This window comes from Roseivirga spongicola (assembly GCF_034376045.1).
Lineage (GTDB): Bacteria > Bacteroidota > Bacteroidia > Cytophagales > Cyclobacteriaceae > Roseivirga > Roseivirga spongicola.
This window is the reverse complement of record NZ_CP139724.1, coordinates 3,658,432-4,119,804: the sequence shown is the minus strand read 5'-3', so window position 1 is coordinate 4,119,804 and position 461,373 is coordinate 3,658,432. Positions and strand designations below refer to the sequence as shown.

Here is a 461,373-nt window from a genome sequence, read left to right as displayed (position 1 = left end):
CTAATGAATGTAGCGAGATCTGTCGGTGCTGAATGGAAGGGAGTTCCCTTAAAAGAAGACTGGTCTCACGACTTAGACGCTATGGAGGCAGCGATCAGTAGTGACACAAAATTGGTTTATATCTGTAATCCAAATAACCCAACCGGTACAATTACAGGATATAAAGAGCTTTATGATTTCTGCTCGAGGGTTTCTGAAAAAGTGCCTGTGTTTATAGATGAAGCATATCTTGATTTTGTTGAAGGGGAAAATGGTAAAAGTATGGTGTCACTTCTTAATGAAGGTAAGAATGTCATTGTCGCTAGAACTTTTTCAAAAATTCATGGAATGGCAGGTCTGAGAGTTGGCTATGTTGCTGCTTTGCCGGAGACACTAAAGTCTATTCAAAAGATTACAAGAGGCGGTATGGGAATCACCAATACCTCAATTTATGCTGCCATAGCTAGTATGGATGATACAGCTTTTCAAGCCAAGTCTAAAAATCTGAATAAACAGGCAAGAGAGTACACTGCATCGACCCTGAAAACCATGGGTTTCAGTCCCGTCCCATCGTACACGAGCTTCATGATTTTTCCTCAAGAGACAATGGAAGGGAAAGCATTCTTAACTAAAATGTCTGAGCAAGGTATTGGTGTTAGATCGTTTGAGATCTACGATAAAACCTGGTGTAGAGTTAGTATGGGAACAATGGAGGAGATGCAAATGTTTACTTCGGCCTTGGGTAAAGTAATGGAGTAATTAATAGCCTAGCAGATAAATGGATCCAGCTTTACAAAAGACTTTCACTTTTTTATCATTCATTCTCTTAGGCTTTTTACTGAAGAGTAAGTTTAATAGCAAAGAGCAGGTAAATGGTATCAAGTCATTCATATTAACAATAGCCTTACCATCAACAATTTTTGTGGCTTTAATGGGGGTTGAAATGAGTGCAAGCATGCTTGTCTTCCCCATACTGGCTCTAGCCTTTAACTTTGTTATATACTTCATTACACCACCGCTACTTAAAGTGGTAGGTGTGGATAATGATTCAGCGAAAGGAAGAACCTTAAGGTTGTTGTTGCCTTCTTTGGCACCTGGTCTATCTTGTTTTCCATTCATACTTGAATACCTGGGAGAGAAGAGTCTTGCGGATGCTGCCTTGGCCGATGTTGGCAATAAGTTCTTTGTACTTATTTTTCTCTATGTAATGGCGATGAATATGTTTTATAGCATTCATCTTTTGGCTAAAACAAGTTCCAAAGGGAAGATCAAGGAGCTGCTTATGTCTTTAGTAAGGGAGCCTATCAATCTCGTAATTATAATAGCTATGGCTCTGTTGTCATTAGGGTTTAACTTTGATAGTCTACCAGTATTCATCGGAGATACTTTCAGTAGGTTAAGTCTCATTATGACTCCACTTGTCCTGTTCTTTATAGGTTTAGCAGTTAAGCTTAAAAAGGAAAGTCTTTGGGCTATTTTGAATATTCTTTTGCTCAGAGCGGGAGTTACTCTATTGATAAGTACAGGTTTGGTTCTATTGCTAGAAGTTCAGGATACCAGTACCATCCTCCTCATGATGGTTTTTCCGTTAAGCTCTTGCAGCTTTTGGCCTTTTGCTCATTTGTCTGTGTTCAGCAAGCGCGAGAAAAATTCATCAAAGACTTTTGATACTGAATATGCCATTTTGGTTTTGGCGTTATCATTGCCCATTTCAACGTTAATGATATTAGGTATACTATCTAGTGGTGAATTTTTTGCCAGACCAGAGGTCTCGGCCACCTCTGGGTGTATTTTACTGGGTACAGTAGCACTGGTTCAATTAGTTAGAAAACTAAGTTCATCCAGGTTTAATTGGCAGGTTGAAGAAAACAAGAAGCTAATTGAACAGGCAGAATGATTTAAAGAAATAATTCCTCAATAAAGTCATGTTGATTTATTGTGTTTTATGTAGTGTCAACCTGAAAGGCCCCTGGAGAGGGGGCTTTTCGCTTTGCTTTGATGTAGAGATAAGCTTATTGTCGAAAATTACATGTTCTAAGCTGGTCGATTTGTATACGGGTATTAGATGTAATGTTGATACCAATCAAGCCATCTGATCTGATCGGTTGGTATACTGTGCCAATTAAAATAGTTAGATTAGTTGATGTGTCAATTGTGTTATTTCTAGTAGTACTAATATAGCCATCATTTAGGCTTAAGTACTTGGAGGATACTGTTCTTTAGCAAATTCAGTCCATCTGACCCTATAATTACAAATTCACTTCCTGAAAAGACATTTCTTATCCATTTCGGATTTTTAAGGACGCGCTTTGGATACCGGTCCAGTTGGTAAGAGTGAATCCAAAATCAAGTGAGTTAGTGTCACATAAATAAAACTCGATACCAATAATGAGGAATAGAATCAAATATTTTTGAATTAGAAAGCCAATTGATTCCATGTCATAGTTATATGTAAGGTTGGTTTTCTTCCCTTACTATTAATAAAAAGTCCTTGAAGAACCACCGAAACTTTCGCTATCCGTCTTATACTGGATACTAAAAGAACACCGAAACGCTTTTACTTTATCTTCTTGATATTCATTCGTCTTATACGTTTCTTTTTTACTTAAACAACTTAGAATAATTGAATGACAAAAAAAAAAACTTTATGATGGAATCAACTAAAAAACCAAATTATTCAAAAATACCAGTGGGCAAGCCGTCAATGCTTACTTGGTTCTTTTCTTCCCAATAACTTCTAATTCCATCTTCACCCTTTTGCTTTGCCCACTCTTTAAGTATTGGTCTTTCTTCCTTGAAGTCCATTAATGGAACTGCGAAACCACATGAGGTTTGAACAGAATCTAACTCTACTTCAAAAATATTTCTGGCGCCACTGTCTTTTGGGAACAGAGCGTAAAGATCATCCCATTCTGCATCTTGTCGATGTATGGTTTTGGCGGTTCCGAAAAGCCTTAATATCAATGGTTTTCCTTCAAAAGCACAGAACATTATGGTCATTCGGTTTACCTCTTTCAAATGTGCAGCCGTCTCATTTCCACTGCCAGTCAGGTTTAACCATACTACTTTGCTAGGTGAGATAACCCTGAGCGAATCTAAGCCCTTTGGCGAAATATTAACCCTGCCTGATGCAGCAGCCGTGCCGGTAAAGAACACTTTTTGATTTTGAATGAATTCGATTTGTTGAGGTGTTAGAGATTCATAGAATTTTGCCATGCTCTTATAATCGTTAAGCGGATAAGAAATGTTCTTCATTTCTAAATTAATTACTTTTTGAACAATCATCTTTCCTTAGTTTTGTGCCCGCTCAAAATTTTACCTATGATGTATTCTCAACTTATAGCTCAAGAACTTTCGGTTGCAAATAAGCAAGTAGACGCAACAATTAAACTATTGGAAGAAGGTGGAACAGTCCCATTCATTGCCCGATATAGAAAAGAGTTAACAGGTAGTTTAGATGAAGTACAAATTGCTGCTGTCAGAGATAGGCTGCAACAACTTAAAGAGCTAGATAAAAGAAGAGATGCAATACTTAAGTCTATAGAAGAGCAAGACAAACTAACAGATGAACTTGAGTCCAAAATAAAATCGGCAGAAACCATGTCGGTTTTAGAAGATATTTATTTGCCCTATAAGCCTAAGAGAAAGACTAAGGCTTCAATGGCTCGAGAAAAAGGTTTAGAGCCATTGGCTACATGCATATTAGAGCAGTCTAGTTTAGATGTAGAAGCTGAAGCCTCTAAATATATTAATGAGGAAAAAGGTGTGGCTAATGCCGATGAGGCCTTAAAAGGTGCTCGGGATATTATTGCTGAAACGGTAAATGAGAATGCTGAGGCTCGTGAAAAGATGAGAAAGTATTTTCAGCAACATGCTACAATTAAGTCTAAGGTTTACACTGGTAAAGAAGAAGAAGGTCAGAAATATAAGGACTATTTTGAGTGGGAAGAAGCCTTGAAAGATGCGCCATCGCATAGAGTTTTGGCTATGCGCAGGGGAGAGTCGGAGCTTTTCCTTATGCTCGATGTTTTGCCTCCAGAAGAAGAAGCCATCAGCATATTGGAGCGGCAGTTTATAACTGCCAATAACGCAGCCGCTGAACAAGTGAAGTTGGCAATAAAAGATGCTTACAAAAGATTGTTGAGCACTTCTATGGAAACGGAGATGCGAATGCTTTCTAAAAAGAAAGCAGATGAAGAAGCAATAGATGTATTCGCAAAGAACCTGCATAAGCTCCTCATGGCGGCACCACTGGGAAGTAAAAGAGTCTTGGCAATTGACCCTGGTTTTAGAACTGGCTGTAAAGTAGTGTGTCTAGATGCTCAAGGTAAGCTGCTACAGTTTGAGGCTATCTTCCCTAACGAACCTCAGAAGAAAGTAGCAGAGTCAGGAGCAGTTATCAAACATTTGGTTGATAAACATAATATTGAAGCAATTGCTATAGGTAACGGAACGGCCAGTAGAGAAACGGAAGATTTCGTTCGAAATTTAGGTTTACCTTCTTCGGTAACAATTGTGATGGTCAATGAAAGCGGAGCTTCTATTTACTCTGCTTCTGAAATTGCCAGAAATGAATTCCCAGATCAAGACGTAACAGTTCGTGGGGCCGTATCCATTGGCAGAAGATTGATGGATCCACTTGCTGAACTTGTTAAAATAGACCCCAAATCGATTGGCGTAGGCCAGTATCAGCACGATGTAGATCAGTCTGCGTTAAAGCACTCTTTAGATGATGTGGTGATGAGTTGTGTAAATGCCGTTGGAGTAGAGGTCAACACTGCTTCAGAGCAATTACTCACCTATGTAGCTGGTCTAGGGCCTCAATTGGCTAAGAATATAGTGGAGTACAGAAATCAAAATGGTCCTTTTACCAATAGGGCAGCTATTAAGAATGTTCAACGCCTAGGAGAAAAGGCATTTGAGCAAGCAGCTGGTTTCTTGCGAATTAAGGGAGCAGCAAATCCGTTAGACGATAGTGCTGTTCACCCTGAAGCGTACAACCTAGTAAAGAAAATGGCTAAAGACCTTAATTGTGAGGTTAAAGACCTTATCAGAGATGCATCACTAAGAGCAAAGATAGACCTTAAGCAATATGTGACCGATACTATTGGCTTACCCACTCTCAAAGATATTCTGGCTGAACTAGCTAAACCAGGCCGTGACCCAAGAGACAAATTTGAAGCATTTAGCTTCGCTGAGGGGGTAAATCATATTGAAGACCTGAGAATAGGCATGAAAATTCCGGGCATTGTTACTAATGTGACGAATTTTGGTGCATTTGTAGATGTTGGAGTGCATCAAGATGGATTGGTACATATTAGCCAATTGGCAGATCATTATATCAGTAACCCAGCAGATGTGGTAGCAGTGCAGCAAAAGGTAATGGTTACCGTTACTGAGGTAGACGTAGCCAGAAAGCGCATCTCTTTATCTATGAAAGGTGAAGCTAAGCCACAGGCTAAAAAAAGCGCTAAACCTAAAAGGCAACGAGAGCCTGAGACTGATATGGCGGCTAAGTTAGCAGCCTTAAAGGGTAAGTTTGGAAGGTAAGATAGCTTCTTACTTTTCAACTATTCTGATGCTATACTTTATTAACTAATAAGTAGTAAATTGAAGGTTAGGTTGAACTAACTTCAATGACAGGAAACAGTTGCTGTAAGAATTGTGGAGCACCTCTAAAAGGATCTTATTGTCACTTATGTGGCGAAAAGAGGCTTACTATCCAAGACCGGTCTGTCAGCTACTGGTTCAAGGATACTCTTTCTCAGGTCACTCAATTAGATGGTAAAGTAATAAGAACTATCATATCCATGATGGCTCATCCTGCACGGTTGTCTAACAATTATCAGGAAGGTATTAGAAAGCCATACTTGAAGATGGCCAACCTGTTTTTAATTGCTAACCTGCTATATTTCTTAATACCTGGCTTACAGACTTTCAAAACACCTCTTCGCATTCAAGCTAATGAGCAGGTGTATAGTGTTTTGGTAGAAAGAATCGTAGATCGTTACATGTCGGTTACGGGCGAAAGCTTTGAGACATTAGAGGTAGTCTATGATCAGAAAACTACTGAGGTAAGCAAGCTCTTACTTATCTTGCTAGTCCTGTTGTTGGGGCTTTCAATTTATGGGGTGTTCTTTCGGCAAATGTATCTCTCCGATGCATTTAATGTGGCACTGCAATTTTGGTCGGCTTACATTATCATGTTCATCCTACCATCTTCGCTGCTCATACTCATTCATTCTAGGTTTTTCTCCTTTGGGGCAATTAGCCAGGTTGTTTTCTCAGAATGGTTTCTGTCAGGTGGAACACTACTTTTTTCAGCTGTATACTTATGGAAAACGCTTAGTACGTTCAGTCGAAAGTGGTGGCATCATCTGTTAAGGATGAGCTTCATCATCCTTTCATTTTTTGTGATTTTTACCTTTTACAGGTTAATTCTCTTTTTGGTGACAATGCTGGTTATCTAGACTTCTAGTTGCGTTTAGATGCATTTCTCTCGGTATTCGAGATTGGCATTTTGTATACAATCTTGTTCTCAAATGTTGAACAATGGAGTATATGCCCTCCGTTCAAGTCGAATGTCCACTCTTTAGAGTGACCGTCTTTTCCAGTATGGTTAGATGATCCTAAAAGTATATTGGCATGTAATTCCATAGAAACCTCATCTTTAAAGTTTACTACTATTTCATAAAGAGGCATTCTGGGTTGCTCTGCATCAAAATAATAAATGATGGAGGTAATATGCTCAGAATGCACAGGCTCCAGATACGTATTTGGTGATCCGTTTTCAGCCTCTTGGCCCATGGCATTAGGCCTAGTCGACATGAACTGTATAAGCTCTTCATTGAAGGCTACTTCTTGTATCTCCTTAGGTAGTAAGTCTTCAAGGGTTTTTCCGCGCTCAATGGAGTTCCAATATAAGACGCTGAAAACAACTAGCTGACTGGCCAAAATTATGTGTGTGAATTGTCTGACAGTCTGATTGTTCATAATTCACAGGTTGAGTACGATGAAAGTAGATATTTTTCTCCTTTCATTCAATGAAAACGTAAATTATGTAATCGTTAAATATTGACTGTTAGATAGTTATAGGTATTTTGCCTATCGGTTGACTCTGTGTTTAGTAGAGTAATGCGTTCATTCAGTTAAGAATATTCATGTTCTGACCAGATTTTTTTCTAATTGAGAGTGTTTTTCTCAATTCAGTATTTTTTAGTTCAATCTGTTTGTTTTTAATCGACTGTTATTCAGTGAGTTGTGTGTTTTTGGTTTTCATGGAACGGTTCTTTCTCATTATCAGATGAAATTATTATTAACCAAAAATTTATCATCATGTTACGTTGGACATTAACCTTCTTAATTATAGCAGTAATCGCAGCCATTTTAGGATTCGGAGGAATTGCGGCAGGTGCGGCATCAATTGCAAAAATTGTCTTCTTCGTATTCCTAGTACTTCTAGTCATTTCATTGATCAGAGGAGCGGCCAGCAGGAGTTAGATAAAATATTACCATACAGTCATAAATAAGCAACGTGCACCTTGAAACCAAGGTGCACGTTGCTTTTACAGAACTCTTAGGAGAGAGGTCTGACTTATAAAAAGTAGAATCATATAGCTTATTACCGCTGCGTCAAACAGGTTTAATAATTGCCTTAGAATCTCTAGTTCAGGTTAGAGTAAGGGCAAAGGTTTGGACTGTATAAGAGAATAGAGGATGCAAGGCTATGTGGCTTCAGATTTAACGGATCAGTCGTATGTATTGTCTTTTTATTGACTGATTTGGTCGATTGAACCTGTTTAGCCTCCTGTTCTCACCGTTTTTGATAGTTTCTTATGGTTGGTTAGAAGAGTTGAGCCAATAGAGATTGCAGCTATATGGAAGACATCAATTATGGAATTCTAGCAGGTGATCTTAGCCATGAGGCTTATTCTTCCACCATTTCGGCCAACTTATTGATTGTATTTAGGTTTCGGGCTGTCATTTCTGCCTTTGCGAAGGCTTTTGGGATTTTGTCAACCATTTTAGATCGGCCAATGCCGTCTGGAGCATGTAGGTAGAGTACATTATCAATCAACTGGTAATGCTCGTTTTCGGCCTTTACATCATCTAGTGTTTTATAGTCGACAGATGAAGGTGAACTATGAAAAAAGAAGAAATGTACCGTTTTACCTCCATCTCCCGGGTAGGGGTTGTTTTCAACTACCGACTTTAGGTTCTTAACTGTTAAAGAGAAAGTAGAAGGTTTAAATCCAAACTTTTGCTCTATCAGAGTACTTATTTTGTGACTTGGGTTAGTTGGGTAGCTACAAACAATATTTCCGCTTTGAATGTACGTAGACACTTTTTCAAAACCATTGTTTTCTAAGAGTTGTCTCAGTTCTTTCATGGGTACTATGTGGTGCCCACCAACATTAATGCCTCTAAGAAGTACAATCCAGATTTTCATAAGGGTAAAAGTTAACGATTAAAGTTAAAAGACTACCAACCGCTACTTAAGCCAGCTTCATTAGCTTTGATGTAACTGGCCTCATCAAATTCATAGAGTAAAGGAGCTTTGTGTGCAACACCAGTTCTTCTTTCATTGGTACATACCAAAATACCAAAGCTCATCACCTTTCTTCTGAAGTTTCGCCTGTCTAATTTCTTACCCAAAATGGTTTCGTACAACGACTGTAATTCTGGTATAGTGAATCGTTTTGGAAGTAAGTTTAGACCAATAGGTTGGTTGTTGAGTTCTTTTTTAAGTGTTTCATGAGCTACGGTAAGAATATGCTCATGATCTAACATAAGGGGAGGAAGGTCATTGACTGAGCACCACTCGCATGCCTCAGATATTGGCCCGGGAATAGGCTCTTTTACCTGAGAATATTCAACCAATGCATAAAAACCAATGGAAATAAATCGCTGGTTAAACCAAGGAAACCATTCTTCTGGAATAACTTTTTTCTCTACCAACATTTTATTGTGATCAGTGTCATTGCGCTCAATTGATCCGAAGGTGTGAAACTGCTTCAGAAAAATATTGTCTAAGCCTGTCCGAAGCTCTAGAGCATTGTGAGCTTCCGTTTCTATATCTACATGCTTATGTACAAAACCTCCAGGCAAGGCCCATAAATCTATATTCTTGAGCTTTAGCAACAATACCTTGAGTTCGTTTTCATGAAACCCGAAAACCACACAATCAATTGCTACAGAAGGAGTAAGGAGGTCAGTGTTTAGGTTAGCCATTCAGAAAATTAGGAACTGATTCCAAAGTTAATCAAATGTATTATATCTTAGTGTCTTATTGACACTAAGAAAATTATATGAAACGCGCTTATATTATTCTGGTGATTTGTGCCGTAATGGCCAATGCTGTCTCGTTAATGGGGCAAACACCACAGAAACATCAGGTAGAAGTAAACAAAGATGTAGTGTTTGCTTCTCCTGAGGATTTTGACCTTACTATGGATATCTATACTCCTCAAACAAGTAGAAATAGTTATCCTGTTCTAATTATAATTCATGGAGGCGGATGGCTTATTAACGATAATTCAATCATGAATCAGATGTCGGAATATGTCTCTGGCAATGCCGAATATGTGGTGGCTAACATTAACTATAGACTTCTTGGTGATCAGAACAATACGGTTACCATTAATGAAATTGTAGAAGATGTATTTGGAGCGGTGCTATGGGTTAAAGACCACATTGAGCAATATGGAGGTGATCCAAATCGCGTAGCCGTTACCGGTGATAGTGCAGGAGGTCATTTGACTGAAATGGTTGTTCTGGCGGGGCATAATCTTAAATCGTCTGGATTTGCCCAAGAACCTTATGGATTCAACCCGAGCTATTTACCGGCAGGTAAAACGGCAGAACAAGTAGCTGAAGATGAAGACCTAAAGGTACAGGCTGCCATACCAAGCTATGGAGCCTTTGATATGCTAGCTGCTGCTCAAGGTGGCTTTGAAAAGGAATCGAACTTTTTTTGGCAAATGGGGGGAGCTAAGGCAAGAGGGCTCTTTGGGAATAAGTTTAACGTAGAAGATAATGCCGCAATGTACAGGGCCGTAAGCCCCATTTACCTTATTCCTTCTGCTGAAGAAAGACAATTACCACCTCAGTTTTTTCATGTTGGTAGTGAAGATTCAACCACGCCTCCTGTAGCTGTAAAAGCATATTTTGACAAGCTGAAGGCACAAGGTCAGCCAGGTCAATTCTGGTTATATCAGGGCAGAAATCATGCTTATTTAGATTCTGGGTCTAACGAGTTTTTAGGAAATAGCTTTGAGAAAGATGCTATCGAACCGTTAAATAGAATGATTACGTTTCTGAATGAGGTCTTTTACTAAGCTTTAATTTCAATCGTGAGTTTTAGCAGAGCTTTCTACCATAGAATTGATCTGCTGTAACTCCTTTGGAGTAAGGTCTCGCCATTGTCCTACTTTCAAGTCTAAGTGTATGTTCATAATGCGAACACGCTTGAGTTTATAAACCTCGTAGCCTAAATACTCGCACATACGTCTAATTTGACGGTTAAGTCCTTGAGTAAGAATAATCTTGAACTTGAACTTACTGATTCTTTCAACCTTACATTTTCGTGTAACCTGATCTAAAATAGGTACTCCATTACTCATCCTTCTAATGAATTCATCAGTGATGGGCTTATTCACATCTACTATGTACTCCTTTTCATGATGGTTGCGGGCTCGAAGTATTTTATTTACAATGTCACCATCACTGGTAAGCAGAATGAGGCCTTCACTGGGTTTGTCTAATCGGCCTATTGGAAAAATTCGCTTTTGATGGTTGATGTAATCAATGATATTGTCTTTTTCAACCCGAGTATCTGTAGTACATACTATGCCAACAGGTTTGTTAAAAGCGATGTAAACATGCTCTTCTTCTGGGTTAGAAATTAGTTTTCCATCAACCCTAACTTCATCACCTTCACTTATTTTAGTGCCTAATTCTGGTACTTTTCCGTTAATGGTAATTCTACCTTGTTCCAGAAGCTTGTCGGCAGCACGCCTAGAGCAATAGCCCACCTCACTGAGGTATTTGTTTATTCTTACAGTCTTCGATTCTGACATTACTGCAAAGTTATTGATCTCTTCGGAATCAGTGCTGTTGAAACGGTTACTTGTGTGGGCTTGCCTTCCATTAAGAACAAATGCCACTTTGGTTGGTTTATATGTCTGTAGATTTTTTAACCATAAACTGAACCATGAATAGCCTTATTAAAACCATTTTAATTATTGTTGGAGTTGCCCTTTTAGGATATGGAGGGTATTTGTTAGTGACTCCAGAAGCATCTATAGACATTGGAATTGCTGAAGCATCGGCACAGGATAATGACAATGCATATATCACTATTGGTCTTGGCTTAGTAGCCTTGTTAATCGGACTTTTAGCTAAGAAGAAGTAGATTCCATAATTCTGCTTACCTTCCTGCATGAGTACTTATCAAGTAGCAGTAGTGCAGGCAGCATCAGTATTATTCGATCTAGAAACCACACTTCAGAAGGTTGAGTCGTTGGTGAATGACTCAGCCCAAAGAGGTGCTAAGTTAGTACTCTTTCCAGAAGCTTTTTTATCGGTTTACCCTAGGGGTTTGAACTTTGGAACAGTAGTAGGGAGTAGAACCGAACAAGGTAGGTTACTATGGCAGAAATATTGGGATTCTTCAGTTGCTGAAGGAGACCAAGCATGCAATAGACTGGCTGAGTTAGCTAAAAAGGCACAAGTATTCTTAGTCATTGGCGTCAATGAAAAAGATACCATCTCTGGTACGCTTTATTGCAGCCTCTTTTATTTTTCTCCTCATGGTGAATTTATTGGGAAACATCGTAAAACTAAACCTACCGGTCAGGAGAGAGTGATTTGGGGTGAAGACGATGGTTCTACACTCAGCACTTTTAAAACCGTCTATGGAAGTATTGGAGGCCTAATTTGTTGGGAGAATTACATGCCCATGGCCCGTATGGCCATGTATCAGAAAGGGGTTCAGCTATATTTAGCTCCCACTGCCGATGCCAGAGAAAACTGGCAAGCCACCATGAAACATATTGCGCTAGAAGGTAGATGTTTTGTTCTAGCCAGCAATCAGTTTGTACAGAAGTCAATGTATCCTGCAGAACTTCAGGCAGCGCTTTCGGATCAGCCTGAAGTAATGAGTCGAGGAGGCTCGGTGATTATAGATCCTTTAGGTGAAGTTCTTGCCGGACCACTATGGGATGAGGAGGGAATAATAACCGCTGAAATCAATTTAGACCGTGTTACACAAGCTAAGCTAGACTTCGACCCAATTGGTCATTATCATCGCCCTGATTTGTTTAACTTAACGGTCAATAATATGCCCGCTATCAAACATGTAGACGAGCGATAAGGATGTGTTTTGGTGAATTTAATTTGCCTTAGAAGGCTAATTCCTTGCTGAAAATAATGTGCAAATAGCGGTTCAACCGATAACTACTAATTATGAAATTCAAACAGCTCTTATCTGGCTTGCTGATGATGCTTATGCTCTCACAAGCTACTGCTCAATCTGATTACTTTTTTCCCGAGGGTTCTCGCTTTGATCCGAAGATTCCTACACCCGAAGAGTATTTAGGCTATCCTGTTGGAACGCTACATACTCGGCACGATGCCATAGTAGGGTACATGAAAGAACTGGCTAGTAAATCTGAAAGAGCCAAGTTTGAGATAATTGGTGAAACTTACGAACACCGTAAGCTAGTGGTGCTTACTGTGTCTGCTCCCAAGAATATCGAAAACCTTGAGTCGATTAGAAAAGATCACCTACAATTGGTAGACCCAGATAAGCACATTGGGGATTATGCAGATCATAAGTCTGTTGTGTTGTTGGGGTATAATGTTCACGGTAATGAGCCTTCAAGTTCTGAAGCGGCATTGTTAGCGGCTTACTATTATGTAGCAGGCTTACATAATGAGGTAACCACCGCGTTGGATGAAGCTGTGATAATGATTGACCCAAACTTTAATCCAGACGGAAGGGATAGACATTCTACTTGGGCAAACGCGTACAAAGCTAACCCTCTAGTTTCAGACCCTACAGATGCAGAGCATAACGAAATGTGGCCTGGTGGTAGAACAAACCATTATTGGTATGATTTGAATCGCGACTGGCTACCATTAGCTCATGTAGAAAGTCAGGCCAGAATTGATTTTTATCACAAGTGGTATCCTAATGTGGTGACAGATTTTCATGAGATGGGAACAAACTCTACTTATTTCTTTGAGCCTACAAAACCTTTTGGCTCGGAGAATCCTGTAGTACCGAGAGATAATTACGATGGGTTGAATAATCTTTTTGCTGGCTATTTCCATGAAGCTCTAGACGAAATTGGTTCGCTCTATTTCACCAAGGAAAGTTATGACAATAGTTATCCTGGCTATGGTTCTACCTATCCTGATATTCATGGTGCATTAGGTTTAGTGTTCGAACAAGCTAGCTCTAGAGGTCATTTGCAAGATTCAAGAATGGGTAAAGTAGCTTTTGCCTTTACCATTAAGAATCATTTAACCTCAAGTATGGCCACGGTAAGGGCAGCTGTAGCAGAGAAGAATACCTTGTTGGCTCACATGGAAAATTACTTTGAGTCAGCTAAAAGTGAAGGCGCTCAAGCTGGTGGAGGCTGGGTTTTTGGAGACCCTTCAGATAATGGTAGAAATGAGGCGTTTCTAGACCTTTTGCTTCGCCATAAAATCAAGACTTTGGCCTTAAATGAAGATATCTCTTTGGGTGATAAGAACTTTAAAGCTGGTAGTGCATTCTATGTTCCTAACGCTCAGAAGCAATACAGAATGGTGAGAACAATGTTTGAGAAAGTGACCACCTTCTATGATAGTATTTTCTATGATGCCTCTGCTTGGACAGCTGCACTGAGCTACAATATGCCTTATGAAAGATATGCTGGTAAGAATCAATTGAATGGAGTAGAGCTCCAACGTGACGATTTAAAAGGTAGCTACGAAAGCGTAGGTAAGTCAGAATATGCTTATTTAATTGAATGGGATGAATATTTTGCCCCTAAAGCGCTTAACTACTTGCTAGAAAAAGGGCTTTATGTTAATTCAGCATTCAAACCTTTCAGCATAGAAACTCCTAAAGGAGTTCAAGAATTTGGATATGGTACACTAATGATTCCGGTTCGAAGACAAGAGGTTAGTTCAGAATTGGTGAGGGCTTATGTAGATGAGGCAACAGAGTTAGCAGGTATAATGGCTTACCCTGTCACTACAGGCTATAGTACTTCAGGAATAGATTTAGGGAGTGGAAACTTCCAGACAATAAGAAAGCCTAAAGTGCTAATGCTTATTGGTCCGGGAACAAGCAGTTATGAGGCTGGCGAAGTGTGGCACTTGCTAGATTCTAAGGTGGGTATGCCAATCACCAAAGTCTGGACTGATAATGTTGGGCGAATTAACTGGAGCGATTACAATACCCTGATTCTACCTTCTGGTTATTATTCATCTTTAGGAGAAAATACCATAGATAGAATTAAACAATGGGTGAGAGACGGAGGCACTATGATTACGCTCAGAAATGCTACTAGCTGGGCTATTTCTTCCAAGTTTGTGAATGGAAAGTTTGCAGATAGACCTCAGCGAGAAACGCCTGAAAGAATGGACTACGTAACGTCTAGAGACTTCTATGGGTCAAATGCTATTGGTGGTTCAATGTACATGACCGATGTAGATATTACTCATCCACTTGCTTTCGGATATACCAGTAGAGAATTGCCGGTTTACAGAAACCACTCCATTTTCATGGCTCCTAGTAGCAGTCCTTTCAATACGGTAGTAAAGTATGCGGATAATCCTCTCTTAAGTGGCTATGTCAACAAAGAGAACCTAGCGGCACTAGGAGGAACAGCCTCTTTAATTACTAGTGGAATGGGCAGAGGGAATGTGATTCTATTCGCGGATAACCCAAACTTCAGAGGTATGTGGTACGGAACCAATAAGCTATTCCTAAATGCGATTTTCTTAGGGAATATGGCTAGGTAAGACTAGGCCTTTTATAAAATGAAGAGGCTGCTTTAAAGTTTAGACCGTGCACGGAATAAGCTTTGAAGCAGCCTCTTTCTTGTTTTATTATATAGATACTTGCAGTTGAAGAACAGTCATTCCTCTTCTATCTGTAGAAACTAAGTCGTTGGTATTGTTAAAGTTGAAGACAGGCCTACTTTGGTAGTTTAAAGAGACCTTGGTAGCATGCCCCTTTATTAACCAGTTCATGCCAAATTCATACATGGTCATGGTATCATTAAGTAAATCCAAACTAGCGATTTGTGAGGCAACATAGGGCTGGAGGGTTCCCATTTCTCCGAGTAAATTATTCTTCAATAGATAGCCCAACTGAAAGTAACTAAGTGTACCGGTGCCATTGATAGGGAAAGAATTACCTGAGCCATTAAATGAGCTTCCGCCACCATTGGCAGGGTTCATAACCCCTAAGTTTCTTACATAATTTTTCCCATAATCGTTCGAACTGATTGCTGCATATGCTGTAATGGCAGTGTTTTTAGAGGCGTCAAGCACACGGTCGTAAAATACATCTACGCCAAAAAGCGCTAAGTTTTCTCTTACAATATCAGCCCCGTTGTTCTCTGTGTGCCACATGGCATCCTTCTGAAAAATGAAGCCTGCACCAATGTTGAAGACGTTTTTAGACCCTAGGTATGAGCCTGTATTATAAGGTGTAAGGTTAGACTCTGAATCTAAAAACTCATACTTGAAGTATCCTTGTGTTTGGAGGTTCGCTGGTTCGTTAGAGAACAGTGAATTAGGGCCAATAATTGCACTTTGGACTGACGAGGCTAAAATGCTCATGGGTTTAGATAGGGCAATTCTATAATCTAGCTTCCCTAATTTGCCTTTAGCATAGATACTATACTTTCTTACAAACTGATCGCTTACATCGTTAGTTGCTTGTTGATAAAGAGGAGCATCCATAGTGAGTAAGCTACCAATAGAAGGAGATGAGTACCTAAGAAAACCCACCCAGCCAGTGAGCCCGGTACCAACTGAAAGTTTGCCTTTGGCCAATTCTATTTCTCCAATGGCATCGTGAAAGAACAGACCTTGCTTTCTTTCGCCAATGTAGCTAAGGTTATTTGTGCCGAACTGTGTGTAGACAAATACTCTATCAGATATTTTTCCAAAAAGTTGAATTCTGGTTCTTCTTAGGCCAATATCAAAAGTGTTGTCTTCTAAATAACCATCTACCAAAGTGCCCGGGTTATTTTGAGTCCATCGAACCCAAGTCTGGTTAAGAAAAGTGGCTTTGATGTACTGACTGCCGTCATCGTTGAGGTTATATCTCAAGTCCTTTTTTTGACCATATAGTGAGCCAAGTGTTAAAAGAGATACGGTGAGGAGGGATAAGAATCTAGTCATAAAAAATAGTTCACTTCAATTTACTTGCCCAATAATAGGAGTTTCTAAAGCGAAAATGACCTTGTTCTCTATCAAAAGTACATAGGTTGTAAGAATGGTATAAAAAGAAACCCCAGCAATTGCTGGGGTCTCAGTAAACATAATTTTTTTTTATTACTTAGGCTTCGGTGCCAATTTGAGCATCGAGTTTGTTAGTTAAAACGCCTTTTGGAACAGCTCCAACTACATTGTCTACTACTTCACCATCTTTGAAGAAAAGCAAAGCAGGAATAGATCTGATACCATATTTGATGGCAATGTCTTGGTTGTTGTCTACATCAATTTTACCAACAACGGCAGTATCACCGTACTCATCTGCAATTTCTTCTACCACTGGACCAACCATTCTACAAGGCCCACACCACGCTGCCCAAAAATCCACTAAAACTGGCTTGTCAGACTTCAACACCACTTCCTCGAAGTTTGAATCGTTTATTTCTAATGCTTTTCCCATTATATATAGTTTGTTATTTTCTTTTGCTAAGCTACACCGAATAGACATCAAAAGTAATCAAAAAGTTCCGAACGGAAACTTACTCAATTACACACGCCTTAAGCAGTAATTAATCTGGCACCATCTGTACAGCTATTCAAGGTTTTGATTAACTCACGAGTTGGATCGATTTTCACTTTTCTAGAGATAAGTTCAACCTTGATGTTCTCTTCCCTATCAAAAAGCTCAATCTTCAACATGGTTTCCCCTTCGTAGGTTTCGGTAAGTTGCATAATGGTATCGATTAAATCTTGATCGACCATTCTTGCATTTAGTCTTATATGAACTCCTTTCCCCATTTTCTCTCGAAGCTCACTAAGTAGTGAGATGGTCTGAGTCTGGAGCTCCCAGTCTTCAGGGTTCGGGTTAATAGCTGGGTTGTCTCGAATTTCCTTCTTTTTTCTCCAGTTTAACTCAACCTTTCCTCGAATGAATAAGAACTCACCTGGGCGTAAGTAGGCGGCATTATTGATGAATTTTTCACCCATCAAGAAGAGCTCTGTGGCCCCGTTGTAATCTTCAATGTTCAGTATACCGAACGGTTTACCAGTTTTGGTTTGCCCATTCCGAACGGAGTTGACAATTCCACCAATGGAAATATCTTGATTGGGGAATTTATTGATGTCTGAAATTGGTTTGCAGAAAGATTCTAATTCTATCTCGAACTGGTCGAGAGGGTGGCCAGAAACGTAGAAGCCAATGACCTCTTTTTCTAACCTAAGTTTTTCCATCTGACTAAAGGTTTCTACCTCAGGAACTTTAGGTAGGGGAGTGGCTACATTACTATCTCCGCCAAACAATGAAACCTGAGCAGCATCTTTCTCTGCCTGCATGGCGTTGGCATATCGGATAACCTTTTCAATTAGGGTTTGCTCATTGTCTTCAGCCCATAAGTATTGTCTTCTATGGTATTCGAAGCAATCGAAGCCTCCTGCTTGTGCTAGGGCTTCAAAGTTTTTCTTATTTACTACTCTTAGGTTTACGCGTTCGGCAAAATCAAAAATATTCTTATAAGGTCCATTTTCTTTCCTTTCTGCCACTATCGATTCAATAGCTGCTTCGCCCACACCTTTAATGGCCCCCATTCCAAAACGTATTTCTCCGTTTTGGTTTACAGTAAATTTATAGTTCGATTCATTCACATCTGGACCGAGTACAGGAACCCCCATTCGCTTGCACTCTTCCATAAAGAAGGTTACCTGCTTAATGTCGTTCATGTTGTTGCTGAGTACAGAAGCCATGTATTCAGCAGGGTAGTGCGCCTTAAGGTATGCCGTTTGGAAGGCTACATAGGCATAGCAAGTTGAGTGCGACTTATTGAAGGCGTAAGAAGCAAAAGCCTCCCAGTCGCGCCAGATTTTTTCAAGCTTCTTTTCATCGTGCCCTTTGGCCTTAGCTTGCTCTACAAACTTAGGCTTCATTTTATCTAGTACAGCCCTCTGCTTTTTACCCATGGCCTTACGCAAAACGTCTGCCTCACCTTTGGTAAAGTCGGCCAGCTTTTGCGAAAGAAGCATCACCTGCTCTTGATATACCGTAATTCCGTATGTTTCAGCCAGATATTCTTCCATATCGGCCAAGTCATAAGTGATTGGTTCATCACCATGTTTTCTTCGAATAAAGGAAGGAATGTATTCAAGAGGCCCCGGGCGATAGAGGGCGTTCATGGCAATAAGGTCTGCAAACTCGGTAGGCTTTAGCTCTTTCATGTACTTCTGCATACCAGCAGATTCGTACTGGAAAATCCCTACCGTTTCTCCTCGTTGAAAGAGCTCATAAGTCTTTTGGTCATCCAGTGGAAAATCATCAGGAACTAGGTCTACATCATGTTTCTCTTTTACGTTTTTAACCGCATCCTTAATAAGGGTAAGGGTTTTCAGACCCAAGAAGTCCATTTTCAGTAGACCTGCACTTTCTACCACCGAGTTGTCGAACTGAGTACACCACATGTCAGAATCTTTGGCAGTGGCTACAGGAGCAAACTTGGTGATGTCGTCTGGCGTAATTATTACTCCACAAGCATGTATACCGGTGTTTCTAACAGAGCCTTCAATTACTCGGGCTTGGTTAACCGTTCTTGCTTCGAGGTTGTTGCCTTCGGCTATCTTTCTAAGTTCTTGTGCTAGTGGTACCTGTTCAGACCTTAGGTTGTCGCGGAGGTCTTTTTCAGACCACCCGAAGAGTTTTCGCAGTTTGGTGTCAGGAACCAGTTTTGCAACTCTGTCGGCTTCCGAAAGAGGGAGTTCAAGTACTCTGGCTGTATCTCTGATAGAAGACTTGGCCGCCATTGTACCGTATGTAATAATCTGAGCAACCTGATTTTTGCCGTATTTGTCAATTACATAATCAATTACTCTTTGTCTTCCTTCATCATCAAAATCGATATCAATATCGGGAAGTGATACCCTGTCAGGGTTTAGGAAACGCTCAAAAAGGAGATCGTACTTAATTGGGTCTACATTAGTAATTCCAATACAATAGGCAACGGCCGAACCAGCAGCCGAGCCACGGCCAGGGCCAACGGATACATCTAGCTCTTTAGCTTTGTTGGTAAAATCTTGAACAATGAGGAAGTAGCCAGGGTAACCTGTTCTTTCAATTGTAGCAAGCTCAAAGTCTAGCCTTTCTCTTATATCATCAGTTATTTCTCCGTATCGAGCTTCTGCACCTACATAAGTTAGATGTCGTAGATAGGCGTTTTCTCCTCTCTTGCCTCCGTCAATATCGTCTTCGGGGTGTTGAAACTCTTCTGGAATCTCGTATTTAGGAAGAAGTACATCTCTCGCTAATTGATAAGATTCTACCTTCTCAACAATTTCATTGGTATTGGTAATGGCATCTGGAATATCGGAGAAGAGCTTCTTCATCTCGTCTTCCGACTTAATGTAAAACTCGTCATTAGGGAAGCCATACCTAAACTCTCTACCGCGCTTACCTATGTATTTTTTCGGCTTATTGACCGATTCGGCATCTTTTACACAAAGCAGTACATCGTGAGCAGAAGACTGGTCTTTGGTGGTGTAGTAAGTATTGTTGGCTGCTATATATTTTACATCATACTTTTTACAAAGTTGAAGTAGAATGGAGTTGACATGGTCTTCTTCAGGGATGCCGTGTCGGTTTATTTCTGCATAAAAGTCGTCTCCGAACTGTTCTTTCCACCAAGCAAAGGCTTCTTCTGCCTGCGTTTCTCCAACGTTTAGAATCTTATAAGGAACTTCGCCCCAAAGGCCACCAGTAAGTATAATTAGGTCTTCTTTATACTTAATTAAATCGTCCTTGTCAATTCTTGGTACGTAGTAGAAGCCTTCAGTAAAGGCTATAGATGAAAGCTTTACAAGGTTATGATACCCGTTTCTGTTTTTAGCCAGAATGACCGTTTGAAAACCATTGTCTTGAACTTTTTTATTAGATCGGTCGGCACAAACATTGAATTCGCAACCTACAATAGGCTTGATGTCTGCAGCTAAAGCGGCACTTACAAAGTGAAAGGCTCCCATCATATTGCCATGGTCAGTAAGAGCCACGGCAGGCATACCCATTTCTTTTACAGCCCCAACTAAACTATTGATATCCGATACGGCTTGGAGGATGGAAAACTGTGAATGAACGTGTAAGTGTGAAAATGGTACTTCTTTAAGCTCTGTGAGCCCTTCTTTATCTACTTTATTGTGGTCTATTTTGGGGCCAGCAGTGTCTGTTTTAGCAAAATTTGCTTCGTCTAACTCAGGGGCTTCATAAATAACCTCGTGAAGTTTTATTCCTTTTGCTGGAGGAACAACGCTTTCCTTGATTAGGCCGAAGAAACATCGTGCTGTAGCGTCTACATCATAGGCGGCATCGTGAGCCTCAGCGAAGGCCTTGCCGAAGAGTTTAGTATGAAGTTCGGTTAGGGTAGGCCACTTGAACTGTCCGCCTCTACCTCCCGGAATTGCACAATAATTGGTAGAAACTAATTTGGTGTCCAACTCTTCTAAATGCTCCAACGGATTGGTTAATCCAGCTCTTAAGAATTCAGATCCTACAATGTTATAATCGAACTCTATATTATGGCCAATACCGAATTCGGCACCTTTCATGTCTTCTTCAAACATGGCCAGCACTTCTTTCAGGTCTTTCCCCTCATCTAAAGCCCGTTCTGTAGTAATTCCATGAATTTGAACCGAGTTATAAGGAATGGTGAAGCCCTCAGGTTTAACTATGAGGTTTCTGGCAACGAGCAAGTTACCCCTCATGTCATGTAATTGCCATGCTATTTGCACTAGCCTTGGCCAGTTCTCAAAATCCGTTAACGGAGCATTGTAATTTTGGGGTAAACCGGTGGTTTCGGTATCAAATATCAGATACATAGAGACTTAGTTCGATCGGTTGCTGGAAAACTAAAATTGGACATCTAAATTACTAAATCTCACCCGAGTGGAAAGGTTCCTTGGCTAAAAAAATGATACAGAATTACTCAAGTTTTTAGGAGGGCTGTTTATTATTCTTGAGTAACGAAAATAGAAGCTTTTGAAGGCTATAAGAAGATGATAATCCCAAGAGATATAGATATGATCAGGACTATGATTTGCTTAATTAGCTCCCTTTTCTTTTCAGTAGAAAGTTGTGCCTTGAGCTTTCTAAGGTATTGAGGGGTAGCTTCTTTAAATCTATACTTTCTGATTTCGGAAGAAGCTCTAGGTCTGAATAAATTGGCCTCTTTTATGTTGAAAGCGTCCCTTCGCGTAGTTAACGCTCTGTTGGCTTTCATCCTTTTTATAGAATCCATTACGTGACCTGCACTAGACATATCAACATATACGGATCAGCGATGTGCCTTGTAAAGAGATATGGGTAACCGGACTTAGACTTAGATTGAAAGGTGTCTAATGGGTTTCAAAAACCATTTCTGGCTCTTCAACTTCAACTACGCCATTGTCATTAATGTGAGTGAGTTGAACAGTTTTGAGCTCATTAATCAGAAGAGGATCATATTTGGCAGCTACACGAACATAGTTTTCGGTGAAACCGTGCATCATACCATCTTGAACGTCATCTTCGAAAAGCACGGTTCTAGTAGTTCCAAGTTGGCTTTCGTAGAACTGACGCTTCTTCTTTTCTGACAGAATGCGAAGCATTTTAGATCTTCTATTTCTCTCCTTCATAGGAACCGTTCCTTCCATGTCTGGAGCGGCAGTATTGGCTCTTTCAGAATAGGTGAAAACATGGAGGTAAGATATATTCAGCTCATTCAAGAAGTTGTAGGTGTCTAAGAAGTCTTCTTCTGTTTCGCCAGGGAAGCCCACAATCACATCTACTCCAATACAGGAGTCTGGAATAATGTTTTTGATTTTAGAAACTCTGTCTTCGTAAAGCTCACGAAGATATCTTCTGCGCATCTTCCTGAGTATTTTGTTGCTTCCAGATTGAAGCGGAATATGAAAGTGAGGTACAAACCTGTTGGAGGTTAATGTGTACTCAATGATTTCATTGGTTAATAGATTGGGCTCTATAGATGAGATTCTTATTCTATCAATCCCATTCACTTGATCTATCGCCTTGACAAGGTCTACGAATTTTTCAACGCGTTTACCCTCTTGAATACCAAAATCGCCAATATTGACACCAGTTAGAACTACTTCTTTGGTATCGGTAGCCGCAATTTGTTCTGCAGATTTAATAATGTTGGCTATGCTATCACTTCTGCTTTTTCCTCTTGCTAAAGGAATAGTACAGAACGCGCAATGGTAATTACAGCCGTCTTGAACTTTAAGAAAGGTTCTGGTTCTATCGTTAATGGAGTAGGCATTGTTAAATGCACGAGCCTCTTTAATTTCTGAAGCAAGCACTTGAGCTTCGTCAGACTTTTGAAACGTAGGGAGAAGGTCTAATAGCCTGAACTTTTCTGCTGCTCCTAATACAGCATCAACTCCTTCTATTTCTGAAATTTCTTTGGGCTTGAGCTGAGCGTAACATCCTATTATAGCTACAAACCCTTCCGGATTGATCTTTTGAGCCTCTTTTACAATCTTTTTACACTTCTTGTCGGCATTTTCAGTAACCGAACAAGTATTAATGATGAAAACATCTGGAGTGTCTGAAAACTCCACCTTCTGAAAGCCTCTGTCTTCAAACTGTCTGGAGATAGTTGAAGTCTCAGAGAAATTCAGTTTACATCCTAGTGTATAAAAGGCAACTTTCTTCATGCTTTCCTTAACGGGGTGCAAAGGTAAGAATTATGAGTGCAATTTAGTTCATTTCCTGTAGAATTCGATTTCTCCCAATTTTGTTTAAATTTTCGTTTTAGGTTGTTTTCGAGACCTAATTTTTAATTTGAAAACGTTTTCATTCCGAAAACGGATAATTTTCTGAGTGTTGTTCGTCATGGATTACGTAATTATGTTAATTTCGAGACGAATTTTAAAACACAAAAATCAATAGATATGTCGAATCAGCGCCAACGTGCCCTAAACATCGTTCAGCAAAGAACAACTGATCGTGTTTTTGCTCCTTCGGACAAGATTTCTGACTTCTTCGCGGATGAAGTATTCACCATGGAGAAAATGAAAGCTACTCTTGCTCCCGATACTTTCAAAAAAGTAGAATCTGCCATAAAGAAAGGTAAGAAGATAGATGTAGAAACTGCCAACGAAATAGCATCGGCTGTTAAAACTTGGGCTATTTCTAAAGGTACTACGCACTACACGCACTGGTTTCAGCCACTTACTGGAGCTACAGCAGAAAAACACGACTCTTTCTTTGATGCCCACAAAAAAGTGGAGGTTCTTAAAGGGAGTGAGCTGATTCAACAAGAACCAGATGCCTCTTCTTTTCCTAACGGAGGTATTCGCTCAACTTTCGAGGCTAGAGGATATACCGCGTGGGATCCAAGTTCTCCAATCTTCATTTGGGGTAGAACGCTATGTATTCCTACCATCTTCGTTTCTTACACAGGGGAGGCGTTAGATTACAAAGCTCCATTGTTGAAAGCGGTAGAGGCTGTTGATAAGGCCGCAACCAAGGTTTGCCAATTGTTCGATAGGAATGTGAACAGAGTAAGTGCTTCTTTGGGTTGTGAGCAAGAATATTTTGTTGTAGACAGAGCATTGTACAACGCAAGACCTGACTTGGTGATGGCGGGGAGAACCGTATTCGGGCGTCATCCTGCAAGAGGTCAGCAGTTAGACGATCACTACTTTGGAGCTATTCCGAGTAGGGTTTACAACTTTATGAAAGACTTTGAGATTGAGTGTTTAAAATTAGGTATCCCTGTTTCTACACGCCACAATGAGGTGGCTCCAGCTCAGTTTGAGGTGGCTCCAATCTTTGAAGATATCAACGTGGCTACAGATCACAACTCTTTAATGATGGATGTGATGAATAGAGTTGCTGAAAGACATGATTTGGCTATTCTGTTCCATGAAAAGCCATTTGCTGGCCTAAATGGAAGTGGTAAGCACAACAACTGGTCACTTATTGCTTCTAACGGGGTTAATGTTTTCCAACCAAGTTCAAGTGCACGTGAAAACCTTCAGTTCCTTACTTTCTTGGTAAATACTGTAATGGCCATCCATAAAAATGCTGGTCTTCTAAGGGCTAGTATTGCGTCTGCTGGTAACGACCATAGACTTGGTGCTAATGAGGCTCCTCCGGCAATTATGTCTGTTTTCCTTGGTTCTGATCTTACTGCAGTTCTAGATGAGTTGGAGAATAACGGTAACATTAAGGTAGACAAGGGTGATAACATGTATATGAAGCTGGGTATCGATAAGATTCCTCAGATTATACTGGATAACACTGATAGAAATAGAACTTCCCCGTTTGCGTTTACAGGTAATAAGTTTGAGTTCAGGGCTGTAGGTTCTAACCAAAACGTTGCAGAACCAATGACAGTGTTGAACTTGATTATGGCTAAGCAGCTCAAGGAGTTCTACAAAGTTGTTTCTGACAGAATTAACAAAGGCGAAGACAAGAAAATTGCCATTGTTAATGTGCTTAGAGAATATATTAAGGCTTCTAAAGGAGTAAGGTTCGAAGGTGATGGTTACTCTCAAGAGTGGGCCGATGAAGCCGAACAAAGAGGCTTGCCTAATGTGAAAGATACTCCAAGAGCACTTGATGCTTACATTACTGATGATGCAAAAAGTACTTTTGAGGAGTTTGGCGTTATGTCTGCCATTGAGCTTGAAGCAAGAAATGAAATTCAGCTCGAGAATTACATTTTGAAGATTCAGATTGAGGCCAGATTGATCTCTGAAATTGCAATGGCTCAAGTTGTTCCTGCCGCGGTGCAGTATCAGAATAAGTTGATGCAAAACGCAAGAGGTTTAGCAGAATTTGGTTTAGATAATAGCCACATTAAATCGATCCTTGAAAAGGTAAATGCCCAAATTGTTACCATCCAAAACAATGTTCAGGCTATGAACGATGTGAGAGGAGAGATTAACAACCTTGAGCACTCTAGGGATAAAGCAATTGGTTATTGCGATAAAATTAAGGGGACATACTTTGATGTGATTAGAGATGCAGTTGATAGGCTAGAAGGAATTCTAGATGATGAATCTTGGCCATTATTGAAGTATAGAGAAATGTTGTTCTTAAGATAATTGTCTGACAGAAGCGATATTTAAAACCACTTCCGTTTGGGAGTGGTTTTTTATTTTTATCAGGTTGAATAACTATGAAAGCGAAAAGGAAAGTTAAAGTCGGGTGTCTAGTAATCTTTATTGGCTTTATTGTGGTTTCGCAAATTGTAAGTAGCTGCATTAGCTTCTCTAAAACGGAAAGGGAGGTGGAAGCTTATTTTGCCAACAAGCCCGTAAAACCTGAAAGTACTTACTACGATGTTGACGGCTATCAGATGCACTATAAAGTGTTGAATAGAGCTGATAGTGGTTCTTTCATATTCATTCATGGAACACCCGGTGCTTGGGATGCATTCATAGATTATTTTGCTGATAGCACTCTTTATAACGGTGCTCAGATTTACGCCCCAGATAGGCCAGGTTTTGGTAAATCGAGTTATGGAATACCTATTCGCTCATTGGAAGAGCAGGGGAGATTACTAAAACCTATGCTTGAAGTGGCGGCAGCTCCACGCATAGTGATTGGACACTCTTTGGGAGGGCCAATTGCAGTGCGAATGGCTATGGACTATCCAGAATTAGTAGATGGCTTGGTTTTGTTAGCTCCTGCTTTAGACCCAAAGTTGGAGCCTGAAGAAGATTGGTTTAGAGTGCCAATGCGTTGGCCAGTTGTAGGTGCTATTGTCCCTAAAATCTTTAGAATATCTAACGAAGAATTGATTTTTCTGGAAGAGGAGTTAGAGTTGATGCTGCCTTTATGGAAAAATGTAAAAGCTGATGTCATTACCATTCAAGGAACTGAAGACAACTTGGTTGCTCCTGGTAACGGTCCATTTGCAGATAGTGCTTCGGTAAATGCACCTCATGAACTAATTATGCTAGAGGGGCAGAATCATTTTTTGCCCTGGAATGAATCTGTGCTAATCAAAAACAAACTCTTGGAATTGTTGCAGAGATTGAAATCGGTAAATTAATTCAGCGACTCTATCTTTCTTAAAATTTCATCAGCTTCTGCAGCCTTTAAATCGCTGGCTTTTCTGTCGGTGTGTGATAACTTATAAGACTCAGCAATGAGCTTTTCGTATTTGCTTTGAAGCTTTTCTTTTTCAGACTTTCTCTTAAATAATCCCATAATGACTAAGGAACAGAAGGTAAGACTTATTGTTTAGTCATTTCTGCTACTACGGGTAAGTTCTCCATTCTCATATAGCTCAACCTCTATTACTTGACCATATCTACTGAAGATTTGCCATGCGCCTTCTTTTACACCATCTTTTAAAGTTCCAGAGGTTACTTTTCTACCTTTTTCATCATAGAAAGTCCAATTTCCATTAGGCATTCCATTCACGTAATCGCCTTGAGAGAATACTTCACCATCGGCATAATAGTTAATTACTAGGCCGTTACCATTTTTTAATGAACCAGAAGAGTGAGTGTCACCATTGTTATCCGTAAAATCAGTAAGAGAAAGAAGTTTTCCATTGTTCCATTTTTCTTCCTTCATACCGTCTCCATCTCTATGAAAATATCCCCATAAGCCATCTTTTTCTCCCTTTACAAAGCTTCCTATAGACTCCAGTTTTCCATTGTTGTAGTAGTAAAACCACTGGCCCGCTTCTTTATCTTCTAGGTACGACCCTTCGGCAATTAGGGTGCCTTGCGTGTCGAACGATTTCCAGTTGCCTATTCTCTTGTCTTTGGCATATCTTCCGAGTTCTGAAATCATTCCGTTTTCATGAAAAATCTTCCAAGGGCCAGTTTTCAAGCCAAGCTCAAAAAGGCCTTCCATGGTTAAAACTCCATTACTATAATACTGTTGATAAAGGCTATCGGCTAAACCGAACTTGTAATGAGTAATAGACTCCAGTTGTCTATTGGGGTGCCAGCTTTTGGCTGTGCCAACTGGTTCATTGTTTTTGTAGGTGATTTCGGAAGCTTTTCTTCCGTTTGGATGATAGGTTACCCAAGTGCCTGTTTTTTTACCTTCAATGTAATATTCTACCGCAGCCTTCATATTCGGTCCATAGCTGTATTCCCAGGTTCCATCCCTTTCCCCTTTTACGAACTGACCTTCTTCGATGACAAAACCATCGAAGTCAAACTTTCTCCATGAGCCATCTAGCAAGCCATTCTTGTAGGAGGTTTCTACCGTTTTATCCCCGTATTCATCATAAGAAACATAGCCACCATGCAGCTGACCATTATGATAGTCTGAGATGAATTCAATGGCCCCATTTTTATAAAAACCTTGCCAAGTACCAGTTTTGACTCCATTTTTGAATGTGCCTTTCTCAAGCATAGAAGAATCTTCTCGAAATGATTCCCAATCTCCATTTAGCTGATCACTAGCAAAATTGGCTTTTACGGCTATTACTCTGCTGGGGTAGAATAAATAATAGGTACCATTTAGGCTGTCGTTTTTATAGCTGACTCTGGCTCTTTCTACCATGTCTACAAAAACGTTCCAATATCCTGTTTTTACTCCTTCATAATAGTTTCCTCTATGAATGTAGGAGCTGTCTTCGTTGTATGCTACCCATAATCCGTTGCGTTTGCCGTCTTTGAAAGCGCCTTCATAGGCAAGTTCAGTGTCGGTAGAAGGAAAAATAAGATTGAAGTTATCTTGAGCTTGTAATAGGAGTGATGGAACTAAGAAAGAAAGGAATATGAAAGTGCTTCTTATTTGCCGCATAAATTGTGGTGGTTGAGAACGGCCTAATTTTAACAAATATTGAGCCAATTCAATTTGCAAACCAATCATTAAAATATTCAAGTGTCAAACGATGAATGTCATTGATTTGGTTCATGTTAAACCTTCTAAAGAGTCTTATTGATTCGCTTTTTTCGAAATAGGCAGAAATTTCATTCATATAATCTATGTGCATGGGAATGCTCTGGAGTGAGGAAGTGTCTGTTTCCCAGATGTTTTCAGACTTTAAAAGTTGGGTTTGAGAGTCTAAAAACCGTTCAGGATTATTTTTATATAGGTCTTTAAATTTCTTGGTGAGAATCAGATTTATGGAAAAGAAGTTGCCGTACCAAACTACTACTCTAAAGGTAAAGATGTTCTTTTTCTCAAAGATAGAGGGGAAGTCAAAAACCTGATAGGGAAAGTTGTTGTGGTTGTATCCTTTAATGATTTTACCAGGTGTTTTAGATATGCCAACTGGTAAATTCCATTCCTCACAGCTCTGCCAGCAATTTAAAATGTTTTGCTGTAGGGCGTAAAGAATGGAATTGAGTTGGTTATCTACTTCTTGCTTTAGTAAAAAGTAATCTTTGGACTGCAAGAAGTTAATATGTTCTTCAGAGAGCATTACTACCAGCGAATCAGTGCCGAAGCCCAAGTGAATCCACTACCGAAAGCGGCTAAACAAATCAAGTCACCTTCTTTGATTTTGCCTTGCTCCCAAGCTTCACTCATGGCAATAGGAATTGAAGCTGCAGTAGTATTGCCAAACTTCATTATGTTGTTGAAAACCTTATTGTCTGGCAGATTAAACTGCTTTTGCACAAAATTGCTAATTCTCAGGTTCGCTTGGTGTGGTACTAATAAGTCAATGTCTTCTGGGGTGTGGCCGTTCTGCGATAATGCCTCATTAATGACTTCACTAAACCGTACCACTGCATGTTTGAAAACAGCATTTCCGTTCATAGTTAGGTTGAAACTTTTACCATCCAGCAATTCTTTAGAAAGTCTGACTTTTCTGCTAGAGCCCGGGTCTTTAACATATAATTCTTCTGCATAATCTCCATCGGCATGAAGGTGAGTAGAAAGAACGCCTTTATCTTCATCTGTGGCTTGAAGAATAGCTGCGCCAGCACCATCGGCAAATATTACGGAGCTAGAACGCCCTTCGGTAGACTTGTCTAAGGCAGATGACTGTATTTCGGCCCCAACCACAAGTATGGTTTTGTACATACCAGTTTTAATAAATTGGTCGGCAATAGAAAGTGCATAAATAAAGCCAGAGCAAGCATTTCTAATGTCTAAGGCTCCAATACCCTGAAGCCCGAGCTCTCTTTGAAGTAATACTCCCGAACCTGGGAAGAAATAGTCTGGAGTAATGGTAGCGAAAACAATGAAGTCTATTTCTTTCACATCTAAACCAGCTCTTTCCAAAGCAACATGTGTTGCTCGGGTTGCCATATTTGATACAGTATCTTTTTCAGGGTCGAACCATCTTCTTTCCTCTATTCCAGTACGTTCAACAATCCACTCGTTGTTCGTATCCATTATTTTCTCCAAGTCACTATTCTTGACAACCTTTTCTGGAACGTAGTGCCCCAGCCCAACAATTTTAGATTTTTTCACAGGCGATGAGTTTACTTTGAGTACATGCTGAAACCAGAAGTTCAGCTGATAATTTCCTTTTGGTGGCTTCCAAGTTACATAATTTAGTCAAATCAGAATGTTTACATGTTTTAGTTAGAATTCTACGCCTAAAGAATGGACGGAAAAATAGGTAATCACTAACATTTTTGATGAATAGTTGGCTGACCCCGAAAAATTGATGTAAGATTGATATTTGGAAAAATAGAAACATCACAGACACTTATTCGTATCAGAGTTCGGAAGTAGTTCGAGTGAAATGAAAAAGAGCGGTATTTATTATTTTTTGGCAATAGCCATTCTCTCGGCATATAGTTGTGGTCATCAAGAATCGGAGTTAACAGCAGATCAAGTGATTGAAAAAGCTGTGCAAAAGCACGGAGGGAGTAACTATGACAACATGGAGGTGCAATTTGACTTCCGAAACAGACACTACAGAGCTAAGGTTAGCGATGGTGAATATGTCTATGAACGTACTTTCAAGTCTGACAATGGTTGGGTGACGGATGTTTGGTCTAACAAGAAATTCAAGCGAATGATAGATGAGAAGGAAATTCAGCTTAACAGAGAAGACCTTCGAACCTACCGTTCATCAACCAACTCAGTTATCTACTTCGCGCTTTTACCTTTTAATTTGAACGACCCTGTTGTGAACAGGCAATTAATGCGTTCGGTAGACATAAAGGGTCAGCCTTACTATAAGGTTGAAATAACCTATGGCGAAAGAGGAGGTGAAAAGGAAGACTTTGAAAATGCCTATGTCTATTGGATTCATAAAGAGAAGTTCACTATGGACTATTTGGCCTACTCTTTTAATATTAATGGAGGAGGTGTAAGGTTTAGAGAGGCCTATAATCAAAGAGAGGTCGAAGGAATCTTATTTCAAGACTATAGAAATTATACTATAGACAAAGATTTCCCAGCTCAAGAGCTAGACTATGCCTTTGTTACTGAGCAATTGCAATTGGTATCAGATATTAAGCTGGAAAATATTAAAGTAGACCTTGTTCAGCCAGATTAATTAAACAGAGTCAAGTTGCCAAACTGATTGGCTGGCGGTACCTTTTCCCATAAATCAATACTGTTAAACTTCGGATCGGCCAGTTTAGGATTTACCGTATAGCTTTTTAATGGTTCATCATTAAAAGGCTTTACATACTCTAAAATACTCTCTGAGGTATTGGCTTCATTTAGCCACTCATCTAGCAAATCATCATTCAAAATAGCAGGCATTCTGTTACTCACATCGGCCACATCATTATTGGCCATAGTAGTGAGCATCATAAAAGTGTTTACCTGTTCACCTTCTTCCGTTTCAAAAGTATCCCAAATGCCAGCAATGCTGAAAAGACTATTGTTCTGAAGATAAAATCTATAAGGTACTTGCTCTTTTTTCCCTACATCCTTCCAGCAATAAAAGCTATCGGCAGGTATAATGCACCTTTGTTGTTTTATACTTTTTCTTTGTGATGCTTTGCTCAGAATTTCTTCGGCCGGAGCGAAAATCAGTTTTTGACTTACGCCTTTACTCTTAGTAAAAGAAGGGTGAATTCCCCAGTGAAAAAAGCTGAGTTCATCAGGGTCTGCACTGGTAATAATTGGAAGTAAGTCAGTAGGTTGAGCGTTATAGGTCCCTTTGTGGTTCTCAGGAATTTCTATGCCAAAGTGTTCTTTTATGAGTTGCGACTCAGATGCAATGGAGTAGTTCGGAAGCATTTAATTGGTCAAATAATTGAACCAAGATCGGTAAAAATGCCTTTTGAATCAAATACTCTGTATGTTGTTTACAAATAAATGCACGTACAGGTTAAACTAGTGTATAAGGGGCGTTTATTCTAGGTGCTTTAATTTGAATATACATTGTTTTAAAACTATTTTTGGGGCTCAAATTTTGAACAAGTAATATGGCTGAAATCGTAAGAATGCCGAAGATGAGTGACACCATGGAAGAAGGTGTCATTGCTGTTTGGCATAAAAAAGTTGGTGATCAAGTAGAATCTGGAGAGTTAATGGCTGAGATTGAAACAGATAAGGCCACCATGGACTATGAGTCATTCAATGATGGTACAGTTCTGTACTTGGGAGCAGAAGAAGGAGAAGCAGTAGCAGTAGATGGAATTCTGGCTATTGTTGGTAAAGAAGGAGAAGACTATAAGGCGCTCTTGAATGATAATGGATCTACATCTGAAGAGAAGGAAGAGGAAGCCCCAAAAGAAGAAAAATCAGCTCCTGCAGAAAAAGCAGAGAAGATAGATACTAGCAGCATTAATGCTGAGATTGTAAGAATGCCAAAGATGAGCGACACCATGGAAGAAGGTGTTATCGCTTCTTGGTTAAAGAAAGTAGGAGATTCTGTTGAGTCTGGTGAGCTAATGGCTGAGATTGAGACAGACAAGGCCACTATGGAGTATGAGTCTTACAACGATGGAACTGTGCTTTACTTAGGTGCTAAAGAAGGCGAGTCGGTAAAGGTTGATGGTATTCTGGCTATTGTTGGTGAAGAAGGTGCTGATTATGAGGCATTGATTAAAGCAGACCAACAAGGTGGGAGTTCGGAAGAAAAAGCTGAAGAGCCTGCTGAAGAACCTCAGGAAAAAACAGAATCAGCATCATCAGCTACCAATGCTGCTCCAGCAGCTGAATCTTCAAATTCTAATGGAAGAGTAAAAGCTTCACCATTAGCTAAGAAGTTAGCCGAAGACAAAGGTATTGACCTTGGTCAGGTAAAAGGATCTGGCGATGGTGGTAGAATCATTAAAAGAGATATAGAGAACTTTACTCCAACTCAGAAAGCTGCAGCACCAGAAAAGGCAGAGGAATCTGCTAAGTCTGCACCTGCTATAGAGCTACCTAAAGTAGTTGGTGAGGAAAGTTTTGAAGAAATGAGAGTAAGCCAAATGCGTAAAACAATCGCTAAGCGATTGGCGCAAAGCAAGTTTACTGCTCCTCATTTCTACCTTACCATGGAAATAAATATGGATAAGGCTATAGAGGCAAGAAAGAGCATGAATGAGATTTCTCCGGTGAAAATTTCATTCAATGACATGGTTATCAAAGCTGCTGCAGTTTCATTAAGACAACACAAGATGGTGAATGCCTCTTGGTTAGACGATAAAATCAGAATTAACCATCACGTACATGTGGGGGTAGCAGTAGCAGTAGACGAAGGTCTGTTGGTGCCAGTTGTAAAGTTTGCCGATAACAAGCCACTTTCGCATATTTCTGCAGAGGTGAAAGAGTTAGGAGGTAAAGCCAAAAGCAAGAAACTTCAACCTGAAGAAATGCAGGGTAATACCTTTACCATCTCAAACCTAGGGATGTTCGGTATTGAAGAGTTTACAGCAATCATTAACCCGCCAGATTCTTGTATCATGGCTGTAGGTGGAATCAAGGAAACTGCCATTGTTAAAAACGGAGAGCTTACTGTTGGAAACATTATGAAGGTAACCTTGTCTTGCGATCACCGTGTAGTAGATGGAGCGGTAGGATCGGCATTCCTTCAAACCTTTAAGAGTTTGTTGGAAGACCCGGTGAGGATTCTAGTTTAAATTGAAAATTTTCCGTCCCGCTTCTAGCGGGACGATTTGTTTATAAGCATATCAAAATGACAAAAATAAAATCAACTACGGTTTTGGCTGTTAAGCACAATGGTTCCATTTCAATAGGAGCAGATGGCCAAGCTACTATGGGTAATACGGTTGCTAAAAGCAATGTAAAGAAGATTAGAAAGTTGCAAGATGGAAAGATTGTAACTGGTTTTGCAGGCTCTACAGCCGATGCTTTTACGTTGTTAGAGCGGTTTGATGAAAAGCTCAATTCATATGGCGGTAACATGAAAAGAGCCGCTATAGAGCTAGCCAAAGATTGGCGCATGGATCGTTACTTGAGAAAGTTGGAGTCAATGTTAATTGTGGTAGATAAAGATGATATCCTGATTTTATCTGGAACAGGAGATGTATTGGAGCCAGATAACGGTATTGCGGCAATTGGTTCAGGTAGTATGTACGCTCAAGCTGCAGCTCAAGCCTTAACAAAGCATGCTTCTCAACTTGACAGTAAAGAAATTGTAGAAGAAAGCTTAAAAATTGCTGCTGACATCTGTATTTACACTAACAGCAATTTGATTATTGAGAAGATTGGTTAACTTTGTGTTAAGGAAAAGTACAACTTTTTCTTAACGCACCAACAACACCTATCATTTTCTAACACTCTGGGAAATACTCGGATATAAGAGCTTTTGGCTTTTGTAAAAAGATAGAAAATGAAACTGATAGGTAAATTATCAATCCTTTTAAGCTTACTGTTATTTGCTTCGTCTTGCGCGGAGTCTCCATTGGTTAATTATCAAGAGGCAACCGAAGGTAGACTGCTCTTAGGAGCTAATGTTCACCTTGGCAATGGCGAAATAGTTGAAAATGCCGCCTTAGGAGTTAAAGACGGTTACGTTACTCTTTTGGCTGAAGATGCGTTAGATCAACTAGACCTGAGGAAATTTCAGGTAGATCGCTTAGGAGGGCAATACCATATTTACCCTTTCAAGAAGATCGATAGAGGTAATTCAGGGATTGTATTAGCTAGAGCAGATGCTGAACCTATCAATATCGCAATTCGAGATAGAGAAGTAGAAAGATGCATAACTATAGGTTGTGAAGCTCAGCTACTCATCTGCTACGGAAGTATTGAGGATATGACCAAATTCAGAGTAGACTATGTAGTAATGGGCTCTGAGAAGGTGAAGATTTTAAGGCAAAGCGATTACGGAATGGCCATAGGGCCTAATCAATAAGAAAACAGTCTGATCAATTACATAAAAGGCCGCTGTGATTTCATAGCGGCTTTTTGTTTTAGCATGAAGCCATTATTGCCTCTTTTATCCTTTTACCAGCTTCCAGTATATCTTCATCCGAAATGTTAATAGGAGGGGCTAGTCTAAAGCTCTCAGGGCAAGAGAGAAACCAGAAAGTGATGATGCCCTTATCGAGACAGGCATGGACTATCTTTTGAACAAGATCAGCGTTTTCGAACTCAACTGCTAACATTAAGCCTTTCCTCCTAATTTCTTTAACAGCAGGGTGTGCAATGGTTTCTTCTAGTAATTGTCCCTTTTGTTCCACATGTTCTAGCATGTTCTCTTCCTGAATAGCCTTTAGGTTTGCCCAGGCTGATGCACAAACAACAGGGTGCCCTCCAAAAGTTGTGATATGGCCAAGGATGGGGTCATGAGTAAACAGGTTCATTTTCTCATGAGATGAAATAAAGGATCCGATAGGCATTCCACCGCCAAGTCCTTTGGCTAAGGCTAAAATATCAGGAACAACACCGTAATGCTCAAAGGCAAACATTTTACCTGTTCTTCCTATTCCAGTTTGAATTTCATCAAAGATCAATTGAGCGCCAGTCTCTGTGCATTTGAGTCTAAGAGCTTCTAGGAATTCTTGAGAACCTATTCTAACCCCGGCATCTCCCTGAATAGGTTCAACTAAAACCGCGGCTGTTTTTTCCGTAACCAACTCAAGGTCTTCCAATTTGTTAAAGTGCATGAACTTGACATCTGGCAATAAAGGCCTGTATCGGTACTTCTTGGTTTCATTTCCTGAAACACTTAATGAGCCATGGGTGCTTCCATGGTATGATTTATGGCACGAGATGATTTCCGTTCTTTCTGTTACTCTTTTAGCTAGTTTTAGCGCACCTTCTATGGCTTCAGTGCCACTATTGACAAAATAGCAACAGTCTAAAGTTGAGGGAAGAAGCTTAGCCAACTCCTTAGCCAAACCATTCTGAGAGTCTTGAACAAACTCTCCGTAGGCCATCACGTGGAGGTATTTATCTACTTGCTCTTTGATGGCAGCTACAACTTTAGGATGCCGATGACCAATATTAGTCACTGCAATTCCAGAGATGAGGTCGAAGTATTTTTTTCCTTCTTTATCGAAAATATACGTACCCTCAGCTTTTTCAACTTCAATTTTAAGCGGAAAAGGCGAGGTCTGAGCTACATGTTTAATGAACACATCCTTTGAATCCATATGCGAAATTAATCAAGTTCTGCTTACTGAATTGTGCTTATCTATTAGTTTTGATGCATGCTGGCAGAAGCTGAGTTTTCTAAGTTTGAAAAGAACTATTTATGGCTCTTAATTGGGGGGCTTATGTTCGCGTTTTTCTATCAACTGGGTATTTACCCTTTGTTTTTAGAAGAGCCAAGGCGTGGTCTTATTGCACTAGAAATGATGCTTCAAGATAACTTGTGGGTTCCAACACAAACGGGAGATCTTTATTTTAGGAAACCACCTCTTTATAATTGGGCACTTGTTGCCGCGTATAAGGTTTTTGGAGTAACAGAATTTGCTACTCGTTTTTTTTCAGTTCTGAGCCATACTCTGCTAGGTGGAGTTACTTACTTATTCTCTAGGAAGTATTTAACTAAACAAGCGGCTATTTTGGTAGCGCTGAGTTATTTGTTGAGTGTAGATATTCTGGTCTACTTTAGTGCTTTAGGAGAAATAGATTTGTTTTATGCACTCATCACGAGTAGTTCTATTTTTCTGATTTTCCATTGTGGTGAAAAAGGAAGATTTTATACGCTGTTCATTACTGTGTACGTGCTCACAGCACTTGGCTTTCTTACCAAAGGACTCAGTTCACTACCCTTTACAGCCATCAGTTTATTGGTCTATTTTATTTGGAAAAGGGACTTTAAAAGGCTCTTATCTCTAGCTCATTTCTCAGGTATTTTGGTTTTCTCTGCCTTGCTTTTTAGCTATTTCTACAAGTATAGTCAGTATGAAGATGTGTCGGGTTGGTGGAATACTCTGTATTCAGAATCGGCAGATAAAGCCGCTGGGGGTGGAATTGTCGCGTGGTTAAACCACTTGATTTCTTTCCCTTTAGATACCCTTAAAAACCTGATACCTGCCACATTAGTGCTGCCATTATTGTTTTCTAAAAAGACTCTCAGAGAGTTAAAGGGTAATAGGTTGGTCTGGTTTGCCCTTCTTATTTTCATATTCAATTTTTTGATCTATTGGTTTTCAACCGAAGGCAGGTCAAGGTATGTCTATCCAATTTTTCCATTTGCTTGTGTGGTGTTAATGGCCGTTTACCTACAGTCTGATAAGGCATGGAAGCAGAAATATTTGAAGTATGCGGCCTTTATTTTACTAGGAATACTTACTCTGGGTTTTGCGGCAATTCCCTTTATAGGAGGTTTAGAAGAAATTGATAGGCTTTGGGTGATTAGTATTGTAGGGGTGCTTCTACTGGCAGTCTTAATAGTCTGTTTGAGTAGACAGCTTGTTAGGCCTTACTTGGTGATTCTTGGGTTGTTAGTAGTTCTAAGGTTAGGTTTTTCGGCTATTGTACCACAATCTAGAGAGAAGACTACAGGAGCAGCAAGAGATAAAGCTTTAGGAATTGAACTGGCAGAACTAACTAAAGGTGAGCGATTAAGAAGGTTGGGAGATGTTAGAATCTCGCTTACCGTTGTTTTTTATCTTGAGCGGGAGAGAGGATCTGTGCTAAATCAGGTGAATAACTTTAAAGAAGGGTTCTATTTGTGTTATGCTAGTGATTTACCAGAGTCTCATAAAGTAATTAGAGAATTTGATTATCGTGGAGAACCAATATTTTTAATTGACTACAATCCTTAGGTATTGCTGACAAGTATTTGATTAATTCTGAACTTCAGATAATCTGGGATTATTGGTTTGCGGAGAACAGTGGTCTTTGTTAGAGAGGCAAATAAACTAGCACTGTCACCAGTGACAATAAGAGTCTTAAGCGTAGGCCTTGTTTTCATCACTTTTTCAACCAGCTCGCTGCCTGTCATCAATGGTAGTTGATTGTCAGTTAACAATAAGTCATAAGATTCCTCTTCAAGCATCTCTAGGGCTAGCATGCCGTTGTTAGCATAGCTTACGTCATACCCCCATTTACTCAAGAGTTTCACATACAGCTTCACCGATAATGAATCATCTTCTACCAAAAGTACCCTTCTCTTCTCCATGTCTGTATTTTCAATCAAAGATGCTCTTAACGAGTACTTATTGGTGAGATTATCGATGAGCTGTTCCTTTTCTTCGATAAGCACAAAAAAAGCCCTGATTAGTGAATCAGGGCTTTGCTGTGATTTAGTGAGATTACTTTCTCTTTATCACTCTTTTCGCTGCTTTTACAATGTTTTCAGCGTCTATTCCATACTTTTTCATCAATTCATCAGGAATACCGCTTTCTCCAAAAGAGTCGTTCACTGCCACCATTTCTAGTGGTGCCGGATGGTTAAGTGCTAAGGTTTGAGCTACGCTGTCTCCCAAGCCACCATTCATTTGATGCTCCTCGGCTGTTACTACACAACCGGTTTTGGCTACTGACTTTAAAATAGCTTCTACGTCTAGAGGTTTAATCGTATGAATATTGATTACTTCTGCACTGATGCCTTCTTTTTCTAAAGCCTCTTCTGCTAAAATAGCCTCCCAAACTAAATGACCTGTAGCGAAAATGGTAACGTCAGAACCTTCAATAAGGTGAAGGGCTTTGCCAATCTTGAACTTTTGATCTTCAGGAGTGAAAATTGGCACCTTTGGTCTACCAAAACGAAGGTAAACCGGTCCGTCATGTTCTGCAATAGCCAAAGTAGCTGCCTTAGTCTGATTATAATCGCACGGATTAATAACAGTCATATGAGGTAGCATCTTCATCATGCCAATGTCTTCCAGAATTTGGTGTGTAGCACCATCTTCTCCTAATGTAAGACCAGCGTGTGAAGCACAAATTTTTACGTTTTTGCCAGAATAAGCGATAGACTGACGAATTTGGTCGTAAACTCTACCTGTAGAGAAGTTGGCGAATGTGCCAGTGAATGGAATTTTCCCACCGATAGTCATACCTGCTGCAAGGCCCATCATGTTCGCTTCAGCAATACCAACCTGAAAGAATCTATCAGGATTTTCATTGATGAAGTCTTGCATTTTAAGCGACCCTACTAAGTCGGCACAAAGTGCTACAACATCAGGGTTAGTTCTGCCCAATTCTGCTAAACCAGCACCAAAGCCAGATCTAGTGTCTTGTGTTTTTGTATAAGTGAATTTTGCCATGATGTTGAATTAGTAATCGCCTAAAGTTTCTTCCAATTGAGATAGGGCAGAGGCCAATTGCTCATCGTTCGGAGCAACGCCATGCCATTTGTGAGTACCAACCATAAAGTCTACTCCATAGCCCATTTCAGTATGCATAAGGTTCATGATTGGTTTGCCTTGGCCAGTCAATGACCTAGCTTCTTCCAAGCTCGCAACCAAGCTATCCATGTCGTTTCCTTTGCTCTCAATTACATGCCAACCGAATGCTTCCCATTTGGCTCTAAGATCGCCTAATGACATTACCTCTTCAGTAGGGCCATCAATCTGTTGGCCGTTTAAATCTACCGTAGCAATTAGGTTGTCAATTTTATGATGGGCCGCATACATAGCTGCTTCCCATACCTGACCTTCTTCCAATTCGCCATCGCCCATTAGTGCGAATACCAAGTTGTCTTCTTTATTCAACTTTTTGGCCTGAGCGGCACCACAGGCTACTGAAAGCCCTTGTCCTAAAGAACCAGAGGCCACACGAATACCTGGCAAGCCTTCTTCTGTGGCAGGGTGGCCTTGAAGACGCGAATCGATTTTTCTAAAGGTAGCAAGCTCATTTACATCGAAATATCCTGCTCGAGCTAATACACTATACCAAACCGGAGAGATGTGACCGTTAGAAAGGAAGAATAGATCTTCGTTTTTTCCGTCCATGTCGAAGCCATCTTTGCGGTTCATAGCGTTAAAATATAGTGCTACTAAAAAGTCGGCACAGCCCAAAGAGCCACCTGGGTGACCTGAGCTTGCACCATGCACCATTCGCACGATGTCTCTTCTAACCTGAGAAGCTATGCGCTCAAGTTCTTCAATGTTTGATTTGCTCACCTTAAAATAAGTTTATGGTTGTTGAATACTATTTAATAATCTGATTGGCGTGCTCTTTAGTCTTCACCTTTGAGATGATTTCTTCAATAACGCCATTTTCATCTATGATGAAAGTAGTTCGGGCAGTACCCATATAATTTCTACCATACATTTGCTTCTCTACCCAAGTTCCGAATTGCTCGTGAATACTTTTGTCTTCATCTGCAATAAGAGGGAAAGGTAGCTCGAATTTATTGATAAAGTTAGTGTGTTTCTTTGGTGAATCAGAGCTGATTCCCACTACGGCATAGCCAGCATCTAAGAGTGCCTGATAATTATCTCTGAGATTACAAGCTTGTGCTGTACAACCAGGAGTATTGTCTTTAGGGTAAAAATACAGAACTAGTTTTTTACCTGAAAAATCTGATAGTTTAATCGGATTACCATCTTGGTCTATTCCTTCAAAGGCTGGTGCTTTGTCTCCTTCTTTTAAGCTCATGCTTTATTCAATATTTAGTTTTAGAATTGATTCATTTCCGGCATTGTCTGCCACTTTCAATTCAAACTGTCCTTTTAATGGTTTGTTTTTATCAAGTCTTTCAGACCAGAGTAGGTTCCTTTTTGGCTCATAATTCATGAGCAACCACTCACCATTTAGCTTGGCTTCAAAGTTATTAATCCCTGAAAGTTCATCACTAATAGTTACACTAATAATATTATTCTGAACACTTCTTTTTTTAATTGTCGGTGGCTTAAGGTCTTTCAGAAGAGTATACTTTCCAAAACTGTACAGGCTGAAGTTAAGCTTTCCGTTCTCAATAGATCCACCCACAAATGAGGGGAATCTGGAGTTGTTTACCGCATATAGATGATACTGGTCTAGAGAATCATATTCGCCCAATAATTGGAGCTGAGCGGTTATGCCACCTTTCAATGGGTAAATGTTTTCTGATATTTCAAAAACGTCTCGTTTAGACTGCTCATCTACATAATGTCTTGCTCGGAAATAGATGGTGTCGAATAATGTGGTTTTCGAAAACTTTAAAGAGTACGTGTCTGCAAGGAAAGAGTGCTCACTAGCCGCAGGTACTCGATCTGAATAGAGTAGATGCTGTTCGCTACCATCGGCATAAACCACTTCTCTAGGCAGTGTATTTCTTAAGTCGATTAGGTAAACGTTGTTCTCATCGTTGAAATAGGCTGGTTCATAAATCTTTGAACCTTCTTTATTATAAACTGTGATTTTGTTGTTTGTAGAATCTCTAGGCTGAAAGAGCATTAAGGTGTTATCGAGCGTATAGCTGTCTTTTTTTACCTCTATAGGCTCGGATATACAAGCAATTTTCTCTTTTCCCTTTAGCACAAAGTTCACCGTTGTTTGGTTACCATAAGCATCTCTTGCCTCAATGCGAATATGCTTTACTTCATTTGGTTTGATATTAATGAGGCCGCTGTTCTTCTTTTTTCCGTAGAAATTGAGTGGGTTGCCATCATCTATATAGAGCTTGCTGAAGCGCTTTCTGGTTTCTAAAGTAGCCTGATAGTTGGTGTGAATGAGTATGTTTTTCTGAAGAGAAAAATCTATGCTGTCAATGTTTTGGCTGAAGTAAAGCTCATCATCTACAAAGACATCGAATAAAGGGACCCCGTTTTTGTTGGGAGCCCCATTCAGTTGATCATAAGCATAAAGTTCTAAGCCAACCTTGCCGTTAACGGCAATAGTGTCTGTGTTTAATCCATCAGAATTTTTCCTTCTAATGTCGAATTCAAAGCGACCAAATTGATCGTTAACTCTTGCATGAATGTCCATGCTTTTTACGGCAAGTCTTTCCAGAGCAGGAGGAATGTTATCTTTCACCTGGTTAAAACCAATTCTAAGTGGGTCTAACACTTTATGGTCGCTACTTCTGATTTCAAAGTGAAGATGTGGGCCAGTTGAAGAACCACTGTTTCCGCTTAAGCCGATAACTTCGCCTTTTTTTACAGGTAATTCATTTCTCTTAGGGAAAATATTAACAGCGAATGACTTACGTTTATACTGCTCTTCTAGCGTGTATTGGGCTAAAACCTCATTGAAGTTTTTTAAATGCGCATAAACTGTTGAAGTACCATTAGGGTGTTGAATGTAGATGCAATTGCCATAGCCACCAGTTCCTACTCTAATTCGGCTTACGTAACCATCGGCAGCTGAGTACACTTCAAGGCCTTCTACACCATTAGTTTTGATGTCTAGCCCAGCATGAAAATGACTAGACCTAAGTTCACCCATATTGCCACTGAGAAAATTCTCGCTTTCAGGTTGAATGGGGAAACTGTAATAATCTTTGTCAATATTGTCGTACTGAGCCTGCAGCGAAGCAGACAATAAAACGAGCAAACACCAGATTGAACTCTTTCTACTTAATCTCAAATTCCAATAGTTTTTCTTCTTCAATATACGCCTCCAATTTATCTCCTATGGCTACCGGACCAACACCCGCTGGTGTACCTGTGAATATAATATCGCCTTTCTTTAAAGTAAAGTACTGCGAAACGTAAGCCACAATTTCATCGAAAGAAAAGAGCATTAGGCTTGTGTTTCCTTCTTGCTTTAGTTCACCATTTTGCTTTAACGAAAAGTTTAGATTATTCAAGTCATATGCTGTTTTAGGCTTGAAACCAGATATAGGAGCAGAGCCATTAAATCCTTTGGCAATTTCCCATGGTAGGCCCTTTTCTTTACACTGGCTTTGCAAATCTCTTGCCGTAAAATCTACTCCTACGCCAATTTCTTCGTAGTACTTATGAGCAAATTTTTGGTCGATATACTTGCCTTCTCTGTTGATTTTTAAGAGGATTTCTACCTCAAAGTGGATGTCTTTTGAGAATTCAGGATAGTAAAATGGTGCGTTGTTTCTGAGAATAGCCGTGTCTGGCTTCATGAATACAACTGGTTGAGCGGGTTTCTCATTGTTGAGTTCGGCAATATGAGCAGCGTAATTTCTGCCAATAGCAATAATTTTCATAGAGTAGTTTTAGTATCGGAAGCTTAAAGGACCTTAAATTCACAACAAATTTCAACGGACCTCTGTTTCAATTGATAAGATAAAGTTAAGAACAAGCATGAAAACAATATATAAATGGCGCGTTGCGCTTCTCATTTTTCTTTCAGCGGTTGCCGTTTGGGCATGTACTACAGTACCTATCACTGGTAGATCTCAACTAACAGGCCTTATTGGAGACCAGCAGGTGGTGGCCATGAGTGCCGAAGCTTATAGAGATGTTATAGATTCGGTTAGAATATCCAATAATGAAGAACAAACGGCTATGGTTAGGCGAGTGGGGTTCAGAATTAAGGATGCTATTGAAGAGTATTTGAGTAATAATGGCCAGAGTAGCCTTTTAGATGGTTTCGATTGGGAGTTTAATCTGATCGAGAATGATACTATGATAAATGCATGGGCTATGCCCGGAGGGAAAGTAGCCTTCTACACTGGTATTTTGCCAGTATGCCAAGATGAACTTGGAGTAGCTGTTGTAATGGGGCACGAGGTAGCTCACGCTGTGGCAAAACATGGCCAAGAGCGTATGAACACAGCCTATGCCCAGCAAATAGGCCTTTCGCTAGGCTCTGTAGCACTAGGGCAGGACCCAACCATGGCTCAGCAACTGGTATTTCAGGCAGTTGGCTTAGGCTCTCAGTTAGGAATGCTAGCCTTCTCACGTAAACATGAGTCGGAAGCTGATGAACTAGGGTTGATCTTTATGGCTATTGCTGGTTACGACCCAAGAGAGGCTCCAAAGTTCTGGGAAAGAATGTCTAGCAATGGTGGTGGAGCACCACCGGAGTTTCTTTCTACTCACCCTTCGCACTCAACAAGAATTAGTGATCTCAATGCTCAAATGGCCAAAGCTGTAGAGTATTACCAGAACAGCAAAATGAGATAAATTAAGTTCAGATCTGGAAAATGGATCAATCACTGAATAACTTTAGTGATTGATCCACTTCACTGAATTTTCAGACATTTTTCGATAATCGTGCCCTACATTCTTTACTGTGTCGATTGACCAGTTGAATGACCAACCATTCTTTTCGCTCAAGCTCTTATTGGCACGGAAAAAGTTAGAGCCACGTTCGAGCCTATGCTTTCCTTGCTCCATGGCCAGCTCCGTAGTTCTAAAGGTTCCTAAACTTGGGTCGTTATCCATTTCGCCCAAAAGTACCACTAGTCTTTTATTGTAAGCCTGTTTAATATTTGGCTGGAGTTTCACCTCCGTATTTTTTAGTCCATAAGGAAATTGAAGTGTTTCATCTGGAAAGCTGTAAAAACCAGCGTTAGCTGCTACCGCTGTTCCAATTCGCGATTCGGGCATAAGCATGATCATTCGGTGAACGAACTGCCCGCCAGCTGAATGACCGAAAATATCGTACTGCTCGTTCGTAATGCTATTGACAGACTTGATATGGTCGAAAATGTTTTCAACTACCGTATATGCCCATTGACTTTTCGAGTTTTTCGTTTTGAAAAAGGTGAAGAGGTTGCCCTCTTGATAATCGTTAGTGGTAAGGTGGGAGAATTTATTCTCAAACTCAGGTGCAATAATAAGCAAGTTGTTATCCTCAGCTAATTCAACCCAGGCATCTCGGTAGTCATCTGCGTTTCTACCGCCACCATGCATTACAAAGACTATTTTATCTTGGTCTTTCCAGTTTGCTGGTTTGTAGGTCCATACTCTAATTGATTTTCGCTTACTGTTTTTATAAGCATATATAACAAAAGAGCCTTTTCCAGTGCTTAACTCAGTTTGCTCAGTTACTTCTGGTCCTTTTGGTAGAACATATAGATAGACCAAACCAGTAACAACGAGCAATAGTATAAAAGCGAGAGTCCATAGTACGGCCTTCTTTAAAATTCTTAGTGCTTTGTTCATGAATGTAGAGGTGTTGTTTAGATAATGTGAGTTATGAGTATTTTAGATTTTATTGACCAACTTTTCAGCTTAGTGATTAGTTCCTTAGGCTTTCAGCTTACTAAAATAACCGCTGTCATTGGCATAAAATGACAGTAAAATGGGGTTAACTAAAAGACGATCTGAATTCTGAGGCTTTAGAGTTCTATGAGAGGAGTGTGATGAGGTAATAGAGCGAGAAGTAGGAAGTTTGATTAACGGTTTTGTGTATGGTAAGTAGGGCAGAAGAAAGCGATAAACTCTCAAGTTTGCACTGAGTCAAACGTTTTATTTTGTTTTTAATTTATTCATTCTTAAAAGCCAAATCAACGATTTGGCGGTGTCAGTAAATAGCACCGAACTTTCGTGAATCACCGAACGCACTATTTGTTATATACCGTGTTGTAGGTAGTTTTTTAATCTCTTGGTTCGCTGAAGTGATCTCCATCTCCTAACCATTCTCTGTTCAATCCAGTTTTTTCGTTAAAGATTGATTGCTCTTTTTCTGTAGCATAATCAATTACCCATTGCTGACCACCATTATCGTAGTATGTGTATTTACCTTTTGTATTTAACTCCTTTGGTAGATATGAAAACCTTTGGACAAAGTGGTCGGCTATATATCCAGTTTTTTCAAGTTTCCACTTTTTTGGTTGCCCGTTCACTTTGAAAGAAATCCATTCCCAGTTTTCAGAATCAGTCTCAATTGTTATTTCAGAGAATTCAATTTCACCATGTGTTATTGTTCCCATTCTTTCCATGAACCATTTATATTGTGAATTATGGTCAAAAAATTCTAAGTCAAACCAGATACAGTCATCTGTATAGTTGTACCCTTCAACTTGAGAGTCTCGCCAGCCATAGAAATAATATAAAACTGAATAAGGGTTTTGTTCAAGGTGCTTCTCCGTTTCTTCTTCCCAAGTCATTTCATAGACATCTCGTAATATCAAATCTTTAGTCACTCCGTTAGAGAATTCATACCCTAAAGTCTTAAATACTTTAATTTGGGCTTCTATGGTCATACTCTCTTGATTTTCAATTGATGAATTTTGAATGTTTTGAGTTGATTTAGTACTATCATTTTTGCTATGAGACTTACAACTTGACAGTAGTCCGATTAAAAATATGTACTGAATTATTTTCATTTTTGTAATTGCTCACAACGGTTTGGGTATGCGCAGTAGCATACCGTAGGGTGCTATTGCGTATAGGTTTTGTTGGCTTTAGTTTTTTTCTTTAATCATTGATGTAATGAATTTTCCGGAAAGACTTGGGGCAATTTCCTTAGTCAATTGCTTGATAACATCAATTTGCCAATTCGCACAGAATGGTGAAATCATAATACTATCTATAAAATTTTCTAAATCAATTTCAATCGACATAAGATTAGGAGGTTTGAAGAAAACAGGTTGTCTCTTTTCCTCATCAAATTTCATGAAGTTGAAGTGGGTGAAAATTCTCAATTCTTCTTCGTCTTTATAGGCTATGCTCTTAGTAAAGTTGAGTTGACCTTTTTCGATATCCTCAAACTTTAGTTCTTTTTTATAGATCACTTCGTGGATAGAAAAAGATTTTTCATCCCAATTTACGTGTTTATAAATGCTATCCACCGTAGACTGAATTGCGACTCCAATTCCATCTTTACCAAGGTAATGTCTCCAAAGAGAAATTTTTTCATCGGGATTTTTAGTCCAACAGCTGATAAAGTTGTTTTTCAAATGAGATTCAACAAATTTTTCAACTCCCTCACGATGATTTTCATTGCTATCATCTATCGTGTCTAGAATCCACCTAACCTCGTTTTGGTCAGACATTATTTCAATTGGACTAAAAATCAATCTTTTATTCAAGAGAAAGTCTATAAACTTATCTAAGCTCATATACCTCCATATAATTTGATTTCTATCTAATTCTTTCATTCAATTAAAACCAACGTATGCTAACGCTTATAAAAGTAAGCGCTAGCCATCCAATATAGCATGCTATCCGTGCTTTTTAAGTTTTTACCAAGCAATAAATCTAAGGCTTTCTAACTTTATAAAGCATCAGTTGGCTTGTCTCTCGCCAAGATTTGTCGCGAGGTATATCTCGGTTTCTTTCCAGGGTTTCCCCACTTGAGCACTTCAACAATAGCTTCAAATTGATCATTAAGAAGATATACCCAATAGCCTTAATTTTACCTCAGGTGAATGGTTGTCGTTTTATCCAATCAGCCAAACAGAGTAGCCGATAAAGCTTATAAGAAGTATAGCGGCTTCCCATCTATCGAGTTTCTTCTTTCCTCCCGAAAACATGGCAGTAAAAAGAAAAATTGTACCAATTAATAAGACGTAGATTTCTCGGTTAAATGCGTGGTCATAAGGAATTGGTCTTATAAGGCCACTAATTGAAAGGATTAAAAGGATATTGAAAATATTGGAGCCTATAACGTTACCTATGGCTATATCGCTGTTCCTTTTAAAGGCTGCCACAACAGAGGTTACTAACTCCGGTAAAGATGTGCCTGCAGCCACAATGGTAAGGCCAATCACTCTTTCGCTAATTCCAAAACTTTGTGCCAAGAGCGTGGCTTGATCTACAACAAGCTTTCCACCGATAATTAGGCCGGCAAGTCCTGCTAAAATTAGTAGCCAAACCCATTTAAAACTTCCAATTGGTTGAACATGGCTTGTAGTCTCATCGGTTTTCATCTGTTTGAAAACATAGAATAGGAAAGCACCAAAAATGGCGATTAATGCTGTAGCTTCTAGTCTACTGATCTCTGCAGTGCTTCCAAACAACCAAGTATTGGCGAGAATTAGTAATAGCCCTGCAGCTATGAATGATAAGGGGATTTCCTTCCAAATGGTGCTAGATTGTACGGCAATAGGAGAGATGATTCCCACAATACCTAGAATAACAAACAGGTTGAAATTATTGCTACCTATAATGTTGCCAAATACGATTTCTGCATGGCCTTGATATGAGGCCACCGCATTGACAATTAGCTCAGGGGCCGAAGTGCCAAAGGCTACTATGGTGAGGCCAATGGCCAAATCGGAAATGCCATACTTCTTGGCAAGTTTTGTAGCACCAGAGACCAACCAGTCTGCTCCTTTAATTAGTAAACCAAACCCAAGGAGGATTAATAGTATTTGTGAAAGCATTTGCTCCTTAGACGGAAAGCTGCAAAGAGGTCACGGAATAGGGAGATGTTTAATGTTCGGGTCAAAGAGGGAGGACGGAAGACCGAAGACGGGGGCTGGAAGCCAGAAAGCCCGCAACCGCCATTGAGTCGAAAATGTGACCACCCTAAATACCGTTGACTATGAGGTTTTTTGAGTTAATCCTTATGTACTCTAAATGTGATCATCATATCAGAAAATAGCTTTGCATATTTTGAATTAAAATCATCGGAGAGCGAATAGCCAATTAGAATAAAGAGTTGGTCCTTATGGACCAGCAAAGTCGTAAGATTCGAAATTTCTTGATCATTCTCTTGGAAAGAATATTTGATCCATTGACTGGGAATGCCATTATGGTCGTCATTACCTTCATCAATTATCTTAAACTTGTTGAAAGTATCCGGGAATGCATCTAGAATATATTTTTTGTAACATTCTTCAAGACTTAAATAGTTGGCAGGAGCCATAGATATACCCCAATTCTCCCTGTGTATATCCCTGGAGCCATCTTTTGGAGCAAATATAGTTACTCTTCCATCGCTTTCCTCTATACTCCAATCTTCAAAGTATTTGAAACTGAACTTCCCAGTCTTGGATTTATATTCTTTTGTTTGAGCATTGAGGTTGTTGCTCCAAAGCACAGTCATTACTAAAAGAGCAAAAAATGTAAATAAGTACCTTTTCATAATTACATCTGAAAACCTCTCAACTTAATTTGAGTCAGTTTGCGCTTAGTGTCCAGAGGGAAGTCGCCTTGCATCATCCAGTCGTAATAACCTGGTTCTCTTTTGAGTACATCTGCCACTGGTTTGCCTTTGTTCTTACCAAAGTTGAATACTTCAACGCCTTTGTCATTGAAAACCATTCTTCCCGCCAAATCTACCATGTTACTGGCCACCAAATGATGAATAGAAGCCATGTTATTTTCAATTTTACCCAAGTCTCTACCTGAAGCATCAGTCACCGCTTGGCCATTGTATTTCTCAATTTGCGCTTTGAATACTTCGTAAGTGGCATCGTTATCGGCTTCAGCACCATGAGCACCTTCCAATTCTTTTCCGCAATAGAACTTATAAGCGGCTGTCAGCGTGCGTTGTTCCATCAGGAAGAATACCTTCTGCGCATCGATCAACTTGCGTTGGCTTACTTCAAAATCTACCCCAGCTCTTAAAAATTCTTCCACTAAAAGCGGAACGTCAAATCGAACAATATTGAATCCGCCTAAATCGCAGCCTTCGAGGAACTTAGCTAGGTTTTTTGCTAGTTCTTTGAAGGTGGGTTTATCAGCTACATCTTCATCTCTAATGCCGTGAATCATGGCAGATTCTTCAGGGATTGGAATGGTTGGGTTCACCAAGTGCACTTTCTTCTCCGTTTCGCCATTAGGCATCACCTTTAAAAAGGCCAGTTCTACGATTCGATCTTGAGCAATGTTGATTCCGGTAGTTTCAAGGTCAAAAAATACCAGCGGGTTTTTAAGGTTGAGTTGCATTAGCTAAGAATTGTGTCTTTGATTTTTTCTATGTCCAAACCTCCGAAATTTCCTGAGCTCATCAAAAGAAGGTTTCTATTATTCCAGTCTTGGCTCAGAATAAACTGCTCAAGCTTCTCCGCATCGGTAAATAATTTGAGATCCTTGCGCTTGAAAGCGTCAACCAGTTCATCTTCAGAAATCATTTCCAACTTTTTGGCTTTTACCGCTTCAGGGTTGATAAACACTATGGCCTGCTGGGGTAGGTCATAACAGCCCTCATATTGATGAATGAATTGCTTATTGAGGCTACTAAAAGTATGCAACTCAAGTACTGAAGTTAGTTTTCTGTCTTTGAATTGCTTGGTTACAGCCTCAGAAGTAGCCTTTAGCTTAGATGGCGCATGTGCAAAGTCTTTGTAAATGGTAGAAAAGTCATTTTGACCGATCAACTCAAGTCTTTTTGAAGCACCTGTGAAAGACTGAATATGTTCGAAGAACTCATCGTCCGAAATGCCAACTTGGTTCAATAGTAGCCTGGCAGCATTGAGGTTCTGGAGGTTATGATCTCCGAAAACTTGAAGTGGAATTTCTCTTCCTTCCCAAAGTACAATGGTCTGATTGTCTTCAATTTTCGATTCGAACGCGTTGTACGGAATGAGTTGCTCCTCGTTGGGTTCGGCACGTTCTACAATCTTACAAAGTGCCTGATCTACTTCGGCATAAAAGACCTTACCGTTATTAGGCGTTTGGTTGATGAACTTTAGGAATTGTTCTTCATAAATATCTAGGGTAGGGAATACATTGAAGTGGTCCCATGCTATGCCGGTAATACAAGCAAAATGATGGTTGTAGTGTAAGAATTTTGGGGTTAGGTCTAGCGGGCTTGTGGTGTATTCATCGCCTTCAATGATCATCATAGGTGCATCGGAAATCTTCACCATAGTATCGAAGCCTTCTAGTTGGGCACCCACTAGATAATCGAACGATTTTCCAGCCTTATTGAGCACGTGAAGAATCATTGAGGTGATGCTGGTTTTGCCATGGGAACCTGCTACCACCAATCTGATTTTCTCTTTTGAAACCTCGTGGATAAACTCAGGGAAGGAGTAAATCTTCAATCCTAAGTCCTTGGCCTTGAGTAATTCAGGGTTGTCATTTTTAGCATGCATGCCAAGTATTACATAGTCAAGTTGGCTATGCACTCGCTCTGGATGCCAACCTTCATTGTCTGGTAGTAGGCCATGTCTTTTTAGGTTGGATTTTGATGGGTCGAAGAACATATCGTCCGATCCAGTTACTTGATTATCAAGAAGTTTAAGGCAAATAGCCAAGTTGTGCATTACACTTCCGCCAATAGCGATAAAGTGAATTTTCTGATTTTTTAGCATGAATTATATTCTGAAGAACGATTCAAAAATAAAGGAAATGACGGGTCGTTCAAATGTTGAACGCTCCTTGTTGGTAAAAGTGGATAATGATGTGGACAACTGCCAAAAAGTTGATTGCCAATGTTTAATCACTGTCTATGAGATGGTTGAAAAATAAAGGTGCTCATCTGCTTGAATTTATGAGGTTGATAGAGATAGTTTTGTAAAATGGAAAAAGGGAAATCAGCAGCACTTCGACTCGGATACAAGTCTAAAAACATGTCTGTGGAAGGAGCCCAATTGGGTAAACTACCACCTCAGGCAACGGACTTGGAAGAGGCGGTTTTGGGTGCGTTGATGTTGGAAAAAGATGCGCTTACCAATGTAATTGATATTCTTAGTCCAAACTCTTTTTACAAAGACAGCCATAAAGAAATTTATCAGGCTATTTATGATCTTTTCCAGGCCTCAGAGCCTATCGATATTTTAACAGTAACCAGTCATTTAAGAAAGGCAGGTAAGCTGGAGATAGCAGGTGGTCCTTACTACATTACTCAACTTACCAACCGAGTTTCTTCGGCAGCCAATATTGAGTACCACGCCAGAATTATTGTTGAACAATCGATTAAGCGTGAGCTCATTAGAATCTCTTCTGAGATTCAGAAAGATGCCTATGAAGATACTACCGATGTTTTTCAGTTGTTAGACCGCATGGAGCAGTCGCTCTTTGAGGTTTCTGAAGCGAATATTCGTAAGGAGTATGACAGCATGAAGAACATTATGGCCACAGCCCTAGAAGAAATTCAGGCGAGAAAAGACCATCAAGATGGTCTAACAGGTGTGCCTTCAGGCTTTACTGCTCTAGATAGAGTGACTTCTGGATGGCAACGATCTGACTTGGTTATTATCGCGGCTCGTCCGGGTATGGGTAAAACTGCCTTTGTGGTTTCAGCCTTGAGAAATGCGGCAGTAGATCACGGACAGGGTTGCGCCATATTCTCGCTAGAGATGTCATCGGTTCAGTTGGTTAACAGATTGATTTCTGCAGAAGCTGAACTAGGTAGTGAAAAGATTAAGAAAGGTACACTAGCCGAGCACGAATGGGCTCAGTTGGTGCACAAAACGGCTAATTTGACTAAAGCCCCCATATTTATAGATGATACCCCAGGTCTTTCAATCCTCGAATTGAGGGCGAAATGCCGAAGGTTGAAACAACAGCACGATATTCAGCTAGTGGTAATTGATTACCTCCAGCTGATGTCGGGCGACTCTTCAAAAAGTGGAGGAGGAAGCGGTAACCGTGAACAGGAAATCGCGTCAATCTCCAGAGCTTTGAAGAACTTGGCTAAGGAACTTAACGTTCCCGTAATTGCACTTTCGCAGTTAAGCCGTGCCGTAGAAACCCGAGGCGGAGATAAGCGTCCCCAGCTTTCCGACCTCAGGGAATCCGGTTCAATTGAGCAGGATGCCGATATGGTAATGTTCCTTTATCGACCTGAGTACTATGGTATTACGGAAGATGAAAGTGGCATGCCAACTCAAGGAACTGGTGAGGTGATTATTGCCAAGCACAGAAATGGTTCATTAGAAAATGTACAGTTGAAGTTTATTGGTCAGTACACCAAATTCTGTGATCTAGATATGAATTATGGCGGTACCGCAACTTACGGAAATACCTTCCCTTCAGGAGGAGGAAGTAATTTTGAGTCGGGAGGCGGAAATACTATGACTTTCCAAAGTAAGGCCAATAGTGGTGATAAGCCTAATTTGCCTACTAACGATGAGGAAGCTCCTTTCTAACAGCTTAGGGTGCGAGTAAAGAAATTCATGTTCGGTTAATTTAGTTTAACCCACAACCTAATTTCTTTAACTTTGAGAACCTATGAAAGCACTTTGCATTACAGACCAAAAAGAACCCCTTCAGTTTATAGATAAACCCATTCCTGAACCCAAAGCCGGTGAGGTTCTGGTGAAGCTTAAAGCAGCTTCTTTAAATCACCGCGACCAGTGGATTCGAGAAGGAATGTATCCTGGAATTAAGTTCGGAACTACACTTGGTTCTGATGGAGCAGGAGTGGTTACATCAGTTGGAGAAGACGTAGATGTGGAATGGTTAAGCAAGGAAGTAATCATTAACCCTAATAGAAATTGGGGGCCAAACCTAGCAGTTCAGTCGGCAGAATATCAGGTGTTTGGTATGCCAAAAGATGGCACTTTAGCAGAATACGTTTTAATCGAAGCCGATAGATTAGTCCAAAAACCTGATCACCTTTCATTTCAAGAAGCATCGGCCTTGCCTTTAGGAGGGCTAACTGCTTTTCGAGCAACGTTTTTTCATGGCCAATGCCAAGAAGGTAAGAATGTCTTAATCTCTGGTGTAGGAGGAGGAGTGGCTCAGTTTGCCTTTCTTTTTGCTCAACATGCCGGAGCCAATGTTTGGGTTACTTCTAGTAGTGAAGAAAAGATTGAGCAGTGTAAGTCATTAGGCGCTAAAGGCGGGTTCAACTACAGATCTGAAAACTGGATAAAAGAAGCAAAGGCTGTTAGAGGTTTCGATTTGGTAGTGGATAGCGCAGGTGGAGATCAACTCAATGACTTCATTAAGTTAATGAAGCCTGCTGGAAGAATAGTATTCTACGGTGCAACAACAGGAGTACCTTCAAAGCTAGACTTGCATAGAATGTTTTGGAATCAGATCACTCTTCAGGGGAGTACCATGGGTAATGATGAGGAGTTTGTACAGATGGTTGATTTCATCAATAAACATCAGCTTAGGCCCATAATAGATTCTGCTAGACCATTTGATGAGGCTATCTCAGCATTTGATGAAATGAAGGCAGGTAAGCAATTTGGGAAGTTGGTTTTAACCCTTGATTGATCCTTATTGTGATTGACTTATAAAATAAATTTCTACCCTTCTATTAAGCCTTCTGCCTATATCAGATTCATTGTTGGAAATAGGAAGTAGTTCGCCAAATCCTGAGGTTGTGATTCTGTGACTTGCTATGCCATTAGAGGTAAGGTATTTAGCTGCCGATGCTGCTCTCTTTTCCGACAATTGTTGGTTGAAGTCCTCTTCATCAATATAATCAGCATGACCTACCAATTCGATATTTAAGCTTGGGTCAGATTTTAGTCTTTCTAGAATAGCGTTGAGTTTTGTCTTAGCTGTGTTGGTCAGGGTAGATTTATTAAAGTCGAAGAAAGCATAGCCATCAGCACTGCTCTTGTTTTGTAGTTCTGGTATATGTTGAGTAGTTTCTGTAATCGCTGTTAATTCAAGTTTTTGCTCTATAGGTTCTTCTTCTGTCAGTGCGATGGGTTCAATACTGCTTATTTCAACTTCTTCTGGTAGATTTTTGAATACCCTCAATTTGGATTTATAAATATCATTTGAACCCATTCTATCACTAGAGAAAAGAACCGTGCTGTCTGAGCTTATTGAAAAATAGGCATCGAACAAGTTTGAGTTGATTGGTTCAGGTAGGCGCTCTGGCTCAGTCCAGTTTCTCCAAGTGTCATCTAACCTTTTTGAAACATATATGTCTGCGTCTTTGGTCTGGTTGCCTCGGCTAAAAAACAGGTGAATAGAGTCGTATGATAAAAATGGAGCAATTTCATAGCCTTTGCTATTGATGGTTGGGCCAAGGTTTATCAACTCAGACCATTGGCCTTCTGGTGTCAATAGGGTCACAAATAGGTCTTCGTTACCTGAGTCTCCTTTAGAGACCAAGAGAATTTTTTCTGAGCTGTGCATGCTTAAGCCGTAATAGCCACCTTTGATCTTCAGGTCGGGGATTTCTAATGATTGTGGTTTGGTGTAAGCACCATTTTCAATATGTGTTTCAGAAGCTCCATTCTTGTTTTTGAAGCCACCTGAATAATCACCAAACAGGTATAGTCCATTATTTTTAAAGCCAATTACAGCGGTGTTCTGGTTATCGTTGAGTGGATGAAACGCCTTGACAGCCTTGGTCCAACCTTCTTCCAAAAAGTCAGAAAACCATATTTCATGAATGCTGACCTTTTTGTCGAATTGAACTACGTTGGCGGTTCGGGTAAAATATATTCTATCTCCTTTGGGACTAATTAGTGGAGCGGCTTCTTCCTCTTCTACCGAGTTGACAGGCTTTACTGGTACAGGCCGATCGAAACTATACGTATTGAAATGCTGACCCAACAATGGATTTGCTGTTCCGTAGGTCAGGAGGATTAATATAATAAGTTGTGCAGTTTTCATTCTTTGTAGAGGTTTTGGAATGCACTGAGATTAAGAGAAAACTCGTGGGCATTGAGTCCATCTCTATCACCAGAGCCCATGCCATGGTCATAGGTGTAATTGAACCTAATGTTGGAGTTCAGGAAAAGCCCAAAAATGCCTACTAGGGCGTTGGATTTTCTTAAAGAAAGCCCTAACCATATTCTACTTTGGTATTCAAATCTTAAGCTGTAATCAATACTGATAGGTCCGGTAGGAGAGTATCTAATCATACTACTTGGTACAATTCGCAAGTAAGGGTTGATGCTAAAAGAATACCCTAATGACATAAAGTGATGGGCTACAGATTCGTAACCTGTAGTTTCGCCTAGCTGATCTGGGTTTTTTCCACCCATTTGTTCAAGGGAGTATCCCATGAAAAATTTGTCAGAGTAAAGCCAAAGGCCAAAGCCAATGTCTAAAAGGGTTTTTGAACTGTAAGCGCTTAGAAAGTGCTTAAACGGGTCGTCATTTTTATCAAGCACCCATAAATCATCATTTAGGTTAAGGTTCACTACCCCAATTTTTGGCGCTGCAGAAACGCTCAGTTTTTTGGTCAGTGGCAGGTGTATTCCATAGCTGAAGTGTACCGTGGTTTTGTTGAATAATCCGAAGTCATCGCTCATTATTACAGTACCTAAAACATGGCTAATGCTCGACTTTTTTAGTTCATTACGGGGTCTAGATTGTATTTGGCCGTTCATCCTCATGGATGCTCTCATATACTGAGACTCTTCTGGCTTTGAAATAGGGGCATATGCTGTGAGGTAGAGAGTTCTCGGGTTGCCAGGAATATCGCCCCATTGTTGCCTGAAGCCCATGCCGAATTTGATGTTGTTTTGAAGGTCTGTGGCTGCCGGATTAATTAGATAATTATTATCTAGGTATTGACTGAATTGAGAGAGTTGTTGCGCCTGTAAAGAGCAACAAAAAAGAGACAACAAGAGTATGGTGTGTCCTTTCATTACCTGACAATTGAAATGTTACCCTTGATTTCGTTTCGCTGATCGCTTCCAAAACTCACTACATAATAGTAGGTGGCTGTAGGCATTAGCTTGCCTTTGTAATGCCCATCCCATGGTGCGTAATAGTAATTGTCGCTGGAGTAAATTACATCGCCCCATCTGCTAATGATGGTTACCCTGCCATTGAAATCCTCATCGATGAATGGGATGAGGAAGGTGTCATTGGTGCCATCGCCATTAGGTGTAAAGGCTGTTGGAATGGAAGAGATATCTACTGGGTAGACCTTTTCTGGACCCACTGTATAGGTTAAGGTGGGCTCAGATATGTTTGCACTTACTCTATTGCTTTGAGTGTCACTGTTTCTTTCGGAAGAAGTGCGCACGTGGGTCCATTCGCCTGTGTTTTCAAGCATCCAAATTTGAGGCTCATAGTCCATGTTTTTAGCCTCAGTATCGAAGTAGGAAATACTGATATTCAAAGGAGATGATGGGTTTATATCGGTGTATAATTCAAAGGTTTTAGAGATGCCTTCGCCAGACGGTAGGGTGGTGGAAGAGTGAGTTCTATAGATTTCGGTTAGACCTAGATTTTCGTTGCTGCTTATGATAAAACCTAGGTTTCCGGGGCTAACATTTTGTGGTTTATTTAAAGTGGTTGTTTTGATGATTTTACCTCCATTTTTGCTGTAAACCCTGAATTCATTCGTTTCGCCCTCTAAATAGCCACCTTCACTCGGGAAGATTAAATCTGCTGAGCCTAGGTTTAGGCTAGATTTATTTAATTCCAATAAATCATTGATTTCTATTGAGTTGACCAGAAGGAATTCTCCATTCGGAGAGTAGAGGTAAAGTCGGCCAAAATGGTTATTTCCTTCGCCTCCCAAATTGGTCTGAGCGAAGTTGGAAGAGATGAAAATATTGGAATTGGTTCCTATTAACTCTCCATCTGTAAGCAATTCGGTATCATCTATATTGAGTGAAACGTTATCGAAACTTTGAAAAAATGTTCCTTCAGAAATGGCTAATTGCCCCTGAGCCGCTAAGTTTTGCGGAAGCCAGATTAACAGACCATATAGTAGGGCAAAACGCATTTTATCGATCTTGTTTTTTTAAGGCTTGTTCAATGGATGAGATTCTTTCCAAAAGGGCTTTGTATCTGTTGTCTGCTTCTTTAAGCTCAGATTGTAAATCTTCAATCAGTTTTTGTTGCTCCTTCATGGCTTCAATAATGATGGGAGAGAGGCCTGAGTAAGATACACTCAGGAAACCTTCACTATTGGTTGAAACCAGTTCAGGGAAAAGTTGCTGTACTTCCTGAGCAATAAGGCCAATGTTAGAGCCTTCTTTGAATCGCCTATTAGGGAAGTCATCAATCCTCCATTGGTAACTTACTCCACGGAGAGAAAGTAGCTTGCTCAGACTGTTTTCCAAGGGAAGGATATTCTTCTTGAATCGTTGATCAGAAGTTTCTGTAAGTGTAATTACGGTAGCATGTCCATTGACTTCTAGCTCGTTGGTCATAGCGGCTGGATTAGCCACACCAACTCCTAGCTTTCCGTTAATGTTAGCTACTCCAGCTTGAAAATCGCCCCAAATTAGTGGTGTGTTTGTGTTTGAATTGGCAATGTAGAGTTTGTTGCTCCCAGTTTCGTTGAATCCTGCGTTATAGCCAATGGCCACATTTCCCTGTCCAGTAGCGTTTTGCCTTAGTGCGCGGTAACCCACTGCAACGTTGAATCTTCCTGAAGAATTGTTAAGCATTGTCTCTGAACCTAAGCCTACATTTCCAGCTCCAGAACTACTTATGCCTGCGCTTTCACCAATAAAGGTCGACCCACTATTCGCTAGAAGTTCGAGAGTTCTGTTTCTTAGTCGCATGGTTTCATTGCCCTGTATGCTGAACCTGATGATATCATCATTGGCTCCGCTGTTGTCTACAGTAATGAGTGTGTTATTGTCGGTGTCGGTTATTTCTGATGAAGTACCGATAGAGGAGAGGTCTACTGAACGATTTATACCGCCTTCTCTAATTTGTAAGCTTGAGCCAGATAAGCTAAGTGATGTTATTAGTTCATTAGTGTCACTGAAGTCTCCATCTGGCTGAGATGTAAAACTTGTGCCGTCAGTGAAGTTGAAGGTTAAAGAACCATCAGGATTGTCTAACGTGGAGGAAATCCCAGTTCCTTTTAAGACAACTCCAGCAGGCCAACCAGTGCCAGTTTTTGGTCCAAAAAAGGTAAAGGTGTTGAAGTTGTAGTAGAAGTCTCCAGTATTGCCTGTGGCGTTGGTTGGGTTAGAGCTACCGCTAAGCACAGTGTTGCCGTCTTGGCCATCTGCTCCGTTGGTTCCGTCTATACCATTAGTTCCGTCAGTTCCGTCCGCACCATCGGCTCCCGCAGGGCCAATGAGGGAAGTTCCGGCACTCCAAACCCCAGTAGTTTTAGGTCCGAAATAAGTATTTGTAGCTGTGTTGATATAGATGTCTCCATCTTTTCCTTGTGTATTGTTTGGGTCGGTGTTACCACTAAGAATGGTGTTGCCATCTTGGCCATCTACTCCGTTGGTTCCGTCTATTCCATTGGTTCCGTCAGCACCATCAGCCCCGGCAGGGCCAATGAGAGAAGTTCCGGCACCCCAAGCTCCAGCAGTTTTCGGTCCGAAATAAGTATTGGTAGCTGTGTTGATGTAGATATCGCCATCCTTCCCTTGTGCATTGATTGGGTCAGTGTTGCCGCTGAGAATAGTGTTTCCGTCTTGGCCATCTGTTCCGTTGGTTCCGTCTATACCATTGATGCCATCTGCGCCATCCGCACCATCGGCCCCAGCAGGGCCAACGAGGGAAGTTCCGGCACCCCAAACCCCAGCAGTTTTAGGTCCGAAATAAGTATTTGTAGCTGTGTTGATATATATATCGCCATCCTTTCCTTGCGTATTGTTTGGATCAGTATTGCCACTAAGAATAGTGTTACCGTCTTGGCCATCTGTTCCGTTGGTTCCGTCTATTCCATTGGTTCCGTCAGCACCATCAGCCCCGGCAGGGCCAATGAGAGAAGTTCCGGCACTCCAAACCCCAGTAGTTTTAGGTCCGAAATAAGTATTTGTAGCTGTGTTGATATAGATGTCTCCATCTTTTCCTTGTGTATTGTTTGGGTCGGTGTTACCACTAAGAATGGTGTTGCCATCTTGGCCATCTACTCCGTTGGTTCCGTCTATTCCATTGGTTCCGTCAGCACCATCAGCCCCGGCAGGGCCAATGAGAGAAGTTCCGGCACCCCAAGCTCCAGCAGTTTTCGGTCCGAAATAAGTATTGGTAGCTGTGTTGATGTAGATATCGCCATCCTTCCCTTGTGCATTGATTGGGTCAGTGTTGCCGCTGAGAATAGTGTTTCCGTCTTGGCCATCTGTTCCGTTGGTTCCGTCTATACCATTGATGCCATCTGCGCCATCCGCACCATCGGCCCCAGCAGGGCCAACGAGGGAAGTTCCGGCACCCCAAACCCCAGCAGTTTTAGGTCCGAAATAAGTATTTGTAGCTGTGTTGATATATATATCGCCATCCTTTCCTTGCGTATTGTTTGGATCAGTATTGCCACTAAGAATAGTGTTACCGTCTTGGCCATCTGTTCCGTTGGTTCCGTCTATTCCATTGGTTCCGTCAGCACCATCAGCCCCGGCAGGGCCAATGAGAGAAGTTCCGGCACCCCAAACCCCAGCAGTTTTAGGGCCGAAATAAGTATTTGTAGCTGTGTTGATGTAGATATCACCATCCGTTCCTTGCGTATTGTTTGGATCCGTGTTGCCACTAAGAATAGTGTTGCCATCTTGGCCATCTACTCCGTTAGTTCCGTTTATTCCATTAGTTCCGTCAGTACCATCTGCTCCAGCAGGGCCAATGAGGGAAGTTCCAGCACCCCAAACCCCAGTAGTTTTAGGACCGAAATAAGTATTTGTAGCTGTATTGATGTAGATATCGCCATCTTTTCCTTGTGTATTCATTGGGTCAGTGTTGCCACTAAGAATAGTGTTGCCGTCCTGGCCATCTACTCCATTGGTTCCATCTATACCATTAGTTCCGTCAGCACCATCGGCCCCAGCAGGGCCAATGAGAGAAGTTCCGGCACCCCAAACCCCAGCAGTTTTAGGTCCGAAATAAGTATTGGTCGCTGTGTTGATATAGATGTCTCCATCCGTCCCTTGTGTATTATTTGGGTCAATGTTGCCATTAAGAATAGTGTTGCCATCTTGGCCGTCAGCACCGTCTACTCCATTTGTGCCGTCAGTTCCCTTATCTCCTTTTAGTCCCTGTGGACCTTGTAAATTTCTTGTGGTAAAAGATGTGCCATCATTATACTTAAAAGTAAATGTGCCATCTCCATTGTCTATAGTTTCTATTAGACTTCTGCCATTCCTAAGAATCGACAGGTCAACTTCTCCACCGTTTTCTAGAGTAAGTCGATAGTTGGTTAAGTTGAAGGACAGTTGTTGGTTGTCGTCTACAGGGAGGTTCGATTCTGTGATCAGAAGTGACCATCTACTGGCTGAGTAGAGATAAAAGCCTGCACTGCCATCAGTCTGGTAAATTAGCAGGCCTTCGGCTGGATTGTCAATAGCCTGTCGATCTGACTCCGTAACTCTTGGGATGAGAAGCCCCTTTGCTCCCGACTTTAGTTCGAGTAAAGCTGATGGATGCGGGGTGAATTTTTCATCGCCAATACCCACAGATTGGGAGTATGCGAATGAGCAAGAGAGTATGCTCAAAGCTATAGATAAACGGTGCAAGAATGCTCTCATGAACCATTATTTTTAGATGGTTGATATGCTGTTATGCTTGTTTTTCAAGAAGGTGAGGCCCCATTTCTATAACCTCTATTTCTTTTCTGTACATCACACAGTCGCCCTCAAAAAGACCTCCCTTTTCAATTACTATGGTGTCCGACTGAATGGTTCCTTCAACAACTCCTGTATTCTGTATAGTTATGGATGTAAATCCCGACAGCTCTCCTTTGATGTTTCCTCCAACTATTAATTCATTGGCTTCAACATTGCCTTGAATGGATGAGTCAGGGCAGGTAATTACTTTGCCAGTTCCGTTAATATCTCCAATGAAGTTGCCTTCAATTCTGACTGTTTGGTTAGATTCTATTCTGCCAGTAAATGTGGTTCCAGCCGCTATTACAGTTAATGGTTCCTGAGCAATAGCTTTGCTTCTGTTGATTTTCATGAGTCTGAAGTTTAGGTTACTTAACAGAGTTAAGCGCTTGCTTAATCTGTACCATGAATGTACGGGGTTGGTTAAAATAATGCAATAAATTGATTTGATGTACGTTGTCGGTTTTTCCTGATTTCTGGTATAATTTAAGCTCATCAACATTTTTTTTGTGACAATGTGTAAGAGTGTTGCTCTGAAAAAATGCTTAAATTTTATCTTTATTTAGTCTTTGTGTTGTTTGGGGTGTTCTTTTTGCTCATTTGGAGAGTAATTATTTTTTGCCTTGATGATTCGATGGTTTGTTTGATGTTAATTAGAAAAGTGCAATTTTTAAAATGTCTGATCTTGATGATGAAGAAAGGATTTCTGGTGGTGCGATAGTTTTTTCTGATTGTGTGTTTCGAAATAATGACGATTTAGAATTATGATGTTTGGCTGATTTCACAGTCTCACTTTCCATCCATAACAATAGGCAACCGTTTAGAAGTCCAACTATTTAACCAGAAGTGGCCTTTTGGTTAATTGTTGTTTCAATTTTTATCAAACTAAGAACTCTATGAAGTACAACTTACGAAAGCTGAGCCTTTTGGGGATGGGAGTTTGCATGATGTTCTCGGTGTGGGCACAAGATTACCCTACGCTAAATGAACAGTCGCAGCGTTTACGCTCGTTGGCAAATTCTTCAGACCTGGCTTCACTCAAATCACTCACCAAAACACTTGGTGGTAAAGACATTTGGATGTTAACCCTGGGTAAGGGAGATGTTGAAAATAAGCCAGCAATGGCTGTAGTTGGTGGTGTAGAAGGTAGTCATCTTTTGGGCGTAGAAATGGCCATTAGATTTGCAGAAGATGTTGTGAAGAATAACTCGCAAGCATTGGATAACACTACTTTTTATGTTTTTCCAAACATGAGCCCAGACGCTTATGAACAATATTTTGCTTCTCTAAAATGGGAAAGAAGCGGTAATGCTAAGGAAACTGATGATGACCGTGATGGAAAAAATGGTGAAGACCCATTCGAAGATTTAAACGGTGACGGAATCATTACCATGATGAGGGTAGAAGACGTAACTGGTGATTGGGTTACTCATCCTGCCGATGATAGAGTAATGATTAAAGCCGATAAAGGTGAGGGTGAAAAAGGTAAGTATCACTATTTCACTGAAGGAAGAGATAATGATAAGGACGGTAAGTTCAATGAAGATGGTCCTGGTGGAATCCACTTCAATAAAAACTTAACTTATGAGTATCCTTATTTTGTTGCTGGTTCTGGAGAGCACTCTGTTTCTGAACTGGAAAATAGAGCGCTATTAGATGAACTTTACACTAAGTTCAATATTTATGGCTTCTTTACTTTTGGGCCAGGAAACAACCTTTCTTCCCCTTGGAAATATAACAGAGCTGGAGCTTCTAAAAGAGTGGTTACTAGCGTTCTTAATGAAGATGCTGGTTTGAATGCTCTAGCTTCAAAAGCTTACAATGATGTAGTAGGTATGAAAGATGCTCCTGCATCTGGTGCGCAAGGTGGCGACTTCTTCCAATGGGCTTATTTTCACTTTGGTAGAATGAGCTTTGGTACACCAGGTTGGTGGGCTCCTATGGTGGAGGCTCAAGAAGGAGAAACTGCTAATAAGGACAAAAATAGAGAGGTGAATTTCTTAAGATGGGCTGCTCAAGAAGGCTTGTCAAACTACTTTGTAGAGTGGACAGAAATTCAACACCCTGATTTCCCAGGTCAGAAGGTTGAAGTAGGTGGAATTGCACCTTTCAAAATGATGAACCCTCCAATCTCTATGATTGACGATGCTGCACAAAAGCACAACGAGTTTATTCTAAAATTAGCCTCAATGCAGTCTGATGTTCAATTGGTTAACCTAAAAACTGAAGCGGTTGGCAAAGGGCTTACTAGAGTTACTGTAGATCTTTATAACCCTGGTACTTTACCTACTCATTCACAAATGGGAACTAGATCTAAGTGGTTGAGAAGAATTAAGGTAGAGGTGAAACTAGGAAATGGTCAGGAGATTGTTTCTGGAACCAAAATACAAATGTTCAGCAGCTTAGATGGCGATGAGTCTAGACAGCTAACTTGGTTGGTAAAAGGAAAGGGTAGTCTTCAGATTGAAGCTGGTGCAGCACATGCAGGTACTGATCAAATTAGTGTAAACCTTAAATAAGAGAACAGATGAAAAAGTATTTCAAACATATATTCGCTGGTTTCCTTTTAATAGGTTTTTCAATTCCAGCATTTGCTCAGTCGGCAAGTGAAGTATTCAGAGCTGTGGGTTCACCAGAGAATCCTAAGGTTCAGATTTCTTTCAATAGGTACTATACACCTGATGGTTTAGCTGCTATTACTAAAAAGATTGCGGACGCTCATCCTAATCTGGTAAAGCGAGTTTCTATCGGGAAATCTTTTGAAGGAAGGGAAATGTACATGTTGCAAATCACTAATTTTCAGAAGGGTAACCCTGATAGAAAACCTGGTTTCTATATAGATGGTAACATCCACTCTAATGAGATCCAAGGAGCTGAAATTTCAATTTATACCGCTTGGTATTTAACTGAGCAGTATGGTGCAATTGATTACATTACTGAGATGTTGGACGATAGAATTTTCTACATTCTTCCAACCCTAAATCCAGATGCTAGACACAACTACATGACGGAACCAAACACTGGTAGTTCGCCAAGGTCTGGTATGATTCCTCTAGATGATGATAGAGATGGTTTGTTCGATGAAGATCAGCCAGACGATTTGGATGGAGACGGTTCTATCACTCAGATGAGAAGAAAGAATCCTTATGGCGACTTTATTCTCGATCCGAAAGATCCTAGAAAAATGATTCAGATAGGACCTGACGATGAAGTGCCTGCTGGCGTAGAGCGTTACGAGTATTTGGGTTCAGAGGGTATAGACAATGATGGTGATGGAAGTATAAACGAGGATAGAATCGGTTATTACGATCCGAACAGAGACTGGGCTTGGAAGTGGCAGCCAGACTATATTCAAGGTGGTGCTTATAAATACCCATTCAGTGTGCCGGAGAATAGAAATGTAGCCGACTTTGTATTGGCTCATCCTAACATTGCAGGTGCACAGAGTTACCATAACTCAGGTGGAATGATTCTTAGAGGCCCTGGAGCTGAAGAAGACCTTTCTACTTACAACCGTGCTGACCTTAGAATTTATGATGCTATTGGTAGAAAAGGTGAAGAGATAATGCCTGGTTACCGCTATCTAACAGTTTATAAAGACTTATACTCTGTGTTTGGTGGTGAGCTGGATTGGTTCTACGGTAGTAGAGGTATTTATACTTTTACCAATGAAATCTTCACCAACTTCGCCTATTATAAGTCTAACCAGAGAGATCCAGATCAGTCGTATAAAGTAGATTCAGACTTACTGTTTGGTGATGCATTTAAGCCTTGGACTACCTACGACCACCCAACTTATGGTGAGATAGAAATTGGTGGCTTCAAGAAGAATTTTGGTAGAGCTACTCCTGGTTTTATGCTAGAAGAAGAATTACACAGAAACATGGCCTTCACCATGTATCATGCTTATCACATGCCTAAGTTGAGTATTGCTGAGGTTAAGGAGAAAGATCTTGGTGGCGGAATGAGAGAAATTACTGCTTACATCAAGAACGAAAGGTTAATGCCAACTCACGCTTCACAAGACTTGAAGTATAGAATTGAGCGTCCTGATTATATAACTATTGAAGGTGTAGACGTTCAGGCAGGTATGATTGTAGACAATGAAGATACCAATGTTACCAGAGAACAAAAGGTGAATCCTGCAAAGCTTGAGGTGAATAACATTCCAGGTAATTCAATTGTAAAGGTTCGTTGGATTGTATCAGGTAGAGGTACTCCGAAAATTACTGTAGACAGCGCCAAAGGTGGTGTGGTGACTAGGTAATTATCAGATAATCAATAAAAAAATAAAAAAAACCGACTTCGAAGGAGGTCGGTTTTTTTATGCTGAACCTTTTCAGGTTTTAGTCTTAGGTAGCAGCTCTTTAATCCTTTACCTTCCGTCTAAACAAAGGAAAGTATCCACCAAAAGAGATGTTGGTTTGAGAGAAAAAGAAGTCTTGACTGGCAATATCTCCTTCAAATGAAGTCAGGACTTTAGGCATATTTACATAGCCACCTTTCAGCTCTGCTTGAAAGAAGTATTTCTCGAAAAAAGTAAAGTTGATAGCGCCAACCAGATTCAAACCATAACCCGATAAATGGTAGCGGTCAGATCGGTCTTTCCCGAGCAGAGTTACATCAGAGCGAGGCATGATAATGCCAGACTCAAAGCCTGCAATTAGGTTTAAGTCAAACTTACCCTTGTTAATGATATTGATGGTTCTTCTCAATCCTAGATTGATGTAGTTCAATCCATCAGTATGTTCGTATTGTAGAAAGCTATAAAGTAGTCTGATGTCATCATTATTGTATATTGTGGTTGTGCCGTCTTCTTCAATCCAGCCTGTTATGGTGGTGTTTTGAAGTTGTTTGGCCACATATTTCATGTGATCCATTCCTAATGATAGCTCCCAATTGTCTTTAATGAAATAGCCAAAGCGAGTGCTAAACTGGGGTGCCGAAAAGTTGAAAATATTAAAGTAGGTCTCTAAGGTGAACTTGCTAGGCCTATCATGCGCAACCACATCATACAGCGTAAAGTCATGGTCTGAACCTCTAAAGTGGATGTCAGAGTCCGTGTAGGAAGACCAGTTGTAGCCCCAGTAAAAGTAGAATTGCCCTTTTTTAGTGTAGGGGAGCGATTCCTTTTCTTGAGTGTAAGCCTTGGTGAAACTAAAAAGCAGAAGGAGTATTAATACGTGTCTGATCAGTTTCAGCATTGGTTGCGAAGATAATGAATGCTCACTTTTTGAGTGTTTCTTCAGTGTTAAGTGTGGTGGACGTTGCGTTTTGATGTTCACTCTATTCCACTTATATACTAATAAACGTGGCTTTTCGGATTTACTTCTTCCAAATCAATTCTGGAATGTACTCATCTTCATTAATAATATTGGCCGACTTAAGGTGGTAGATCACACTCTTGAGCATCTTATCGCTTACCCAGCTGTTGGTGGCCCATTCAGTGCTATGATACCAGCGCTCTACATCGGGTAGTTGTTGGTCATATCGTTCCGCAACAACTGGAATCACAGAATCATCTTTCATAAACTTTTTACAGCTTTCCTGAATCAGGTCGAGTAACAGATCTATTTGCTCAGGGTGCTTTTCTAGAATACTGTCTGTAGCAGCTATGACAAAACAAGGCCAAGGAGTCAGGTATTCATCAATTCTGCGGATAATACCAGCGTCAACATATGGTTTGGTTGTATATTTTTCCCAGTAAAAGACATCTGTTTCTAGTGCATTCAATGACTTTATAGCGCCATTAATATCATTGATTACAGTAAACTGATCTTCAGCAATCTGTTGGTTTTTACTGTTCGCATTTACAATGGAAATTAAATGTGAACCAGACCCAAACCGACTGATTGCATGCTTTTTATCGAAAATGAAGTCTTTCTTTTGTAACGAGTTTTCTAGACCTGTGTGTATTCCCCAAGTAAGTGGAGTGATCACATATTCACTAATGATTTTACTTGGGCTACCTTTGATAATGTCTTTTACAATCCCTTCGGTTAAAAGAATACAAATGTCAACTTCACCTTCTCTCAGTGCTTTTGTCATTTGACCAGTGCCACCATAAAAATCGGTCCACTCAAGGGAGATTCCATTGCGATCTAATGTACCATTCTCATTAATCTGGTGAATAGGTAGGTTGAAATGTTCTGGTACTCCGCCAACTCGGATATTAATTTTTGTCATAAAGTGAAATTATTTGAAGGGGGCCTGTATCAAGCTGTATTCTATATTTCAAACAGTAAATTCTGATGGGCTGTTTTTAGTTCATTTAAAGTCTTGTGGTTGCCCTGAGTTTTAGCCAAATCAATTCCTAAGGTGTAAACTTCTAGGGCTTTTTCTTCCATTTCAAACTCTTCTAAAAGCTTGGCGGCCTGATAGTAAGTAGGCAGGTAGTCTGGAAATTCCTTTAATACATTCAAGAAAATATCCAACGCCTTTTTACCATCTGAAGCCATATATTCGTTGGCCAAAGCGTAGTGATTAAAAGGTTCGTTTGGTTCTTCTTTAATGTACTTTTCTAGTAGTTCAATTCGGCTTTCATTCATGCCTAACACTCGTTTTTATTTACTTCATTATTGACTATCTTCGGGCAAATTTAAGCAATACCCACTGCTTTAGCTTTTGTTAAGGGCGACTTTTATAAACACTTAAGCAGACTCTGGGTTTGATTCATAAATCATTAAACTATAAAGCAAGCATGAACATATTGGTTTGTATTACACATGTTCCTGATACCACTTCTCGCATTGCTTTTACCAACGATAATACAGAATTCGATAAGAATGGAGTCCAGTTCATTATTGGGCCTTATGATGATTATGCGTTGGCAAGAGCTGTTGAGTTAAAGGAACAGCATGGAGGAAAAATTACGGTTCTTAACGTAGGTGAAGCAGAGTCTGACCCAACTATTCGTAAAGCATTGGCTATTGGTGCCGATGAAGCGGTTAGAGTAAATGCATTCCCTTCAGATTCATTCTTTGTTGCTAATCAAATAGCTGCAGTAGCTAAGCAAGGTGAGTATGATCTGATTTTAATGGGACGTGAGTCTATAGACTTTAACGGAGGTATGGTGCATGGTATGGTTGGAGAACTTCTAGGTTTACCATCTTTCTCTCCAGTAATGCAGCTAGATGTTGATGGTTCTACTGCTAAAATCACCAGAGAAATTGAAGGTGGAAAAGAGAAGTTGGAAGTGAACTTGCCTTTTGTTGCGGGTTGCCAAGAGCCAATTGCTGAGTGGAAAATTCCTAACATGCGTGGAATTATGTCTGCCAGAACTAAGCCTTTGAACGTTGTTGAGCCAACTGATGCCACAGTGCACAGTGAGCTTTCAAAGTATGAGCTTCCACCTGCAAAAGGTGCTGTGAAGATGATAGATGCCGACAATGTTGAAGAGTTGGTAGACTTGTTGAAGAACGAAGCAAAAGTGATATAACCTTAAATAGAAAGAAATGTCAGTACTAGTATTTATAGAATTAGAGGAAGGCAAAATCAAGAAATCTTCTAGAGAGGCTATATCTTTTGCAGCTGCAATGGGAGACACCGTTGCTGTAGCACTTGGAACTGCTGATGCCGATGAGTTGGCTTCAGCTGGTAACAATGGTGCCTCAAAAGTACTTCATGTTGCCGATGATAGATTAAATGCAGGTTTGATTCAACCTTATGCCGAGGTGCTTGCTGCCGCGGCTAATGAGTCAGGTGCAGAAACAATTGTTACAGCAAAGTCTTCTTTGGCCGATGCTGTAGTTGGTAGAGTTGCTGCTAAACTTGGAGCCGGATTGGTTTCTAATGTAGTTGGTTTACCAGATACTTCGAATGGCTTTGTGGTGAAGAGAAGCATTTACACAGGTAAAGCTTTCGCGAATACTTCCATTACAACCGATAAGAAAATCTTGGCCATCAAGAAAAATGCTATTGAAGTGAAAACTGATGGTGGTTCAGCTGCTGTTGAAGCATTCTCCGTATCTCTAGACGATGCGCTTTTCGGTGCAAAAATTACTTCTACAGATAAAGCTGAAGGCGATGTACTTTTACCAGAAGCAGACATTGTAGTTTCAGGAGGAAGAGGATTGAAAGGTCCTGAAAACTGGGGAATGATCGAAGATCTTGCCAAAACACTTGGTGCAGCAACAGGTTGTTCTAAACCAGTTTCTGATATGGACTGGAGACCTCACCACGAGCATGTGGGTCAAACGGGAGTAAAAGTGAGCCCTACGCTTTACGTTGCAGTTGGTATTTCTGGTGCAATTCAGCACTTAGCAGGTGTCAATTCTTCTAAGTATATTGTAGTTATTAACAAAGATGAGGAAGCTCCATTCTTTAAAGCCGCAGATTACGGTATTGTGGGAGATGCTTTCGAAGTTGTACCAAAGCTGAATGAGGCGCTTAAGAAAGCCCTAGCTTAGACTTTTTTATCTTGGAAAAAGTAAAGATTGAAATTTTAGGATTGTCATCGAGTCAGTCACAATCGACTGGCTCGTTTGCCCTTGTTTTAGGTGAAGTAGAAGGCGAGAGAAGACTGCCAATTATCATTGGTATGTTCGAGGCTCAGGCTATTGCATTGGAAATCGAAAAGATTACTCCAAATAGACCTATGACGCATGATCTTTTCAAGTCGTTTGCGCATGCTTTCAACTATGAAATCACTGAAATCATTATTTCTGACCTGAAGGAAGGAATATTTTTCGCTAAGATTATTTGTACCGATGGTGACCGAACCATCGAAGTAGACTCACGCCCTTCTGATGCCATAGCCATTGGTATCAGGTTCGAAGTTCCTTTTTATACCTACGAATCAGTGCTGTCTGAAGCTGGAATTATTCTTACCGATGAGGAAGAGATTGTGGACGAAGAGGATGAGCCGATAGTAGTAGAGAAGAAAGGTGACAGGCTTCAAGACTTTACCGTAGATAAGCTGAATGAAATGCTAGATGAAGCATTAAAAGCCGAAGACTACGAAAAAGCGGCAAAAATTAGAGACGAAATCAACAGAAGAAGTTAACTTCCAAATCATTCAGAGGGCTATTGTTGTGTCCACTGATGATTCTCCTGTAATAGAACAACAATAATGGACATATTAAGAGCAGTATTTGGACTGGCTATTCTAATCGGAATAGCCTATTTATTGTCAGGAAACAAGAAGAAAGTTAGCTGGCGATTGGTGGGAGTAGGTATCACCCTTCAGATAATTATCGCCCTATTAATTTCTTACGTTCCAATAGTCCAGTCTGCCTTCAGACTAATGAGTGAAGGCTTCGTTACCTTCCTCAACTTTGCTTTAGACGGAGCTGAATTCCTTTACGGTGACCTTGCCAGAAATAGTGATGCTGTAGAAGGAACTAGGCACAGCCTTGGGTTCCTATTTGTTTTTCAGGCGCTACCAACGGTAATCTTCTTTTCGGCCATAACAGCAGGACTTTATTATTTGGGCATCCTCCAAAAAATCGTTTACGTATTTGCTTGGATTATGGCCAAAACCATGAGGCTTTCCGGAGCAGAGTCTATGTCTGCTGCAGGTAACGTATTCTTGGGTCAAACAGAAGCACCGCTTCTTGTAAAGCCCTTTATTGGCAAAATGACTAAGTCAGAATTACTCTGCTTAATGACGGGTGGAATGGCCACCATTGCAGGTTCTGTGCTTGGGGCTTATGTTTCTTTCTTGGGTGGAGGAGATCCTGAACAGCAAGCTCAGTTTGCCACTTATTTGTTGAGTGCATCAATTATGAATGCGCCAGCTGCCATACTAATGGCTAAAATCTTCCTTCCAGAAACAGAAGAGGTAGATGAAGAATTGAAGGTTTCCAAAGACCAGATTGGAGCGAATGTAATCGATGCATTGGCCGGTGGAGCTAGTGATGGACTGAAACTAGCGGCTAATATTGGAGCCATGCTCTTGGCTTTTATTGCCGTTATCTATACCCTCAACTGGGTGTTGGTTGATGGAATCGGTGAAATCACTGGCCTTAATGCTATAATTATCGAAAGTACTAATGGTGTGTTCGATGGCTTGAGCTTACAGTACATTCTTGGACAAATCTTTAGAGTATTTGCTTTTGCCATGGGCGTAGACTGGAATGAAACACTTCAGGTAGGTTCATTAATTGGTCAGAAAACAGTTATCAATGAGTTTGTAGCCTATTTGGCCTTAGCAGATATGAAAGCTGATGGTTTGTTAAGCCAGAAAGCCATTATCATTTCTACCTATGCACTTTGTGGTTTTGCAAACTTCTCATCTATCGCTATTCAGATTGGAGGTATTGGAGGAATGGCACCAGAACGTCAGGGAGACCTATCCAAACTTGGGGTAAAAGCCCTTATGGCCGCCACCCTCGCCACCATGATGACAGCCACTATCGCTGGGGCACTTTTTGGTTGACCACCCCCAGCCCCTCCTGAATCAGGAGGGGAGTTAGATTGCGCTAATGTTTAATTAACAAGTACTCACCGCAGGTGAGTACTTTCTTACTTTAGACTTCAAGTCTTAATCAAAATGGCTCTGCACAGCACGTGCGAACCAGAGTGAGAAGTAAAATGGATATTTATGAATTTCTGATAGGTTTTGCATTTCTGTTAGTTGGTATAACTATTACTATCCTTCAAAGAAGGAGTAGAGTTTATAACAAAAAGGAGGACTTTAATTGGGAGAATGTTCAGTTCACAAGTGCTGCTATCATTGGGTACATATCGGGGATTTTTTGATTTGGAGTTCATTCTCCTAAAAGGAGTTTGTCGCAATACTCCATACGAAGATCACTATACTTATTACCCTATACTCATTACCCACATCGCAATACTCTCTACTCAATACCCATCCCGAGGCCTCGGGGCTCAATGCTCCATCTCAATCACAGGACTCTTATAATAATTCACGCCATTTGCATCTAAAAACAATCTATGGTGAGCCAATCTCTTTTTATAGTCTTCCCAATTACGGTTTTCCTGGGTAGACCAGCCTAGCTCGGCATAGCCAATCACTCTTGGAAAGGCTAGGTACTCTAGCTCATCAAGAGTGCGGATAGTCTCCGACCAAAGTGGAGCTTCAACCCCTAAAACATTCTCCATTGGAAAGTACGATTCTGGATTCCATATGTAAGCCGTATCAACCGGGATGTAACCAGCCCAGCGCAGACCGAACTCGGAATTGTCATCATACTTCATATCGAGATAAGCCTTTTTAGCAGGGGAGAGGATTAGCTTCATGTTTAGCTTAATGGCCAAGTCAGCATTCTTTTTACTGTTCCACCATTGAGCAACAGCTCCACTGCCTAGGTTAGCCGTAGCTACTTCGTCCCACCCTATCATCTTCTTACCGTACTTGCTGACTATCTTTTCAACCTTTTCAATGAAATAAACATAATCATCGTCTTTAGTCACTAAGCTTTCATCGCCACCAATATGAAAATAAGGGCCAGGAGTCATGGCGCTTATCTCTCGAATCACATCATCGATAAAGGCGTAAACCGTATCTTTTCTCGTGTCGAAGGTGCTGTAACCCACTGCCATACTGGTCACTATTTCGATTTCTTTTCCGTTGCCATTGAGGAAAGGATAAGCCAGCGAAGCCGAATTGGTATGCCCTGGCATATCCACTTCAGGAATCACGGTGATGTATCTTTCAGCCGCATAAGCAACAATCTCCTTATAGTCTTCCTGAGTGTAGAAACCACCAGGTCCACCACCAACGCCCGTTGTGCTGCCTACTTCAGTCAGCTTCGGCCAAGACTTAATTTCAATTCGCCATCCTTGGTCATCGGTCAAGTGCATGTGAAAAGTATTCAACTTATAATATGCCAGAATATCGATGTACTTCTTCACGTCCTCAACGGTAAAGAAATGTCTGGCTACATCTAGCATGGTACTTCTAAAACCAAACTGAGGTTCATCTTTAATAGTGCCTGTAGGAATTACCCATATAGGATAATCAGTAAGGGTTTTATTGGCTTCTTCAGGAATTAGCTGTCGAATGGTTTGAATTCCTCTGAAGGCACCAGCGGCCGTACCAGCCTTTAGAATTAGAGAGTCTTGTCTTATCTCCAACTCATAACCTTCTTCATTGGTGAAACCTTCAGCCTGTTGAATACTTAGCTGGGTATAGTTTCTTGAGGTGTTTTTCAGGTCAACTCCTGTTCTACTTTTGATTTTATCGCTTAAATAGTTAGCAACATCTTCGAATGCTTCATCTTCCGAAACCACACTGAGCTTGGTGTATTGGTCTAGAGCAAACCCGCTGCTTGAGGCTGATACTTCTAGCGGCTTAGGAATAACCGCAGCTTCTTCAAGGTTGGTGGTTGGGAATTTGATCTCTCGCTTAGGCTGACAGGAAAGCGTAAATAGAAGAACTATAAGTAGGGTAGAGGTAGTGAGTTTCATAGATGTTTAAGAATGTTTGAATCTAGTTTATCTGATGATGGATTCAAACTAGAACTGGTTTGATGTTAGATTATGGAAGAGTTAAAAATGGCTTTATATAAGTGTATAAAATCAATTAGTGGAGGTGGGGTTTTCAGGTTTAAACTTAGAGTGGAGTGTCTGACAAAACCTTTAGCTTCTTATTCTCTCATTAGTAGCGATGGTTGTATTGAGGTAGAATAGTTGGTCACAAGTCTAAACATTTGAAAGTGTTCCGGGTTGATTTCTTATTAACCTAACTTTTTTAGAAATGAAAAAAATCGTTTATGTATTAATCTTTCTTCTTCTCGCACTGCCTGCAGTATCAGCAACAGACCCTAATGATGGAGCCGATGTTAAAGGTGAAGTGCAACCATATACTAAAGAAGAAGTAATGGCTATTGAGGCCAGAATAATGGAAATTAAAGAAATGGATAAATCTGAGCTTACTCGCGATGAGAAAAAGGCATTGAGAAAAGAGCTGAGAGATATGAGAAAGGATATTAGAGAAAGAGATGAGCACCGACACAGATCTGGTGGATTGTTCATCTCTACCGGTGCTATTATCGTTATTCTCTTATTAATCATTATCCTTTAAAAATAATGGAGGGGTTATTTCTGTTTAGGCATTTTAACCCCTTTACTATCCCATTTTACTACAAAGAATTTCAGTGTAGTTTCTCCGGTATTTTTTAAGCCGTGCCAGTCCCAAGGTTCAGCATACATTACATCACCTGCTTTTAAAGGTATTTCTTGTCCTTCCATGCTCCAAATACCAGTTCCTTCTAATATGTAGATGAATTCTTCTGCAGTGTGTTGATGAGGAGGGTGTATTTGTTGACCTGGTTTTATTTCAGCCATAGCAGTAAGCATATTCTTTGTGCCGTAAGTATTAGTGCCATTTTCTGGTGTGTAAACAATAAACTCTCCCCATTCTTCTGAGCTGTGATCAGCTTCAGCCCGGCTGATAATTTGACTAGAGATATCTTTATCGAATAACTCATTACCGTGCCATCCTGCAAATGCAGAGGCACTCATTAAGGCAAGTGTAAAAGTGATGGTTTTTAATGATTTTTTCATGTTGCGCGTTTCAAAATTCCATTGAATATCAGGTGCTATCACTCTTTTAGCAAATCTTATGGTCAAATTCTCTCTAGTAGTACCTGTAAAACTGTCTATACCAATAATTTCCCATTCATTTCAAAAATTTGGTGGTTGCCCAATAAGTGGCAGGCATGTCTAGTATAACCTGTTATATTCAAGGAAATCTTAAACCTGATATGAAAAGACTATTAACTATGTTTCTGGCTATTATGGCTGGAGCGTCTGCTATTGCTCAGGCGCAAATTCCTCATCCGAGAGAAACATTTGGACATGAAGTTGGAGCAGATTACAAGCTGGCAGACTACAGTCAAATGTTAGAGTACTATAACAAGCTAGCGGCTTCTACAGATCGTGTTCAGATGATAGAGATTGGAAAGTCTTCTATGGGCAAATCAATGAAGCTTTTCTTTATTTCTAGTGAAGAAAACATGGCTCAGCTTGAAAAGTGGAGAGAAATTAGTGAAAAGCTTTCTAGGGCTGAAATTTCCGAAGCTGAAGCAAGAAGATTGTCGAAAGATGGAAAGGCTATTGTTTGGTTTGATGGTGGAATGCATGCTACTGAAAGGGCTCCTGCTCAGATGACCGCTGAACTCATGTGGAGAGTGGCTTCTGAGGAGTCGGAAGAAATGCAAAAGATAAGGGAAAATGTTATTACCCTAGTAGCGCCCGTTATTAACCCCGATGGATTAGATATAGTGGCTGATTGGTATAGAAAGAATTTGGGTACACCTTACGAGACTTCTAGCCCTCCTGTGCTTTATCAGAAATACGTTGGTCACGACAATAATCGTGACTGGTTTATGAATAACATGGTAGAGACTCAGGCCATTACTAAGGTATTGTATGATGAGTGGTATCCTCAAATTGTACATAACCATCACCAAACTGCTCCACGTTGGGCCATGATATTCATTCCTCCATTCAGAAGCCCTGTTAACCAGAAAATTCATCCAGGAGTAACTACAGGTGTGAATTTGGTGGGTACTGCAATGGCAAACCGTTTTGCCATGAAGAAGATGCCTGGGGCTATTGCTACCACATCATACAGTATGTTTTGGAATGGTGGAATGAGAACTGCTCCATACTACCATAATCAGATTGGTATTTTGACCGAAACAGCGCAGCCTTCTCCAACACCAACAGAATATGACCCAGAAAAAATGCCTGAGTTTGTAGGAGGAAAGCAAGCAAACTCAACCGAGATTTTCTATCCATACCCATGGAAAGGTGGGACACTACATTTCCGATCGGCCATTGAATATATGCTAGAATCGTCAATAGCAATTCTTGATTTAGCTGCAGATAAGAAAGATGAGTTTCTTTATAACATCTACAGCATGGGTAGAGATGCTATTGAAGACAAAACGGGTGCATTTGCCTATGTAATACCTAAGGGGCAATGGAATCCGAGTGAGGCCATGAACCTTACCAATATTATGATGCAAGGTGGGGTAGAGGCGCATAAAGCTACTTCCGACTTCACTGCAAATGGAAAGAATTACGAGGCTGGTTCAATTATTTTTTATGGAGCACAAGCCTTCAGGCCTTTTCTGGCCGATCTTATGGAGAAGCAAGTTTATCCAGATCAGTTTAGATACCCAGGTGGCCCGCCAATGCCTCCATACGATTTAGCTGGTTGGACACTTCCAATGCAAATGGGAGTTCAGGTAGATAGAATTACCGCTTCATTCAATGCACAGGCAGAAGAAATAACTGAAAAGCTGAAGCCTACGCCAGGTACAGTTAGTGGAACAGGAAGATATGGATATGCTTTTTCTAATAGAGATAACTTGAGTGCTAAGGCAGTGAATAAGCTTCAAAAAGCGGGTTACACGGTAAGTGTTCTGGGCTCAGATGAAGGCGATGTTAAGGCAGGTTCTATCATAGTGAGAAGCAAGCGAGGATTAGACTCAGAGGTTGAAAACCTAAGCAAAGAATTAGGTCTAAACTTTACTGGTTTAAGAAGTAAGCCTTCGGCCGAACTAGCTGAGTTGAACCCTGTAAAAGTAGGTATTTACAAGTCTTGGCAGGCAAATATGGATGAAGGTTGGACACGCTGGATGCTAGAACAATTCGATTTCGATTTAGACACCCTTCATAATGAAGACATCCAAAGTGGAAACCTCTCTCAGTACAGTGCTATTATTTTCCCAGATCAAAGCGAGCGAGGAATTTTAGAAGGAAATAGCGCGAGAAGAGCCCCTGAAAAATTTGTAGGAGGAATAGGAGAAGAAGGCGTAGCTGCATTGGATACCTATGCTAAGAGTGGCGGTTCAATTATCTTCTTCGATGGCTCTACTGATTTCGCTATCAACCAGTTTAATCTACCAGTCAAAAATGTGCTATCAGATCTCAATAGCTCTGAGTTCTTTATTCCTGGTTCATTAATTAGAACCAAGATAGATACATCTAACCCACTGGCTTTCGGAATGATGGATGAAGTAGCGGCTTCTTTTGATAATAGCGGAGCATTTGAGGTTGAATCTGGTGCTCAGGGAATCACAGAGGTAGCTCGTTATGCCGATAAAGATTTACTAATGAGTGGTTGGGCCATGGGCGAAGACGAACATCTTGCTGGAACTTCGGCTATGCTGAACGCTCAGTATGGAGGCGGAAACCTTGTTTTATTTGGTTTTAAGCCACAGTTCAGAGGCCAACCAAGAGGTACTTATAAGCTCATCTTTAATGCTATCTATCAGGGAGCAAGAAAAAATAAAATGAATAACAAGAGGTAAAACCACCCTCAGAGTCTCCTAAGAGGGACTCTGAAGGAGTGAGAACTGTCATCCTCGCGTCCCGAACCATCGGGAGCGGAAATCTCCAAATCTTTAGAAACAACAATAAGCCCACGGCCTCAACCGTGGGCTTATTGTTTCCATCCCGAGGTCTCGAGGCATCGGGACGAGGGATCGGCTTAATTACAAATTATTGTAGACCCTTCGACTGCGCTCAGGATACGAAATGATTTGGTTGCTTCATCTTTTACCAGAATAGGAACTGCTTCCTTCACAAATCGAGGCAAAATTGAGCACTTAAAATCTGACTTCAGCAATCTAAAAACTATCTTTGCAGCCATGACAAAAACGGATTTCAAAAGACATACTGTAACGGCTGCTTTACCTTACGCCAACGGACCTGTGCATATAGGTCACTTAGCGGGTGTATATGTCCCAGCCGATATTTATGTGCGCTATTTGCGTTCTAAGGGAGAAGATGTAGCATTCATTTGTGGTTCCGATGAGCACGGAATGGCCATAACCATGCGTGCCAGAAAAGAAGGAATTAACCCGCAAGAGATCGTAGATAAGTATCATAACATGATCAAAGACAGTTTTGGTCAGTTGGGAATTTCTTTTGATATCTATTCAAGAACCTCTAATCAGGTTCATCATGAAACAGCTCAGGAGTTTTTCAAAACCCTTTATGATGATGGTAAATTCGAAGAACGCCAAAGCGAGCAGTATTACGATGAAGAGGCTAAGCAGTTTTTAGCCGACAGATACATTATTGGAACTTGTCCTAAGTGTAGTCATCCTTCAGCATATGGTGATCAGTGCGAAAATTGTGGTTCGTCATTAAACCCAACAGACCTGATTAACCCAAAGTCTACGCTTACCGGAAACCCTCCTGTATTAAAGGAAACCAAGCACTGGTATTTGCCTTTGCAAGACTATGAAAAGTGGTTGAACCAGTGGATAGTAGAAGGACATAAGAGCGACTGGAAGTCGAATGTTTGGGGACAGTGTAAATCGTGGATCGATGGAGGCTTACAATCTAGAGCAATGACTCGTGATCTCGATTGGGGTATAAAAGTGCCAGTAAAAGGAGCTGAAGGAAAAGTCCTTTACGTGTGGTTCGATGCACCAATTGGCTATATTTCGGCTACTAAGGAATGGGCAACGGAAAAGGGAATTGATTGGGAACCTTACTGGAAAGATAAGGACACCAAGCTGGTTCACTTTATCGGAAAGGATAATATCGTGTTCCACTGCATTATCTTCCCAGCCATTCTAAAGGCTCATGGTGATTATATTTTACCTGATAATGTACCAGCCAATGAATTCTTGAACCTTGAGAGTGACAAGATTTCAACCTCAAGAAACTGGGCTGTTTGGTTACACGAATATTTAGAGGAGCTTCCTGGCAAGCAAGATGTATTGCGTTACGCGCTTTGTGCTAATGCTCCGGAAACCAAAGACAATGACTTTACCTGGAAAGACTTTCAGGCTAGAAATAACAGCGAATTAGTAGCCATCCTCGGTAACTTTGTGAATCGTGCTGTGGTGTTGACTCACAAGTATTTTGAAGGGAAAGTGCCTGAGAGGGGAGAGCTTTTCGATATCGATTCAGAAGTGCTTAACGCTTTAGGTCAGGTGCCTAAAAAGGTAGGCGATTCTATCGAAAGATATCGCTTCAGAGAGGCATTAGCTGAGATGATGGACTTGGCTAGAATTGGTAACAAATACTTAGCTGACACCGAGCCTTGGAAGCTGATCAAAACAGATGAGGAAAGAGTAAAGACTATTCTGAATATTGCTTTACAATTGGTCGCCAACCTTTCAATTGTTGCTGAACCATTTATTCCTTTCAGCACAGATAAGCTTAGAGACTTTTTGAACCTTGGTGAACTCGATTGGTCGAGTGCAGGTTCTGATGAGCTTTTAGCTGCCGGACATCAATTAGAAAGAGCGCAGTTGCTCTTCGATAAAATCGAAGACAAAACCATAGAAGAACAAGTACAAAAACTAGAAAATACTAAGAAACAGAACGAGATGGAGAATAAGGAAATAGAAGTAGCGCCATTGAAAGATACTATCGTATTTGATGACTTTATGAAGCTCGATTTAAGGGTAGGAACTATCCTTGAAGCTAAGAAAGTTGAAAAGTCGAATAAACTACTTCAGTTTTTAGTAGATACTGGAGTTGATAAAAGAACCATTTTGAGTGGAATTGCTAAACATTATTCTCCAGAAGAAATGATTGGTAAGCAAGTGACCATTGTGGCTAATTTGGCACCAAGACCAATGATGGGTACTGTTTCAGAAGGAATGATTCTTATGGCCGAAGATGCTGAGGGTAACCTTAGACTCATTCAGCCAAATGAAAACGTAAACCCTGGTTCTACCGTTAGTTAGTTTAAGGTTTAAAGTTATTGTTTAATGTGTTCTCCTCCGAAGGAGGGTATTCGTGCAAACCGCAATTAACTGTGGCTCAATGTCCCCCGCTGGCGGGGGAAGGGGGTGGACATAGACTTTAAACCTTAAACCCTGAACATAAAACAGTTCTATGAAAATTAACGCCCAACGCTTACTGGAAAACCTTGATCGCTATGCGCAAATAGGGAAGATGGGCAGTATTGGCGTTGAGCGTATTGCTCTATCTGAAGAAGATAAACGAGCTCGCGACTTATTAAAAGCCCAAATGATTGATGCTGGATTGCAAGTTCACATCGATCAGTTGGGGAATATGAATGGTATTCGCAAAGGTAAAAGAGAGGGGAATCCAGTTGCTTTTGGCTCACATTTAGATACTGTCTATTCTGGAGGAAGGTATGATGGTGCACTGGGTGTTCTTGCTGGTTTGGAACTCATTCAAACCTTAAATGACAATCAGATTGAGACAGAGAAGCCTCTTGCGTTGGTGAACTTTACCAATGAAGAGGGAGTGAGGTTTGCACCAGACATGATGGGCAGTCATGTCCATGCTGGTATGGCCGACCTCTCCGATATTCTCAACTCACCTGCTTATGACAATCCCAATGAAACAGTAGGGAGTTGCCTGAAATCCATAGGATATGATGGTGAAATGGAACCTGGAGCCATTCAATTCGATGCATTTTATGAGCTGCACATTGAGCAAGGACCAGTTTTAGAGCTAGAACAAATTGATATTGGAGTGGTGGAGCAGGTTCAGGGAATATACTGGACACGGTATAAAGTTCTGGGTGAGGCGAATCACGCAGGAACCACGCCTGTTTATTACCGAAAAGATGCTGGTTTTGCCGCTGCAAAAATTCAGCAATTCATAGGTAAATACACCAGAAGGAAAGAAGGTAAAGTGTTAACTACAGTCGGGTCGGTTAAGCTCTCGCCAGATGCAATCAATATAGTACCAGAGTCTGCTGTATTTACTTTAGATGTAAGAAGTACCGATGAAGCACTGCTTCGCAAAGCCCAAAAGCGAATTGATAAGTATATAGAAGAGACCGTTGAGGCTGATGAATTGAATTTCGAAAGAGAGGAATTGGTTCGGTTTAGTCCTGTTCGTTTTCCCCTTAGTATGACGGACAGTGTGCAAATTGCTACACAGTCTCTAGGGCTAACTTATAAAAGAATGTCAAGTGGTGCTGGGCATGATGCTCAGATGATGGCCCATTTTTGTCCATCAACCATGATTTTCATCCCAAGTGTACGAGGCATTAGTCACAATGTGGAAGAGTTCTCTCACGATAAAGATGTGGAGAATGGGGCGAATGTTTTGTTGGCAGCTGTTTTAAGGAAGTCTAGCAGTTAAATGTTCTTGCTTTAAGCATACTTCAAATACCGTTCATTAGTCCATCGGTATCCCCATTGCATCATTTCATAGAATATGATGGCATATAAAACCGTAATTGTGCTGAACATAGCAAAGAGTAAGCCTGGAATTAGGCGATTTGTTTGGTAGAATATGTCGGTTAGAATTCCGAAGCCTTGTCCAAATAAGGTGAATGAAAACGCAGTATACATTCCGTAAACGGAAAATACAAAAGACTTTTTTCTCCATTTTTTAGTGCCAGAGTATAACGCTAGTAAAAGAATAATAGCCTCAATCATTCCAAGTAGGTAAAAGTAGATCTTGTAATAAGTACCGTTCTCAAAAGGTAGAATCGTATCGCCTATTAAGTAGAAGAATAATAGGATTGCAAGTGTTCTTAAAGCTTTGACACTGGCAATGTAATCGAAAACTATATCTACCAATTTATCTCTGCTGAGCTTTGAAAAGCTTTTTCTAAATTCATCTTCCATTACAGAAAAGCCCATTACCCCAAAGCCAGCGTGAACCTCATGGATAGCCTTAGAGATTGATTTATTTGGGTTTTTCTCCATTTTAGCCTCAACAGCAGAAGCCACATGATCTAGAATCTCCATCTCTATTTCAATATGAGTAAAGCCTCTGGAGTGAATGAATTTCTTGATTTCAGTTATTTGATCTTGTGCTAGTTTCATAGTGCTGGCTTTAGTTTACTGTTGATCATTGATACCTTGATGGCGGCTATTTCAGATATAACCACAAATGTGATTAGAAAGGCGGATAGGGGGAGGTAGATATAATAGTAATCCTCCCCAAATGCATCGCGGAGTAGATTCACACAATTGCTTAGTAAAACTGGATTCAAGACCCATGCCAGTGAGGTTGTATTGGCTAAACTACGCTTATATGGTTTGTTGAGCGACTTACAAGACTTTCTATAACTTATAATTATACAAGACTGAACTATTATGGCAGAAGCAAAACTTAAGAGTATGAAAATCAGTGATACTGTTTTCTCGTTAAACACGGTATTGAGCCAATATATAGAGACAAAAGCAGCTAGTAAATAGATAAATATGGGCCAACGGAAATATGTCTTTAGCTCTTGCAAGAAAAGGCTTCTGTGAGCAGAATTGTAGGCATACGCTTTTTTATTCCTAATTTTTCTCAAACCCGTTTCTCCACCACACTGGTGGTAGAAGGCATTCAAATGATCAACAATGCTAATTTCATAGTTAGTATTCTCCTCAAAGCTAGTTGCTATGTGATCGAACATTTCCTCGTAAAGCTCTTCTGTGTTGAACTTATGAAGAAGAAGAAACTCTTGGATATGGTAAGCTTCTCTCGGGGTAATCTGATTGTGAGTAGTTAAAAGGCTTTCCATTAGTTCAATGCTTGAATTTGCAACCTAAATTCTTCTTTGTAGAGTTTCTGACTGCTAATGAAGAACAGGATCAGTAGCACTGTTCCTGGAATAGTTAAAATAGGAGAATTGACCCATTTCATAAGTAATTCCGATCCGCCAGATAATGTGAAAAGCTGAAAAACAACATTTGGGATAGAAATGAATAGGGACATGTCGTTGCCTAAAACTGAATATACTTGCGAGGTTTTATAGTATTTTTTCTTTGTCTTGCATTGATAAGAATACCAGAGAATTCTAGACATAAATACAAAAACGAGAATGAACCATAGGGCAAGAGATATCCCAAAAAGCTTAGAATTATTGATGTAAAGACTTGAGATGTAAACCACTCCAGATACACCAGCTGTTATAATCATGTTAGGCCAGCCCAAAAGGTAGCTCATTAATATTTGAAAGAAACGCTTCCAGATGAGCTTCCTGCGCGCATTCATCTGAGTTTTTTCAATAGAAAGTATCTTCTTAACTCCGCCAAAACTGGGTTGGACTTCATCCCGAATATGCTCCTGAAGGGTTTGAGTCTTATCTTTTCTGTTTTCAAATGATGATAAAATATGATCTTCCATTTCATAGAAGAATTCCCTCGTCATTACACCAATGGCTTGAAGGTATTTGCCAATAATATCATGTTGATTCATACTCATCCCAATCCAAGTTTAGGGTTCAACACTTTTTGTAGGTTTACTAGAAAATCTTCTAGTTCAGAGACTTTTGCTTTAGCCTCGGCATTGCCTTCTTTGGTTAGGGAGTAGTATTTGCGAACTCGGCCATCAACCTGCTGAGTTTCTGTGGTTAGGTAGCCTTCTGCTTCTAACTTATGGAGAGTGGGGTAGAGGGCTCCTTCGGTAAGTTTAAATTCACCAGCAGTGAGCTGCTTTACTTTTTGGGTGATTTCATAGCCATACATCTTTTCTTGCTCTTCTAATAGTCGAAGAACAATAGTGGCTAAGCTTCCCTTTAGCAATTTACTTGAAGACATATACAAGTATACCTAATTTTCTTATGTATAAGAAAATTAGGTATGTGTTTGTTCAAAGTTCAAACGTTGAACTTATAACATGAAACATAGAACTAACTAGTCATTGTACTCTGTCATGGTTCTGCTGATGCCAATGGTGCAGAAGCTATAAATCATGTCAATAGCCTTATCCATGGCGAATGGTAGTTCATCAAATTCTTGCTGTGTGAATTTTCCTAGTACATAATCAACTTGTCGACCTTTTGCAAAGTCATCACCAATACCAAATTTAAGGCGAGGATAGTTTTGTCCACCTGTAAGATCTTCAATGTTCTTGAGCCCGTTGTGGCCAGCACTAGAGCCTTTTGCACGCATTCTCAACTTACCGAAAGGTATGGCAATATCATCTACTATCACTAGACAGTTTTCCTTTGACACGTTTAGCTCATTCATCCAGTGGCGCATGGCTTTGCCGCTTAGGTTCATATACGTGGTAGGCTTAATCATATGAATGGTTCTGCCTTTGTGCTTTGCTTCTGCATGATAAGCTAGGCGAGACATTTCAAAGTTGACACCTTTTTGGTCTGCCAGACGATCTAGCGTTAGAAAGCCAATATTATGACGCGTAAGCTCATATTCGGGGCCTATATTCCCCAGTCCGATGATGAGGTATTTCATGAAATCTAAGTTTCAAGTTTGTTTTCAATGCTCAAAGTAAGCAGTCAGTATTTATACTTTAAACTTTGAACGGTATTAAATAAAAAATCCTGCCCAAAATTGAGCAGGATTCATTTCTAAGATTTTATCTGAATTACTCAGCGCTATCATCTTCAGCTTCGGCAGCTTCAAGCTCTTCGGCAGATTTACCTCTAAGTGCTCTTGGAATAGCTACGTTCACTACTGTTACGATTGGGCTAGTTAAGAACTCGAAGTTCTCTGTTGGCAATTCACCAACTTTAATAGCCTTACCAATTCTTAAGTTAGTTACATCAATCTCGATTACCTCTGGCATATCTTTAGGCAACGCTTTGATGGCTAGTTTAGGGTTCTTAATAATTAAAGTACCACCATTCTTAACACCAACTGCATTTCCTACAGTTTTAACAGGGATATTCATTTTAATAGGAGTACCTCTGAACAATTGTAGCAAGTCTACGTGCAATAAAGCCTCACTTACTGGATGCCATTGCGACTCTTGAATAATTGTTTCATAGATTTCACCCTCTATGTTCAACTTGATGAAACAAGCTTCTGGAGTGTACAATACAGGCTTAAATTGAATAGCAGGAGCATAAAAATGCACTTGCGTATCGCCACCATATAAAACACCTGGTACATTACCTTCAGCTCTTAGTCTGTTAGACTCAGTTTTTCCGAGATTTGCTCTTTTAAACCCTATAATCTCTACTTCTCTCATTGTATATAATTGTTAAATAAATAATTGACTAATTGAACCATCCGTGGTGATGTTCTTAATGGCTTTCGCGAAAAGCTCTGCCACTGTTAATACACGGATTTTAGAAGACTCTTGCTTGAGTGGAATAGTATCGGTTACTACCAATTCATCTAATACAGAACCTTCAATATTTTCATAGGCTTTGCCAGAAAGCACTGGGTGAGTACATACTGCTCTTACAGATTTTGCTCCTTCATCCATACAGATTTTAGCAGCCTTACAAAGCGTGCCACCTGTATCTACAAGGTCATCTATAAGCACTACATTTTTGCCTTCTACACTACCAATAATTCGCATTTCGGCAACCTCATTTGGTCTTTTACGGTGCTTATCAATCACCACCATTTCAGCATTAAAGTGCTGCGCGAACTCTCTAGTTCTTTTCACACCTCCAACATCTGGAGAAGCAAAAAGCAGGTTGTCTAGGTTTAGACTACGTAGGTAAGGAACAAATATGGCCGAACCGTCTAGATGGTCTACCGGAATGTCAAAGAAGCCTTGAATCTGGCCAGCGTGTAAATCGCAAGTCATAATTCTATCGGCACCAGCAGCTGTTAGAATGTTGGCAACCAATTTAGCACCAATGGCTATTCTTGGTTTGTCTTTTCTGTCCTGACGGGCATAACCGAAGTACGGAAGTACAGCAATTACTTTATAAGCACTGGCTCTTTTGGCAGCGTCAATCATTAAACATAGCTCCAACAAGTTTTCTGCTGGTGCCATAGTAGATTGTACCAAAAATACGTTTGCCCCACGAATGGATTCAGTGAAGTAAGGAGCCATTTCTCCGTCAGAGAATGTTTGCAGTTTTATTCCGCCTAATCCCTGTCCGAAGAACTCACCGATCTTCTTCCCAAGGTCTGCTGAACCATTTCCTGCAAAAATTTTGTGTTCTCTGGATGTATTACTCACAATGCCTAATTTTCGAGCTGCAAAGGTAGGGAAAATAATGAATTTATAATTGTTTCTCGAAAACAGATTTTACCTCCAATTTAGGATGTGAGTCTTATTGGGTTTTCGCTATGGTAAAAGTAGCAGTAAGGCCAACGCAAAAGTTTCGTGGGAGCTTATGAACGCCAAAAATAGCCCTAGTATGTGTGCCTTTTTCTTCCAAAACCTTCGCGAATAGATCAGATGCTCCATTCACTACTTTCGGTGCATCGTCCCAATCTTCTGCCGACTGATAATAGGCATCAAACTGATTAAGCCCGATAACTCTGTCGAAGCCTACTTTCGCTTTTATTTGAGATAATACGTTTAGAGCACATAGCTGCATGGCCTTGTAACCATCTTCTGTTGTAATTGACTCTCCCAAGCGCCCTTGATAGAGATACTCTTTGTTCAGAATTGGGAACTGAATGGCCACATAGGCAATTTGCTCGCGGATATTTACCGAAACATAACTCCCTCCAGGAGTAGATACTTCGGGTAATATAAGTCCTAGTTCTTTAAGTCGTTCTTCGGGTGTTGCCATTTTATCAATTGCCCTTGATTAGTTCTTACCTGCTTTGAAGTGTTGCGATGTAATAGTTTAAGTCTGCTTTCAGCTCTTTGCCTGTTACTTCTTGGTTTTGCCAGCGTGAAGTTGGGGTAAGTCTAATGCTTTGACGACCAACGGTAACGTCAACAGGCATATCGAATGAAGAGATAGAGTTGATCCAGCGATGGTATAGCTTACCATCTTTAAAATAGTACTCCAATGTGGGTACCCTTCTATCTCTCAAGTATTGATTGAAAAATGCTGTGAGATCTAGGTTGAGAAATTCAGCTATGAAATTTTCAATATCTGAAGTATGGACCGTTTTATGGTAGAATTGTTCTCCAAGCCCTCGGAGTACACCTCTCCATTGCTCATCATCATTTACAATGGTTCTAAGTGTGTTCAGCATGTTGCCTCCTTTGTAGTACACGTCACCTGGGTAGTCTTGGTAATTGACTCCGTATGGACCAATCATGGGTTGTGTGTTTCCAATGGCTGTTCTGGTTCCTCTAACGTATTCTTGGCCTGCTTCTTTGCCGAAAAAATAGTCTAAAAACAGACTTTCAGAATAGTTGGTGAAGCTTTCGTGAATCCACATATCGGCCATGTCTTTATGGGTAATATTGTTAGCGAACCACTCATGGCCTGATTCATGAACTATTATGAAATCGAACTTCAAGCCCCAGCCAGTAGAGCTTAAATCTCTACCTAAATAGCCATTTTGAAAACCGTTTCCGTAGGTCACTGAACTTTGATGCTCCATGCCTAGGTATGGAGCCTGTACAAGTTTGAATCCGTCTTCGTAAAATGGATATGCTCCGAACCAGTGTTCAAAGGCTTCTAGCATTCTAGGTACTTCTTTGAATTGTTCTCTTGCCTTAGCTTCGTCTGGTTTAAGTGCCCAATAGCTAACCTGTAAATCTCCTTTTTCGCCTTGGTAAGTTTCTTCCCAATTCACGTAGTTTCCAATGTTTAAATTGATTCCATAATTGTTGATTGGGTTTTTGACTGTCCAGTGAAATGTCCTGGTTTTTTTCTTTCTATTTCTATCGATTTTCACTAGCTGACCATTAGAAACATCGGCTAGATGTTCTGGAACTTCCACACTAATATCCATGCTGTCTACCTCGTCATACATATGGTCTTTACAAGGCCACCAAACAGAAGCACCCAAACCTTGGCAAGAGGTGGCAATAAAATCCATTCCGTTAGCGTCTTTCTTCCAGCTGAAACCACCATCCCAAGGGGCTCTTCTTGCTTCTCTGGGTTTGCCTTCATAGTGTACAGTAACTTTATTGATCGAGCCTGGCGTTTGTTTCTCGGTAAAAAGAATAAAGTGGGCATTGCCCTCTGAGCTAAAGTCCAGCTCTTGGCCATTCTGAATAACCTTTGTGATCTGAAGAGGAGCTTGAAGGTCAACTTGCATAAGGTTGTGCTCTTCTAGCACTTTGTATTGAATGGTGTTACTTCCGGTTATTCTCTTCTCATTGGGTAAAACTTCTACACTGAGATGGTAATGGGTTAAATCCCACCATTTACGTTCTTCTGTAATTGTACCACGCAACGAGTCTTGACGTGTAAATTCTTGTGCGAAAGATGAAGTGGCGATTAGGAGCAGCGCTAAAAATGAAAGTAACCTCATAATTGAAAATTTGCTGAAGATAGGGAGAAATGAGATGTGGAGTCTAACCTTTAACAAACCTGTGGCCATAATTGGTCGATACAATTGAAATCGAAGTTCAAAGATGCTCGAATAACTGATGAACTACCTTTTTTTCATCCCGAGGAAAGGAGGGATCAGCTAGTCGACTTTATTGGGCAGGTCCTTCGGCTTCGCTCAGGATAGGGAATTTAGGACTAGTAACGTTAGTGGGGGAGTTGGGTGTCAGTTATAAACTGACTTTTCGGGTATCCTTGATACAATCGAGGATGAGTTGATCTAACCTTTAACAAACTTGTGGCCATAACTGGTCGATACAATTGAAATCGAAGTTCAAAGATGCTCGAATAACTGATGAACTGCCTTTTTTCATCCCGAGGAAAGGAGGAATCAGCTAGTCGACTTTATTGGGCAGATCATTCGGCTGCGCTCAGGATAGGAAATTAGGGTGCTAAGTAACGTTAGTGGGTGAGTTGGGTGTCAGTTATAAACTGACTTTTCGGGTATCCTCGATACAATCGAGGATGAGTTTCTTGAAGTTATTGATCAGTCGAAACAAAAAAAGCTCCACATTTCTGTGAAGCTTTTTGTTGGTCTACTAGGGCTCGAACCTAGACTCTTCTGAACCAAAATCAGACGTGTTGCCAGTTACACCATAGACCATCCTTGAATTGGGAGTACAAAAGTAGTGTTTGATCTTATATTTGAAAACGTTTTGAGAGAAAAATATCAACTTTTTTTTCAGTCCTCAATTTTCCAAAAAGCTATGCCTCCTGCTTGCTTTCCAAGATAAGCAGTGTCTATCAGCTTAAGCGTTTGTAAATCAAATACATCCACCATGCCAGGGGCATCGCCAATACCTTCAACACTTACAAAGGCATATTTTGAGTCCGATGAAATGGCCACACCATGCGTAACTTTCTGGCTGTTGTCTAGCCTAGCTACTTCTTCTCCTGTTTCTAAATTCCAGATACCTGTCTTGGCTGCAGACTTATAAGACACTACCATAAATTTACCGTCAGGAGAGAGGTCTATGTTATATGGGCCTTTGTCTGTTTTGAACTTGCGCGTAGCTTTCCAAGATTTGGTGTCAATCTCCAAAACCTCATCAGAACCATTGCCTGCCACATAAACCAAGTCTTTACTAGGGTGAGGGCTTACCCATGTTGGTTTAAAAGCCGAATGTTTCATGCCACCCATGTCATGATTCATTTTTGAATGATCCAACTTTGAATGATCCATCGATTCTTGTTTTTTCATTCCAGACATATCATGTCCCATTTGACTGTGATCCATCTTAGAATGATCCATGCCTACCATTTTGCTGGCTTCGTCTAGGTCTAACTGGCGCGAAACTCTTAAGTCCAAAGCATCAATTTCAAATAGTTCACCAGACATCATTGCTACAGAATAATGCTTCATGCCATCTCTAGATAAACGACTTCCGTGAGGCATTGCTCCAGTAGTGATTTGCTCTAATTCAGTCATAGATTCAACATCTACTACCGATACTGTGCTTGGTACCATATCTCCATGCAGATTAAAGTTTACGCAGTAAAGAAGACCCGTAACAGGAGATATTTGCATAGAGGCAGGGAAGAGGCCAAGTTGCGTAGTTCCAACCACTTCGTCTGTGCCGGTTTTGAACTTATAAAGCATGCCGTATGGGTTGCCATGTGCCAGGCTTAAGTACCAATACTCGCCTTCAGGGTCTACAGTAATGCCGTGCGGGCCTTCAATTTCTGCTGGCCAGACCCCCACAGGTATGTTCTTGATGGTTTCAGCTTTCTTTCCATCAAACTTTACCACAGAAACTTCATCTTCAGACTCTGCAGTTACATAGATGTAATAGTCTTGAGCAGATAGTGAACTGGCTGCCAGCAAACAGATTAATACAATAAGCTTTTTCATTTTTTTAGTTATCGGTTATCCGTTAACGATTATCAGTGTTTTTTAATCTCAATCAGAGTCTCTTTAAGAGGACTCTGATTATTTGTCGCTCAGTGTCTCCTAAAGGGAGACACTGAGCGAGATGTGCTTAGTCATTAGTCCAAGACCGATGGTTCATGGCCAACTTCACAACATCAATACATATTAATTTTCAGACTTATTTCGACTGAATTTGAGTCTCTTTTGGTTTTTCAGGCTCTAGTTTGGCAGACCAAAGTCCACTGTTCCAGTCAGAGAAGAAAATGTGCCCTTTGTGAAGCTGTGCCCCCCAAGTGAATGGTGCATTGGCAGTGTAACCGTTGCCATCATTCGGAATAAACCATGCTATTTCTCTTCCTTGCTTTCTTAAGTCGCCCATTAATTCACCACTTAAATCGAAAACTCTAACTCCTGCATTATAGAAGGCTACGTAGAGGATGTCATCTTCAATCCAGTAGTTGTGAGAACCAGCGTAAGGAATTTCAACTCTGGCAATTTCTTCAGGGTTTTCAAGATCCGTGAAGTCTACAATGTGCAAATATCCACCAGCCATGTTAACACCGCCTTTGCCAGTATTTAGGCCGTAAGGGAAAATCTCGTCACCACCAATAACGTAGAACTTGCCTGTCTTACTTCTGTATGGGAAAGAAGCATGGTTAGCTCCGTTAGGGTAGGCATAACTGGCAAACTGAACAGGGTTACTTGGAGAACCACCAGCTATTCCATTTCCAACATCTACTAACTGAATACCATCGGCCCAGTTTGAGCTGTAGGCAATTCCGTCTTCTACCCAAACATCGTGAATCGCATGACCAGGAGTGTCTAATTCAAACTTAGAAACCGCATACGGATTTTTAGGATCTTCAATATTGATAGCATAGTACTTTTGGCCAGCACTTAGGGCATATACATGGTCTTGGTAAATGAATACGTTGTGTACACCACCAGTCATGTTTTCATCGAATCTAGACAGAATTTGAACGTCTCTTGGATTCTTCACATCAATGATTACCAAGCCATTTTTTCTGTTTGAAGCACCTTCTCTACTGATTACACAGATGGTTCCATCTTCAGAAATTTTTACATCGTTCACGGTTCTAGCATCTACCTGTACCGAATCTATTTTGTAAATATTGGCAGGGTCGGTTACGTCCCAGAAATAGGCTTTACCATCTGCACCCCAAGTTCCAGTAACTGCGTAATCTCTTCCATCTACACCTTCCCAAATCCATAAATCTGAAGTGTGTTTGTCGTTCACAGAACCTTGACCAACCATTTCAATTTTTCTTTGAACATCTCTAGGTACAATCTTGAGCGTTTTTGATGCTGAAGCAACTCCTGCAGCAGCAGTTACGGTATAGATTCCAGCCTCATCGGCAACAAATCTTCCATCTTGCTTAATAAGCCCTGAAGCACTTTGACTTACATCGTCAGAAACGCCATAGAAAGAATAGGTGATAGGAGCATCGGCAATTACATTGCCTTTTGCATCCATAGCTTTTGCTGTAAAGTGGAAAACATCGCCAGTTCTTGCTTGGTCTCCATCGGCAGTTAATTCAATTTTGGTGATCGGGTTTTTCACCACATTTAGGTTGATAGTATTTTCAATGTCTTCTGCCTTTGCGGTGATGGAAACGCGACCTTCTTTGAAGGTGTTGATGATGCCATAGCTTGATACTGAAGCAATATTCTCGTTCTTAGAAGTGAAAGTCACCTGAACATCTTCTCTGGTTAGACCGGCCTCATCAATAACAGTGTAATTGAGCGGTACTGGAGTTCCCGCATAGATTTTATTTGGAATGCCCTCTACTTTTATCTCAGCGATTGCTGGATACTTCACCAAAACCTTAATGCTGGTACGGTTATTACCTTCTGGGTAGTCTTCTACCGAGCCGCCACCAATTACTAAAACTTCATATTCACCTGGCTTGAAAGCTTCAACCATAAGGTCAGCGTCTACATAAAGACTTCTTCTAGCTCTTGAAAACGCTCTAACTGTTTCGTCAGATTTTTTGCCATCTTCTGTTACGTAGATATCTAGTTTCATTTTTTGTCCAACATCTAGCGTTATGCTTTCTGGTGCGACAATTTTTTTCTGAGCCAGCAGGCTGAGCGGTGAGAGTAGCAAGGCTACTAAAGTAAGTTTGAGTAATTGTTTCATGGTTGATATATTAAGATTGAAGTTGGAAAGTACCCATTCCATAAAAATGATACAATAAAAAGGGTATAGGTGGTTACCAAATACTTTTGAGTTGAGTAGTTCTTGCGCTATTGATTTCTAGTGGATTATCGTCTGAAATCAGGTAGGCTCGGGTAAAACCTTCGGTAGGAAAGAACACTTCGGTCATTACTACAGAGCCTTCATTTAAGAATATTTCAATAGAGGATTCATCTACGAAAAACTCAACTTTCAACTCTTTCTCTTTCAATAATTGCTGGTATGGTGCTGTTGCTTCTTGGTGAGCAAAATTATCTGCAAAATCCGTTAAACCTGATTTTGCGCGATTACCATACACAGTACCGTCTTGGAATCTAAATACAAACTCTTCTTGAGTTTTTGGATTGTCTAAGACTAAGCGGAAATTAGACGTATTCACAGTGAATTCAGACTTGAAGGGAACGGTCAAGCCTAGATCATCAGTATTCATCAAGGAAAACATGGTGCCTGCATCAACTGATCCCTTTTCAAAATCGACCGATTTTGTATGCAGACTCGCTAATTCATTTACTGGCCGAGAAGCTACCGTATAAACTCCAGATGTCTGATTTTTGGTAAGGTGGAGGCTTCTAGGAATGGTCATCGCGCTGCGCCATTTTTCCGTAGGAACCACTTGCGCATAATTCCAATTACCCATCCAGCCTAAGAATAGCCTTCTACCATCTTCTTCTGGAATATCGCTCCAAGTAACTCCAGCGTAATTGTCAGGTCCATGGTCTAGCCACTGGCTTGCATTTGGGTCTTGACTGTTGGTAAAGGTTTTTCCGTCAAAGTCTCCCACAAAATACTGGGTAGCAGAACCGCCATTTGGCCCTCCAGGATTAATACTGAGCAACAGTACCCATTTTTTTTCTTCGCTACCTTCAACCTGAAGCTGAAAAAGATCTGGGCATTCCCATACACCACCGTGAGACCCATCATTCATTCCAAAGTCACTCTGAAATTTCCAGTCTATTAAGTTGGGAGAGGTGTAAAATTTCACTCTATCAAGTGCAGCAAAAACCATTAACCACTGCTGGAAATCTTCGAGCCATATTACTTTTGGGTCGCGAAAATCTTTGATGCCAGGGTTCGGTACTACAGGATTACCCTCATACTTGGTCCATGTTCTACCTTTGTCATTGCTATAGGCTATGCTTTGATATTGATAGGTGTTGTTGCCTTCTTCTTCAGCACCAACAGGTTCATGATGAGTAAAAATAGCAATCATGGGAGGGTGTTCTCCAGTTTGAAAGCCACTGGTGTTGTTCCAGTCAACTACTGCCGAACCAGAGAATATATATCCTAATTCATCAGGGTAAAGGGCTATAGGTAAGTGTTTCCAATGTACCATGTCTGGGCTTACTGCATGCCCCCAATGCATTGGTCCCCACACCGTACTGTCAGGATAGTATTGATAGAAAAGGTGGTATTCACCATCGTAATATACCATCCCGTTGGGGTCGTTCATCCAGGCTTCTTTTGGGGTGAAGTGAATTTGCGACCTGAATTTGTCGTCAGGAAAAGAGAGTTCTTCTTGTTGCTCTTTTTTCTGCTTTTCTTGATTACAAGAGGAGAGTATTAGAATGGTAAGAAGGAGTAAGGACAGTTTTTTCATTATTGACGGATTAGTTCTTTCTCTAATTGTTCTAGTGATTTACCTTTTGTTTCAGGCATAAACCTCCAAACGAATAAAAGTTGGAATACCATAAAGATGGCGAAGACGGCAAATACCCAACCTGCACCAATAGAGGTGAATAAAGCTGGAACCATGGCTGGAATTATGGCCGCTAACCACCAGTGAACAGAGGAACCGAATGACTGACCCTTTGACCTCAGGTGGTTCGGGAAAATCTCAGATATAAAGACCCAAATAACCGCACCTTGACCAATGGCGTGAGCTCCAATAAATAGAAAAAGCGCTGGAGGAATAATGGAAGACCACCCATTGAAAAAGGCCAAAGAAGTAGTAGCGAGTGTTATGATGTAGCCAAACGAACCAATGTACATCAGCTTTTTTCTGCCTACTCTGTCTATAATAAGTACACCTATTATGGTGAAAATGAAATTGGCAATGCCAACTCCAACAGTACTCAAGAATACGGCATCATCTCCCAACCCTGCCTCTGAGAATATTCTTCTGGCGTAGTATAGCAATGCATTAATTCCACTGAACTGATTGAAGAATGCAATGGCAAATGCAAGCATTAAAGGTACTCTGTACTTAGAAGAAAACAGGCTTTCTACTGTGCTATGCTTCTGAACTGAAGATGTACGGACAATGGTAAGCTGAGCTTCCACTTCATTTTCTGGGTAAATGCATTCAAATATTTTTCGTGCCCCTTCTTCATCGTTTTTCTTTAGCATAAGCCAACGAGGGCTTCTTGGTACAGTCAAGACTATAAGGGTATACGCTAGGGCTGGAACAGCCTCAATACCAATCATCCATCGCCAAGCTTCTGTGTCTACATTTATAGCGATAAGGTAATTAGAAACAAAGGCTATAAGTATACCGAAAACAATGTTTAGTTGATACAGAGCAACGAGTCTGCCTCGCATTTGTGCTGGGGCAATTTCCGATACGAACGTAGGGGCGGCAATGGTAGAAGCACCAACACCAAGCCCACCGATAAATCTGAATATAGCAAACAGCCAAGGGTCGCTCACCATGGCCGAGCCTAGTGCAGAGATAGTATATAAGATTCCTATAATTAGAAGAGTTTTCTTGCGACCTAATTTGTCGTTTGGGATGCCTCCCAGCATAGCGCCTATAACAGTACCCCAAAGCGCGGAACCAACAACGATAAGACCGTGAAAAAGGTCATTGCTGCCGTTGAGTGTATAGGTTGACCACAAAGCTTGTAGCTCTTGTTCTGCACCGTTGATTACAATGGTATCGAAACCGAAGAGGAAACCAGCAAGGGCTCCTGCTATAGACCAGAAGTAGACTTTTTTAGCGTTCATTAAGGTTGAATTGAAAATGTAATTTACTATAAATACCTTAATCACAAAGTCTTAGAAATTAAGGTGCATCGGTAGGTTGGCTGACCTGAGTTTTACTTATTAATTAAAATACAAAGAGCTACTGAAAGTAGCCCTTTGTATTTCATAATGAATTGATCTTTTTAATATGACAGTTTTTTGAGGTGTTGAATACTGGTCTCCAAACTGGTTAGAGAGTCCACCTCAAAGTTGGCGTCTTGTTCAATGAAGAAGTACTTCAGCCCTGCGTCTTTTTTGTGAGCAAAGATCTGTTTCCAGTCTATAATGCCATTTCCAATCTCGGTCATTGGTTGCCCTTCGTCTAAAGAAAGGTCTTTCACATGCCATAATGGAACTCGGCCAGAGTTATCTCTGAAGAAAGTCAGTGGGTTGATGCCTGCTTTTCTAGCCCAGTAAATGTCTAGTTCAATCTTGACGTTGCTTGAAGAAGTTTCCTTTAGGATTACATCCATCGGCAATTGGCCATCAATTTCCTGAAACTCAAAATCGTGGTTGTGATAAGCAAATTGGATTCCCGACTTTTTAGTCATTTCACCAAAAGTGTTAAACTGCTCACATAGTGCCTTGTATTGGTCAATTGACTCTCTCTCGTTAGGCATTAGGTATGCGCACACCAAATATTCGGTGCCGAGCTCTGCTGCATCATCAATGGTTTTTTGCATGTTGTCACCAAGGTTTGGTGTCATTATGTGAATGCTCTTGAGTGTGATTTTATTGTCACTGATGATTTCTTTGGCTTCAGCGATTGGCTTGCCGAGTAGTTTGCCTTCACCAAAGTTAAAGCCTTCCATGTTGGTGTAGCCAGCTTTTCTGAGTCGCTTTAGCGTGCCAGCCATGTCTTTCATAATAAAATCACGGACGGTGTAAGACTGAAAACCAAACTCTTTGATTTTCTCTCTTCGCATTGCTTCAGCAAGAGCCGAAGGTGCCACTAAGGCAGCTGAGCCTGCTAAGGCTGCGGATTGTAAAAAGTTTCTGCGTTTCATGATTATCTGTAGATTTCTTTTCGAAATAATTCTTTTGAAACTAAGAAAAAGGAGGGAAGTAAACTAGATTTTGTTATTCATTGGGCGAAACCGCCCAATGAGAAGAGGTGTTCCCTAAGAATATATGTTCTTAAAGTGTGGCCTTTTAAAGGTTTGAAACAAAAAAGGCAGCCATCTCAAAGAGAGCTGACTGCCTTATGTCTTGAAAATTGACTTTTACATCAATTCGTACATTTCTCTAAGTTTCTTTCTGGTGATGGTTTCTCTCCAGTTTTTGCCAAGGGCATTTTCCCAAAGTGGTTCAAGGAACATGGCTACATCAATCATTTTCTCGAACTGAGCATCGGTAAGGTCGGCACAGATTCCTTTAGGAATGTAGATTTCGTGCTTATCTACCATCTCCTTAAACTTCTTAACTCCATCAGGATAGAACTCTTCAAGATGATCGAAAACTATACAGTTCCCAATGCCGTGCTTGGTGCCTAGTAAAAAGCTTAATCCATAAGAAAGAGCGTGTGCTACACCTACTTGAGAATAGGCAATGGACATTCCTCCATGAAAAGAAGCCATCATTAGCTTATCATCAGAGTCATCGTCCCACTCATTTTTTTCTAGGAAAATCTCTTCACAAAGTTCATTAGCTTTCTCTCCGTAAGATTGGGAAAAAGTGTTTAGGTAAGTTCCTGTTAAAGATTCTACACAGTGGATGTAACAATCCATACCAGTGTAAAACCTCTGGTTTTTAGGAGCATTTTTAATCAACTCAGGGTCTAGCACAATCTGATCGAAAGGCGTGTAGTCTGAGTTCATTCCCAGCTTTCTTTCTGGGCCAGTAAGCACTGTAGTTCTAGAGACCTCAGCTCCAGTACCTGAGAGTGTAGGAATACCAACATGATAAGCGCCAGGTACTTTAACCAAATCCCAGCCTTGATAATCTGCAGAAGAACCAGGGTTGGTCATCATCAACGAAACAGCTTTGGCTAAATCTAGCATGCTTCCACCACCTATGCCTATTACACCAGAAACTTCTCCGTAAGTGTCTTTTAGCTCATTGGCAATTGCATCTACTTGCTTGGTTTTTGGTTCATCGGCAGCACTTGCAAAAACAATTTTATCAGTACCTGAAAGGGGAACTCGGCCAATTAGCTCTTGCTTGTCTTTAAACACATCATCTACAATGTAGATAAACGGATAGTCTCCTTTTCTATGTGGTTTAATTATATCTGCGGTTTGATCGAAACAGCCTCTGCCGTAAACGACCATTTTAACCATTGGGAAATTCTTGAATTTCATATTAGTCTTCAATAAATGTTTTGGCATTCTCCAGATCTTCAGGAGTATCTATTTCAATACCCATATATTCTGTTTCTACCATTTTAATCTTTTTGCCTGTTTCCAAATACCTTAGGCACTCAATTTTTTCAGTGTCTTCAAGTATAGTCATAGGCGTATTGTAAAAGTCGAGCAAAGCCTGCTTTCTGAAAGCATATACACCAATGTGCTCGTAGTATTTGGCGTTTGCTGCCTTATTTCTTGGGTAAGGAATTGGAGACCTAGAAAAGAACATGGCGAAGTTATTTTGGTCTACCACCACCTTCACATAGTTTGGGTCTTCAATCTGATTTACCTTAGTAAGTACCTGCATAAGAGAAGCTAAATCAATCTCTTTGGCATCTTCTCCTTCAAAAACTTCGAGCAGCTTAACCAATGGCTCTTTTTTGGTAAATGGTTCGTCTCCCTGAACATTTACTATAATATCGGCCTCTATCTTTTCTGCGGCTTCGGCAATTCTATCACTGCCACATTCATGCTCTTTTTGACTCTTTATGGCTTTGCCACCACTTGCCGTAATCTCCTCAAATATGATGTCTGAGTCAGTGACTACGTAAACTTCTTCAAACAAACCAGTATTCACCGTTGACTCGTAGGTTCTCAAAATCACAGACTTTGAGCCTAGTTTTGCCATTAGTTTACCGGGGAAACGTGTGGCATCGTATCGGGCAGGAATCAATGCAACTGCTTTCATTATAATACCGATTGAATGGTTTCAGCCATTTTAGAGGCTCTCTCTTTAGCTTGTTCTTCCGTCCAGTTTAAGTTGATTAATGATGATATAGTTCTACCCATTACTGTATCAGATTGAGCGAATGAGTTGAAATCTGTTTCTTCAATTGCCTGAACTAATGTTGGGTTTAATGGGAATAGGGAAGTAGCGTTCTTCAGGTGATCCCACTTTTTAATATAATGCCAGTTGTTATCGAACCAATAGAAATTTCCACCAAGCCCGTTGGCTAGAAGTGCTTTGTGCGCCTTTCTTGCCAATTCTTCAGTAGGGAGGAAGAAGGATAGGAAAGAAGCATTATCACCTTGCGGATCAGGGATTTTTCTAAAAGTAATGCCTTCAACTTTCTCTAAAGCAGCCTTAATGATGGCATTGTGCTTCTTCTGCGTTTCTAAGATTTTGTCGAGCTTACGGATTTGACCAAGCCCAACAGCAGCGTGCAGCTCAGAAATTCTAAAGTTATAACCTAAGAATGGATGACTTTCGGCACCTCTATCGGTGCCAATATGGTCGTGGCCGTGGTCGGTGTAATGGTCCGCGTTGAGAAAGTATTCTTCATTGTTGGTTAAGAATGCACCACCCTCACCACAGGTAATGGTTTTTACAAAGTCGAATGAGAAAGTGCCGCCATCTCCAATGGTTCCGAGCTTCTGCCCATTAAAAGTACCTCCAATGGCTTGGCAAGCATCTTCTAATAAAAGTAGATTGTGTTTCTTACAGATTGCCTGAAGTTCGTCCATCTGAGCCATAGAGCCACACATATGAACAGGCATTACCATTTTGGTTCTAGGGGTAATAGCAGCTTCTACGGCTTTAGGGTCTAAGCAAAGCGTTTCATCAATATCAACTAGTATTGGAATTGCACCAGCAGCAATAATAGCTTCAAAGCTGGCTACAAAAGTGAAAGTAGGCATTATCACTTCATCTCCATGTCCAACTCCCATAACAGCCATAGCTGTGCTAAGGGCTGTTGTTCCACTAGATGTTAATTGAGCATGTCTAACACCGAAAGTCTCAGTAATAGCCTTCTCTAATTCTTTGGCTTTCCAGTGGCCCTGTCTCATACCATCGAAACCATAGCGCATTAGAATCCCCGTGTTCAACACATCATTTACTTCTTTTCTCTCTTCGTCTCCGAAAAACTCAAATCCTGGCATGTATTATAATTTTTGTCAAAAATAGATAGAAATACTTAGCTCTCATAAGTGAGAATAACTCATTTCAAAAAGCTTATGCGTTCTTGAAGAGTTAATAAAAATCCCATTATGGGAATGAAGTCTAGCTATGGTCTTGATTTTGATTTTTGGCACATCATAAGTTTTGTGTAAGTAACAGATTGTCAATGTTTTATGATGTTTAGAGTTAGTTGGCAATGCCTTTGCCTATTATGTGTTGTGGTTACAATCGTAACCTGGTTGGTTAGTGAAGTTGATGGTTAATAATCTATTTGGTTGAGGTGAACCCCGAAGAATACGTCTTCGGGGTTCTTTTTTTATGCATAAAAAAAAGAGGCCGAAGCCTCTTTCAATATAATTTCAATACTTCTGCTTTAGAAGTCTCTTGCGAGTATGCCTCTTAGAGCAGTTACGTTTACCATAGGAATATCAGCACCTTTTTGATTATTCAATGCCTCAATAATAAGGTTAGCGATAATGGCATGACCTCTTGGGTTTGGATGAATACCATCGGTTGAGAAAATACCGTTAGGAGCAAAGTCTGGTTGAAGGTTGTGGCCTTCTATCATAATACCTAAAGTGCCATCTGCTCTTGCTTCTGCTGCATCTGCGAAAGCTGCTAAGGCTGGGTTTGCACCATTCGATGGATCGAACAACGCATTTGCTAAAGCTGGCGAAAGTCCAAAGGCATCTGCAAAAGCAGGCTGAACATCTACTAAGGTGATTGATCCATTAGCCTGTGCGTTGATTCCCGCAACAACTCCTGCAATTGTAGCATTATAAGTAGCTGTCATTTCTACTACGGTTTCAAACTCCTCTATATTGAGGAATAGGCCATCACCATCTGAGTTTGATGGATTTAAAAGGTTGTATCCGAGAGGGATAACCGCACCAATAGTAGTAGTAGGGGTATTGGCTGAGTTATCACCATCAGCTTCAGTACCTAATAGAGAACCTGCAGTCAATAATGGTAACTCACCATTTCTCAACGGTCGAGATTGCTCATAAGGTCTTAGCTGCTCTCTTTGAGCCGCACTGATTCTGTTTAATAGAAGTAATAAGTCAAATTTTGGACCTAGGTCTTCAAGTTCAGTGTCGTGAGCCAAGATTGGATTTGCACCAGCAGAATAAGAGATTTCTCTTTCATCGTAGTCTGCCTGAGTAATCAGATTGGCTTCAACCATTCCTTCTAGCACTTGATTTACAGAGCCAAGACCTGCATTCAACTGATCTGCGGTAGCTTGATCTAGCGTAATGGCATTCCATTTTACTGCTCTAAAGTAAGGAAGCAGTACAAAAGGAGGGAGTGTCATTACTACTCCTTCTGCGCCTGACTGTACCAACGCGCCTAAAGACTGTTCTAGTGCACTTTGGAAGTTAGGTTGACTAGTAATGCTACTTTCGTCAACTCCACCAGCAACAGCGTAACCAAGAATGTCATTGTTGCCTAACCAATAAGAAAAGAAAGTAGGTGTGGTAGACAAGGCATCTCCCAACACTGTACTAGTACCAGGGTTAGAGGCAAACCTCAAATAATATGGATTTGCAAAGCCAGGGTTTGTTGCATCAGTTATTTTCATACCTGGTACACCAAAATTGTTCAACTCTGACTTGTTTCCGCTAAAGTCACCAATTGCTTCACCCACTGTTGGCACTGGTCTTTGTTGAGCAAGGCTTAGCTCATATCTTCCTAAGATATTAGTTCCTGAAACCCCTGAAAAACCATTAGCTGAATTAATATCTGGTTGGTTAAAAGAACCACCTCCTACACCCTGAATAGCAAACTGAGTTGCCAATAGGTTAGGGAATGAATGGTTCTGCCCGTTGGTGTAGAGCGCATTGTCCATAAAACCCGCTGTAATTGAATTACCTAGCGAGATATAATTGGAAAGGTCTAATACTCCACCGTCTCCAGTTTCGGCACCAGGTAGCGGGTTATTGTCTAGCTGTTCTTGTACTAGTATGTCTTCTTCATCGCAGCTAAACGTAATGAAAGCAAGCGGAAGTAGAGCGAATAAGTATGTTTTAAGTCTTTTCATTTTCATTCTCAATTAATTGAAGAATTCGTCAAACGTGATTTGGAAGTAGTAGATGCTACCTAATGTTGGGTTACCAAATGAGGTTGTATAACGCTCATTAAGAATATTGCTAGCACCAAGTTTTAAGGTAGACTTCCACTCAGGCACTTTATAAGAAACCTGAGCATCTAGTGTTCCAAAATCAGGAATTACACCAGTACCAAAAGAAGATTCCCAAAGGAATGCTTGCTGCCATCTATAGTTTACTTGGAAACCAAGCTTATCAGTTACCTTACGGTTACCTACTTGCAGATTGAATCTATATTCAGGAGTGTTGTAAGAAGCTCTAAAGCCTTGAGCAATAAGGTCGCTTTGAGAGATTAGTTGGTTGAATGCCACGTTACCACCAAGGTAGTAGCCACCATCTAAGGTATAATCAACTTCAACAGCCCAACCTTGTGCTTCTACATTACCATCAGCATTGATGTCAAAACCGAATCTTTGTGTAGGAACAGAACCATCAACTATATCTTGACGAACAGCAGGGCTATCGTCTACTTTTGAACCTCTAATACCATTAGGTACTGCTTGAGTGAAATCGATCTCCGCAATGAAGTCTGAGTATCTACTGTAGTAGTAGTAAGCATCAACAAGAAGTCTACCGTCTAGGAAAAGACCTTTATATCCTACTTCGAAGGTGTTAACCTTTTCAGTTTTAAAACCATCGTCTACTCTAGTTTCCAAAACCAAAAGATCTGGGTTGCCAGCAGCTCTAGCAGCCGCTACACTTTCACTTCTGTAAGTGTTTTGAGGAGAGAAGTTGTATCTATTTACCAATAGCTCATTGCTACCAATTAGTCTTCTAGAAACCACATCTAAGTCAATGAATTGATCTTGAGTAGTGGGGATACGGAAACCTCTCTGGAATGAACCTCTAATGTTGTGATTGTCTGCAATTGTACCAACTGCTGAAATTCTTGGAGAAAGCTGGCCTTCAAAGTTCTCGTTTTTATCATATCTAACCGAGCCTTGAAGCTTCAGGTTGTCGTCTAAAAAGTTCTTAGAAACTTGAGTATAAGCACCAAACTCATCTATGCTTACTTCTTCGCCATCATTAGTTAAAGCGAAAAGAGTACCCTCAGAATTCAATGAGTATCTTCTCCAGTTTGCACCAACTACTACATCGGCCCACTCAATTCTTTCACCTAAATCCCAGCTACCTTCCATATGCCAAAGTGCTGATTTGTCTAAGAACTTAGCACCACCATCGGCAATAGAAACTTGTCTTAGTGAATTGGCTAAGGTTTCGAATTCAGCAGAACCTGGTTGAGGCTGAGCTGCATCTGCTGCCTGACGTGCTGCAGCGTGAGATTGTTCAATTGATGCACCTGTTAATCTTGCACCTGCAAAAGTCTGAAGATACGGAGATAAGTAAGTTTGCTGGTTAATCAATGAAGCTAAGGTGTTAGCTGCGTAACTATCGCCTGAGTTCTCTTGGGTGGTGTAAGCTCTAGCGTAGAATTCCGAACCTCTTAATTCTACTTTGGCAGTAGTAATTGAGAAATTATCTAGTACGAATCTATCGTTGGCAGTGTATACCGTGCTACCTGCACCATAATTTACTTGACCGAATAACTCTAGTTTGTCATTCAATCTGTAGTGAAGCGCACCTCCAAACTTTATACTTTCAGTAGTATTGTCTACGAACGAGTTCTCGGTGAAACCAGTAGGAGTAAAATATCCGTCCTGATCGTCAGGGAAAAGGGTTCTTAATGGAACTAAAGAAGTTGTTCCACCTGCAATGGCAGCATCTGCTACAGCCCCTACGGTAATACCGAAGTCACCATATACGTTTACACCATCATAAAAACGATTGTTACCTCTTTCGGTAGTGCCTCTTTCTACAGCACCACCAGTAGCCAAACCTTGGTCTCTTGTGTCTATACCTACAAAGTCTGTAGCTCTTAGGTAAGAACCTGTTACTTTAAATGCTAGTTTGTTATTGAAGGCTTTAGCCCATCTAAATCCATAATCTTGGTAAAACTCTTGTTCTTCAGAAGCACCATAATCTACACTGTTTAAACCAGTTTTAGCATAAACGCTAAGTCCTTGATACTCGAAAGGGTTTTTAGAGTTTAGCAGTAAAATACCGTTTATCGCGTTTGGTCCGTAAAGGGCAGAAGCTGCACCAGGTATTAATTCAGCAGACTCAAGGTCTAGGTCGTTAATACCTACAATGTTACCTACGGCAAAGTTTAAGCCTGGTGCTTGATTGTCTATACCATCTATCAACTGAACGAATCTGGTGTTACCGTTTGCTCCAAATCCACGAGCGTTGATCGATTTAAACGTTAAACTTTGGGTACTAAAGTCTATACCTTTTAGGTTAGCTAAGCCTTCATAAAATGAAGGGGCTGCAGTGGCTTTAATATCCAGAATGTCTAGTTTTTCAATAGAAACAGGAGAGGTGAGGATGTTCTCTTCGAACCTAGAAGCAGATACTACTACTTCTTGACCGAATATGATTTGTTCCTCCATTTTTATTTCTAACCCAGTAACATTTGATTGAGTGATTTCTACTTCTTGTGGAGTGTAGCCAACATAAGAAAAAATCAATGTTAGTGGTGCTGATTGATTGACAGTGAGGTTGAAATCTCCATTGGCGTTTGAGATTGTTCCAACCACTTTGTCTTTTACCCGAATGTTAACTCCGGGTAGGGTCTGACTGCTAGCAGCGTCAATAACTCTACCAGATATCTTTACCTGATCTTGAGCAAGCGCAGTAATCGATTGCATTAAGAGCAGGACCGGTAGCAGACCTTTAAAAATTTTCATCAAGTTCTTCATACTAAGGTTTTTGAAACAAATAAAGTTTGGCGGTCCTATGATCTCAGAAATTGAATCATAGGCATCAGTCCAAAAATACAATGTTTTTGATGTTTAAAAAGTACCGCGCGTAATTTTATTCGTCATGCATAATATTTCTGCAAGAACGGCAAAGCGCGGTTTTATAGCATATAGGGTGAATTCTATTGGGAATTTTTGCGGTTTTCCTCTTCAAGGTGTTTTACCAGTTTATCACAAAGCCTGTTCATAGCAGAAGACATGAATTCGTCTCCAGTAGAGTTCAATATGCTTTGTGCTAGACCACCTAAACAATCCACATAAAAGCGCTTCATTTCGTCTACAGGCATTTCTTTGTTCCACAAATCAATGCGCAAAGTGCTCATGGTGTTGTGATCCCAAATGGCCAGGTTAAAGGCCTTTGTTTCCTCTTCTCCAGGAATGTCTTTGTCGGTAGCATCCCAGGTAATGGTTTCTGGAATAGCGTCTTTGTCTAGTTTTATTTTCAGCTTAATCTCTGAATCTTTCATTTCTGTATTAGTTAGTCTATTTGCATTTCAGGAATTTCTCCTTCAATAATTAGTTTTCCTTCTGTAGCAGCTTCTATTTCTTCAACAGATACGCCAGGTGCTCTTTCAATTAGTTTAAAGCCACCTTCAGGAAGTACATCCATTACGGCTAAGTCTGTCACTATCTTTTTTACACATCTGATACCTGTAATAGGAAGGGTACACTCTTTTAATAATTTAGAGTCTCCACTTCTGCTGCAGTGCTGCATGGCTACAATGATGTTTTCTGCCGAAGCCACCAAGTCCATAGCTCCACCCATGCCTTTCACCATTTTGCCTGGAATCTTCCAGTTGGCAATGTCGCCATTCTCTGATACTTCCATAGCTCCAAGAATAGTGAGGTCTACATGGCCACCGCGAATCATAGCGAAGCTTTCTGCTGAACTGAAAAGTGAAGAACCAGCCATGGTTGTCACCGTTTGCTTTCCTGCATTGATTAAATCAGCATCTACTTCTTCCTCTTCAGGGAAAGGACCAATACCTAATAGCCCATTTTCAGATTGAAGCACCACATTAATATTGTCAGGAATAAAGTTGGCCACTAGGGTAGGGATGCCAATGCCTAAGTTGATGTATGTGCCATCTTGAACTTCTTGGGCAATACGTTTTGCTATACCTATTTTGTCTAAAGACATAATTTGAAAATTTGAAGATGAGTCAATTTGATGATTTACTGGTCGATATATTTTTCGAAAGCACTTTTATAATCGAACCTTTGAACCTCAATTCTCTGTCTGTTCTCATGTGTGTTTGTTAAGTGCATTATTAAATTACCGAATTATCTAATCATCAAATCATTTAATTTTAGTAGTTCGCTGTTCGATTCTCTTTTCGTAGTTTTTTCCTTCGAAAATTCGCTGAACGAAAATACCCGAAGTATGAATTTGGTTTGGATCTAACTCACCAACTTCAACTAGCTCTTCAACTTCTGCAATGGTGATTTTACCAGCAGTGGCCATCATTGGGTTGAAGTTTCTAGCCGTTCCTTTAAAGACTAGATTACCAGCTTTATCGCCTTTCCAAGCTTTCACTAAGGCAAAGTCTGCCCTCAGCCAAGATTCCAATAAGTAGTGTTTACCATCGAATTCTCTTACTTCTTTGCCTTCAGCTACCTCGGTTCCATAACCAGCAGGAGTGAAGAATGCAGGAATACCAGCTCCACCAGCCCTAATTCTTTCGGCCAAAGTACCTTGTGGAATTAGGTCTACCTCCAATTCACCCGAAAGTAGCTGTCTTTCGAATTCAGCATTCTCTCCTACGTAAGAGGAGATCATTTTTTTAACCTGACGGGTTTGAAGCATTAGGCCGATTCCAAAATCATCTACACCAGCATTATTAGAAATACAAGTAAGGCCAGTTACGCCTTTCTTTACTAGTGCACTGATACAGTTTTCGGGTATTCCACATAGGCCGAAACCACCCAACATGAGTGTGGCGTTATCAGGAATGTCTGCAATGGCTTCTTCAGCATTGTTGACCACCTTATTAATCATAGCAATTGATTTTATAGTTTACTTAATCGCTCAGTAACCGACTGCTTGTCAATTTTGAGCTGCTCCTTCAGCGCATCGAGCGAGCTGAATTTAATTTCCTTCCGAATCAAATCTACAAATTCAATTGAGATCTCACTCTCATAGATATCTTCATTGAAGTCAAAAATGTTTACTTCAATTGTTTTATGGTCGCCACCAATGGTTGGGCGGTTACCAATGTTGAGCATGCCATCGAATTTGTTGTACTTAAGACAAACACGAACGGCATATATACCATCGGCAGGAATGAGTTTGTAGTTTTCTTTAATGGAAATGTTGGCTGTAGGGAATCCTAAAGATCTGCCAATTTTTTCACCATGCACTACACGGCCAGTAATGGCATAGTTTCTTCCTAAAAATGTATTGGCTTGTTGTACATCTCCAACCTCTAAGGCTCTGCGGATTTTTGTAGAGCTGATGCCTATTTCTTCAATATCCTGACGAGGAATTTCTTCTACCTCGTAGCAATATTTATCAGAAAATTGGTGTAGCTCTTCCAAACCACCACTTCTGTCTTTACCAAAACGGTGATCGTAGCCAATGATTATTTTCTTGGTTTGAATGCGTTCACTGAGTATTACTCTAATGTAATCTTCGGCCTGCATGGAGGCAAACTCCTTAGTAAAAGGCACTTTAACCAAATGGTCGATACCGTACTCTTCTAGCAGGTTTGCTTTTTCTGGAAAAGTAGAAAGCAGTTGGAGTGAGCTGTCCCAAGGCTTTAAAACCAACCTAGGATGAGGCCAATAGGTGATGAGCACTGTTTCGCCATCAATTCTGCGGGCTTCTTCTTTTAGGCGATCTATGATTTTCTGATGGCCCATGTGTACGCCATCGAAAGTGCCAGAAGTAACAACGGCATTTTTTATATTTTCAATAGCTTCTGTTCCCAGATGAATCTTCATGAAAGCTCTTTTAGAAAGTCTATCAGTTGTTCTAACTGATAAGCATTTTCAACATCAAATTCGCCAATTTTAGTTCTTCTCAAGCTACTTAAATGTGCTCCCACACCTAAGGCTGCACCAAAATCGTTAGCTAAGCTACGAATGTATGTGCCTTTTGAACAAACTACACGGAATTCAATTCGGGGTAAATCTACTTTGGTGAGTTCGAATTCTGAAATAGTCACCTGTCTCGATTTCAACTTTACGTCTTCTCCCTTACGAGCCAGTTCGTAAACTCTCTTTCCGCCCACTTTAATGGCAGAGTGAATGGGAGGGGTCTGGCTGATTTCTCCTAAAAATGGCTGTCTGGCCTTTTCTAGGCCGGCCTCAGTAATATGGTCTATGGCAACCGCTTCTGTAGGTTCCGATTCCAAATCGTAGGTTGGAGTGGTCTGACCGATAGTGAAGGAACCAGTATACTCCTTTTCCTGCCCCATAAAAGTCTCAATAGACTTGGTCATTTTGCCTGTGCAGACAATGAGCAAGCCTGTAGCCAATGGGTCTAAGGTACCAGCATGGCCTACTTTCTTAATCTTGATGTTGTTGCGAACCTTCTTTACAACATCGAAAGAAGTCCACTCCAATGGTTTGTCGATCAGTAATACCTGACCAGCAAGAAAGTTTTCTTGCTTACTTAGTTCCGGATCTAAATTCAGCATTAAGCTAGGGTGTAGATGATGGCAATAATACCAACAATCAGGCAGTAGAAGGAGAAATATTTAAGTTGACTTTTCTTTACCAGCGCAATCATCCATTGGCAAGCGATTAAACCAGCCACAAATGCAGCTATAAAACCAACTATAAGAAGGCTGGTCTCGGTTTGTGTTTCGGCCAAGTCTCCGCTCAAAATATCTTTAGCCATTTTCCCTAAAATCAATGGTACGACCATTAAAAAGGAGAAACGCGCTGCTTTTTGTCTATCTACTCCTAAAAGCACTGAGGTAGAAATAGTTGCTCCAGATCTTGAAATTCCAGGTAGAATAGCTACTGCCTGAGCCACACCTATTACAAATGCGTTTTTGTAAGACACAGGATTCAATGTGCTTTTGGCTTTATCGGCCAAGAAAAGTAAGCCAGCAGTGAGGATAAGCATAGAACCTACCAGCAGAAGGTTTCCACCGAAAAACTGCTCAATCTCTTCTTCAAAAAGAACACCAACCACGGCTGCAGGAATCATAGAAATGATGATTTTCAAAGAGAATCGAAACTCCTCATTGTTCTTGAATTGGAGTAATCCCCTGAGTATTTCAGCAATATCTTTTCGGAAGATGACAATGGTGCTCAAAGCAGTGGCTGCATGCAAAACCACAGTCATTAGTAAGCTTTCTTCTGGTAAGCTATTATCGCCAAAAATGGCTTTGGTAATCTCCAAGTGTCCGCTACTGCTTACAGGGAGAAACTCAGTTAACCCTTGAACCAAGCCAAGAATTAGGGCTTCGAACCAAGTCATTTATTTTGATTTTTTGAAAATAGCGAAGAACTCTAGGATAAAGCCAGCCATAATTACGATTGGGCCGAGGGTTAGGCCTAAGAAGCCTTGTCCGTGCTGCTCACCGTCTAATGACATGATAACGAAACCAACCAATATGGTTCCTAATCCGATAAGCATCCACTTATAATTTTCTTTGCTGAAAGCGAAGTTGTTCTTTTTCTTTTCCGACATACTAATAGAGTTCGTCCAAAGACATTTTCAAATACTTGTTCATGGCTTTGATGGTGCTAAAGTAAGAGATTAAAGCCCCTAATAAAATCAAAACGCCATAAAGCGCTAATATCAATTCTTGCTGCTGAAGCTGATCTAAGCCTTCCACTTTTTGGTTGGCAAACTGCTTGAGCCCAAATAAAAGTCCTGAAGCAATTAAACCAGCAATGGCACCATGAAGCAAAGACCTAGAAAGGAAAGGCTTCTTGATGAATCCGCTTTTGGCTCCAACCAACTGCATACTCCTGATCAGGAATCGCTGTGAGAATAATGCTAGCTTAATAGAATTGTTGATCAACAGAATGACAATAATGGTCAATAGGGCAGCAATACCCACCAGAATAAGACTGAGTTTGGTTAGGTTGCTGTTAATTGAGTCGACCAAGTTTTGCACGTAAGTTACTTCATACACACCACTGATATCTTCAATGACATTCGCTATGCTATCCAGTTTGGTATTGGTCTGATAGGTTGGTGCAATTCTGATTACGTAGGCATCTCTCAACGGATTCTCACCTAAAAATTCAGTGAAGTCTTCTCCGGTTTCTTCAATAAACTGGGTGGCCGCTTCTTCTTTAGAAATAAAGTTAATCGGTTCTTCTCCTTCTTCATTGAGAATGAAATCGCTAGAAGTGAGCGTGCTTTGAATTCTGTTCTTTTGGCTATTAGAAAGGTCTTTGTTCAGATAGACTTGTACTTCAATATTCTGCTTGATAATAGAAGTAAGCTTGTTGGCTTGCAGAATAACTATGCCGAATAAACCGATGACAAATAAGGCTAGAGTTGCACTAAAGATGACACTGACGTAGTGGTATGATCCGAGTTTCTTTTTGCGCTTATGTTTCTTGATTTCCTTAGCCAATGCAGAATGATTTGAAGTCAAAAATAGTAATTAATTCAAAAGGGTAACTGAGGGAGGATGTTAATATTGTTTAATCGACCGCAGGCTTAATGTTGAATGTTTGATGTTCAATGTTTAAGGTTTAATGGTGAATGTTCAAAGTTTAATGTTTGATGGTGAATGGGAGGGGGAATGAGAATGGTTTGGGTATGGACCATGGCGTGTTTAAGTTCGTATTTCGTTTATCTAAGTAGCGAAATCTTTGAATTCGCATAGTAATTTCTTTTTCACACTAGGCGCATTCAGAGAATTCGCGGTCTATCAAGTAACTACAAACCTATCGTAATCCACCGACACGACATGGTGTCATAGGTATTGTTGTACAGCTTTTTTATTTGTTAGCATACTTTTCGAAGCGTTTAATTATGTATCTATAAGAATAGGGAAGATTTTGTCTTGTCGAATTCTGAATTACATGCAATAGTAGGGATACCTCTTTTAAAGCATCTTCTTTGTTCAAAAAAAGGTATGCTGTATTTCTTTGTTCTGGTTGTACATTTAAATAGTTGTAAACTACATTTTGTGAATTAGAAGTAGCTAGTAAATCCATTTCTAAATTATATTTCATGCATATGACATCAAAATCAGGTGTAAGTTGTAACGACTTAGTGTGGTTGTTTGCAAGATAGTCTTCGATTATTGATCTCTTACTTTCGTTATCAAAAAGCTCGTTTATTAGTTGATTCGATTTAAATGTTTTACCGTACTTAAAGAATCCTCTACCATCTCTACTGTCCACTTTTTTGTTATTTGAATATGGGAAGAAAAAGTCTTTGTCAATTACAAAGGTCTTTTCAAGCTCTAAATCCCGAATTAGATAAAAGGCGTACTTTAATGATGTTATTCCTCCTAATTCTAGTACCGAGATACCAGATTTTTCGATGTTAATCTTATTTCTATCCAGAAGTTCCCTGAAGACTTCAGAGTCAGTGTCGCTTTCTGTAACTAATATATGGTTAGCGAAAAAAAACTCAGAGTTCCTAAACCTGTGAAACTTATTGTATTTTAATTCATCAAGACTGTAATCATTCCAAAATGTTGAGGATAACTGTTTGATTTTTGTTTTAAACTTCCTTTTAGGGTCTGTTACTTTTCTAACTAATATAATGTCAGAATGGTCTAATTGGTCAATAATTACAGTAGAATGAGTTGTGAAAATAATCTGGACATCATTTTCATTGATTTCATCTAACAAAGAATGAATTAACTCTTTTTGCGCTTGTGGATGTAAATTGACTTCAGGTTCCTCTATTCCGATAATGAAATTTGAATGGTTTAGCTCAGCTAAATATTTATATACAGAAATCGCTACTAAACTTTGAATACCACTACCACATTCTTCTAAACTAAAATCTCTATCCCCTTCACTTATTTTTATTATTAAATCATTGACGAACAAGTCGTAACTCAAGGGGAATTGACTGTCTATGTTTATTTTAAAGCCTCTTTTTGCTAAATATTTTCCTTCAATTCCTTGAGCAACTTTGTTTAGAGCATTATCCTTAAAATAATTGAACGCACTTTTTACTTTAGGTGTTAACGTATCTCTTTTTGCAGTATGACTAGTGAAAAAAGTATCAAAAAGCTGTCTCAAAACACCGGTTTCATTTCTTAGGTTGTGCATAGAACCTCTTTCAGAAGGAATCAAAACAAATTGAATACCCTGATGCAATTGGTCTAATTCATCTTCAGTTAATGCACGGTATTTTTTGTTGGTATCAAATACCGAGTAGTCTAATCTTTTTCTTTTTTTATTATACTCATGTTTGATGGATAGATAACCGTTCTGAACGTATTTGCTTAGGATAGAATCTTGTTGAACATTCGTAAAAACAATAGTTATTCTTGGTACTGTATTAGTAGAGCTATAAAGGTTAGTGCCATCCTTATAATATTCGATTTCATTTTTTGGATTAAAAAAAGAGTTTAATGCTCTCATAACTCCCGATTTTCCAGAGTTGTTTTGCCCTACAATTGCATTTAATTGGCTTAAATGAAACTCTCCTTTATCGATTGACCTAAACTTGGAGATTTCAACTTTAAAAATTTTCATTGATTGCCTGTTATTACTTTTTTACGCTGTACAACGTGTGCTAATGCCCATAAACGTGAGCGTTAGCACACCATATTGGTGTGCTGCTATATGCACCTTTTAAGTTTTTAAGAAAATCACAGGGGAGATTGAATATGTGTGTGTTTTCTTGAGGTCAAGAAAGTTAATTCGGGGTTTATTTGCAAGGGTAATATGGTAAGCCGTAGCTCTAACTAGTCTTAGCATCTGGCTAAGACATATGAGACCAAGTGAGGTTTAGCATTCCATAGGGCTTTTACTAATTTCACGGAATGCAAGAGAGTTCGCAGCCTGCCATTCTTATTAAAGGTGCTAAAGCCAATAACCTTAAGGATATTTCGCTTAAAATTCCCCACAATCAGTTGATTGTAGTTACGGGTATTTCGGGTTCTGGAAAGTCTAGCTTGGTCTTCGATGTAATTGCTCAAGAAGGGCAGCGCAGGTACTTCGAAACCTTGCCTTCTTTCGCCCGAAAATTTATGGGTAAACTCAATCGCCCAGAGGTAGATGAAATTGAAGGGCTTTCTCCAGTCATTGCTATTGGTCAGCGCACAAGTGGTTCTCACGCAAGGTCTACGGTAGGAACTCTTACCGATATCCACGATCTACTCCGATTACTTTTTGCCAGAACAGGAGAGACCCAACGAAATATAAAACCTCTCACTAGTCTTAGCGTCTCGCTAAGACTTTTATATTTGAATACAATCAGTCTTACTTTGCTAGTTGGTGACAATACAGCAAGGGCACAGGCGGTTACCGATACGGTTGCGTCTAAGTCATTCTGAACGCAGAGAAGAATCCTATCCGCAAGCAAGGATTTGCAAGGCCGCATAAGATGCTTCGTACCTCAGCATGACCCCTAACTCCCCTAAAGGGGATTTTAGCTTCATCAGTTCGAAATCTTCATCATTCACCCTTTAGGGCAGGGGTAGAAGCTAGATTGATTAACAGGACTACTAGGCTGCATAAGATGCTTTGTACCTCAGCATGATCCTTACTAGTCTTAGCGTCTAAGACTTCTATGTTTGAATATAATCGGTCTGATTTTACTTGCTGGTGACAAGAGGCATAATTAGCATTCCATAGGGCTTTTACTAATTTCACGGAATGCAAGAGAGTTCGCAGCCTGCCATTCTTATAAAAGGTGCTAAAGCCAATAACCTAAAGGATATTTCGCTTAAAATTCCCCACAATCAACTGATTGTAGTCACGGGTATTTCAGGTTCGGGAAAGTCGAGTTTGGTCTTCGATATTATAGCCCAAGAAGGGCAGCGTAGGTACTTCGAAACCTTGCCTTCTTTCGCCCGAAAATTTATGGGCAAACTGAATCGTCCAGAAGTTGATGAAATTGAAGGGCTTTCTCCAGTAATTGCCATTGGTCAGCGCACAAGTGGCTCTCATGCTCGATCTACCGTAGGAACCCTTACCGATATACACGATCTACTCCGATTACTATTTGCCAGAACAGGAGAGACACAGCGAAATATAAAACCCACACGTTCACTATTTTCCTTCAATTCTTCTATCGGCAAATGCCCACGTTGCAACGGAATTGGCCAAGAAGAGCAAATTGATGTCAACAAGCTGGTCGCTTTTCCTGAGAAAACCATTAGAGAAGGCGCCCTGGCCACCACTTTGCCCAATGGCTACATTACGTATTCTCAGGTAACTATTGATGTACTCAATCAAGTTTGCGAAGCCGAGGGTTTTAGTGTTGATGTTCCTTGGAACGATCTCACCGATGCTCAACGCCATGTGATTCTTCACGGTAGTGACAAGATAAAAGTGCCTTTCGGTAAACACACCTTAGAATCGCGTTTACGGTGGACAGGCATGAAGGCTAAACCCAGGGAAGAAGGCTATTACAAAGGCATTCTTACCATCATGGCTGATATTTTGAAGCGCGATAGGAACCCGAACATTCTCCGATTTGTGAGCGCAGTTACTTGTCCTGAATGCCATGGGGCAAGACTCAATCAAGATGCGCTGAGTGTTCGGGTGCAAGACAAAAACATTGCAGAGGTTAGCCGTTTCGAATTGAATGAACTCAAAGCTTGGATAGAAGCAAACAATTGGAACGAAGTCGCCACCGAGATAGTACAAAGAATAAAAGCTCAAACCGATTTACTGGCAGATTTAGGGTTGGGGCACCTTACCTTAGACCGACCTTCGGCTTCGCTCAGAGCAAGTGAAATACAACGAATTCGCGTGGCCAATCAGATTTTAGTGCCGCTTAGCGATGTGCTTTACGTGTTCGATGAACCATCCATTGGTTTGCATTGGCACGAAAAGCAAAGAATGATTCATCACTTCAAAGAGTTGGTGCGCAAGGGCAATACTGTAATTGTGGTAGAGCATGATTTGGCCACCATTAAAAGTGCAGATCATATCATAGAAATAGGTCCTGAAGCGGGAGTGAATGGAGGAGAGCTCATCTTTAACGGAGCTTTGTCTGATTTTCTTCAACAAAAAGATTTGGCAGCAACGAGTCCTACTTTTAGAGCTTTACAAACGACAACTGATACGGTTTCTACACCAAAATCAACCGAAAAGAAAGCAGCGATAGAACTCATCGGTTGTTCTGAAAGAAACCTCAAAAATATTGATGTTAGCTTTCATCTGGGGCAACTCAATGTAGTGAGTGGCCGGTCGGGAGCAGGCAAGTCGAGCTTGGTGAAAGGTACTTTGCTCAAGGCGGTAGAGCAGCAGTTAGGTGTTTCGGTAGATGGGAAAGTGAAAGTTAACGAACATCGAAACCTAGAAGCCATCAATAAACTGATTTTTATCGATCATTCGCCCATCGGAAAAACGCCAAGAAGCAACCCTGCTACTTATTTGGGCTTGTCAGATTATATCCGCGATATATTTGCGCAGTTGCCAGAGTCGAAAGAAAGGAAATTTACCAAGTCGCGATTTTCATTCAACAATAAAGGTGGACGCTGTGAGACTTGTCAAGGGGCGGGAAAGATTCAGATCGGGATGCACTTTCTCGGTAATGTAGAGCTTGTTTGCGGAACCTGTAATGGTGATCGGTTTAACCAAGAAACGCTAGAGGTGAAGTACAAAGGCTTATCCATAGCCGATGTGTATAGATTGTCGGTGATTGACGCAGTGGCGTTCTTTTCAAAAGACAAAAAAGTACTTGCAGGACTTCAACTGTTAGAAGAAATGGGCTTGGGTTACCTTACTTTAGGTCAGTCTTCTTCCACCTTGTCTGGTGGCGAAGCCCAGCGAATTAAAATCGCCAATCAACTACAGAAAAAAGATACGGGCGATACGCTTTACGTAATCATAGAACCGAGCATTGGCCTGCACCACGATAACATCCATTCGCTCTTGCGTTTGTTCGAAAGAATCAAGCAAAAGGGAAACACCATTGTGTGTATTGAACAGAACGAGACGGTGATTGCCCACAGTGATTGGCACATTGAGTTAGGGCCAGAAAGTGGTCAAAAAGGTGGAACCATTCTTTACCAGGGAGTACCACAACAAAGCAGAACTAGGGTAAATGTTCAAAAGAGTCAAGCGTCAACCAAAAAGCTTTTAACGAACCAAATTTTCTTGGAAGGAGTAACAACTCATGGTCTTAAAAATGTAGATGTTCGGGTTCCTAAAAACAAGCTAACGGTAGTAACGGGTCTTTCTGGAAGTGGAAAATCATCGTTGGTTTACGACACGCTTTTTGCCGAGTCGAATGCCCGATTTACCGAATCACTTTCTACGTACCACAGAAGCTTTTTGCAGCAAAATAGCGAAGCAGAAATCAAATCGTTCAGTGGTTTGGGGCCAGCCATTGGCATTAACCGAAGAGGTGGCAGCCCATCTAAACGGTCTACGGTGGGAACACAATCTACCATTCACGATGCCTTTCGATTGCTGTACTCACGAATTGCCCAACATCAGGGAGAAGTATTCACGGCACAGCATTTCTCTTTCAATCATTATTTGGGAGCTTGCCCAGCTTGCGAAGGCATGGGAATTCAGCTGAAATGCGACCCTGAAGCAATTATTGTGAACCCACGTGATTCGGTTTTTGAAGGAGCTGTTTCAACCAACAAAGCTATTGCCTATTATGCCGATGTAGACGGTCAGTTTATGGCTACGTTGAAAGAAGTTGCGCACCAAAAGTCGTGGAATTTAGAGCAACCGTGGCAGGAACTCGATCCTGAAATTCAAGAAGCCATTCTATATGGAACGGGCAACCAAATTTGGGAAACCACTTGGCAGTACAAAACCAAAACAGGAGAGGGCCAGCAAGAAATTAAAGCCCCTTGGAAAGGCTTTTGCCGCTATATTGACGAAGAATATCAACGCAGGTTGCACAACAAAAAGTTGAGCGATTTTGAAAGTTTAATGCACGAAGTGACTTGCGCTACTTGCCAGGGTAGCCGACTGAAACCAGAGTTGTTAACTCCCACTTTCTTGGGCAAAAACATACACGAACTTTCATCACTGAGCATCAGTGAATGTTTGTCATTATTGGAAGAAACTTCAGCTTCTAATGATTCTACGGTATGGGCAATTGCTCAGGTGGTGTTGCCATCGGTGAAAGCATCGCTGCAAACGATGATCGATTTAGGGTTGGGTTACCTAAACCTCGACAGAGCAGTGAGCACCCTTTCGGGTGGTGAACGTCAGCGAGTAACACTTGCTGGTCAACTTTCTAAGCATCTTTTCGGGGTGATTTACGTGTTAGACGAACCGACTATTGGGTTAGATGAAGAACAAGTACTCATACTTTCAAAAGCGTTGAAAAAACTGGTGTCCAATGGCAATACTGTGGTGGTGGTAGAGCATGATCCTGTCTTCATTGGTCAGGCTGATTACTTGATTGAAATGGGACCTGAGGCTGGTCGAAATGGTGGCGAGCTCATTTATCAGGGAACGGTTGAAGGTGTAAGTAAAGTGAAAGAATCGGTAACAGCTCAACTTTTAAATGAACGAAGAGAGAACGTAAAGAAAAGTGAAAACTCGGCAGGGCAAGCTTTTGGGGTGAAAGGTGCTTTTGCGCACAATCTAAAGCAGATTAATGTGGACTTTTTCGCTGGGCAAATCACTGCGATTACAGGCGTATCGGGAAGTGGGAAATCGAGTTTGGTGAAAGAGGTACTTTATCGTTCTTGGGAAAAAGGAAAAGCAATTAATTGTTCGTCAGTATTTGGTTTAGAGCAATTTTCGGAGGTTTTGATGATTACTCAAGAAGGCTTGACTGTCAACAGATTAACTACTCCTGTTTCGTATACAGGAATCTTAGATGAGCTAAAAGCTATTTATGCCAAAACCGAATCGGCCAATGCGGGTGGGTGGAAACGAGCTGACTTTTCTTACCAGAGTAAGCGAGGTAAGTGCCCCACCTGTGCAGGTTATGGAATGCTCAAAACCACCATGGATTTTATGAGCGATATCTGGCTAACCTGCGATACTTGCCAAGGTACACGCTATAACCAAGAGATTTTAGAAGTCACCTTTCAAGGCAAGTCTATAGGTGAGGTTTTACAGCTAACAGTGCAAGAAGCGGTTGACTTTTTCCAGAGCAGTACCCTTGTAGGTAGCCTGAACATTTTGAAGAATGTGGGCTTAGGACATCTGATTTTGGGGCAGTCGGGTAATACTTTGTCGGGAGGTGAGTCGCAACGATTAAAGCTGGCCAACTCTATGATAATTGGCAAGAGCAAGAAAGGAGAGAAGGGCGCTACGCTTTACCTATTTGATGAACCAAGCACAGGATTACATTATTTCGATATTCTTCAACTAAATGAGGTGTTTCAGTTATTGATTGACCAAGGAGATACCATCATTTTCATTGAGCATAATAAAACCATGATTGCCTCTGCCGATAGAGTAATTAAACTTGGCCCAGCGAGCGGTGAACGAGGAGGAGAGTTGGTGTGATGGAATAATATAGGTGAAGAGTTCATTGGTGGCAACACCAACGAAGGTGCAGGGTAAACCGAAAAACGGAAAACAGTGTAGTAACCTAGCCACTCAACTTTTCACCATGACCACCTCGAGAGGCCTAAGAATTGAATTGGTGATTGGGTCTTAGAGGTCATTGCGAGGAGCAGAATGAACGTAGTGAAATTTTGGAACGTGGCAATCTGTCTGTTCTGAGCAGTAGATCTTCTAACAGAAAGATTGCTTCGCCATAAAACCTTGCCCCACCTCGAATTATCGGGGTCTCGGTGACACTGGTTTTAATTCTCGCGATGACGGTTTAAATGGGCTTTTTGTGGTTTATGATGATCAACTTCTGTCACAGTATCCAACGACCAATTTTCTATTGTCGAATGACTAATTCACTAATTCTCCTGATTTAACAACGACCAGTGTCTCGTAAGAGTAAAAGAATTTGAAAGCATGCAGCGAAAGCTTAGCTGTCTTGATGAGGTATGCTGAAGTAAAAGGTACTACCCTCATCAGGAATGGATTCTACCCCCAACTCACCATTATGTAATTCGACAATTTTCTTGCAATGGGCGAGTCCAATGCCCGTGCCTTCATAATTATCTTGATCGTGAAGTCTTTGAAAGACACCAAAGATTTTTTCTTGATGCTTTTCTGCTATACCTATGCCATTGTCTTTAATAAAGATTGTCCATCCGTTCTCCTCTTTAGCATATATTTCGATTTCAGGATTACGGCCAGGTTTGTTGAATTTCAATGCGTTACCAATTAAGTTCTGAAGAAGCATACGAAGTTCCGTTTCATAGCCCTTTATTGTGGGCAAATCACCAATCTTAATAGAGGCCTTAGTATCATTTATTCGCTCGGCTAGATCTTGTTGAATAATCTCAACTAGTTTCCCGAGGTCTACCATGGCCATTTCCTTTGTTTCTCCAATTCTACTAAAGTCTAGAATATCGGTGATCAATTTATCCATGCGCAAGGCAGCTTCAGAGATAAAGCCAAACATAGCTTTGGTTTGCTCGTCTAACTGGTTTTGATGCTGCCCTTTTAGAAGGTCGATAAAACTCGTGATTGTTCTGAGTGGAGCCTTTAAATCGTGCGAAACGATATACGCAAACTGATTAAGCTCCTTGTTTTTGAGCTGTAATTGGTTCTTGGTTTGTTCAAGTTCCGTTACGTTTCGGAGCATTACATACACATAATTGTCTGCAATGTGGTGTACAGAACACTCATAGGTACCAGCAACCATATGATTCGAGTATTCTACCAGACCCAAATTAATACTGCCTCCTTCCTTGGCTATTTTTCTATAAGTTTCAATCACAAAAAGTCCGCCTTCATGTTCATAGGCCTCTGGAGCTACTTCATGAATCTTCTTACCAAAAACTTCTTCCTTGGTTTTCCTCATCTCATAAAGCACCACCTTGTTCATAAAAACATAGCGTATGCTCTTGTTGTCATCAAGGTCTTCTACCCGAAAAACACCGATGCCTATGGGTAAGTCGTCAAGAGTCTTAAAAAGTATATCTGCACTTAAAAAATCGTTCATGAATTGAAGCGTTATAGCAATTGAAACTACATTAATTTATGGATAAACTAGCTTGAAATCAACTATTCAAACACTAGCTGCCAATTAAAAAAAGAACTTAGTGGAGATATCAGGATGAAGGCGGAGTAGATAATCGACTTCATCTAATTCTAGTTTATGACTAACTAATTCTCAACCAATCACATAGCAGTAATCAATAAATTCACTGGCAGACCTCTCCGACATGAGGCATCTGGGTGGTCGAGGAGGAAAGGTGAGGTCAGGGTGTTACACTGAGTGCTGATTAACTAATAACCATTTCCCGAGCACAGAGCACCAATTCCCAACTTTTGACTAATGACCATTGTCCAATGACAAATCAACCAGTCATTTTACGTCAATTGCCGTATTGAACCACTTTCTGCCTGAAGATAAGTTTGTGATGTACAAACCTTCATGCTTTTATGCATCTCAAAAACCAAACTTTTTTACTGCTATTTGCTTTGTTAGCAGCTTTTGCCTGCGATCCCAAAGAAGACATTGACCCTGCTATTGAGGCTGCAGGGAACATGAAATTTACGCAGTTAATGCCAACAACAGCCTATGCCACGGCATCGTCCATCATGGTCAGTCCGAATGAAAAGTACATGATCTTTTTTGGTGCACATAAGCCGTTCTACTCCAAAGATGGTGGACAAACGGTTGAAGAACTTTTCGTTTACGGTAATGCGGATAATACACCAATCAACATCAGCAATGATGGCCTCTTTGTTTATGGTGGAGGCGTTTACGATCTCGATAATATCCGTTCTGGTTCAGCAGCTATTCATTATGCCACTGGGGTAACTGATTCAGGCAAACTGGTCTACATTCAAAACGATGGTGCTAACGGCAAGACTTTCTTTATCGATGATAATGGAACCTATGTGAGTACTGGAGTTCGCTTGGAGATGGACGAAGACTTCTATCTCGGTACTTGGGGAGAGAAAATGGGCTTCTTCGATTGGAGAAATAAGGTCATCGCTGAATTCGATGTAAGCACGCAAACCTACACGCAGACCACCCTTGCGAATATGGATTATAAGCGACTTTATGGTTTGGGAAACAGTCGAAACAAAGTGAAAACGGCTTACAGCTACGGTTATTTCGCTTACGCCAAAGAAGGAGGTATTATCATCATCACTCCAGAAAAGGAAATCCGCTATTACGAGTACCCAGAAGACTATCGTATTTATCGAAATACCGAAGGAGGAATGAAGCTTTATAAAGATAAGGCCTATGTAAATATCTACGATCGCTGGGGGGAAAGTAAAATGCATTTGGCTACGGGCAATTCAATTGAGCCAGTAGACAATGTTTCGGCCATTGCATTCGGAGAAGAAAGTGTCTTCACCCAAGGCTTTTTAGAAGGCGGAGACCGTTTTAGGGGAGGAATCATAAAAACAGTAAACGGTCAGCAGGAATACTTGCCATTAGATATGGGTTACGAATACCCAGCTGGCTACATGTTTGGGAAAACATACCTGATTGGTGAATATGCTTATGCCGAAGACAAAGTATTCAATAGGAATAGCGAGGCATATGCAACTTCGCCTATCGGCAATATCACAAGCATATTGCATGATGAAGGCCGAACCATAGTTTATACAGCAACAGGAACTTACACCAGTTCCAATGGCAAGGACTGGAGCTTAGAATCTACCGATCCGCTAGCTCCTGAGTTAGTGACCAAGGGCGCTGATGGCGTTTACCATGCATTAACTGTTCAACCCAAAAGTTACCAGTCACCCGGTGGTGGCCCGATAACAAGATCTGTCGATATGACTGCCTATACTTCCAACGATGGCATCAACTGGACAGAAGTTTCTGGCTCTTCCACCAATAAGGCGGGGAGAGGTCCACGATTAATTGCCTCAGATGGTGTGGTATACATGCGAGACACCAACCCTGGAGTAAATAGTGTGGCTTACTTCAGCGAAGATTATGGTGTTACTTGGGTGTCATTTATCAATGGAGTGAATGCCCTAACAGGAGAAGATGTTCCTGAAGGATTCAAAACGGGTCACTATGAATTAAGCACTGGAAAGTTCGTGTCCATTGTATTTGAATTCGGTGGAGAAATGATGATTTCTGTTTGCGATTCTTCAACTAGCGGATGCACAGAACAAGTACTCGAAGTAAGCTTTGACGCTGCCGATATGCACACTCATGATGAGGAAATTACCCTCACGGCTAGCGATGAACTCGTGTTCAATACCCTAGAAGGAATTTACATTTCTAACCCCCTAAAATAAAACCATGCAACAATTACCATTAGAAGCGGCCGACATTAAAAAACTTAGGCTCAGGCTACTACCATTTTTTGCCTTTGCGGGCTTCTCAGGATTGATTTTTGCCTTTATTGGCTTCTCAGTTTTAGGGAATTTTAATGACCCAATGGCCTTTGATGATATTGCTGTTTATGTCTTTATCGGCTTTGGCGTCATTTTTTTTAGCGTGATCGGTTATATGATTTGGGCAGTTTTTGCTGACCTGAAAAGAGGGGTGAAACACCGCATCAGTGGCATGGTAACCAACAAAAGACTGAATGTACATCACAGCCAGACGCATCATCATAATACAAGCAGAAACCATAGCAGTAAAACTACCAGACACTACTATTTATATATAGATGATGAAGAGCATTCGGTAGATTTTAAGCACTATAATAAGGCTAAAGTGGGCATGCATATAGTGCTGGACAAGGCTCCAAAATCTAAGATGACTTTAGCTATGGAGCTTACCGGTCAGGAGGTGGTAGACCAAGAGGCGCACAAGCTGGAAGGCGAAACCAATGACAAGTTTCTTCAAACTACTTTTCCAGATGTAAAACTGACTCCGAAAGATGAAGAGGTGCTCAAGAACATTTTCAAAAGTCAGCAGAAGGCGCGTTATGTATGGTTGGTGCCTACTTTGATTATGTTAGTCACCTTCTTAGCCAATGGTTTGGAAGGTCTTTTGATTCTTTTCTTTCCAGTGGTAATCATTCCGGCTTATCAGTTATTCAAGATCATTCGGTCGTACAGAACCTACCAAATGAGTAAGCGCTATGGCTTTAAGCGTGGCATACCTACCATTATTGAAGACAAGACAACCTTCACTTCTAATCGTTCCAAAAGTGCTCAAAGACTGAAGACAACCATTGGCGTTATCACGGTAGAATCCGTTACTTTCGACCAGCTACAAGTAGGAGATAGGCTAGTGGTTTTTAAACCGCAATACGGCAAGCAACCCCTCAGTATTATGACCATGGATCAGCAGGAGTATTATTTGTACTAATGAGCTGGTTGATTCGTCATTTGTCAGTGGTCATTAGTTAGCGGTATGTAGAATAATGAGCTGTTGGAGTAGACTGAAAAGCCTTTTCAAACCGTCATTGCGAGAAATGAAACCTGTGCCCCCGAGACCCCGATACCTCGGGGCGGGGCAAGGTTTCATGACGAAGCAATCTATTCGTTAGAAGGCTTACTGCTCAGAATAGATGAGCCTGCCTGTCGCAGGGAAGTTGCCATGTAATAAGATTTCTTAAATGGCTAGTATCTATTTCAAACTATCCAGCTAGGTGGGGAGACGATTAAAGCCAGTATCTAAGCAGTCTGTAAGTCCGAATTCTTGGCTTGAGACCATATAGTAACCACGATGAGATTTATCACAAAGCTGACAATCATAGCCTTAAAATAATCGGTTTGATAATGATCGTAAATCATAAATACCATAATGCTGTAGAAAATGATTAGCCCTAAGACTGTTTCTATTAAGTGATTCTTGTAGCTAGAAACCAAGGTTGGTAAATACATGGATAGACCAGGTATTAAGACAAACCAAAACAGCAGCAGTGTAAAAATATTCCACCCGATGAGTAATGAGAATGGAACTAAAACTGCTGTCAGCCCGAGTGGTATAATTACTGTTCCTTTTAACTTGTCTTTTGATGTTTTGGTCATGCTTGCGGTCTTTACTGTAAAAAGCTTCTTCGGCTTTTAAGGTGCTAATGGCTAACAATATACGAAAAGTGATTGAGCCTTTGAATGGAAGATTTCTTTGGTAGCTCCGAAGAGTCGAGACTCACTTGAAATGACGGTTTAATAGGTTTCTACGGTTTACTGGCTTCTGTTTTCTGATTACCCTCGTTCCCTTCCCGAGGCATCGGGAGATATGGCAAAGAATGCATTTTTTGCACTAAGATTTATCCATCACCCAATTTCCAAATTCACCAATTCCCTGTGCACCGAGCACCGAGCACCGAGCACCAGTTGCCAATTGACCAATTGACCAATTCCCCAATCACCCAACTTTACGTCAATTGCCGTATTGAGCTGCACTATATCAGAAGCTAGGTTTGTAATAACAACTAGAGAAAATTCAAATTATGAGAAAGCTTCAATTATTACTCGTTTTAATAAGTTTCTTCAGCTTTTCGGCCTTAGGCCAAAGCATCAAATGTGTAAAGGGTGACTGTGAGAACGGATATGGATTTGCCACCATGCACGATGCCAGCGGACAGGAATATGGCTACCAGGTAGGCTACTATAAAGAGGGAAAGCTAAACGGTGTAGCCAACCAAACCGGAACTTTCGGCAAGTTTTGGGGAACATTTAAAGACGGAAAAAGACACGGTTTCTTCAGCTATGAAAGCGATGGCAACCTCTACGCCTTCGGTCAGTTTATTGACGGAAAGAAAGAAGGCTTACATGTTATCCGTACACAACAAGGCTACGATTACAAAGACTATAAAAACGATGCTCACGTGAGCAATAGTCCGCTGCCAAGCACAGCTACAGCTCCTTGTGTTTTGGGTAATTGTAATGATGGAAGGGGAGTGAAAATCAACGGTAACGATGCGGTTTACAGCTCATGGAAGAGTGGTAAAATGAACGGCATGACCATGCAATTTCTACCTTCTCAGAGCAAAATTATCTTTTCAGAATACACAGAAGGCACACTCAATGGATCGCACATGATCTGGCATTTCGACAAGTCAGCTGAGATTATGCAGATGAAGGATGGCCAAAAAGATGGTGAGTACTTGAAGAGGAAAACTGACAGCACACACGAAGCAGCAATTTATAAGGCAGGTGTTTTAAGCACTTCATTCTAAAACATGAATATGAAGCGTCTATCCCTGATTTTCGCCCTGACATTCGTTTGCTTTTTGAGTAAGGCTCAGGTCAGTATTCCACCTGCCAAAATGGAAAACCACCCTGATTATGCAGCTTATCAGCGAGCAAAACAGGGTAAAGATCATAATGCCGCATTGCGTGCCGCAGCCAACTTGATTGAAACCTATCCGGGTAATTCCGTGGCTTTACAATTGGCTGCAGCATCGTTTTATGACATCAATAAGCCCCAAGATGCCGCAGATTTTGTGCAATGGTCGGTGGCATACAATAGCTACGATAACGTTTCGAGCTTCTATGGTTTCATTTTCTCGGTGTTCGCAAATCGTCCTCAGGAGGTTCAGCAGTATGTGCGCACCATGCAGAATGTGGGCAAAGCAGCAGCAGATATGCAACGCGATTACCAAAGCATGAGCGGATATCTCAACTCATTAGCCAACTATCCTGATTTATCTACCACAGTTCAAAAGGCGAAAGGGTATTTAGCAAATTACAATGAAGAGGGGGTGAAGCGAGCGAAAGCAGCTTATGAGAACTTGGCTTCAACGCTTGGCGCGTCCTACGATGGGATTGCCAATAACGAAACGGCTGCTCAGACTTTAGCCGATTGGGTAAAGGCCGAAGAGGCGGTAAAACAAGGCCTCATTTCTCGAATGATGTATGTTGAGGCGCTGGTGAACATTGCCAAGATATCAGAGACGGTCAATTTTGAGTTCGGTCAGAAGTTGGAGCCATATTTGGAGAAGATCGTTTTCGACCAAACCAACTACAATCTCGCTTCCAGATACAGAGCTTATGAGCGATTGGCTAGGGTGCAATCGGCTATGAAACGCTGGGATAAAGTCGAAGCTTCTTCGAACCTTATTCTTTCCGATTTGAGTGGAAAATTACCATCGACAGCAACGCTTGCCAAAGCCTACTTCTACTTGGTAATGGCTAAAACCGAAAGTAGAAATTACAAAGATGCGGCTGCTTTGGCCGATTCATACGCTAGTCAATTGCCTAAGTTGAAATCGCCAGAATATATAGCCGAAGCCTATTATGTGATCTTACGCGCCTATGCTTTCAACAAGGAAATAGACAAAGCTCGAGCCATGGCCCAAAGAGCTGAAAACTTCCTAAAAACTCCGGGAATTGAACAAATGAACTATGTCTCTTATGTAAAGAATGGACTTTCCAGCATAGCCAATTTAGTGGATAATGAAACGGTGGCTTCAACCGGAAATGCCTACAACGATGGTGTTCAATTGATGGAGCAAAAGAAGTATGCTGAATCGGCTATTCAGTTTGAAAAGGCTAGGGCAGAAGAGGTTGCGATATTAGATAAAATGGATCCGCTAGAACAGCGTGGTTACTTGGATAAATTCCAACGCATCAATGGATTTCTGGCAGGAGCTTACTACGAAACCAAGCAGTTCGATAAGATCTACGATGTTATTGAATCGAACCGAGCTTATGCTTTGTTGAATGACAAACGAAGCGATAAGAAGCAGTTGTCACTTAAAGAGTTACAGACTGTTTTAGGTGAAGGTGAAGCTTATTTGTCGTTTATCGATGTTTCGAAGGGCACCACTTATGAAGGAACATACCTGATGTGTTTGGTCACCAAAAATAATGTGGTGGTGAAGTACAATCGTTCGGCAGGTGCCTTTTCAGATTTGCTCACTAGCCAAAAGGCTCAGTTGATTGAACTGGAAAAAGAACAGGCCAAAATGGAGTTCAGGAAGGAGAATCTAGATTATCTGAACGGAGCAAAAGCACGTGTAACAAACACTTTTGCCAAAGGCGAATTCAAACTGATAACTCAGTATTTGCGCAAGCATATGGAAGCCAAAGTGGTTGAAGGTAAGTATGTTTTCTATCAGAAGGAGAACCTGCCAGACTTACTTAACCGATTTTATCACACTTTTATCAGTGGGTTGGATGTAGAGCTATTCACAGTAGACAAACTGACAATCAGTCCAGAAGGGTTGATTGGCACCATTCCATTCGATGCCCTGACAGATGACAATGGCCAATATTTGGCTGAACGTTTCGAGATTGGCTACATTCCGAATGCGGCCATGTTGCACACGCTACGTACCCAACCGAAAAGGACTTATGCCATGAATGTGTTGGGCTTTGGTGGTGCTACTTATGATTTACATTCGGCACAAAAAGCGCCTTTGGCTTCCCTGGGTGATCTTGAAAAACTCCGATACAGAGTACGTGAAGACTTAAAGAACAACAAGCCGCTCGACTATGCCTTTGCTACTTTTCAAAGCGATGAACCAATGTCTTACCTGGAAGGTGGACGCAAAGAAGTTGCTGTTATTCAGGAAATTGTCCCGAAAACCGATACGCGTATGGATGCCATGATGACTGAAAATGAGCTGAAGCGAATGAGTGTTGCAGGTGAATTGGCTAAATATCGCGCGGTGCACCTTTCAAGTCATGCCAGTGTGCATCCTTATGTCTTCGACCTGAGTAGCATAGCCATGACAGTGAAGTCAAGTCCGGTGAATGGCGAAGATGGCATGCTAGTAGTAGGAGAGTTAGAGAAACTGAATCTGCCGGTCGACTTTGTAATGCTCAGTGCCTGTCAAACTGCTTTGGGAGTAGAGTCTCCTGGCGATGGCATCAAAGGCTTGAATCAGGCACTGTTGAATGCTGGGGCTAACAGTACGCTCACTTCCTTATGGAGTGTGAGTGACAGCGGAACCATGTTATTGACTATTCACCTTTATAACCGAGTTTTCAATGGAAACATGAGCACTTCAGCTGCTATTACCGATGTAAAAAGAAGCTTCATTAAAGGCGAGTTCGAAGGTCATACACATCCGTATTTCTGGGCACCGTTTATTTATACGGGGTATTAAACCTCGTCATTCAGAAGAAGGGCATTTCGATTGAAATGAGAAATGTACGACTGAAGAATCTCCAAGAGTGTGGCACTCATTTCAGGAGATTCTTCGGTCGTTTATTCGCCTAGGGCTCACTTACTTCCTCAGAATGACGCTCATGATGCTGTGTTTGTCACCGTCATTGCGAGAAATGAAACCTGTGGAACAAGGTTTCATGACGAAGCAATCTGTCCGTTAGGAGGTCTACTGCCCTGAACCGACAGACCTGCCTGCCGCAGGCAAGTTGCCGCGTTACAAAATTTCACTGCGTTCATTTTGCGCCCTGCCTGCGGCAGGCAGGCTCGCAATGACGTCTAAAACCCAATTCACCAATCACCCTCAATCCCTAAAGGGATGCCACAAGAATCAATTTTCGATACGAAACACTATCCATCACCCTTTAGGGCTGGGGTAGAAACTGAATTCATTACACCAATCAACCAATTCACCTCTTAGACCTCTCCGCTCAGGGTGAAAAGGAGAGTGACAAGGGTAATACACCGTTTTCTGCCCCGAAGTCTCGGGGTCCGATATACTGATAACTATTCCCCATTTCCCCAATTCCCCATTTCCCCAATGTCCATTGACTAATGACCAATTCACTAATTCCCTGCTTCCCTGAAGCATTTACGTCAATTGCCCTATGGAACGGCACTGAATCGCAATAGATATTTGAACATGCAAATTCACAGAAACATGAAAATTCTTTTGTTCAGTTCGCTACTGCTTTTCAGTCTGAGTATTAAGGCGCAAAACATCGATAGTTTAACCACTTTGGCCAGCAATGGCAATGTTGAGGCTCAGTTAAGTCTTCTGGATTATTACATGGGGCAAAACAATCGCGCCAAGGCATTTGAATATTTACAAGCAGCTGCTGCTAATAATCACGCACCTTCTCAATATACTATGGGAATTGTGAGTCAGCAGCAAGGAGACAGCGCAGCAGCACTTAAGTTTTTGCGAGCCTCTGCTGGGCAAGATTATTTACCGGCCAAACATGATTTGGGAGTTTTCTATATGAATGGCTGGGGTGTTGAGCCTTCTATGGAAGAGGCACTCAAGCTATTTAAAGAGGCTGCCGATAAAGGTTATGCCGATAGCCAGAACAACATGGGGAATATCTACACGAATGGAGCGGGAGTAGAGCAAGATTATGTGGAAGCAAAGAGATACTATGAGCTTGCTTCAGATCAAGGTTTGCCTTTGGCTCAGTTCAATTTGGGCGCTCTGTATATGGAAGGAAAAGGAGTAGAAAAGAACATGTCGAAGGCCGTTGAATTATTTACACTGGCAGGAGGACAAGGACACTTGGAGTCTCAGAAAAACCTTGGTGTGATCTATAAAATCGGAATGGGAGTAGAGGTAGATCTCGCCAAAGCACAATACTGGTTCGGTTTGGCAGGTAAGCAAGGCGATCAGGATGCTATGCGAGCATTTCTAGAACTGAATAAAGGCGGTGGCCAATAACACACAGCAAGCATAATATGTCAGGTTTATTCTCTAGGTTGATTGTAATTGCAGGGTTCTTCGCTCTGCTTTTACTTTTTCTTTATGTTCAGTTTTCCGAAAACAGGAGAATGAAGATATTGAAAGCAATTCCAGCATTCACCACTGTTTTAGCCGTTTGGGGACTCTGCACCAGTTGGTTTTGGTTTTACCTTTTCAACCTGTATCTAAGTTTACCAGCACTGGTATTAGCCATTGTGTTAAATGCCTATTCAACCTATAAGGCACTTAATCCTAAGCTAGTCCGTACTAACTCTATTCTTATTTTGTCTGCTTTTGTCCTTGGCGCTCTGAGCTTTGTGTATTTTGATGTTTAGGTCGGAGGTCAATTGTGCAGTCTCGGTAACCGTCATTGCGAGAAATAAAACCTGTGCCCCCAAGACCCCGATACCTCGGGGCGGGGCTAGGTTTAATGACGAAGCAATCTGTCTGTTAGTAGATCTACTGCCGAGAACTGAGAGATTGCCGCGTTACAAAATTTCACTGCGTTCATTTTGCGCCTCGCAATGACGTCTAAAACCCATTCCAATCACCCTCAATCCCTAAAGGGATACCAAAGAATCCAATTTCATGAACCTAGATTTATTCCTTCACCCTTTAGGGCAGGGGTTAAAGCTAACTTCCCCGTGCACTGAGCACCAACTACCAATTCCACCAATTTCCTAAACTACCCTCAATCCCTAAAGGGATGCCACAAGAATCAATTTTCGATACGAAACACTATCCATCACCCTTTAGGGCTGGGGTAGAAACTGAATTCATTACACCAATGACCAATCAACCAATTCACCTCTTAGGCCTCTCCACTCCGGTCGAGGTGAAAACGTAAGTTGCTAGGTATTGCACAGGCCAAAAGCCTTCCCACTCGGGGGAAGGTTTGGATGGGGGCTTTGAGATTAACTGATAACCATTACCCGTGCACTGAGCACCAACTACCAATCCACTATTTCCCCAATTTCCCTGCTTCCCCGAAGCATTTACGTCATTTGCCCTATTTACTCCCGCCTTTGGTCTGAGCAACTTTGAAGTGACTAAAGACCCTTTTTCATGAAGAACAGGAAACGACTCAAACAATCGACTCAAACAGCTTTTGGTGTGGCCATGCTCATGCTAATGAGTTTCAATCTTTCGGCACAAGCAATTGTAGAGGGAGGACTTTTTCAGCGTTACTATAACATGAACCAGAAAAAGTTAGAGGAGATGAAGGAACTCAAAAGACTAGCCTGGTCAGAATACAGTAAGTTGGTGGATGTCTCCCTAGTAAAAGCAGAAGGCGAATATCTGGCTGCACAGAGGAGCAAAAAGAAGTACGATGAACTCACCTTCACCTTAGACGGTAGAAAGCTGGTAACCTCGGGCAAAGTATATTTTAGCAAGAGCACGGTTGAGCGCAATGGATATTACGTGCCTAAAATAGGTGGTGTATCCATAGTGCCGAACTCAGATATACGCTATCAGGGTAGTGGTAAATTGTTCGCGAGTATAGAAGATATCGAAGGCAGTATCATCAAATCTTCAGGCAATCTATACAACGAAGATGGTAGCGTTTTTTATAGCGAAGAGCTAGACGAAACCGGCCAATACATTTACCGGACGGCTATAAAACCAAATGGCGACTACGACTTTATGTTGTACTCACCCAATGGTTCGCAAAGAGACAAAGCCGATAAATTTGGGGTCTATAGCCCTAATATGGTTTATCCATTTAGTGCCGGTGGTACCCAGTATATTTCGCCAGAGGCCAGAGAAATTTCACTGATCAATTTTGAGAATGGAGATAAGTACATCGGCTTCTCTACTGCCGGAACTTATGACACGCGAGGCTCAGGTACTTTTACTGGCTTTATGCCCACACTTTTTATGGAATATGGCAACGGAGGCGTGTTCTTTCTAGAGCGACCATGGGCAGAACAACCTTATGCATGGGCTTTGGTGGTAGATGGTGAAGTGGAAATGACTATTCCTGCCGACATATCTGAAAAGCCGCAAGTCGATAGTCTGCTGAATAACCTGGATGTGAATATGTCCTACTATCCGTACCCCACCTATATGTTGGATGAGAAGGAGAAAAAGGATGCCATTTGGTGGCCAACCATGTCGGGACAAATGCTCAGTAAAGACACCGCCAATCTCAATGGTTATGGTATCAAGTTTTATACGGCCGATTCTGCTTTTAGAGGAGATCATTCCTATCTGGAAGTCGGCACATTCCAAAATGGAAAATTGCATGGAATGGGGTATAGGGTGAACATTACCCGACTCTATAACAACAAGTTTTCAAGCCGACCGAAAAACGAAACCGAAGACTATGATGCTTTTGCTGCTCGTGTAAAAGGTGCTGCTGGGGTTTTTAACAATGGTGAACTGGTAGATGGTCGCGTACTGGATATTGATAACGCCCGCAAAACCTATAAAAATGGTAATCGCTGGAAGCACATTCCGGTTGAAGGTTTTGCCTCTATTGGCAATGTGCCACTTAGCTTTAAAGGAAGTCTTTATTATGGCGATATGCCTTACACCGATTTGCCGAAGGACAAGGCCAATATCTATGTAGCCGAAATCCAGCGCATAATAAAGGTGCTGGAAATTGACACCACCAGAAAGGCCCTTAAAGTAATGGGCGACTATGACGAACCCGTTTGGCTCGATGAAAACTCCGGACCGCTTTATTGGCTTTACTCCGCCAAAACAGCTACTACAAGCTTTTGCCCAAGAACGATTACCCGAAAGAAGTTTAAGGAGATTAATGTAAAGAAATCTATACCGCGCAATACCACCACCGTGCGAAAGGTAAACGGAGCGATAGTAGATTATTACTACACCACCCGCAAGAGCGACCCGATAGAATATACTGTAAAAGAAACCGTGTTAGACGGCTATGAAACCGTAACCTGTCCGGTTTGCCATGGCGAAGGAATTGTAAGCGTAAAAGCCCTTGCAAGCCAGTATAAACAGCTGGTGTTTCATTGATAAGATAAATAGTAGTCTTTAGTTGAGTCTCAGGTTAGTCACCTGTTTAGTTGAGAAAGCAGCACATACGGTGCTGCTTTTTTTGTTGATGCATTGAATTATTAATGAATCTTCCAAATAACTTTTTTCGTTTAGTTTTTCTTTACTCAATTGGTTCAACGTCTACAGCTACATCGTCACCTTTATCGTTTTTTTGGATATTATAGGTGACCTTATCACCAACAGATAAATCATTAAAGTCAATACCATTAACAGATTGATAATGAAAGAAAAGGTTATTAGGAGGTCTTTTGATAAAGCCATAACCATTTTGGATATTCATTATTTCGCCAATATCTCCTTCACTGTCATTATTGCTGTCTACCTCAGACTTATGTGTTGATGGAATTGCCTTAGCTTTTCTTTCAACCTTCTTTTGTTGTGGCAAGAAAAGATTGTTTACTGCAAATGAGTCTCTTGCAACTCTATTGTCAATTTCTTCATGCATAGCAATTGGATAGGTTACAACTTCCAATAAGTCTTGTGAAGTTCGAGTCACTCTTTCATTCCCGTAATCATCTGTATAATCGAAGTCCCAAGACATTAGCATTACCCTTGTTCCGAGTGTATTAAGTTTTCTTATTAATGGAGTATAGTCTCCGTCAGATGCAACTAACACTAAAACATTAAATCTTTTATAATAAGCTAACTCAAATGCTTCTAAAGCCAACCAAACATCAATTCCTTTTTCATGCTTTTGTCCTGATTGGGATGTCTTTACTGGCAAATAATGGGTTGTGATTCCCTCCTTCATTAAAACATCATCAAAAAGTCTGTCGTAATAGAGAGAGTTTGATTTTTCAGATGCATCTTTTGCATTTAGCCTGCCACGGAAATAATGTGAATCAACTATTTGACAATGTCTATAACCACTTGAATCTCCCTCTACTTCTGCAACTTTATGTCTAATGTAGTCATGAAGTCCTGAGACACTGATTCTTGCTTTGCGCTTGTGAACATATGCGTAATAGTTACTTACATGAAGAAAATAATTCCCATCATAAAAGACTCCAATTCGGGTCAGTTTATTGTTCTTGTCTGTATTCATTATTCATTATTTAATGTCTTTATAATTTAGCCTAACGCGGTGTGCCGCGCACTATTTGAGTTTTGAGAAAAGCACAGGAGTTTAAAAAGTACGTGTGTGTTTTTCTTGCTGGAAGAAAAGAATTTAAAAGAATAATTACAAGGGGTATTATGCTGAGAGGTAGCATTAGTCGTCCGACCAATTGTCCTCAACACTGCCCAGAGTTTCGGTCTCAGCCGTCCTTACCAGTCATTGGTCTGACGACTTGGTTGTTTGGTTGCTTCGGGTGAGAGGGTAGGAGCAAGGTCGCGGGGGATTCTTCGGTCATTCCTCCCTCTGAATGACGCGGTATATTTAGCTTTTTCGGTATCCGTCATTGCGAGAAATAAAGCCTGTGCTAACAAGGTTTTATGACGAAGCAATCTGTCTGCATAGAGGACTACTGCTCAGAATAGGCAGATTGCCGCGTTACAAAATTCCACTGCGTTCATTTTGTGCCTCGCAATGACGAGAAAGATACGGTTTCTTGCTTCTAATCATCCTCAATTCCTTCCCGAGGCATCGGGAGGGATGCCAAAGAATTCAATTTTATGAACCAAGCTTTATTCCTTCACCCTTTAGGGCTGGGGTAGAGGCAGAATTCTTTTCCAAATACTTATTGACCCATCGATTAACGAATCCACTAATAACCCTTTCCTGAGCACCGAGCACCAGTTCCCTAATCAACTAGTTGCCAAATTCCCCAAATTCGCAGTTTCCTAATAACCAAGTCAAGTGCAAGGCCATGGGAGATGCTGAAATAAAGTCAGCATGACGTGCTATAGTGGGCTTTGGCCGTAGCCCCAACTTTGAACTATAAACCTTGAACTCTTAAACCGCTTCTTCGAAGCAATTACGTCAATTGCCTTATTGAATGCCGTAGGGCACTGGGCTAAGTTTGTTTATGATTTTTAATTAACTCAAAGCAAATCCATCATGAAAAGAAAACTATTTCTGGCAGCGCTGCTAGCCATTTTTACTGCACTTACATCCGTAGCCCAAACTGTAGAAGAGGTCAATGCCAAAATACTGGGGCCGGCAAACTTGAATTTTAGGAAATTCTCTAAAAGAGTAGTTATCTCCGACTTCCATGTGAAATATCAGGTAGCAATGGAGCTGGAAGATTCACAAAAAGGCGGAAAAATGTGGAGAGGCGGTTTGAGGGGAGATGCCAAAGCTACTCTTGACCTTGTTTTAGATGGTTTGGATCCTGATCAGCTTCAAAAACTAACCGATGAGTTGTATACCAGCTATGTTGCCGAGTTGAAGGCTCAGGGTTTTGAAGTAGCTCCAATTGAAGAGCTATGGAACCATGAGGCTTATTCAAAAGACAGAGAAGGTAGGTGGGAGCTGGTGCCCGGTAATGGTCCTGGAGATAGTGGAGAATATGGAGTCATTTTCACCAGAGCCACTAACGGTAAATTTGTGGTGCCGAAAAACTATGGTGGCATGTATGTAGGTGCAACGGTAGGTAAAATAAACAACAAGGAAAAAGACTTTATCTATAACAGTGTGTCTCTGGTGGTAACCATTTTTGAAGACAGCCAGGGAGAGCTTTCAAAGGCTTTGAACAGACATGCTAAAGCTGCTCAGGTAAAAGCTGAAACCAATTTCAAGATAAGCGAAGACAGCAAGGTTTGGTTCGGTATGGGTACTGTTTATCCAAAGGGTGGAGTTGAAGTAACTGATGTTATTGAAAAGCAGAAATTCGAGTCGGGGCAGAATGCAGCCAGAGATAAAATGGGTACTGACTTTGGAGTTCTGCGAGTTTGGGAAGTAGAAAATAAGGAGAAGAAAAACTACGCTACTGTTGAGTGCAACCCTGAGAAATATTTAAAAGGCACAGAGCTGGGAGCAAATGCCTTTTTGAAAGAGGCCATTCAGGTCTTAGTTAAAAAGGCTAATTAAGCGCAGATGAATAAGCTTCAACCAAAATATCTAGTTGTTTCTATTGTGCTGCTGTTCCTTGCTTGCGAAAGCAAAGGGCAGCAGGCTTTAGAAGCTTGTGGCGAAATAAAGACACTTACCATAGACGCTGAATATGCGCAGATGGCAGGGCTGCCAGAAATTAACTTCGAATTGGAATATCCTGCTGAAATGGAGTTTACTCCGGCTGTCGAAGGTCAAAAGAATTACAACTATGCCACTTTTGTTTCACATGATGAAGCTGGAAATAGGAAGGAAATGATCTCCATCGGTTACTACACCATGGAAGGCACTGATGAAGCAACTATGGATGCGTTGAATGAAGATCTACTCAGTCAATTTCGTCAAATGTATGTCGCCAATTTTGAGTTGAGCAATGAATTTCTTGGCAAAAAAGAGTTCGATGGTAAGGAATATCCTATGTTTCAAACTATCGGAAAAATTGATCGCCCCGAGGCAGAATTTGTTGGTTCCTATCATGTTCAGGCCATGCTTATTCGCCCCAACCCAGAATCGAAAGTTGGAGTGGTTTTCATCTTCCAATCGAACGAAACTTCAGCAATATCCTCATTCGAAGACATTGGTAATAAGGGCTGTTCTTCAATTATTTGGAATAGTTTGAAATTCAATGACTAGTCAAATTCAATTTGTTGCCTATTTTTAGTGATGCCTTTAGCTAAACACCTTCGTTTATTTCTTGCGCTTACGCTATCTGTTTGGTGTGTTGATGCGGTTGCTCAAAACCAGCAACAAATTGAGATTGAGGTCTATAAAGATTCGCTGAGCATAAAGACGGGCTTAGAAAAGGCTAAGGCTTATGGTGAAATTGGTTACCGCTATAGATACATTAATAGAGATAGTGCTTGGCATTACACCCTAATGGCTAATGAGATGGCTGAGGAATATAAGGACGTAAATCTGCAGAGCAGAACACTCATGAATATTGGTATTCTCCACCTTGAGGAGGGGAGTTTTGACAAATCTGAAGCCTCTCTTAAGTCTGCTCTGGCCTTAGTCGATACTGCCAAATGGCCAAAAATGGAGACTTATATCTCGCACAATCTTGGAGCAGTTTATGAAAAAACCGGTGCTATGGATTCCGCCATTCATTATTCCCTTCGGGCATTATCTGGGTATGAAATTGTTCAAGATACTCAAGGGATGGCTTCCATGCATTTGAACCTCGCCAATCAATATAGAGTAATCAAAGAATATGACCTGTCGGTAGAAGCGAACAAAAAAGCCAGGTCGTTGTATGAAAAAATAGGCAATGAATTCTACCTGGCCGCTATTGAGAATAACTTGGCGCTATTGAATAATGAATTTGAACGGTATGAAGAAGCTTTAGTCTATGCCGAAAAATCATTGAAAATGTTCAATAAAATAGGTCAAAGGCTAGTAACTGGCTATAGTTATACCAATATTGGGGTAGCGCAAAAGGGGCTTGGAAATTTAGATGAAGCTGAAGAAGCATTGAAAAAAGCCTTGGCACTTCAGCAGGAAAGAGGAGATAAATACGAGGAGATATTCCTTAAAATGCACCTAGCCGATGTACTAAACCGAAGAGGGAATTATGCTGAAGCGGCTAGCTTGGGAGTTGAAGCATATCAAGGCGCGGTGAATGACGATATTCTTACTTTTCAACAGAAAACAGCACTCACACTTTCTAAGATTTACGAAAACCAACGCAACTATAAGGACGCTCTAACTTATATGCAAAAGAGCACTGCCGCTCAGGATAGTCTATTTATGACAGAAAAAGCTAAGGAGGTTCTGAAGCTGAAAGAGCAGTATGAAACGGAGCAGAAGGAGAATGAAATTCTGCGTCAGCGAAATGAGCTCATCGAAAGTGAGCTGACCTTGAAAAGAAGAAACAACCTACTCATTGCAGGAGGAGGTTTGGTGGTTTTATTAGTGGTTGTTGGAATTTCGTTGATTAGAGTTCAGCGCTTGAAAGCAGAGAGAATCAAGAATGAGACAGCACTAGAAAAAGCGCTTACCGAAGCCAAAGCACAGGAAAATCTGAAGGAGCAACGCATCAGAATTGCCAGAGATCTGCACGATAATATTGGCTCGCAATTGACATACATCACTTCGATCACGGATACCACTAGAAAAGGAATTAACAAAGGGGAAGTTTTCCTTGCGGAAAAGTTGATGCAGATGAAGCAGTTCACTTTGGTCACTATCTCAGAACTCCGCGATACCATCTGGGCGATGAATAAGGATGAGATCAGTTTAGAGGATATTCAGGAGAGAACGCAGCAGCTCGCAGCCACCATTCACGATGCCACAGATGACAACATCCGGGTTCGCACCGAAAGTGAGCCAAGCGATAAAGTGTTGAATGCTTTTGTAGGAATGAATCTGTTCAGAATCATTCAGGAGTGTATCAATAATGCGGTGAAACACTCAGAAACGAAAGAAGTGCTGGTGTCCTTCAAAGACATTGATAAGAAGATAGAAATTGTAGTTCAAGACTTCGGTAAGGGCTTCGATACTGAAGTTCAAGGTGCTGGAAACGGACTATATATTATGAAGAATCGAGCTGAAAAAGCTGGAATAGACTTTAATCTATCCAGTGCAGTCGGTGAAGGCACCAAGGTTGAGTTGAGGGTTTAAATGTTGAGAGGTGTTGAGGTTTGGACGTGTTGGAGTTTTAGGGCGATAAATCTCGACCAAAGCCAATTGAAGGCGTCATTGCGAGGAAGAAAAGCAGCGTTAGCAAGCTTTTGTGACGTAGCAATCTCCTTTAGCCTAGCACAAGTTTAGGAGATTCTTCGGACTCCAGATAGCTATCGGGATCAGGAGGATATTAATGCAGTCTGTTGCTGCATCGGGTTTAGTTGTCCCCCGCTGGCGGGGGTAGGGGGTGGATTTTTGAATAATTAATGATATTTCACCATGCCTGGAGAGAGGTGTGGAAAAGTTCAGAATTTACCCCTAACCCCGATGTTTCGGGGCCCTAAAGGGGACTTAAGAGAAGTAGACTCAATATTTAAAAGAGTAAGAAAATGAAAACAAGGTTGGCGATAGTAGATGACAATACATTTTTAGCGAGGGCTATCAATGAGAAATTGTCTGGTTTTGATGATTTGGATATCAAATACACCGTCCACAATGGCAGTGAGTTTCTGGCCAAGCTAGAGAAGAATCATAACCTTGATATTGTATTGATGGATATTGAAATGCCTGTGTTAGATGGTATCGAAACTGTAAATATTGTCAAGCAAAAATATCCGCACATAAAGGTGCTAATGCTAACGGTTTTCGATAATGACGAAAACATCTTCAACGCTATTCGTGCTGGCGCTGACGGCTATTTACTGAAGGAAATAGAAGGGGATAAGCTACACAAAGCTATTTTGGAAACCGTAGAAGGTGGAGCAGCAATGAGTCCATCTATCGCGGTGAAAACCCTCAAATTACTCCGTTTCCCTGAAAAACAAGAGTCATTCAAAATCGAAGAAGATATTACGGAACTCAGTACCCGTGAGCAGGAAGTGCTGGAGCAATTGGCTGAAGGCCTAAGCTATACCGTCATTGCAAATAACCTGTTTCTATCGCCAAGCACAGTGCGCAAACACATTGAGAACATCTACAAGAAACTGCAAGTACATAATAAGCTAGAGGCCGTTCAAAAAGCCCGTAGGCAGAGTTTGATTTAACTGTCGGAATTGGGTCAGGACGTCATTGCGGAATTTTCCTTTGATATATGGGTCAGCTCAAAGGAAAATGTCCGCAATCTCTTTTAATGTCTAATGGGATACAGAAACTTATCACCATCAGAGTCTTTCATGAGGACTCTGATGATTGTTCTAGGACTTCCTCAGAGTCCCTTTCAGGAGACTCTGAGGGTGATGGGATTCACTACAAAGTTTGCGGTCACCATCATTGCGAGGAGAAAAAGCCACACATGTAGGCTTTTATGACGCGGCAATCTGTGGGTTCAAATCAAGATGGGCCATAACAGTGAGATTGCTTCGGCACAATCTTCTGCTAAAGCGAAGTTTGTTTCTCGCAATGATGGCTTAACAGACAGTTCGTGGTATTTGATAAACTCCAATTCCGTAAATGACCATTGCCTAATCAACCAATTCCCCACTTAGGCCTCTCCGCTATGATCGAGGTAAAAAGAGAGAGGCAAAATGATTACGGAGATAGTACCACTATCAGAGTCTCTAGCAGAGGACTTTGATGATTGATCAAACCTTTCTCAGAGTCCCTTTTAGGAGGCTCTGAGGATGTGGGATTCACCTCAGAGTTTGCGGTCACCGTCATTGCGAGAAATGAAACCTGTAAACTTCAGCCTTTAAACTTAGAGATGAAGCATGGATAGGTTTCATGCCGAAGCAATCTTTCTATTAGAAGGCCTATTGCCCAGAATGGACAGATTGCCACGTCTCAAAATTCCACTTCGTTCATTTTGCTCCTCGCAATGACGCTTAGATAGGCTGTTCTTCCTGTCTGATAAACTTCAATCCTCTAAATGACAAATTACTAATCAACCAATTTACCAATTCCCCAATCACCTAATTCCCCAATTTTTCATCCAGTCCCTTAATCTCCTTCTTATACTTCGAAGGTAGAATCAAATTCTTGAAGAAGTCATCTAAGCGTATGGCTCTAGTCAATTTGTAGCCTGAGATCAGGGTGGGGTAGATAGACATCTTTTTGAAGCCCATCAGTTCATGTACTCTTTTCGGAACAACAATGCCTTGAACGCCTAAAAGCATATGGTAGCGAACAGCTCCTAATTGTCTACGATATTGGATAAAGAGGTCTTTGGTGTAACCGCTGTATTTTAAGTTAGCCATGAGGTGTTCTTCTCTGACTATTTCCCAATCAGCAAAGCTTTGAGGCGAATTAGGTATTTGCAAACCCTTTCCAAGCTTGTTGAAGACCGTCAGGATTTCATGCTTTTCTGCTGAAGTAAGAGGCCGCTCCAAGGTTTCATAGGCTCGAATGGAATAGTCGATCAGCATAAAGAGCACATCGCGGTAAGCCCATTCAGGAATTTTATAGCCTCTCTTATCTTCGAGATTACCATGAATAGAGTTGATGGCGTGAATAGCCTGAAAAGCTTCCTTCTCCTTCGAAAAGACTATTCTCTTCGCGTAAGTAACCGTGGAAAACAATCGTCCTATTGGATCAGCTGGAAGCTTGCCAGTAAAGAATAGCCAGTCTACTGCTTTACTTAGGGCGAACTCAGCAGCAGCTCCAGCAAAAATCAGAAGAATTGTATCACTTTTACCCCATATTTCTCGCACAATGGAGTCTTCGTGGGCAAAGTACACCGAGGTTTTCTTTTCCATATTTACCGGAGCTGTTCCTATCTTATCCAATTTACTATATCCAAATCGTGCCTTGAAGTAAGTAGACGCTTAATTCCAATAGGTTCCGTTAAAGCCAAGCACCATTCCTAGCCAAAGACTTACAACAAAGCCAATTAGACCGATTATAATGGCCAATGGCTTTTTCCATCCATTAAAGAAGAATAACTGCTCCACATAGAAATAGAAAATACCGCCCATGGCTGTTGCAATCGGAGTAAGAACCAAAGGCTTAATAAACCAGAGTTTCGACCATGCAGGATCTGCATTGTCTGCTGAGAAAATGAAAAGAGAGGTGAGCACCAAACCAATGGCTGCACCAATGAGCGCACGTTTCTTTAAAGTGTCTAAAGAAGGAGGTGCTACGGAAGTATTTTTGTTTGTCATCTTGAGTTAATTAAAAGTACTTTGAATTGCAAAGTAAGTAATAAAATCAGATTCAATGCAAGGGGAGAGGTACAATAAGTTTTGAAAAAAAATGAGGCTTTGAGGGTGTTTGGGAAAGAACTCCAAACAGGTCTTATTTTTTATTAAAGTCTTGCCATCCCATGTTGTAATACTTAGGATTCACAGAAAATGCGCTGCACCCCAATCTAGATCGCCTGAAAATGGTATTCGGTACTCACCCCAATTACATGTTTTGGATTCTGTTTTACCATATTCTGTCCAAGTTCCAACGTACTGGTTATTCTTGAAGCGATCGGAGTAGTGTTTGCCGAGGTCAGAGTAATGCAGACTTCCATCTTTATCTACATACCACCAAAGGGTAATTATTCCCTGAAATGTTCCGACATGTTTTTGTTTTGGATTTTCTGCGAATAGGTATTTACCAATAGCAATTCCCTGAGCCTTGTATCCTGCGTCCGCATACATGCTATCCACACCATAATCCATATGCATGAATTCTCGGAATTGCTCAATAATGATGGTACCCTCAAAATCACAAGTATTGTTGGATACAGTAGTGTTTCCCTCGATGAAATAAGGGTTTGCTATTTTATCACTTTTACTAACGGATTTGATGTCGACTTTAATCCTCCGATAGTCAGAACCGATGTATCCCAAAATGTCTGACTTTGGTGCTAAGGCCTGTTCTAAACTGAAATGTGAGTATTCCGATAGTTTATTCTCTGGCTTCAGTTCTTCGGACATCGGAAATTCTGGGTTTTCGAGCAAATTCACCCATTCTTTAGTTTGCTGGGCCAGAAGATTTGAGGAGATAAATAAAAAGATGAAGAGATAGGTTTTCATTGTATCTACTGATTGTACCTAATTTTAATTGCTTACCTTTTTGCTATTGGTCATAGGTTCGGTATTAGCCCCAAATACCATTGGACTGCGTGAGGATTACAGGCTCGCCCTCCGTAATCAAAATAGTGTGCTCGTGCTGCGTTACATAACCACCTCGGTTGCCCACCAACGTCCAACCATCATTTAGTTGAACCGCTACGGTTGATTGGGTCGAAATAAAGGTTTCAACAGCCACAGTGGTGTTTTTTCTGAATCGTTCTCTATTGGTTTTTACTCTATAATTCAGAATATCTTCTGGTGCTTCGTGCAGGCTTCTGCCTACACCATGTCCTGCTAGGTTCTTAATTACCTTAAAGCCCGATTTTTTGGCTTCTGTTTCTATCAGATAACCAATGTCAGAGATTTTCACCCCTCCTTTGATACTGTGGATCGCCTTGTGAAGAATATCTCTAGAAGCATCTACCAACGGCTGATGATTGTGAATGTCTTTGCCTAAAACAAAAGAGCCTCCATTATTTGCCCAAAAGCCATTGAGTTCTGCAGAAACATCAATATTCACCAGGTCGCCTTCTTTCAAGATTTTTTGATCAGACGGAATACCGTGAGCAGCCTCTTCATTTACACTAATACATGAGTAGCCAGGGAACCCATAAGTCTCATAAGGAGCAGATTTGGCACCATGGCTCTTAAGAATTTAGCCTCCAAAATTGTCCAGCTCTTTCGTAGACATGCCCACTTTTGCATGTTCTCTCATTAGCCTTAGCGTTGTGGCAACCACTTCGCTTACCCTTTTCATTCCTTCTAATTCAGACTCTTTTGAGATGGACATATCAGTATTTTTGATTGATGAGTTTTTAGCTATTTCTATTCAAAGATAGAAGATTAGCTTGCTAGAGGAGATGATGTGCGTATTTCTTCAAATTTAAATCTTTTGAATCCTTTCCTTCCTGTTGGGGGAATCTTACATTTGCCCAAAATGGGGTGCTTGCTTACGCAGGCTGAGATGATACCCAGGAGTTTGGCTCCGCACCTGATCCAGATAATGCTGGCGTAGGGAAAATAAAGCTTTTGCTGTGCTGCAAGGGCTGGTTCATCTCCTCATTTCATTGAAACATAAAAACAATGATCGAGGAATTTTTAACACAACTTACCTGGCTTCAAGGGCTGGGAACTCTCTTTGGCATAGTACAAGTAGTGCTGGCCCGTCAAAATAATGTGCATACCTATCTGTTTGGCATTGCCTCCATTTTAATCAGTATGTGGGTACTCTATCAGAGTGCACTTTATGCTGATATTCTACTGAACATGTACTATTTGGTCATGAGTGTTTATGGCTGGGTTTATTGGAAATTTGGCAAGCAAAAAACGGAAACGCCTATTTCTTCAGTCAATAAAAATGAGTTTTTAAAAGCCAATGGTATTGTGCTAGCTTGTTTTTTGCTGATGTCTTACTGGCTTACATTTCACACAGATTCCGATGTTCCCATTTGGGATGCCGTGGTAGTGGCTTTTGCATGGGCTGGAATGTGGCTGATGGCCAAGCGTAAAATCGAAAACTGGATTTACCTCAATATCAGCAACATCATTTCCATTCCACTAATGGTTTATAAAGAGCTTTATATATATGCTGGAATGACTGTGTTCCTATTTATAATGGGTACATCGGGATATCTGAAATGGCGAAAATTAATGAAGAATGAAAGAGAGCTTACTTATGCAACCGCCTAGAGAATATTTGAATGACGCAGCAGTTTTTAGAAAAGAGGTGTTGCAATGGATAGAGGAAGAAAACCTATGGAACATCTGGGTGCCAAAAGCTTTTGGCGGACTGGAGTGTTCCCTTTCTGATGGTTTGAAAACTCTGCAAGCTTTGGCTAGGCTAGATGGTAGTTTAGGCTGGACGGTCACTCTTTGTAGTGGTGCTAATTTCTTCATTGGTAACCTTCAGCCCGAAGTTGCCCGAGAAGTTTTTGCTCACTCAGCCATTTTAGGTGGAAGTGGAGGTATGTTTGGAACTGCCGAAAAGGAGGGAGATGATTATCGACTTAATGGTACTTGGCGCTATGCAACAGGAGCACCGTATCTCACTCATTTTACTTTGAATGCGAAAATTATAGAGAATGGGATAGAGTTGAAGAATGAGGATGGAACACCAAAATTCCTGTCATTCGTTATTCCAGCAGCTGAAGTGACCATCATTGAAGATTGGCAAACCATGGGGCTGAAAGCTTCGGCTACTCATTCTTTTAAGGTGAATGATGTAGTTCTTCACGAACGATTCAGCTTCATTTATAATCAGTTTTATCATCCTCAGTCAGTCTTTAAAATTCATTTTTCAGTATTTGCCGATTTAACACTTTGGGTGAATTACATTGGTATGGCCGACCATTTTATGGAAGAATCAGCTAAAATAGTGAGCACCGATCGCATTGATTCATTGGCTTCAGTCATTAGATCGGCCAATCAAGAGCTAGCGGAAATAGTGCAGACTGTAGATGAATTGATAGATTCTCAAAAATCTTTTACCGGTTCCTTGATCAAAGAAGTACATGGAGTTGCTAGTGCTTCAGTGAAAAAACTCAGCGAGGCAATTATAAACCTTTATCCTATGGTAGGAATTAAGGGAAGTAAGGAAGACCACATATTAAACCAGGTTTTCCGTGACTATTTTACTGCAACGCAGCATCATATATTTACCAAAGGAGAGAAGGTTTTGTGATTGATAAAGAACTAAATGGGAAATGAGCCTAGAACCCTTTTTATCTTTTAATATTAGGCCTTAGCGTGATACTAAGGCCAGTTTTAAGATAGCTAATTTTAAATTCTTCCTAAGACGAGATCAGCTGTATCAACAATTCCCATCAACATCACAGCTATCGCCTTGTTCTGGCGAAGTATTGATGAAAGAGCTACTTTCAGCCTGAACCTTTTCTAAGGTGGCTTTAAAATGCTCTACTGGTTGAGCACCAGATACTGCATATTTTCTATCGAATACAAAGAAGGGAACACCCTGAACTCTTATCTGCCTTGCTTCGTCAATATCTTGGTTTACGTAGCTAGCAAACTGTTCTTCATTTAAGGCGAGCTCAACTTCAGCCTCGGTAATTCCAACAGAAGTGGCCAATTCTACCAATGTGTTGAAATCGCTGGTGTTTTTTCCTTTAATAAAATAGGCTTCTAGAAGTGCTTCTTTGAGCTCATCACCTAGGTTTTTTCTTTTGGCCAATTGAAGCACTCTATGTGCTTTAAATGAGTTGGCAACTTTGGCAATATCGAAGTTGTAGTCAAGACCTGCATTGGCAGCCATTTCTTCAACTCGTTCATGCATTTGCTTAGACTGCTCAAGGCTTATCCCTTTAGCTTTGGCCAAGTATTCGTAAACATTTTCTTCACTGCTCTCAGGCATGTCAGGGTTCAGCTGAAAGCTTTTCCAAACTATTTCTACCTCATCTTTCTGCGGGAAATCTTCCAACGCAGCTTCCAAATGTCTTTTACCGATATAGCAAAACGGACACATGACATCACTCCAAATCTCTATTTTCATAATCTCTTTTCTAAGTCAGTTTTTAGAACCAAAAGGAGGGAAGATTGATTCAATACTCTCACCCCATTTCTAGGCTTTAAATGAAAATAGGCCTTAAGAATTTTCTCAAGGCCTGTTTTCTATATGTTTCTTTAAGATAAATCTAATTGTTGAAGTAGAGCTTACTAGTGTTTCTGTATCCATTATTATCGCCATACCAATCTTTGAACTGACTGCCTTGGCTCACTCCCCAATCTATGAATTTGTTGTATCCTTTGTCAATTCTAGTTTTCTCAGTCGGATATCTGAATTGGTGTATGATGTGAATGGCCCAAGGCAGGTTGTTGGCATCTTGATAGCTCTTGCCAGAACCTAATTCCGTAGCATCGCTGCCCGTTCCGAACAAGCTTTGGTCGGCTAAGTTAGTCGGTGTTTTACCAGCCAAGTGAAGCTCTTTTCCTCTCTCTAGACTAGAGAAAATGAATGGGTTAAAAGGTGCATCTCCAATAAGGCTAGGGTCTATTGGGCTTACAAATTCTACTACTACTTCTATGTTATACGGTTCTACAGAAGCTTCTGATGGGTCTGTATTGATAAACTTAGCTCCAGCAGCTGGCTGCATAAAGTTGAAGCTATCATTAAAAACAATAATCACTGATTTGTCTTGATTAGCCTCTAGCCCTTTAGCGTCTAAGGTCGTGTTATTTCCTCCTGTGTTATGACCAGTAACGGAACTAACTAGTAACGGATCAACATCCAATTCAATACCAAAGCCACTGTGATTTCCAGCTCCAACTGCTCTTACCGTAAAGTTCATTATGAATCTTACACTTTCATTGTTGCTGTTCAATACGTTGGTGTATCTGTAACCAATTACCATGTCATTAAAATCGTAGTCACCTTTGAGCGGCCATAAATCTTCGAAGGCGAAGGAGCCCATCCCTAATTCAGAAGGAGTAAATACATCTGCAGCAGCCTCTGGGTCGTTCGGGTAATCGTCTAATTCATCTATTATTCCATCATTGTCTGAGTCTTGCTGACTTAGGTTCGAAGCTTCACATTTCCATGCAGTAAGGTCATTTATCTTTTTATCGAAAGTTTTTACAATGCTGTAGGCACCATCTTCTTTAGATATTTGAATGAGGTTAGATTGTGCGTCATTCGTTCCTACAAATATTCTGTCTTGGCGATCTATGGCCATTGAAGTAAGCTGAAACGGAAAGTTTTCGGCACTGATTCTTACAACCTCCGCAGTTCCATTTTGGTCGTTGATTGCAGAGAATTTGTACAGGCCAGAAAAGCAGGCTAAGTAAAGTTCTCCGGCAGAATCGAAAGCCAAGTCGCCACCACCATCATTGTTGATAAAACCGCTGATGGTATAACTTGCAACCACATTATTTGATTCAACTTCTACCTTGTGCATCACATTCTTGTTACTCATGTAGAAGTAGCCATCCTTGTATTCTAGTCTAGGATAATTGCCATTAAATGGGTTGTTGGTATGTTTTATAGTGTAAGTACCGGAAGCAATGTCGTAAGCGTATAGATTTTTGTTTACGTTGTAGTACATAATGCCATTCTCTTGATCTAAGGCGTTAGCAATAGATCCGCCACCTTGCAATTGGCCTAAAGAAGTTGGGGTAAAATCGCTATTTGAAACATCTATTGTGAAGAAGTCACCATTATTGTTTACGGCATAGAGATGATCTATACAGCCTTCATTAGCCACTGAGCCCGAAGAGGTTTCATTAATTGTAAGGTTAGCAGAACTGCCTGAAACCTTAACAATATAGCTTTCAGCACCTTTTGCATCTGATTTGATGAGTAGAAGCTCTTCAACAGAAGTAGGAAGAAATAAATCGGTACTAAGACCACTTCCTTTTTTAAAGAATGACCCAATTGTATTTACCTCACCATCGCTCATGTATGAAACCTTGTATTTAGCTGTTCCCTGAGTGTAGTCAGTAATAGCCAGTTTAACCTGACCTCCAGTTTCGAAATTAAAGCCTTCGAAAGAAATGTCTTCTAGTGAAGTCTCATTGGTAGTGTCTTCGAACTGTGGCTCTTCTATACACGAGGCCACTAGCAGGAGAATAATAAGTGGAAATAGCTTCTTCATTTTGCAAGATTTCTTCAAAAATGAAAAGCTAGACGCTGATTTTGTGGTAGTTTCGACTAGCTGCTTCTATTCTTCGATGACTAGCGCTTTTTATCGATTAATGGTTTGGTAGTCTGGTTGCTATATTCATTAAGGTACGAGGTGAGCTTTAGTTTGAGGTTTAAAGTCAAGAACCAGTGTTCAACCTTAAACTGAATTCAGGGTGAATGGAGAGTTATTCAGAACAATTCATCCAGAATAAAAAGAGGATGACTTTATGAGACACCCTCAAGAGTTTATTAGAAGATACATTCGTTTTGTGAAACTTCAGTTAGCCACAACCCTCAGTGCTTAATCCTTGGTGAGACCCCAATTGTAAAGTTGGAATTACTTGATCGGTTGCAATACTTATGCAAGTGAGGAGGGAATTCTTTAGTACCCTTAAATCATAAAGAAGCGGTAATTCAGAGACATCGAGTTGGCTTAAGTTGTTACCAGAAATCCAAAGCTCCTCTAATTTTTTACTGTGGCTCATGTCAATTTCTTGCAACTTGTTATAGCTCACTTTTAAATGTTTGAGTGCTTTATTAGTGCTAATGTTCAACTCAGTCAATTGATTATTTGTAGCGAGTAAGTATTCCATGTTGGAGCAATTATCTACATCGAGTTCGGTTAAGAGATTGTTTTCAATATTCAAACCCATGAGCGATGGCTGATGAATGCTGAATTCTTTAAGTTCATTAAAGCCCAAATAGAGTTTTGTCAATTTGCTTGTGTGCTCGAGTCCAGTTACGGAGGTAAGCAAATTTGCTGTAGCCAATACTTCGATAAGATTGGGGTTATGGCTAAGGTCTAACGATGTTAAGTTGTTTGCTACTACATGTAAATACTGAAGATCCGTATTATGAGACAAATCAAGAGTTGTAAGATCGTTTCTATTAATGAATAAATGAGTCAGGGAAACATTCTTGCTTAGATCAATTTCAGTGATTTGATTAAAAGATAAATACAGATTCTTTAGTGCCGTGTTTTCAGCAAGAGAAACAGTTTGAAGTGCATGATCTCCAACAATGAGATGTTCTACATTCTTAAAAGCCTCTATTCCTGGTTAGGTCGGCTATTTTGTTTTGGTTATCTGAACCTGTAAAAAAACAAATTCATCTCAATAGCCGCTAAGGCATCTTGCTCCCAAATTTGATGGTTAAGTTCACCATCAGTATCTATTCCTTGAGCTAATAAAGCGCGTTCGAAGTTTACGTCTGGGATTTCTATGGCTGTTCCAAAGTCTGGATCTGGGTCAGGAATTGGATCGGGTTGAGGGTCGTTTGAGTCGTTGCTACAAGCAGTAAAGAGTAAGACAATGGACAAAAATTGACCAGCCCTAGTGACAAGGGTAGATTTAAGCATTTGTTGATTTTTGAGTTTAATGAGTTATGACCGACCCTGTATTACGGTATGCTATTTTTGAGGTTGCCTAGATTTCTTGATTTATAGTAAAGCGTGGTCTTTATTTCACGGGTATTGAAGGTTTGTAAAGAAGGCTATACTTTTAGTCAGGTTTTGGGTTGACATAACAGGTGAGAAGTTCACTCAGGAAATTCCGTAGAAATTCATCACTTACTTTCATTTAAGTAATATGATCTTTTGCTTGAAAATTATCGCTGACATCAATATTAGAAGCTTCAAAACCCACCAAATTTATTGCCTCAGTTTTATATCATTAGTTAGAAGCTGATGGGCGAATCGTTCTTGGTAAGAGGGGGCTTTGACGGTGTGACTAATTGCCTTAACTATACCTTAATAGTGTTATTCTTCATTCGTGCTGTTGTAAGGGGAAGGTACTCACGACTGATAAATCATTCAATAAGTAGCGATTAGTTGTTTAATGAATGATAAATCATTCAAAATGAGTATCTTTGATTCCTGTTAATGAACGGTAAACCATTCATTAATGGTTTAATATTACGCTAATGACTGATAAACCATACATAAACTGGGCTCAAATGACTGATGCAGCATTGGCTGAAACCATCGGTGCTTTTGTAAAACATCATCGTATCCGTCAGAATATGTCGCAAGACGAGACTGCTGAAGCAGCTGGAATTAGTCGATCTACCTTGAGTTTGTTGGAAAGAGGAGAAGGGGTAAAGTTGTCGACACTGATTCAAGTGATGCGAGTTTTAAATGTTCTTCATGTGATGGACGCCTTTGAGGTGAGGGAAGAAGTGAGTCCTTTAGCCTATGCTAAGCTCAAAAAGAAGTCGAGGCAGAGGGCTAGTGCTAAAAGATCATCGGGAGATAATGAAGATTTAGGGTGGTAGATGTAGCAGAGGTGTACTTGTGGGGCGAATTAGTGGGAGCAGTCAGTTGGAACGAGAATACACGATTGGCCTAAATTTGCTCAAGCCGCTGGAGTTGACAATCAAAAGATCAGCGCATTACAGTCTACTTTTCCTGCTGTTTAAACAATTAGTTCAATAATATTGTGAGCATTAAATAGGGTATCGATCCGATGTTGACCGCTTCATACAAATCACTAAGTTAGCCCATACTTTTATGTGAATATTGCCCCTACAAGACTTGCTGAATTGCGAAAAGCTACCGCCACTATACAAGCCAACGCGAATGCAGAAACCATTAAAAAAAGGTTGGAGGATAAGCAGTTATTAGAAGCTTTTTTCGAGAAGGGCTAATTATATAGAGTTACTTTCCGATACAGAATTTCGAGAAAATATTTGCTAGTAAATCGTCTGTTGTGATTTCGCCTGTGATCTCACCGAGGTAGTGCAGGGCTTGGCGGATGTCCATAGCGACAAAGTCATTGGTGACTTGGTTGTCTATGCCTTCGATTACGTTCATTAGAGCGTTTTTGGTCTGGAGGAGGGAGTCGTAATGACGGATGTTGGTCACCACTGTATCGCCTCGTTTGAACTTGTTGAGGTTTACGAGTTCGAGGATTCTGTTTTTAAGTTCTTCAACATGTTCTGGCTCTTTGGCTGTCAGGAAAAGCATGTCAGGATGCTGGTGCTGAAGTTTTTCAACCAAAGCATCATCTACCTTATCCAGTTTGTTACCGACTTTTAGGAAAGGCACTCCTGTATTTTCCAATACATTGATTTCCTTATTCATTTCCACAATATCTACCTGAGATAGGTCAAAGAGATAGATGATCATGGAAGCGGTTTTCATTTTGGCTTGGGTACGCTCCACACCAATTTTCTCAATCGCATCGGTAGTTTCTCGCAGACCAGCAGTATCGATAAATCGGAAGGCAACTCCTCCAATCACTATTTCGTCCTCGATAAAGTCGCGAGTGGTGCCGGCTATATCGGAGACAATTGCTTTTTCCTCGTTAAGCAAGGCATTGAGTAGGGTAGATTTGCCGGCATTGGGTTTTCCAGCAATCACTGTCGGTACTCCGTTTTTGATTACGTTACCTAAGTCAAAGCTTTGGATTAGCGCATTTACTACCACTTGTAACTTGTTGACCAATTCTTTCAGGTCGTCTCGGCTAGCGAATTCTACATCTTCTTCGCCAAAGTCGAGCTCTAGCTCAATCATAGAGGCGAAATGGATTAATTCTTCGCGAAGCCTTTTAATTTCTCCAGAGAAACCGCCACGCATCTGGTTCAGGGCTGCATTATGGGCGGCTTCAGTATCTGCATTGATTAAGTCGGCTACGGCTTCTGCTTGAGCCAAATCGAACTGACCATTCATAAAGGCGCGCTTGGTAAACTCACCGGGTTTGGCAGGTCGTGCTCCTTTTCTGATCAAGAGTTGAATAATCTGCTTGATGATGAAGTTCGATCCGTGGCAGGAGATTTCTACTACGTTCTCTTTTGTAAAAGACTTTGGAGCAATGAAAAGGGAGATTAATACTTCATCTAAGATGCGGTTGTCTTCGTCACGAATCGTTCCGAAATGAATTGTATGCGACTCCTGCTTGCTGAGGTCTTTTCCTTTGAAAACCTTATTTGTGATGCTGATAGCTTCTTTTCCACTCAAACGAATTACGCCTATAGCGCCAACTCCTTGTGGGGTGGCTAGAGCGATTATGGTGTCATCATTTTGCAGGAGATTTTGCATGGCGCAAAGATAGGCTTTCGGTTGGATAGATGTCGATTGTTCAGTTCTAAATGGAGTGGTTTTGTTACCAGTTAATGCGTGATTTACGAATAGTGCAGTACTAGGGTGGAGGTTCTTTGGTTCGAATAAGGATTAAGTCTTAAAGAATTTGTCTGGCAGATCCTTCGGCTGGGCTCAGGATGGGAAAAAGAGTCGGTGAGGGTTGAATAACGAAGAGCGTTTAACAATTTTCTTCGCCTGTCCTTAGTTTTCTAGTTTGCTGTGCTAGTGCTAGAAAGAGAGGTTCTTTGGTTCGATTAAGGATTAAGTCTTAAAGAATTTGTCTGGTAGATCCTTCGGCAAGGTTCAGGATGGGAAAAGGAGTAGGTGAGGGGTAATAACGAGCAATGGTTAACGACTAACCATTAGTAGCTTCCCTCAATGATATCAATAAACCTTTCTCATGGGCAGAAAAGGGTATCAAAATAGCTTTCGCTACTATGAGAGAGGTGCTTCTGCTTTGAGTCTTTGGGCTTCTTTTCGTTGTAGTCTTTTTTTCATCAGTACACCATTGCTTGGCGAAAAAAGGAAGGTTATTCCGAAGAGAATTCCGATGATGGTAACTATAGCACCAGCGATTGAGCCGTCTACTAGCACAGCCAAATAATAGCCAAGAGTACTGCTAATGATCGCAACAAAAACAGTAATCATCATCATAGTCTGGAATCGATCGGTAAGCAGGTAAGCAATGGCTGCTGGCCCTACTAATAGAGCTACTACCAAGATGGCGCCTACTGAGTCGAAAGCGGCCACAGTGGTCATAGATACTGCTCCCATTAAAAGATAATTCCACAGAGATACCGAAATACCAATAGTAGCAGCAAACGCAGGATCAAAAGTTGTAAGGTGGAGTTGTTTAAAGCCAATGCGGATAAAAGCAATATTCACGATTAGCGTCATGGCTGCAACATAGAGGGCTCTTGGGCCGAAAATTGTACCATCGTCTCCAATCCATAGGTCTATGGGAACATAGGCAATTTCACCATACAGTACACATTCCTGATCTAGGTCTACTTGCCCAGCAAAAACCGAGATGAGTATTACCCCTAAAGCGAAAAGCCAGGTAAAGGTAACACCTATAGCTGCATCGGTTTGAAGTCCTGCTTTGTTGTGGAAGAACTCAATTAGAAAAGTGCTGAAAATACCAATTAGGGCAGCACCAATTATCATTTCAAAAGAGTCGCGAGTTCCTGTAAGTAAAAACGCTATGACAATACCAGGTAGCACTGCATGTGAAATAGCATCGCCCACCATGGCCATTTTTCTGAGAACCAAAAAACAGCCGAGCAAGCCACATGATATGGCGAATAAACTGGCAGTCAATATGATGTAAAAGGCATCCATCGATTTACGATTTATGATTTACGATTTTAGATTTGAGGACGATCGATTGAAGGTTTCCAAAAGTTGAACAATCAAAACTCCAAAATCTAAAATCAAACATCTCAATAAGGTATTCTCTCCTCATGTGGATCCATTTCTGGGTATTCCAGCATTTTTTCTAATCTTTTTTCTAACTCAGGTGTAATAATGTGCTCTATTGTTTCAGCATCTTCATGCACATGGTCTGGGTCAATTTTCATGTATTTAGATAGATAAAGCTCCCACAGCCTGTGCAGTTTTACTACTCTCTGTCCTTTCAGTTTACCTGCTTCAGTGTACTTCCAGTCTCCGTTTTGCTTGGCTAAATAACCCTCTCGTTTAAGTCTTCTCAATGCGCTTTTCAGTCTGTCTTTAGGGAAGAATCTTTCCTCTATAATTTCATCTAAACTTCTGGCCTTGTAAGGATCTTCATCCTTTTCACCCAAATGGTAGAGTTCTTTTAGTAGGTTCTCATCCATTATCATGCGCTGTAATTTCCTCTGTTGAATACTTCTCGAAATAATACCTCGGGTTGGGGCGATGAAGAAAGAGGTAAGAGCAATGGCTGAAATGATCATTACAATCCAAGGGCCAGTAGGCATGGCTGGTGCTGCATAGCTTACAAAGGCACCTGAAAGCCCCGAAAAGCCACTCATTATGGCGGCTAGGAATGTCATTACGCGCACATCGTTTGTCCAAAAACGAGCTGCAGCAGCTGGCGTAATGAGCATGGCCGCCATTAAAACAACACCTACTGCCTGAATACCAGTGACCACGGCCAAAACCGTAAGTGAGGTCAGGAGTAAATCCATTGCTTTGACAGGTACGCCAAGCGCTTTTGCGTAATTTGGGTCGAAAGCGATTAGCTTAAGTTCCTTGAAAAAGAGGGCCACGGTAGCTAAAAGTATTACAGCCACCATGCCAAAAACTATGAGGTCTTTACCTACCAAAGCAGCAGCCTTTCCGAAAAGAAAGGAGTCTAAACCTGTTTGGGCAGCGTTACCTGAATGCTGAATGTTGGTGAGTAGCAGAATGCCAATTCCGAAGAAAACCGACAATATAAGCGCAATGGCCGTATCTTCTTTGATTTTTGTCTTTAGGGTTACATTATCGATGATGACTAAAGAGATCCAGCCCGTTATGAAGGCTCCAATGATAAGCCAAAGCGGATTTTTAGTGCCAGTAAGAATAAAGGCTAGACAAATTCCTGGGAGAACGGAGTGAGCTACCGCATCACCAACCAATGCTTTCTTTTTGAGAAAAGTGAACGTACCTACTACGGCAGATGAGGCGCTTAACAGCACAGCTCCAACTGTAACAGCTATAATGCTGGGATCGCTAAAAGAAAAGAACTCTCTTAAGGTTTCCATTTTAGTATTTCTCCCTACTTGGTATCTGTCTTTTTCTAACCAATTCGCCTACTTCGGCTAATACTGTAAGCTTACCACCATACGTTTCTTGTAGCATATCATTGGTGAATACCTTGTTTATTGGGCCTGAAGCTACCAATCGCATGTTGAGCAAAACAATCCAGTCGAAGAATTCAGCAGCAGATTGAAGGTCGTGATGAACTACAATCACTGTTTTTCCTTGTGCCGTCATTTCCTGCATAATAGCCAAAATAGCGGCTTCAGTAGCGGCATCTACTCCGGCAAAAGGTTCATCCATAAAGTAAAGCTCAGCTTCTTGAGCTAAAGCCCTTGCTAAGAAAACGCGCTGTTGCTGCCCACCCGAAAGCTGAGAAATTTGGCGATTTACGTAAGCTTCCATGCCTACCTTTGCCAAACAGTTGAGCGCCATTTCTTTATCGGCCTTTCTTGGGCGAGATAGCAAGCCAAGTTTGGCATATCTGCCCATTAGCACCACATCTAGCACAGAAGTAGGGAAGTCCCAATCTACGCTTTCTCGCTGTGGTACATAGCTCACTTTGTGCCGAACATCGTCTAAGGCTTCATCAAAAATCTTTACATAGCCAGAGGCTAAGGGCAACAAGCCCATGGCAGATTTTATGAGTGTAGATTTTCCTGCACCATTCGGTCCAATAATGCCCACCAAGGCACCTTTTGGCAAAGTCATATCAATATTCCACAACACTGGTTTCTTGTGGTAAGAAACCGTGAGGTCGTGAAATTCAACAACTGGTTCTTTCGCTTCTATTCTCATGTATTTCAGTTATTCGTTATCAGAAAACATAAAACAGTTATCCTGCTTTCTGATCACTATTTAAGCGCTTCAACTATGGTTCGAACGTTAGATTTTACCATGCCTACATAGTTTCCTTCGGCTGTACCTGCTGCACCCATTGCATCAGAAAAGAGGTTTCCGCCAATCTCTACCGTGTGCCCTTTTTGAGCACAGCCTTCTACAATGGCTTTGATGTTTTTCTCTGAAACGGATGTTTCTACAAACACCGCTTTAATTTGCTTGTCTACTATAAAGTTGATCAGGTCTACCCGGTCTTTTAATCCGAATTCTGAGAGGGTAGATATGCCTTGCAAACCTTTTACTTCAATGCCATAAGCCCTTCCGAAGTAGCTAAAAGCATCGTGAGCAGTGATCATAATTCGTTTAGAGGGAGGGATGCTCTGCATTTCATTAATTACCCATTCGTGCAAATCTGCTAGTTCTGCTCTGTAGGCATCCGCATTGGCTTTAAAGTAGTCTGCCAATTCTGGTCTAGCCTCAATTAAAGTGTTTGTTACTTCTACTACCGTTTGCATCCACAAGCTTACATCGAACCAGATATGTGGATCGAAAGTGCCTTGGTACACAGGGTCGTCAAGAAGCATGGCTTCATTAATGCTTCTAGCTATTGGGACTACCGTTTTTATACGTTCTAGTTTTTCAAAAACTTCACCCATTTTACCTTCTAAATGAAGCCCATTATATAAGATGATGTCTGCTGCTTGTAGCTTGCCCAAATCTCCCTGAGTAGCTTTGTAAAGATGTGGGTCTACACCTGGCCCCATTAATGCCGTTACATTTACGGAGTCTTTGCCCACATTCTTGGCTACATCGGCTACCATGCCAGTTGTTGCCACAATATTCAGTTTACCAGAGTTTTCTTGGTTGGTAGTACCGCAAGACCATAGGGCAAATGCCACTAATAATATGATTAAGTATTTCTTCATTATGCTGTTGTCACAAGTAAGTTTTGAGCGGCTATTTGAGAAATGGTTAGGCTCTTTTCTTTATTGAGCGTGATTTCCATACTGCCATCGAATTCAATGCGCTCATTAATATGAATGCTAGTACCTATTGAGATGCCAACTTTGTCTAGGTACTTTAGGAATGCAGAGTTTGAGTCGTTTACAGCAACCACTTTACAACTCTTTCCTTCCTCAATTTCAGACAGAGGTTCCTTCTTAACCGTAGCAAAGTTGCCATCATCATCAGGAATTGGGTCGCCATGTGGGTCGTGCTTCGGAAAATCTAAAAACTCATCTAGTTTACTAATAAGCACTGGAGATTGAATATGCTCAAGCTGTTCGGCAATCTCGTGTACCTCATCCCAATGGAAATTCAGTTTTTCTACCAGAAATACTTCCCAAAGCCTATGTTTCCTAATTACTTTTAGAGCAATGTCTTTCCCTTTAGTAGAGATGTTTACTCCTCTATATTTCTGATAATCAACTAGTTTCTTTTTTGATAGCTTTCTTATCATATCACTGACCGAAGCGGGTGCAGTTTTCATTTCTTCTGCTATGGCATTGGTATTTACACTGTCTTGCCCATGATTGGAAAGATGGTAAATGGCTTTAAGGTAGTTTTCTTCAGATAGACTATACACTTGCTATGAATTTCGCCTTAAATATACTTTTTAGATATGGCTAAAAAAAACATATAGTAAGTCTAACTATTTAATTAGATAAATAATTCAACCTGATACTGGAAATTCTTATTTGTGAGGGATTCAGAAATGAGTTTAATTCGGCACAATGAGCAATAAAACTAAAGAATGTCCTTCTTGCGCCATGCAGGTAGATTCTGATGAGGAGGTTTGTCCTATTTGTCAGTATGAGTTTCCTAAGCAGTCTAAAGTTTCAGTTTGGGTGGCTGTTGTGCTCATTATACTGCTGTTATTACTCTTTGTATTTTAGACTGGAGAGATCTAAAAGTTAAAAATTCAGACACACGCCTCTGTATGTTGAACATAAGAGTACTGTAGTCTTTTCTAATGAAAAGCTTCAGGTATACGTTAAATTGATAAGAAGTTTAAAAGGAGTGTCTTAGGACTCTTGTAGTTTACCTTCTTCTTTCTTTTTCGGCAAAAATTGATCGAGTAAAATCAGACCAGTTCCTACCATTACAGAAACATCTGCCATATTGAATATGCCAGTATGAGCAAATTGGAAGTCTAGGAAAATCATGTCTGTTACCTGCCCATAAAGAATTCTGTCGTAAAGATTGCCAATTCCACCACCAACAATAAAGGAAAGTGCCCATAGGTTAATCATGCTCATTTCCTTATTTCTGAACAGATAAACCGTAACCGCAACCATCACTATACCTGGTAAAATTAGGAGCAATAGTGTTCTCAGAATAGGAGATAGGTCGGAACCCATGCCTAGAAATGCACCCGGATTTTCAACTTTTGTGAGCACCAAGTATTCTCCAATCACTTCTACCGTTTTGTGGTATTCCAAGTTCTTTCGAGCTAGGTCTTTAGTAATTTGATCGCACCCAATATTGGCAAAAATGATTATTAGGATGAGTGCTATTCTCGGTATCTTCTTCATCTACTCACAAAATTTCTCCCAAAACTAATTAAAAGAGCCAAAGCAGAAAGCAAGCATTACAACTTGATGTAAAAAGAAGTGCCATTATTACTTGTTTCAAAGGTCAACTGACCACCATGTTGTTGAATAATTTGCTTGGCTAAACTGAGTCCTATACCCGAGCCTTCGGTTTTTGTAGTGTAAAAAGGAATGAATATTTGGTCTGCAATTTCTTCTGGAATCCCTGTTCCATTATCTGAAACAATAAGAGTTGTTTGGCCGTCAGGCTGACTGTTGTAAGTCAAGCGGATTTCACCATTTGTGCTTTTAACGGCCTCTTGAGCATTCTTTAAAAGGTTGATCAGTACTTGCTGCATTAAGTCCGGATCGAGCAATAGATTGGCATTACCGTTAGCTTGAACAGTGAATTTAATATCTGTTTCCGTTAAGCTTTGCCTGAATAGTGTTTCTATTGGTTGAAGAAATTTGCTCACCTCCACCTCTTTCAGGTTAGGGGCAGGTACTCTTGTAAGTTTTCTATAAGCCTGCGTGAAGTTCATTAAACCTTGACTCCTCACTTTTATCGCGTCCATACCTTCTAGCAAAGTCTTTTTGTTTTCTTCAAAGCTGTTGGTGTTCGTGCTTTGAACTATGCTTTCCAAACTGCCGGAAAGTGAAACCACAGGTGCTACAGAATTCATGATTTCATGAGTGAGTACACGAATGAGTTTCTGCCATGCCTGCATTTCATTCTGGTCTAACTCCGAATGAATGTCTTGCATAGAAACTAGTGTATATTGCTTTTGCCTCAGCTTAAAGATAGATGCAGCAACCGAAAACTGATGGGTAGTGTTGCCGATAACAGCTTTTACAACCTTCTGCTGGTTTGGCTCTAAGCTTATTACTTCTTTGTAGAGATGTGGTGATAAGCTCTTTAGTGAGCTCATTCTGATTACTTCTTTTTCATTCACCAATTCTTTGAACGCTGAATTGACCACGTGAACCCTTTCTCGAGCGTCAAAGGCCACAACTGCTATTTTTAGCTGATTAATTAAGGCTAGCAAATACTGGTATTGGTTGGCTTGTTCCTGAATGCTCTGAGAAAACCGCTCATTAACAAGGTTGAACTTTCTGAAAAGCTGTTTGATAGACTTATTCTCGTGCTGTTCTGGGTATTTTACAGTGAAATCGTTGTTCAGAATGGCATCTAGAAAACTAGAAGTCAGTTTGTGTACCCTGATCAGATAATAGAAAAGAGCTATGAGTACAATGAGACTAAAAATGCCCAGAAAGAAGACTCTAATGTAGTTAACATCTATAAAGGTGTAATAGAGCAAGCCATAACCAAGAAGGGTCAGAATGCCCAGTCGAAATACAATCTGAAATTTATAGTCTCTAAAGATCATATTTCTCCATTCTTCTGTAAAGTGCGCCTCGGCTTAAGCCTAATTCTTGAGCGGCATGACTAATGTTGCCTTGATGTTTCTTAATGGCCGATTCTATGGCCCACTTTTCAATCTGGTCTAAGTTAAATGAGTCTACCGCCTCTATTTCGGTCTCATTAGTGTCCTTTAGGTTAAAGTCACTGACTTGTAGCTGCTTGCCATCACTCATAATGACTGCACGCTCTATGGCATGTTGCAACTCCCTGATATTTCCTGGCCAATCGTATTTCTGAAGTTTGTTGTAAACATAGTCAGCTACGAATAGCCCAGGTTTTTTATATTTCTGTTTATAGATATTTAGAAAATGCTGAGCCAAAACAGGAATGTCTTCTTGCCGTTCGCGCAAAGGAGGTAAATGAATTTCTATGGTATTTATTCGGAAAAGCAAGTCTTGGCGAAAGGCCTCAGTCTTTACTAGTTCCGGTAAGTTGGCATTAGTGGCGCATATCAGCCTAATGTTAAGGTCAATCTCCTTATTATCCCCAACCTTGGTCACTTTTTGATCTTGGATTACTCGTAAAAGTTTGGCCTGAAGGGGAAGGGGTAAATTGCCAATTTCATCCAAAAATAGCGTGCCATTGTTAGCCGCTTCGAACTTACCAGTTCTATCTGCTTTAGCATCTGTAAAGGCTCCTTTTTTATGGCCGAATAGTTCGCTTTCAAACAGAGTCTCGCTAATGGCGCCCATATCTACATTTAGAAAAATATCATTAGCTCTGTCGGAGGCCTTATGAATTGCTCTAGCTACTAGTTCTTTACCAGTACCGTTTTCACCAGTTATTAGTACATTGGCTTGAGTCTTGGCTACTTTTTCAATCTGGCTAAATACTTTCTTTATGGCCTCAGATTCCCCGATAATCTCATTGAAAGGAGCATTTAGTTCTTGCAAGAGAACGGACTTTTCAGTTTCTAAATGCTCAATCTTTTTAGCAGCAGAGTTTAGTTCAAATGCAGTTTTTATTGTGGCCAACAGTTTCTCGTTTTCCCAAGGCTTTACAAGAAAATCGTAAGCGCCCAGTCGCATAGCTTCAACTGCCAGATTGATTTCTCCATAGGCTGTAAGCAGTAAAATAGAGGTATTAGGGTTGGCGTCTTTTACCTGTTGGAGGTATTTCAGCCCATCTTTACCTGAAGTATCGCCAGCCGAAAAATTCATGTCTAGCACAACAATGTCGAATTCGTTTTCGGCTAAAGCGGTCGTTAGCTGAGTGGGAGAGTTTATACCTCTTACATCGGTGTAATGTTGTTCTAGTAAAATGCGAAGCGATAACAGAACGTAGTTATCATCATCTAGTATGAGTATTTTGGCCTTCTGTTTCATGGGTTTGCTCTACGCAAGTTATTGAAAAGTGCCCATTTTTGGGCAGTTGTGTTTTGCTGCTGGACATTTATAAAGTATTTAATCTGGTGGTTTAGGGTTAAGTGGTTGATATTCAACATCTAAAATGTTTGGTATATACTGTGCATAGCTTGTGCCGAAATTGAATTGTTATGCTGAAGAATTATTTCATCACGTCTTATAGGAACTTACTCAGAAATAAGGTTTACGCTTTTCTGAATGTATTTGGTTTAACACTGGGTATAAGCTGTTTTTGTCTCATTATGCTTTATGTAGAAAATGAGTTGAGCTATGATCAATTTCACAGCGAAAACTTCTATCGTTTTCTATATGAAGAGCAAACTGGCGATGGTGAAACCAGAAAATTCGGGATTATCAGTGTTAAAACTTTGGAAGAGTTTCCTGAGAAAATAGCTGGTATTGAAGATGTTCTACTGGCTAGAAACCATGGTGCAGGTCCATTGCTAGTGGCTTATAAAGACGTTAGATTTAAAACCAGAGACCTTTTCTTTACTGAAGCAGATTTCTTCGACTACTTCAACTTTAAGTTGCTTCAGGGGAATCCGGCTACAGCTTTAGCTGGTCCAAACGATGTGGTTATTACCGAAAGCATGGCTAAAAAGATTTTTGGGGATGCTAACCCGATGGGTGAAACAATTAAGTTTTCAGGTACTATGGGTTTTACACTTCAGGTAACTGGTGTAGTAGAAGACCCAAAGAACTCTCATGTAGACTTTGAATTTCTGGTAAACTTTGAGGTGAGAGATGAAATTAACGACTATCTCGTTATGCGTGAGGGGTTTGCTGGTTCGGTTTATGGTTACTTTAAACTAGCTCCAAATACTGACCCAGATGACGCTTCTAAACTTATTAAACAGCATTACCTAGACTACTATAAAGACAGACCCGATGTAGTAGAAGCATTGGCAAGAGAGAATTATGAGTTTCAGTCTATTCAAGACATTTATTTCAACTCGAATGATGTGTCATTCGATGAAGGCTTTAATAAAGGGAACAAGCAGAATATCTTGATTTTAGGAGTAATTGGAGCCTTTGTATTGCTAATAGCATGCATGAATTATATTAATGCGGCTACGGCAAAAGCTGCTACAAGAAGCAAAGAAATTGGAGTGAGAAAGGTGTTCGGAGCTTTCAAAAAGCAACTGATTGTCCAGTTTTTAGGTGAAGCCTTCTTGGTGTCTTTTGTGGCCGTTGTTCTATCTGTTTTGGTAACAGACTTAACCCTGCCTGCTTTCGAAAACCTAATGGAAACAGAGTTGAGATTTTCTTTAATCAATAATCCGTTGTTCCTCAAAATGTTGGTGTCAGTTTTAGTAGGGGTTACACTACTTTCTGGACTTTATCCTGCCTTGGTGTTGAGTCGTTTTAGACCATCAGAGTCACTCAGGAGTCAAAATGCAAAAGGCTTTCTGAGAGGTGCTGGCCTAAGAAACTTCCTTGTTGGCATTCAACTTTTCTTCACTTTGGTGTTGGTGAGTTCAGTATTGCTGATAGTGCAACAGTCGAGATTCATTAACAGCAAAGACCTTGGCTTTAGTAAAGATGATATTCTAATTATACCCAACAATTCTCCCAAAGTAGGTGCTCAGCTGGCTACATTTAAAAGCGAGCTTTTAAAGAGTCCGTACATTCTTGGAGCCACAACTGGTGTAGATGTACTTGGTTTTGAAACCACCAATAATTCTGGCCCTGTTCTTTTAGAAGGCCAGAGCTATAAAGATGCTCCGGTTGCCACATTCTTTACTGTAGGTGATGAATTTATTCAGCTGCAGGAGTTAGAACTGATTAATGGAAGAACTTTCAACCCTTACCTTAAGAGTGATACGGCATCTATTGTAGTGAACGAGGCATTTGTTAGAGCTAATGGATTAGAAGACATTGTTGGTAAAAAGGCAAGGCTTTGGGGAGCAGATGGCGTTCCTGTTTCAATTATCGGTGTAGTGAAAGACTTCAACTTTAAGTCGCTTCGCTCTAAGGTATCGCCTGCTATTTTTATGCTCAACTCAAGAATGAATTGGTTTTGGACACTTAAGGTAGACCCAACCCATAAAGCCGAAGCCGTGAATCATGCTAGGACTGTTTGGGACAAAGTTGAGCCAGAGTATCCTATGGGATATTGGTTTTTAGAAGATAACCTACAAGCTTATTACGCTAAGGAAAAGCGTTTGGAAAGTGCCATCAAAACGTTCTCGGTAATCTGTTTGGTTATTTCCTGCTTAGGATTGTATGGCATGACAACCTTTACAATTGAAAGAAGAATTAAAGAAATAGGCATCAGAAAGGTGCTTGGTGCAGGAGTAAATCAATTGGTTTGGGTGGTCAACAGTAAGTTTGTTTGGCTGTTTGTCATTGCCTTTTTGGTATCGGTTCCACTGGTTTATTATGCCATAGATCAGTGGTTGGAAGGCTTTGCCTACCACATAAATATTGGAGCTACCAGCTTTTTGTTAGCAGGGGCTCTGGTCTTGGTCATTATTTTATTAACTGTTAGTGTGCAGGCTGTAAAAGCAGCTTGGTCTAATCCGGCAAGTACACTTAGGGCAGAATAGGTCATTATGCTTTCTCTTCTACGAGAAGCAACTAAACTCAACAACAATGCTTAAAAATTATTTTAAAGTTGCATTTAGAACCCTTTGGAAGAATAAGGGCTATGCTTTCATTAACATTATCGGTCTGGCTATTGGCATTTCTGGTGCCACACTGTTTCTCACTTTTGTGAAAGACGAACTCAGCTTTGACAAAATGCATACTAACTATGATAGAATTGTTAGACCAATCACTATTCAAACCAATGTAGAACCAAGTAGACACTATGGGGCTAACCCCATGGTGTTGGCTACTACTATGGAAGAGCAGCTACCTGAAGTGGAGAATCAGGTGACACTCTATCGCTATGGTAACCAAATTAATTATACCATCGATGGTCAGAATTATTCCGACCGTGATTTCTTTTTTTCTACACCAGAATTGTTAGAGGTTTTCGATTTTGAGTTGGTGAGAGGTGATGAGGAAACTGCTTTAGTAGAGCCTAAATCGGTTATTATTTCTGAATCTAAAGCCATGGCCTTGTTTGGTTCGCTAGATGCACTTGGCGAGGTAATTCAGACCCAAGGAGGCGATGTTAAAGTCACAGGGATTTTAAAAGATATTCCCGATAACTCGCATCTATTTGCTGATATGTTCTTTAGTGAATTGTTGCCCCCTCAGCTCATGGAAACTATTAGGTCTTGGACTGCTTTTGAGTTTTCGAGCTCTTATTTATTGCTTTCGCCAGATGCAGATTTAGAAGCTCTAAAGCAGAAGACGCTAGATTTAGCTCAGTCTAATTTGCCACCAACCGTGGCGGCCTTCGTCTCATTCGATTTACAGCCTCTGGCCGATATTCATTTCAATTCTGCAGAGATTGAGTCTGATATTGCCAGATTTAAAAGCGACAGAACTTACATTACCATATTCATATTTATCTCCATATTTCTAGTGGTGATTGCGGCCGTTAATTATATGAATTTGGCTACCTCTAAGGCCGTTTTCAGAGCTAAAGAAATTGGAATTAGAAAGGTTGTTGGAGCAGATAGAAGGCAGTTAATTACTCAAATTCTCACGGAATCTCTGATCATAGCATTCATAGGTCTGTTTATTTCTGTAGCACTTACTGACATTGCTATGCCATTTTTCAATCAGCTGACAGGTAGAAATTATGATTTCAGCTGGATGGCTTTATTGAATTACCTAGATATTCTACTTGGACTAACTTTGGTTATTGGTCTTATTTCTGGCATTTACCCTGCACTGTTTATGACAGGCTTCAAGACTGTGAATATTCTAAAAGGAGAGCAGGTTAAAGGTGGAGCCTTCAACATTCGAAAAGCCTTAGTGGTGTTTCAGTTTGTGCTTTCTACTGTACTGATTATTTCAACCTTGGTGGTTTCTAATCAGATGAGCTTTATCAGAAATAAAAACTTAGGCTTTAATGAAGACAACCTATTAGTTATTGATATTAATAATGGAGCAGTACGACCTGTCTTCAAAACCATGAAGAATGAATTTGCTCAAATACCAGGGGTTGAAAAAGTGGCTGTAACATCTAGAGTGCCAGGCGAATGGAAGAATATAAATCGGGTGGGGGTAAATACAATAGACCCTGCTGGAGTATTGGTAGATTCTACAGAAGCCTACTACATGAGCTTCGATCCAGATGCCTTTAGCACCTTCGAGATAAAGCTAACGGCAGGGGAGAACTTTACTGGTAATGACGCCTCAGATAGCACCAAAATTATGCTTAATCAGAGTGCGGTAGAAATGCTCAATCTGGATGATCCTGTGGGCAAATCACTAGAGCTTTCCCTCAATGCAGGTAGAGGTAAATATACTGTGGTTGGTGTAATGGAAGATTTCAATTTTCAATCGCTTCACACTAAAATTGAACCCTTGATTGTGGGGGCATGGAATAATCGTGCTTCAGTGATAGATTACTTCGTGCTTAAGGTGAATAGTTCTAATATGCAAGAAGTTATCGAGGCGGCAAGAGTAGTTCACGAACAGTTTGATACCAGAACTGTAATGGAACATCATTTCTTAGATGAGCAATTAGAGATTTTCTATGAATCTGACAGGCAGGCTAGTGTTATTTTTAAGGTGGGTGCTGCACTAAGTATATTTATTGCTTGTCTTGGACTTTTTGGACTGGCATCGTTCACTATTCAGAAAAGAGTGAAAGAACTGGGAATTAGAAAAGTACTTGGAGCTAGCGAATGGAAGATTTTCATGCTCCTATCAGGTGCTTTCACTAAGCAGATTTTACTCGCATTTTTGATCGCTTCGCCTATAGCTTATTGGATCATGAACAACTGGTTGCAAAACTTTCAATATAGAGTAGGTTTAGGCTTTGGTGTGTTTTTAATAGCTGGCTTAGGTACACTTTTGGTAGCAATGCTTACCGTCAGTTACAGAGCAATTAGAGCAGCTAATTCTAACCCAGTCAATTCACTCAGAAGTGAGTAGATTAGCCTAGTACGTCATGAAATCAGAAAGGCGGTCTCAAAAGCTAAGATCTTCGTCATTCCCAGCTTGACTGGGAATCCCTTAATGGCCTTTGTAGCTACTTTTCGGAGATTCCCGATCGGAGTCGGGAATGACAGTTAACTTTTAAGACAGCCTCTTTTCGTTTAAGCTTGGTTTAAAAGGTGTATAGGCATATATTGAAACTGAAATCAATAAACACAAACATGTCTAAAACCATTAAGACTCCTGGAGTCTATATCAAAGAGGTAAACGCATTTCCTAACTCAGTTCAAGAAGTACCAACGGCTATTCCAGCGTTTATAGGTTATACCTCCAGAACAGAGTATGAAGGTAAATCATACCTAAACAGGCCAGTGAAGGTTTGTTCACTGATGGAGTTTTTAACTTTTTTCGGCTATGCAGACCAAAATGCTACTCAGCATAAACCAATGTACTATGTGTCTGAATTGGAAAAAGAGGCAGAAAATGGCCAATCCCATTACATTCAAGGCAAAGACTACGCTATAGAGCCAGACCCTGCTACTATATACTATTTATATAACAGTATTCAATTGTTTTACCAGAATGGAGGCGGTGAGGCCTATATCGTTTCTGTAGGTTCTTATGGAAAACCATCTGGTAAAGCCAAGGCACTAGGGGCTCCATTAGAAAACCCGAATGTTAAGCTTTCAGAGCTCTTAAATGGACTTAGTGCCTTACAAAAAGAACCAGAGGTTACTATGTATGTAGTGCCAGAAGCTACCTTGTTGAATAAGGTAGATAATAGCACACTCATGCAGACCATGCTTAAACAGAATATGGAAGTGCGGACAGCAGTTTCCATTTTAGATGTTAAAGGTGGAGAAGCCCCAGATCCTAAACTGTACACAGAAGACATTGAAAGTTTTAGAACTGCTGTTGGCACCAATGGGCTTAGTTATGGTGCGGTCTATTATCCTTTCTTAATCACCACGGTGACGGCAGAGAATCAAGTAAGTTACCACAATGTCAATAATGGCGATTTAGAGTTCTTAACAAACTTTGTAAGCAACTCGGGAAGCCCAAATGCACAAGCGTTACAGATTATAAATACACTCAAGAATCATCCAGATGAGGAAGAAGCTCAAATAAGCAGTATGTTAAGTAGCATCTGTTTGCCATATAGGCAATTGATGAAAATAGTAGTTGAGAAAATCAATACGCTTCCACCTAGTGGCGCTATGGCAGGCGTTTATACCAATGTAGACAACAACAGCGGAGTCTGGAAAGCTCCGGCCAATGTTGCAGTGATGAGTACTAGCGCTCTTACTTTAAATATTAGCGAATCGATGCAAGCGGATCTCAATGTAGATGCCTTGACAGGAAAGTCTATCAATGCTATTCGTGCATTCATGGGGCGGGGAGTTTTAGTTTGGGGAGCTCGAACTCTAGACGGAAATAGCCCAGACTGGAGGTATATCAATGTAAGAAGGACAATCACTATGATTGAGCAGTCAATAAAATTAGCAATGAAAGCCTACATTTTTGAACTGAATGATGCAAACACATGGATTGCTATTAAAAGCATGATTAGTAGCTTTCTATATAACATTTGGAAACAAGGGGCACTTCAAGGGGCAAAATCGGATGATGCTTTTTCGATAAGTGTTGGTCTTGGAAGCTCAATAACTGCTGAAGACATAATGAATGGCACCTTAAGGGTAATTGTAAAATTGGCGGTTGTTCTCCCTGCGGAATACATAGTTATAAGCCTAGAACAGCAACAACAATCGTCTTAAAGTATGAGCAGTAATAGTTCAGCGAATAGCAAGGGATGGCCAATGCCGAATTACAGGTTTAGGGTAGACTGGGGAGATATTGTGCAGAATATCTTGTTTCAAGAAGTATCAGGCCTGGATTCTGAGACTCAGTTGATAGAGTATAGAAAAGGCGATAGCCCTGACTTTGGTCCAGTGAAAATGCCAGGAATTGCCAAGTATGGAAACGTTACTTTAAAGAGAGGTGTCTTCTTGAACTCAGGTTCATTTTGGAAATTATACGATGAGCTTAAATTGAATACAATCAAAAGACGAACAGTAACTATTAAACTCATAGATGAAATTGGGAAAGTAGTCATTACTTGGACTCTTATAAATGCGTGGCCTACTAAAATTTCTTCGACAGACCTAAAGTCTGACGGTAATGAAGTTGGCATAGATTCGATAGAATTAGCCTATCAGGAACTAGCCTTTTCTAATCAGGCGGATAGATGACAGTCTTTTTTAGCTTGTATTCCTTCTAAACTGGCAATTGTTGGCAACGTACTAGACAGTTCACTTCAGTATTTAAACAGTTCAATCCTTTCTTTCAGTTAACAGGTGTTAATTAGTTGTACATAAGTGAAAGAAATATTTCTTTTATATTTGTGTAACTAATGTTGCGCTAATATGAAAGGAACATATCTCGGAGAATTTGAAGAACTGGTTTTGCTCACGGTAGGAGCATTATATCCAGAGGCCTATGGAGTGGCCATTATGGATGATATTAAAAGTGAAACTGGTAGGTCAGTAAATATTTCTGCCATTCATTCTGCTATGCGAAGGCTAGAAGATAAAGGCTTTGTAAAGAGCTTTATGGGTGGAGCCACTAACGAAAGAGGTGGCAGACGCAAACGTTACTTCGAATTAACCAGCTACGGTAAAAAAGCATTAGACGATGCACAGTCTATGCGTGCAAAGCTTTACAACAGAATTCCTGATATCTCATTCGGTCAATCTTGAGTATTAACAGGAAAATATCACCTCCCAGACTCGCCAGACGCTTCTTACAGCTTTACTGCAAAAGCGAGTTCTTAGAAGAAATTGAAGGCGATGTATTCGAACTCTTCGAAAGAAGGGTAGAGGAAAGTCCGGCAAAGGCTAAGCTGCTTTTCCATTGGGATGTGCTCAGGTTTTTTCGCCTTTCGAACATTAAACAAATCAAAAAGTCAAACTCAAATTTCATTCAAATGACAAGAAACAATTTCAAAATTGCGGCTAGGGTGCTTTGGAAGCAGAAAACCAATACCGTTCTTAATGTAGGTAGTATAGCCATAGGAATGGCCTGCTTTATTCTCATCTCGCTTTATGTTAAGCAGGAAGTTAGCTTTGATAAGTTCCACGAAAATGGAGATAGAATCTATCGTACATGGTCTGAAGAAGACTATGGAGAGGGACAGCGGTTTTTCTACACTTCTTCTCCTTTACCGCTTGCACCAACCTTAGAAGAGAACATTCCAGAGGTAGAAGCCATAACCTTGGTAGACTATGGAAACTATTTGGTTGGTGAGGGTGAGAATAGGTTGAATGAACGTATTGCAATGGTCAGCAATAACTTCTTCGATGTGTTCTCATTCGAACTGATAAAGGGTAATCAGGCCAATGCGCTAGGCAGAAATGACATTGTACTTACGGAGTCATATGCCTTAAAATACTTTGGTTCTGATGAGCCGGTGGGAAAGACGCTTACCGTTCAGTTAGGGTCTGAAAAGGTGAATTACAACGTTTCAGCGATTATTCCTGATATGCCTAAGAATACAGGCTTTCAGATGAATATGATTGTATCGAATGAAGATATGGAACGGTTCTACAGCGCAAGAGCTCAGCAGGCATGGTTCAATATAGGCCCTGAGACATTTGTTTTGTTGAAGGAAAACACCGCTCAAGACGCAGTAGAATCGAAGTTTCCTGCAATGATTAATTCTGTTTTGGGCGATGATATCGAGGAGGGACAGTATGTACTTGGTCTTCAACCGTTAGAGGATATTCACCTAAACCCAGATTTTCCAGCATCCGCTTATCCTGTCGGAAACCCCAATTATGTATACGTTTTGGCTACCATAGGGCTATTGGTGCTCATTATGGCATGTATTAATTATACCACTCTTTCAACTGGTCAATCTATTAGACGAGCCAAGGAGGTTGGTATTAGAAAGGTAGTTGGTGCTCAAAAAGGAGGCTTAATTTGGCAGTATTTGTCCGAAAGTATTCTAATTACAGCTTGTGCAACCCTAGTAGGAATCGGTTTAGCTTACGCGCTTTTACCAACTTTCAACCACTTGGCAGGAACCCAAATAGAGATTCCAGTAGATGCGCAAAGCATTGCCGTTTATGGTCTAATTGTTCTTTTTGTCGGAATTGCTACGGGTATTTACCCTGCCTTTGTGCTCTCAAACCTTAAACTTATAGCCATAATTCGTGGAGGTTCTTCGGGTGGAAGAGGAGTAGGTGTGCTTCGCAAAGCGCTGATTGTGTTTCAGTTGCTGCTGACCATTTTCCTGATCTCTGGCTCTTTAGTTATGAAACAACAGTTGAATTTTCTTCAAAATTCTGATGTGGGCTATGAGAAAGAGGCTATGGTTTACCTAAACATGTATCCTAAAGATGGAAGTGAGGGCATTTTTCGACAGATCGATTCTGGATTTGAGAATGCAGAAATCATCAAAGCGAAGCTAAGCCAATACCCTGAGGTAACCGATTTAGGGGCAACAATGCATATTTTCGGAACACCTGGGTGGACAACCATGGGTTTCAGAGACCTCAATGATCAATTCCGTCAGTTTCACTTGGTATTAACCGACCCATATTTCATTTCTGGTTTTGGAATAGAGATGGTTGCTGGTAGAGATTTCGACCCGAATTTGGAGATTGATAAACGAGAATCTATTCTTATCAATGAGTCTGCTGCAGAGTATTTCTTTGGAACGGAAGATCCCGTTGGCAAAAAGTTACCAGGTGAAGAGTTTGGGAAACATACTATTATTGGGGTTACTAAAGATTTCAATTTTCAGTCATTACATACCCAAGTTGAGCCACTTGTTATTTCTCAAAATAGTGAGCCAATTACCCAAGGTATCAGCGATTTGACCTTCGATAGTTACCCCATTCCGAAAGTGTTTTTTAAATATAAAGGTGAGAGTTTGTTAGGCGTTCAAGCGCTTCTGGAGAATGTTTGGGCCGAGACTTTTCCGAATGAAGAGCTCGTTTTTGACTTTGTAGATGAGCGTTTGAAGTTGATGTATGAAGACGAAGCTAGGGTGAATAAAATCGCGGGAATTGCCACCATAATCAGTGTTCTTATTGCTTCCTTTGGTTTGTTAGGACTTACTATTTTGGTCGTCAATACCAAGGTTAAAGAAATTGGAATACGCAAAGTTCTTGGTGCTTCGCCAATGACAATCATGAATATTCTTGTTCGTCAGTTTGGTATTCAGTTATTACTAGCATTCGTTATTTCTATTCCGATAACCTGGTATATCATGAATCAGTGGTTAAGCGATTTTGCCTATAGAATAGATGTGGGAATTGTGGTTTTCCTTATCAGCGGATTGCTATCATTTTTATTGATGCTAATGGTAATCGCATATCATGCCATCAGAGCTTCACGAATTAATCCTGTCAAAGCATTGAGGGTAGAGTAGCTATAAGAGGGCTATAGTGTCTTTAGGTTTCTTTGAAAAAGGATGTCATCTCTTTCTTTGCAAAAGATATGAAGATGACATCCTTTAATAATTGAGTCACTACTTCGCTTAAATGCTTAAACAGCTTTTCTCTTATTTGAATCGGTGTTGAGAACCTTCAGATTACCACAAAATTCAATAGTATTCATTTTGGATCTCCGCAAGACTGTTAAACGGTCCTATTTGGACTCTACAGGCCAAATTCCTAATTGACCAATCACCTAATGTCCTAATTAACCCTAACTACTTTGTTATCTGCTATAGCAAAAACCGCATCGGTTTTATCAATATTGATTTTAGCAGTGCCTGTAAAGTTGCCAAAGGCCGGGAGGAGTCCATTTTTTTTACCGAAGTAGAAACAAGGTAAGCGCAATGATTGCCTGCCTTTACCAGTAAGACGCACTGCGGGGTGGATATGCCCTGCCAGGTTATATAGTTCAGTTTCTTCAGGAATGTGAGTTAGGTCGAAAGGGTGGAGACTGAGTTTTTCCATTACCTCTAGGTTGGAGATTCTATAGCTACTTTCGTCTAAGACATCGTGATTGCCCAATACTAATTTAAATGGCAAAGGCGCTTTAGATTTGATCCATCGTTTGAAGACTTCCCAGCCTTGGTTATGATCCGAGTGGAATAGGTCGCCTAGAAAGATCACTTGCTGAGGCTTGAACTTGGCAATGAGTTTATCCAGAATTAGGATGTCTTTAGAATGAATTAAGTCAGAGATAGGAATGCCTGACTTGCGGAAGTGCCCCGCTTTTCCCAAATGAAGGTCGGCCAAGATGAGGTAGTTTTTTTCTTCCCAAAAAATACCTTTTTCAGGAAGAAGATGAAGTGTTTGGCCAAGTAGCTGATGGGTAGACATATAATATTGACTCCATTGATTTATAGATCAATCTGCCAAAAATAGTTGAAGATAACTTATGTGTTTCCCTTCAGCTCGCAAAAATCACTGCCAATAGTCTGGTTTTTCAAGCCCGCCACTTCTGGTACAATTAACGCAAAGTTTATGTGCGAATAGCTTCTCTCCAGTACCTTCTACGTAATCATAGAGTTCATAAAGACCTCTTATTGCAATTTCGGAACCTCTCATTTCTTCAGCAACATCTGTTGCTTCATAGAAGTCTGGTACTGATCCTTCAAATTGAATTGACCAATACTTCTCACAGGTTCGGTCTAAATATGGAACTACCTCAGGGTCGAAATCCAGAGGGTCAATGAAGATTCTTTTACTGGTTGCTCCAGATACTTCAAAATAACCTAAAACTTTCTCGTTAGGGTTATCTATACTCACCATGTTACCTATTACTGCCCCTTGTTGTTTGTCGAATAGGCTGCCATTCGACTCGTTGAAGAGCTCAATTTTTCTATAGTAACTGTAGGCTTCTGGAGTAATTGCTCTTTGTACAATTTCTAGACTATAGGCTGTTGTCAGGTCGAATAATGATGCAGGAGCGAAATTAATGTCTAGTTCTTTAATTTGTCCATTACTTATAGTTGAGGTTGCCAAAATGAGTTGACTAGAGTTTTGTTCTCTATAGCACTCTCTCACATCTTTGTTATAGGGAACTATGGAAGGAGATGAGTTTCTTTGGTAATCGTAGCGCTTAATGTAAGGCACTATAATTTGATGAGCATCATTCCATTCATAGCGGTAAAACTGACTTCCATTACTTGCATCATCTACATCTATAAAAAACTGTACTCCAGGAACTGGATCTGTGGCTAAATCTGCTTCTTCTACACCTAAACGGTTGTAGATGCGGCTGATCTCAGGAGCCTCTTCTAATTGCTCAAATGTAGATTGGTACCTTTTTCCTTCATTAGTTACAATAAAAAGCGCGTAACTTTTACCAAGTGTACCTCCAAAATCATTAGGCGACTCATAAGTACCTGCATTTCGCTCAGTGAAGTTCACTACATCGCCATCTTCACTTTCTACCCAAACCGAGGCTCCGCTTAATGCAGTAGATTCACTTTGAGATTCTTGATCAACTGGAGAGGTATAGAACAACCGCACCTGGTGAGCTTTAGTAATATTGGATATGTTGGCGTCTACAACTAGGAGTTTTTCGTAAGAAAACGATTCTGTTTCTATTTCTTCTACACAAGCAACCAGAGCAAAGGAAGCTAAGGCTAGAAGGAAAATTTTCAATGACTTATGCACGTTAATCTTATTCATTATCGAGCTCGTTTACGGTAAATGTATTGATGATTGAAACAGGTTCTCCATTGGTGGTGAATCCTTCGATGTACATTCTATACTCACCTGCAATTCCAGAGGTTTGAAACTGTATAGGTACGGTTTCATTTTTATTCACTTTGTAGTCTGGTAGCCAGAGCAATTGTATTCTAGAATCTGGTACTCTATCTTCTGAATTAAAAGAATTATATGAAGTTTTCGGAGCTGGTTGTGGAGAGAGTAACTCAAACACCATGTGATTTCTATCGAACTGAAAACCACCTAAGTTGCCTTCCAATGTTTGAAAGCTCAATACTCCATCTGCTACTAATGAACCTAGAAAATAGCGTCTATTAAATATATCTACACTTTTAATTCGATATGGGCTAAACTCCAAAATTTCATTCATTGGTACCGGAACGCCATCAAGGAACACCATTGGGTCTGTCTCAAAGGTGAAGCCTTCGTCTAAGCTATAGAGTACAAATCTTTTTTCGCCTTTCCTTTCTCTAACACCAGCAACTTGAATGTATTCTGCGAAATGTTCTTTAAGTGTTTTAAAACGAGTATAATCATCAAACTCGTAGTGTGCATTAAAATAAGGGATAGTAGGAGGTACATTATTTTTAACAGCAATAGTATCCGTAATAGGAGTAAAATAGGCATTCTCTATCTGGCTTATTATACTTCTCTCCTTAATGTCCGAGTAATATGTTGAATCTATAATTAGAGGTTCAAAATCTAAGCTGTGATTGTTGATGAAATTTTCTTCTATTTCCACAGTATAAGATTGCTCAAAGTCTGGTATTGTTAAGTGTGCAGGTGTCATTGAACCTCTATGCACGGTTTCGTACTCAAGTACAAATCTGCCTTTTTCGTCAGTTCGCGCAATGGCCATATTCATATCATTCTCACCTGTAAGGCTTAGAATTACATGCTTATTCTGAACAGAAATTGCAGGGTCTTCTGCCTTTAAAGTACCTTCTAAAAGTTGGTATCTATATTCGGGAAGTAGGCCTACCTTCTCAGGTAAAGGTTGCTCTTCGATAGCACTGAAAACTGATGTGTTTTGTAACTCTTGTAAACCATTAGCCACGTGATTCTGGTCTGCAACTGCATGTTGACGTGGCTTTTCAGATGAGAAGGCTTTTCTAATACTAATACTATAATTGCCAGCAGGTAAATATTGATCTATAGTTGCTAAGCTTTGAGTAGTAAAGGCATTATTAATTCTCTTTTCAGAAACCTCAACATTGAATAAAGGAGATCTGAACTGCTCTCTACCACTTGCATCTTTAAAAACAACGGTGAACACATCTTTTGGGAGATCATCTCTTTGAACTCTTACTGGTGATCTAGTTTCTATCTTCCTCTCAACTATTGATTTGCCTTGGTGGTAAATAGTTAGAGTACCATTTTGGACAGCTCCTACAGGTTGAAGAAGCATTACTCTTTCCTCATGGGTAATGTTAAGGCCAATTCCGTTTAAAACTGGTTTAGGCAAATCAAAGAAGTTGAAGCCATCACCTTGGCCTTCTACCAAAAGTTGTAGAGACTCGTTCTCATTAGGGCTTATCTCAAACCAACCAAATCCCTGATTATCAGTAGATACCTCTTCAATAGTTCCATCTTGATTTATAACTCTTGCCTCTATAGCTACTGGCTTTCCACCTTTACTAGCTTTTAAGATTACCTTATTGGTAACATTTGCTACAATCTGACCAGAGGTTGTTCCAAATTCTACATTAAGTTTCTCATTGGTAATCTGTGGGTTGATATAGTCTTTATATGGGTTGATAATAGAGATTTCAGACTTAGATACATCATTAAAATTCTGCATCCAGCGAGTGTAAGCCACCAGAAAATAAGATCCGGTTTCAATATCTGATGGAATGAAAAACTCACCATAGGCTTTTCCCTCAATCAATTGATGCTTTCTTTGAAAGATTACCCCATTTTCTCCAATCAATTCTACATACACATATTTGCTGAGGTGAGAGATTTTGTTGTTCGTATAGCTAATGCTAGATGTGGCATATTGAAGGGTTTCACCAACCAGCAAGTCGTGTGTGTTTAAGTTGATGAAGACCTTCTCACGAACATTGTCAGTCTGCGAAAAACTGGTTTGAATTGCACTGAAAAAGATAACAAGTGCAATTATAAAGTTTTGGCTGTTTTGAGTGTAAAGCTTCATCTCCATTAGAATTTAAAGTTGTAAGAGATGGTAGGTATAGGAGAACCGAATACGGATAATTTGTATCCTTTTACTTCACCTCTATCCAAATCAAAATATAAAGAGAACGGGTTTTTACGGCCTAGCACATTATATACTGAAACCGACCAAAATGAATGAGCTCCTTTAGTGACTCTGTGCCCCCATTTAAGAGTTAGGCCAATGTCCATTCTGATGTAATCTGGAATGCGATATTCGTTTCTATCCGAGTAATTAAGAATTTCTATACCATTCAGTCTGTATAAGCCAGTAGGGAAGGTGATAGGTCGCCCAGAGTTATAAACAAAGTTATAAGAGAGCGAGAACCTATGAGTGACTTCGTAATTACTAACTAGGTTAATGGTGTGTGGCTTGTCATAATTAGTAGGAAAGTAGTTTCCGTTATTAACTACTTCTTCTTCAAATTGTCCATCCAGTTTAAGTAGAGTTCTGGCATAAGTATAGTTGAACCAACCATTCAGCCTGCCAGACTTCTTTAAAGAGAGTTCTACTCCATAAGATTTGCCTGGGCCTTGTAATGCGATAGATTCTATTCTGTCATTTAATAGAAAGTCGGCACCCGTCTTAAAGTCTAGCAGGTTATTAAGCTTTTTACCATAAATCTCAACAGAGCTCTCTAACTCTCCATCCAATAGGTCTTTATAGTAACCTAAAGACAGTTGATTACCAACCTGAGGTTTAATATAGGTATTGGAGAGCCTCCATAAATCAGTTGGTGAAAGTGAAGCACTGTTAGAAAGGGCGTGCAAATATTGTCTACTCCTATCATAGCTAAGCTTAATAGAGCTGGATTCATTTAGTAAGTATCTAGCTGCAAACCTAAACTCCGGACCATGATATGTCTTGATGAACTCACCTTTTCCGTGTGTTTCTTCACCTATTTTAGTATCTCCGTTTTTCGGTGCGTTATCCAGATAGAGATTAGTTGTGCCAGGGCCTAAATAAGTAAAGAAGCTGTATCGGAGCCCATAGTTGAAGCTTAGCTTATCACTGAACTCATGTTTGTCGGAGAAGTAGAGAGCTCCTTCAATTCCTTGTTCTCTATCTAATTCTACTCTAGTTGCAATAGATTCGCTTCCAATTGGGGTTTTTGTACCTGGGTTAATACTGTATCTTTTTAGTTCTAGCCCAAAATTGAAGAAGTGAAAAGCATTAAAGTCCTTATTGAAATCTGACTTGATTCCAATTTCTCTAATTCCAAAATCTTGAGAAAATGCATTTGCGGCCAATTGAGTTGCTTCAAAGTCATAGCTATACTGACTGTAAGTAGCGGTAAGGGATGCATCAAATGTTCCATCGAATCGGTGCCCCCATTTGGCCGAAGCCATTTGGTTCACATAAGAAAAATCTGAGAATGAAAAGAGTGTGTCTGAATTTAGACGAAAATCATCTTTACTATAGTATCCTGCAACGGTTAGTCTATCGTCTTGATTTATCTCATGGTCATACTTCACAATGAAATCACTAAACGACACTTTATTGTTCTTAAAGTCAGAATGTTTAATGCTTTCAAGAATCCAGTCAGAATATGTAATACGTCCGCTAGCCAAGAGGGAGGCTTTTTCTTTTACAATTGGAATTTCGGCAGTAACCCGTGATGTAATCGGTGATATTCCTCCTTCCACTCCAATTTTCTCTTTGTTCGCTGTTTTGGTTGTTATATCAAAAACAGATGATAGTCTTCCTCCTAAGCGAGCTGGAATTCCGCTTTTCATTACCTCTAAGCCTTCTAGAGCATCTGAGTTAAATACGGAAAAGAAGCCTAAGAAGTGAGATGCATTATAAACCGTTGCACCTTCAAAAAGGAAAAGGTTTTGATCTGATTTTCCTCCTCTAACGTTAAAGCCAGCCGCTCCTTCGCCAACAGTTTGAACGCCAGCAAAAGTAGTCGCTACTTTCAGAATGTCTTTTTCCCCAAGTACAACAGGTACTGTTTTGGAATCTTCTATGCTTAACCTTTCCATTCCAGTTGCTAGTTGCTCAACATTTGCTCCGCGGTTAGCTTCAACAACAATTTCATTAAGGGCTATTACATCAACCTCCATGTCAATATTCAGTTGACCATTAGAGAAAAGAATCAGGTTTCGCTTCGTTCTTTTCATACCAGTAAACTGAACCTGAATTACATGTTGGCCACTAACCAAATTGAGACTGTAAAACCCATCTGCTGAGGTAACGGCAGACTTATTCCCATTTGGAGTATATACAATTGCTCCTTCAATAGGCTCTCCAGTGTCTTTTTCTTTTACATAACCAACAAGAGTAGACGTTTTACCTGCTGTGAATTGAGCACGGCTTCCAATTTCAAAAACAAAGTTCTCTAGATCGTTGTCGTTTTGGGTTTCTCCTTTGTATTCCTTGGTAAACAATATCTCTTTACCTGATTCTTCTTGTGTGGTTGCTTTAGGAGTTTCTTCAGTGTTGTTCTGAGCCACCAAAGACGAGATTAGTTGTGGCGAGGTTATAATGTCTATACCATTGGTCAGGTATATCTTTCTAGCTTCAATGTGGTGCCTTATAGGAGTGCCTTCGAAAATACTTGCTAAAACGTTGTTTAATGGTGCTTTATTAAACGATCCACTAAACTCAAGCGAGTCTATCCATTCAGTTTTGTAATAAAAGCGATAGCTAGAACTATTCTCTATGTCTTCTATTACTTTTTCAATGCTAGCGCCCTGATAAGTATTGGTGAATGTAAATGATAAGTCTTGTGCGGCAACCTTCAAGCATGAAAGCAAAAGCATCAATATTAAAAAATGTTTCATGAAGTGATTATTGAATCACAATACTCTGCGATGTGAATTAAATGCTTCTCTTTATCCAAGGTTTTTAACTGCCTCGATTCCTTTGTTCTCATGAACTTCTTTATTTCCTTCTTATAATCTGGGAAACGTTTCAGTAATGATCGAGCATTTACTATTACCTCTTTTCTGTCACTGAAGAGTAAGTAGTACTTGTCTACGCGTTGGTACTGAAACTCGGTACCCTCTACAACTGAGTGTTTTGAGCTTTCTTTAATGAGCGAGAAATTATTTCCTTTAGAAAGAACTAGATAATAGCCCTTTGAATCTTTCCTAGCTTTAAGTACTCCTAACTCGGTTTCTATTTTATTTACTAGATTCTGATTGAGAGTAATTGGTTGTAAACTCAATGGGTTAAGAATGTATATTACCTGTTTCTCAAGGTCATATCTAAGCTTAGCATTGCTGTAGAAATGACTGTCATATGTAAGATCTGCAGTTACCCAGTCTTGAGACTTTTCTACAAAAAACACGCTTGATCTCCTTCTTGGTGGAGAAACTATAGGTAGAGCACCGATCATCGGCTTAACATTGGCAGAATCGAAATTGGCCTTGAACCAAGCATCAATATTGCCATCAAGATTAAAATCTTTAATGCTGTATTCTTGAGAGTAACTATCTAAGTGAACGAGAATAAAAAGAGTAAAAAAAATGAGCGTCTTCTTCATTGAGTTATAAGCTTCTTGTTGGCAGGTTTCGCCTATCTTGAAAGATTGATTGAAAAAGGTGTTTTTTCAAAGAGAATTCTTTCAATACATTGAAAGACTCTACAATCGGTAGAAATAACGATTTAGTAGGTATGGAACTGTTTATAGAAAATCTTGGATTGAACGGAGTGGGTTGTGTTGTTTACCGCATGTTTCAGATTTCTTGGAATTATTATTGGCTTAATTTATGCTAATCTATATTGCATTATGATTAACAGATTGATACTAGTTTTTATTTCCTTGACAGCCTTAAGTAGTCTGGCGTATGCCCAAAAAGCAGATGATATTTTGGGTACTTGGTTAACCGATGAAGGAAAGGCGCGAATTGAGGTTTATAAAGAGAATGGTAAGTACAACGGCAAGATTGTATGGTTAAAGGAGCCTAAAAATGAAGATGGTTCACTGAAACGAGATAAGGAAAACCCTGAAAAGGAGCTAAGAGATAGGCCAATAGTGGGCTTAAACCTCATAAAAGGGTTTGTTTTTGATGATGATCAGTGGGAAGATGGAGAAATCTATGATCCTGAAAGTGGAAAAACCTACTCTTGTAGAATTAAAATGAAGAAAGGGAAACTTGAGGTGAGGGGATATATAGGTGCACCAATGTTTGGGCGTACTGTTGTATGGTCTCGCTATAAATAGAGCCTTAATTTGCCTTCATCATTCGGAGTATAATGATGAGGGCAACAGACACCAAACCAGATATACCGGCTAGCAATGCGGAGATTATAAAGTCTTCCTGTGTCAGATTGAATTGCTCTTTACCAAAAATATAAACTATACCTACTGCAAATAAGAACAAGAAAAGGCATAAGGCCGCTCTGAATACCTTACGAAAGGTGTTTTTCATTAACTGATTTATAGTACTTATATCAATTAGGTGTATCTAGAGTAATCTATACGTTAGCTTATCAAGCTTTTTCCTCCATTCCCGTCTTCGGTTTTTTGACTTCAAGCTCTCCTTTAAAAGTTAATCACTATCCCTAGAGAAGGTAAAATGCCTGAGTTGTCAATATCTTCTATCAAAACCAGTTGCTTCGGTGTATTGATTTTGCCTTGAGCATCTCTGTCTAGTCCGTACTCTGGTTCGTTTGGTATGTCTTGACCAAACGCATTCTGCAATTCTAAAAACACATTGAACGTCCATTTGTTGAAATTCCACTTCTTATCTATTCTGATGTCAGTCTGGTTGAAAGTGTTCAACCTAACAGTTCCGAGTCTGTCATAGTCTCTCACAATTGCAGGGTAATTGTCTAAAGTAGCTGCTTGGTCTACAGGTGCGTATGGAGTTTGGCCCAGATATCGAGTTCTTGCACTGATCTCCCAGTTGTTGCCGAACTTATATCCGCCAGTGAATGTCAAGAGGTGATTACTATCCCAAGCGCTAGATCGGTAGACACCATCTAAGCCAGTGAATTCACTTTTGTACCAAGTGTAAGCCAAGATTGCGTAGTAATTATTGGTGAATTTCTTCTGATAAAGAAACTCCATTCCATAAGTTCTGCCTTCACCAGTACTGCTAATGTTTTCGTTTCCTAGCACAGAAAAGTCGCCACCTAAGTTGGCCAACGAAACTCCTTGACTCAATGAGACAGGGTAGTTGTCGTACTTTTTAAAGAAACCCTCTAGGGTGAATCTAGATGACGGATTAAGTAAATATTCCAGACCTAATACAGCATGGTCACTTCTTATATACTCAGCATTTTTATTGACCAATGAACCTGCCTCAGTGTAACCCAAAATGGTGTAAGGAGGAATCTTAAAGTATCTGCCCAAAGATGCGTTTACAGACCACTTCTTTTGTGTGTCGAAGGTGTAGCTGGCTGAAAATCTGGGGCTTATGGTTTTTGAAAGATCATTGCCGCTCTCGGTAAAGCTATTACCATCAACTCTGATACCTAGTGAGTATTTGAGGCGATCATCTGCTGAGGCTGAAGACGCTTGAAATGAGGCTCCATATTTGGTGAAGGAAATTCGGTTGTCAAAGTTATTACTGTTCACTAAGTCTAAGCTGTTGTTGTCATAGCTTACAAACTGTAAACTAGCAGTGCTAACCAAGGTCCAATTGCCTCTAAAACGAGTTCTGTTATATCTAAATTTAGTTTCGGCTTCTGTAGAAAGGTTTTGAAGGTAAAGACCGGTTTGGTTCACATTATCCTCGAATCTTTTGAAATCATTCTCTAGTCTATTATTGCTCAAAGAAAGCGTACTGAAGCCCTTTCCGTATTTGTTTCTGCGCTTCCAACTTACTCCAATGGTGTTAGTCTGTTGCTTAATAATCGGAACTTGGTCCAACGTAGCCTGCTGCTCAGGATCATACTCATCAGGTACGTTTATACTGAAATCATCAATGGAGCCAACGCCTGTTACCAGTATTTCATTATACTCATCAATTTCATGAGTCACCTTATATTGATAATCCCAATAATCTGGTAAAAAGGGGAGGTCTATGGCTTGAAAAAGAAACTGTAAATATGATCTTCTGGCCGAAGCAATAAAGGAGGTTTTTGAAGCTTCATTATCTCCCTTAAAAAGTGGGCCTTCAAAGGTTAAGGCACTTTCACTACTACTCAACCTGAAGTTGGTTCGGAAGTCACGGTTGTTTCCTTTCCTTTGGTCGAACTGCAGAACACCAGAGAGTGCATTGTCATATTGGGCAGCGAAGGCCGAGGTTGAAAGTGTAACTCCTTCAAAGAAACTAACATTTAAAAGTCCTACAGGTCCGCCCGCACTTCCTTGTGTAGCAAAGTGGTTGATGTTTGGAATTTCAATTCCATCTAAATAATAGACGTTTTCATTAGGCGCGCCACCACGAATAATAATGTCATTTCTGAAGCCTCCGACTGAGCCCGATACGCCAGGAAGTGACTGTACAACTTTAGCAATATCATTGTTTCCGCCAGGGTAGGTGGCAATTTCTTCTCTAGATAGCTTTTGAATGGAAAGTGGGGTTTCTTCAATTTTGAGGAATGGGTTGGCCGTTACTACTATTTCACCAAGTTCAGAGACAGTTTCTTTCAGTTCGAAGTTTACATCTGGATTTCCTCCAGAACGGATTACTACATTGAACTTGCTTTGAGTTTCGTAGCCCACAAATGAAACTTGGATGGTAAAGGTTTCAGTCGGGAGGTTTTCTAAAGTGTAGAAACCTTGAGCATCTGTAATGGCTCCAGTTTGCAGTTCAACTACTTGAACTGTGGCACCGGGAATAGATTCGCCAGTCTTTGAATCTGTTACGTAACCAGAGAGGTTTCCTTTACTTTGAAAAGCGGCCAAGGGCAATGAAACCAATAGCGTTAGGAGAAAAAATAAGTGTCGCATAGTATAGTGTACATGAGACAAACTCAAGTTGTAAAAAAAGGGTTTGAGACTTTTGAGTTTATTTAGCCTCTGCAGGATTATTAAATAGTTTTTTATCGGCTACAAAAGTGCCAAAGGGTAGTAAGGAGGCAATTAAAGCTAAAAACGTTTTCCACATGCTCCATTTGTATTTTGAACCCACAAGTACTACAAAAACACAGTATAGCACGAAAAGAACACCGTGAGCCAAACCAATAGGATGAGTGGGTTCAGGTGTGTTGAACCAGTATTTCAAAGGCATACATATACCAATCAATAATAGGTATGAAATTCCTTCAAGTATGGCGAGTAGCTTCAGGGTTTTGAGCATTAGTTCTTTTTGTGTTTGGTCGCAAATCTCAAAGATCAAATCTCAAATTCCAATTTTTGGAGTGCATTAGATCGAATATCTAAAATCGTAAATCATCAATCTAGTAGCCGCTTTTAGATTTCAACTGTTTTTTTAAAGTTGAATGTGTTAGTATTGAAGAAGATTAAAAACGAAAACTACCCATATGAAAAAGGTTTTATTCCTATCGGGCTTGTTGATGCTGATTTTTACCCAAAACGGGCACGCACAAGATAAGCTCAAAAACATGCCTGGCTATGATCAGTATAGCAAAATGGCTCCTCAATTACGTGGTTCAGTAGACTATGGAACAATTTCAGCTAAATGGGCTGATGATGGCAGTAGCTTCCAATACGTGAAAGATGGTAAGCTTTGGAAGTACGATGTAAAGAAAAAAACTACTGAAGATTTAGGTACTCCTCCAAGACCAGAAAGAAGATCTTGGAACCGTCCAGCGAGAGGTCGTCAGTATGCTTCTGCAGAGGCGCCAAATGGCCAATTGAAGGCTTTCCATAAAGACAGAAATATGTACATCAGCAATGCCGATGGTAGCAACGTGCAAGCCATTACTACTGATGGAAACATGGAAAATAAAATGAAATATGGTATCGCTACTTGGGTTTATGGCGAAGAATTGGGCCAAAATACTGCCATGTGGTGGTCGCCTGATAGCAAGAAAGTGGCTTTTTACCGATTCAACGAGCAAGGTGCTAAGCAATACTATGTTTTGCTAGATCAGCTGAAAATGTACGATTCACTAGAAGTGATGTCTTACCCTAAAGTAGGTGAGCCTAACCTTCCGGTAGATTTGATGGTGTACGATTTAGAGACTAAGAAAACGACTTTACTAGATACTAGAGGTGGTAAGTCTTTCGAGGATGGGCCTTTAGGAACCTATTTATATGGTGTAGAGTGGACTCCTGATGGAAGTGAGTTGCTTTTCCATAGCACTAACAGAAAGCAAGATATTATGGAGCTTAGAGCTGCTGACCCTGTAACAGGAAAAAGCAGAACGGTTGTTAGAGAAGAGTGGTTGCCAAGCTTTACCAAAAATACGCCTGAAATGCGTTGGTTAGAAGATGGTAAACGTTTTATCTGGGCTTCGGAAAGAACAGGTTTCAATAACTACTACCTATATAATGTAGACGGAACTTTAGAGGCTACTATTACTAATCATCCATTTGAGGTGGCAAACATAGTAATGGTCGATGAGAAAAAAGAGCAACTGTATTATATGGCAAGAAGTGGTGAAAACCACATGAAAATGCAATTGCATAGAGTTGGTTTAGATGGTAAGAAAGACACCAGAATGACTGACCCTGCTTATAATCACTCGGTATCGCTCTCTCCTGATGGCAAGTACTTCATCGATATTCAGCAGACGCATAACATTGCTCCGTTTACTAATTTAGTAGATAGCAAAGGGAAGGTTATTGCTGAATTGGCTAAGAGCGACATGACTAAGTTCAACGAGCTTGGTTTCAAAACAGTGGAGGCTTTCACATTCACTGCTGCAGATGGTAAAACCGAGCTTCATGGCTTGCTGCATTTTCCTTCTAACTTCGACCCAAATAAGAAGTACCCTTTAATTTTGGCTAACTATGGTGGGCCTGCCACTAACGAGTTCAGAGAGACTTTTACCATGCCTAGTTCTTTGACAGAATATGGTTTCTTAGTAGTAGATGTTGATGGTAGAAACGTAAGAGGTCGTGGTAAGAGAATGCTCGATGAGATTTATGGAAAGCTAGGTCAGGTAGAAATGGATGACTTTGCTGAAGGAATTAAGTCGCTTTATGACAGACCTTATTTCGATAAAAATAGAGTAGGGGTTTATGGTACTTCTTACGGAGGAACTACTTCTGCTACTTGTCTGCTTAGACACCCTGATGTTTTCCACGCTGCGGTTGTAAACTCTGCAGTTACTGATTGGAGATACTATGATAATATTTACACTGAGCGTTATATGAACTTGCTTGAAAATAACCTAGAGGGTTATGAGAAGTTCAGTTTAATGAATCAGGCAGATCAATTAGAAGGTGAGATCATGATTTTCTTCGGAACAAGTGATAATAATGTTCACCCTCAGAATTCACTAGCATTCATTAACGCATTGCAAAAGGCTGGAAAGAGCTTCGAAATGCAGATTGGTCCAGACCAAGGGCATACTGCACTTGACTCTCGCAGAATGATGGAGTTCTTTATTGAGCACCTCGTGATGAAAAACGGAATGGCTTTAGACTTGAAGAGATAATCTTCAAGTCTTCTGAATACGAATTAGGCTGTCTTAAAAACAACTATTGTCGTCATTCCCAGCTTGACTGGGAATCTCTATTGGCCTTGAGTGCCAACTTGGTGAGATTCCTGATCACAGTCGGTAATGACAGTTAGTTTTTAAGACAGCCTATTTTTATGTCTGAAAGTCTAGCTGCATTTTCTCTATTCGCTCAGAAAGCATTTCTGTAGTGAATCTTTCGCGTAACCTATCGACCATAATTGGGAAGCAGAAAGGAGTGGGTTTGCTCAGTTTCTTTAATAGAATAGTTTGCTTGTTAATGCGTTCTAAAGATTCGGTAAGTCTAGACCTTTCAAACTGAAGGCTCAGTACTTCTTCATGCGCCTGTTTGAGCAGTAAGTTCTCAGGGTCATAATCTTCAAAAACTTTATAGATCATGGTAGATGATGCCTGCAAGTGTTTGTAGGTCATTCCCTTGCCCGGGTAGCCCTGAAAGATGAGCCCAGCGATAGTAGCGATGTCTCTAAACTTTCGCTTGGCCATTTCTGTGTTGTTGATGCTCGCCTTAATATCATCTAGTAAGTTTTCCATTGAAAACAGATCTAGCTCAAGAAAATCTTCAATCTCAATATCTAAATCGGTGAGTACTTCAAAACCGTAGTCATTTGAGGCAATGGAAAAGCTTATAGGTTGGCTTACTGAAATTCTATAAGCTACTAAAGCAGCCAGTACTTCGTGTACATATTTACCTTCAAAAGGGTAGAAGTAGATGTGTGTCCCTTCATCAGATTTTATTTGCTCTATGAGTAATTCATTCTCTTTTGGAAGTGCTGAAAGTCTTGCTTGCTTCTCTAGCAAAGGTGCAATGGTCTTCATTTCAACTCCTTCGAACTTTGAAATAGAGGCATCGTGAATCTTTCTTCTAAGTTGATCAGAAAGGAGCGAAGTAAACGAGGCTTTGCCACCTCCCCAACGTGGAATTGGACCTGTTTTCTTCTTCGAATTCCTTACTTGGGCCGTTAAGTCCTTAAACCTAACCAAGGCCAAGTTCTTCCCTGCAAACCAAAAGGTATCTCCTTCTTTGAGTTGGGCAATAAATGATTCTTCAACTGTGCCAATGTATGTGCCAGATGTGTATTTGACTTTCACTACTGGGTCGCCTACAATAGTACCCATAGAAAGTCTATGTCGCATGGCTGTTTTTCGGTTATTCACCTTCCACAGTCCATCATTCATAATTTCCACTTTGGCAAATTCATCGTAGGCACTAAGTGAGTTCCCTCCAGTAGAGATAAACTCTAAACACCATTGCCATTCTTGGTCGGTTAGGTCTTTGTAGGCGTTGGTACTTTGAACATGAGCTCTCACTTCGTCAGGGTAAAAACCTGGGCCAACTGCTAGTGTGACTAAATACTGTACGAGTACATCGTAGCAAAGTAGGAGTGGTGTTCTACTTTCGAATTGATGGGTTGCAATGGCTTCTTTGAGTACAGCTGCTTCAATTAATTCAAGAGAGTGTGTCGGCAAGAAGTATATTTTACTCGTTGCGCCTGGCCGATGACCGCTTCTTCCTGCCCGCTGAAAAAAACGGGCTACGCCTTTAGGTCCGCCTACTTGTATGACCATATCTACAGGCCTAAAGTCTACACCTAAGTCTAAACTCGAGGTACAAACTACGCACTTGAGTTTACCAGCATGGATAGCTTCTTCAACCCATTGCCTTACCTGCAAGTCTAAAGAACCGTGGTGCATGGCGACAAGCCCCATTAAATCTGGTACTTTCTCAATTATGGTTTTGTACCAAATTTCGGTCTGCGATCGAACATTGGTGAATAATAGAGTAGAAGTATGTTCATCGAGAATAGGAGTTATTCTCGGTAGCATGTTCAGTCCCAAATGACCAATCCACGGAAGCGTATCTACGGAGTCTGGTAAAATGGTTTCTACCTCAATTTTCTTGTCGATTTTGGCTTTTACAATTTCGCACTGTTCATATTGATCACCCAAAAGCACTTTTGCGGCTTCTTCTAGGTTGCCAATGGTTGCAGAAACTGCCCAAGTTTGGATTGGTTTGGGGTTAAGGTGCCTGAAGTAAGCTAGTGCTAGCTCCATCTGAACGCCTCTTTTACTTCCCACCAGTTCATGCCATTCATCTACAATGACAGCTTTGAGGTTGGCGAAAGTTTTTGGTGCATTTTTCTGTGCTAATAGCACATGAATACTCTCAGGTGTGGTAACCAGCGCCTGAGGCATGTTCTTGGTTTGAGCTTGCCTTTCTTTTTGGCTGGTATCGCCCGTTCTTAGGCCAATTTCCCAGTCTAAGCCCATTTCGCGACAGCAGGTGCTCATTGCTGAATGAATGTCTTTGGCTAGTGCTCTTAACGGAGTTACCCAAATTACTTGCAGGCCTTTAGCTTTCTTAGGGTTTTGCAGCGCTTGCAGAACGCAGGCTAACCAAATGGCGTAGGTTTTTCCGCTTCCGGTTGGGGCGTTAAGCAGTCCACTTTTGCAATGTAGATAGGCACTCCAGCATTGTTGCTGAAAATCGAAGGCTTGCCAACCTTTTGAGTTGAACCAATTAAGGGCAGGGCTTAAATCTTTTTGAGTCTTCAAAGCTATTATTGAAAGAGACTCAAAATACTAGATATAGTTTTAAGTTTTCGATTCTATTTACTGGTAAAACAAGAGTTTGCTTCAATTACAGTATTACAGAGTACTAAATGAAATAGGATGAGGGCTTGGTGCTTCCCTTAATCTTTATTGGTCACAAAAGGAGTTAGGACTATGCGCTTTAGTGAATTTGTTTCAGCTTCTATAAAGCATCCTGGAATTTAAGATGTACGCCCCGATAATGCTCGGGGTTTGATTGACGTCAATCGTAAATCTAATCCTGAAAACTTTCAGGACGTACATTTTCTAAGTCGGTCATTCAAAGCGACTTTCAGTTGCTTCTAAAACTATGGTGCTTTCAGCCCGTAGTGGTTATTTAAAAAGTAGCGTTATAGTCAATCTTCATGTTCATCAATCTGAGTTGATTAGAATTGCCGCCAACCTTTAATGGACCTCCATTGTAGTAGCCGAGGTTTTTTCGCGCTTCTATCAGCAATAAGTACTCATTCTGATTGGTGTCTATTTGATAGAATCCGCTTTTATTTGGCCTTACTATAAACTTAGGCTTAATGTCATTCTTTTCAAGCTTCTTTAAATCGTAGAAGTCCGTGCCGTCTTTTTGAACTTTCGCTTCCTGAATTTGCTCTAAGTAAGAACTCTCGTATAAATAAAGTTCGTTTCTAACTGTATCTGGCTTTTTTGTTTCACCATCGGTAGAGGGCATAAAATTGCCATTGTATTCTAGTACGTGGCCATAGTAGCCATTAATAATAGTCGGTTCAGTTATTTTGTTGCTGATTTTAACATCGAAAGAAAAGTAGTAGTCGTCTTGAATTGGCACTTGTTCTTTCTTACATGAACACACCGCTACTAATAAAATCAGGCCTAATAGAATATTCTTACCGCTCATTCGACAATTATTTAAGGGCACGAAATAAATAAATTCTGTTTCTAAATCAGTCATTCATTCGGTTAAAGATTCCTAAAACCTGAATTATACTGGATGACTGATTCTTTTTAGGATGGCTATATTGTGTGTTTTAGCATCGGATTGGTTGATATTAAAGGTCATAATGCAACCGATTGTATTAGTTGTGTTGATTTTGGTTAAAAATTGAACTTCAATTAAGGTATTTTTAGATATGCGTATTGAAATACCTAGAGAAGTAGAAAGGTTCGGCCCAGTTCAGATTCACGATGTCCAAAAGGTTTGGGAGTTAGATGCAGGACTTAAGCTTAAGGAGCTTGAACCCAAAGAAAAGGAAAGAAGGGTAATAACTCGAATCTCATACGAGTCGCTCCAAGACATTCAAGAGCAGATGGCCATTGTGGTGCCTATTAAGGACGAAAAGATTAAACTGCTAGAAGGTGTTTTGGCTGGTATTCCGCATGAGTGCCTTGTGATTTTGGTTTCTAATAGCAAGAGAGAACCTGTGGATAGGTATAAAATTGAAATGGACGCACTCAATCATATGAGTAAGTTCATGAAGAAAGATATTTTTATCGCCCATCAGAAAGACCCCTTATTAGCGCAAGCCTGTAAAGATGCAGGCTATGAATACATTCTAGATGATAAAGGGGAGGTGAGAAGTGGTAAAGCCGAGGGTATGATCCTTAGCACTATTCTGGCGTATTTGTGTGGTAAAAAATACATCGGTTTTATCGATTCAGATAACTACTTCCCTGGCGCTGTATATGAGTATGTTCAAGAGTATAGTGCTGCTTTGTATAGTGCTAAATCAGACTATTCTATGGTTCGGATAGCTTGGCATAGCAAGCCTAAAATTGTGGAGTCGAGCCTGTTTTTTGCTAAAAGAGGAAGGGCCTCGGAACACACCAACAAAGTGTTGAACATGCTTATGAGTAGCTATACTGGCTACGGTACGGAAATAATTAAAACTGGAAATGCCGGTGAACATGCCATGAGCATGGATTTGGCATTGAATATAGATTATTCTTCTGGCTATTCTATTGAGCCATACCATTACATCAATGTATTGGAGCGTTTTGGAGGTGTTATTGATTCACCAAGTGCCGATGTAATGAAGCAAGGTATTCAGTTTTTTCAAATAGAAAGTAGAAACCCTCATCTACATGAGGTAAAGGGTGATGAGCATGTGAAATCGATGAGCCGTGAAGCGATGGAGGTAATCTATAGATCTCCTCTCTGCCCAGATCATCTGAAGCAAGAAATACTGATAGATTTATATAATAGAGGTTTACTAAAGGAAGGGGAAGAGATGCCTGAAACAGTGCGCTATTACCCAGCATTAACCAAAGTAAATATGCTCAAATTTAAACAGGCTTTAGCCAAAGCTTCATTTGCCGAATTCCTCAAGGCAGATTTATCGAAGTATAAGCACAAGAATGGAAAAAAGAAATTGGCGAGAGAAACTGTGAAATCGAAAGATCATTTACCAGACCCCCATGAACAACTAGAAATAAAATGAGAAAAGTACTTTTAAGCGACTTGGATGGAACGCTCTTGGATTTGAAGAGCTACTCATTTGCTCAGTCTGAAGCATCAGTCAATGAGCTGAAAGAGGAAGGAGTTCCAATTGTTTTTTGTAGCTCAAAGTCTAGGGTAGAGCAGGAGTTTTACAGAGGTGCACTGGGTATAGAAGATCCTTTTATAGTAGAAAATGGATCGGCCATATTTATTCCAAGAGGCTATTTCAGCAAGAAAATACCTTTTAATTCTTATGTAATCGATGATTTTGAGGTGATTACCATAGGTAAGCCAGTGGGCTTTATTAGAGATATTATTCATCAGGCCAGAACATACTTAGGTCTTTCATTTACCTGCTATTTCGATTTATCGGCTGAAGATGTTTCAATGTATACTGGCTTAGATCTTAGGTCTAGCCGAAGGGCTATGCAAAGAGAGTTTTCGGAAACCATATTAAAAGGTGATGTAAACGATGGGTTTTTGGACTTTCTAAGTCATAACAAGCTCAAAAGTATTCCGGGAAGTAAGTTTCAGACAATCATTTCTAGCAATGCAGATAAAGGTAAGGCAGTTGATATACTTTTGGCGCTTTATGAAAATGAATGGGGAGAAGTGAAAAGTTATGGTGTGGGAGATAGTGTCAATGACTTTGAAATGCTTCAAACGGTAGACGATCCTTACTTGGTGCAACGGCCAGGGAGTCAATGGGCGGAATTAGGTGATGTGACTATTAAAAACGTTCAGGGCATTGGGCCAGCAGGATGGAATAAGGTGTCTAGAATTTTGCTAGAGTCATAAGTAAAAAGGCCACTGTTTCCAGCGGCCTTTTCAATGAGCTTTTATTGATGGTTACTTACCATTCCAGTGATCTTTCAATACAATTGCTTCATTACTGTCGCTCTTGCCGTTCATTTCTACTACTACCTTGTAGGTGCCAGGGCCAATGCCTCTAGTAGTATATTTCATTTGAGCAACTCTGTTCTGCACTTGCTCCTCGCTCATACCAAACCTTCTAAATCTGTCGGCCATAGAGTTAAGATCATCTTGTGAGCGTTCACCAGTAATTTCTACAAATCTCCAATTGTAAGTATTTAAACCAGCTTTGGTATCTACTTCAGTTTTGTAGATTTCCTTAGAACCTCTGTAGATTTTAAGTGTAGCCTTACCTGCAGATTTGGTGTAGAAATGTATGTGACTTCCCGGTTGTCTGCTTTCTCCATTAAAGTTGGTGTAAGCAGTTACGTTGCTTAAACCGCTTACGTATTGAACCGCAGGAACAATATCGAATAGGGTTACATCTGAAGTAAGTGTCTGAGCATTCATTCCCTGTAGAGGGGCAATGTCAGCAATAAATATACCTCTACCGTGAGTAGCAACTACCAATTCGTTTTCTCTCGGGTGAATAACCATGTCATAAGCAGGGTTTGTTGGCATTCCGTTCATGAACTTAGTCCAGTTTTTACCACCGTCAATACTTGCGAATACGCCAAGCTCAGTACCTGCAAATAGTAGGTTAGGGTTGTTGTGGTCTTCTCTGATTACGTTTACACCAGCTGGCTCTATACCGTTAGCAATAGAAGTCCAAGTTTTACCCCAGTCGGTGGTTTTGTATAGGTAAGAAGTAAAGTCATCCCTTCTCATACCATTGAAAGAAACATAAGCAGTACCAGGTACGTGAGCAGAGGCTTCAACTCTAGTTACCCAATATCTTGGGTTGTTCGGAATATTTGCATTCAGGTTAGTCCAATTCTTACCACCATCGGTAGTTACATGCACATTGCCATCATCTGTACCAACCCAAAGCTCGTTAGGGTCAATTGGAGACTCTTCTAAAGTAGTAATTGTTCCATACTGAATGTTTCCTGTTCCGTTGGCTTTAACTTCATCGTTATCGGTAAGGTCACCGCTTATTTCTGTCCAGTTCTCACCTCTGAAGTTAGATCTCAATACTTTGTTTCCTGCATGGTAAATTACATCTGGATTATGCTGAGATACTACAATTGGAGCGTTCCAGTTCCATCTCATGCTTCTGTCGCCAGTATATCTTATGCCTGATGATTCGCCAGTTTCCAAATCAAGTCTTTGAAGTGGGCCAAACTGAGATTCGTTGTATAAGTAACGGTTGTTGCTTCTGTCGATAACGTTGTACATACCATCTCCACCGCCAGTTCTTTGCCATGCTTCGAACGGAATAGATCTGCCATCTTTAGAAGTACTTGGTCCTCTAACAGAACCATTGTCTTGTAAACCACCATATACATTGTATGGATAAGCCATATCTACATCTACAGCATAGAATTGAGCCAAAGAAATTTCATCTGGGTGGTACCATGTAGCACCGGCATCATAGGTAATTCCCATACCGTGGTCATAACCTAAAAGCATGTGTTTAGAGTCGGCTGGGTCAATCCACATGGCGTGGTTGTCTCCACCAAACCTGAAAGGAGTACCCCAAGTTTTTCCACCGTTTTTAGTTTCCCAAACCTGAATACCTAAAACGTAAACATGATCTTCATCATTAGGGTCTACTCTAACTTGCTGATAGTAGTAAGAAGGATAACCACCAATATCTTCGCCATCAGGGCTAATCTTTCTCCAGCTTTCGCCACCATCATCAGAGCGGTACATTTCAGTTCCAACTACAGATTGTCTTCTTCCCAAAGGAATACCAACTTCTAGCATGTTTCTTCTCTCTGCATCAGACATGCCTTCAACGTTTACATTCTCAACGTTAGCATATACAACTTTAGAGTTTCCAGGAGCGTAGGCTACTCCAATTCTCCCTAAGAATCCACCTGGAAGACCATTGCTCAACTTCTTCCAGTTTTTACCACCATCGGTAGATTTGTAGATGCCACTACCTTCACCACCTTCGTTGAAAGTCCATGGTCTTCTAATTTTGTCATAAGCTGCTGCAATTAGTGTGTTAGGGTCGTCCGGGCTCATGGCCACATCTACCACGCCAATGTATTTGCCATCAGCTCTTTTAACTTCAAGCACCTTGGTCCAGCTTTTTCCACCATTAGTAGTTTTGTATAAACCTCTTTCTGGATTCTCCGAATAAAGCTTACCCAAAGCAGCTACATATACTACATTTGAATTATTCGGGTCGATAAGAATTCTGCCAATATGATGAGATTCTGGAAGTCCCATGTTTTTCCAAGTCTCACCACCATCGGTAGACTTGTAAACGCCATTACCCCAGTATGAGCTTCTCGAGTTATTGGCTTCTCCTGTTCCTACCCATACAACACTAGTGTCTTTTTGATCTAGTGCCACAGCACCAATAGATGCTACGCTTTCTTGGTCGAATTGAAATTTCCAAGACTGTCCGTTATTAGTAGACTTTAAAAGGCCACCAGATGCCGTAGCTGCGTAGATTACTTTAGGTGATTTTTCCATCACCGCAAAATCAACGTATCTACCTCCCTGACGAGTAGGGCCAATCTCTCTGAATTCGATCGATTTTACTACCTGATCAGGTATTTTTTGAGCCATTGATTCGGGTACGGATATCAGAGTCAAAAGACTCACCGCAATCAATGATCTGAATGTTTTTACAGTAAGATTCATCATATTTTAAGGTTAAAGCGTTTAAATTAATTCAAAATACATCTAGTACAAAGGTCAGTTTCTCCATTTACACCAGTGGCTATTTATTTGGAGCTAAAGGAAGCGTTATGTTTAGGGGCTTCGTTCTGATGAGGTGTTAGATTTGTGTATTCGTTAATAGGTTATTTATGAAGAAGTTTCTGTTAGTACTGTGTTTTTTTGGTGGCTTTTTATCAGTTAATGCACAAGAGGACTTACAAGAAGTGTACAAAGCTGCTGTAGAAGCCTATGAAGCTCGAGATTACGATTCATTTTTAGAGAACATTAGGCAAGCTGATGAATTAAGGCCTAACCATCCTGGTATAGTTCCGAAGTTGGCGGCTGCCTGGGCATTGACAGGGCGTAAAATTAGAGCCATTCAAACGTTGAAGCAGATGGTGTTGATGGATGCTACTTTTGATTTTCAGAATAACCCTGATTTTGAAAGTCTAAAAAGGCATAAGAACTATCAAGATTTAATAGAGCTTCAAGAAGAATTGGGGAGTACTGAGGTTCACGATGAATTATTTAGGGTAATTAATGCAGCTGAAATACATCCAGAAAGTTTTGTTTTGATGGATAGTGGAGAGATGCTGCTTGGAAGTATAAGGGAAAGAAAAATTGTAAAGGTAGATACGAACGGACTCGTTTCTGACTGGTTAGAAGTGCCCTACGGAGTAATGGGTATGAAGTATAATGAAGAAACGAACCATCTATGGGTAGCTTCTTCGGCATTGTCACAAATGAAGGATTTTAGTTCCGATGATCAAGGTAAATCTATGATCCTACAGGTTGATGTTTCTGAAGCTCAGATATTACAAGGAGTTGAATTTAATGATGGATCAGTCATTGGAGATTTGGTTCTCGATAAAGAGCAAAGAATTTGGTATAGTAATAGTTCTAAGCCTTACTTGGTAAGAAACGTAACCGATACTGCTCAATATTTTGGCCCATTCGCTAGAAAGTACTTCGATTTAGATGGGAGTCATTTCAACCTACAGGGTCTAACATTGAACGATAGTGAAAACTACCTCTATTTCGCTGATTATGTCAGTGGTATTTACCGAATTAATATGGATAATGAAGACGATATTGAGAAAGTATATGCTCCTTCATCTTCTCTGCTGAAAGGGATTGATGGTCTATATTTTTACAATAACACCTTAATAGCCATCCATAATGGAACTAAGCCTTACCGAGTGATGCAGTATTTCTTGAATGAGCGTGGTGATTTTATAGACGTAGAAAGGGTGATCAATAGAGGAGGAGAGAGCTTGGGGGAGCCAACATTAGGTCAGGTTAAAGATGGTTACTTTTACTACTTAGCTAATAGTCCATGGGGCGCTTATGATGAATCAGGAAACTTTAATGCCAGCCAAGCCAAGGCCATAGAAATAAGAAGGATTAAACTAGATTAACATGGGGAAGGCCTGGTAAATTAATAGGTTAATGCAGTAGAGATTTTTTGATTTTCTCATGTCATACCCATGCCCAGCTGTCAGCTTTAGCCTTCTGTCCCGACTTCCGACTTCCATCTCCTCACTCTAAGACTTTAACAACAAGCTGCACTTCCTCCTGCTCTCGACTCCTTTTCAGCTTAAAGCTCTCTACTTCCGTCTCCTAACTCCCGACTTCCGACTTCTGTCTGCTTCCCGCTTTTTCCCTATCTTTCATTTTTTAACTTCTGAGAATGCGCAAGTTCAAATTTCCTTCGGCCTATACCACTCTGTATATCATTATTATCATCTCGGCTTTAGCTACCTGGTTATTGCCCGCAGGAAGCTATGATCTACTAACTTATACCGATGGGCAGTTTTTGGTTGAGGGGAGCAAGTCGGCTACTTTACCTGGGACTCAGGCTACCTTGGACAGTTTGGGTTTGCAAATGGAGTTGAGCAAGTTTGAGGAAGGCAAGATCAAAAAGCCAGTTTCAATCCCCAATACTTATGAACAAGTTGACGCTAATCCTCAAGGGCTTAAAGCTATCCTATTCGCGCCAATCAAGGGTATTTACGATTCCATAGATATCATTCTCTTAGTCATTATTATTGGAGGGTTCATAGGTGTTTTTCAACTTTCAGGAGCTTTAGAGCGAGGTGTTGGCTTTATTTCTGAAAAGCTAGAAGGGCGAGAAAAGTGGCTCATCATCATCACTATGACGCTCATCGCCTTGGGAGGAACAACCTTTGGTATGCAAGAAGAGACCATCGCTTTTTATCCCATATTGGTTCCCATATTCATTGCTGCTGGATACGATTTATTAGTGCCTGTTGCTGCTATTTACATTGGTTCCTGTATCGGGCTAATAGGAGCTACGGTGAATCCGTTTAGTACAATTATAGCCTCAGATGCTGCAGGAGTAAGCTGGACTTTAGGGCTCTACAGTCGCTTGATCATGATGGTTCTTACAGGTGTAGTGGCCATTACTTACGTGGTTCGTTATGCCGAAAGAGTAAAAGCTGACCCTACCAAATCTCTGCTCCACGGTCTGGATATTAAAAACCCTTTTGCTAAAAAGCAGGTGACTGATCCTGGAGCTATGACTCCTCTTACTTGGGTGTTATTGACGTTGTTTGCGTTGTCCTTTATTGTGATGGTTTACGGAGTAGCTGTTTTGGGTTGGTGGCTAGAAGAAATGACAGCTTTGTTCTTGGCTGCAGCCTTGATCATTGGCCTATTGCAAAGAACTTCCGAAGCTAAATTTGTGGAGGCTTTTATAGATGGCGCCAAAGACCTGTTAGGAGTAGCGCTCATCATCGGTATTGCCCGAGGTATTACCATTATGATGAATGAAGGAATGATTTCTGGAACACTGCTCAATGAAGCAAGCGACTTGGTAAGCAGTACTTCCCCCTTGGTGTTTTTGCCTGTATTGATGATAGTGTTCTTTGTTTTGGCCTTCTTTATCAGCTCATCTTCTGGATTAGCCTTGGTGAGTATGCCAATTATGGGTGCCCTGGGGAATGTAGTTGGTGTGCCATCCGAAGAAATTGTCAATGCCTATCTGTTCGGCTTTGGCATGATGCAGCTTTTCACCCCTTCGGGTTTAGTCTTGCCATCTCTTGCTATGGTAAACGTACCCTATAATGTATGGGTGAAATTCAACCTAAAGTTGCTTTATATGCTGGCACCTTTAGGTGCTATTGTGCTAATTCTGGGGTATTTGCTGTGATTCTTTTAGAGAGAATAAGGGGTTAGGAAAATATTACCTTCCTTTTTTTAAGCCACTCTCTGATTGGCTGTTGATTGATCTTGTGTGCTTTCCAAACTTCTTCACACCATTCCCTAATCTTTTGGTCTCTCTCACTTCCTTCCGAAGCATTCATAATTGACTGGATTGAAAAGTCTATAGGTTCTACGGCATACTGAATTTTTGGCCAATCAGATTTATCGGAAGATAGACTTACATGTACATTCTGAACTTCTTTGCCTGTAAAGTCATATTCTAGAAACAAGCATAAGCCTAAGAGCCCATAAACTGATTTAATAATTTTAGTCTCTGGATTTAGGTATTGCACTGCATAGGCGTCTACAACATGCTGGTGTATAAAGTATTCCTTATTTGGATGGGCCAAGCTATAGAATGAAAGCTCATGAAATAGCTGAAGTTCAGTCTTGATTTCCATTTTTATCCCTCCAGAATTCGTCTGAACTCTGCTAGTGCAGCACCGTTTCCAATTACCGTAATTTGGTCGCCAATCAGTAGGTGAGTGTTACCATGAGGAATGAAGACTTCTCCACCACGTTTCTGAATTACCAAGGATCCGGTTTGTGGGAAGGCAACTTCTTTAACCAGTTTTCGGTTAATCTGCTTATTGCTAATGCTAATTTCTTCAATTCTATAGACATCGAAGCTAGTGGAAAGTGAGTCGATGGCATTAGGTCTAAGTACCATGTCTTCAATGTGGCCTGCTAAAAGCTCTTCATGGTCTACAGTCTTAATTCCTTCGAAATTATTGTCAACCAAGTCGTGTGTTACCGACTGCCTTCGGGTGATGATTTTACTGTGCCTCAACTCATTCTTTAAGTAAGCCGTAAGTTGTTGGTTCAAGAAGTTAGACTCTGTGAGCACCACTACCAAGTCACCACTCAGAATATTAAGGTTTTTGAGTAGCTCAGGGGTGAGTTTGGTCTTTTCAAACGGTAAACTCTTTTGGTCAAACTGTTGAATAATCTCCTCCCGCTGAAGGTAAGTCATAAAAGAAATGTCGTGCAATTTGAAGCGCTCCGCTAGTAATAAACTCGCTCGGCTTCCGCCAATGACTAACACCTTTTTGTGCTCTTCATCTTTCTTATTCAATGAATTGTAAATCATTGGGGCTAGGAGACAAGTAATGATTGAAGCGGTTACAAGGGCTGCGTTTTCTGACTCCGTGAGTACTCCTAATGACAAGCCAATTTGGGCGCCAGCTACAGTTTCTCCCAATCTGGCAGAGAGTAGATTTCCTCCAGCAAAGGCCTTTTTAAATCCAAACAAGCGGACCAAACTCAGGGCCGGAATTGTTTGAGTAATAAAGAATGCCGCTACTAAAAGCAGAATAAAGCCGTAAGATTCGCCAATATTATAAAGGCTCGAAACATCGAGATTTATTCCTACACTAATGAAGAAAATGGGAATAAAGAATCCATAGCCCATTCCGTCTAGTTTAAACAGAAGGGCAGAACGGTCTTTGGTTATGAAGAGGCTAAGTAACAAGCCTGCAAAGAATGCCCCTAAAATGGGTTCCGTTTCAACAGCCGAGGCAATCACCACAAACGCAAAGAATAGTGCTACAGCACCTCTTACTTTAATCTGGTTGGCAGCATGCTCTAATCGGTAAATCACTTTTTGGAAGGTCCTTACTCTGTTGAGTTTTTTGCCTATAGCATGAAAAACCAAGAAGGCTATAAATAGCAAATTAAAGAGCAAGAGCTCAATGTCTAATCCATTTTTAACGTAGCCCGAGTAAATTGAAATAAGTAATATACTGAGCAGGTTGGCAATGCTTCCTTGCATTAACAAAATCTGACCAAACTTGCGTTTAATTTCTCCACTAGCCTTAAGTATTGGCACAGTGATGCTAATGCCTACAGTAGGGAAAAGCAAGGCATAGTAGATCACATTTAGCTCATGAAACTGACTGATAAGCCAGAGGGCGGGCAAGGAAAGCAGAAGAGTGCCAAGGTAAATTCCCATGGCCAACATAAAAGTATTAGTAAGAATAGATGATGCCTTAAACCTTAAGGAGCTAAGTGAATTGATAATTTTGTTTACATCTATTTCTAGACCAACTAGGAATATTAAAAAGAGAAAACCAGTATAGGAGAGAAACTCCATATACGGGGTTTCATGTACAAGATCTAAAACAAAAGGGCCAATAACTACCCCTAAAATAATCTCGACAATAACGGAAGGTACCTTGCCTATTTCAAACCAAGAAAGGATTAAAGGCACAGCCCATGCTATGGCAAAGATGAGGAGTAAAGGATAGTAGTCGAGTTCGTGCATTGAAAAAGTTCAAGTGGATTGCGCCTAAAATAATACTAAAGAATTAAAACGAAATGTCCACTGGTAAATTCTTATTCATCAAGAATACGCATTTCATTGCTTGAGTTCCTTTGAATCGCTTTATTTGAAGTTGATATGAGGCTGTTTTTCAGGAGCATTTGTAGACTTTTTTGTATTGTGGGTATTTGCCTGCTAAGCTTTAATGCTCCATTAAACGCTCAAGATCATACAGTTGCCCGTAAGTGGATGGAAGAACTGCTGCATTCCATCAGAAATGATTTAGCCAGACCAACTGTTCACGCCAGAAATCTATTTCATCTTTCGGCTGCCATGTATGATGCCTGGGCTTTTTTCGATGATACTGCCGAACCATATTTGCTCGGTAAAACTGTCAACGGTTTTACATGTGATACTGAGTCTTTGAAAGCTTTTGATAAATCACGAGCCAATCTAGATGAAGTAATCAGCCATGCTGCATACACCATTTTAGATAAGAGGTTTCAAAAAGCCGAACGCTATGCTAATCTCTCGTTCAGGTATAGAAGATTAATGGAAGACCTCGAGTTTAGAGGCCCTACGAATCTTCGAGACATGTCAAATGGCGAATCATGGGCACTGGGCAATTTTATAGGTCAATGTTTAATAGACTATGGATGGAAAGATGGTTCTAATGAGTTAGATAGTTACGCAAACAAGTTCTACCAACCAGTTAATCAGCCTATTGCACCCCAACTACCCGGAAACCCTAGGATAACTGACCTCAACAGATGGCAACAAATAGAATTAGAAGTCTTTGTAGGTCAAAGTGGGTTCGAAAGCGGAGAAATGCAGCCCTTTCTAAGTCCTGAGTGGGGAAATGTTTATCCTTTTGCTCTTACGGCTAAAGATAGGGTGAAAAAGAAAAGAGATGGAAGTTCGTTTTGGGTATATAACGATCCAGGTGCGCCACCTAGGTTTGACGATTTTGAGAATGGAGGCCATGAATTCTATAAGTGGAATTTTGAGATGGTTTCCATTTGGAGTGCACATTTGTCTCCGTGGGATAATGTAATGTGGGATATTTCTCCTGCCTCTATTGGTAATAGTTCAGCATTGCCTAATAATTGGAGTGAATACCCGAATTATTACAAAAGATTAGAAGGTGGTGATGGAAGTAGAGGGCATGAGCTTAACCCTTCAACCGGATTGCCTTACGAACCTAATATAGTACCAAGAGGAGACTATACGCGAGTTTTGGCTGAGTTTTGGGCAGATGGTCCCGACTCCGAAACACCGCCAGGCCATTGGTTTACAATTCTAAATTACGTTTCGGATCATCCGCAGTTGGTGAAGAAGTTTAAGGGAGAAGGAGAAGTCTTAAATGATTTGGAATGGGATGTAAAGTCTTACTTTATGTTGGGTGGCGCCATGCACGATGCCTCCATATCAGCTTGGAGTATTAAAGGGTTCTATGACTATATAAGACCAATTTCAGCCATTAGGGGTGTGGCAGACTTGGGTCAGGCAGTGAGCCCGAGCTTTCCTAACTATGATGAAAGGTCATTTGGTTTAGAACCAGAATATGTAGAGGTGGTATTGCCTGGAGATGCCCTAGCTAGAACAAATAATACTGCTGTAGATAAGATTAAGTTGAAGGCTTGGAGAGGCCCAGGTTATATCAGCGATCCGACTAATACTCAAGCTGGAGTAGGGTGGATCCTTGCTGAAGATTGGTGGCCCTACCAGCGACCAACATTCGTTACACCTCCTTTTGCCGGCTATGTTTCTGGGCATTCCACATTCTCTAGAGCAGCAGCAGAAGTGTTGACCATGTTTACTGGTGATGAATTTTTTCCGGGAGGTATGGGAGAATTCATCGCCAGAAAAAATCAGTTTTTGGTGTTTGAGGAAGGGCCATCAGTAGATGTAAAGCTGCAATGGGCTACATACCGAGATGCCTCAGACCAGACAAGTCTCTCCAGAATTTGGGGTGGAATACATCCGCCAGTAGATGATATTCCAGGTAGAAAAATTGGGATCAAGGTAGGTACTAAAGCCTTTGCTTTTGCTGAGAAGTTCTTTAATGGAACTGTACCCGATAGTTTTGGTCTGAGCAAACTGAGTGTAACTGCCGCACCAAACCCTGTTGCTAGAGGTGAAGTGCTCAATATTCAGGTTTTTGAGAATATTGAAGAAATGCAGTTTACTCTAATCGATGCTAATGGTGGAGTGGTAGAAGATGTAAATATTACCAACAGCAATAATTCGGTTCAATTAGAAACTGAAGGTTTAGCAGCGGGCATTTATGTGCTTAGGTTAAATAATGGCGCTGTGGGAGAAATTATTCGTTTTATTATCAGATAATCAGGTAATTACCTAATTGCATTCTAGCCTTTCTTTCCTTTAGAATTTAAACTAAGCTTTGTTTTATAGTGAAAATGGAACCTTTCAATGGTATGGGTAATTAAAAATACAATTAGGACTTTTATATATTTTAGCTACATTTAAGACTTAAATAAAAAGTTATGGGAAAAAGTTCACTAGGGGAGTTTGAAGAGGTGGTGCTTCTTACGGTAGCAGTACTCTACGAAAACGCTTATGGAATTTCCATTAAAGAAGATATCGAAAAGAGACTGGCCAGAAAGGTAAGCGTGGGGGCTATGCGAACCGCGCTGAGTCGCTTAGAAAAGAAGGGCTTTTTAAGATCCGAATTTGGAGATGCAACACCTGAAAGAGGCGGAAAGCGCAAGCGCTTTTACAAAGTGACTCCTCACGGAAAGAAAGCTTTAGAGCAAGTGATGGAAACACGTAAGAAGCTCTGGGAGGCCATTCCTTCAGTTGCATTCGATTTTTAATAGGTCATGAGCGGTCAAACTCAAATATCTCCACCAAAATTACCACTTAGGTTCCTTCGCTGGTTCTGTAGCCCCGAGCTTCTAGAGGATGTGGAGGGAGATCTGAACGAGCTTTTCTTGCTTCGTTCTTCAACAAATAAATCAAAAGCGAAATGGCTTTTTACAAGAGATGTATTCATGCTGTTTCGCCCAGGTATAATTAGGCAAATCAATTTATTCAAAGGTCAAAACAACAACGTTATGCTTAGTAATTATTTAAAAATTGCATTCAGAAATGCCCTGAGGTACAAGGGCTATACCTCATTGAACTTATTGGGTTTAGTTGTAGGAATAGCATCATGCATGCTCATTCTTTTATGGGTAAACGATGAACTTAAGGTCAATAAATTCCATGAAAAGGGAGATCAGATTTATCAGGTTTTCAGAAACATGAAACAGTCTGGTGGAATGGTAAACACCACTGCTTCTATTCCAAAACCAGTTGGAGATTTAGTAGCTGAGGAGTATTCAGAAGTTAGTCAAGTGGCTCAATTGAGCTGGCTCATGAACATGGATCTGAAGATAGAAAATGAAGCAATTGAGGAAGAGGGACGTTTTGCTAGTCCTGAGTTTCTGCAAATGTTCTCTTTTCCTCTTGTTATTGGCGATAAAGAAGGCGCTTTAAGCCAACCTAACCATATACTAATCTCTAGATCGGTTGCTGAGAAGTATTTCGGTGAAGATTGGAGAACAGAAGCGGTTGGCTCTACAGTAAAAGTAGAAGAACAATTCGATGTTCAAGTGACCGGAGTTTTTGAAGATACTGATGAGAAGTCTACACTAGACTTTGATTGGCTTATTGCTGCCCAAGCATTCTATGCTGCTAACGATTGGGTAGAAGATTGGGGGAATGGTGCTTTCGAAACTTACCTACTTATTCCTGACCAAACCAAGGTACAAGCAGTGTCGGATAAAATTCTGATGGAGATTAAAGATCATACTAAGGGTAACCCCAACTCTGGAGATGAAGAACTCATCATTCAAAAATTCACTGATACATATCTCTATTCAAAGTTCGAAAATGGAGTAGTAGCTGGAGGTAGAATTGACTATGTAAGGATTATGTCGGTTGTAGCCGTTTTCATACTACTGGTAGCAAGCATCAATTTTATGAACTTAACTACCGCCAGGTCTAGCAGAAGATCTAAAGAGATTGGTTTGCGCAAAGTAATGGGAGCTGCTAAAAAGTCTATAAGAGTTCAATTCTTTTTAGAGGCTATTATGCTCACCACCGTGGCTGTAGCCGTCAGTGTGCTAGTAGTTATTTTAGTCCTTCCTTTGTTCAACACAATTGTAGATAAATCACTCATATTAGACTTTTCTCAAAGCACTACTTGGTACTTTATCCTAGGGCTAATCTTTGTTGTGGGAACGCTCTCTGGTGCTTACCCTGCACTTTTATTGCCAACCTTCAATGTTATTCAGTCCATTAAAGGAGGCATAATAAAGCAGTCTAGCTTTGCTGTTTTCTTCAGGAAAGGGTTAGTGGTTTTTCAGTTTGCTATCTCTACGCTACTAATAATCGGTACTTCTGTCATTTATCAGCAAATAGATTATGTGTTGAATAAAGATTTGGGGATGAATAAAGACAACCTTTTAGCTGTAAGCCTTGAAGGAGATTTGGCAAGCAGGTTGGAGACTTACAAAAGCGAGTTGCTTCGCTTGCCTCAGGTAACTCGTGTTTCGGCCGCTTCTGGCAATCCACTAAATTATGGGAGATCAACAAGTTCAGCCAATTGGGAGGGTAAAAATCCAGACGAGGGCTATGAAGTAAACGTGATTCTGACTGATGAAGACTTTGTGCCGGCAACAGGTATGGAAGTGCTACAAGGCAGAGGGTTCGATAGTCAATTAAAAGATTCTACCAATTTTCTGATCAATGAAGTGGCGGCAGAGCTGATGGGCTTTGATGATCCTATTGGTAAAAAACTATCCTTCTGGGGGATTGATGGGCAAATAGTAGGGGTGGTGAAAAACTTCCACATGAGAGATTTATACGAGCCAATTGCGCCATTGATTATAACATGTATAGATCCTAGTGCCTCTTCTTTAGTGCTTATTCGTACCGATGAAAACACAACCGATGCACTGGCTGCCATTCAAAAGGTAACAGAGCAAGTTAACCCAGAGCATGACTTCGACTATCAATTCATAGATCATGCTTATGCAGAAAGTTATGCCAATGAACGAACTATGAAGACATTGGCCAATATTTTCGCGATGGTTTCTATAGTCATCTCTAGTCTTGGCTTGCTGGGTTTAGCCTCTTATTCTGCCGAGCAAAGGTCTAAGGAGATAGGGGTGAGGAAGGTGCATGGCGCTTCTATTGCACAAGTATTAATGCTCTTGTCCAAAGACTATGGGAAGCTAATTCTCATAGCCTTTCTTTTGGCGATTCCGTTTGGATATTACTTTACGCAAGATTGGTTAAATCAATTTGAGTTCAGGACAGCATTAAACCCAGCAGTATTCGCTCTTTCTGGTTTAATTGTTTTGGCAATTGGTGTAATTACCGTAGCTGCTAAATCTTATCAAGCAGCATCTGTTAACCCAGTAAAGAGTCTAAAAGAGCAGTAAAATCCCAACCTAGTGTATTAAGGCTGCTTCTCGGAAGTGGCCTTTTTCATTTAGGAGCAAACTTATTCGAGTTCTTTTTACTGTGCCCTTTTTGGTGTTGTCACCAAAAAGTCTTGCTCAACTATTACTCTTGTTGATGTTTCTACCAACAAGCCTCTCTACTTAGCCATTAAAACACTCCATATAATGCGAGAGAAAAGGGAAGTAGTTGGTGTTATCCTCATAATATGAAGCAGAAGAATAATAATACTGAACGAAGTCGTCAGAGAGATTCCATTTTCCAGAAACAGGGTTATGGTGAATATAGTCTAGCTTTTGTTCAACAACCTGCCTGCTCCAAAGGTCAATAGACAATGAATTTCTCTGCCAGAACTGGTGCTTTCTGTCTTTGAGATTTACTTCAAATTTTTCTAGCATCCCTGAATTGGAGTCTTTAAGCTTAAACCTGAATTGTTGCCCTGTATATTTGAGAAAATCTCTCTGAACATCTTCCAGTTGATGAGAAGGGTCAATTTTCCAAATCAAGTGAATATGGTTTGGCATGATCACAAAACCATAAATTTCACATCGTTTTTCTCTTACTAAATAGGTTAGGGAGCCTGTAATGATGTCTTTAAATCTGTCGTCAAATAGTATGGGAGTCCACTTATAAATAGTAGCTGTAAAGAATTGAATGTGATGTGTGTGCATTGATGAATATAGAAAATTAACCGAAGTAATTTGATGCTCGTTGGTGACAACACCAACGAGGGCTCGGAAATGGCCTTTTTCATTTAGAAGCGAACTTATTCGAGTTCTTTTTACATATTGTCGGCTAAATAATCAATACAATACCTATGATCTCCAATTTCATCGTCTTGGTGATATTTTTTGGCGTGTTGGCCCTCTGGTTATACATTGGTTACGACACTAAAGTAAAGCCACATATAGATAGGCGAGCACAAGCAAGAATGCCATTTGGCTGGGAAAACATTCTATTAAGAAAGGTAAGTTTCTACACTCAGTTGAGTAGCAACGATAAGGTGAGGTTCGAGCAAGATGTGATTCAGTTTCTGTCTCAAGTTAAAATAACTGGAGTTCGATGCGAAGTAAATTTGGAAGACCGATTATTAATAGCCAGCAGTGGCGTTATTCCGCTTTTTGGTTTTCCAGCTTGCACCTATAAACACCTTAAAGAAGTGATTCTCTACCCAAGTTCATTTAATAGAAGGTTTCAATTGAACGACCCTGATGAGCAAATTACTGGATTGGTTGGCACTGGAACTATGTATGGAAAGATGATTCTTTCTAAGCCAGCACTTCATGAAGGTTTCAATATTGGAAGTGATAAACAGAATGTAGGTATTCATGAGTTTATTCATTTGTTCGACATGGAAAATGGCTTCATAGATGGTGTGCCGCCCGGATTTGAAGAAAAAGCATTTGCCTTGCCTTGGCTACAATTTGTTCATACTAAGATTAAGGAAATAGCAGACGAAGAGTCAGATATACGAGTGTACGGATCTACAAGTGCTATTGAGTTTTTTGCCGTAGTAGGGGAGTATTTCTTTGAACGACCAGATTTGTTGAAGCGAAAGCATCCTGCACTATATAAGGCATTGGTGAAGACTTTTAATCAGGATACTGCAGAGTTTTTGAGCGATAACTTCACCATAGAAGACATTGGTAGAAATGACCCTTGCCTTTGCGGCAGCGGCCTAAAGTATAAGCTTTGCTGTTGGGTAGATTGAGTTTGTCTCAAGCACGCACTTATTGGCCCATTGAGTTGAGTTTGAGTCTTTACTCCTTCCTTTAAACAAGTCAGGAGCTTTCAATAATGAAAACTCCTGACGGAACCTTAGAGTCTAGCGATAGGCTAGAACCCATTAATCTTCGATATAACCTTTGCCCCTTTAGTTGGCTGGTTCTAACCAGTACTTTCTGAGCTGAAGTTGTTTCTCGGTTGCATTCTGGTTGAACTGTAGGGAAGGAGGGATCTTAATTTCAATTTGCTTGTTCGGAGCTGAAAGCTCTACCTTCTGACCTGCTCCATCGACCTCTCTCCAAACAGTCATGGTGTAGGTGTCAAGGCCAGGAATTTTTTGAACTTGACCACTTAAGAAACCCTGAATTTCTGGGCCGTAAGCAGGCATAGCTTCTCCATTCATTTCTAGAATAATATCACCTTTTTTTAATCCGAGGTTTTTTCCCATTTCGTCTAAACCAGACTCATTTGAGATGGCCAACATTTGCTTACCATCATAGTCAGCTAGGGTAATGTTAGACTGATTAAAGATCAGTGAGAATTGTCTGGTTGTACCATTGTCAACCACATCTACTCCCACTTTGTCAAAAATTTCTTTGTAAGGGATGGTTTCGCTACCTGCTACATAGGTTTCGAAGAATTCGCCAATTTCTGGATAAGTCAAACCTACAATCTCATCGAATAGCTCATCATCTTTAAACGATTTGTCCTTGCCATATTTTGCTGATAGGTCGGCCATCATGTTTTGCACACCATAAGCACCATTAGAAAGCTCTCTAAGCTTAATATCTAGGGCAGCACCTATTAGCGCTCCTTTCTGGTATACATTGTAGTATTGGTCTTCATATTCATCTAGCGCACCAAGGCTTAACTCAGTGAAAGGTAATTGATCTTTGAACTGCTGAGATACAATCAGTTTTTCTTCCAGCATGGCCAAATATTGCTGTGGGCTCACCAAACCGTACTTAACCTGCACGCTCCCTGCAAAGTACTCCGTCATTCCTTCATACATCCATAAGTGACGAGACATTTTAGGATCGTTAAAGTTGAAGCTTCCAATTTCTTCAGAGTGAATATTTAGTGGGGTAACAATATGAAAGAACTCATGAGCGGCAAAGTCTCTTAGCTGTTGTTCCATTTGCTCAATGGTTTGCTCAGGCATATAATAGAACGAGCTATAAGAGTGCTCTAGGGCTCCGTAAGAGCTTACTGGTTGATCAGTAAAATAGAAGATGAAAGCATACTTATCTACGGGAAGTTTCCCACCTAAAAACTTGTTTTGGGCTTCTAAAACTTCTTCAATACTCGCTGCAATTTGCTTGGCTGTAATCATCTTGTTAGGGGAGTAGCTAGCAACTAAAACATCTGTATTGGCTACTTTAATAATGGCCGTATCTGCTTCGCTAAACATCAGAGGCGAGTCAATCAGCTTATCGTAATCTTCTACCACAAACTTATCTGCACCAATGTTAGCTTCTGTTCCGACAGAGTTGTCTTTAATGATCTTCCCAATGATCGGTTGGTTCTTACTATACTGAAGTCCGGTGGCTCCGTAGAAATGCTTGTCTCTTATAAAGGTGAGTTCAAACTCTTCTTTCTTCATTCCTTCGAAATAGCCAAAGAAGCCAGAAGTATTAATAACAAAGTTCTTATCGTCTTCTATGTTGGTTCCGGCAGGTTGAAAAATAGAAGGTCCAGGTTTTTCTGTATCATAAGTGTCTTCTACCCAATAGGTGATTTTTCTAACTTTTCTAGCCTTAGAGATTTTCCAAGCGTTGTCATCTAACCTTTCAACCTCTAACTCATTACCTCGCTTATCAAAGGCTTTAAAGTCTGAAACCATTCTTCCGTAGTCGGCTATGGCATAGGTGCCGGGTACAATCTTAGGCATATAAAACGTGGCTTCATTTTTTCTGACTTTTGGAGTAGCCAGAGTCACCATCACTTTGTCGTCTTTTACATTAACTAAGTCTACGGTATATTTATAGGGGTCGGCTGCAAATAAGCTTGTTGCTAAGAACAGCGCCATCAGCACATAATTCAATCGCTTCATTCTATATTGTTTTAGTAATCATTTAATGGACGCCAAAGTAAGCGTATTGTTTTCACTGCGATGTTAACAAACGCTAAAAAATAATAGGGTGTTTAATGTTGCCTATTCTTCAGGGCTTAGTTCAGAAGTTAGCGGAAAGTGAAGTTGAAAGGCTGTGCCTTGCGAAGATGTTTCAACGCTCAGCTGACCTTTATGGAGTCTCATAATTTGTCTGGAAAGAGAAAGGCCAATTCCGGAGCCGCCTTCTTTGGTAGAGTAGAAGGGGACAAAAATATTCTCTAGTATTTCGTCTGGAATTCCTGGGCCATTGTCTTCAATTGTAAGCAAAACCTCATGTTCAGAGTTCTCTAGTTTTACTCTTAGCTCAGAGTTTACTGTGTCTTTTATAGCTTCAATAGAATTTTTGATCAAGTTGATTAAAACCTGCTCTATTAGGTCAGAATCGATGATTATTGAGGTGTCGGTTAAAATAGCATATATTTTTATGTCGCTCCTGTCTAGGTCTGATTTGAATAAGTTTAAAGAATTATTAATCAGAGTTTTAATATTGGTTAGTTTAAGTTTAGGTTTTGGTATTTTAGTGAGTTGGTCATAAGTGGAAACAAAGTTGGCTAAGCCCTTACTTCTGCTCTCTATGGTTTCAATTCCGCCTACAATATCTTCAATGGATTCCTGATCTAATTTGGTTAAATCTACATTGCCATTTTCTGTACTGAGCATCTGTAGAATTACTTCAGAGAGCGTTGATATCGGGATAACAGAATTCTTGATTTCGTGAGTTAATACTCGAATAAGCTTTTGCCAAGACTCTATTTCATTAGCTTCTAATTCGCTTTTGATGTCTTGAAATGACACCAACTTATAGTCCTTTCCCTTCAACTTAAATTCGGTTACAAGCATTGAAAGGTTCATCAGCTTTCCGTTGAGATTGGCTTTAATCAATTCCTTTTCGCCATTGCTCATCTTAAGAATTGATGAGGTAATGAGAGGTGAAATGCTTTCTAGTGTTTTGAAGGAACTGATGCGCTGTTTGCCGAAGAGTGATGTGGCTGCCTGGTTGAAAAGCTTGATTTTATAGTCTGAGTCGAAGCAGATAACTGCCACTCTCACATGTTCAACAATGGTTTGTAAATAGAGTAGGTTAGAGGCTTTTTCTCTACTCAAATCTTGCATTACCTGGTTAATCTCATGAAAGGCGTAATTGAGATCTGACTTCTTTTTGAAATGGTAGGTATTTGTGAAGTCTCCCTGCTTTATAGCAAGTAGAAAATAGGCTAGTTCTCTTCTAGATCGCTCAACATATCTAATGAGGCTAATGAGTGTGATTATCCAAGCTAGGATGAGCCAAAAAGACACCAGCCAGAAATGAGTTGATGTAATAACATAAACTGCTGAGTAACCTAAAATCAACAGTAAGATAATACGTATAATTATATTGATTCTGAAGTATTTATACTCCATTATTTTACGTTTTTATTTACATAAAAAACGAGTAATCTCAAGTCGGTGTCCAGCATAGTTGGACAGCCCCAGCGAATACCAAAATTGATATTCATGAGACTGGATTCTTGATAGGTATAAATTGAGGTGGCGGCTTTGTAGCCTAGTAAATCAGTTTCCAGACTTATTGGGTCGTTGGTACCAAAGATGTAGTTCTCTTGCTGGTCGCGTACATCAAAGAACATATAACAGTCAGTTTTGGCCAAGAGGTACATGCGAACCGTTGTGTTGTCGTCAATTCGAAGGTGAGCTGAAGCGGAATTGTCTATTCCTTTCAAAGCGTACTTATAAGTGCCAAAGTACACCCAATCGTTTGTCTCATCTTTGAGCTGACTTTCCTTTATCATTTTTGCTACATCATCAATATTCTCCTCTTGTGCAGCAAGATTAAAGCAGAGGAAAAGGCACAATAAAGCAATGAAAGACTTCATTTATGTTTTGGTCGAGAACTCTAAAATAGTCACAAATGCTTAAAGGTAAGCGCTTAGAGAATTAAAAAGCGTTAGAGCTATTTTAAAGCTTGTATTTCTCCATTTTACGGTATAGAGTACTCCTACCTAGTCCAAGTGCTTTGGCGGCCTTAGTGAGGTTCCCTTCAGCGTTTCTGATGGCATTTTGAATGGCTTGCTTCTCCATATCTTCCATGTTGAATGTATCTGAAGTAATCACATTCTGGTTAGGCCTTTCTACCAGTAAGAAATCTTCAGGAGCCAAAAGGTGAGAGTTAGACATAATGATGGCCCTTTCTATGGCGTGTTGCAACTCACGAACGTTCCCAGGCCAAGAGTACGCTTTGAGCTTGGTTAAAGTGGTTTCGTTAAGGCGCATTCTCTGCTTCTTATACTTTTTGCCGTAGAGCTTTAAAAAGTGCCTTGCTAGAGGTTCTATGTCTTCAACTCGTTCTCTAAGTGGAGGTAACTTTATTTCTACGGTGTTGATTCGATAGAGTAGGTCTTGACGAAATTCTTTCTCTTCCACCATTTCGTATAGAGGCATGTTCGTAGCGCAGATCAGTCTTGTATCTAGTGGGATAGCTTTATTTGACCCCACTCTTGTAATCTGTTTGAACTGAATGGCAGTGAGAAGCTTAGCTTGCATTGAAAGCGATAGGTTACCAATTTCATCTAAAAACAGGGTGCCTTTATTGGCTATTTCAAAACGTCCGGGTCTGTTTTCTCTTGCATCGGTAAATGCACCTTTCACATGGCCAAAAAGCTCTGATTGAAACAAGGACTCGCTAACCGCCCCTAGGTCTACTTTTATAAAGTTTTCATCCACTCGGTTAGACTTGTTGTGTATTGCTCTGGCAATCAATTCTTTGCCAGTTCCGTTTTCCCCCAGAATGAGTACGTTGGCATCTGTTTTCGCTACCTTATCTATGGCCTCAAAAACAGGCTTCATCGCGGGGCTAACTGAAATAATATCGTTGAACTCTCTTTGCTGGTCTTTAACCACAATCTTCTGTCCTGCTTCGGCTAGTGCCAACTTTCTCTTTGCTTGACTAAGCTCATAGATTGCGGTAACCGTAGCCAAGAGTTTCTCCTTTTGCCAAGGTTTTACAAGAAAGTCTACTGCTCCCTCTTTCATAGCTTCTACGGCAATATCTATATCGCCATAAGCTGTATTCATTAGTACATGGGCTTCAGGGTCTTTTTCTAGTACTTTGCGCAACAGCTTTATGCCTTCCTTCCCGCTAGTAAGTCCGTAAGAGAAGTTCATGTCTAACACAATTACGTCATACCTATCTTGATTAAGCAAGAAATCTAGCTTTTGAGGATCCTTTTCAGTAATTACCGTTTCAAAGTGTTGTTTAAGTATCATCTTGGCAGTGTAGAGGACTCCTTGGTCATCGTCTAGCACAAGAATTTTACCATCAATTTTAGACATGCGAATAGGGAAATAGTGAGTTCGATGGCGAAAGTAAAAATTGTATCATTATGAGACAAGAGAACGTTTCAGTTTGACACGAAATAGTTGATTAGTGGTTCGGTATTAAATGTAAGTTGCTGTTAATGAGGTTTTTGTTTTTGTGGCATGGAACTGGCAAAATAAGCTGTAAAATTCGCACAGATGCTTAGTAATCACTTCAAGATAGCCGTTAGGCTCTTTATCAAATATAAAGTTTACTCTGGTATAAATCTTTTGGGCTTGTCTTTGGCCTTTATGATTTGCTTTTTCTGCTTTCTATATATTCAGGATGAGTTGAGCTATGACAAATTTCACACAGATGCTGAGAAGGTATTTCTGATTGCTAAAGTCAATTACAAGGAGGATGTAAAGGAGATTGAGTCGAGTATTTTGAATTCGAAGCCTCTTGAAGGGATTAGCAAGTCAGTTGCTAACAATCTTCCTTTTCTAGAGCAGGCAGGCAGTACGATTCCAGAGATAGAAAATCTAGTTAGAATTCAGGCGGGTTACATAACCCTCGAAAGTGAAGGAGAAGAGTTTAAGGAACTTGCTCAATACATTGATCAAGACTTCTTCTCTGTGGTTGATTTTCCTTTTATTGATGGGAAAGTGGAGGATGTGATGTCTGATCTGAAATCTGCTGTGGTCTCCGAAAAATTCGCAATGAAGTATTTTGGTAGTGTAGATGTGGTTGGGAAGGAGTTGGTATTGAAAGGAAATGATGGTCCATTTCTTATTTCTGGAGTTATATCCACAGCTAGTAATTCTGTCATTGATAGAGATGTATTTCTTCGAATTGAAAACTCCCAATTTCTTGAAGATGAGTATTACAATGGATGGGGCTTTAACGCTTTTATAGCTTTTGTAAAGCTCAATGATTCTAGAGACAAGGCGATTGTTCAAGAGAAACTAAGAGATATTGAAGCAGATCATGATGGCGCTAGTGGGCTATCTAAGCTAAGGGAACGATTGAATTTAGCAGAAGATAACCCAGTTTATACCTACCAGCTAAAGCCAATAGCAGATATTTATCTCGATCCCACCATTGTGTTTGGGGATAGCTCTTCATTTCTATACTCCCTCATTTTAGCCGGCATTTCATTGATTATCTTAATTATCGCCTGTATTAACTATCTAGCTATAAGTATTACGGCTTCTGCTGGTAGAAGGTCGGAAGTGGCTATCCGCAAAGTTATTGGAGCCAATATTCTACACCTAAAAGGTCAGTTCTATGCTGAATCATTCTTACAAGTTAGTATTGCTGTGTTATTAGGCTTTACTTTGACTCAAGCCCTATTACCTAGCTTTAATGATTTAGCCGAAAAGGAATTTACGCTAACGCTTTTTGAGAACTTGAGATTATTGTTCGGGGGCTTACTATTTGGCGTTGCATTAACATTTTTTACAGGAGGGTATCCAGCTCAAATTCTATCCAGATTTAAAGCTCTAGCTGGCCTGAAGGGTAATGGCTCTCATAAAATTAGCTCAAAGCTTATTAAAAGCATGGTGGTTTTTCAATTTACACTGTGCCTGATGTTCATTTCTGTGGGCCTTGCCATGAGAGAACAGTTTGAGTTCATCAATAATAAGGATCTAGGTTTCGATAAGGAACAAGTAGTTTATGTGGAAGGCGTCTCAGGAAAGACTAACCTATTGAAAGAAGAACTAGCCAAATATCCATCTGTAATGATGGCAAGCGGAAGCTCAGGCATTTTTGTAGGTAGAATAATTCATGGAGTTGATCCTATAAACGGAGTTGAAAATAGAATTAGCTTCATTTCAATAGATTCGGATTTCTTCCAAACGCTTGGAGTTGATCTGGTAGATGTTGAAGGTGTGCAGAGTGTTGAAAAGGAGCAAATGGCTTCGGGAATGTCCTTCTTAAATGAAAGTTACCTGAATGCGCTAAAAGCTGATAGTCTAATGTATGCAGAGTCCATAGCCAGTATTGATGGTGTGGTGGTTGACTTTCACTTTGAATCATTACAAAATGAGATTGCGTCTCAAAAGTTTGAAATTACCGAGCCAGGACGTTTGTCTACTCTATTTGTAAAGCTTAGACCAAATCAGATTGAAGAGGGGTTAAGCGCCATAAGGGAGAGTTACGCGAAGATTACTGAAAAGCCATTGGAGGAGGTTAAGTTCCTAGATGAGTTTCTCAACTCAAGATATGAAGACAGTCGGAAATGGCAACGAATTGTAAATATATCTGCTTCTATTGGCCTTTTGATTGCTTGTATCGGGCTGTTTGGATTAACCGGTATGGGCATGGCAAATCAGATGAAGGAGCTTTCCATCAGAAAGGTCTTGGGAGCCAATGCCCGCGATTTAGCTTATGCGCTCAATAGGCAGTCATTTATCTTAATAATAGTGGCGTCAGTTATTTCAATACCAGTATCCTATTATTTGATAAAGAGATGGTTAAATGATTTTGCCTATCATGTAGATATTACGGCACAGGTCTTTGCTGTGTCGATACTACTCTTGGTTTTAATTACTCTCATAACCGTTACGTACCATTCCATAAAAGTCATTTTTACTAATCCGGTCAATATTCTCAGAAACGAATAAAATCACGATGCTCAAAAACTATTTCAAAACAACGCTAAGATCATTTAGAAAGAATAAAGCTTTCGCTCTGATCAATTTATTGGGGCTGTCTGTTGGTCTAGCAGCTTCAATCTTCATCCTTCAGTATGCCTTTTTTCATCTGAGCTTTGATAAATACAACAGTAAATCCGATAGAGTTTTCAGGGTAATGAATGAACGCTTTGAAGGTGATCAGATGATTCAACGAGGTCAGATAACTTACTCAGCAGTTGGTCCTCAATTGGCCGAAGATTACCCAGAAGTGCTTAGGCATACCACTGTAAATACACTCGGCACTAATGTGTTTCGCTACAACGAGCATGTTACTGAGGTAAATGCCACGCTTATGGTTGAGCCTAGTTACTTCGATATGTTTGATGTTGAGCTATTGGCCGGAAATCCTGAGACTTTGGTAAGCGATGGATATCAGGTGGTGCTTACAGAGTCTATGGCGCAGAAGGTATTTCAAACAACTGATGGTAATTGGACTGAGTACATCGATGAGATTTTGGAAATGGGTTCTAGCAGACTGCAATGGCAGGTAAGTGGTGTAGTTGCAGACCCTCCAGCGAACTCAAGTTTGCAGTACGAGGTGCTCATGTCTAGAGTAACAACCTTTACTTGGTGGGGAGAGTCGGCTAGGTTCAGTTGGAACAGTTCTGACTACTTCCATTACATAGAACTAGCAGATGGGGTAAGTCAAAAAGACTTTGAAAGTAAGTTAGAGGCCTTTTCTGCCAAATATTTCAGAGGAAATGAAGTGACTGGTACCTTTGAAGAGTTCCACCTGCAGCCTTTAGAAGAGGTTCATCTTTACTCAGATTATGAATATGAAATTCATCAAACTTCTGACGGGAGAATGGTCTGGATTTTAATTCTGATAGCAGTCTTCATTCTGTTGATGGCATGGATGAATTACGTGAATTTAACTACCTCAAGAGCATTGCAACGTGCAAAAGAAGTGGGAGTAAGAAAGGTAGTGGGTGCTAGCCGAAAGCAGTTGATAGGTCAGTACCTTACGGAATCACTAGTATTGAATTTGCTCTCGTTTGTGTTGGCCATCACCTTAATTCAGGCCTTACAGGTACCTTTCAACAATTTGGTAGGTGAAGATCTTTCTCTATTGGCTTTCATTAGCTTAAAAATGGCTTCTGTTCCAATGGCGGTTTGGGTGTTGATAATACTGCTAATTGGTTCGTTTGGTTCGGGAATTTACCCAGCTTTTGTGCTTTCTGCTTTTAAGCCAACACAAACGCTAAAAGGAGATTATGGTAAGAGTGCTCAGGGAAGAATATTACGAAAGTCTTTGGTTACGCTACAGTTTATACTTTCTACAGCATTGATTGCCGGAACGTATTTAGTTGTAAAACAGACTAGGTACATGAAAAATCAAGATTTGGGCATGAACCTAGAGCAAGTGGTTACGGTAAATGGGCCTTCAATCACTGACCTAGATACCACTTTCGTGACTCACATTCATGCTTTTTTGAATCAGTTGGAGCAAAATCCAAGAATTGAAAAAGCAGGCACTTCTACTACGGTTTTTGGGAACCGATTACCACGAACTTTCGGAGTGAAGAGAGTGGGCGATTCTGAAGGTCATATGTTGAATAGGTTAGGGGCGAATTATGGTTTCTTCGATGTGTATGAAATCAACTTTCTTGCTGGTAGACCTTTCAGAACATCAGACCATAACCTTGACCCTAGACTAATTAACAGCGCTATTCTGAATGAAAAAGCCTCTAAGATTTTAGGTTTTGAGTCTGCTGAAGATGCAGTTAATCAGAAGATTCAATTTTTCGACCAAGATTGGTTTATAGTAGGGGTTACAGAAGACTTTCACCACAGGTCTCTAAAAGAAAGCATTGAGCCATTGCTTATGCTGCCATTTTATAATGTGGGTGGAGATACTTACCACATCAGGGTTTCAACCGAAAATCTTAGCGAAACCATTGCTTACATTAGCGATACTTATGATCAATTCTATCCTGGAGACCTATTCGAGTACGGTTTTATGGATGCTAGATTTGAGAGTCTATATAAGTCTGATGTCCAGTTTGGTAAGGTCTTCAACCTCTTTTCTTTGCTCGCTATTTCAATCGCTTGTTTGGGTTTGTTTGGCTTGGTTGGTTTTACGGCCATGCAGCGAACCAAGGAAATAGGCATAAGAAAGGTTTTAGGAGCCTCTATCCAAGACATACTTCAGTTACTTTCTAAGGAGTTTCTATGGTTGATACTACTAGCCAACTTTATTGGATTACCACTAATTTACATGGCTGCCAGACAGTGGTTAAATGGCTACGAATATCAAACCTCAATCGGGCTGTTATTCTTCTTGCTTCCGCTAATTGCAGTGGTTTTGGTTTCATTGTTAATTGTAGTAAGTCAGTCACTTAAGGTAGCGAGCTTAAACCCGGTAAGGTCACTTCGTCAAGAATAGTGTTATGGTTGCTGCTAATCTTAAATATGCGTTTAGACAGTTGAGAAAGCAAAAGCTATTCGCTTTCATCAATGTCATCGGCTTGGCACTTTCAATGGTTGCTGGTCTGTTAATTTTTAAATATGTGAGCTTTGAAAAAAGCTATGACCATCACATAGAAGATACTGATCAAGTTTTTAGAATTTATAGGATTGATGATGGTGAAGACCCGTGGGATGGTGTGGCTTCGGTATTTCCGGGTATGACTCCAATAATTCGGAATTCAATTCCTGAGGTTGATAAAATTGCTAGAGTTATAGATTCTGAGAAGATCTTTCAATCCTTTGCTTTCACCCACTACACTTCGCAAGGTAACAGCACAACATTTAATATTCCGAATGGCTATTTTGCTGATGGTGATGCCATAGACATATTTTCCATGAATTGGATAGAGGGTGAAGGCATAGCCTCATTGGAAACCCCCTATGAACTGGTAATCTCAAAATCCTATAAAGAGCGATTCTTTGGAAATGAGCAGGCTTTAGGCAAAGTTCTCCATTTCAAAAATTATGGAAAGGACTTTAAGATTACTGGTGTTTTCGATGATCTACCAGAGAATACACACTTCAAATATAACTTACTTGTATCCTTCAAAAGCTTGCCTGCAGAATGGAATCTGGATAACTCTTTTGGTTGGGGAAACTTTTACACCTATATAAAAACCATACCTCACCCTGAAATTGATGAAGTTGAATCGAAGATCAATAATGTCTTTGTCAATATCGAAGATGCTTGGTTTCAAGATGAAGGAGTTACTTTTAAGCTTCAGAATGTCCGCGATATTCATTTAACCTCACATCATTCATTCGAACTTGAGGCTAATGGAAATAAGACTACTGTTGAGTTTCTTAGCATCATAGCAGTCTTCATCATGATAGTGGCTTGGGTGAATTACATTAACCTAAGCACTTCCAAATTGGTGGACAGAGCTAAAGAGGTTGGTGTTAGAAAAGTACTTGGTAGCTATAGAAAGCAATTGGTTTATCAGTTTTTGGTTGAAGGGTTTCTCATTAACCTATTGGCCATAATTACAGCGCTCACGGCCTTACAAGTAACTAAGACTTGGTTTGAGCAGCTGCTTGGTTTACCCATTAGCTTTTTCGATGAAGCTAATATTCAACAGACTCTAATTGTATTGTCAGGCTTTGCTTTAGGGGCAATGTTGTTTGGTCTTTATCCGGCAGTCCTTTTTTCGAGACAAAAGGTATCAAGCGTGTTAAAGGGGAAGGTGAGGGCTAGTAAATCGGGTTTAGTTCTCAGAAAATCTCTTACCATTTTTCAATACATAGTAGCAATTGTGCTCATTTTAGGAACACTCGCAGTGAAGCGGCAAATGAGCTTTATCCAAAGCCAGTCACCCGGAATGGATATAGATCAAACTTTGGTGGTGAAGAAGCCATTTATTGAAGCTGAGAGAAGGTCTATTGCAAAGCCGGCTTTCATCAATCAAATCAGTCAAATACCCAATGTAGCTGGAGTTGCAGCCTCTAGTGAAATTCCGGGCTATGAAATTGCTAGAATGCGCTGGATTGCTCTAGGTCCGGGAGAAGATGATTTAGCTATATATGCGAAAGACGTTGCCATCGATGAATCGTTTATCGATTTGTATAACATTAATGTGCTCTACGGAAGGTCGTTTTCGAAAGAATTCAACGATGCTCAGTCGGTAGTCTTGAGCCTTTCCACGGCCGAGCGCTTGCTGGGGAAAGAGGACTTGGCCTCATGGATTGATAGAACCATTTATTATGAAACCGAACCTTATAGGCTAGTGGGTATAGTTGAAGATATTAGTCAAGAATCATTGAAAGTAGGTGTTCAGCCTCATATTTACACTTATCATGATCGTGTCATTTACTACTCCATTAAGCTAAAACCTGAAGATATGCAGGCAACTATCGATGAGGTTCAGGCTGTTTTTGGGTCAGTTTTTCCTGAAAGCCATTTCGATTACTTCTTTTTAGATGAGTATTTCAACAGACAATACAAAGCTGATGCACTATTTGGTAAGATTTTTAGCTTCTTTTCACTGCTCGCCATTGTTATTACATCGCTCGGTTTATTTGGTCTTTCGTTATACAATATTACTCAACGTGCTAAAGAGGTAAGCATTCGGAAAATCCTTGGAGCCAAATTGCTTAGCTTGTTTTACCTACTCACCAGAGAGTATTTCTTATTACTAGCAGGTTCAATAATTGTAGCCGTACCAATTGGATATTACCTGATAGAGAATTGGTTAGTTGCTTTCGCTAATCGGATTACTGTTTCTGTTGACTTGTTTATTATTCCACTGTTGATTGTGCTGGTTTTAACTATTGTAACAGTAGCGTATCAGGTCATAAAAGCAGCAGATGCCAACCCTGCAGAAACTCTTCGTCAAGAATAAAAACTCAAAAGAAATGCTTAAGAATCACATCTTTATTGCCTTTAGAAACTTCAAGAAGAAAAAGGCATTCACCTTAATTAATGTGCTTGGCTTAACAGTCGGTATGACGGTCTGTTTGCTTATTCTAGCCTATGCAAAATACGAGCTGAGCTATGACCGATATCATTCAAATGCACCAGATATATATAGGGTTTCAGTGGACCTTTATTCGGGAGATGTTCTGAATACTAGAGATGCTCAATGTTATCCGGCAGTAGGGCAAATGGCGGTAGACAATTTTCCCGAAATAGAGGCTTACGCTATGGCCAGGCATTATGGTAGAATGCTATTGAAAAGGGACGAAATTGCCTTCAATGAAGACCGTTTATACTTTGCTAATCAAAGCTGGTTAGAGGTTTTTGATGCACCAGCCATATATGGCGATTTGAACTCGGCTTTAGATGGCCCTGATAAAATAGTGCTTACAGAGTCTGCTGCTAAAAAGTATTTCGGAGATAGTAATCCTGTAGGCGAAAAACTAGGAGTAGTGCCTGGAGGGGGACAAGTAGTTATGCAGGTTACGGCAGTGATTAAGGATGTTCCAAAAAACTCACACCTTACCTATGATGTTTTAATTTCTTGGGAGTCTGGTGTAAAGCATTTGGGATGGGAGTATGCTGAGTGGAATGCTAATAATGAGTTTATGTATTTGCTGGCCAATCAGGATATTGACAATTCATTTCAACATAAACTGAATGCGACTTACTTTGAGCTTACTGAAAAGTTTGAAGACAGGGGTGATAGCCTGGCCGTTCAGGCACTAACTGATATTCATCTTTATTCTGATAAGTCGTTTGAAGCCGAAGTAAATGGAGATGTTACCATAGTAAATATTCTACTCATTGTTGCAGCATTCGTCTTGTTAGTGGCATGGGTCAATTATATTAACTTGTCTACAGCTAAATCTTTAGAACGCGCCAAAGAAGTAGGAGTAAGGAAGGTTTTAGGAACTACAAGAGGCACACTGGTTTTTCAGTTCTTGATGGAATCTTTCATCATCAACTTGTTGGCCCTTGTACTCACTTTTACTTGTTTACAAGGTGTTCTGCCTCTTTTCAACAGCTTTTCTAGTTTAGATCTAGAGATTAATCTATTCAACGATGAACAATTGCTTTGGCAGGTTGCGCTATTCTATATCATAGGTTCATTAGCTTCAGGCCTTTATCCTGCTTTTGTACTTTCTAACTATAAGCCTCTTACGGTTTTAAGAGGAAAGCTTCGCGATTCCAAAAGAGGCTCTATTTTAAGAAGGGGCTTGGTTGTTTTTCAATTCCTTATCACAATGGTGCTGTTGGTGGGTACCCTTACCATCTACCTACAAGTAAACCATATGAGGGAACAGAAATTAGGTTTTGATAAAGAGCGATTAGTGGTGTTGAGAGCTCCGCTATTACCAGAATCGGATGAAGTAATAGCCACAAAGTTTAATAGTCTCAGGGCAGAGTTAAACTCACTGCCACAGGTTAAGAGTGTGGCTTTTTCTGAAACCATGATTGGAAGAGGGACAATTGACTTAAATAGTACCACCGGCATATCATCTATAGAGAATAACGCGGGGGGTGACCTTAACTTTTACATGTACAGAGTAGATAGCGCTTACCTGAGCACTTTGGGTATTGAAATTTTAGCAGGAAGAAATTTCAGTCATAATATGGATGCACCTGCTTTTGCAGATGATTCTAACCTTATAAGTGGCATTATTCTCAATGAAACAGGAAGAGAATTACTTGGATTCAACAGTAATGAAGAGGCCGTAAATAAACCAATTAAGTTATGGGGTAAAGAAAGAAGAGTGGTTGGGGTAATTGACGATTACAATCATAACTCGCTCAAGCTTAAGGTAGATCCATTGTTTATGATGTTTGATAAACATTTGACTGCTACAAACTTTATCTCGGTTAAGATAGCAGAGGGGACTGAAGATTATAGAGAGGTATTGTCTTCTATTGAAGACAAGTTCAGTTCTCTATATAAGGAGAGCGATTTTGAGTATTATTTTCTAGACGAGGCCTTTGATCAGCAGTATAAAGCCGATCAGCAATTCGGAACCATTTTCACCACTTTTTCCATCATTACCATTTTTGTAGCTATACTCGGTTTGTTTGGTTTAGTGCTTTATGAGGTACAACAAAGAATTAAAGAAATAGGTATTAGGAAGGTTTTGGGAGCATCAGTAAGCTCTATTATTGGATTGTTTTCAATTAGCTTTTTAAAACTCATAGGAATAGCAATTATACTTTCTATTCCCATTGCATTTCTAAGTATGCAAGAATGGCTTTCGGCTTATGCTTATAGAATAGAGCTAAATGTTGCACTGTTCGCTATTCCAGCAATTGTACTAGTTTTAATTGCTTTGTCTACTATAGTAATTCAGGCTTTAAGAGTTGCACAGGCTAATCCTGTAGAAGCATTAAGAGATGAATAAAATAAGGCCCCGATTTTCGGGGCCTCTGTCAACCAAACATACCATGCAAACTTAATTGCCACCTCCACGCCTGCGTTGGGCTGGTGTATTTTCCTTCTTCCAAGCTTCGTATTTTGTCCATTGCTCAGCAGAAAAGATTTCCTTCAATTTTTTGTCTAGCTCCTCTTGACTCTTTTCCATTGCAGTTCTCATGCCTTCTCTGTCTCTAGACTGCATGAGTGAAGCTAGTTTTTCTCTAGACTCTTTGGCATTTGCTAAGAGTACATCATAAGTTTTTTTGTGCTGATCATCGGAAAGGCCGAATTGTTCTTGAAAAGTTTCAGCTCTTTGCTTCGCCATTGCTTCTGGCTCCATTCTTTGGCCACCTTGACCTCGCTGACCACCTCTTTGGCCACCGCCTTGGGCGTGTGCTGCCATTAGTCCTACAACTAATAACATGCTTAACATTAATGATAACTTTCTCATGGGTTGGAATTTGCTCTTTGGACAGTAGAGCATGAGAAAGGTTTAAGCAAAGAAATGTTAAATTAAAAGGTGGATTTTATAAGGTAACCGTTGCTAAAAAAATAATCTGCGTTTACTGTTTTATAGTCTATATTCAGATTGCTTAACCTTAAACTAGTCAATTGAACAAATTTTTTAAAGGCCTTTTGGTCTGTCTATTACTATTCAGTGCATCATCTTGGGTTAATGCTCAAACAGAAACTGTTACAGTGAAAGGATTAGTAACTAACGCTTCCACGGGAGAGTTAGTAGATGGTGTTAATGTGGTTTATGAAGATGATAAGACAGTTGGTGTTTTAGTGAGCCAAGGTAGATTTCAATTAGATATTGAATCAACTCCTCCATTTTTCCTTATTTTTTCTGGTATTGGTTATCAAGAGAGGCGTGTGCAAGTAACCATTAATAACTTTCAAAATCTCCAAGTAACATTAGTGGAAAGCACTACTCAGTTAGACGATGTTTCCGTACTTGGAGAGAGTAATGAGGGAAAGGGTGCTGATTTGATCCTGTCGGCTTTTTCTCCAGATAAACTTACTCTTGCAGATTTAAAGCATTCGGCAAACTTAAACTTGTATGACGGACTTTCTACTCTTAAAGCTGTAGACTTAACTACGCAGAGTTATTTAGTAAAGACTGTAAATACTAGAGGGTTCAATACAACAGCTAATACTAGGTTTACTCAGGTGGTAGATGGCATAGATAATCAAGCCCCAGGTTTGAATTTTTCCATTGGTAATTTGGCTGGTTTAACTGACTTAGATGTAGAGTCGATGGTTGTAATACCTGGCGCTCAAAGTGCTCAATATGGTTCTGGTACATTTAATGGGGTGCTTCAAATAAATAGTAAAAGTCCTTTTGAGTATCCTGGTGTAGCGGTTCAGTATAAAGCAGCTTCTTTAGGCTTACAAAAAGCACCACTTGGGGGGTACGGAAGCAACGGATTAGCCAATGAGCTTGCATTTCGCTATGCCCACGCTTTTAATGATAGGTTTGCCTTTAAGGTTAGCACTACTTATATCAAGGCAGATGACTTTTTATCTAATAACTATAATGACGTTAATGGAGGGGATAGTGATTTGGATGATAATCCGAGTTATTCAGGGGTTAATGTTTATGGTGATGAAACGGGAGTCTTTTTATTTACGGTTATACCAGGTGAGTTTAAGTACACACCAATTTTTAGGACAGGTTATAAGGAGGAAGATCTAGCCATAAATAAAGTTGAAAACTTAAAAGCAAATGCTTCTTTTCACTTTAAACCTTCTGACAGTGAAGAGGTGATTGTTGGGCTTAACCATGGCTTGGCAGATGCTATGATAACAGGAGATAATCGAATAGCCCTTCGCGGTTTTTCTATTCTTCAGGGTAAAGCAGAATATCAAGGCAGAAAACTTAGTCTGAAGGGTTACTTTACCAAACAAAACTCTGGAGAATCTTTCGATTTGGGGCTTTTAGCCAAACAGATAAATCTCTACGCTAAAGACAATGCATCTTGGTTTCGTCACTATGAATCTGTCTATAAATATGGAACCATATTCGTAGACTCATTGGATCATAAACAAGCTAGAGAATTTGCAGATTCTGGAATAGGTAGAAGTGAATGGAAGAATAGGCCAGAAGCCAATAGCGATGAGTTCAATACTTTGAAGGCATCAATTGTTAACGATGCTGGGCCTTCTGGAGCTAGAATAGTAGATAACTCTGCAATGTACAACCTCTCTGCAGCTTATAAAGAAACTGGGTTGTTTAGCAATGCCGTGGTCAATTTTGGAGTGAATTTTCGTCAATACTTGCCCGAGTCAAAGGGAACAATATTCCCCGATACTTTAGGGAATGATATCAGTTTGTATGAAGCCAGTCTGTATAGCACTTTCGATAAAGAGTTTACTGAAGGGCTTAGGCTACATGGAGCATTGAGAGTAGATAAAAATGAAAACTATCCAATATTCGTAAATCCAATAGTGGCTATACTGAAAGATCTTAATGCTGAAACAAATTTACGGTTGTCAATTCAGAGAGCTGTTAGATTTCCTTCATTAAGAGAACAGTTTCAAAATCAAGACTTAGGTGGTAGAGTAATTCTAGGAGGGCTAGATCCAATTATTGATGGAAATGAGATTAGAGGAAATTCATTTACCATTTCTTCTATTTATTCCTTTAATCGGGCTGTTGAGGCAGATTTAGAAAAGTTTGATCAAGGAACTGCGGATTATCGATTAACACTAGCAGAGTTGAATAACCTAGATATATTGAAAGCTGGTATTATAACAAAGAATGAACTAAATGAAATCAGACCAGAAAAAGTAATTAGCCTAGAAGGAGGCTTTAAGAGCTTTCTATGGAAAAGATTATTTATAGATGTTGGCGGATACTATAATGGCTATACTGATTTTATTGGTATTTATAGGTTGGTTAGGGTACAGACTAGTCCATTAATAGATTTAGTTCAGGCCTCTAAACAAGTGAATAATGATTCTCAAAGTAGAGAGTATTATGTAGCAGGTAATTCTAAAGAGTCTGTAAGAACTTTTGGTTTAGAGTTTAATTCAGAGTACACACATAGACTATTCATTGCTAAGTTTAATGCTACTTATAACCGGCTGATCACCAATACATCTAGCGATATAACACCTGCATTTAATACCCCAGAGCTGAAAATGAATTTTGTCTTTGGCCAGAACAGTGTGTTAAAGAATTTTGGGTATAGATTTAATGTCAGGTATAGAGAAGGGTTCATGTGGGAAAGTGCATTTTTGGATGGAATGCTTCCAACATATACGGCCTTAGATTTTCAGTTAAATTGGCGATTGCCAAAACTCAATTCAGATATAAAACTAGGAGCAAATAATCTAACGGGAACCCGCTATACTAATCATTTTGGTGGGCCTACTGTAGATAGGATATGGTTTATAAGTTACACTTTTAATACATCTTCAAATTAGTATTTCATGAGGAGCAGCTTTAGAATTCTTTTGTTTGGGCTCTGTTTAGGGTGGTTAGTTATAGGGTGTAGTTATGAGTTTCCCGAAGTGAACCGTGATAGTGTTCTTTCTGAAACAGATATTAGGGAGGTTATGATAATTGGTGGTGGTTGGCTTTCTGGAACTAAAGATGGTGTTTTCGATAACCAAACAAAGAGTGCATCTGCGGGTAACCTTGTTTTAAGAAGTATTTATAATGAACCAGATGCAGATTATGGCTTTACTATCTCGGATGGAAATGGCTTAAATATTTACGAAAACGAGTCTGTTGGAAGATCATATTTAAGTTATGTAAGTGAAGATAGGGTTTATCCAGAAAGATTTTTTGAGCAAGAAGCAGCTCAGCTTTCATACGGCATAGATCCACAAAGCACTAGGAACTTTGCTCATTCTGGGTTTAAATGCTTTCACTCAGAAAGCAATGATAAACAGCCATCTATCTTAGGGCTTGATCAGTTAAGCTTAGGGGCACGCATAAATAATATAAAACCAGACTTAGTAATTATTCAATTTGGTATTGAGGAGGTATTACCTTACGCGATGGCCGGAGGGCAAGGAAACCCTAATGTGCAAACGCTAACTGACCTTTCTACTAATGATATTATAAGTGCAACGCTTTATGAAGATCAGCTGAGGAACCTAATAGATAGAGTGAAAGCTGCCAATAGCATGTCAAAAGTACTTATTCTGAATACTCCAAACGTAAGCAAGTTTGCTAACTTCTACGAGCTGGTCAATTTTACAGTGGCACCCTATATATCTAGAGAGGAAATCGCAGAAAACTATGACTATGTAAATAATTTTCCATTCGGGTTCAATTATGTTTTGGGTGAGTACATGAACAATCATGGTAGTTATGCTGATAAAAGACACTATGTATGGTCTCCAGAATTCGATGTTCCAGATACTGCAGAGTGGTCTTGGCGCTACGTAGTTACAGATACCGACCTACCTTTAATAGAAAACTATGAGTATGCTAGGGGTGGGAACCGTATAATGTCATTTCCTCAGTTTAGAGAAATTGGGCGAGATGAAAGAGCCTTGTTTGAAGTGGATAAATTAGTTTACGAGGAAAGAATAGGGTTCCCCTTAACCCCACTTCCTAAAAGCTTGTTTTTGAGTCATTCAGAATATAGGGCTATTGAGGCAAGGATTGGGGAGTTTAACTCCTCTGTCATAAGAGTTGCTTCAGATTATGAAGGAGTTGAAGTTATGAATCTATATGGCATGTTCGAGGACCTGTTTAATGGAGAGTACAGAGGGCACAGAATTGCCACACCTTCTAGAGGGGTTTTAGTTGACAATGTACCATTGTTGCCCAGTTTTTTAACTAACGGTTTCTTTTCAACTGACGGAATAAACCCAAATGCTCGTGGTAGTGCATACCTAGCAAATTTGATTATTGAAAGCTTAAATGAAAACTTTGGCTATTCAATTAAAGGAGTTCCGACAAACAAATACGGAGGTAACAAAATTCTGAAAGGCTTTTAGGCTATTTCTCCAGATCCAATCAATTCGGTATCATCATACCACGCTACAAACTGACCTGCTGCAATGCCTTTTTGATGGTTCTCAAAAATAAAATAGAGACCTTCTTCTTCAGCGTAAATTTCTACAGGCTCTAATGGCTGTCTGTATCTTATTCTAGCCAAATACTGCTTTGACTCACCAGCCGATAGGGCCAAATCTGGACGCACCCAATGAACTTCTTCTTTCGGTACAAATAGCCCTTTTCTCAATAAGCCTGGATGATTTTCTCCTTGACCAGTATATATGATATTGTTGTCGGTGTCTTTTTCTATTACAAAGAGTGGCTCTGGTGTACCGCCAATGCCAAGTCCTTTTCTCTGACCAATGGTGAAATAATGTGCACCATTATGTTCTCCCACTTTTTTACCATCAGTAGGTTGGTAGCTATATGGAGTGGTAAGGGCAATCAGTTCTTCTTTTTTTGAGTTGAAGGTGACCGAACCATTTGTTTTAAGTGATTCAAAATTAGCCGCATCTTCAGAGAGTTCTCTTACTTCACCAGTCTTTGGTTTTAATTGCTGTTGTAGAAAATCAGGAAGTCTTACCTTACCAATGAAGCAAAGACCCTGTGAGTCTTTCTTTTCCGCAGTAATCAGGTCTTGTTCTTTGGCAATTTTTCTTACCTCAGATTTTTGCAAATGACCGATAGGGAAGAGGGCCTTACCGAGCTGCTCTTGGCTTAGTTGGCACAAGAAATAGCTTTGGTCTTTTCCAGGGTCCGCACCAGCAATGAGTTTATGAACTTCTTTACCCTCCTCGTTGATAAAGGTTTCTTTTTGAGCATAGTGACCCGTGGCTACATAGTCTGCCTTGAGTCTCATTGCTGCATTTAGAAATATGTCGAACTTAACTTCTCTATTACAAAGGATATCTGGATTGGGCGTTCTGCCTTTCTCATATTCCCTGAACATATAGTCTACAATACGTTCTTTGTATTGCTCGCTTAGGTCAATGACATGAAAAGGAATACCGAGTTTTTCAGCAACAGCAAGCGCATCGTTACTGTCTTCAACCCAAGGACATTCATCAGAAATAATAACGGAATCATCTACCCAGTTGCGCATAAACATAGCTATTACTTCATAGCCTTGCTCAATTAATAAATGGGCAGTTACGCTAGAATCAACTCCTCCAGACAGACCAACAACAACTCTCTTCCTCATTATTTTCTCCAATTAAATGGGCTAACAACAGTTCGGCAAAAATAGTTGACCTGCGGCTAACTAAAAAACAACAGTAGTTAACTACAGTGTAAATGAGTTTAACTAGGCCAAATTATTTCCATTGAAATTAAAATTAAGTTGAGGCAGGCATGGAGGAGCATACTGTATCTTAGACCAAACCTAATTCTTACTATTCCAAAGAGAAAGCCCGATATGAACTGTGGGATAACCATGAATGGGTAAACCCAAAAAGGAATGGTCTCTGGAGTATAATTGAAAATATGAACTAGGGCGAAAAGGGAGGTGAGTACCCAAAAAATCTCTCTACTGTATTTTTTATGGTAATGGGCTAGATCATGCTTGAATTTGGTTTTCCAACTAAATGTAGCAAGGGTAATACTGGTGGCTAACGCTAATAATCCTATACTCCAATGAGCAGCAAAAAAGAACAGCGAAATAACTATAAAGTAAACTTTAAGGTGAGATTCTCGATATTTCAAAGGCATTCTGAACATGAGTTCTTCTAAAATAGGAGCCAGAATAACTCCATAGAATAGGAGTTCTAAAGTAGATTCCCCAATATCTTGATAGGTATCAAAGTATTCTTCAAAGAGGGCAAAAAGAGGTATGGCAACAATTAGGTTTAAGACCAAATCTAGGGCTAAATAGAAAAGTAAGACTCTTAATAGGTAAGAGCTATTCCAGCTAGGCTTTAAGGGTTTTAGTTTTTTTGTTCCCTCAAAAAGTCCTCTTAAGAAATGGTATTCGTGAGTGATATTGTTCATTAGGCAATAATAAAAAAAAGCACCCTCGAATGAGAGTGCTTTTACGTTAAGGTTGGTTTGATTATTTCTTTTTAATCTCAATAGCTGGCTTAGTCTTATCTACGCCAGTAGCTCTATTTAAGAATTCATCGTAAAGTCTAATATGACGAGAAGTCATTGGAACTTTATAACCGTCAATAAACAGGTCAGTGATTTTAGTGGCAGTTTCAAATGGGTCGCCAGTAGAAACAAAGAAGTTAGCCTTCTTACCTACTTCAATAGAACCAATCTGATCTCCAACACCTAGGATTTCAGCAGCATTAATAGTTATGGCCTTAAGAGCTTCTTCTTTACCCATGCCGTAAGCAGCAGCAAAACCTGCATGGTAAGGAAGGTTTCTGGCGTTCTCATTATCCATTGTTCTTAGTGCTACTTTAACACCGGCCTTAGACATAATGCCTGGGTTGGCGTAAGCAGCATCAAAGCTATCTGACGAACGAGTTGGAATAGCCTGAACAGGCCCTGCAATTACTGGGTAACCAGACTCAGCAATTTCATCTGCAACTCTCCAGCCTTCTGCAACACCAGTTAGCACAACTTGCTTGTAACCACGTCCTTTAATCCACTCAATGGCATTAAGAATATCTTGAGCTGCATTAACCTCAATGAAGATAGGAGTCTCACCTTTTACTACAGGAACCAATGCTTCAATCTCTGGGTAATTTCTTACATCCTCAGCATTTTCAATCTTGGCATAAAGTTCAGCTTTGTCCCAAGTTTCATTGATTTCTTTCATAGCTCTTTCCTGACGCTTCTTTATTTCGTCTTCAGAAAGTCTTCTCCATCTTCTTCCACCTGCGGTAGAAGGGAAGTTCATTACAATACCTCTCTGGCCAGCATACATTTGGTCAGGCGTATAACCAAATAGGTTAATAGCCGCAGCAGTTCCAGGAAGAACACCACCTTGAGGCATAGTCCAAACAGTAGTTACTCCACTTACTCTAGTTACAGGGATTGTAACTGCATTTGGATTTACAGCTGTAAGAGCTTCCATTTGAGGAGTAATTGCTCCGTATTCTCTGTAGTCTTGCGCTTCGGCAATACTCCCGATTTCATTCAAACCAAGAGTAGTTCCACCGTCAATCATACCAGGGTAAATTTCTTTACCTGCTACATCTATTACTTTGGCATCGTTCGGAATTTGAACGTTGGCGCCAACGGCTTCAATAATTCCGTTGTTAATTACGAGTGTACCATTTTCAATTACACCTTTAGTAACAGTGTATATTTTGGCATTGGTTAGGGCGAACTTACCGTACTCAGCTTTAAGTACCTGATCGTCTTCCTGAGCTATCGCCATAGTTGATACTATGGTCAACAGACATGCGATTAAATATGAATTTAATTTTTTCATCGTCTTTTAGTGTTGATGGTTAATCAAGTTCTGGCCAAAGAAGATAGCTGCACCTTCCATACATCTGTGGTTGTAATCCATTTTTTCAAATAGAGTAACCTCTTCAATAGAAGATTCTGGATCTATATAAATTCTCTGATCAGCTTTGTCATTGTTGATATCGAAATACTTCACACCATCCACGAAAGTCATTTGAGGAACAGCGTAAATCGAAAGAGGGTGGTTGTCGAAGATAGCGATGTCTGCATCTTTACCTACCTCAATAGAACCCACTCTGTTATCAATACCCAATTGCTTAGCAGGGTTTAGAGTGATCATTGCTAGGGCCTCATCGTCTGAAAGGTTACCATATTTCTGTGTTTTAGCAGCCTCATGGAAGAGGTGTCTGATAAGTTCACCAGAATCTGAGTTAATTGATGTTAGAACGCCATTTTCATGAAGAATAGCAGCGTTATAAGCAGTAGAGTAGTAAACCTCTAGTTTGTAAGCCCACCAGTCAGCAAAAACAGATGCAGTTGCACCGAAAGCTGCTAATTCTGGAGCTACTTTATAGGCTTCATTAGCATGTTGGAAAGTAAGTCTAGGAATGTTGAAATCGCTGAATACCTTTAGTAACATGTAAATCTCATCTGCTCTATAAGAGTGGCAGTGTACAAGTACTTCGCCATTTAAGATGTCTACCAAGGTTTGCATTCTTAAGTCGTACTCAGGAGCAACCTTTTTAGGGTCTTTGCTGGCATTATAGGCCTTCCATCTTTTCTCATATTCTTGAGCTTCAGAGAAAGAGTTTCTCAACATCATTTCAATACCCATACGGCTTTGAGGCTGAATACCTCTTGCTCTTGCACCTCTGGTTGGGTTTTCTCCTAAAGCAAACTTGATAGTTCTAGGAGCACCCTCAAAGCGAAGCATGTCAGGGTCTGTTTGTCCCCAACGCAATTTCATGGTTTCATTCTGACCACCAATTACGTTAGCCGAACCGTGCATAAGGTGAATTGAAGTAACACCACCTGCTAATGCTCTATAAATAGAAACATCGTAAGGATCTACAACATCTTCCATGCTAACTTCTGCAGTTACTTGGCTAGTACCTTCGTTAATAGCAGAACCTGCAATGTGAGAGTGAGCATCTATAATACCAGGCATTAAAAACTTACCTGTAATATCGACAGTCTCAACTCCGTTAGGAGCTCTTAAACCCTTTCCGATACGTGAAATTTTACCATCACGAACAAGAACATCTGTATTTTCTAATGCACCGTTAGTGATTGTTAAAACGGTACCTCCTTTAAATAAAACATCACCTTTTGGTGCTTCTTGAGCAAATGCAGATGTGCATAGCACAAGAAGAAGTGATAGAAGTATATTTTTCGTTTTCATAGTCATCTCTTTTATTGCTCGTCTTTAGTAGCTGTTAAATCCATGCTGATGTCTTGTCCACCGAAAGAAACGGTAGCAGTAGCATCGTAAGTTTTGCCAGTTACAGTACCAACAACCACAATTTGAACAGATTGGCCACCAGCATCTATAGAGAAATCGAATGCTAATTCGCTATCTCTAAAGCTAATGTTGTTCATAGCGGTGTCTGGGCTTCCATCGTCACTAGTTAAGTAGCCAGAGTAATTGCTACCCTCTTTGCTGATTACCATTTTACCACCTTGGTCTCCCTGAGGGGTGATTAGGGCGTAAGTCCAAGAACCAGTAACTGGGTCTCCAGTAGTTGCACTAGAGTTATCACCACCGTTAGCAGCTTTCTTTCTTTCTTTAACTTCGTACTCGTACTTGTCTCCGTCAACAAACATCATCTTTACCTTAGCATCTTTAGTAAAAAGAGGGGCAGTGGTAACCATAACGTTAGCTAGTTTTCCCGTTTCCACTGTTCCGACAACTTGAGAAATACCAAGAATAGAAGCAGGGTTAGTAGTAAGGGCAGCTAATGCAGCATCGGTACTTAAGCCATTGTCTATATAGGTTTGAACGTTTTTCCAGATAGAGTTTGATCTAACACTACCTACTGCAAAACCGAAGTTTACACCAGCCTCTTGAAGTTTAGCAGCCTGAGCTACATGAATTTTGTAGAATTCCATTCTTCTTTCTTCCATGGCAGCCATTTCTTCAGACTTGTCTTCGTCATCGCTTGCTTTTGGTTCATCAGGTAAATCTAATGAAAGGAAGATAGGGGTGTTGGTGGCTTTGAGCTCGTCTGCCAATTCCCAAGACTGCTCAACTCCAGCTACAATAAGTGGAAAACCGAGGTCGTCTCTTAGTCTCATGGCACGTCTTACATCAAGCACGCCATCTACATTGAACATAACAGGCTTTTGCTGAGCAATAACAGGGAAGAAAGCTTGGCTTACTCTGTCATTTTCAGGTCTTGTCATGCCAGCAGGGTTCTGAGCATAAAGTTCTGAGTGCTTTTTGTCCTGAACGGCATTTCTGTACAAGTTTCTCCACTTGGCCATCATACCCAGAATGTTACCAGGGTAAGCTCCAGGAGCTCCAACCCACTGCGCGAAAAGAGCTGCATCCTTCTTCATAATGATGTCATCTGCATGATCTGCATCATTTAAAAGAATTAGAGCACTTGAGCCAGGAAGCATTCTACCGTAAGGAACAGTATTAGAAATAGCAAATCCAGCTTCTCTTAAGCTAGCAATAGAAGAGCTTTCTACATCTAATTGCTCAACTACACTGTTTTCTGGCGTAATACCAGCATAAAAATTTGGAGGGTCTGGAGTGAAAAGATTTTGTGGTCTCTGTGGATTCTCTGGTCTTTTTGCTCCCGTATTAGACATACCGTCTATAAAGGCAGCATAAACGTAGAGCTCAGAAGCATCTATTACCTGTGCATTGGCAGGGATAGAAGCATTTTTGCCCACACTCTGAATAAGACCATCTTTGATGATTACAGTTGTTTCTTTCAGTTCCGTTCCCGGTTTGGTTATAACCGTTGCGTTGGTTAACGCGTAGGTTCTGGTTACTGGCGACTCTCCGGTAGGGTCGCTTTGTGCCCAGCTACTTAATGAGATAACCGACATTGAAAGTAGCAACACAGCGTGAAGACATAACTTTCGAAGTGATTTCATGTTTAGCAATTTAGTTTAGAGTTAAAATCAAGGAGAAAATATACGGTAAACCTACTATGAATTCAAAATCTTATATGAGAGTGGCAGCATATTGATGTTGAGGGTAGGAGATGGCTAAGTGACTTATGTCATGTGAATAGCTTTAATAGAAAGAGGCTACTTAAAAGCTTACTATTATATCGGTCAGCATCTCTAGAAACTCCTTACTTACCATAAAAGGAAATAGGGTTTCGGGTAGAACAATCAATGCCGATTTTTAAGCTTATTAGGTAGCCTCCTTTTGTTCAAGAATTAGCAGCAGTGCTGCTAAGGAAAGTAACTCTAGTCTTCCATATCTAGGATTTCCTTAATTCTATCTTGAAGGTCAATCAGGTGTAAATTCCCAGCTCTGTTATTAGTATACTTGCTTTGAGCAGTTTTTAGGTCTGATAAAAGAGTCTTTAATTCACCCTTCACTGCAGGTCTAATATCAGACTGCTCAATATTTACTTGTCTAGCTTGGAAGCTGCTTGCTTCATTGTTCATTAAATACTCAAGCCTTTCAACAAATGCTCTTTGAAGGTTTCTTCTGTAAGTAGAGATCTCACTACCTGTACTCAACTCTGAGAACAAACCCTTTTTGGTGTCTGCCAATAGTTGGTAAATGGTGTAAGTGTTTCTACCCTTAAAAGCTTCAGCTTCAATAAGGCGCTGCATTCTGGTAGGGTCTAAAAGGGAGTTTAAGAATGAAGACTGTGTGCTTCTAATTCTGTTTACTGCACCATAGTTTTCTATTTTTCTCAGTAAATCCTCATCTAGCAACCACTCTGGAGTATTGAAGGCATACTTCATAAGCCAGTTCATTGCTTCTACTTGCTGAGATTCTGGAAGTACCTCATAAACTACCCCTTGTTGTTCGGTAGACTTATAATTCTCGGTAATTCCGCCAACATTGGTTATTACGTGTCCTACAAACCTTCTCCACTGACCAATGATTTCACCATAGATTTCTTCTGTATCAGAATAGTCTTCGCCAGGTTTTGTAGTCCAATCTAGCAGGTTAGGAACCACTTTTTTCAAGTTCTCCATGCCATAGGCATCAGCTTTCATTGAGTTATCACCCAAGTCTTCTGTTTGAGCTTCAGGGTTTGTGCCATCACCTCCGCCAAAGCGATACATTCTGTCATTAGCTTTAGAGATTATCCATTCATTCAAGGTAGCTTTTTCTTCTTCTGGCGAATTAGCGTTAGGGATATATCTATATCCCCAATTGATTGAATATTTATCATAAGGGCCAATTTTTCGAATAAACCTTTTCACGCCATCGCCTGGCTGAGCAATGTAATTTAGTCTAGCATAATCCATGATGGTTGGGGCTACACCGTACTCTTCTGCAAACTCTGGATTTCTTAATGATTCAACAGGGTAGGCCGAACTAGCTTTCATGTTGTGAGGAAGTCCTAAAGCATGACCTATTTCATGCGCAATTACTGCTCTCATCATTTCACCTATTTCATCTTCAGGCGTATCTAAAGTTCTTGCTTTTGGGTTTGCCGCACCGGTTTGAATCATATACCAATTACGGTAAGAACGAAGGTGGTTGTGGAACCAGATAATGTCACTTTCTATAATTTCACCAGTTCTTGGGTCGGCAGTACTTGGGCCTACTGCATTTCTTGTCATGCTAGCGATGTACCTAACCGTTGAATAGCGTGCATCTTCAGGGCTCCAGTCAGGATCTTCTTCAGGGCTAGGAGGGTCTTTGGCAATAATGGCATTTTTGAAACCAGCAGCTTCAAATGCCACTTGCCAATCTTCAATACCTAACTTAAACCACTTTCTGAATTTTTCTGGAGTGGCAGGGTCTAAGTAATAAACTATTGGCTTAATAGGCTCTACTAGCTCTCCACGTGCATAAGCAGCTTTGTCTTTTGGTTCGAGCCTCCATCTTTTGAGAAAAGTAACTTGATCTCCTTTAAGTGCATCTGAACTGTAGTTGATATTTCTTTGAGTGAACCATCCGACTCTCTGATCTGCCAAACGCGGCATCATCTTATCTTCTGGTAGCTTGATCATTGATTGACTCACTTTCATAGAAATTAAGCCAGTTTCAGAGTTAGATGGTGGTCGCCCAGCATCGTAAGTCATTACTTGACGAACCTCTACGTTGATTGGGAAAGACTTGGTAGACTCTACATAGCTTTTGTCTGAATCTAGTCTTCTTACCTGCATTTGGCTTCTCATCCCGCTACTTAAAGCACTAATGGCCTTAGTATCTTGGTTGAAAAAGCCGGTCACATCAATTAGGTAAGCCGATGAATCTTTCGGTTGGCCTTCTATTTTGAAAGAACCGATGATCGGGGCAAAATTGTTGTTTGCCACAGACTTAAATATAGCATCGGTGCTGTCTGCTACGTTATTGAAAGAGATGGTTTTGAGGTAAATCTTTCCCTGAATCTCTTCCCACTGAACTACTTGTTCATTCATTTTCCAACCTGAGCCTAAAAAAGGGCTGAGATTTTCTGGAGAAGCCACCAAGCGAGTAATCCAAAGCATATCTTTCTTTAGCTCAGACTTTGGAATTTCGAACATGATTTTGGAATCGTCTTGATAGACATTAAAGATTCCTTCATCTAGCTGCATGCCCTTTACAACCGACTCATAGGTTTTCTCCTGTTTTTTAGGAGTCTCCTGCTTGGGCTGGTCTGCTGCTTCATTTTGTTGGTTTCTATTGCGCCTCTGCGCCTGGGTATCGGTGCTGCCCATTAGCACAAAGCCTAGCGTGATAGCGGCTATCACGGACTTTCTGGTCAATCTGTATTGCATATACATTTATATTAGTCAATCTTTGAAAAAAGGGGAAACTCTGCAATTCAAAAAGTGTTATTCATACAGTGGGTTATTGATTATTTTAGTGGTTGGTTCAAAGCTGCTTTTTGTGGAGAGGTATATTGAAATTATAAGAAATGCGTATGAAGGCTATGCCAACTATTTGTGGCAAGAGATAAGCTTTCAATATGACTATAAACCTTGGTGGCAAAATTACTTTTGGGCACTTATTCTTATTTCGCTGCTTTTTCTCACTTGGGAATGGCTAAGGCCGTGGAGAAAAGATCAGCCAAAGTTTAGAAAAGACTTTTGGCTAGATGCATTTTACATGTTCTTCAACTTCTTTCTTTTTTCACTCATACTTTTTAATGCTCTTTCGGAAGTATTTGTAAACGCTTTCAACGACTTTCTTGGATTATTTGGCTTGACCAACGTGGTCGCTTTGGAAATTGGTTCGTGGTCTATTCTTTTGCAACTGTTTACTCTTTTTATAATTCGTGACTTTATTCAATGGTGGACCCACCGATTGTTGCATTATTCTCCAAGGCTCTGGGAATATCATAAAGTACATCATTCCGTAGAGCAGATGGGTTTTGCTGCTCATTTGCGCTATCACTGGATGGAAACGGTGGTGTACCGAACTATTGAGTATTTACCACTGGCCATGATTGGTTTCGGAATTGATGATTTCTTCTTCGTTCACATGTTCACCCTTGCCATTGGCCATTGGAATCACGCAAATATTAAGGTTCGCTTAGGGCCTTTGAAATACGTATTGAATAACCCCAATATGCATATGTGGCACCATGCTCATGATCTTCCGGAAGACCGAAAGTATGGAGTGAACTTTGGGCTTACACTTAGCATATGGGACTATCTTTTTGGAACAGCCTACATACCTTACTCAGGTAAATCAATAAAGCTTGGCTTTCCCGGGGTAAAGAAGTTTCCAAAAACTTTCTGGCAGCAAATAACGCATGGTTTTAGGAAGAGGTACTGAATTTTGCAATATGCTTACTGAGATACTCCCAGAGAGTGTTGATTCTCTAAGTCATTTCGACCGCAGAGATAAATCCTATTCACAGGCATAGGATGCACTGGACTTTACAATACTTAGGAACCCCTTAGAAATAAGGAATCAGGTGTCAGCACGTTTCTACCCCGAGTGAGCGAGGGATCTGCCTAAAATAAATCTTGGCCGATTCTTCGGCTGCGCTCAGAATGAAAAAGAGAGGACTGTTTATCTCATTACTCAATACCCATGACCCAATACCTTTAGCAACTTTCACCTCGTTATAAGTCATACACATTTCGCCCTGTACCAAATCAAAAATCTTATCTTCATTACTCTAAAACTTTTAGCAATGAAAAGACTATTCTTCCTTTTGACTCTCGTAGCCTCAACGCTTCAACTAAATGCTCAGGATGTAAATCCAAAAGATGTAGAATCAATGGACGCTATTTTAGCAGCTCTTTATGATGTTATTTCAGGCCCGGCAGGAGAGAAGCGCGATTGGGATAGAATGAAAAGCCTGTTTGTTCCAGAAGGAAGGTTAATGCCAACTGGGAAAAATCCACAAACTGGAGAGGTGGGGTACCGAACTTGGACTGTTCAGGAGTATATTGATCAGGCTGGAGTAAGTTTAGAGCGAGATGGCTTTTTTGAAATCGAGATTGCAAGAAAAGTGGAACAGTATGGCACTATTGCACATGTGTTTTCTACCTATGAATCGCGAAGAAATGAAAGCGATGAAAAGCCTTTCGCTAGGGGTATCAACAGTATTCAGCTGCTGAAGGGAACAGATCGTTGGTTTATCGTTTCTGTCTTTTGGATGGGGGAAAGTGCTGCGTTTCCTCTCCCAGAGAGGTATTTAAGAAACAGGTAGGTTTCTTTCTTTTGTGCAAGATGTAATCCATCCTGTAACGGTAGAATCAGTACCTTATCTTACGCTCTTCAACCTTTATTGTGATGCCATTAGAGTAAGTAGTTTTTTTGATCCAATTGCCTTTGTGATCATATTCATAAAAGGTAGCGTAGCGGTCTACATAAGTACCTCTTAATGTGCGAGATTCGTATTCTATTAGGTCGTTATCTACATAGATTTCTTTGAATCTCGACCTGAAACTGGTAGTGTCTCCAGTTTTGTAAAACCCTTTGATTAAAACTCTGGCTGAGTCATGATTTATCTCTACATGTTTTTCACTTGGCCATTCGGCAGATTGAAAATAGGTGGTTTCCTTAACCACTGAGTCTGGTGCGTAATGAAAACGGGTTGATGTAACCAGTAAATCGTTTTTATAGGTTTGAATTCGCCTAGGCTGAAATGCGGTATCATATTCATGAACTAATTTAGTGCGGCTAGTAGACTTAACTGCTTTATAATTAATGTTAGATGATGGTGTAGATGCCAAGTCGAAGTATTCTTCAGAAACTAGATCGTCTTGCTCATTGTAGTGGTAGAGCCAATATCTGGTAAGTCTATCAATGCCTTGAAATTCTTCCTTGGCAACTAATTTCATTTTGTCATTATACCTCAATCTGGTTTTGGAATGAACCGTTCCTGTTAAGCGGTAGATCACTTCTTCGGAAAGGAGGCTGTTGTCGTCATAATGGTAAGCTATCCGAGGAATACTCTCAAAATCACCTTTCCTTATTTGTTCAATAATTCTTCCTCTTGTATCATACTCATAGGTTATTTCCGGTGTCCCACTTTTTCTAAATTCAATTTTAACCAGCTTACCAGAAGAGTAGAAATAATGCTTAGTGATTGCTGACTTGGCCAATCGTGCAGCTTCTGGGTCATAGTTGTACTCTAATATTGAGAACTGCTCTGGAGAACCCTTTAAGCTTTTATCTACCCAAATATTTTGCAAGTGAGAAGACTCAAAGGAGGGGAGTTGACTCCAAACCCAGCAGGGTATTGCCATAAAAAAGAAAAGCATCACGCTGCGCATGATGCTAAAGATAAAAAATGTAAGTGTTTTTAAAACAGGGGATTAGAAACCGTCAGCCGTGTCGTCTCCTCTAGGGTCGGCTCCGCCTTCTAGGCGACCGTCAGGCAATACCAAAATGGCATCAACTCTTCCAATGGTGCTACCTCCTCTCATGTCGTGTCCCATGCCTTTAAGTTTAGCAACCACAACACTGTCTATACCTGTTCCTTCATAGCGAACTAAATCTGGCAGCCACTGATGATGGAACCTAGGTGCATCGACAGCTTCTTGCATGGTCATTCCAAAATCTACCACATTCAATATTGTTTGAAAAACCGAAGTAATAATGGTTGAGCCACCAGGGGTTCCTACCACCATAAAAAGCTTATCATCTTTGGTTACTATGGTTGGGGTCATAGAACTTAGCATGCGCTTTTCAGGAGCAATTGAGTTGGCTTCGCCACCAACTAATCCGTACATGTTAGGCTCACCTGGTTTAATACTGAAATCATCCATTTCATTATTAAGTAAAAAGCCAGCGCCCCCAACAAATACTTTTGAACCCATTCCTCCATTTAAAGTGGTGGTTACCGAAACGGCATTGCCTTCAGCGTCTACCACAGAAAGGTGTGTGGTTTCTTCACTCTCATACCCAGCAGGGCTACCGGCTTGAATAGCCGCACTGCGGGTTGCCTTTTCTGGATTAAAATCGCTCATTCTCTGAGTAGAGTAGTTCTTCTCCAACAGTCCGTTTAGGGGAACATTGTAAAAGTCCATATCTCCCAAGTGCTTGGATCTATCTGCATAAACTCTACGCTCTGCCTCCACAATAGCATGAATTGCTGCTACTGAATGAAACCCGAGTTCGCTAAGGTTAAAGTCTTCGACTGAGTTGAAAAGTTGTGTCAAAGCTATGCCGCCACTAGAAGGAGGTGGCATAGAAATGAACCCGTATTCGTGATAGGTTCCAGTGATTGGTTCTCTCCAAACCGCATCATACTTTTCTAAATCTTCAAGACTAATTAGCCCATCGCCTCTTTCCATCTCTTCAACAATAAGTTGAGCGGTTTTTCCTTTATAAAAACCATCTCTACCATTGTCTCTTATGAGTGCTAGGGTAGCAGCTAATTCAGGAATGCTTACCGTGTCACCTTCTTTCCATTCGTTTCCTTCTTCCGCCAAGAAGAAGTCTGGCATTATGGTATTATACTCCATGAATGCCTTTCTATTACTATTTAGACCACGGGCTTCTCTTGCTGTAAGTGTCCAGCCATTAGCGGCTATGTCTATAGCAGGTTGTACCAATTCGGCCCAATTTAGCTTACCGTATTTCTTGTGAGCAGCCTCTAATCCTGCTACGGTTCCTGGTACTCCAGCTGCTAAATGTCCTCTTACACTTGCGTTAGGAATTACCTCACCGTTGTCATCCAGATACATGTCTCTACCTCCTGCTAAGGGTGCTTTTTCTCGATAATCTAACGTGGCAGTTTCTCCATTGGCCATGCGGCTTACCATAAAACCGCCTCCTCCAATATTGCCAGCCCCAGGATATACAACGGCCAAAGCAAACTGAGTAGCAATGGCAGCATCTACTGCATTTCCACCTTGTTTCAAAATGTTTTTACCCACTTCAGATGCCAGCGGATGGGCCGAAACCACCATGGCCTTGTCAACAACTAAGCCTCTTTTGCCTTCGGGCTTTTGTTGAGTGGTTTGCTCACATGAAAAAACAAGGAGCAGTAGAACTGCAATAAATGCTGCCTTCTTCATACTTTAATTACTTTTTACCAATGGTGTTTTCAAACAGTTTGAATATTCTCTTATACTCGTCTGTCCAGCTAGAAGGCTCAGTAAACCCGTGATTTTCTACAGGATAAAGAGCCATTTCCCAATTGTCTTTGCCCAACTCAATAAGTCTTTGAGCTAGTCTGACAACATCTTGAAAATGCACATTTGTATCTACCATTCCATGAGCAATGAGTAGGTCACCTTCTAAGCCTTCAGCAAAGTAAATAGGGGAGCTTCTCTTATAAGCAATTGGGTCTTCTACAGGAGTATTTAGGATATTAGAAGTGTAGCCGTGATTATAATGAGCCCAATCAGTCACTGACCTAAGGGCTGCACCAGCACTAATTACATCTGGATGCTTGAACATGGCAAATAGAGTGATGAAACCTCCATAAGAACCACCGTACATTCCAATTCTTCCGGCCTCTACACCATGCTCATTCATCAAGAATTTAGCTCCATCTATTTGGTCAGAAAGGTCTTTTCCTCCCATATGGCGGTAAATTCCAGTTCTCCAGTCTCTACCATAACCTGAACTAGCTCTATAGTCAATATCTAGTACAGTGTAACCCTTGGCCATCAGCATATTGTTGAACATGAACTCCCTGAAATAAGTACTCCACCAGTAGTGTACATTTTGTAGGTAGCCCGCTCCGTGAACAAAAATTACTCCTGCTCCATTAGGGTTTTCAGGTTTGTAAAGTCTTGCATGAACATCTGCTCCATCTTCTGCTTTGAAGGTGATGATTTCTGGTTGGTGCCAGTCATAAGCTTTGAAGCCTTCTTTTAAGCTTTCGGTTAGCTTTTTGGCTTTAGCACCTGGTTTATTATCCATCACATAAAGCTCAGTAGGTTGGTCTATGTAAGAATACTCAATAGCTATACTTTTCTCATCGGGAGATAAGGTTACTTCGTTTCCTCCGTCTAGTGTAGTTATTTGAGTGGGTTTTCCTCCGTTTAGAGGTAAAGAGTAAAAGTGCTTAATACCTGGGTGCTTCATGTTCGCAGTGAAGTACCACTTTTTGCCATCGCTAGAAAGTTTAGGTTGGTAAACCTCGTAGTTGCCGCTGGTTAGTTGTTTGGTGGTGCCAGTAGATATATCGTGAGTATATAGATGGGAGTATCCTGTTTTTTCTGACTGGAAGTAAATGGTTTTGTTATCTGGAAGGAAACCAAAAGTACCTCCGAAACCGCTTACGCCAGGCCCGCCAATCCATGCCTCATCTCTCTGTCTGTCTATTGTAATCAAATCGCCAGTTTCAGGGATTAGTCTCATAATCCACCTGTCTTTATTATCATCTGCACTGAATTGAACTACTGCATATTTGCCATCGCCAGACCATAGGGTTGTGGTTGCAGAAACCTTTCTAGGCTCTTTTATCCATTCTTTGTCCGGATAGTCTTTAGTATAGTCAGGCAGATCAGTGATTCCAGGAAGTTGCATTTTGTCTAGGTAGTAAACACTATCTCCTGAAACGCTATAAATTCCTATTTCAGAATAACCTTGTTCACCACCTACTTTAGATCGGGCGTTGATATCTGTGGTGTAACCCGAATTCGTCACGTAATTAGGGACAATAGTGTTCTGAGCTCCATTTTCTGGTGAATTGTATACCGAAAAACTAACAAACCTACCATCAGGTGATAGTTGAAGGCTTCTGATGTTGGGTAACTCTACGGCATCGCGATTGTCGTTATCACCGAAGCTACCGAAAGAACCAAAACCTCTGAAACTTCTTCTTGGTCTGTTTCTTCTCTCTTTAATTATTTCTGAAGTGTTCAGTTGGTCTTCTCTCAGCCAAGAATCTTGAATTCTATTTCCTGAGTTACCATTACCTACACCTCTTCGGCTGGGAGATTCATCTTCACGCCCATAGTTTACAATAAAATTGGTGAGCTGAGTGATTAATCCAGTTTCTGTATTGATTGTGAATAGATTGTCTTCAACTACAAATGAGATTACATTCTCTTTATGAAAGCTCGGATTGGTTTCTCTGTCATTGGTAGCTGTAAGGCGACTAACCTTCTCAGACTTCAATTCTTTAATGTAGATATCTCCACCTTCTGTATATACAATTTTAGTTTTGTCTTGGTTAAACTCATAGTTAGAAGGCCAGCCTTCACTAGTGTCGTCTATCTTTTCGGGTGTTCCACCGTCTTTACTTATTTGGTAGGCTGATACTTCGCCATTTCCGTCTGGATCCCAGTAAAAGAAGATGTTTTTGCTGTCTTTCGACCAGCTAACACGCGAAGGAGAGGTTCCTATAAACTTTTCAGGAGCCTGCATAATCTCTTCAACAGTAAGCTGGCTTAAAGGCTTGGTTTGAGCCGAAGCATAAACAGCAAACAGTAGTAATAAACCGAATAGTCCGATCTTTCTCATGTCTCTATTTAGATTTTAAGGTAATGGTCAAACATACTTAAAATGCAAATAACCTGTTTGAGAAATATGTCGAGAGGCAATAAATAATGAAGTCCCGTTTTAAGACTTTTTGTCCCGATTTGGTCTTTAGCGATGGTGTGGTAGAAAGTACATCTTACATTTTTTTGCTTATGAGCCACTTTTATTAGGCAGAAATATTATGGCATGATTAAGGTTGCTTTTGGTGCCAGAGTGAATAACGGAAGAAAAAAGATACTAATTGTAGAAGACGATCCAGGGATGCAAAAACTGGTTAGTTTTCATTTAAAGGATCTTTACGACCTGAAAGTTGTATCTGATGGTTGGGAGGCCTTCACAATTCTTAATGAGGATAGTGATCCTCAAGATTTAATCCTCACCGATATTGAAATGACTGAGTTAGATGGCCTTAAACTCATTGAGATGTTGGACGATATCCCAGAATACAGGCAGATTCCGGTAATAGTGATGAGTTCTACAGTTCAAAAAAATGATGAACTCCAATTAGATTTTCAGAACTACTTTGGCTGTCTGCCGAAACCAGTAGTTCCGGCAGAATTATACCTAAAAATAGAGGAAGCCTTTTGCTCAAGAATTGGCTGATTATTCTTCTCCTTCCATTTCTTTTAAATACCTGTAAATACTGGACTTCCCGATGTCTAGCTTTTTAGCTACCAGCAATACGTTGTTGTCATATTTATCTAAAAAGTGCCTGATTATTTTAAATGTATAGTCTCTCAAGGTCATCTCTTCAAACAAGAATTGCCCTTCTTTTTGTAAGCTGTTAAATGTAATGTCTTCAACTTCAATGAGTTTATCTTCACACATTACGGCAGCCAATTCTATTACAGACTTCAGTTCTCTTACATTGCCAGGAAAAGGATAGGATATAAGCTTATTCTGTGCTTCTTTACTCAGCTTGATATTTCCTAGTTTGTTCTCTTTGGCAAAGTTGCCCAGTAGATGTTTCGCTATTAAAATTACGTCTTGTCCACGGTCTCTAAGAGGAGGGAGTTCGATAGGAATTCCTAAAAGCCTATAATAGAGATCTTCTCTAAAATTCCCTGCCTTTACTTCTTCAGCAAGGTTTCTATGTGTGGCTACAATTACGCGTACATCGAATTTTACCACTTCATTACCACCAATTCTAGTGAGTTCTCTTTCTTGTAATACCCTCAGTAGTTTGGCCTGAAGGTTAATATCCATTTCACCAATTTCATCTAAGAAAAGTGTACCTTGATTGGCTTCTTCAAACTTGCCTTTTCTTCTCGCTATTGCTCCGGTAAACGCTCCTTTTTCATGTCCGAATAGCTCACTTTCTATTAGGTTCTCCGGAATTGCCGCAATATTTACCGCTACAAAAGGCTTAGATTTTTTGTCTGAATTGTGGTGAATGGCTTTTGCTACTACCTCTTTTCCAGTTCCAGTTTCTCCAGTAATAGATACAGTAATGTTCGTTTTTACCGCTTTTTGCATCATTTTGAAAACCCGCTGTATAGCAGGGCTTTCACCAATAATGCTGTTATCGAACTCATACTTCTGATTCAATTCTTCCTTCAAAGCATTGATTTCGCTTGTCAGTGAATCGAATCTCTTGGCATTATTAATGGCGTTTAATAAGCGGTCTTTGGTTTCATTATCTTTAGTGATATAGTCATAAGCTCCGTGCTTAAGTAAAGAAACTGCCGTATTAATGCTTTCCTGAGAAGAAACTACAATTACCTGAATATCAGGGTTGTATTTCTTTATTTCCATTAATATATCCTTGCCAGTCATGTCTGGAAGACTATAATCAAGGATTACGATTTTTGGGTTTTCATGCAGGTTTTCTAAACACGACTTTCCATTTTCGAAAGAATGTACAATATGGTCTGGATTTAACTCTGCAATGTACCGAACTAGTTTCATGTAAAGCGGGTCGTCTTCGACCACAAAAATGCGAACACTCTCAGGTACGTAATTCATTCTTATCTATATGGTTGGAAAATGAAAAGTAAAAATTATTTAACAATCTCAATAGCGAATATACGGAGTGCCAACTTCCTTTTTGACTATTTTTAGTGGAAAATCCCATACAGACAATAAATGATAGTTGAAGTTAACCCAGCACACTTTCTCAAAACTAGAAAAGGTGAGGTCCGAATTGGTGAGAAGGCATTTTTTGCAAGTAAATCTTGGGAGTCGGAAATTGAGAAGATCAAAAAAGAAGCTCGATTTTGTATCATTGGTATTCCAGAATGTGTAGGCGTTTTAGGTAATTTAGGTAGGCCTGGTGCACAGAATGGGTGGGAAGTGTTCCTCTCTTATTTTTTAAATTCTCAAAGTAACCGATTTCTATCGGGAGAAGAGTTTGTGGTGCTAGGAGCAGTAGATGTAGAGCAGATTCAAGAAAAGGCAGAGCTGCTGAACGATAGCTCAGATTACTACATGCAGAAGCTACACTTGCTATGCGAAGAGATTGACGATTTGGTAGAGCCAGTGATAAAAAGGGTGAAGGCTCAAGGCCTCATACCAATAGTGATTGGCGGGGGGCATAATAATGCTTACCCAATTATAAAAGGGGTTTCGGCAGTGTCTGCTAAGAAAAAAGTGAATGTGATTAACCTAGATGCGCATTGCGATTTTAGAGCGCTAGAGGGTAGGCATAGTGGTAATCCGTTTTCATATGCTAGGCAAAAAATGTGTCTGAATAGGTATTTTGCTTTTGGCTTGCACCAGTCTTACAACAATGAGAATATGCTCAAAGCGATGGATGCCGATGAACAGGTAAAGTATTCATTCTTAGAAAATATCACATATCTGGAAGAGAATTTAGCAGATGCTATTTCATTTGTTGAAGATGATTTGATAGAGTGTGGTGTTGAGGTAGATTTAGATGCTATTAGAATGATGCCAACTTCGGCCATTTCTCCAACCGGATTCTCTATGGAGCAAGCTCGCTTGTTTGTGCGAAAGTGCGTAAAGAGCTTAAACCCATCTTATTTGCACTTAACAGAAGGGGCTCCTACAAATGAAATGCAACGAATAATGGTAGGAAAATCACTCAGTTATTTAGTGACAGACTTTGCTAAAGCTCTTCTAGATAAATAGTATTTTTGCTTCGCGAAACTTTAGAGATAAATACTCTACCAATATGCAGAAGACAATTAAAGTTACCCTTCGACCAGAGGAGGCGTTCAATACCGATCTTTTACAAGAAGCCATTCTTAAGAAGTCAGGGATTAGAGAATCTGATGTCCAAGTAAGGCCTACAAAACGTTCTATCGATGCTCGTTCAAGAAATGTAAAAGTCAATATGGAAGCCTTGATTTCCATCAAGGAAGACCTGCCTCCATTAATTTCCTACAAAAGAGACTATCCTAATGTAACTCATGCTGAGCAAGTGGTGATTGTTGGGTTTGGCCCGGCAGGAATGTTTGCAGCACTTAGGTGCATAGAGTTAGGCTATAAACCGATTGTAATTGAGCGAGGTAGCGATGTGCAAAAACGTAGGAGAGACCTTGCTGCTATCAACAAAGAGCATATTGTAAACCCTGAATCTAACTACTGCTTTGGAGAAGGAGGGGCAGGGACTTATTCTGACGGAAAACTCTATACCCGATCTAAGAAACGAGGCGATATTCAGAAATCGCTAGAGATATTGGTAGCACATGGAGCCACTGAAGAAATTCTAGTAGATGCTCATCCGCATATTGGTACCAATAAACTACCTAAAGTAGTTCAGGAGATCCGTGAGTCTGTCTTAAATGCAGGAGGTGAAATCCTTTTCGATACTAAGGTGACCGATTTTCTTCTCGAAGGAGAACGAATGAAGGGTGTAGTACTACAAGATGGTAATAAGGTGGAAGGCTTAGGGGTTGTTTTGGCTACAGGTCACTCTGCTAGGGATATCTTCGAACTGCTGCACAAGAAGAATATTTACATTGAAGCCAAACCGTTCGCTTTGGGAGTAAGGGTGGAACACCCTCAGCAGCTCATTGATAAGATTCAATATAACTGTGAAGTTGATAGAGGTCCTTGGCTACCAGCTAGTTCATATGCATTAGTTCATCAAACCTATTTTGATCAAAAGCAAAGGGGAGTTTTTAGTTTCTGCATGTGCCCAGGAGGCTTTATTGTGCCCGCGGCCACTGCACCTGGTGAGATTGTGGTGAACGGTATGAGTCCGTCTAGGCGCGATTCTAAATATGCCAATTCTGGGATTGTAACGGCAATTGAATTAGAAGATCTTGAGGCTTTTGCCAAGCATGGGCCTTTAGCTGCATTGGAGTTCCAAAAGCAGATAGAGCAAAGGGCTTTTGAGGTGGCTGGTCAAACTCAGGCTGCTCCGGCACAACGGATGATTGACTTTGTGAACAACAAAGTTTCCTCTCAACTTAATGATACTTCCTACCAACCTGGGTTGGTGAGTATCTCTATGAATGACGTGCTGCCTGACCATGTTCACGAGCGATTGAGGACCGCTTTTAAGGCTTTTGGTAAAAAGGTGAAAGGCTATTACACTAATGAAGCGCAGATTGTGGGAGTGGAAAGTAGAACTTCATCGCCTGTCAGAATTCCTAGAGACAAAGAGACTTGTGAACATGTGCAGATTAAAGGATTTTATCCGTGCGGAGAAGGTGCTGGTTATGCAGGTGGAATACTTTCAGCAGCCATGGATGGGGAAAAATGCGCAGATATGTTGATTAAGGCTTACGGGAAGGTTGGTTAATAGTCAATAGTCATTAGACATTGGTTGATAGACAATAGACATTCGAACATAATTCTTGCCCCAATCCTAAAAGGTTAAGAATAAAGATTCTCGCATTTCTATTTTAAAGAGGTCTCGAATTTGTCGATATCCTGTCTTGAAGCCTCGAGAAGTGAACGAGGGTGGATTATTCTTCAAGCTTCAAGCTTCGTGCTTCCGACTTCTAGCTGTATTTACTGCATCATTTTAACAGCTTCTTTAAGGTTGTCTACAAAAGCCTTTTGTTCTTCTGTTAAGGCTAGTGCTTTGGCTTTATTTAATGATTCATTAGCCTGTTTGTAGTTGGCCTGTAGACCTTTGATGTACCCGAATAAGGCATGAGTTTCAAACCTCTTTTCGTCTATATCTATGGCCTGTGAAAGGAGTGTTTCAGAAAAAGAGATAAGCTCTTCAAAGTCGTAGTTTTCAATAATCTCTACGGTGGTTGAGATAATGAAATCAGGCTTTTCATCGGTAGAAAGGTGGTTATTCATAAAGCTGTTAACCGTCAGCTTATAATTGTCTAACTCTTCTCTTTGTAAGTAGTAAATCGATTCTGTAATGTATTGAGCCATTGGTAGTTCGTCTTCTGGGACAAACTGAGGGAGAACTTCTTGAGTCAACCTGCTCATTAGGTTTTTATCTCCATATTTTATGGCCAATATGAGGTTATCGTTATATACTCCGCTCAAATAATCGTTAAACTCACTTTGTCCATGAGTTTTAATCATTTTCTGCTTGTTGGCAGTAATGTACTTGTAGTGTTGAGAGTCTAGACCGTTCTCAAACCGAGTTAGAAACCAGATGTTTTCAACATCCAGATAATCCTCCTCAGTAAAGTTAATGGCATAGGCAGTAGCCACCATTTCAGCTTTTTCTGGGTTGGTTCTTTCCAGTATGCCAATAAATTCTAGGTAAGACTCTCTTTCTAAAGTGCCATTGGTGTAAGACTCTTCTAGCAAAGGCAATACGGCCCAATCATTCAGTGTTTGTTCGCCATAAGCCTGTAGAGTTTTGGCTGGCACAAAGCCTTCAATTCTATCGAAAATTTTTGCTTCTGGTGTAAGAAACAGAAGTGTTGGGTAGCTGTCTATTCCATAAAAATCGGCCAGTTGCATTCCAAAGTCCGATTCTGCATCGAACTTAACGTTGATAAAGTACTCTTCAAAGTAGCCAATAACATCTTTGTCCGTATAAACTTCCTTATCAAGTTTATGGCAATAGCCACACCAGTCGGTATATGCGTCAATAAAAAGCAATTGTCCATTTGCCGAAGCTTCTTTTAAAACTTCGTCCCACTGCTTTTGATTAGTAACCTCTGTAAATTTGAGGCTTTCAATCTCATTGGCGCTTAACCATGAGCCTATTAAAAGCAGAAAAATAGAAAATTGAACTTTCATTGAATTTATAGCTGTTTCAAACATTAACGATTGCAAAGTTAGTTATTGTTATACAATCGGCAGTGTTCTTAAGTTTCATTGGTGTTAATATTGGTTAATGGGAAAGACGGTAATAATTGGCAGTACGCCAAAGCCTTATAAGTATGCGCAACAAGCGGCTCAAATGTTGAATGAACGTGATCATGAGTTCATTCCTATGGGGATTACAGAGGGGCAAGTGCAAGGTAAGAGTATCTTAAATATTTATGATAAACCACAAATTGAAGGGGTTGAAACCATCACATTATACATCAACTCCAAACGACAGTCAGAGTGGTATGACTACCTACTTTCTTTGAGTCCTAAGCGCATTATTTTTAATCCTGGTACTGAAAATCAGGAACTTAAAAAACTTGCTGAAGCTCAGGGTATAGAATGTCTCGAAGCCTGTACATTAGTTATGCTTTCAGTAGGCGTTTACTAGCATTTTTTTGCTTATATTCGTGCTTTGTTTTGGGGCACATTTCACCCATCTTTTTTCAATCTATCTGTTTTGAATAATGTGCCCTCTAAATATTGTTAGAGATATATATGAGCGAGGAAAAACCAAACGCAAACAAGGACTATTCAGCGGGTAATATTACAGTTTTAGAAGGTTTAGAGGCAGTAAGAAAACGCCCTGCTATGTACATTGGTGATGTCGGAATTAAAGGGCTTCACCACATGATTTGGGAGGTTGTAGATAACTCAATAGATGAAGCACTTGCTGGCCATTGCGACCATATTAAAGTGACTATTGAAGAAGATAACTCCATTCTTGTAGAGGATAACGGTAGAGGTATTCCAACGGATATTCACCCTAAGGAGAAAAAATCTGCGCTTGAGGTGGTTATGACTGTTCTTCACGCTGGTGGTAAGTTCGACAAAGACACTTATAAAGTTTCTGGTGGTCTGCACGGTGTGGGGGTTTCTTGTGTGAATGCACTTTCTCACAAATTGGTGGCTACAGTTCACAGAAAAGGAACAGTATATCAGCAAGAGTATTCTAGAGGTATTCCTCAATACGATGTTAAAGAAATTGGCAAGACAGATGTGAACGGAACTATTGTTCACTTCTATCCAGACCCAGAAATATTCACCGTTACAGAGTATAAATACGACACGGTAGCCTCTCGTCTAAGAGAGCTTTCTTACTTGAACGCGGGTATTAAGATTGATCTTACAGATAAAAGAGATAAGGATGATGATGGAAACTACCTAGGAGAAACATTCTTCTCCGAAGGTGGGCTTCAAGAATTCGTTCAGTACTTAGATGAATCTAGAGAAACATTAATCGAAGAACCTATTTATATTGAAGGTGAGAAGAATGAGGTTCCTGTTCAAGTAGCCATGAGCTACAATACTTCTTATGCCGAGCATGTGGTTAGCTATGTGAACAACATTAATACCATTGAAGGGGGAACTCACGTTTCTGGTTTCAGAAGAGCGCTTACAAGAACTTTGAAGGCTTATGCCGACCGTTCAGGTCTATTAGATAAGGTGAAGGTTGAAATCAGTGGTGATGACTTTAGAGAAGGACTTACCGCTGTTATATCAGTAAAAGTAGCTGAACCACAATTCGAAGGTCAGACCAAGACTAAACTTGGTAACTCAGATGTTACAGGTGCTGTAGAATCGGCAGTAGGTGATGTTTTGAGTACTTATTTAGAGGAGCATCCAAAAAGTGCCAGACAGATTGTTGCTAAGGTAGTGCTAGCTGCTCAAGCGCGTCACGCAGCCAGAAAGGCGCGTGAAATGGTGCAACGTAAGAACGTAATGAGTGGCTCGGGTTTGCCGGGTAAACTGGCCGATTGTGCTTCAAAAGATGCTACCATTAGTGAGCTTTACCTAGTGGAGGGTGACTCTGCAGGTGGATCGGCAAAGCAAGGAAGGGACAGACACTTCCAAGCGATTCTTCCTTTAAGAGGTAAAATTCTGAACGTAGAGAAAGCGCAAGAGCACAAAATCTACGATAACGAGGAAATTAAGAATATGATCACAGCCCTTGGGGTTTCTTTCGGAACGGAAGAAGACGAAAAGGCGCTGAATATGGAGAAGTTGCGTTACCATAAAATCGTAATCATGACCGATGCCGATATTGATGGTAGCCACATTAGAACTTTGATTCTGACCTTCTTCTTCAGATACATGAAGCCATTGATCGATGCTGGTTATTTGTACATCGCGCTTCCTCCATTATACTTATTGAAGAGAGGTAAGGAGTTGCGCTATTGCTGGGATGAGCAACAACGTGCTCAATTTACAATGGAAATGGCCAAAGATGGTAAGGAAGATTCAGTTGCTGTACAGCGATACAAAGGTCTTGGTGAAATGAACCCTGAGCAGCTTTGGGAAACTACAATGAACCCTGAGTCTAGAAGCTTAAAACAGGTAACTATTGAATCTGCTGCTGAAGCAGATCATTTATTCTCTATGTTGATGGGCGATGAAGTTGCTCCAAGACGCGAGTTCATTGAGAAGAATGCCAAGTATGCTAAAGTAGATATTTAATACTATCTAACTATAAACAGAAAAGCCACTCTCAGGAAACTGGAAGTGGCTTTTTCATTTCAACTGGTCAGACCAGTAACTTTAGTCTTAACCTAGATCTTCAGGATAATTGAGGTTTTTGAATACTTCAGAATCAGTTGAATCTAACAAGTGATGTGGGAGTCTGGTGATGCACTTCTGAAGTGAAAGCTCCCTCTCGTCTAAGAGTTCGTTCAGGAGACTGGTAGCTTCCGATTTCCATAAAGATGGAAAAGGCTCAATTCGCCCATTGCGTTGAAAGCAACGCACCAGTTCATGGTTTCCGAAGGCATCAACAAGCTTCAAAAGCAGATTTTTAGTGAGTTGAGGCATATCGACAGGAATGATCAATAAGTCTTTCCCAAGGGACTTTAATCCGGTAAGAATTCCTCCTAGGGGGCCAATTGCTTCAAACTGGTCAATAACAGATGGATAGTTTTCAATCAAATCCTTTTGGTTAGGATTGACAGAAAGATGAAAGTCGATATTTAACGATGTGAATAACTCAATGGAATGGGTGAGAAGTGGCTTGCCCTGAAGCAGAACGCTTGTTTTATCTTGTCCCATTCTAGTGCTCTTTCCTCCACAGAGTATCAAGCCATGAACACTCTTCATTCTGCTTTTTCAATCTTTATCCTAACCATTTTTGATGCAGGCGTCATGCTTTTTCTAGCGAACGAGTCTATCGGTACTAAAGCATTTGCCTCAGGGAAATAGGTGGCAACATTGGTTCTCGGGATTGGGTAAGGCAACACTATAAACTGGTTGGCTCTTCTTTCAATTCCGTTGAAATGACTTGTCAGATTAACCACATCACCTTTCTTGAAGCCTTTGTCTCGCATGTCCTCTTCATTCATCATTACAACCCTGCGTTCGTTGTAAATGCCACGATATCTATCGTTCAATCCGTAAATGGTTGTATTGTACTGGTCATGACTTCTGATGGTCATCATTACAAACTCATCTTCTGCCAACTCATGTTTTGGAAGGTCAATTACAGTAAATTCGGCCTTTCCAGAAGTGGTGTTAAACTTACCTTCTCTAGCGCCATTCGGCAGATAAAATCCACCGGGCTTTCTTACTTTCTCATTGTATTGTTCGAAGCCTGGAATCACTTTTTCAATGGCTGCGCGAATGTTGTCATAGTTAGATGCTAAACCTTCCCAGTCAATTTTAGAGTTTTTCAAGGTGGCCTTAGCTAACTCGGCTACAATCCTTACTTCACTCAGTAGGTGTTTAGAAGGAGGTGATAATACCCCTTGAGAACTTTGAATCACACCCATTGAATTTTCGCAACTCACAAACTGCTCTTGGCCATTCTGAATATCCTTGTCTGTTCTACCTAAACAAGGAAGAATAAGGGCTTTCTTTCCGTGAACTACATGAGATCTGTTCAACTTGGTGCTTACATGAACCGTCAAGTTACAATTCTGGAGAGCCTTTGCAGTGAAGTCAGTGTCTGGAGTGGCTGAAAGAAAGTTTCCGCCCATGGCGAAAAACACTTTGGCCTTTCCTTCATGCATGGCGTTAATCGCAGGAACAACTGCCAAACCGTGTGCTCTTGGCGATTTGATTCCGTGAACTTCATCTAGTTTATCGAGGAAAGAGTCTTTTGGAGCTTCCCAAATGCCCATAGTACGATCGCCTTGTACGTTGCTATGTCCTCTAACAGGACAGGTGCCGGCACCAGGTTTACCGATGGCTCCTTTCATCAGTAGAAGATTAACGACCTCCTTGATATTATCAACCCCATTTTCATGTTGAGTCAGCCCCATAGCCCAACAAACGATGATTTTCTCTTTTCGAGCAATCATCTTGGCAGCAGCTCTAACATCTTTTGCCTCCAGTCCACATTGCCTGAGACATGCCATGTAATCAATCTGGCTGATTGCTTTTATAAAGTCTTCATAACCATTGGTGTGTTTTTCAATGAAGTCGTAGTCAATTAAATCTCCACCTTGATCGATGTCCATCTTATGCAACTCGTACATCAACGCCTTCAAAAAAGCTACATCGCCATTAATCTTGATAGGTAAGAATAGGTCGGTGATCTTGATACCATTAGTAAGCATGCGCTTTGGACTCTGCGGATCGGTATATTTTATGAGTCCTGCTTCTGGCAATGGATTTACTGAGATTACCTTGCCGCCATTCACCTTACATTTCTCGATAGCGGAAAGCATTCTGGGGTGGTTTGTACCAGGGTTTTGGCCCATGATAATAAGTACTTCAGCCTCATGAATATCTTGAAGCGTAACCGACCCTTTGCCAATTCCTACAGTTTCGGAAAGTGCGACTCCGCTCGATTCGTGGCACATATTGGAGCAATCTGGCAGGTTATTGGTGCCGTATGCACGGACAAAGAGCTGGTATAAATAGGCTGCTTCATTAGAAGTTCTACCTGAAGTGTAAAAGAGTGCTTCATCTGGAGAGTTCAACTGGTTTAGCTCTTTAGCAATGAGTTGAAAAGCCTCTGTCCAGCTAATTGGTTTATAATGGTTAGAGTCTTTATCTAGAAACATAGGCTCAGTAAGCCGACCTGTTTTGCCCATTTCAAAATCTGAAAGCTCTGAAATTTCCTGAACCGAATATTTAGAGAAAAACTCACTGGTCAGTGCTTTCTTCTGAGCTTCTTCTGCAATAGCCTTAATACCATTTTCGCAGTATTCTCCAATGCTTGAGCGGTCATCGTCCGGATCTGGCCAAGCACAGCCTGGGCAGTCGAACCCACCTTTTTGGTTAATCTTAAGGCTCAGGTTAATAGCATCTGTAGGCTTCATGTATTTGGCCATTTGCCCCATGGCAGAAGCTATTGCCGCCTTGCCAACAGATGACTCTTTTGGGCCATCGAATTTAAGACCGGTGAATTTTTCGGGTGGTTGAACCTTAATTTCTTTATTGGACTCGCTCATATCTGCTGTATAAGTTAAATCTATCTTTTTTAAGAAACCCAATGAGGGTAATGGCCTGTTCTTGTGCTAAGTCTATAGCTAAACTAGAAGGTGCACCAACGCAGGCAACTATTGGTATTCCTGTCATACTGGCTTTTTGCAGAAGTTCAAAACTACCTCTTCCACTTAAGAGTAGTATGTTGTTACGGAGTGGTAATTGGCCTTTTGTAAAGGCTTCACCTATCAACTTATCTAAGGCATTATGCCTGCCTACATCTTCTTGGTAGGAAATTAAAGCGCCTTCGTTAGTAAACAAAGCTGCGGCATGAATTCCTCCTGTCTGATTAAATGTGGTCTGGTATTGTTGAAGGCTTGAAGGTAATTCATAGAGTACCTCTTTTTTTACTGTAAGGTCGAAGTTATCGATATCGAAAGTGCTTACTGTATGAATAGCATCTATAGATGCTTTGCCACAAACACCACAGCTAGAGGTGGTGTAGAAGTTTCTATCAATTTGCCCAACTTCAATTTGTGCACTGTCTTTTAGGGTAATTAGAATTTCATTTTCTACAAACTCACTTAGGCTAACCACGTCATTGAAATCTGCCAGAATTCCTTCGGTGAACAAAAAGCCTAGAGCTAAATCAGAGTCGTTTCCAGGTGTGCGCATGGTTATGGAGACCTTGGTGGTTGTGATTTCGCTTTCCTTTTTCATTGAAATCTCCAAAGGTTCTTCAATAGCAATTGAGTCTTCTACCACTTCGGTAAATGAGCCTACTCGTTTTATTTTTCTTGTCTGAATCACAATTGCTCAGGGTTAGGGTAGAGGTGATCTTCATTTTCATGATCACGCGGATGCAGGCACTGAAAGTCTTTTTCTATCAAAACCAGTAATCCATTAGAGAAGCGATATTCAAAACCTACCTGATCATTTTCTGCCCAGCCAGAGGCTTCAGCAATAGGGAGACTTATTGATATATTCGTTCCTAAAATTTCAGCATGCCAATCTGTTTCTGGCTTCAATTCATAAGAAAAGAGTCCGTTTAAAAGCTTACAAGTTGCATGTACTCTTTCGCCTAAAGACACTGCCTTAACCTCTTCTGGGGTTAACCTTAGTCTGATGCTATTTCCGTTTATTCTTAATTTCATGTAGATAAATACCATAGGCTCAAGAGGGTGGCGGTGCCAAAACTCAAGAGCGTTCCGATTAAAACGTATTCTGTTTTTAAATTGTCTGTGTCTTTGTATCTCAATATAGATTTAGCAGCTATTAAAAAGCCCACGGCCTCTAAAAGTCCTGCTAAACTCAAAGTTATAATGAGCACTCTTTCTAGGTTTCCTATGAGTTTTCCTGCATTGGGTAGGTCTTTTGCCTCTGGGGTTTTAATGCTGTAAGCCCTAAGTACTTCTCTTATTAGGATGTTGGTTGGCTTGAGCGCAATTAAATATATAAGCACTAGGTGAATGGCTTTGGGGTTGAATACGAAAACAGGGTCTAGAACCTCGTTTCTAGTAAACCAGTCAACTGCAATGGCAATAATGATGATGTGCAGAAGCTGATCGATAAAAAAGGCATAAGCCCCTATAGGCTTTAGTGTTGTTATTGGCCTTTTGGCTAGGTCAATAAAAAAATGGGTAAAGGCTATGATGGCCGATATGTAGACAAAGTTAACTTGAAATGACAATGCCCACGATAGTGCAAAAGTAATGATGATGTGCCAGTAGAGGTATTTACTTTTAACACCCTTCTCGAACTTCTCTTTGGTTGATTTTCCTGTCTGAAAATAGAAGTCAGTCAGTATATGGGCTATGAGTTGAAGTAAAAAGAGTTGTCCAAAGGCCATATCATTCAGTTATGGTGTATTGAAAATAGTTGACGGCCGACTCTATAGCATTGTATCCTAAAGCCGTAGAGTGTTGATTAACAACTGGTTGGCTGATGCTAAGGTCGGAGGCTATTTGTTCTTCAGATTTACCTAAGAGCTTCAGGTAGGCTATTTGACACTGACGGCTTGTGGCTTTGTTAATAGTAAGGTCTAATAGCATCAGCAATGGCTCAAAGCCTCGGTTCAACTTGTCATCATTAGAAAGAAATTGGAGGGTGTTTTTTACCACAATTCGTTGTTTGCTGTGGGTTGAGTTCTCAGTGATCCATCTGCCAGAGAGGTAGATGGCTTCTCCATCAATTATGCCTTCTTGGGCATCAAATCGGCTTAATTCGCCATATCCTATAGCCAATCTGATACCGTAGGTTTTAAAGGCTTTGAATCTATTTTTTTCTTTTTCTGATAAGACTTTTTCTATTGGTAACGATTTAATGAAACACTTAATGGCTAGTGCAATCTTTAAGGTTTCTCCAGCATTAGGTACAACGCACTCAACGTAATCACCTTTGATAATTCTACTGAAAACATCGTAATCCGCCTTCAATTGTGATAGGAATTCTTGGAGTTGGCTTTCCAGAATTCCCTTTTCCTTAGAGTCAATACTAGAAGAGGCTATAATATCACCAGAAATAACAGTATACTTCATAAACTCAAATATAGGTAAATAAGACTATATTTAATATTTATAGGTAAAATAAGCTATAAATGGTAATTATAGCCTCTTCTGACTTTAAGAGAGACCAGATATTACTCCATCGTCATCAATGCTCATGCCTTCAGAGGCCGGAACGGCTGGCAAACCAGGCATACGCATCATTTGACCAAGAATAGGGATAATGAATCCGGCTCCAGCTGCAAACTCAAACTCACGAACACTAACTTCAAAGCCCTCGGGTCTGCCATGTAAACTTTCGTTGTCGCTAAGAGATTTCTGAGTTTTTGCCATACAAATCGGCATTTGGTCGAACCCAAGTTTCTCCATTCGCTTCATTTGAAGTGTAGCTTTTTTAGAGAAGTCTACAGAATCTGCCCCATAAATTTCTTTAGCAATGGTCTCGATTTTCTCTTGAATCGGCTTCTTCCAGTCGTAAAGCGGTTTAAACTCATTGTCGTCAGCGTTTGCGGCATCTACAACAGCCTCGGCTAAGTTAGTCATTCCAGCGCCACCTTCGGCCCAACCATTCGCCACCACAGCTTTTACTTTGTAGTCTTGGCACTTCTCCTGAATTAGCTGAATCTCTTCTTGGGTATCGGAAGGGAAGGCATTAATGGCTACTACTGGACTAATTCCAAACTTTTGAATGTTTTCGATATGTTTAGAAAGGTTCGCAAAACCCTTTTCTACTCTTTCAACAGAAGGTGTATTGTATTCTTCAGATTTAGCTCCACCATGATGGCGTAATGCTCTAATAGTAGCTACAATTACAACTGCCTTCGGTTTTAAACCAGCTGAAACACATTTGATATTCAGAAATTTTTCGGCACCTAAATCTGCACCAAAGCCAGCTTCTGTTACTACATAATCTGCTAAAGAAAGCCCCATTTTAGTGGCAATAACTGTATTGGTACCTTGAGCAATATTAGCAAATGGCCCACCATGAATAATGGCTGGGTTTCCTTCTAAGGTTTGTACCATGTTAGGCTTAATGGCGTCTTTCAGGAGAATAGCCATCGCATTTTCTGCCTTCAAGTCTTTGGCAAAAACTGGTTGTTTATCGAAAGTATAGCCAATGAAAATGTTACCTAAACGTTCTTTAAGGTCAGTAAAACTCTCGGCCATACAAAGAATAGCCATTACCTCTGAAGCAGGAGTAATGTTAAAACCATCTTCTCTTGGAACACCGTTGGCTGTACCGCCCAAACCTATTGTAATCTGGCGCAGAGAGCGATCGTTCATATCCATTACGCGCTTCCAAACAATAGTTCTAGGGTCAATATTCAGGTTATTGGTTTTACTCTGAATATTGTTGTCAATTAATGCTGAAAGTAAATTATTGGCCTTTTCAATAGCCGAAAAGTCTCCTGTAAAATGGAGGTTTATATCTTCCATTGGAATAACCTGAGAATAGCCACCACCAGCAGCGCCACCTTTAATTCCGAAAACAGGGCCCAAAGAAGGCTCTCGTAATACTGCTACCGTTTTCTTTCCAATCTTATTCATGCCTTCAGTAAGACCAATAGATGTAGTGGTTTTACCTTCACCAGCAGGTGTTGGGGTCATGGCAGAAACCAAAATAAGATTGCTTTCCTTTATTTTTTCTTCATTCAATAGCGAAAGCGGAAGCTTAGCTTTGTACTTACCGTAATGCTCTAAATGATCTTCGTTTAGGTTGAGTTTGGCTGCAATGGTGTTGATGTGTCTGATTTCTGCAGCCTGTGCGATTTCAATATCGCTCAAATGTTTTTTCTCCATAAGTTAGTCATTGGTAATTGGTGCAAGACCAATTCTATTTTCCATTATAGTTGAGACAATTTACCAATGAAGGTGGACTAATGACTAACTAACCAAGGTTTTTTCTTTCCACTTGCCTCTTTTAAACCAAATAACAGTGAGAATACATGGAATTACGTAGCTAACAGGAAAAGACCACCATACCCCAAACTCTTGAAAACTCTCCATTTCTGATGTAATCCATGCAAAGGGGAACTGGATGAGCCAAATGCCAATAATGGCTAAAAGCATAGAGTCCACTGTGTTGCCTGAGCCTCTTAAAGTACCAACTAAGGCCAATTGTGCTCCCATAAAACCGAATGCAAGCGAAGTGATTTTAAGGAAATCAACACCCATTTGAACAACATCGTCTGATGACTCTAAAAATGTTCTCACTAGCGGTTCGGCAGAAAAGAAAAAGATTACACCAATAATTGAAAGTATTGAAAAGCCTATCCAAGCGGCATAAGTAGCTCCCTTTTCTGCTCTTTCTACCTGCTTGGCACCCATGTTTTGCCCTACAAAAGTAGAGGAGGCATGCAGTAGGCCTAAGCCAAATATTACTACAAAGCTTATGAGCCTAGAGCCTACGCCATAGGCAGCTAAAACAGATGTTCCAAACTTGGCGGCAATACCCGTCATAATGGTGAGCCCGAGTGCTCTGGCCGAAATTTCTATGGAAGAAGGTGCGCCAAGCTTAAAGGCATTTTTTAGTAATGGTATATCGAATTTAAAGTTCTTGGTAGAGAGTTTAATGTCCGTTTTACCTCTCCAGAGTATGTATATGCCAGTGAAAGCTGATAAGCTTACCGTTACCAATGTTGAAACTGCTGCCCCTGTAACACCATAAGCCGGAATAGGCCCCCATCCATAAATAAACAGTGGGTCTAGGGCGAAATTGATTGTAAGAGTTGCTGCATTGATGTATAGAGGAATTCTTACTTCGCCAATACCCCTCATGAGCGATTGAAACATGATGAAGCCAAAATTGAAGACTAAGCCAGCAAAAATGGTTCGTTGAAATATGTTGGCATCTTCAAAGATCACTTCTTCTACACCAAGTAGCTTCAATATAGAAGGAGAGAGGTTCCAGGCTATGGTAGACAAAATGATGGAGATAATGAGCACCATGGTAAGCGTTTGTGTGGCCACATGGCTTACCATTTTTAAGTTTTTGGCACCAGCATATTGCGCTACCAAAATAGTGCCTGCAAATGCGAAGCCCGAGCTCAAAGAGATGAGCAAGAAGTTGACAGGAAAACTGACAGACACCGCAGCAACGGCATTGGCACCTAACTGACCTACCCAAAAGGCATCAACTAATTGATATCCAGTTTGTAATAAGTTAGCTGCAATAATGGGAAGGGCTAATGAGATTAACCCCTTCAAAATAGAGCCTTGAGTTAAATCTAACCGTTTTCTCTTCATGAGTTGACAAAGCTATTCTTTACAAGGTATTTGAGGGGAAATAGTTTCATCTTTTTGCTTTTTGGGATAACTGGTCTGCCGACTGGCTGATGATTTAACAAAATAAAAGACGTGAATGGCCATATCTTATCAAATTCATTTTAGCTTTGATGTGGCCTTGTAACAAATTGTGAATCAGTTACTAAATTGGTTTACTCAATACTTTCAACCTTAACTATGAAATTTTCAGCCTTCTTTACACTCCTTTGTTTTTTTATTTCTGGTAGTATTCAAGCTCAACAAGTTTGGGAGAATGATGGAGTAAGCATTACTCAGCTAGACACGCTAGAAGAAGGTTACGAAGCGTTGAGGGGCGATTTCATCATTGAAAATACGAGTATTTATGAGGTGATGAATCTTATTCTTAATGTAGATGGATATGATTGGGTGGAAGGGGAGAGTACTTCCAAAATGCATGTTGTAAGTGAGGCCGACTCTTCTTTTACCTTCGATTTTTTCGTGAATATACCTTGGCTCTTTGTCAAGAAAACGGGGCGTGTTAAAGTAGATGTTCAATTTGAAGATGGTATGCTTTTCACTAAGTCTACACAAATCAAAGACTATGATAGAGATGAGGATTACGATTTGGTAGATTTCTATTCTGCCCAATGGAAGCTTAAGCAAATAGATAAACAGCATGTAAAGGTTACTTATTTAGGCGTTTATCAAGATGTAAAGTCTGTCGTGAACATTAACAGAATGATCATTAAGCGTATTCGGAAAAGGTTGAATGGCACATTTCAAAACTTGAGAGAAATAGCTTCTAATAAGCAAAGACCTGCTAATGCGCTAGTTTGGCCAGAAAACTCTGCCAGAGGTGTATTGGTAAAAGGAAATGAATAAGTTTTAACAAAAAGAGACTGTCTTAAAAGATACTATTTCCTCATTCCCAGCTCGACTGGGAATCCTTACTGGGTCGGGAATGACAGTTATCTTTCGAGACAGCCTCTAATGAGTTATCTATCCGTATATTTTTTAGTTACTTAAATGCAGGAATTCCAGTAATCTCAGCACCCAGAATAAGTAGGTGAATATCGTGAGTTCCTTCATAAGTGACTACAGACTCTAAGTTGGCCATATGGCGCATCATCGGGTATTCGCCTGTAATTCCCATTCCGCCATGCATTTGTCTGGCTTCTCTAGCAATATTCAAAGCAGTTTCCACCGCATTGCGTTTAGCCATGGAGATTTGAGCAGTTGTCGCTTTACCTTCATTAAAAAGTTCTCCCAATCTGAAGTTTAGCAACTGAGCCTTGGTGATTTCGGTAAGCATTTCGGCCAACTTTTTCTGTTGTAGCTGGAATGATGCGATTGGCTTGCCAAATTGCTCTCTTTCTAATGTATATCTTTTGGCAGATTCATAGCAGTCCATAGCAGCACCAATGGCTCCCCATGCAATACCATAACGAGCAGAATCGAGACACATCATTGGTGCGCCCAAACCACTTTTTCCAGGAAGTAGATTTTCCTTTGGTACTTTTACATTATCGAAAACCAATTCACCCGTTGCACTCGCTCTTAATGACCATTTGCCATGAGTTTCTGGAGTTGAGAAGCCTTCCATGCCTCTTTCTACAATGAGGCCATGTATTCTGCCTTCTTCATTTTTTGCCCAAACCACAGCAATATCTGCATGAGGAGAGTTAGAGATCCACATTTTGGCACCGTTCAATAGATAGTGGTCGCCCATGTCTTTGAAGTTGGTAGTCATGCCAGAAGGATTAGAGCCGTGATCTGGCTCTGTAAGCCCAAAACAACCTAACATTTCGCCAGAGGCTAGTTTTGGTAAGTATTTTTGGCGTTGCTCTTCAGAACCGAATTTATAAATAGGGTACATTACCAGCGAGCCTTGCACAGAAGCTGTTGAGCGCATGCCAGAATCTCCACGCTCAATTTCTTGCATAATTAAACCATAGGCAATGTAGTCCATACCACCACAACCATACTTTTCTGGTAGCTGAGGACCGAATGCACCTATTTCACCAAACTTCTTTACTATTTCATAGGGGAAGTAGGCATTTTCTGCCCAGCTTTCTATGTAAGGAGATATTTCTCTCTTCACGAAATCTCTCACCGCAGAACGTACCATCTTGTGTTCTTCGGTCAGCATATCATCCATCATGTAGAAATCAGGATGTTCAAACAGATCGGATTTAGAAGATTTTTGAATTTTAGAAGCTTTATTTGAGTCCATAGGTAATTTGGTTTCTGTATGATTTGTGGTCAAATTTGCACCCACTTTTTAACCTATGCAAACGTATGAGTGAATCAGATATCGACCAAAAGATACTAGATAGAATTAAGAAGCTTTCTGAAAAGTACGAAGCCATGGGGCAAGATATGACTTCATACTTAGACGGTTTGTTGCATGCCGATTACCTCAAATACTGGGATTATATTAATCTAGACTCTTTAATGGGGCTTCAGCAACCAAAAACGAGCTTTCCCGATGAGATGGTCTTTATTTGCTATCACCAGATTACAGAGCTCTATTTTAAGCTTTGCCTGTGGGAGATGCGCCAGATTCACGAGCATAATCATCCAGATGTTGAGTTCTTTGTAGCGCGGCTTAAGCGAATCAACAACTACTTTGAGCATCTGTGTCATTCATTTGTGATTATGACAGATGGTATGGAGAAAGAGCAATTTCTTCAATTTAGAATGTCTTTGTTGCCTTCTTCGGGCTTTCAGTCGGGGCAATATAGAATGATAGAAATTGGCTCTACAGATTTGATTAATCTAGTAAACTTAGACAAGCGAGAGAGCTTTGATGATTATTCTTCTCTAGACCAGTTGTACGAAGCCATTTACTGGAAAACTGGTGCTACAGAGTTAAAGTCTGGTAAAAAGACTTTGACTTTAGAACAGTTTGAAGAAAAATACTCAAGAGAATTTTTACAGCTAGCCGAAGATACTCGAACCACCAATTTTAATCAGCTGTATTTAAAGCATTATAAGGGAGTTGAGGGTGAAGAACTGGTAGTGGAGCAGTTAAAAAAGTTTGACTTATTGGCCAATGTAGACTGGCCGTTGGCCCATTACAGATCGGCTGTTAGATATTTGCAGAAAGACCCTGTAGATATTGCGGCAACAGGAGGTACTAACTGGCAAAAGTATCTTCCGCCCAGATTCCAGAAGGTGATTTTCTTTCCAGATCTATGGTCAGAGCAGGAGATGTCAGAGTGGGGGAAACACTGGGTACTCAATCAACTGAATGGTAAATAGACAATGGTCATTGGTCAATAGCAAAAGTCTATTGACCAATGATCATTATCAAATGATTAATCTTCGATTACAACAATCTTCTCGATTTTATCGCCTTGACGGATATCGTCAACCACATCAACACCTTCAACTACTTTACCAAAGCAAGTATGGTTTCTGTCTAAGTGAGCAGTGTTTTCACGGCTGTGGCAAATAAAGAACTGAGAACCACCTGTGTTTCTTCCGGCATGAGCCATAGAAAGTACACCTCTATCGTGGTATTGGTTGTCTCCGTCTAATTCACAGTCGATAGAGTAACCTGGGCCACCGTTACCGATGCCATTTGGGCAACCTGCTTGCACTACGAAATTAGGAATGACCCTGTGGAATGTTAGGCCATCGTAGAATCCTTTTTTAGAAAGGTCAACAAAGTTTTTCACTGTGTTTGGAGCATCTTTCTCATAAAACTCCACTTTCATCAGACCTTTCTCAGTATGTATTTCTGCTGTCATTCGTTATTTGTTTTATTTAGGGCAAAAGTAACCAACCCATCTTATGTTTAGGCTATCCGATCGCACTAAAATCAAATTGATGAACCTTTATCCGCCATTTTTGGGAGCGGGTATTCGAGTAAATCACATTTCTCCCGACTTTAAGAAGGCTGTGGTGACTATGAAACTTAGGTGGTGGAATAGAAATTTGGTGGGAGTTCACTTTGGAGGTTCGCTCATGTCCATGTCCGATGCTTTCTATATGTTATTGATTTTACAGAATATAGGGAAGGGATATATTGTTTGGGACAAGGCCTCAACCATTCGCTTTAAGAAACCCGGGAAAGGCAAAGTAAGCTGCGTTTTTGAGATTAATGATACGATTGTTGAGCAGCTTAGAGCAGAGGCTGATGCTCATGGGAAAACGGAAGTCATTCTCCCTTTAGAAATCACCGATGAAGCAGGCGATGTGGTCTGCGAGTTAGATAAGACTATTTATGTGAGGAAGAAGTAGGTTTTTTGGTTCTTAGTGCCGTGTGCCTAGTATTTTGTATACTAGTCTTAGTGTCTCACTAAGGATTTTCTGTTTGTATAATTGGTCTCTAGAGACCTAAGGTCATGGGGAGGAAAGGGAAGACTTAATGGTCTAGGGAGTTCAATTCCTTGACGAACATCTGTTTTATACTTTTATTCAAGTCTCTCATATTTTTAAATTTCCTCACATTAATTTGACTAAGAATAATCTGCTTAAAAGGTTCATCTAAAAGAGACTCATTAGATTTGTTGAATTTGCGCACAATGCTATTTAATCTAAACTCAACATATTTTCTTTTGTCTTCGGTTTTTAGAATTGAAAAATAGCCTTTGTAATCGAATCTTGACCTTAATTCAGGGGAAATTACTTTCTTAAAGTTCTCCTTTGAAGTATTTGATGTGAATATAATTATGAAGCCATTTAGGTCGATTTCATGAGCTAATGAGCTAACCATTTTTCCGTTTTCTAGAACATCTAGAAAATAATTAAAGAGAGTTGAGTTTGATTTTTCAAATTCATCTATCAGAATTACCCCTGTATCAGAATCAGCCACCCTGATAAAAATTTCTCCATCTTCACTACCTATATATCCTCTAGGGCTTCCTATAAGGGAGTTTAATGAGTTGTCACTACTGTAATTGCCGAAATTGACTTTAGCCATTTTAGCTTCACCTCCTAAGGCTTTATGAATTGCTCTTGCAACCTCGGTTTTACCAACACCTGAATCACCCATTAAGAACAGTGATAAAATTATGTGTTCACCTAGCTTATTGAAGACTCTAAAGTTTTGTATTAAATCTTTAAAATCATCTTTGAATTTTTGATGACCATATAAAGACTGATCAACTTTAGTAAAAAACGAATCCAGACCATCTTGATCTATGTCAATTACCTTTTTGTGCTTTTTTGTGGAAAGTTGTTTAACTCGATCGGAGTCACTATTCTCTTCTATATACTCTTCAAAGACTGTGAATTTTTCAAAGCAGAATCTTAACTCTTCCTCAAAAAAACCTTGATGTTTAATGTTTGCAACGAATGTGAAGGAGTTATCTAAAAGACTAATAATTCTCTCGGTATGATATTGATTTACATTTGTTAATGCTGAAATGTCTATAACATATTCATGACCAATGCATTCAGCAATTAATGACTCATTTTGAATAAAATCAGAGATACTTACTATCTCCTTCTCTTGTTCTGAATAATAGACCTTAAGCTCCTTGTATTTTGATAGATTATAAAGAAGAACCTCTTTTTTACTTTTCATCCTTTTTTTGAGTATTTATTAATTGGATGATGGATAGGATGTCGATGTAATGATACTCACTATTGTCCTGTAAACCGCTTTCAAATGGGGTGAAGGAATTTTGATTATGGATTTCTTCATATTGACTATTTTGTATGTCTTCATCTTCATTTTGCGGGTTGATGATGTTTTGCATATTGCCTATTTCCTGAAAAAACTCGAGGGAATTTTTAAGTTGACTTAGTTTGATTTTCCCTTTGTATAGCCCGACCAACGACACTCTTCCAATAAATAGGTCATCAACACTGTATGAACTTTCAAATTCATTTTCAAAGGTCATAGGTATCTTAATTAGAATATTTTTCTCAAGGCCCGATTTTGTTCCTTTAAGCTTGTATGCATAATCCTTGAACATAGAATTGAATAGGTTATTAATATCAAAGTCCTTGGCTCCCGGGACTGTCATTCCTTTAAATGCGTCACTTGTAAATAATTTGACTACTCTCAATTCTGGTTCGTTTTCTAATGAAAGTGACACATTGTCTATTCTTATTAGATTGCCTTCCTCTATATCACTAAATGATGTAATGGTCTTTGTGTTTTCTAGGACGTCATTTAGAATCACAGATTTAGTAGTTTTTACTTCAAAGGTTTCAAGAACCTTTTGAGTTGAACTCCCTGAAATTCTTCCCTTTCCTTCTGCTTCAGTATTAAATAGTTTAAATAATTTAGTTCCTATATCAATCTTGGCACTAAGCTCTGCTTCACCCTCAATACCCTTGTCTTTCTCTAATTCTTTGTTCAGTAAAATGATATTTCCGAGCATCATTTTGATCTCATACACTTTAGGAAAATTTATATAGTAAATATTGAATATCATTTTAAGTGGTTTCGATTAAGATTTTAAGATAATACTTTAAGGCAGTTTTAAGTTTCTTGAGGCCAAGAAAACTTAAGTAATGCTGATGTTTATGTGATTTTGAAATGAATTCTATGATAATATTCAATAGTTATTCAATGAAGACTATTTGCTAACAAAACAGTCCACGGTTTAAACCACAGGCTGTTTAACTACCGATGGAGTAAGGTAAAGCTGAGAGGGAGATTCCCGCCTACGCGGGAATGACAGATAGATTAGCTATTAAAATGATATAGGAAGATAAACTCTCCGGTAAAGGCTGGTTTTGGATTGTCTTTGATCTCTAGCTTTACATTGAGCTGGCATTTGGTAATACCTCTTAAGTCCGCCAAGCTGCTGAGTTTTACTCTTAGGCGTACTTCAGAACCTACTAAAACGGGTTGGTTAAACTTGAGCTTCTCAATGCCATAGTTAATCATCATTTTGATGTTGTTGATTTCGGCAATTTGCTCCCATAAGTAGGGAAGGAGAGAAACCGTAAGGTAACCGTGAGCAATGGTTCCGCCAAAGGCACCTTCAGATTTTGCTTTCTCCTCATCAATGTGAATCCACTGATGGTCTATGGTAGCTTCGGCAAAGGCGTTTACTCTTTCCTGTTCTATCTTTAAATAATCAGAAACGCCTAATTCTTCACCGATATAGGCTTCAAACTCTTTGTGGCTGTTGATTACTACTTTTGACATACGCTAGTGTGATTGAGGAACGAAACTAAGTCAATTTAATGTCAAATCAAGCAAGAAATTAAAATTCTAAAGTCAGCTGCTGGCCTAATTTGGGCGATTCGTCTTGCTCCCCTTCAAAATTGCTCAATGTAATGCCAAGTAAACGAACGCCTTCGGTAAAGTTGTCCCAGTCTATCTGATCCATAATTTGAAAGGTGATTTCGAGAATTTCATCCAGACTATCTATTACGTGGTCATGCGTTTGGCTGCGGGTAATCTGCGTAAAATCGCTGAATTTGACCTTTACTGTAAGGGTTTTTCCCCATTTATTTGCGGCCTCTAGTCTTTTGTAAACAGTTCTGGCTATAGGGTCGAGCGCCATTTTCATATCGGCCAAATCGTGAAAGTCTTCTGAAAAGGTGTTTTCTGCTCCCAGAGATTTTCTGATTCGGTTGGGGTTTACGGGCCGGTTATCATTGCCTCTTACAATTTCATAGTAGAACCCACCGCTTTTGCCAAATGCCGAAGTGAGGCCTTCTTTGGTCCATTCCTTTAGTGTTTTTCCATCTACAATGCCCAGCCGTTTCATTTTTTCAGCAGTCACTTTCCCTACTCCAAAGAACTTTTCAATGGCTAGCTTTTCCAGAAATAGTTCCACTTTCTCTGGTCCCACCAAGGTAATGCCATCGGGTTTGTTGTAGTCGCTGGCAATTTTTGCAATGAATTTATTGATGGAAATTCCAGCCGAAGCCGTAAGACCAGTAGTTTCTTTAATACGCTTTTTGATGTCTTTAGCAATGAGGGTGGCCGATTCAATGCCTTTCTTGTTGTGGGTTACATCTAGAAAAGCCTCGTCTAGAGAGAGTGGCTCAATCAGATCGGTGTATTCGGCAAAAATGGCTCTAATCTGACCCGAAACTTCTTTGTATCGCTCAAAACGGGGCTTCACGAAAATAATCTGAGGGCACTTTCTGTAGGCTGTTGATGAAGGCATGGCCGAACGGACGCCATACTTCCTGGCCTCATAACTTGCGGCAGCTACCACGCCTCTTTCTCGGCTTCCGCCAACAGCAACGGGTTTGCCTTTCAACTCAGGGTTATCTCTTTGCTCAACTGAGGCAAAGAAGGCATCCATGTCTACATGAATGATTTTACGAAAGGATTCTGAGGCTTTTTTCACTGAGATGCCGAATTTAGCACTGAATTATTAAACTTTGTCTATTCCTTTAGGTTCTGTTTTCAGCACATGAAAAAGTCGAAAAAATTATTCGTTATCGTTGCCATACTTTTTGTGTTAGCCACTTTGGTTGTAGGCTACGATATTTCCAGAAGAACTTCTTTTCCTGGTTCTAAAAAGCTTTTGAAAGAGTCAATCGCGCCAACGGAAGAAAAGTCTGACAGTGTTAAAGTGGATAATGAGCAAGATAAATTACCGAATCAGTGAGTAAGAAAGAGTCAGGAAAAAAGGTTGATGTAGATAAAATCGATCTAGAAAGAATGGGGGAGATGACCACTGAAAACCCCGGTATCATTCCTTTTCCTCATACGGTTGGAGGCGCTATGATTAAGCCTGAAGACAAAGGCAAAATCAAAGGGAGAGCTATTTCTGCCATGTATGATCAGACGGAAATGGACATGAAGCAGATTTATGAGCAGATGCAGTTCTTGGCCGAACAGGCTAAAACTATTCAGAATAGAGTGTCTGTTTCTGAGCGAATTTATCAGGCTAAAATGAGCTTCGACCCTATTATTAGTCGAGTGTACCACCTTTATCAAAAAAACGATGGTACAGATACGCTCTCATTAGTTGCTCCAGAAGAGTGGGGCAAGAGCTGTCCGTTTACCTTCGTGGCCACGGTTAAGCTTTTAGCCGACCATACCTGGGAGGTAATTAAAGAAGGCGATTTGGAATTATAAGCCTGAACTTGGCCGCAATCAGTGGCTTAATACCTCATCCAAATGTGGGAAAAAAAATGTCCTGCAATTGCAGGACTTGGTTAGTGTAATAAAAAAGTAGAGTCTTTTTTAGCCTACTCAAATTACGGAATTATCTATAACAACTCAAATAAGAAATTCGCAATTGGTTTTTTCTACAAGATCAATTCGTTTGCTCTGATTTTCAGTTGTTTAGTGTCTTTTATAATAGACGCTTCACCAAACATATCAACCTTTTTATCTATTTGGTTCAAGCAAAAAGACCGTTAATCTCTAAGTCTACTTTTTCTAGAATGTAGGCCTTGTCTTCTACATTATTCACAAAGTCGAGTTCGTTGACATCAATCACCAATAATTTTCCAAGATCGTAAGTGCCAATCCAGTCTTCGTAATGCGAATTAAGGTTTTTGAGGTATTCAATTCTGATTAGCTCTTCATAGTCTCTGCCACGCTTTTGAATATTGGCAACTAATTTCGGAATTCCAGCCCTTAGGTAGATGAGCAGGTCAGGTGGTTGTACGTGCCTTACCATAGAATTGAAGAGCTCTAAATAGTTGTTGTAGTCTCTTTCAGAGATAAAGTTCGACTTGAAAAGGTTAGCTGCGAAAATGTGACAGTCTTCATAAATAGTTCTGTCTTGAATGGTTCCTTTTTCGGCCTCTCTAATTTTAGCTACTTGGTTGAACCTGCTATTCAGAAAGTATACTTGTAGGTGGAAAGACCAACGGGTCATGTCTTCATAGAAGTCTTTCAGGTATGGGTTGTCATCAACCGATTCTAACTGAACATTCCAACCATAAGTTTTGCCCAACATTTTGGCTAATGTCGTTTTTCCAGACCCAATATTTCCAGCTATCGCAACGTGCATCGACTATTAAAATTTTTTCGGGTCGCAAGTTATTAAGAGTGGATGGAATAGGCATGTGATAAACGAAAAAAAGCCTGTATCGACAGACCTTTTTTACGAACACCCAATAAATATGAAGAGATATGAATTAAGCACTAATGTACAGGTGGAGTTTATCTAAAAAGTAAACCAAAGATTAATAAAGTGTTACGATATAATCAGAATGGTTTCTTTGCAATAGCTAGTTACGCTAGGAGCAAAATCTAAGACACTAGCACGACCATTCCCCCTTTTTCGAAAGTGATTTCCTAGAAAAAGGCATCTAACTCCCATTCAATAGAAATACCTTAAATGTACGGCCCTTCAACCTAGCAGAGTCCATTCGCCCTTTGTTGAAAATGGGGCTAGGAGAATTTGAACCAAACATATTTCATCTTCACTAAAATCCTTTGCCCTCCGAAGTCTCGGGGTGGGCATCTCCTTTTTAAAAGGAGGATTTATTCGTGCTAGATATGGTAGAATAGTCAAGGCGTTTAGAGGTATGCCTTTAGGTGCAAGAGATAATATGCGTTGTACCTAAAGGTATAGTAAGGCTTAAGGTTGTTTTCGGAGTAATGATGAAGTGTCCATAGCGGGACAGGCATTGGCTTTCCGTCAGTATTGCAGATTAGACGGAAAGGAGTATGATAAAATTGAGAGGATAAATTTTTATTACATTTTCATCCTGAGCGAAGCCAAGAGATCTGCTCAATGAACTCTTTTGGCTGATCTCTCCGTAAAGTCGAGATAAAAAAGAGTTGTGCTTAAGCATACTTTTAAAAACTAGCCCTAAAGGAGATTACCGCATTTAATCCTGGTGCGCTGATGCCAGAGGAGTAAGGTCTATAGTGAGTGTCTAGTATGTTTTCTAAGTTAAAATTGATGCTGTAATAGTCACTCAGTTTATAGGAGTTGTAGATGTTAATGGTATACCACGGAAGTACCCCATCTGCAGTATAAAGGTGTGGTTTGGCCTGTTCCGAAGGTGCTAAATCATTGAAAGCTATTCCACCATTAAACTTGATAAGAAAAGATGAAGTGAGTTTTCCTTGGGTCATACTCATACCTGCCTCTCCAAATATGGGAGGAACATGCCTGAGTGGCTCATTATTGATTTTGTCTTCACCTTTAGTATAGGTGATTGATGCATTCATAGATAAACCTTTCTGGATATTCCAATTACCGTACAAACTAACTCCCCAGATGTAAGCCTCACCAACATTTTGTTCAGCAAAAACATTACTTAAAACATCATCATATTCAATCTGACTTTGACCATTGAAAGTGAACGGCCTTCGAACTAAAGCATCTCTTAAGAATGAGAAGTAGTTTACAAAGTTAAAGCTGAATTTATCTTTGATACTTCTACTGATTCCATATTCCACATTGTAGCTGTATTCCGGCTTTGCTTCAGTATTAGGAACAACTACAGCACCTGGTTCGGAATCGAATACCTTGGCAACATCATCTACATTGGGTGCTCTAAAACCAGATGAAACCAATGTGTTGAATTTCCATCCGTTGCCTGGATTAAATACCAAGCCTAGGTTTCCCGTTAGGGCACCATTGCTCAGTTTAATTTCATTGTAAGGGAAGTTATATAAGGTATCATCTTCAAACTTCGATTTAAGTTTTGTGAAGGTATACCTTACACCTGAGTTTAGGATTAAACGGCTGCTAAGGTTGTTTTTTATGCTTAGATAAGCTGCTGCAGAACTGTAGTCCGAGCCTCCATCAGGATATCGGGTGCTTAATGCTCCAATTTCTTTGGTCATAATGTTTTCGGTGAAGGCAGAAAACTCCACCTTATTGGTAGCCATTTCTAAGCCATAGTACAGCTCGTTACTGAATCCTAGCGACTTGTAGGCATCAACATTTAGCGATAGGATATTCACCTTTTCCTTTCTGTTTCTTAGAATTTCAGATTGAAACCTTCTATCGTGTCGGCTTTCTTCTACAAACTGAATGGCTGTTGTCAGCCTTAGTCTGTCGAAAAATGTGTTTGGATAGGTGAAGTTGCTTTGAAAGGCATGCATTTGCCACAGTTGCGGTCCGTAGTACCATTCTGCATTTTTCAGAACGTTGTTTTCTTTTTCAATCAGTCGGTCGTATCTGTGAATGTCAGACGAACCGGAATAATGAAAGGAATAAGAGAAGTCCATAAATGAACCGAGTCTCCACTTGAATTTTTGCAAGACATTATATTGGTCGTAACCAGAAGGTCGCTGAATATTTGGCTTGTCGTTTTGAACAATAATGTCAGTATTGCCCTGCCGTTCAATGTATTCCAGCCTTTTACCGAAGTCGGGAAATTCATCGGTTCTTCTTGAGCCAGTTCTTAAATCGCTAAACTTGCGATAACTCACACTCGAAAAGCTTGAAAAGTTGGGCAAGCTAAATTCAATGTTATAGTTGCCCGAAATGGCACCGCTGGCTGAAGAATATCGACCAAACCCTCCTGATGAAATACCAAGGTATTCGGAGTCGGAAAAAGAGGGCTCTTTGGTGTGGAAATCCATCACTCCGCCCAAAGCATCGCTACCATAAACTACTGAGCTTGGCCCAAAAACTACTTCTGCCTTTTCAATACTAGCAGGGTCTAAGCTGATTATATTTTGAAGATTTCCACTCCTGTATACAGCATTGTTCATTCGAACGCCATCAATCACAATGAGCAAACCGTTAGCCGCAAAGCCTCTGATCATCGGACTGCCACCACCCAGTTGACTTTTCTGGACGAAAACCTGACTGTTAGAGCTTAACATATCTGCGGTGGTAGCGGGTTCGGCAAGCGCAATGTCTTCTTTTTCGAACTCAACAATTTGCTGTGGTATTTCCTCTTGATATTGTTCCCAGCGATTGGCAGAAACGACAACGCCATCCATCTCGGTAATATCTTCCTTGAGTTCAACCCTAAAGCCCATTCTGACAAGCTCTTTGTATTTGATGAGCGTTGCTCTGTAAGATGGGTGTCTGAAAATGAGTTCACCTTCGGTGGAAAAACCCTTCAGTTTAGCTCTCCCGGCTTTATCAGTGACTGCACCCTTGTCTGTTCCTCTTTCTTGAATGGTAACTAGCTCAATAGGTTTCTGTGTGGTTTTGTCAATCACCATTATGGTTTGAGCCTTGAGTGAGAAGGTCAAAATGAAGAGGGCAAAACCGATGGTAAATCGAATCATAAACTGAAACTGCGAATAAACAAAAAATGGTTTTGCATTTGATGAATTAAGGTCTTGCTTGCAACAAATATAGCTGATACCGCATGCCAATTGTAGAGTCTAAATACAAAGGTCCTCCTTTTTACTATTTCAATAAACACGCTGAAACCATTATTCCTAGCTTAATGCGTAAGGTTGATGTCAGTTATACCCGGGAACAAATAGACACACCAGATAATGATTTTCTAAATGTAGACTGGGTTAGAAATGGCCATAGAAGGTTATTGGTAATTTCTCATGGATTAGAAGGTGGCTCAGACAGACACTATGTCACGGCTTTGGCGAAGCTTTTTAGTAGCAACGGTTGGGATGTTGCAGCATGGAATAACCGAACCTGCAATGGTGAAATGAATAAGACAATTAAGCTCTATCACCATGCCGCTAGCTACGATATCAGAACGGTGGTAAATCATGCTTTAGAGACTCAAGGTTACGATGAAGTTTGTTTGGCCGGAATAAGTATGGGAGGTGGTCAGACATTGCGCTTCATGGGACAGGGAGAAGAATTCCCTTTACCAAAGCAGGTAAAGAAGGCCGTGGCTATTTCTGTGCCTTGCTATCTTCCGCATAGTGTAGAAACCCTTTATGATAAGTCGAACAAGCTCTATGAGCAACGTTTCCTAAAAAAGTTGATAGTCAAGATAAAGGCTAAGGCTCAGCAGTTTTCGGAGATCGATATTGAAGGGATTGATGATATCAGAAACTTAGAAGAGTTCGATAATCGTTATTCCGCTCCACTTAATGACTTTGAGAGTGCTAAGGCCTTTTATGAGTTTTGTAATCCTTATCCCTTTATGAAGAATATAGATAGACCTACACTCATCATCAATGCATTGAACGACCCGTTGTTGAAGGGCAAGTGCTATCCGTTTGAGCTCGCTGAAACCAATAGCAATATCTTCTTAGAAACACCCAAAAGGGGAGGTCATGTAGGTTTTGCTCTTTGGAATTCTGAATATACTTACAGTGAAAAAAGAGCTTTTGAGTTTTTGAATGAATCTTAGACTAGCTCTAGCTCTCTTAATTCTTCTTCTGAAAATAGCTTCGATTTGATGATAAACCTGATGCCCATCGGAATTTCTAACGAAAAACTAGAACCTCTGCCTTTGGTGACATCAACTGTAAGTTGAGTATGCTTCCAGTATTCAAATTGATCCCTCGACATGTAGAAGGGACAATCAGCAACTTCACCCAAAAGTATATCTGAATCATCTAGAAAGAGATCGCCTTCTGGAAAACACATAGGAGATGAGCCATCGCAACAACCCCCGCTTTGATGAAACATGAGAGAGCCATGCTGTTGCCGTAATTGGTCGACAACAGCAGCGGCTTCCATGGTTATTAAAACTCTCTGGACTGTCATTAGAAGAATCCTAATGCTTTTTTATCGTAAGATATTAGCATGTTCTTAGTCTGTCTGTAGTGAGAAAGCATCATTTTGTGGTTCTCTCTACCAATTCCAGACTTTTTGTAGCCTCCGAATGGTGCATGAGCAGGGTAATTATGATAACAGTTTACCCAAACTCTACCTGCTTTAATGCCTCTGGCAATTTGATATGCCTGATGCATGTCGCGAGTCCATAAACCTGCACCTAAACCATAAAGTGTATCATTGGCTATTTCGAGTGCTTCTGCTTCATCTTTAAAAGTGGTAACGCATACTACTGGTCCGAAGATCTCTTCTTGGAACACTCTCATTTTATTGTTGCCCTTCAGAATGGTTGGCTGAATGTAATATCCGCCCTCTAAGCCTTCGTTGTATGCTGCTGCTCCACCAGCCAACACTTCACAACCTTCCTCTTTTCCAATACTTATGTAGTTGAGAATCTTCTCATACTGGTCGTTTGAAGCTTGTGCTCCCATCATGGTATTTGGGTCGAGCGGGTGGCCGAGCTTAATCGCCTTTGTTCGTTCTACCACTCTTTCTATAAAGGCATCGAAAATGCTCTCCTGAACTAAAATTCTTGAAGGACAAGTACAAACTTCACCTTGATTTAGGGCGAACATTACGGCACCTTCCAAACACTTGTCGAAGAAGTCATCGTCAGCATCCATTACACTTTCAAAGAATACGTTAGGCGATTTCCCACCTAATTCCAGTGTAACTGGCTTAATGTTTTTGGCAGCATATTGCATGATCAACTGACCTGTGGTAGTTTCTCCTGTAAAGGCTACTTTTTCAACTCTTGGGCTAGAAGCTAAAGGTTTTCCAGCTTCAACTCCGAAACCGTTAACTACATTCACAACCCCTGGAGGAAGAATGTCTTCAATCATTTCCATCAGAATCATTATGCCCACAGGAGTTTGCTCTGCAGGTTTAATAACCACGCAATTGCCAGCAGCTAGAGCTGGAGCAAGTTTCCAAGTTGCCATTAATAGCGGGAAGTTCCATGGAATAATTTGGCCAACCACACCGAGCGGCTCCAGAATGTTGAGAGAAACCGTATTAGCATCTAGTTCACTTGCTGAGCCTTCTTCGGCACGAATTACCCCAGCAAAGTATCTGAAGTGATCAACTGCCAAAGGAAGATCGGCAGCTCTAGTTTCTCTAATAGCTTTTCCATTATCCCAGGTTTCAACCCTGGCCAAAGTCTCAAGATTCGCTTCAATTCTATCTGCTATTTTTAGCAGCATGTTGCTTCTTTCTGTAGCCGATGATACGTTGAAGGTTTTAGCAGCTTCCCATGCAGCGTCAAGCGCTAGTTCTACATCTTCTGCAGAAGACCTTGCTACCTTAGTAAAGGCATTGCCATCTACAGGAGAAATGCTCTCGAAGTATTCTCCATTGGTTGGTGCTACCCATTTACCTCCAATGAAATTATCGTACTGATCTTTGAATTTCGGTTTTTCAACCGCAGTAGCGGCTGTTGTTATTGCTTCACTCATAATTATCTATGTTTTGTTTAAAATTCATTTTAATGTTTTGAGAGTAGTGCTTTTTGTAAAATTATGTACCGCTGAAATCGTTTGCTTGATGGATTCTGCCAAAAAGATGAACAATCCTTGCATTGTCTGTCAGGCGACACTAAATTTTGATGATAATTCACTTTGGCTGAGTAATTTGATGTCAAAGGAATTGAGGTGCTATGGAGCTGTCAGACAAATTTTATAAAGACCGAAAACTTCAGACGTTAGTCGAAAATCAGACCACCTATACGGTTAACAGTGCAGAAATGCATGTTTTCGAAACTCACCAAGAAGCTGATAGAGTCTTGCTCCAATTCGATCAACCAGTTTTGGCAAGTATGTTAATGGGAAAGAAGGTGATGCACCTGAGAGACTATAGTGCATTCGATTTCCTGCCGGGCGAATCATTGATTTTGCCATCACAAGAAGTGATGTGTATTGATTTTCCTGAGGCGCAAATGAATAACCCTACCAAGTGCCTTGCCATGACCATTGATGAAGTTAGGATTAGAAAGGTAATTCAGGAAATGAATGAAGTGATGCCAAAGGCCGATGATGCAGAATGGCGCTTTACCGATTACAATTTCCACTTTACCAATGAAGTGGCGATTAACCAGATCATCAAAAAGCTGATGTTCCTTTTTACAGAGAATCATCCTGCAAAAGACTTGTTTGTAAACATGTCTTTAAAGGAATTGATCGTTCGAATTCTACAAACTGAAACCAGAAAGATCTATTCTGAGAAGGCCATTAGTATGAGTAGCAGCAATAGGCTGGCCTTTGTTGTAGCTTATATTAGAGAGAATTTGCATGAACCTTTGACCATTGAGGACCTCAGCGAAAAGGTCTGCATGAGCCCATCGCATTTTCACAGAGTATTCAAGAATGAAATGGGAATTTCTCCTGTTAACTTCATCAATAATGAGCGAATTAAGCTTGCAGAAAGTATGTTGAAAGACCCTCAGGTAAGAGTGAAGGAAGTGTATATGGCTTGTGGGTTCAACAGTCTTTCTTACTTTAATAGAATGTTCAAGCGCCAGAATAGCCTTTCTCCAAGGGCGTATAAAAATCAGTCGAATGGTTCTCTTCTTAATTAATCCTTCAACCTGAAAGTTGCTACTACTGGTAAATGATCGGAGACCCAAAGGCCATTATCTCTTTTATCGTCTAGGTGCGAATAGCTCAATACTTCTAGGTTTCTGCTAAAGATATAGTCTATTCTTCTTTCCAACTTCGAGTTTACATCGAATCCACTGAAAGTTCCGATTGGGCCGATAAGCTTACCTTTAGATTTCTCCAAGTCATCATCCATGTATTTGACAATGTTAGCGTATGGGTCAGTATCTGGAGTAACATTGAAATCACCAGTTAGAATAACTGCATCTCTTTTTCCAGTCATTTCTTTAATTTTATCAACAATAAGTTCAGCAGACTCAGCTCTTGCTTCTACACCTACATGATCGAAGTGAGTATTGAAATGCCAAAACCTGTTCCCGTCTTCCATTTCAAACTGAGCATAGGTGCAAACTCTTGGTAGAGCAGCATCCCATCCTTTAGAAACTTTGTCGGGAGTGGGAGATAGCCAGAAAGTTCCACTGGTAATTAGCTTTAAATCTTTCCTGTAGAAAATAGCGCTGTATTCGCCACCAGTTTTTCCATCATCTCTGCCAACACCAACATAGCTGTAGTTCTCCAAGTTGCTATCCAGATACTTCATCTGGTTTAAAACCGCTTCTTGAACACCGAATGAAATCAGATCATTGGCTTTTAATAGATCAACTGTGGCTTCTTTTCTATGGCCCCACCAGTTCTCATTGTCATGAGGATTGTTGAAACGAATGTTATAGCTAGCCACATTGATCTCTTGAGCGAAAAGGCTTAGTGGAAGGAGTAAAAGAACAGAAAGGTATAATCGATTAAATCTCATGCCGGCAAATAAAGGTTATCACTAGATAAACAGAAATACCTAGCATTAGTTAATTGTGAATTAAATACGTTTTAAAGCCAAGTCGCTTACCGTGTTGCCTATAGATAGTGAGGAAGTAGCAGCAGGGCTCGGTGCATTACAAACATTAATGGCTTGTTCTGACTCAAAGATGGCAAAATCATCGAGCAAACCACCGGTCCTGTCACAGGCTTGAGCTCTTACTCCAGCACCACCATCGACCAAGTCATTTTCCTGAATTTCGGGGATAAGTTTTTGAAGTGCTTTGGTAAAGGCTGCCTTTGAGAATGATCGATACATTTCTCCAAACCCTGTTCTCCAGTACTTCATAGCCACTTTTTGGAATCCTGGCCACATTAGAGACTCCATAAGTTCACCCAAATGAATCTGCGATTTCTTATAACCTTCTCTTCTGAATGCCAGTACTGCGTTAGGGCCAGCTTCGATACCTCCATTGATCATCCTCGTAAAATGTACTCCGAGAAACGGGAAGTTAGGATCAGGAACAGGGTAAATCAGGTGCTTTACTAAATATTCTTTTTCAGGTTTCAGCTTGAAGTATTCTCCCCGAAATGGGATGATTTTGAGGTCTACATCTTCAGATGTTTTCCTTGCAAGTTTATCCGAATAAAGTCCGCCACAATTAATTACTAAGTCGGCCTCAAGATTTTGTTTGTTAGTTTCAATGACTGAAATCTTATTGATTTCTTTAATGTCATTTACCTTTTCACCTAGAAAAATCTCACCTCCAAAGGCTCTTATTTTCTCAGCATATTTTTCTGCAACTGCCGTATAGTCAATTATTCCAGTGTAAGGCACTTTAATGGCCGCAATGCCATTAACATGTGGTTCAATCTCTTTCAGCTCTTCAATACTAAGCTTAGAGATCTGATCGAGTCCATTTTCTAAACCTCTATTATATAGGTTTTCAAGTAGTGGTTTTTGGAAGTCGTCTGTAGCTACTACAACCTTACCGCAAAGTTCGTAAGGTACTCCTTCTTCTTTGCAGAAGTTCAGGAGCATATCGTAACCGTTTATGCAATTCTTCGCCTTCAGGCTACCTGGTTTATAATATAGGCCTGAGTGTATTACTCCACTATTATTCCCAGTCTGATGCTTACAAATTACGGTCTCCTTTTCAACCAGAGCCAGTTTGAGTCCTGGCTTCTTTTTAAGCAATTGATAGGCAGTAGATAAGCCAACAATACCACCACCAATAACCACTACATTATATTTCATATTAGAATGGTAAGTCGTCAGAATCTTCGCTCAACCAATCTGGTTCATCATTGGCAGAGGGAGGAGGAGGTGTATTACCACCACCATTAGGAGCAGGTGCGGCAGTGCTTTCAGCATTTATTCTCCATGCTTGTAAGGTGTTGAAGTATCTGTCTTCTCCGTTCTTCGGGTCTGTCCATTTTCTTCCTTTTAGGTTGAAGCTGATGGTAACCTCTTGCCCAGTAGAGAAATTATCTAACATATCACATTTATCTTGAATGCATTCAAACTTCACATACTCAGGGTATTGAGGGTTTTCTGCAAACTCTACGACAAACTCTCTTTTTTTGAATGTGCCTGTTACTTGGTGTGTGGGAAATATCTTTTCAATCTTCGCTTTAATATCCATCAATTCAATTTTGCTTCAAAACAATTCAATTATACCAGAATACGCAAGCTAAGGGATGTGATTATCTGAATTGTGATAAACCTATTGACCTTCAAATTGTCGAATAAGAAATATTCTATTTCTGTTTAATGAAGTTTTATAATTATTCATATTTGAGGTTACCGTTGTAACACTACTACACAAAAAAGACTTTGAGGAGACTAAAACTAATTTTATTGACAAGCCTGTTGTCTGTCACAACTATGGCTCAGGTAACAACTGAGGGAAGAGAGTTTTGGTTAGGCTTCATGGAGAACGATAATCCGGCTAGTGTCGAATTAGAGATATATCTTTCATCTAGACAAGAAGCAAATGTAGTAATAACAGCGCCTAGAGGTAATTTCAGAAGAGAAATTGTTGTTCCTGCTGGTACAGCTCGATTCGTTTCCATACCTGCTAATGAATTTATGCCTGTAGATGAAGGTGTTTATGATATGGGACTTAAGGTAACTTCAGATATACCAATTTCTGTATATGCCTTGAATAAAAGACAATTCAGCGCTGATGCGGCAGTTATTTTGCCCACAACAGCTTTAGGTAAAGAGTACTTTGTAACCGCTCATGCCGAACCAAACTTTGATATTGTGGATAACGCTCGTGAGTCGGAGTTGTTGATTGTAGCGGTACAAGACGACACAGAAGTTGAAATTACACCTTCAGTGAGAACAGCTTCTGGAAAGCTACCAAATAACCCATTCACCGTCACTTTAAATGCTGGTGAAACTTACTTAATCAAAAGTGCTTTACGAACTGAAGACCTTTCTGGAACATACGTAAGGTCGGTGAGTACCAACTCTGATGATTGTAAAAATATTGCAGTTTTTGGTGGGAATGTTTTTACTAATGTAGGAGGGTGTGGTGATGCAAGAGACCACCTTTTAGAACAAATGTTCCCAATTTCTACATGGGGTAAAAGCTTTCTATATGTTCCCTACGAAACTAGATTAGGGGGAGACTATGTCAAAATCATTGCTTCGGAAGACAACACGGTAGTCAATATTTCTGGTAATAGTTCAATAAATTTAGATAGAGGTGAGGTATACAAAATAAAGGCGCTGAATGGTGTTAGAAGCGTTGAGTCAAATAAGCCAATCAGTTTCGCACAATTTAGTAGATCTCAACAGTGCGATGGGGTGCCTTCAGATCCTTTTTTCATTCTTGTAAGCCCCTTAGAGCAGAGAATAAGAGAGGTTACGTTTAATGCATTTTCTGTTGATCAGATTGACCGTTATTACCTAACAATGATAACGGAGGCAGGAGCTACAGCTGAAGTATTTTTAGATAATGTAAATGTTGGTAGTGAGTTTACAACATTTGGTAATACGGCCTATACTTCAATTGAAATAAGCCAAGGGAATCACACCATAAAGGCCCCAGAAGGGGTTATTGCTTTTGTATACGGATATGGAAATGTTGAGTCATTTGGTTATTCGGCTGGAGTTGCCTTAGAAAATTTAAACCTTCAAATTGAAGGAGATGATGAATATATCAGCATAATTGACCAACAAGCCTGTCTCGATGCTAATATTGAGTTCTCTCTCAATTTCACTTTAGAGCCAGGTGAAGTATCTCCTTATAATACGTTTGAATGGGATTTTGGTGACGGTACTACTGATAACGGAGAAGTAGTAAACCATACCTATGAAGCTCCCGGTTTTTATAATGTTATTCTGACAGCATCAGACGGTCAAGGTTCATGTGGAAATTCCGAAACAGTAGTTAAAACTATTGAAGTACAAGAAACTGAGGTCGGGCAAGTGACTGGCCCGCTGTCTGTGTGTCCTGATGTAGATGGGATAGAGTACACAGTTTCTGGCGGAGAAGGGAATAGTTACCAGTGGTTTATAGAAGGAGGAGAGTTTGACGGTCCAAGTTCTGGAGAATCTGTTATGGTAAACTGGGGGGCTGCTAGAACTGACGCTAGTATTAAAGTGCTGCCGAGTAATAGTTTGGGCTGTCTCGGAGATACTCTAATTTTACCTGTTACCATTAATAAAAGATTGGAGCCAATAGCTCCGTTTACCGAAGCAGCGGTATCTACAGACGGACTTAACTCTGAGGTTTGTGATGCTGAAAGACTAACTCAACGATATTTTCTTACCCCTACTAATGGCTCGGTTTACAAATGGTTTGTAGAAGGTGGAGATTTTATTGAAACAATGGGCACAGGAGATACTGAAGTCTTTGTAAAGTGGGAAGAGAATGTTAGCGGGAAAATATGGTATTTGGAGTCTAATCCCTTAATAGCCGAATGCGAAGGGTATTCTGATACCTTAAACGTACGGGTTTATCCTGCGCTTGAGTCAATAGTTAGTAATTCAGATGTTTTATGCAATGGAGGTGCTAGCGGAACTATTAGTTTAGATATTACTGGTGGTAAGCCAGGTAATTATCAGGTGGAATGGGATAATGGTAAAACAGGAAAAGAAATTTCCGACTTAAGAACGGGTAACTACACAGCAACTATAACTGATGAATTAGGCTGCCAGATAACAACTACAGTTACAATTGGTGAGCCAGAGAGGCTTCAGATAGCCAATGTTGTTCCGCAAGGAGTAAGCTGCTTCCAAGACAGAAATGGAGTTGCCGATTTGCAGGTAATAGGCGGAACGCCTTTACCGAATGGTGAATATACCTTTAACTGGCAATCGAATGGTTTTCAGACATCATCTACCAGCCATGTGAACTCTCGTTTACCAGCCGGAGATTATGTAGTTTCGGTAACAGATGCCAATGGTTGTCAGGCTGTAGCCAATTTTACTATTGATGAGCCCCCACTTTTAGAGGCAGACCTTGAATCATTGATCAACGATCCTATTTGTCCTCAAGCTAGTGATGGTACAGCCTTTATAGATGCAAAGGGGGGTACACCAGATTATCAGTTCTATTGGAGCAATAAACCTACCACTGACGATGCCAATGCTTCAGATTTAAGTCAAGGTGCTTATTCGGTACGGATAGTTGATGCCAATGGCTGTGAAACTTCGTTAGAAGTAGATGTAACAGAACGATTTCCAAAGATATTCTTCCCTACGGCCTTTAGCCCTAATGGAGATAGCGAAAACGAAACTTTTAAGCCAGTAGCAGACTGCCAAGTGTCATACTATATGCAGATATACAATAAATGGGGACAAGTTATTTTCTCTACCGAAGATTTATCTGAAGGTTGGGACGGAACCTATCAGGGTGATATTGCCCCAGAAGGCAAATACTCCTATGTGGTATTTTATGCAGGTAGTCTAAATGAGGTAAGCTTTGAAGAAACCTATAGGGGAAGCTTTGACTTGATTAGATAGATTCTCACTTATAGAGAGTCAGATCAATGAGTTGCTCAGTACTGGCTAAGGTAGTCTGGTTGTTTTGAGTGTATTAATAATGCAATATCTAAGTAATCACACCATGCTGAAATTGGCTCGGATCTGCTGTGCAGTATTCTTATTATTACTCGTAAATACACAACTATTTTCTCAAACTACCACCGAAGGTAAAGAGTTCTGGTTGGGCTTTATGCAGAATGAGTTAGGTGGTCCTCCAGTTTTCTTAGAAATCTATATTTCTTCTAGGCAAACGTCACAAGTTACAGTAGAAGCACCTTTAGGTGATTTTAAGCAAACAGTAACGGTAAGTCCGGGCTCTACTGAGAAAGTTGTTCTACCCACATCGGAGTTTATGCCTTTAAAGGAAGGTATAAGACCAATCGGGCTCCGAGTTACTTCAGATAATTTTGTTTCTGTATATGCTTTGAATAAAAGACAATCTAGTGCAGATGCAACGGTAGTTTTGCCAACAACAGCTTTAGGGAAGGAGTATATAGTTACTGCTCATATGGAGCCTCCTGGTGATATTATACCATCTTCTAGAGAATCAAATATGTTAATTGTAGCCACTGAAGATAATACTCAGGTAGAGGTTATAACAACTGTAGACACTTATAGAGGTCTAAAGAAAGGAGAGTCTAATAATGTTACTTTAAATGCAGGTGAGACATATCAAATCAAGTCGAGAGAAGACCTTACAGGTACAATTGTAAGGTCTGTAAGTTCGAATAATACAGATTGTAAAAAGGTAGCCGTTTTTGGAGGAAATGTTTTTACCAATGTAGGGGGGTGTGGTGATGCAAGAGACCACCTTTTTGAACAGATGTTTCCACTATCTACTTGGGGGCAAAACTTTCTTTACGTGCCTTATGAAACTCGGTTAGGTGGTGACTACATAAAAATTCTTGCGGCATTTGATAATACAAAGGTGACTTTAACTGGTGGAATAGGGACTATTACACTAGATGCCGGAGAGTCATATATTAACAAAGCTATGGATGGGGTAAGAAAGATAACCTCAGACAAACCAATAAGCTTCTCACAGTTTAGCAGGTCTCGCTCTTGTGATAAAACCAACTCTGACCCCTTTTACATAGTGGTAAGTCCTCTTGAGCAGAGAATTCAGCAAGCTACCTTCCATGCTTTTGACGTAGAAGACATAGACCGTTATTTTTTAACTCTTATCAAGTTATCATCTGATGAAAGTGATGTTTTACTAGATGGGGTTAATATAAAAAATCGGTTTAGCTCTTTCCAAGATGCCGCTTATGCATCAATAGAAATTCAGCAAGGGAGTCATACCCTAGAAGCACCTGATGGGGTTATAGCGTTTATTTATGGATATGGAAGTCAGGAGTCTTTCGGTTATAGTGCAGGTGTAGCCTTAGAAAATCTAAATGTTAAAATTGAATTAGGAGCAGAGAATGCTAGCCCAGATTTGTCTGAGATTTGTATTAATGAAACAATAGATTTTTCAGTATTTATCAAGGCTGGTCCAGATGTTCCAGATTATTCCATTTTTGAATGGGACCTTGGTGATGGTAATAAGGCACATGGAGCACAAATAAATCACCAGTATAAAGAGCCGGGTGAGTATGAGGTTTTTTTGTTAGCCAGTGACGGGTTAGGTAATTGCAGTACGCAAGACTTAATAGCAAGAAAGTTTATTGTAAAAGATTCAGCTCCAGAAGAATTGGTAGGGCCTCGGTCGGTTTGTCCAGCTACAGAAGGAGTGGTGTATCAGGTTACTGGTGATGAAGGTAACTCTTACTCATGGGGAATTGAAGGCGGTGTAATCGTTTCTTCTTCGGTGGGCAGCACAGTTACAGTGAATTGGGGAGATAGCAATGAAAATGCAGCACTTTACGTAGTGACTACAAATAGCCTTGGTTGTGAAGGAGAGAAGGTGACTTTTCCAATCAGAGTTAATCCCAATCTTCAGCCAGCCATCCCTCAATCTGAAGGTTCTAACCACAAGGAGGTCTGTTTTTCGGATCGGCAAAGAGTAAAGTACTTTACTCCTAAAACCCCTGGCTCCAGTTATCAATGGTTTGTAAATGGTGGGAGTTTTACACCAGATACAGATATCAATTCCAACGAAGTCTTCATAGACTGGGGTAATAGTTCTTTTGGAGAGGTTTGGTATAGAGAGTTCAATGAGAAACTATCTGATTGCGAGGGCTTCTCTGATAAGCTTCAAGTAAAGGTATTGAAAGAGGTTACCGTGTCGCCAGAGGTGTTTGATGTACTGTGCAAGGGAGAATCTAATGGAAGTATTGTCCTAAACATTGCTGGAGGTAAAGGTGGTGCTTATGAGGTAACATGGGACAATGGAATGCAAGGGGAGTCAATAAGTGGTTTGAGTTCAGGGAATTATATTGCAACTGTAACCGATGAATTGGGCTGTTCTACCGTTAGTAGCATATACGTAAATGAGCCAGATCCATTGTTTGCTAATATTGAGGTTATTCCCTCATTTTGTTATCAAGAAGATAGTGGAGGAGCCAAAGTAGAAGTTCAAGGCGGTACACCGTTTCAAGCTGGCAATTACTCATTTTTGGTAGAAGGTAATGGCGTCTCTAACGTATTTAGTAGTGGTGATATAAGTGGACTGGGGAAAGGTGAGTATACCATAACCATCACTGATAGAAATGGATGTTCAATTTCTCAGAATATAGAAGTTTCTGAACCATCGCCTCTTCAATTCGATATGGAAGCATTTATTAAAGTTCCAGTTTGTCCTGATGAATCAAATGGAAGAACTTTTATAGATGCTAAAGGAGGCACGCCTGATTACAGTTTCTATTGGAGTAATAATCCAAATGTTGCTTCAACCGAAGGAAGTGGGTTTGCAAAAGGAACTTACACGGTAAAACTGGTAGATAGCAATGGATGCGAGAAGAGTATGACATTTGACATTTCTGAAAGAGAACCAAGAATCTTTATTCCCAATGCGTTCAGCCCAAATAATGATGGTGAAAATGACATTTTTATGCCACAGGCTGATTGTTCTTCAGGTTTTATGATGCAGGTTTATAATAAGTGGGGTGCTGTAGTATACACCACTACCAACGTTGAAGAGGGATGGGACGGAACATATCTTGGAAAACCAGCAGCTGTAAGTAACTACTCCTACCTGATTTTTTATTCAGGAGTTGTAAATAATCGTCCTTTTGAAGAAACCTACAGAGGAAGCTTTAATCTTATTCGTTAATAGTACAGAGTTCCTTGTCTTTCTTTAATTTCAAGTCAAACAAATACCCATTTGGCTTTAACTGTTTACAAATCATCTGCAGGTTCAGGAAAGACCTTTACGCTAGTAAAAGAGTACATCAAACTACTGATTGCTAACCCTCAGGATTACAGGCATATTCTGGCTATTACTTTTACCAATAAGGCGACTGAGGAAATGAAATCTCGGATTCTTCGGAATCTGGAAGAACTAGCATCGGGCGAAACTTCTGATTTGGAGAAAGTCCTGATTTCTGAATTCGAAGGAAGGTTCGATGTAAGTCAGATAGCTGCCAGAGCGAATGAAGCCTACGACTTGATCATTCACAACTACAGCCGTTTTGAGGTTTCTACCATAGATAGTTTCTTTTCCAGGGTGTTGAAGTCCTTTGCTAGGGAACTGAATTTGCCTTTAAGCTATGAGGTGGAAATGAACCAAGATCTCGCCTTGAATGAAACCATCGATAACCTGTTCCGAGAGCTGGACGATCAGCCTGAGATCAAAAACTGGCTCACTCAGTATTCTAAAGATCAGGTCGAAAATGACAAAAGCTGGAATGTAGACCAGCAGATTCAGAAGTTAGGAAAGAACCTCTTTAAAGAGGAGTTTCAAGATGGGTTCAACGACCAGAAGGTTGAATTAGCCTCGCTGAAAAACCTGATTGAAAGCTTAAAGAAAGAAATCAAAACCTTTGAGAAAACAGCTAAATCATTTGCGAATAAAGCCTTTGAGGTGTTGAGTCAAAACGGGTTGACTGCGGCAGATTTTCATTACGGAACGTCAGGAGCCATTGCCGCTTTCTATGCGCTGGATAAAGGCGACTTTGAAATCGACACGAAGAAGAGGTTTCTTCAGACACTGGATGGAGAAATGCAGTGGGGAGCCAAAAAGAGTCCAAATTTTGAATTGGCCTGTCAGCTAGGAGAATCCGACTTGCACTATATCGGAACAGATGCTTTGGCCTTCGTCACTAAAGAACGAAAACATTATAATACGGCCAGAGCCATTCTCAAAAATATCTATGCTTTTGGTTTGTTGGAATCGCTTCATCAAAAACTAAAGGACTATCGCGATGAGCACAATGTGATGCTCATTTCTGATACCAATATCATTCTCAAAGAAGTGCTTCGCGAAGCCGATGCTCCTTTCATCTTTGAGAAACTCGGAAGTTTCTACAAACATATCATGATCGATGAGTTTCAGGACACTTCCAACTTCCAGTGGTTCAACCTAAAACCGTTAATCATCAATGCCTTGTCTGAGGGGCATGAAGTGCTGATTGTTGGGGATGTAAAGCAGTCAATTTATCGTTTCAGGGGAGGAAACATGCGACTGCTCTTGAGTCAGATTAAAGAAGAATTGGGGCTGTTTTATCCGAATGAAGCAGATAGAAACTTATCAGACAACTATCGCAGCTTAAGCGAGATTGTCAATTTCAACAATGCACTTTTCGATCGGCTGCCTTCTGCGTTAAGGGAGAATGACTCACTGACCGAAAGCAACCTTTTTGAGTTGGCCTTCGAAGGTCATGCTCAGGATATTAAGAAGCAAAAAGGTGGCTTTGTAAATATGAAGTTCTTTGAGGCAGAGGGCTGGAAGGACTTGGCTATTGATAACTTGGTAGAGAATATCAGGCAAAATCAGGACAAAAGCTACGGACTGAAAGATATGCTGATTCTCGTGAATAGAAATAGCGAAATCTCAGACGTGGCCAACCGATTGATGCTGGAGCAAATTCCATTCATCAATGGTGATTCGCTAAAACTACAGCAGAGCGATTTGGTCATGTTTGTGCTCGAATTGCTAGGCTATTTGCAGTCAGGAAAAGACGAAGTTCAGACACTAAGTCTAATCATCCTTTACAAGAGATTAACAGGTCAGGATTATTCAGAAGCCTTACTAACTTCCAAAAAACAAAGACTTACCTTGGAAAAAGCTGGTTTTCCACCAGAATTTACTCAGCAGACTCATTCCCTAAAACAGCAGTCGCTTTTCGACCTGGTTTGCGTGCTCCTGATCATTTTCGACCTGAAGGAGAGCGCGGACATCTACCTTCAACAGTTGCTTGATTTAGTGTTGGAACAGACCCAGAAAGGCCGAAACTCCATCGCTAGTTTTCTCGAGTGGTGGGAGAAGGAAGGAGAAAATCAGACCGTAAGCACCAGCGAGCAAACCAATGCCATTCGGATTCTTTCAATTCACAAATCGAAAGGTCTAGAGTCGCCAATCGTTTTTATTCCATTCACCAGTTGGGATTTGCTCCCAAGGCCTACCATACATCAATTCTGGACCAAGCATGTGCCGCCAGAATATGCTGAACTGAAATACATTCCTTTAGACTTCAGTAAGGGACTCCTTACAGACTCCTATTTCGAAAACGATTATTATAAAGAGGCAGAGGAAAGCGCTTTGGATATTCTCAACAAGACTTATGTGGCTTTTACCAGACCTAGAGAAAAGCTCTACTTATCGGCACCACAAACCAAGCCAGGAACAGCTCAAATTCATCAGTTGATGATTGGTTTGCTGGAAGAAGCAGGTTTGCAGAAGTCGGAAGAATCTGATTACATCCAGTTTTCCCTAGGTGAAGATCACGTGAAGGTTGGAAAGGCAGAAACGCATCAAGCGAGTGAGGTTTTGAAAATATATCCTGCAACCTCATTTCTCGATCAGCTGTCCATCCGAAACGACTCGGACCGATTCTTTATGCTTCAAGAAACAGAGCAGGCCAAGAATATCACCCTCGGAAATCAGGTGCATGATGTGCTGTCAGAGATCCGTGTGAGAGAAGATTTGCCTATTGTTCTCAGGCAAAGACTGCAGTCAGGTGAAATGAGTAGGGAGGTGGTAAACCAAGTGGAAGAACGGATTGAAAAATTGTTCGCGCAAGAGCAGATTGACGCTTGGTTTTCGGACGAATATGAAGTCTACAATGAAAGAAGTATTTGGTTCGAAGGGCGGGAGCACCAACCAGATCGATTGCTCTTCAAAGGAAATGAAGCAGTAGTGATAGACTACAAAAAGGAAATTGAAAGTGATAGCCACCATGCTCAAGTGCATCGATATATGCGAGCCATTCAAGCCATGGGCTTTGAAAAGGTTTCTGGTTATCTAATTTATGTTGAACCTGTTTTGGTGAAGGAGGTGGAGAGATGAAGAGTTTAACTCATGCAGGTTCCTTGCCAAGGGGACAAGAGAAGTGCAAGAAGACACTTCAACAGTCTCCATTGATTGATACAGAAGCTAAAATGGCTAGCGCGAATTATTCCCCCTTTTTTGAAAAGGGGGCTAGGGGGATTAGATTCAGAAACCAATCCTCCCAACCTCCTTCGCCAAGGAGGAGTGTCACTGCTAGAATCCGTCTGTTTAATTCCATAAGCTTGATTAATATCAATTTCAGTGCGAACCATTCCCCCTTTAGAAAGGGGGATACGGGAATTTTATCACCCCTAACCCCTCCTAAAACAGGTGGGGAATTGGAAGTGCAAGAGGGGAGTTTCTCGATCTCCAACTACATAGAAAGCTTACTAAATCAAGTACCAAGAAAGGAGGTTTTATCATGCTAACCTTCCACCAAAATCTTGTTGAGCAGATATCCGCAGAGCAGCTTCCTGAGTTGAAGAACCATTGTTTTGTCTTTCCTACTAAGCGGGGAGGAGTGTTCTTCAAACGAGCATTGTTGGACAAATATGGAGATCAGAATTTCATGCTTCCTGCCATCTTCAGTGTAGAAGAATTCGTGCAGCGAATGACGGGAATGACCATCACCGATGAGTTGACACTGCTTTTCCATCTGTACAAAATCTACCAGTCGAAAGACAAAGACCTAGAGTTTGACGATTTCTATGCCTGGGGTAAAATCATCCTCAAAGATTATGATGAGATCGACAGGTATATGGCTGATGCCAAAAAGATTTATTCTGCACTACAAGACATTAAGGAAATCGATAATGTCTTCGGATATAATGATGAGTTTCGGGAGATCATTGCTCGTTACAGAACCCTAACTGAAAAGAATGAGAAGACTAAACTGCTCACTGAATTCCTGAAAATATGGAAGGAAGTAGGAGCGGTGTATGAGGTCTACCAGGAGGAACTGGCGAAAGAAGAAAAGGCCTATGGCGGAATGCTCTATCGTAATCTGGCCAATGTACTTTCACAGGAGAATTTCGATCACCATTTTGCTCAATATCATTTCTGCGGATTCAATGCATTGTCTAAAGCGGAGGAGATAATTTTCGATGCTTTGGTGAAGGCAGGAAAAGCACAGTTATACTGGGATTTAGACGGTTACTATGTAGAAGAGAAACAGGAAGAAGCCGGAGATTTCCTTCGAGATTATCTAATTAAATGGCCAAACAGTGTGCTTTTCGATGCGAACTCACTGGAAGAGCCAAAGCAAATCACTTTGCATTCTGTACCACAGAATATGGCTCAGGCTCAGTTGGCAGCTCAGAAAGTGACTGAGCTTTTGGATGCTGGAGCTAAGCCTGAAGAAACTGCGGTTGTTCTTGCCGATGAAAAGCTGCTGATTCCGCTGCTCTATAGCATGCCGATGCAGCGACATAAAGTCAACGTTACGATGGGTTATCCCATGAAGGCCACGGTGGTATTTGACTTTGTGTTGAGTTATTTGGAACTGGTTAGAAAAGCACAGCTGAGAGATGGCGAGTTGGTTTTTCATGTCTATGATTTCCGACCTTTCCTTTCCAACGCTTATGCTGCCGTTTTTGAACCTGAAGTATATCAGCAATTGAACCAGTGGTTTTTGGTAGAGAAGCGCACTAGAGTATTAAAAAGTGAGGTAATAGAGAAATTGAATTCTCTGGAGTTGAAGTCGCTTTTAAGTTCAAAACTCGATTGGACAAGCATCTACAACTCTCTGAAGTCATATCTCACTTCTGTTTTTTACCACTTTAAGGAGACTGATAGCGGAACCACAGATCAGGAGTTTATCTACTTCTTTTTGAAGTCGTTGAATCAGCTGAATGACTATTTGCAAGACCGTCAGGATTTCAGCCTGAAGCTTATCAGGAAAATCATTCAGGAGCATTTCAGGGCAGCTAAGATTCCATTTGAAGGTGAACCAGTCAGAGGTGTTCAGGTCATGGGCTTTCTAGAAACCAGAACGTTGGACTTTAAACATCTAATAGTGGTTTCGGCCAATGAAGGCAAATTGCCAACTGCAAGGACGCTCAACTCTTACGTGCCGTATGGACTCAGAAGAGTTTTCGAATTACCGACTTTTGAAGAGCAAGATGCCATTTATGCCTATCACTTTAAGCGATTGATTCAGAGAGCTGAAGAGATTCACTTTGTTTATGACAATACAACTCAAGGCGATTCAACAGGGGAGAAGAGTCGGTTTATTCTGCAACGGTTAAAGCGTTATAAAAACCTGCCTCATTATACTGTTCAAAGTCAGAATTACGAGGGGTTGGTACCCAATGTGCAAACTGATGTTTCGGTTCAGGTTGAGAAAGGCGAAGATGTCATTAATCTGCTGAAGCGATTTACGGTGGAAGCTGAAGATGGTAAATTCCTTTCTCCAACATCTCTTACCAATTACATTACTTGTCCACTGAAATTCTACTTGAAGAATGTAGCCAGTTTCAAAGAATTGGAGGATGTTGGGGAAGATATTGATGCCCGAAATTTGGGGATTGTCGTTCACGAGGTGCTCGAATACCTGTATCAACAGTGGGTGGGGAGAGAAATTGGTTCTGAGCAAATCAAGCTCCTGAAATCTCAGGTTGAAAAGCAGTTGATCGATTCCTTAAAGCGCAATAAAATCGTGCAGGATAATCAGCAGCTAACAGGACGAGATTTGGTAACCAAAGAGGTAATGGAACAACTGATTCAGAAGGTGCTCGATCTGGATATAGCCGATGCACCATTCAAGGTTGTAGGCCTCGAGCAGGAAGGTTATGAGCAGTTGGTTTCAATCCCAAATGTGGGAACAGCAAGAATCAGCGGAACCATTGACCGTGTGGATGAGAAAGATGGTGTACTCAGAATTACCGATTACAAAACCGGTAAGGTGGATTTTGTACCTAAAGGCAGACCTGCTAAATCTGACGAAGAAATTCTAGAAACCCACTTCCAAGACCCGAAATACAAGTCCGGTTTTCAGGCTTATCTGTATGCTGTTTTGGTTCGTCCACATGTAGAGAAACCAATCAAAGTCGGTATCACCACAATGAAGAGCCTGAGCCAAGGAACGCAATGGCTCAAGAATGGTCAGACGCTCGCTGATCAAGAAATAGAAGCCTTTGGCGGTCGGGTGAATAGTCTGGTTCGGGAAATATTCAATCCTGAAATTCCTTTCGCTCAAACCGATGATTTGGAGCGCTGTGGCTACTGTGAATTTGCCAAGATTTGTAAGAGGGTGTAATCTCTCATTTTTTCAACCGACCATGGAGAAGGGGTTTATCTAATTACTTCTTGGCCGATTCTTCGATAAACTCAGAATGAAAAAGTAGGCTCTGAACTCCATGGTTACTACTTTTCCATCCCGAGCATAGTGGAGGGATCTGCCTAGTTATTTTCATATATGAGTACGATCCATAGAACGGAAGAAACTACTAGAAGCACTCAATTTATAAATTGGCGACAGCCGGGGGATTTACTTCTTCACAAAAACAAACTCTCCACCACCTTGCAGTAATGTAAAACGCTTTTGATCTAAATCGAACTTCATGGTAATGCCAGCGGGAATGAATTTAAAAGTATCGTTTTCGTAACTGTCTAAATTGAAAGCTGATTGGCCATCGGCTTGGGCCATTAAACTACCATTCTCTTCCCAAACCTTAATGTTCATTTGAATTTGGCTGTTAGAATAGGTACCGCTGAAGGCTTTAAGTTCTTCGGCTGTACGTTTAACTGGTTTTTCTGAAAAATTGGGAGCGTCAAAAGGTTTGCCAAACCAATTACTCAAAACTCCCAAAGCTATGTTGTTAAAGCTGTAATCAGATAATGCATTAGCCAACATTACAACTGTTGTTTTGGAGTCTGGAAAATAAGCCAAGCTGGACTCAAAGCCGTCTATTGAACCGTTGTGTCCGAAGGCCATTTGTGAATAGAAAGGGAAAACCATCATGCCTTTTCCTAACCCATCCTTTATTTCTTTCATCTGCTCCAAGCTTTTATCGGATATTAATTTCCCAGTGAATAAGGCGTTGATAAAAGCTGATAAATCTGCTGTGTTTGATACAATAGCTCCTGCGCCTAACGGTATTCCCATATTGGTTTCACTGGCCTTCGCCCATTTATTGTTAGAAACACTGAACTTGTAAGAATATGCCTCGTTTTTGGTAGGGTCAATTTCACTTCCGTAGAATGTGTTTTTGAGTTTGAGAGGTGCAGTAATTCCTTGAGTAAGGAGTTGATCAAAGGTCTTTTGCGTTGTTTTTTCAAGAATTTTGCTCAGTAAATAGTAGTTTGAATTAGAGTATGAGGTTTGTGTCTTTGGTTGTATTTCAACCTTCATGCTTTTAATGATTTTTAAGACTTCTGATTCACTAAGGCCCGATTCCATTTTTGCTATATATTCTCCTGTATTAGTGAAATTGGGAATTCCACTCCTGTGTTCTAGCATGTCGGAGATGGTAATTTTCTCGGAATTACTTATTTCTGGATAGTAATCGGATAGAGGTGTATCTAAACTTAAAAGCCCTTTTTCTATTGTTTGAAACGTAAGAACAGCGGTGAACATCTTGCTGATAGAACCAATTCTAAATCGAGTATCGGTATTCAGCTTTTTTCCATTTTGCACGTCAGCATATCCGCTTGCTTTAATGTATTGTTGTTCGCCATTTTCATAAATAGCCACCACGCCCATAAACTTGTTATGCTTATCTAGTGTGGTTAGAAACTCATTAATGCCGGAGACTTTTTGTGATTGACCAAAAGCCGTTACCGAAACCAATAGAGTAAGTATAAGAGTGTAGAGCTGTTTAATAGATTGAGTTTTCATCGCTATAAAATTTTTAAGATAACCTGACCAAATGTATACTTTGAAGAAGTGATAATATCTTTAGAAATCACTGCTTTAAATGATGAGCTATTCATAAAAGTCAATTAGAGGTTATATATATGCCTGAGGTAGCCCAGATTCATTCTATAAGAAAAAATCATTCAAGGGATTAAGTCATTGGGCATTACGGATTAGATGAGTCCATCTCCTAAAGGATAATTACCTATACGTCAATAATATAATTTATTCTGAATATTGTAATATAGAGCTTGTGGCTTCTCAATAGAGCCACTTACCACTTATCTAAAAGGCCTCCCGTAGGTTTGAGTTAATTGCTACTTTTTGAGTTTCGGAAATCAACCATAAAGCAATTAAAAATGACTAGAAACAATTTTTTGAAGTCTTTTGGTGGCGCATTATTCGTTATGCTGTGCTTTGCAGCCTCAACGTTATCAGCCCAAACCATCGACTTCTCCAAAATGGAGTCACTCAAGCCAAGGAACATTGGACCAGCAGGAATGAGTGGTAGAATTACATCGGTAGATGTAATTAGAAGTAGCCCAGAGATTATATATGCAGGTTCTGCTTCAGGCGGACTTTGGAAGTCTGAAAGTGGCGGCCTAAGCTGGGAGCCTATTTTCGATTCAGAATTACCCCTTTCAATAGGAGCCGTAACACTTAGCCAGAAAAACCCAGATGTTATTTGGGTGGGAACTGGTGAAGGTAACCCAAGAAACAGTTTAACAGGCGGTTATGGAGTGTATAAAAGTATAGATGCTGGAATGACCTGGCAGCTGATGGGCTTGGAAAAGACTCGTAACATTCACAGAATAATTATTCATCCAGACGATCCTAATACGGTTTTTGTAGGTGCTATTGGTTCGCCTTGGGGTGACCATGAGGAGCGCGGTGTGTATAAAACTACCAATGGCGGTGAGACTTGGGAGAAGATTCTCTATGTAGATCAAATGACTGGAGTGGCCGATATGGTGATGGATCCTTCTAATCCAGATAAGATTCTTGTAAACATGTGGCAACATAGAAGAGAGCCTTGGTTCTTTACTTCTGGCGGTCCAAGCTCAGGCTTGTACATGACACTTGACGGAGGTAAGACTTGGACCAAACAAACGCCAGAGAAAAATGGCTTGCCAGAAGGCGATTTGGGTAGAATGGGACTTGCCTTTGCGGAGAATAAGCCAAATAGAGTATATGCGCTTATCGAAGCAAAAAAGAACGCCCTTTATCAGTCGAACGATGGCGGTCATACATGGAAAATGGTCAACAATAAATCGGAAATTGGTAACAGACCTTTCTACTACTTCGATATTTACGTAGACCCAACCAATGAAAATAGGCTATACACTATTTTCAGCAATGTAAACGTGAGTGAAGATGGAGGGAAGTCTTTTGAAAGACTTATTCCCAATGGCCTGATTCACGTAGATAACCATGCTTTGTACATTAATCCAGACGATCCAAAATACATGATTTTGGGTAACGATGGTGGTTTGCACATTACCAGAGATATGGGTAAAACCTGGCAGTTTGTGGAAAATCTTCCGCTTAGCCAGTACTACCATATTGCAGTAGACAATGAGCTGCCATACAATGTGTATGGAGGAATGCAAGACAACGGAACTTGGACTGGCCCAGCCTATAAATGGGTAAGCGGAGGTTTGAGAAATGATTACTATCAGCCTCTACTTGGAGGTGATGGCTTCGATGCTCTACCAGATATTGATGATTCAAGATACGGCTATGCCATGTCTCAACAAGGAAATGTGGTGCGTTACGATAAGCTGACCGGAAATACTAAGTCTGTCAAGCCAATGCATCCAGACCCAGACATGAAGCTTCGATTTAACTGGAACTCGCCAATAGCTCAAGATCCTTTCGACAATAACGTTATCTACTTTGGTAGTCAGTTTGTGCACAGAAGCCCAGATAAGGGAGATAGTTGGGATGTTATTTCACCAGACCTAAGTACAAATGATACCACTAAGCAAAGACAAAATGAAAGCGGTGGCTTGACCATAGATGCCACAGGTGCAGAGAACCACACTACCGTTTTGGCTATTGAGCCTAGCCCTGTAGAGCAAGGTGTAATTTGGGCTGGAACCGATGACGGTAACCTTCAAATAACTAGAGATGGTGGTCAGACTTGGACTAACGTAATTAAGAATATTAAAGGTGTGCCAGCAGGTAGCTGGATTCCTCAAATCCGTGCTTCCAAATACAATAAAGGAGAGGCAGTAGTGGTCATCAATAACTACAGAAGGTTCGATTTTAAACCGTATGTATTTATGACAAAGAACTACGGTAAATCTTGGGAGTCACTGGTAGACGAAGAAGATGTATTTGGTTATGCTTTGTCTTTCATCCAAGACCCAGTTGAACCTAATTTGATGTTCTTAGGAACAGAGCACGGTCTTTACATATCAATAGACGGTGCTAAAAACTGGACTAAGTTTAACAACGGATATCCGAACGTTTCTACAATGGATTTAGCCATTCAAGAAAGGGAGTCAGATTTGGTAATTGGTACTTTTGGTAGAGCTATTTATGTGTTAGATGACATTCAACCATTAAGAGTTCTTGCTAAAAATGGTCAGAACGATGTACTTAAAAGTTCTGTAACACTAGTGCCAACTAAAACGGCTTATCAGGTGAGTTCAAGGGCCGGAAATGGACAGAGACACCCTGGTAGTGCTACTTTTGCAGGCGAAAATAGGCCCTACGGTTTTGCAGAGATTAAATTCTTCGCAAATACTGGAATGGATGATAACGCTAAGAAGAAGCAAAAGGCCAAAATCGAAATCCTAGATATGAATGGGAACTTGATTAGAGATTTTGAATCCAATATTGAAAACGGTTTGAATGTAGCCAGATGGAGATTCGATGAAAATGCTCCTGAGCAAGAAGGTGCTAGTAATCAAGGTGGTATTTCAAGATTCTTAAGGCAAGGAACACCAGCATTACCCGGTACTTACAAGGTAAAGGTTACTGTTAATGGTGAGTCTGATGAAACTTCGTTGGAATACAAAACAGATCCGAGAGAGGATATTTCAATGGAAGTTTTGGTGGCTAAAAGAGATATGTTGAAGCAGATAGGAGAGGTTTCTCGAGAGGTTGCTTCAATGTCTTCTAAGCTAGCTGAAGATTTGAAAACCGTGCAAAGTGTTCTAGATGCACTTAAAGGTAAGAATGGCGAAGAATATGCCGAGTTGAAGAAGAAAAGTAACGAAACCAAAAAAGAGCTAGAAGAGATTCAGGCACTTATAGGGAGTAGTAGTAGAGGATTTTGGGGTAGCTCAGATGGGCCAACTCCGCTTATCTCACATGTTTTCTCGGCAATGAGGTCTGTAAGCGGTACTAATGATATGCCTGGTAGAACTCAGAAGATGCTGATGGAAAGAATTGAAAAGCAGCAAGCCGAGGTTCAACAGAAAATGGATAGTTGGTATACTAGTAATTGGAATGCTTACCTGAATGCTGTAAAAGCAGTGAACTTCTCTCCAATAGGTAGTAAGTAGTTTAGTTAAGAAAAATTGTAAAGAGGCTACCTCAAAACATTGTCAATTATGGCAAGTCGTTTTTGAGGGAGCCTCTTTTTTGTTACCCTTAAGAAAGGGTTGATCAATCGCCTTAAACCAATAAGTGACTTGTTTTGGTCAACAATTGACCATTCATACCATTTTCCTTCAGCAGACTAAACTTTTGAATTACTTATCTGTCCAAATTCAAATCAACCTTAATTAAAATGCAAAGACTAGAAATTACTGCATTCCGAAAGATTAGCAAAATGATCTTCGGATTCGTTGTTCTGGCTGTGTCCGTTACACTTAACGCACAGCAAGTAGACTTCAGCAAAATGGAGTCGCTTAAACCAAGGAGTATAGGACCTGCCAATATGAGTGGTAGGGTTACATCAATAGATGTAGTTAGAACACAACCAGACGTTATTTACGCAGGTTCGGCCTCAGGTGGCCTCTGGAAGTCTGAAAGTGGTGGAATTGCTTGGGAGCCTATTTTCGATAATGAGCTTCCTCTTTCTATTGGTGCAGTGGCTGTGAGCCAAAAAAATCCAGATGTAGTATGGGTGGGAACTGGTGAAGGTAACCCAAGAAATAGTTTAACAGGTGGTTACGGTGTGTATAGAAGTTTAGACGCTGGTAAAACCTGGGAGCTGATGGGGCTAGAAAAAACCAGAAATGTTCACAGAATAATCATCCACCCAGACGATCCGAATACAGTTTACATTGGTGCTATTGGTTCTCCCTGGGGAGATCATGAAGAAAGAGGTGTTTTTAAAACAACCGATGGTGGAGAAACTTGGAAAAAGATTCTCTATGTAGATAAAATGACAGGTGTTGGCGATATGGTGATGGATCCAGCTAACCCTAATAAGATTTTGGTGAACATGTGGCAACACAGAAGAGAACCTTGGTTCTTTACTTCTGGTGGCCCAAGTTCTGGACTTTACATGACCTTAGATGGAGGTAAAAATTGGACCAAACAGTCGGCAGAAAAGAATGGCTTGCCAGAAGGAGATCTTGGAAGAATGGGACTTGCCTTCGCAACTAACAACCCAAATAGAGTTTATGCTCTAATTGAAGCCAAGCAGAATGCACTTTATCGTTCAGACGATGGTGGTTTCAATTGGGAAATGATCAACAAAAATAGAGACATTGGAAACAGACCTTTCTATTACTATGACATCTATGTAGACCCGAAGAACGAAAACCGTGTTTACAGCATTTTCACCAATGTTCATAGGAGTGAAGATGGTGGTAAGTCTTTTGAAAACATTATTGGCCGAAACCTCATTCACGTAGATAATCATGCCTTATATATTCACCCAGATAACCCCAAGTATATGCTTTTGGGTAACGATGGTGGCTTAGCCATTACCCGAGATATGGGTAAAACTTGGCAGTTTATTGAGAACCTTCCATTAGGTCAGTTCTATCATATTGAGGTAGATAATGAATTTCCTTACAATGTGTATGGAGGTTTACAAGATAATGGTACTTATACTGGGCCTGCCTATGTATTGACTAACGAAGGAATAAGGAATGACTATTTCTTGCCAATTGGTGGCGGAGATGGTTTTGACGTAGTGTCAGATCCAGACGATTCTCGCTATGGTTATGCTATGTCTCAACAAGGATATGTGTTTAGATACGACAAAGTTACTGGTAGAAGTAGCTATATCAGACCTACCCATGAAGACCCTAAAGTAAAACTTAGGTTTAACTGGAATGCAGCTATCGCTCAAGATCCATTCGATAATAGCACCATATACTTCGGTAGTCAGTTTGTACACAAGAGTACAGATAAAGGAAGTAACTGGAAGGTAATTTCTCCAGACCTTACTACTAATGATACCACCAAGCAGCAACAAGATAAAAGTGGTGGACTAACCATTGATGCTACTGGTGCAGAAAACCATACAACTATATTAGCTATTGAGCCTAGCCCAACTGAAAAAGGTGTAATCTGGGCAGGAACAGATGATGGTAATATTCAGATTACTAGAGATGGTGGCACCACTTGGACCAATGTTGGAGGCAATTTAAAAGGAGTACCTGCTGGTAGTTGGGTGGCTCAAATTAAGGCTTCTAGGTACAACAATGGTGAGGCAGTGGCAGTCATAAATAACTACAGAAGGTTCGACTTTAAACCTTACTTGTTAAGAACAAAGAACTATGGTAAAACATGGGAGCATCTAGTAGACGAAAATGATGTCTTTGGTTATTCACTTTCCTTCGTTCAAGACCCAGTTGAGCCAAACTTGATGTTCTATGGAACAGAACACGGCTTGTACATAACAATAGATGGTGCTAAAACTTGGAGCAAATTCAATAATGGTTACCCAAGTGTTTCTACCATGGACATGGTGATTCAAGAGAGAGAAAGCGATTTAGTAATCGGAACTTTCGGAAGGTCAATCTGGATTCTTGATGATATCAACCCATTGAGAGTATTGGCTTCTAAAGGGCAGAAAGAAGTAATGGACGCCAGTGTAACTGCTATTCCGGCCGTAACTGCCTATCAAGTGAGTACCAGATCGGCTCATGGACCTGCAAACCCGGGTAATGCCACTTTTGAAGGAGAGAATAGAAGAAACGGAATAGCATCTATCAAGTTCTTTGCTAAGAAACCAGAAACTCCTCAGAGGCCAAATAGAGAGGCTAACGCTAACGGAGCGCCTGTAAGAGGCCAGTTTGCCGAAGGCCAAGGAGGCAGAGGTGGACAAGGAAGACCTGGTGCAGCCGGTGGTAGAGCAAGAGGCCCTCAAGCTAAAATCGAAATATTTAACCAAGCTGGTGAACTTATTAAAGACTTTGAAATACCTGTAGAAGATGGTCTTAACGTGGCTACATGGAGATTCGATGAGAACATACCAGGTCAGGAAGACGAACCTCAAGGAGGAAACAACAGGTTCAGGTTTGGCGGTAGTGTACCTGCTTTGCCTGGTACTTATAAGGTGAAGATTACTGTAGGTGGAGAGTCAGATGAAACTACGCTAGAGTATAAAATGGACCCTAGGGAAGAGTATGTAATGAGCAACCTCATTGCGAGAAGAGACTTCCTAAGAGATATCTCAGTGATCAATAATGAGGTTACAAAAATGTCAGGTAAAATCTCTGAAGATATCGAGTCGGTAGATAAAGTGATTAAAGCTTTAGAAGGCAAAAGGGGTGAAGAGTACAACCAACTCAGAACCAAAAGCAATGACATAAAAAAGGAGATGGAAGAACTTCAAGGGCTTATTGGCCGTGGAGGTAGAGGCTTCTTTGGTGGCGGAAGTGGCGATGGTCCAACTCCGTTGCAAACAGAGGTGTTCACGCTTTTAAGAGCCGTGAGTGGTTCTTACGATGCACCAGTGCAAGCTCAAAAAACTTCATTGAAGCAAATTGAAGACAGACGTAAAGAATTACAGCAGAAAATGGATGCTTGGTACGCTGAAAACTGGAGTGCATACCTTTCCGCTGTAAAAGATGTGAGCTTTGCTCCTATAGGTACTAATTAGTGATTGAGAGTGTTGATTGATGATTAAAGAGGGGGTGCGTGCCCCTTTTTTTATTGGTCGCAAAAGGAGTTAAAACTATGGACTTTAGTGCATTTCGCTTTAGCTTCTAAAAAGCCTCTTGGAATTTACGATGTACTCCCCGATAGTGCTCGGGGTTTGATTGACGTCAATCGTAAATCTAATCCCACAAACTTTCGGGACGTACATTTTCTAAGTCGGCCATTCAAAGCCACTTTCAGATGCTTCTAAAACTATGGTGCTTTCAGTCCATATTGGTTTATTTATAGGAGTTTTTTGTCTCTTCCAATATTATCGAGGAATCAATCCAGTTCAGTTTTTAGGTAGAAAACTCCTGATAATTCACCTATTTATAAACCCAGCAGAAGCCAATTCCCCTCCTGATTCAGGAGGGGGTAGGGGTGGTTTTTCTCCGGTCATAGCCTTCTCGCTTTTGTTGGTCTTGTGACCGACAAACCACTAACCAGTGCTCACCTGTGGTAAGTACTTTTCTTACAGTCTTTGTTCATGTTGTAACCAACAAACCATTGAAATCAGCTAGTTGGAGACAACTTCTATGAGGGGTAAATTTTTGGGTGCATATAAAACCTGTCCCATTAGGGACAGAATTTAGGTAGCCATATAGATTGTGATATTTAGATGTGCCTTTAGGTACATCATATTTTGTACCTAAAGGCACAAAAGGGTTCGGTATCATTCCAGTTCTACCAATATGTAGTCCCTAAAGGGACATGGGAATCAGTTTTTCTATGCCGTCAGATGGCTATCAGCAAGCTAGAGATCGGCCTAATTCCATTACCTGTTGAGTATCGTATTTGATTTAACCATCTATAAACACAGAAGAAGCCAATTCCCCTCCTGATTCAGGAGGGGTTAGGGGTGGTGGTCGCTCCAGCCTTTGTCGGTCTTGTGACCAACAAACCATTGAAACGAACTCATTGAAGACAACTCCAACGAGGGGTAAAGAAATCTAAACTGTTGTTTTCATCCCGAGTTTACTGAGGGATCGACCCAGTTTAGTTTTATATAAAAAGCTTAAATAATTCAGAAGTCTATAAACCCAGCATAGGCTAATTCCCCTTCTGATTCAGGAAGAGTTAGTGGTGGTTTTTCTTCGAACCAGTTTCCACACTTAAGCTAGAAAATGTAGATTAGACAATTACTAAAATCTCATCATGGTACGAAGCAGACTACTAACCGTTTTTGTATTACTTTTTTCCTTTCGACTTTCTCAGCTCAAGCCTTTGTTGATGACAATATCAACAAACATCAATACCCAGATAGCTCGTTTCGCCTTTGTTGGTCTTGTGACCAACAAACTATTGAAATTAGTTCGTTGGAGACAACTCCAACGAGGGCTAAAATTATTGATGCTTATTACACTATTTGCGTTCTCTCCAGCCTTGGCGCAGCAATACCCATATCAAAACGCTAAGCTTCCAGTAGAAGAACGGGTAAAAGACCTGCTTTCTCGCATGAGTCTGGAAGAAAAGGTGCGCCAGATGGATATGTATGACGGTGCCAAACTCAAGGAAAACGAAGCGCTGAAACGCTCTGCCGTAGAAACAACCTTTAGCGATGGTCTAGGTGTAGGCTCCATCCACGATCTCTACCCGAGAAATGCCAAAGACATTAACGATTTGCAGAAGTATGTAATTGAGCACAATCGCTGGGGCATTCCTGCCATCATTTTCTGTGAGTTTTTGCATGGCTATACAGGTGAAGGAAGTACAGCTTTCCCTATGAATATTGGCTTAGGTGCTACCTGGGATGCCGATTTAATGAAACGTGTGGGCGAAGTAATAGGCATGGAAGGCCGTGCGCATGGCGTGCACTTCGGTTTAGGTCCCAATTTGGATTTAGGACGCGAACCTCGTTGGGGTAGAATTGCAGAAACCTTGGGTGAAGACACGCATTTGTCAGCTACTTTAGGAACGGCATTGGTTCAGGGAATTCAAGGGGATGACCTCACTAAAAACACAGCCATGGTGGCTGAACCAAAGCACTTTGCAGTGCATGGTTCACCAGAAGCTGGAGGAAACTCAGGCCCGATTCTCTATGGTGAAAGATCGGTAAGGACAGACTTTTTGCCGGTTTTCCGAAAAGCTTTTCAGGAAGGTGGCGCCTTGGGAACCATGGCCGCTTATTCGGAGATCGATGGAGTGCCAATGGCTTCCAACCAGCATTTGCTGACGGAGATTTTACGTAACGAATGGGGCTTTAAAGGCATTGTGGTTTCCGATCTTGGTGCTATCAAGTTTTTGCAGACTAGTCACCGATCTACTGCTTCGCCTAGAGAGTCTATCAAAGCGGCAATTTCTGCTGGTATCGATATGCAGTTCTATGATTTCCCGAACAAGCAATATCAAGAAACCATTATCGATTTGGTAAAGTCTGGTGAAATGGATGTGGCTCATGTAGATAGAGCTGCATCGGGTGTATTGCGACTGAAGTTTATGCTCGGCCTGTTCGAGAATCCATATACCGCGCAGGCTTTGATCGATGACAGACATCATTCTGAAGGTAATCAGCAGGTGGCTTTGGAAGCTGCGCTGAAGTCGATGGTGTTGCTGAAGAATGAAGATAATTTGCTGCCGCTGAACAAAGGAATGAAGAAAGTGGCGGTGCTAGGGCCGTTGGCCAATGAGTCAGTTTTAGGTGGCTATTCTGTAAAAGGAGCTAAAGCCATCACGGTATTTGACGGAGTAAAGCAGTATTTGGGAAGTACGGCTACTGTTCAATACGAAGTAGGAATTCCTCTGATCTACAAAGGGCAAACAGTGCCTTCGGCCAATCTTCTGACTCCTGATAAATCTAAGAAAGGACTGAAAGCTACCTTCTTCAATAATCGTGATTTAGAAGGTGAGCCAGTGCTCACCAGAATCGATGAGCAAGTTGGTTTTGAATGGGAAGAATCTCCCGGTGAAGGAGTGAATGCTGACCATTTCTCCATTCGTTGGGAAGGTTGGTTGGTGCCTGATACTGACTTTGAAGGTTGGGTTGGGGTCAGTTCTGATGATGGCGTACGACTGGAAGTAGACGGCCAAATGGTGATCGACAACTGGCGCAAAGGAGCCACCAATATTGAAACCGCACCTATGAGCTTTAAGGCAGGTCAGGAATACAAAATTGTGCTCGATATGTGGGAGGGAGGATATGGAGCTAAGGCTTTCCTACTTTGGAACAAGGAAAAGCCCGACTATTCTAAAGCCGTTAATCTGGCGAAATCCTCAGAAGTTGCCATTGTGGTGTTGGGTGAAACCCCTGAGTTGGTAGAGGAAAACAAGGATGTTTCTAGTCTAGATTTATACGGACTGCAAGAAGACTTTCTTAATGAGATCTTGGCTACAGGTACGCCTGTGGTTGCTGTGGTTTACAATGGCCGACCGCTAAGCATTACCGGACTGCAGCAAAAAGTGCCTGCTATTCTGGAAGCGTGGTTTCCGGGAGAAAAGGGTGGAATGGCTGTAGCTCAGACCTTATTCGGAGACGCTAACCCAAGTGGAAAGCTACCAGTGACTTTCCCTAGAAATGTTGGTCAGTTGCCGATGTATTACAGCTCCAAACCAACCCGTAACCACCGCTATGTCGATGAGAAAATTACTTCGCTCTATCCATTTGGCTATGGCTTAAGCTACACCACTTTTGAATACAAAAACTTGAAGATAGAAACTGTAGGTGATGCGCAAGTGACGGTTACCGTAGAACTCACTAACACTGGAGATCGTGCCGGAGAAGAAGTAGCTCAGCTTTATGTAACGGATGTTTATAGCTCAGTAACCACAGCTGTTAAATCACTCAAAGCCTTTGAGCGCGTGGCCCTACAGCCGGGAGAATCTAAGCTCATTACTTTTCAGTTACAGCCAGAAGACCTCGCCCTTTGGAACCGTGAAATGAAAAGGGTAGTAGAAGCTGGCCAGTTTAGAGTGCAAGTTGGTGGCAACTCAGCAGAAGGTTTAAGAGAGAGTTTTGAAGTGAAGGAAGAGATTCAGCTAGGAAATTAGAAGTCTTCCTTTTTTTTGCTGTCATTCCCGCGTAGGCGGGAATCTCCCAAGGATGGCACCGAAGCCCCCATCTCCTGTCTTCCCCCATAGGAGGAAGACGGTACTGTGTGCATCTAAGAGCAGTATCGTTTAATTCTAGCGGAATATGCCGTCCCTCTCTCCCGAGGCTTTAGGAGGACGGAGATGGATATTTCATGGTCAATTTTCGGTCACATTTCCGCTTTAGTACTATATTCAAGGCTCAAGCCGAAACTAAAATGAAAAACTACTTCCTTGCCCTAATTCTCCTTGTTACCGTATTTTCGTGTCAGGAGCCTGCAAGTCCGCCTGCTGCGGTAGAGCCACTACCTTCGCCTGAGCAACTGGCTTGGCAAGAATTGGAGTATTACGCTTTTGTACACTTCAACATGAATACCTTCACCGATATGGAGTGGGGCTATGGCGATGAACCTGCAAGTAGTTTCAACCCAACAGAATTGGATACACGCCAATGGGCGAGAGTGGCCAAAGAGGCCGGAATGAAGGGCATAATCCTTACAGCCAAGCATCACGATGGTTTCTCCTTATGGCCAACGGCTTATTCGGAGCATTCCGTGAAGAACAGTCCTTGGAAAGATGGTCAAGGCGATGTGGTGGCCGAATTGGCCGAAGCTTGCAAAGAATACGGTTTGAAAATGGGGATTTACCTTTCTCCATGGGACAGAAACCATGCGCAGTATGGCAACCCTGAATATGTGACCTACTACAGAAATCAGGTGAAGGAATTGCTCACCAACTATGGTGATATCTTCGAGTTTTGGGTAGATGGAGCCAATGGTGGTGATGGCTACTATGGAGGGGCTAACGAAACCCGAAATGTAGATAGAACTACTTATTACGACTGGGATAGCACTTTTGCCTTGGTAAAGTCGCTTCAGCCAGAGATCATCATTTTCAGTGATGGTGGCCCAGGAACCCGTTGGGTGGGCAACGAAAACGGATTTGCCGGAGAAACCAATTGGTCGAGCTTTAGAGCAGAGCAATTTGCTCCGGGAGTTGGCCCGTATCAAGAGTCACAATTCGGTCATGAAGATGGAACCTATTGGGTGCCAGCAGAGGCCGATGTTTCTATTCGTCCGGGATGGTATTACCATGAGGCTGAGGATGACAAAGTGAAGAGTTTGAGCCACCTGCTCGACATCTATTACAAGTCGGTGGGAAGAAACGCTAACCTGCTGCTCAACCTTCCAGTTGACAGAAGAGGCTTAGTGCATGAAAATGATGTTGCCGTTCTAATGGAATTCAGAAAGGTTCTGGACGAAACCTTCGATGATAATTTGGCTGTTCAAGCGAAGGCTACAGCCAGTACGGAAAGAGGGAAAGGCTTTGAAGCAACTCAAGCTATAGATAGTTCAACAGAAACCTATTGGTCAACTCCTGATGGAGAGATTCAATCTACTTTGACTATAGATTTTGATGAGGCCATCACTTTCAATCGCCTGATGCTGCAAGAGTATATTGCGCTTGGTCAAAGAGTTAAGGCTTTTGAAGTTTGGGCGAAAGAAGGAGAGGGGTACGTAAAGGTAGATACTCAAACCACAATCGGCTATAAGAGAATCCTCAGATTGGATGATATCACCACTAGCTCGATTCAAATCCGAATCCTCGATGCCAAGGCCGTTCCAACCATTTCGAATCTTGGGGTTTACTTGGCAGAGAGTGAGCCGGCTGTTGCTGAATAACCCGGAGATTCTTCGCTCCGCTCTGAATGGCGGTTACAGATGCATTTCCGTCTAAGTCATTCTGAACGCAGAGAAGAATCTTATCCACAAGCAAAGACTTGCAAGGCCTGATAAGATGCTTCGTACCTCAGTATGACCCCTAAATCCCCTAAAGGGGACTTTAGCTTTATCAGTTCGAAATCTTCATTCTTTCACCCTTTAGGGCAGGGGTAGAATCTTCAATTGAAAACTAGGCCTAAACCACCTCAGCCAATTCTTCATAATTCTTACTAATCTTATCAGCTATAGCATCCCACAGGGCAATGCGCACGCGAAGGGCATCTTTAGCAATTTCGACTACTTCATTCCACTTTTGTTCTTCATCACCGCAGAGTTCTGCAATCATTTTAAGCGCTAGTGGGCCATGGTCGCCACCATCGAGCTCAATATGTCTTTTCAGGTAGTAAGTCAACTTACTGTATGAAGCAGCTTCGTCTTTTTCTTCAGCCGCTTTCACAATTTCGAAGAACATATCTGGGATCAAATCTTCTCTGCCAAAGGTAAATGCAGAAGCAATCAGGTGTGGTTTCCCACTTTCAATTACATCGAAGGTGAATCGGAGAAAGCGAACCACAGCATCGTCCATCTTTAGCTTTTCTTGGATTTCAGCTAAGTTGTTGCCTGAACGTACAAACTCAATGAATTGTGAAATCTTTAAAGTGCTAGCACCCACCTGATCCATTGCATCGAGATACATCTCAAAGTGGCTCATGTAGTTACCATCTTCGTCCACATCGCTTTCTTCTTCTAATACGATTTCATTGATAAAGCGGGTCAAAGACGGATTATACTTAGGAGTCCATGGAATGGTAGTTCCTGTAAGTTCAACTTGCAGACCCTTTAGTAGCGACATAAAATCCCAAACTGCATAAACATGATGCTCCATAAAGAGCTTAATGTCTTCTATGCTATTGAGTCTATCGTAAAGTGGGTGGTTTTTAAGTTGGTCTGTGTAAGGTTGAAGTTCTCTTTCGATCCAATGCTTCTGCTCCATAACTTCATTTTAAATATAACATCCTAATTACGTGTTCAACTGTATTGTTGGATGTTGAAGGTGAAAATTTCGGGGCGAAATTAACTAAAGAAAATCAAGATTGCACCCGCGCCAGTCATTAACAAAATGAACTTGCGGAAAAGTTCATCGTTCACCCTTTTTAGAATTTTCACACCAAAGAAAAGACCGAGAAAAATAGCAGGTACAAAGACCATACTCACCTGAATGGTTTCCCAATTAATGGTGCCCCAACTGAAAATATGAAAAGGTACTTTGAACAGGTTGATGATGAGGAAGAGCCAAGCGGTTGTGCCGATAAAAGCGTCTTTAGGTAGCCTCATGGCTAAAAAGAAAATGTTGGCGAATGAACCTGCCAAATTCCCGACCATGGTAGTGAAACCTGCCGTGAGGCCCATTATTCCCGCAAATGAAATATGTTGAGGTACGTTTTTAGATTTTCGTCTGTCCCACCAAACCATCATGATCACGGAAACTAAGATGACGATCGCCATTCCTTTTCTGAAGGCATATTCAGGCATTTGGTCGCCAACAAGAGTGCCAATGACTACACCAGCCATCATAAATGGCATTAGGCGCAAGAGATATTTCCATTTTGCATGCCGATTGTAATAGATCACCGCGAATATATCTCCAACAATAAGCATAGGAAGCAGAATGCCGGTAGAAGCTTTTGCTTCGAACACCAAAACCATCAATGCTACTATAATAATGCTGATGCCTTTAATACCCGACTTGGAGAGCCCAAGAATAAAGGCTGCTGTAGCTACGGTGGCAATGTCTATTAGGCTAAGGTTGGCTAGCATAGTGCGAAGATAGGGAGTAAGTTCAAGGTTTTAAGTTTGAAAAGTTCAATGATGAGGAGTGATGTCAAGAATATTGGTTGTGCGGCTGTCATAATAAAGGAGAAAGCATATTGAGGAGAATTTAATCGGTAGGAAGGCTAACCGAGCTACTGAATAACGTATATTTACTATAGTAGAAAATAATAATATGACGCAGATAACTTTGACAGATGAAAATCTAAACCTTAGCAAAACTAGTTTTGAGACTGCTGAAGACTTAATTCTCGAGTTAATGAAAGTTAAGCATGAGCAGTTTGAGCTTAGCTCTGAGCATATTAGGATTATAAAAGAAAGAGAACGTGAGGCTGATGAATCTAAGGAGCCTGGTAAATCTTGGGAAGAAGTAAGAGCGAGCCTTAGAAGAAGAAATGGTTAGGCTTACTGTTAGGCCATTAGCTCAGAATGATATTCAAGGTATAATTGATTATTATGATGAAATAAATCCAGAAATCTCAGAAAATTTCTTGAACGACCTAGAATCGACAATTTCCAATATTAAAAGTCTCCCTAAAGGTTACCAGAGAAGAATTGGTGACGTGAGAATTTCTTTCTTAAAGAGGTTCCCCTTTGGGGTTTTCTATAAAATCTACCCTAGTAGCATTACAATAATTGCTATTTTACATACATCTCAAGATTCTAGTAAGTGGTTAATTGGTAGGTGAGTTTATCAAATACTCATTTAATCATTTCATAACCCTTAAAATCTCATTAAGCATAGCCGTTCCACATGATTTTATTACTTTCGCATGTTTCGAAGACTAACTCGAGATCGCAGCTGTATAGGGCTCTTTCTTTTTTCGGTCTCTAGTCTTCTTTGTTGAATAGGTAAAATCTTTCCCATGGATCAAAAAGAATATCAGGCTTATGCCTTGCATAGCTTTCATAAAATGCCCCAATACAACTACCTCACCGAGGAGCAGAAGTTTAATATTAGGGTAGTAGGTAATGTACTTCCGTTTAAGGTTAATAATTATGTTTTAGATGAGTTAATCGACTGGAGCGATGTGGAAAATGATCCTATGTTTCAGCTAACTTTTCCTCAGAAAGGAATGCTCTCTAAGCCTCACTTTAACAAAGTGGCGAGCATGGTTGAAGCTGGTATGGATAAGTATGCCATGCGTGATGAGATTAATAAAATTAGACAAGAATTAAACCCTCATCCGGCTGGTCAACAGTCTAGCAATGTGCCTGAAATTGATGGGGTTAAGCTTACTGGTGTTCAGCATAAGTATAGAGAAACCATGCTCTTTTTTCCTAGAAAAGGGCAAACCTGCCACGCTTACTGTACTTTTTGTTTCAGGTGGCCTCAGTTTGTGGGAATGGACGACCTTAAATTTGCCATGAATGAGACCAGCCTCATTATTAAGTATATTAAAGCGAACCCACATATAACAGATATTCTTATTACTGGTGGTGACCCAATGATTATGGCACCAGAAGTATTTGCTACCTATTTAAATGCCCTTTTAGACGCTGATCTACCCAATCTTCAGAATATCAGAATTGGTTCTAAGTCACTTACTTTTTGGCCTTACAAATACACCACAGACAAGGGTGCCGATAAGTTTTTGAAGTTGTTTGAAAAAGCTACGAAAGCAGGAAAGCACCTCACGTTTATGGCGCACTTCAATAATCCGGTAGAGATCTCTACTCCTACAGTGAAGAAAGCCATTCAGAATATCAGAAATACAGGTGCACAGATAAGAACACAAGCGCCTATAATGAAATACATCAATGATGATGCTGATGCTTGGGCTACTATGTGGAAAGAGCAGGTAAAGTTAGGCTGTGTACCGTATTACATGTTCATTGCCAGAGATACAGGCGCTCAAGATTACTTTGCGGTAAACCTTGAAAGGTGCTGGCAAATTTACAGAGAAGCTTATCAGAAGGTGAGTGGAATTGCCAGAACTGTTAGAGGGCCAAGTATGTCTGCCTCGCCAGGTAAGGTACAGGTTTTAGGCACTCAAGAAATACATGGAGAAAAAGTGTTTGTACTTAACTTTTTACAAGGAAGAAACCCAGACTGGGTTGGTAGACCGTTCTTCGCTAAGTATGATCCTCATGCGATTTGGCTTGATGAGTTAGAGCCAGCTTTTGGAGAAGAGAAGTTTTTCTTTGAAAAGGCGAAGGAGAACCAAAATATTTCTTCTACCGAGTTAAGCTATAATTAAGTAAAGTTCGCTGTCTCAAGAGCTAGTAATTTTGTAGGTTCTAATTCATTGGAAGCGCAAAAGATTATGATAACTAGCTTTTGAGACAGTGTTTTTTATGGAGTAAGCGAATTACCTAATTTGGTAAGAGAGTTGCCGAATTTCGGCATTCAGGTGTTCCACGAATATATTTCGAGAGTGGTTGAGCGACATTTGTTGTGTAAGATTTTACAACCAACAAAACAGCAAAACCATGAAAAAAATCCTCATCTCCGCCCTATTGATGGTGTTAGCACAAGCTGCTTTCAGTCAAACCTATTACAGAAAGAATTATAACCGAAGAGGCCAACAAAAAGCCATGACCTTTCAAGTGGCTCCAAGCGTGGTAGACTATAATGGTGCTAAATTTGGTTTTGGTATAGGAGCCAATTTCAAACAAGTACTTTCCTTTAATTACTTCCACACCAGAGATTATGGTGTTAATGAAGAAAAACCATACCTCGATAACCGATATGCTGGTTTTCATTTTAGCATTGCACAACCTATTGCTAAAAGTGTAGAGTTAGCCGCAGGTCTCAGAAAAGCCACTTTAAATGGCGAATGGCAGAAAACAATTTTAACTACTGAAGTAAGATTTAAATTCTCCGATAGCTGGAGGTTGGCCTTTGAGTATGGGCCAGGAAGTGAAATAGACTTAATGTCGGCTAGGCTGATGTTTAACCTTTATTAGACCCTCAACTAAATCGATTAGCTGTTTTTATATGGTAGTCCGTTGGGCTACCATTTTTTTATTTTCCAAGTTGATGAAAGAAAGCTTTACCAAAATCTATAATTGGAGTAGATGACATTATTTTGAGCTCTTCGGTCAAAGTGGTTTCTTCATCTAAAAAACGAAACATACTCTGTATGCCGTTCTTCTGAAATAAGTTTCCAAAAACCTCTCTGCCAGTGTATTTTTTGTCTGCTAAAATTTTTAAAAGAGTAGCGTCATATAGCTTGTATTTCAGGCTTTGGTGAGGAAGCTCATGGTCTGGTTTCTTTCCTGATATCAAATTCTTTACTACTCGCTCTAGAATTTGTTGAGCCCTCAGAAATGAATAGCCTGTAGACGCTTTGGCAAAGCCTCCTTTAATCCCAATATTAAACACCTTATCACTTTTTCGCAGTAAAAACTTATGATCAGTCATAGGAATAATGCCGTACTCTTCTTCAATCACCTCATAATTCTTAATTCTCAGCTGTTTAATATACGCATCGAGCCTATGTTCATATTCTGAATCGGAGAGTAGATGCTTATTGAAGAGGGTGTATTCAACTAGCGCTTCATTGGGTTTAAATGGCAGTACATAGCCAAACCGACAATCTCCCTCTTGATCTACCGAAAAATCCATATATGTGGCAGTGTCTATCTGGAAACAGTCTTCTTCAGTTCTAATTACCTTACCCTTAAAATGCTGCAAGATGGTGTTTGCATTAGAGGTTTGAAGAAGTTTTGGATCGAAGGTGCTATCAAAAACTAACTTTCCTTGATATGCATCATTTGTTGTTGTTACCTGTCCAGCATCTGTGATTTCAAGTACTTCATCCTGAACCCAGTATAGGTTTGAAGTATTGAGCTCTTGTTTCATGAACTCATAGAAATCTATACCTCGAATCATCTTGTAGGTATAGGGAGCTAACTCATATGTTTGAGACCAGGAGTTGGTGTTTACCGTGGCTTTTGACCAACTTTTGTAAACCAAGTGCTCTAACAAATTGCTGCCTTTTTCCCAGAAACTCCAAGTTCTGTCATTGGTGCTTTTTGAGTCTTTGTCGATTATTAGTATCGATTTTTCTCTATCTTCGTACTCCATCAGCAGATAAGCTAGCGTTAACCCAGCTGCTCCCGCTCCGGCTATGATGTAATGGAACTGCTTCATTTACACTTAAACTTACTGGTAATAACTGTGATTAGAGATTTTTGATTGACCTTATTAAGTCAGTTGCAAGAAATAATTAATTAATACCGTCTAAAGAATTGAGAAATAGCTCTTTAGATAAAACTTTTTAAATTCAAGCCCTTCTGGGGAAGAAACCATGACCAAAACACCTTTCATATGCCTTGTGGCCATAGGTCTGCTCAGCTCTTGCGGTATGCAGATGATATGTCCTGCTTATCAATCGGCATTTGTTTTGGATGAAGATTATCAGCGAGATATGTACTCTTTGTTTACCGTTGTAGATGGTGATACCGTACCCAAGCGACCTTACGGCTATAAGTATAAAGCAGATGGAGATAGCCTGATGGAGAAATTCATTAAAGGTACTGAAGGTAAAGGGTTTCGTGTTCAAAAAGGAAGGACACATTCTTTAGAAAAAGCAGGCTTTGTGTATGAGAATAGGGCAAAGGAAAAGCTTTGGGTGAAGGTGTTTTCTGGCCCAGAAAAACCAGTTTTAGAGAATCCTTATTTATTCGACCGAATTACCAAGAGAAAACCTTTCTACAAACTAGATCATTTAGAGACCGAGTTGGTCCACTTTAATAGTACTGAGCACGATAGCATTGTAAAATCGATTGTTAATAGAGGAGATACTAGCCGGTACGACCGATTAATGCAGGAATATTATGCTAAACCTCCAGCCTTACAAGCTCAACATGCTCCTCTGTTAAGAGGTGGCTTTAACACTGAGCAAGAGGAGTATAATAAGCGATATAGAGATTACTTCTTACGAATGCCCGATCCACCAGCCCCAATTGATAGCTCAGAATTAGAAAACTTGCCCCAAGAAACTCTGGCAGAAGATTCAACCAAGAAGAAAGGCATCTTTGGCCTTTTTAAAAAAGGTAAAAAAGAGAAAGAAGAGAAGCCTCCGAAAGAACGTAGGAGAGACCGTAAGAACAACCAAGAAGGAACTAAAGAGGAGGAAGATAATTAGTCATTTGTCATTGGTGAGACTTGGCCGTTGGTTTAGCCACTAATTTCCATTGACTACCGACCAATGACCACTAGGTTTTCCTTTTCTTCTTTTTTGCAGCAGGGAACAGAATGTTGTTCAAAATTAATCTGTAACCAGGAGAGTTAGGATACAAATTTAAGTCTGTAGGTTCTTCGCCAACTCTATGCTGGTAATCTTCAGGGTCATGTCCGCCATAGAAAGTCCAAAAGCCATTGCCATAGATGCCATGAATGTATTTGTCCTCATTGGCTGCAGTGGTTTCGCCCATTACAACAACATCTGGTTTAACAACTCTCTTTTTAAAGGAGGTAGTTTGACCGTAAAAACCTTTAATCAATTGAGTATGATTTTGCGTGAGCATTGTAGGAACAGGGTCCCACTTTGCGGAGAACTGAAATAGTTTGAAGTAATCATTTCCTTCGTTCAAAGATCTTTCTCTTCTAGACTCGGTATTATCTATGTCTGAAAATTCATACTCCATAGGATCCATCCGCAGCTTGAAGTTTTCAAAGGCTAGAGTTTCGGAAAAGTTGAACTTAGATTCTGCTCCAGGCTCTGGCGGGTCTCCATCGTACATATAGTCGATGAAATCTACACCGTTAGCAGCTAGAGCAATGTCAAAAGAGTCGGTAGCAGAGCACATGGCAAATAAGAATCCGCCACCAGCCACAAAACTTTGAATCTTCTTTACTATGGCCAGTTTAAGTTGAGACACTTTGGCAAAGCCATGCTTTTTGGCGCTGGCCTCATAGTCTTTCTGCTGCTGAATATACCAACTATAGTTTCTAAAGCTTTGATAGAACTTACCGTACTGGCCAGTGAAATCTTCATGGTGAAGATGTAGCCAGTCATAAGTAGAAAGCTCATCATTCATCAACTCATCGTCATACACTACATCGTAAGGTATTTCTGCGTAAGTCAGTGCCAGAGTAACGGCATCGTCCCAAGGCATTTTGCTCTTAGGGGAATAAACGGCAATTTTTGGAGCAGTCTCCAACTTCATCATGTCCATGTTAGACGATGGAGAAGATAACAGTTCCTCAAACTTTAAAGCATCCGCATCAGATATTACTTGGTAGCTAACCCCACGTATTACTAATTCATTTTCTATACCTGTTCTGGCAGGAAGCAAAAAACTTCCGCCTCTATAATTTAACATCCAGTCAATTGATTCGTCTTGATTAAGAACCCAATAAGCAATGCCATAAGCCTTCATATGGTTGGCTTGTGTTTCGTCCATCGGAACGAGGATCTTATTTGCTAGGGCAGTAAAGGAAACAATACTGAACAGAAGGGTGAAAATGAGTTTATTCATAGCGAACAAGATATAAAACCGTTTAGCTGTGGATTCGTTCAATTTACGTATTAGTTACTAAAACTTGACCAGTGGTCTATTACATTTATAACGAGGTCTTACTCGAAACTTATTATGAATTTAGCACAGAACATCTCGGAAGGAATTAACTCAATTAAGGCGAATATTCTCAGAACCATTTTAACAGGTCTGATTATCGCCATTGGAATTACCTCACTGGTAGGTATGCTAACTGCGGTAGACGGCATTAGGAGTGAAATTGATTCTAGCCTTTCCAACCTTGGAGCCAACAGCTTCGATGTAAATTCCCGATTTTCTGGCAGAAGAAATATGAATGGGAGAAGGGAGAAATCTTTTGAACCGGTAGATTTTAATGAGGCAATCAGGTTTAAGGAAATGTATGACTTCCCTTCTACAACTACCATCTATACTAGAGCTTCAGGTACTGCCGAAATTAAATATGGTAACAAAAAGACCAATCCGAACATTTCGATAACTGGTGGAGATGAAAATTACTTTGCTATTAAAGGAGTGAATATTGAGAGTGGAAGAAACTTCTCTTCTCTTGAAATTCAGTATGGAAACTATGTATGCATATTGGGTACAGAGGTTGTAAAAGCTTTGTTTGAAGAAGGTGAAGATCCGTTAAATAAGACAGTTAAATTTTACGGTAATAACTACCGAGTAATTGGATTGTTGGAAGAAAAAGGAGGCTTTGGTGGTGATACCGAAGAAGATAGAAACATTGTTATTCCTTTACTAAACGCTAAAAGGTTAGATAGGAGAGGTAGTATGAGATACAGCATTACTACCATGATTGAAAACCCAGAGAATATTGATTATGCAATGGGAGAAGCCACTGGATTAATGCGTCAGATTAGAGGAGATAAAATTGGTGAAGAAGATTCTTTTGAAGTGGTAAGAAGCGACTCTGTTACAGAGGCCCTAGATAATATGACCAATGGACTTAGAATGGGCGGTTTTGGAATCGGGGCCGTCACTTTACTAGGTGCTGCCATTGGTTTGATGAACATTATGATGGTAACCGTAACAGAACGAACCAGAGAGATTGGTGTAAGAAAAGCCCTGGGTGCCACACCAAAAAAGATACTTCGTCAGTTCTTGGTAGAGTCTATTGTTATCTGCCAGATGGGAGGCATAGCTGGTGCTATTTTAGGAATTATAGTCGGTAACATAATGGCGAACTTCTTAGGAGGTGCATTTGTAATTCCTTGGGTGTGGATTACAGTTGGCCTTGTAATCTGTGTTATAGTGGGAGTTGTTTCAGGTTACATACCTGCTAAAAGAGCTGCGGCACTAGACCCAATTGAGTCTTTAAGATTTGAATAAGCGGTATATACTGCTGATTAGAAAGCCTCGATTTATCGAGGCTTTTTTTATATTGAAGAAAAAAAACATGAACCTCACTGATCCTGTACACAAGAAAGTTATCGGAGTAATTTTTATCGTATTTAGTGCATTAGGCCTTCTGATGCTTATGTTCTACGACCAACTCATGAGCGTGATAATTGGTTTGGCGCAAGATGAGCCTGGTTTTGATCCAGATGCTATATGGGTTTTCGACTTGATTAACTCTTTCTTATGGGGAATTGCCATTATCTTCTTAATCCCGAGAATCATTATCGGAATTGGACTTATTAATCAGAGAAGATGGGCCAATGTTCCAGCCTTAGTTTATGGGGTGTTTTCCTTAATTAATATACCTATCGGAACCCTTTTAGGAATCTATTGCATTTTAGTGTTTACTGCCAAGAGTAAGGCCGAAAAGAATGATTACTGAGCAGGTATGTAGATAACCTGCTTGGTCTCAAAAAACTCTTCTTTAAAATATTCAGAAAGCGCATAAGACTTTATGCGCTTTAATTTTGACTCTTTCAATTCATCCGCTAAGTCACCTCCCTTTAAGTAAAGGATTCCGTTTTTAAGTTGGTGATTGGATTGCTTCTTGAACTTATCTTTCACCCAAGGGTAGAAATTAGCTAGTCTGGTAACTGCTCTGCTCACTACAAAATGAAAGTCACCCGGTACTTGTTCAGCTCTAATGTGTTCACCCTTCACATTAGTTAAACCCAAAGCAGCAGATACTTCGTTTACCACCTTAATTTTCTTTCCAATACTGTCTACTAAATGGAAGTTAGAATCGGGAAAGAGAATGGCTAGAGGAATGCCCGGAAAACCACCTCCTGTGCCAACATCTAAGATCTGAGTTCCAGGTTTAAAAGTCTGAACCTTAGCAATACCCAAAGAGTGAATAACATGACGCTCCGTTAAGTTCTCAATATCCTTTCGAGATACCACATTAATCTTGTCGTTCCACTCTGCGTATAGAGCTGGCAATTGAGCAAATTGCTCTTTTTGAGCATCTGTTAAATCAGGGAAATACCGAAGCAGGTTCTTCATTCGGCAAAGATAGGGAAGAAGCCAGTAAACTTGGAAGCTTTAGATATGCTCCTTTTTATTCTTCACCAAATCATACATCAACTCACGAGCTCTGTGAAGCTGTGCTTTTACTGTACCCAATGGAGCATCGAGCTCTTTCGCAATTTCGTCATAGCTTAATTCATCGAAGTACCTCAGCTTTACAAGTCTCTGATATTTAGCAGGAAGCTTGCCTACAAACATTCTTACCAAATCAATCTTTTGTGCTTTAATGGCCTCTTCCTGTGGGTTAAGGTTCTTGTCTTGAACATCTATGGTAACTGCTTCACCATTGTCGTCTTTAAACGATGTGTTGAGACTCATGGTGTCTAACCTCTTCTTTCTAATAAAGTCAATGGTGTTGTTAGTGGCTATTCTGAACAGCCAAGTAGAAAAAGTAAAGTCCTTTTTAAACTTGTGTAAGTTTTTAAAAGCTTTTGCAAAAGCTTCAATGGTCAGGTCTTCTGCATCATCTACATTTCTGACCATTTTCAGAATCATGTGATATACAGGTTTTTTATACCGTTTCATTAAGTCGGCATATGCCTGCTCGTCTACGCCAGAAACGGCTGCATCTATCAACTTAAAATCTTCGAGTGCTTTCTTCGAGAATTGCTTTCCTACTTCCATTCAACTTGCTTCGTTGCCAGTGCTTTAATGGCTACCCAAGGATAATAAAAACAATAACAAAAATCTAAAAAGGGAAGTGCCCAAAAATTGATGTCTGTTTTAAGTTTTCGACCTAATTGATTCAATATCAGATAAACAACCAGGCTCCTTATACCAAAAACCAGTAAAGCGAATTTTATGTTTATTCCTAAAAATATTACTGAAATAAACATACCCCATCCGACCAACCAAGATAACGTAAAAATTCCCAAAAGCGTTTGGTCTTTTTGATGATAGTGTTTTCCAGCCGATAAGTGTCTTATTTTTTGTCTTAAGTAGGAGTTGGTGTCAGTCTTTGGTGAGGAAAATACGAGTGATTCTGGGCTTATCTCAATATCGATTTGCTTTCTTTTTTGCGCAAGGTGAGAAAGCATAAGGTCATCATCACCACCTTCTAAACCGCCAATGGACTTAAGAAAATCTAGATCATAAGCTTCTTTTAAAATGGCCAAGTTTCTGCCAACAGCCATATATGGACGCTTGAGTTTTGCAAAACCCAAATATTGCAGCCCTACAAAGAGTGTTTCGAATTGAATAAACCTATTTAGCCAGCCTTTGGTCTGTCGATAAGGAGAATAGCCGATGATAATTTCTGATTCGTTGTTAACATAGGAAGTCATGCTGCTAATCCAGTTTTCCGAATCGGGAACACAGTCTGCATCTGTAAACAACAGAACTTCGTTCGATGCTTTGCTAATCGCTTCATTTAGAGCAAATTTTTTACCTGTCCACCCCTGGGGTAGCGTTTTAATGTCAATCACCTTTATGAAAGAATATTTGCTCGACCAATTTGTCAAAAGCTGCTGGCTTTCATAGGTAGAGCGGTCGTTAGCAATAATTACTTCAAAGTTGGGGTGATTTTGAGTTGTTAAGGCATTCAGTAGATGGGGTAAGTTTTTATGCTCATTTCTTGCGGCTACAATTACAGAAACACTTTTAAATCTAATATCTGCTTTACTAGAATGCTTAAGAATGCTAAGTGCCAGGCTTAGCACAAAGACAAGCTGAAGAGTAATTACTAGTGAAAATATTAGCAGAAAGGGCTGCATTCAGAAAACAATAACGGTCAAAGAAAATAGAATTAAGCAATACTGCTATTTTTGTGGCTTCAAATCAAGTGAATGGATTTTAAGCTAGTTGCAGAAGATAAAGGTTCAAAGGCAAGGGCAGGAGTAGTCACCACAGCACATGGTGAAATTCTGACCCCCATATTTATGCCTGTAGGAACCGCAGGGACGGTAAAAGCAGTACATCAACGAGAATTACACGATGATGTAAAGGCCCAAATTATTCTCGGAAATACATACCATCTTTACCTAAGACCGGGTCTGGATATTATAGAAGCCGCTGGTGGATTGCATAAATTCAACGGTTGGGAAAAACCGATATTGACAGATTCTGGAGGCTATCAGGTGTATTCGCTTTCTGGTACCAGAAAAATTAAGGAAGAAGGTGTAACCTTCAAGTCACATATAGATGGTTCTAAGCATGTATTTACGCCTGAAAATGTAATGGACATTCAAAGAACCATAGGTGCAGATATTATTATGGCTTTCGATGAGTGTACTCCATATCCTTGTGAATACGGTTATGCAAGAGAGTCGATGGAAATGACTCACCGTTGGTTGAAAAGGTGCTGTGACCGATTTGATGAAACAGAAGGTAAATACGGATATGACCAAACACTTTTTCCTATTGTTCAAGGCAGTACATTCAAAGATTTAAGAATTAAGTCTGCAGAAACTATTGCTTCTTTCGGAAGAGAGGGTAATGCCATTGGTGGACTCTCTGTGGGTGAGCCTCATGAAATGATGTATGAGCAAACTGAGGTGGTTTGCGATATTCTACCTCATGATAAGCCAAGGTATTTAATGGGTGTTGGTACACCAGAGAATATATTAGAGTGTATTGCCCTAGGTGTAGATATGTTCGATTGTGTGATGCCAACTAGAAATGCTAGAAATGGTATGCTGTTTACCTCAGAAGGCATTATTAATATTAGGAATGAAAAGTGGAAGGATGATTTCAGTCCAATAGATCCGAACCTCGGGGGATATGTAGATACTTTTTATTCTAAGGCTTATTTGAGACATTTAGTAATTAGCAAGGAGATTTTGGCTGCCCAGATTGCCTCTATTCATAATTTGAGCTTTTACTTATGGTTGGTAAAAGAGGCCAGAGAGCAAATACAGAAAGGCACGTTTGTTGATTGGAAAAACAAAATGGTTAAAAAAGTGACAACCCGTTTATGATGAGAATTTTAGATCGCTACATTCTCATTAAATTTCTAACAACATTTCTTTTTGTTTTGGGGATTTTGGTGGCCATTGTGCTCATTATTACCTTCTCTGAAAGAAATGAAAGCTTTATTAAAAATGAAGTTCCTCCAAAGCTTATAGCTGAGTATTTTCTAGCCTATGCTCCCTATATAGCTAATCTTATTACGCCAATCATTGTATTCATAGCAACGGTGTTTGTTACCTCTAAACTGGCAAGCCACACGGAAATTATTGCCATTTTAAGTGGAGGTGTGAGCTACCCTAGAATGCTCAGACCATTCTTGATTGGTTCCGTTATTATTGCCGTTGTAAGTTTTGCTTTTACAGGTTGGATAATTCCAGAAGCTAATAAGTTTCGCGTGGAGTTCGAGCAGAAGTTTTTCGATAATGAATTTAATTTCTCTCAACGCGATGTCCATTTTAAAGTAAGTCCTTCAACCTATGCCTATATAGCCTCATACGACTCTCGTAGAGATATTGCATACCGCTTTACGTTAGAGGAGGTAAAGGGAACGGAAGTGCTTTGGAAGTTTGCAGCCAGACAGTTAAAATGGGATACTCTTGAGAACGTTTGGGTGGCGAGCAATTGGAATTTGAGGGAGTTTCAAGAAATGGGAGAGAAATATTTGTACAGCCCTAACAAGGATACCACTCTTGGCATTAATATGCGCCCAAGCGATTTTGGTAACTTAAATAGCTTTGAACAAACATTAACCCTAAATGAGCTGAACGATCATATTGCAGACTTGCAAATGAAGGGAGCCGATAATATTCCTATCTATATTATTGAAAAGTATGTGAGGTACATGTCGCCATTTTCGGCCATCATTCTCACCTTTATTGGGGTAATACTCTCTTCTAGGAAAACCAGGGGAGGGGTAGGCTTTCAAATTGCTTTGGGCTTTATGATCGCGTTTATATACATCATTCTATTTATTGCCGCCAAAAGCAATGCAGAGACTACTTCTAATAGTCCTTTGCTAGCGGTTTGGGTACCTAATATCATATTTACTGCACTTGGTGTACTTTTGTACAGATTTGTACCTAAATAATGGAAACAGCCTCTGTTAAAGATTATCTAAAACTCCATTTCATTGTATTTATTTGGGGTTTTACAGCCATTCTTGGCAATGAAATGACTATTGAGTCAACGGATTTGGTGCTATATAGAACGGCTTTGGCTTCTGTTATATTGGCAGTTCTAATGAAGATTCGAAAAAGGGTCTTTATTCTTCCAAGAAAGGCTGTTGGCTATCTTTTTCTGACTGGGCTTGTGGTGGCGGCCCACTGGGTTACATTTTTCGAGTCAGCTCGAATATCAACAGTTTCTGTATGTTTAGCAGGAATGGCCACCACTACCTTCTGGACTAGTCTAATTGAGCCTTTGTTCAAGAAGCAACGTGTACAAGCTTTTCAGGTTCTTCTTGGGCTAGTTGTTATTTTTGGTCTCTATCTCATATTTAAGTTTGAGTTTAATCATGCTGAAGGTTTAGCACTAGCTATGGTTTCGGCCTTTTTGGCTGCGCTTTTTGGAGTGCTTAATTCTAAGTTTACCGTAAAATACCCTGCTTACGGTATTACACTGTATGAAATGTCTGCAGCAGCAATTGGCTTGCTAGTTTTTATTCCTCTTTATAAGTCTTTTGTATTAGAGACAGATGTTATTTATCAGCTTCCTACTACTAGAGATTGGTTCTTACTGTTGCTACTTAGTGGAATTTGTACCGTTTATGCCTTTTCAGAATCTGTTGAATTGATGAAAAGAATTACCGCTTTTGTGGTTAGCCTGACTGTGAATTTGGAGCCTGTATATGGTATTCTATTGGCACTTACTATTTATGGTGAGGAAGAAATGATGAGTGGAGGTTTTTACTGGGGAACATTGATTATAGTTTTGGCTGTACTTTCTTATCCCGTGGCACGCAGAATTAAAAGGAATAGACAGTCTAAGAAGTCGCGAATAATAACTAATTAGTCAGGCTGTTCAATTAGCGAAAGGAGTTATAAGTCTGTCCTTCCTTTAGGTATTCAACCTTGTTTAAAGCTATTTCGAATTTAACAGGTAAGGTTTTTTGAGCTTGGTTACCTGTGGTGTAGACTACAAAATGCAAATGAGCTCCAGAAGCCCAGCCAGTTGCTCCATTAAGTGCTATCGGTTGTCCAACGGTCACTTTTTCGCCCAATTCTACAATTACCCCATTCTTTTGTAAGTGAACATAATCTGCCATGGTGCCATCTTCGTGAAGTATGCTTACGTAATTTCCATCATGCATACATTCTGCAGAAGGACAACCACGATTAGAGTCTTCCTTAATTCTAACCACGGTTCCTGCTCTGGCTGCCGTAATACTAGCGCCTTCTGGCATTGTAAAGTCCAGAGCGTTAATTCCCCTGTGCGTGGTGCTACCATTGTAGCCTTGACTTAACCGATAAGACTTACCAGCAGGAAAGGGAAGTTGATAAGCGTAGTTCTCATCATGTTCGGCTAGAGCATCGCCCATACTGTAGTTGTATCCAAATTTGTATGACCAATTGGCATTTTTAGGTTTTACAATAGTAGCTAAAATGGTGCCTTTAGAATTGGGTTTTAAGACATAATATTCTTCTAGGTTTTCAGCCAATTTGGCTCCTTTTATCTGAACTTCTAGACTTAATGAAATGGGAAAATACTCTTCATTATTGCCCATTATTTTAACTACTTCATCATCTTCTTCAACATATATCTGCATGTCGAAATCTGATGTTTGGCCAAATAATGTACTACTAAGAAAAACTAGTAAGATTAAGCTTCGCATTGTTTTTAATACGAAGAAAAGGCTTAGAGCGACATAGTTCTGTAAAAGAACTTTTGACTAAATGCTTTAATGATTGGTGGTTGTTCTTTGTAAATGCCGAAAAGACTACTGCCAGAACCGCTCATGGCAGCATAGATAGCTCCCTGCTCATATAGTTCAGCTTTAATTTCGGCTAAAATTGGCTGTTTTTTAAAGATGGACTCTTCAAAGTCATTAACGAGAGTTTCTCTCCATGTACTTATGTCTGCCTTCTCCAAGATTTCTTTTAACTGATGTTCTGGTTCTTTGGGAGTAGTTCCAGCATAGGCCTCTTTCGTGGAAATATGTAAGCCTGGATGAATCAATACAAGGTGATAACCACTTAAATTAACATTGCAAGGTTCTAATTCAGTCCCAGTACCACTGGCTAATGCTGGCTTATTCTGAATAAAAAACGGGCAGTCACTACCTAATTGAGCAGCGTATGACTCTAAAAAGCTATCGTCTAAAAAGAGCTGGTAATAGTCTGAAAGCGCTTTAAGCATAAAAGCTGCGTCTGAAGAGCCTCCTCCCAAGCCTGCACCAGTTGGTATGTTTTTATGTAAGTGGATATTGAGTTCAGGAAGATGAAAGTCCTTTTTAAGAAGTTTGTACGCTCTGATTACAAGGTTGTCTTTTCCATCAGAAGGTATAGATGAGCCAGAAGAGTTAAAAGCTGTTTTTTTCTTTGCAGGCACAAATTCTAAAGCATCCTTAAGCGGTATCGGGTAAAGACAAGAATTAATAGCATGGTACCCATTGCTGAGCTTCTCAGTAATTTGGAGGCCAAGATTTATTTTGGCGTTAGGGAATATCAGCATAGAGGTAAGAAAATAGTCACCCTGAAATAGGGTGACTATAGGTTATTTATTTTGTTAAATCTTCAATAAGTCGATCAGTAATTCCTGATGAAGAGAAGCCACCGTCATGCATTAGGTTTTGCATAGTAACCATGCGAGTGAAGTCTGAGAAGAACATTACGCAATAGTTAGCACAGTCTTCTGCACTTGCATTGCCTAGTGGAGACATTTTATCTGCATAGTCGAAGAATACATCAAAACCTCCAACACCAGTTCCTGCAGTGGTCATGGTAGGTGATTGAGAAATAGTGTTTACTCTCACGTTTTTCATTCTACCGAAACGCTCACCGTAGCTTCTTGCAATTGATTCAAGCATAGCCTTAGCCTGAGCCATATCTGAGTAGTCTGGGAAAGATCTCTGAGCAGCAATGTAAGACAAGCCCATAATTGAACCCCACTCATTCATTGCATCAAGCTTCTCAGCAGTTTGCATCACTTTGTGGAATGAAATGGCAGAAACGTCAAGGGTTTTCATCAACCAATCGTAGTTCAAATCGCCATAATCGCGACCTTTTCTTACGTTAGGGCTCATGCCGATTGAGTGCAAAACGAAGTCAATTTTACCGCCAAGTACTTCCATAGACTTGGTGAATAAGTTCTCCAAATCTTCAATTGAAGTAGCATCTGCCGGAATTACTTCTGCTTCACATTCTTCTGCAAGCTTGTTTATTGTGCCCATTCTTAACGCAATTGGGGCATTGGTTAATGTGAAAGAGGCTCCTTCAGCATGAGCAACCTGGGCAACTTTCCAGGCGATTGAACGCTCATCTAATGCACCAAAGATGATTCCTCTTTTTCCTTTCAGTAGGTTATGCGACATAATGTTTTTTCTTTTTGCGGGTCAAAAATAGGGATTTGCTTTGAAATAGAAATCCAAAGTTTCACTGACTTAAAACTCCTGGAGAAAATAGTTCCCCTTCAGAACCCACTGATCTGAATTTTGGGCATCTAAAACTTCCGTAAAGTTCTCATTACTACGACCTACAGAAACCATTACTTTTTTGAATTCGTCACCATCTTGCTGAAATAGATAGAAGATGTTGTTCTCTCTAATCAGCTCTTCGTTTTCGATTTGAGCCACTTCATCGCTGCCAACAATAATACGTGCTTCTATGAATGTACCAATCTTAAGGTTCAGTGACTCATCTTCCAAATGACCGTGAACTCTGAGTTTGTTTGAAGAAACATCTGGGTTAATCAAATAAACCTCTGCTGTATACACTTCATCACTGCCTAGTAAATTGAATTCGATTTTTTGCCCTTTCACTATTTTGCTAGCATCCTTGGCAAACACATCTAACTCAAGGTGCTTGTGGCCTTCACTGAGTAGCTCTAGTATCGGCTGATCTGAACCGATGAACTGACCATTGGAAATCATCACTTTACTCACTTTTGCATCGAAAGGAGCCTTAATGCTAATCTCATTAACGATTCCCTTGTCTTCAATGGATTCCGGATTAATACCAATCAATTCTAATTGAGAGCTTAAAGTTTTATATCGAATTTGAGCTTTGCTTAGTTCTCTTTCAATCTCATTGATCTCCTTTTGAGAAGTAGCGTTCGATGAAACTAAACCTTGTTTTCTCTCTAATTCCTTAGTTTGAAAGTTCATCTCTACTTTTTCTTCAAGCAACTGCTGCTGTAAAGCAATTAGGTTAGGGTGGCTAAGTTTGGCTATTACTTGACCTTTCTTTACGGCTTCCCCTTGAATAACATCTAAGTAAACCACATTGGCAGCAATAAAGCTATGTATCACTTTTCGCTCCATGGGTGGAACATCAATGTTGCCGGTTGCTGTTACAGTTTCAATTAGAGGTTTCACCTGAAGGTTTCCCACCTGAATATTTCTCACTGGAGCGCTTTCCTGAGTTGGTTCCTCTGCAACTTCAGTATCATTCGTTTTTTCTGAACATCCGAGCCCCACTTGGGCCAAAAGGATGAATAGGATATATAACTTTTTCATGGGTTTAATTTTTTTCTGTTAGGAATTCGAGCTGAAGCTGAATAGCAGCCAACTCCTGATAGATAGATATTTTTTGTTCGAAATAGCCTAAGTGAGTATTCACTAACTGAGACCATTCAAAAGTGTTGATGTCGCCACTGCTGAGTAGGGTTTTTAGTCCACCCCAGTTAGCCTCCATTTGATTATCGGGAGGTAAAAAAGCAAGGGCCTTTTGCAGGTGTTCTTTGTTTTTGTTGAGCTCAGAAATCTTTTGTTCGTAATCGAAAATGATTTGCTCTTGCTCATTTCTACGCTTTTCAACTTCCAGACTTCTGATCTTAGCTGTTTGCTTTGGAGAGCTGGAAAAGAGGGGCATGCTAAGCCCTGCTCGAAAACCGCTAAGTCCTGTCAGGTTCACAATTCTCTGTTGAAAATAACCTACTCTCAATTCAGGAGCATACTGAGCTTTCGCTTCTTTAACCTGCATTTCCATCCAATTGAGTTCTGCCTGCTGACTTTGTGCGAGCAAGCTGGTGATTGAATCGGAAGTTTGACTCATCCACTCAGTGACAGAAATATTAGCTGGTTTTCCATCAATAGTTTGACCACACCACTTACTCAGTTCTGCTAGAGCACTTTCCTTAGTCATTTCTGCTGAAAGCTGCTGTTTGCTTAAACTAAGTACTATACTTTCTACACCAAACTGATCTTTAAGATTCAGCTCACCAGCCTCTCTGGCTTGTCTTAGCGTTACATTTATGTCTTGCAGTTCAGGCAACCATAGGTTGATTTGCTCAAGACTCTGTTCCGCAAAATACCATTTGAACCATAGGCCTTTCACCTGAGAAATCATATATCGCTGCTGAAGTAATTGTTCCGATTCAACATACTCTGTTCCTGCTACTGCGGCTTTTTTAGCTGCACTCATATGGAAGAGATTTCCCAGACTCTGATCAAGTTGCCACTGCCAGTCATTCACATCTTCGTTGAGTTCACCATAGGAATAGTCGAATGAGGTGTTACCTAACTGAAAGGTGGCTTTCTCACGGCTTTTACTTTGTTCAAGTGCAATTGATAGGTTCTTGAACTCGGCATGGTTGGCTTTGGCCATTGTTACTACATCATCTATACTTACCGGATTAGTTTGTGCCTGTAGGGAATTGAAACTCAAAAACAGAACAATAATACCAGCGGCTTTAGTCAATGTTTTCTTGTTGAACATTACATATAAGTTAGGTAATATAAACAGCGTTAGCAGGGTAGAGGAGATCAGTCCACCGATTACAACCGTGGCGAGTGGTTTCTGAACTTCAGCCCCAGCAGTTACAGAAATGGCCATTGGAAGGAAACCAAATGCGGCAACTGCTGCTGTCATTAACACGGGTCTTAGCCTTGCTAAACTTCCTTCTATTACCACCTCATCAATCGTGTTATGGCCTTCTTTTCTCAGTTGGTTGTAGTATGAAATCAGCACGATACCGTTGAGCACTGCTACACCAAACAGTGCAATAAAGCCGATACCTGCAGAAATACTGAAAGGCATACCTCTAATCCAGAGAGCGAGAATACCCCCAATGGTAGACATTGGCACTGCTGAGAAAATAAGTGCAGCATATTTCATCGATTTAAAGGTGAAATAGAGTAGCACGAAAATCATTAGAAGAGCAGCAGGCACAGCAATGCTTAGCCTTTCTTGAGCTGCTTCAAGGTTTTCAAACTGCCCACCATACATCACGTAATATCCTGCAGGGAAATCGATGTTGGCATCAACTTTCTCTTCAATCTCCGCCACTAAACTGGCAATATCTCTATTTCTGTTGTTCACACCAATGGTGATTCTTCTCTGCGCATTTTCACGAGTAATTTGCATTGGCCCTTCAATTACTTTTCGCTCAGCCAATTCATGAAGCGGAATTACTTCACCATCGAAACTAGTTACGTAGAGTTTATTCAGGTCTAGATCGCCTCTATAGGTATCATTGTAACGAACTACAAGATCGAACTTCTTCTCATTTTCGAAGATCACTCCAGCAGCTTCTCCTGCAAATGCAGTTCTTACTACTTGATTTACTGCATCTATTGACACATTGTATTGTGCTAACTTCTTGCGGTTAATGTCTATGACAAACTGCGTCAGTCCGGCAGTTTGCTCAACTTTTACGTCTGCAGCACCTTCTATACCTTCCACAATATCTGCTACTTCTTGGCCTAGTCTGGCAAGCTCTCCAACATCTTCACCGAAAATTTTAATGGCAATCTCTGTTTTTGCACCGGTCATCAATTCATTGAATCTCAATTGAATAGGTTGGGTAAATTCGAATGAGGCTCCCGGAATAGCTGCTAGCTTTCCTTTCATAAGGTCAATGAGTTCTTCCCTGTCATTAGTGGTAGTCCATTCCGACTTATTCTTTAGAATAATCATGATGTCGGCATCTTCTATGGCCATTGGGTCGGTAGGTACTTCCGAAGTACCAATCTTTGAAACTACATGCTTTACTTCAGGGAAATTGCTAAGAAGTATGTTTTCAGCCTGATTTGCCGTTTTAATACTTTGTTGGAGTGAACTTCCTGGGGGAATAGCCATTTGCATAGCTAAATCTCCTTCTTCTAAGGTTGGAATGAATTCAGAACCCAAAGTGCTGAGTAATACCGCACAAGCTAAGAATGCAGCCACTACAATGCTAAGTAGCATTTTTGGCCACTTGAGTGCAGATTTAAGCATAGGACGATATTGGTCTCTCATCCAATTCACGAATTTGTCCGAAAGTGTGTTATGCGCTTTGATCTTCTTTTTAAGAAGTAGACTGGTAACCATTGGAACGTAGGTGAGAGAAAGTATCATGGCGCCTAAAAGGGCGAAACTCACGGTCAAGGCCATTGGCTTAAACATCTTGCCTTCCACACCTGTAAGTGTAATTACCGGAAGGAATACAACCAAGATGATGAGGACTCCAAAAGCAGCTGACTGATAAATCTTGACTGAGGCTTTCTTTACCACATCGTCCATTTCTAACTGGCTGAGATGTTTGCCAACGTAACCAACATAAATTACGTGGAGTACATTTTCTACAATGATTACCGCACCATCTACCACAATACCAAAGTCGATTGCTCCTAATGACATGAGGTTGGCCGATACTCCGAAAATGTTCATCAGAATAAAGGCAAAAAGCATGGCCAGAGGAATGACTGAGGCTACAATAAGTCCGGCACGCCAGTTACCCAGTAGTAGTAGCAGCACGAAAATTACAATCAGACCACCTTCAATTAGGTTTTTACTTACCGTATCTATAGCACGCCCAACCAAGTCGGAACGGTCTAGATATGGTTCAATGGAAACGCCTTCGGGCAAACTGCTCTGAATTCGCTCTACTCTTTCATGAACGTTGGCAATGGCTTCTGAAGAGTTAGCTCCTTTAAGCATTAGGGCGATACCACCCACAGCTTCGCCTTTTCCATCTTTGGTCATTGCACCGTAGCGTTTCGGGCTTCCCCATTTTACTTCTGCAATGTCCTTTATCAATACAGGGGTTTCTCCCTAGTGCTTAACAATAATGTCGTTAAGCTCTTCTAGGTCATCGATTCTTCCTTCAGAACGGATATAATATGCATTGGTGCTTTTCTCGATATAACTACCGCCACTATTCTGATTGTTTCTCTCCAAAGCATCGAACACATCGGCTAAGGTTAGGTCGAAACCTCTGAGTACGAGCGGATCTATAGCAACTTCGTATTGCTTAAGGTAACCTCCGAAACTGCTGATTTCGATAATGCCGGGAATTCCACTCATCTGACGTTTAACTATCCAGTCCTGAATAGTTCGGAGCTCCATATCGTCATACTGATCTTCATAACCGGGCTCTACAGCCAGCACGTATTGGTAGATTTCACCAAGACCAGTGGTAATTGGCATAAGTTCCGGGGAACCAAGTCCTTCAGGAATTTCTTCTGAAGCCAGATTGAGCTGCTCTTGAACAAACTGCCTGGCATCGAGCTGAGACATTCCGTCTTCGAACACAATGGTCACCACTGAAAGACCATATCGTGAGATGGATCTGATTTCAGTAACTCTTGGAATGTTTGCAACACTTATCTCGATAGGGAAAGTGATGAGCTGCTCCACTTCTTGTGGAGCAAGGGTAGGCGAGGTGGTAACCACCTGCACCTGATTGCTGGTAATGTCGGGTACAGCGTCAATTGGTAGTTGTTTGAGGGAATATAAACCTCCAACTACTATGGCTATAACCAATAGGAATACAATGAATTTCTGTTCAACAGAAAAATGAATAATTTTCTTAAACATGGTGTAATAAGATTAAATCAATTAATCAATAATGGAGGGTCAGATAGACCTTATTAGGGGATTACACCAATGCAGGTGGGCCTCTTAGCGGTTGTAGCTTGAGGTAATAATTGTCTTTTAGACTGAATAAGTAAGGAGTATTGTGTTGAGTTTCTTCTTCAAGAATAGGAATGAAAGATAAAGCTATGGCTAGGAAAGCCAGGTCTGGACTTATGATCTCTAACTGATGCTCTGTCTCAAATTTTTCCAGGTGTTCCTGACCCAAGTCTGGATGGAAAATAAACTGAAGCCAGTTTAGAATATTGCCATTATTCTCGACTTCGGATATGGTATGATTATAGGTTTGCGTAATATTATTATGCTGGTGCGGGGTAATACTGTGCAGGAGCACAATTACCGTAGCCAAACCAACAAACAGCAAACCTAACTTTCGCATGGTCAAATATAGAAAAAGAATTAAAACTCGAATGTAACCGTGTGATATTCGGCTTGAATAATGGTTAAACTTAAGAACCTGTCATTTCAATAAGTTCTTTAGCAGAATTATAAGCCGTTGCTGATGGATTTTTTCCTCCTATCATTTCTGCAATTTCTCTTAAACGGTCTTCTTGATTAAGCAACCTGATCTGACTACTGGTTGTGCTGGTAGACTCGTCTTTATATACGAAATAGTGAGCTGACCCACGAGCAGCAATTTGAGGCAAGTGTGTAATAGTAATTACTTGATGACTTTCCGACATCTTCCTCATCATTTGAGCCATTTTAATGGCAATTTCGCCAGAAATACCTGTGTCTATTTCATCGAATACAATGGTAGGAAGGGCGGTTTTGTCTGCCAAAATATACTTAACGGCAAACATGAGCCTTGAAAACTCACCACCAGATGCGGCTTGTTTCAGTGGGCTAGGGGCTATGCCTTTATTGGCAGAAAAGAGAATTTCTATAGTGTCGTTACCGGTTAAGGTCAGTTCAGAATCTATCCTCTTAACTTCTAAGCTGGCATTTGGCATACCAAGTTCTGCCAGATGTGATTTGATAGATTTGGTAAACTGATCGAAAACCTTTGTTCTTACCTTAGATAGCTCCTTTGCCAATTTATTGGCTCGCTCAAAGGCTTCTGTTTCTGCTTTTGCAGCTTCTTCAATGGCTTCATCTAAGTTGCTAACCCTTAGTACTTTGTTTCCAAGTTCTTCGTAAATCTCTAACAGCTCAGCAATTGACCCTACCTGATGTTTCTGCTGGAGTTTGTAAATGAGGCTGAGTCTATCCTGACATTCTTCGGTACGCTGAGGATCAACTTCTACTTTACTGTCTTCATCCTCAAGCTCTGCAATTATATCTTTCAGTTCAATGAGAAGGCTCTCTAGACGCTCTCTTAAAGCATCGTAAGACTTACCGAAGCTACTTATGGCAGATATCGTAGACTTTAGCTCTTGGATCATACCAGAGGCATTAAATTCCGCCTGATCAGAAATCATTAAAGCTTCATTGAGCTTGGCTTTAATTTCCTCGGCATGCTCTAGTTTGGAGAGCTCTTCTTCTAGCTCCTCTTGTTCGTCTGCTTGCAGCTGGGCTGTATCTAATTCATCGAATAGGAACTGATGGTAATCGGCCTCTTTGGTTATTTGGCTACCTTCTTCGATTAAGTCTCTGTGTATTCTCTGTTTTTCTTTGAAGTCTTTGAAAACCTCTTGATACTTTGATAGGAGCTCAAAGTTGCCAGCAACTATATCGATTATCTGAAGTTGATAAGAGTTATTGCCCAAAGCCAGTGTTTCGTGCTGAGAGTGGATGTCCATCAATCTTAAGCCAATTGCCTTCAGTGCATCTAGCGTGGTTGGTGTATCATTAATGAATGCTCTAGACTTTCCGGTTGCACTTATCTCTCTACGAATAATACACTCTTCTTCATAGTCCAAGTCATACTCTTCGAAAAGAGGCTTAAGTTGATATGCTTTTACATCAAAGATTCCCTCAATAATGCACTTCTTAGAATCATCAAAAACCACTTTGCTTTCTGCTCGCTTGCCAAGTAATAAGCCTAAGGCACCTAGCATAATTGATTTACCAGCTCCAGTTTCACCAGTAATAATATTTAAACTAGAATCAGGCTTAATTTTTAGTTGCCTGATTAGCGCATAATTCTCGATAGAAAGGGTTCTGAGCATTGAACAAAAGTATCAATTCAGCTTGCTCCAAGCAATACTAGTTCTGAACGATTTTTTGATATTGACTCCTTCTGGAAGGATCTAACTTGAGTAACTCATTGTAAACTTCTCTTCTGAGCTTCATATCACCCTGAGAGAAAACATTTACTAACTCATCACTTTTAGCGTCTAAAAAAGATATGATTAGAATGGAATTGGGAAGTACTGAATTTACCTCTTGAACTTCCTTTAAGGCATCTAGTATATTCTGTCTGGCAGTTTCTGGGTCAGACTGAAAAATATCCATTCCGTTAATGTGATAATCGTAGAATGCTTGTCTAACAGGTTCATATTGGGCATTACTCATTAGGTTTTCAACCAACCAATACCTGTTTCTTCGACTTTGAAATTGCCCCCAGCCTGTTGAGCCAGCGTTTTGAGCATTGTTTACAATATTCAGAGCAGTCTGAAAATGAGCTGTACCTCCGAGAGGCGCAAATGAGTCATAATCTATGCCCAAGGCTATGTATGCATAGTAGGCAAGTAAGGAAGTAATATTATTGGTGAAATTGTTCTGGTTAAACTGCAAAGGCTGCGACTGGTTAAACTGAAAGTCCCAGTCTCTATCGGCAAAGTTTAGCAACAAAGTTTCATAGGTAGTTCCATAAACTGGTCTAACTATTTGTATTTGTGCATTAGCAGTAAACTGACCTATACTGGGCTGGTCTTGAATAGTTAGAACGAGGTTAGCTTTTATTTTTTCGTTGTTTCTAAACTGATCGTTGGTCCATACCGTCTCGTTTAGAAAGCGCTCGAAAGTAGTTTTCATATCATCAAAAACTGCTCTTTCAGTAGTTTGAACTATGTCTGCATTTATACTGACGGTAAAGTTCAGCTCTTGTGCCTTTAGTGAAAAAAGGCATGTAATGAGTAGAATTAGGATGAAGCTAGATTTTTTCAAGAATGCTTTTGATGATGTCTTTAGCAACTTCTTTTTTAGTCTTTAACTCAAAATGTTGAATATTATTGGCTTTGTCAATAAGAGTAATCTTGTTGGTGTCATGGCCAAAGCCTGCTCCAGAATCTTGTAGCGAGTTTAATACAATGAGATCGAAGTTTTTACTCTTTATTTTACCTTGCGCATTTTTTAATTCATCGTTGGTTTCTAGGGCGAAACCTACATTGAACTGTTTTTCTTCTTTTCTGGCCCCAAGTGTCTTGGCTATGTCTATAGTTTTAGAAAGCTCAATTTGCAGAGTAGTGTCTGCCTTCTTTATTTTCTGATCTGCTTGAGTAGTTGGAGCATAATCTGCTACTGCTGCGGCAAAAATATTGATGTCCGAGTGAGGGTAAACTTGCTCGCATGCCTCAAACATTTGCTGCCCACTCTTTACGTTTACTCGGTTTATTACTGAGTTATCTACACTAAGGTGAGTAGGGCCAGTTATAAGTGTTACCTGTGCTCCAAGTCTAGCAGCTTCTTCTGCTAGAGCAAAGCCCATTTTTCCAGAAGAGTAATTGCCAATAAAGCGAACTGGATCTATAGCCTCGTAGGTAGGGCCAGCAGTTATCATGACCTTTTTCCCTTTTAGCGGGGCATTTTCCGAGAAAAAGTCATTAAGGTAGGTTATGAGTTCTTCGGGTTCGGCCATTCTGCCTTGACCAACCAATCCACTGGCCAACTCTCCATGTCGAGCCTCGATCAATGCATTTCCAAAACCCTGCAGCTTGGCAATGTTAGCTAATACTGAAGGGTGCTGGTACATGTCTAAATCCATTGCAGGAGCAAACATTACCGGACATCTGGCCGATAGGTAGGTGGCCAAAAGTAGGTTGTCGCAAAGACCATTAGCCATTTTACCGATGGTGTTGGCACTTGCCGGTGCTATAATCATGAGATCAGCCCACAGTCCAAGCTCAACATGATTATTCCATTCTCCAGCATTATCAGTAGTAAACTCCGAGAGAGCGGGGTTTTTGGAGAGGGTTGAAAGGGTAAGGGGAGAAATGAATTCTTTAGCTGCAGAAGTCATAACTACTTTAACTTCGGCACCTTCTTTCACCAGTAATCTAACGAAAATAGCAGCCTTGTAGGCTGCTATGCTTCCGGTAACTCCGACCAGTATTTTCTTTCCTTTCAACATGAAGGACCGTTGTTATTCTTCTGAAGCTGCTTCTGCTTCTTTGAATCTGTGGTAGATTTCTCCGTTAATAAATTCTTCGATTGCCATTGCTGTTGGCTTAGGCATTCTCTCATAGAATTTAGAAATCTCAATCTGCTCTCTGTTTTCGAAAATCTCTTCAAGATTATCTACAGTAGAAGCAAACTCTGCCAATTTTCCGTTGAGCTCTTCCTTCATAGTAGAGGCAATTTGCTTAGCTCTTTTAGAAATAATAGCTACCGACTCGTAGATGTTGCCAGTAGGCTCCGCGATCTTATCGGTATCTCTTGTAATAATTGATGGACTTGCTGCCATTTTAGTCTATTTTCAGTTTATTTAATTCTTCCTTCGATTGCTCGTAGTAATCCTGAGCTTTATTCATGTACTCACTCTGTGGGTACTTTTCCAAAAACTCCTCATAAAGATCTAAAGTTTTATCGAAACGCTCTTTCCTTTTGCTGGTAATACTGTTATCAGCAAGTTTAAAGCTAGTTTCTACACTTAAGAATAACAATTCCTCATTGTATTTGGAATCAGGATAATCTTCTTTGAACGCCTCGAAGCTAACCAAAGCTGCTTCTAAATATGTTCGGTAAGATAAACCTGTTGTAAGCCTGTAATATAATTTTGCCGTTTGATAAGCCTTAGTTTCAAAACGAATTTGCAGCTCATCAATAATTGCATTTGCCTCCTGGTAACGCTGAGATGCAGGGTAACGGTTCAAAAAGTTTTGCATAGCTAAAACAGCTTGTTCTGAGCTGCTTTGGTCTAGGTCTGGGCCCGGGGCATCTAGGTATAAAGAATAAGCCTCCATAAACTGAGCCTCTTCTGCCATTGGGCTTCTACCAAAAGTTTGATAAAACTCTTTGAATTGATACGCTGCTAGTTGATAAAAACCTTGATTGTACTCGCAGTATGCCCAGTAATATCTGATTTTCTCAGCTTGTTCTGCTCCTCTGAAGTACGGGTAGATGCGCTCAAATAGAAGTTTAGCCCTTTCGTACTTACCTCTTTCGTAAAGAGCAATAGCACCGCTGTACATTTCTTCATAGTCATTAGATCGCTCTAATTTCACAAAGTCTGAGGCACAGCTAGTGTATAAAGTAATTAATGCCACAAAAATTATTAAAAGAGGGGGCTTTTTCATCGGCCTGCAAAATTACCAGTTAAGTTAGACATTTCCAATTCAACGAAGGTAATGAGAAGGATTTTCATTTGGGGAGGGTTTCGTTGAACATTAACTTTTTTTAACCCGTGGCTTATTTATCCCAGCGCAGATTTCTTGCTACCTGCCGTAGAGTAGGCCGTATATCTTGGTGCCAAGTAAAGCCTCGCAGTCTTTTGTCCAGCTGAGCAATCTCAAACTCTGGCTTAACCTGGCCATCTACTTCCTTGTAAGTTCTTATTTCTGTTACTGAGTTTCGGTTGAAATATAACGCCATATTAGAGCACTTCATTTTATTCATAGACATAGCTCCAGTAGCTTCTTTAATGTAATAGATGCTTTCACCGTTGCCGTTCACATCTGTCTTTTTAATGAATCCATCGTCAAAGTATACCTGCATGTCTATGCCTCTTACTTGATTGTAATTCTTTGCACTATCTTGAGATATGACGAAGGAGTTTTGAGTGAGGTTCATTTTATAAATTTTGCTCTCACGTACTTCTATGTTTATTGAATCTGCTGTCATTTGGCTGTTTTCAGCCCATATAACCGGGTCAGTAAACATGTAGATAGTAGAATCTCGAAAGTTGTAGCTTACCGAGTCTGCTACACCTTGCATGTTAGATTTGAACATCTTTACATCGTGATAGGCTGTGAGAAATTTGTTCTCAGGATCGTTCTGGTTTGAATACAAAGTGTCTGCACTGATGAACAATGAATCTCCTTCAAGCATTTTCTTCATATAGGCCTGGTCATAAACTACAGCTTCTTTTATAAGCTTAGTGTAGCGCCCTCGGTTTCCATAGATAGTTAATGAATCAGGCTTTGAGGTCATTATGATATTCTGACTTGCTGTATATACTTTTCTTGCGTCATCGGCAACTATAGTGTCAGCTTCAATGTAAACATCCGCGTTAGCAATATTACCCTCATAAATTTCTGCATAGAGATCTTGCCGATTGTAAATGAGACCGTTGTTAGTGTTGAGGGTGTCAGACTCAATGGTAATACCTTCGGTTTTACCTTTTGTTTTTGCTAGAGAAGTGTTTGTATCATAATAAAGCGTATCCGTCTTGAGCCTGAACTCTGGGTTTATCATATCAACCTCACTAAAGAACTCTGCTTTTTTGGTAGGCGTAAAATAGTATCCCCAATCGCTTGTAAGCTCGTTAGATTCATCAACAAGCTTACCGCCACCAAAATAATGACCTACTTGAGTGTTTCTATCGTAGTCCAAGTTATCTGTGTAGAGCGTGACGCTATCATCTTTCATTACAACATTATTGCGAAGTCTCGCAACTCTCAGATTTCCATCATATTCCAAATAGTCACTCTGAATGTTGAGAGGATCTACATTGTCAATAATCCGAACATGACCATATGCCTTGGCCGAATTGGTTAGTTTGTTCAGGTAGGCAGAGTCACAAAAGATAGTCGTGTTGCCTTGTATCAGCACCACACTGTCTTTCATACGTTGCTCACTACCAGACCCAATGAGTTTCCCCGCTGTTTTAAGCGTTACTCTTGTCTGACTAAAGCTAAGTACAGATACAAAGAATAGAATAAGATAAAATGTAACTCTTCTCATTTTTTCGGAACGGCCGCAAAATTAGCGATTTGTGCTATTTTTGAGCCATGGTTGATCGCTTTTTGGAGTTTATCAAAAAACATGCCCTTATTGATGAAAAGGACGATTTGCTCCTTGCAGTGAGTGGTGGAGTAGATTCCATGGTGCTATTTAACCTTATTTCACAAACAAAGCATCGGTTTGCAGTGGCACACTGTAACTTTCAGCTAAGAGGTGAACAGGCAGATTTAGATGAGAAACTAGTGAAGGAAGCTTGTGAAGCCAACGGCATCAAGAATCATTCTGTCCGCTTTGAAACGAAAAAGTTTGCTTCAGAAAAGGGAATCTCTACTCAAATGGCGGCAAGAGAGCTTAGATTCGATTGGTTTAGGGAGTTATGCTCGAAGTTTGGTTACACTAAAATAGTGTTGGCCCACCATAGAGATGATTCGATAGAAACTTTCTTTTTGAATTTAAGCAGAGGGACCTCATTAAAGGGGCTTAGAGGTATTCAGGCAAGAAATGAAAATCTCATTAGACCTTTGTTGCTATTATCTAAAAAGGAGATTGTCGATTACGCTACAAGAAATGGGATCGCATGGAGAGAAGATGTCAGCAATGAAGAGACTTACTATAAGAGGAATCTAATTAGGCATGAGCTGCTTCCGGTTTTTAAGAAGTTGAATCCTGATTTTGAAAAGGTAATGTCCGAGAATTTGGAGAAGCTGGAATATAGATACCAAACTTCAGAAAGGCATTACGATGACTTAAGGGCTTCGCTAATTGAAGAGCAGAATAACCAAAGCAGAATTGTTAAGTCAGAGATATTAGAACAATGTGCTAGTGCTTATGACCTTTATGAAGTGTTGAGGCCTTTTAGTTTTAATTTCGACACAGCAGAGCAACTATATGAATCTCTAGATAAGGTTGGGGTACAGTTTAAATCTGACAGCCACTTTGCTTTGGTAGACAGAGAATATGTGTTTATAGAAGAGATATCTACTACTAGTTATGAGTCATTCGAGCTTCAGGAAGGTGAGGATGGTTTCATCTGTGCAGATAAGCACTATCATTTATCCGTTTTGGGTGTATCTGACTGGAAGTTAGATAGAAAACCTGAGCATGCTGCTTTAGATTTGGCTTTACTTCAATTCCCCTTAGAGATCAGGCCTTGGCAGGAAGGAGATACTTTTCAGCCTATAGGTATGAAGGGTAGAAAGTTGATTAGCGATTTGCTAATAGACCTAAAGGTGCCGCTATCAGATAAGCCCAAGGTTCATGTTCTATTGTCGAATGATGAAATAGCTTGGGTAATTGGCTTTAGAATTTCAGAAAAATTTAAGGTTTCAGAGAAAACAAAGAAGGTTTGGCAGGCGAAGCTGAAAAATAACTAACCTTCCATCAAAATATCATCAAACATTTGAGCGGTAATTTCATTTAGAATAATGGCGTATTAACTTTGCCGCATTAGTAATTAAAACCCTAAAGATCACATGAAAGTAACAGTAGTAGGTGCCGGAGCAGTAGGTGCCAGTTGTGCCGAATATATCGCTATTAAAGACTTTGCTTCAGAAGTAGTGCTAATAGACATTAAGGAAGGTTTTGCTGAAGGTAAAGCAATGGACTTAATGCAAACGGCTTCTTTGAATAGTTTCGATACCAAAATAACAGGTACTACTAATGATTACTCAAAAACTGCGAACAGCGATGTTGCAGTAATTACTTCTGGTATTCCTCGTAAGCCAGGTATGACTAGAGAAGAGTTGATTAGCACCAATGCAGGTATTGTTAAGTCTGTAGCTGAAAACCTAATCAAACACTCTCCAAATGTAATCATCATTGTGGTTTCTAACCCAATGGATACAATGACTTACTTGACTCATAAAGCGACTGGTTTACCTAAAAACAGAATTATTGGTATGGGTGGAGCTTTAGATTCTGCTCGTTTCAAATATAGATTGGCAGAAGCTCTAGAGGCTCCTATTTCTGATGTTGACGGAATGGTTATTGGTGGTCATAGCGATACTGGTATGATTCCTCTAACTCGTTTAGCTACAAGAAACTCTGTGCCAGTTTCTAAGTTCATTAGCGAAGACAGAATGGAAGAAGTGAAGCTAGAAACCAAAGTTGGTGGTGCAACATTGACTAAGCTATTGGGTACTTCTGCTTGGTATGCTCCTGGAGCTGCAGTTTCTGCTATGGTTCAGGCAATTGCTTTAGATTCTAAGAAAATGTTCCCTTGTTCTTGCTTGTTAGAAGGAGAGTACGGCCTTAACGATATTTGTATTGGTGTTCCAACAATTATCGGAGCTAATGGTGTAGAGTCTATTGTTGAAATAGAGTTGAATGATGCTGAAAAAGCCGAATTAACTAGCAGTGCCGATGCTGTTCGAAAGACTAACGGTCTGATCTAATTCAGATAAAGCATTATAATTAAAAAAAAGCCTTTTCAGCATACTGAAAAGGCTTTTTTATGGTCCTAGTTTTTCTTTTAGTTGTGCTGAAAGAGAAGTTTTCCATCCTTATCTACGATTTTGAATTTGCTCTGGTTCAAAATCGAGATTTCCTCAGAAGTGCATAGACTCTCATTCTTTTCTCCTAAGAAAATGAGAGTGGCCTCATCGTAAGACTTGAGTTTGTGGTTGTTAGGCTTGGCTATCTTTACTTCCGTTAAAAGCTCACCTTTGCCATAAGCATTTAGCCCTACTTTAAACTGAAGCTTAACATCTCCATCTTTAAAGTATTCAGTGAATTCACCAAAAAGTTTGTTGTAAGTGTAGTGTCTCTCACTTCTAATGTCACCATTGTCGTAGAACTCCACTGCTTTACCGTGTAGGCGTCCTTCAAGGGCTCCGTAGGTAAATTTTAGCTTTTCATTTTCATAATAGTCAATAATTTCTCCCGTAATAGGTCTGTCGGAATGACTATAGATTCCATTCAAAAAACTTACTTCAGAAATGTGCACTTTTTCAGCTGCTTTGTCTGCCGAAATAAATACTAGTAATAAGCTAAGAAAACTGAGTTTAATGATTACTCTCTTCATACATTTGGTATTTGAAAAATCAACAAAGGTTGATGATTATTCAAGTCAGGTGTTTGGTTAGTTAAATTTCAAGGTTCCTAATCAAGTTTACAATACAGCAAACTGTTGTGTGTATATTGATTAATTCACTTGAAAAGAGTCGCTGCAAAAATGTAGCCGATTCTTCAATTGCCAAAGAAAAATTATAACAGTTGTCATATTTGACTTAATAAAACGACAAGTTTTTAGTTTAAATGGTTGGTAAGTCAGTTTGACTAACCTTAAATAAAACTCATTATTGCATTGAAAGTCCGAATTTTTATAGTAATTACTGTCTTAATACTACTCTCTGGAGCTGCATATTGGTATTTTGAGTTAGAACGACCGAAATCGAAAATAGAACACATTCTTCCAGAAACTAGCTTGTTTGCAATTCATGGTACTAACCTCAAGCAGTCGCTTCAGGCTATAGAAGATTACGAATGGTTTAGTACAGCTAAATCTATTCCATTTGTCAAAACAGTGGTCGATTGGTCAGATAAAGTAGATTCTTTGGAGACCAGTGGTAAACTGAAATCTTCAGTTACTGAATTGCCTTTCTGGATTTCGTTTCACTCTACTGGCAGCTCAGATATAACTCCTCTGTATATTATAGAGGCCTCAGATTTTAAATGGAATTCTCAGAATATTGTAACCATTTTAAATACACTAACCGGAACCGATTATACTACCTCGAATCAGCTATTTAATGGCTTCAATCTACTGAATGTAAAAGGAGGTAATACACAATTAGTGATGCTTATTCAGGGTAGCTATTTGGTGATTTCTGAAGAAAATTTGCTTGTAGAAGATGTTGTAAGAGCATTGGAAAATGAGTCTAATAGGTTGGTTGATTCTCAGTACAAACCATTTGTTGATGGCGACTTGCAGCTCATTGTCAATACCAAAAGAATGAATGAGTTGCATCAAGTTTTCTTTTCTGAAGATCTAGATGGTTCTGAAAGTGTTGGGTCTGTGGCTTACTTAAACCTAAGTTTTGGAGCGGAGAGTATTAGCGCTCAGGGAACATCTGCCGGTGGAGAAGTGATTGCTAAAGAAGATGCTAGCTTATTTGGCAAAAACCTTATTCCTATAACTTCTACAGCCTTTAAGTGGATGCCCTTTAATGTGGGTATGACTGATTTGAAAGAGCTATTGCGTGGCGAAATGCTAGCGGTTTCGTTAGATATGAACTTTTCTGATGTGGCTGAGGTGCTCTTAATCAATACAGCAGATACGGTGTATTTAAGGAGAGAACTTGATAGGTTATCTGAATCTAAAACAAGTGTGCAAGATTCTACTGTCTATAGTGAGTCTTACCTGAATACCACATTAGGTTACATTCAACAAAGCGATTTTGTTGAGTTGCTTACCTCGGGCGAAAGGAAAATGGACGAGCCATATTACGCTATCTTTCAAAATGCTCTGATTTTAAGCGATAATTTGGATGCGCTGAAAACCATCATGAACGAGTTCGACAATGAATCTACCTGGGGTAAATCGGTCGAAAGAAGGAGGGTGTTAGATGACCTAGTACAAGAAACTGACCTTACTATTATTAAAGACTTAGATTACGGTTCTGAATCCATCTTCGATGGGTTGAAGCCAGTATGGAAAGAGTTTTTTAGTAAAAATCCTAGTCTCAAAACCTTACTTAAACGAGTGCAAATACAGCTCAACTCAAATAATGAATCTTATTTGGTAAGTTCAACCTTAGACTTTAATAAAGGCAAACTGATTGCTCCTATAGAAACAACTAATGGAGAGGATATTGCTGCAGAATTGGTGGTTAAGGCCAATGCATTTGCAGATACCACGCTTGTCACCAAACCATTTATTGTTCGCAACCATGTTAACTCTAGCCTTGAGGTTGTTTTTCAAGACTTGACTGGGGCTGTTTACCTAACCACTAGGCAAGGTGAAATTCTTTGGAAGACCGATGTAGGGCAAAGAATAAGGGGTGGTATTCATCAAATAGATTACTACAATAATAAAAAGCTGCAGTATTTATTCTTTACAGACTCTTTAGTTCATCTGATAGATAGAAATGGTGAAATGGTAGATGGTTTTCCCAAATCGTTCGAAAGTCCTATGATCATCAATGGTTCTGCTGTGGTAGATTATGACAATAGTAAGCGTTACAGATACCTAGCTAAGGATAGAAGAGGAAATATTAGCTTGTTCGATAAAGAGGTTAATCTATTGGAAGGCTGGAATCCAAAAGCAATGGAAAGCGAACTTCTACAGACTCCTTTTCATACGCGTGTAAGAGGAAGAGATGCTTTTGTAGTGGTAGAAAGAACAGGCGAGGTTTCTTTACTGAATAGGAGGGGAGAGTTTTACAGTGGTTTCCCAAAAACTTTCGATTTACGCTTTAAGGGAGATGTTACACTAGTTAAAGGACCCAACTTTGCAGGTACCAATATCGCTTTAATGGGAGAGGAAGGCATGTTGCTTCAAATTAACTTAGAGGGTAAAGTGGTTCAAGAGAAACAGCTTTTTCGCCCTACTACCAGAAGTATGTACTCTATGGTGAGCGATGTGTTGGAAACTGGATTCAGAATTATCAGAAACGATCAAAATAGAATAGCATTCTATGACATGTCTGGTGAGCAAGAGTTCGAAATAGACTTTGATAATTCTGGAGAATTGAATGTTGAGTTCTACAACTTTAGAAACGGTAAAGAGCTTTATGCGGTTAGAGATATTCAGCGCAATCAATTGTACCTTTTCAACAATAAGGGAGAGCAAATATGCCCTGTAATCCCTTCTTCAGAGCGAATAAGCATTCTATATTATCAGAATTTATCAGAGTACGAAGTGTTTGTTAACTTCGCCAATCAATTGAATATTTATGCTATCGATGCACAGTAGTATTAGACTCATTGCTTTTATAGGAGTATTTTTTCTGACCATCTCCTCTGCTTGGTCTCAGGCCGATTCATTGCCCGATAATTTTTCGAGCCCCTATGAAGTCATTTATAATCACCTGAACTATTTGCAAGATGAAAACCATCTTCCTGAACAAGCGGCCAAGTCGCTTTTCAAAGGAGAGAGGAGTCAGAAGCAGCTCAATAATTTAGCGGAAGAGCTTAAGCAGATTTTAGATGGCTCAGCCAACTTTATAGATTTAGATGAGGTCCCTAAATCGAGTGAGTACTATGATTCACTGTCGAGACGAAACCGTTATGTAATCACTACAGACTTTCCAGAACTATACGTTCAGAAGTATGGAAATAAGTGGCTCTACTCGGAGTATTCTGTAGATCAAATTGATAGAATACATAAAAAGGTGTTTCCATTTGGCACCGATAAGCTACTTAACATTCTACCCAATTTGGGTACCACTAAGTACTTAGGGCTTCACCTCTGGCAGTACTTAGGTATTCTTATTCTTATAACTCTTGGCTTTTTAATACACCTAATTTTCACGGTAGTACTTAGAAGAATACTTTTTTCACTTCTTCATAAGTATGGAAAGCTAGATATGGCTAATCAGTTTCTGAATCCTGTTGTAAAGCCATTCAGTTTAATGATCATTGCCTTACTGGCCAGCATTCTAATTCCTGTACTTCAATTACCAGCCTTTATTGCCACTGGTATTATTTTGTTAGTACATGCTTTGGTGCCGTTTTTCGCTACTTTCTTTTTCTATAGGCTGGTAGACATACTTGGGCATTATTTAAAGAAAATTGCCGATAGATCAGAAAATACGTTAGATGATCAATTGATGCCTTTGGTCACTAAGGTGCTGCATGTATTCGTCATTATTGTGGGTTTTGTGGCAATACTCAGGGGCTTCAAATTCGATATATGGCCAATACTTACAGGGCTTTCTATTGGTGGTTTGGCGTTTGCTTTAGCAGCTCAAGATACCCTCAAAAACTTCTTTGGTTCATTGATGATTTTCATTGATAGACCTTTTCAGATTGGTGATTGGGTAACTGCGGGTGATATTGATGGTACAGTAGAAGAAGTAGGCTTTCGTTCTACTAGGGTAAGAACATTTAGAGACTCAGTAATGTATGTACCTAATAGTATTATCTCCAATAGCATGGTAGATAATCACGGTAAGAGAAATTATAGGCGTTTTTACACCAAACTAGCCATCACATACGATACGCCAGCGAGACTCATTGAAGTGTTTGTGAAAGGGGTGGAAGAAATAGTACTAAAACACCCAGATACTCGAAAGGATTATTATAACATCTTCCTTAATGAGTATGGCGGAAGTGCTTTAGAAGTAATGCTCTACATTTTCTTTAAAGTGCCAGACTGGAACAATGAGTTAAGATGTAGACAAGAGATTATGCTAGAAATCAACAAGTTAGCTGAGCATCTTGGAGTAAGATTTGCCTTCCCAACTCAAACATTAATGATAGAGCAGATGCCTGGTCAGAAAAGCTTAACTCCTGAATATCAGCAGTCTAAATCTGAAATGGAAGACGAGCTTAAGGCATTTTTCGACAGTAAAAAGTAGTCCTTATGAAATTCGATACCAAAGCGGTGCATGCAGGAGTAGACCCAGACCCTTCTACAGGGGCCATCATGACTCCAATTTTTCAAACATCTACCTATGTTCAGCAGTCGCCAGGTAATAATAAAGGCTATGAATATGGAAGAGTTCAGAACCCAACAAAGTTTGCCCTACAAAACAGTATTGCGGCTTTAGAAAATGCGGCACATGGTTTGGTTTTTGGTTCAGGTCTTGCTGCGATAGATGCAGTTTTGAAGCTGCTTAAGCCTGGAGATGAGGTTATTACCTCTAATGATCTGTATGGTGGAACGTATAGAATCTTTACTCAGGTGTTTGAGAACTTTGGAATAAAGTTTCACTTCGTGGGAATGGGCAATGTGTCCAACATCGAGAACTACATAAATGATAATACACGGTTGGTTTGGTTAGAGACCCCAACTAACCCAATGATGAATATTGTTGATGTTAGAAAAGCCGCTACCATTACCAAAAAGCACAAGCTGATTTTAGCAGTAGACAACACTTTTGCCTCGCCTGCTCTGCAAAACCCAATAGATTTAGGAGCAGATATTGTAATGCATTCAGTGACTAAATACTTAGGAGGACATTCTGATGTTGTAATGGGGGCACTGGCCATGAATGACGAACCACTATATAAGCGATTGGCCTTTATCCAGAACTCATGTGGAGCCGTGGCTGGTCCTCAAGATTGCTTCTTGGTGTTGAGGGGAATTAAGACTCTCCACTTACGAATGCAAAGGCATTGCGAGAATGGCGAAAAAGTAGCTAGATATCTTTCTAATCACCCCAAGGTAGATAAAGTATATTGGCCAGGCTTTGAGTCTCATCCCAACCATTCGATTGCAAAAGCTCAGATGAAAGGCTTTGGAGGAATGATTTCTTTCACTTTTAATGAGGATGATATGCAGCAGTCTTTCAAGGTACTCGAAAGACTTAAAGTCTTTGCTGTTGCTGAGTCTTTAGGAGGAGTGGAGTCTCTGGCCAATCATCCGGCAACTATGACTCATGGTGCTGTTCCGAGAAAAGATAGAATGGAAATAGGCTTGTTAGACTCACTTATCCGTTTAAGTGTAGGGATAGAAGATGCTGAAGACCTTATAGCGGACCTAGAACAGGCTATTGGGTAGAAAATAATGCCAAATAAAATTGCTCATTTTGACCCCGGAAGTTCCGGGGTTTTTAGTGCGCAACATTTCATCCCCAATTTTATACTGCTTATCTTCAATTTCGACCAATCGAGAAAAATATTCTCTTTTTTTCTCTATCAGAATTAAACTTTTTCAGAACTTTGCCGTCTAATATGGTAGGGATAAGCAAATTATATTTGGTAACACTGAGGTAACATCGCCTAAACAAAAAAGAAAAATTCGAAACAACATTTGGTCATGAAGAAGCAATTTACAACACAGAGAAAATGGTCGGCAATAGTTGCCCTGACCTTAGCAGTAGTAGTCACATTTATGGCAGCTATTAAGTCTTTTGGAACCACTAATGCAGAAGAACTAATAGTGTATGACATTAAAGGTTCTTTAGAAAGAGCTTATGAAGAAGTAATAGAAGATAAGTACGAGTTTGAAGTAGTGGAGTCTAATATTGAGACTATCAAAATCTTCGATAAAAATGACAGACTTATTCTTTCTATAGTAAAAGAAATTGACGGTGCTATTGAAGATGAAAAAGCGCAAATCCTATTGAACAGAGCAGATTATCTGTCAAGTTTTGCCGGAACATCTATCTATAAAATCGAAGAATAGTTTAAAGTTAAGTTTAGTTGGTAGTTAAAACCACTCTGAAAAGGGTGGTTTTTTTTATGTCCGTTGGTGTAAAATTGATGAGTGCTTTTCTTTATATCTGCTCGTCTTCATAACTTTTAACGATTTACTCAACGAGTATTCATCATAATCTAACTATTAACTTAACTATGAAGATGACTAGAAATTCTCAAACCAAGTTATTGGTGATGGTCTTCGCAGTTTTGCTAATGTCTTTCAACGATGCTAATGCACAACGAAGAAATAGGCGTAATGCAGAACCAGCTCCAGACCCGAAAGCGGAAGTTTACAACACAATTGAATGGCGATCTATAGGCCCTTATAGGGGAGGAAGAGCCTCTACTGTGTCAGGTGTGCCTGGCAACCCTCAAGTATTTTATATGGGTGCAACTGGTGGCGGTGTATGGAAAACTGACAACGGTGGACAAACATGGAAGAACGTTTCCGATGGTTATTTCGGTGGTTCAATTGGAGCCGTAGCTGTGAGCCCATCTAACCCAGATGTAGTTTATGTAGGACAAGGAGAGCAAACCGTTAGAGGTAACGTTTCTTCTGGTTTCGAAGGTTTTTGGAAGTCTACCGATGGTGGTGAGTCTTGGACTAATATTGGTTTACAAGATGCCATGCATGTGGGTAGAATTGTGGTACACCCAACCAATCCTGACGTAGTATGGGCTGCGGTTATGGGCGACTTGTTTAAATCTTCCGCCACACGTGGTATTTATAAAACTACCGATGGCGGTAAAACTTGGAAGAAAACACTTTTTGCCAATGAAGATGCAGGTGCAGTAGATGTTTCTATAGACCCGAGCAATCCTAATTTTGTAATGGCCAGTACATGGAAAGTAAGGAGAACTCCTTACAGCCTTACTTCTGGTGGTGAAGGTTCTGGAATTTGGAGATCTAAAGATGGTGGAGAAACCTGGGAGAACTTAATGGACAAACAAGGAATGCCAGCTGGTCCTATAGGCATTAGTGGTGTTGCTATTTCTCCTGTAAACCCAGATGTAATTTACTCAATTATAGAAGCAAATAAAGGAGGTGTTTACAAGTCTACCGATGGTGGTGAAACTTGGAGAAACACTAACTCTTCTAGAGCACTGAGACAAAGAGCTTGGTATTACTCTAGAATATATGCCGATACTAAAGATGTAGATAAGGTATTTGTAATGAACGTGGCTTATCATGTATCAACTGATGGTGGTAGAACATTCAGAGCAAATGGTGCGCCTCATGGTGACCATCACGATTTATGGATTGCACCTGAGGATAACATGAGAATGGTAATTGCCGATGATGGTGGAGCTCAGGTTTCTTACGATGGTGGAGATAACTGGTCTACCATGATGAACCAGCCAACTGCTCAGTTCTACAGAGTAACTACAGATAATGCATTCCCATATAGAATTTATGGTGCACAGCAAGATAACTCAACAGTAAGAATTGCTCACAGAACCAGTGGTTTTGCCATTACTGAAAACGACTGGGAAGGCACTGCTGGTGGAGAGAGTGCTCACTTAGCACCTAAGCCAGATAATCCAGAAGTAGTTTACGGTGGTAGCTACGGTGGTTTATTAGTAATGAGAGATCATCAAAAAGGAATTAGCAGAAATGTTAACGCTTGGCCAGATAACCCAATGGGACATGGTGCAGAAGATTACAAGTATAGATTCCAGTGGAATTTCCCTATTTTCTTCTCTCCGCATAACCCAGACAAACTTTACACTACATCTAACCATGTTCATGTAACTACAAATGGTGGTCAGTCATGGGAGATCATTAGCCCAGACTTAACAAGAGCTGAGCCAGATAAACTCGGTAAGTCGGGTGGTCCGATTACGTATGATGATACTTCAGTTGAATACTATGCTACTGTTTTCGCTGCTACTGAGTCTCCTTATGAAGAAGGCTTAATTTGGGCTGGTTCAGATGACGGTTTGATTCACGTAACTAGAGATGGTGGTAAAAACTGGACAAACGTAACTTCTCCAGACATGCCTAAGTACTTGATGATTAACTCTATTGAGGCAGATCCATTTGTTAAAGGTGGTGCTTACATAGCTGGTACGCAGTATAAATTAGGAGATTATGAGCCTTACTTATACAAAACCAAAGATTATGGTAAAACTTGGACTAAGATAACTACTGGTATTCCAGATACATATTTCACTAGAGTAGTAAGAGCAGATCCGGAAAGAGAAGGCTTGCTTTATGCTGGAACTGAAAGAGGAATGTTCGTTTCTTTCGATGATGGCGCTTCTTGGAAGCCATTCCAAATGAATCTTCCTGTAGTGCCAATCACAGATTTGACCATTAAGGACAATAACCTTATTGCGGCAACTCAAGGTAGGTCTTTCTGGATGCTAGACGACCTTACATTGCTTCACCAATTGTCTGATGAAGTAGCGAACAAATCTGTGCATTTATTTAAGCCAATGGATGCTTATAGATTGATGGGCTCAGGCAGTAGCTTCAGACGTTTCGGTGGTGGCGGAGGTAATGACCTTAGCCTTAGATATGGTACGAATGCTCCAGCAGGACCAGTAATTTACTTCAATATGAAGGAAGCTCCTCCGGCAGATGAGAAAGTTTCTATCGAGATTCTAGATTCAGAAGGAAACTCTATCAAAACGTTCCCTCAACGCGACCTGAAAGCTGGTTTGAATTCTTTCAACTGGGATATGAGGTCTGAAGGTCCAGAAGGTTTCGAAGGTTTAATTATGTGGGCTGCTTCTGTTAGAGGTCCTGGTCCAATGTACCCAACTGGTGAGTATACTGCCAGACTTAAGGTAGGAGATGAAGTTCAAGAAACTACCTTCAACCTGATTAAGGATCCTCGTTACGGTTCTACCGATGCGGACATTAAAGCACAATTCGATTTCTTAACAACTGTAACAGCTAAAGTAACCGAGATGCACAGAGCTATTAAAGATATTCGCGAGGCAAGAAAGCAAATGAATGACTTAATGGCTAAAATCAAGGGTAAAGAGCAGTACAAAGATGTTGTAGAAGAGGGTAAAGAGCTAATGGCTAAAATGACTGAGGTAGAAGAAGCACTTTACCAAACCAAGAATGAGTCGGGTCAAGATCCGTTGAACTTCCCAATTCGCTTGAATAACAAACTAGCCGCATTGTTAGGTGTAGCTGGAAGCGGGGAGTGGAGACCTACTAAGCAGTCTGAAGATGTTAGAGTTGAACTAACAGAGCAAATTGATGCTGAATTGGCTAAGCTTAGAACCATCATGAATAATGATCTTCCTGCATTCAACAATCTAGTTAAAGAGAAATCTGTAGACTACATTGTTATCAAGAAGAGAGATAACTAAAACTATTGATAATCACATTTAAAAAGGGCGACTTGAAAAAGTTGCTCTTTTTTGTTCTAGCCCAATTTAATAGCTGTAGATTTTTAATAAATGAAATGTAAATTCAAAGATTGATTCAACCATACTACTAAAGCATGCACGTTACCCCGAAGGTGATTTTTAAGCCCTTCCTATTGTTGCTAACTCTTCTACCTCATTTTTTATTCTCACAAGAGGTAGACTCGCTTAAAGCTATCCTTGATTCCGATGTTCATGATACTTTGAAAATTCAAACCTATTTAGAATTAGGTAAGGCCTTTGAAAGAAATGATTTAGACTCAAGTTTAAGTTATTTGGATGAAGCACTGCAGATTTCGGAAAGGTTTTCTAGCGAGTTTCCGCAATTCAAAGGCTTTGTATTAAGGGCAAAAGCAGCAGCCTATTTAGCTAATGGAAGCAAAGAATGTTTTGAGTTCTACCTAGAAGCAATGGCCGTTTTTGAGTCTCTGGTATGGAATGAAGAACTGACACTGACACAGTATGAACTGGCAAAAGCTTATGATAGGGCATCACAATTTCATAATGCTATTGAGCATTATGAAGCAGTAATAAATAGAAATAAAAAAGACGGTACAGAGTTTAAGATGGCAGCTGCTTATAATAATGCTGGTTTAGTGTATTACTATTTAAGAGAGCTGGAAAAAGCTTCTGGAATTTTATTGGACGGAATTAGATATGTAAAAACAACACCTGATACTGTTAACCTAAGAGCTTTTTACATGAATTACGGTTTGGTACTGAAGGAGCAAAACAGATACGAATTGGCAAAGCAGTATATGAAAAATGCTCTATTGATCAATGAGGCAATTGGTATTAGAGGACAAGTAGCATTGGCCTATACCAATATTGGTCAGTTATTGATTAAACAAGATAGTCTTGATAGAGCCTTTGAATCGCTCACAAAAGGGTGGGAGATTTCAAAAGAAATTAACACTTCTGGTTGGCCAACTGCAGATTACTATAAAAATGTGTCTACGATTGAGTTTTATCGTGGTAACTACCAAAAGTCGCATGATTACATAGAGAAATCTGTGGCCAATGTGCCCGAAGGAACAGCCCCTCAGTCCAAAGGCGATGTTTATGGCAGTCTGGTGGAGAAAAAGCTGGTTTTGGCTGATTCTGTTTTTGTCGATAATCCAGCCAAGCAAAGGCAACTATGGAATGAGGCTTTGCCTTATGCCATAGAAGGATGGGAATTGGCCAAACAGTCAGAAGCAGGTAATGTACGATATCGGTTGGCCTTGGGGCAAGCAAACCTTTATGCTAAGTTGAAGGATTACAAAAAAGCCTTTGAGTTTGGTAAACTGGCCTTAGAGATATCCCAAGATATTAACGATCAGGCCAAAACAGATGCCATAGCGCGTATGTCTGCTGAGTTTGAAACAGAGCGCATTGAAGCGCAAAACAATTTACTTCAGGAAACCCAAAAACGACAAACAGCTCAGTTAAAGCAACAGCGATATCTCATTGCAGGTGCTCTGGTAGTATTGCTTTTGATAGTTGCTATTATGCTTATTATTCAACGCAATAGGCTAAAGCTTAAGAAGGCAAATGCTCAAGTAGAGAAGTCGTTGGAGCAAAAAGAACTATTATTAAAGGAGATTCACCATAGGGTAAAAAACAACTTGCAAGTAGTTTCCAGTTTGCTCGATTTACAGTCGAGGGGAATTGAAGATGAAAAGGCGCTGTCTACTTTTATGGAAGGCCAGAATAGAGTTAAGGCCATGGCGCTTATACATCAAAAGCTATATCAAAACGAGGATTTGGCTACTATCGATTTTGCTGAATATGCCGAGCAATTAATGGCTGAACTAGCATCTATCTACGCTGGCTCTGTAAATGTTAAAGCATCAGTTAACTCCACTCAGAAAGCTAATTTCGACATCGATACAGCCATACCATTAGGACTTATCTTGAATGAATTGATTTCAAACGCCTACAAATATGCCTTCCAAGAAGGAGAAGGAGTGTTAAGTATTTCGATTGAAGATTTGGGCAATGGAAAACATCAGTTGACAGTTAGTGACTCTGGCGTAGGTCTTCCGCAAGATTTCGATCTCACTAAAGCTAAGAGTTTGGGCCTAAGATTGGTTAGGAGACTATCCAAACAGCTTTATGGTTCGGCTGAATATTATTACGAGCAAGGCAGTAAATTTATCATTACTTTCACAGATACATTAGAGAGAAAAGCGGTTTAATGAGTCAGGTTAAAATCTTAGTTGTTGAAGACGAAATTGTCATTGCAGACAACATTTGTCTAATACTTGAAGACCTTGGTTATGAAGTTTTAGAACCAGCCATCAACTACGAGGAAGCCATTGAGACCATAGAGGCTGAAAAGCCCGACATCGCCATTCTGGATATTCAACTAGGAGGGAGGCGTGACGGTGTTGATCTGGCATGGACCATTAAAGAACAATACGATTTCCCTTTCATTTTCCTCACCTCTAATGCCGATGCAGGTACTATTGAACGGGTAAAGAAAGTGGCTCCCCCGGCATATCTGGTTAAGCCTTTCAAGAAAGACGACCTCTACACTTCCATTGAGTTAGCCCTTCATAAGTATGCCGAGCAGAAAAGTGAAGGAAAGGTGGATGAAGAACTGCTGATTAAGGATGCCATATTCATTAAGGAGAAAAACCTATTTCATAAGATCAAACTAGATGATATACGCTTCCTCAAAAGCGATCATGTATATGTAGAAGTGCACACAGTTAAGAATCAAAAACACCTGATCCGCGGTAGCTTAACCGATCTTTCTGAAAGACTGCCAAAAAACTTCTATCGAACCCACCGCAGTTTCACCATCAATGTAGATCATCTGGAAGCCATTAATTCGGCCTATGTGCTGATGAACAACGAGCAAATTCCTATTGGTAAAAACTATCGTGATGACCTCTTGAAGAAGATACGTGTAGAGTAATTCCCTTTACCGTCATTGCGAGGAAATGTTTTGACCTGAGTCAAACTTGGGACGTGGCAATCCGCCTTTTAAGAGCAGTATCTTACAGAGCTAACAACCTCACTGTATCCGTCATTGCGAGAAACAAGCTTCGCGCAGCAGAAGGTTGTGACGAAGCAATCTCCAAGATTTAAGGATGGGAAAGTATAAGAAGATTGCTTCGTTGCAAAACTCCACTTTGTTCATTTTGTGTCTCGCAAAGACGGTCTGAAATGGTAGTAGTAGTATAAATTTAAGTGCCCAAGATTCTCACTCCCAATACCCAAGACTAATGACCACTAACTAATCCACCAATTCCCCAGTTACCCTTGGAAAGGAGGAACAATTCCTACGAAAGCGAGGAATAAAAACGAAGCAATCTTAACTTTTAGTTAGACCCACATGACGATAGTCAGATTGCTTCGTTACAAAATTCCACCTTGTTAATTTTGCGCCTCTCAAAGATGGTCCGAAATGGCAGTAGTATAAATTTAAGTGCCTAAAATTCTTACTTCCATCACCCAATGACAATTGACCAATGACCAATTCCTAACTTCTGGTGATAACTATATCTCAAAAGCTTTTTTAACCGCTTTTGCTCTTCTCAATGAACGGGCCTTTGGGTTCGGAACAAAAAAACACCCATTCAGAACAATTTCAGGTTTTCTGTTTCTATTCGCTTTATACTCGAATATCCCTTTCGGGACACCTCGACACATCTAGCCTTATCAATTCCTATATGGACTGAAAGGCGACTTGCCGCAAATAGATTCTCTCAGAAGCTTAAAGCTTAGAAAAGCTGTCTCAGGAAGTCTCTTCTCCTTGCTAAGGGAAAGTGCCCAAAGTACAAAATGGGCTATTTCTCCCTTGCCAACGGGAGATGTCCTTTAGGACAGAGGGGTCAAACACACTTTCAGAACAAAACAGCCATAGTTCAGAACATAATTTTTCATGCGCGAAAAACCATTGGTTTCTTCGCTGCTAACTATTGAATACCAAAACATCAACTTTATGAGACACTCAACTAAGACCTCTTCAAATAGTTCAAAGAATAATGGAGTCACCTATTCTCTTTTTGGACTTCTGTTATTCTTAAGCTTATCCATTCTTCCTATTACAGCAACTGCACAGTTTACTGAGCAAATAGGTCAGGATGTAATAGGGATAGGCGAAAGAGGGGAGCTGGGAGATGTTGTAAAATTCTCAGGAGATGGCACTGCCTATATTACGGTCGAATACATTGAAGATGATAACAACGATGTGGGGGTTGTCAGTGTTTATCAACAGCAGAGTGGCGCTTGGGTTTTGATGGGTTCGGCCATTAACACTGAAGATGTGGATGGTGAAATTGTGACTTTGGCTATATCTGATGATGGTCAGACCATAGCTATTGGCAATGCCCATGATTCTACAGATCAGGAAAGAGAAGGTACGGTAAAGGTGTATGCTTTTACGGGTGGAGACTGGGTTCAACAAGGAAATACCTTAAAAGGAAATAACATCTATGATCATTTTGGAATAAGCATTGACTTTTCTGCAGATGCCACCTATCTGGTGGTCGGTGCTCATAGGCCAAAAGAAGAAACTGACGACCCTGACAATATCCGTGCGCGGGCTGGTTATGTAGAGACCTATAAAAAGGGTAATTCGGGGTGGAGTCAAGTAGGAAGTCAACTCTTGAGTGGTCTGGATGTAGATACTTATGGCATGACGGTAAAGCTTTCAGAGGATGCTTCCCGATTATTCGTTTCCAATTGGGTGAATACAACTGGGGATGGTAATACAGTATTCACTTATAAAAATGAAAATGATAACTGGTCAGGAACTGGATCATTAGATGGCCAGGGGGGGCTTCATGGATTTGACATCGCCACATCATTCAATGGCGAAATACTGGCCATCGCAAGTTACTCTTCGTCTTCAACTGGTGCAGTCGATGTATATAAACTTAGAGCTGATGCTCTGGGAAATCCGGAATGGACAGCGATGGGAAGTAGACTCGAAGGAGCCAGTGGAGAAGGTTTTGGAAACAGTATAGACCTTACCCCTGCAGGGTATACTTTGTTTGTTGGAGCACCGAGATACCAAAATCAGACCACTGACAAAGTAGGGGCCGTAAAGGTCTACAATTTTTTAGGAGGCGAGTGGGTAATGCAAGACTTGCAGATCACTGGTCAAATGGATGGAGACATTCTGGGGCATGCCGTATCTGCATCAAATGATGGGCTGATACTGGCCATCGGGGCTCCGGGTGTTGATGCCAACGGCATGGATAGGGTAGGATTGGTTAGGGTTCTGGCAGATTGCCCAGCCGGGGTCACCTGCACCACACAGGAAGTGGCGGTTTGCGGAGATTCTTATGATTTCTCGAATGGCACAAGTGCTACTACTGATGGTAGATATGATATTTTTGAAACCCCAATTGAAAGAGTCAGCTACATAGTTACTTTTCAAAGTACCGAACAAGGTGTAGATGTTTTCCAAAACGCCACCATTGCCGAATCGGGCACAGTAACCTATCAGGCCAACACCAACGCCACAGGAGTACTTTCTTTCGATAAGACACAGGATTTCTGGGTAAACTTAAATGCATTACAAGATGATCTGGATGGAAAAAGCCGCTCTGTCTTTATGTGGGTCAAGGCTGAAAACAATACTACTACCAATCAGGCACTCTTTGCCGTGAATGCGGCAAATGGAGATAACCTGTCTTTCCTTTGGATTGATCCTAGTTCAGACAATCTGGAAGTAAATAGGGGAGGTTCTACCAACGAGTCGGCATCTTACAACATGGGCGACAACACCTGGCACTATGTGGGCTGGACCTACGATCATTCCACGGGTCAAACGATAACTTACGTAGATGGTATAGAAAATGACCGGTTTACTACTGGAACCTCCGTTCCAAATGCATCTGCACAATATTCATTGGGTCAGGAGTTTGATGGCAATAGTATTAGTGACCTCTATAATGGCGACATGGCAGAAATCTCTGTATGGGATGAGGTGCTGACAGGAGCTGATATTAGGCAAGCCATGATGGCGAAGATCAATAGCGGCCACCCTAAGTATAACAACTTAGTTGGGTATTACTCTGTTTTCGGAGATTGTAACGATACTAATGATGTTTTAAAAGACCATTCTGGCAAAGGCAATGATGGGCTAATGGTCAATGACTTCACGGTTGATTTTCAAAATGTGCAGTCTATTCCGTGCTTCAATGCCATTGACTGGTACGAACATATTAGCTGGAAAAAGGATGGTGCAGAAGTTTCAACCGATCCTACATATACTTTCGATGTAGCTGCCGGAAGTTACGAGTTGATAGCCACCAGAAACTTTGTTCAAAGCACCGATAGCTGGACCATGACTTTGAACAGCAATGCAACTACGGCAGATCTAATTGCTGATGAAACACTCTGTGCTGATGATCCTATTACCAGAACAGTAAGTACCAGTGCCGTCAACTACCTCGATTTTGAAGAAACAGAAGATAATTCAGTTCAACTCAATGCACTTACCGATGATATAGCTGGTAAAAGCTACTCGGTATTTATGTGGCTGAATAAAGAGAGCAATATTGGTAGTGGTGACTTTAACGAGGTCTTGGTCTTTCAAGATTCAGATGTAGACAACCTGAGTCGTTTTTACATCAGAGATACAGAGCGTTTAGCCTTATGGGATGGTACTAATGATCGCCTAAATTCTTCTGTACTGTCTAATGATACATGGTATTTTGTTGGGTACACTTATGACAATGCAACTGGTGAGACAAAACTCTACCTGAATGGTAATGTGGAAGACAGCGGAACGCTGAATATGCCACTTGGCGATGGCTGGATTGCAACGCTAGGGGCAAAATATAATGACAACGGCCTAGAAGATTACCTGGATGGCAAAATGGCCGAAATCACCATCTGGGATAAGGTTTTAACTCAGGAAGAAGTAACCAGCCTAATGGGCGCTGCCTCGGCACATGATGCCACTAATCTGGTAGCAGCTTATGGTACTCATAAAAATATTGCCGACAATCTATTGCGCGACCTTACCGATAACGGTAACAATGGCTTGGCCTCTCACAGCTCCATATTTGTAACAAGTCATGAAGCTGAAATCACTGATTATGATGCCTCTGCCAATTATTCATTCTCTTGGAAAAAGGGTGGTGCTGAATTTGATACCGATGCCACAGGAAACATTGCGGTAGAAGAAGGAACCTTGCAATACTCCGTAACCTATGGTACTCCGCTATTCCAAAAATTAGATGACTTTAGCTTGAGTTATACTAATTTGATTCCTACCCAGCCAACAGGTAAGACAATAGCCTCATCTACCAATGTAACCTTTGAAGTAGAAGAAATACCGGGTGCGTCTTACCAATGGTATAGAAGAGAAGAAGGGTTTGATGAAATAAACATAACAGGAGGACTTTTAAACCGGGACGTATATCGGGCACCCGATGGTACCATCTACAACGCTACTTCAACCGCAGGTATTTATTATACAACTGATGAGGGAAATACTTGGGTTATCAGGAACACGGCTCATGGATTGCTTATAGATGATATTAAAGAGATAAAGATCTTTGATGATAATATCTATGCGGTGCAGATAAATAAAGCTGTTAGTATTTCAAAAGATGGAGGAAACAGTTTCCAAACACTTTTTCAAGTCACCCCAAATGCCAGCGCTAATCTACCTCAGACTGTAATGAAAGCGGAAGATGGGACTATTTACATTGGAGCTCTAAATGGGTTACATGTTTCTACTGACGGAGGGGCAAATTTCAGTAAACATTCGGATGTTACAGGAATGGTTGAAGTACTCTATGAGGTGGAAGGAACTCTTTACGTAGGAAGCCGTGAAGGACTATTTATTTCAAATGATAATGGAGCTAATTTTGTTCAGAAGACTATTACAGATGGTCTTGCCTTCAATAGTATTCGAGATGTTTATAAATCTGGAAATAAGCTTTATGTAAGTACACAAACAGCGGATTTTAAAGATGGAGCTATTTCTATCTCTACAAATGCAGGTGAGTCTTTCACTAAAACCGTCACTGAAGCCAATGGGTTTAACGGGAATCTAGTGAATGCTATCTACGAATTCGCTGGACAACTCTTTGTAGGTACAAGTAGAGGGCTGTTTGTATCCTCTGATCAAGGAGATTCATTTAGTCAATTCCCTACTTCAGACCCATTTACGAAAACCGTAAAGTCCCTTAATAAATATAATGGACACTTGGAGGTGGGTACATTAGTAGGTCTATCGATCTACAATAGTAATCTTGAGCTTGAAGATCAAAATAGCGGATCAAACAACCTTATTGAGGGAGCGACAACCCACCAGTTGACTATCAGCAACGTAACATTAGAGCAGAGTGGAAATATATATTTCGTGGAGGTTACAAAAGATGGTTGCAAGCAGCAATCGGATGATCTTTTATTAACGGTTCTGGATGTGCCAGGAGTTACATCCATTACCCCGGCCAATGAAAGTACCGATGTAGCTATAGATACCGAACTGAGCATCGAGTTTAGCAAGACTGTTTCCAAAGGAACAGGTGAACTCAAAATCTATGATTATGGTACCGATGCCCTTATACAAATACTTACGGCAAATGATTTGACTATTGAAGGTAGTACAGCTACCGTTACATCAGGAGTATCTCTCGAATATGCCACCCAATACTACATTACTTTAAGTGCCGATCTGGTAAAGGATGAAAGCGATGCCGGAAACCTGGCCATGACCAATAAAGACACATGGACTTTCCATACGGTTTGTGAGCCTTTAGTCTTGACTGAGCCTGAAGATCAAACAGGAGTCATCGGTCAAAGTGTCACTTTCTCGGTTCCCGAAGTAGCGGGTGCTAGTTACCAGTGGTTTAACGAAAATGACAGAACAGATGAATTGTTGAGTAACATTGGTTCAATAGCTTCAGTTTCGGCCACCTCTTCAGGAATATTTGTAGGTGCTGCTACTGGATTATATAGGTCTACTAATGACGGAGAAAGCTTTGCCCAACTCAATGATTCTACAAATATTAATGTTGTATTAGAAAAGAATGGAATTCTATATGTTGGGTATGAATCTGGTTTGGGTATCTCTACAGACAATGGTGAAACCTTTTCAATCAAAACAACAACCAATAGTGATTTACCTAGCAATGACATTGCCAACATCTCGGTTTTTGACAATACCCTTTTCCTTTCTATAAGTGATGCTTCTATCAACGGAGGAGTAATAGTTTCTACCAATAACGGAGAGAGTTTTGTTAGAAAAACATCTAGCGATGGCCTAGGCAGCAATGAAGTATATGATGTCTTTGCAGCAGGAGATAATATTTATGTGGCCACCAAGTCAGGGTTGAGCATTTCTACAAATGGTGGCAATAGTTTTGAAAACAAAACCTCTGCCAACGGTTTAAAAAATAACAATGTTAGAAATGTGGTAGTGTCAGCGAATGGAACAATCTATGCTGGCACCTCTAGTGGCATGAGCATATCTACCGATGGAGGAGCCACTTTCACTGACATGCCAACGAATAGCGAACTTGCTAGTTCTATTGTCCGTGACTTAGAGATAGATAATGACTTAGTCTATATAGCAGTGCGGAGTACAAGTGGTGGAGCGGGTATATACTCAACCAATGATGGAGGTCAAACACTCAATACTGTTTTTGAAGAAGGTTTTGCTGGTTACAGGTCAGTGGCAATTTCAGTGCTTAATAATAAGGTATATGCTGGCGGAGTGGCCAGTACATTGCTTAGCCATTCTAGTACCAGTCCTTTGGTTTCTGGTTCAGACGCCACAGTAGATAACTACATCTCTGGAGCCAATACAAGAGAGCTCACCATCTCCAACCTTACTGAAGACTTCGACCAAACAAAATACTTCGTTGTTGTAACTAAAGGTATTTGTGAGGAGACTTCAGAACTTATTACACTCACACTTTCTGATGCCCCGATTCCTATCACCATTACTTCCTTGAATCCAAATAATGGAAGACAGAAAGTGAGCCGAAATACCCAGCTTGTGATTACTTTAGATAGCGAGGTAACAAAGGGTACTGGCAATATTGAGTTAAAAAGGTCCGTAGATGATCAATTAATTACGCAGATTGAAGCTAATGGTAGTTTAGTGTCTATCGATGGTGCAGTAGCAACAATCTCTTTAGGAGATGCCGCCTTAGATTATGGAACAGAATATTACGTTTTAATTCCTAAAACTGGTTTTACAGCATCAGGTAAAGAGTTTGTTGGCGTTACAGACAAGACCTCATGGTCATTTATTACTGAATGTGATGATTTAATTACTAATCAGCCGCAAGATCAAGTTGGAAGCATCGGAAAAAGTGTGACTTTTGAGCTTCCTGAAATAGACGGGGCAACTTATCAGTGGACTTATTATCCATTTGGAATTAGACAGAATTTACCAGAGCAAACTGGTAAATATGAGGGTACAACAACGAACAGGTTAACTGTTCTCAACCTTGATAATACTGACGATAGAGATCGTTTTCAGGTACTGGTAACCTTAGGTAATTGTTCTGAAACTTCCGATCAGGTATTTATTACTATTGGCTCCAGCTCAAATCAACCCAAGTTGATAAGCACGGTTCCAGCTTTAGATGCAACTACAGTAGAATCAGATTTTAACGCAGGAGGTAATAATTTTCAGATCAATTTCGAGGAACCTATTTCATTACAGACTTCCGCTCAATCTGGACTTATTCAAATTTACGATGCTTCCAATGATCAATTGCTTGGATCGAACACTATTCCAAGAACCGGAACTTACTTTGCCAATCTTTCAAATAATGATAGAACCCTCAATTTTAGTTTTATCAATGTTGCAGGCAATGGATCTGTAGAGCTTGAGGCTGGGCAAGAGTACTACATTCTCATTACAGAAAATCATATTAATGGTGCTGATAACGGAACCTCATATACCATCTCCGACCCAACCGTTTGGCGATTCAGCACTTTGGCCTTGCCAAGCACCCCAATGCTCACTGCCACAAGTCCGACAGACGATGCCACAGATGTGGCCATTTTGGCCAACATAACACTGACCTATAGCGAAAATATTCAGGCTTATGTATACGGAGAAGGAGGAACCACAGCCAACAATGTGGTACTATACGATGTCAATGATAATGTGGTTGAAACTTTCCCTGCCAACACCTTGACCTACAGTGGTTCTAAAGTAACCATCAATCCGTCTAGCGATTTAGCGTACAATACGGCTTACTACCTTCTGATAGAGAACGAAGCCTTCATTAGCAATAATGAAGTGAAAACTGCAGCTATTACCGATCCTACGGTGATTAGCTTTACCACGACAAGCCAGCCTAACACGGCACCGGTAGCTAGTAGTGTAAGCATTGCTGGTAGCTTAGAAGCCAATCTGGAGCTTACAGGTTCTTATAACTATAGCGATGCAGATAGCGATGCAGAATCGGGTTCAACTCTTCAATGGTATGTAGCCGATGATGCGAGCGGGGCCAATAGAACTGCAATAAGTGGAGCAACCTCAGGCACATATACCCTCACTTCTTCTGAAGTAGGCAAATACATCACATTTGCGGTATCACCAAACGATGGAACGGATGCAGGAACACAAACATTCGCCACCTATACAGGGCCGGTAGTGGCTGCTGTGGTGCCTACGGTAATCAGTACTATACCAACTGATGGCTCGGTAGATGTGGCCAAAGATGCCAACCTGAGTTTCACCATGAGGGAAACGGTGACCAAAGGAACAGGGAATATCACCCTGACACCTATAACAGGAATTGCAACTGTCATTGATGTAACTTCTAATGAGGTGGCTATTTCAGGAGCAGAGGTAACTATTAACCCAGACAGTGATTTACTAGAAGGGCAATTCTATACGGTCACTTTCGATGCCTCAGCCTTTGTTGATGCCGATGGCAACAACTCTGCTGGGCTAACCAGCCAAACTGCCTGGAACTTTACGGTAAAGGAAGCTAATGTAGCTCCTGTAGCTCAGGGGGTAAGTATTAAAAAATCTTTGGTTGTTGATGGGGTACTGGAAGGTTCGTACGCATATTCAGATGCGAATGACGACCCTGAATCGCGTACGACCTTCCAATGGTACCGAGCCGATAATTCTGCAGGTGCTAACAGAGTAGCTATTGTCGGAGAAACCACCAAAAGCTACACGGTTGTAAATGACGACAATGGCAAGTTTGTAAGCTTTGAAGTAAGGCCTAGCGATGGTGTATTGACCGGAACGGTAGAAGAAAGCACATTCTTTGGACCGGTGTTAATTAATGATGGTATCACTAATATTCCACCAGCCTTTACTTCAGATGCATTGACATCCATCTCCGATGATGAAGCCTATAGCTATACAGTCACCTACGAAGACCTGAACAATGATGTACCAACACTTACTAAAACAACAGGGCCAGATTGGTTGACAGTGAATGGTTTGGTGCTCTCAGGAAACCCAACTTCAGCCAACATTGGTAACCATAGTATTGTCTTGACCTTAGATGATGGTAATGGTGGTACAAAGACCCAAGAGTTCACTGTAAACGTTCTTCAGAGCAATACAGCACCATCAGTTAATGGAGTGGAGGTCTCGGGCACAACCACCATCGATGAAGTTTTGACTGCCACCTATAACTTTATAGATGCCGAATTGGATGCAGATAATTCATCATTCAAATGGTACCGATCTGAGGATAATTCAGGAACCGGCAAAACAGAAATAGCAGGAGCCACTACCACTACTTATGTGTTAACGGCTGCCGATGCCGGTAAATACATCAGCTTTGAGGTAACACCGAATGATGGTAAGATTAGTGGTACCGATATTGAAAGTACAGCGGTAGGTTCTATTGCCAAGAAAATACCAAGCCTTTCACTAAGTGATATATCCAAAACTTATGGCGATGCCGACTTCAACTTAGCTGCAATTACGAATTCTTCAGGAGCCGTTACTTACACTTTCGATAATGACCAAACTGGAGCGGCTATCAATGGTTCTACTGTAACCTTGGGCAATGCAGGTGAGATTTTAGTAAATGTAAGTTTGGCCGAAGATGCCGAGTATACATCTCGTCAGGTGCAAGGCACGATTACGGTAGCTAAAAAGGCCATAGCATTGAAAGCAACCGATGCGGGTAAGTTGGTTGATGATACCGATCCGACCTTAGAATTTACCGTAACAAGCGGTTCCATAGTAGGAGAAGATGAAGTAGTAACCGTAGGCAGAGATGCTGGTGAAGCACCAGGTATCTATGCCATAAACCTGACTGACGGTAACAGTGCGGCCAACTATGAAATAACGGTTGTTCCGGGAGTATTCACTATTTCACAAAGAAGCCTGACCATAACAGCCCAGGCCGCAACCAAAACCTATGGAGATAATGACCCTGACTTTGCTTACTCAATCACCAGTGGTTCACTGAATGCTGGTGACGAACTGAGTGGTGCAGTTACCAGGGTTGCAGGCGAAGATGTAGGTACTTATGCCTTGCAGAGTAGCCTGTTCAACCCTAACTACGACATAAGTTTTGAGAGTGCCGACCTGATCATTGAAAAGACAGATTTGACTGCCACGGCAGACGATCAAACCAAATTCTTGGGAGAGGCTAATCCTGAGCTTACTATTAGCTATTCAGGTTTTGAGAACGGAGATACCAAGGCAGATATCACAGAACCGACCATAGCCACCACGGCAACCGAGTCGAGCCCAGTTGGAACTTATGATATCACGCTTTCTGGTGGTGCCGCAGCTAACTATAACATCAACTTAGTTAATGGTCAACTGACTGTAGAACAGAGACCATTTATAATAACGCTTGATGCTCAATATTCTATAAGTAGAGAGATTGAGGTGTTTGGTGTTATTGAAGGGCTAATGTATGATTATACTGTAGACTGGGGAGATGGAAATATAGATACCAACTTGACAGAAGCAGCTAAGCATACTTATACTTCTGCGGGGCCATTTACTGTTAAAGTGACAGGTAACTACCCAGGGCTTCAATTGAAATACTTCAACATAAAGTCTATTGAGCAGTGGGGAAGCCAAGAATGGGAGAGTCTTGAAAATGCCCTTCAAAATAGAGAGTTGACAATTAATGCAACCGATGCTCCAGACCTATCACAAGGGCCATCTATGGCTGGTATGTTCCGCTCTACCCGTATTGGTTCTCCTGATTTAACAGCTTGGGATGTTTCATTGATTACCAACATGTCTGATATATTCAATGGCTCTGACTTTAATGGTAATGTCAGTAACTGGAATGTGAGTAATGTCACAGATATGAGTGGTGCCTTTGGCAGCACACCTTTTAATGGTGACATCAGCACCTGGAATGTAGGGAACGTCACTACCATGAGGAGCATGTTTATTCAGGCTACGGATTTCAATGGTGACCTGTCAAACTGGGATGTATCCAGCGTAACCAATATGGAGTCCGTGTTTAACAATGCAGATTCCTTTAACGGAGACATTTCTTCATGGGATGTAAGCAGTGTAACTGATATGACTGGTATGTTCTCCGAAGCAGATCTATTTAATCAGGATATTTCTTCATGGGATGTTTCGAATGTAGTGGATATGGCGGCCATGTTCTCTGGTACGAAGGCCTTTAATCAACCAATAGATGCTTGGGATGTGAGCAGCGTGGTGACTATGGAAATCATGTTCAGAAATGCCGATGCCTTCAACCAAGATTTGAATTCATGGGACGTGAGCAAAGTGGAGAAGTTTGACGAAATGTTCAAGCAGACGGCTCTGTTCAATGGTGATATAACAGGCTGGGATGTATCCAGCGGACAGGATTTTGAAGAAATGTTCCAAGAAACGGAAGCTTTCAATCAGCCTATTGGTAATTGGAACCTGGCTAGTGCCACACGAGTAAGAAGAATGTTCAGAGATGCTGAGGTATTTAATCAGCCAATCAACAACTGGCGTTTCCCTAACCTCGAGAGTTTAGAGCAGATGTTCTGGGGAGCACTGGTATTCAACCAGGACCTGAACGACTGGGATGTCTCCAATATTACCAACATGGCCAGCACCTTTGAGGAGGCAGAGTCTTTCAATGGCAATATTTCTAATTGGGATGTAAGCAAGGTGGAAGACTTTGACGAGTTCATGAATGAAACTCCTTTCAATCAAGATATCAGTGGATGGAATGTGAGTAATGCTAAGGACTTCGGCAGAATGTTCGAAGACTCACCTAACTTCAATCAAGACCTCAGCAATTGGGATATGAGTAAGGCAACCGATGTCGCTTATATGTTCGAGAGCGCGTCCAGCTTCGATCAAGACATCAGTAGCTGGCAGTTGACGAGTGTAACCAGTTTTGGTTCGATGCTCAAGAACTCTGGGCTTTCAGTTGAAAACTATGACGCATTCTTGATTTCGATCTCTGAGCAAGAACTAATAACCGATGTTCAATTTGATGTCGAAGGCCTCCAATACTGCGCAGGTGCAGCCGCCAGACAATCATTGATTGACAACTTCAACTGGACAATCGAGAACGATTCGCAGGCTTGTTCAGCAACGGTGACCATTGCCGATGTGTCGGCCAATGAAGATGATGGAGCTATTACAGTTACCCTAACTTCCGATGCTTTTGTAGTTGGTGGCTTCACGGTAGATATAAGTACAAGCAATGGAACTGCCGAAGCAGGTATGGATTACACCGCTGTGACTTCCGAGACCATCACTTTTGCCGGAACAGTAGGAGAGACCCAAAGCTTTACGATCACCCCAACGGCCGATTCGAGTGTAGAGAGTGATGAGACACTGACGGTTAGCATGAGCAACTTGGTGACAGATGCTTCGAACACAGTAACCATTACGGATGAGGCGACAATAACCATCCTAAACGATGATGTGCCAGTAGTTTCATTCAACACAACGGCCGAGAGTAACGCAGAATCAGTATCTACCGCCAGCATAGAAGTAATGCTAAGTCAAGCTGGTTTGGTCGCGTCAACAGTTGACTATACTGTATCGGGTACAGCTACAGGAGGAGTTGATTACACTCTTGCCAATGGTACACTCAGTTTTGCAGCAGGAGAGCTTAGCAAAAGGATAGACCTGACAATTGTTGACGATGCGCTTATTGAGGAAAATGAGACGGTAGTGATAACCCTATCCAATGCCTCTGGTGCCAGCTTGGGTACCAATACAGTGTACACTTATACTATTGTGAACAACGATGCACAGGTGACCATTGAAGATGTGAGCCAGTTTGAAGATGGAGAGTCTTTCTTAGTTACCGCTACACTTGAAGGGACTATAGAAGGCGGATTTACCGTTGATCTATCGACTGCCGATGGCACAGCTACGGTGGTCGATGGAGACTACACCGCGGTTAGTGGAACTACATTAACCTTCATCGGAACCGATGGTGAAGTTCAAAAGCTGGATATAGCTCCGGGTGTTGATAGCAAACTCGAAGCCGATGAGACCTTTACTGTTTCCTTGAGCAACCTGTCCGGAACCACAGCCAATGTAGTAATCACAGACCAGGCCGTATTGACGATCAAGAACGATGATGCAGCGGCAGTAACCCTTGCCGATGCCAGCGGAAATGAAGGAGACGGAGCCATTACAGTTACGGCTACCCTAGACAATGCCGTTCAGGGCGGGTTCACGGTAGAAGTAAATACAGCAGATGGAACAGCAACGCTAGCCGATAGCGACTACACAGCCGTTGCGGGTAAAACGCTGACCTTTGCCGGAACAGCCGGAGAAACGCAAACCTTTACAGTAACTCCAACCAACGATCTGGTTATTGAGGCCAATGAAACACTGACTGTTTCAATGAGTAAGTTAAGCACTGCCTTGGGGGTTGATATCAGTGATGGAGCCACGGTAACCATCGTTAATGATGACTTCAACAACGCTCCAACCGACATCGCTATAAGTACCACTTCAATAGCCGAGAACAATGCGTTGAATGCAGCTATTGGAACACTGACTACGGCTGATGCCGATGCTGGTAACACCCACACTTATGCACTAGTAAGTGGTGCAGGAGATACCGACAATGCCAGCTTCACGGTGGATGGTTCAACCTTAAAAGCGAACAACACTTCGTTCAACTTTGAGGATAAAGCCAGCTATTCGGTTCGTATTGAAACCAACGATGGAGCAGGCGGAACTTTTGCCAAGGCCTTTGAAATTACGGTAAGTAATGTAAATGAAGCACCATTTACGCTGAGCCTTACCAATGCCACCATCGATGAAGCCGATGAAGCCCAAGAAGTAGGTCAGCTTATGTCGCTCGATCCAGACAATGGAGACACTTTCACCTATAGCCTGATGGCCGGTGATGGCGATGCCGACAATGCGCAGTTTGCCATTAGTGGCAACACTTTGAGCACAGCGGGAGCCATAGATTTTGAAGATGGGGCAAGCCGAAGCATCCGTGTGCAGGTAGCCGATGCAGGCGGGCTTACTTTCGAGCAAACCTTCAGCATAACTATTGAAGATGTGGTGGCCGAACCAGTGAGGGAGTACACCCAAAACCAGCCAGGAGCCGATGTGAAGAACGTATTCTCGCCAAACGGTGATGGAATCAACGAAACCTGGGTGATTGAAGACTTGCTGGACAACCCGTTCAACCAGGTGAAAATTTTTGCTCAAGGTGGAAAACTCATCTACAGCAAAGTGAACTACTCCAACGATTGGGCAGGGACGTTCAAGGACAATCCGGTGCCAGATGGTACCTACTATTACGAGATACTCATCTTTGAAAACGAGCAATCTACAAGCCCAGCCAGAACCATTAAAGGCTTCCTGACCATCATTAGAAACAGATAATTATCAAAGTCATGCATAAGCAAATGAAAAACATCAGAAACAAATTCATCCTTGTCTTTACTATGGCTTTGATAGCGATAGGCGTAAAGGCACAGCAAGTACCCTTGTACAATCAGTACTTCAATGCAGGCACATTGGCCTACCCTTCGGGGGCAGTCTTTCAGGAGCATCGTTACATAAGTTTGGTGTACCGCGACCAGTTTGGGGGGCTGGTCGGGGCACCAAAGAACTTCGCCCTGGCCTATAACTCTACTTTTAGAAATAAGCTGGCTTTTACAGGAAATGTAACTACAGCCGACATTGGTTTCACCAGTCAGGTCAAATTCTCTGGAGGCATAGGCTATAAACTGTTTGGCGAAGCAAACGATGGACTGAGTATAGGTAGCCAAGTTGGTCTTTCCTTCTTCAGCCTGAACGAAGAAAGAGTGAACCCAGAAAACCCATCGGACAATGTGCTGGTAGACTTACTGGGTAACAATGGAAGCTCCTTGAGTGTAGACTTTTCGGCCAGTTACCGAAAAGGTAGACTGGGCATAGATGTGGCCGTTCCAACGGTAATCAACCAAAGCCTGTCAGACGATGCCTATATCCGCATTAACGATGACAACGTGCCTGACTTTATAGGTGGAGCAAGATATGGCTTCACCATCAACCCAGAGCTGAGTTTCACCCCATATTTGGGAGTGAGGTTGAGAGAAACCATTGGTGCCGAACTGGATGTAATGGGAGAGTTGGACTTCAAAGACAAGTTCAAAGCCTCGTTGGGCTACCGCGATAACTACGGACCAACCATTGGTATTGGAGCTCAGCTGTTGCCAAAGCTGTTGTTCACCTACAACTATGATTTTGGACAGAAAGACGCCCCGTTCTTGGCTGATGGCTTCAATGAGTTTGGGCTTCACTATCAGCTTAACACCCCGGAAGAAAAGGCCAATGTATGTGAAGAAGAAGGGCTAGCCGTAGTGAACAGGATCATAGACCAACGCATTTTCGATGAAAACCTGGTGAACCCAGAAGACAAAGAAAAAGCCTTGTGCTACTTGAAGAGCTTGGAAGAAGGCAAGAAGAAGGAAGTCAATAAGAAAGCAGAAGAAGCCTATAAGGCCCTATTCTTAAAGATTGAAAAAGAAGAGTTGGCCAAGATAGAAGCAGCCAGACTGGAAGCCTTGCGAGTGGAGAAAGCCAAGCAAGAAGCCGAAGAAGCAGCAGCAGAGCGCAGAAGGGTGGAAGAGATTGAAAGGGCCAAGATGAAAGAGCTGGAGAGATTGGCTTTGGAGAAGGAAAGGGCGATCAAGAAAGCCTTGAGCCTGGCCACAGAATCAGTCGCCTTTAACTCTGGCAGTGCCAACCTGAAAGAAGAGTCGTTTGAGTCGCTCAATCAGGTGGTGGAATTACTCAAGTCCAACCCAGAGCTCAGGTTGAAGCTATCGGGCTACACCGACAATAGCGGTAATGCCCAGTCGAACCTAGCGCTATCCAAACAAAGAGCAGCAGCAGTAAAAGCCTACTTAGTAAGCCAAGATGTAGCAGCAGATAGGTTAGAAGCCGAAGGTTATGGCATAGCCAACCCAAGAGCAGACAACAGCACAGCCGAAGGCCGGGCACTCAACAGGAGAGTGGAGCTTTCCATCATAAAGAAATAAGTTGATGGCTATTGAAGGTTGAGGTTAATAGTCAAAATAAAAAGCCACCGAACGGGTGGCTTTTTTCAAGTGAAGAGCGTTGAGGTGAATGAGTTTTTAAAATGAAAGGAGCTTAGAATAGGACAATATGAAGAGCTTCGAATTGCGCGACAATTATATTTTGTTTATCGACTTATAAATGAATTAATAGGCTTATAATTAAGGTTTCGGTATCTAATTTCTGAACAAGCTGGATAGAGAAAGAGACTAATGGAAATAAAAAAAAGACTAAAAGACTATTTGGTTCAGAATGTTTTGGATCAAAATGAGGCTGGACAGCTATCTGATACTACCACCCTGATTTCAAGTGGAATTGTTGACTCAATCACCACTTTACAACTGGTCGAATTCATTGAAACAGAATTTAACATAGAGTTTGATGCTCATGAGGTAGATAGGGATAATCTAGATACGCTCATCTTGATTGAAAATTTCGTAGAGCGTAAACGTCAAGGATAAAGGTGGATAGGCTTTTATCCAACATACTTCTAACACCTTTCTCTGATTATCCTGATAATCCAGCATTTGATTTGCCTGGGGTTGAAGAGCTGACTTATTCAGGGATTAATTGGAGATCAAACCAGTTGTTAGATTTTCTCAATAGCATTGGAATTGAAAAGGGAGACCGGGTAGCTATTTGGTCCGGAAAAAGCATCGATACCTTGGTTGTATTATTGGGTGCCGTATTAAATGGTTGTGTTTATATACCCGTAGATAAGCTGGCACCATTGGATAGGTTGAAGGCAATTTTAAGTGATAGTTTGCCTCAAGCTTTAATCTTGAATAGTGACGATAAGAGCTCATTAGACCTTGAAGGAATCCCTATAGTTGATAAACGACCGATTCCAAATACCTCTTTGCTCATTTTAAAACTGAATTGGTGTAAATCAGAGCTAAAACTTCCATCAGATTTAGCGTTTATTCTCTATACATCCGGATCGACAGGTGTTCCGAAAGGAGTTATGATAACGCATAAAAATGCACTCAGTTTTATCAATTGGGCTTCAATAAATTTTAGTTTTTCAGAAAATGACATCTTCAGCTCTGTAGCACCTTTTCATTTCGATCTGGCGGTATTCGACATTTTTGTAGCTATGGTGCATGGTGCTAAGGTGGTACTAATGGATGAACAAACTATTCGCAATCCTCTGTTGCTTGCTCAGCTTATAGAGGTAAAGGAGATTACGGTTTGGTATTCAACCCCAACAATTCTCATGCTCATGCTTAGGTATGGAAAGTTGAAACGGAGAAATTACAGTTCAATCCGACATGTATTTTATGCGGGTGAAGTTTTTCCTAAAGAGCAATTAGTTTCAGTAAAAGAAGTATGGAACAAGGCTGATTTTTATAATCTCTATGGGCCGACAGAAACCAACGTGTGTACTTGGTGGACCATTCCAAAGAATCTTCCAAATGAATTTAACTCCAGGACAATAGGTGTGAATTGTGGTCATACTCAATGCGAAATCCTGAATGAGGAAGGATTGGAGAGTGAAATAGGGGAGTTAGTGGTAAGTGGCGATTCTGTGAGCCCGGGGTATTTAAATCGGCCAGAATTAAATAAGTCTAAATTTTTTGAGGATAGTTCTGGGATCACCTGGTATAGAACTGGAGATCGGGTACAAAGACTTCAAAATGGAGGCTTCAATTATTTGGGTAGAATAGACCGCATGGTAAAAAAGAGAGGCTACCGGATAGAACTCGATGAGATAGAGACGGTCTTAAATAGTAATGAGAATATTTCCAGAGCAGCGGTAATTAATGAAGTTAGTGAAGAAGGAGAAATAAGTATCATTGCTTTTGTTGTAGCCTTCAATCCGCAGTTTAGCATAGGTGAAATGAAAGACTATGTTAAGCACAAATTGCCATCTTATATGCTCCCGGATAAGTGGTTTTTTGTAGATGATTTGCCTCTTACAAGTACGCAAAAAGTAAACTATCAAGACCTTAAACTACTAGTGAAGTAACTATGAATTTTTCTTTTTCACCATACCAAGAGGATATTAAAAATGAGGTTTTAGACTTTGCAAAAAAGCATTTGAATGAGGACATAGTTACTAGAGATAAAAATCAATTTTTTGATAGAAGTCTCTGGAGTAAGCTTGGTGAAATTAAGTTGCCTGGTTTGTGTATTCCTGAAGAGTTTGGAGGCCGAGGACTTGATCCATTAACCACTGTTTTAGCTCTTGAGGCTTTTGGAGAAGGTTGCGAAGATGGAGGCCTTTGTTTTGCTGTGTCAGCGCATATGTTGGCCTGCTGCGTTCCTATTTGGCTTTATGGCAGCAATGACCAAAAGCAGGCCTTTTTACCAAAGCTTTGCGATGGTACATGGATAGCGGGGAATGCCATGACTGAGCCGCATTCCGGTTCTGATACATATGATGTAAGAACCACGGCTGTAGCATGTAAAGACAATTATATTTTAAAAGGTCACAAAAGTTACATTTCTAATGGTCCTGTGGCAGATGTTATACTAACCTATGCTTTAACCGATAAAGAGAAAGGCTTCTTTGGAGGTATATCTGCTTTCTTGCTCAGCAAAGAAATGCCTGGATTAACCCTTACAGATTCAGTAGATAAAATGGGAGTGAGGACATGCCAAATGGGAGAGGCTAGATTTAAAGATTTAGAACTTTCAACAAATAGTGTTCTTGGCAAAGCTGGTGCCGGAGCAATGATTTTTAATAAGTCCATGGAGTGGGAAAGAACCTGTTTGGGAGCCATCCATTTGGGCGCTATGAGTCGTGTTTTAGAGAATACAATTGCCTTTGTTAAAGAGAGGAAATCGGGAGATAAATCAATAGGGAGTTATCAAGCAATAAGTCATCAATTGGCTGACTTAAAAGTTGGATTGGAGGCTTCAAGACTTATGACTTATCAGGCTGCCTGGAAACTTGGTAGTTCTAAGATGAGCACGATGGAAGCCTCTGCCAGTAAGCTCTTTGTGAGTGAGTTTTTTAAAAAGTTTGCCACATCAATTTTTCAAATTTATGCTGGTAAAGCCTTTAGGGAGAATCATGAAGCAGAACGTCTGTTGCGAGACGCTATGGCCAGTACCATCTATTCAGGTACATCGGAAGTTCAAAGAAGTGTTATTGCAAAAATGATGAGAGTATAACAGTGGATAAGGTTTACGATTTTGTCATTATAGGAGGTGGTCCGGCAGGTAGCACTGCTGCTTCTAATTTAGCCAGAAATGGATTCAAGGTGTTGGTGCTGGAAAAGGAAAAGTTCCCAAGGTTTCATGTGGGGGAATCTTTATTGCCATTTTGTTACGGGCTTTTCAAAGATTTGGGAGTGCTGGGTCAAATGGAAAAGGAGTTTAAAAGAAAACCGGGTGTTACATTTTCTAATTCCGATAATACCAATAGTTCTAACTGGTGTTTTAATCACCTCATTAAGGACGACTCACACTTATCCTTTCACGTGGAAAGGGATCGGTTCGATAAAATTCTACTGGAAAGAAGTCGTGAACTTGGTGCTGAGGTATTGGAAGCTACACAAGTTTCAAGCGTTGATTTTTCATCAAACAAACATGTGAAAGTCGTTACCAAAAGCGAGGAATGTTTCCTTGCTAATTTTCTAATTGATGCTAGCGGGCAAGACGCTTTTCTCGGAAAGTTGCAGGGTACTAAAAGAAATCAACCACAGCTTAGTCAACGCATTGCCCTTTCTGCTCACTGGGAAAAGGCTAAACTAGACCCAATATTGAAGGAAGGAAACTTGAGGATTGTTTCCTTAGAAGGAAGAAAGAAGGGTTGGATTTGGATGATTCCAGTTTCTGACCAAAGACTTAGTGTTGGAGTAGTTGTTGAGCTAGATTACTTCAAAAGCAAGAAAAGAAATGAGAAAAGTAGTTCAAGTGATTGGCTGAGAGATTTTTATATAAGTGAGGTTAACTCTTGCAGGTTAGGTAAGGAAGTCTTGACGAGTGCTAAAATGGCGATGGAGGTTGCTGTCAATAGTAACTATTCATTTGATGTTTCACAAAAGTATGGAGATAGGTTTGCCGTAATTGGAGATGCCGCATCTTTTTTAGACCCTATGTTTGCCAGTGGAGTGTTTGTAGGAATGAAAAGTGCGATGTTGGTAACCAATGCCCTTCTTAATATAAATGAAGGTGAATATGAAAGTGAGCTTATTGATGCTTACTCTCAGATATCTGGGGCATACCAATTATTGGAATTAATGATTACAACTTTCTATAACCCAGATGCCATTAAATTTTCAGAATTAGATCATGGGTCTATAAGTGAGTATAAAAAGCTGGATACAGTTTTTGGCATAATGCACTTAGTTCTGGCAGGAGATTTTTTTTCCAACCATAAGAACTACCTGAAAGCAATAGAGGTGTTGTCAAGTGCAAAAATGGTAGAAAGGTTTCGTCACCTTACTAATCATACGGATACTCAAACTTCGCAGGTTTGTACAAAAAGTATGTTGTCTATATAGCCGTACCGGAGGTTAAGAAAATGAATCTTGCTAAGCAGAAAAATAAGAAAGATAATTCCACAATGAGCTCCTCTATATCAATAGTCATTGCAGCCCATGTGTTGGATTCGAAACTCAGGCGTTGTTTGAATGCCGTTTCGTCTTACTCTACCGAAAATCTGGCCGAGGTAGTTTTGGTTCTGGATGGAATTGATAGGGCGAACCAGTTTTTCGATAATGTTGACTCTACTGATTTAAAAGTTATTAGCCTGGATAAATCTTATGGACCTGCTTACGCAAGAAATATCGGAGCTTCTCAGGCAAGAGCAGATGTCTTGTTTTTTCTTGATTCTGACGTAGAAATAAGTGCCGATACTCTTTCTAAGGTTGCAGATCATTTTTTATCTCCCAACGCTCCTGATGCCCTAATAGGTTCTTATGATGATGAACCCGCAGAAACCTCGGTAGTATCCAGATTTCGTAATCTTCTCCATTATTATACTCATCAGCAAGCCTCAGATGAGGCTAGCACATTTTGGGGGGCTTGTGGAGCCATTAGAAAAGATGCTTTTGTACAAATAGGTGGTTTCAATACGGATTTTTCAAAACCAAGTGTCGAAGATATTGAACTCGGATATCGCTTAAAATTGAAAGGATATAGAATTAAGCTTAATAAAGAATTACAAGTTAAACATCTGAAAAAGTGGTCTTTTAAAAGTATGGTTGAAACGGATGTGTTTTTAAGAGCAAAACCATGGACCGAACTTCTCTTTCAATATAAACAATGGGGAAAGAGAGATTTGAATGTGAAGAATTCCGAACGGGCCGCTGTATTCATACTGTGCATGTTGTTGATCAGTCTCGGTTTTGGTTTATTTTACACATACGCGCTTTTTCTTTCTCTTGCTTTCTTTTTAATACTGCTAGTAATAAAGAGAAACGTTTACTTTTTCCTTTCTAAACACTTTCGTCAACAGCTTCCTATAGTGATCATTTTGCATTGGACTTACTTAATTAGTGGAGCCTTTGGCTTGGTATTAGGTCTGGTTTCACACTTTTTCAAGGGACAAAAGCAGAACAGTGTTTCATTTGCCGATTCATCTCTTATCTACGATACAACTAAACCCAAGGTATGATAAACGAGGGAAATAATACTGTTGTCATAATTGGGGCCGGTCCTGCTGGTTTAACAGCAGCTTACGAGCTTTCAACTAGAAGTTCGAAGCGGATAATTGTCATTGAAGCAGATAGTCAGGTGGGAGGAATTAGTAAAACGGTAGACTATAAAGGCAATAAAATAGATATAGGGGGGCATAGGTTTTTTTCTAAGTCCGACTGGGTGTTGAATTGGTGGCAAAAATTTCTTCCAATTCTGGCTCCTGAAGATGAAGTGGTAGCCACTTATCATAATAGGCAGAAGACTATAAAAATTGATCAAAGAGCAAGCCCTGATAGGCCTCATATGCTTATTAGGCCTCGAAAGTCAAGAATTTACTACAACAAAAAGCTTTTTGAATACCCTATTAAGTTGAACTTGAATACCCTTCTTAAAATCGGTTTATGGAAGAGTATAAAGATTCTGTTTTCAATTCTTTACAGCAGGGTATTTCCTAGAAAAGAAGAACAGAGCTTAGAAGACTTTTACGTGAATAGATTTGGTTACGAGTTGTATTCAACGTTTTTCAAAGACTATACTGAAAAAGTATGGGGCAAAAAGTGCACCGAAATCAGTGCGGAATGGGGGCGTCAACGTGTAAAGGGACTTAGTTTAAGAAAGATAATAAGGCATTATCTCACCACACTATTCTATCCTTCAAAACAGTCTTTTGCTAGTGAAGAAACTGAGCAAACCTTAACTGAGTATTTTCTCTACCCTCAATGCGGGCCTGGGCAGTTATGGGAGACCGTTGCTTCTAAGTGTATTGAAAATGGTGTAGAGATTAGGTTAAATCAAGTAGTTGACTCTATTGATTTTATGAGTGGGCAAGTTTGCGGAGCTACATGCACAAACTTGGTTACTAGAGAAAGGGAGTTGATAAGATGTCAAGACATTATTTCTACCATGCCTGTAAGAAACCTAGTTCGCAGTATGAATGGTGTTGTACCGAATGCTATTCGCAATATAGCCTCTGACTTAGAGTATAGAGAGTTTTTGATTGTTGGGTTGTTGCTTGATGAACTTGTACTCAAAGACAAAAATGGTTTGGATGTAAAGGATAATTGGCTATACATTCAGGAAGGTGATGTCAAACTCGGCAGAGTTCAGCTATTTCATAATTGGAGCCCATATATGGTGGCTGAAAAGGGCAAGTACTGGATTGGTGCTGAGTATTTCTGCCAAAAGGGGGATGATCTATGGACACTGTCGGAAACCGATTTGACTGCTTTGGCAATCGAGGAACTATCTAGGATCGGAATTATCGATAGGTCGAAAGTATTGGACAGTACTGTAGTTAAGATGCCTAAGGCGTATCCTTCTTATGTGGGAAGCTATAACGAATTCAGTAAGGTTAAAACCTACTTTAACTCCATAAGCAACCTCTATCTCATTGGAAGGAATGGAACCCATCGATATAATAATCAAGATCATTCTATGCTCACTGCCAAAGAGGCTGTAGACAACTTAATAAATAAGGTAACTGATCATAGTAATATATGGGCTGTAAATACAGAAATGATATATAATGAAGAATTGGAAGCCTAGTTACGTAGAAGTGCTTATCGGTTTGATAGTTTTTTTATCAGGGTGCTCTGTAGTTATTGCAGTTATGCCTAATGAATGTTTTTTTTATGGAAATGCTGACGTTGATCTAAGTCCGGTGGGGATGGCTTTGAGTAAAGCGTATTTTAATTATTTTGACCTTATCAACTTCAAAAATCAAGGATATATAAATAATGGTGAGTTTCATTTTTATAGAAATTGGCCACCTTTGCACTTTTGGCTTCTAAGTAAATGGTATGGGATAGTGGGGGTAGAATCAATACAAGCTGCTAGATACTTCTCTGTAATTATTTATGGGATTACCAGTTTGTTTTTCTATTGGTTACTTGTTAAAAAACATAGATTATCAATAAGGGTCTCCCTAATTTCCTCGATTGTCTTTATGCTTTTACCTGTTAATCTAGAGTCGTCTTATTACATATATTCAGACATCTGGGTTAATCTTTTCTGGCTACTAGCAATTTTACTTCTTGCCAATCCTAAGAAACTCTACTTTGGAGTTTTTGCGGTTGTCTGTGTTATAGGCTTTTTCTTTCATTGGTTTATCATATTTCTTTTGCCGGCATATATCACTTATCATATTCTTTCTAAAGTGCGGCATGGTAAGGTTAACAGGTTCTTTATTTTTTCTTTTTTTTTTATAGTAATCCTTAGTCTTGTTTTTCTCCATTCGATTTCAACAGATAGTACGCTTATTCTTGCATTAGAAGAGCATTCGACACTAGGCCTGTTTAACGGAAATGCTCCTTATTTATGGATGGGAACCAAACAGATGGTGCTTTTGTTTTTTAGTGTTTTTGTGTTGTTTTTTTTAAAAAGGCAGTTTTCAAAACTTTCACTCAAATCACTTATCGGATTATTAAAGACTGAGCAATACAGTGGACTTTGGTATTCATTCAGTTTAATCATAATAGCTCTTCTCATACTATTAGTATTCATGTTGCAGTGGTTTGTTGTTCACAGACACGCCTTTATGTTTTTATCTGTTCCTTTGGGCTTATGTTTTGCATATTTTCTATCAATTATTGAAGAGAGATCATCAGGAAGTATAATCTTGTTAGGACTAAGTTCTATCATCATATGTGTAGCTCAGTATTTGATATTGTATGGTGTGACTTACTATAGGCATGGTAAGATTCAAGTTCAAGATGAGAACATCTCAGAGTTTATTGTTCAGAGAAAACCATCCAAATCACTTAAGTCGAATATATTTTTTAATATTAATTCAAGTATTAATAATAGAAGAAGAATAAACAAGTTTGCAATTAGAGAAAGAACCGACTCGTATATTTTTGAACTAGACTCATTGTTATTTGTGGATAGATTGGATGAACAAATGGTTTTGAGTATTCAAAAGCTTAAAGCCTTAAATGCACTTGGTGCTGATGAGTCTTCTGCGTTCTTGATTACTGAAAGATTAGTGGATTACGGAGATTTACGGTTGATCGATTCAGCAGTCTATAACAATATTATAGTCTATCAACTGGATGTAGAAAGGTGAAGGAGTGTTAGTATCAATTATAATTCCTACATATAACAGGCCTGACCAATTAAACCGATGTTTGACAGCTCTGTTGAACCAAAGCTACTCAGGTGCTTGGGAGGTAATAGTGGTCGATGATGGAGGAGAGTTTCCGTTGAAAAGTATTGAAGAGTTCTTCCAACCAGATTTGCGCTGTAGTTTTTTACATCAAGAAAATTCAGGACCTGCTAAAGCAAGAAATTATGGTGTTGCTATGGCTAAGGGTGAGTTTATAGCCTTTTTAGATGATGATTGTGAGCCAGAAGAAGACTGGTTGGAGCATTTAATGAATGCAGCCAAAGAGGGTGTAATGGTTGGGGGTAAAACGCAGAACAAATTGGGTAGGAATCTGTATTCAGATGCCAGTCAAAGTCTTGTTTCTTACTTATATGAATACTTTAGAGAAACACCTTGGTACTTTTTTACATCTAATAATTTACTGGTCGATAGAAAGACCTTTTTGGCGGTGGGAGGGTTTGATACACACTTCCGAACCTCTGCTGGGGAAGACCGGGCCTTCTGCGCCAAATGGTTGGCCAGAGGTTTTCAAATGAAATATGAGCAGAAGGCAATTATTGATCATGCGCATGGATTGGGCTTCTTCTCTTTTTGGAGGTTGCACAGAAAGTATGGAGAGGCAATTGACCAATATAGAGAGGTGCTAACTGAACATGATGTGCCGCCAATGCCGTTTAGGGCTCAATTTTATTGGGGCTTATTGAAATGGCCATTTGTGTTCGCGCAATTAAGCTTTTCCAAAAGAATAGCTACCTCCATTCTTTTCAGTATTTCACAATTGGCCACATTTACAGCCTTTATTAAAACTCGTTTTGGTTCTGAGAGCAAATGAATACCCTAAATAAACATAGAGGCCTCATATTTATATTTGCTCAGCTTGTAATTGTAGCTGGCTTTCTATGGCATTTCAATATTGAAGAGGCATTTAATCTTCCACGAATATTTCCTGTTTTTATACTCATAATTTTGTTGAATGCGGTAATTCCTCTTAAACGGAGGAGACTCTTCAGTACCCTGTCTACCGCGGGAGTTTTATTCCTAATTCTTCCTCCGTTAGAGGCTATATTGTTACTGGTGTTTTCAGTAGGAATTCTTGCTCTTTGTAATCTAACTCTAGATATAAGATGGAAGAAGGTAATGCTGATATCCATCGCGGTTTGTTTTGCATTGGTTGTAGGTGGTGTTTGGCGAGTACCTTGGCTAGGCTCCTCAATGCTGGTGATCCTTTCTAGTATGTTCATGTTCAGGTTGATACTGTTTCTTTATGAGATGAAATATCAGAGAACTAAGCTTTCGTTTACGGATCAGTTAGGGTATTTCTTACTTCTTCCAAACCTTATTTTTCCTCTATTTCCTGTAGTTGATTACAAGCTTTATCAAAGTAATTACTATCAGAGAGATGAATTGGAAATATATAAGAGGGGAGCTGGTTTAGTAGCGAAAGGAGTATTTCACCTATTCGTATACAGAATAATATACTCCTATTTATTGCCAGAGATTTCTGAACTTACTACTCAGGTTAATTTGCTTAAATACCTCGTGTTTTCTTATTTATTGACAATCAGACTTTCAGGTATTTTTCATTTTTCTGTTGGTGTGTTATGCCTTTTGGGCTATGATTTACCAGATATTTTTAAGAACCATTTTGCTGCTTCCGGCTTTGGTGATTTATGGAGAAGAATCAACATTTATTGGAAAGACTTTATTGTCAAGGTTTACTTCAATCCACTGTATTTTAGGCTAAAGAAGTACGGAACTAAAGTGGCTATTTTTTGGGTGACTCTACTATCATTTGCTATCACTCTGCTTCTTCATGATTATCAGTTTTTCTGGCTGACGGGTGTTTTTGATGTAGATGTTACCGATGTGATATTTTGGGGCTTCTTTGGCTTTACTATAGCCTTCGGTACAATTCTTTCATCAAAAAGAGCTTTAGAGAAGAGTGTTGCTAGTAAAGCTTTTGATGCTGCTCTAAAAATCTTGGGTACCTTTTTAATAATGTCCGTTCTCTGGTCTATTTGGTCCAGCGAAAGCTTATCAAGCTGGTGGTGGTTAATTAGAAATTCATGGTCCAGTCAGACTAGTGAGATACTAGAACTACTTTTGGTTCTAGTTGTGCCGCTACTTGCCTTATGGGTATCGAATTACTTTCTCCTTCGAAAAAACAATAAAGTAATTTCCGATATAATCATGCCCAACTTGTTTTGGCCAATAGCGATGTTAACCTTAGTATTAGTTTTTAATACTGCTACTTTGAAAGGGTTTTGGAATGAAAGGCTTGAAGGGAAAAATATACAGGCTCTATTTCACTTCACCCTAAACCCTGATGATAGAGAGGTACAGTTGGCAGGGTATTATGACAATATGTTAGATAATCATAGTCTGATGAGCCCTATTATCAACGGTAATAATGACTATATAATGTCTGAGTTGTTTAGACAGGAAATCTATGGCAAAAAGGTCTTGCTAAAAACTAACGATGCTAGATATACAAATTTAGCCGCTTCTAAAACAACTGATGTTACAGGAATAGAAATTGATATTAATCAATGGGGAATGAGGGATGATGATATTGAGAAAACCCCAATTGATAATAAGTATCGCATAGCACTTGCAGGAGGGTCTGTCGAAATGGGCTGGATGATTCCCAAAGAGCAGAGGTTTGACGATCTAATAGAGTTGGAGCTAAAAAGCAAAGGATACAATTTCGATATTCTAAATTTTTCTGTGCCTGGACGTCTATTTATCAACTCAGCGTATACCGCTAAAGAAGAGATTTTGGACTTTAACCCAGACGTTTTGCTAATGTTTTACCATCCTCACCTAGAATGGATTCACATAAAGAATCGTTTGAGCGGATATGATTTTTCTCTCGAATATGATGGTGCTATATACGATTTATATGAATCTTCAAATTTGTTAAGGACCAAAGGAAAATCATTAGATAAGCTATTAGATTCGAGAAAGGAAGGGATTTTAAATAAGATTTTTTTTGAGGTTAAGAAAGCTTGTGACCAGTCGGGAGTAGAACTTTTGATAGTAAATATGCCTGTATTTTCTGAGTACCAATGGGAGGAAAATGATTTAGACCTGATGATTGCGGAGGAGTTGGGTATTAATGTCCTAGATATTTCTCAAGCATTACATCCAAATGAAGCAGCCGATTATACTCTAGATTTTGGAGGGCATCCAAACGTAAAGGGGCATCAATTAATTTTTGATAATCTTTATCCATATCTGCATGATTTGGTTAAGAAAAATGCGAGTAAATAAAGAGTACTTTTATTATGGAAATAAGGAAAAGGTATATAGATCTCCTCAAAATGGCTCTTTTGAATGAGCATTATCTTGAAAATGAGTTAAGAATACAAGCCTTGGCTGAAGGTTGGGTACAGGGCAAGTCTTTACTCAACAGGAGAATCGCTTATGAGAAGCTTCATAATATTAAAAAGTATTATGCCTCCGAGTTCGAACTCATGAAAGAGAGGAGAAATGAAGGGAGGCACTTAGCTGAGGGGTCTCAACATTTGGTATATGCTCATACTATGATAGGAAGAAAAAGAATGGATAATATTCAGAGATGCTTTGAACAACTAATTTCAGAGAATATTCAAGGAGATTTAATTGAGTGCGGAGTATGGAATGGTGGTGCCACTATTTTTATGGCAGGTCTTCTTCAGGCTTACCAAGAACATGATCGTAAGGTGTGGGTGGCAGATTCTTTTGATGGTGTTCCAGTCCCAGAATTGGAAGAAGACAAAGAGTTCGACATTAGCAAAAAGGTGTTTCCCGGGTTGGCAGTTGGGCTTGAAGAGGTGAAAAACAACTTTGATAAATATGATTTACTAAAGGAGAATGTTGAATTTTTACCTGGCCTTTTCTCCAGCACTTTGCCCAATGCACCTATAAATGAAATAGCCGTGCTCCGTCTCGATGGAGATCTTTACGAATCTACCATGGACTCTCTTAACGCTTTGTATGATAGGGTGGTTTCAGGTGGTTTTGTTATAGTGGATGATTATGGAGTGTTGCCTCCTTGTAAGAAAGCGGTTGACGAGTTTAGAGAAAAAAGAAATATTAGTAATAGCTATCAATGGATAGATTGGTCTGGGATTTACTGGAGGAAATGAAATTCTATTAAAGTGAAAAAGGAAGAGTTTTTAATTTCTAGTAAGCCTATTCTGTGGGAAGAGTTACGACTCATTTCTAAATATCGTAATGTTCTATATGTGCTAAGTTGGAGAAACCTCCGGCTACAGTATAATAGCTTTTGGTTGGGTTTATTTTGGGGCGTGTTGAACCCAATGATAATGACAGCTATCTTCTTTTTTGTTCTTGGGAATAAGGTTGGTTCTGATTTAGAAAATTACATCCTCTACATCTACTCAGGCTTTATTTTTTGGAACGTTTTGGCTGGAAGCACAGGTAGTTCTGCTAGCTGCTTTCAAGATAATTTTAGTTTAATTAAGAAGGTTTACTTTCCCCGATTTTTAATGCCATTTAGTCATGTGATTTCGAAATTACCAGACCTTGCAATTTCTTTTATGGCGCTTCTTTTTGCATTGTTGTACTTTAATCTTGATGTTAATATTTATCAGTTTGCATTTTTCACTCTTCTGTCAATTATTGATCTAGTACTTTTTGGGGTAGGATTATGTCTAATTGCTTCTGTGTTAACTGTTCGGTTTAAGGGGTTTTCTGTAATTCAACCGCTATTGACGCAGGCTTTCTTTTTTGTTTCTCCAATCATTTTTGACATTAATTTGACCATTGAAAATAGCTTGGTGAGAGCATTAATTAGGCTGAATGTTTTTACGGGGATTTTGGAGATTTTTAGATTTGGTATTTTTAATCACAGTATTTCAACGCATATAGTTGTAATCTACTCAGTATGTGCATTTCTCATATGCATATGCGGTTTAGTGCTTTTTAATTATGAGGATGTAACTCTTTCGGATAAAATTTAGATAGTATGGTACAGGCCTGCAATATCAGCAAACACTACTTTAAACACTATAATCTGTTGCACGCTAAAGATGGGTTTTATGCGTTAAGAGATATTTCATTTACCGTACATGCGGGAGATCATGTCGCTCTAATTGGTGATAATGGATCTGGAAAGTCTACACTCTTGAAAATCCTTAGTCGTGTCACTCGACCATCAGAAGGAAACTTAAGAGTAAGTGGTCGCCTTGTTTCCATGCTTGAATTAGGAGCAGGATTTCACCCGGATTTAACCGGTGAGGAAAATGTTTATTTCTTAGGTGGTCTTATGGGCCTATCTAGGACTGAAATTAACTCAAAATTGCACGAGATTATTCGCTTTTCCGAAATGCAAGACTTTATGAGTATGAAGGTTAAGAGTTATTCAAACGGTATGATTATACGTTTGGCACTTGGTGTTGCTTTGACAAATAAACCTAAAGTCATATTGGCTGATGAAGTATTTTCAGTATTGGATAAAGGATTTAAGATTAAGTGTATTGAAAAAATTGAACGTATAAAGAATGAAGGTGTTGCAATAATCTTGGCAGATCACGATTTTGAGTCATTGCGTTCTGTTTGTAATAAGGCGATTTGGTTGCGAAAAGGAGAGATATTTAAAACCGGAGAAATCGACTCAATTTTGAGTGAATACGAAGCTTCTAAAAGATAAGTTACTTAACTAGAACACCTAAACCTCCCCAACTACCCCAGCCTCTATCGTCATATTCTGGGTCAATGATTTCTACAACAGAGTGTTGTTGTTTCAATTCGTTCCAAAACTTATCGACCTGACAATCTTTTACCTGATCGTGATGCGCAATATCATGTAAAACAATTAGCCCACCGTTTTTTACATATTTGGAATACCTGTTATAGTCGTCCTTAACACCTTCATAGGTATGATCACCATCGATAAAAAGTAGGTCCAACTCTTTTTCATTCAAGACTTCACATAATTTAGATTCGGTTTTTGGAGAATGAGAGTTTTTACGAATGAGGCTTACGGTTTGATTTGGTTTCTTGTAACCTAAAAGAAGTTTTTCATTATATGTTCGACCATTATTGAATCTGCCTAAGGGTAGATCTATGCTGGTTAACTGAGCTGTTGAAGAAGCAAGTTGACACCATAGCCAAAATGTTCCGCCACTAGCCGATCCAATTTCCAAAACGTTGTTTAGTTTTGGCTTTTGTTTGAGTAAATCAACTAGCTGAGTCAGTTCTTTATTCTTTTGAACTGCTCCGTAGAAGATACTTAGTTCAGCTAATTTTTCTGATGTCATAGTTGAAATTCGCCTATTATGATTCATTATTGATTTGACTGAGGATTGTCACTGCCTAGTCTCTTAACAATTCTTTCCGCCCACTCCGTATGGACGCTTTGAACTGGGTGTCCATCGTTTTCAATGGTGTTTTCATGAGACAGCGGCACATTACAATCTATATAGGGGATGTCGTTGTGTTGAAAAAAAGAGGTGAGATTGTCTATTTCTTTAGGCTCCTCGTACAAGATTGCTACTTGAAAATCTATATCATAGGTTTGACACAATTCCTGCATTTTTAAAACAAGCTTTTCAAAAATACCATTTGCATGCTCCACTCTCTTTTTAGACTGAAAGTTTAAATATGCTACCTGTAAGCTGTAAACAGACACAAGGTGTTTAGCAAGAGGGATTTGATATACTTCAAATGGATCATGTCTTAAAAGTTCTCCTGAAGCATTCATAGTAACATAGGGGACTTTCACATGTTGAGTGCCTCTTATGTCGTGCATAAGCATTGCCCAATTGCCTTCTGCAACATTTCTTAATTTGTGATGAGCTATATACCCATAGATAACCTGTTTTGGACGATTGCCATTTTTTAACTCATTTTCTAGTACCAAAAGTGACTGATAAGTGCCATAGGCTCCAACAGCCTTATTTTTTATTTTGAGGTTCTTTACTTCATTCTGAACTTTCCAAGCTACATGTTCTTGGTTGCTTAGACCCCAGCCAAAAGTGAATGAGCCACCTATAAACAGTAATTCATCTTTGTATTCAACAGTGTTTGTGCTTGTTTTTCTGCTTCCATCATTCGCGATAGTGATATTCACACTATCTAGAGATGCTGAGTTAGGGGGCAATAGAAATTCTCCCGGAATGTGCTTCCACCCTAATTGCTCATCTAACTGCATTATTGGCTTTTTTCGGACAGGTCTGGCAGGAGGAAGCTGGTGACCTTTTAATCGTAGAATACATTCTAACAATAACAGTGTGAGAATCACAATTGAAATGAATTGAAGTGTTCTCTTGAAGGCTTGTTGAATAATATGGTGGCGCTTTGGCATATTTTCAGTTAGACTATTCTTGATCTATGTATGCCTCTGGGCTGAGTACCTTTCCGCTTTTTCCCATAAGTCCGTGTTTGACTCCTTTGAATTGAAACTTTCGAACCTCGTAGTGCTCTGAATTTCTAAAGTATTGAACTAGAAAGTCTTTGAGGTAGTGCAAAAGTATCACCTTAGAAGCATGGGTTTTAATTAATCTGAACATGTTTCGATAGGTGTAATATGCTAGTACTTTTTTTAATTGAGGGTGCTTGTTAGAGCTTCCTTTACCTTCGTGTATAACTTTGCTGCTACCTACCCAATAGGAGTGAATCCCTTTTTTTAATAGCCTGAGGCAATAATCTGTTTCTTCGAAATAGAGAAAAAAAGAGGTGTCTATAAAGCCATGTTCTTTGATTATACTTAAGGGAATAAGAAGACTGTAGCCGACTAAGTTTGCTACCTTCTGTGTGCCTTCTTTACTTAGTTCTCCTAGGTTCATTTCTTCAAATGAACAAAGTTCATCCTTGATCCCTTTTAACTTCCATATTACTTCTTTGTTAGCTTGTCCATTTATATCTAGACTTGCACTTCCAAAGAGCCCTGCACCTTTTTGGCTCCAAGCTTTAAGTAATTCTGCTAGGGTATCTGGTAGGACTGTTAGATCATTATTTAATAGCCAAATGGCATCATAGTTTTGTGCTAATGCATAGTTAACGGCTTTTAAGTGTCCATGAGCGTAACCTAGGTTTTCGGTGTTTTCAAAAATTATAATGTTATTCCAAATGCTTTGAAATTGACTAGGATTAAAGTCTTTGGATGCATTGTCTGTAAGGCAAACCTTTAGTTTGTCGTCTTTGAGGATATATAGCGATTTTAGAAGAGAGGCAGTTTTACCCTCGCTATTCCAGTTAAGTATGGAAACTAATATTTTCAAGCTTTTATGTTCCTTAGTTTCAAAGACATCATAATATATCCGTAAGCCATCAAGCACCATTGAATTGGGGCAAGGAAGTTATTCAATATTACCGATTTGTTGTTTGCAGTAAAGGGTTTAGGAAATTGGTGATCTTTATGATAAAACCTTACCTGTCTAATGCCTTTTCCATATCTAATGAACCTTTTTACAAAGCCTAGAAAACCATCTTCAAAGCTGTGTACAACTATGCTTTGTGGTGCATAGACTATCTTACCATATTTCTTAAGTCTGAGTGAAAGCTCAATATCCTCTCCTCCAGCAAGCTTAAAGCTTTCATTAAAGCCACCTATGTTATCGAAAGCATTTTTTTGGATCAATACATTAGCTGTAACTAGGTATTTCGGACTTCCATTCACAACGGGTGGTTGATGAATTTTCTGACTGATATAATATCTAGATAGAACGTCTCGACTATTTATTGTGGTGCAGCCTTGATATGCTACGGCTCTAGGATCTGCTTTTTGATATCCCTGAATTAGTAGAGGGGTACAAAGGCAGTCGCTATCAATAAAAAGCAACCATTCTCCCTTTGCCTGTTTTGCACCCATGTTTCTAGCCGCGGCTGGTCCTGGTTTTTTACATTTGAGTAAGTGTACTTTAAAACCCAAGTCAAAGCTATCCTTAGGTAGTGATATGGCAGGAGACGAATTGTTATCAATAACAATGACCTCTCTAGGTAATTCTGTGTCTGTTAGGGTTTGTTTAAAAGACTTCAGGAGAGCTATAATCCCTTCTTGATTGTTTTTTACAGGAATAACTATAGAAATGCCACTACTCTCAATTTGCTTATGCACAGTCGATTGCGTATCCACCAGTAGTTCTCGACTTCTGTTATGTTGATATTCACCAAGGTTTTTCAAAATCACTCTTTTCAAATAGATGATCCCTTTTTTTAAAATAGCTTAAATGTTCTTTTTTAAGGTCTAAGCCAGATCCTGTAAGTGTTCTTTTGAGCAGGGCAATAGGGGTTAAAACAACGAAAAAAATGACTGAGAGTAGAATTCTAGAATTAACATAACCAAGTATGCTGCCAACTCTATACCACCCTCTTACTATAAGATCTGCAATTTTTTTAGATAAAAGTGACAAAGTGCCGATAGCCAGTGATGTATATATCATCCATTCTTTATCGAAGATTATATTCAGAAATAAAAACCCTGTACAGATTGTTAAAATGGAAGAGTAAACCTTGCTCATGACTAACTAAAAAAGGGAATAGATGAATGGAGCAGCAGCCGATCCACCACCTAAAACAAGTAAGAGACCTAGTAGCAAAAGAGTGATAATTATGGGGGCGAGCCACCATTTCTTGCGTTCTTTCAAAAAGTTGAATATGTCTTTTATAGATTCCATTTTCTTAGTCTAATATAGAAGGTGATTTAATATTAGAACCTCTGCTCCAATGTGGTTGATCTTTTTTATGAAAAAGATATTGACCAATCACCAATAGGTCAATTTCAGTATTCATAAAACAACTGTATGCGTCTTCAGGAGTGCAAACAATGGGTTCTCCTCGTACATTAAAACTTGTATTAATAACTACACTGCATCCGGTTAAAGCTTTGAAAGCACTAATGAGGTTGTGATAATGTTCATTGGTTTCTTTATGAACAGTTTGAATTCGAGCAGAATAGTCAATATGGGTTATTGCAGGGAGGTCGGATCTTTCAAAATACAGTTTGTCTAGTATAGGTTGCTCATAATAATTGTCTGGCTTTTTCCTGCATCGTTCCTTTAAAACAGGCTGTGTTTGTAACATGTAAGGACTGGGAGAAGTCAAATCAAAGTATTTGTTGGCATCTTCGGCAAGCACCGAAGGAGCAAAAGGGCGGAAAGATTCTCTGTTTTTAATTTTTAGGTTCAGTTTCTTTTGGATTTGCGGGTCTCTTGCATCAGCTAATATACTCCTGCATCCAAGAGTTCGCGGGCCAAACTCCATTCTACCTTGCATCCAACCAACAATAAGTCCAGAGTTGAGGGCTTCAGCAACAGTTTTATAGATTGAATGATAACTAACCTTAAACCCGATTGCCTCATATTTATTGACCATAGCCAGAATTTCCTTTTCTGAAAAGGATGGTCCAAGGAAAGCACCAAACATTAGGTCTTTATCTGACTTTTTAGGGTAAACTCTCTCTTGATTGAAATATATATGTTCTGTGGCAAGCGCAGCCCCTAAAGCTCCTCCAGCATCTCCAGCAGCTGGTTGAATGAAAACATTTTTAAATAACTTTTTACTGAGAAGTTTACCATTACTTACACAATTTAATGCGACTCCACCTGCTAAGCATAAATTTTCTGAATTGGTTAATTTCTTAGCTTCAACCGCCATTTTCTGAACAACTTTTTCCGTTACTCTCTGAATAGCAAGGGCAAGGTTACAATGTACGAGTTCTATTTTAGTATCAGGTAGCCTTCTGCTCATGTTGAATAGCTTTTGCCATTGTTTGTCAGACACCATTCTAAGGCCAGTTGTGTAAGTAAAGTACGTTTGATTGAGAAATATGGATCCGTCTTCCTTCAAGTCAACCAGTTCAGTTAGAATAATTTCTTCGAATAATTGAACTTGAGTACTTACAGGTTTTCCGTAAGGCGCTAAGCCCATCAATTTGTACTCTCCAGAATTAACCTTGAAACCTAAGAAATATGTAAAGGCTGAATAAAGTAGCCCCAAGGAATGAGGGAATTTGAGTTCCTTTAACACTTTAATGCTTCTATCGTTTCCGTAGCATATTGAGGCAGTTGCCCATTCGCCTACACCGTCTATGGTAAGGATGGCAGCTTCTTTAAAACCAGAAGGGTAAAAGGCACTTGCTGCGTGCGAAAGATGGTGTTCTGTAAAAAGTAGTTTTGGTATTTTTTCAAAACCTATTGCCTTCAACTCAGTTTTAATTTGCCTTTTCAAGAACATTTTATCTTTAAGCCAGACTGGTATTGCTGACTGAAAAGAAAACAATCCTTTAGGAGCGAACGAATAATAAGTTTCTAGCAGTCGCTCAAATTTGAGAAGAGGTTTGTCATAAAATACGATTGCATCTATTTGATGAGGTGAAGTAGCTTGATGGTCAAGGCAGTATTTGATAGCGTTTGTTGGAAAAGAAGCATCGTGTTTTTTTCGGCTAAACCTTTCCTCTTGAGCAGCAGCTATTGTTAAGCCGTTTATGGTTAGGGCTGCGGCAGAATCATGATAGTATGCTGAAATACCTAGAACCTTCATTCTTTTTAGAGTCTTATGGTGCACCACTACTTTGATAGTAGAAGCTATGGCTTTAAGATGGGGTGATCTAGGAGGTGAAGATATACAATCTCCTTCATCAAAATGGCTAGTCAGAATTAATTCAGAACATTTTTGAAGCTGTTCAGAACAAACTTTTTCTGAAACGCAAAATTTGAGACAAGTTGGGATTGTATTTAAGCCGAAAAGGTTTTTGTGACAAGGTTATATATTGTTGATGGCTATTGAAGGTTGAGGTTAATAGTCAAAATAAAAAGCCACCGAACGGGTGGCTTTTTGGTTTTATTGGGGTGAGGGAATTAATCTTGGCCTCCGTTTCTTGTTGGTTTTCTTGGTGTTGGCCAAGTCATTTGTCTACCATTCCAAGGGCTTACACCTAAAACGGCTTTATCTCTCGGGAAGAATTCGGGGTCTTCACAGGCCATGTATACCATAATTGCTGTAAGAATAACATTGTCCCTAACGTCATCGAACACAATTTTGTCATAAGTGTCACGGTTGGTATGCCACGTATAGGTGCCATAGTCCCAGCTCAATGAGCTAAGGCTAAAGCCTGGAGCCCCAGCAGCAACAAATGAAGCATAGTCAGAGCCGCCTCCACCCGGAGTGCCTGGGAAGGTGGTGTTAATCTCGCTTCTGATTTCTCTTGGTACTGGAGCTAACCAACGGTTGATGAACTCATAGGAATGCAAAAAGCCTTGCCCGCTAATATTTTGAACTCTACCAGTTCCATTATCTTGATTAAAAAGGGCCTGTAAGCCTTTCACCACTTCAGGATGGTCTTCTACAAACGAGCTTGAGCCATTCAAGCCTTGTTCTTCACTTCCCCACAAACCAACCATAATAGTTCTTTTTGGGTTAGGGTAAACCTTCTTTAGAATTCGAAGGGCTTCCATCATTACCAGGCTGCCAGTTCCATTATCTGTTGCACCAGTTCCACCATCCCATGAGTCAAAGTGGGCAGAAAGAAGTACATATTCATCTGGGTTTGTACCCTTTACTTCCGCTATGGTATTAAATGTTGGTACTGTTCCGTGGTCTACATTAGTAACCTCAACTCTAATTTTTGGAGTGTCACCATGCTCAACCATTCTGAAAAGTGTGCCATAATCTTCCAGTCCAATGTCTATGGTAGGAATCGTTTTTGTTCTAGCACCAAATATTTTATTTACTCCGAAGCCTCTAGACCAGTTAGATATAAGTATTCCCGCTGCTCCTGCTTCTTCTAACACGGCTGGTAATTCTCTAGAATTTGAACCTGTCGCCTGAATTCTTTTATTCCAGTTAGACCTAGCTTCTCGAGATTCTCTTTCCATCTTTTCAATGGATTCTTTCTTACCATATTTCTCCCAATTGTAGCTAGGTCTGCCTGTAGGCTGAGCCATGTCTACTAGTACATATTTACCCTTTACGCTAGAAAGCCATTGCTTAAATTCAGCTTCATTTTCTACCTCAGGAATAACGGTTACATCTCCTTCAACAATACCATTAGAAGAAGGGCTCCAAGCCAATTGCATGGCCTCTAGGGTTTTTACTCTTGGCGAAATTAGATCTACGTGGGTGATACCACGTTCCCAACCTTTCCATTCTCCCCATTTTTCATTTCGGGCAGAAATACCCCAACCTTCAAATCGGTCAACGGCCCAGTTGTGAGCGCTTTGCATTTGTGGTGTACCTACAAGTCTTGGACCATTAAGGTCTAACATTTCATAGGCCAATTGCTCTAATAATGAGTTTTCATTGGCTTCTTTAACAATCTGATCTACAATATCTTGAGATATAGCAGAGCTAGTCCATACCACAAGGGCACAGAACATCAATAGTAGTTTTCTTTTCATACTTGGTTAGTTATTGAGCTATTAAGATAGCCAAGTAGAAAGTTAATTTTGAACCGATAAAGGAAAATTAACCGATTCGGCTTTGTTCGAACTTGGTTAAAAGGGAATTGGTCTGCTTTTGAAGCTTGTTTTTAAAGAAGCCTGTCCAACCTAAAATAGCTCCACTAAATCCCATGGCTTGCTTAGACCACTTATGAAGATCGAAATGGTCTGAGTGTTTAATTATCAGCCCATCTTTAAACTCAAACTTAGCATGGATTTTATTGTGAACCTTGCGGCCCGTTTTGCTGAAAGTGTAAAAGGCTTCCCAATATGCCGAATGATCTGTAACCTCCGAATGTAAGACTTTGAAGTCTTTGCCTTTCTGACTTTGACAAAGCATTCGCCACATATTCTTTGCTCTTTCGCCTTGTAAAGTACCAAATGCAGGATCTTCGAACTTAACCTCTTGGTGGTAGCACGAAACCATGGTTTCTGCATCTAATTCATTAAAGGCAGTATAGAATTTATGGATGAGTTCTTTCAAAGTGAGTTCATTTAAACGTCTTGTACTATAAAGATGGCATTCTTATTTAAATCGTAAAAACCGAATTCATGGGTTCCCCAAGGCGTATTCATTCTTAGTTTTTCTGGCAGTATTGTCTTTCTTTCTACAAATTCTTCGAACCAAGGTTCTATGTCTTCTACAAAGATTTTTATTACCGAACCGCCTAAAAGTGGGTCTTCTGCATTATTGGCATGCCATTGTAAATGAATGCATACACCGTCTCTACTTATGCCCGAGTACATATTATCGCCAAAACTGTACTTAAAGCCCGTATGCTTGTTAAACCACTTAATGTCCCTTTCAATATCTGAACTTGGTAGTACAGGCTCAATTCCTTTAATCTTCATGTTTTTAGACATAATTCAATTTAGAGCAATTTTTTGTTTTTATAGGATAATGGCTTTTTCGGAGGAATAAGAATTTTACCACTGACAAAATAGCCCGACATTTTCCAGTGAATAGTGATTAGATTAACTTCAAATTCAACCTTTATAAACTATAATGAAATGAAACGAGTATTAAGTTTAAGCCTTCTGGCGGCCACTATGCTTTGGTCTTGTGGAGCTCAGGAGAGCAAAGAAGAAACAGTGGACGTTAACAATATGACAGAACAAGAGCTGATGGATTACGCCAAGGGAATCCATGAAAGAGTGATCACGCTAGACACGCATGACGATATTAACACCTCTAACTTTACGGAGGAGACTAATTATACTCAGCGTCTTTCAACTCAAATAAACCTGCCGAAAATGGAAGAAGGTGGTTTAGATGTTGCTTGGTTTGTTGTGTATACAGGTCAGGGAGAACTTACTGAAGAAGGCTTTGCTAGAGCCTATGAAAATGCTGATGATAAATTCAAAGCTATTCACAGATTGTGTGAAGAGATTGCCCCAGATAAAATTGAGTTGGCTTATACCTCTGATGATGTAAGACGTATTGTTGCTGCAGGAAAAAAGGTGGCAATGATTGGCGTAGAAAATGGCTATCCTATAGGTATGGAAATAGAAAGAGTTAAGGAGTTTTACGATAGAGGAGCTCGTTACATGTCTCTTTCACACAACGGACATAGCCAATTAAGTGATTCGAATACTGGGGAAAGAGATTCAGTTTGGTTGCACAATGGTTTGAGTGAGTTGGGTAAAGAAGTGATTGCCGAAATGAACAAATACGGTATGATGATCGACCTTTCTCATCCGAGCAAAGAGGCTAATATGCAGGCTATGATACTTTCTAAGGCTCCAGTTATTGCATCACACTCTTCAGCTAGAACGTTGAACGATGTTAGCAGAAATTTAGATGATGAGCAGTTAATGATGCTTAAAGAAAATGGTGGTGTTGTACAGACTGTGGCTTTTAAAAGCTATGTAAATTCTGAAAAGAACAGGGCTAATTCTGCAAAGTATGGCGAAGTAATGGAAGCTATAGCTGCTGAAGAAAACTTTGAGATGAAGTCTAGAGGAGAGCTTCGCGAAATGAGTTCTGAAGAAAGAGAGGCTTATTATGAAAGACTTACTGAAATCAGAGAAAAGCATGGAGATAGATTACAGCAAGAAGTAAATGCTAGTGCACCTCCAGTTGATGTGGCTGACTTTGTAGACCATGTAGATTACCTAGTGAATAAAATTGGCTTAGAGCACGTTGGTATCAGTTCAGATTTTGATGGTGGCGGTGGAGTTGAAGGCTGGAAAGATGCTTCCGAGACTTTCAATGTAACTTTAGAGCTTGTAAAGAGAGGTTATACTGAAGAAGAAATTAGTATGATGTGGAGCGGGAACCTTCTTAGAGTGTTAGATGAGTGTCAAGAAGTAGCCAAAAAGATTCAAGCTGGCGAATTGTAGACTATTGACATCTGATAATAAAATTAAGACCACCCTTGCTAAGCCAAGGGTGGTCTTTTTTAATTATGGTTAATCAGGCTTCAATAGCCGATTGTCTATATGCTAGTTACTTAATTGTACCTATCTCTATTTCCTTTTCAATATACCCACCACGAGTAGAAAGCACCTTTACTTTTCCTTTGGCTCCGTCTATGCCGTTCAGCTTAATCTCAAAAGTTGCTTCTTTGCTTTCTCCAGAAAGTGTTCTGTCTAGGTATATGGTTTTATCAGTTAAGTCAGGGCTTACAATTTGCAATTGAGCTTTTTCACCACCTTTCATGAGTTTGCCATCAAACTGTAATTGTACTCTATCTTCTCTAACAATTTTCACCAGTTGAGCCTGCTTCAACGCAGTAGGGAGCTCACCAGTATTCTTAATTCGTACCTTAACTTCATAAGTGTTTCGGTTTTTCTTGTTTATATCAATAGACTCCAATTCTATTTGAGGAAGCTCTAGGGCCATAGCTAGGTTGAATAGTGCTTGCTTTTTTGCCCAGTTCTCTAATTGCCATGGTGGTCCATTCTGACTGAAAAATTTTGGATGGAACCCACCAATTTCCACCTCACCTAAGGTTGGATGAGTAAACGGTTCCCACTCTCTGAAACCTCTTCCACCATTTTCTTCATCGTCCCATCTTAGGCCGTCATAGTCATCGTAGATTCCATTGCCATCATAATCTTTCATAGCCCCATTATTCCAGAGCTCATCGCCATACCAAATTGAGCCATAGTAGAAATACCCAAAATCTGGTCCGTGCCCAAATAGGGGACTTGGCTTAAGCGGATCGCCAGTGCTAGGATTAACCTTGTAACGAGTAGCGTAGGTCTCATAAACATCTCCGGCCCATGGATAATTGGTAATAGACAAACCTATGCTGTCATACTTTTTATAGAGGTCTAAATCTTCTGGGTACATTCTTTCCTCGCTTTTAGATGTAGAAGGCGCCCTCAAGTGCATAGGAACCCTCGTGTCCATAGAGTTGACAACTGAAATATTTGGGTGAGTTAATACCCATAGTACAATGGACCTTGACTCAGGTTCAGAAGCAGGGTAGGCGCCTGCACCATATTGAGTATAGCCTCTGCCTGTAGCATCTTCGCCAATGTCTGGTCTCCAGTTTTCAGGGTAGTTCCTATGTAGGTCTAACCCTCCAATGCCGTCTTCATTAAATCGGCCGTCACCATCGTTATCTATACCCTCTGAGTAAACAAAGTGAGTTCCACCTTCTCTAACCCTTTTCATTAGCCTGCCCTGAGGGTCTCTTGGGTCTATTATATGAGTACCTTCTTCACCGTCTTTGGCTTTAACCCGAATTTGGTACATAATGCCATCACCATCCAAATCTTCCTCATCATCTTCATCTAATAGACCATCTCGGTCGTTATCATGAGGTCGTACTGTACTTCTGTTTCTTTGAGCGGTATGCAGGTAAAGATTGCTCCCGTCAGGGTTGTTCTGAGGTCTTAAATAGATAGCCTTAGTGTCTATTAAGTCCGTAATAGCTGCATCGCTTCCGTAATTCTCTAATAGATGTTGAGTAAGCCAAAGAATTGATTCAGAGCTAGTTATTTCTCCGCTGTGTCTTCCGCCTTCAAAATAGGCTGCAGGTTTGTCTGTGTCTTTTCCCGTATTCTTATTGGTTATGGTCATTTGTAAAATAGGACGGCCTTCAAAGCTTGTTCCTACTTGGTATAAGTCTACAATCTCAGGGTACTTTTCAGCCCATAGCTTATACCAATGATACATTACGTCTACTGTATGATAGGTGTCGAAGGTGAGCTGTTCTGAGGGTTCATATTGAACCTCAGCATGCTGGTGTTGCTTAAAAAAACTTATGCCGTGTCTTTCACCTTTTACGGTGTAGTAGGTGGTGTCTTTGTCAGACTCAGGCCAACTAATTGGGTCTAATTGCCTAACCTGAAAGGCATTGGCTTTAATGGAAAACCCACAAATGAGTAATAGTAGAAAAATTCTCTTCATAATAGTTTTTAAGGTTGGTAGTGGAAGATAATAATAAACAGCTTATCGACATATAATGTCATTCATCGAAGCATACTGTTAGCCAACGAAATGGCTCAAATTCAAAAGGAATTATTCCTTTTTTTGACTTCTAAGCACTAATGAAACCAAGTATCACTCTTAATAAACGGGGGGAGGTGGTCTCTTTCGATTCCCTATCTTCCAAATTCTACTTTTTCCTTAAAGAGTCAGAATATGGCTTGTTAGAAGATATCATCTCAAAATTCACAAGCTCTCCAGAAACAGGAAACAAAGGGGCATTTCAAGTATTTAATCGAAATATTTCTTATTGCGTTACATTTTCCAATAACTTATACTCCATAAGCTTTGAGGCTGAAGATTATTCTATGGGAGAAGGACCAAAAGACAACGAGAAGTATAAATTAATAGTAGAGGCTGCCAACGAGATTATTTACGAGGCAGATGCCAAGGGCCAGTTTACTTATGTAAATCCAAAAACTTTAAAGGTTACGGGCTTTTCTGAGAAAGAGATGATGCAAAAGTCTTATTTAGACCTTATTCATCCTGACTATAAAGACAAGCTTAAGCTTTTTTATACCGAGCAGGTAAAGGAACTCAAAAAATCTACCTACCAAGAGCTACCTATAGTTACCAAGAGTGGAGAGCAGATTTGGATTGGTCTAAATGTGCAGTTACTAGAGAATGATTTTGCCGTAACGGGCTTTCTAGGAGTTGGTAGAGATATTACGGAAAGCTATCATAATAGACTTGCCCTACAGCAATCTGAAGAGAAATATAGAGGTATAATTCAAAACCTTCAATACGGATTATTAGAGGTAGATATAAACGAGAAAATTGTTTACGCCAACGAGGCAATGAGTTTAATAACGGGATATGAACCTGAAGAACTTATTGGAAAAGTAGCTTCTCAGCTTTTAGTTGACGAAAGAAGCATGGAGGTGCTAGACAGTGAGCATGAAAAGCGAGAAGATGGAAACGCCAGTGTTTATGAGATAAAAATTAAACACAAAGATGGTGGCCATAGATGGGTAATGATTAGTGGTGCTCCTATTTACAATGTAGATGGTAGTATCAGAGGCTCTATTGGAATCCACATGGATATCACCGACAGAATTGAATCTGAAGATGAGCTTAAACTTACTCGTTCGCGACTCAAAAAATATAAAGAGGGGATTGAAGCGCTCAATTGGGTCACCTCTAATCTTAAGCTCTCTTATGCAGATCAAATTAAGGAGGGTCTAAAGATTGCCTTAGATTATCTAGAAATGGATTTGGGGGTAATTAGCCAAATAGAAGATGAGGTCTATACGGTGAAGCACTTCGTAGCTAAGAACGAAGGAGTTGAATTGAGTAATGGTGATGAGTTTAAGCTTAGCGATACTTTCTGTGATATAGTTATTGCTAAAGACGATATTCTCTACATGAAAAATGTTTCAGAGTCTAAGTATTCTGAGCACCCTTGTCACGAACTCTTCGGTGTAGAATCTTACTTAGGAGTTAATTATTCAATAAATGGGAAAAAGTGTGGAACGGTTAATTTCTCATCGCCAGACCCAAGAAATAAAGAATTCGATAGCTATGACCTAGAGTTTATTAATCTGTTTTCTAAGTGGATTGGTTATACTATTACGCTCTATGAGAATCAAAAGAAGCAGTTTGCAGATAAAGAGGCCCTTGCGGCCAAGAATGAGGAGTTAGAGAGAAATCAACAATTTCTAGGGGCTATTAATGACTTTGTTACTAGCTTATTAGATGATGAAACACTTACAGACATAGCTTGGGAAATAGCAGAGAGTGTAATTGAGAAGTTCGATTATGACGACTGCGTAATCTACATTGTTAATGAAGAACAGCAAGTTTTAGAACAGCTAGCTGCCTATGGTTCTAAGCAAACTAAAGATAGAAAAGTATTAGACGCCATAAAGATTCCTTTCGGAACTGGTATTGTAGGTGCAGTGGCACAATCTGGCAAAGCGGAAATAATTGCAGACACTTCTAAAGACGACAGATACGTTGTAGACGATGCTAACCGCATGTCTGAAATTACGGTGCCAATTATTGCCGATGGTAAGGTTATTGGAGTAATAGACTCTGAACACCAACAGAAAAACTTCTTCAAAGAAGAGCATTTAACCACACTGAAAACAATTGCTAATATAGCTGCCAACCGCCTGAAGAATGCGCTGGCAAAAAGAGAGCAGCAGAGAGCTGAAAAGGAGCTCCAAGAAAGTGAAGAGAAATTTAGAAAGATACTTCACAATGCTATTGATGCGGTTATTACAATAGATAACAGAGGGGTTGTAAAGGAGTGGAATTTGCAAGCTGAAACTATTTTCGGTTATACAGGAGAAGAAGCTATTGGCAAACCATTGACTGCAACCATTATTCCGCCTCATCATCACAAATCTCACAATGCCGGAATGAGGCATTTTAATGAAACAGGACACGGACCGGTATTAAATCAGAAAATAGAAATAACAGCAGTTAGAAAGTCAGGAGAAGAGTTTCCTATCGAAATGGCTATAATTCCTGTTGAAGATAAGGGGAGTCATAGCTTTACAGCATTCTTGAGTGATATAACTATTCAAAAACAGGTGCAGGCCGAAATGGAAAAGGCACTAAACAAGGAGAGAGAACTGAATGAATTGAAATCTAGGTTTGTTTCTATGACTTCTCATGAGTTCAGAACGCCTCTTACCACCATAAAGCAAAACACCGACCTTATCAGCTACCAATTAGAAAGCATTATTCCTAATGAATATGCACTCTTTAAGAAATACATTGATAGAATTGATGGAGATGTAAACCGACTTACAGGTTTAATGAACGATATTCTAATGCTCGGAAAAATTGAATCTGGTAAGATTCAAATGAATAAGAGTAAGATAAACTTTGTACAATTTATTGAGAAGCTAGTTACTAAGTATTCAGAAGCAGATAGTGAGCATAGACAGATTGAAATGAAGGTGCAAGGTGTACCTCAAGAACTGGAAATTGATACACAACTCATAGATCATGTTGTTTCTAATTTGCTTTCAAATGCTCTTAAATACTCTCCAGGTGCAAAGGCTCCAGAAGTAAACCTATCATTCAACAAGCTTTCCAGGGTAACTTTAAGAGTGAAAGATCACGGTATTGGTATACCGAAGAAAGATCAAAGAAGCTTATTTGAGTCTTTTTACAGGGCTACCAATGTTAAAAATATACAAGGTTCTGGGCTAGGCCTTTCCATTGTAAAAGAGTTCACAGAAATGCACGGAGGTACTATTGAAGTGGATAGTGATGAAGGAAAAGGCGCTGAATTCATTGTTGAATTACCATTATCATAGTTTATATTCTAGTTTACCTCAATTGAATTATTAAATTGGCCAAAAATATATTGAATGAGCCAGTTGAAGATTCTAGTTGTTGAGGACGATCCGATGATCGCAGAAAGTGTTCAGGATATTCTTGCTATCCTGAAACATGAAGTTATTGGAGTAGCAGAGAATGCAGAAGATGCCATTGCCATTTGTAACGAAACACTTCCAGATCTAGCCTTGCTAGATATACAAATTGGTGGCGATATTGATGGGGTTGACCTGGCCGATTTACTCAATCAGAATTTTCAGATACCATTTATCTTTACTACGGCTTTTGCAGATAATGACACCATTGCTAGAGCAAAGTCTAAAGGACCTTACGGGTACTTAGTTAAGCCTTATGGTATAAAAGACATGAATGCTGCCATAGAGGTTGCTATGACGGCTTTTGAACGCTTTAAGAAGGCTAGCGAAACTCCAGCCATGTCTAAAGTTATCCAAGACAGTATATTCTTAAAAGTTGATTCTAAGCTTATTAAGACTAAAATTGATGACATTCTTTATATAGAAGCTAAGGGAGATTATGCCTTGTTCAAAACTAAAGAGAAGGGGCATATTGTTCATACTACTATGAAGAGGGTAGAAGAGCGTCTGAACGATTATAACTTTGCCAAAGTACATCGCTCTTATGTAATCAACTTAGCCAAAATTGTGGATATAGAAGAGTCTAACCTGCTAATAGACCACAAGGTAATTCCTATTTCAAGAGCCAATAAAGAGGCATTAATTAAGCGACTGAACCTGTTGTAGGGGAGTCGCTCTTTTTGCTTTATCCCAAGTTACTTGCTGTTTTCCTCTGAAGTATTTTATCCAGCCCAGTACAACACAGTAGTGCATGTAGATGAAATAGTAAGGGATGTAAAGCGCTTTAATTTTGGTTTCTCCATTTCTCATGGCGTAACCTGCCAAGGCTAGAATAGCAAATATGAGCTCTAATCTCATAATTAGATCATAAGGCCAACCTTGTGGAGCCAAGAAAAAGATACTAGTAAAGGCTCCCACAAGGGCTAATGGCATTAACGTCCAGCGTAGCGCTCTGTGAGAAATGTATTGAAAGGTGAGTTTTCCGTATTTGAAGAGATTTAGAAGAGGCAACAACATAATAACTGCCTGAATGCCACCTGCAGAGATTCTAACTTTTCGCTTTGTTTCTTCTTCTATGTTAGCAGAACCAGTTTCCATGGCCAATGCCTGTGGCTCATAAGCTACTTTGTAACCCTTTGCCGAAAGCTTCATGGTCATTACAAAGTCTTCAATTAGTGTATTGGTATCTATGTTTTCATATAAGTGAGTTCTTATTGCGAATAACTCTCCGGCAGAACCTACCAGGGTGTTCCACTCTGCATCTTTCCTTTTCAAGAACGATTCATACTTCCAATAAAAACCTTCTCCAGAGCTGCTGGCACTATCTTCTTCCTTACTCAACACTGTCTTTTCTCCTGAGACAGCACCAACCAAATTGCTCTGAAAGTGTCGGATCATATTTTTTAGTCCATCTTTATTAATCATCACGTTAGCATCAGTAAACACCGTCAAAGCACTTTCAACTGAAGGCATTACTCTATTTACGGCTGCTATTTTTCCAGCTCTTTCAGGCTTAAAACATAGCTCTGCTTCTGAAAATCTGCTAACAATGTCATTTGTGCCATCATTTGAACCATCAGTGACAATCTTAATTTTTAGCTTGTCTTTAGGATAGTCTAAGGCCAGAGTATTCTTGATTTTTTCTTCAATAATCTCTTCTTCGTTGTAAGCGGCTACCAAAAATGTTACTTCTGGCAAATCCTCATCGCCCAGCGTTTCTATAGGTTTGGTGCCTTTTATTTTGGCGAGAATGCTAATGAGCATACCGTAACCTACAAACACATAAAAGACAATAAATACGCAAGTCCAAAAGAAGATTTCCATGACGTTTAATTTTTATTCAATTAAATGAAGTCTGGAGAGTAAAATGGAGTTGTTTCGATGAATAGTAAGAAACTGTCGGTGAACGAATTAGATAGGTCGAAAGCCGAATTTTTTCTGAATTAAACCATCCGAAATTCCCTTGTTAAAAGCATTCAAATGCTTCCACTCTCTTAATAGAAGGTGTTTTAAGAAGTTTTTAGGCGTTGATATAAGAAGGAAGAAGCTAACGAATGTGAACCAGTTTAACTTGCCTTTATTTCTCATAAAGTGCAGTCTGTTCCTGGTCTGGTAATACAGTTTAAGAGGACTATTTTTTCCTGTAGAAATGGACTCTTTATGCAATACATGAACAGCGGGGTCTACCAATAGCTTATACCCACCTTGCTTAATAATGTTAGACCATTCTAGCTCTTCGTAATAAAGAAAGAATTGTTCTGGCATAAGACCACAGTTTTCAATTACCTCTTTTTTTAGCATTACTGCTGCTCCGTGAAAATAGGGGGTCTCGTAAGGTGAGTTAGATTGCGTGTTTTTTAGTAGTTCATTTCTGCCAGTAAGAGAGTTTATAGGGGTAAAACCCGCAAACTGAATCTTATCTGGCTGACTAAAGTATTTAAGCACAGGAGACACGGCTCCAATGGTTGGTTCGGTGAATCGACTGAGTAATGATTCAATTAGGCCGTTTTCTAACTCCGTGTCATTATTAACCAAGAATAGGTAATCTCCCTTGGCCTTTTCTATTCCTAAGTTGTTTCCACCGGCAAATCCAAGGTTCTCTTTGGCATTCAGTACTATAGCCCCAGGTAAAATAGACTGATAATTCTGTGTGTCGTCTCCTTCTTGGCAGTTGTCTACTACAATTACTTCAAGGTTAGGATAGCCTAGTTTGCTAATTGAATGCAACAGCTCGCTAGTAACAGCTTGTTGCTTATAATTGACCGTAATAATGGAAACTAAAGGGTTCATTTTTTCTCTTTTATACCAATTACCTGAATAGCATTACCCCAAGTGTTTACATGAAACATTCTATCGAAATGAATAAGCATTTTTGCTAGAGGTAGAGTAAGCATCTGACCAATTACTCCTGCTTTTTTACCTAAGTATGCCAATTCCCAACCAAGTCTTGCATACCATCCGTCTGAATAGCTTGCATGAACCACTTTGAATCCTTCTTCAATAAATCGGGTTTCTAGTCCATGAAGGTCATAAACTTGGCCAATGTGTTCATCTTCTAACCACTCGTGATGGTCTTCAAAATATTTTTCTGGGAATATTGTTCTTTGGGTTACATAGGGGATCTTCACCATGAAATGCCCCCCAGGTTTTAACCTGTCATAAGCGGCTTTAAAAGGCATTTGTTCAGGGGCAATGTGTTCGAAAACATCTATTGAAAAGATAAAGTCAAATTCTTTTTCCTCAAGATCTTCTGTCAATTTGCAGTGGGTGTTGATGTTTTCTATACCACTTCTTGAGATAGCCTCGTTCACCGAATTAATTCTCTCTTTGTCTATATCAAGACTGTGTACTTCGCTTTGTGGTAGGGCTTGAGCAAGACTAAAACTGTACTCGCCATAACCAGTTCCTAGATCTAAGATTTTTGCATCTGCTTTCAAAGGTATTTTCTTGACCATTTCTTTGAAAACAGTGAATCTGGCGTAGTTACCAACATTTGTATATCCAAATACTTTATGAAAGAGCTTAGCCAATTTTGGCGCTTTTTTCATTCTTTCACTGGTGTAAATCTGTGCTGTTCCAAATGTCAATTCCATGATGAGATATTTTTGTTTTTGAACACCATTTTTGCCGCTTCAACCACTGTGTGTACAGGGTGAAGACTCAATTCTTTATTTAATTTTAATTGTCCAATAAGAATGGTAATTACAATGGCACTAGCCGTTGCAATGGCACCTCCTATAACTCCATAAGTAGGAATTAAAGTCAGGTTGAGTACTACGTTAATACCTAAGCTTAATAAGAGCATTAAAAAATTTACCCTCGGCTTACCAACCGCATCAAGCGTTAGCCCGAATACTCTTCCCCATGGCTTAAATACTGAGGCTATGCTGAGCAGAATGATGATAACAGATGCCTCCTGGAAGCTTTCGTTTCCAAGTATTTGAATAATAGTATGGTTAAAGAAGATCAACACAAGGGCTATCGGTAATACAAAAGCAAATAAAGAAAGAACTGATTGACCATATGTTTTCTTTAGATCAGTGCCTGAATTCTGATGACTACTTGCTGAAATTTTCGGATAAATGACTTGGGATAAAGCTTGCAGTGGAAGCTCTGCATAATTCATGATTTTAGTGGCAAAATGGAAGATAGCCACGGAAGATGGCCCCAGAAAGTAGCCAATCATTAGAATATCTACACGCTGAAAAAGGAGGGATAAAAGGTTAGTGCCCGAAGCATATTTGCCAAAACTAAATAGTTGAGTAAATACTTTTTTACTAGGCAATGACCTGTTAAGCTTTGTCGCAAATAGTAAAATTGAATGTGGTATTGAAGCCAAGCAAATTAGGTTGATCAGCATACTTAAACTTGGCTGGTTATACAGATAAATGTATCCTAGAAGTAGGCTAACAAAGCTGATTAGGTATATGATGTTGAACGTAAAATACCTTTTGAATCTTTCTTCCGCTTGGTTAAGAGTATTTGAAAATTGGAGCGTACCCAATGCCCAAAGCACTTTATATCCATTTGCATAAAGTACAGATAGTTCGTTGTTGCTGATAAGACCGTATGTTAAAAGCAACAAGCTCAAGATTGTCATTAATCCAAAGTTGAGTGCCGCTCCTGTATTGACCACTGTTTTCTCAAAGCCTGACTGTATAAGTAGTCGGCTTAATCCGTTTTGAACAAAACCTTGTCTAAAACCATCACAAATGGAGACTGTGGTGATAAAAAGTGCCCAAGTACCAAAGGTAGCCTGATCATAAACCTTCGCCATGTAAATGAATAGAATGAAGTTGCTCAATAAAAAGGCAATCTGTCCACCAAAAGAAAAGGCGGTATTAGTAAACGATTTACTTTTTAAGATCTGCTTCATTGTGCAAGCGAATGGTAAAGTCTTTCAGTTTGTTGGGCAATTTTATCCCAGGTATAATAAGCTTCTACCTTAGATTTACCCTTTAAGCCCATCACTCTAGCCTCATTTCTGTTTCTAGAGAGGTAGTTCATGGCATCTATAAATTGCATTGGTTTATTTGTGGCACATAAAAGGCCATTTTCTCCATGCTGAATCGTTTCTTTTATAGAATCTAGGTCAGAAGCAATTACAGGAATACCTTCAGAGTTAGCTTCTAAGAGTACAATGCCTTGCGTTTCATAGAAGCTTGGCAAAACCAAAGCAGTGTAATAGGGGAGCATGCCATGAATTTCTTCATTGCTATACTCCCCAAGCAGTCTGACTCTGGTCTGTAGCCCTTTTTGGGCTATAATTTTTTCGATGTTTTCTCTCTCGCTGCCATCACCAATAATATCTAAGTACACGCATGAGTCTACCTGATCCATCAGTTCTACAATTCTAGATATGCCTTTTACTGGGTGTAAACGACCTACAAAAAGGAATCTGGCTTCGTTTTTATCTTGCTTAAACCTAGAGTGTCCTAAGCTCTTTACTCCGTTAGAAATTACTTTGATGGGTTTTTGAATAGCACGGGCATTTGATAAGTCGTGTTTTAAAGAATTACTAACTGCAACCAAACCGGCAGCACTGTTATAAAGTCTATCTTCTACCTTTTTTGTAAATGAATGATGAAGTTTATGATTGAGTTGATACCACTTTTTGCCTTTGTTTTCGATGTCAATAAGACCATGAACAGTGTTAACGAGCCTAGACCTAATGTCTCTGTTGAAGCTTAGCAAATAGCCACTTCTGCCTTGAGCATGGATGATATCGAATGTTTGATGATTCTTTTTAACCCACTTGAAGGCGTACCAATTAAAGCTGAACTCTTCGGCAACAATATTTATGGGCTTGATGTAGCGGCCTGGGAAATAAGGGACTTGAATAACGTCTATTCCTTCAATGTTTTTGGTGTTTACCTTAGAACGGTATGGTCCGCCATTTAGAATGGAAACCTTATGTCCAATAGCAGCTAGGCCTTTAGCCAGCTCCCAAGAGTGGGTCTGAATACCTCCTTTAAACTGCCAAGGCAAGGTTTTAGAGATAAGTAGAATATTTAGCGACTTATTCGGTTTCATGACTTTTTTTGTTTTTTGAGCTTTTTCAACTCTTTTAACCTCTTATCTACAGCCAGCTTTTCTTCCCTTTTCGAGAGCATTATACCATATACCAAGGCCATTATGGCTATAGGTAGTACGGCAGGCCATGGCATTCCCTGAAACATTAGGCTTCTATTAATTCGTGTTTCGTATGAATGAACTCTTGCTTAGACTTTTTCATTTGACTAAGCGATTTAATGGCAGCCCAACCAATTTTTGGGATGCTCACAAGAATTTTAAGCGATTGCTTAAACAACTGGTCTGTAGGTAGTACAAAAAGATATGAGAGGCTAAGACCTACAAAGGCAATAGTAGCGGTTACTCCTAAAAACGAAGAGTTCAATAGTATACCGCAAACAACCAAAAGTAATATGGCAAAGGGCGCTACTGCACGCGGGGGTAGCGCTAACTGCATAACTTTATGAAAAAAGTCTACATTTCCCTCTGCCAAATTACTTAAGCTTTCACCAAACGATTTTTTGAAGAAGGTATATTGGGCTTCTAGCCATCTTCCTCTTTGTTTAGTAAAGGCATTGGTCGAGGTTACTTTTTGGTCTAAAACCGCCATATCGGCAGTATAATCTATGAACTCACGCTTTCTGGTGAGAATTAATTCCATTTCTTTATCGAACCCACCTATGGCTTCGCATTGATTAATTGTAGTCTTGAATAATTCAAAATTGAAAACCATGGCCGAACCCGAAAGCTTAGAAGATAAACCTAAACTGTTAGCTCCTTTACAAAGCATTTCGGTATTGGCTGCTTCGGAAAGGCCATCCATTAACGCAGTAGAAGTATTGTTATTGGCTGCTTTTCTTAACCCCTGAATTGCTCGAGCTCCAGACTGAATCCACTGGTTGGCTTTGAATAAAAAGCCTTTCTCCATTACGTTGTCAGCATCTAATACTACCACCGCATCGTACCCCTTATCGTATGCTTTAATAGCGCTCTGAAGCGATTTCACCTTGGTGCTTTTTTCGAAACTTACTGAATGGACTTTCGCCCCAAGTTGCTTCAGCTCCTTTTTGGTTTCATCCTTAAGTTGATCTGCAATAACCACCAAATCGAACTGACCTCTTGGGTACTCATATCTGAGCGACATGTTCTTAGCAGTACTATATTTTATAATAGCATCCTCTTTGTAAGCAGGGACTAATACCAAGAAGCGCGTCAAACCATTTTGTACTGGTTGAATATCTTTTGTTTTGTACTTAGAAGCTACAGCCAATACAAACTGATAGAGTGCTGAAACTGTGAGGTAGATGAGTACTGGAGCAAGTAAGATTTCGAAGAGGGTTTTCATGATCTTATTTTTAATCAAATGTACCCTGCAAACAGCCCTCTTTCAGGGTATTAAGATGAATGGGAGAAAATCAACGATGAATGAAAAAGGGTAGGCGTTGATTAGTTTATAGTTCAAAGTTTAACGTGAGCCTTAAGGCCAGCTAATCAGATTGTTATTAAAAGATAGGAGGAATTATGATTTAAGCTTGGATGCTTTTTTTACCGACTTCAGCCATTCTTTTTGGTCACGTTCGGCAATCAGGAAAATGAAAGGAATGGCAAAATTGAGGATAATCCCTGTTGGCATTTGAATAAGCACCTGATTACCATAGCTAGCCAGTATGGCACCAGCGAACATAGCATATAATGCCGAGGCTTGTGTTCGATGTTTCTCGCTCCTCATACTCATTATTTTATGACCTCCATAGCCAAGTGTAAAGCCCAAAATAACTAAGTGAAAAGTGAGCCCGACAGGTCCGGTCTCTGCCCATATTTTTACAAACCAGCTATCTGTGGCAGTATTGGCCATTAGCGAGTCTGGGTTGAATCTTGCACCCCAAAAACCTGCTGTTCCAATACCTCCGCCAAATGGTCTAGAAGCCAGGTAGCGGGCAAAAGTCTTTTGGTTTTCTAGCCGAACGCTGAGTGATTTGTTTTCAGGATCTAACGCTGTTCTCATACGCCTCACTTGTTCCACTCCCTGAAACATAAAGGTGTATTTCAGAATTACGAACACTAAAATCATTCCGCTAAAGCCAGCGACCAGAATTCTAAAGTTTTTAATGAGAATTAGGTAGGCAATGCCACCGGCTAACGGTACGGCTAATGCACCTCTAGTGCCTGAAATGGCGAATCCGAGCAAGAAGATAACTGCGAAAACGAGGTATTTGAATTTCTTTATTCCTTTGTATGGGCCCATGAACATGATGGCGCACATTAATGACATCATGGCCTGCGATGCACCGAAACTTCCTGCATCTGAATAAAAAGAAAATACCCTGAGTACTCCGTGTAGTACATGTTCCTCGTGATGTTCTTCAGCATAAAGCCAATGATCTTCAGCGGCATCGGTACCCAAAATCTGCTGCTTAAAGCCCCAAATAGTGCCTATTAATGAGAAGTATATTAATAATCTAATGAACTTCTCTAGATCTTCTTCTTCTCTGAAAAAGAGAAAAATTAACGGGATGGTAAGTGCTTGGTAAAAACCAATACCGCGCATAGCATAAAACCATGCAATCAGTCCGTTGCCACTTGGGTTGACTATCTCAAACACTAAAAACAGCATCCAAGCTGTATAGAGAATAGCAATTGGGTTTCTGAGGTATTTCCAATTAGGATTAACTTTTTTATTAAGAATTACGCTGAGCCAAGAAAGAGCAAGTAAAATATCTACCAAAAGCCCCCAAGGGCCAGGTACATATCGAGCTATGCCAGCGCCAAAAAACGCTATTATAATATTACCCCAAACTCCGAGCTTAGGGTTGTTCCAAATAATGGAAAGCACAACTAGAGAAATGGGTAAACCAAGAAGGAGTGCTCCTCCAATAATTCCTAAAAACTTGAACAGCAGAAAGCTTACACCCAGAATACCAATCATTAGTATCCAGCCTACTGGCGTAGATAAAATGGAAGCACCGCTAAATTGTGCAGTTATGGTTTCCTTGCTATTCATCGAAGCAAAGGTGCCAAGTCTGGAGCGTAGTTTTTTTTAGAATCGGTGAATTGACAAGGATCTTCGATGAGTAACCGCTGAATCAGATAATTGGTGAATCAGAAGTTCTGGAGGGTAGTAGGCTTATTTGGCGGCATTCAGGGCGAAGAATCTTCTGATTAACTTTTATCTCTGGAGATTCTTCGGTCGTATATTTCTGATTATCATCAAAATATACTTCCTCCGAATGATGGTTAAGAGGCAATCACCTTTAATGCTGAAAGGATTTTGAATACATCAGTTACCAAAATTTATGGTTGAGGTATAATCTATTCTTTGTAATCAAATAGCCTCAGCAAACTCTCTTGCTCTGTTTGCCCAAGAATTTTGTTTGGCAAACTCAACTCTCTTCTGAGTTTTTATTCTAGAATTATATCTGATGGATCTTTTAATGGCTTTTAGGAATTCTTCTCGACCATCGGCTATTTCTGCAACTTTAGAAAAGTCAGATAAATCGGAGAAGTTGGAGGCCACCACAGGTTTACCCATGGCCAGATACTCATTGATTTTCAATGGATAAATGGCTGCAGTAAGCTTAGATTTTACAAATGGAATAAGCCCTACATCAAAGTTCTGAATTTTGTCTGGGAGCATGTGTTGCTCTATCGAACCCAAGAAACTGACATTGTTTGGCAGGGGAGGAAGCTCCGTTCTTACAGGGCCGTAAAACTCAAAATTATACTCAGGTAAATTTTCTGCGCAGTAGCTGATCAACTCAAAGTCTATTCTTTTGTCTACTGCTCCAACATAACCAATAGTGTTACCTTTAGACTTCTCGTTATGAGATGCCAGAAATATATCGAGATTCACTCCATTTGGAATAAACTTTACTTGCTTGGCCAGTGGTAACTTGTTGCTCTGTAAAGTTGTACTTGTGCAAATAACTTCGTCTACCAAAGGCATGTAAATTTCTTCATAGTGCGTTCCATGTTTTCCTGACCAATCAGTGCCAGAAATTTCATCGTAGCAATAATAGATGCTCTTCTTAGGACTGAAGAATTTGCGAGTATGATAACCGAAAATAGGGTTAAATGCATTGATAAGCGTGTACTCCTCAACGCCTAACTTTTTGAGCTGAGATTTAATGCTGCGGCCAACAATTCGGCTGTTCAACTTAGCTGCCCAGTCATATAGTTTTGCAGATTTTATCCAGTTAATAGGAAGCACAGGAGGGGTAGAAATCAGCTCTATTTCTCCATGATCTGTTATTTGATTTCTTATTCGGCTGCCTGTGCCTAAAATGTTTTTTACTGGAGCAAACTTATTGAAGAAGAGGTCTTTGATAGTATAGTGATAATCTATCATGATGACCCTGTGGTCTTTACTGAGCTGCTTTAACAGCTCAATAGTAGATTTGATGTAAGGCGTGTCCCAGGCAGGAAAACTATGACAAACTATTACCTTCTTCATATCGATGCTGGTTTGAATCCTTGAGTCAAAAGTCTTTTTACAAACATTCTGAGCTTGCTTCGCTTCTTTGGAATATCTCCAACTATTTCTTCCATTACCTCAGTAGTAACAGCGTTTAAGAAGAGTATAGGCTTTTTGCCAGCTAGTTTTTTATACACCTTTAAACTGTGCTTATCTGAAGCTGTCCATTTTCTATTAGCTCTGGCCACCAAAATGTGTACATCGCCTTCAGTTACCACTTCTTCTTTGTATGGTTTGAAGATAATTGGCCCTAATTCTTCAAAAATGAACTCTGGGTCATTCTCATCCATTATGGTAGGGAAGTGCTTCTTGATTTTTTCAATGATGTAAGATTTACCTTCTCCATATTGAGTGCTGAAAAGTATAATCTTTTTAGGTCTGCTTTCTCCCTTAACCTCAGCCCTTAATTCTTGAATAAAGTGATTAAGTGCATGTTTGTTCAAACCTTCGAAGTTGATTTTATTGATCTGCTTTTTTCGAACTCTAGGCAAAATTCCGCCTAGTTTAAGGCCTGTTTGGTCACAAGCTCTTTCAGGTCTTTTTAAGGTGCTGTCTAGCAATTCCATTCCTACAATTACCGCAGTAGGTAAAATGGCTCCCACCATGAAGGCAAGAATCACCATCATCATTCGCTTAGATTTCTCTGGCTTAATAGGGTAGTACGGAGCGTCTATCACTTTAATGTTGGAAGACATCATCATACTGTACTTATGTAGCCGGGCTTGGTTAAAGCTATGTAGGTTCTCTAAATACTCGCTTTCAGCAACATCTATTTCTCTTTCCAACCGGCTTAAGGTTGAGCCTAGTGGAGCAAAGCGATCGTAGATTCTTTCATATTCTTCTTGTCTGGCTTCCATAACGGTAAGCTTTGCAGCAGACTCTTCTTTGATAATGGTGTAATTGAGCCATTGAGTAAGGATGTCTCTAGTTTCTACACCTTCTGGAGTTTGGTTTACAAAGAAAAGATCGCTTGCAGTGTTAGACATTTGCCCCTTTAAGGAGTCTATTTTATTGTTCAGAATAGCTTTTTGAGTAATAACCTCAGGACTAGGAATGGAGTCCGTAATTAACTCTAAGCTGGCCAATTCTGCACTGTATTTAGAGATTACCTCTCGGCTATCGGCCAATTTTGTTTGGAGGCTAGCCAGGATTGACTTGTCGGCAACATCGTTTTCAATTTTAACTAATGCCGATTTTGCACCCGCTAAAACTTTTAGTTCTTCTTGATACTGTTTGTCTAGCTCCTCCTTATTACCAGAGATAAATCTGGTTTGCTCATAGTAGTTAATGATTTTGTTGTTTACTCTGAATTTTAAAAGTGCGTCTTCTGCTTCTTGCAACTTTGCGGAAGATTTGTTTACCGCAGACTGGAAAAATTCAATTACAGAATCGCTTTGACCTTCTTTAATATTCTTCTGCTTCGACATAAATATGCCGGTTAGCAACTCTAACGTTTTCTGGCTTAAGTATGGATCTACCGAAGTGTATTCCATACGGATCATATCACTATTACCTTCTCTGGTTACTATTAGGTTTTCTAACTGCTCTATGCCAAAGAATTCATTTTTAGAATTGGCAATAAGGTATACCTCGTTGAACTGATCTTTTTCTCTCATTCTTACGAGCTTCTCGTAAATCGAGATCTCAGAGTCGGCATCAGTAATGTTAATATCTAAATGTTCAATAGTCTCCTCAAAGTACTCTCTGTTATCAGGTAGTATTCTGAGTTCTTCATTTCTTTTAGCCAATAATAAGTGAGCCATTAACTTGGCAGATAGCTCTTTATTGGTCTCGTAAGAGGTGGCTAAGTTGATAAGGTTTTCAAGCTCGTTGTTGGTCTTTGCATAATCTACTCTTCCACTTGAGTTACTCTCTATGCTGTAGCCCGAAATTAAACCAGTATTCAGGAGGGTATGAGTGTTATACTCCTTCTTGCCATCCTTAGTGCTGTAGAAAACCAAGCAAGCAAGTACTATGGCTGTTCCGGCAATAAAGTGGAAGTAGCGAACCAGCAGTCTTACAATTTCTACGATAGTCATGGCTTACTTAAGGATTTCTTCTCCAACAATGGTTTTCAAGGTAGTGTAGGCTAACCAAGCTTCATTCTTAGCTTTTTCGAACTCTAGCTTTGAAGAGAAGTTCGATTCGATGGCCATTCTGTATTGCTCTAGCGGAAGTTTTCCGGACTTAAAGTAGCCTTCGGCAACGGTTAGAGACATCTCGTTAGACTCTACCACTTCAGCCTGCAATTCAATAGATTTAATGTAGTGTTTTAGGTCTGAGTAGAGCTTCACAATCTCTTTTTTGATCAGCTCTTCTTCAGACTCTTGTTCGTAGTCTAACTTTTCGATTTCAAGTTGTTGAATCTTGATCTCGTGTTTTCTTGAACTTACTTCGGTGAAAGGAAGTCTTAAATTTAGTCCTACATTATATGTTACGTTTTGTCTAGATAAGTAAGTAACTCGTGTACCACTTTGGTCGCCCACAAGTTGGTCAGACATAATGCCGTTTCCATAATTTACTCCGGCAGCTAATGACACATGCTGTAACCACTTTTTTCTTTTCATGGCTATCTCCTGGTCAGTTTGCAACTGAGAAATTTCTAAAGCCTTAATTGAAGAAGACTTTCCAATGGCCACGGCCATCAGCTCCTCAACTGGTCTAAGGTTTTCTACCTTAAGTTGAGTTGCCGTTGTCTGCGAAAAACTCAGCCCTGTGAAGGACATTAGCGCGATAAGGATTGTGGTTAACTTTTTCATCTTACTGTTCTGTTTTCACTAACCTTTTACTGATTCGGCTCTTGATTTTTTCAAGGATTTGCTGAAAGCCGTCTTTCTTCATAAAAGGTCTTTCGATGACCGTGTAAAAGATTATACTGCTAAGTAAGATGATAGGCAGGGTAATAATGAGTGATATCGTTAGACCTGAGAAATATGTCGTTGAATAACCAATTCTATCGATAAGTGAATAAATGAGTTCTAGTAGAGGAAGGTGGGTTAAGTAGATGGTATAACACATACCACCGATAACTGGTATCCATTTATAAGACAGTATTTGAGGTACAATTTTCCCTTTTAGGGTACTTATAAAGAAGCCCATTAAGGCCGTAGAAAAGAGCAATGCTTTTTCAAGATCGTCTGTCCAGGTGAACATCATCATAATAATAGTTGCCACTCCAAGAATGTCGTATAAGTAGGCTTTTTTGTTGACCCAATTTTTAGAGTGAACGAATAGATCTGCGGCCAATAGCCCCACTAAAAAGTGCTGAAGTTGCCCTAAGATTGACGCTCTGAATGGCTGGTATTGAAAGCCAAACACATGCTGGAATACTATGAATAAAATGATAAGGGCGGCTAGAAAAATTCTTCTGAATGAAAGGTCTTTCTGGTTGAAGTATAGAATAGCTAGAAAAGGCGCTATAATGTAGTATTGAATTTCAACTTCAAGCGACCAGGCCACCGGATTGATTACAGGGAATTCAGCGTATACAATATTGTGAACATAGAAAATACTGCTGAAGTAATGGCCTGCCATTTCTCCAACACCCATACCCGATTTAATAATAAAGATGATGGCAAAAAGGCTCATCCAGAAAATGTAAGGAGGCTCGAGCCTTTCTAACCTCCTTGTGAAGTACTTTTTATAACTGAAAGTATAGCCACTTTTAGCAAAAGGAAGTGCTAGAACAAAACCACTTAGTGCGAAGAAAATCATAACTCCAATGGCGCCTCTACTAATCAGATAGTTGAGTTGTTCATTGAGTCCGGTTAGGTTTTCTTCTCCATAAACATACCTGAGAAATCTTTCATTGGCATGTAGAATAACCACAGGTAAAATGGCCACAAACCGTATTCCGTCTACAAAAGGTATGTAAGAACGGCCCGAATTGGGTCTTTTTAGGTTTTGTAACAGCTTTTTCATGGCTTAAACGTTTTCGTGTTGAAGCGCTGCGATAGGTGTCTTAACTAAGATTTTTAAATCCATCCACAAGCTGTGGTTCTGTGCATATTCAATGTCTAGCTTTACTCTGTTTTCTGGGTCTACATTGTCTTTACCTCTTTCAGTTACCTGCCACAAGCCAGTGAGTCCTGCAGGGCCTAGAAAACGTCCTACACGCTCGTCAGTAGTAAGCTTTTCTGCTTCATATAAAGGCAGAGGGCGGTTGCCTACTACAGACATATCGCCTTTAAGAATGTTGAAGAGCTGAGGTAATTCATCTATACTCGTATTTCTGATGAACCTACCAATTCTCGTTATTCTTGGGTCGTTCTTAAACTTCACAAAAGAGTTGGCATTGTCTTTACTCTTATGGTCCTCAAAGCGATTCACATCAGCATACTTCTCATCAGTGATCATCATTGGGTCATTAGCATAATACGCAATGGCATGTCTGTCTAATTCGTACTCTTGAAGTTCTACCTGATCTTCAATTTCGTACTGATTCAAATGCTTCATGTTTTCTACGAGCTTATCAGCGTCTGTTCTCATAGATCTGAACTTGTAGAACTTAAAGATTTTGTAGTTCTGACCCACTCTATATGAATAATAGAAAATAGGACCTCTGGAGTCTAATCTGATGGCGATTGAAACCAAAATAAGGATTGGACTGATGAGCAAAATCAAGATACCAGCAAAGGCGATATCGAATGCTCTTTTGATGATTAATGTACTTCGCTTGTTCACTTGTCTGTCAGTTTAAATACATATCAAAAGTAAACCCTCAGAGGTGTTTTAACGGGTTTATTAGACGACTGAACAAAAACTGAAGGTGAATGAAAGGGGAGAGGTGATGGGGTTGAAAGGTTGGGAAGTTCTGATGTTATTAAGTCAAGATGTTTTACCAGTCATAGCCAAGGCTTACTTTTAGCCTAATTGCCTCTTCAGTTTCTACAAAAATTGAATCATCAAGTGTATAGTAACCAACAAATTGAGCAGACATGATAACGGTTAGCTGGAATATGTTCAAAACAGAAGTAGCCATTCACATCAGAACTTATTTCGAAAGTGTCATCACTGATCGATAGTCGTATTTAGACTCCTGGTTTTTTTACTTGATACAGGCATCTAGCACGATCCCCGAAATGTTTACGGTTAAAGTGTCCATCATTCTAGTTCTATCAACAACCAATGAACTTCTAAAATGCTTCTTTGGGAAAATCCTGCAGCTACTAATTAGGCTCAAGAGGATTGATAATAATATTACATTTCTTAGTCTGCCTAAGTTGGTTTTCAAGTGAGGATTATGTGTCAGTTGTAACCTCATCCCAATTGTCTTGATAGCAGGTTACCCAGTTTAAAGCATAATGACGTTCGTAAATAATACTTGGGTCATAGTCGTGGGGAATTTTAGCATTATTGAAGACTGAGCTTCTAACCGAATTATGTAAACGATAAATGAAATCACATTCGTCCAGTATTTCCTCACGATTTCTCAATTCAACCGAGTTGAAGAATTGTTCTTGAGATTCGAAGGAACTGATTATTCGGTCTTGAACATCGTGCAGATTTATCGTTTGGTTTGGCGAAGGAAGTTCTTTAATTAAACCCAATGACCAATACAGGGTATAACATGCTTCGATTCTCCATGAGATACTAACTATATTTGAATGACTTGGCTCGTCATGAAGTAAGTATGCTTTCTCTTCTGGTGAAACTTGATTCCAAATTTGGAGTTTCTCGAGGTATTCTTTGCACTCTGACCTAGAGAAATCAAAGGCTGTTTCAGTCAGCGCACCTAAAATTTGAGTTCTAACCGCAATATTTCTAGCACTTTGAAATTTGGCAATTTTGGAATCTTCAATTGTTGGCAAATATGGGTTTACTTTGAATTTCATAGACCGCAGATAATTTTCAGATTGTTTTTTTCTTTCCTCTGAAGTTTTCACTAGTCCATAATGAGCCAAATCATTAATGCTGTAAGAATTTGTCTTGTTAAAAAAGTCAAAAAGTCCCATTTAAGTGTATTAATCAATTTTGCTTATCTAATATAGGCTCTATTAATTCTGAATTTAAAAAAAAAGCACCCCTTTCGAGGTGCTCTTTAATCACAATTCAACCTAACACTAAGCTATCTCTTGAAAAGGAGGTCTAAATCTCTATATCCTTGCTGGTCTCTGTACCAGTCCATGTAGCTAAAGCCTAAGCTTTGTGCCCAATCTTTGAATCTTAAGTGAACACTTCTAATGTCAACTTTCTCTTGAGGGTAATCGAAGCTTTCAGGTAAATTGATAGCCCACGGTAAATCTGTCTTCGATCTGTAATAAACGCCACTTTCTACATCTGTATTGTCGTCTAGTGTGCCGAAGAATTCAGTGTTTACTAAGTTAGTAGGGGCATAACCTGGTAAGTGTACCTCTCTACCTCTTTCCTGACCAACAATCATGAACGGGTTGTATGGGGCATTGCCAATTTGGGCATACGTTTTAGGGCTATTAAATACAGTGTTTAGAGTAATGGTTTGTACATCGTGCTGAGGCTTATCTTCTTCAGTATTGATGAACCCATTAGTATCGAATAGTGCGTGTATGTTGTCTGCTACAATAAATACTGCATTATCTTGACCACTTTCAGTTCCGTTGGCGCTTAAGCTTACGCTAGAGCCAGTTATGCTTTGCCCTGTGCTAGTCTGCACTTCAGAAGGAAGCAAGTCAGTAGCAAAACCGAATCCGTTTCTATAACCTGCTCCGGCAGCTCTAACCTCAAACTTGGATTCCATTTCTACTATTTGGTTGTTAGCATTCAAATAATGCTTGAACTGATAGTCAACTACTAAATCATTGAAATCGTAATCTCCATAATCTGGCCATTTATCCTCAAAAGCGAATGTTCCATAGGTAGAAGAAGATGGGTAATGACTAGCGTAAGCCTTAGAAGCATCGTTAGGATACTCGTCCAAAATATCGTTGATGCCGTCTCCGTCAGAATCTAATGTTCCTGGCTTGTCTATTGGACTAACATTTTCAATACTAATGGCCTCTACCGGGTTTGAAGTCACAAACATAATGGCATCATTAAAGTCTTCATCAGACCAAGAGTCTTCACGTACCACGTCTTCAAAACCAAGAAGGAATAACTCGTTCTCTTCGTCCCAAAGCAATACGTTATGTTGTTGTAAATTAGGGTCAGACTCTGGGTTTAAGCCTTTATCTGAGAAAATAAGGTAATTGTAGCTTTGTGAATTCCATCCGTTCCAGCCATCGGCTAATAAGACTACTCCAATTGAAGTGCCTGCTTCAAATCTTCCAATGTTTACTTTATCTCCAGAGCGTAGTCCACCACCAGATCCGTAATAAGAGAGGTTAGGGAAAGCAATGTTGATTACATCAATATCATCTATAGACTGTGGCGGTGTACCAGTAGGGTAAGTATAGAACCCGATAGCGTTTTTCCATCCAGCTCCTTCATGCACGAAGGTAATCCACACATCTGCTGTTTCAAGAATATCTAAAGTAGTTTTCTTGCCATTGGCCAAGTAAGTTGGGTGATATTCTGGAACTGGCTTGGCTTCTGGAAGCGATGCATTGATATATTCTAGAAGAGTAGTGCTAATTACATCTCTGTTAGGCTCAAGGTTTCTTGGTGTTCCATACCAGAAGCTGTAGTTTGCTAAGTAATTGAATGTAATACCATTAATACCATTTGAAGTATTTGCAGCACCAGCATCTGAATTATTTTGCTCTTCTTCCTCCTGAACAACTACAGAAGTTACTTCACCTTTCTCATAGGTCAATTCTATAGTATTGTTCAGAATTGGTACTTCTACGTTGTTAGGAATACCAATAAAATTCGTTTGAATCAATACGCTTTCGTAGTATGTAGGCAGGTTAAAACTTTCGTTCAGTTGACCAGAGTTGTTGGTAACTGCGGTAAATAACTTTCTGCCTGCTGTATCGCCAGCTACTTCAAATACTGAGACTTTAACTCCTGTAAAAGGATCTCCTGAAGCATCTGTAAGGCTAACTGCTAAAGAAACGTCATTTGTGGTTACAAAGTCGAAGTTAGAAGTCTCGTTAATGGTTTCTTCTAATTCTACTACAGGCTTTTCTAAACATCCGTTTAGGATTAATAGAGCCAACGCTATTAAAGCTGTCTTTTTCATCATTTGGTTTTTTGTTGAACAGATTTTTCATGGTTGGCTTTGTTTTGTTGTTGTTGGTATTTTGAATTAAGCGACTCGCTTCATTTTATCTCGGCCCTTAAGACCCATTGAGCTCATAATTCTAAGCTGAAGCTCTATAGGGTTAAATGGCTTACTTACGGAATCTTTAGCGCCTAATTTTAAAGTCTCAATGCGCTGGTCACTTTTGTCTTGGTCGGTTAGCACCAATAAGGGAATACCTCTACCTTCTAATTCGGTAATAAGGTCTACAAATGGTTTTCTCTCCAAGCTTTTATTTCCATAAAAGTTAGAGATGACCGCATCTGGTCTCCATTTCTTTTCAAGCAATTCATGTGCTTCAGTAGGGCTTTCTACAGCTGTTACATCAAAGTTTTTGTCTAGATAGTTGATGAGGAAAAGTCTCATCATATAGCTGCTTTCGATTACAAGTATTGATTCCATGTCGCTTTTTTTTCTTCAAATCTGTCATGAATTGCCATGGTTTTCAGGCATAAAAGACGAATGGTATCTATTCTTCGATAACTGGAATAGGATTTCGGTTAACTGTTTTTGGTCAATTGGTGAATTACATTGTTTAAGTGCTTTACCTATTGATTTTGAAGATGATAGGTGGATTATGAGTGGCTTATTTTTATATCCTGTATATGTCGGCAGATGCGTGTATAGGATCAATTTTAAAATATATATAGTCGGGGGTAGGGTAAGTTTTACTGAGCAGTATTCAAAAGCAGAAAACTCAAATCTGAGTAATAGCAAACTGAATTCGAAACTTAATCTTACAAAAATGAGAAACTTGAGAAACCTATTATTAATGATGCTTCTAGCTTTTGTTGCAGTATTTACCTCATGCGAAAACGAAGATAATGACCCTGTTTTTGAAGAGGAATTGGCCATTGCCGCAGGTATAGTAGATACTACGGCTTTTGCAGGTTCCGATGTTTCTGCTTGGACAGAAATTGATGAAGCAGACTTACCAGACAATGTGCTAGATTACCTAGAGCAGAACTATGCGGAGCTAAATGTTCGCCACGCATGGGTAGATGATAGTGGTGGTTATGTAGTTCTGTTGCAGGGGAAAACAGCTGTTAGGTTCGATAATCTAGGGGTATTTGTTGAGGCTATTGACAACGCGGTTAAGAAAAGAGCAAAAGATAGGCCTGAACTCACGGAGATTGATACGGCCAGCTTGTCCACGTCTATAACCGATTATATTGTAGACAACTACAGTGATTACATTATACTAAAAGCATCTACCGATGAAAATGGCGCATTTTATGTTAAACTGGTTGATGGACCGACTCTAATATTTGATTCTGAAGGAAATTTCACTGAACTGAGAGAGTCTGAAGGTCACCGAAAGAGAAGAAATAACGGTAAGAGAGGAAAGTATAGAGCTAGTGATCAATGGACTGCCATAGACTTAGAAAGCTTACCCGAGTCAGTCTCAGATTACATTGCAACCAATTATACAGATGCAGCTGTAGAGAAAGCGGCTGTAGCAGCTGATGGTAATTTCAAGGTTTGGCTAGACTCTCAGGTAGTGCTCTTGTTTAAGGAAGATGGAAGTTTTTTATCAGAAAAAACAGCCAAGGGTTCTACTGAAGGGTAGTAAAAACTTAACAGAATTCCATCATGAGTCGAGTAGTCCTATACTCGGCTCTAATTTTTCCCAATTAATACTATTGCTCTGCAGTCATAAGCTTTCTAAACCTTCTCGTATTGTAATTTGCCATCCCTGTTTTCTTAACAACTATTTCGCCTTCGGCTGAAATTACTACAGTGGTAGGAACCACATTGGTCTCGTATTCTTCTGGTAGTGCCGTGGCTAGTCGGTATATAGGGAAGTCGAACTCTTTTTTCTTAACCCACTCAATGGCTTTTTTAAAGTCTCGATCTTCAGAAATCATCAGGAATACCGCATTTGGGTTGTCTTTAACGTCAGCATAAAGCTTATTAATGCTCGGCATTTCGGCCACACACGGTGCACACCAAGTAGCCCAAATATTAATAAAGATGTTCTTACCTTTTAAGTCTTTTGCATCTAAAATATTACCGTTAACATCAAAGAGTTTGAAGTCATAGTTAGCGGGTTTTTGAGAAGACTCGTCTAGTTCATTTGCATTCATTACACCCGTGTAAAGTACAGCTTGCTGAACTTTGCCAAACACTTCTGCTTGTGAGCCAGTGAAGTAAATAATAGCAAAAACCGCTATTATAATGCTTAGTTCAATGATATCTCGTTTTCCGGGCTTGGCCTTTCTGCTATTCATCGTCATAATGATGTTACAAATTACTCACAAACTAAGTTCAGTTAAATTTAGAGGAAGGTAATATAGGTTACAAATGCTTATATAATCTATAATTCTCAGTTACAAAACTATCATCACCAAATGAACCATTAATCGTTGTCTTAGGAAGTGGTTTTAGAGTCAGATTTGCTTTTCTAATTTTATTAGTTATAACTTTGTATAACATACAACATTGTAACTAATGAAGAATAAGGGTCTCGGTGAATTCGAAGAGTTGGTGCTACTAGCGGTTTGTATTCTTAAGGGTGAAGCCTATGGCATTAATGTAAAGCAAGAGGTTGAAAAGCACTCTGGCCGCTCTGTGTTACTGGGAGCTGTGCATATCACACTTTACCGCCTTCAGGATAAAGGTCTGTTGAAGTCTGAAATGGGTGGCAACACTGAGAAAAGAGGAGACAGGCGTAAGCGTCTTTTCGAGATCACTACTCAGGGAATGAAGCAACTTGAGGCAGCTCAAGATGTGCGTCAGAAAATGTGGTCACTTATCCCTCAGCTAAACTCTGGACAATAATGTCATCAAAGAATCCACCAAATTTGGCAAATTGGCTGCTTTCCAAAATGGTCGGAGAGGAGTTGCAGGAAGAGTTCTTAGGAGATTTGCAAGAAATCTATGAAGAGCGTCTTTCTGAAAAAAGTCGGTTTTTAGCCATGTGCATGTATTGGGTCGATACACTGCACTTACTCTTTGGCTTTACTTCATTCAAAATTTTTAAAACTCAAAACAACAACACTATGATGCTAAAATCTATGTTCACTATTGCCTGGCGCAATGCCATTAGGCAAAAGCAATTTACATTACTCAATATTCTAGGACTTACCATAGGAATCAGTATTTCCCTGATAATTGGTCTTTATGTCTATCACGAAAAGAACTATGATAATTTTCTAGACCAAACCAATAATATTTATAGAGTCAACCAGCCAAACATTTGGGGAGATTGGACTGAAATGAGTTCTACAACTGGTCCGAACGTGGCAGATGCTTTGCGCGAAGAAGTACCAGAATTCAGAGAGGTAACCCGCATTTTGAATCAAGGTTCTCAGTTTACTAGCTACAAAACTAAATCGGGGCAGGTACTTTCATTCAAAGAGGATCAACTCTTTTGGGCTGAGAAGAATTTCTTTAAGGTTTTTGATTATGAAATGCTTTTGGGTAATCAAGAAACGGCCTTAGAGGCAGCTAACAGCATGGTTCTTACGGAGACTGCTGCTCAACGCTACTTTGGTTTAGATGAAGCGCTGGGTCAAACTATAGAGATGCGAGAATGGGATGGAAGCTCAAAGAGTTATGTGGTTACAGGTGTTTTAAAAGATTTACCAACGCAGAGTCATTTACAGTTCGATGTTCTTACTTCTTTAACCAGTGCCAAGGAACAAATGGATATGCATGGCTGGAAGTGGATTTGGACCGCTTTTTCAACCTACGTTTTGGTAGATGATGGTGCAGATGTTGCCCTAATAAATGACAAGCTACAGGCCATTCCACCTAAATATGCCCCACCAACAACAAAAAGAATCTTTAACCAGAGTTTTGAAGAATTTACAGCAGGCAACCCATGGAAGCTCGATTTACAAGCGTTACCTGATATTTACCTGTCATCAGACCCGCCATTCAACTCATTTGGTCCTATTGGAAATAAACAATTCGTTCAGGTTTTTATGGCCATAGGTCTTGTAGTGCTGACTTTGTCTTGTATTAACTTCATGAATCTTTCAACAGCCAAGTCGTCTAGTAGAGCCAAGGAAGTTGGGGTTAGGAAAGTGCTTGGGTCGCTGAGAAATTCATTGATTAGACAGTTTGTATTTGAATCAGTACTGTTCGTTTCTGTGAGTACAATATTGGCACTTGTTATTGTGAGTGCTTCACTCGACTGGTTTAACCTATTGGCACAAAAGGAGCTAACGCTCGAGCCTGTCTTGATGAATCCAGTAGTATGGCTGGTGTTAATTGGGTTTGTATTGACTTTAGGGCTATTGTCAGGAGGCTACCCAGCGTTCTATCTGTCTTCCTTTAGACCAATAGAAGTTATTAAGGGGAAAATCAGCAAAGGACAGCAGGGAAAAACTTTAAGGAATGGACTTGTGGTTTTTCAATTCTCAATTTCAATTTGCCTCATCATTTGCTCCTTATTTGTCCAAAAACAGCTGAGTTACACTTCCAAAATAGACCTTGGGTTATCGGATGAAAACGTACTTCAAATTCATAATATCGAGCAATTTGGCTTCAATACAGAGGTTATCAAATCTAAATTGGAAGGTATTGCTGCAGTCACTCAAGTAGGCAAGTCTTTTGGAGTACCTCCTAATGTAATGACTGGAGATAGGTATAGGTCTACAGAACCGGATGCGCAGGTATTTCAACTCAATAACCTACGAGTAGATGATGACTATTTAAACGTGTTAGATATTGAATTTCTTGCAGGTAGAAACTTTGAGTTTGAGCGCCCAACCGATCAGTATTCAGTTATTCTAAACCAAGCTGCGGTAGAGCTCCTAGGCTGGACAACTGAAGAAGCCGTAGGTAAACACGTGGCTGTAGCTTCGGGTAATGAGGATGAATTTGAGGTAATTGGAGTGGCTAAAGACTTCAATTATCATACTACACGACAAGCAATTGGCCCACTGATTCTAATTAGCGATAAGAATGATAAGGTTTGGGATTATGGAGCTGGTTTGTCTTTCCTATCAATGAAGTTGAACCCCCAATCAATACAAACCAGTTCAGATTTGAAAAGGGTTTTAGATCAAGCCGAGTCAGCACTTAATGAAGTAGATGCATCCATTCCATTTGAGTACAGCTTTATGGATCAAGCTTTTGAGGATAACTTCAGAACCGAACAGCGCATGGCTACAGTTTTGAACTTCTTTACGCTAATGGCAATGATAATCGCATGTCTAGGGTTGTTCGGGTTAGCTGCCTTTTCTGCTGAGCAACGAACCAAAGAACTTAGCATTCGCAAAGTACTTGGTGCAAATACAGGTCAGCTTACCTATTTGTTTAGCACTGGCTTTGTAAAATTGGTAGTAGTGTCAATCCTTATTTCCGCTCCATTGGCTTATTGGTTAGTTAGTTTGTGGTTAGAAGGTTTTGCGTACAGAACTCCGATGCAGCTTGGCGTATTTGTTTTAGCTTCATTGATTAGCCTAGTAGTAGCAATTTTAACCACTGGCTATCAATCTCTTTATGTTGCTAGCCGAAATCCGGTGGATACACTGAAAGGAGAGTAGACCTCACTCTTTTATCCATGTCCATATAGAGGATAAAAGAGTGCTAGAGTGGACGTCAACTGTCCACTCTAGCAGATATCAATCTCCTTATGAGTGAAAGGCGTTGGCCTTTAGGCTGGGGGATTTACTTCACATTCGCAACAGACAACGCCATTTATGAAGAGATCAGGTATTTCTCTTCAGTTGAAGTGACTTTCTAGTAAGTTTACTACTTGAACCCTAAATCACAAATCCATTCTGTACTTTCAATGGTTGCACCTCTGCTTTTGTAGAATTCTTGAGCCTTTGTGTTCCAATCAGAAACCAACCATTTCATTTTAATACAGCGGTTAAACTTACCAATTTCCATTACAGCATCGAAGAGCTGATTTCCAATATTTTGGCCACGATAAGCAGACTGAACATAAAGGTCGTCTAAGTAAATAACCTTGCCTGTCCACGAGTGATAAGCAAAGTAGTAGCTTGAAAACCCAATGACTTTATCTTTATCTACAGCTACTAAACACTTAAAGTCATTTTGGTCTTCAATCATTTGCTCCAGTGTGATCTTCACCTTTTCAGGAGTCTTTTGAAAGATTGAAAATTCCTTGATTAAGGCGTAGATAGATGGCAGATCGGCTTCAACTGACGGACGAATTTTTATACTCATGTCGCAATCTAATTGATTCTTGCGCTCACGCGTAAAGAGAGTCTATCTTTTGAGTATGCTCGTAGAGTAATTGTGAACTGGTGCAGTCAGCTATCTAAATCCACCTTTAAACTTTTCTGGCTCAAAGGCGCAATACTCTTCAGCACTGCCTGAATATTCTTCATATCTATAGAATTGGTAATATGCTCTTTGCAAGACTCTGCAATGCTTTCAATATGCTCTATAATTACTGAATGATGTTGGCACTGTTGGTCGGCATGTAATATGTTTTTTAGGCAATTGAGTAAAGTGATCATTACCAAAGCATCTGTTTTTCCATACTCTCTTATTGAGGTAAGGTTCTGATAAAGTAGGTCATTCAATTCTATAGGTTCGAAGAAAAGCCGTGGTTCATTGTTATCATTTGTCACAAAGTACTTGTCAGTAATTTTCATTTTCTGAATGAATAGAACCGAGAGCAGATTAATTGCTTTTACCGCTGTTCCGGGGTCATTAATTCCTGGGCTAAGGGCTTTAACTGCAATTTCAGAGATTTGCTTAAAGCCGAATGAATAATGATCGTCTAGCCACTCTTGCGGATACGATATAAAGCAGTTATGAATCTCTTGTTCTACTTCTTTGTCAGTCTGTTTATTGATTTTCAAATAGGGATAGCCTTTCACTAGAAAGTATCCTATAGGTACGTCTAGCTTTATTTTCAGCTTGTGTTTTTTAGCCATTTTCAGCAGCTCCTTAACTTTAATTTCTTTAATGTAGCCAGCGTCTGGTGACTTCAAACTAAGCCATTCTTCCGTTTCAGGCATCTCAATTAAATCCTCATCATCGGTCAGAGAGAGACTTTCCATTCTACGCTCAGTTTTGCCTTGTATTCGTTTTAGAATATTATCTACCTGAATGGATTGGCTTATTGAGTGAATAAAAAACATAAAGAAGCCCAGACACATAATACCAAAAATCATGGCCATGAGAATGCCAAAGTCTGGTATGCTGTTACTTCCTTCAGACTGTATATTCACAATTAGTGTGAGGCAGTAGACAATAGAGCCTAGGTAAAAGCCCAAGACGGTCTGGTTAGACTTGTGAGTAATAAGGCCCGGAATAACTCTCGGAGATAATGTGGCTGAAGCTCGGTTAAGCACCACCATTACCATTGAGAAGCTAAATACCATTAGGGAAATTATGCTGCCAACTAAGGTTCCTAAAACTAGTCTAGCATCTTCTTTACTCTTCACCAAGATGAAGGAAAGGGTTTCTTTCAGATCCATCATCCATGGTCTATATTCTATCAGGTTTATGATGATTGAAAAGCCAAAAAAGCCCATGGTTATAATGGTGGGGTAGAAAGCAATGCTTCCAATGATTAGTCTATAAGACTTAAATAACCAATCGTTTATTTTTTTCATGAGGTGCGAGCTAGATGTATTGAGTATAACACCATTATTAGGCCAGAGTTATTTGGGAGTTCTTTTGTCCTCATATTATAGCCCCATCCTTCTTACCGCAGAGCTATGAGCCTATAGATCGAAATCCATCTTTATCTTTTTGAGAGAGATTTATTCAATTTTAGAGTTGTGCCGAAATGAGAAAACGCTGTTTTGGGTGTTTTAGGGCATATTTCACAAGGGCACTATTCATGTAATAAAAAGTGAAACCATAACCTTAGAACATGATAGATATTGCCGAACTAGAGATATTGATGAACACCGCAGCAGCCACTATTCTTTGCGGGTTTGTGGGGCTAGAGCGTGAGAAAAAAGAAAAGCCTGCAGGACTCAGAACCAATATGATTGTTGGAAGCTTCTCCTGCCTCATTGTGTCATTAGCCATTCCTTTAATTGACCTAATTCAGAATTCTGAGCTTAAAGATGCCGTAGATTCCGACCCAATCAGAATGCTGCAAGCTTTGGTGGTGGGTATCAGTTTTATAGGAGCGGGTACCATCATCAAGAAAAAAGAAGAAGGGGTTGAAGGTTTAACAACCGCTGCGACACTGCTCTACTGCTTAGGTATAGGAATTTCAGTAGCATTAGAAAAGTTTGTGATTGCGGTAGGTATCACCATTCTTATTCTATTGATCAATAATGTCTTTGGTGGTGTAAAAAAAAGAATTGTTAATAACCCAGAAGAAAAGTTAACCACCAAAAAGAGCTCTTGAATGAGTCTTACCAGCCCTCAGAAATCGTGGTGTAAAAAGCCACGGTTTCACCTTTTCTGCTTCTAATCAATAGCAGAAAACCCGTTAAATCATTGCCTGAGACCCACCTAAGTCCATCCACCTCGCTTTTGCCAGTTTAGCAGTTAGTCGCACCAATAGAATACAGGGCTATTGATATGTTATTTTTAAAAATGATCTTCTGTATTTCATTATAAAAGTTTCAGTTCAATTAGCATTTATAATAATCAGTGTTGGTTTTAACTATCCATTTGATATTCAGCCAAATAATCGGTTATCAAAGTTTAGTTCTAGAATGAATGAATCAGTTCTTACAATTTCTGTGGTCTGGTTTCCACCTTATTCCTTAAATTAAGCGATTACTTTACTAGACTTTTAACTGATTTAACTCATCCTATGCAAATCATTGAATCTTCAAAAACCTATGATGTTGCCATCGTAGGTTCTGGTGCAGGAGGCGGTATGGCTACCAAAATACTCTCCGAAGCCGGATTTGATGTGGCTGTGCTTGAAGCCGGTCCATTTTTCGATCCCGCCAAAGACGAAGACAGAAACCAACTTCGTTGGCCTTATGAATCTCCAAGAAGGGGAGCCAGTTCAAACCGCAGGTCTTTTGGCGACTTTGACGCAGCTTACGGAGGCTGGAATATTGAAGGCGAGCCTTTTACCAATGCGCCTGGCACCAATTTTTGGTGGTTCCGTTCTAGAATGCTTGGTGGTAGAACTAACCACTGGGGAAGAATTTCGCTCCGTTTCGGTCCTTTAGACTTTAAACGAAAAAGCGTTGATGGCTTAGGCGATAACTGGCCAATTGGCTATGACGATGTAAAACCTTATTACGATAAGGTAGATAAGCTCATTGGCGTTTTCGGTAGTAGAGAAAACATCCACAATGAACCTGACGGATTCTTCTTACCACCACCCAAACCGCGTTTACATGAGCTTTACTATGTAAAAGGTGCCAGAAAAGCGGGAATTCCTGTTATTCCGTCACGTCTTTCCATTCTTACGAAAAGAATAAACGACCAAAGGGGAAGCTGTTTCTACTGTGGTCAATGTAATAGGGCCTGTTCTGCCTATGCAGATTTTTCAGCAGGTACTTGCCTCATCTTCCCAGCTCAAAAAAATGGTGGAAAAGTTCAGATTTTCACTGAAGCCATGGTTAGGGAAGTAACCACCGATAAAAATGGTAAGGCCACTGGCGTTAATTACATTAATAAGGCCGATAGAAAAGAATATCACCTCAAAGCTAAGGTGGTTGTTATGGCTGCTTCTGCATGTAGTACGGCAAGAATTTTACTTAACTCCAAAAGCAGCGTTCACCAAAACGGACTCGGTAATAGCAGCGGCTTAGTTGGTCGTTACTTACACGATTCTACAGGCGCTAGCCGTTCTGCCTTTATTCCTCAATTAATGGATAGGAAAATCTATAATGAAGATGGAACAGGAGGAATGCACGTTTACACACCTTGGTGGTTGAACGATAAAAAGCTCGATTTTCCACGTGGCTACCACATAGAAGTTTGGGGTGGAATGGGAATGCCTAGCTATGGCTTTGGCTTTAACCCGAATGACCTAAATAAGGTAACAGGAGGTGCCGTGGGTGGCTATGGAGACTCCTTGAGAGATGATGTGAAGCGCTATTACGGTGCTACTTTAGGAGTTTCTGGACGAGGAGAGAGTATTCCTCAACGCGATAACTATTGTGAGATAGACAATGATGTGGTTGACGAGTGGGGTATTCCGGTGCTCAAATTCAACTACAAGTGGACAGAGCATGAGGTAAATCAGGCTAAGCATATGCAAGATACTTTTGAGGAAGTGCTTGATGCTGCAGGGGGTATACTGCTAGGAGATAAACCAGGGGCTGACCGAGACTATGGTTTAACTGCTCCAGGGCAGATTATTCACGAGGTAGGAACTACCAGAATGGGTAACGATAAAAGAGAGTCTGTTACCAATAAGTATAATCAGTTACACGACTGTGAAAATGTATTTGTAATGGATGCTGGGCCATTTGTTTCTCAAGCAGATAAGAATCCAACCTGGACTATATTGGCATTGGCTTGGAGAGCATCAGACTATTTAGTAGAACAAGTAAAACAAAGAAACATCTAATCATGGACAGACGCGATTCATTAAAATCACTATTGGTTGGGTCGGTTGCTGGTGGACTACTAGTAACAGGATGTGCGCCCGGTTCAGAAAATGCTGAAGTACCAGAAGTAGCTTCCAATGATCTTCCTGGCTATGGCCGAACAGAAAAGGAAAAGGAGCATGATAGAAAAGTTTTAGCGCAAGAGTTCTTAAATGAGCACGAGCTGGAAACTATAGCTGTTCTGGTCGATATTATTCTGCCTTCTAATGCGGACTTTGGGTCGGCATCAGATGCTGGGGTTGTGGACTTCATTGATTTTATAGTCAAGGATATGCCGAACAATCAACTGCCGATAAGAGGTGGAATAGCATGGTTAGATTCACATTCCAACAAGCTCCATAACAAGCTCTTCAAAGACTTAACGTTGGAAGAACAGAAAGCTATTTGCGATACTATAGCCTACCCAGGTAAAACAGCTCCTGAGTTAATGGCAGGCGAACGCTTCTTTACTAGAATGCGCAACCTAACAATGACGGGCTATTTTACCTCAGAAATGGGAATAAAAGACCTAGGCTACCAAGGAAATCGTCCGGGAGTTTGGGATGGAGTACCTGCAGATGTATTGGCCGAACATGATGTAGATTACGAACCAGAGTGGTTAGCGAAATGTGTAGACCAAAGCAAACGAATGAATATTGCAGAGTGGGATGAAGAAGGAAACCTTTTGAATTGATCTGGATTTTTCAAATTTTCCCTTTGATCTAAAAAATAAACCCCTCACTTTTGAGCAACATGAAACAAGTAATCAATATCCAAACCATTATTACCATTGTGATCGAGTCACAATAAGGGGAGGATATTGAGTAAAATATAAACTGAAAAGCCTTCCTTAACCGGAAGGCTTTTTTTTGTTTCAGACCCCGTCATTCAGAAGGAGGACATTTCGATGTAATCAGAAATGTGCGACTGAAGAATCTCCAACTATATGCAAGATTCTAGGAGATTCTTCCCCCGATGAATCGGGGTCTGAATGACGCGGTGCCGAAACATTGAACTTAAAATATGAAACTGAATAACATAACCATTACAGTAGTCATTATTACCGGCCCAACGGGGTGAGGGAGCGACTTCTGTATGCATAATTGAAGGCCTTTCTCACTCAGTGGGAAGGGCCTTTTTTGTTGCGTGAAACTCCAGAGGCTATCTCAAAAGCCACTAAGGTCGTCATTCCCGCGTAGGCGGGAATGACGACCGGCCTTGGTGACCAGTTTTAAGAGATTCCCGATCGGAGTCGGGAATGACGGTTAGCTTTTGAGATAGCCCCATAAGCATCCTGCCAGTTTAAACTGATTCGGTCGAATCTGGCAGAATGTAAAGCCTTCCCCCTTGGGGGAAGCCCCGAAATATCGGGGGTGATGGGGGCTCAAAAACCGAAGAAGTTTCCACTCCAACCCTAAAGGGTGACTGATGAAGTTACTGCCCTGATTCAAAGTCCCCTTTAGGGCCCCGAAGCATCGGGGTTAGGGGTGAAAGACTGAGGTGCAATCCGCGGGAGATTCTTCGCCCCGAAGTCTCGGGGCGTTGTATTTCGCTCAGAATGGCGAGGTACTGGAGACTGTAGTTGAAACAACTTAAAACTGTAATAAAAATTGATTAAATATCTGAAAAACAGATAGATAAATAAAAAACGAATTGGATTTAAAACTGTAGCAAAAATGATTTTCGGGCTGCCTCAGGGGGCTCAACTTAATACCTTCAAACTAATGGAACTGAATAAATACAGTAAGAGATTAACACAAGATCCTTCGCAGCCGGCCTCACAGGCCATGTTGTACGGGATTGGCCTCACTGAGGAAGACATGGCTAAAGCCCAGGTGGGCGTAGTCAGTACGGGTTACGATGGCAACACCTGTAACATGCACCTGAACAAGCTCGCAGAGCAAGTGAAGGCGAGTATTTGGAAGGAAGATTTGGTAGGCCTGATGTATCATACCATCGGAGTGAGTGATGGTATATCCAATGGAACCGAAGGCATGCGCTATTCTCTGGCCAGCCGTGAGATCATCGCAGATTCCATAGAAGCGGTGGCAGGTGCTCATTACTATGATGGACTGGTTACCGTTGTGGGTTGCGATAAAAATATGCCCGGAGCGCTCATCGCTATGGGGCGTTTGAACAGACCGAGTATTATGCTCTATGGAGGCACTATTGCTTCAGGCTGTTTCAAGAACCAAAAACTTAACATAGTCTCTTCGTTCGAGGCACTGGGGCAGAAGTTTGCGGGCACTATATCTGAGGAGGATTATAAGGGCATCATCAAAAACTCATGTCCTGGTGCGGGAGCCTGTGGTGGAATGTATACTGCCAACACCATGTCTTCGGCCATTGAGGCCTTGGGAATGTCATTACCTTATAGTGCATCTAACCCTGCTGTTAGTACTGACAAAACTCAAGAGTGTGAAGAGATAGGAAAAGCGATAAGAAAGGTTTTAGAACTAAACTTAAAGCCTCGTGATATTATGACGAAGAAATCGTTTGAAAACGCCATTCGTTTGATCACCGTTTTGGGTGGTTCTACCAACGCAGTAATGCACCTAATTGCCATTGCACACAGCATTGATATAGATTTAACCCTTCGTGATTTCCAAAGGCTTTCTGATTCAACCCCTTTCTTGGCCGACCTAAAACCAAGCGGTAAGTATTTGATGGAAGACCTTCATGAGGCTGGTGGAGTTCCTGCTGTGATGAAATGGATGTTAGCTGAAGGAATGCTGCATGGTGACTGTATGACCGTAACCGGTAAGACAATTGCCGAAAACCTGGCCGATGTGCCAGAATTAGACAATAGCAAAGGGATTCTCAAACCAAAAGAGGCTCCAATTAAGCCTTCAGGACACTTGCAGATGCTATTCGGCAATCTGGCTGAAGAAGGGGCTGTAGCTAAAGTCACAGGTAAAGAAGGAGAGAGATTCGAAGGAACAGCCATTGTTTTCGATGATGAGTTTTCTGCTATTGAAGGTGTTAGAAATGGTTCAGTAAAGGACGGGCACGTGGTAGTCATTCGTTTCGAAGGTCCCAAAGGCGGACCAGGAATGCCGGAAATGCTGAAGCCTACTTCGGCCATAATGGGTGCTGGTTTAGGTAAAACTGTAGCCATGATTACCGATGGAAGATTCTCTGGTGGAAGTCATGGTTTTGTGGTGGGACACGTAACTCCAGAGGCTCAGGTAGGAGGTACTATCGCTTTGGTGGAAAATGGAGATAAGATAGTTATTGATGCCACTAAGAATGAGATCAGCTTATTGATTTCTGATGAGGAATTGTCTAAAAGAAGAAAGAATTGGAAAGCTCCTGAACTGAAAGTGAAACGAGGAGCACTTTATAAATACGCAAAAGCAGTAAGCTCTGCATCAGAGGGCTGTGTAACCGATAAATAATGATATATGGAAGCTGTAATTACTCAATCCGTTAGTGAAAAAGTAAAGACCTCAGGGGCCGATGCTGTGCTTCGTTCCTTGGTTGCAGAAGGTGTCGACCTGATTTTCGGTTACCCTGGTGGCGCCATTATGCCTGTTTATGATGCGCTGTATCACTATCAGGAAGAAATCCATCATGTACTTACCCGCCATGAGCAGGGTGCTATCCATGCTGCTCAGGGTTATGCCCGTGCTACTGGCGGAGTTGGGGTGGTGATGGCTACTTCTGGCCCGGGTGCTACTAACCTGATCACCGGAATTGCTGATGCAATGATCGATTCTACGCCTTTGGTGTGTATTACAGGCCAGGTGGCATCATCTCTTCTTGGTTCCGATGCCTTTCAGGAAACGGATATCATCAGTATTTCTATGCCAGCCACTAAATGGAATTTTCAAGTAACGAGGGCAGAAGATATTCCAACTGCCTTGGCAAAAGCATTTTACATAGCCAAAAGTGGAAGACCAGGGCCAGTGTTGATTGACATCACAAAAGATGCTCAGTTCGATCAGGTAGAATTTGATTACAAGAAATGTGAGGCTGTCAGAAGCTATCAGCCTATTCCAGAAGTTCAGCCAGTGGCAGTTCAAGCAGCGGCAGACCTTATTAATCAGGCCGAAAAACCATTTGTACTTTTTGGTCAGGGAGTGATTTTAGGTCAGGCCGAAGAAGAGTTTAAGACTTTCATTGAGAAGTCAGGCATTCCTGCAGCATGGACGCTTTTAGGGCTTTCAGCGCTGCCAACTGAGCATCCGCTAAATGTTGGAATGTTAGGAATGCACGGAAATTATGGCCCGAATAAGCTAACCAATGAATGTGATGTTTTGATAGCCATTGGAATGCGCTTTGATGACCGGGTAACCGGTAATCTATCCAAATATGCCAAGCAGGCTAAGGTGGTTCATCTAGATATCGACCCTTCAGAGATCAACAAGAATGTGAAGGTCGATGCACCAGTTTTGGGTGATTGTAAAGAGAGCCTAAAACAACTTACAGAATTAGTGAAGAGGAAAAGCCATCAGTCTTGGCTAGATCAATTCAGAACTCTGAATGATATAGAAAGGGCTCAAGTTATTCAGCCCGAGTTGAATCCGACCGAAGGTCAGATGACTATGGGTGAGGTAATTAAGGAAGTCAATGAATTGACTGAAGGTGAAGCCATTCTGGTAACCGATGTAGGTCAGCATCAAATGGTGGCTTGTCGATATACTCAGTTCAAGCAGTCCAAAAGTAATATCACTTCAGGAGGTTTAGGAACCATGGGGTTCTGTCTTCCAGCAGCATTGGGTGCCAAGCTTGGTGCTCCAGATAGAGAGGTTATTGCTGTGATTGGTGATGGAGGCTTCCAAATGACAATTCAGGAATTGGGCACAATCTTCCAAACTCAAGCAGCGGTGAAAATCATCATCCTGAATAACAGCTTTCTTGGAATGGTTCGCCAATGGCAGCAGCTTTTCTTCGATAAGCGATACAGTTCAACTGAGTTAATCAACCCAGATTTTGTAAAAATAGCTGAGGGCTATGGAATTAAAGGAAAGTCGATCGATCAACGAGACGACTTGAAGAGTGCAGTTGCAGAGATGTTAGCATACCAAGGAAGTTTTCTATTAGAAGTTCATGTAGGGAAGGAAGACAATGTTTTCCCAATGGTTCCTACAGGTGCTTCAGTTTCAGATGTAAGATTATCATAATCATGAACAAGGATTTTACCATAACCGCTTTCACTGAAAACCACATCGGTTTGCTTAATCGCATTACTTCAGTTTTCACAAGAAGGCACTTGAATATCGAAAGTCTTAATGCTTCAGAGTCGCAGATTCCGGGCATTCATCGCTTCACAATAGTCCTCAATACCACCGAAGAAATGGTGAAGAAGTTGGTGCTTCAACTAGAGAAGCAAGTTGAGGTGATAAAAGCAATTTATCATACGGATGAGGAGACGGTGTTTCAAGAGATTACACTCTTTAAAATCTCTGTGGAAAAGGCTGCTGAAGACAATCTAGTAGAAAGACTTATTCGCGATAAAAATGCAAGAATTCTATCGGTTGAACAAGACTTTATGATCGTGGAAAAGACTGGTCATAAGGTTGAAAACGATGATCTATTGGAGTTTTTAAAACCATATGGCTTAATCGATTACGTGAAATCTGGTAGGGTGTCACTCATCAAAATGGACGAAGAATTAAAAGACCTGAAGAAGCTAATAAAAGAAGCCAAGCAGGCCGAGTACAAACAATCATTAAACTGAAAACCAATTAAATCTTAATACAATGGCATTAATCAATTTTGGAGGCGTAGAAGAAAACGTAGTAACCCGAGACGAATTCCCATTATCTAAGGCACAGGAAGTGCTTAAAGAAGAAACTGTGGCCATCATTGGTTATGGTGTTCAAGGACCAGGGCAATCATTAAACCTAAGAGATAACGGTATCAATGTAATCGTAGGGCAAAGACAACCATCTAAGTCTTGGGATAGAGCTGTGGAAGACGGCTGGGAGCCAGGTGTGAACTTGTTCTCTATCGAAGAGGCATTGGAAAGAGGAACCATCATTTGTTATCTACTTTCAGATGCTGCTCAAATTCAGCTTTGGCCAACGGTAGAAAAGCACCTGACTGCAGGTAAAATGCTTTATTTCTCACATGGCTTTGGAGTGGCGTACTCGGATAAGACAGGTATCATTCCTCCGGCTGATGTAGATGTGGCGCTAGTGGCTCCCAAAGGGTCAGGTACCAGCTTGAGAAGACTATTTGTTGAAGGAAAAGGCTTGAATTCATCATTTGCTGTGCATCAGGATGCTACAGGAAAAGCCAAAGACAGAATCATTGCCTTGGGTATTGGAGTAGGTTCAGGTTACCTGTTCGAAACCACATTCATCAAAGAAGTTACTTCTGACCTTACTGGTGAAAGAGGCACTTTGATGGGGGCTATTCAGGGCTTGTTCCAGGCACAATACGAAGTATTGAGAGCTAATGGACACTCACCTTCAGAAGCGTTCAATGAAACTGTTGAAGAAGCTACTCAGTCGCTTTACCCTCTGATTGCTGAAAACGGAATGGACTGGATGTATGCCAACTGTTCTACCACAGCTCAGCGTGGTGCTTTGGACTGGAAAGATCCATTCTACGAAGCTACCAAGCCAGTTTTCGAAAAGCTTTATGCTTCGGTAAAAGCAGGTGTAGAGGCTCAGAAATCTATTGACTCTAACTCTCAAGCTGATTACAGAGAGAAACTTCAAGTAGAGCTGGACGAGCTTCAAAACTCAGAAATGTGGCAGGCAGGCAAGGCCGTTAGAGCCCTCAGGCCTGAAAATGCCCCAGCTGTGAAGAAAGAGGAACTTGTTTGACCCCCTCCAACTCCCCCTAGAATAGGGGGAGAGTATTAGTGCTAGAGTAGGCTGTAAAGGCCTACTTCCAATGATTCTAGTAACCGTCATTCCCAACTTGATTGGGAATCCCTATCGGCCTTAGGTGCGATTATTTGGAGATTCCCGCCTGCGCGGGAATGACGTGTTAAATGATACGAATATGCAATGAATACAACTACTTTTTACATACCACAATTAGCTGATATAGAAAAGGCAGCAGAAAGACTTCAGGGTGTGGTTCAAAGAACTCCCTTGTTGTCAAATCTCTCGTTTTCAGAAAAGTATGAGGCCAATATCCAATTCAAGCGTGAGGACTTACAGGTGGTAAGATCTTATAAGATTCGTGGAGCTTATAACAGAATCAGCCAGTTGAGCCAAACTCAGAAAGAGAATGGTGTGGTCTGTGCGAGTGCGGGAAATCATGCCCAAGGAGTGGCTTATTCATGCAGAATGCTGGAGGTGAATGCCACCATTTTTATGCCTGCTCCAACGCCTAAGCAAAAAGTAGATCAGGTCAAATTCTTCGGTAAGAACTGGGTTGATGTTGTACTGATAGGTGACACATTCGATGATGCTTATCACCTGGCTCAGGAATATTGCCAAAAGCAAAAGGCCGTTTTCATTCACCCATTTGACGATGAGCAAGTAATTGAGGGTCAGGGAACAGTCGGTTTGGAAATATTGGCTGATGCCTCAGAACCCATAGATTATCTGTTTCTGCCTGTTGGTGGTGGTGGACTTTCTGCTGGAGTGTCCACAGTTTTTAGGCAGTTGAGCCCAAATACCAAGATTATTGGAGTGGAGCCGGAAGGTGCTCCTGCTATGCTCAAGTCATTAGAAGCTGGAGAGAATGTGGTGCTAAAGGACATCGATAAGTTTGTTGATGGTGCTGCGGTTCAGGCGGTCGGAGAAAGAACCTTCCAAATTTGTAGGCAGAACCTCGATCAGGTGATAACTGTACCCGAAGGCTTGGTGTGTACAACCATCCTCGCTTTGTATAATCGAGAAGCCATTGTAGTTGAACCTGCCGGAGCTTTGAGTGTTGCTGCACTGAACTTTTTTCAAGAAGAAATCAAGGGTAAAAATGTAGTTTGCGTGCTTTCAGGTAGTAATAATGATATTTCTCGAACTGAAGAGATTCGTGAAAGATCACTGCTATATGAAGGCCTAAAGCACTATTTTATCGTAAGATTTCCTCAAAGAGCAGGAGCACTTCGTGATTTTCTGGTTGAGGTCTTAGGGCCAAATGATGACATTGTTCACTTTGAATACACGAAGAAAACAGCTCGGGAAAAAGGGCCTGCACTCATTGGTATTGAACACTTGAATCAAGAGGATTTCGAGCCACTTTTGGAAAGAATGAAGTCGAGAAATTATCAGGTAGAATACCTCAACGAGCAACCAAACCTGTTCGGGTTTATCCTTTAAAACTTTACCGTCACCCTGAACTTGTTTCAGGGTCTTTTTGAAAAGGATTCTGATCCCGAAAAGTCGGGACAGAATGACGAACATAATTGTTAAATCAAATTCTAATCATAAATCAGCGAAACCATGAAGGTTTTGAAATTTGGCGGTACGTCCGTTGGTAATGTAGAGGCAATCGGTAAGTTTGCGGAGATTCTTAGGAAGGAATCAGGTGAGGAACAACTAGTAGTGGTGCTTTCCGCCATGAGCGGAGTCACGAATACCCTGATTTCTATTTCGCAAAAAGCGGCTGTTCGGGATGCCAGTTACGAATCTGACCTGCAAGCCTTAGAGGAAAAGCATTGCAACGCTTTTAAGGAGCTCACAGGAAACTCCAACTGCTTCGAGATTTCTAAACTCTTCGTTCGACTCACAGAAATTTGCCGAGGCGTTTACCTTCTGCGCGAATTGACTCCAAGAACCAGCGACTATATTCAGTCATGCGGTGAAAGGCTGTCGAGCTACATAATTAGTGAACACCTCAAAAAAGAAGGGCTACAAGTAGAACTCTTTGACAGCCGAAAATATCTGATTACGGATAAGAAATTCGGTGGTGCCAATGTACTTTGGCAGTCCACCAAAGCGGCTTTGCAGGAGCTTAAGCCACAATTGGCTCCAATTAGCGTGTTTCCGGGCTTTATTGCTTCTACCAGCGATAATGAAACTTCTACCTTAGGCAGGGGAGGTTCCGATTATACGGCAGCTGTTTTGGCCAATGTTTTGGGAGCATCTCAGCTGGAAATATGGACTGATGTGAATGGACTGATGACTGCAGACCCTCGGTTGGTGCCCTCAGCCCATTTATTGGAACATGTGTCTTATGAAGAAGCGCTGGAACTGTCTCACTTCGGTGCGAAGGTGCTTTATCCACCGAGTATTCAGCCGGCATTGGATGCTGAAATACCTATTTGGGTGAAGAATACCTTCGATGCTGATGGGCCATCAACTCTTGTGACCAAAGAATGGGACGATGATAAACAGGCCATTTGTGGCATTTCCAACATTCAGGATATCGCTTTGCTCAACCTGAGTGGTGCCAGTATGGTGGGTATTCCAAGCTTTTCCTTTCGCTTGTTCAAAGCACTGAGCGAAGCTAAAATCAATGTGATAATGATCACTCAGGCCTCTTCGGAACATTCTATTTGCGTGGGTATTTCTAAGTCCGATGCGCAGGCTGCTTTAGATGCCATCAGCGAAGAGTTCGAGACAGAGATTTTACTTCACAAAATAGATAAGCCCATTGTTGAAGAAGACCTGAGTGTGGTGGCCCTGGTGGGTTCACACATGAAAAATCAGGTGGGTATTTCGGGCAAGATGTTCAATACCTTGGGCAGAAATGGCATCAGCGTTAAGGCCATTGCGCAGGGTTCATCCGAAAGAAATATAACTGCCATCATTGCCAAACCTGATCTGAAAAAGGCACTAAATACACTACATGAAAGCTTTTTCCTATCAGAATCGAAGAAGATCAATCTCTTTGTGGTGGGTGTTGGGAATGTGGGAAAAGCCTTCCTAAGTCAGGTGCAAAGGCAACAGACCATGCTCGCTAAGGAGTTCCGGGTCGATATTCAGGTGGTGGCTGTGGCCAATTCCAGAAAGAGCCATTTCGATGAAGATGGCATCGATTTAGCACAATGGGAGCAGCTTTTGGATAAAGGGAATGACTCGACTATTGAGGCGTTTATTGCTCAAATGAAAGAGTTGAATCTAAGGAACAGTGTGTTTATTGATATCACGGCTTCAAAAACCATTGCTGAGGTTTATCAGGAATTACTCGAGATGAGTATTTCAGTGGTTACTCCAAATAAGATTGCTGCCACTAGAGAAATGTCGAAATACCTGAGTTTGAAGTACGCTACCAAAAAATACGGCAGCCAGTTCTTGTTTGAGACTAATGTGGCGGCAGGGCTTCCGGTCATTTCAACCATGAATGACCTGTTTAAATCGGGGGACAGAATTCACGCTATTCATGCCGTGTTGAGTGGTACCCTGAATTACCTGTTTAATAATTACGATGGCACTAAGCCATTTTCAAACATTGTGAAAGATGCTAAGAAATTGGGTTTAACCGAACCTGATCCAAGACTAGACCTCTCTGGAGAAGACGTAATGCGCAAGCTACTCATCCTTATCCGCGAAAGCGGAAGAAAATGGGAGATGGATCAAATTGAGCAAGTTTCCTTTTTGCCGGAAGCTTGTGAGCAAGCTAAAGACTTGGAAGAATTCTATGCCTTACTCGATCAGAATGAAGGCCATTTCAAAGCGATTTATGATGACGCAAAAGCTGAAGAGGCACAGCTAAGAGTAGTGGCAAGCTTTAAAGATGGAGTTGCCAAGGTTGGATTGGAGAAAGTGCAGAAAAGTCATCCTTTCTATTTTCTTGAGGGTAAGGACAATATAGTGCTCTTCCACACAGACCGATATCAAGAACAACCTTTAGTAGTAAAAGGTGCTGGTGCTGGTGCAGAAGTCACTGCAAGTGGTATTTTTGCAGATGTATTACGAATTGCTAATCAGTAATCGGTGACCGGAAATCAGTGATTGGAAAACAGTAGATACTCTCGGAACCGTCATTGCGAGGAATTAACTTTGCGGGAGCAAATTTAATGACGAAGCAATCTCCTGATTCTTTGCAGACTGCCGTCAACAAGCAGATTGCTTCGTCACCAGTTTGATTCATGTCAAACTTGCTCCTCGCAATGACACGTAACACCGACAAGGAAAAATGACTAATGACAATTGACTAATTAGCAAACTAGGCAATGACGCATAACTCGGAAATAGAAGAATGAATAAAGATTCGATTAAAGTTTTCGCACCCGCCTCAGTCTCCAACGTAGGTCCAGGCTTTGATATTCTTGGCTTTGCGCTGGAAGGAATGGGAGACAAGATCACCCTTAGCAAAAGAGACGGGACGGCCTATATCATCGATGCGGTTGGTGCTGATTTACCTACCGATCCTGAGAAGAATGTGGCCACGGTTGCTCTGCGATCTTTCTGCGATGAAATTGGCTATCAAGGTGGGTTTCTAATTCGAATCGAGAAGAACTTTACGCCAGGCAGTGGATTGGGTTCCTCGGCCTCTAGTGCCGTAGGGGCTGTTTTTGCTGCCAATGAGCTGCTTCAGGCTGGTTATTCAAAGGAGGAGCTGATTAGCTTTGCCTTAGATGGAGAGTCGCTGGCTTCTGGTCATAGACATGCGGATAATGTAGCACCATGCATGCTTGGTGGCTTCGTTGCAGTAAAGGGTTGCGATCCGTTCGATGGCTTTCAGGTGGCTTACCCCAAGGCTTTGAAAGTGCTGATTATCTTTCCGGATATTGTTGTGAAAACATCTGATGCCCGTGGTTTACTGCCCAAGGAAGTGCCTATGTCACTGGCTATTCAACAGGCTGCTAATATGGCCGGGCTGATCAATGGTTTAACCACAGCCAACTATGCCATGATTAGAAACTCCTTGAAAGATGTGCTGGCTCAGCCATACCGAAAGAGATTGATTCAGGCTTATGATGAAGTGGGAAAACTCTGTGAAGAGCATGGTTCTATCGGATTTAATATCTCTGGTTCGGGGCCAAGTATGTTCTCATTCTTTAGAAAGGAGCAGGATTTGACTCAATTGAAGGAGTCCATTAAGGAGCTCTATTCAGCCAAAGGCATCAATTGCAGACTTCATGAATCAGCCATAAACGGGCGGGGTGCTGAGGTAATTGACATCGGATAGCCTGAAAATCAATATTCACAATAAAGCATTCAACATTCCAATATGAAGTATTTTTCAACGAATAGAGAGTCGAACGAAGTAAGCTTTAAGGAAGCGGTTATCAACAGTCTGCCTGCTGATAAAGGACTATATTTCCCTAAGTCGATTCCTGCCTTGGATGCACGAACCATCGTCAATCTAAAAGATGCAAGCCTTCCCGCCATTGGATTTGAGATGATGAAGGATTTCGTTCAGCCCGATCTGACAAAATCTCAGTTGAAAGACATTGTAGAAGATGCGTTGAGTTTCGAGATTCCTTTGGTTCAGGCAGAAGAGAATATCTTCAGTCTGGAGCTTTTTCATGGACCAACTTATGCCTTTAAAGATGTCGGAGCTAGATTTCTGGCCAGGTGTCTTGGTGAATTCGCTAAGAAAGATGCCAGAGAGACGACTATCCTGGTGGCCACATCCGGAGATACAGGCGGAGCAGTTGCCAACGGATTTTATGGTGTAGAAGGAGTGAAGGTGATCATCCTTTATCCATCGGGAAAGGTAAGCGACTTGCAAGAAAAGCAGTTAACTACTTTGGGCGGAAACATTACCGCTTTGGAAGTGGAAGGTGATTTTGACGATTGTCAGGCCTTGGTGAAACAGGCTTTCTTGGATAAAGAACTGAGTGAAAAACTGAATCTAACCTCGGCCAATTCCATCAACATTGCCCGTTGGATGCCCCAGTCGATTTACTACGCTAGTCTGGCTTTAAAGATGCAAAACGCAGAAGAAGCTTTGATTGCAGTTCCTTCGGGGAATTATGGCAATGTAACGGCAGGCATGTTGGCCAAGCGAATGAGCTTTCCGTTGGGCAAATTCCTGGTCTGTTCAAATGCCAATGATGTCGTTCCTCGTTATCTGGAAAGCTGCGAATACGAGGTATTACCAACTGTTGCCACTTATGCCAATGCCATGGATGTAAGTAACCCAAGCAATTTCCCACGAATGTTGGAGCTCTATGATCACACTTTTGATGATCTGATTCAGGACGTTTCAGGCTTCACTCTACATGATGAGCAAATTCTTGAAACGATTGAGCAGTGCCATAAGGAAACAGGTTATGTGCTCGATCCACATGGTGCTATTGGCTATGCCGGATTAAAGGAAAGGCTGAAAATCGACCAGCAAGGAGTGTTTTTAGAAACTGCTCATCCGATCAAGTTTGCGCCAGTTATGGAGAAGGCTTTAGGGGAGAAGTTGGAAATGCCGGAGTTTGCCGAAGACCTAATGCTGAAACAAAAGAAGTCGACTAAAATGAGCAGCGAGTATTCGGAGTTTAAGAATCTTCTGAAAAGAACTTCCTAGGAATGGTCATAGAATAGTTGCGCTATCAGTTTTGTTTTTTCCGTCTGACCTTCGGTGCTGACGGAAAGCCTCATCAGTACCGAAGGTCAGATGGTCGAGTATTGACATGATAAAAAGTAAATAGAACAGTCAGCAGGTGTAGCTCAAATATGTTGCACTTTAGTCTAGCACCGGCCATTCCCCCTTTTTAGAAAAGGGGGCTAGGAGATTAGAACAACCCATTCGCTTCAAAAGCTAATTCTTCAAACCTATTGGGTTGAGCAGAGTCATAGAGATGTGCCTTACATGGAAACCATCCTTCTCAAGAGCTGATTAACCCGATAGATTGTGCATGTTCAAAAGCCTGTTGGCTATGCCTGAACTGGCAACTGGCAGTGCCGATTGATTCTATTTCCTCTAGAATTTTCTGAGTTTCATCCCAATGTCTGGACTTGACACCTCTTATATAAACAGCTTTGATTCTGCCTGAGTTTTTCTCTGCTATATCCTTGTAAATCAGTGGGTCATGTTGTCCATTGTCACCTAGTAGCACGAATTTCTTAGTTGGATAGAGTTTCAGGATTCGCTCTATTTTATCGAGTTTATGTGTATGGCTTCCGTAACCTGATTTAAAGAAATCGAGAAAGCCTGTTTTGAGCTGTTTGAGCTGCAGAACACCCTTGGGTAGTTCATTCATTTCAATAAACTGCACCAGAAACTCATACAAATTCCATTCGCTGCTCGAAACATAGAAGAATGGATTTTCTTCTTGATTGACCCCTTTTTTAAGCGCCCTATAAAAGTCTACTGCACCCTTTACAGGCCTACGTGTTTGGGCATTGTTGGTGAGCAATGTGTAGAGTTTTTTAGGCTTTTGGGTGACGTGAGATACCAGGAACGTATCATCAATATCAGAAATGAAAATGAGTTCGCTTTGTGTGGAAATCTGAATTTCTGTTGAAACTTTCACTTCTTCCTGACCATCGACCAACTCTTCAGCTAGTCGGATTTCAGCACTATTCCAGCCTTCACTTAAACCGTGATTTTCAATCTCAAATTCAAAAAGCCCTTGCTCATTACTATGGCAATGGTAAGTTTTTCCATTGAGTTTGAGTTCCACTTTAGCTTCTGCAATAGTGGAAACCAGAAACATTTTAAGTAGTGCGATGATGTTTTTCCAGACCGAAGCATCCTTTCTGGGCTTTCGCAATGCCATTCCTTTAAAAACATGGCCTTGAACGTAACACTTGTCAGCATTTCCAAAACCTCGATAAGCCAGAATAAACGGATAATCGACATAGCGAAAACGGCTTTTCCACCATTTTTGAAAAGAATTTCCACTAATAGGTGCTTCTTTGTATGAACTCCATTCTGGGTGTGCTGAAATCATTTTAAATTAGTCGCTTAAGCGTTTCCAATGAACAAGATACTCTTTGTAATTAACCCTATTTCTGGTGATAAAGACAAAACCGACCTTATTAATCAAATCGATGAGTGGGCAGAAGGTTTGGATATTTCCATAGAAAAATGGGAAACCACTGGTAAAGATGATGACCAAAAGCTAAAGGATTGCATCGAAAAGCTCAAACCACAAACGGTTGTCGCTGTGGGAGGCGATGGAACAGTTATGCTCTGTGCCATGGTGGTAAAAGGCACTGAAATCGCTTTAGGCTTACTTCCAGCAGGCTCGGCCAACGGTATGGCCACGGAATTGGAAATTCCTCAAGATGTAAAAGAAGCACTAGCCGTTGTTCTAAAAGGAAATACTATTCAGGCTGATATGCTCCTCTTTAATGATGCAGATTATGGTTTGCATATAAGCGATGTAGGCTTAAATGCAGGATTAGTGAAGGAGTTTGAAGAGGGAGAAAGGCGCGGATTTCTAGGTTACGCCAAAGGAGTGACCAACCAATTGATGAACCTTGAGCAGTTTCAGGCAACCATAGAATTGGATGATAAAACAGTAGTTGAGGATTGCCATATGGTGGCTTTTGCCAATGCTAGAAGATACGGAACGGGAGCTGTTTTAAATACTATTGGTAAGCTGGATGACGGACTTTTCGAAATCTATGTGCTTCGTGAATTGAGTGTTGCAGGTTTAGCAGCGCAGTTTTTCGACCATGTAGATGAGTCTGCCTCTTACTGTCAGGTTTATCAAACCAGTCAGGTTAAAATCAAACTTAATCGACCCCAAACTTTCCAAATAGACGGAGAATTAATGGGCGAAATCGATGAAGTAAACGTTAAGATTGAAGCAGGCTGTTTGAGGTTGATAATCTGATGTTAACGCTCTTGATTGCTCTAAGATCAAAAACCTAACATCGCACATCACTTCAGTTTCTCAAACTTCTCTTGTACCAGCAATTTTACTGGTCTGTTTTCAATCTTCGATTGTAGATAGGAGAGTATATCTAGATAAAAGAATGGTCTACGCTCATATATGTCTTCACTTAGCGGAAGCAGCCTATTATAGAGCTTAATAAATTCGTCTCTGAGCTGATCAGGGGTAATTTTTCCAGTAATCCTCAAGAAGTTGATGATCTCTCGCTGAACTGCCTGCTGTTGGTTCATTTTACCAATAAACTGAAAGGTAGATTTGATCTGATACTCTAGGTGATAGTCTTGCCCATCTTCAAAGTGAGCGATAAGATTCAGTATTCTGGCAAAGCAATGAATGTCTTCGCGCAGCTTTATATCCTGATAAAAAATAATCTGATTGAGATAGAAAATGGCTTTTCTGAAATTGCCACTTCCGAAATAGAGTGATGCTATTTTATAATACATCATTACCACACGCTCAGGATCAATTTTGTTTTGATACCTCTCTAGCTTTTGCATAAGCTCAGGTACCATTTCAACTCCTTCATCAAAACTGCCTTCCATAAAGTGTTTGTTGATTTTGGAAATGTAGAGGAATTGAAAAACCAGCACTTCAGTGTTCAGGTTTTGAATGATCTCTTTGTTCTGACTCAACTCTTCAACCTCCTTAAGTACCTCACAAAACTTAGAGTAATACTGCAGTTGAAATAGTGATCCTAATAGATTTCTATAGCCCTTGATGTAGTGAACAGGCTGTTTTTTGATCATTTCAGGGTTGTCTTGGAAGAGCTTTACCCAAGAAAGGGAGTGCTTGTAAACATTTGGAAAGTTCTGAATGATTTTGTTAAACCAAACATGCGCTTGATAAAAATAGAGTTGCTCATAAAAGGTGAGGTTCTCAAAGTTTATTTGAGGCATGTGCGAATAAAAGTAAGTGCTTACTTCATCGAATTCTTTTTGGTTTTTAGCGTAACCATGTTTTAGAAATAAACTATATAAATTGAGGGTGAGGTTTGATAGTCGATGGCTTGATTTGATGATGTCAGTAGTAGCCAAGACCTCATCAGTTAATGTTTCAGCCCTGTTTTCAATGCTTCGAGTAATGTATTGCGACTCAATCTGCTTTTCGAATTCCATAACCTCAAGGGCTATGGTGAAGTGCTTTGTCTCACGGGCTAAAGCCTTGGTTTTATCTAGCATTTTCAGGGCCTGCTTATAAAAACCTTTATTGTATAACACCTTGGCATGGTCGAGGTTTTCGCGTAGCTGAATATCTACATTCTGGCCAATATGATACCTTCTAAGGCTCGAGAGAATCTGCTTGTAAAGGTTAGCCTTCTGATTCGAAAGCTGCGATTTCTTTATGGAAGGAACTCGTTTAAGAATTTCCTTATCATCGTATTTTTTCAAACAGTCCATGGCATCGAACAGCTTGATGAACTTTACATCTTGCGTATTTCCACTTCGGTTCACATAAAGCCTGAAATGTCGCTTTTCAGTTTGGGTAAGTGATTTGACAAGGGAAAATAAGGAATCGCTCTTTGCTTTAGCCATTGTATTTAAAGCTATAATAAACTATTGATAAACAGAATCTTACAAATGAAAACTGTGAATTAGAAATAGTAGAACTCAGCCCTTCTTTTATGGAGTCGTTTTACCGGATATCTAACTTCAATTTTAGAGAGAAAAGTGAATTGAAGCATTGAACTGATACCAAAGAAACGATGGATCAACAAAAAATACAAATCTTCGATACCACATTGAGAGATGGCGAACAGGTGCCTGGCTGCAAGTTGAATACTGCCGAAAAGGTAGAAGTAGCCAAACGACTTGAAGCCCTAGGAGTAGATGTGATTGAAGCAGGTTTTCCTATTTCAAGCCCGGGAGATTTTGGCTCGGTAGAAGCCATAGCCAAGGTGGTGAAGAATGCAACGGTTTGTGGCCTGAGTCGTGCCGTTGAAAAAGACATTACAACAGCTGCAGAAGCACTAAAAAAAGCAGCTAGACCAAGAATTCATACAGGAATCGGTACTTCAGATTCCCACGTTATTCACAAACTGAGAACCACAAGGGAAAAGGTAGTTGAGCGAGCCATAGCAGCCGTTTCGCTAGCTAAAAAGTATGTGGAAGACGTTGAGTTTTATGCTGAAGATGCAGGAAGGACTGACAACGAGTTTCTTGCCTATGTGTGTGAGCAGGCGGTAAAGGCTGGTGCTACCGTTTTAAATATTCCCGATACAACAGGCTATTGCCTTCCTGAGGAATATGGAGCGAAAATCAAATTCCTAAGGGAAAATGTAAAGGGTGTCCATAACGTGAGGCTTTCAACTCATTGCCATAACGATTTGGGAATGGCTACTGCCAACTCAATTGCTGGAGTATTGAATGGAGCTACTCAGATTGAGTGTACTATTAATGGCATTGGCGAAAGAGCAGGAAATACAGCTTTGGAAGAAGTGGTAATGGTGCTTCGTCAGCACCCAGATTTAGCTAAATATACAGATATTAATACCCAACAGCTTAACGCTATTTCGCGCTATGTGTCTGAAACCATGCGTGTGCCTGTTCAGCCGAATAAGGCGATAGTAGGAGCTAATGCTTTTGCACATTCATCCGGAATTCATCAGGATGGAGTGATCAAAAACCGAGAAACCTACGAAATCATCAATCCGCTAGATGTTGGGGTAGACCACTCCTCAATAGTGCTGACCGCCAGAAGTGGCCGGGCTGCATTGGCTTACAGGATGAAAAACCTGGGCTACGAGCTTACAAGAGATGAATTGGATGTTGTGTACGCTCAGTTCTTGAAAGTGGCTGATGATAAGAAAGAAGTGGAAGACGATGACTTACACGGTATTGCAGAGTATAAACAAAAGGTAGCGGTATAATATGGCGAAAACACTATTCGACAAGGTTTGGGATGCACACGTGGTCAAAAGCCTTGAAGGTGGAATTGATGTCTTGTATATCGATAGGCATTTAATTCACGAAGTAACGAGTCCACAGGCATTTTCGGAATTGGAAAGTCGTGGACTTGAGTTGTTCAGGAAAGATCAAATGGTGGCTACACCAGATCACAATGTTCCTACTAAGGATCAGCATTTACCTATTCAAGAGGAACTTTCTAAGCATCAGGTTGATACACTTTTGGCTAATTGTGCCAGGCATAATGTCACGCTTTATGGCTTAGGTCATCCATTTCAGGGAATTGTCCATGTAATTGGGCCGGAACTGGGAATTACGCTTCCTGGTAGAACTATGGTTTGTGGCGATTCACACACCTCAACACATGGAGCTTTCGGAGCCATTGCTTTCGGAATCGGAACGAGCCAGGTGGCACAAGTAATGGCTAGCCAATGTTTGCTTCAGTCGAAACCTAAAACCATGAGAATCACGATTGATGGTGAACTGAACAAGGGCGTTTATGCCAAGGACATTATTCTCTACATCATTTCTAAGCTCACTGCTGCAGGCGGAACAGGCTACTTTGTGGAGTACGCTGGTTCGGCCATTCGTTCGCTTTCTATGGAGGCTAGAATGACCATCTGCAATATGAGTATTGAAATGGGTGCAAGAGGCGGAATGATTGCTCCTGACGAAACCACTTTCGAATATGTAAAGGGCAGAGAATTCTCACCGAAGGGGGCAGAATGGGACAAGGCCATGGAGTATTGGAATACACTCTATTCTGATGAAGGAGCCACTTTCGACAAGGAATACAACTTTCCTGCGGCTGATATTGAGCCGATGATTACTTACGGAACGAATCCGGGTATGGGCATCAAGATCACCGCGAACATTCCAGATAGATTGGCCGAAGCTGGTGAAGAAAGTTTCCAGAAATCATTGAAATACATGGGTTTTGAAGCAGGAGAGAGCCTGTTGGGTAAACCAATTGATTATGTGTTTATCGGAAGCTGTACCAATTCCAGAATTGAAGATTTACGCATTGTGGCCGATTACGTGAAAGGCAAAAGAAAAGCCGAAAACGTGAATGCCATGATTGTGCCTGGTTCAAAACAAGTTGAAAAGCAGGCTAAAGCTGAAGGAATTGATAAAGTGCTGGCCGAAGCAGGTTTCGAACTGAGAGAACCGGGTTGTAGTGCTTGTTTGGGCATGAATGAAGACAAGGTGCCTGCTGGGTCATACTGTGTGTCAACTTCAAACAGAAATTTTGAAGGAAGACAGGGGCCAGGAGCTAGAACATTATTGGCCAGCCCCTTGGTGGCGGCTGTAACGGCTATTGAGGGCAAGATTGTGGACATTAGTAAACACCTGAATTGAGATGGAGAAGTTTAATAAAGTAGTTTCTACGGCAGTGCCAATGCCGATTGAAGATATAGATACCGATCAGATTATCCCTGCAAGGTTCCTCAAGGCTACTAGCCGGGATGGTTTTGGTGATAACCTTTTCAGGGACTGGAGATATGTTCAGGGCAATCAGCCGAAGCCTGATTTTGTATTGAATGATTCCACCTATTCAGGAGAAATATTAGTAGCAGGCAAGAACTTCGGTTGTGGTTCTTCAAGGGAGCATGCCGCTTGGGCCTTGTATGACTATGGTTTCAAAGTGGTGGTTTCAAGCTTCTTTGCAGATATTTTTAAGGGTAATGCGTTGAACAATGGCCTTTTGCCAGTTCAGGTTTCAGAAGCCTTCTTGAAAGAACTATTGGCTGCTATTAAGGCTAATCCATCTACTGAAATCACTGTTGACTTGCCTGCACAGACTATCAGTTTTGATGAAAAATCAGAAAGTTTTGAGGTGAATTCGTACAAGAAAGAGTGTCTGTTGAACGGATATGATGATATCGATTTTTTAGTAAGTATTAAGGATGAAATAGAGGAGTATGAGGCCTCTTCAATGGTAATATAATATGGGAGTGAAGAAGAAAATTGGCGTATTGCCCGGAGATGGAATTGGCCCTGAAGTAGTTGCTGAAGCCATAAAAGTGTTAAATGCCGTAGCTGAAAAATATGGTCATACGTTTACCTATAGCTATGGCGATGTTGGTGCTATTGCCATCGATAAGACTGGTGAGCCACTGCCAGATGAGACATTGGATATCTGTGAACAGTCTGATGCATTTCTTTTCGGAGCCATTGGCCATCCGAAATACGATAATGACCCGAAAGCGAAGGTTAGGCCTGAGCAAGGTTTGTTGAAGCTAAGAAAGAGCCTCGGACTTTACGCGAATATTAGGCCTGTAACGGCTTATGATAGTTTGTTACACATGTCTCCGTTAAAAACTGAGAAAATAAAGGGGGTTGATATAGTTGTTTATAGAGAGCTAACTGGAGGTATTTATTTTGGAGAAAAGGGAAGAACAGAAGATGGTGCATACGATCACTGTACTTACTCCAATTATGAGATAGATCGCATTGCACATCTAGCCTTCCAGTCGGCTCAAAATCGCAGAAAACATGTGACTTTGGTTGATAAGGCCAATGTGCTGGAGACCTCCAGGCTTTGGAGGGAAAGGGTAACAGAAATTGCCAAGGAATATCCAGAGGTGAAGCTAGACGCTATGTTTGTCGACAATGCAGCTATGCAAATGATTCAAAACCCTAAGCAGTTCGATGTGATTCTTACAGAGAACATGTTTGGTGATATCATTTCCGATGAGGCCTCAGTAATTGGTGGTTCTCTGGGTTTGTTGCCATCGGCTTCTGTAGGAGACAAAACTGCTATGTTCGAACCTATTCATGGTTCATATCCGCAAGCAACCGGTCAGAATATTGCCAATCCATTGGCTACTATTTTATCAGCAGCTATGATGCTAGATCATCTCGGACTGATTGATGAAGCCATTGAAGTACGTCAGGCAGTGAATGCTTCATTGAGAAATGGCATGGTCACCTCAGACTTGGCCAAAGAGCAGAGCTACGGAACAGACAGAGTAGGAGACTTTATTGTCAACTGTATTTCAGATGGTGAGGAGTCTTGTGCGCAATCGAATATTCAGGCAGGCCTCAGTACTATCATTTAGTTTCTGCTTGACCTTCTTGAGTAAAGGCAGTTATCAAAACATAGAAGGTGGTTCCATCTCTTGAGGTAGATTCCACCTTTATTTGTCCATTCAATGAGCCTATGAGTTTACGGGCAGTGGTTAAGCCAATTCCCAAACCACTGGTATTGGCACTATTATCTCCTCTGTAAAAAAGATCAAATATTTGCTTTAACTCGCTTTTCTTCAACGTGGCTCCTTTGGTATTGACATTGAATTGAAATGATTCGGAGTTTACCGAATATTGAAACTTGATAATGGAGCCTAGGGTAGAGTACTTTATGGCATTTGAAAGAAAGACTTTTAGGAGCATTTCTAACCCTTCCTTATTACTATAAAACTTGAGTGTTTCTTCTTCTAAGCAGTCTACTTGAAATTCATTTCTGCCTTGACATTCGAGTTTTGCCCTGTCTAAGGCAGTGTATACTAATTTAGTTATATTTATTTCAGTAGCAGAATCGTGTAGATTTAGTAAATCTAGCTCATGAAAATAGAGCACATCGTCCATCATTTCTGCAATATTCTTCACAGAGCCCAATATTCTATTTAAATGCTTGTCCATGCCAGTACTTAGTTCTGGAGTAATCATTTCTATGAGTTGTGCAGAAGAGGTGATTGTAGTTAGTGGGCTTCTAAATTGCTTAGAGATCGATTGAACCAATTGTGCTCGCATATCAGCAAAGTCCTTTTCCTCCTGCAAATCACTGATTAGTTGGGCCTTCTCCTGTTGTGTTTCAGATACTTTATTACGGAGGTTGATAAGAGTCTTTTGAAGCTCAGCAGTTTGTAACTGTACATATTGATTCAGGTGCTTTTGAATAAGTCTATGTTCTATTTGGCTCATCACCATATTAGAGAGACTTTTCAGACGGCTTTTTTCGATGTCCGATAGCCTTCTAGGCTTGGTATCCATTACGCAAAGAGTGCCTAGCGTAAATCCGTTCCTGTCTTTAATAGGTGCACCAGCATAGAATTTTAATGATTGATCATCAATGAAAACAGTTGATGAAGAGAATTTGGGATCATTGCTTAAGTCTTCAATTTCCAAAATATCATTATCGTCATTCAAGATTTCGGCACAAACAGCTTCAGACCTTTTGGTTTCTTTGGTGTTCAATCCTACCACAGATTTATACCAAACTCGGTCTTTATCTATAAATGAAATGGTTGAAACTGGCGTATTGAAGAGCTCTACACTGATTTCAGTGATTATATCGAATTCTTGCTCTTGAGGCGTGTCTAGAATTCTATATGCAATAAGTGTCTCTAAGCGTGATTCTTCGCGCTTAGCAGTCTTGGGTATTTTCATGTTGAGGTGCTCTTTACTACAGAATTTGTGGGTTATCTAGAGGCTGATTTATCCGGAGTAACAGCATTGCTTAGCCCGTTCTTGTAATAATGATCTATGAATATACTTATCAAAAACTTTTTATGGTAATATTTCTCGGAATCATATTCATTTTAATATTAAAATGATCGATTGCTTTAAGCTTTTGGTATCTTCGGAATCATACTCAAAAACTCATGAAATTAAATCTGCTGGAAGAATATTTATTACTTGCTTTAGATGATGATAGGGGCAAGTTTGTAATTGATTCAACACGTTTGCATTACGGTTTTGCTGGTGCGGTGCTATTGGAACTTGCACTGCGAGGAAAGATTCAGGTAGAAGGTGAAAAATTGATACTTCGAGACGATACCTATGAACCAGAAATGTCGGTTAACAAAATGATCGATGTGATTAGAGAACAAGACAGTCCTACCTTAAAAAAGTCAATTCAATCTCTGGCAAGGAAATCTTCCGAGATTAAAAACGACACTTTACAAAGGCTGATTAACAAGGGGATTCTCAAAAAAGAAGAGCATAAGGTGCTTTGGATTATTCCATATGAAAAATATCCAACCTCAGATCTGACTCCTGAGAACAAAGTAAGAAAGCGTTTAGACGATGTTTTAAGCTCTGAGTCTACCATAGACCCTCACGATCTGATGCTCTTGAGTTTAATAGATGCCACAGACCTAACCAAAGAGGCTTTTAGAGACAAAGATGACTACAAAGCCATTAATAGAAAGATAAAAGAAGTTACCAAAGACATGAAGGTAAGCCAGGTCATTAATAAGAGTATCAGAGAAATTCAAGCAGCTATAATGATAGCCATTACTTCTTCGATAATCGTTACCAGCGTGGCAACCAATAGCTAGTGAACATTTTTAAACCTTCTGATTGCCATTTGAAGGGACTTCTTATTTTTGCAGCGAGAAAATTAATTTAATATGGGAAGAGCATTTGAATATCGGAAAGCCGCCAAAATGAAACGTTGGGATAAGATGTCCCGCATATTTCCAAAACTGGCTAAAGCCATTACTATGGCCGCCAAAGAAGGTGGAGGAGATCCTGATATGAATGCTTCGCTGCGTACGGCTATCCAAAACGCCAAAGCGCAGAACATGCCCAAAGACAATATCGATGCGGCTATTAAAAGGGCTACTAGCAAAGATGTTGAGGCCTACGTAGAAATCAATTATGAGGGAAAGGGTCCTCACGGGGTTTTGGTATTTGTAGAATGTGCTACAGATAATCAAAACAGAACTGTAGCCAATGTTAAGTCATACTTCAATAAAGCTGGTGGCGGTTTAGTGCCTAATGGTTCGCTAGAGTTTATGTTCTCTAGAAAGGCTGTTTTTGAGTTTGAGAAAACTGAAGAAATGGATCTTGAAGAATTAGAGCTTGAGTTAATCGATGCTGGACTTGAGGAAATCGATTCTCATACAGACGAAGAAGAAGGTACTACTACGGTTTATGCTTATGCAGATTACACCAAGTTTGGTTCAATGCAAGAAGGCTTAGAAGGTCTGAATATTGAAGTGAAGAATGCAGCACTTAAAAGATTCGCTACCTCACCAGTAGAATTTAACGATGAGCAGCTAGAAGAGATTGAAAAGATGCTCGACAAGCTAGAAGACGATGATGATGTGCAAGCAGTATATACAAATATTGCTTAGTTAAAATACTGAAAATCAAATATTTGAAGCCTCTTATTGTGAGGCTTTTTTTATGTCTTTTCATTTTTGGCATCATTTTGGGAAAATGGGTAGTAACATCAACCAAAGGAGGTCAATATGAAAAAAGGTTTACTCATTTTATCGGTCATAGTTTTTTTGAGTAGTTGTGATGTATGGGTTGTAGAGGTTCCATACGATTCTAGAGACAACTTCACAGGAAGGTTTAGTGTAGAGGAATACAGCGAAACTTACGATTTACTCACCAAGTATAATGTTAGAATACTAAAAGATGGAGATCCCCACAGTAGTGTAGTCTACATCCGTAACTTCTACGGAATAGATGTAGAGGTATTTGCCGAGGTTTACGGTGATAGACTCACAATTCCTAGACAAGTAATAGATGGATATGTCATACAGGGGACAGGAAGAATAGACTATGGAGACGTAGTTTTGAGTTACTCAGTAGAAGATAGATTAGACAATAGTGGACTGGTAGATTTTTGTAACACCGTCTACTTCAGAAGATAAATGTTGTTTTGAGTTTTGATCAGGGTCTGCCCAATTCGGGCAGGCCTTATTTTTTGAACATAATGGACTAACTTGGGTTGAAACCACATAACTTTAATCAAAAAGAATTATGGCTAAAATCACCTTAGGAGGTAATGAAACTAATACCAATGGAACGCTTCCTGCAGTTGGTACTACCTTAAATAATTACACTTTTGTAAAGAATGATATGGCTCCTGTAAGCCTCTCGGATTTCAAGGGCAAAAACCTAATCTTGAATATTTTTCCAAGTGTAGATACTTCGGTTTGTGCTACTTCTGTTCGAAACTTCAACAAAGAAGCCGCTAACATGGACGATACTGCCGTGCTTTGTATTTCTAAAGATCTACCGTTTGCGTTGAATCGTTTTTGTGGTGCTGAGGGTATCGAAAATGTAACCGTAGCTTCAGATTTCAAAGTGCCACAATTTGCTGAAGACATGGGGTTAAAAATAGTAGATGGTGTTTTTGAAGGCCTAGACTCCCGAGTTATCATTGTGCTAGATAAAAAGGGCAATGTCATTTATACCGAACAAGTACCAGAAGTTGGCCAAGAACCTGACTATGAGGCGGCATTAGCTGCCATATAGGGATTCAAAACATAGCTTAATCCACCGTTAGCAAAACTGCCAGCGGTGGATTTTTTATAACTTCCTATTTTTACTTCCGTACTAAAGGCATCAAACCTAATTCTATGAGACTCACTACGCGCGTAACTGGCGCACTACTACTTTTCTGTTTCACATCAATTTTATACGCTCAGGCACCTGAAAAACCCAATGCGGCTGAACTAAAGCAAGCACTGAACAAACTAGAGGTACTTGGTTCAGTAATGTACTTGGCCGCTCATCCAGATGATGAGAATACTAGGCTAATTGCTTACATGGCTAATGAAAAGAAGCTCAGAACTGCATACTTGGCTATGACAAGGGGAGATGGTGGTCAAAACTTGGTAGGTACGGAAATCAGAGAGCTACTGGGCATAATCCGAACCCAAGAACTATTGGCAGCACGTAGAACTGATGGTGGTGAGCAGTTCTTTACCAGAGCGAATGACTTTGGGTATTCTAAAAATCCTGATGAGACATTCGAAATTTGGGAAGGAGAAGATGTGCTTAGCGATGTAGTTTGGAACATCAGAAGGTTTAGACCTGATGTAATTATTACTCGTTTTGATACCACCCGCGATAATAGTGGAAGAATGCACGGCCACCATACTGCTTCAGCAATTCTGGCTCAACGAGCTTTTGATATTGCAGCCGACCCTAAGGTTTTTCCTGAACAATTGAAATACGTAGACACTTGGCAACCCAAAGGACTCTATTGGAACACTTACAACTTTGGAGGAAGGTTTACTTCAAGCCATGAAGATCAGCCAGGATATTTTGCAATAGACTTAAATCAATACAACCCGCTACTTGGTAAGTCATACGATGAAATTTCAGCCTTAAGCAGAAGTCAGCATAAATCTCAAGGATTCGGAAGTACGGGCAGAAGAGGTAATATCCCTGAGTATTTGAGACATTGGAAAGGAGATCTTCCAAAGAATGATGTGTTCGAAAATATTGATCAGACTTGGGCTCGTGTGGAAGGAGGAAAAGAAATTGGTGAGTTAATTAAAAAGGCCAATGAAAACTTCGATATACAGAATCCGTCAGCTAGTGTAGCTGAGTTGTTAGTGATTAGAGAGAAAATTAGTGCATTAAAAGACGAGTACTGGAGAGAAGTAAAAGGTGCAGAACTGGATGGAATCATAAAAGGAGCCCTAGGCCTTTATGTGGAGCTTGTCGCTAGCGATTACTCTGCGGTTAACGGTCAAACACTCAATATTTATGGTGAAGCTATAAATCGGTCTGATGCAAATGTAGAATTAGAAACAATCAGCTTCGATGGTTACGATGTGGTTTTAAAGCCTTACCAGCCTCTTAAAAACAATGAACGCTTCGATGTAGCTGCTGATTTGGTACTAAGAGAGAATAAAATTTCTCAACCTTATTGGTTAGAAAAAGAAGCTTCATTGGGAATGTATACTGTCGAAAATCAGCGTATGCGCGGTTTACCAGAGAACTCACCAACTATTGAGGCTACGTTTAATTTCAAGGTTGAAGGAAAGCCTTACAGTTTTTCGGTTCCTGTGGTTCATAAAACCAATGACAGAGTCGATGGAGAGGTATATCGCCCATTTGTGATTACACCACCTGTATTCGTGAATACGCAACAGTCCGTGCTAATTTTCCCAGACAATGAAACCAAACAAATTGATGTAACTGTCATCGCAGGTAAAGATGATGTTTCTGGCAAAGTGAGTTTGTCTCTTCCTGCGGGATGGAAAGTGAGCCCTGAATCGTTAGACTATAGTATTGCCAAAAAGGGTGGTGAGTATAGAGCCGAATTCCAAGTATTACCACCTGCAGGAGCTTCTGAAGGTTTTGCGAAAGCACAAGTAACCTATGAAGGGAAAACCTACAATAAAGGGCTAAAGATTATTGATTACGGATATATTCCTACCCAAACTATTTTTCCTGAAAGCCAGGCCAAGATTGTAAAGCTAGATTTGAAGAGAAAAGGACAGTTTGTTGGGTATATCATGGGTTCTGGCGATGCTGTTCCAGAAGCCTTAGAGCAAATCGGTTATAATGTTACGCTTCTAGACCCAGAGAATATCACCACAGAGTCAATTGCAGATTATGATGCAGTCATCATCGGTGTTCGAGCCTACAACACCATTGATAGAATGCGTGTGATTCAGCCTGAGTTGATGGATTATGTTAAGGAGGGAGGAACATTAATCGCTCAATACAACACTTCAATGAGCAATCAGCCACCTATTGGTCCTTATTCTTTTAGTATCTCAAGAGATAGAGTTACTAAAGAAGAGGCTGAGGTTAGAATTTTAGCCCCAGACCATCCAATTATTGATGGTCCAAATAAGATCACCTCAAAAGACTTTGAAGGCTGGGTTCAAGAAAGGGGACTATACTTTCCGAACCAGTGGGATGAAAGATATACGGCAATTTTGTCTGCTAACGATCCGGGAGAATCACCAAAGAATGGTGGTTTACTAGTGACCAAGTATGGCGAAGGTTATTTTGTATATTCGGGCTATTCATGGTTCAGAGAACTACCTGCTGGAGTCCCTGGGGCATTTAGAATTTTCACGAATATGATTTCACTAGGTCAAGATAAGCCTAATTCAACCTCGTTGAATTCTGTTGAAAACAAGTAGTATGAAGGAAGAAAATCCTGAAGAGGAAAAAGTCAGATTCTTATTTTTTAATAGCTGGGCAGGCGTATACGGTTTCGTTTTATTTGTCTTAGCTGTATGTATCTCTTTGTTTTACCTCATTACAGTTAGTTATTCATGACTAGTATAGATTGGATTGTACTCTTTGGTACACTCATTTTCATTGTGGCCTATGGAATCTGGAAAACTCGAGGCGAAAACACAGTAGACGGATATTTAAGAGGTGGAAATGACAGTAAATGGTGGGTGATAGGCCTTTCTATTATGGCAACTCAGGCAAGTGCAATTACCTTTCTTTCTACTCCTGGTCAGGCTTATACCGATGGAATGCGATTTGTGCAATTCTACTTCGGTTTACCCGTAGCCATGATCATCATTTCGATCTTCTTTCTACCATTATATTACAAAGCTAAGATTTATACTGCCTATGAATATCTAGAGGGCAGGTTCGACTTAAAGACTAGATTACTTGCTGCATTTATCTTTCTAATTCAGAGAGGTTTAGCAGCTGGTATTACAATCTATGCTCCATCTATTATTCTTAGTGCTTTGCTTGGTTGGCCATTGCAACTGACAACAATCGTAATTGGTGTTTTGGTTATTCTTTACACAGTATCTGGTGGGACAAAAGCCGTTACGCAAACTCAGAAGCAACAAATGGCTGTAATGATGGGAGGAATGATTGTAGCTGGTGTTCTCGTGGTAATGTCATTGCCAGATGGTGTGGGTTTCAAAGATGCCATGCATGTTGCTGGAAAAATGGGGAAATTGAACATTGTCAATTTTGAATTCGACCTTCAGGACAGATATAGTTTTTGGTCGGGAATGACTGGTGCTGTTTTTCTCTTTTTGTCTTATTTCGGCACAGACCAGTCGCAGGTACAACGCTATTTATCAGGCAGAACCTTGAAAGAAAGCCGTATGGGGCTTATGATGAATGGATTGCTTAAAGTGCCAATGCAGTTCGTAATTCTATTCATAGGGGTTATGGTCTTTGTTTACTATCAGTACAATCAACCACCAATTTTCTTCAATGATACCATTAGGGAAGAGGTTGTGGCTAACGAAGAGTTTGGTCAAGACTTTCTCAGTATGGAGTCTGAATATCAAGAAATCTTCAATGAGAAACTGCAGGTAGTAAAAGACTTGAATGAAGCTGTAGACTCTAACAGTGAGACACTCATTGAAACCAGTAGGCATGAGCTAAATAGACTCCAGAATGAGTCTGATGAGCTTCGCGAAGAAGCAAAATCACTGATAAGTCAGGCTTTGCCGGAGAGGGAAACCAATGACAAAGATTACATCTTCATGAACTTTGTGATGAATACCATGCCGGTGGGTATAGTAGGTTTATTGTTTGCGGTAATCTTTTCAGCAGCCATGTCATCTACTTCATCAGAATTGAATGCCTTGGGATCAACCACAACCATAGATTTCTATAAGCGAACGGTCAATAAAAATGCTAGTGATGCCACATACCTAAAAAACTCCAAGCTGTTCACCTTAGCATGGGGAGTATTGGCCATCATTTTTGCTTCGACACTTAACCTTTTTGAGAACTTAATTCAAGCAGTAAACCTAATAGGCTCATTATTTTACCCTATAGTGCTCGGAATCTTTGTAGTGGCATTCTTCTTCAAATCCATTAAAAGCAATGCAGTGTTTATTGCGGCTATTATTAGCCAGTTTGCTGTAATTGGGGTGCACTATCTCAATGTGCAAGGAATTGCAGGGGCACTAACTATGGGATACTTATGGTACAATGCCTTCGGATGTATCTTAGTGGTTGTGCTAAGTTATGTGGTTAGAATTTTCAAAAACTAGCAGAGCAGATTTCCTCGCATTCGGCTAAAACCTTCTGATGCTTTCTTGGGTCTATAGGCCCGAGAAGTTCTGGGTTCTTGCTTAACTGCTGGCATAGCACAATGTCCTCCTCCATCAATACTTGTTTTTCCTTTTTTGTAAGTGAAAATAGACAAGTGATAGGATATAGACCAGAAAGCTCAATGCGTTCTCTGAGACTTCCTTTTTTAGGGTAATCCCAAGAAACTAGCTTTAGACCATAGCATTGGCCATACTGTTCGGCATCAGAAGTAAATCGGGTGTTTATGATTATCCAGCATTCAGAGTCTCTCTTTTCACCGGAAGATCGTAGTCCATTTACAATGTCGTTGTACCTAGAGTGCACATATAGAGGGATTTTAACATCCGACTTATAGCCAGCATTTCTGTGATGTTTGCATTCTCCAACAATTAGATGGTTATCAGTATGAGCAAAAATATCAACTTCATGTTTTAAGCATTTTCCCTGAACTTCAATACCAACCTCAACGTCATATCCTTGATAGGCGAGTAGTTGACCTACAAAGTGCTCGAAAGGATATCCAGATGGGCCAAGTTCTAAAATGGCGTTCTTCAACTTGTATTTACCTGCCAACTTTTGGCTAGAGCTTCTCAATAATTGATACGCTTTTTTATAAATACTTCTGGTCGAAGTGGTCTCATCTAGTTCATTGAGAATTTTATAGGTAATTGTGCCGATCAATTCTTCTGAAGCGCCAGAATTAAAAAGTGATTGCCTAAGTTTGTTTTCATCGAATTCTACAATTTCTCCCGATGCTTTTTTTACCCATTTTTGACTCATACTGGCATAAAATACGAATTGTTACTTAATTTCAATCTATGTACGCTATTGTGGATATTGAAACTACGGGGAGCTCGGCAGCGCACGGAAAAATTACTGAAATAGCCATACTCATTCATGACGGTAAAAGGGTGGTAGATGAATACCAAACCTTGCTCAATCCTGAGTCATACATTCCATCTAATATCACTGCGTTAACGGGTATAAGTAATGAAATGGTAGAAGATGCACCTCGCTTTTTCGAAGTAGCTAAAGAGGTACATCAGATGCTAGAAGGAAACATATTTGTAGCTCATAATGTCAATTTCGACTATTCATTTATAAAAAAAGAGTTTCAAGACCTAGGCGGCAATTTAAACTTGCCAAAGCTTTGTACGGTCCGCTTAACCCGAAAGGTATTTCCCGGCCTTAAGTCGTATAGTTTAGGTCGTTTAGGAGAGCATTTCGGTATTGAAAATTCGGCACGGCATAGGGCTATGGGCGATGCGAGAGCGACTGCCGAATTGATGGATCTTATTCTAGAAAAGGAGAATGGGGAAATTGAATTCTTTCTGAAAAAGAATAGCAAAGAGGCCGATTTGCCACCTAACTTAAACCGTCAGGTGTTTGAAGAGCTGCCTGAAGTTACTGGAATCTACTACTTTCACGATGAGCACGGAAAGGTGCTTTATGTAGGAAAGGCCAATAATATTAAGAGAAGAGTTCGAAATCACTTTTCTAGTACAGATGTAATATTCAAGCAACAGCTAAAAGATAAGATCCACGATGTTTCATTCGAGATTTGTGGTGATGAATTAATAGCGTTCCTCAAAGAGTCATATGAGATCAAAAGGCTATTCCCCAAGTTTAATAAAGCACAGAAATTTCCGACAGCGAAGTTCGGCCTCTATCATTATGTAGATGGGAGCGGGGTAAATAGAATATCGGTTGGAAAGGTTCAAAGGGGCCTGAAGCCCATTAAAGCATTCCCTTCGTTCGATAAAGCGAGGAGCTTTCTTATTCAATTTGTAAAGCAATTCGGGTTGAACCCAGAGCATTGTGGTCTTCCGGCCTCCTTACTAAATTATCATGGATATTCTTACGATAGTTCAAGTGAGATGGGGCTAAATGAGCGATTCGCTAATGCGCTTAAAGACTTGGACGCAGTAGGAGACTCCTTCTGTTTAGTAGGAAAGGGGCGAGATGTCAATGAAGTTTCGCTGGTATTGGTGGAGCAAGGCAAGTATCAAGGCTATGGTTATGCGGAAACATCAATTGCAATTGAGAACATAGATAACATTAAGGACATTATCCATCTCTATCCGGAGACACCAGATATACAAAGCATTATTCGTCAATTCAGGGAAAAAAGGCAGTTGATAAACCTTTGATAAAAATCAAGTGAGGGTTAACACTTTGTAATTTGTATATTAAATGAGTTAAACGGCAAACAGAATCTCTTCTGAAACGTTTAAACTGTAGTCTCAACTCAGCAATCAGAACTTGTAGTAATCTTTACTAAAAATTATGGTTGAACTTTTAAGAATATGGAAATGACAAAGTCTAAAGAAATAGGAGGAAAGATCCTTAAGTATGCTGAAGAGAAAATTCAGTTACGTTCTAGCGAAACCACAGCTAGATTGAGAAAGTATGTAAACGACCTTAGCGAGGTTAGCAAAGAGCTTATGTATAGTAGTGCTCTTAGGGCCAGCAAGTCTGCCTTAGTAATGAAAAAGTAAACCGACTCCCAAGTCGGTTTTTTTTTGGTATATCAGTCCCAAAATGGGATTATTCTTTTTGCCACTTCCTCTTATTTGCTCATTTTTGATCGATTTTTCTGCTTGGTAGGGTTATTGTTCCCACAACCGTAGAATTATTGCGTGTAAGTAGTATTGTGTTAGAGAGTATAAATACATCTTCTTTTGTATGTCCAATTTCTGGTAAGTCACTCAGACTTATGTCACCAGAGGAGCTTTCTATTG

347 protein-coding genes, 1 tRNA gene and 3 pseudogenes (2 of these 351 cut by a window edge) are annotated in these 461,373 nt (G+C 40.3%); 155 read left to right on the top strand and 196 right to left on the bottom strand.

What is annotated here, in order from left to right; genetic code table 11:
* Positions 1–738 carry the 3' portion of a pyridoxal phosphate-dependent aminotransferase gene (locus tag T7867_RS18060; RefSeq protein ID WP_068224451.1) on the top strand. 444 nt of this gene lie to the left of the window's left edge, so only the last 738 of its 1,182 coding nucleotides appear in the window; its start codon lies off the left edge, out of view; its stop codon occupies positions 736–738.
* Between the two features lie 19 nt (positions 739–757).
* A complete protein-coding gene (locus T7867_RS18055) occupies positions 758–1,876 on the top strand; it encodes an AEC family transporter (protein WP_068224448.1) in 1,119 nt (372 codons plus the stop codon).
* A gap of 776 nt (positions 1,877–2,652) precedes the next feature.
* Here the strand turns inward: T7867_RS18055 and T7867_RS18050 are convergent.
* Positions 2,653–3,264 (bottom strand): pyridoxamine 5'-phosphate oxidase family protein, encoded by a 612-nt coding sequence (locus T7867_RS18050; protein WP_245660266.1) that lies wholly within the window; start codon positions 3,262–3,264, stop codon positions 2,653–2,655.
* Positions 3,265–3,300: 36 nt separating this feature from the next.
* On the opposite strand from T7867_RS18050, the gene T7867_RS18045 reads away from it, so the two are divergent.
* A complete protein-coding gene (locus tag T7867_RS18045) occupies positions 3,301–5,529 on the top strand; it encodes a Tex family protein (protein ID WP_322299628.1) in 2,229 nt (742 codons plus the stop codon).
* A gap of 86 nt (positions 5,530–5,615) precedes the next feature.
* Positions 5,616–6,449 (top strand): DUF3667 domain-containing protein, encoded by an 834-nt coding sequence (locus tag T7867_RS18040; protein ID WP_288343009.1) that lies wholly within the window; start codon positions 5,616–5,618, stop codon positions 6,447–6,449.
* A gap of 4 nt (positions 6,450–6,453) precedes the next feature.
* On the opposite strand, the gene T7867_RS18035 is transcribed toward T7867_RS18040, so the two are convergent.
* The gene (locus tag T7867_RS18035) at positions 6,454–6,972 is read right to left on the bottom strand and encodes a hypothetical protein (protein WP_322299627.1); all 519 of its coding nucleotides are present in this window, start codon (positions 6,970–6,972) and stop codon (positions 6,454–6,456) included.
* Between the two features lie 342 nt (positions 6,973–7,314).
* Here T7867_RS18035 and T7867_RS18030 point away from each other — a divergent pair, with 342 nt between their 5' ends.
* Positions 7,315–7,479 carry a DUF1328 family protein gene (locus T7867_RS18030; protein ID WP_084375757.1) on the top strand — a complete coding sequence of 55 codons (165 nt, stop codon included), beginning with the start codon at positions 7,315–7,317 and terminating at the stop codon, positions 7,477–7,479.
* 427 nt (positions 7,480–7,906) lie between these two features.
* Here the strand turns inward: T7867_RS18030 and T7867_RS18025 are convergent, their stop codons facing one another.
* Together T7867_RS18025 and T7867_RS18020 are read right to left on the bottom strand one after the other, a co-directional pair.
* Entirely contained in the window at positions 7,907–8,428 is a 522-nt protein-coding gene (locus tag T7867_RS18025; protein ID WP_322299626.1) for a DUF1697 domain-containing protein, read from the bottom strand.
* A gap of 32 nt (positions 8,429–8,460) precedes the next feature.
* Entirely contained in the window at positions 8,461–9,210 is a 750-nt protein-coding gene (locus T7867_RS18020; protein ID WP_273276227.1) for an NUDIX hydrolase, read from the bottom strand.
* Between the two features lie 77 nt (positions 9,211–9,287).
* On the opposite strand from T7867_RS18020, the gene T7867_RS18015 reads away from it, so the two are divergent.
* On the top strand, positions 9,288–10,316 hold the full coding sequence (locus T7867_RS18015; RefSeq protein WP_322299625.1) for an alpha/beta hydrolase: 1,029 nt from the start codon (positions 9,288–9,290) through the stop codon (positions 10,314–10,316).
* Positions 10,317–10,325: 9 nt separating this feature from the next.
* Here T7867_RS18015 and rluF read toward each other — a convergent pair whose 3' ends face one another.
* Positions 10,326–11,057 (bottom strand): 23S rRNA pseudouridine(2604) synthase RluF, encoded by a 732-nt coding sequence (rluF, locus tag T7867_RS18010; protein WP_273276294.1) that lies wholly within the window; start codon positions 11,055–11,057, stop codon positions 10,326–10,328.
* A 134-nt stretch (positions 11,058–11,191) separates the two neighbouring features.
* Between rluF and T7867_RS18005 the strand changes: the two genes are divergently transcribed.
* The 3 genes from T7867_RS18005 (at position 11,192) to T7867_RS17995 (ending at position 14,997) form a co-directional block, all read left to right on the top strand.
* On the top strand, positions 11,192–11,392 hold the full coding sequence (locus tag T7867_RS18005) for a hypothetical protein (protein ID WP_068224428.1): 201 nt from the start codon (positions 11,192–11,194) through the stop codon (positions 11,390–11,392).
* Between the two features lie 27 nt (positions 11,393–11,419).
* A complete protein-coding gene (locus T7867_RS18000) occupies positions 11,420–12,352 on the top strand; it encodes a carbon-nitrogen hydrolase family protein (protein ID WP_322299624.1) in 933 nt (310 codons plus the stop codon).
* Positions 12,353–12,444: 92 nt separating this feature from the next.
* Positions 12,445–14,997: a M14 family zinc carboxypeptidase gene (locus T7867_RS17995; protein ID WP_322299623.1), complete on the top strand. Its 2,553-nt coding sequence runs from the start codon at positions 12,445–12,447 to the stop codon at positions 14,995–14,997.
* A gap of 87 nt (positions 14,998–15,084) precedes the next feature.
* Here the strand turns inward: T7867_RS17995 and T7867_RS17990 are convergent, their stop codons facing one another.
* From T7867_RS17990 to mtaB, 5 genes are all read right to left on the bottom strand, one after another.
* Positions 15,085–16,389, bottom strand: coding sequence for a hypothetical protein (locus tag T7867_RS17990; RefSeq protein ID WP_322299622.1), 1,305 nt, complete (start codon positions 16,387–16,389; stop codon positions 15,085–15,087).
* A 157-nt stretch (positions 16,390–16,546) separates the two neighbouring features.
* The gene (gene trxA / locus T7867_RS17985; RefSeq protein WP_068224415.1) at positions 16,547–16,882 is read right to left on the bottom strand and encodes a thioredoxin; all 336 of its coding nucleotides are present in this window, start codon (positions 16,880–16,882) and stop codon (positions 16,547–16,549) included.
* A gap of 98 nt (positions 16,883–16,980) precedes the next feature.
* Positions 16,981–21,270 (bottom strand): DNA polymerase III subunit alpha, encoded by a 4,290-nt coding sequence (dnaE, locus tag T7867_RS17980; protein WP_322299621.1) that lies wholly within the window; start codon positions 21,268–21,270, stop codon positions 16,981–16,983.
* Positions 21,271–21,437: 167 nt separating this feature from the next.
* Positions 21,438–21,671, bottom strand: coding sequence for a hypothetical protein (locus T7867_RS17975; RefSeq protein ID WP_322299620.1), 234 nt, complete (start codon positions 21,669–21,671; stop codon positions 21,438–21,440).
* 115 nt (positions 21,672–21,786) lie between these two features.
* Positions 21,787–23,106 carry a tRNA (N(6)-L-threonylcarbamoyladenosine(37)-C(2))-methylthiotransferase MtaB gene (gene mtaB, locus T7867_RS17970; RefSeq protein ID WP_322299619.1) on the bottom strand — a complete coding sequence of 440 codons (1,320 nt, stop codon included), beginning with the start codon at positions 23,104–23,106 and terminating at the stop codon, positions 21,787–21,789.
* Between the two features lie 237 nt (positions 23,107–23,343).
* Between mtaB and T7867_RS17965 the strand changes: the two genes are divergently transcribed.
* A complete protein-coding gene (locus tag T7867_RS17965; RefSeq protein ID WP_068224397.1) occupies positions 23,344–25,506 on the top strand; it encodes a glutamine synthetase III family protein in 2,163 nt (720 codons plus the stop codon).
* Positions 25,507–25,580: 74 nt separating this feature from the next.
* Positions 25,581–26,459 carry an alpha/beta fold hydrolase gene (locus tag T7867_RS17960; protein ID WP_068224394.1) on the top strand — a complete coding sequence of 293 codons (879 nt, stop codon included), beginning with the start codon at positions 25,581–25,583 and terminating at the stop codon, positions 26,457–26,459.
* Here T7867_RS17960 and T7867_RS17955 read toward each other — a convergent pair.
* From T7867_RS17955 to T7867_RS17940, 4 genes are read right to left on the bottom strand one after another with little or no spacing between them, the layout of a single operon-like run.
* Positions 26,456–26,617, bottom strand: a complete 162-nt coding sequence (locus T7867_RS17955; protein ID WP_317038763.1) for a Lacal_2735 family protein — start codon at positions 26,615–26,617, stop codon at positions 26,456–26,458. The genes T7867_RS17960 and T7867_RS17955 overlap by 4 nt on opposite strands.
* 33 nt (positions 26,618–26,650) lie before the next feature.
* Positions 26,651–28,177 carry a toxin-antitoxin system YwqK family antitoxin gene (locus T7867_RS17950; RefSeq protein ID WP_185101297.1) on the bottom strand — a complete coding sequence of 509 codons (1,527 nt, stop codon included), beginning with the start codon at positions 28,175–28,177 and terminating at the stop codon, positions 26,651–26,653.
* Between the two features lie 49 nt (positions 28,178–28,226).
* Positions 28,227–28,802 carry a hypothetical protein gene (locus T7867_RS17945; RefSeq protein ID WP_068224388.1) on the bottom strand — a complete coding sequence of 192 codons (576 nt, stop codon included), beginning with the start codon at positions 28,800–28,802 and terminating at the stop codon, positions 28,227–28,229.
* A gap of 2 nt (positions 28,803–28,804) precedes the next feature.
* Positions 28,805–29,800: a 3-oxoacyl-ACP synthase III family protein gene (locus T7867_RS17940; RefSeq protein ID WP_068224386.1), complete on the bottom strand. Its 996-nt coding sequence runs from the start codon at positions 29,798–29,800 to the stop codon at positions 28,805–28,807.
* A 277-nt stretch (positions 29,801–30,077) separates the two neighbouring features.
* Here T7867_RS17940 and T7867_RS17935 point away from each other — a divergent pair, with 277 nt between their 5' ends.
* Complete coding sequence (locus T7867_RS17935; RefSeq protein WP_068224381.1) at positions 30,078–30,839, top strand: DUF6503 family protein; 762 nt, start codon at positions 30,078–30,080, stop codon at positions 30,837–30,839.
* Here the strand turns inward: T7867_RS17935 and T7867_RS17930 are convergent.
* Positions 30,836–31,534 (bottom strand): SOS response-associated peptidase, encoded by a 699-nt coding sequence (locus T7867_RS17930; RefSeq protein WP_068224379.1) that lies wholly within the window; start codon positions 31,532–31,534, stop codon positions 30,836–30,838. The genes T7867_RS17935 and T7867_RS17930 overlap by 4 nt on opposite strands.
* A gap of 188 nt (positions 31,535–31,722) precedes the next feature.
* Between T7867_RS17930 and T7867_RS17925 the strand changes: the two genes are divergently transcribed.
* The 3 genes from T7867_RS17925 (at position 31,723) to T7867_RS17915 (ending at position 34,604) form a co-directional block, all read left to right on the top strand.
* On the top strand, positions 31,723–33,366 hold the full coding sequence (locus T7867_RS17925; RefSeq protein WP_068224371.1) for a pyruvate dehydrogenase complex dihydrolipoamide acetyltransferase: 1,644 nt from the start codon (positions 31,723–31,725) through the stop codon (positions 33,364–33,366).
* A gap of 56 nt (positions 33,367–33,422) precedes the next feature.
* Positions 33,423–33,962 carry an ATP-dependent protease subunit HslV gene (gene hslV / locus T7867_RS17920; protein ID WP_068224367.1) on the top strand — a complete coding sequence of 180 codons (540 nt, stop codon included), beginning with the start codon at positions 33,423–33,425 and terminating at the stop codon, positions 33,960–33,962.
* A gap of 117 nt (positions 33,963–34,079) precedes the next feature.
* Positions 34,080–34,604, top strand: coding sequence for a hypothetical protein (locus T7867_RS17915; protein WP_157717714.1), 525 nt, complete (start codon positions 34,080–34,082; stop codon positions 34,602–34,604).
* A 58-nt stretch (positions 34,605–34,662) separates the two neighbouring features.
* Here T7867_RS17915 and T7867_RS17910 read toward each other — a convergent pair whose 3' ends face one another.
* On the bottom strand, positions 34,663–35,847 hold the full coding sequence (locus T7867_RS17910; RefSeq protein WP_068224361.1) for an aspartate aminotransferase family protein: 1,185 nt from the start codon (positions 35,845–35,847) through the stop codon (positions 34,663–34,665).
* 57 nt (positions 35,848–35,904) lie between these two features.
* On the opposite strand from T7867_RS17910, the gene T7867_RS17905 reads away from it, so the two are divergent.
* Entirely contained in the window at positions 35,905–37,470 is a 1,566-nt protein-coding gene (locus tag T7867_RS17905) for an ArnT family glycosyltransferase (protein WP_068224358.1), read from the top strand.
* On the opposite strand, the gene T7867_RS17900 is transcribed toward T7867_RS17905, so the two are convergent.
* From T7867_RS17900 to T7867_RS17875, 6 genes are read right to left on the bottom strand one after another with little or no spacing between them, the layout of a single operon-like run.
* On the bottom strand, positions 37,467–37,910 hold the full coding sequence (locus tag T7867_RS17900; protein WP_068224356.1) for a response regulator: 444 nt from the start codon (positions 37,908–37,910) through the stop codon (positions 37,467–37,469). The genes T7867_RS17905 and T7867_RS17900 overlap by 4 nt on opposite strands.
* Before the next feature lie 49 nt (positions 37,911–37,959).
* Complete coding sequence (locus T7867_RS17895) at positions 37,960–38,913, bottom strand: transketolase family protein (RefSeq protein WP_068224353.1); 954 nt, start codon at positions 38,911–38,913, stop codon at positions 37,960–37,962.
* Between the two features lie 9 nt (positions 38,914–38,922).
* Positions 38,923–39,771, bottom strand: a complete 849-nt coding sequence (locus tag T7867_RS17890; RefSeq protein WP_068224351.1) for a transketolase — start codon at positions 39,769–39,771, stop codon at positions 38,923–38,925.
* Positions 39,772–39,799: 28 nt separating this feature from the next.
* Positions 39,800–40,249 (bottom strand): thioredoxin-dependent thiol peroxidase, encoded by a 450-nt coding sequence (bcp, locus tag T7867_RS17885; protein WP_068224346.1) that lies wholly within the window; start codon positions 40,247–40,249, stop codon positions 39,800–39,802.
* Between the two features lie 3 nt (positions 40,250–40,252).
* Positions 40,253–42,127, bottom strand: coding sequence for a M23 family metallopeptidase (locus T7867_RS17880; RefSeq protein ID WP_322299618.1), 1,875 nt, complete (start codon positions 42,125–42,127; stop codon positions 40,253–40,255).
* Positions 42,128–42,146: 19 nt separating this feature from the next.
* Positions 42,147–42,755, bottom strand: coding sequence for a fumarylacetoacetate hydrolase family protein (locus T7867_RS17875; protein WP_273276276.1), 609 nt, complete (start codon positions 42,753–42,755; stop codon positions 42,147–42,149).
* A gap of 97 nt (positions 42,756–42,852) precedes the next feature.
* Between T7867_RS17875 and T7867_RS17870 the strand changes: the two genes are divergently transcribed.
* Positions 42,853–43,677 (top strand): M48 family metallopeptidase, encoded by an 825-nt coding sequence (locus tag T7867_RS17870; RefSeq protein ID WP_273276278.1) that lies wholly within the window; start codon positions 42,853–42,855, stop codon positions 43,675–43,677.
* Positions 43,678–43,719: 42 nt separating this feature from the next.
* On the opposite strand, the gene T7867_RS17865 is transcribed toward T7867_RS17870, so the two are convergent.
* The 7 genes from T7867_RS17865 to T7867_RS17835 all read right to left on the bottom strand — a co-directional run bounded on the left by T7867_RS17865 (position 43,720) and on the right by T7867_RS17835 (position 50,708).
* Positions 43,720–44,661, bottom strand: a complete 942-nt coding sequence (locus T7867_RS17865; RefSeq protein WP_322299617.1) for a hypothetical protein — start codon at positions 44,659–44,661, stop codon at positions 43,720–43,722.
* Positions 44,662–45,095: 434 nt separating this feature from the next.
* A complete protein-coding gene (locus T7867_RS17860) occupies positions 45,096–45,827 on the bottom strand; it encodes a hypothetical protein (protein WP_068224321.1) in 732 nt (243 codons plus the stop codon).
* 78 nt (positions 45,828–45,905) lie between these two features.
* Positions 45,906–46,601 carry a hypothetical protein gene (locus T7867_RS17855; RefSeq protein ID WP_068224317.1) on the bottom strand — a complete coding sequence of 232 codons (696 nt, stop codon included), beginning with the start codon at positions 46,599–46,601 and terminating at the stop codon, positions 45,906–45,908.
* A gap of 282 nt (positions 46,602–46,883) precedes the next feature.
* A complete protein-coding gene (locus tag T7867_RS17850; RefSeq protein ID WP_068224312.1) occupies positions 46,884–47,828 on the bottom strand; it encodes a calcium/sodium antiporter in 945 nt (314 codons plus the stop codon).
* 176 nt (positions 47,829–48,004) lie between these two features.
* On the bottom strand, positions 48,005–48,532 hold the full coding sequence (locus T7867_RS17845; RefSeq protein WP_068224309.1) for a hypothetical protein: 528 nt from the start codon (positions 48,530–48,532) through the stop codon (positions 48,005–48,007).
* Between the two features lie 2 nt (positions 48,533–48,534).
* Positions 48,535–49,338, bottom strand: a complete 804-nt coding sequence (locus tag T7867_RS17840; protein WP_068224306.1) for a 3'-5' exonuclease — start codon at positions 49,336–49,338, stop codon at positions 48,535–48,537.
* Positions 49,338–50,708, bottom strand: a complete 1,371-nt coding sequence (locus T7867_RS17835) for a UDP-N-acetylmuramate--L-alanine ligase (RefSeq protein WP_068224303.1) — start codon at positions 50,706–50,708, stop codon at positions 49,338–49,340. Before T7867_RS17835 ends, T7867_RS17840 begins: the two co-directional genes overlap by 1 nt.
* A gap of 207 nt (positions 50,709–50,915) precedes the next feature.
* On the opposite strand from T7867_RS17835, the gene dnaB reads away from it, so the two are divergent.
* Positions 50,916–52,487: a replicative DNA helicase gene (dnaB, locus tag T7867_RS17830; RefSeq protein WP_068224300.1), complete on the top strand. Its 1,572-nt coding sequence runs from the start codon at positions 50,916–50,918 to the stop codon at positions 52,485–52,487.
* 82 nt (positions 52,488–52,569) lie between these two features.
* Entirely contained in the window at positions 52,570–53,565 is a 996-nt protein-coding gene (locus T7867_RS17825) for a zinc-binding dehydrogenase (protein WP_068224297.1), read from the top strand.
* 3 nt (positions 53,566–53,568) lie between these two features.
* Here T7867_RS17825 and T7867_RS17820 read toward each other — a convergent pair whose 3' ends face one another.
* Genes T7867_RS17820 through T7867_RS17800 form a run of 5 tightly spaced genes read right to left on the bottom strand, consistent with a single transcriptional unit; the run spans position 53,569 to position 61,131 of the window.
* Entirely contained in the window at positions 53,569–54,927 is a 1,359-nt protein-coding gene (locus T7867_RS17820; protein WP_068224294.1) for an OmpA family protein, read from the bottom strand.
* A complete protein-coding gene (locus T7867_RS17815) occupies positions 54,924–55,910 on the bottom strand; it encodes a PorP/SprF family type IX secretion system membrane protein (protein WP_068224291.1) in 987 nt (328 codons plus the stop codon). Before T7867_RS17815 ends, T7867_RS17820 begins: the two co-directional genes overlap by 4 nt.
* A complete protein-coding gene (locus T7867_RS17810; protein ID WP_068224287.1) occupies positions 55,910–57,001 on the bottom strand; it encodes a gliding motility-associated C-terminal domain-containing protein in 1,092 nt (363 codons plus the stop codon). Before T7867_RS17810 ends, T7867_RS17815 begins: the two co-directional genes overlap by 1 nt.
* Position 57,002: 1 nt before the next feature.
* Positions 57,003–60,701 (bottom strand): tail fiber domain-containing protein, encoded by a 3,699-nt coding sequence (locus tag T7867_RS17805; protein WP_322299616.1) that lies wholly within the window; start codon positions 60,699–60,701, stop codon positions 57,003–57,005.
* Between the two features lie 31 nt (positions 60,702–60,732).
* Positions 60,733–61,131, bottom strand: coding sequence for a bactofilin family protein (locus tag T7867_RS17800; protein ID WP_068221400.1), 399 nt, complete (start codon positions 61,129–61,131; stop codon positions 60,733–60,735).
* Positions 61,132–61,675: 544 nt separating this feature from the next.
* Between T7867_RS17800 and T7867_RS17795 the strand changes: the two genes are divergently transcribed.
* Positions 61,676–63,298: a M14 family metallopeptidase gene (locus T7867_RS17795; RefSeq protein WP_068221403.1), complete on the top strand. Its 1,623-nt coding sequence runs from the start codon at positions 61,676–61,678 to the stop codon at positions 63,296–63,298.
* A gap of 8 nt (positions 63,299–63,306) precedes the next feature.
* Positions 63,307–65,046 (top strand): M14 family metallopeptidase, encoded by a 1,740-nt coding sequence (locus tag T7867_RS17790; RefSeq protein ID WP_068221405.1) that lies wholly within the window; start codon positions 63,307–63,309, stop codon positions 65,044–65,046.
* A gap of 100 nt (positions 65,047–65,146) precedes the next feature.
* Here the strand turns inward: T7867_RS17790 and T7867_RS17785 are convergent, their stop codons facing one another.
* From T7867_RS17785 to T7867_RS17775, 3 genes are all read right to left on the bottom strand, one after another.
* Positions 65,147–65,983: a hypothetical protein gene (locus T7867_RS17785; RefSeq protein WP_068221407.1), complete on the bottom strand. Its 837-nt coding sequence runs from the start codon at positions 65,981–65,983 to the stop codon at positions 65,147–65,149.
* A 121-nt stretch (positions 65,984–66,104) separates the two neighbouring features.
* Complete coding sequence (locus T7867_RS17780; protein WP_068221410.1) at positions 66,105–66,965, bottom strand: type 2 periplasmic-binding domain-containing protein; 861 nt, start codon at positions 66,963–66,965, stop codon at positions 66,105–66,107.
* A gap of 41 nt (positions 66,966–67,006) precedes the next feature.
* Positions 67,007–67,327 (bottom strand): tetratricopeptide repeat protein, encoded by a 321-nt coding sequence (locus T7867_RS17775; protein WP_068221412.1) that lies wholly within the window; start codon positions 67,325–67,327, stop codon positions 67,007–67,009.
* Positions 67,328–67,479: 152 nt separating this feature from the next.
* Here T7867_RS17775 and T7867_RS17770 point away from each other — a divergent pair, with 152 nt between their 5' ends.
* From T7867_RS17770 to T7867_RS17755, 4 genes are all read left to right on the top strand, one after another.
* Positions 67,480–68,217, top strand: coding sequence for an electron transfer flavoprotein subunit beta/FixA family protein (locus T7867_RS17770; protein WP_068221414.1), 738 nt, complete (start codon positions 67,480–67,482; stop codon positions 68,215–68,217).
* 16 nt (positions 68,218–68,233) lie between these two features.
* Complete coding sequence (locus T7867_RS17765; RefSeq protein WP_068221416.1) at positions 68,234–69,187, top strand: electron transfer flavoprotein subunit alpha/FixB family protein; 954 nt, start codon at positions 68,234–68,236, stop codon at positions 69,185–69,187.
* A gap of 11 nt (positions 69,188–69,198) precedes the next feature.
* Positions 69,199–69,783 (top strand): bifunctional nuclease family protein, encoded by a 585-nt coding sequence (locus tag T7867_RS17760; RefSeq protein ID WP_068221418.1) that lies wholly within the window; start codon positions 69,199–69,201, stop codon positions 69,781–69,783.
* Positions 69,784–69,849: 66 nt separating this feature from the next.
* The gene (locus T7867_RS17755) at positions 69,850–71,157 is read left to right on the top strand and encodes a NupC/NupG family nucleoside CNT transporter (protein WP_068221420.1); all 1,308 of its coding nucleotides are present in this window, start codon (positions 69,850–69,852) and stop codon (positions 71,155–71,157) included.
* A 452-nt stretch (positions 71,158–71,609) separates the two neighbouring features.
* Here T7867_RS17755 and T7867_RS17750 read toward each other — a convergent pair whose 3' ends face one another.
* A complete protein-coding gene (locus T7867_RS17750) occupies positions 71,610–73,151 on the bottom strand; it encodes a beta-N-acetylhexosaminidase (protein ID WP_068221422.1) in 1,542 nt (513 codons plus the stop codon).
* Between the two features lie 289 nt (positions 73,152–73,440).
* On the opposite strand from T7867_RS17750, the gene T7867_RS17745 reads away from it, so the two are divergent.
* Positions 73,441–73,767, top strand: a complete 327-nt coding sequence (locus T7867_RS17745; protein ID WP_068221423.1) for a hypothetical protein — start codon at positions 73,441–73,443, stop codon at positions 73,765–73,767.
* Positions 73,768–73,781: 14 nt separating this feature from the next.
* On the opposite strand, the gene T7867_RS17740 is transcribed toward T7867_RS17745, so the two are convergent.
* Positions 73,782–74,249 carry a cupin domain-containing protein gene (locus T7867_RS17740; protein ID WP_157717632.1) on the bottom strand — a complete coding sequence of 156 codons (468 nt, stop codon included), beginning with the start codon at positions 74,247–74,249 and terminating at the stop codon, positions 73,782–73,784.
* 200 nt (positions 74,250–74,449) lie between these two features.
* Between T7867_RS17740 and T7867_RS17735 the strand changes: the two genes are divergently transcribed.
* The 3 genes from T7867_RS17735 (at position 74,450) to T7867_RS17725 (ending at position 80,786) form a co-directional block, all read left to right on the top strand.
* Positions 74,450–77,008: a M14 family metallopeptidase gene (locus T7867_RS17735; protein WP_089082302.1), complete on the top strand. Its 2,559-nt coding sequence runs from the start codon at positions 74,450–74,452 to the stop codon at positions 77,006–77,008.
* Between the two features lie 339 nt (positions 77,009–77,347).
* The gene (metG, locus tag T7867_RS17730) at positions 77,348–79,408 is read left to right on the top strand and encodes a methionine--tRNA ligase (RefSeq protein ID WP_322299615.1); all 2,061 of its coding nucleotides are present in this window, start codon (positions 77,348–77,350) and stop codon (positions 79,406–79,408) included.
* 151 nt (positions 79,409–79,559) lie between these two features.
* Positions 79,560–80,786 (top strand): M20 family metallo-hydrolase, encoded by a 1,227-nt coding sequence (locus T7867_RS17725; RefSeq protein WP_068221428.1) that lies wholly within the window; start codon positions 79,560–79,562, stop codon positions 80,784–80,786.
* An 11-nt stretch (positions 80,787–80,797) separates the two neighbouring features.
* Here the strand turns inward: T7867_RS17725 and T7867_RS17720 are convergent, their stop codons facing one another.
* The 29 genes from T7867_RS17720 to T7867_RS17580 all read right to left on the bottom strand — a co-directional run bounded on the left by T7867_RS17720 (position 80,798) and on the right by T7867_RS17580 (position 111,675).
* Positions 80,798–81,478 (bottom strand): hypothetical protein, encoded by a 681-nt coding sequence (locus tag T7867_RS17720; RefSeq protein ID WP_068221430.1) that lies wholly within the window; start codon positions 81,476–81,478, stop codon positions 80,798–80,800.
* Positions 81,475–82,167 (bottom strand): hypothetical protein, encoded by a 693-nt coding sequence (locus T7867_RS17715; RefSeq protein WP_068221432.1) that lies wholly within the window; start codon positions 82,165–82,167, stop codon positions 81,475–81,477. Before T7867_RS17715 ends, T7867_RS17720 begins: the two co-directional genes overlap by 4 nt.
* Positions 82,167–82,850, bottom strand: coding sequence for a hypothetical protein (locus T7867_RS17710; RefSeq protein WP_185101263.1), 684 nt, complete (start codon positions 82,848–82,850; stop codon positions 82,167–82,169). Before T7867_RS17710 ends, T7867_RS17715 begins: the two co-directional genes overlap by 1 nt.
* Positions 82,847–83,185 (bottom strand): PadR family transcriptional regulator, encoded by a 339-nt coding sequence (locus tag T7867_RS17705; protein WP_068221436.1) that lies wholly within the window; start codon positions 83,183–83,185, stop codon positions 82,847–82,849. Before T7867_RS17705 ends, T7867_RS17710 begins: the two co-directional genes overlap by 4 nt.
* 96 nt (positions 83,186–83,281) lie before the next feature.
* Positions 83,282–83,842 carry an aminoacyl-tRNA hydrolase gene (pth, locus tag T7867_RS17700; RefSeq protein WP_273277173.1) on the bottom strand — a complete coding sequence of 187 codons (561 nt, stop codon included), beginning with the start codon at positions 83,840–83,842 and terminating at the stop codon, positions 83,282–83,284.
* A 133-nt stretch (positions 83,843–83,975) separates the two neighbouring features.
* On the bottom strand, positions 83,976–84,581 hold the full coding sequence (locus T7867_RS17695; RefSeq protein ID WP_068221439.1) for a 50S ribosomal protein L25/general stress protein Ctc: 606 nt from the start codon (positions 84,579–84,581) through the stop codon (positions 83,976–83,978).
* A gap of 12 nt (positions 84,582–84,593) precedes the next feature.
* Positions 84,594–85,532, bottom strand: a complete 939-nt coding sequence (locus tag T7867_RS17690; RefSeq protein ID WP_068221441.1) for a ribose-phosphate pyrophosphokinase — start codon at positions 85,530–85,532, stop codon at positions 84,594–84,596.
* Between the two features lie 94 nt (positions 85,533–85,626).
* A complete protein-coding gene (locus T7867_RS17685) occupies positions 85,627–86,094 on the bottom strand; it encodes a RidA family protein (RefSeq protein ID WP_068221444.1) in 468 nt (155 codons plus the stop codon).
* A gap of 25 nt (positions 86,095–86,119) precedes the next feature.
* Positions 86,120–87,742 (bottom strand): M1 family metallopeptidase, encoded by a 1,623-nt coding sequence (locus tag T7867_RS17680; RefSeq protein WP_068224072.1) that lies wholly within the window; start codon positions 87,740–87,742, stop codon positions 86,120–86,122.
* Positions 87,743–88,350: 608 nt separating this feature from the next.
* Positions 88,351–88,423, bottom strand: a tRNA-Gln gene (locus T7867_RS17675).
* Positions 88,424–88,501: 78 nt separating this feature from the next.
* Positions 88,502–89,671, bottom strand: coding sequence for a YncE family protein (locus T7867_RS17670; protein WP_068221446.1), 1,170 nt, complete (start codon positions 89,669–89,671; stop codon positions 88,502–88,504).
* 196 nt (positions 89,672–89,867) lie between these two features.
* Positions 89,868–91,850 carry a hypothetical protein gene (locus T7867_RS17665; protein WP_089082303.1) on the bottom strand — a complete coding sequence of 661 codons (1,983 nt, stop codon included), beginning with the start codon at positions 91,848–91,850 and terminating at the stop codon, positions 89,868–89,870.
* A gap of 73 nt (positions 91,851–91,923) precedes the next feature.
* The gene (locus T7867_RS17660; protein WP_322299614.1) at positions 91,924–93,504 is read right to left on the bottom strand and encodes a glycoside hydrolase family 32 protein; all 1,581 of its coding nucleotides are present in this window, start codon (positions 93,502–93,504) and stop codon (positions 91,924–91,926) included.
* Complete coding sequence (locus T7867_RS17655; RefSeq protein WP_068221450.1) at positions 93,504–94,850, bottom strand: sugar porter family MFS transporter; 1,347 nt, start codon at positions 94,848–94,850, stop codon at positions 93,504–93,506. Before T7867_RS17655 ends, T7867_RS17660 begins: the two co-directional genes overlap by 1 nt.
* A gap of 161 nt (positions 94,851–95,011) precedes the next feature.
* Positions 95,012–95,875, bottom strand: a complete 864-nt coding sequence (locus T7867_RS17650) for a sugar phosphate isomerase/epimerase family protein (RefSeq protein ID WP_068221452.1) — start codon at positions 95,873–95,875, stop codon at positions 95,012–95,014.
* Between the two features lie 216 nt (positions 95,876–96,091).
* The gene (locus T7867_RS17645) at positions 96,092–97,168 is read right to left on the bottom strand and encodes an iron-containing alcohol dehydrogenase family protein (RefSeq protein ID WP_322299613.1); all 1,077 of its coding nucleotides are present in this window, start codon (positions 97,166–97,168) and stop codon (positions 96,092–96,094) included.
* Position 97,169: 1 nt separating this feature from the next.
* Positions 97,170–97,901 carry a 3-deoxy-manno-octulosonate cytidylyltransferase gene (kdsB, locus tag T7867_RS17640; RefSeq protein WP_068221456.1) on the bottom strand — a complete coding sequence of 244 codons (732 nt, stop codon included), beginning with the start codon at positions 97,899–97,901 and terminating at the stop codon, positions 97,170–97,172.
* A complete protein-coding gene (locus T7867_RS17635) occupies positions 97,901–99,094 on the bottom strand; it encodes a DegT/DnrJ/EryC1/StrS family aminotransferase (RefSeq protein ID WP_068221458.1) in 1,194 nt (397 codons plus the stop codon). Before T7867_RS17635 ends, kdsB begins: the two co-directional genes overlap by 1 nt.
* Positions 99,095–99,486: 392 nt before the next feature.
* Positions 99,487–101,151, bottom strand: a complete 1,665-nt coding sequence (locus T7867_RS17630) for an SGNH/GDSL hydrolase family protein (RefSeq protein ID WP_157717633.1) — start codon at positions 101,149–101,151, stop codon at positions 99,487–99,489.
* A 12-nt stretch (positions 101,152–101,163) separates the two neighbouring features.
* Entirely contained in the window at positions 101,164–103,926 is a 2,763-nt protein-coding gene (locus T7867_RS17625) for a TonB-dependent receptor (protein ID WP_068224074.1), read from the bottom strand.
* Between the two features lie 233 nt (positions 103,927–104,159).
* The gene (gene gldC / locus T7867_RS17620) at positions 104,160–104,504 is read right to left on the bottom strand and encodes a gliding motility protein GldC (RefSeq protein WP_068221462.1); all 345 of its coding nucleotides are present in this window, start codon (positions 104,502–104,504) and stop codon (positions 104,160–104,162) included.
* Between the two features lie 11 nt (positions 104,505–104,515).
* Positions 104,516–105,178 (bottom strand): 3-oxoacid CoA-transferase subunit B, encoded by a 663-nt coding sequence (locus T7867_RS17615; protein WP_068221464.1) that lies wholly within the window; start codon positions 105,176–105,178, stop codon positions 104,516–104,518.
* Positions 105,179–105,337: 159 nt separating this feature from the next.
* A complete protein-coding gene (locus T7867_RS17610) occupies positions 105,338–106,036 on the bottom strand; it encodes a CoA transferase subunit A (RefSeq protein WP_068221466.1) in 699 nt (232 codons plus the stop codon).
* Positions 106,037–106,047: 11 nt separating this feature from the next.
* Positions 106,048–106,980 carry a bifunctional riboflavin kinase/FAD synthetase gene (locus T7867_RS17605; RefSeq protein ID WP_068221468.1) on the bottom strand — a complete coding sequence of 311 codons (933 nt, stop codon included), beginning with the start codon at positions 106,978–106,980 and terminating at the stop codon, positions 106,048–106,050.
* Positions 106,977–107,678 (bottom strand): tRNA pseudouridine(55) synthase TruB, encoded by a 702-nt coding sequence (gene truB, locus T7867_RS17600; RefSeq protein WP_068221470.1) that lies wholly within the window; start codon positions 107,676–107,678, stop codon positions 106,977–106,979. The genes T7867_RS17605 and truB overlap by 4 nt, the downstream gene beginning before the upstream one ends.
* Positions 107,678–108,469, bottom strand: a complete 792-nt coding sequence (uppP, locus tag T7867_RS17595; RefSeq protein WP_068221472.1) for an undecaprenyl-diphosphatase UppP — start codon at positions 108,467–108,469, stop codon at positions 107,678–107,680. Before uppP ends, truB begins: the two co-directional genes overlap by 1 nt.
* Positions 108,470–108,682, bottom strand: a complete 213-nt coding sequence (locus T7867_RS17590) for a DUF3098 domain-containing protein (RefSeq protein WP_068221474.1) — start codon at positions 108,680–108,682, stop codon at positions 108,470–108,472.
* A 1-nt stretch (position 108,683) separates the two neighbouring features.
* Positions 108,684–109,583 (bottom strand): cell division protein FtsX, encoded by a 900-nt coding sequence (locus T7867_RS17585; RefSeq protein WP_068224075.1) that lies wholly within the window; start codon positions 109,581–109,583, stop codon positions 108,684–108,686.
* A gap of 370 nt (positions 109,584–109,953) precedes the next feature.
* Complete coding sequence (locus T7867_RS17580; RefSeq protein ID WP_068221476.1) at positions 109,954–111,675, bottom strand: ATP-dependent nuclease; 1,722 nt, start codon at positions 111,673–111,675, stop codon at positions 109,954–109,956.
* Positions 111,676–111,965: 290 nt separating this feature from the next.
* Between T7867_RS17580 and T7867_RS17575 the strand changes: the two genes are divergently transcribed.
* Positions 111,966–112,478, top strand: coding sequence for a hypothetical protein (locus T7867_RS17575; RefSeq protein WP_068221478.1), 513 nt, complete (start codon positions 111,966–111,968; stop codon positions 112,476–112,478).
* A 322-nt stretch (positions 112,479–112,800) separates the two neighbouring features.
* Positions 112,801–117,585 carry an excinuclease ABC subunit UvrA gene (locus T7867_RS17570; RefSeq protein ID WP_068221482.1) on the top strand — a complete coding sequence of 1,595 codons (4,785 nt, stop codon included), beginning with the start codon at positions 112,801–112,803 and terminating at the stop codon, positions 117,583–117,585.
* A gap of 478 nt (positions 117,586–118,063) precedes the next feature.
* Here T7867_RS17570 and T7867_RS17565 read toward each other — a convergent pair whose 3' ends face one another.
* Positions 118,064–119,149, bottom strand: a complete 1,086-nt coding sequence (locus T7867_RS17565; protein ID WP_068221484.1) for a sensor histidine kinase — start codon at positions 119,147–119,149, stop codon at positions 118,064–118,066.
* Between the two features lie 443 nt (positions 119,150–119,592).
* On the opposite strand from T7867_RS17565, the gene T7867_RS17560 reads away from it, so the two are divergent.
* Both T7867_RS17560 and T7867_RS17555 read left to right on the top strand, forming a co-directional pair.
* Positions 119,593–121,422: a hypothetical protein gene (locus T7867_RS17560; RefSeq protein ID WP_068221486.1), complete on the top strand. Its 1,830-nt coding sequence runs from the start codon at positions 119,593–119,595 to the stop codon at positions 121,420–121,422.
* A 4-nt stretch (positions 121,423–121,426) separates the two neighbouring features.
* Positions 121,427–122,446: a hypothetical protein gene (locus T7867_RS17555; RefSeq protein WP_068221488.1), complete on the top strand. Its 1,020-nt coding sequence runs from the start codon at positions 121,427–121,429 to the stop codon at positions 122,444–122,446.
* A 308-nt stretch (positions 122,447–122,754) separates the two neighbouring features.
* Here T7867_RS17555 and T7867_RS17550 read toward each other — a convergent pair whose 3' ends face one another.
* A complete protein-coding gene (locus T7867_RS17550; protein WP_157717634.1) occupies positions 122,755–123,111 on the bottom strand; it encodes a hypothetical protein in 357 nt (118 codons plus the stop codon).
* A 425-nt stretch (positions 123,112–123,536) separates the two neighbouring features.
* Between T7867_RS17550 and T7867_RS17545 the strand changes: the two genes are divergently transcribed.
* The 5 genes from T7867_RS17545 (at position 123,537) to T7867_RS17525 (ending at position 131,642) form a co-directional block, all read left to right on the top strand.
* Complete coding sequence (locus T7867_RS17545) at positions 123,537–124,265, top strand: MORN repeat-containing protein (RefSeq protein WP_068221495.1); 729 nt, start codon at positions 123,537–123,539, stop codon at positions 124,263–124,265.
* A gap of 9 nt (positions 124,266–124,274) precedes the next feature.
* Positions 124,275–127,142, top strand: coding sequence for a CHAT domain-containing protein (locus tag T7867_RS17540; protein ID WP_157717635.1), 2,868 nt, complete (start codon positions 124,275–124,277; stop codon positions 127,140–127,142).
* 720 nt (positions 127,143–127,862) lie between these two features.
* Complete coding sequence (locus T7867_RS17535) at positions 127,863–128,633, top strand: tetratricopeptide repeat protein (RefSeq protein WP_221405997.1); 771 nt, start codon at positions 127,863–127,865, stop codon at positions 128,631–128,633.
* Between the two features lie 17 nt (positions 128,634–128,650).
* A complete protein-coding gene (locus tag T7867_RS17530) occupies positions 128,651–128,989 on the top strand; it encodes a hypothetical protein (protein ID WP_157717636.1) in 339 nt (112 codons plus the stop codon).
* A gap of 730 nt (positions 128,990–129,719) precedes the next feature.
* A complete protein-coding gene (locus tag T7867_RS17525; protein ID WP_068221507.1) occupies positions 129,720–131,642 on the top strand; it encodes a hypothetical protein in 1,923 nt (640 codons plus the stop codon).
* Between the two features lie 142 nt (positions 131,643–131,784).
* On the opposite strand, the gene T7867_RS17520 is transcribed toward T7867_RS17525, so the two are convergent.
* Positions 131,785–132,729 carry an NYN domain-containing protein gene (locus T7867_RS17520; RefSeq protein ID WP_068221509.1) on the bottom strand — a complete coding sequence of 315 codons (945 nt, stop codon included), beginning with the start codon at positions 132,727–132,729 and terminating at the stop codon, positions 131,785–131,787.
* 954 nt (positions 132,730–133,683) lie between these two features.
* Between T7867_RS17520 and T7867_RS17515 the strand changes: the two genes are divergently transcribed.
* The 4 genes from T7867_RS17515 to T7867_RS17500 all read left to right on the top strand — a co-directional run bounded on the left by T7867_RS17515 (position 133,684) and on the right by T7867_RS17500 (position 138,341).
* Positions 133,684–134,655 carry a hypothetical protein gene (locus T7867_RS17515; RefSeq protein ID WP_068221511.1) on the top strand — a complete coding sequence of 324 codons (972 nt, stop codon included), beginning with the start codon at positions 133,684–133,686 and terminating at the stop codon, positions 134,653–134,655.
* A gap of 6 nt (positions 134,656–134,661) precedes the next feature.
* Complete coding sequence (locus tag T7867_RS17510) at positions 134,662–135,309, top strand: hypothetical protein (protein ID WP_068221513.1); 648 nt, start codon at positions 134,662–134,664, stop codon at positions 135,307–135,309.
* A gap of 30 nt (positions 135,310–135,339) precedes the next feature.
* Positions 135,340–137,295: a tetratricopeptide repeat-containing sensor histidine kinase gene (locus T7867_RS17505; protein WP_068221515.1), complete on the top strand. Its 1,956-nt coding sequence runs from the start codon at positions 135,340–135,342 to the stop codon at positions 137,293–137,295.
* Positions 137,296–137,687: 392 nt separating this feature from the next.
* Positions 137,688–138,341: a response regulator gene (locus tag T7867_RS17500; RefSeq protein WP_068221517.1), complete on the top strand. Its 654-nt coding sequence runs from the start codon at positions 137,688–137,690 to the stop codon at positions 138,339–138,341.
* A gap of 864 nt (positions 138,342–139,205) precedes the next feature.
* Here T7867_RS17500 and T7867_RS17495 read toward each other — a convergent pair.
* The 4 genes and pseudogenes from T7867_RS17495 to map form a co-directional block, all read right to left on the bottom strand.
* Entirely contained in the window at positions 139,206–139,988 is a 783-nt protein-coding gene (locus tag T7867_RS17495) for an oxygenase MpaB family protein (protein WP_068224076.1), read from the bottom strand.
* Positions 139,989–140,057: 69 nt separating this feature from the next.
* A complete protein-coding gene (locus T7867_RS17490; protein ID WP_068221519.1) occupies positions 140,058–140,393 on the bottom strand; it encodes a hypothetical protein in 336 nt (111 codons plus the stop codon).
* Positions 140,394–140,573: 180 nt separating this feature from the next.
* The gene (locus T7867_RS17485) at positions 140,574–141,257 is read right to left on the bottom strand and encodes a hypothetical protein (protein WP_068221521.1); all 684 of its coding nucleotides are present in this window, start codon (positions 141,255–141,257) and stop codon (positions 140,574–140,576) included.
* A gap of 64 nt (positions 141,258–141,321) precedes the next feature.
* Positions 141,322–142,086: pseudogene (gene map, locus T7867_RS17480) on the bottom strand (type I methionyl aminopeptidase).
* Between the two features lie 293 nt (positions 142,087–142,379).
* Here map and pnuC point away from each other — a divergent pair.
* Together pnuC and T7867_RS17470 are read left to right on the top strand one after the other, a co-directional pair.
* Positions 142,380–142,985 (top strand): nicotinamide riboside transporter PnuC, encoded by a 606-nt coding sequence (pnuC, locus tag T7867_RS17475; RefSeq protein WP_068221523.1) that lies wholly within the window; start codon positions 142,380–142,382, stop codon positions 142,983–142,985.
* Complete coding sequence (locus T7867_RS17470) at positions 142,954–143,976, top strand: hypothetical protein (protein ID WP_273512950.1); 1,023 nt, start codon at positions 142,954–142,956, stop codon at positions 143,974–143,976. The genes pnuC and T7867_RS17470 overlap by 32 nt, the downstream gene beginning before the upstream one ends.
* Positions 143,977–144,105: 129 nt before the next feature.
* Here the strand turns inward: T7867_RS17470 and T7867_RS17465 are convergent, their stop codons facing one another.
* The 4 genes from T7867_RS17465 to T7867_RS17450 form a co-directional block, all read right to left on the bottom strand.
* Positions 144,106–144,801, bottom strand: a complete 696-nt coding sequence (locus T7867_RS17465) for a DsbA family oxidoreductase (protein WP_322299612.1) — start codon at positions 144,799–144,801, stop codon at positions 144,106–144,108.
* Positions 144,802–144,943: 142 nt separating this feature from the next.
* A complete protein-coding gene (locus T7867_RS17460; protein WP_322299611.1) occupies positions 144,944–146,899 on the bottom strand; it encodes an LruC domain-containing protein in 1,956 nt (651 codons plus the stop codon).
* Positions 146,900–147,209: 310 nt separating this feature from the next.
* Positions 147,210–147,791, bottom strand: a complete 582-nt coding sequence (locus T7867_RS17455; RefSeq protein ID WP_322299610.1) for a leucine-rich repeat domain-containing protein — start codon at positions 147,789–147,791, stop codon at positions 147,210–147,212.
* Positions 147,792–148,009: 218 nt separating this feature from the next.
* Positions 148,010–148,285: a hypothetical protein gene (locus T7867_RS17450; protein ID WP_322299609.1), complete on the bottom strand. Its 276-nt coding sequence runs from the start codon at positions 148,283–148,285 to the stop codon at positions 148,010–148,012.
* 563 nt (positions 148,286–148,848) lie between these two features.
* On the opposite strand from T7867_RS17450, the gene T7867_RS17445 reads away from it, so the two are divergent.
* Positions 148,849–149,199, top strand: coding sequence for a helix-turn-helix domain-containing protein (locus tag T7867_RS17445; protein ID WP_322299608.1), 351 nt, complete (start codon positions 148,849–148,851; stop codon positions 149,197–149,199).
* A gap of 382 nt (positions 149,200–149,581) precedes the next feature.
* Here the strand turns inward: T7867_RS17445 and mnmE are convergent, their stop codons facing one another.
* From mnmE to T7867_RS17415, 6 genes are all read right to left on the bottom strand, one after another.
* A complete protein-coding gene (mnmE, locus tag T7867_RS17440) occupies positions 149,582–150,964 on the bottom strand; it encodes a tRNA uridine-5-carboxymethylaminomethyl(34) synthesis GTPase MnmE (RefSeq protein WP_068221545.1) in 1,383 nt (460 codons plus the stop codon).
* Positions 150,965–151,441: 477 nt separating this feature from the next.
* Positions 151,442–152,347, bottom strand: a complete 906-nt coding sequence (locus T7867_RS17435) for a metal ABC transporter permease (protein ID WP_068221547.1) — start codon at positions 152,345–152,347, stop codon at positions 151,442–151,444.
* A gap of 101 nt (positions 152,348–152,448) precedes the next feature.
* On the bottom strand, positions 152,449–153,735 hold the full coding sequence (locus T7867_RS17430) for a metal ABC transporter permease (RefSeq protein WP_068221549.1): 1,287 nt from the start codon (positions 153,733–153,735) through the stop codon (positions 152,449–152,451).
* 1 nt (position 153,736) lies between these two features.
* Positions 153,737–154,528: a metal ABC transporter ATP-binding protein gene (locus tag T7867_RS17425; protein WP_068221551.1), complete on the bottom strand. Its 792-nt coding sequence runs from the start codon at positions 154,526–154,528 to the stop codon at positions 153,737–153,739.
* 56 nt (positions 154,529–154,584) lie between these two features.
* The gene (locus T7867_RS17420) at positions 154,585–155,496 is read right to left on the bottom strand and encodes a metal ABC transporter solute-binding protein, Zn/Mn family (protein ID WP_068221553.1); all 912 of its coding nucleotides are present in this window, start codon (positions 155,494–155,496) and stop codon (positions 154,585–154,587) included.
* Entirely contained in the window at positions 155,496–156,155 is a 660-nt protein-coding gene (locus T7867_RS17415) for a metal-dependent transcriptional regulator (RefSeq protein WP_068221555.1), read from the bottom strand. Before T7867_RS17415 ends, T7867_RS17420 begins: the two co-directional genes overlap by 1 nt.
* A 148-nt stretch (positions 156,156–156,303) precedes the next feature.
* Between T7867_RS17415 and T7867_RS17410 the strand changes: the two genes are divergently transcribed.
* A complete protein-coding gene (locus tag T7867_RS17410; protein WP_157717639.1) occupies positions 156,304–156,465 on the top strand; it encodes a zinc ribbon domain-containing protein in 162 nt (53 codons plus the stop codon).
* A gap of 129 nt (positions 156,466–156,594) precedes the next feature.
* On the opposite strand, the gene lspA is transcribed toward T7867_RS17410, so the two are convergent.
* From lspA to T7867_RS17395, 3 genes are read right to left on the bottom strand one after another with little or no spacing between them, the layout of a single operon-like run.
* The gene (lspA, locus tag T7867_RS17405) at positions 156,595–157,104 is read right to left on the bottom strand and encodes a signal peptidase II (protein WP_068221558.1); all 510 of its coding nucleotides are present in this window, start codon (positions 157,102–157,104) and stop codon (positions 156,595–156,597) included.
* Positions 157,105–157,160: 56 nt separating this feature from the next.
* Positions 157,161–158,489 carry a sensor histidine kinase gene (locus T7867_RS17400; protein WP_068221559.1) on the bottom strand — a complete coding sequence of 443 codons (1,329 nt, stop codon included), beginning with the start codon at positions 158,487–158,489 and terminating at the stop codon, positions 157,161–157,163.
* Positions 158,479–159,849: a sigma-54-dependent transcriptional regulator gene (locus tag T7867_RS17395; protein ID WP_068221561.1), complete on the bottom strand. Its 1,371-nt coding sequence runs from the start codon at positions 159,847–159,849 to the stop codon at positions 158,479–158,481. The genes T7867_RS17400 and T7867_RS17395 overlap by 11 nt, the downstream gene beginning before the upstream one ends.
* A gap of 170 nt (positions 159,850–160,019) precedes the next feature.
* Between T7867_RS17395 and T7867_RS17390 the strand changes: the two genes are divergently transcribed.
* The 6 genes from T7867_RS17390 to T7867_RS17365 all read left to right on the top strand — a co-directional run bounded on the left by T7867_RS17390 (position 160,020) and on the right by T7867_RS17365 (position 170,326).
* On the top strand, positions 160,020–162,437 hold the full coding sequence (locus T7867_RS17390) for an ABC transporter permease (protein WP_084375677.1): 2,418 nt from the start codon (positions 160,020–160,022) through the stop codon (positions 162,435–162,437).
* A gap of 46 nt (positions 162,438–162,483) precedes the next feature.
* Positions 162,484–164,889: an ABC transporter permease gene (locus T7867_RS17385; protein ID WP_068221565.1), complete on the top strand. Its 2,406-nt coding sequence runs from the start codon at positions 162,484–162,486 to the stop codon at positions 164,887–164,889.
* Positions 164,890–165,113: 224 nt separating this feature from the next.
* Positions 165,114–166,667, top strand: coding sequence for a phage tail sheath family protein (locus tag T7867_RS17380; protein ID WP_068221567.1), 1,554 nt, complete (start codon positions 165,114–165,116; stop codon positions 166,665–166,667).
* 3 nt (positions 166,668–166,670) lie between these two features.
* Positions 166,671–167,141 (top strand): phage tail protein, encoded by a 471-nt coding sequence (locus T7867_RS17375; RefSeq protein ID WP_068221569.1) that lies wholly within the window; start codon positions 166,671–166,673, stop codon positions 167,139–167,141.
* Between the two features lie 174 nt (positions 167,142–167,315).
* The gene (locus tag T7867_RS17370) at positions 167,316–167,648 is read left to right on the top strand and encodes a PadR family transcriptional regulator (RefSeq protein WP_068221571.1); all 333 of its coding nucleotides are present in this window, start codon (positions 167,316–167,318) and stop codon (positions 167,646–167,648) included.
* Positions 167,645–170,326, top strand: coding sequence for an ABC transporter permease (locus T7867_RS17365; protein ID WP_068221573.1), 2,682 nt, complete (start codon positions 167,645–167,647; stop codon positions 170,324–170,326). The genes T7867_RS17370 and T7867_RS17365 overlap by 4 nt, the downstream gene beginning before the upstream one ends.
* 268 nt (positions 170,327–170,594) lie before the next feature.
* Here T7867_RS17365 and pdeM read toward each other — a convergent pair whose 3' ends face one another.
* From pdeM to T7867_RS17340, 5 genes are all read right to left on the bottom strand, one after another.
* Positions 170,595–171,227 carry a ligase-associated DNA damage response endonuclease PdeM gene (gene pdeM, locus T7867_RS17360; protein WP_068221575.1) on the bottom strand — a complete coding sequence of 211 codons (633 nt, stop codon included), beginning with the start codon at positions 171,225–171,227 and terminating at the stop codon, positions 170,595–170,597.
* A gap of 84 nt (positions 171,228–171,311) precedes the next feature.
* Positions 171,312–172,544, bottom strand: a complete 1,233-nt coding sequence (locus T7867_RS17355; RefSeq protein WP_068221577.1) for a DUF4249 domain-containing protein — start codon at positions 172,542–172,544, stop codon at positions 171,312–171,314.
* The gene (locus T7867_RS17350; RefSeq protein ID WP_157717640.1) at positions 172,537–174,738 is read right to left on the bottom strand and encodes a hypothetical protein; all 2,202 of its coding nucleotides are present in this window, start codon (positions 174,736–174,738) and stop codon (positions 172,537–172,539) included. Before T7867_RS17350 ends, T7867_RS17355 begins: the two co-directional genes overlap by 8 nt.
* A gap of 5 nt (positions 174,739–174,743) precedes the next feature.
* The gene (locus tag T7867_RS17345) at positions 174,744–177,542 is read right to left on the bottom strand and encodes a carboxypeptidase-like regulatory domain-containing protein (protein ID WP_068221580.1); all 2,799 of its coding nucleotides are present in this window, start codon (positions 177,540–177,542) and stop codon (positions 174,744–174,746) included.
* Positions 177,539–178,246: a hypothetical protein gene (locus T7867_RS17340; protein ID WP_068221582.1), complete on the bottom strand. Its 708-nt coding sequence runs from the start codon at positions 178,244–178,246 to the stop codon at positions 177,539–177,541. The genes T7867_RS17345 and T7867_RS17340 overlap by 4 nt, the downstream gene beginning before the upstream one ends.
* 246 nt (positions 178,247–178,492) lie before the next feature.
* On the opposite strand from T7867_RS17340, the gene T7867_RS17335 reads away from it, so the two are divergent.
* Positions 178,493–178,927, top strand: a complete 435-nt coding sequence (locus T7867_RS17335; RefSeq protein WP_068221585.1) for a DUF2147 domain-containing protein — start codon at positions 178,493–178,495, stop codon at positions 178,925–178,927.
* Positions 178,928–178,931: 4 nt separating this feature from the next.
* Here the strand turns inward: T7867_RS17335 and T7867_RS17330 are convergent, their stop codons facing one another.
* From T7867_RS17330 to T7867_RS17320, 3 genes are all read right to left on the bottom strand, one after another.
* Positions 178,932–179,135, bottom strand: coding sequence for a hypothetical protein (locus tag T7867_RS17330; protein WP_068221587.1), 204 nt, complete (start codon positions 179,133–179,135; stop codon positions 178,932–178,934).
* A 113-nt stretch (positions 179,136–179,248) separates the two neighbouring features.
* Positions 179,249–181,606 (bottom strand): TonB-dependent receptor, encoded by a 2,358-nt coding sequence (locus tag T7867_RS17325; RefSeq protein WP_322299607.1) that lies wholly within the window; start codon positions 181,604–181,606, stop codon positions 179,249–179,251.
* A gap of 58 nt (positions 181,607–181,664) precedes the next feature.
* Positions 181,665–181,955: a DUF3817 domain-containing protein gene (locus tag T7867_RS17320; protein WP_068221593.1), complete on the bottom strand. Its 291-nt coding sequence runs from the start codon at positions 181,953–181,955 to the stop codon at positions 181,665–181,667.
* Between the two features lie 184 nt (positions 181,956–182,139).
* Between T7867_RS17320 and T7867_RS17315 the strand changes: the two genes are divergently transcribed.
* Entirely contained in the window at positions 182,140–184,224 is a 2,085-nt protein-coding gene (locus tag T7867_RS17315) for a S9 family peptidase (RefSeq protein WP_068221595.1), read from the top strand.
* A gap of 156 nt (positions 184,225–184,380) precedes the next feature.
* Here the strand turns inward: T7867_RS17315 and T7867_RS17310 are convergent, their stop codons facing one another.
* Together T7867_RS17310 and T7867_RS17305 are read right to left on the bottom strand one after the other, a co-directional pair.
* Complete coding sequence (locus T7867_RS17310; protein ID WP_089082294.1) at positions 184,381–186,819, bottom strand: ligase-associated DNA damage response DEXH box helicase; 2,439 nt, start codon at positions 186,817–186,819, stop codon at positions 184,381–184,383.
* Between the two features lie 373 nt (positions 186,820–187,192).
* The gene (locus tag T7867_RS17305) at positions 187,193–187,726 is read right to left on the bottom strand and encodes a hypothetical protein (protein WP_068221599.1); all 534 of its coding nucleotides are present in this window, start codon (positions 187,724–187,726) and stop codon (positions 187,193–187,195) included.
* A gap of 232 nt (positions 187,727–187,958) precedes the next feature.
* Here T7867_RS17305 and mpgS point away from each other — a divergent pair, with 232 nt between their 5' ends.
* Both mpgS and T7867_RS17295 read left to right on the top strand, forming a co-directional pair.
* The gene (mpgS, locus tag T7867_RS17300; RefSeq protein WP_068221601.1) at positions 187,959–189,266 is read left to right on the top strand and encodes a mannosyl-3-phosphoglycerate synthase; all 1,308 of its coding nucleotides are present in this window, start codon (positions 187,959–187,961) and stop codon (positions 189,264–189,266) included.
* Positions 189,263–190,063 carry an HAD-IIB family hydrolase gene (locus T7867_RS17295; RefSeq protein ID WP_068221603.1) on the top strand — a complete coding sequence of 267 codons (801 nt, stop codon included), beginning with the start codon at positions 189,263–189,265 and terminating at the stop codon, positions 190,061–190,063. Before mpgS ends, T7867_RS17295 begins: the two co-directional genes overlap by 4 nt.
* Positions 190,064–190,114: 51 nt before the next feature.
* On the opposite strand, the gene T7867_RS17290 is transcribed toward T7867_RS17295, so the two are convergent.
* Entirely contained in the window at positions 190,115–192,841 is a 2,727-nt protein-coding gene (locus T7867_RS17290) for a WD40/YVTN/BNR-like repeat-containing protein (protein WP_245660236.1), read from the bottom strand.
* A 164-nt stretch (positions 192,842–193,005) separates the two neighbouring features.
* On the opposite strand from T7867_RS17290, the gene T7867_RS17285 reads away from it, so the two are divergent.
* Complete coding sequence (locus tag T7867_RS17285; RefSeq protein ID WP_322299606.1) at positions 193,006–194,274, top strand: tetratricopeptide repeat protein; 1,269 nt, start codon at positions 193,006–193,008, stop codon at positions 194,272–194,274.
* Positions 194,275–194,546: 272 nt separating this feature from the next.
* Positions 194,547–196,028 (top strand): YfcC family protein, encoded by a 1,482-nt coding sequence (locus T7867_RS17280; protein WP_322299605.1) that lies wholly within the window; start codon positions 194,547–194,549, stop codon positions 196,026–196,028.
* 22 nt (positions 196,029–196,050) lie between these two features.
* Here the strand turns inward: T7867_RS17280 and T7867_RS17275 are convergent, their stop codons facing one another.
* Together T7867_RS17275 and T7867_RS17270 are read right to left on the bottom strand one after the other, a co-directional pair.
* Positions 196,051–196,482: a DUF5946 family protein gene (locus T7867_RS17275; RefSeq protein ID WP_322299604.1), complete on the bottom strand. Its 432-nt coding sequence runs from the start codon at positions 196,480–196,482 to the stop codon at positions 196,051–196,053.
* Between the two features lie 2 nt (positions 196,483–196,484).
* Positions 196,485–198,344, bottom strand: a complete 1,860-nt coding sequence (locus T7867_RS17270) for a cation:proton antiporter domain-containing protein (protein WP_322299603.1) — start codon at positions 198,342–198,344, stop codon at positions 196,485–196,487.
* A gap of 135 nt (positions 198,345–198,479) precedes the next feature.
* Between T7867_RS17270 and T7867_RS17265 the strand changes: the two genes are divergently transcribed.
* The 4 genes and pseudogenes from T7867_RS17265 to T7867_RS17255 all read left to right on the top strand — a co-directional run bounded on the left by T7867_RS17265 (position 198,480) and on the right by T7867_RS17255 (position 203,794).
* Entirely contained in the window at positions 198,480–200,687 is a 2,208-nt protein-coding gene (locus T7867_RS17265; RefSeq protein WP_322299602.1) for a T9SS type A sorting domain-containing protein, read from the top strand.
* 161 nt (positions 200,688–200,848) lie between these two features.
* Positions 200,849–201,178 (top strand): PadR family transcriptional regulator, encoded by a 330-nt coding sequence (locus T7867_RS17260; RefSeq protein WP_068221617.1) that lies wholly within the window; start codon positions 200,849–200,851, stop codon positions 201,176–201,178.
* Positions 201,179–201,184: 6 nt separating this feature from the next.
* Positions 201,185–201,373, top strand: a pseudogene (locus T7867_RS19715) (permease prefix domain 2-containing transporter); the annotation flags it as partial.
* A gap of 45 nt (positions 201,374–201,418) precedes the next feature.
* Complete coding sequence (locus tag T7867_RS17255; protein ID WP_322299601.1) at positions 201,419–203,794, top strand: ABC transporter permease; 2,376 nt, start codon at positions 201,419–201,421, stop codon at positions 203,792–203,794.
* 162 nt (positions 203,795–203,956) lie between these two features.
* Here the strand turns inward: T7867_RS17255 and T7867_RS17250 are convergent, their stop codons facing one another.
* Positions 203,957–204,484 carry a transposase gene (locus T7867_RS17250; RefSeq protein ID WP_068221621.1) on the bottom strand — a complete coding sequence of 176 codons (528 nt, stop codon included), beginning with the start codon at positions 204,482–204,484 and terminating at the stop codon, positions 203,957–203,959.
* Positions 204,485–204,630: 146 nt separating this feature from the next.
* Between T7867_RS17250 and T7867_RS17245 the strand changes: the two genes are divergently transcribed.
* Complete coding sequence (locus T7867_RS17245; RefSeq protein ID WP_068221623.1) at positions 204,631–205,524, top strand: M90 family metallopeptidase; 894 nt, start codon at positions 204,631–204,633, stop codon at positions 205,522–205,524.
* Between the two features lie 162 nt (positions 205,525–205,686).
* Here the strand turns inward: T7867_RS17245 and T7867_RS17240 are convergent, their stop codons facing one another.
* The 4 genes from T7867_RS17240 to T7867_RS17225 form a co-directional block, all read right to left on the bottom strand.
* Positions 205,687–207,591, bottom strand: a complete 1,905-nt coding sequence (locus tag T7867_RS17240; RefSeq protein ID WP_322299600.1) for a M61 family metallopeptidase — start codon at positions 207,589–207,591, stop codon at positions 205,687–205,689.
* A 102-nt stretch (positions 207,592–207,693) separates the two neighbouring features.
* Positions 207,694–209,052 (bottom strand): sensor histidine kinase, encoded by a 1,359-nt coding sequence (locus tag T7867_RS17235; protein ID WP_322299599.1) that lies wholly within the window; start codon positions 209,050–209,052, stop codon positions 207,694–207,696.
* Positions 209,052–209,522 (bottom strand): hypothetical protein, encoded by a 471-nt coding sequence (locus T7867_RS17230; protein WP_068221630.1) that lies wholly within the window; start codon positions 209,520–209,522, stop codon positions 209,052–209,054. Before T7867_RS17230 ends, T7867_RS17235 begins: the two co-directional genes overlap by 1 nt.
* Positions 209,523–209,604: 82 nt before the next feature.
* The gene (locus T7867_RS17225; RefSeq protein ID WP_068221632.1) at positions 209,605–210,978 is read right to left on the bottom strand and encodes a sigma-54-dependent transcriptional regulator; all 1,374 of its coding nucleotides are present in this window, start codon (positions 210,976–210,978) and stop codon (positions 209,605–209,607) included.
* 183 nt (positions 210,979–211,161) lie between these two features.
* Between T7867_RS17225 and T7867_RS17220 the strand changes: the two genes are divergently transcribed.
* Genes T7867_RS17220 through T7867_RS17205 form a run of 4 tightly spaced genes read left to right on the top strand, consistent with a single transcriptional unit; the run spans position 211,162 to position 220,914 of the window.
* Positions 211,162–213,570 (top strand): ABC transporter permease, encoded by a 2,409-nt coding sequence (locus T7867_RS17220; RefSeq protein WP_322299598.1) that lies wholly within the window; start codon positions 211,162–211,164, stop codon positions 213,568–213,570.
* 7 nt (positions 213,571–213,577) lie between these two features.
* Entirely contained in the window at positions 213,578–216,028 is a 2,451-nt protein-coding gene (locus T7867_RS17215) for an ABC transporter permease (protein ID WP_322299597.1), read from the top strand.
* A 4-nt stretch (positions 216,029–216,032) separates the two neighbouring features.
* Positions 216,033–218,450 (top strand): ABC transporter permease, encoded by a 2,418-nt coding sequence (locus T7867_RS17210; RefSeq protein WP_068221637.1) that lies wholly within the window; start codon positions 216,033–216,035, stop codon positions 218,448–218,450.
* 13 nt (positions 218,451–218,463) lie between these two features.
* Positions 218,464–220,914 carry an ABC transporter permease gene (locus T7867_RS17205; RefSeq protein WP_273513059.1) on the top strand — a complete coding sequence of 817 codons (2,451 nt, stop codon included), beginning with the start codon at positions 218,464–218,466 and terminating at the stop codon, positions 220,912–220,914.
* Between the two features lie 51 nt (positions 220,915–220,965).
* Here the strand turns inward: T7867_RS17205 and T7867_RS17200 are convergent, their stop codons facing one another.
* Entirely contained in the window at positions 220,966–221,379 is a 414-nt protein-coding gene (locus T7867_RS17200) for a hypothetical protein (protein ID WP_157717641.1), read from the bottom strand.
* Between the two features lie 161 nt (positions 221,380–221,540).
* Between T7867_RS17200 and T7867_RS17195 the strand changes: the two genes are divergently transcribed.
* Positions 221,541–224,360 carry a TonB-dependent receptor gene (locus tag T7867_RS17195; RefSeq protein WP_068221643.1) on the top strand — a complete coding sequence of 940 codons (2,820 nt, stop codon included), beginning with the start codon at positions 221,541–221,543 and terminating at the stop codon, positions 224,358–224,360.
* Positions 224,361–224,366: 6 nt separating this feature from the next.
* The gene (locus tag T7867_RS17190) at positions 224,367–225,890 is read left to right on the top strand and encodes an SGNH/GDSL hydrolase family protein (RefSeq protein ID WP_068221645.1); all 1,524 of its coding nucleotides are present in this window, start codon (positions 224,367–224,369) and stop codon (positions 225,888–225,890) included.
* On the opposite strand, the gene mnmA is transcribed toward T7867_RS17190, so the two are convergent.
* From mnmA to T7867_RS17160, 6 genes are all read right to left on the bottom strand, one after another.
* Positions 225,887–227,092, bottom strand: a complete 1,206-nt coding sequence (gene mnmA, locus T7867_RS17185) for a tRNA 2-thiouridine(34) synthase MnmA (RefSeq protein WP_068221647.1) — start codon at positions 227,090–227,092, stop codon at positions 225,887–225,889. The genes T7867_RS17190 and mnmA overlap by 4 nt on opposite strands.
* A 98-nt stretch (positions 227,093–227,190) precedes the next feature.
* Positions 227,191–227,877 (bottom strand): CPBP family glutamic-type intramembrane protease, encoded by a 687-nt coding sequence (locus T7867_RS17180; protein WP_068221649.1) that lies wholly within the window; start codon positions 227,875–227,877, stop codon positions 227,191–227,193.
* A gap of 61 nt (positions 227,878–227,938) precedes the next feature.
* A complete protein-coding gene (locus T7867_RS17175) occupies positions 227,939–229,270 on the bottom strand; it encodes an amidohydrolase family protein (protein ID WP_068221651.1) in 1,332 nt (443 codons plus the stop codon).
* A 6-nt stretch (positions 229,271–229,276) separates the two neighbouring features.
* Positions 229,277–230,650, bottom strand: coding sequence for an amidohydrolase (locus T7867_RS17170; protein ID WP_068224084.1), 1,374 nt, complete (start codon positions 230,648–230,650; stop codon positions 229,277–229,279).
* A gap of 11 nt (positions 230,651–230,661) precedes the next feature.
* Positions 230,662–232,356, bottom strand: a complete 1,695-nt coding sequence (locus T7867_RS17165; protein WP_084375678.1) for an amidohydrolase family protein — start codon at positions 232,354–232,356, stop codon at positions 230,662–230,664.
* A gap of 321 nt (positions 232,357–232,677) precedes the next feature.
* Positions 232,678–235,161, bottom strand: a complete 2,484-nt coding sequence (locus T7867_RS17160; RefSeq protein ID WP_084375679.1) for a zinc-dependent metalloprotease — start codon at positions 235,159–235,161, stop codon at positions 232,678–232,680.
* Between the two features lie 112 nt (positions 235,162–235,273).
* On the opposite strand from T7867_RS17160, the gene T7867_RS17155 reads away from it, so the two are divergent.
* A complete protein-coding gene (locus tag T7867_RS17155) occupies positions 235,274–236,164 on the top strand; it encodes a sterol desaturase family protein (protein WP_068224106.1) in 891 nt (296 codons plus the stop codon).
* Between the two features lie 364 nt (positions 236,165–236,528).
* Positions 236,529–237,050, top strand: coding sequence for a hypothetical protein (locus T7867_RS17150; RefSeq protein WP_084375680.1), 522 nt, complete (start codon positions 236,529–236,531; stop codon positions 237,048–237,050).
* 46 nt (positions 237,051–237,096) lie between these two features.
* Here the strand turns inward: T7867_RS17150 and T7867_RS17145 are convergent, their stop codons facing one another.
* From T7867_RS17145 to T7867_RS17135, 3 genes are all read right to left on the bottom strand, one after another.
* On the bottom strand, positions 237,097–238,038 hold the full coding sequence (locus tag T7867_RS17145) for a hypothetical protein (protein WP_157717642.1): 942 nt from the start codon (positions 238,036–238,038) through the stop codon (positions 237,097–237,099).
* 123 nt (positions 238,039–238,161) lie between these two features.
* Positions 238,162–239,868, bottom strand: coding sequence for a gamma-glutamyltransferase (gene ggt, locus T7867_RS17140; RefSeq protein ID WP_068221657.1), 1,707 nt, complete (start codon positions 239,866–239,868; stop codon positions 238,162–238,164).
* 7 nt (positions 239,869–239,875) lie between these two features.
* Positions 239,876–242,269: a S9 family peptidase gene (locus tag T7867_RS17135; protein WP_068221659.1), complete on the bottom strand. Its 2,394-nt coding sequence runs from the start codon at positions 242,267–242,269 to the stop codon at positions 239,876–239,878.
* Positions 242,270–242,473: 204 nt separating this feature from the next.
* Here T7867_RS17135 and T7867_RS17130 point away from each other — a divergent pair, with 204 nt between their 5' ends.
* A complete protein-coding gene (locus T7867_RS17130) occupies positions 242,474–242,890 on the top strand; it encodes a response regulator (RefSeq protein ID WP_068221661.1) in 417 nt (138 codons plus the stop codon).
* On the opposite strand, the gene T7867_RS17125 is transcribed toward T7867_RS17130, so the two are convergent.
* Complete coding sequence (locus T7867_RS17125; protein ID WP_068221663.1) at positions 242,891–244,252, bottom strand: sigma-54-dependent transcriptional regulator; 1,362 nt, start codon at positions 244,250–244,252, stop codon at positions 242,891–242,893.
* Between the two features lie 120 nt (positions 244,253–244,372).
* Between T7867_RS17125 and T7867_RS17120 the strand changes: the two genes are divergently transcribed.
* Positions 244,373–245,377, top strand: a complete 1,005-nt coding sequence (locus T7867_RS17120) for a formimidoylglutamase (RefSeq protein ID WP_068221665.1) — start codon at positions 244,373–244,375, stop codon at positions 245,375–245,377.
* Between the two features lie 43 nt (positions 245,378–245,420).
* Positions 245,421–246,998: an NAD(P)/FAD-dependent oxidoreductase gene (locus T7867_RS17115; protein ID WP_068221667.1), complete on the top strand. Its 1,578-nt coding sequence runs from the start codon at positions 245,421–245,423 to the stop codon at positions 246,996–246,998.
* A 212-nt stretch (positions 246,999–247,210) separates the two neighbouring features.
* Here the strand turns inward: T7867_RS17115 and T7867_RS17110 are convergent, their stop codons facing one another.
* Positions 247,211–248,416 carry a thioredoxin family protein gene (locus T7867_RS17110; protein ID WP_157717643.1) on the bottom strand — a complete coding sequence of 402 codons (1,206 nt, stop codon included), beginning with the start codon at positions 248,414–248,416 and terminating at the stop codon, positions 247,211–247,213.
* Between the two features lie 97 nt (positions 248,417–248,513).
* On the opposite strand from T7867_RS17110, the gene T7867_RS17105 reads away from it, so the two are divergent.
* On the top strand, positions 248,514–248,879 hold the full coding sequence (locus T7867_RS17105; RefSeq protein ID WP_068221671.1) for a CoA-binding protein: 366 nt from the start codon (positions 248,514–248,516) through the stop codon (positions 248,877–248,879).
* Between the two features lie 107 nt (positions 248,880–248,986).
* Entirely contained in the window at positions 248,987–250,945 is a 1,959-nt protein-coding gene (gene gyrB / locus T7867_RS17100) for a DNA topoisomerase (ATP-hydrolyzing) subunit B (RefSeq protein WP_068221673.1), read from the top strand.
* A gap of 87 nt (positions 250,946–251,032) precedes the next feature.
* Here the strand turns inward: gyrB and mobA are convergent, their stop codons facing one another.
* The 8 genes from mobA to T7867_RS17060 form a co-directional block, all read right to left on the bottom strand.
* Positions 251,033–251,578 (bottom strand): molybdenum cofactor guanylyltransferase, encoded by a 546-nt coding sequence (gene mobA, locus T7867_RS17095; protein ID WP_322299596.1) that lies wholly within the window; start codon positions 251,576–251,578, stop codon positions 251,033–251,035.
* Positions 251,575–253,875, bottom strand: a complete 2,301-nt coding sequence (locus tag T7867_RS17090) for an FdhF/YdeP family oxidoreductase (RefSeq protein ID WP_322299595.1) — start codon at positions 253,873–253,875, stop codon at positions 251,575–251,577. The genes mobA and T7867_RS17090 overlap by 4 nt, the downstream gene beginning before the upstream one ends.
* Positions 253,859–254,659 (bottom strand): formate dehydrogenase accessory sulfurtransferase FdhD, encoded by an 801-nt coding sequence (gene fdhD / locus T7867_RS17085; RefSeq protein WP_322299594.1) that lies wholly within the window; start codon positions 254,657–254,659, stop codon positions 253,859–253,861. The genes T7867_RS17090 and fdhD overlap by 17 nt, the downstream gene beginning before the upstream one ends.
* Positions 254,656–255,003 carry a DUF7009 family protein gene (locus T7867_RS17080; RefSeq protein ID WP_322299593.1) on the bottom strand — a complete coding sequence of 116 codons (348 nt, stop codon included), beginning with the start codon at positions 255,001–255,003 and terminating at the stop codon, positions 254,656–254,658. The genes fdhD and T7867_RS17080 overlap by 4 nt, the downstream gene beginning before the upstream one ends.
* Entirely contained in the window at positions 255,000–255,698 is a 699-nt protein-coding gene (locus T7867_RS17075; protein ID WP_322299592.1) for a DUF3307 domain-containing protein, read from the bottom strand. Before T7867_RS17075 ends, T7867_RS17080 begins: the two co-directional genes overlap by 4 nt.
* 1 nt (position 255,699) lies before the next feature.
* Positions 255,700–256,386 carry a helix-turn-helix transcriptional regulator gene (locus tag T7867_RS17070; RefSeq protein ID WP_322299591.1) on the bottom strand — a complete coding sequence of 229 codons (687 nt, stop codon included), beginning with the start codon at positions 256,384–256,386 and terminating at the stop codon, positions 255,700–255,702.
* Positions 256,387–256,470: 84 nt separating this feature from the next.
* The gene (locus T7867_RS17065) at positions 256,471–258,153 is read right to left on the bottom strand and encodes a formate--tetrahydrofolate ligase (RefSeq protein ID WP_068221687.1); all 1,683 of its coding nucleotides are present in this window, start codon (positions 258,151–258,153) and stop codon (positions 256,471–256,473) included.
* Positions 258,154–258,237: 84 nt separating this feature from the next.
* Complete coding sequence (locus T7867_RS17060) at positions 258,238–259,599, bottom strand: MATE family efflux transporter (RefSeq protein WP_322299590.1); 1,362 nt, start codon at positions 259,597–259,599, stop codon at positions 258,238–258,240.
* A gap of 216 nt (positions 259,600–259,815) precedes the next feature.
* On the opposite strand from T7867_RS17060, the gene T7867_RS17055 reads away from it, so the two are divergent.
* A complete protein-coding gene (locus T7867_RS17055; protein ID WP_322299589.1) occupies positions 259,816–260,481 on the top strand; it encodes an SRPBCC family protein in 666 nt (221 codons plus the stop codon).
* A gap of 136 nt (positions 260,482–260,617) precedes the next feature.
* Here T7867_RS17055 and T7867_RS17050 read toward each other — a convergent pair whose 3' ends face one another.
* On the bottom strand, positions 260,618–261,832 hold the full coding sequence (locus tag T7867_RS17050; protein WP_068221693.1) for an acyl-CoA dehydrogenase family protein: 1,215 nt from the start codon (positions 261,830–261,832) through the stop codon (positions 260,618–260,620).
* Between the two features lie 65 nt (positions 261,833–261,897).
* On the opposite strand from T7867_RS17050, the gene T7867_RS17045 reads away from it, so the two are divergent.
* Positions 261,898–262,863 (top strand): tryptophan 2,3-dioxygenase family protein, encoded by a 966-nt coding sequence (locus tag T7867_RS17045; RefSeq protein WP_273277490.1) that lies wholly within the window; start codon positions 261,898–261,900, stop codon positions 262,861–262,863.
* 56 nt (positions 262,864–262,919) lie between these two features.
* Here T7867_RS17045 and T7867_RS17040 read toward each other — a convergent pair whose 3' ends face one another.
* Positions 262,920–263,354 carry a peptidylprolyl isomerase gene (locus T7867_RS17040; protein WP_068221696.1) on the bottom strand — a complete coding sequence of 145 codons (435 nt, stop codon included), beginning with the start codon at positions 263,352–263,354 and terminating at the stop codon, positions 262,920–262,922.
* A gap of 79 nt (positions 263,355–263,433) precedes the next feature.
* On the opposite strand from T7867_RS17040, the gene T7867_RS17035 reads away from it, so the two are divergent.
* Positions 263,434–263,847, top strand: a complete 414-nt coding sequence (locus T7867_RS17035; RefSeq protein WP_322299588.1) for a DUF4442 domain-containing protein — start codon at positions 263,434–263,436, stop codon at positions 263,845–263,847.
* 124 nt (positions 263,848–263,971) lie between these two features.
* Here T7867_RS17035 and T7867_RS17030 read toward each other — a convergent pair whose 3' ends face one another.
* From T7867_RS17030 to dinB, 4 genes are all read right to left on the bottom strand, one after another.
* Positions 263,972–265,135 carry an AAA family ATPase gene (locus T7867_RS17030; protein WP_322299587.1) on the bottom strand — a complete coding sequence of 388 codons (1,164 nt, stop codon included), beginning with the start codon at positions 265,133–265,135 and terminating at the stop codon, positions 263,972–263,974.
* A complete protein-coding gene (locus tag T7867_RS17025; protein ID WP_322299586.1) occupies positions 265,125–265,994 on the bottom strand; it encodes a hypothetical protein in 870 nt (289 codons plus the stop codon). Before T7867_RS17025 ends, T7867_RS17030 begins: the two co-directional genes overlap by 11 nt.
* A 254-nt stretch (positions 265,995–266,248) precedes the next feature.
* On the bottom strand, positions 266,249–266,716 hold the full coding sequence (locus tag T7867_RS17020; protein WP_068221701.1) for a MaoC family dehydratase: 468 nt from the start codon (positions 266,714–266,716) through the stop codon (positions 266,249–266,251).
* Between the two features lie 58 nt (positions 266,717–266,774).
* Positions 266,775–267,875 (bottom strand): DNA polymerase IV, encoded by a 1,101-nt coding sequence (gene dinB / locus T7867_RS17015; RefSeq protein ID WP_322299585.1) that lies wholly within the window; start codon positions 267,873–267,875, stop codon positions 266,775–266,777.
* A gap of 66 nt (positions 267,876–267,941) precedes the next feature.
* Between dinB and T7867_RS17010 the strand changes: the two genes are divergently transcribed.
* Positions 267,942–268,139, top strand: a complete 198-nt coding sequence (locus T7867_RS17010; protein ID WP_322299584.1) for a hypothetical protein — start codon at positions 267,942–267,944, stop codon at positions 268,137–268,139.
* Positions 268,136–268,612 (top strand): DUF2452 domain-containing protein, encoded by a 477-nt coding sequence (locus T7867_RS17005; RefSeq protein WP_288342727.1) that lies wholly within the window; start codon positions 268,136–268,138, stop codon positions 268,610–268,612. The genes T7867_RS17010 and T7867_RS17005 overlap by 4 nt, the downstream gene beginning before the upstream one ends.
* Positions 268,613–268,880: 268 nt before the next feature.
* Here the strand turns inward: T7867_RS17005 and T7867_RS17000 are convergent, their stop codons facing one another.
* Complete coding sequence (locus T7867_RS17000) at positions 268,881–269,498, bottom strand: deoxynucleoside kinase (RefSeq protein WP_068221708.1); 618 nt, start codon at positions 269,496–269,498, stop codon at positions 268,881–268,883.
* Positions 269,499–270,292: 794 nt separating this feature from the next.
* Entirely contained in the window at positions 270,293–272,695 is a 2,403-nt protein-coding gene (locus T7867_RS16995) for a TonB-dependent receptor (RefSeq protein WP_068221710.1), read from the bottom strand.
* Between the two features lie 83 nt (positions 272,696–272,778).
* Between T7867_RS16995 and T7867_RS16990 the strand changes: the two genes are divergently transcribed.
* Positions 272,779–273,738 (top strand): YheT family hydrolase, encoded by a 960-nt coding sequence (locus T7867_RS16990; RefSeq protein ID WP_068221712.1) that lies wholly within the window; start codon positions 272,779–272,781, stop codon positions 273,736–273,738.
* Here T7867_RS16990 and T7867_RS16985 read toward each other — a convergent pair.
* Complete coding sequence (locus T7867_RS16985) at positions 273,735–274,097, bottom strand: DUF779 domain-containing protein (protein WP_068221714.1); 363 nt, start codon at positions 274,095–274,097, stop codon at positions 273,735–273,737. The genes T7867_RS16990 and T7867_RS16985 overlap by 4 nt on opposite strands.
* Entirely contained in the window at positions 274,097–275,620 is a 1,524-nt protein-coding gene (locus T7867_RS16980; protein ID WP_068221716.1) for an aldehyde dehydrogenase family protein, read from the bottom strand. Before T7867_RS16980 ends, T7867_RS16985 begins: the two co-directional genes overlap by 1 nt.
* A gap of 200 nt (positions 275,621–275,820) precedes the next feature.
* Between T7867_RS16980 and T7867_RS16975 the strand changes: the two genes are divergently transcribed.
* A complete protein-coding gene (locus tag T7867_RS16975) occupies positions 275,821–276,738 on the top strand; it encodes an AraC family transcriptional regulator (protein WP_068221718.1) in 918 nt (305 codons plus the stop codon).
* On the opposite strand, the gene T7867_RS16970 is transcribed toward T7867_RS16975, so the two are convergent.
* The 3 genes from T7867_RS16970 to T7867_RS16960 are packed head-to-tail and all read right to left on the bottom strand — an operon-like array spanning position 276,735 to position 279,213.
* Positions 276,735–277,568 (bottom strand): endonuclease/exonuclease/phosphatase family protein, encoded by an 834-nt coding sequence (locus T7867_RS16970; RefSeq protein WP_068221720.1) that lies wholly within the window; start codon positions 277,566–277,568, stop codon positions 276,735–276,737. The genes T7867_RS16975 and T7867_RS16970 overlap by 4 nt on opposite strands.
* A 60-nt stretch (positions 277,569–277,628) precedes the next feature.
* Positions 277,629–278,825: an L-2-hydroxyglutarate oxidase gene (gene lhgO, locus T7867_RS16965; protein WP_068221722.1), complete on the bottom strand. Its 1,197-nt coding sequence runs from the start codon at positions 278,823–278,825 to the stop codon at positions 277,629–277,631.
* A 1-nt stretch (position 278,826) separates the two neighbouring features.
* A complete protein-coding gene (locus tag T7867_RS16960) occupies positions 278,827–279,213 on the bottom strand; it encodes a DUF3127 domain-containing protein (RefSeq protein WP_068221724.1) in 387 nt (128 codons plus the stop codon).
* Between the two features lie 242 nt (positions 279,214–279,455).
* On the opposite strand from T7867_RS16960, the gene T7867_RS16955 reads away from it, so the two are divergent.
* From T7867_RS16955 to T7867_RS16940, 4 genes are all read left to right on the top strand, one after another.
* Positions 279,456–282,548 carry a PKD domain-containing protein gene (locus T7867_RS16955; protein WP_068221726.1) on the top strand — a complete coding sequence of 1,031 codons (3,093 nt, stop codon included), beginning with the start codon at positions 279,456–279,458 and terminating at the stop codon, positions 282,546–282,548.
* A gap of 79 nt (positions 282,549–282,627) precedes the next feature.
* A complete protein-coding gene (locus T7867_RS16950) occupies positions 282,628–285,783 on the top strand; it encodes a T9SS type B sorting domain-containing protein (protein WP_322299583.1) in 3,156 nt (1,051 codons plus the stop codon).
* Positions 285,784–285,834: 51 nt separating this feature from the next.
* Positions 285,835–288,957: a UvrD-helicase domain-containing protein gene (locus T7867_RS16945; RefSeq protein ID WP_068221730.1), complete on the top strand. Its 3,123-nt coding sequence runs from the start codon at positions 285,835–285,837 to the stop codon at positions 288,955–288,957.
* 403 nt (positions 288,958–289,360) lie between these two features.
* Positions 289,361–292,195, top strand: a complete 2,835-nt coding sequence (locus T7867_RS16940; protein WP_068221735.1) for a PD-(D/E)XK nuclease family protein — start codon at positions 289,361–289,363, stop codon at positions 292,193–292,195.
* Between the two features lie 231 nt (positions 292,196–292,426).
* Here the strand turns inward: T7867_RS16940 and T7867_RS16935 are convergent, their stop codons facing one another.
* Positions 292,427–293,776: a serine hydrolase domain-containing protein gene (locus T7867_RS16935; RefSeq protein WP_068221737.1), complete on the bottom strand. Its 1,350-nt coding sequence runs from the start codon at positions 293,774–293,776 to the stop codon at positions 292,427–292,429.
* 377 nt (positions 293,777–294,153) lie between these two features.
* Between T7867_RS16935 and T7867_RS16930 the strand changes: the two genes are divergently transcribed.
* The 4 genes from T7867_RS16930 (at position 294,154) to T7867_RS16915 (ending at position 306,555) form a co-directional block, all read left to right on the top strand.
* Positions 294,154–297,309, top strand: coding sequence for a VPS10 domain-containing protein (locus T7867_RS16930; protein WP_245660238.1), 3,156 nt, complete (start codon positions 294,154–294,156; stop codon positions 297,307–297,309).
* 227 nt (positions 297,310–297,536) lie between these two features.
* Positions 297,537–300,812: a WD40/YVTN/BNR-like repeat-containing protein gene (locus T7867_RS16925; protein WP_084375682.1), complete on the top strand. Its 3,276-nt coding sequence runs from the start codon at positions 297,537–297,539 to the stop codon at positions 300,810–300,812.
* A gap of 1,268 nt (positions 300,813–302,080) precedes the next feature.
* Positions 302,081–304,834 carry a glycoside hydrolase family 3 N-terminal domain-containing protein gene (locus tag T7867_RS16920; RefSeq protein WP_221405999.1) on the top strand — a complete coding sequence of 918 codons (2,754 nt, stop codon included), beginning with the start codon at positions 302,081–302,083 and terminating at the stop codon, positions 304,832–304,834.
* Positions 304,835–305,091: 257 nt separating this feature from the next.
* Positions 305,092–306,555 (top strand): alpha-L-fucosidase, encoded by a 1,464-nt coding sequence (locus T7867_RS16915; protein WP_068224119.1) that lies wholly within the window; start codon positions 305,092–305,094, stop codon positions 306,553–306,555.
* A gap of 235 nt (positions 306,556–306,790) precedes the next feature.
* Here the strand turns inward: T7867_RS16915 and T7867_RS16910 are convergent, their stop codons facing one another.
* Positions 306,791–307,588, bottom strand: a complete 798-nt coding sequence (locus T7867_RS16910; protein WP_273513127.1) for a DUF3050 domain-containing protein — start codon at positions 307,586–307,588, stop codon at positions 306,791–306,793.
* 80 nt (positions 307,589–307,668) lie between these two features.
* On the bottom strand, positions 307,669–308,412 hold the full coding sequence (locus T7867_RS16905; protein ID WP_068221743.1) for a sulfite exporter TauE/SafE family protein: 744 nt from the start codon (positions 308,410–308,412) through the stop codon (positions 307,669–307,671).
* 187 nt (positions 308,413–308,599) lie between these two features.
* Between T7867_RS16905 and T7867_RS16900 the strand changes: the two genes are divergently transcribed.
* From T7867_RS16900 to T7867_RS16890, 4 genes are all read left to right on the top strand, one after another.
* On the top strand, positions 308,600–308,827 hold the full coding sequence (locus T7867_RS16900; protein ID WP_068221745.1) for an addiction module protein: 228 nt from the start codon (positions 308,600–308,602) through the stop codon (positions 308,825–308,827).
* Complete coding sequence (locus tag T7867_RS19710) at positions 308,820–309,113, top strand: type II toxin-antitoxin system RelE/ParE family toxin (RefSeq protein ID WP_068221747.1); 294 nt, start codon at positions 308,820–308,822, stop codon at positions 309,111–309,113. The genes T7867_RS16900 and T7867_RS19710 overlap by 8 nt, the downstream gene beginning before the upstream one ends.
* Positions 309,114–309,290: 177 nt before the next feature.
* Positions 309,291–310,625, top strand: a complete 1,335-nt coding sequence (locus tag T7867_RS16895) for a KamA family radical SAM protein (protein ID WP_273513130.1) — start codon at positions 309,291–309,293, stop codon at positions 310,623–310,625.
* A 232-nt stretch (positions 310,626–310,857) separates the two neighbouring features.
* Positions 310,858–311,334, top strand: coding sequence for a hypothetical protein (locus T7867_RS16890; protein WP_068221752.1), 477 nt, complete (start codon positions 310,858–310,860; stop codon positions 311,332–311,334).
* Positions 311,335–311,392: 58 nt separating this feature from the next.
* Here the strand turns inward: T7867_RS16890 and T7867_RS16885 are convergent, their stop codons facing one another.
* Complete coding sequence (locus T7867_RS16885) at positions 311,393–312,523, bottom strand: lycopene cyclase family protein (RefSeq protein ID WP_068221754.1); 1,131 nt, start codon at positions 312,521–312,523, stop codon at positions 311,393–311,395.
* 157 nt (positions 312,524–312,680) lie between these two features.
* Between T7867_RS16885 and T7867_RS16880 the strand changes: the two genes are divergently transcribed.
* Entirely contained in the window at positions 312,681–313,520 is an 840-nt protein-coding gene (locus tag T7867_RS16880; RefSeq protein ID WP_068221756.1) for a hypothetical protein, read from the top strand.
* A gap of 70 nt (positions 313,521–313,590) precedes the next feature.
* On the opposite strand, the gene T7867_RS16875 is transcribed toward T7867_RS16880, so the two are convergent.
* Positions 313,591–314,856: an asparagine synthetase B gene (locus T7867_RS16875; RefSeq protein WP_068221758.1), complete on the bottom strand. Its 1,266-nt coding sequence runs from the start codon at positions 314,854–314,856 to the stop codon at positions 313,591–313,593.
* A gap of 114 nt (positions 314,857–314,970) precedes the next feature.
* On the opposite strand from T7867_RS16875, the gene T7867_RS16870 reads away from it, so the two are divergent.
* Together T7867_RS16870 and T7867_RS16865 are read left to right on the top strand one after the other, a co-directional pair.
* Complete coding sequence (locus T7867_RS16870; RefSeq protein ID WP_068221760.1) at positions 314,971–316,206, top strand: ABC transporter permease; 1,236 nt, start codon at positions 314,971–314,973, stop codon at positions 316,204–316,206.
* 67 nt (positions 316,207–316,273) lie between these two features.
* The gene (locus tag T7867_RS16865; protein ID WP_157717645.1) at positions 316,274–316,657 is read left to right on the top strand and encodes a hypothetical protein; all 384 of its coding nucleotides are present in this window, start codon (positions 316,274–316,276) and stop codon (positions 316,655–316,657) included.
* Here the strand turns inward: T7867_RS16865 and rsmG are convergent.
* From rsmG to T7867_RS16850, 3 genes are read right to left on the bottom strand one after another with little or no spacing between them, the layout of a single operon-like run.
* Positions 316,651–317,277, bottom strand: coding sequence for a 16S rRNA (guanine(527)-N(7))-methyltransferase RsmG (rsmG, locus tag T7867_RS16860; RefSeq protein ID WP_068221764.1), 627 nt, complete (start codon positions 317,275–317,277; stop codon positions 316,651–316,653). The genes T7867_RS16865 and rsmG overlap by 7 nt on opposite strands.
* Before the next feature lie 39 nt (positions 317,278–317,316).
* Positions 317,317–317,925, bottom strand: coding sequence for an RNA polymerase sigma factor (locus T7867_RS16855; protein ID WP_068221766.1), 609 nt, complete (start codon positions 317,923–317,925; stop codon positions 317,317–317,319).
* Entirely contained in the window at positions 317,916–319,013 is a 1,098-nt protein-coding gene (locus T7867_RS16850; protein ID WP_068221768.1) for a glycosyltransferase, read from the bottom strand. The genes T7867_RS16855 and T7867_RS16850 overlap by 10 nt, the downstream gene beginning before the upstream one ends.
* 72 nt (positions 319,014–319,085) lie before the next feature.
* Here T7867_RS16850 and tgt point away from each other — a divergent pair, with 72 nt between their 5' ends.
* Genes tgt through T7867_RS16835 form a run of 3 tightly spaced genes read left to right on the top strand, consistent with a single transcriptional unit; the run spans position 319,086 to position 322,218 of the window.
* Positions 319,086–320,216: a tRNA guanosine(34) transglycosylase Tgt gene (gene tgt, locus T7867_RS16845; protein WP_068221770.1), complete on the top strand. Its 1,131-nt coding sequence runs from the start codon at positions 319,086–319,088 to the stop codon at positions 320,214–320,216.
* Positions 320,213–321,295 carry an LptF/LptG family permease gene (locus T7867_RS16840; RefSeq protein ID WP_245660239.1) on the top strand — a complete coding sequence of 361 codons (1,083 nt, stop codon included), beginning with the start codon at positions 320,213–320,215 and terminating at the stop codon, positions 321,293–321,295. The genes tgt and T7867_RS16840 overlap by 4 nt, the downstream gene beginning before the upstream one ends.
* Positions 321,295–322,218 (top strand): DMT family transporter, encoded by a 924-nt coding sequence (locus T7867_RS16835; RefSeq protein WP_068221774.1) that lies wholly within the window; start codon positions 321,295–321,297, stop codon positions 322,216–322,218. Before T7867_RS16840 ends, T7867_RS16835 begins: the two co-directional genes overlap by 1 nt.
* A gap of 13 nt (positions 322,219–322,231) precedes the next feature.
* Here T7867_RS16835 and T7867_RS16830 read toward each other — a convergent pair whose 3' ends face one another.
* The 13 genes and pseudogenes from T7867_RS16830 to T7867_RS16770 form a co-directional block, all read right to left on the bottom strand.
* A complete protein-coding gene (locus tag T7867_RS16830; protein WP_084375683.1) occupies positions 322,232–323,038 on the bottom strand; it encodes a M23 family metallopeptidase in 807 nt (268 codons plus the stop codon).
* Positions 323,039–323,061: 23 nt separating this feature from the next.
* Positions 323,062–323,877, bottom strand: coding sequence for a 4-(cytidine 5'-diphospho)-2-C-methyl-D-erythritol kinase (gene ispE / locus T7867_RS16825; RefSeq protein ID WP_068221778.1), 816 nt, complete (start codon positions 323,875–323,877; stop codon positions 323,062–323,064).
* A gap of 46 nt (positions 323,878–323,923) precedes the next feature.
* Positions 323,924–324,736, bottom strand: coding sequence for an enoyl-ACP reductase FabI (locus tag T7867_RS16820; protein ID WP_068221780.1), 813 nt, complete (start codon positions 324,734–324,736; stop codon positions 323,924–323,926).
* 69 nt (positions 324,737–324,805) lie between these two features.
* Positions 324,806–325,879, bottom strand: a complete 1,074-nt coding sequence (locus tag T7867_RS16815; protein ID WP_322299582.1) for an efflux RND transporter periplasmic adaptor subunit — start codon at positions 325,877–325,879, stop codon at positions 324,806–324,808.
* A 4-nt stretch (positions 325,880–325,883) separates the two neighbouring features.
* Complete coding sequence (locus T7867_RS16810; protein ID WP_322300142.1) at positions 325,884–327,080, bottom strand: TolC family protein; 1,197 nt, start codon at positions 327,078–327,080, stop codon at positions 325,884–325,886.
* Between the two features lie 42 nt (positions 327,081–327,122).
* Positions 327,123–330,161: pseudogene (locus tag T7867_RS16805) on the bottom strand (efflux RND transporter permease subunit); the annotation flags it as partial.
* 61 nt (positions 330,162–330,222) lie between these two features.
* Positions 330,223–330,597, bottom strand: coding sequence for a hypothetical protein (locus T7867_RS16800; protein WP_068221786.1), 375 nt, complete (start codon positions 330,595–330,597; stop codon positions 330,223–330,225).
* A 70-nt stretch (positions 330,598–330,667) separates the two neighbouring features.
* On the bottom strand, positions 330,668–332,329 hold the full coding sequence (gene recN / locus T7867_RS16795) for a DNA repair protein RecN (RefSeq protein WP_322299581.1): 1,662 nt from the start codon (positions 332,327–332,329) through the stop codon (positions 330,668–330,670).
* 37 nt (positions 332,330–332,366) lie between these two features.
* A complete protein-coding gene (gene porD, locus T7867_RS16790; RefSeq protein WP_322299580.1) occupies positions 332,367–333,269 on the bottom strand; it encodes a type IX secretion system protein PorD in 903 nt (300 codons plus the stop codon).
* Positions 333,256–334,452, bottom strand: coding sequence for a bifunctional phosphopantothenoylcysteine decarboxylase/phosphopantothenate--cysteine ligase CoaBC (gene coaBC, locus T7867_RS16785; RefSeq protein ID WP_322299579.1), 1,197 nt, complete (start codon positions 334,450–334,452; stop codon positions 333,256–333,258). The genes porD and coaBC overlap by 14 nt, the downstream gene beginning before the upstream one ends.
* A 12-nt stretch (positions 334,453–334,464) precedes the next feature.
* The gene (locus T7867_RS16780; protein ID WP_068221794.1) at positions 334,465–334,785 is read right to left on the bottom strand and encodes a DNA-directed RNA polymerase subunit omega; all 321 of its coding nucleotides are present in this window, start codon (positions 334,783–334,785) and stop codon (positions 334,465–334,467) included.
* A 1-nt stretch (position 334,786) separates the two neighbouring features.
* Complete coding sequence (locus tag T7867_RS16775; protein ID WP_157717647.1) at positions 334,787–335,587, bottom strand: outer membrane protein assembly factor BamD; 801 nt, start codon at positions 335,585–335,587, stop codon at positions 334,787–334,789.
* 142 nt (positions 335,588–335,729) lie between these two features.
* A complete protein-coding gene (locus T7867_RS16770; protein ID WP_068221796.1) occupies positions 335,730–337,223 on the bottom strand; it encodes an OstA-like protein in 1,494 nt (497 codons plus the stop codon).
* Between the two features lie 47 nt (positions 337,224–337,270).
* Between T7867_RS16770 and tilS the strand changes: the two genes are divergently transcribed.
* Positions 337,271–338,596 carry a tRNA lysidine(34) synthetase TilS gene (tilS, locus tag T7867_RS16765; protein WP_068221798.1) on the top strand — a complete coding sequence of 442 codons (1,326 nt, stop codon included), beginning with the start codon at positions 337,271–337,273 and terminating at the stop codon, positions 338,594–338,596.
* 99 nt (positions 338,597–338,695) lie between these two features.
* A complete protein-coding gene (gene mdh / locus T7867_RS16760) occupies positions 338,696–339,616 on the top strand; it encodes a malate dehydrogenase (protein WP_068221800.1) in 921 nt (306 codons plus the stop codon).
* Positions 339,617–339,693: 77 nt separating this feature from the next.
* Here mdh and T7867_RS16755 read toward each other — a convergent pair whose 3' ends face one another.
* A complete protein-coding gene (locus T7867_RS16755) occupies positions 339,694–340,245 on the bottom strand; it encodes a toxin-antitoxin system YwqK family antitoxin (protein WP_068221802.1) in 552 nt (183 codons plus the stop codon).
* Between the two features lie 282 nt (positions 340,246–340,527).
* Between T7867_RS16755 and T7867_RS16750 the strand changes: the two genes are divergently transcribed.
* The 17 genes from T7867_RS16750 to T7867_RS16670 all read left to right on the top strand — a co-directional run bounded on the left by T7867_RS16750 (position 340,528) and on the right by T7867_RS16670 (position 378,872).
* Positions 340,528–343,137, top strand: a complete 2,610-nt coding sequence (locus T7867_RS16750) for a hypothetical protein (protein WP_068221804.1) — start codon at positions 340,528–340,530, stop codon at positions 343,135–343,137.
* Positions 343,127–344,743, top strand: a complete 1,617-nt coding sequence (locus T7867_RS16745; RefSeq protein WP_068221806.1) for a mechanosensitive ion channel family protein — start codon at positions 343,127–343,129, stop codon at positions 344,741–344,743. Before T7867_RS16750 ends, T7867_RS16745 begins: the two co-directional genes overlap by 11 nt.
* A gap of 5 nt (positions 344,744–344,748) precedes the next feature.
* A complete protein-coding gene (locus T7867_RS16740; protein ID WP_068221808.1) occupies positions 344,749–345,888 on the top strand; it encodes a trans-sulfuration enzyme family protein in 1,140 nt (379 codons plus the stop codon).
* Positions 345,889–346,146: 258 nt separating this feature from the next.
* Positions 346,147–346,515 carry a hypothetical protein gene (locus T7867_RS16735; protein WP_068221810.1) on the top strand — a complete coding sequence of 123 codons (369 nt, stop codon included), beginning with the start codon at positions 346,147–346,149 and terminating at the stop codon, positions 346,513–346,515.
* A 173-nt stretch (positions 346,516–346,688) separates the two neighbouring features.
* Positions 346,689–349,859, top strand: a complete 3,171-nt coding sequence (locus tag T7867_RS16730) for a VPS10 domain-containing protein (protein ID WP_068224122.1) — start codon at positions 346,689–346,691, stop codon at positions 349,857–349,859.
* A 134-nt stretch (positions 349,860–349,993) separates the two neighbouring features.
* A complete protein-coding gene (locus tag T7867_RS16725; RefSeq protein WP_068221812.1) occupies positions 349,994–352,096 on the top strand; it encodes a sensor histidine kinase in 2,103 nt (700 codons plus the stop codon).
* Positions 352,096–352,821 (top strand): LytR/AlgR family response regulator transcription factor, encoded by a 726-nt coding sequence (locus T7867_RS16720; RefSeq protein ID WP_068221813.1) that lies wholly within the window; start codon positions 352,096–352,098, stop codon positions 352,819–352,821. The genes T7867_RS16725 and T7867_RS16720 overlap by 1 nt, the downstream gene beginning before the upstream one ends.
* 969 nt (positions 352,822–353,790) lie before the next feature.
* Entirely contained in the window at positions 353,791–367,665 is a 13,875-nt protein-coding gene (locus tag T7867_RS16715) for a BspA family leucine-rich repeat surface protein (protein WP_068221815.1), read from the top strand.
* A 23-nt stretch (positions 367,666–367,688) separates the two neighbouring features.
* The gene (locus tag T7867_RS16710; protein ID WP_185101271.1) at positions 367,689–369,308 is read left to right on the top strand and encodes a PorP/SprF family type IX secretion system membrane protein; all 1,620 of its coding nucleotides are present in this window, start codon (positions 367,689–367,691) and stop codon (positions 369,306–369,308) included.
* A 249-nt stretch (positions 369,309–369,557) separates the two neighbouring features.
* Positions 369,558–369,806, top strand: coding sequence for a phosphopantetheine-binding protein (locus tag T7867_RS16705; RefSeq protein WP_068221819.1), 249 nt, complete (start codon positions 369,558–369,560; stop codon positions 369,804–369,806).
* Between the two features lie 2 nt (positions 369,807–369,808).
* Positions 369,809–371,314 (top strand): amino acid adenylation domain-containing protein, encoded by a 1,506-nt coding sequence (locus tag T7867_RS16700; protein ID WP_068221821.1) that lies wholly within the window; start codon positions 369,809–369,811, stop codon positions 371,312–371,314.
* Positions 371,315–371,316: 2 nt separating this feature from the next.
* Positions 371,317–372,465, top strand: coding sequence for an acyl-CoA dehydrogenase family protein (locus tag T7867_RS16695; protein ID WP_068221823.1), 1,149 nt, complete (start codon positions 371,317–371,319; stop codon positions 372,463–372,465).
* A 2-nt stretch (positions 372,466–372,467) separates the two neighbouring features.
* Positions 372,468–373,799: an NAD(P)/FAD-dependent oxidoreductase gene (locus tag T7867_RS16690; RefSeq protein WP_068221825.1), complete on the top strand. Its 1,332-nt coding sequence runs from the start codon at positions 372,468–372,470 to the stop codon at positions 373,797–373,799.
* Positions 373,772–374,914 (top strand): glycosyltransferase, encoded by a 1,143-nt coding sequence (locus tag T7867_RS16685; RefSeq protein WP_068221827.1) that lies wholly within the window; start codon positions 373,772–373,774, stop codon positions 374,912–374,914. The genes T7867_RS16690 and T7867_RS16685 overlap by 28 nt, the downstream gene beginning before the upstream one ends.
* A complete protein-coding gene (locus T7867_RS16680; protein WP_068221829.1) occupies positions 374,911–376,482 on the top strand; it encodes an NAD(P)/FAD-dependent oxidoreductase in 1,572 nt (523 codons plus the stop codon). The genes T7867_RS16685 and T7867_RS16680 overlap by 4 nt, the downstream gene beginning before the upstream one ends.
* The gene (locus T7867_RS16675; RefSeq protein ID WP_084375687.1) at positions 376,463–378,001 is read left to right on the top strand and encodes a glycosyltransferase family protein; all 1,539 of its coding nucleotides are present in this window, start codon (positions 376,463–376,465) and stop codon (positions 377,999–378,001) included. Before T7867_RS16680 ends, T7867_RS16675 begins: the two co-directional genes overlap by 20 nt.
* A gap of 4 nt (positions 378,002–378,005) precedes the next feature.
* Entirely contained in the window at positions 378,006–378,872 is an 867-nt protein-coding gene (locus T7867_RS16670) for a glycosyltransferase family 2 protein (RefSeq protein ID WP_068221833.1), read from the top strand.
* A 40-nt stretch (positions 378,873–378,912) separates the two neighbouring features.
* On the opposite strand, the gene T7867_RS16665 is transcribed toward T7867_RS16670, so the two are convergent.
* Positions 378,913–379,281 carry a hypothetical protein gene (locus tag T7867_RS16665; protein WP_157717648.1) on the bottom strand — a complete coding sequence of 123 codons (369 nt, stop codon included), beginning with the start codon at positions 379,279–379,281 and terminating at the stop codon, positions 378,913–378,915.
* A gap of 28 nt (positions 379,282–379,309) precedes the next feature.
* Here T7867_RS16665 and T7867_RS16660 point away from each other — a divergent pair, with 28 nt between their 5' ends.
* The 4 genes from T7867_RS16660 to T7867_RS16645 are packed head-to-tail and all read left to right on the top strand — an operon-like array spanning position 379,310 to position 383,696.
* Positions 379,310–381,313, top strand: a complete 2,004-nt coding sequence (locus tag T7867_RS16660; RefSeq protein ID WP_157717649.1) for an SGNH/GDSL hydrolase family protein — start codon at positions 379,310–379,312, stop codon at positions 381,311–381,313.
* A 14-nt stretch (positions 381,314–381,327) separates the two neighbouring features.
* Positions 381,328–382,170, top strand: a complete 843-nt coding sequence (locus tag T7867_RS16655) for a TylF/MycF/NovP-related O-methyltransferase (RefSeq protein ID WP_068221837.1) — start codon at positions 381,328–381,330, stop codon at positions 382,168–382,170.
* 12 nt (positions 382,171–382,182) lie between these two features.
* The gene (locus tag T7867_RS16650) at positions 382,183–383,007 is read left to right on the top strand and encodes an ABC transporter permease (RefSeq protein WP_157717650.1); all 825 of its coding nucleotides are present in this window, start codon (positions 382,183–382,185) and stop codon (positions 383,005–383,007) included.
* A 5-nt stretch (positions 383,008–383,012) separates the two neighbouring features.
* Positions 383,013–383,696, top strand: coding sequence for an ABC transporter ATP-binding protein (locus T7867_RS16645; RefSeq protein ID WP_068221841.1), 684 nt, complete (start codon positions 383,013–383,015; stop codon positions 383,694–383,696).
* 1 nt (position 383,697) lies between these two features.
* Here the strand turns inward: T7867_RS16645 and T7867_RS16640 are convergent, their stop codons facing one another.
* From T7867_RS16640 to T7867_RS16595, 10 genes are all read right to left on the bottom strand, one after another.
* A complete protein-coding gene (locus T7867_RS16640; protein WP_068221843.1) occupies positions 383,698–384,306 on the bottom strand; it encodes a class I SAM-dependent methyltransferase in 609 nt (202 codons plus the stop codon).
* Between the two features lie 26 nt (positions 384,307–384,332).
* Positions 384,333–385,352: a hypothetical protein gene (locus tag T7867_RS16635; protein ID WP_068221845.1), complete on the bottom strand. Its 1,020-nt coding sequence runs from the start codon at positions 385,350–385,352 to the stop codon at positions 384,333–384,335.
* A 13-nt stretch (positions 385,353–385,365) separates the two neighbouring features.
* A complete protein-coding gene (locus T7867_RS16630; RefSeq protein WP_068221847.1) occupies positions 385,366–386,268 on the bottom strand; it encodes a glycosyltransferase family 2 protein in 903 nt (300 codons plus the stop codon).
* Positions 386,265–387,170, bottom strand: a complete 906-nt coding sequence (locus T7867_RS16625; RefSeq protein ID WP_157717651.1) for a glycosyltransferase — start codon at positions 387,168–387,170, stop codon at positions 386,265–386,267. Before T7867_RS16625 ends, T7867_RS16630 begins: the two co-directional genes overlap by 4 nt.
* Positions 387,154–387,507, bottom strand: a complete 354-nt coding sequence (locus T7867_RS16620) for an SxtJ family membrane protein (RefSeq protein ID WP_068221851.1) — start codon at positions 387,505–387,507, stop codon at positions 387,154–387,156. The genes T7867_RS16625 and T7867_RS16620 overlap by 17 nt, the downstream gene beginning before the upstream one ends.
* 6 nt (positions 387,508–387,513) lie before the next feature.
* Positions 387,514–387,663: a DUF5989 family protein gene (locus T7867_RS16615; RefSeq protein WP_221406000.1), complete on the bottom strand. Its 150-nt coding sequence runs from the start codon at positions 387,661–387,663 to the stop codon at positions 387,514–387,516.
* A gap of 4 nt (positions 387,664–387,667) precedes the next feature.
* Positions 387,668–389,527, bottom strand: coding sequence for a carbamoyltransferase family protein (locus tag T7867_RS16610; protein WP_068221853.1), 1,860 nt, complete (start codon positions 389,525–389,527; stop codon positions 387,668–387,670).
* A gap of 317 nt (positions 389,528–389,844) precedes the next feature.
* Positions 389,845–391,383, bottom strand: a complete 1,539-nt coding sequence (locus T7867_RS16605) for a M20/M25/M40 family metallo-hydrolase (protein WP_068221855.1) — start codon at positions 391,381–391,383, stop codon at positions 389,845–389,847.
* Between the two features lie 67 nt (positions 391,384–391,450).
* Positions 391,451–391,909 (bottom strand): nuclear transport factor 2 family protein, encoded by a 459-nt coding sequence (locus T7867_RS16600; protein ID WP_068221857.1) that lies wholly within the window; start codon positions 391,907–391,909, stop codon positions 391,451–391,453.
* 11 nt (positions 391,910–391,920) lie between these two features.
* Positions 391,921–392,277 (bottom strand): VOC family protein, encoded by a 357-nt coding sequence (locus T7867_RS16595; protein WP_322299578.1) that lies wholly within the window; start codon positions 392,275–392,277, stop codon positions 391,921–391,923.
* Positions 392,278–392,436: 159 nt separating this feature from the next.
* On the opposite strand from T7867_RS16595, the gene T7867_RS16590 reads away from it, so the two are divergent.
* The gene (locus T7867_RS16590; RefSeq protein WP_068224125.1) at positions 392,437–393,768 is read left to right on the top strand and encodes a dipeptidase; all 1,332 of its coding nucleotides are present in this window, start codon (positions 392,437–392,439) and stop codon (positions 393,766–393,768) included.
* Between the two features lie 106 nt (positions 393,769–393,874).
* On the opposite strand, the gene T7867_RS16585 is transcribed toward T7867_RS16590, so the two are convergent.
* Positions 393,875–395,788 (bottom strand): M14 family metallopeptidase, encoded by a 1,914-nt coding sequence (locus tag T7867_RS16585; RefSeq protein WP_068221861.1) that lies wholly within the window; start codon positions 395,786–395,788, stop codon positions 393,875–393,877.
* 140 nt (positions 395,789–395,928) lie between these two features.
* Between T7867_RS16585 and T7867_RS16580 the strand changes: the two genes are divergently transcribed.
* Both T7867_RS16580 and T7867_RS16575 read left to right on the top strand, forming a co-directional pair.
* The gene (locus T7867_RS16580; RefSeq protein WP_322299577.1) at positions 395,929–399,138 is read left to right on the top strand and encodes a PAS domain S-box protein; all 3,210 of its coding nucleotides are present in this window, start codon (positions 395,929–395,931) and stop codon (positions 399,136–399,138) included.
* 54 nt (positions 399,139–399,192) lie between these two features.
* The gene (locus tag T7867_RS16575) at positions 399,193–399,921 is read left to right on the top strand and encodes a LytR/AlgR family response regulator transcription factor (RefSeq protein ID WP_068221865.1); all 729 of its coding nucleotides are present in this window, start codon (positions 399,193–399,195) and stop codon (positions 399,919–399,921) included.
* Here the strand turns inward: T7867_RS16575 and T7867_RS16570 are convergent.
* The 16 genes from T7867_RS16570 to T7867_RS16495 form a co-directional block, all read right to left on the bottom strand.
* Positions 399,895–401,079, bottom strand: a complete 1,185-nt coding sequence (locus T7867_RS16570; protein WP_068221867.1) for a glycosyltransferase family 2 protein — start codon at positions 401,077–401,079, stop codon at positions 399,895–399,897. The genes T7867_RS16575 and T7867_RS16570 overlap by 27 nt on opposite strands.
* Positions 401,080–401,166: 87 nt before the next feature.
* Positions 401,167–402,045: a glycosyltransferase family 2 protein gene (locus T7867_RS16565; RefSeq protein ID WP_068221869.1), complete on the bottom strand. Its 879-nt coding sequence runs from the start codon at positions 402,043–402,045 to the stop codon at positions 401,167–401,169.
* A complete protein-coding gene (locus T7867_RS16560) occupies positions 402,042–402,848 on the bottom strand; it encodes a methyltransferase domain-containing protein (RefSeq protein WP_068221871.1) in 807 nt (268 codons plus the stop codon). Before T7867_RS16560 ends, T7867_RS16565 begins: the two co-directional genes overlap by 4 nt.
* Positions 402,839–404,131: an oligosaccharide flippase family protein gene (locus T7867_RS16555; protein ID WP_068221873.1), complete on the bottom strand. Its 1,293-nt coding sequence runs from the start codon at positions 404,129–404,131 to the stop codon at positions 402,839–402,841. Before T7867_RS16555 ends, T7867_RS16560 begins: the two co-directional genes overlap by 10 nt.
* Positions 404,128–405,288, bottom strand: a complete 1,161-nt coding sequence (locus T7867_RS16550; protein ID WP_068221875.1) for a glycosyltransferase family 4 protein — start codon at positions 405,286–405,288, stop codon at positions 404,128–404,130. Before T7867_RS16550 ends, T7867_RS16555 begins: the two co-directional genes overlap by 4 nt.
* Positions 405,289–405,433: 145 nt before the next feature.
* Positions 405,434–406,612, bottom strand: a complete 1,179-nt coding sequence (locus tag T7867_RS16545) for a glycosyltransferase (protein ID WP_068221877.1) — start codon at positions 406,610–406,612, stop codon at positions 405,434–405,436.
* A 174-nt stretch (positions 406,613–406,786) separates the two neighbouring features.
* Entirely contained in the window at positions 406,787–408,268 is a 1,482-nt protein-coding gene (locus T7867_RS16540; RefSeq protein WP_068221879.1) for an O-antigen ligase family protein, read from the bottom strand.
* Between the two features lie 321 nt (positions 408,269–408,589).
* Positions 408,590–409,717: a glycosyltransferase gene (locus tag T7867_RS16535; RefSeq protein ID WP_068221881.1), complete on the bottom strand. Its 1,128-nt coding sequence runs from the start codon at positions 409,715–409,717 to the stop codon at positions 408,590–408,592.
* Positions 409,714–411,777, bottom strand: coding sequence for a GumC family protein (locus T7867_RS16530; RefSeq protein WP_068221883.1), 2,064 nt, complete (start codon positions 411,775–411,777; stop codon positions 409,714–409,716). The genes T7867_RS16535 and T7867_RS16530 overlap by 4 nt, the downstream gene beginning before the upstream one ends.
* A gap of 3 nt (positions 411,778–411,780) precedes the next feature.
* Complete coding sequence (locus T7867_RS16525) at positions 411,781–412,497, bottom strand: TolC family protein (RefSeq protein ID WP_084375692.1); 717 nt, start codon at positions 412,495–412,497, stop codon at positions 411,781–411,783.
* A gap of 1 nt (position 412,498) precedes the next feature.
* Positions 412,499–413,659 carry an acyltransferase family protein gene (locus T7867_RS16520; RefSeq protein ID WP_068221887.1) on the bottom strand — a complete coding sequence of 387 codons (1,161 nt, stop codon included), beginning with the start codon at positions 413,657–413,659 and terminating at the stop codon, positions 412,499–412,501.
* Between the two features lie 3 nt (positions 413,660–413,662).
* Positions 413,663–414,421, bottom strand: coding sequence for a sugar transferase (locus T7867_RS16515; RefSeq protein ID WP_273274365.1), 759 nt, complete (start codon positions 414,419–414,421; stop codon positions 413,663–413,665).
* 154 nt (positions 414,422–414,575) lie between these two features.
* Positions 414,576–414,719 carry a hypothetical protein gene (locus T7867_RS16510; protein WP_157717652.1) on the bottom strand — a complete coding sequence of 48 codons (144 nt, stop codon included), beginning with the start codon at positions 414,717–414,719 and terminating at the stop codon, positions 414,576–414,578.
* Positions 414,720–414,978: 259 nt separating this feature from the next.
* A complete protein-coding gene (locus T7867_RS16505) occupies positions 414,979–415,692 on the bottom strand; it encodes a DUF4272 domain-containing protein (RefSeq protein WP_322299576.1) in 714 nt (237 codons plus the stop codon).
* A 113-nt stretch (positions 415,693–415,805) separates the two neighbouring features.
* Positions 415,806–417,839, bottom strand: coding sequence for an LruC domain-containing protein (locus T7867_RS16500; RefSeq protein ID WP_322299575.1), 2,034 nt, complete (start codon positions 417,837–417,839; stop codon positions 415,806–415,808).
* 63 nt (positions 417,840–417,902) lie between these two features.
* Positions 417,903–418,298, bottom strand: coding sequence for a response regulator (locus tag T7867_RS16495; protein ID WP_322299574.1), 396 nt, complete (start codon positions 418,296–418,298; stop codon positions 417,903–417,905).
* 343 nt (positions 418,299–418,641) lie between these two features.
* Here T7867_RS16495 and T7867_RS16490 point away from each other — a divergent pair, with 343 nt between their 5' ends.
* Positions 418,642–419,466, top strand: a complete 825-nt coding sequence (locus tag T7867_RS16490; protein ID WP_322299573.1) for a PepSY-like domain-containing protein — start codon at positions 418,642–418,644, stop codon at positions 419,464–419,466.
* 70 nt (positions 419,467–419,536) lie between these two features.
* Here T7867_RS16490 and T7867_RS16485 read toward each other — a convergent pair whose 3' ends face one another.
* Entirely contained in the window at positions 419,537–420,127 is a 591-nt protein-coding gene (locus T7867_RS16485) for a TlpA family protein disulfide reductase (protein ID WP_068221901.1), read from the bottom strand.
* Between the two features lie 220 nt (positions 420,128–420,347).
* On the opposite strand from T7867_RS16485, the gene T7867_RS16480 reads away from it, so the two are divergent.
* Positions 420,348–420,677 carry a PadR family transcriptional regulator gene (locus T7867_RS16480; RefSeq protein WP_068221903.1) on the top strand — a complete coding sequence of 110 codons (330 nt, stop codon included), beginning with the start codon at positions 420,348–420,350 and terminating at the stop codon, positions 420,675–420,677.
* The gene (locus T7867_RS16475) at positions 420,677–423,394 is read left to right on the top strand and encodes an ABC transporter permease (protein WP_068221905.1); all 2,718 of its coding nucleotides are present in this window, start codon (positions 420,677–420,679) and stop codon (positions 423,392–423,394) included. Before T7867_RS16480 ends, T7867_RS16475 begins: the two co-directional genes overlap by 1 nt.
* Before the next feature lie 208 nt (positions 423,395–423,602).
* On the opposite strand, the gene T7867_RS16470 is transcribed toward T7867_RS16475, so the two are convergent.
* A complete protein-coding gene (locus tag T7867_RS16470; protein WP_068221907.1) occupies positions 423,603–424,043 on the bottom strand; it encodes a GNAT family N-acetyltransferase in 441 nt (146 codons plus the stop codon).
* 86 nt (positions 424,044–424,129) lie between these two features.
* Positions 424,130–425,446 (bottom strand): DUF2254 domain-containing protein, encoded by a 1,317-nt coding sequence (locus tag T7867_RS16465; RefSeq protein WP_068221909.1) that lies wholly within the window; start codon positions 425,444–425,446, stop codon positions 424,130–424,132.
* 263 nt (positions 425,447–425,709) lie between these two features.
* Between T7867_RS16465 and T7867_RS16460 the strand changes: the two genes are divergently transcribed.
* The 11 genes from T7867_RS16460 (at position 425,710) to thrC (ending at position 441,673) form a co-directional block, all read left to right on the top strand.
* The gene (locus T7867_RS16460) at positions 425,710–426,198 is read left to right on the top strand and encodes an MgtC/SapB family protein (protein WP_084375694.1); all 489 of its coding nucleotides are present in this window, start codon (positions 425,710–425,712) and stop codon (positions 426,196–426,198) included.
* A gap of 414 nt (positions 426,199–426,612) precedes the next feature.
* The gene (locus tag T7867_RS16455) at positions 426,613–428,334 is read left to right on the top strand and encodes a GMC family oxidoreductase (RefSeq protein ID WP_068221911.1); all 1,722 of its coding nucleotides are present in this window, start codon (positions 426,613–426,615) and stop codon (positions 428,332–428,334) included.
* Between the two features lie 2 nt (positions 428,335–428,336).
* Positions 428,337–429,047, top strand: a complete 711-nt coding sequence (locus T7867_RS16450) for a gluconate 2-dehydrogenase subunit 3 family protein (protein ID WP_273513195.1) — start codon at positions 428,337–428,339, stop codon at positions 429,045–429,047.
* Positions 429,048–430,077: 1,030 nt separating this feature from the next.
* Complete coding sequence (gene ilvD, locus T7867_RS16445; RefSeq protein WP_068224128.1) at positions 430,078–431,751, top strand: dihydroxy-acid dehydratase; 1,674 nt, start codon at positions 430,078–430,080, stop codon at positions 431,749–431,751.
* 6 nt (positions 431,752–431,757) lie between these two features.
* A complete protein-coding gene (gene ilvB, locus T7867_RS16440) occupies positions 431,758–433,479 on the top strand; it encodes a biosynthetic-type acetolactate synthase large subunit (protein WP_068221914.1) in 1,722 nt (573 codons plus the stop codon).
* A gap of 2 nt (positions 433,480–433,481) precedes the next feature.
* On the top strand, positions 433,482–434,036 hold the full coding sequence (ilvN, locus tag T7867_RS16435) for an acetolactate synthase small subunit (RefSeq protein WP_068221916.1): 555 nt from the start codon (positions 433,482–433,484) through the stop codon (positions 434,034–434,036).
* A gap of 22 nt (positions 434,037–434,058) precedes the next feature.
* Positions 434,059–435,132, top strand: coding sequence for a ketol-acid reductoisomerase (gene ilvC / locus T7867_RS16430; RefSeq protein WP_068221918.1), 1,074 nt, complete (start codon positions 434,059–434,061; stop codon positions 435,130–435,132).
* A 186-nt stretch (positions 435,133–435,318) separates the two neighbouring features.
* On the top strand, positions 435,319–436,581 hold the full coding sequence (gene ilvA / locus T7867_RS16425) for a threonine ammonia-lyase (protein ID WP_322299572.1): 1,263 nt from the start codon (positions 435,319–435,321) through the stop codon (positions 436,579–436,581).
* Between the two features lie 123 nt (positions 436,582–436,704).
* Positions 436,705–439,137: a bifunctional aspartate kinase/homoserine dehydrogenase I gene (gene thrA, locus T7867_RS16420; RefSeq protein WP_322299571.1), complete on the top strand. Its 2,433-nt coding sequence runs from the start codon at positions 436,705–436,707 to the stop codon at positions 439,135–439,137.
* A 268-nt stretch (positions 439,138–439,405) separates the two neighbouring features.
* Positions 439,406–440,338: a homoserine kinase gene (locus T7867_RS16415; protein ID WP_322299570.1), complete on the top strand. Its 933-nt coding sequence runs from the start codon at positions 439,406–439,408 to the stop codon at positions 440,336–440,338.
* Positions 440,339–440,380: 42 nt separating this feature from the next.
* Positions 440,381–441,673: a threonine synthase gene (thrC, locus tag T7867_RS16410; RefSeq protein WP_068221927.1), complete on the top strand. Its 1,293-nt coding sequence runs from the start codon at positions 440,381–440,383 to the stop codon at positions 441,671–441,673.
* A gap of 301 nt (positions 441,674–441,974) precedes the next feature.
* Here the strand turns inward: thrC and T7867_RS16405 are convergent, their stop codons facing one another.
* Positions 441,975–443,042, bottom strand: a complete 1,068-nt coding sequence (locus T7867_RS16405; RefSeq protein WP_273513204.1) for an App1 family protein — start codon at positions 443,040–443,042, stop codon at positions 441,975–441,977.
* 27 nt (positions 443,043–443,069) lie between these two features.
* Here T7867_RS16405 and T7867_RS16400 point away from each other — a divergent pair, with 27 nt between their 5' ends.
* Positions 443,070–443,933: a diacylglycerol/lipid kinase family protein gene (locus T7867_RS16400; protein ID WP_068221933.1), complete on the top strand. Its 864-nt coding sequence runs from the start codon at positions 443,070–443,072 to the stop codon at positions 443,931–443,933.
* Positions 443,934–443,980: 47 nt separating this feature from the next.
* On the opposite strand, the gene T7867_RS16395 is transcribed toward T7867_RS16400, so the two are convergent.
* Positions 443,981–445,525, bottom strand: a complete 1,545-nt coding sequence (locus T7867_RS16395; protein ID WP_068221935.1) for a hypothetical protein — start codon at positions 445,523–445,525, stop codon at positions 443,981–443,983.
* 170 nt (positions 445,526–445,695) lie between these two features.
* Here T7867_RS16395 and T7867_RS16390 point away from each other — a divergent pair, with 170 nt between their 5' ends.
* Genes T7867_RS16390 through leuB form a run of 4 tightly spaced genes read left to right on the top strand, consistent with a single transcriptional unit; the run spans position 445,696 to position 449,958 of the window.
* Entirely contained in the window at positions 445,696–446,859 is a 1,164-nt protein-coding gene (locus T7867_RS16390) for a 2-isopropylmalate synthase (protein WP_068221937.1), read from the top strand.
* Position 446,860: 1 nt separating this feature from the next.
* Positions 446,861–448,255: a 3-isopropylmalate dehydratase large subunit gene (leuC, locus tag T7867_RS16385; protein WP_068221939.1), complete on the top strand. Its 1,395-nt coding sequence runs from the start codon at positions 446,861–446,863 to the stop codon at positions 448,253–448,255.
* A gap of 1 nt (position 448,256) precedes the next feature.
* The gene (gene leuD, locus T7867_RS16380; RefSeq protein ID WP_068221941.1) at positions 448,257–448,844 is read left to right on the top strand and encodes a 3-isopropylmalate dehydratase small subunit; all 588 of its coding nucleotides are present in this window, start codon (positions 448,257–448,259) and stop codon (positions 448,842–448,844) included.
* A 7-nt stretch (positions 448,845–448,851) separates the two neighbouring features.
* Positions 448,852–449,958 (top strand): 3-isopropylmalate dehydrogenase, encoded by a 1,107-nt coding sequence (gene leuB / locus T7867_RS16375; RefSeq protein ID WP_068224131.1) that lies wholly within the window; start codon positions 448,852–448,854, stop codon positions 449,956–449,958.
* Here the strand turns inward: leuB and T7867_RS16370 are convergent.
* Positions 449,951–451,285, bottom strand: coding sequence for a GAF domain-containing sensor histidine kinase (locus T7867_RS16370; RefSeq protein ID WP_068221943.1), 1,335 nt, complete (start codon positions 451,283–451,285; stop codon positions 449,951–449,953). The genes leuB and T7867_RS16370 overlap by 8 nt on opposite strands.
* Before the next feature lie 215 nt (positions 451,286–451,500).
* On the opposite strand from T7867_RS16370, the gene T7867_RS16365 reads away from it, so the two are divergent.
* The 6 genes from T7867_RS16365 to T7867_RS16340 all read left to right on the top strand — a co-directional run bounded on the left by T7867_RS16365 (position 451,501) and on the right by T7867_RS16340 (position 458,592).
* A complete protein-coding gene (locus T7867_RS16365; protein ID WP_068221945.1) occupies positions 451,501–452,178 on the top strand; it encodes a GOLPH3/VPS74 family protein in 678 nt (225 codons plus the stop codon).
* A 72-nt stretch (positions 452,179–452,250) separates the two neighbouring features.
* Positions 452,251–452,979, top strand: a complete 729-nt coding sequence (locus T7867_RS16360; protein WP_068221947.1) for a YebC/PmpR family DNA-binding transcriptional regulator — start codon at positions 452,251–452,253, stop codon at positions 452,977–452,979.
* A 117-nt stretch (positions 452,980–453,096) separates the two neighbouring features.
* Positions 453,097–453,507, top strand: coding sequence for a hypothetical protein (locus T7867_RS16355; RefSeq protein ID WP_068221949.1), 411 nt, complete (start codon positions 453,097–453,099; stop codon positions 453,505–453,507).
* A gap of 109 nt (positions 453,508–453,616) precedes the next feature.
* Positions 453,617–454,114, top strand: coding sequence for a thiol peroxidase (gene tpx, locus T7867_RS16350; protein WP_068221951.1), 498 nt, complete (start codon positions 453,617–453,619; stop codon positions 454,112–454,114).
* 104 nt (positions 454,115–454,218) lie between these two features.
* The gene (locus tag T7867_RS16345) at positions 454,219–456,750 is read left to right on the top strand and encodes a PIG-L family deacetylase (protein ID WP_068221953.1); all 2,532 of its coding nucleotides are present in this window, start codon (positions 454,219–454,221) and stop codon (positions 456,748–456,750) included.
* 135 nt (positions 456,751–456,885) lie between these two features.
* Complete coding sequence (locus T7867_RS16340) at positions 456,886–458,592, top strand: sodium:solute symporter (RefSeq protein ID WP_322299569.1); 1,707 nt, start codon at positions 456,886–456,888, stop codon at positions 458,590–458,592.
* Here T7867_RS16340 and T7867_RS16335 read toward each other — a convergent pair.
* Entirely contained in the window at positions 458,582–459,412 is an 831-nt protein-coding gene (locus T7867_RS16335; RefSeq protein ID WP_322299568.1) for a restriction endonuclease, read from the bottom strand. The two genes, T7867_RS16340 and T7867_RS16335, sit on opposite strands and share 11 nt — an antisense overlap.
* 38 nt (positions 459,413–459,450) lie before the next feature.
* Here T7867_RS16335 and T7867_RS16330 point away from each other — a divergent pair, with 38 nt between their 5' ends.
* The 3 genes from T7867_RS16330 to T7867_RS16320 all read left to right on the top strand — a co-directional run.
* Positions 459,451–460,782 (top strand): exonuclease domain-containing protein, encoded by a 1,332-nt coding sequence (locus T7867_RS16330; protein WP_322299567.1) that lies wholly within the window; start codon positions 459,451–459,453, stop codon positions 460,780–460,782.
* A 162-nt stretch (positions 460,783–460,944) separates the two neighbouring features.
* On the top strand, positions 460,945–461,130 hold the full coding sequence (locus T7867_RS16325; protein WP_157717654.1) for a hypothetical protein: 186 nt from the start codon (positions 460,945–460,947) through the stop codon (positions 461,128–461,130).
* Between the two features lie 218 nt (positions 461,131–461,348).
* Positions 461,349–461,373 carry the 5' portion of a class I SAM-dependent methyltransferase gene (locus T7867_RS16320; RefSeq protein WP_322299566.1) on the top strand. It continues 836 nt past the right edge of the window, so only the first 25 of its 861 coding nucleotides appear in the window; it begins with the start codon at positions 461,349–461,351; its stop codon lies off the right edge, out of view.

Coding starts and splice junctions, on each gene's coding strand:
- ilvC (WP_068221918.1), top strand. CDS start 434,059: ATGGCATTAATCAATTTTGGAGGCGTAGAAGAAAACGTAGTAACCCGA.
- T7867_RS16660 (WP_157717649.1), top strand. CDS start 379,310: ATGAAATATCAGAGAACTAAGCTTTCGTTTACGGATCAGTTAGGGTAT.
- T7867_RS16720 (WP_068221813.1), top strand. CDS start 352,096: ATGAGTCAGGTTAAAATCTTAGTTGTTGAAGACGAAATTGTCATTGCA.
- T7867_RS17660 (WP_322299614.1), bottom strand. CDS start 93,504: ATGAAAAAACTGTCCTTACTCCTTCTTACCATTCTAATACTCTCCTCT.
- T7867_RS16985 (WP_068221714.1), bottom strand. CDS start 274,097: ATGACAGTCCAGAGAGTTTTAATAACCATGGAAGCCGCTGCTGTTGTC.
- T7867_RS17315 (WP_068221595.1), top strand. CDS start 182,140: ATGAAAAAGGTTTTATTCCTATCGGGCTTGTTGATGCTGATTTTTACC.
- T7867_RS17495 (WP_068224076.1), bottom strand. CDS start 139,988: ATGGAAAAGAAAACCTCGGTGTACTTTGCCCACGAAGACTCCATTGTG.
- T7867_RS17390 (WP_084375677.1), top strand. CDS start 160,020: ATGCTGAAGAATTATTTCATCACGTCTTATAGGAACTTACTCAGAAAT.
- T7867_RS17995 (WP_322299623.1), top strand. CDS start 12,445: ATGAAATTCAAACAGCTCTTATCTGGCTTGCTGATGATGCTTATGCTC.
- T7867_RS16990 (WP_068221712.1), top strand. CDS start 272,779: ATGCCAATTGTAGAGTCTAAATACAAAGGTCCTCCTTTTTACTATTTC.
- T7867_RS17090 (WP_322299595.1), bottom strand. CDS start 253,875: ATGAGCGAGTCCAATAAAGAAATTAAGGTTCAACCACCCGAAAAATTC.
- T7867_RS17565 (WP_068221484.1), bottom strand. CDS start 119,149: ATGAACGATTTTTTAAGTGCAGATATACTTTTTAAGACTCTTGACGAC.
- rluF (WP_273276294.1), bottom strand. CDS start 11,057: ATGTCAGAATCGAAGACTGTAAGAATAAACAAATACCTCAGTGAGGTG.
- T7867_RS17375 (WP_068221569.1), top strand. CDS start 166,671: ATGAGCAGTAATAGTTCAGCGAATAGCAAGGGATGGCCAATGCCGAAT.
- T7867_RS17340 (WP_068221582.1), bottom strand. CDS start 178,246: ATGAAGAAGACGCTCATTTTTTTTACTCTTTTTATTCTCGTTCACTTA.
- T7867_RS16735 (WP_068221810.1), top strand. CDS start 346,147: ATGAAGAAGCAATTTACAACACAGAGAAAATGGTCGGCAATAGTTGCC.
- T7867_RS16890 (WP_068221752.1), top strand. CDS start 310,858: ATGAAAAAAATCCTCATCTCCGCCCTATTGATGGTGTTAGCACAAGCT.
- T7867_RS17685 (WP_068221444.1), bottom strand. CDS start 86,094: ATGGCAACACCCGAAGAACGACTTAAAGAACTAGGACTTATATTACCC.
- T7867_RS16545 (WP_068221877.1), bottom strand. CDS start 406,612: ATGAAAACCCTCTTCGAAATCTTACTTGCTCCAGTACTCATCTACCTC.
- T7867_RS17395 (WP_068221561.1), bottom strand. CDS start 159,849: ATGAAACAGAAGGCCAAAATACTCATACTAGATGATGATAACTACGTT.
- T7867_RS17210 (WP_068221637.1), top strand. CDS start 216,033: ATGGTTGCTGCTAATCTTAAATATGCGTTTAGACAGTTGAGAAAGCAA.
- T7867_RS16530 (WP_068221883.1), bottom strand. CDS start 411,777: ATGACTATCGTAGAAATTGTAAGACTGCTGGTTCGCTACTTCCACTTT.
- T7867_RS16340 (WP_322299569.1), top strand. CDS start 456,886: ATGACTAGTATAGATTGGATTGTACTCTTTGGTACACTCATTTTCATT.
- T7867_RS17925 (WP_068224371.1), top strand. CDS start 31,723: ATGGCTGAAATCGTAAGAATGCCGAAGATGAGTGACACCATGGAAGAA.
- uppP (WP_068221472.1), bottom strand. CDS start 108,469: ATGACTTGGTTCGAAGCCCTAATTCTTGGCTTGGTTCAAGGGTTAACT.
- T7867_RS17225 (WP_068221632.1), bottom strand. CDS start 210,978: ATGTCTAAAATTGATGGTAAAATTCTTGTGCTAGACGATGACCAAGGA.
- T7867_RS17180 (WP_068221649.1), bottom strand. CDS start 227,877: ATGAACAATATCACTCACGAATACCATTTCTTAAGAGGACTTTTTGAG.
- T7867_RS16475 (WP_068221905.1), top strand. CDS start 420,677: ATGTCATCAAAGAATCCACCAAATTTGGCAAATTGGCTGCTTTCCAAA.
- T7867_RS18050 (WP_245660266.1), bottom strand. CDS start 3,264: ATGATTGTTCAAAAAGTAATTAATTTAGAAATGAAGAACATTTCTTAT.
- T7867_RS16855 (WP_068221766.1), bottom strand. CDS start 317,925: ATGGAAGTAGGAAAGCAATTCTCGAAGAAAGCACTCGAAGATTTTAAG.
- T7867_RS17465 (WP_322299612.1), bottom strand. CDS start 144,801: ATGAAAATAGAGATTTGGAGTGATGTCATGTGTCCGTTTTGCTATATC.
- pnuC (WP_068221523.1), top strand. CDS start 142,380: ATGATCGAGGAATTTTTAACACAACTTACCTGGCTTCAAGGGCTGGGA.
- T7867_RS17615 (WP_068221464.1), bottom strand. CDS start 105,178: ATGTCTTTAGACAAAATAGGTATAGCAAAACGTATTGCCCAAGAAGTT.
- T7867_RS16405 (WP_273513204.1), bottom strand. CDS start 443,042: ATGATTTCAGCACACCCAGAATGGAGTTCATACAAAGAAGCACCTATT.
- T7867_RS17115 (WP_068221667.1), top strand. CDS start 245,421: ATGCAGAAGACAATTAAAGTTACCCTTCGACCAGAGGAGGCGTTCAAT.
- T7867_RS17460 (WP_322299611.1), bottom strand. CDS start 146,899: ATGAAGAAGCTATTTCCACTTATTATTCTCCTGCTAGTGGCCTCGTGT.
- T7867_RS17530 (WP_157717636.1), top strand. CDS start 128,651: ATGTCAGGTTTATTCTCTAGGTTGATTGTAATTGCAGGGTTCTTCGCT.
- gyrB (WP_068221673.1), top strand. CDS start 248,987: ATGAGCGAGGAAAAACCAAACGCAAACAAGGACTATTCAGCGGGTAAT.
- T7867_RS16970 (WP_068221720.1), bottom strand. CDS start 277,568: ATGAGATTTAATCGATTATACCTTTCTGTTCTTTTACTCCTTCCACTA.
- T7867_RS17895 (WP_068224353.1), bottom strand. CDS start 38,913: ATGGCAAAATTCACTTATACAAAAACACAAGACACTAGATCTGGCTTT.
- dnaB (WP_068224300.1), top strand. CDS start 50,916: ATGGAAAAAGGGAAATCAGCAGCACTTCGACTCGGATACAAGTCTAAA.
- T7867_RS17905 (WP_068224358.1), top strand. CDS start 35,905: ATGCTGGCAGAAGCTGAGTTTTCTAAGTTTGAAAAGAACTATTTATGG.
- T7867_RS16995 (WP_068221710.1), bottom strand. CDS start 272,695: ATGATTCGATTTACCATCGGTTTTGCCCTCTTCATTTTGACCTTCTCA.
- T7867_RS17590 (WP_068221474.1), bottom strand. CDS start 108,682: ATGTCGGAAAAGAAAAAGAACAACTTCGCTTTCAGCAAAGAAAATTAT.
- T7867_RS16635 (WP_068221845.1), bottom strand. CDS start 385,352: ATGCCAAAGCGCCACCATATTATTCAACAAGCCTTCAAGAGAACACTT.
- T7867_RS17680 (WP_068224072.1), bottom strand. CDS start 87,742: ATGAGGTTACTTTCATTTTTAGCGCTGCTCCTAATCGCCACTTCATCT.
- T7867_RS17430 (WP_068221549.1), bottom strand. CDS start 153,735: ATGGAAACCTTAAGAGAGTTCTTTTCTTTTAGCGATCCCAGCATTATA.
- T7867_RS17915 (WP_157717714.1), top strand. CDS start 34,080: ATGAAACTGATAGGTAAATTATCAATCCTTTTAAGCTTACTGTTATTT.
- T7867_RS16665 (WP_157717648.1), bottom strand. CDS start 379,281: ATGAACATACTAGAAAGGATCACCAGCATTGAGGAGCCTAGCCAAGGT.
- tilS (WP_068221798.1), top strand. CDS start 337,271: ATGGTTGATCGCTTTTTGGAGTTTATCAAAAAACATGCCCTTATTGAT.
- T7867_RS17235 (WP_322299599.1), bottom strand. CDS start 209,052: ATGGAGTATAAATACTTCAGAATCAATATAATTATACGTATTATCTTA.
- T7867_RS16820 (WP_068221780.1), bottom strand. CDS start 324,736: ATGTCGCATAACCTACTGAAAGGAAAAAGAGGAATCATCTTTGGTGCA.
- T7867_RS16450 (WP_273513195.1), top strand. CDS start 428,337: ATGGACAGACGCGATTCATTAAAATCACTATTGGTTGGGTCGGTTGCT.
- T7867_RS17850 (WP_068224312.1), bottom strand. CDS start 47,828: ATGCTTTCACAAATACTATTAATCCTCCTTGGGTTTGGTTTACTAATT.
- T7867_RS16705 (WP_068221819.1), top strand. CDS start 369,558: ATGGAAATAAAAAAAAGACTAAAAGACTATTTGGTTCAGAATGTTTTG.
- T7867_RS17240 (WP_322299600.1), bottom strand. CDS start 207,591: ATGAAGCGATTGAATTATGTGCTGATGGCGCTGTTCTTAGCAACAAGC.
- T7867_RS16835 (WP_068221774.1), top strand. CDS start 321,295: ATGGAAACAGCCTCTGTTAAAGATTATCTAAAACTCCATTTCATTGTA.
- T7867_RS16645 (WP_068221841.1), top strand. CDS start 383,013: ATGGTACAGGCCTGCAATATCAGCAAACACTACTTTAAACACTATAAT.
- T7867_RS17110 (WP_157717643.1), bottom strand. CDS start 248,416: ATGAAAGTTCAATTTTCTATTTTTCTGCTTTTAATAGGCTCATGGTTA.
- T7867_RS17355 (WP_068221577.1), bottom strand. CDS start 172,544: ATGAATAAGATTAACGTGCATAAGTCATTGAAAATTTTCCTTCTAGCC.
- ilvB (WP_068221914.1), top strand. CDS start 431,758: ATGGAAGCTGTAATTACTCAATCCGTTAGTGAAAAAGTAAAGACCTCA.
- T7867_RS17935 (WP_068224381.1), top strand. CDS start 30,078: ATGAAAAAGAGCGGTATTTATTATTTTTTGGCAATAGCCATTCTCTCG.
- T7867_RS16460 (WP_084375694.1), top strand. CDS start 425,710: ATGATAGATATTGCCGAACTAGAGATATTGATGAACACCGCAGCAGCC.
- T7867_RS16915 (WP_068224119.1), top strand. CDS start 305,092: ATGAAAAACTACTTCCTTGCCCTAATTCTCCTTGTTACCGTATTTTCG.
- T7867_RS17955 (WP_317038763.1), bottom strand. CDS start 26,617: ATGGGATTATTTAAGAGAAAGTCTGAAAAAGAAAAGCTTCAAAGCAAA.
- T7867_RS18015 (WP_322299625.1), top strand. CDS start 9,288: ATGAAACGCGCTTATATTATTCTGGTGATTTGTGCCGTAATGGCCAAT.
- T7867_RS16605 (WP_068221855.1), bottom strand. CDS start 391,383: ATGAAAAGAAAACTACTATTGATGTTCTGTGCCCTTGTGGTATGGACT.
- T7867_RS16730 (WP_068224122.1), top strand. CDS start 346,689: ATGACTAGAAATTCTCAAACCAAGTTATTGGTGATGGTCTTCGCAGTT.
- T7867_RS17265 (WP_322299602.1), top strand. CDS start 198,480: ATGAGGCTGTTTTTCAGGAGCATTTGTAGACTTTTTTGTATTGTGGGT.
- T7867_RS16335 (WP_322299568.1), bottom strand. CDS start 459,412: ATGAGTCAAAAATGGGTAAAAAAAGCATCGGGAGAAATTGTAGAATTC.
- T7867_RS16500 (WP_322299575.1), bottom strand. CDS start 417,839: ATGATGAAAAAGACAGCTTTAATAGCGTTGGCTCTATTAATCCTAAAC.
- T7867_RS16560 (WP_068221871.1), bottom strand. CDS start 402,848: ATGGAATTGACATTTGGAACAGCACAGATTTACACCAGTGAAAGAATG.
- T7867_RS17290 (WP_245660236.1), bottom strand. CDS start 192,841: ATGATGAATCTTACTGTAAAAACATTCAGATCATTGATTGCGGTGAGT.
- T7867_RS16870 (WP_068221760.1), top strand. CDS start 314,971: ATGAATTTAGCACAGAACATCTCGGAAGGAATTAACTCAATTAAGGCG.
- truB (WP_068221470.1), bottom strand. CDS start 107,678: ATGCTGAATTTAGATCCGGAACTAAGTAAGCAAGAAAACTTTCTTGCT.
- T7867_RS17770 (WP_068221414.1), top strand. CDS start 67,480: ATGAACATATTGGTTTGTATTACACATGTTCCTGATACCACTTCTCGC.
- T7867_RS16365 (WP_068221945.1), top strand. CDS start 451,501: ATGAAATTAAATCTGCTGGAAGAATATTTATTACTTGCTTTAGATGAT.
- T7867_RS16715 (WP_068221815.1), top strand. CDS start 353,791: ATGCGCGAAAAACCATTGGTTTCTTCGCTGCTAACTATTGAATACCAA.
- T7867_RS17740 (WP_157717632.1), bottom strand. CDS start 74,249: ATGAAAAAATCATTAAAAACCATCACTTTTACACTTGCCTTAATGAGT.
- dnaE (WP_322299621.1), bottom strand. CDS start 21,270: ATGTATCTGATATTTGATACCGAAACCACCGGTTTACCCCAAAATTAC.
- T7867_RS17445 (WP_322299608.1), top strand. CDS start 148,849: ATGACTGATAAACCATACATAAACTGGGCTCAAATGACTGATGCAGCA.
- T7867_RS17715 (WP_068221432.1), bottom strand. CDS start 82,167: ATGGAAAGCCTTTTAACTACTCACAATCAGATTACCCCGAGAGAAGCT.
- T7867_RS16495 (WP_322299574.1), bottom strand. CDS start 418,298: ATGGAATCAATACTTGTAATCGAAAGCAGCTATATGATGAGACTTTTC.
- leuD (WP_068221941.1), top strand. CDS start 448,257: ATGGAGAAGTTTAATAAAGTAGTTTCTACGGCAGTGCCAATGCCGATT.
- T7867_RS17870 (WP_273276278.1), top strand. CDS start 42,853: ATGAAAACAATATATAAATGGCGCGTTGCGCTTCTCATTTTTCTTTCA.
- T7867_RS17550 (WP_157717634.1), bottom strand. CDS start 123,111: ATGACCAAAACATCAAAAGACAAGTTAAAAGGAACAGTAATTATACCA.
- T7867_RS16330 (WP_322299567.1), top strand. CDS start 459,451: ATGTACGCTATTGTGGATATTGAAACTACGGGGAGCTCGGCAGCGCAC.
- T7867_RS18040 (WP_288343009.1), top strand. CDS start 5,616: ATGACAGGAAACAGTTGCTGTAAGAATTGTGGAGCACCTCTAAAAGGA.
- T7867_RS16930 (WP_245660238.1), top strand. CDS start 294,154: ATGACTAGAAACAATTTTTTGAAGTCTTTTGGTGGCGCATTATTCGTT.
- T7867_RS16620 (WP_068221851.1), bottom strand. CDS start 387,507: ATGAGCAAGGTTTACTCTTCCATTTTAACAATCTGTACAGGGTTTTTA.
- T7867_RS17580 (WP_068221476.1), bottom strand. CDS start 111,675: ATGAAAATTTTTAAAGTTGAAATCTCCAAGTTTAGGTCAATCGATAAA.
- T7867_RS17425 (WP_068221551.1), bottom strand. CDS start 154,528: ATGAGAATAGAAGCGAAAGAACCAGTTGTTGAATTTCACGACCTCACG.
- T7867_RS17130 (WP_068221661.1), top strand. CDS start 242,474: ATGATTAAGGTTGCTTTTGGTGCCAGAGTGAATAACGGAAGAAAAAAG.
- T7867_RS18045 (WP_322299628.1), top strand. CDS start 3,301: ATGATGTATTCTCAACTTATAGCTCAAGAACTTTCGGTTGCAAATAAG.
- T7867_RS17380 (WP_068221567.1), top strand. CDS start 165,114: ATGTCTAAAACCATTAAGACTCCTGGAGTCTATATCAAAGAGGTAAAC.
- T7867_RS17080 (WP_322299593.1), bottom strand. CDS start 255,003: ATGAAATTAAGAATAAACGGAAATAGCATCAGACTAAGGTTAACCCCA.
- T7867_RS16520 (WP_068221887.1), bottom strand. CDS start 413,659: ATGAAAAAGCTGTTACAAAACCTAAAAAGACCCAATTCGGGCCGTTCT.
- T7867_RS17215 (WP_322299597.1), top strand. CDS start 213,578: ATGCTCAAAAACTATTTCAAAACAACGCTAAGATCATTTAGAAAGAAT.
- T7867_RS17280 (WP_322299605.1), top strand. CDS start 194,547: ATGCGCAAGTTCAAATTTCCTTCGGCCTATACCACTCTGTATATCATT.
- T7867_RS16955 (WP_068221726.1), top strand. CDS start 279,456: ATGGCTCAGGTAACAACTGAGGGAAGAGAGTTTTGGTTAGGCTTCATG.
- T7867_RS17650 (WP_068221452.1), bottom strand. CDS start 95,875: ATGAAACGCAGAAACTTTTTACAATCCGCAGCCTTAGCAGGCTCAGCT.
- T7867_RS16345 (WP_068221953.1), top strand. CDS start 454,219: ATGAGACTCACTACGCGCGTAACTGGCGCACTACTACTTTTCTGTTTC.
- T7867_RS16910 (WP_273513127.1), bottom strand. CDS start 307,588: ATGGAGCAGAAGCATTGGATCGAAAGAGAACTTCAACCTTACACAGAC.
- T7867_RS16510 (WP_157717652.1), bottom strand. CDS start 414,719: ATGGCTACTTCTGTTTTGAACATATTCCAGCTAACCGTTATCATGTCT.
- T7867_RS17575 (WP_068221478.1), top strand. CDS start 111,966: ATGCAAGAGAGTTCGCAGCCTGCCATTCTTATTAAAGGTGCTAAAGCC.
- T7867_RS17125 (WP_068221663.1), bottom strand. CDS start 244,252: ATGAATTACGTACCTGAGAGTGTTCGCATTTTTGTGGTCGAAGACGAC.
- T7867_RS17725 (WP_068221428.1), top strand. CDS start 79,560: ATGAAAATTAACGCCCAACGCTTACTGGAAAACCTTGATCGCTATGCG.
- T7867_RS17745 (WP_068221423.1), top strand. CDS start 73,441: ATGAAAAAAATCGTTTATGTATTAATCTTTCTTCTTCTCGCACTGCCT.
- T7867_RS16485 (WP_068221901.1), bottom strand. CDS start 420,127: ATGAATAGCAGAAAGGCCAAGCCCGGAAAACGAGATATCATTGAACTA.
- mpgS (WP_068221601.1), top strand. CDS start 187,959: ATGCGTATTGAAATACCTAGAGAAGTAGAAAGGTTCGGCCCAGTTCAG.
- T7867_RS17200 (WP_157717641.1), bottom strand. CDS start 221,379: ATGAGAAAGTTATCATTAATGTTAAGCATGTTATTAGTTGTAGGACTA.
- T7867_RS16355 (WP_068221949.1), top strand. CDS start 453,097: ATGAAAAAAGGTTTACTCATTTTATCGGTCATAGTTTTTTTGAGTAGT.
- pth (WP_273277173.1), bottom strand. CDS start 83,842: ATGAAATACCTCATCATCGGACTGGGGAATATAGGCCCCGAATATGAG.
- T7867_RS17500 (WP_068221517.1), top strand. CDS start 137,688: ATGAAAACAAGGTTGGCGATAGTAGATGACAATACATTTTTAGCGAGG.
- T7867_RS16595 (WP_322299578.1), bottom strand. CDS start 392,277: ATGAAGATTAAAGGAATTGAGCCTGTACTACCAAGTTCAGATATTGAA.
- T7867_RS16465 (WP_068221909.1), bottom strand. CDS start 425,446: ATGAAAAAAATAAACGATTGGTTATTTAAGTCTTATAGACTAATCATT.
- T7867_RS16865 (WP_157717645.1), top strand. CDS start 316,274: ATGAACCTCACTGATCCTGTACACAAGAAAGTTATCGGAGTAATTTTT.
- T7867_RS16755 (WP_068221802.1), bottom strand. CDS start 340,245: ATGAAGAGAGTAATCATTAAACTCAGTTTTCTTAGCTTATTACTAGTA.
- T7867_RS17780 (WP_068221410.1), bottom strand. CDS start 66,965: ATGACAAAAATTAATATCCGAGTTGGCGGAGTACCAGAACATTTCAAC.
- T7867_RS17990 (WP_322299622.1), bottom strand. CDS start 16,389: ATGACTAGATTCTTATCCCTCCTCACCGTATCTCTTTTAACACTTGGC.
- T7867_RS17975 (WP_322299620.1), bottom strand. CDS start 21,671: ATGAAAGCCAACAGAGCGTTAACTACGCGAAGGGACGCTTTCAACATA.
- T7867_RS17055 (WP_322299589.1), top strand. CDS start 259,816: ATGAAATTTTCAGCCTTCTTTACACTCCTTTGTTTTTTTATTTCTGGT.
- T7867_RS17040 (WP_068221696.1), bottom strand. CDS start 263,354: ATGACAGCAGAAATACATACTGAGAAAGGTCTGATGAAAGTGGAGTTT.
- T7867_RS17855 (WP_068224317.1), bottom strand. CDS start 46,601: ATGAAAGAATTAGATAGAAATCAAATTATATGGAGGTATATGAGCTTA.
- T7867_RS16905 (WP_068221743.1), bottom strand. CDS start 308,412: ATGCTAGCCAACCTTAGCCTAATAGACATTGCCACCGTAGCTACAGCA.
- T7867_RS16725 (WP_068221812.1), top strand. CDS start 349,994: ATGCACGTTACCCCGAAGGTGATTTTTAAGCCCTTCCTATTGTTGCTA.
- hslV (WP_068224367.1), top strand. CDS start 33,423: ATGACAAAAATAAAATCAACTACGGTTTTGGCTGTTAAGCACAATGGT.
- T7867_RS17775 (WP_068221412.1), bottom strand. CDS start 67,327: ATGAATGAAAGCCGAATTGAACTACTAGAAAAGTACATTAAAGAAGAA.
- T7867_RS17345 (WP_068221580.1), bottom strand. CDS start 177,542: ATGAAACATTTTTTAATATTGATGCTTTTGCTTTCATGCTTGAAGGTT.
- T7867_RS17010 (WP_322299584.1), top strand. CDS start 267,942: ATGAAAAAGTCGAAAAAATTATTCGTTATCGTTGCCATACTTTTTGTG.
- T7867_RS17165 (WP_084375678.1), bottom strand. CDS start 232,356: ATGAAATCACTTCGAAAGTTATGTCTTCACGCTGTGTTGCTACTTTCA.
- T7867_RS16640 (WP_068221843.1), bottom strand. CDS start 384,306: ATGACATCAGAAAAATTAGCTGAACTAAGTATCTTCTACGGAGCAGTT.
- T7867_RS17670 (WP_068221446.1), bottom strand. CDS start 89,671: ATGAAAAAGCTTATTGTATTAATCTGTTTGCTGGCAGCCAGTTCACTA.
- T7867_RS17825 (WP_068224297.1), top strand. CDS start 52,570: ATGAAAGCACTTTGCATTACAGACCAAAAAGAACCCCTTCAGTTTATA.
- T7867_RS17075 (WP_322299592.1), bottom strand. CDS start 255,698: ATGGCCTTTGGACAACTCTTTTTACTTCAACTCATAGCCCATATACTG.
- T7867_RS17960 (WP_068224394.1), top strand. CDS start 25,581: ATGAAAGCGAAAAGGAAAGTTAAAGTCGGGTGTCTAGTAATCTTTATT.
- T7867_RS16675 (WP_084375687.1), top strand. CDS start 376,463: ATGAAGAATTGGAAGCCTAGTTACGTAGAAGTGCTTATCGGTTTGATA.
- rsmG (WP_068221764.1), bottom strand. CDS start 317,277: ATGAAGAACCTGCTTCGGTATTTCCCTGATTTAACAGATGCTCAAAAA.
- T7867_RS17630 (WP_157717633.1), bottom strand. CDS start 101,151: ATGAAAAGACTTAAAACATACTTATTCGCTCTACTTCCGCTTGCTTTC.
- T7867_RS17790 (WP_068221405.1), top strand. CDS start 63,307: ATGAAAAAGTATTTCAAACATATATTCGCTGGTTTCCTTTTAATAGGT.
- T7867_RS17045 (WP_273277490.1), top strand. CDS start 261,898: ATGAGTGAATCAGATATCGACCAAAAGATACTAGATAGAATTAAGAAG.
- T7867_RS17325 (WP_322299607.1), bottom strand. CDS start 181,606: ATGCGACACTTATTTTTTCTCCTAACGCTATTGGTTTCATTGCCCTTG.
- T7867_RS17510 (WP_068221513.1), top strand. CDS start 134,662: ATGAATAAGCTTCAACCAAAATATCTAGTTGTTTCTATTGTGCTGCTG.
- kdsB (WP_068221456.1), bottom strand. CDS start 97,901: ATGAAAGCAGTTGCATTGATTCCTGCCCGATACGATGCCACACGTTTC.
- T7867_RS17765 (WP_068221416.1), top strand. CDS start 68,234: ATGTCAGTACTAGTATTTATAGAATTAGAGGAAGGCAAAATCAAGAAA.
- T7867_RS17815 (WP_068224291.1), bottom strand. CDS start 55,910: ATGAAAGGACACACCATACTCTTGTTGTCTCTTTTTTGTTGCTCTTTA.
- T7867_RS18000 (WP_322299624.1), top strand. CDS start 11,420: ATGAGTACTTATCAAGTAGCAGTAGTGCAGGCAGCATCAGTATTATTC.
- T7867_RS17400 (WP_068221559.1), bottom strand. CDS start 158,489: ATGATCTTTAGAGACTATAAATTTCAGATTGTATTTCGACTGGGCATT.
- T7867_RS17450 (WP_322299609.1), bottom strand. CDS start 148,285: ATGCTTAAATCTACCCTTGTCACTAGGGCTGGTCAATTTTTGTCCATT.
- T7867_RS16570 (WP_068221867.1), bottom strand. CDS start 401,079: ATGGAAATCTTCTTTTGGACTTGCGTATTTATTGTCTTTTATGTGTTT.
- T7867_RS17800 (WP_068221400.1), bottom strand. CDS start 61,131: ATGAAAATCAACAGAAGCAAAGCTATTGCTCAGGAACCATTAACTGTA.
- T7867_RS18035 (WP_322299627.1), bottom strand. CDS start 6,972: ATGAACAATCAGACTGTCAGACAATTCACACACATAATTTTGGCCAGT.
- T7867_RS17060 (WP_322299590.1), bottom strand. CDS start 259,599: ATGAAGAGAAAACGGTTAGATTTAACTCAAGGCTCTATTTTGAAGGGG.
- T7867_RS19710 (WP_068221747.1), top strand. CDS start 308,820: ATGGTTAGGCTTACTGTTAGGCCATTAGCTCAGAATGATATTCAAGGT.
- T7867_RS17120 (WP_068221665.1), top strand. CDS start 244,373: ATGATAGTTGAAGTTAACCCAGCACACTTTCTCAAAACTAGAAAAGGT.
- coaBC (WP_322299579.1), bottom strand. CDS start 334,452: ATGTTGAAAGGAAAGAAAATACTGGTCGGAGTTACCGGAAGCATAGCA.
- T7867_RS17385 (WP_068221565.1), top strand. CDS start 162,484: ATGCTTAAAAATTATTTTAAAGTTGCATTTAGAACCCTTTGGAAGAAT.
- T7867_RS18005 (WP_068224428.1), top strand. CDS start 11,192: ATGAATAGCCTTATTAAAACCATTTTAATTATTGTTGGAGTTGCCCTT.
- ilvN (WP_068221916.1), top strand. CDS start 433,482: ATGAACAAGGATTTTACCATAACCGCTTTCACTGAAAACCACATCGGT.
- T7867_RS17810 (WP_068224287.1), bottom strand. CDS start 57,001: ATGCGTTTTGCCCTACTATATGGTCTGTTAATCTGGCTTCCGCAAAAC.
- T7867_RS17335 (WP_068221585.1), top strand. CDS start 178,493: ATGATTAACAGATTGATACTAGTTTTTATTTCCTTGACAGCCTTAAGT.
- T7867_RS18055 (WP_068224448.1), top strand. CDS start 758: ATGGATCCAGCTTTACAAAAGACTTTCACTTTTTTATCATTCATTCTC.
- T7867_RS17420 (WP_068221553.1), bottom strand. CDS start 155,496: ATGAAGAAATACTTAATCATATTATTAGTGGCATTTGCCCTATGGTCT.
- T7867_RS16800 (WP_068221786.1), bottom strand. CDS start 330,597: ATGCGAAAGTTAGGTTTGCTGTTTGTTGGTTTGGCTACGGTAATTGTG.
- tpx (WP_068221951.1), top strand. CDS start 453,617: ATGGCTAAAATCACCTTAGGAGGTAATGAAACTAATACCAATGGAACG.
- T7867_RS16840 (WP_245660239.1), top strand. CDS start 320,213: ATGATGAGAATTTTAGATCGCTACATTCTCATTAAATTTCTAACAACA.
- T7867_RS16480 (WP_068221903.1), top strand. CDS start 420,348: ATGAAGAATAAGGGTCTCGGTGAATTCGAAGAGTTGGTGCTACTAGCG.
- T7867_RS16925 (WP_084375682.1), top strand. CDS start 297,537: ATGCAAAGACTAGAAATTACTGCATTCCGAAAGATTAGCAAAATGATC.
- T7867_RS17950 (WP_185101297.1), bottom strand. CDS start 28,177: ATGCGGCAAATAAGAAGCACTTTCATATTCCTTTCTTTCTTAGTTCCA.
- T7867_RS16830 (WP_084375683.1), bottom strand. CDS start 323,038: ATGCGAAGCTTAATCTTACTAGTTTTTCTTAGTAGTACATTATTTGGC.
- tgt (WP_068221770.1), top strand. CDS start 319,086: ATGGATTTTAAGCTAGTTGCAGAAGATAAAGGTTCAAAGGCAAGGGCA.
- T7867_RS16540 (WP_068221879.1), bottom strand. CDS start 408,268: ATGAATAGCAAGGAAACCATAACTGCACAATTTAGCGGTGCTTCCATT.
- T7867_RS16360 (WP_068221947.1), top strand. CDS start 452,251: ATGGGAAGAGCATTTGAATATCGGAAAGCCGCCAAAATGAAACGTTGG.
- T7867_RS16980 (WP_068221716.1), bottom strand. CDS start 275,620: ATGAGTGAAGCAATAACAACAGCCGCTACTGCGGTTGAAAAACCGAAA.
- T7867_RS17135 (WP_068221659.1), bottom strand. CDS start 242,269: ATGAGAAAGATCGGACTATTCGGTTTATTACTACTGTTTGCTGTTTAT.
- T7867_RS17720 (WP_068221430.1), bottom strand. CDS start 81,478: ATGAAACTAGCACAAGATCAAATAACTGAAATCAAGAAATTCATTCAC.
- T7867_RS16695 (WP_068221823.1), top strand. CDS start 371,317: ATGAATTTTTCTTTTTCACCATACCAAGAGGATATTAAAAATGAGGTT.
- T7867_RS16745 (WP_068221806.1), top strand. CDS start 343,127: ATGCACAGTAGTATTAGACTCATTGCTTTTATAGGAGTATTTTTTCTG.
- mnmE (WP_068221545.1), bottom strand. CDS start 150,964: ATGCAAAATCTCCTGCAAAATGATGACACCATAATCGCTCTAGCCACC.
- T7867_RS17305 (WP_068221599.1), bottom strand. CDS start 187,726: ATGAGCGGTAAGAATATTCTATTAGGCCTGATTTTATTAGTAGCGGTG.
- T7867_RS17645 (WP_322299613.1), bottom strand. CDS start 97,168: ATGAAATTCAAGAATTTCCCAATGGTTAAAATGGTCGTTTACGGCAGA.
- mnmA (WP_068221647.1), bottom strand. CDS start 227,092: ATGAGGAAGAGAGTTGTTGTTGGTCTGTCTGGAGGAGTTGATTCTAGC.
- T7867_RS17705 (WP_068221436.1), bottom strand. CDS start 83,185: ATGTCTTCAAGTAAATTGCTAAAGGGAAGCTTAGCCACTATTGTTCTT.
- T7867_RS16325 (WP_157717654.1), top strand. CDS start 460,945: ATGACAAAGTCTAAAGAAATAGGAGGAAAGATCCTTAAGTATGCTGAA.
- T7867_RS17270 (WP_322299603.1), bottom strand. CDS start 198,344: ATGCACGAACTCGACTACTATCCTTTACTCCTCATCTTTGCCATAGCA.
- T7867_RS17910 (WP_068224361.1), bottom strand. CDS start 35,847: ATGGATTCAAAGGATGTGTTCATTAAACATGTAGCTCAGACCTCGCCT.
- mtaB (WP_322299619.1), bottom strand. CDS start 23,106: ATGAAGAAAGTTGCCTTTTATACACTAGGATGTAAACTGAATTTCTCT.
- T7867_RS16590 (WP_068224125.1), top strand. CDS start 392,437: ATGAAACGAGTATTAAGTTTAAGCCTTCTGGCGGCCACTATGCTTTGG.
- T7867_RS16470 (WP_068221907.1), bottom strand. CDS start 424,043: ATGAGTATAAAAATTCGTCCGTCAGTTGAAGCCGATCTGCCATCTATC.
- T7867_RS17250 (WP_068221621.1), bottom strand. CDS start 204,484: ATGCACACACATCACATTCAATTCTTTACAGCTACTATTTATAAGTGG.
- T7867_RS17105 (WP_068221671.1), top strand. CDS start 248,514: ATGGGAAAGACGGTAATAATTGGCAGTACGCCAAAGCCTTATAAGTAT.
- pdeM (WP_068221575.1), bottom strand. CDS start 171,227: ATGTCTACCCATCAGCTACTTGGCCAAACACTTCATCTTCTTCCTGAA.
- T7867_RS17965 (WP_068224397.1), top strand. CDS start 23,344: ATGTCGAATCAGCGCCAACGTGCCCTAAACATCGTTCAGCAAAGAACA.
- T7867_RS16780 (WP_068221794.1), bottom strand. CDS start 334,785: ATGGCAGCAAGTCCATCAATTATTACAAGAGATACCGATAAGATCGCG.
- T7867_RS17160 (WP_084375679.1), bottom strand. CDS start 235,161: ATGCAATACAGATTGACCAGAAAGTCCGTGATAGCCGCTATCACGCTA.
- T7867_RS17875 (WP_273276276.1), bottom strand. CDS start 42,755: ATGAAAATTATTGCTATTGGCAGAAATTACGCTGCTCATATTGCCGAA.
- T7867_RS17205 (WP_273513059.1), top strand. CDS start 218,464: ATGCTTAAGAATCACATCTTTATTGCCTTTAGAAACTTCAAGAAGAAA.
- T7867_RS17525 (WP_068221507.1), top strand. CDS start 129,720: ATGAAGAACAGGAAACGACTCAAACAATCGACTCAAACAGCTTTTGGT.
- T7867_RS16815 (WP_322299582.1), bottom strand. CDS start 325,879: ATGAAAAAGTTATATATCCTATTCATCCTTTTGGCCCAAGTGGGGCTC.
- T7867_RS17190 (WP_068221645.1), top strand. CDS start 224,367: ATGAGGAGCAGCTTTAGAATTCTTTTGTTTGGGCTCTGTTTAGGGTGG.
- T7867_RS17835 (WP_068224303.1), bottom strand. CDS start 50,708: ATGCTAAAAAATCAGAAAATTCACTTTATCGCTATTGGCGGAAGTGTA.
- T7867_RS18030 (WP_084375757.1), top strand. CDS start 7,315: ATGTTACGTTGGACATTAACCTTCTTAATTATAGCAGTAATCGCAGCC.
- T7867_RS17785 (WP_068221407.1), bottom strand. CDS start 65,983: ATGCTGAAACTGATCAGACACGTATTAATACTCCTTCTGCTTTTTAGT.
- T7867_RS17485 (WP_068221521.1), bottom strand. CDS start 141,257: ATGAAAACCTATCTCTTCATCTTTTTATTTATCTCCTCAAATCTTCTG.
- T7867_RS16770 (WP_068221796.1), bottom strand. CDS start 337,223: ATGAGAAGAGTTACATTTTATCTTATTCTATTCTTTGTATCTGTACTT.
- T7867_RS16555 (WP_068221873.1), bottom strand. CDS start 404,131: ATGAAGCAGATCTTAAAAAGTAAATCGTTTACTAATACCGCCTTTTCT.
- T7867_RS16680 (WP_068221829.1), top strand. CDS start 374,911: ATGATAAACGAGGGAAATAATACTGTTGTCATAATTGGGGCCGGTCCT.
- T7867_RS17750 (WP_068221422.1), bottom strand. CDS start 73,151: ATGAAACTCACTACCTCTACCCTACTTATAGTTCTTCTATTTACGCTT.
- T7867_RS17470 (WP_273512950.1), top strand. CDS start 142,954: ATGAAAGAGAGCTTACTTATGCAACCGCCTAGAGAATATTTGAATGAC.
- recN (WP_322299581.1), bottom strand. CDS start 332,329: ATGCTCAGAACCCTTTCTATCGAGAATTATGCGCTAATCAGGCAACTA.
- T7867_RS16960 (WP_068221724.1), bottom strand. CDS start 279,213: ATGGATATTAAAGCGAAGATTGAAAAGATATTTCCCACACACCAAGTA.
- T7867_RS17560 (WP_068221486.1), top strand. CDS start 119,593: ATGCATCTCAAAAACCAAACTTTTTTACTGCTATTTGCTTTGTTAGCA.
- T7867_RS16505 (WP_322299576.1), bottom strand. CDS start 415,692: ATGGGACTTTTTGACTTTTTTAACAAGACAAATTCTTACAGCATTAAT.
- T7867_RS16975 (WP_068221718.1), top strand. CDS start 275,821: ATGGAGCTGTCAGACAAATTTTATAAAGACCGAAAACTTCAGACGTTA.
- leuC (WP_068221939.1), top strand. CDS start 446,861: ATGGCGAAAACACTATTCGACAAGGTTTGGGATGCACACGTGGTCAAA.
- T7867_RS16490 (WP_322299573.1), top strand. CDS start 418,642: ATGAGAAACTTGAGAAACCTATTATTAATGATGCTTCTAGCTTTTGTT.
- ilvA (WP_322299572.1), top strand. CDS start 435,319: ATGAATACAACTACTTTTTACATACCACAATTAGCTGATATAGAAAAG.
- T7867_RS17370 (WP_068221571.1), top strand. CDS start 167,316: ATGAAAGGAACATATCTCGGAGAATTTGAAGAACTGGTTTTGCTCACG.
- T7867_RS17220 (WP_322299598.1), top strand. CDS start 211,162: ATGCTTAGTAATCACTTCAAGATAGCCGTTAGGCTCTTTATCAAATAT.
- T7867_RS17230 (WP_068221630.1), bottom strand. CDS start 209,522: ATGAAGTCTTTCATTGCTTTATTGTGCCTTTTCCTCTGCTTTAATCTT.
- T7867_RS16395 (WP_068221935.1), bottom strand. CDS start 445,525: ATGGCTAAAGCAAAGAGCGATTCCTTATTTTCCCTTGTCAAATCACTT.
- T7867_RS17695 (WP_068221439.1), bottom strand. CDS start 84,581: ATGAGAGAAGTAGAGATTATAGGGTTTAAAAGAGCAAATCTCGGAAAA.
- T7867_RS17515 (WP_068221511.1), top strand. CDS start 133,684: ATGAAAAGAAAACTATTTCTGGCAGCGCTGCTAGCCATTTTTACTGCA.
- T7867_RS17735 (WP_089082302.1), top strand. CDS start 74,450: ATGAAAAGACTATTAACTATGTTTCTGGCTATTATGGCTGGAGCGTCT.
- T7867_RS16850 (WP_068221768.1), bottom strand. CDS start 319,013: ATGCAGCCCTTTCTGCTAATATTTTCACTAGTAATTACTCTTCAGCTT.
- T7867_RS17845 (WP_068224309.1), bottom strand. CDS start 48,532: ATGAAAAGGTACTTATTTACATTTTTTGCTCTTTTAGTAATGACTGTG.
- thrC (WP_068221927.1), top strand. CDS start 440,381: ATGAAGTATTTTTCAACGAATAGAGAGTCGAACGAAGTAAGCTTTAAG.
- T7867_RS17655 (WP_068221450.1), bottom strand. CDS start 94,850: ATGAACGCTAAAAAAGTCTACTTCTGGTCTATAGCAGGAGCCCTTGCT.
- T7867_RS16950 (WP_322299583.1), top strand. CDS start 282,628: ATGCAATATCTAAGTAATCACACCATGCTGAAATTGGCTCGGATCTGC.
- T7867_RS17000 (WP_068221708.1), bottom strand. CDS start 269,498: ATGCACGTTGCGATAGCTGGAAATATTGGGTCTGGAAAAACGACATTA.
- T7867_RS17025 (WP_322299586.1), bottom strand. CDS start 265,994: ATGATATTCAATATTTACTATATAAATTTTCCTAAAGTGTATGAGATC.
- T7867_RS17710 (WP_185101263.1), bottom strand. CDS start 82,850: ATGAGTATGAATCAACATGATATTATTGGCAAATACCTTCAAGCCATT.
- T7867_RS17605 (WP_068221468.1), bottom strand. CDS start 106,980: ATGAAGATTCATCTGGGAACAGAAGCTATTGAAAATATAAAAAATGCC.
- thrA (WP_322299571.1), top strand. CDS start 436,705: ATGAAGGTTTTGAAATTTGGCGGTACGTCCGTTGGTAATGTAGAGGCA.
- T7867_RS17820 (WP_068224294.1), bottom strand. CDS start 54,927: ATGAAAACTGCACAACTTATTATATTAATCCTCCTGACCTACGGAACA.
- T7867_RS17610 (WP_068221466.1), bottom strand. CDS start 106,036: ATGATTAATAAGGTGGTCAACAATGCTGAAGAAGCCATTGCAGACATT.
- T7867_RS17520 (WP_068221509.1), bottom strand. CDS start 132,729: ATGAATACAGACAAGAACAATAAACTGACCCGAATTGGAGTCTTTTAT.
- T7867_RS17035 (WP_322299588.1), top strand. CDS start 263,434: ATGAACCTTTATCCGCCATTTTTGGGAGCGGGTATTCGAGTAAATCAC.
- T7867_RS17170 (WP_068224084.1), bottom strand. CDS start 230,650: ATGAAAACGAAAAATATACTTCTATCACTTCTTCTTGTGCTATGCACA.
- T7867_RS16900 (WP_068221745.1), top strand. CDS start 308,600: ATGACGCAGATAACTTTGACAGATGAAAATCTAAACCTTAGCAAAACT.
- trxA (WP_068224415.1), bottom strand. CDS start 16,882: ATGGGAAAAGCATTAGAAATAAACGATTCAAACTTCGAGGAAGTGGTG.
- T7867_RS16525 (WP_084375692.1), bottom strand. CDS start 412,497: ATGAAAAAGTTAACCACAATCCTTATCGCGCTAATGTCCTTCACAGGG.
- T7867_RS17435 (WP_068221547.1), bottom strand. CDS start 152,347: ATGGATGCCTTTTACATCATATTGACTGCCAGTTTATTCGCCATATCA.
- mdh (WP_068221800.1), top strand. CDS start 338,696: ATGAAAGTAACAGTAGTAGGTGCCGGAGCAGTAGGTGCCAGTTGTGCC.
- lhgO (WP_068221722.1), bottom strand. CDS start 278,825: ATGAAATATAATGTAGTGGTTATTGGTGGTGGTATTGTTGGCTTATCT.
- gldC (WP_068221462.1), bottom strand. CDS start 104,504: ATGAAAGATTCAGAGATTAAGCTGAAAATAAAACTAGACAAAGACGCT.
- T7867_RS16580 (WP_322299577.1), top strand. CDS start 395,929: ATGAAACCAAGTATCACTCTTAATAAACGGGGGGAGGTGGTCTCTTTC.
- T7867_RS16615 (WP_221406000.1), bottom strand. CDS start 387,663: ATGGAATCTATAAAAGACATATTCAACTTTTTGAAAGAACGCAAGAAA.
- mobA (WP_322299596.1), bottom strand. CDS start 251,578: ATGAAGAGTGTTCATGGCTTGATACTCTGTGGAGGAAAGAGCACTAGA.
- T7867_RS17050 (WP_068221693.1), bottom strand. CDS start 261,832: ATGGACTCAAATAAAGCTTCTAAAATTCAAAAATCTTCTAAATCCGAT.
- T7867_RS17070 (WP_322299591.1), bottom strand. CDS start 256,386: ATGAAGTATACTGTTATTTCTGGTGATATTATAGCCTCTTCTAGTATT.
- T7867_RS18020 (WP_273276227.1), bottom strand. CDS start 9,210: ATGGCTAACCTAAACACTGACCTCCTTACTCCTTCTGTAGCAATTGAT.
- T7867_RS17540 (WP_157717635.1), top strand. CDS start 124,275: ATGAAGCGTCTATCCCTGATTTTCGCCCTGACATTCGTTTGCTTTTTG.
- T7867_RS16710 (WP_185101271.1), top strand. CDS start 367,689: ATGAAAAACATCAGAAACAAATTCATCCTTGTCTTTACTATGGCTTTG.
- T7867_RS16935 (WP_068221737.1), bottom strand. CDS start 293,776: ATGAAAACTCAATCTATTAAACAGCTCTACACTCTTATACTTACTCTA.
- T7867_RS17320 (WP_068221593.1), bottom strand. CDS start 181,955: ATGCTCAAAACCCTGAAGCTACTCGCCATACTTGAAGGAATTTCATAC.
- T7867_RS17665 (WP_089082303.1), bottom strand. CDS start 91,850: ATGAAACAATTACTCAAACTTACTTTAGTAGCCTTGCTACTCTCACCG.
- T7867_RS16585 (WP_068221861.1), bottom strand. CDS start 395,788: ATGAAGAGAATTTTTCTACTATTACTCATTTGTGGGTTTTCCATTAAA.
- T7867_RS16740 (WP_068221808.1), top strand. CDS start 344,749: ATGAAATTCGATACCAAAGCGGTGCATGCAGGAGTAGACCCAGACCCT.
- T7867_RS17570 (WP_068221482.1), top strand. CDS start 112,801: ATGCAAGAGAGTTCGCAGCCTGCCATTCTTATAAAAGGTGCTAAAGCC.
- T7867_RS17020 (WP_068221701.1), bottom strand. CDS start 266,716: ATGTCAAAAGTAGTAATCAACAGCCACAAAGAGTTTGAAGCCTATATC.
- T7867_RS17755 (WP_068221420.1), top strand. CDS start 69,850: ATGGACATATTAAGAGCAGTATTTGGACTGGCTATTCTAATCGGAATA.
- T7867_RS16390 (WP_068221937.1), top strand. CDS start 445,696: ATGGATCAACAAAAAATACAAATCTTCGATACCACATTGAGAGATGGC.
- T7867_RS16880 (WP_068221756.1), top strand. CDS start 312,681: ATGACCAAAACACCTTTCATATGCCTTGTGGCCATAGGTCTGCTCAGC.
- metG (WP_322299615.1), top strand. CDS start 77,348: ATGACAAAAACGGATTTCAAAAGACATACTGTAACGGCTGCTTTACCT.
- T7867_RS17295 (WP_068221603.1), top strand. CDS start 189,263: ATGAGAAAAGTACTTTTAAGCGACTTGGATGGAACGCTCTTGGATTTG.
- T7867_RS17555 (WP_068221488.1), top strand. CDS start 121,427: ATGCAACAATTACCATTAGAAGCGGCCGACATTAAAAAACTTAGGCTC.
- T7867_RS17795 (WP_068221403.1), top strand. CDS start 61,676: ATGAAGTACAACTTACGAAAGCTGAGCCTTTTGGGGATGGGAGTTTGC.
- T7867_RS17625 (WP_068224074.1), bottom strand. CDS start 103,926: ATGCAATCGATTACTGCGCTTGCTCAAGATCAGGTAAAGATATCTGGT.
- T7867_RS16895 (WP_273513130.1), top strand. CDS start 309,291: ATGGATCAAAAAGAATATCAGGCTTATGCCTTGCATAGCTTTCATAAA.
- T7867_RS16565 (WP_068221869.1), bottom strand. CDS start 402,045: ATGAACCCTTTAGTTTCCATTATTACGGTCAATTATAAGCAACAAGCT.
- ispE (WP_068221778.1), bottom strand. CDS start 323,877: ATGCTGATATTCCCTAACGCCAAAATAAATCTTGGCCTCCAAATTACT.
- T7867_RS17150 (WP_084375680.1), top strand. CDS start 236,529: ATGAAAAGACTATTCTTCCTTTTGACTCTCGTAGCCTCAACGCTTCAA.
- T7867_RS17030 (WP_322299587.1), bottom strand. CDS start 265,135: ATGAAAAGTAAAAAAGAGGTTCTTCTTTATAATCTATCAAAATACAAG.
- T7867_RS16575 (WP_068221865.1), top strand. CDS start 399,193: ATGAGCCAGTTGAAGATTCTAGTTGTTGAGGACGATCCGATGATCGCA.
- lspA (WP_068221558.1), bottom strand. CDS start 157,104: ATGAAGAAGATACCGAGAATAGCACTCATCCTAATAATCATTTTTGCC.
- T7867_RS16655 (WP_068221837.1), top strand. CDS start 381,328: ATGGAAATAAGGAAAAGGTATATAGATCTCCTCAAAATGGCTCTTTTG.
- T7867_RS16810 (WP_322300142.1), bottom strand. CDS start 327,080: ATGTTCAACAAGAAAACATTGACTAAAGCCGCTGGTATTATTGTTCTG.
- T7867_RS16415 (WP_322299570.1), top strand. CDS start 439,406: ATGAATAAAGATTCGATTAAAGTTTTCGCACCCGCCTCAGTCTCCAAC.
- T7867_RS17175 (WP_068221651.1), bottom strand. CDS start 229,270: ATGAAAAAATTAAATTCATATTTAATCGCATGTCTGTTGACCATAGTA.
- T7867_RS17840 (WP_068224306.1), bottom strand. CDS start 49,338: ATGCAACTCAACCTTAAAAACCCGCTGGTATTTTTTGACCTTGAAACT.
- T7867_RS17065 (WP_068221687.1), bottom strand. CDS start 258,153: ATGGAGAAAAAACATTTGAGCGATATTGAAATCGCACAGGCTGCAGAA.
- T7867_RS16370 (WP_068221943.1), bottom strand. CDS start 451,285: ATGAAAATACCCAAGACTGCTAAGCGCGAAGAATCACGCTTAGAGACA.
- T7867_RS17505 (WP_068221515.1), top strand. CDS start 135,340: ATGCCTTTAGCTAAACACCTTCGTTTATTTCTTGCGCTTACGCTATCT.
- T7867_RS18025 (WP_322299626.1), bottom strand. CDS start 8,428: ATGAAAATCTGGATTGTACTTCTTAGAGGCATTAATGTTGGTGGGCAC.
- T7867_RS16535 (WP_068221881.1), bottom strand. CDS start 409,717: ATGAAGAAGGTAATAGTTTGTCATAGTTTTCCTGCCTGGGACACGCCT.
- T7867_RS17805 (WP_322299616.1), bottom strand. CDS start 60,701: ATGAGAGCATTCTTGCACCGTTTATCTATAGCTTTGAGCATACTCTCT.
- T7867_RS17945 (WP_068224388.1), bottom strand. CDS start 28,802: ATGCTCTCTGAAGAACATATTAACTTCTTGCAGTCCAAAGATTACTTT.
- T7867_RS16885 (WP_068221754.1), bottom strand. CDS start 312,523: ATGAAGCAGTTCCATTACATCATAGCCGGAGCGGGAGCAGCTGGGTTA.
- T7867_RS16455 (WP_068221911.1), top strand. CDS start 426,613: ATGCAAATCATTGAATCTTCAAAAACCTATGATGTTGCCATCGTAGGT.
- T7867_RS16920 (WP_221405999.1), top strand. CDS start 302,081: ATGACAATATCAACAAACATCAATACCCAGATAGCTCGTTTCGCCTTT.
- ggt (WP_068221657.1), bottom strand. CDS start 239,868: ATGAAGAAGGCAGCATTTATTGCAGTTCTACTGCTCCTTGTTTTTTCA.
- T7867_RS17860 (WP_068224321.1), bottom strand. CDS start 45,827: ATGAAAATAATTCAGTACATATTTTTAATCGGACTACTGTCAAGTTGT.
- T7867_RS17255 (WP_322299601.1), top strand. CDS start 201,419: ATGCTTAGTAATTATTTAAAAATTGCATTCAGAAATGCCCTGAGGTAC.
- T7867_RS17245 (WP_068221623.1), top strand. CDS start 204,631: ATGATCTCCAATTTCATCGTCTTGGTGATATTTTTTGGCGTGTTGGCC.
- bcp (WP_068224346.1), bottom strand. CDS start 40,249: ATGAGCTTAAAAGAAGGAGACAAAGCACCAGCCTTTGAAGGAATAGAC.
- ilvD (WP_068224128.1), top strand. CDS start 430,078: ATGGAACTGAATAAATACAGTAAGAGATTAACACAAGATCCTTCGCAG.
- T7867_RS17275 (WP_322299604.1), bottom strand. CDS start 196,482: ATGGAAATCAAGACTGAACTTCAGCTATTTCATGAGCTTTCATTCTAT.
- T7867_RS16875 (WP_068221758.1), bottom strand. CDS start 314,856: ATGAATAAACTCATTTTCACCCTTCTGTTCAGTATTGTTTCCTTTACT.
- T7867_RS17545 (WP_068221495.1), top strand. CDS start 123,537: ATGAGAAAGCTTCAATTATTACTCGTTTTAATAAGTTTCTTCAGCTTT.
- T7867_RS16940 (WP_068221735.1), top strand. CDS start 289,361: ATGCTAACCTTCCACCAAAATCTTGTTGAGCAGATATCCGCAGAGCAG.
- T7867_RS17330 (WP_068221587.1), bottom strand. CDS start 179,135: ATGAAAAACACCTTTCGTAAGGTATTCAGAGCGGCCTTATGCCTTTTC.
- T7867_RS17930 (WP_068224379.1), bottom strand. CDS start 31,534: ATGCTTCCGAACTACTCCATTGCATCTGAGTCGCAACTCATAAAAGAA.
- T7867_RS17410 (WP_157717639.1), top strand. CDS start 156,304: ATGAGCAATAAAACTAAAGAATGTCCTTCTTGCGCCATGCAGGTAGAT.
- T7867_RS17260 (WP_068221617.1), top strand. CDS start 200,849: ATGGGAAAAAGTTCACTAGGGGAGTTTGAAGAGGTGGTGCTTCTTACG.
- T7867_RS17350 (WP_157717640.1), bottom strand. CDS start 174,738: ATGAAGCTTTACACTCAAAACAGCCAAAACTTTATAATTGCACTTGTT.
- T7867_RS16550 (WP_068221875.1), bottom strand. CDS start 405,288: ATGAAACCGAATAAGTCGCTAAATATTCTACTTATCTCTAAAACCTTG.
- T7867_RS17285 (WP_322299606.1), top strand. CDS start 193,006: ATGAAGAAGTTTCTGTTAGTACTGTGTTTTTTTGGTGGCTTTTTATCA.
- T7867_RS16400 (WP_068221933.1), top strand. CDS start 443,070: ATGAACAAGATACTCTTTGTAATTAACCCTATTTCTGGTGATAAAGAC.
- T7867_RS17635 (WP_068221458.1), bottom strand. CDS start 99,094: ATGCCAGGATTTGAGTTTTTCGGAGACGAAGAGAGAAAAGAAGTAAAT.
- T7867_RS17865 (WP_322299617.1), bottom strand. CDS start 44,661: ATGAACAAAGCACTAAGAATTTTAAAGAAGGCCGTACTATGGACTCTC.
- T7867_RS17535 (WP_221405997.1), top strand. CDS start 127,863: ATGAAAATTCTTTTGTTCAGTTCGCTACTGCTTTTCAGTCTGAGTATT.
- T7867_RS17490 (WP_068221519.1), bottom strand. CDS start 140,393: ATGACAAACAAAAATACTTCCGTAGCACCTCCTTCTTTAGACACTTTA.
- T7867_RS16610 (WP_068221853.1), bottom strand. CDS start 389,527: ATGAAGGTTCTAGGTATTTCAGCATACTATCATGATTCTGCCGCAGCC.